Genomic DNA, 461,373 nt, shown 5'->3' on the forward strand with positions numbered 1-461,373 from the left:
AGATCCGCCGCGAACCCCGCCTGCGGCGCGTCCGGCGGCACCTCGACGAGCAGCCGCACCAGCCCGCCGAACTCCTCCAAGGCCCGCTCGTCGTCCGGCTGTTGGTCCAGCAGACGGGCGATCTGCTCGACGACCGTGGCCCGCCCCGGGAAGGTCTCGAGCAGGGCGTGCCGGGTGTCCTTGTCGAGACCGGGCCGGCCGGTCGCCGCCGTTGCGGCAGCCGTGGCGGTGGCGGTGGCGGTCATGGACTGCGGGAAGTCGGGGATCGGCTCGTCAGTGAAGCGCATCGACGGCCAGACCACACCCACGTAGCCGATCCTGGCCGTCGAGGGCGCGAGCGAGGGGATCGGCGCGAAGAACCTGCTGTACAGCTCGGTCGCCATGGACCGGTCGTTGTTCCAGCCGTGCGCGAAGACGACGAGGTCACGCACCTGAAGCGGGTTCACCTCCGCGATCAGCCGGTCCCGTTTGCGCCCGTCGGTGTCGCCGTCCGCGTCGAAGGTCAGCTCCCAGTAGGGAGAAACACTCATTTCCGGATCCGCCATGACAGTTCCCGTCCCCCGTGGTGTGTCGTGATGTGGGGCGTATCGTCCCGCTAACAGGGGGTGTTGGCCATACGTCACGGCTCACTTATAAGCAAGGTATTTCCTACGCACGTTCCGGAAGGCCGCCAACTCCTCCTGCCAGCCCGCCACGACCTCGTCGGTATCGGCGCCCGCGTCGATCATCGTGCGCACCAGAGTGGATCCGGTGAGCTTGTCGATCCAGTTGTCGGAGCGCCAAGCGAAGCCGCTCCAGACCTTCTTGGCGGTCACCAGCAACGCGACTCCGGTGCGCACCGGGTCGTACGCCGCCCGGTCGTGCACATGGATCTGTACGCCCCCGATGGTCTTCCCCTGGAACTTGGAGAAGGTCGGTGCGAAGTACGCCTCCCTGAAGTGCACCCCGGGCAGGCCCAGTCGCTCCGCCGCGAGGGCCCACCGCCGGTCGATGCCCTCGGCGCCGAGCAGTTCGAACGGGCGGGTCGTGCCGCGCCCCTCCGACAGGTTCGTCCCCTCCAAGAGACACGTCCCGGAGTAGACGAGGGCGGTGTCGGGCGTCGGCATGTTCGGGCTCGGCGGCACCCAGGGCAGCCCGGACGCGTCGTAGAACTCCGACCGCTTCCACCCCGACATCAGTACGGTGTCCAGCTCCACCGGGGCCGTCAGGAACTCCTTGTTGAACAGCCGTGCCAGCTCCGCCACCGTCATTCCGTGCGCCTGTGCGATCGGCTGCCGTCCGACGAACGTCGCGAACTCCTTGTGCAGCACGGGCCCCTGGGCGGACCGCCCGGTCACCGGGTTCGGCCGGTCCAGCACGAGGAAGGGCTTGCCGGCGAGTTGGGCCGCCTCCATGCAGTCGTACAGCGTCCAGATGTACGTGTAGAAGCGGGCGCCCACGTCCTGGATGTCGAAGACGACGGTGTCCACGCCGGAGGCGGTGAAGATGTCGGCGAGCGGTCGGCCGCTCTTGAGGTACGTGTCGTAGACGGGGAGCCCGGTCGCGGGGTCGTCGTAGCGGCCCTCGGAGCCGCCTGCCTGGGCGGTGCCGCGGAAGCCGTGCTCCGGGCCGAAGACGGCGGTCAGGTTGACTGCGTCGTCCGTGTGCATGACGTCGACGATGTGGTGTACGTCTTTGGTTACGCCGGTGGGGTTGGTGACGATGCCGACTTTTTTGCCTTTGAGGGGGGCGTAGTCGGTTGCGGCCAGGTTTTCGAAGCCGGTGCGGAGTTTTTGGGGGCGGTGTTTGGGGGGTGCGGCGGCGCTGCATGCCGGTAGGGAGGCTGCGGTGGCTGTGGTGAGTAGGCCGCGTCTGGACAGGGGCATGGGGGTTCCCTCCGTGAGCGGGTACGGCTGGCATGGGCACCGTAGGGGGTGGTGAGGGTTGTTCGGAAGCCGCCGGCCGGTGGGGGCTTGTCGCGCAGTTCCCCGCGCCCCTAGGTATCTCCCGTCACCCTTCCTTGCTACATACCGACCGGTTAGTCTGGGCGTGCTTGGAGCCGTGTCGTGTCGAAGGAGACCGATTGTGGGTGTCGTTCAGGGTGCCGGGGTGGTTGTCACCGGAGCTGGAGGCGGGATCGGGGCCGCTCTGGCCCGGCGGTTCGCTGCTGAAGGGGCCCGGGTTGTCGTCAATGACCTGGACGCCGACAAGGCGGGGGCCGTCGCCGACGAGATAGGTGGGATCGCCGTTCCCGGGGACGCCTCCGGGATTGTCGCCGAAGCCCGTGCCGCTCTCGGCGGGACCGTGGACGTCTACTGTGCCAACGCCGGGCTCGCCTCGGGTGGGTCCGAGGCGGCCGACGAGAAGGTCTGGGCGCTTGCCTGGGACGTGAATGTGATGGCGCATGTAAGGGCCGCCCACGAACTGCTGCCGGAGTGGCTGGAGCGAGGGAGCGGGCGGTTCGTCTCCACCGTGTCCGCCGCCGGGCTGCTCACCATGATCGGCGCGGCGCCCTACAGCGTGACCAAGCACGGTGCGTACGCCTTCGCCGAGTGGCTGTCCCTGACGTACCGCCACCGTGGGCTCAAAGTGCACGCCATCTGCCCGCAGGGCGTCCGTACGGACATGCTGGCCGGGACCGGCAGCGCGGGCGATCTGGTGCTCGCGCCGACCGCGATCGAGCCCGAGACGGTCGCGGACGCGCTGTTCAAGGGGATCGACGAGGACCGGTTCCTGATCCTGCCGCACCCCGAGGTCGCCGAGTACTACCAGGCGCGGGCCGCCGATCCCGACCGCTGGCTGACGAACATGAACCACATCCAGCAGAAGTGGGAGGCCACCCGGTGACCGACTCCGACTCCCGTTACGGTGCGCAGCCCTGGCTGGGGCTCCTCGACGACGTCCAGCGTGGGCCCGTCAGTCCCGACGACTCGCTCGTGCACGCGCTCCGCCGGACCGCAGCCGAGGTCCCGGACCGTACGCTCCTCGCCTACTTCGACGGGCGGCTCAGCCACCGTGAGGTCGACGAGCTGAGCGACTCCGTCGCCGGGTATCTCGTCACAAGGGGGCTGGAGCGCGGGGACCGGGTCGCCGTTCTGCTCCAGAACTCGCCGCTGTTCGTGCTCGCGGTGCTGGGGGCCTGGAAGGCGGGCGCGACCGTCGTTCCCGTCAACCCGATGTACAAGTCGGGGGAGGTGACGCACGTCCTGCGGGACGGTGAGGTGGCCGCGCTGATCTGCTCCGACCGGGCCTGGGAGTCGTATCTGAGGGAGACGGCCGCGGACTCCTCGGTGCGGATCGTGCTCACGGGGTGCGAGCTGGACTTCCAGAGCCGTGGGGACGCGCGCGTGCTCGCGTTCGAGCGGCTGCCGCAGGCCCCGGACGCCGAGGACCTGACGGCCGTCGCGCGGTACGGGCACCAGGCGCCGGACGGGCGTGACCCGCTCCCCGCCGACATCGCGCTGATCAGCTACACCTCCGGCACGAGCGGCACCCCCAAGGGGGCCACCAACACGCACGGCAACATCATGTACAACGCGGAACGGCAGCGGACGGGTCTCGCGCTGCCCGAGGCGCCCGTCTACTTCGCGATGGCGCCCCTGTTCCACATCACCGGCATGGTCTGTCAGCTCGGCGCGAGTCTGAACAGCGCGGGCACGCTCGTGCTCGCCTACCGCTTCGAGCCCGGGGTCGTCCTGGACGCGTTCGCCGAGCACCGCCCCCACTACACGGTCGGCCCGTCCACGGCCTTCATGGCCCTGGCCGCGCACCCTGACGTCACCCCGGACCACTTCGCCTCCTTCCGGAACATCTCCTCCGGCGGCGCCCCGCTGCCACCCGCCCTCGTGGAGAAGTTCCGGGCCGGCTTCGGCCCGTACATCCGCAACGGCTACGGCCTCACCGAGTGCACCGCGCCCTGCGCCTCCGTACCGCCCGCCCACGAGGCCCCCGTCGACCCGGTCTCCGGCACCCTCGCCGTGGGCGTGCCGGGCCCCGACACCGTCGTACGCATCGTCGACGACCAGGGCGCCGAGGTTCCCTTCGGGGAGCAGGGCGAGATCCTCGTACGCGGGCCGCAGGTCGTTCCCGGCTACTGGCGGCTCCCTGAGGCCACCGCGGAGACCTTCCCGGAGGGGGAGCTGCGGACCGGTGACATCGGGTTCATGGACGAGCAGGGGTGGCTGTACGTCGTCGACCGGAAGAAGGACATGATCAACGCGTCCGGCTTCAAGGTGTGGCCGCGTGAGGTCGAGGACGTCCTGTACACCCATCCGGCGGTACGGGAGGCGGCGGTCGTCGGGGTGCCCGACGGGTACCGCGGGGAGACCGTGAAGGCATACATCAGCCTCCGTCCGGGCAGCGAGGGGGACCCCGACGCGCTGGCCGCGTACTGCAAGGAGAGACTGGCCGCCTACAAATACCCGCGGCAGGTGGAGATCCTGCCCGACCTGCCGAAGACGGCGACTGGAAAGATCCTCCGTCGGGAACTGCGTTCCCGTAGGCAGAACGAGCAGTGACGAACGGAAAAGCAGGAGGCGGCACAGTGCCCAGGACGACCGACGGAGACGGTACGCCCGTCCCGCAGCGGCTGCTGGCCGCCGCTACTCGGCTCTTCGCCGAGCAGGGCTACGACCGCACCTCCGTGCAGGAGATCGTCGAGGCGGCCGGCGTCACCAAAGGGGCGCTGTACCACTACTTCGGGTCCAAGGACGACCTCCTGCACGAGGTGTACGCGCGCGTGCTGCGGGTGCAGCAGGAGCGGCTGGACGCCTTCTCGACCTCCGACGAGCCGATCGAGAAGCGGCTGCGCGGCGCCGCCGCGGACGTCGTCGTCACCACGATCGAGAACCTCGACGACGCGATGATCTTCTTCCGTTCCATGCACCACCTGAGCCCGGAGAAGAACAAGCAGGTGCGCGCCGAGCGCCGCCGCTACCACGAGCAGTTCCGCGCGCTCGTCGAGGAGGGCCAGGAGACCGGCGTCTTCTCGACGGCCACCCCGGCGGACCTGGTCGTGGACTACCACTTCGGCTCGGTCCACCACCTGTCCACCTGGTACCGCCCCGACGGCCCGATGAGCCCGCAGGAGGTCGCCGACCACCTGGCCGACCTCCTCCTGAGAGCCCTGCGGCCCTAGGCCTCCCGGGTGTCCTGAGCGGGGCCCAGCCCTGCCTCCCGTGCCCAGGCCGCCGCCTGGGCGCGGTCGGTGACGCCCAGCTTCGCCAGGACCGCCGACATGTGGTTGCTGACCGTCTTGGGGGAGAGTCCGAGCCGGGTGGCCACCACCCCGTTGGGCTGTCCGTCGGCGATCAGTGTCAGCACGTCGCGCTCGCGCGGGGTGAGCGTCGGGCACGGATCGGGCTGCGGCAGCGGCCTGCCGAGCTGCCCGAGGACCCTCCGGGCCACCCCGGGACCGAAGATCGCCTCCCCGGCGGCCACCGCGCGGATGGCCCGGACGATCTCGTCCTGCCCGGCGCCCTTGAGCACATAGCCCCGGGCACCGGCCCGCATCGCCGCGAACACCGAGTCGTCGTCCTCGACCATGGTGAGCATCAGCACGGCCACGGAAGGCGCCGCCCGGCCGATCTCCCGGGTCGCGTCGATGCCGTTGAGATCCGGCATGCGGATGTCCATCACCACGACGTGCGGCCGCAGCGTCACCGCGGCACGCACCGCCTCCCGCCCGCTCGCCGCGACCCCGACGACCCGCACGGCGGGGCTGCCCTCCCGGACGGACTCCAGCAGCGCCGAGAGCCCGGTGCGTACGACGGGGTGGTCGTCGGCGAGGACGACCCGCAGCCCGTCACCCGCCTCGTGCGGGTCCCGCGGGCCCGGTGCGTTCGTCATGACGTCGTCCCTCCCAGCGGCAGCAGCGCCACCACCCGCCCGTGCCCCGCCACGCAGTTGCCCCCCAGCTCGGCCGCCCGCTCCTGCATGGAGGTGATGCCCACCCCGGGCTGCCAGGCCGTCTCCTCCCCGACCGGCGAGCCGTCGTCGCACACCTCCAGGCGCAGCCCGTCGCCGATCTCGATGCGCAGGTCCACGTTCGAGGCCCGCGCGTGCCGGGCCGCGTTGGTGAGCGCCTCGGTGGCGATCCGGTACGCCGCGACCTCGACGGCGGCCGGCAGCGGGGGCAGCCGCTCCGGGGCCTGCACGCGAACACTCACCCGGCTGCCGTCGGCCCGCCACGACAGCCGCGCCGAACGCTCCCGCAGCGCGCCGAGGAGCCCCAGCTGGTCCAGGTCCGGCGGACGCAGCCCGTCCACCAGCCGCCGTACCTCCACGACCGCCCCGCCGATCTCCGTGCGCAGCCCGGCGAGCAGCCCGGCCGCCCGCTCCGGGTCGAAGTCCCACAGATTGCCCACCGCGTCGGCCTGGAAGGCGACCCCGGCGAGCGTCGGACCGAGCCCGTCGTGCAGGTCCCGGCGGATCCGCCGCCGCTCCTCCTCGCGCGCGGCGACGATCCGCTCCCGCGACTGCTGCAACTGCCGTGACAGATCGGTCGCGTGCAACGCTGCCGCCAGCGGTACGGCGAGCAGCTCCAGCACCGCCAGATCCGCGGGCGCCGGCTGCTGCTCGCCGGGGCGCAGCCCGACCACCAGCTCGCCCACGCACCGCCCGTCGTAGTCGAGGGGCACGGTGTGCGTGTGCCGGTCCGGGGCGCCCCAGTCCGCGCCCGCCTCCCCCGACTTCGGGACGACCTGGACGTACGGCAGCCGCAGCGCCTCGCCCACCGCCTCCGGCACCGCCGCCATCCCGGTCCCGGCCAGCCGCTCGCCGATACGGGAGACCGCCCGCACGGGGTCGTGCCGGTCGCCGTACAGCGCCCGGTCGACCATGCGCTGGAGCAGCCGCCGGGTCGGTTCGAAGCCGACGGCGAGACCGACCGTGACCAGGGCGGGGGCGACCAGTTCGGGCAGCGGCGCGAGCAGCGACTGCACGAAGGTGACGAGACCGGCGTACGCGGCGATCACCCCGAGCGTCAGCACCCCGTACAGCAGGCTGCGGGAGATCACGACCCGGATGTCGAGCAGCTCGTGCCGGAGCACGGCGATCGCGATCGCGACCGGGACGAACAGGGTGAGGTACGAGGTGTAGAGCGCCGGCAGGCCGAAGATCTGGAGCACCACGCTCAGCGCCAGCGGGACCGTCCCGGTGATCAGCCACAGCAGCCGCCGCCGGTCCTGCTCCCCGCCGCGCCGGTAGCGCAGCGACAGCAGGGTGAACAGGGCGGCCAGCACGAGGCAGGCCTTGGCGGTCTCGGCGTTCTGGAGGGCCGGGAGCCACCCGTCCGGCACCGGGATGTACGACGGCTGGGCCGCGGTGCCGTGGAACAGCCCCCAGTCGCTGCGCCCCAGCACGGTGAGGGAGACGGGCAGGCACACGATCTGCGCGATCAGCACCCAGCGCCAACGGTGGCTGGGCAGCCGCCCGTCGGGGAACAGGAAGAACGCGAACGCCAGTGCCGTCTCACTGCCGACGACCCAGGTGTGGCGCCCGATCGTGGTGAGCGCGTGCAGCACCTCGGGCGACCAGCCCGCCCGTGTCCCCGCGACGCCGAGCCCGATCGACAGCCCCGTGAACGCGTGGCCCAGTCCGTACAGGGTCAGCAGCCAGCCCAGCGGATTGCGCGGCCGGTGCAGTGCGATGACCGTGCCGCACGCGGGGTAGGCCACCCCGACGACCAGGTCGATGACCATGTCGTAGCGGACCAGTTCGCCCGCGGGTACCTGGGACACCCACAACGCCACGCAGCCCACGGCGACTTGACCCACCGCCAGCGCCAGCAGGGCGTACGCCGTCAGCGCCTGCCGCCGGGTTCGCCCTTTGCTGTCCTCCATGGCGGCCATCGTCCCGGTTCGCGCACCCGGGTGTCATGGGAACCGTTCCCGGTCCACCCGGGAGAACTTCCGGGCGCCGCCCGGCCGGCACCCCTCAACTCCCGGCCCCCGCACCGGCGATGCTCGTGGCAGCGGAACGGCGGAAGCGCCGCCGGACCGAGCACCGACGGGGGAGAAGAACCATGTCTGCACTGAACCGGCGCGTGACCGGCGCCGTACTGGGCGCACTGCTCGCACTCGGCGGCACCGCGGCCGCGCCCGCCACGGCGGCCGGAGAGTCCGGGGCAGCCGCGTGCGGCCCGGTGGACGAGTCGCACATCCAGGCGCGCTGGACCGCGCTGGGCGGCCAGAACAGCGCGCTCGGCTGCCCGGTCGGCGACCTCTACGACATCTACGTCGGCGGCGTGAAGAAGGGCGAGCGGCAGTTCTTCCAGTACGGCAGCATGACCCACTCACCCGCCCAGGGGCCGGACATGGTGGTCTCCGCGTGGGAGCGGCGTGAGTACGCGTACTTCAACTGGGGCACCACCTCGCCGTACCACTACGACGTCTTCCTCTACCGCTGGACCAGCCCTGCCGACGCCAACGGCGAACAGCGCCGGACCAGCGGGGGCACCTCGGGGCAGATCCGTGTGCTGCGGGAGACCACCGGTGCCTACAAGTTCAAGGTCGAGGGCTGCGACGACGGCACCTTCGGACTGACCTGCCGCCAGGGCTGGACGCTCACCGCACCCAGCCACGGATGACCACCGCCACGGGGGACGAGGGCCGGTGCGGGCGTGGGGGACGCCCGCACCGGCCCTCCGACATGCCCCGGGCTACAGGTACTTCTTCAACTCCCGCCGCGCCAGCGACCGCTGGTGCACCTCGTCGGGTCCGTCCGCGATCATCAGCGTCCGGGCGCCGGCGTACAGCTCGGCCAGCGGGAAGTCCTGGCTGACGCCGCCCGCGCCGTGCAGCTGGATCGCCCGGTCGATGATGTCGACGACCGCACGCGGTGTGGCGATCTTGATGGACTGGATCTCGGTGTGGGCGCCCCTGTTGCCGACGGTGTCCATCATCCAGGCCGTCTTCAGGACCAGCAGCCGCAGCTGCTCGACGGTCACGCGCGCGTCGGCGATCCAGTTGTGCACCACGCCCTGCTGGGCCAGCGCCTTGCCGAACGCCGTACGGGACACCGCCCGGCGGCACATCAGCTCGATCGCCCGCTCCGCCATGCCGATCAGCCGCATGCAGTGGTGGATCCGGCCGGGGCCGAGCCGGGCCTGGGCGATGGCGAAGCCGCCGCCCTCCTCGCCGATCAGGTTCGCCGCCGGCACGCGCGCGTAGTCGAAGATCACCTCGGCGTGGCCGCCGTGGTAGTGGTCCTCGTAGCCGAAGACCCGCATCGCGCGCCTGACCGTGACACCCGGGGTGTCACGGGGGACCAGGATCATCGACTGCTGGCGGCGGATGTCCGCGCCGTCCGGGTCCGTCTTGCCCATCACGATGAAGATCTTGCAGTCCGGGTTCATCGCCCCGGAGATGTACCACTTGCGGCCGGTGACGACATACTCGTCGCCGTCCTTCTCGATGAGCGTGGTGACGTTCGTGGCGTCCGAGGAGGCCACCTCCGGCTCGGTCATCGCGAACGCCGAGCGGATCTCACCGGCGAGGAGCGGCTCCAGCCACTGCTTCTTCTGCTGCTCGTCCCCGAACTGGGTGAGCACCTCCATGTTGCCGGTGTCCGGCGCCGCGCAGTTCAGCGCGGTGGGCGCCAACTGCGGGGAGCGGCCGGTGATCTCGGCGAGCGGCGCGTACTGGAGGTTGGTCAGCCCGGCGCCGTACGCGGAGTCGGGCAGGAAGAGGTTCCACAGGCCCTGCCTGCGTGCCTCGGCCTTCAACTCCTCGACCACGGCCGGGGTGTCCCACGGGGAGGCCAGCCGCGCGCGCTGCTCCTCCGCGACGGCCTCGGCCGGGTAGACGTACTCGTCCATGAAGGCGAGCAGCTTGGCACGCAGTTCCTCGGTGCGTGCGTCGAACGCGAAGTCCATGGCGGATCAGCCTTCCTGAAGGGTGGTCAGGCCGTGCGAGATGAAGACGGGGACGAGGTCGCCGATGCGGTCGAAGCCCGCGCCGACCGTCTGGCCCAGGGTGTAGCGGTAGTGGATGCCCTCCAGGATCACGGCGAGCTTGAACCAGGCGAACGCCGTGTACCAGGACACCTGCGAGACGTCCCGGCCCGAGCGCGCCGCGTACCGTTCGATCAGCTCGGCCGGGGACGGGTGTCCGGCGGCCTCGGCGGTCGTGGAGACGGGGGAGTCGGGCGAGCCCAGCGGGATGCTGTACATCACCAGCAGGCCCAGGTCGGTGAGCGGGTCGCCGAGCGTCGACATCTCCCAGTCCAGGATCGCCGTGATCCGGTCGTCCTCGCCGCCGATGAGGACGTTGTCCAGGCGGTAGTCGCCGTGCACGATCGCCGGGGCGGGGGAGCGGGGCAGCGCGCGGCCGAGGGCCGCCTGCAACTCGTCGATGCCGGCCAGCTCGCGGTTGCGGGAGGCGTCCAACTGCTTGCCCCAGCGCCGCAGTTGGCGGTCGAGGAAGCCCTCGGGGCGGCCGAAGTCGGCGAGGCCCACCTCGGCGGGGTCCACCGCGTGCAGTTCGACGAGGGTGTCCACCAGCGACAGCACCACGTCCCGGGTCCGCCCGGGGCCGATCGGGGCGAGCTGCTCGGCCGTACGGTACGGCGTGCCCGGCACGAACTCCATGACGTAGAACGGCGCTCCGGGCGCCGCCCCGTTCTCGGGGTCCTCGCACAGCAGCACCGGACGCGGCACCGGCACGGCGGTCGGATGCAGGGCGCTGATCACCCGGTGCTCGCGCCGCATGTCGTGCGCGGTGGCCAGGACATGGCCCAGCGGGGGCCGGCGTACGACCCATCGGGAGGTGCCGTCGGTGACCGCGTAGGTGAGGTTCGACCGGCCGCCCTCGATCAGCCGGCCGGTCAGGGGGCCGTGCACGAGTCCGGGGCGCTCGCTGTCGAGCAGGCCGCGCAGCCGGCCGAGATCGAGACCTGGCAGGTCGTCCGAGGGCATCATTGCTCCTACGCGTACGGGAACGGGACCTGAATCATGATGCCGACCGGTCGGTATGTCGTCCAGTGGGTGGACGAAAAGTGACCGGCGTCTCGCTTCCAGTGTGGGGAAGGAGACGCCGGCCGGGTAGGGCGGGGTCGAGCCGAGGGTGGCCGGAAAACCGTCAGTGATCGTCCCAGTGGTCCTGGTGCGCCGCGTGCCGGTGGCCGTCGTGCAGGTAGTCGATGTGGTCGCCGTGCTGGACGGTGGGGTGCCCGCAGCCGTCCCCGTGCACATGGTGGTGGGCGTCGTGCTCCACATGCCCGCCGGGCTCGCACTCGTCCCAGTGGCCGCTGTGCGCCCGGTGCAGGTGGCCGTCGTGCGCGTAGTCGACGTGGTCGCCGTGCGGCACCTCGGTGTGGCCGCAGTCGGGGCCGTGGCGGTGCTCGTGGGTCGGGTGTTCCTGGTGAAGGGTGGGGGTGCTCATGGAATCCATATATATCCGGCCATTCGACTTGCGTCGTGTCCGCGCACGCCGGAATGTCGAACATTAGGAAAGCGGAGGGTCAGACATATGAAAGCCATTACCTACAGCCGGTACGGCGGTGCCGACGTCCTGGAGTACACGGAGGACGCCCCGGACCCCAAGGTCGGGCCCGACTCCGTGCTGATCAAGGTGCGGGCGGCGTCGGTCAACCCCGTGGACTGGAAGTGCCGCGAGGGCTACCTCGACGGCCTCCTGGACGCCGTCTTCCCGGTCGTCCCGGGGTGGGACGTCTCCGGCGTCGTGGTCCGTCCGGGTGCCGCAGTCTCCGAGTACGCCGTCGGTGACGAGGTCATCGGCTACGTACGCGAGGACTTCCTCTCGCGAGGCACCTTCGCCGAGTACGTGGCCGCCCCGGTGCGCACCCTCGCCCGCAAGCCCCGCAACCTCTCCTTCGAGGAGGCGGCCGGGCTGCCGCTGGTCGGGCTCACCGCCTACCAGGTGCTCTCCAAGGTGCTCCGCGTCCGCACCGGCGAGACCGTCCTCGTGCACGCGGCGGCGGGCGGGGTGGGCTCCGTCGCCGTCCAGCTGGCCCGCCGCCACCTGGGCGCGGCCCATGTCATCGGCACGGCGAGCGTCCACAACCACGACTTCGTGCGGGAACTGGGCGGCGATCCGGTGACGTACGGCGAGGGCATGGCCGAGCGGGTGCGGAAGCTGGCGCCGGGGGGTGTCGACGCGGTGTTCGACACGGTCGGCGGGGACACGTTGCGGGACTCGGTGTCGTTGTTGGTGCCCGGGGGGCGGCTGGTGTCGATCGCGGACCCGGAGGTCGTCGGGCTCGGCGGCACGTATTACTTCGTACGTCCCGATGCGGTGGACCTTCAGCACTTGTCCGAACTGGCTGAACACCGTGTGTTCTCGCTGCATGTGTCCGACACGTTTCCGCTGGAGCGGGCGGCGGAGGCGCATCGGTTGAACGCGGAGGGGAGGACTCGGGGCAAGATTGTGGTGACCGTGGACTGGGGGTAGTTCTCTGGGCGCGGGCCCGGTGGGGGCTGGTCGCGCAGTTCCCCGCGCCCCTAGGGGGCGCACGGTAGTGACCCTCAGTTATAGGAGCAGGGCTGCTCCGCATACCGCCAAGGCGATCGCGCACAGCGTCGCGGCCGTCGCGTGCCGGGCGGACAGTGCCTGAGGACCGTCCTCGTCCGTCGTCGAGAGTGACTGGATGCGGCGGTGGGCGATTGCCAGGAAGGCCAGCCACAGTGCGCCGCACACCGTGCACACGGCGATTCCGGCCGCCGACGGGCCGCCGTGCAGTGCCGTCTTTCCGGCCAGTACGGCCGCGACGGTGCTCGACAGGGTCGTACGGCGCCAGGCCAGGCGGGTTCGCTCCGGCTGAAGCCCGGGATCCCGTACCGCGCTCGCCCCTGCCTCGCTCACCCGTCGCCCCTGACCAGCACCACGACCACCATCGCGAGCGCGACCACGGCTACCGCGAGGCTCAGCAGTGCCGGGAAGCGGGAGACCGGGAGGTCGTCGCCGCGGCGCATCGCCCGCTCGCAGCGCACCCAGTGGTTGACGGCCCGGAGCGAGCACAGCACGCCCGCCGCCAGCAGGGCGAGTGCCAGTCCCACGCGCCAGCCCCAGCGCAGGTCGGGCAGGAACTGGTCCACGGCGAAGCCGCCGCCGATCAGGGCGAGCGCGGTGCGCAGCCAGGCCAGGAAGGTGCGTTCGTTGGCCAGGGAGAAGCGGTAGTCGGGGGTGCGGCCCTCCTCGGCGATCTCCTGGGGGGCGAACCACAGGCGGACGTTCCGTGCGAAATCGATCACGTGCACGACCTTACGGGGTGCCCGGTGACCGGAACGCCTTGAGGCGCTCGTACGCCGCCAGACCGTCCGGCACCCACTCCCACTGCCCCTCGCCCAGTCGCCGCTCCACCTCGTCCTCCGGCAGGAACGCGTGCCAGGCGACCTCCTCCGCCTGGGGGTGGACGGGCAGGTCGCAGCGGACCTCGTAGACGGCCGACCACCAGCTCTGACCGGCGCCGTTGTCGTACAGGAACTTGAACAGGGGCTCGGGGCGGGGCAGGCCCGTGACGCCGAGTTCCTCCTCGGCCTCCCTCAGGGCCGCGCCGTCGTACGACTCGCCCGCGCCCACGACCCCGCCGACGAACATGTCGTACAGGGAGGGGAAGACCAGCTTGGTGGGGGTGCGGCGGTGGACGAAGATCCGGCCCTGGGCGTCCCTGGCCTGGATGAACACGCAGCGGTGACGCAGACCGCGCGCGTATGCCTCGCCTCGTGGGTACTGGCCGACGACCTCGTCGTTCTCGTCGACGATGTCGAGGATCTCGTCAGCGGGATTGCTCTCGGCTGAGCGAGGGCTCTTCTCGGGGGGAGTGCTCATGTCTGCCATCCAAGCCCATCGCCTCCTGCGCGCAGCCGCTCGGCATGGCCGGGTGGAGGCCGAGGAGGACGATGCCCACGACCACCGCCGCGAGGCCCGCCGCCTCCCACGCCAGTGCTCCGGGGTCGGTGCGCAGCTGGTCGCCGAGGAAGCCGACGCCGCAGATGATGCCGGCCAGGGGCTGGGCCGCCGTGAGGGCGGGCAGGGACATGCGCAGGGGTGCGGTCTCGAAGGCGCTCTGGACCAGGATCAGGCCGGTGAGGCCGAGCAGCAGTACGCCGTACGGCTGCCAGCCGGTGAGGAGGTGGGTCAGGCCGCCCTCCGAGAAGCGCTGGCCGCTGACCCGGGTCAGGGCGTCCTGGACGCCGTACAGCAGGCCCGCGGCCAGGGCCAGCAGGACCGGGCCCGCGCTGAGGCGGGAGCGTTTCGCGTACGTCGTGAGGAGCAGGGCGGCGCCCAGCATCGCGCCGATGATCAACCAGTGCCGGAACGGGTCGGTGATGGCGGTGCCGCCGCGCGGTTCGCCCGCCACGATGAACGCCGTCACACCGCCCGCGAGGAGCAGCAGGCCCGCCCAGCCCTGGCGGCCCAGCGGCTGCTTCGTCTGCTTGCGGGAGAGGGCGAGCGCGAAGAGCAGGTTCGTCGCGAGCAGCGGCTCCACCAGGGACACCTCGCCCTGGCTCAGCGCGATCGCGCCCAGCACCATGCCCGCCACCATCAGGCCGATGCCGCCGAGCCAGCGAGGCACCCGCATCAGGTCCAGGAGCAGCCGCGGGGAGAGGAAGTCGCTCAGGGGTGCCTGCCGGGCCACGTTCTGCTGGAGCACGAATCCGAGGCCCAGGCAGCACGCGGCGCTCACGGCGAGAATCAGAACCAGGACGGACACGCGGGGTACCTCGATGACGGGGCGGACGGCGGGGTGTGGTAAAGGCCGACTGTAGCCGCCCTCGCGCGGTCCTGCCCCGGGGATGTGACGGAATCGTGGCGTAGCGAGAGTCACGTCCTCGCCCCGGACGGTGGTCTTGTCGCGACTTAACGTCATCTTTGCGGTGCTGTGGCGCGGTGGTGTGTACCAGGGCTTGTCGACCGTCAGGTCAACTGTCCTATACATGTGGGTAGTTGACACGTGTAGTGGACGAATTCGGCCTTGACGTGAAGCATTCGTGGAGGGTTTGCTGTCCGTGATCAATCGATGGCAATCGGCGGTGGCAATCGGTCGATGGCCATCAGCAGACCGCGTCGTGTGAGGAAGTTCCCCGCGGTGTCTCCACCTCCACCACCTCTGGGCCGGGGCCGTAGGCGTGCCGCCCAGGCCTTCGACGCGGCGCTCGACGACGCCGAGCTCGTCGTCGCGCGCTCGGCGCTGGCCCAGGGGCGCTGGCAGGCCGTCCGTGCGCTGCTCGCCGACACCGGCGACGACTGGGACCGCCGGGGGCACCGGGTCACCGTCCTCGCCCTGGAGTCCGGCACCGCCGCCTGGGCCCGCGACTGGCTGCTGGCCGAACCGGACTCCGCCGACGCCGCCGTCCTGCTCGCCGCGGCCACCGTCCAGCGCGCCCTCGCGGGCAAGGACAAGCCCGTCAAGGCCCGCGACGCCTGCCACGCCGCCGCCGTGCTCGCTCCCGCCGACCCCACCCCCTGGCTCGGGCTGCTCCAGCTGGAGCGGAACGTGGGCGCCGAGGAGACCGTCGTGCAGCTCTTCGACGAGGTCCGGCACCGCTACCCGGACCACCACCACGCCCACCATCTGATGGTCGCGCGCCTCGCCGAACGCCGTACGGCCGCCGGGCAGGACCCGCTGCACGAGGTGTACGACTTCGCCGGCTGGGCCGTCGAACAGGCGCCCGCCGACTCGCCGTTGGCGATGCTCCCGGTCGTCGCGCACGCCGAGCGCTACCGCGTTCTCGCCGGCGCCGGCCTGGAGTCCGCCGACCCCGCCTCCTCCGGGCACTGGGTCGGCCGCCGGGCCCGCCAGGTCATGAAGGCCGCCTTCGACTGGTGGCTGGAGTGGGAGCGCGACGACCATCCGCGCCGTCTGATCGACCTCAACTTCCTTGCCCACGCCAAGTCCTGCGAGGGCCGGACGGCCGAGGCCGCCGCCCTGTTCCACCGGATCGGCACACACCAGACCCCGATCCCCTGGTCCTACCCGGACCGCGACCCGCACACCGCCTTCCGTGCCGCCCGCGACAGCGCGCTCGGCACGGCGTAACGCAGCACAACTGAAATTTCCGTACGCCCGAAAGGACAACCCCGCGATGACGACGGGCAGTTCGAGCACGAGCAGACCCACCGCCGACAGCAGCAGCGGCAGGATCAGTACGTTCAAGGGGCAGGAACGGGCCCTGCGCGCCGACCGCCTCGGCACCGGGGGCCTGCTGCTCTCCGTCCTCGCCTCGACCGCCCCCCTCCTGGTCGTCGCGGGTGTCATGCCCACTACATTCGCGGTGGTCGGCATCGTCGGACAGCCGATTCTCTACGTCCTCCTCGGCGCGGTCCTGATCCTCTTCAGCTTCGGCTACGCCGAGATGAGCCGGCACGTCCACAACGCGGGCGCCTTCTACGCCTACATCTCCCGCGGCCTCGGCGGTACGGCCGGTGCCGGAGCGGCCCTGGTCGCCCTCGTCGCCTACAACGGCTTCCAGATCGCCATCTACGGCCTCTTCGGCTTCGAGGTCTCCGGCCTCTTCGCCACCTACGCCGACCTGGAGATCGCCTGGTGGATACCGGCCCTCGTGGCCGCGCTGGCGGTGGGCGCGCTGGGCTGGCTGAAGGTCGACGTCAACGCGCGGTTGCTCGGCGTCCTGCTGGTGATCGAGGTGGCCCTCGTCGTCATCTTCGACATCGCCGCCGTCGCCGACCCCGCGAAGGAGGGCCTGTCCCTGCACGCCTTCAACCCCGACACCCTCACCGGCGCGGGCATCGGCACCGCGCTCTGCTTCTGCTTCGGCGCCTTCGTCGGCTTCGAGCAGGCCCCCGTGTACGCCGAGGAGACCAACCGCCCGGACGTCCTGGTGCCCCGCGTGATGTTCGGCGCGGTCGCCGGGGTCGCCGTCTTCTTCGCGCTCAGCAGCTGGGCGCTCACCGTCGCCACCGGGCCCTCGGCGATCGTCGGCGAGTCGCAGAAAGAGAGCGCCGGCCTGCTCTTCGTCCTCACCGAGTCCCGCCTCGGCGACACCTTCACCGACATCCTGCACGTGCTGTTCGTGACCGGCATGTTCGCGGCCATGCTCAGCTTCCACAACGTCGTCGCCCGCTACTCCTTCGCCATGGGCCGCGAGGGCCTGCTCCCCGCGGCCTTCGGCCGTACGAGGAGCTCCAGCGGCGCCCCCGGCACCGGCTCGCTGCTCCAGACGGTCGTCGCGGTCGTCATCGTCATCGCCTTCGCGATCGCCGACGACAAGCCGACGGGCGACCCCACCGAGCCCATCCTGCACCTGTTCACCTGGGGCGGGAACATCGGCGCCCTCGGGGTGATCGTGCTGATGGCCGCCGCCTCCTTCTCGGTCATCGTCTTCTTCGCCCGCCGCGGTGCCGCCGGCGCCCAGGCCTGGCGCATGGTCACCTCCGCGCTCGCCGGGATCGCCCTGATCGTCATCGCCGGGTACACGGTCAAGGACTTCGACGTGCTCGTGGGCTCGGGTCCGGACTCCGCCCTGAGCTGGGTCCTGCCCGGCATCGTCCTGCTCGCGCTGGTGGCCGGCCTGGTCCAGGGACTGGTCCTGAAGGCCCGCAACCCCGAGGCGCACGCACGGATCGGGCTCGGCAACGAGGCGTTCCAGCTGGAGAAGGCGGCCGAGTCCGCGGAGGCGGCCTCCTGAGTACCTTTTCCAGGGCCCCTTCCTGAGCCCCTTTTCCGGGGCCGCCGCCTGAGAAGAGGGTGAGAAGCGGTACGGAAGTCCGACGAGCACCCGCGATTCCTGGCTCGACAGGGGTCGCGGGTGTTCGAATGGACAGGTGAACTCCGAACGACCGGAAGAACCCGCCGAGCCCGCCGAGTCCGAGGGCCAGGAGCGGGGTACGCCCATCGGCCGCCGGGTCCTGCTCGGCACCCTCGGTCTGGGCGCCCTCGGCGTGGTCGCCGCGCCGACGCTCCAGCGCGGCATGGAGTCCTTCCTCGCCGGCGCGGCGGAGAACGACCCGACAGGCCTGACCGACCTCCTCCCGAACGGCGGCGGCTTCCGCTACTACTCGGTGACGTCCTCCACACCCCGCAAGAACGCGGAGAACTACCGGCTGAAGATCGACGGCCTCGTCGACAGACCGGCCACCTACACCCTCGCCGACCTGCGCGCGATGCCCCAGACCAGGATGGTCAAGGACGTGCAGTGCGTGACGGGCTGGCGGGTGCCCGGCACCCCCTTCGAAGGGGTCCGGCTGTCGCGGCTCCTGGACGCGGCCGGGGTCCGCTCCTCGGCCGGGGCGGTGCGCTTCACCTGCTTCGACGGCGCCTACACCGAGAGCCTCACCCTCGACCAGGCCCGCCGCGCCGACGTCCTGGTCGCCCTGCGCATGCAGGACAAGAACCTGGGCCACAGCCACGGCGGCCCGGTCCGCCTCTACGTGGCCCCCATGTACTTCTACAAGTCCGCCAAGTGGCTCTCCGGCATCACGGTCACCGAGGACGTGCAGCCGGGCTACTGGGAGAACCGCGGCTACGACATCGACGCCTGGGTCGGCAATTCGAACGGACGCGACGATGAGCCAACGAGCTGACACCCCGGCGCCCTCCGCCGCCACCTCCGTGTCCGCCTCGGAGGTACGCCGCTTCGGCCGCTCCCAGAAGTGGGTGCACCGCGCGACGGCCGCGCTGATGGGCGTGTGCGTGGTGACGGCGGCCTGTCTGTACATCCCGCAGTTCGCCGAACTGGTCGGCCGGCGCGAACTGGTGGTCCGCGTCCACGAGTGGGCGGGCCTGGCCCTGCCGGTACCGGTCCTGGCGGGCCTGGCCTCCCGCGGTTTCCGCGCCGACCTGGGCTTCCTGAACCGCTTCGGCCCCCACGACAGGATCTGGCTGCGCGCGGCTCTCCGACGCGACAAGCGCCGTGCCGTGCGCCCGGCGGCCAAGTTCAACGCGGGCCAGAAGGTCTACGCGGCCTGGATCGCGGGCGCGTCCCTGGTCATGCTCGGCACGGGTCTGCTCATGTGGTTCACCCACCTCACCCCGCTGATGTGGCGCACCAGCGCGACCTTCGTCCACGACTGGCTGGCCCTCACCATCGGCATCGTCCTGGCCGGCCACATCGGCATGGCCCTGGGCGACCCGGAGGCCCGCAGAGGCCTGCGGACCGGCTCGGTGAGCAAGGAGTGGGCGGACCGCGAACACCCGCTGTGGCGCCCCTGAGTCAGCGCTGAGGCCGTCCCGGGCCCGGCTGCCGCTCCGGTGTCGGGCTGCCGGTCCCCTCGCCGGGCGAGGGCCCGACCGGTTCCTGCTGCTCCGGGGGTACGAGGAGAAAGGCGCCCTTCTTGACGGCCTCGGTGGTGCCGTAGCGGACGAGGAGGTCGACGGGGTGGGCGCCGACGGAGGGACTTGAGCCCGCTCCCGGCCCTGTTGCCGTGCCCGGCACGACAACGGAGAGGACGAGCCGGTCACCCGACGCCGAGACGAGCACCGGCGACCCGGCAGCCTGCTGCCCGCCGACGAACACCTCCCCGCCCCGCAGCAGTTCGGCGGGGTCGAAGTAGGCGCCGCGCAGCTCGACCGAGATCGTGTCGCCCGGTGCGGCCTCGCCGTCGCCGCCGACATCCACGGCGCCGATCCCGTACGCACAGGCGGGCTTGCCTCCCGACGACGCCTCCAGCCGGACGGTGGCGGTCGGATGCCGCCGGTGGAAGTCCAGGAGCCCGCCCAGGATCTGCCGGGCGGCACGCCCCTTGCAGCTGAGCGCGTCGCCGGCGGACGCGGACCAGCCCGCACCGGCCACTCCCCAGTCACCGCCGCCTCGCCCCTGTACGGCGAGACACGCGGCGGCGAGCCCACGCAGCACCCGCCACTCGTCGGCCGACGCGGAGTCTGTCGGGGCGGCCGGGACCAGGTTCCGGGCGTCCGCGCAGCGGGCGGGGGAGCGGAGATCGTCGTAGACGGCGGCGGGGTCGGGGACGCCGTCGGAATCGGGGGAGACCGGGCCGGGCGGCAGCCAGTCGGGCGCGGTGAGCAGGGTGGGGCCGCCGGGAGTCGTACGGCTGGGGGTGGGTGAGGCGACGGGGGTGCGGGAGGGGACCGGGGTCGCGGCGCCGCCGGGGATCTCGCTCCCGTCGGCGCCCTTGGGCGAGGCGACGTTCCCGGAGGCGGGGATGCGCGGGGGAGCGGCGGAGGTGGCCGTGCCGATCTCCCCGCCGTCGCCGGGGCTGCTCGACGGTGACGCGGGCGAGACACTTCTGGCTCCGCTGCCGTTGCCGCGCGGCGCGCCGTCCCCGTCCGTACCGAAGGCGGCGGCCGCGACCGCCACCGCCCCGATCACGAACAGCCCCGAGACCCGCACCCCGAGCGAAACCGCCATACCGCCGCCCCCCGACGTGGTCGCCCCGACCACTGCGACAACGACCGGGGTTCCTCACATCATCGGTCCGCACGGGGTCCGGGGGAAGGCACGTCATCGGATCGTTCACCTGCGGCGATGACCCAGATACGGAGGAGAGAGGAGGGACACCGGAGGCGTCCCAATGGGCGACGGGGCCCGCTTTGGGACAGGGCGGTGCGTTGTCTGCGACGCCCCTGGGTAGGGCCCCGGGCGCATGGTGTGTTGTCTGCGGCGCCGTCGTGGCTGGTCGCGCAGTTCCCCGCGCCCCTAGGTAGGCCCCCGGACCGCCTGCCAAGAGCCACGGGCCCGCCTCAGAACGAGGGGTGCCGGGCCCCACCCAGGGGCGCGGGGAACTGCGCGATCAACCACAGCGCACCCGCAGTCAACGAACCACCGCGCACCCCCACCTAGGGGCGCGAGGAACTGCGCGACCAGCCACAGCGCACCCGCAGCCAAAGAATCACCTAGGGGCGCGGGGAACTGCGCGATCAACCACAGCGCACCCGCAGCCAAAGAACGACCGCACACCCCCACCTAGGGGCGCGGGGAACTGCGCGACCAGCCCCGACGCACCCGCAGGCAACGAATCACCTACTCACCCCCGAAATCGAGCAACACCTTGCAAGACCTCCCCCGATCCGCCGCCAAGGTGAACGCCGACTCCGCCTCCCCCACGGGAACCACCGCACTGACCAACCCGTCCAGCCCCGACTCCACCGCCAACAGAGCCAACGCCTCATCGAACTCCGCGTCGAACCGAAACGCCCCGCGAAGCTCGATCTCACGCGTGACAACCAGGTTCCCCGCGAACGGGCTGGGCCCCGGCGGCAGCAGCCCCAGCTGCACAACGACCCCACCGCGCCGCACCAGCCGCAGACAGGTCTCCAACCCCGCAGCCACCCCCGACGCCTCGACGGCCACATCGACCTCCACCGGCCACCCGGGATCCCCGGGATCGTCCGCCCGTACGACCGCGTCGGCCCCCGCGACAGTCGCGTACCGAAGCGCCTGCGGAAGCAGATCCGTGACCGTCACACGCGCCGCCCCCGCCGCCTTCGCCGCCGCGACGACCAGGCACCCGATGGGCCCGGCACCGGTGACAAGGACGTGCCGACCGGCCACGTCCCCGGCCCGCCGGACCGCGTGCAGGGCCACCGAGAACGGCTCGGCGAGAGCCGCCCGGCGCAGCGGCAGCCCATCCGGTACCGGCCTCAACTGGTCGACCGGCACGACCACTTGCGCCGCGAACCCGCCCTGGACATGCGGCGTACGCGCCGCGCTGCCGAGGTAGCGCGTGTCCCGGCAGATGTTGCGCCGCCCGGACACGCACTCCGGACACGCCCCGCACGGAGTCGCCGGGTGCACGGCAACCGCCGTACCCACAGCGGGACCTGACGAGGCGTCACCGTAGGCGACGACCGTGCCCACGACCTCGTGGCCCAGCACCATCGGCTCCTTGAGCCGGAAGTCCCCGACCCCGCCGTGCCGCCAGTAGTGCAGGTCGGAGCCGCAGACCCCGCCGTACCGGACGGCCACCAGCGCCTCACCGGGGCCGGGGGACGGCACCGGCAGTTCGTCGACCCGCAGGTCGCCCTCACCGTGGATCACACAACCGAGCATCGGGAGAATCCCTTCCGTGCCAGAGAGTTCAGAGGGTCACAGGGTCAGAGAACGCTGGTCATGCCGCCGTCGACGTACAGCACCTGCCCGCCGACGAAGTCCGCCGCAGGCGAGGCCAGGAACAGCACCCCGCCGATCAGATCCTCCGTGCGGCCCCAGCGGCCCGCCGGGGTCCGGCGGCGCACCCACGCGCTGAACTCCGGGTCGTCGACCAGGGGCCTGGTCAGTTCCGTCTCGATGTAGCCGGGGCCGAGGCCGTTGACCTGGACGCCGTGCGGGCCCCAGTCGGCGCACATGCCCTTGGTGAGCATCTTCAGCGCGCCCTTGGTGGCCGTGTAGGGCGCGATGCCCGGACGGGCCACCTCGCTCTGCACCGAGCAGATGTTGATGATCTTGCCGTGGCCGCGTTCCGTCATCCGGCGGGCCGCTTCACGGCCGACCAGGAACGCGCTGGTGAGGTTGGTGTTCAGGATCCGGTGCCAGTCGCTGTCCGTGAACTCCAGCAGCGGGGCCCGCAGTTGCATGCCCGCGTTGTTCACCAGGATGTCGATCGGGCCGACCCGCTCCTCGATGTCGGCGATACCGGCGGCGACCGAGGGGCCGTCGGTGACGTCGAAGGAGGCGGTGTGGATGTCCCCGGGCAGCTCGGCCGCGGCCTTGGTGAGGCGGTCGACGTCGCGGCCGTTCAGGACGACCGTGCAGCCGGCCTCGGCCAGTCCCCGGGCCAGGGCGAACCCGATGCCCCGGCTGGACCCGGTGACCAGGGCCGTACGGCCGCTGATGTCGAAGAGAGGATGACTCATTCTCGTACCCCTAGATCTCGTACTTCCAGATCGCTCGGATCGCCTAGATCACCAGTGACAGCAGCAGGACCAGCGCGCCCGCGACCACGGAGATGATCGTCTCCATGACCGACCAGGTCTTGAGGGTCTGCGGGACGCTCAGGCCGAAGTACTCCTTGACCAGCCAGAATCCGGCGTCGTTGACATGGCTGAAGAAGAGCGAGCCGGCGCCGATGGCCAGGACGAGGAGGGCCGCGTGGGTCGTCGACATGTCGGCGGCCAGCGGGGCCACCAGGCCGGCCGCCGAGACCGTGGCGACCGTCGCCGAGCCCGTCGCCAACCGGATCGCCACCGCGATCAGCCAGGCAAGCAGCAGGGCCGGGATCGACCAGTCCTCGGATATGTCCAGGATCATCTTCCCGACCCCGGAGTCGATCAGCGTCTGCTTGAAGCCGCCGCCCGCACCGACGATCAGCAGGATGCCCGCGATGGGCGCGAGGCCCGTCTCGACGATCCGGGAGATCCGTTCCTTGGAGAAGTCCGCCGGACGGCCCAGCGTGAAGATGCCCACGAGGACGGCGGCGAGCAGGGCGATCAGCGGGGACCCGGCCACGTCGAAGACGCGCTGAACCATGTTCTCCGGGTCGTCGATGATGATGTCGACCAGCGCCTTGGACAGCATCAGGACGACGGGGAGGAGGATGGTGGCCAGGGTCGCGCCGAAGCCGGGGCGCTTCTCCAGGTCTTCCGAGGGGCGCTGCGGGATCATGCGGTCGGGCGCCGGGACGTCCACCCAGCGTGCCGCGTACCGCGAGAACAGCGGGCCCGCGATGACCACCGTCGGGATGGCGATCAGGACGCCGAGCGCCAGCGTCACGCCCAGGTTGGCACCGACCGCGTCGATCGCGACCAGCGGACCGGGGTGCGGCGGGACCAGGCCGTGCATCACGGACAGGCCCGCGAGCGCCGGGATGCCGATGCGCATCAGGGAGTAGTTGCCGCGCTTGGCGACCATCAGGACGACCGGGATCAGCAGGACGACGCCGACCTCGAAGAACAGCGGCAGGCCGATCACCGAGGCGATCAGGACCATCGCCCACGGCATCGTCCGGCCCGACGCCTTCGCCAGGATCGTGTCGACGATCTGGTCGGCGCCGCCGGAGTCGGCGAGCAGCTTGCCGAGGATCGCGCCCAGGGCTATCAGGACGCCCACGCCGGCCACCGTCGCGCCGAGCCCGGCGGTGAAACTGGCTATGGCCTTGTCGAGCGGCGCGCCCGCGAAGGCGCCCAGCGCGAGCGAGCCGATGGTCAGCGCCAGGAAGGCGTGCAGTTTGAACTTGGTGATCAGCAGGACGATGAGCGCGATGCCCGCCAGCACGGCGACACCCAGCTGGGCATGGCCGGCCGAGGTGATCGGCTCGACGGTGTCCGCTGCCAGCATCTCGACGCTGAGTCTGGTCACGGGGGTTCCCTTGTAATCGGAGTGGTTCGGAGCGTTTCGGGAGTTCGGGAAGTCAGGAAGTCAGGAGTTGAGGAAGTCAGGCGCTCTGGAGCGAGGAGAGCGCGGACACCGCCCGGGAGGTGATCTCCTCGGGGGTGCCGGAGACGTTCACGGCGACGCCCGCCTCGTCCGCTTCGAGCGGCTGGAGGGTGGCGAACTGGGAGTCGAGCAGCGCCGTCGGCATGAAGTGGCCCTGGCGGTGCGCCATCCGGTCCTCGATCAGCGCCCGGTCGCCGGTGAGGTGCACGAAGACCACGCCGGGCGCGGCGGCCCGCAGCCGGTCGCGGTACGACCGCTTCAGCGCCGAGCTGCTCACCACCCCGCCGAGCCCGGCCCGCCCGTGCGCCCACTCGCCGATGGCGTCCAGCCACGGCCACCGGTCCTCGTCGGTCAGCGGGGTCCCGGCGGTCATCTTGTGGATGTTGGCCGCGGGGTGGAAGTCGTCGCCCTCGGCGTACGGAACGCCCAGCCGCGCCGCGAGCAGGGGACCGATCGTGGTCTTCCCGGTGCCCGCGACGCCCATGACCACGACGACGTGGGGGGTAAGCGTCTGCTGCATGAACGCAATGAAACGCATTAGGTACGACAAATTCAAGACCCGAGAACCAATAAGTCTGACTTTTTGAAGGTGTGACGCGCCCCGTACTCTGAGTGCATGAGCACACCGGGTCGAGGGCTGCACGGCCATGTACTGGAAACCCTCGGACCCGCGATCACCGCGGGTGAGTACCCGCCGGGCAGCGTTCTGCGCACGGACGAGCTGGCCCAGCGCTTCGACGTGTCACGCTCGGTGATGCGGGAGGCCGTCCGGGTCCTCGAGTCGATGCACCTGGTCGAGTCCCGCCGCCGGGTCGGCGTCACGGTCCGCCCCAAGGCCGAGTGGAACGTGTACGACCCTCAGGTCATCCGCTGGCGTCTCGCGGGCGCCGACCGCCCCGGCCAACTGCGCTCCCTCACCGTGCTGCGCTCCGCGATCGAGCCGGTCGCGGCGGGTCTCGCCGCCAAGTTCGCCACCGCCGAGCAGTGCGCGCAGCTCACCGAGTGCGCGCTGGGCATGGTGGCCAACTCGCGCGGCCACCAGCTGGAGGGCTACCTCGTCCACGACGTGGCCTTCCATCGGGTGATCCTGGAGGCCTCCGGCAACGAGATGTTCGCCCGGCTGGGCGATGTCGTCGCGGAGGTCCTGGCCGGCCGTACGCATCACGAGGTCATGTTCGAGGACCCCGACCCGGCCGCCGTCACGCTGCACGTCCAGGTCGCGGAGGCGGTCCGCGAGGGCGACGCCGAGCGGGCGGAGCGGCTCACCCGGGAGATCGCGGTCGGGGCCCTCCAGGAACTGGACATCCTCGCGCCCTAGCCGAGGTCCTCGATGTCCCCGTCGACGTACACCCACACTCCGTCGACCCGCTCGAACCTGCTCCGCTCGTGCAGCGAACCGCCCCGGTAGGACGCCCGGAACGTCACGGTCCCGGTGCTGTGGAACGCCGTACCACCGTCCGTTTCGAGGATCTCCAGGCCCGTCCACCGCATTCCCGGGTCGAATTCGACGCGGGCGGGGCGGGTACGCGGGTGCCAGGTGCGCAGCAGATACGGCTCGTCCCGCTTCACGAAAGCGCTGTAACGCGAGCGCATCAGCGTCTCGGCGGTGGGGGCCGCCGCCTCGCCCCGGTGGAATCGGCCACAGCACTTCTCGTACGTCTCCGCAAGACCGCACGGACATGTGGAGCTCTGAACAGGGGTGGAAGGGCGTTGCCGCCGGAGATGCGAGGTACGTCGGGACATGGCCCCCATTCTCCTGCATCACGATCTGTGTGAAACCTGTGAAGCAGCTGACCCGACACGCGCACATCGCGTGCGAGTCGTGCGCGGTGGTCTTCATCGAACCTTCCCCAGGGGTGGCGCAAACACGTCTTGCTGGCTCAACTCCCCACCCCCAAGGGTGGATTACGCACTTGAGCATCAGGAGTCACAAGCGTGTTGCTTGGCCCGGGCGGCAGTCCGTCCGGGGCACTGACGGGGGAAATCTGATGCGGTGTCACGGGGCCGGCGCGCTTTTTCGCGCGCCGGACACTTCCGTGCGCACCGGATCCGGAACGTCTCTCCCTCTGCCGCCTCTTGGTGCCGACCCGGTGCCCGAGAAGGGATTGGAGGGGGAATGCCGACGACAGCAGTGGGTGCGGCCAGGCCGACATATCCCGGCGTCTACGTCGAAGAACTTCCCAGCAGCACTCGTACCATCTCCGCCGTGACCACGTCGGTGACCGCGTTCGTGGGGCACACCCGGCGCGGCCCGCTGAACGAGCCGGTGCGTGTCACCGGATTCGCCGACTTCGAGCGGCGGTTCGGCGGGCTCGGCTCACAGAGCGCCGTCGCCTACGCCGTGCACCAGTTCTTCGGCAACGGCGGCTCCGTCGCCGTGATCGTCCGGGTCGCGAAGGCGGGCAGCGGGAAGGCCGCCTGTGTCGTCCTGGAGTCCACCGAGGGGCACAGCGGATCCCGTGTCCTCGAAGTGCACGCCAAGGAACCCGGCGTGTGGGGCAACGGCCTGCGTGTCGCCGTCGACTACGACACCCCGAACTGCGAAGAGACCTTCAACCTGCGGGTGTACGACGCGAAGGGCGACGCCCGCGAGTCCTTCACCGGGCTGTCCATGGACGAGGGCAACGGCCGGTACGCGCCGACCGTCGTCAACGCCGGCTCGCGCCTCATCCGCGTCGAGGCGGTCGGCGAGGGGCGGCCGGATCCGTCCGGGACCGTGTCCAAGCCCTTCGGCGCCGAACTCCCGGATCTGGCCGTCGACCTGACGGTGAAGATCGGTGACGTGGAGCGCGAGTTCACCCTCTACGACCCCGACTGCGACGGCGAAGCCCCGTGCAGCGTCGCCGAGTTGGCACTGCTGCTCGAACGCAAGCTGCGGGCGCTGCCCGACGCGCCGGGCAAGCACGCCTTCGCGGGCGTCGAAGTCACCGCGTTCGGGCGGCGGTTGCAGGTCGTGGCGGGGTCGACGGACCCCGAGGACGTCGTCCGGTTCCTCGGCCAGTGCGCCAACGACCTGGGCCTCGAAGCGTCCGTCAACCCGCCCGTCTTCCCGCTGGAGGGCGGCGAGGACGGCGAGGCGCCGGGACCGCGCGACCTCATCGGCTCCGAGGCCGCCAAGACCGGCATCCAGGCCCTGCGTGGCGTCGCCGACGTCAATCTGCTGGCCCTGCCCGAGCTGGCGGCGTACGAGAAGACCGAGGACATGCTCACCGTCGTCTCGGCGGCCGGGCGGCTGTGCGAGGAGCGGCGGATCTTCCTGCTCGTCGACGCGCCCAGCACCTGGGTGAGCGTCGACACGGCCCGCGCCGGGCTCGCCGCGTTCGACGCGGTCCGGGGCAACCACGCGGGCCTGTACTTCCCGCACCTCCAGCTCACCGACCCGCTCACCGGGCGGCTGCGCGCGTTCCCGCCGTCCGGCGCGGTCGCGGGCGTGGTGGCGCGCACCGACTCCGAGCGCGGGGTGTGGAAGGCACCGGCGGGCACGGAGGCCCGCCTGGCCGGTGTCCACTCCCTCACGGTCGACCTGACCGACCGCGAGACCGGGCTGCTCAACCCGCTCGGCGTCAACTGCCTGCGGACGTTCCCGATGACGGGTCCGCTGGTGTGGGGGGCGCGCACGCTGGAGGGCTCCGACGCGCTCGACAGCGAGTGGAAGTACGTCCCCGTGCGGCGGCTCGCGCTGCATGTCGAGGAGAGCCTCCAACGGGGCTTGCAGTGGGTCGTGTTCGAGCCCAACGACGAGAGCCTGTGGCAGCAGATCCGGCTCAACGCCTCCTCGTATCTCCACACCCTGTTCCGCCAGGGCGCGTTCAAGGGCAGCACGCCGCGCGAGGCCTACTTCGTCAAGTGCGACCACGAGACCACGACCGACGAGGACATCGCGAACGGCGTGGTGAACGTCCTGGTGGGCATCGCGCCGGTCCGCCCGGCGGAGTTCGTGATCGTGAGGATCCAGCAGACGTCGGGCCAGTCGGCCCTGTAGGAGAGTTGAAGGAATCCGATGGCTGAGTTCACGGTCAACGCCCAGCGCTTCGACCCGTACAAGAACTTCAAGTTCCTGGTCCTGTGGGACGGTCGTACGGTCGCCGGCATCAGCAAGATCAGTCCGCTCAAGCGGACCACGGAGGTCGTCAAGCACCGCCACGGCGGCGACCCCTCCTCCCCGCGCAAGTCGCCGGGACGCTCCGAGTTCGAGGGCATCACCCTGGAGCGCGGGGTCACCCACGACCCCGAGTTCGACCGCTGGGCCAACAAGGTCTGGCAGGTGGGCGCGGGCCTCGGCTCCGAGGTGTCCCTGGCCGACTTCCGCAAGGACATCGTCATCCAGGTCCTCAACGAGGCCGGCCAGGTCGCCGTGTCGCACAAGCTGTACCGGACCTGGCCGAGCGAGTACCAGGTCCTCGGCGAACTCGACGCCAACGCCAACGCGGTGGCCATCCAGTCGCTCAAGTTGGAGTGCGAGGGCTGGGAGCGGGACTACGAGGTGCCCGAGCCCCAGGAGCCGTCCTTCGTCAACCCGGCGTAACCGGAAGGTAGTTGAGCGAACAATCGGGGGACGGTATGGCGATCACCTCGGCGGCCGGACTGCTGGCCGCCTGGGAGGCGGGCCTCGCGGAGCCGCCACCCGGCCGCGCACTGCTGCTGCACCGCACGGCCCGCCCGGACACCGACACCGCGAGCCTGCGCCAACTCCCACTCGGCGAACGCGAGTCGGACCTGTTCGCCCTACGCCGAACCCTGTTCGGCGAACGCATGCAGGTACGGCTCGGCTGCCAGGCGTGCGGCGAGGACATGGAGTTCGAGCTGGATGCGGGGGAGCTGGCGGGGTCGTTGGGCGGGCGCGGGGGCTTGGCGGACAGGGCGGACGGGACTGGTGGGCGCGCGGGTTCGGCGGACGGGTCGGGTGGCTCGTCGGCCGGGCATGGCGGGGTGGGCGCGGCTGGACTGGACGGCGGGCGCGAGGGCTCGGCGGACGGATCAGGTGGTTCGTCGGCCGGGCGCGCCGAGGCGGTCACGGACCCGTCGAACACCAGGTCCGAGGGCTTGGGGTCCGCGTCGGGCGGTTTGCCGACCGGACGGGACGGCGCGGTTGCGGCCGGGCTGAACGCCTGGCGTGCGGGTTCGGCGGCGGGATCGGGGGGCGGGCCTGACGGTTCGGCGGACAGGTCGAGCGGGCCTGACGGTTCGGCCGAGGTGCCGGGTGGTCCGTCGGGCGGGTTCGGTCAGGCTGTTGCGCACGGGGCGGGCGGTTCTGTCGTCCGGGTTCGACAGGGTGGCTGGGACGTCGAGTTCCGGTTGCCCGGGGTTGCTGATCTGGCCGTGGCCGCCCGGGCCGTCGACCCGCGTGGGGCGCTGCTCGCGCGGTGCCTCGTGTCGGCGGTGCACGACGGGGTTGCCGTCGCCGCAGGCGATCTGCCCGGGCCCGTGCAGCGGCGGATCGCCGATGCCGTCGAGGCGGCCGACCCGGGCGCCGATCTGGCGCTCAACGTGGCCTGCCCGGAGTGCGGGGCGGCCACGCGGGCCGAACTCGACATCGCCTCCTACCTGTGGACCGAACTGGACGCCTGGGCACGGGACGTGCTCCTCGACGTCCATCTGCTCGCCACCGCGTACGGCTGGAGCGAGCCGGAGATCCTGGCGCTCAGCCCGCTGCGGCGCCGCTACTACCTGGAGCTGTGTGCGGATGTCTGACGCTGACGGGGCGCCGGTTCCCGACTTCTTCGACCGGCTCATCGCCCGGCACACCGCCGGAACCGTCCCGGGCGCGGCCCGGGTCCGGCCCCGGCTGCCCGGACCGTTCGAGCGTGTCGAGGCGGTACGGGCCCCGGCGCCCGACCCGGACGGCCAGGCCGCCCCGTTGTGGCCCGCCGCCGCGCCGGCTGCCGCCGCATCGGCCCCGGACCGGCCGCGCCCCGCGGTGTCCGGGGCGCGCCCGGGCCCGGAACGCGAACGGACCGTCGTACACGACATTGAACGCGTGTACGACGGCCGGCCCGCCGCCCCCGCGCCGCGCACCGCCGACCCCGAGGGGCCCCTGCTGCGGCCGGTCACGCCCCTGCTGCCCGGCCCGCGTCCCGTCGCCGGACCCGCGCGCCGCACGGCGGGCGGGCAGCGCCCCGAGGACGGCTCCACCAGGACCGCGGTGCCCGTGCCCAGCCCCCCGGGCCCGGACACCGCTTCCCGCGCCGCCGTGTCCGCGTCCCTGCGCCCCAGCACCGCGGACACGGCGGCGGCCCGCGAGGCCGTACGACAGGCCGCCGCACGTCGGCCCGGACGGGCCCCCGAACAGGTGGTCGAGGTACGGATCGGGCGGCTCGAAGTCACGGCGGCGGCGCCCGCCGGAGCCGCGCGGCGGCGTACGACGGCCGCCGAGAGGCCCGGCGCGACCGTGAGCCTCGCGGACTATCTGGCCCGGGGGCGCGAGTGAACCGCACACACAGCGGGACCGACACAGCACACAGCAGGCCGAGAGGGACCGAGGAACCGACATCATGAGCAACGCACTTGCCATCGCCCACGTCACCCAGGCCCTCGCCCTGCTGATCGAGAACAACCTGGGCCCGGAGTTCGACCGGGCCGTCAAGGTCGAGCCCAGCAAGCCGCCGACGGAACCCTCCGGCGAACCGACCATCTCCGTGTTCCTCTACCAGGTCACGCCCAACACCTCCCAGCGCAACAACGACCTGCCGACCCGCGCCACCGACGGCACGCTCGTCAAGCGGCCCGCCGCCGCACTGGACCTGCACTTCCTGATCAGCGCGTACGGCGAGGAGAACGAACTGGTCGGGCAGCGGCTGATCGGGTCCGTCGTGCGCACCCTGCACGAGATACCGGTCCTGCCCAGGGACGTCATCGAACAGGCCGGTGAGAAGCCGTACTTGGCGGGCAGCGACCTGCTGGAATCGGCGCAGCGCGTCCGCTTCACGCCGACGGTCATGGACGTCGACGAGACGTCGAAGCTCTGGGGAATGCTCTACCAGACCCCGTACTCGCTGTCGGTCGTCTACCAGGCCGCCCTCGTCCTCATCGAGGGCCGCGAGACACCGGTCCCGGCGACGCCGGTCCAGCGCTCCGACGTGCGCGTCCTGCCGTTCGGGGCACCGGGAGCGCCGGTGCCTGGTGGGCGGGCGCTGCCCGTGAACGAGGGTGCGCAGAGCGCCGGTTCGGAAGGCGGGAGTTCGGAGGCGGACGCCGAGTCGTCGTCCCCCGAGCCCGGGAAGGCCGTCGCGAAGGCACCCGCCAAGAAGGCCGCGGCCAAGGCACCGGCGAAGGCGGCACCGGCCCGCTCCCGCAAGGCCGCACAGCCGGCCAAGGCGACGGAGCCGGGCTCGGGTGGCAAATCCGCGCGCGGCGCGGCCAAGCGCACCGCCGCCGCGCCCGACGACACCGAGAACACGACGAACGGGGGCAGTTAGCACATGGGGATGCGCGAGGGGACGGGCACGACGGGTACGTCCGCCACGGGCGGTGCGACGACGCTCACGGCGGAGATCCGGCGTGTGCTGGCCCGCGTCGACGCCCACGCGGCGCACGCCGACGAGGAGACCGGGCCCGTCGAGGGCACCCGGTCCGCCGGTATGCCCGTGCCCGCCGGTCCCGCGACCGCCCCCCTCGACGCCCTGGTCACCTGCTTCGGCCTCACCCCCTTCGAGCGCGACCTCGTACTCCTCACCGCCGCCCAGGAGTTGGAGCCGACCACCGCAGCCCGGTGCGCGGCGGCATGCGGCGACCCGGAGCGCGCGTACCCGACCTTCTCGCTCACCCTGGCCGCGCTCGCCGAGCCGCACTGGAGCGCGCTCACCCCGGTCGCGCCGCTGCGCCGCTGGCGGATCGTCGAGCCGGCCGACGACTCACAGCTGACGACCTCCAGGCTCCGCCTCGACGAACGCATCCTGCACTTCCTGCTGGGCTCGCCCTACCTCGACGCCCGCCTGCACGGCCAGTTGCGCCGCGCGCCGGTGCCGGACCGGCTCCCGCCCTCGTACGACCTGGCCGCGAGCCGGGTCGCGGCCGGCTGGGCGACCGGGACGAGCCCGGACGCGCCGCTGCTCGTCGAGGTGACCGGCGGCGATCTGCGCAGCCGGGCCGACATCGGCGCCGCCGCCGCGGCCCGCGCCGGGCTCGGGCTCTACTCGGTGAGCGCCGAGGACATCCCCGGCGACCCCGCCGAACGGGACCGCTTCGCCCGGCTCTGGCAGCGCGAGGCGATCCTGCTGCCCGCCGCGCTCCTCGTCGACGTGGGCGAGGTGGACCGCGACCAGCGGGCGGCGACGGAGGCGTTCCTGGCCGGGGCCGCCGTACCCGTCGTGGTGTCGAGCGAGGACCCGCTGCGCACGGACCGCCCGCACGGCACCCGGGTGACCGTCCCCAAGCTGGACGACGAGGAGCAACTCGCCCTCTGGGCCGACGCGTTGGCGGACGTCGCCGACCTCGACGACGGTGAACTGCGGTCGCTGGTCGCCCAGTTCCAGCTGCCGCCGCATGTGGTGCGTTCCGCCGCGGCGGCCGTACGGCGTGATCTGCCCGGCGAGGACGAGCTGGACGCCGCCGGGCTCGCCTGGCGGGCCGGGCTCGACGAGGCCCGGATCGGCATGGACGAGTTGGGGCGGCGGATCGAGCCGGAGGCGGGCTGGAACGACCTCGTCCTGCACGAGCGGCAGACCAGTGTGCTGCGCGAGATCGTCGCGCATGTCCGGCAGCGGCCGACTGTCCATCAGGAGTGGGGATTTGCCGCCACCCTGCGGCGCGGGCTCGGTGTCACCGCCCTCTTCGCGGGCGGCTCCGGCACCGGCAAGACGCTGGCCGCCGAGGTCATGGCGAACGAGCTGGGCCTCGACCTGTTCATCGTCGATCTCTCCCAGGTCGTCAGCAAGTACATCGGCGAGACCGAGAAGAACCTGCGCCGGGTCTTCGACGCCGCCGAACGCGGCGGCGCCCTCCTCCTGTTCGACGAGGCCGACGCCCTCTTCGGCAAGCGCAGCGAGGTCAAGGACAGCCACGACCGGTACGCCAACCTGGAGGTCAGCTATCTGCTGATGCGCATGGAGGCCTACCGGGGCCTCGCCATCCTCACCACCAACATGAAGAAGGCCCTCGACACGGCCTTCCTGCGGCGCATCCGCTTCGTCGTCGACTTCCCCTTCCCGGCCGAGCATGAACGCGCCGAGATCTGGCGCCGGGTACTGCCCCCGCAGGCCCCCGTGAAGGACATCGACTCCGCCCTCCTCGCCCAACTCACCGTCGCGGGCGGCTCGATCCGCAACATCGCCCTCTCCGGAGCCTTCCTCGCCGCCGAGGAGGGCGACCGGCTCCAGATGCGGCACATGCTCGCCGCCGCCCGCACCGAGTACCTCAAGCTGGAGCGCTCCCTGACGCCGACGGAGGTCCGCGGATGGGTGTGAACGGCGTCAACGGCACGAATGGTGTGAGCGGTGTCAACGGGGGGCGTCCGGCGGCACCTTCGGCGATCCGCGTGGACATCGGGGAACTCGTCCTCGACGGCTTCCGCGCCGACCCCGACCGGGTCTCGGCCGCCTTCGAGCACGAACTCACCCGCCTGGTACGGGAATCCGGCGTGCCCCTCGCGGCCGACGGCACCGTCGGCGTCGACGCGCTGACCGGGTTGCCGCCACTGCCCGCCGGGCTGTCCGCGCGCCGCCTCGGCCAGGAACTGGCGCGGGCCGTGCACCAGGGGCTCAGCGGGCAGGGGGAGGTGACCCGATGAGCGGCAACGCGCAGTCCCAGGACGCCCGTTCGGAGCAGTCGGCGGCCGAGCAGCGGCGGCGCAAGCGGAAGGAACGGGGCGCCAAGTCCCGTACCCCGGCCGCGAAGGACGTCGTCAGCGGCGCAGGACAACCGCTCGACCCCGGCGTACGACGGGAGTTGGAGGAGCGGCTCGGCCACGACCTGAGCCGCGTACGGCTGCACACCGGCCGGGACGCCGCCCAGCTGACCGAACTGCTCGGCGCGGACGCGGTGGCCGTCGGCCAGGACATCCTCTTCCGCGAGGGCGCCTTCCGCCCGGGTACGGCGGACGGACAGCGCCTGCTCGCCCACGAGTTGCTGCACACCGTCCAGAACCCGCACGGGCTCGGCGCGCTGCGGGCCGGCCGTGACCTGGGCGCGGTGAGTGTGCCGCAGCAGGCGATCGAGCGGGAGGCGGAGTCCGCCGCCCAGGAACTCGTACGCGGGGACGAGCAGGCCGTGCCGGAGGTGGCGGAGGGGCAGGCCACCCCGGGCTGGCTGCGCTACGCGACCGTCGACGCCGACCGGATGCGGGCCGAGGCCGTCGACCCCGCGACCCTCGTCGACCGGCTCGCGGGTGGCGTCCTGCGCTCGCTGCGCGGTGACCCCACCGATGCCTCCGGCCGGGTCCGTCTCCAACTGGCCCGGATGTCCGAGCAGTTGGAGGACTCGGTCATCGAGCGGCTCGAAGCCCGGTTGCTCACACCGGAGTACGAACGTCTCCTGGACCTCGCGGAGCAGGCCGGCCCCGGCCCGGTCGAGCTGCGGTCCGCCGACGTACCGCTGCCCGAGATCGACCTCTTCGAGGCCCTCGGTGTCGAACGTACCCAGTGGCAGAAGAAGCAGGAGTCCGACCGGGGTTCCCAGGACAGCCGCGCCGCTGACGCCCGCGAGGAGCAGCAGGACGCCAGGGCCCGTGACGAGAAGAGCGGCAGCGACCGAAGCCGGGCACGTGCGGACGCGGCCACCGAGGACCAGGAGGCCGCCCGGCGCACCGAGCAGGAGGACGAGCGCAACGCCTCCCGGCAGCAGGCCGCGCAGGAGCAGCAGCAGGAGGACGAGAAGGCCGCCGCCGACCGGGAACGGACCGACGAGGCCGCCGACGAGCGTGTCCAGGGCCGGCAGGAGGGGGCCGAACAGGCCAAGGAGGAGCGCAAGGAACAGCGCGAACGCGAGGAGGCCGACCCGGAGCAGGCCAATGCTCCGGGGGCGGACAAGCGCGGGCGCAAGGACCAGCAGACCCAGCCGGCTGCCGGGGCCAGGCGAGAGGAGCTGGACCCGAAGCAGAAGGGCCAGCCCGGTCCCGTACGGCCGGAGAAGGTCGACGAGCGGGCCGAACAACCGGACTCCGCCCTGTCCGAGCACGGGTTGAACGAGAAGGACGAGGACGGGGGCGCCGACGGCGATCCGCGCGAGGAGGAGCAGCCGCTCGGCCTCGAAGCGGGCGCCGACGAGGAGGTCGCGGGCGGTGAGGACGAGGGCGAGCGTGCGCCGGACGCCGAGCGCGAGCCCGCCATCAAGCCCGAGGACCATCTGCCCGAGGCCGACCTCGACCTGTCCGCCGTACCGACCGCGGACCAGCTCCAGCCGGGCGCCGCCGAACCGTCGCCGCCCACCTTCCCCACCCCGCCGCCGACGAAGGCGGAGAAGATCGAGCAGGAGCGGGAGAAGCGGGAACAGGAGGAGGACGAGGACTCTGCCGGTCCCGAGGCGAAGGCGCCCGGTCAGGATGAGGGGCCTGTCGAGGGTGAGGCGCCGCAGCCGGAGAACGGGCCCGCCGCGCAGGCCCAGGACCGGAACACCAAGGATCTCCAGGAGACCGGGAGGCCGCTCGACCAGGAGGTCGGCCCGGACCCCGCGACCGAGGACAAGGAGCGGCCCGAACCGGAGGCCGAGAAGCCCGACTCCGAGCAGGCGCAGGAGAAGGACCAGGCCAAGGACACCGATGACGCCGGTGAGGCCGGGGCGGACGGTTCCGACGAGCGGCCCGACGCCAAGGACGCGCAGGACGAGAAGAGCGAACGGCAGGAGCGGAGCAGGGGAGCGAGGGGTACGGGGGCGGAGTCGGGGTTCGGTCCGGCCGCGGCGGCCACGAGCACGCTGGTGTCCGCCGTGTCCCGGCCCGCCGGTGCACAGACTCCCCGTACGCCCGTGGAGGACCGCGACCCCTCGCCGGCCGCCCGGCGCGGGGCGGAACCGCCCAGGTCCGAGCGTGAGGCGCCCCCGGCCAAGAGCCGGATCCCCAAGGAGAGTGGCCCTGGCGCGGCACCGCGTGGAGCGGTGGGCGGCGCGGAGAAGAGCGGGCCGACGACCGCCGCCGGGCCGGGCGCCGCACCGTCCGCCGCGCAGGCGGCGGTGAGCCCGGCCGCCGAGCAGACCGCCGGTCCCGGTCAGAGCGCGGACACCGGTGGCCCCAGGCCGGAGGCGTCCCTGGAGAAGGACGGCGGGGGCTGTGCGCCGCCCGAGCCCGCCGCCGAGAAGGACGACGGTGGCGCGGGCAGTTGCGGGGGTGGCGGCGGGGCCGCGCCCGAGGAGAAGGAGCAGGAGCCGCCGGACGTCTCGGGGCAGGACCCCAAGGCCGCCGTACAGACCGTGAGCAAGCTGGCGCCCGACCAGGCGGCGGCCGCCATGCCCGGCGTCGACGCGGCCGCCGACAAGAAGATCGGCGAGGAGCAGCAGCGGCTCGACGCCAACCCGCCCACCCGGGAACGGCCTTCGGGCGCGCCGCAGACACGGTCGGCGCCGCCCGAGGCGGCCCCCGCTGCCGCCCAGGTCACCGGCAGGGTGGAGAAGCTGGGCCCGGAGGAGCAGGGCGAGAAGCAGCAGGCGAAGGGCAGTGCGAAGGCCGAGGGGCAGCGGCCCACGGACAACACTCCGCCGCCGCCTCCGCCCGCCGTGCCGGACAAGGGGCTGAGCGAGGCCGAGGCGGCGAACGTCGAGGCCGCGGTGGACGCCGTCCCGACCACCGACCCCGAACTTCAGAACAAGACGGTCGGCCCGGCCCCCAAGATCCGGCTCGAAGGTGCCAGCGACCCCAAGCGCACCGACGACCAGGCCAAGGCGCTCAAGGACAAGCAGTCCGACCTACAGACGACGGGCCGCGCCGACGCGGCCAAGCCCATGGGCGAGGACCAGATCTTCCCCGACGCTCCCGCGGAACAGCTCTCTGGGAAGGCCTCCGGCGGTGGTGCGGGCGGCGGCAAGGGCGGCCGACTGCGGGCCATGTCCAAGCCGAAGGCGGGCGTGGGAGCCGTCGCCAAGCAGGAGAAGGGCTCCGAGATCCAGGGCGCCGCGGGCCAGGCGCAGGGTGAGATCGGCACCAAGGAGCAGGAGAACCGGCAGGGCGAGCAGCGGGCCAAGCAGGAGAAGCAGGCCGAGATCGACCGCGAGGTCGCCCAGAACACCGAGAAGCAGACCTCCGAACGGGGCCGGGTCGCCCGCGAGACGCAGGCGCAACGTGAGGAGTGGCGGGCCGAGCAGGACAAGAAGATCGAGGACGCGGACACGAAGTCCGAGGAGGAGCACGGCACCAAGAACAAGGAGATCGTCAAGGCGCGCGACGACAAGGACAAGGAGGTCGGCGAGCGCAAGGACAAGGACAACGCGCAGATCGACACCGAGCGCGAGAACGCCGAGAAGGAGGCCGAGAAGAAGAAGGAGGAGGAGAAGCCCTCCGGGGGCCTGTTCGGCTGGATCGCCGACAAGGTCGCCGACTTCTTCGAGGGACTGCTCGCGGCGGTCACCGCGGTGTTCGACGCCGCCCGCAAGGTGGTCAACGGGATCATCGACACGTTCAAGGAGTGGGCCGACAAGGCCATCGACTTCGTACGTGATCTTGCGATCAGCGCGATCAACGCGCTCGCCGATGCCCTGATCGCCATCGGGGACGTCCTCCTGGCCGCCTTCCCGGAACTGCGGGACAAGTTCCGCAACGCGATCGAAGGCTTGCGGGACGCGGCCGTCGCCAAGGTCAACGAGCTGGCGGACGGCCTGAAGAAGGCGGTCAACGCGCTGCTGGACGTGCTCGCGGCGGGCCTGAACAAGCTCTTGGACGTCCTGGAAGCGGGCATCAAGGGGATCATCAAGGCCTACCAGGCCGTCATCGAGGGCGCGATCAAGTTCGCGCAGGCGGCGATCGAGGCGCTCGGGAAGTTCGCGGCGCTGGTCGCCGACATCGCGCCCGACCCGGGCGGCTGGATAGGCAAGGCCGGCAGCTCGGCGAAAACCGGGATCACCGACCACCTGTGGAGTGCCATCAAGGTGGGCGTGAAGCGATGGTTCGACACCAAGGTCGAGGGCATTCTGGGCCTCGGCAAGGCCGTGATCGACGTCCTGGTGAAGGGCTGCGTCTCGCTCAAGCAGATCGGCAAGATGGCGTGGGACGCGATCATCGCGTCGCTGCCGATGATGATCGCGTCACTGGTCATCGAGAAGGTCGTCTCGATGATCGTCCCGGCGGCGGGGGCGATCCTGACGATCGTCCAGGGCCTGATGGCGGCCTGGCAGTCCGTCAGCTCGATCCTGGCGGCGTTCGGGAAGTTCTGGGCGTATCTGAAGGCGGTGAAGGCGGGCCCGGCGGCATGCCTCTTCGCGGAGGCGGTCGCGGCGGGCGTGGTGGCCCTCCTCGACTTCATCGCCAACTTCCTGATGATCAGGCTCTCTTCGGCGACGAAGGGCGTGGGCAAGCGACTCAAGGCGATGTCCCAGAAGATCATGGACGGCCTGAAGCGGACGGGGAAGGGCGCGAGGTCGGCGGCGGGCAACGCGGTCAACAGCGCGCGGGGGGCGATGCGCAACGCGAAGCAGAAGGTCGCGGAACCGGCGACTCCCCACAGGCCCAAGGGCGAGACCTCACCGGATCCGAAGTCTCCGGTGAAGCCGAAGGAGACGGCCACGCCCAAGGGGCCGGCGAAACAGGAGCCTGCGGCAGCGAAGCCTGCCGAGGTCGAGGGCTCGTCGAGGGACCGGTCGCCTGAGAAGAGCCGGACCCCCGGCAAGGACCAGACTTCCGTCCAGGACAGGACTCCTGAGGGAGCTCGGAAGAAGAAGGAGATCGAGGGCCCCAAGCCCACAAAGCCGAAGAAGCCCAAGTCCCCCGCGGGCAAGAACCTGGCCAAGGCCAAGGGGGCCGTGAAGTCCGCTCTGAAGAAGGTCGGCAATGCGGCCAGGACACTCGGCAGGAAGCTGAAGAAGAGCAAGGTCGGCAAGGCGCTCAAGAACGGTGCGTCGAAGCTGCGTGACTCCTTCAAACGGAAGAAGGACCGGCTCCGCGAGGACAAGAGACGGCAGCACGAGCAGAAGCGGCGCGACCAGGACCGGCGGAAGAAGGACGAGAAGTCCAAGGAGTCGAAGGAAGAACGGCTCAGGAAAATCGTGGCGCGTCTTGAGCCGAAACTGAACGCGCTGCTACAGCGCGGTATTCCGCAGCCTGTGCTCCGGGCTGTGCTGCGGGGGCTGCAAACCTGGTATCGCCTGACCGGGCTCGCGGTGAACGACAATGGCGAATCGTTCGACTTCACGGCGCTCCTGAATCCCTCACGGAGATTCGGCGCCGGGCACTGGGACATGTTCAGCCGTGTCGGCGCGGACGAGATCAGGCGTTTCAACGAGAACGCCGATCAAACACGGCAGTTCACCTCGGAGGAACAGAACAGGAACGCCGAACAATACGGAGAGGCTGAACTCGGGCACCATATGCGCGACCTCCCCCGGGACCAGCGGAGAGCCGCCCTCGAATACTCCGACTACGGCTGGGTCTACAACCAGATGCTGCGGCTGCACGATTCCCCGGAAGAGCTGCTGGCCGGCTGGCGTGATCCCGGTCTCTTCCCCGGACCGCGGAGACTTCTCACCGGCATCATGGGCGCGACGGGCACCGGGCGACACGGTCACTACACCCCGGAGGACCTCCAAGCGGCGCTGTCGCGTACGGACCTCTCCGACGGCGACAAGCAGAGGCTCAAGGGCATCCTCGCCGTCGGCGATTCCGCCGCCACACCCGAACAGTCCTACAGCAGGCAGCGGCGTGCCATCGCACGGTGGATGAAGGAGCACGCCAGTCCCGAGGAACGGCTGAAGCTGTTGTTCGGTGGCGCCTACCCGACACCGGAAGCATTTCTGGAGAGCAACGTCCTGATCGACGAGGCCACGCGGGCACACCGGTTGCCCGAAGGGCTGGAGGTGCACCGATCACTGGGTGACATCAACTTCATGAACGGGCTCAACAGGAGCTTCCCCAATGAAGTAGACCGTCTGGTGGGAACCACTCAACGGGAGCCCGGATTCATGTCCACTTCGGTGGGCGGCGAGTCGACTTTCTCCGCGAACCCGTACCGAATTCGCCTCAGCGTTCCGGCCGGTTCGCCGGCCCTGTGGCTCGGCCGGACCAGCAAGTACCCTGACCAGCGTGAACTGTTGCTGCCCAGTAATACGGCGTATCAGATCATCGACGTCATCTCGCACGGTCCTCGCGGCCCATGGACGATCATCGCCGAGGTGAGGAACTCGTGATGAGCAGATCGCGCACAACGCACCCTTCAGGATCGGAGTCCACGTTGTCGGACCACTGGAACGAACCGCCCATGGGCCGCCCCACCGAGTTCGGTGACCTCAGCCCGTTCACGCTGGAGCGCCAGGAATTCATCGGTGCTTCGAAAACTCCGGTCAGGTACTTTCCGGTGATGCTGAACGGACAGCTGATCGGATATCTGTGGGCGTCGGAGTCCGCAAGTGGCGACGCCGCCAACTTCTTTCCCATGCACGGTCTGGGCGCCGTCGGCTGGAATGCCGCCGGCGTCTGGCAAGGCAGGTTGAAGCAGGCACGGGAAGGCGGTAAGACGCCGCTGGAGGCAGTACGGCACTGGGTGGGCAAGCCGGAGGATCCGCAGGGCGGGGCCGTGCCCGCGGACGGCGACGGCCACATCGTCGCCGACTCGCAGGCTGTGCGGCTCCTCACCAGCCGCCGTCCCGGGCAGGAGAACCGATGACCCGTTACGCCGACATCCCCAAACCCATCCGCTCCGGAATAGTCGTGGTCAACCCCGACACCGGCGCCCCCCAGCGCATCATCGTCCTCCAGTTCAACCCCGACACCCTGGAGCGAAGCGTCGCCCCCCAGACCGCCGGGGACAGTGCCGACGCCGGAGGCGGCGGGGGAGGCGGTGGTGGCGACAAGAACGAGGCTCTTCGGCTCAAGGGGCCCGCCGAGGAGACCTGGAAGTTCACCGCCGAGATCGATGCCACCGACCAGTTCGAGATCGCCGCCCCCGACGGCATCCACCCCCAACTGGCCACCCTCGAAATGCTCGTGCAGCCCACCACCGCCCAACTCCGCGCCGCGAGCCGCCTCGCGCAGAGCGGGACCATCGAGATCAGCCCGATCGAGATGCCGTTGACCCTGTTCACCTGGGGGAGCAAGCGCGTCATGCCTGTTCGGTTGACCGAGTTGTCCGTCAACGAGTCCGCTTTCGACGTCAACCTCAATCCGATCCGGGCCTCCCTCGGCATCGGCATGAAGATCCTCACCGTCAGTGATCTGCCCGCCGGCCACCGCGGCGCCGATCTGTACATGGCGCACCTCGCCCAGAAGGAACAGCTCGCGGCCGCCGCCCGCAGCGGCAGCCTCGGGACGCTCGGGCTCAGCGGGTTCGGCACCGCCAGTGCGTTCAGCGGAAGCAGAAGCGGAAGCGGAAGGGGCTGAGAGGCACACCATGGCCGACATCGAACCGTACGAGAACGCCCTCGACGCCATACCGGGCGCCCATCCCTATCCACGCACCAGCCGTTACCACGACGCCGAGATCGGGATCCACCGCCAGCCCGACGGAACCGAAGTCCGTTACGCCAAACGGCGGTTGCTGCCCCCGCTGGACGACCAGCAGGGGCCGGCAACCCACCCGGAGGTCCACCCCCACACCGTCGGCGCCGGCGAGCGCCCCGACCTCCTCGCCCAGCGCTACTTCGGCGACCCCGCCCAGTGGTGGCAGATCGCGGACGCCAACCCCGTACTCGACCCACGGGAGTTGACCGACGAGGCCGGCCGCGTCATCGGCATACCCACCCTCGGCGGGCTGCCGCGAGGAGACCGGCGTGTTTGATCTGCCCGTGGGGCAGGGCCCCGTACACATCACGCTCCTCATGGGCCCCAAGCTCGTCCAGCCCGTCCCCGCCGAGGTCACCCAGGCTCTCCTCTCCGCCCAGATCACCGCCACCGCAGGCGAACGCAGCGGATTCCAGCTGGCCTTCGACCTCACCAAGAACGGCATCATCAGCAGACGGCTCCTGCCCGAGGGCTTCTTCGACCCCAAGACCCGCCTCATCGTGACCGTCACGGTCAAGGGCACCCCCGCCGTCCTCTTCGACGGACTCATCGTCCGCCACGAGGTCGGCACCAGCAACCAGCCCGGCCACTCCACCCTCACCCTCACCGGCGAGGACCTCACCCTCCTCCTCGACCTGGAGGAACGCACCGCCCGCTACCCCAACCTCCCGCCTTCCGAACGCGTCCTCGCCATCCTGCGCCGCTACTCCGACTACGGCATCCGGCCCGACGTCTACGCCGAGCAGATCGCCCAGCCCCCGCACCAGGACCTCCGCGTCCACTACCAGGCGAGCACCGATCTCCAGTACGTCACCGAACTCGCCCGCGCCAACGGCTACACCTTCTACCTCGAACCCGGCCCGGGCCCCGGCCAGTCCTCCGCCCGTTGGGGACCCGAGGTCCGTCTCGGCATCCGCCAGCACGCCCTCAACGTCAACATGGACGCCAACTCCACCGTGGACCAGCTGACGTTCGCGTACGACGGGACAGCGCGCGAGGAACCGCAGGCCCGCTGGCAGGACCCGGGGACCCGGCTCTCCACGCTGCTGCCCCAGCCGCCGATCAGCCCCCTGCGCCCGCCGCTCGGCAAACGCCCCACCCCGGCCCTCAAGCGCCGCACCCTGTCCGGCACCGCGAAGCAGCAACGGGCCGAGGCCGAGGCCGAGTTGCTGGCCCGCGCCGCCGTCTCCGCCGACGTCGTCTCCGGCTCGGGATCGCTCGACGTCAACCGGCACGGCTACATCCTCCAGCCCCGCCAGCTCGTCGGCGTACGCGGCTCGGGACGGGCGTACGACGGCGACTACTACGTCAAGTCCGTCACCCACAACCTGCGCCCGGGCTCCTACCAGCAGAACTTCACCCTCTCCAGGGAGGGACTGGAGGCGCTGAGCGACCACGTCCGACCGTGACCCCGAAGAACCCGTAGCGACAAAAAAGACATCAGGAGCAGTTCAGCATGGCGGCACCCAGCAATCGCTACCTCGGCAAGTTCCGCGGCCGGGTCGTCGACAACAACGACCCGCTGCGCATCGGCCGTCTCACCGTCGAGGTCCCGGACGTCCTCGGCGACGAGCCGTCGACGTGGGCGCTGCCCTGCCTGCCGTTCACCGGACCCGAGTCCGGCCAGTTCGTGGTGCCGCCGACGGGGACGGGCGTGTGGGTCGAGTTCGAGCAGGGGGACCCCAGTTTCCCGATCTGGACCGGGTGTTGGTGGGGCACCGCCGACGAACTCCCGCCCGACGCGCGCCGCGAACTGGAAGCGAACGCCGCCAACAAGCCGGTCGTCGTGCAGACCCCCCTCGCCCACAAGCTCGTCATGAACGACACACCGGGCACCGAGCAGGGGATCCTCCTCCAGGCCCAGGGCGGCGCCTACATCCGCATCACCCAGGGAGCCGTCGTCATCGCGAACGGCGCGGGCGCCGAGGTTCTGCTGCGCGGTGACCAAGTGACCATCAACGAGGGCCAGTTGACCGTGCTCTCGAAGCGATAGAAGACGGGGGACGAAGAGAAGTGTCCGGGAGTCTGCTCGATGCGAGCGCCGTGATCGGCTGCCCGCACGGCGGTCGTGTCAGCGCCGCCACCACACCCACCGGCGGCGTACGGGTCGCGGGCGCCGCCGTCGTCACGGCCGCGCACGCCCACGCCGTCGTCACCGGCTGCCCGCACACCGTCGACGGTGTGCCCACGCCCTGCGTCTCGGTCCGCTGGACCGCCGGCGGCAGCAGTGGCGTCCTCGTCGACGGCGCGCCCGTGCTGCTCGACACCTCCGCGGCCCAGTGCTTCACGTCGGCCTTCGTCCCGCAGGGACCGCCCGTCGTCCAGGCCGCGCAGCGAAAGGTCACCGTCCGATGAGCCGCCCGACCAACCCCGGCGCCATGAACACAGCAACGAACGCACGCCCCCGCAGCGACATCGCCTTCCCCTTCCGCGCCGACCGGCGTGGCCGCACCGCGCATGCCCGGCACGCCGAGCACGTCCACGACCTGGTCGAGCAGCTCCTCTTCACCAGCCCCGGCGAGCGCGTGATGCGCCCCGACTTCGGCTGCGGACTCCTCGACCTCGTCTTCGCGCCCAGCAGCCCGGAGCTGATCAGCACGCTCGAACTCTCCGTGCAGGCCTCGCTCCAGCGCTGGCTCGGCGACCTCATCGACGTGCTGGCCCTCGACGTGTTCGGCGAGGACAACGTCGTACGGGTGCATCTCTCGTACGTCGTACGAGCCACCGGCACCCGACGCGACGACGTCTTCGAAGGGCGGGCCGCATGAGCACCGACGCGATCAGCCCCGACGCGACCACCGGCAGCACCGTTTCCCGGCGCGCCAAGGTAAGAGCCGCCCAACTCAACGGAGTTGACGCCGTCGAGGTCAGCGACGACGGACTGCTCCTCACCGTCACCTTCCTCGGCAAGGCCCCCCACGGCCTGTGCCCCGAGAACATCCGCATCGACGGCGGCCGACGTATCACCGGCATCACCGCCGTCGACGTGAGCGTCGAGCGCGAGGACGACCCGGAACTCGACGACCTCCTGTACGTCACCCTCGACAAGGCCGGCGACACCTCCCGCTACCGCCTCTCCCTCGTCGAGACCGACCCGTACGACCGCCCGGGCACGCAGCCCTACCGTGGCTTCGACCAGCGCTACCACTCCGCTCACTTCTCCTTCCGACCCGACCGCCCAACTCCCTTCGACTGCAAGGAAGACGAGCAGCCGACGGCAGCCGCCTTCCCCGACACACCCGTCGTCGACCACACCGCCCGCGACTACGACACGATCCGCAAGCTGCTCCTGGACCGGCTCGCGCTCACCACCCCGGACTGGGTCGAGCGCAACCCCGCCGATCTGGGCGTGGCCCTCGTCGAGCTGCTCGCGTACACCGGCGACCAGATCAGCTACCAGCAGGACGCGGTCGCCACCGAGGCCTACCTCGACACCGCCCGCCGCCGGGTCTCCGTACACCGGCACGTCCGCCTCATCGACTACGCGATGCACGACGGCTGCACGGCCCGGGCGTACGTCACCGTCGAGAGCGCCGGTGACCACACGCTCGCCCCGGGCACCTTCCGCTTCGCCTCCGTCGACGTCCGCACCCTCGACCCGCACGACCGGCCCGAGCCCGGCACCGTCGTCGACGACCACGAACTCGCCGACCTCGACGAGCGCGGCTCGGTGGAGGTCTTCGAACCGGTCCTGGCCGCCGACCGGTTGGAGCTGCGGGTCGCCCACAACGCGATCCGGCTGTGGACCTGGGGCGGCGAGGTGTCCGCCCTTCCGAAGGGCGCCACCGCCGCCACCCTGCGCGACGAGTGGCAGGACCCCGAGACCTGCCGGGACCGCCGACTCGACCTCAGGCCGGGCGACTTGCTGATCCTGGAGGAGGTCAAGGGCCCGCGCACCGGCACCCACGGCGACGCCGACCCCACCCACCGCCAGGCCGTCCGTCTCACCTCCGTCACCCCCGCCCTCGACCGCATCGAGGACCAGCCGGTCCTGGAGGTCACCTGGGCCACCGAGGACGCCCTCCGCTTCCCGCTCTGCCTCACCACCCGAGGCGGACGCGACTGCCTGCCGGTCGAGGACGTCACCCTGGCCCGCGGAAACGTCGTTCTCGTCGACCACGGCCGCTCCCTCCCCGGCGACGGACTCCCCGAGACATTCACCGTCCCGCCCGTACCCGCCGTCGTCGCCCCCTGTGACCCTCCCGCCTTCGGCTGCGCCGACCGCACCGAGGGCAACGCACCCGCCCGACTCGTCAACTCCCTCGCGGACAAGGCGGACAGCGGGCAATCGCTGACGGCGGACGACATCCGCGAGCTGTTCGACGTACTCGGCGAGGCCGCCACGACCCGCGCCGGACTCGGTCTCGAACGCGCCGGACAGCGGCACGAACGGGTGGTGCCCGGCACGGCGTACGCCCAGGCCGCAGCGCTTCGGACCCTGCTCGCGCAGTCCGTCTACCCCGGCATCAAGCCCCGCTTCCGGCCCGTCCTCGGGCGGGCCCCGTTCGCCCAGGCGGTGCCGTTCCCCGACCCGGCGACCGTCTCCGCAGGCCAGGCCGAGCGGATCGCGGCGATCCCCGGGCGGGTACGGCAGCGACTCGTCGAACTGTGGCGCAGCGCCCGCGACCGTGACGGGCTCAGTGACGAGGAGACCGCCGAACTCACCGTCGTGTACGGCCTGAAGGTGCTGGAGCGGATCGAACTCCGCCGCCACCCCGTCCGTGCCCTGCGCGAACTCCTGTTCCGCAACGACGAGTTGCTCGACGGCAAGCTGCGCCGCATCGAGATCCTCACCGCCCGGGCCCGCGCCGGTGCCGTCCTCGACGGGCACATCGCCTGGGAGATCGCTCACAGTTGGGGCCCGGCGTACGCGGCCGGACTCCACCCCGACGAGCCCGTACTGCGCGGGTCGGCTGCCGCGGCCCTCACCCAGGACCCGCGCCGCGCCCTGCCCGCCGTAAGCCTCCGGGAACAGGAGGACGACCACACCTGGTACCCGCGCCGCGACCTGCTCGGCAGTGGCTCCCGGGACCGGCACTTCGTCGGCGAACTGGAGGACGACGGACGGCTCGCGCTCCGCTTCGGCGACGGCCGCCACGGCACCCGTCCCGTCCCGGGAACCCGTCTGGCCGCCCGCTACCGCCTCGGCGGCGGCAGCGCGGGCAACGTCGGCGCCGAGGCCATCAACCACCTCGTCGTCAACTACCAGGATCCGCAGGGGGATCGCGAGTCACCGCGCGTCGCGGTCGTCCGCAACCCGCTGCCCGCGACTGGCGGCACGGAACCCGAAGCGATCGACCAGGTACGGCAGTTGGCCCCCCTCGACCTGCGCCGTACTCGCCTGCGCGCGGTCACCGCCGAGGACTACGCGGCCCTCGCCACGGCCCTCCCCGGCGTCCAGCGCGCCGCCGCCGAGATCCGCTGGACCGGCAGCACCCAGGAAGCCCACATCGCGATCGACGCGTACGGCACCGGCGCACCCGCGCCCGCCCTGCTCACGTCGGTCGCCCAGGCCCTGGAGGCGTACCGGCGCATCGGCCACGACCTCGTCGTCGGCCCCGCCCGGCACGTACCGCTGGACCTCGCGCTGACGGTGTGCGCCGCGCCCGGGCACCAACACGGGCAGATCCTCGCCGAGTTGTACCGCGTACTCGGCACCGGCCGACTGCCCGACGGGCGGCTCGGCTTCTTCCACCCGGACGCGCTGACCTTCGGCGAGCCGGTCCGGCTCAGCCGTCTGGTCGCCGTGGCCGCCGCCGTACCCGGGGTGGAGAGCATCCAAGTCACCCGGCTGCGGCGGCTGTTCGAGCAGGACCGAGGAGAGAGGGAGGACGGCGTGCTGCGGCTCGGCCCGTTGGAGATCGCCACCTGCGACAACGACCCGGACCGGCCGGAGAACGGCCTCCTGGCGATATCCCTGACGCCTCCTGGAGGTGCCCGATGACCACCGACACGTTTGTCGACGATGTCGACTGCACCTGCGGCGGCGCCTGCCGCACCGGGCACGACGAGCGGCTCGCCCCGGCCCCGCTCCACAACCCGCCCGGCCGTACCGCCCTCGACTACCGCGTCGGCGAGTACGGCAGCTTCCGGGCCGCCCTCCTCGACCGGCTCGCCTCACCCGCGTACCCGGCCCTCGGCGGCCTCACCGTCCGTACCCCGGACGACCCGGCGCTGGGTCTCCTCGACGCCACCGCCGTCCTCGGCGACCTGCTGACCTTCCACTCCGAGCGGATCGCCGACGAGGCCTACGTCCGTACGGCCAACGAGCACCGTTCGCTGGTGCTGCTCGGGCGGCTCGTCGGGCACCGGCCGCGCCCCGGTGTCGCCGCCAACACCCATCTCGCGTACACCCTCGAACGCGACCCGCGCGCCGAGACGCTGCCCGTGCTGATTCCGCGCGGGGCCCGCAGCAACAGCGTGCCGGCGTCCGCCGACGAACAGTCGCAGACCTTCGAGACGAGCCGCGATCTGACGGCCCGCTGGGACTGGAACGAGCTGAAGGTCCGCCGTCGGCGGCCCTCTCTCCTCACCCCCGAGGATCTGGAGACGCGCTCCGAACTCTTCGTCGAGGGGACCGCGAACTCCCTCCAGGCCGGGGACCAGTTGCTGTTTGTGTTCGGTGAACGGGCTGGTGGTGAGCGCAAGTTGGTGCCTGTTGCCGACACGCGTGTCGATCGGGACGACGACATCACGGCGATCTCGCTGCCGCAGTCGGCTCCTCGGACGCTGAAGGAGTTGGTCGACGAGGTTCGCGTGTGGATCTCGGAGCCTGCGGTGCCGGGGGAGCCTGGTGATGAACCGCCTACCCCGGAGGTGCCGAATCCGCGGCCGGTGAGTCGGTTGATCGAGGACTTCGACGATCAGGTTCTTGCGCCGTTGCGCAGCGACCTGGACGGGGTGAAGTCTCCGGAGCAGCTTGCGGCTCGGCTGGGGGAGCCTGTTGCGCGGCTTGGTGAGGCGCAGGTGTTGGCTGCGCCCTATGAGGATGTCTCTGCCTGGTTCGAGCAGTTGGAGGCGGTGCTTGGCGAACTTGGTGAGCGTGCACTTGAGTTGGCACCGGGGCAACCTGATTCCGCAGGTGGTGGGGCGGGTGCTGCGCCGCGGGGGCTGGTCGCGCAGTTCCCCGCGCCCCTTCAGGGCGCCTCCCGTACCGCTGCTTTTCAGGTGCTGGCCGGTGTTCTGCCCGCCCTGCGGGCCCAAGCCCCAGCTGTTGCCGCCGGACCCGGCTCCCGGCGGCCCGACGCCGCTCGGCTGCTCTCCGCGCTCAATCCCGGTCTCGGCAGCCTCTATCCGGCCTGGCGTACCGCCGCTCCGGGCACGCCACAGCTCCTCCGTGAGTTGCTCGCGCTGCGTGTCACCACGGCGCCCTTCGGTTCCACCGCGCCGCTCAAGCCGGTCCAGGACGATCGGGGCCGGGTCATCCGTAGTGCCGACTGGCCGCTCACGGGGGCCGCGCTCACCAGCATGCGGGTCGTCTACGACGCGGCGGGCAAGGTCCCGGTCAGGGCCGAGTTCCAGTACGTCGAGGGGAGCAGCTCCGATCAGCGGGCCGAGAACCTGCCCGTGCCGCAGTTCGTGACGTTCCCGCTGGGCGTGGGGCAGGTCGAGCTGTCCGTGCGCGCGGGGCAGGAGCGCGACCAGACCCGGTCCGGCCGACGCGCCGCCGACTCCCCGAGCCCTCAGGGGCCAGGGGTCACCGCCCGGCTGCACTCGGGGCTTCCGGAGCGCATGGTGACCGTCTCACGGCCCGACGACGAGGGCCTCGTGCACGTACGTATCGAGAACGGCGACGCGCACGAGATCGCCCTGCGGCCCGGCGTCCCCGAGCAGTTCACCCACGGCGAGTACGAGGTGAGCCTGCGCTACACGCCGAGCGCCGCCGAGCCCAATGTGGAGGTGGTCATCGCGAGCAAGCCGCAGGCCGTCAACCGCACCGTCCTCCAGCTCGACACCGTCCACACCGGCATCACCGTCGGCAGCTGGGTCGCGATCCAGCGGCCCGCCAAGGGAGTCGAGGGCGGAATCCCCGGCGACCCGAAGCTCGCCTTCGTCACCACCCAGGTGGTCGCCGCCCGTACGGCCGTCTACACCAACTACGGCATCGCCGGCCGGGGCACCGAACTCACCCTCGCCGACCCCTGGTTGGACGAGTTCGACGTGCTGCTCTCGCACATCCGCGACACCACCGTGCACGCGGACGGCGAACCCCTCCGCCTCGCCGACGAACCGCTCGGCGAGGACGTGCACGGCAACGAGATCGAACTCGCCGACCTGTACGACGGGTTGCGTCCGGGCCGGACTCTGATCGTCACCGGCGAACGCACCGACATCCCCGGCACGGCCGGCGTCCAGGCCACCGAGGTCGTCACGCTCGCCGCCGTCGATCCGGCCGTCGATCCCCGACTCCCCGGCGACCACGTCCACACGCGGCTCGTCCTGACCGCCGACCTCGCCCACCGCTACCACCGTGCGAGCGTCCGCATCCTCGGCAACGTCGTCGAGGCCACGCACGGCGAGGGCCGCGACGAGGCCATCGGCAGCGGCGACTCGGACCGGGTCAACCAGACCTTCGCGCTCTGGCAGTCCCCGCTCACCTGGCTCGCCGACGACAACCCCCTGGGCGCCACAGCGGTGTTGGAGATCCGCGTCGACGGTCTGCGCTGGCACGAGGTCGACAGTCTCGCCGGACGCGGCCCGCGCGACCGCGTCTACATCACCGGCACCACCTCCGACGGCCGTACGACGGTGACCTTCGGCGACGGAGTCAACGGCGCCCGACTGCCCACCGGCCACGAGAACATCCGTGCCCGCTACCGCTTCGGCACCGGCCAGGCGGCCAACACCGCCGCCGACCGGATCACCCAGCCCCTCACCCGGCCGCTCGGCGTCAGCCGCGTCACCAACCCCCGCCCGGCGACCGGCGGTTCGGACGCGGACGGGCCCGGCCTGACCCGCCGTACGATCCCGCTCGCCGTATCGGCCCTGGACCGACTGGTGTCCGACACCGACTACGAGGACTTCGCCCGCTCCCGCGCCGGCATCGGCCGGGCCGTCGCACGCGAACTCTTCGACGGACGGCGGCGGTTGCTGCACGTCACGGTCGCGGGCACGGACGACGTCCCGATCGCCGACTCCGCCGGTGAGGGGAGCATCCTGCGCGCCCTGCGTGGCGCCCTCACCGAGTACGGCGACCCGAACCTGCCCGTCCGCGTCGACGTCCGTGAACTCGTCCTGCTCCTCGTCGCGGCCAGGGTCAAGGTCGCCCCGGACTACGCCTGGGAGCTGGTCGAACCACGTCTGCGCCAGGCACTGCTCCGCCGACTCGGTTTCGAGGGGCGGGAGTTGGGCCGCCCGGCCCGTCTCTCCGAGGTCCTCGCGACAGCCCACACCGTGCCCGGCGTCGACTACATCGACGTCGACGTCTTCACCGGCGTCCCCGCCTCCGCCACCCCGGACCAGCTCACCGAGCTGCTCGCCCACCCGGGCACACCGAGGCCCTCGGTGCCGGCCCGCGAGGCGACGTACGACGAACAGACCCACACGGTACGGAACGCGGACGGCGAGACCCTGTCGTCGGTCTGCGCCCGCTACGGCGTCCCGCTCGCCGAACTCCTGCGCCTCAACCCCGACATCACCGACACCCGGCGCCTCGCCAAGGGCCGGACGGTGTACGTCTTCCGCGGCATCCGCCCCGCCCAGCTCGCCCTGTTGTCCCCGCGCGCCGCGGACACCCTGATACTCACGGAGGTCAAGTGATGTCCCCGGACGTCGAGTTCGAGACCACAACCCAGGGGACCGCCCGCGAGCCCGACGGCCTCGCCGCCCTCCTGCCCCGCTGGCACCTCCTGCGCGACGCCGAAGAAGGCGAACCGCTGCGCGCCCTGCTCGCGGTGATCGCCGAGCAACTCGACCGCGTACGCGACGGAGTCGAGCAGGGCTACGAGGACCTTTTCGTCGAGACGGCGGCCCCGTGGGTGCTGCCCTACCTCGGCGACCTGGTCGGCTACCGCACCCTCCCCGGCTACGAACGCGTCCTCACCACCGGGCTGCACGAGGGCGGCCGGGCCGCGCTCGCCGAGGCCATCGCCCCGCGCGCCGATGTGGCGGCCACGGTCGCCAACCGTCGCCGCAAGGGCACCCTGCACCTCCTGGAGGAGATCTCCGAGCAGGTCGCCGACTGGCCCGCGCGTGCCGTCGAGCTGTCGCGCCTGGTCGCCCACAACCAGTCCGTGAAGCTCCACCGGGACACGGGCAGGGGCCGCCTCCTCGACCTCCGGGACAGCTCAGCGCTCGCCCTCGCCGGCGGCCCCTTCGACACCGCGGCCCGTACGGTCGACGTCCGTAGCGCCAACTCCCGGCGCAGGCAGGGTGGTTGGACCCCGGCCGGAGTCGGTCTCTTCGTCTGGCGGCTCAAGGCGTACTCGCTGACCCGCTCCCCGGCGTACTGCATCGACCGCGCCCGCAACCTCTACACGTTCTCGATCCTCGGCAACGACAGCCCCCTGGTCACCAAGCCCGTCCCGGAGCCGTCGCCCACGCACCTCGCCGCCGTCGACAACGTTCCCGCCTTCATCACCCGCCGTCTCCTCCACGACCGCCTCGCCGACTACTACGGCCCCGGCAAGAGCTTCGTGATCCGGCGCGACGGCGAGGACAAGCCCGTACCCCCGTCCGACATCGTGGTCACCGACCTGTCCGACTGGCGCTACCGGCCGGGGCGCGGCCAGGTCGCCGTCGACCCCGAACTGGGCCGGATCGCGTTCGGCGCCCGCTCCGCACCCCGGCAGGGCGTCTGGGTCGACCACCACTACGCGTTCGGCGCCGACATGGGCGGCGGCGAGTACGAGCGCGCCGACCGCGAAGCCCGTCCCGACGCCGAGTTCTACCGGGTAGGCCCCGGACAGCCGTACCGCCAGATCATGGACGCCTACCGCGCCTGGCGGCAGGACCGCAGGGCGGATCGCACCGGCCCCGAGGGCATCATCGAGATCACCCACAGCGGCGCCTACCAGGAGCAGCTGGACTTCGACCTCGACCCCGGCGACCGTCTCGAAGTCCGCGCCGCCGAAGGCACCCGCCCGGTGATCCGCCTCCTCGACTGGTACAGCAACCGCCCCGACGCCCTCAACATCCGTGCGGTGGCAGACGACTGCGCCCCGCACGAGCGCCCCCGGATCACCCTCGACGGACTTCTCGTCGCCGGCCGGGGCATCAACGTCACCGGCCCGATGGGTGCCGTCGTCCTACGGCACTCCACACTCGTCCCCGGCTGGTCCCTGGAGCCGGAGTGCGACCCGCACTCGCCCGAGGAACCGAGCATCGTCCTCGAACGCACCACCGCCTGCCTCCAGATCGAGCACAGCATCCTCGGCACCATCGAGGTCATCGGCGACGAGGTCGGCGAGGACCCCCTCGACATCCACCTCCGCGACAGCGTCCTGGACGCCACCGGCGACGACCGCGAGGCCCTCTCCGCCCCCGACTGCCGCCACGCGCACGCCGTACTCCACCTCCACCGCACCACCGTCATCGGCGAGATCCACACCCACGCGGTACGCATCGCCGAGAACTCGGTCTTCACCGGCCGGCTGCACGTGGCCCGCCGCGGCATCGGCTGCCTGCGCTACTCGTACGTCCCCACCGGGTCCCGTACACCCCGCCGCCACCGCTGCCAGCCGGACCTGGCCGGTCCCGAACAGGCGTCCCGCGTAGGGCCGTTGTTCGCGTCCCAGCGCTACGGGACGCCCTGGTACGCCCAGTTGGCCGACGGTTCGGCCGAGGAGATCCGGCGCGGCGCGGACGACGGCGCCGAACTGGGCGCCTTCCACGACCTGTACCGCCCGCAGCGCGAGGACGGACTACGGGCGCGACTCGCGGAGTACACACCCGCCGGCACGGACGCGGGCCTCTTCTTCGTGACCTGAACGACCCCGAGCCGATACGAAGCGCCCGCCAACGACCCTGCGAACCCGCACACTCACGACCCTGGGGGACCCCCTTCATGCACGCCGATCTCTCCCGACTCACCTTCCGCCCCGACCGCCACTACTCCGCGGTCATCGCCCAGCAGGGCCGCGTCCAGCTCGACGCCGACGCCAACGAACAGGCCGCGATCCAGCTCCACCAGGCCCGTACCCTCGCCGCCGACCTGATCGGACCGCACGGCGGCCCGCGCGGCTCGGCCGGCTTCCGGGTCGAGTACGTGGGCGGCAGGCACGACATCGACACCCTGTACATCCACGGTGGCCGGTACTACGTCGACGGCATCCTCCTCGACGCGAACCGCCCGGCCCCCGGCACCCCCGTACCGGCGGACGACGAGGACGCCCAGGACGCACCGGCCCACGAGCCGGACACCACCCAGCCGCCCGCGTACTGGACCTACTGGGACCAGCCCGACGGCTTCCGCGACCCGGAGAAGCCCGGCGACCGCCTGCCCTCGCCGGCCCAGTCACCGTTCCTCGTCTACCTCAAGGTGTGGGAGCGCGCGGTGACGGCCGCCGAGGACCCGGCGCTGCGCGAGGTCGCCCTCGGCGCCGCTCTGCCCGACACCGCTGCCCGCGTCAAGGTCGTCTGGCAGGTGCTGCCGCTGTCGCTGGCCGCGCTGGAGATCGACGAGCCCGAGCCGTCGAAGGAGGTGGTGAGCGCCGCCTTCGACCGCTGGGCGCTGAAGCAGTCCACCCCCACGGCCCGCCTCGCCGCCCGCAGCGAACGCCCCGACCACGCCGACGAGGACCCCTGCCTCGTCAAGCCGGACGCCCGCTACCGGGGCCCCGAGAACCAGCTCTACCGCGTCGAGATCCACGACTCCGGCGACGCCAAGGCCGCCTCCTTCAAGTGGTCCCGCGAGAACGGCTCGGTCGTCTTCCCGGTCGACGAACTCGACGGCACGTGGGTCCAGTTGGCGTCCCTCGGCTACGACGACAAGCTCGACCTGGACGTCGGCGACCGCGTCGAGTTCACCGACACGGCGTACGCCTCCCGCCTCGAACCCCTGCCCCTCCTCCGGGTCGAGGAACTGGACCTCCCCGGCCGCCGGGTCCGCCTCTCCGCCGAACCGGAGCCGGGCGTCGGCCGCCTGCCCCACCTGAACCCCTTCCTCCGCCGCTGGGACCACCACGAGGGCCCGAAGCGCAAGGGCCGTACGACAGCCCTGCGCAACGGAGCCGTGCCGGTCACCGAGGGGGAGTGGCTGCCCTTGGAGGACGGCGTCGAGGTCTACTTCGCCAAGGGCGCCGCCTACACGACCGGCGACCACTGGCTGATCCCCGCCCGCACCGCCACCGGCAGCGTCGAATGGCCGGTCGACCAGGCCCGCCGCCCCCTCCTCCAGGCACCCGGCGGCATCGTCCGCTCCTTCGCGCCGCTGGCCCTGGTCAAGGGCGAGGGCAGCACCGTGGACCTGCGCCGAGCCTTCGGCCTGGTCGCGAGCGGCATCCCGGCGGCCGACGAGGCGGCCCTCGCGACGGAGGCCCAGGCCCGCCGCGAGGAACAGTCGGCGGACGGCGACCCCTCCCACGGACGATCCCAGACCACCGCGGAAGCGGAGGCGGCAGTGGACGGAGACAAGTGATGGCGAATCCGCTCAGCGCGTCCAAGCTGCTGGAACTCCTCCGCGCGGAGGGCCTGACGGTCCACGAGGTCCGCAACTGGCGTACCCACAACCGCAATGCGAAGGGCCCCTGGGGCCCGGTGAACGGCGTGATGATCCACCACACCGTCACCTCGGGTACGAGCGGTTCCGTGGCCCTCTGCTACGACGGCCACTCCAACCTGCCCGGCCCCCTCTGCCACGGCGTCATCGACAAGGAGGGCCACGTCCACCTCGTCGGCAACGGCAGAGCCAACCACGCGGGCCTCGGCGACAACGACGTCCTGCGCGCCGTCATCAACGAGTCGAAACTCCCCGCCGACAACGAGGCCGACACCGACGGCAACCGCCACTTCTACGGCTTCGAGTGCATCAACCTCGGCAACGGCACGGACCCCTGGCCCGAGGCCCAGAAGGAGGCCATCGAAAAGGTCTCCGCAGCGATCTGCCGCCACCACGGCTGGAGCGAACGCTCGGTCATCGGCCACAAGGAATGGCAACCCGGCAAGGTGGACCCCAGGGGCTTCACGATGGACAGCATGCGCACCCGCATCCGCGAACGCCTGGCAGGGGGAGGAGACGGCAAGGAGCCTGAATCTGCGCCGCCCAGGCCTTCGCATGTGCCGTTCCCTGGAGCCGGCTTCTTTCACCTGGGCCAGAAATCTCCGGTGATCACGGCAATGGGCCACCGTCTGGTGGCAGAGGGCTGCGGCCGCTACCAGGACGGCCCCAGCCCGGAATGGACGGAAGCCGACCGAAAATCCTACGCGGCCTGGCAACAAAAGCTGAACTTCAAGGGCAAGGACGCAGACGGAATCCCAGGCAAAACAAGCTGGGACAAGCTGAAAGTGCCCCTTTAGGGGCGCGGGGAACTGCGCGACCAGCCACAGCGGACCCGCAGGTACCCACTAAGCAGTAGACGGCGGATATGAGGGCCGCGCAGGCACACGTGGCCCTCCCGTATCCGAAGTCGGCAACTTCGGCAACGCATCCTCGTACAGCCACGCATTCAACAACTCGTCCAGGGGCTCCACCGCAAACCGAGCCACATAAGCCGTGAACGTACCCGTACTCACCGACCCACCCCGATGCAGCCCGGCCCACCCCCGCAGCATCCGGAAAAACACCTCGTCCCCCAAAGCACACCGCACCGCGTGCACGGTAAGCCCACCCCGCTGGTACAACCGGTCGTCGAACATCAACTTCCGCCCAGGATCGGCGAGCCGAAGATCCTGCGGCCGCCCGGCCAGCAACCGATGCGCGACCGCGGCATGTTGCTGCGCACTACGCCCACCCGAACGCTCCGACCACAACCACTCCGCGTACTTCGCGAACCCCTCGTTCAGCCAGATGTGCCGCCAGTCCGCGATGGACACACTGTTGCCGAACCACTGATGGGCCAGTTCGTGCGCGACGAGCCGTTCCGAACTCCGCGACCCGTCCACATGGTTGGCGCCGAACAGCGACAACCCCTGTGCCTCGACGGGCACATCGAGTTCCTCCTCGGTCACCACGACCGCGTACTCGCCGAACGGATACGGCCCGAACAGCTCCTGGAAAAGCTCCATCATGGCGGGCTGACGAGCGAAGTCCCGGGAGAACTCGGGCAGCAACTCGGCCGGAATATGCCCGTGTTGGGGCACACCGCCGAGCCCCGGGTCACCGAGCAGCACGGTCTGGTACTTGCCGATCGACAGCCCCACCAGATAGCTCGACGTCGGCGCGGACTGCTCGTACACCCACGTGGTCGTGGAAGCCTTGGTCGTGCGCGTCAGCAGCCGCCCACCCGCCACCACCGAGTACGCGGACGGCGTGGTGATCGAGATCTGGTAGGACGCCTTGTCGGCGGGCCGGTCGTTGCACGGGTACCAGGACGGCGCCCCGATCGGCTGGCTCGCCACCAGCGCCCCGTCCTCCAGCTCCTCCCAGCCGAGCCCGCCCCACGGGCTGCTGACCGGCTTGGGATTGCCCGCCCAGTGCACCTCGACGGTGAACGCGGCCCCGGGCCGGGGAGCCTTCGCGGGGCGGATACGGAGCCGGCCGCCCCGGTGCGTGTAGTGCGCCGCCTTGCCGTCCACCCGGATCCGGCCGATCTTGAAGTCGCCCAGGTTCAGCTGGAACTCGGCAAGCGGGGACCGGCCCGCTATCGCGTTGATCCGGGCCGTGCCCGCCAGCCGGTTCGGGCCGGGGCGGTAGTCCAGCGCGAGCTCGTACCGGTGCACCCGGTAACGGGCGTCACCGTTTGCCGGGAAGTACGGGTCCGAACCCACTGTCTGCTGAACGCTCACTGCTGAGTCTGCTCCCTGCGCTGTGCTCGTACGTGGTGCCGGAGATACACCGTCCTCTGCCCCGGTACCCGGACGAGCCGCGCCCACCGCCTTCAGGAACGCCATGACTCGATCGGGTTGCCCAGCCAGCGGGTGTCGTCGGGAACGGACTCCGCCGCCATGACCAGCGACGCGGGACCCAGAGTGGACCGGGCGCCGACCGTGGAACCGGGCAGGACGATCCCGCCAGGACCCAGCGTCGCGCCCTCACGGAGGACCACAGTATCCGTCCGCAAGATCCGGTCGTGGAAGAGGTGTGTCTGGAGCACGCATCCCCGGTTCACGGTGGCCGCGTCCTCGATGGTCACCAGGTCCGTCTCGGGCAGCCAGTAGCTCTCCACCCAGACCCCCTTGCCGATGTGCGCGCCGAGCCCGCGCAGCCACGCCGACATCACCGGCGTACCCGGCACGGAACCCGCGAGCCACGGCACGGCGACGACCTCGACGAAGGTGTCCGCCAGCTCGTTCCGCCACACGAAACCGCTCCACAGAGGATGCTCACCGGCGTGGTGGCGCCCTACGAGCACCCACTTGGCGACGATCGACAGGACGCAGGCCAGCGCGCCGACTCCGAGCAGCACCAGCCCGCCCACCAGCCAGAACCAGCCTCCGAGCACACTGAAGGCGGCCACCGTCAGCACGGCCAGGCCCGCCGAGCAGAACACCGGCACGATCCGGAACAGCTCCACCAGCGCCCGCGCCCACAGCAGCCGCGCGGGCGGATCGTACGTACGGCTCTGATCGCCGCCGCTCGCCGCCCGGGGCAGCTTCATCGGCGGCAGACCCAGGTACGAGCTGCCCTTCTTGGCCTTCTTCGGCGTGGCGGAGAGGACCCCGACCAGCCCGCCGTCGGGCACCGAACGCCCAGGCGCGGTCATCCCGGAGTTGCCCAGGAAGGCCCGCCGCCCGATCTCGGCCCGCCCGATCCGCAGCCAGCCACCGCCCAGCTCGTACGGCGCGGTCAGGGTGTCGTCGGCCAGGAAGGCGCCCTCGCCGACGGTCGTCAGGCTCGGCAGTGCCAGTACGGTCGACACCTCGGCGCCGCGCCCGATCCGCATCCCGAGCAGCCGCAGCCACACCGGCGTGATCAGCCCGGCGTACAGCGGGAACAGCGTCTCGCGGGAGCGGTCCATCAGCTGGGTGACCGTCCAGGCCTGCCAGCCGATCCGGCTGTGCGTCGGATGCGTACCCTCGCGCAGCCCCAGACTCAGCAGCCGTACGGCGATCAGCAGCACCAGCGCGTACGCGAGACCGAAGGCCAGCGTGGCCGGTACGAGCGCGAGCGCGACGCCCCGCAGAGCGGCCCCGAGCCCGGCGTCCGGGTCGACGAACAGGCTCGTGACCAGCAGCGCGACCGCACCCGCCAGCACCGGCAGGGCACTGAGCGCGAACCCGGTGATGCCGTACATGGCCCGCCAGGCGCGCCCGCGCTGCGGACGCTCCTTCGGCCAGTTCCGCTTGGCCTTGCCCAGCTTGACGGCCGGTGCCCCGGCCCAGCGCTGCCCGGTCGGCACGGTCCCGGCGACCGCCGAACCCGGCGCCACCTCGGCCCGCTTGCCGACCCGCGCCCCCGGGAAGAGCAGGCTGCGCGTCCCGACGACAGCGCCGGCACCCACCTTGACCTGCCCGATCTCCAGTCGGTCCCCGTCCAGCCAGTGACCGGAAAGGTCCACCTCGGACTCGACGGCCGCGCCACGCCCCAGTTTGAGCATGCCGGTGACCGGCGGCAGCGAGTGCAGATCGACGTCCGCCCCGACCTTGCCGCCCAGCGCCCGCGCGTACCGCTCCAGCCAGGCCCCGGTCAGCGAGGTCGCCCCGCTGAACTCGGCGAGCCGCTCGGCGGTCCACAGCCGCAGATGCACACTGCCACCGCGCGGATACCGCCCCGGCTTCACGCCTCGCAGCAGCAGCCGCGCCCCACCGGCCGCGAGCGCGAGCCGCCCGGGCGGTGAGAAGAACACGGCGGCCCCGGCGGCCACCGCCCACCACGACGTGACCGGCGCCCACGGATAGGCACCGAACCAGTGCAGTACGTTCGCGGCGGCGGCCAGCGCGACCGCCCACCGGAGTCCGAGCAGGGTGAAGAGCGGGACGAGCAGGAGCAGCTGGAGGGCCTTGGCGCGCAGCGGCACCGGCGCGATCACGCGCTGGGCGGTGTCGTCCTGCGCGGACTCCTCCAGATACCGGGCGAGCTTGCGCAGCACGGGCTGCTGGTAGATGTCGAGGACGGCCGCGCTGGCGTAGCGCGTCCGCAGCCTGGTCGTCAACTGGGCGGCGGCGAGGCTGCTGCCGCCGATCGCGAAGAAGTCGTCGTCCGCGCTGCCCACGGGGATGCCGAGGACCTCGCCCCACTGCTCGGCCAGCCACGCCTCGGTCCCGTACAGCTCGGCGGCGGGCCCGGTCTCGAACCCCTCCAGCGGCCACGGCAGGGCGTTGCGGTCGACCTTGCCGGACGTACGCGTCGGCAGGTCCTCGACCGGCGCGAGCAGCGGAACCAGGGCGGCGGGCAGCTCGGCCCGCAGCCGCTCCACGGCGGCGGCCTGGTCCCAGCCGTCCTGCGTGACGACATAGCCGACCAGCAGCTGGTTGCCGCTCCGGGCGGTCCGTACGGCGGCCGCGGCACCGGCGACCCCGGGCAGCGCCTGGAGGGCCGAGTCGACCTCGCCCAGTTCGATCCGGCGTCCGCCGAGCTTGATCTGCTCGTCGGCCCGGCCGAGGAAGATCAGCCCCTCGGGCTCGGCCTTGACGAGGTCACCGCTGCGATAGGCCCGCTCCCAGCCGAGGGATTCGAGCGGCGCGTACTTCTCGGCGTCCTTCTCGGCGTCGAGATACCGCGCGAGCCCGACCCCGCCGATTACCAGCTGACCGCTGGCGCCCATGGCGACGGGCTCCCCGGCCTCGTCGACGACGGCCAGCTCCCAGCCGTTCAGCGGCAGCCCGATGCGGATCGGCTCCTCGCCGGTCATCAGGGAGGCACAGGCGACGACGGTGGCCTCGGTGGGCCCGTAGGTGTTCCACACCTCGCGCCCCTCGGTCACCAGCCGCTGCACCAGCTCGGGCGGGCACGCCTCCCCGCCGAAGATCAGCAGCCGTACGTCGTTCAGGGTCTCCGGCTCCCACAGCGCGGCCAGCGTGGGCACGGTCGAGACGACGGAGATCTCCTGCTCGACCAGCCAGGGCCCCAGATCGGCGCCACTGCGGACCTGGGAGCGCGGAACGGGCACCAGGCAGGCCCCGTAGCGCCAGGCCAGCCACATCTCCTCGCACGAGGCGTCGAAGGCCACGGAGAGCCCCGCCATGACCCGGTCACCGGGCCCCACGGGATCGTCGGTGAGGAACAGGGCGGCCTCGGCGTCCACGAAGGCGGCGGCGCTGCGATGGCTGACGGCGACGCCCTTGGGCTTGCCGGTGGAGCCGGAGGTGAAGATGATCCAGGCGTCGTGCTCGACCCCGGGGCGGCGCGCGGGCAGCTCGCTGCGGTCGCCGGGGACGGTGATCTCGCACCCGGCCCCGACGACGGCCCGGACCTCCGCCTCGCCGAACACCAGCTCGGCCCGCTCGTCCGGGTCCTCGGCGTCCACGGGAACGTAGGCGGCACCGGCGGCGAGGACGGCCAGGATGGCGATGTACAGCTCATTGGTCCCGGACGGCACCCGGACCCCGACGCGGTCCCCGAGGCCGACGCCCGCGGCGCTCAGCCGACGGCGTACGCTCTCCACCTCGACGGCGAGCGCCCGGTAGGTGAGGGAGGTGGTGCCGTCGTCCAGAGCCGGCTCGTTCGGGTACGAACGTACGGAAGCGTCGAAAACGTCGACGAGCGTGCGCGGCGAGGCAGCGGGCCCCGCGGAGAAACGTGCCGTGTCGCCGAACCGTTCGCGGATCTCTTCGTCGAGCAGACCGAGAGCACTGCTCTCGTGTATGGCTGCCATCAGTCCTCGCGTCTCGTTCCCGGAGACATCCGGGGCGCTGGCGGGGCCCGCAGGTCTGCCTGGGGTTGTCCGGTTCCAGCTCCGTTCCGTAACAAGCCGGAAATTTTAGTACGAGGCTAGGCTCGCGCCAGTCCGCATGCCACGTGGGAGCGCCACAAGGGGGATGCGCCCGGGAGCGCCGGAACCGTGGCCGACGCCCTGACCTGGTGATCTTCGACGGGCACCCGGACGGACGAGATATCGCCCACACACCCAGTGAAACACGGCAAATCGGTCAGCGGGCGGTCCACTTCTGGTTGCCCTGGCCGTTGCACGTCCACAGTTGGAGCCGGGTGCCGTTGCCGGTCTTCTGGTCCTTGACGTCGACGCACTTGTTGGCCTGCGGGTTCACCAGGTCGTTGGGCGCGGCGAGGATGAACTGCTGGGCCGGATTGCCGCTGCACTTGGCCAGTTGGATGACCGCGCCGTCCGCCGTGGACCCCCAGGCGACGTCCATGCACAGGCCGAAGGCGCGCACCGTGCCGTCGGACTCGAACATCCACTTCTGCTGGGCCTTGCCGTTGCACGACCAGATCTCCAGCGGGGCGCCGTCCTTGCCCTTGTCGCCGACGACGTCGATGCACTTGCCGGACGCGTGGCTGAAGATGATGGCTCCGGGGACGACGGCCGGGGCCGTCGTCTTGGCGTTGCTGGTGCCGCTGTCACTCGAACTGCTGCCGCCGGTCTTGCTCTTGGAGCCGGATCCCGTGCCGCTCTTCGAACCGGAGGAGTTCTTCGACGAGTTGGAGCCACTGCCGGAGCCCGTGCTCCGGCTCTTGGTGCTGCCACTGTTTCCGCCGGTGGGCGTGGGACTCGGCGAGGTCTGCTTCGACGGCGTCGCCCTTTTCGTGTCGGGTGTCGGCTCGGCCGTCCCGAAGGTGCTCGGGCTCGCCCCGTCCAGCGTGTCGCCCAGCAGGGTGTCCGTCGTGCTGTTGCCGGATGCGGTGCTGACCTGGGTGTCGTCGTCGTTGCGGTTGCTGACGAGGAACGGCACCGACAGCAGGAGCGCGCCCGCGATGGCCGCGGCGGCCAGCATGGCCCGGGGCGGACGGCCGGGGTGGCCGTTCTGCGCACTGGCGGCGCCGCCGTCGGAGCCGCCACCGACGGTGACTGTCTCCGGTACGGCGACGGCGGTTGCCGCACCTGTGCCGTCCGGGCTCTCGCCCTCCGACTGCGCCCCGGGGGCGGATCGGGGCTGCGACTCCGGGTCGGGCTGTGCCTCGGAGTCGGGCTGCGTCTCGGATTCCGGTTCCGGGGAGGATGCCGGTCCGGCGGCCGGTTCGGCCGTGAGCGGGGCAACGGCCGTGGGGGCGGGCGCGGTTGCGGTCGGGTCCGGCACCGGAGCGGTGGCCCCGGAGACCGGCTCGCCGGCTGCGGACTGCCCCTGGGGGGCGTTCTGTGCGGCGGTCATGACGACGTCCTCCTGGCGGAGCGGCGGTGGGGGGTCGGGTGGGGTGTGGGGCCCACCGGGTACTGGAGCGCCGGGCACTGGGGCGGTGGATCAACGGGCACGGAATCGTTTCTGCGTTCGGTCCGGGCCAGATCGACGATCACGATATCCCGGCCGACGGCGCGCGCCTCCAGCGCGTCCACCACGCCAGGGAAAAGCAGAAAACCCCACGTGAAGTGGGGTTTCGATGACTGCTCAATGAGTGTCCGAGGGGGGACTTGAACCCCCACGCCCGATAAAGGGCACTAGCACCTCAAGCTAGCGCGTCTGCCATTCCGCCACCCGGACAAGGTGTCTGTCGCGCGGGGTTCCCCCCGTGGCGACGAGGGAAACATTACCAGGCTTTCGGGGGTGGCCGATCACCCCCTGTCGCCGCGTGAACGGTGTGTGACGGACCCCGCCCGGTCTTGGGGCGCACCGGGTGGGAGCGAGAGGATGGGGGAGGACCACCAGCAGGAACAGTGGGAGGTAGCACCGTGAGCGGGACGGACACGACCAGGGGCGTCACCGGCGAGGACGAGGTCGTGGACCTCTGCCGCGAACTCATCCAGATCGACACCAGCAACTTCGGCGACCACTCGGGACCCGGCGAACGCAAGGCCGCCGAGTACGTCGCCGAGAAGCTCGCCGAGGTGGGCCTTGAGCCGCAGATCTTCGAGTCGCACAAGGGACGCGCCTCCACCGTGGCGCGCATCGAGGGGGAGGACCGGTCCCGGCCGGCACTGCTCATCCACGGCCACACCGACGTCGTACCGGCCAACGCGGCCGACTGGACGCATCACCCGTTCTCCGGGGAGATCGCGGACGGCTGTGTGTGGGGCCGTGGGGCCGTCGACATGAAGGACATGGACGCGATGACCCTCGCGGTCGTCCGCGACCGGCTGCGCACCGGCCGCAAGCCCCCGCGCGACATCGTCCTCGCCTTCCTCGCGGACGAGGAGGCGGGCGGTACGTGGGGCGCGCGGCACCTCGTCGACAAGCACCCGGATCTCTTCGAGGGCGTCACCGAGGCGATCGGCGAGGTCGGCGGATTCTCCTTCACCGTCAACGAGAAGCTGCGGCTGTATCTCGTGGAGACGGCCCAGAAGGGCATGCACTGGATGAAGCTGACCGTCGACGGCACCGCCGGGCACGGTTCGATGATCCACAAGGACAACGCGATCACCGAACTGTCGGAGGCCGTCGGACGCCTCGGCCGGCACAAGTTCCCGGTCCGCGTCACCAAGACGCTCCGCCACTTCCTCGACGAACTCGGCGACGCGCTCGGCACCGAACTGGACCCCGAGAACATGGACGCGACGCTCGCCAAGCTCGGCGGTATCGCCAAGCTGATCGGCGCCTCGCTGCAGAACACCGCTAACCCGACCCAACTGGGCGCCGGTTACAAGGTCAACGTCATTCCCGGCCAGGCCACCGCGCACGTCGACGCCCGCTATCTGCCCGGCTACGAGGAGGAGTTCCTCGCCGACCTGGACCGCATCCTCGGCCCGAACGTGAAGCGCGAGGACGTGCACGCCGACAAGGCCCTGGAGACCTCCTTCGACGGAGCTCTCGTGGACGCCATGCAGACCGCGCTGGTCGCCGAGGACCCGATCGCCCGCGCCGTGCCCTACATGCTCTCGGCCGGTACCGACGCCAAGTCCTTCGCGGACCTCGGTATCCGCTGCTTCGGCTTCGCTCCGCTGAAGCTGCCGCCGGAGCTGGACTTCGCGGGCATGTTCCACGGTGTTGACGAACGTGTGCCGGTCGACGCGCTGAAGTTCGGGGTGCGGGTGCTCGACCGTTTCATCGAGGCTTCCTGAATTCCGTGCAGTCTCCGTGCCATTGGGGCCTTCGAACTCCCTCCGCTCTCCCTTCCGTGCGCCCGGAATTACCCGATTGAACGACACTCCAATAATCGTCCGCATGTGCGTAACTGACTGAGAAGAGTGAAGGCGCTCATACGGTCGTAGCCCTAATGCCCCCTCCTCGTTACTGGTGATGCGGTCCGCTACTCGGGATCGCATTGCCAACAAGGAGGAATAATGATCAAGAAGGTCGTCGCCGCTGCGGCTGCCACTGGTGGTCTGGTTCTCGCGGGTGCGGGCCTGGCCGTCGCCGACGCGGGTGCCCAGGGTGCTGCCGTGCACTCCCCGGGTGTCCTGTCCGGCAACGTTGTTCAGGTTCCCGTTCACGTCCCGGTGAACGTCTGCGGCAACACGATCTCCGTGATCGGGCTGCTGAACCCCGCCTTCGGCAACACCTGCGTCAACCACTGATGCTGCGCCTCACTTCGTGAGGTTCTGACTCCCAGCGAGTCTGAGCCTGTCGGCCCCGGAACGCGCCATGCGTTCCGGGGCCGACAGGTCGTTTCACGACACATCACTTGAAGGCAGGGATGCAGGAATGCGAGAGGTCACGCGCAAGGGCCTGATGACCGTGGCGGCCGCGACAGGCGTGATGGCCGCCGCCGGCGGCGCCCAGGCGCATGCCGACTCGGGTGCGAACGGCGCCACCTCCAACTCACCCGGTGTGCTGTCCGGCAACACGGTGAGCGCACCGGTGAGCGTGCCGGTCAACGCCTGCGGGAACACCGTGAGCGTCGTCGGTCTGCTCAACCCGGCGATGGGCAACAAGTGTGCCAACGGCGGCGGTGGCGGCAAGGGCGGCGGCGGTAACGGCACACCGGGCGGACACGGCAACCACGGGAACCAGGGCAGCCATGGCGGCCAGGGCGGCCACGGCTCGTCCGGCGGGTACGGCGAGGACGGAGGGTACGGCGGCCACGGCTCACCCGGCGGGTACGGCGGGTACGACGGCTATGGCGGTCACGGTGGCCCGGGTGGGTACGGCGACTCGGGCACCCCGGGTGGCTTCGGGTACCCGGGCAGTCCGGGCGGCTCCGCCGACTGGGCCGACTGGAGCGGCTGGGAGGGCTCGTACGCCGGCGGATACGCCACCGACTCGCCGGGCGTCGGGTCCGGCAACCACGTGGAGGCGCCGGTCGACGCACCGGTCAACCTCTGCGGCAACACCATCGACGTCGTCGGTCTGCTGAACCCGTCGCTGGGCAACGACTGCTCGAACACCGGGGACGACTCGGGCGGCGGCCACCCGGCACCCCCTCCTGAGACCGGCCACCCGGGCACACCCCCCGGTTACGGTGAGGAGACGCCGCCTCCGGGGTACGGCGAGGAGGCCCCGCCCCCGGCCGGCCCGGAGCAGCCCAACCAGCCGCAGCCGCCCCAGCAGCCGCACCAGCCGGAAAGCCCCCAGCTTCCGGGCGGCCCCGCACGGCCCGGGCCGCCGCTCACGCCGCCCAGTTCCCCGAACGGCGTGACGCCTCCGGCCGACTCCTTGTACGTCGACCAGAGCGGTGCGCGGACCGTTCCGCAGCCCCGGGCCGCCGCGCAGCTCGCGCACACCGGCGGTGACCTGCCGCTGGGTGTCGCCCTGCCGGTGGGCGCGGGCATGCTGCTCGCGGGCACCGTCCTCTACCGCAAGGCACGCCCCCAGGCGTAGACCCGTACGGAAATTCCGTACGAACAGGAGGAAACCGCCGCGCGGTCATCCGGCGGCGTACTGAACGGAGCGGGCCCCGCAGACGCGGGGCCCGCTCCGTTTCGACCGTGTCAGCTCACCATGTGGCGCGCACCTGGCGAATGATCCGACGACGCAACCGCACCCTGCGGCTGCCGTCGCGCAGCAGGCTCAGTCGGTCCAACTCCCAGTGTCCGTACTCGGCATGGTCCGTCAGCAGGCGTGTGGCTTCCTTGCGGGTGACCCCGCGTGGTACGTACACGTCGACAAATTCGTATTCCGGCATCGCATCTATTGTGCGGGCAGAGGCCCGGTACGGATAGCGTCTGCACTATGTCTGATGCTGCGCAGCCCACCGCTGCCGAGGTACGCGCCGCCGCCGAGGCGGTCAAGACCGCGCTCGACCGCCACCTGGCGGCGGTCGAACGCCGGTCGGGGGAGGACGACCCCGATGTCTACGAGGCGTTCAACCAGCTGGCCGCGGCCGCCGAGGTGTACGACGAGCTGCTCTACGACCGTTATGACGAGGTCACCCCCTTCGAGATCCCCGGATCGGACGACGCGCTGCCGCCGTACGCGGGGCCCGAGGAGCCGAACGCGCTGAGTGTGCTCATCCGCCGCGACTACGCGGTGGTGGAGCCGCAGCGGCTGCTGGCGCAGGCACAGCGGGTGGAGGCCGTGGACGACGACGGCACGGGTGTGGAGGCCTCCGGGACGGTGCACGGGGCCCTGGGCATCCTGTTCGGCGAGTTCGAGCCGGACGAGATCGCCTCCCGGCACAAGGAGTTCGGCCTGGAGGAGGCGGACTCCACACTGTGGGTGACGGCCGCGGACGAGGCGACCGACCCCGGCGAGTGGCTGGAGGCCCCCTTCGACCAGGTCGACGCGGAGCGGGTGGTCTGCCGTTTCGACGTCAGCGCGGTCTTCGACGACGAGGGCGACGACATCATCGACGAGGACGACCTCCTGGAGGACGAACTCGAGCCGGAGCTGGTGGCGGTGAGCCTCGACGAGGACGAGGACCTGGAACCACTGGACGCCGATCGCTAGGCGGCGATCGGTCGTCCTGAGGCTGAGGCTGAGGGCGCGGCGGTCACGGGAGGCAGGGCTTCTCGTGACCGCCGTCGTCGTTCGTCGGCGGTCAGCTCAGCCGGCCGGCGGGACCTGGGCCCTGAGCAGGCCCGGCAGCCGTGTCGTACGGGCCTTCGCCGGGACCTCCGCGACCGCGCGGGGGAGTGCCTGGTCCACGCCGTGCACCACGGAGAGGTGGCGCTCCGCGCGGCCGAAGGCCGTGTAGACCCAGGGCCGGGTCAGCGCCGGGGCCGCGTCCCCGGGCAGCACCACGACGGCGGCCGGCCAGTGCAGCCCGACCGCCTGGTGCGCGGTGAGCGCCCACCCGTGCCGCACGCTCTGCTCGACCCGCTCCTTCGGTACGACGACGGGGGCGCCGCCGCACTCCAGGTGCAGCCCCTCCGCGTCGGCCTTGACGACCTGCCCGGGCACCGTCCGCCCCGGCGCGGGCGAGTACGCGATCCGGTCACCGGGGTCGAAGCCGCCGAAGCGGCCCGGACCGGGGTTCAGCCGCTCCTTGAGCGCGGCGTTCAGCGCGCGCGTGCCGGCCGCGCCGCCGTGCCCCGGCGTGATCACCTGGGTCTGCTCGGCCGGGACGCCGAGCGCCCTGGGCACCGAGTCCGCGACGAGCTGCACGGTCCGGTGCACCGCCTCGCCCGCGTCCCGCACGGGGACGATCACGACCTCCTTGCCGGGCGCCTCGACCTGGGTGAGTTCACCGACGGAGACACCCGAGACGAGTTCGCCGATCGGGCCGGGATCGGGCGTGCGCGAGACGATGTGCGGGCACGCGCGTGCGGCGAACAGATCGGCGAAGACCCGCCCGGGACCGGCCGACCACAGCACCGCCGGATCACCGCTCAGCACCAGCCTGGCCCCGTCGGGCAGCGACTCCACGACCATCGCCGCGCTCTCCACGTCGAGCTGCGGCGCGTCCAGCACTACCAGCAGATCGAGCCGGAACGCCCCGTCGGAGTCCCGCCCGGGCCCTTCGCTCCCGCCGAGCAGCCCGGCGACGGTGACGACAGAGTCCGAGTCGTCGTCCTCGGACGGGAGAAGCGCCGCGAAACGGCGGCGGCCGCCGGTCGTGTGCGTTGCCGCGCAGACCCGCAGGCCCAGGGATCGGGCCGCGGTGACGAGGGCGGCCGGTTCGGCGCGCGCCGCGTCACCGCCGGTGTGCAGCACGAGCCCGTGCCCGGCGACGGCCCGGACCAACTCGGCCGCCGAACCGGCGCCCGAAGCCCCGGCCGCCGACTCCCAGTCCTCGGACGCCTCCTTGGGCAGCGAGTTGACGATCCGGGCCAGCCCGTCGGCGAGACTCTCCTCGGCGAGCGCGTACCGCTCCAGCCCGATGAGGACGCGGACGGGCCGCTCCGGGTCCTCGTCGCCCTCCTCTTCCGCAGCTTTCACAGCTTCCGCGGCGCGCCCGGCGGCTTCCTCGACCGCGTCCTGGAACTCCAGGGCCTCGCCCTCCGCGACCGTGCTCTGTACGGCCGTCTCCGGGTCGGGCACGCTGCGCTGGGTGAGGGCCGCGGTGAGCGCGGCGGCGTCCAGGACGGTGTGTCCGGCCAGGGCGGCCTGCTCCAGCAGCCACACGGTGACCGCCCGGCCCCGCCGCTCGTCGTCAGGACCGCACTCGGCGCCGAGCAGCGCCCGCGCGAACCCGTCGGCCTGTTCGGGCCGCACCCCGGCGACCCGGAGCAACTGCCAGGGATCGGCGCGCAGTTGCCCATCGGCTCCCTCACCCAGCACCGAGACGACCTGCGACGCGAGCGTGTCCGGCGCGCCCCCTTCGACCAGGACGCCCCGCACGGCCTCGACGGCTTCGGGCGCGGGCGCGATGTCGCCGGCGACGGGGGTGGGCGAGGCCGGGGGGCGAGCGGCGGGGGCAGGAGCGGGGGTGGGCCTGGCCTCGGGGGCGGCGCGGAAGGCGATGGCCGCAGCGGGCTTCTCCCCGCTCTCCACGGCCCGTACGGCAGCCATCAGATCGGCCGCCGTACCGCTGAGCTTGGCGCCGCTCTCGATCGGCCCCTGCTTCTCGGCCTTGCGCCGCTCGATCCGCTCCCGAAGCTCCCGCTGCGCGGCAAGTTCGGCCTCGGCCTCGGACGGCTGCGCGGAGGCGCTGTCCGCGCCCTTCTCGGTGTCCGTGGCCTGCTCGGCCGACGAGTCGTCCGCCGCCGAGTCCTCGGCAGCGTCCTCGGCGGCGCCCGGGGTCCCCGGCTCGGCTTCCTCCGTGGTGTCGGGCTCCGTGGTCACAGCGTGCTCCAGTCGTGATCGGGATAGCGGTGCACGGGCGCTGACACATCGTCGAGCGCCCGGCAGATCTCGTCAGGAAGACTAAGGGTCTCCACTGACAATGCGGCCGTGAGCTGCTGCGCGTTGCGCGCGCCGACGATGGGGGCGGCCACGCCGGGCCGGTCGCGGATCCAGGCGAGCGCCACCTGCAACGGCGTCACCGCCAGTCCGTCCGCCGCGGTCTGCACCGCGTCCACGATCCGGCCGGCCGTGTCGTCGAGGTACGGCGCGACAAAGGGCGCCAGGTGTTCCGAGGCGCCCCGGGAGTCCACGGGGGTGGAGTTGCGGTACTTGGCGGTGAGGACGCCGCGCCCGAGCGGCGAGGAGGGCAGGAGCCCGATCCCGAGGTCGATGGCGGCGGGGAGCACCTCGCGTTCGACGCCGCGCTGGAGCAGCGAGTACTCGAGCTGGGTGCTGGACAGCCGCGTGCGTATGCCCGGTGCCGCGAGCTGCCAGGTGGCGGCCTTGGCGAGCTGCCAGCCGCAGAAGTTGGAGACGCCGGCGTATCGGGCGCGGCCGCTGCTGACGGCGAGGTCGAGGGCCTGGAGGGTCTCCTCCAGGGGGGTGTCGGGGTCGTAGGCGTGGATGTGCCAGACGTCGACGTAGTCCGTGCCGAGGCGGGCGAGGGAGGCGTCGAGGGCGGCGAGGAGGTGGCCGCGGGAGCCGTCGACGCGGCGGTCGGGGTCGGGGACGCTGCCGGCCTTGGTCGAGATGACCAGGTCGCGGCGGGGTACGAGCCCTTCCATGAGCTGTCCGAGCAGGTACTCGGCCTCTCCGTCGCCGTACACGTCCGCGGTGTCGACGAGGGTTCCGCCTGCTTCCCAGAACGCTTTCAACAGGTCCGCGGCGTCGTGCTCGTCCGTGTCCCGACCCCAGGTCAGGGTGCCGAGTCCGATCCGGGACACACGCAGGCCGGTACGGCCGAGATGCCTCTGCTCCATGAACGCCGAGATTACTGGCCAGAACTGGCCGAGTGTGTTGCCTGTGGACAACGGTTTTCCCTCGCCCCCGCCGCCCCTACCCGTCCCATCCTCGGGGGCGCTGCCCCCGAACCCCCGCTCCTCAAACGCCGGAGGGGCTGAATCCCCAGCCCGTCCGGCGTTTGAGGACAAAGGGGGGTCTGGGGGCGCAGCCCCCAGGGATGGGACGGGTAGGGGCGGCGGGGGCGAGGGGCTTCAGGGGTCCCCGAACTCCCGGTCAGCGAGATGTACGCCCCACCGACATCCCCGCGTCCACACGCTAGTGTCGGTCGCACAAGGGACGTTACTGATCGGTAAGGGGAATCGGCCATGCAGCTCGGGATCAACCTCGGCTACTGGGGCGCCGGAATGGACGCGGACAATCTGGCCGTCGCCCAGGAGGCCGACCGGCTCGGATACGCCGTCTGCTGGGCCGCCGAGGCCTACGGCTCGGACGCCGCCACCGTACTCACCTGGGTCGCCGCCCAGACCGAACGCATCGACGTCGGCTCGGCCATCTTCCAGATCCCGGCCCGCCAGCCCGCGATGACCGCGATGACCGCCGCGACGCTCGACTCGCTCTCCGGCGGCCGGTTCCGCCTGGGCCTCGGCGTCTCCGGACCCCAGGTCTCCGAGGGCTGGTACGGCGTCAAGTTCGACAAGCCGCTCTCCCGCACCCGCGAGTACGTGGAGATCGTACGCAAGGCGATGAGCCGCGAGCGGCTCTCCCACGACGGCGAGCACTGGACACTGCCGCTGCCCGGCGGCCCGGGCAAGCCCATCAAGCTGACCGTCCACCCCGAGCGCGAGCACATCCCGCTCTACATCGCCGCGATCGGCCCGAAGAACCTCGAACAGACCGGCGAGATCGCCGACGGCGCGCTGCTGATCTTCCCGTCCGCCGCGCACATCGAGGACACCGCGATCCAGTACCTGCGCGCCGGGCGCGAGAAGGCCGGGAAGACTCTGGAGGGGTTCGACGTCTGTCCCACCCTCCCGCTCGCCGTCGGGGACGACAAGGACGTGGCCACGCTCGCCGACACCTTCCGGCCGTACACCGCCCTGTACGTGGGCGGCATGGGCAGCCGTAAGCAGAACTTCTACAACCAGCTCGCCCAGCGCATGGGGTACGAGAAGGAGGCCGCCGAGATCCAGGACAAGTACCTGTCCGGCGACAAGACGGGCGCCGCGGCCGCCATTCCGCACGACCTGATCGACCAGACGACGCTGCTCGGCTCGGTGGACCGCATCGCCGACCGGATGCGCGCCTACGCGGCCGCCGGTGTCACCACGCTGACCCTCGCCCCGGCCGGCTTCACGCTCGACGAGCGGATCGCCTCGCTCCGGGCGGGCACCGACGCCCTGGAGCGTGCCGGACTGGCGTAGACAGCCGTAGGAAAGTTCCGCGGCCGTGGTGGGGGCTCGGGGGTCTTCCCCGCCACGGCCGTCACGGAGCACAACGCGTCGGCGGCCCCGCGGTTACGCCCCGCACACCCTCCACACCCTCGCACTTACGTCCCGACGCGCCCCTCCTGGTCCTCCTTTTGGCGGAGTTGTCCGACACAGCTGTTGCAGCGTCCCTGGCACCGCATTTGACTCGTACTTCGACTGGTTTCTTTGACTGGTTCTTTGCGGAACCCTCCAGAACGCGGAACTGCGAGAGGTGCCTCTGATGCTTTCGGCCAGGAGTCTGTTCCAGGAGATCCTCGACAACGACGATTCCTTCCGTCTCTTCTGCTCCATCGCGGCCAGCGGTGAGTCACAGGGCGGCTGGGAGAACGCCCGTATCGCCGCGCTCGTCCCGGCGGACGAACGCGCCCTCGCCCCCAAGATCACCCGCCATGGCGCGGACGAGGACAAGCACGGGCGGATCTTCAACGCCCTCATGAAGAAGCGCGGCCTCCAGCCCGTCGACGTCCCGGCCGACACCGACTACACGATGCTGCTGGAACGGCGGGGCATCGGCCTCGCGCACGAGAAGCTCAAGGGCGAAGAACCGCTGACCGTGCAGGACATCGTCACCTACCTCGCCCACAGCCGTGTCACCGAGCAGCGCGCCTCCGAGGAGATGGACCTGCTGCGCAAGTACTTCGGCGACCACCCCGACCTCGGCCGCGCGGTACGGATGATCTCCAACGACGAGGACAACCACCTCGCCTACTGCCACGAGGAACTCCTGCGCTTCACCGCCGCCGGACACGGCCGCGCCATCCAGCGCACGCTGCGAGAGTGCGCGCTCGCCGAGATCCGCGTCTACCGGGACGTCAGCCTCGCGGTCATGTCCCACATGGGGCGCGTCCTCGGCTGGCCGCGTCCCAAGGCGGCCGTCCTCGCGGCGGGCATCCGCGCGGTGTACGCCTACGAGCGCGCCGTCGGCTGGCGCCGCATGGTCTCCCTGCGGATGCCCGAACGCCGGAACGCGCTGGGCGGCCCGGCGACCACGGCCCCCGAGTTCGCCTGAGCAACAGTCTTACGGCCCTACAGCCAGCCCCTCCGCTTGAACATCCGGTACAGCAGGACCTCCACCACCGCCATCGCCACGATCAGCGCCGGATACGACCACGCCCAGCGCAGCTCCGGCATGTGGTCGAAGTTCATGCCGTAGATCCCGGCGACCATCGTGGGGATCGCGGCCATGGCGGCGAACGCGGAGATCTTCCGCATGTCGTCGTTCTGCCGGACGCTCATCTGCGCGAGATGGGCCGACAGCACGTCGGAGACCAGGCGGTCCAGGCCCTCCACGGACTCGTTCACGCGCGTGAGGTGGTCGCTGACGTCCCGGAAGAAGGGCTCGGCCTTCTCGTGGACGAAAGGCACCCGCGCGCCGAACAGGCCCGTGCCCGAGAGCCTGCCGAGGGGCGCCGCCAGCGGGCCGGTGGCGCGGCGGAACTCCAGGATCTGGCGCTTGAACGTGTAGATGCGGGACGCCGTGTGGCGCGAGCCCCCGCCGGACGGCGAGAACACCTCCGCCTCCAGCTCCTCCAGGTCGGTGCCCAGCTCGTCCGCCACTTCCACGTAGTGGTCGACAATGGCGTCGGCGATCGAGTACAGCACCGCCGTGGGGCCGTGCCGGAGCATCTCGGGCTCCGCCTCCAGTCGGTGCCGTACGGCGGCCAGGGGCGCCTCCAGGCCGTGCCGCACGGTCACGACGAAGGAATCGCCGATGAAGACCATGATCTCGCCGGAGGAGACGATGTCGGCCTTCGGCTCGTACCCGACCGGCTTGAGCACCACGAACAGCGAGTCGTCGTACACCTCCAGCTTCGGCCGCTGATGCGCGTTGAGGGCGTCCTCGACGGCCAGGGGGTGCAGTCCGAACTCCTCGGTGACCCGCTCGAACTCGTTCTCCGTGGGCTCGTACAGCCCGACCCAGACGAAGGCGTCCCCGGACGACCGGCCCGTGCGGCACTCGTCGAGGGCGTCGGAGAAGTCCTCGGGACCCTCCGTCCGGCGTCCGTCGCGGTAGATGGCGCAGTCGACGATCACGGTGCGTATTCTCCCGTCGTCCGGCCGGAGACGCACTCCCGCGTACCACTGGAAGCCGTACGCCTACGCTGGTCCGCATGCCCACGCTGATCCTCGTCCGGCACGGACGTTCCACCGCCAACACCTCCGGGGTGCTCGCCGGCCGTACGCCCGGCGTCGCCCTCGACGAACGGGGTGCCGCGCAGGCCGCCGCGCTGCCCGGGAGGCTCGCCGAGCTGCCCATCTCGGAGGTCGTCACCAGCCCGCTTCAGCGCTGCCAGGAGACGGTCAGGCCCCTGCTCGACGCCCGGCCGGAGCTGCGCGCGCACACCGAGGAGCGGATCTCGGAGTGCGACTACGGGGACTGGTCCGGGCGCAAACTCGCCGAACTGATGGACGAACCCCTGATGCAGGTCGTCCAGAGCCATCCGACCGCCGCCGCGTTCCCCGGCGGTGAGTCCATGCGGGCCATGCAGACGCGCGCCGCCGAAGCCGTACGCGAGTGGAACGCGCGCGTGGAGGCCCATCACGGCTCCGACGCCGTCTACCTCATGTGCTCCCACGGCGACATCATCAAGTCCCTTGTCGCCGACGCGCTCGGGCTCCATCTCGACCTCTTCCAGCGGGTGTCCGTAGACCCGTGTTCCATCACCGCGATCCGTTACACCCGTCTCAGGCCATTTCTCGTTCGCCTCGGGGACACCGGCGATTTCGCCTCCCTGGTGCCGCGCGAGGAACCGCCTGGCGAGGAGGCGACGGTAGGGGGTGGTGCGGGCGCACCGTGATCGTCGGCAGCAGTAGGGTGAAGCGGTCGCGGCAGCCCCGCGGATGCCGAGAATCATTAGATTCAGGTTCATTCTCATTCGATTCAATGGAGACAGGACGTGTCCCGTCAGGTGTTCCTCTACGACCCTCCGGACCGCTTCGTAGCCGGTACGGTCGGACTGCCCGGACGCCGTACGTTCTTCCTCCAGGCCACCGCAGGCCCCCGGGTGACCAGCGTGGCCCTGGAGAAGACCCAGGTCGCCGCGCTCGCCGAACGCATGGACGAACTGCTCGACGAGGTCGTACGCCGTAGCGGGGGCAACGCCCCCGTCCCGGCCGTCGCCCCCACCGAGGTGTCCGACACCCGGCCCCTCGACACCCCCGTCGAGGAGGAGTTCCGGGTCGGCACCATGGCGCTCGCCTGGGACGGCGACGAGCAGCGCATGATCGTCGAGGCGCAGGCCCTGGTGGAGCTGGACGCCGACTCCGAGGAGGACCTCGCGGAGGCCGAGGAGCGGCTCCTCCAGGACGAGGAGAACGGCCCCCCGATGCTGCGCGTCCGCCTCACCGGCGCGCAGGCCCGGGCCTTCGCCAAGCGGGCCCTGGACGTCGTCAACGCCGGCCGGCCGCCGTGCCCCCTGTGCAGCCTCCCGCTCGACCCGGAAGGACATGTATGTCCGCGCCAGAACGGATACCGCCGCGGAGCGTGACGGCCACCCGTACGCCCGCCGAACTGCTCGCCAAGGGTGAGCTGACCGTACGCGGGCGCATCAGCGAGGCGTCGAACGCGGCGCTGTACTGCACGGTCTCGTACGAGGGCCAGGAAGCCGCCTGCATCTACAAGCCGGTGGCAGGTGAACGCCCCCTGTGGGACTTCCCCGACGGCACCCTCGCCGAGCGCGAGCTGGCGGCGTACGAGGTCTCCGAGGCGACCGGCTGGGGTCTGGTCCCCCCGACGGTGCTGCGAGAGGGCCCGTACGGCGAGGGCATGTGCCAGCTGTGGATCGACGCGGATGCGGAAGCGGATGCGGGGGCTCGGTTGCTCGCCCTGGTCGAGGGGGACGAACCCGGACCCGGCTGGAAGGCGATCGGCTTCGCCGAGGTGGGCGAGGGCAGGACGGCACTACTGGTTCACGCCGACGACGAACGCCTGCGGCGGCTGGCCGTCCTGGACGCGGTGATCAACAACGCGGACCGCAAGGGCGGGCATCTGCTGCCGGGTGAGGCGGGGCGGCTGTACGGGATCGACCACGGGGTCACCTTCAACGCGGAGAACAAGCTGCGGACGCTGCTGTGGGGCTGGGCGGGGGAGCCGCTCCCCGCGGAGGCGGTGTCGGTCCTCAAGTCCCTGCGGGACGGCCTGGAGCCGGGCGCACCACTGAGCACCCGCCTGGCGGAACTGATCACTGCGGCCGAGGTGGCCGCGACGCGCGTACGTGTGGAGGCGTTGCTGTCGTCCGGCAAGCACCCGGAACCGAGCGGCGAGTGGCCGGCGATCCCATGGCCGCCGGTGTGAGGGTGCGGGTCGGGGTGGGTCACGCAGCCCGGCGTCCACGGGGTGCCGCCTGCGCCCACCCGTGCCGCCCCTAGCGGCACGCATGCCCGCAGGCTGGGCGGGGACGCTTTTTAGGGGCGCGGGGAACGGCGCGCTCAGCCCCCACCGGCCGGCAGCCGAACGGATCGGGACGGACGGGTCTTTCAGGGGCGCGGGGAACTGCGCGAACAACCCCCACCACCCCGCACCTAAGACATTGAGACGAATCTCGCAAGAGCCCCTTCCCGGCCATCTGGACCCCGTCCGGCTCGTATACGGAACATCCGTCCGGTTACGCTCATGACATGCATGCCTGGCCCGCTTCCGAGGTCCCCGCCCTGACTGGTCAGGGCCGCGACCTGAGGATCCACGACACCGCGACCGGCGGTCTCGTCACCCTCGACCCCGGTCCCGTCGCCCGTATCTACGTCTGCGGCATCACCCCGTACGACGCGACCCACATGGGTCACGCGGCGACCTACAACGCGTTCGACCTCGTCCAACGCGTGTGGCTCGACACCAAGCGGCAGGTTCACTACGTCCAGAACGTCACCGACGTCGACGACCCGCTCCTCGAGCGGGCCGTGCGCGACGGGATCGACTGGGTGGGGCTCGCCGAGAAGGAGACCGCTCTCTTCCGGGAGGACATGACCGCCCTGCGGATGCTGCCCCCGAAGCACTACATCGGCGCCGTAGAGGCGATACCCGGCATCGTCCCGCTCGTCGAGCGGCTGCGGGACGCGGGCGCCGCCTACGAACTCGAAGGGGACGTCTACTTCTCCGTCGAGTCCGATCCCGACTTCGGCAAGGTGTCCAACCTGGACTCCGCCGCGATGCGCCTGCTCTCCGCCGAGCGCGGCGGCGACCCCGACCGCCCCGGCAAGAAGAACCCGCTCGACCCGATGCTGTGGCTGGCCGCCCGCGAAGGCGAGCCGAGCTGGGACGGCGGTTCGCTCGGCCGCGGTCGCCCCGGATGGCACATCGAGTGCGTCGCCATCGCCCTCGACCACCTCGGGATGGGCTTCGATGTGCAAGGCGGGGGATCCGATCTTGCCTTTCCGCACCACGAGATGGGTGCCTCGCACGCCCAGGTGCTGACCGGCGAGTTCCCCATGGCCAAGGCGTACGTCCACGCCGGCATGGTCGCGCTCGACGGCGAGAAGATGTCGAAGTCCCGGGGCAACCTCGTCTTCGTGTCCGCGCTGCGCCGCGACGGCGTCGACCCGGCCGCGATACGGCTCGCCCTGCTCGCCCACCACTACCGGGACAACTGGGAGTGGACCGACCAGGTGCTGGCGGACGCCGTCGCGCGGCTCGGCCGCTGGCGGGCCGCTGTGTCCCGGCCCGACGGGCCGTCCGGTGACGCCCTCGTCGAGGAGCTGCGCGAGGCCCTCGCGAACGACCTGGACGCCCCGGCCGCCCTGGCCGCCGTGGACCGCTGGGCCGCCCTCCAGGCGGAGCAGGGCGGTACGGACGAGGGCGCCCCCGGCGTCGTCTCCCGCGCAGTGGACGCCCTGCTGGGCGTCGCGCTGTAACGGAGGGCACCCATACGGGGGTGGGGCGCCGGGCGGGTCATTCGCCCAGCGCCCCTCCTGTGCCCAACCCGTTCAGCCCGTGATCACCAAGCCGACGATCTCCTCGCCCGAGAACCACACCCGTACGTCCGGACGCCCGCCCGCGAACGCGCTGTGCACCGCCTGCCGGATCTCCGGGGACGGACGGTCGAGGCTGCGCCACGCACCCGCCACGAACAGCCGGAGTCTGGGCGGGAGTTCGCGCGGGTAGGGGAGCAGCTCGTCCCAGTAGCGCTCGGCGCGGCCCGAGCCGACCGCCTCCGGCAGCAGACGCGTGACCGCCGCCCTGATGTCCGGCCTGCTGCCGATCCGCTGGGACACAGGTCGGCCCGGAGCGTCCCGTTGTGGGGATCCCGTGGCCCGCAGCACCGTACGGGCGCCCTCGGGGGTCATCGGGGGCCGGGCCGCCGCCTTGAGCATGCCCTGGAGCGCGGCCAGGGCGCCGGTCACCGTCGCGGCGGCGGCGGAGGTCCCGGAGAACCTGTCCGTGTACCAGGCGATCTCCTCGGGGCCGCCTCGCAGGTCGCCCGGCCGGTCCCGTAGGCCGCCGGCGGTCGTGACCTCGGCGCCCCAGCCCTGTGCGTCCACGCGGGCCCCGTGGTTGGAGAACGCCAGCCGGGACCGGTCGGGGCCGTGATCGCGGCCGTGGGTGCCGGGCGGCGGGGCTCCCGCACCGACCAGGACCGCGCCGGAGCACGGGTCGGACACGTTGAACGGATTGCGCCACCACTCCGGGAACCCGGCCGGGCGGCGCTCGTACACACCGTCGTCCAGCGACTCGGCGCCGTTGCCCGCGGCGGCCACCACGAGGATGCCCTTGGCGGTGGCGTGGCGGACGGCGGCGTGGTCGTCCGGCCACCATTCGAGGGCGATACAGCCCCGCTGGTCGTCCCGGGGAGCGAAGCCGAAACGCGGTCCCGGCCGGTGCAGTCCGACCAGGACGAGGTCCCCGGGGCCGAGCCGTTCGGCGGCGGCGTGGATCGCGGCGGCCGTGCCGAGCCCCTGGACGGACGCGGCGGCCGTCACCGCTTCCGGGACGATCCCGGTGATGCCGGGCCCGTCGCGGTCGGCACCGAGCACGCCGAGCACGGACGTACCGTGGTTGCGCCAGGCCAGGTCGGCCAGCGGGGTCCCGGCGACCACGCCCGTCAGCTTGGCGGCGAGCCCCTCGTGGCCGAGCTGCCAGGCGCCTCCCACGTCGATCACCGTCACGCCCCGGCCCGTGCCGCCGGGCCGCTCCCAGGCCCAGTGGGCGTCCACACCCTCGGGCGCGGGCTTCAGGTAGCCCTGACGCCCGGTGAGGTCGGGAGTCACGGTCACGCCCTCCGCCGCGCCCGCTCCGGTCGTCCGCGACGCGGCCGGTAGGGCGCCCGGTTTCACATACGCCGTGTCGATACCCGGCAACTCGGCGATCCCGGCCCGCAGTTCACGAACGCGCCGCTCACCGCCCCGCACCCGGTAGAACAACGCGAGGTCGGGCAGACCCGCCGCTCCTGTGCTCCCCGAACGCCGAAGGCGCTCCTCGCTGCCGAACAGCGGTTCCAGGACGAGCTGTTCGGCGCCGAGGAACCTGCCGAGGGCCGACACATCGGCGTCGGCGGCCGAACGTACGCCGTCGGGCCGGGCCCGCAGCCGGGCCTCGGGACGGGCGACGACGATCAGCTCCTGCTCGGTCCCCTGACAGATGAATCCCGGCTGTACCTGGTCGGTCATCGCAAACCGCTCCCTTCGGTCCATGCGGGTGCCAAACAGGGGTCGTTCAGTGGTCCTTGCTGTCGAGGTGCTGTCGACTCACTGTGACAGGCTGTGGCGCGAGTCGACATGTGATGTGGTGGCGGAGTCAGTTGACCCGCAGGACCGGCCAACTGCCGGTCCCTTCCTGGAAGGAAACCCCGTGGCACCCACACACGGTTCCTTCGCACGCCAAGTCAGCCGCCGCGGACTCCTCGTCGCGGGAGCCGCCACCGTCTCCGCCGCCCTGGTCGCCTCACCGGCCGCCGCCTCCCCGCAGACCCCGCCGACCCTGATACCCCTGCCGAACGGTTTCCGCCCGGAAGGCATAGCCACCGGCACCGGCCCCTACGCCTATCTCGGCTCGCTCGGCGACGGCTCGATCTACCGGGCCGATCTGCGCACCGGCGCCGGCGAGATCATCTCGGCCGGGCCCGGCACCCCGTCCGTCGGGCTCAAACTCGACGGCCAGGGACGGCTGTTCGTCTCCGCCCGCGCCCAGGGCGCCCGGGTCGTGGACACCCGTACCGGCGCCGTCCTCGCCTCGTACACCCTCACCACGGCGACGCCCACCTTCGCCAACGACGTGTTCCTGACCAAGCGCGCGGCGATCTTCACCGACTCCTTCCAGCCGGCCCTGTACGTCCTCCCGCTCGGCCGGGGCGGCGCGCTGCCGGGCGCCGACGACGTCGTACGGATCACCCTGAGCGGCGACTGGAGCCAGGTGGCCGGCGAGGTCGTCAACGCCAACGGGATCACCGCCACGCCCGACGGAAAGGCACTGCTCGTCGTCCAGTCCGGGGTCGGCGGACTGCACCGCGTGGACCCGCGCACCGGGGTCACCAGGCTCGTCGCGCTCGGCGACGCGGCCCCGCTCACCAACGGCGACGGCCTGCTGCTGATCGGGCGCACGCTGTACGTCGTACAGAACCGGCAGAACGCGATCGACGTGTTCACGCTCGCCCCGGACGGGAGCAGCGGGGTCTTCCAACGGCGCATCACCGACCCGGACTTCGATGTGCCGACCACCGTGGCCGCGTACCGGAACCGGCTGTATCTGCCCAACGCCCGGTTCTCGACGACGCCGACGCCCGAGACGACGTACGCCGTGGTCGCCGTCGACCGCTGACGGGCTCCCGTACACGACGGAAGGGCCGGTGCGCGTGGTGCGCACCGGCCCTTCCCGTCCGGGAAGATCACTCCTCCGGGGGGTCCTCGTCGTCCGTGCTCGGCAGCTGGGGCGGTTTCGGCGGCTGCGGTTTCGGGCGGGGGCCCGGGTTGTCGCGGAGGTACGACGCGCTGTCGGTGCCGTCCGCCGTGGCGTGGCCGCCGGGGGCCGGGCCGGGGCCGGTGCCGTCGCGGCGGCGCAGATAGCGTTCGAACTCGCGCGCGATCGCCTCGCCCGTCGCCTCGGGCAGCTCGGCGGTGTCCCGGGCCTCCTCCAGCGTCTGCACGTACTCCGCGACCTCGCTGTCCTCGGCGGCCAGCTGGTCCACGCCCACCTGCCAGGCGCGCGCGTCCTCGGGCAGCTCGCCCAGCGGGATGCGGACGTCGATCAGGTCCTCCAGGCGGTTCAGGAGGGCCAGCGTCGCCTTCGGGTTGGGCGGCTGCGAGACGTAGTGCGGGACCGCCGCCCAGAGCGAGACCGCCGGGACGCCCGCGTGTGTGCACGCCTCCTGGAGGATGCCGACGATGCCCGTGGGGCCCTCGTACTTGGTCTCCTCCAGGTCCATCCGCTGGGCCAGATCCGCGTCGGACGTGACCCCGCTGACCGGAACCGGACGGGTGTGCGGGGTGTCGCCGAGCAGTGCGCCCAGGATCACCACCAGCTCCACACCCAGCTCGTGCGCGAAGCCCAGCAGCTCGTTGCAGAACGAGCGCCAGCGCATCGACGGCTCGATGCCCCGGACCAGCACGAGGTCGCGGGGCTTGTCGCCGCCCACCCTGACCACCGACAGCCTGGTCGTCGGCCAGGTGATCTTGCGCACGCCGGCGTCCAGCCACACGGTGGGGCGGTTGACCTGGAAGTCGTAGTAGTCCTCGGCGTCGAGCGCCGCGAACACCTCGCCCTTCCACTCCCGGTCCAGATGCGCGACCGCACTGGAAGCGGCGTCGCCGGCGTCGTTCCAACCCTCGAACGCGGCCACCATGACTGGGTCGATCAGCTCGGGAACCCCCTCCAGCTCGATCACCCAGCGCCTCCTTCCGACGTGCCCTCGTTTGACCACCCAACCTTACGGCGTGTGGCGGGGGCGCCCGCAGCCCCCTTGCACGGGGGAGTGAACGGATCACTGCCCCGATGGACGCCCGGAAACACCACCCCTGAGCCACCCCGCACCACCCCTCACATTCATCCGAGCGTTCGGGGTGCGTTCAGGGGTACGCCCGAAGGTCCCTCTAAAGGGTCGACCTCAGCCACTGCTCGACGCTCGCGATGTGCACCGTCGCCCACGACCGCGCCGCCTCCGCGTCCCGGTCGCGCAGGGCGCCCAGGATCGCCCGGTGCTCGTGCAGGGTGCGGCTGACCGCGTCCTCCTGGGTCAGCCCGCGCCAGATCCTCGCCCGGGTGGTGGGCCCGGACAGACCGTCGAGGAGGGAACAGAGCACCGAGTTGCCGGAACTCTGCACGATCCCCCGGTGGAACTCCAGGTCGGCGGCGACCAGTTCCTCCACCGACGGCGCACCGCCCAGCCGGTCCAGCTGTGCGGAGAGCGCGTCCAGTTGCTGCTCGCTGACGCGCAGCGCCGCCATCGCGGTCGCGGCCGGTTCCAGGATGCGGCGCACGGCCAGGAACTCCAGGACCGTGTCGTCGCGGTGGAAGTCGACGACGAAGCTCAGTGCTTCGAGGAGGAGTTGGGGATCGAGGCTGGTGACATAGGTGCCGTCGCCCTGCCGCACGTCCAGAATCCGGATGAGCGACAGGGCGCGCACCGCCTCGCGCAGGGAGTTGCGGGACAGGCCGAGTTCGGCGGCCAGCTCGCTCTCCTTGGGCAGTCGGTCGCCGGGGCGCAGCGACCCGGAGACGATCATTCCCTTGATCTTCTCGATCGCCTCGTCGGTGACTGCCATGGCGGGCCTCCCTGCCGTTCAGACCTTTTCAGACATCCGATGTCTCAGGCCATTATGGGGGTTCAGTGGGCTGAACGGGACACAAAATGCGATGTCAGCCCGTACGAGGGTCCCCCAAGGGTGGCCGGAACCGTACCTGCGGGCTGCCGGGTCGGGTGTCAGGCCAGTGCTTCCAGGTCGGCGAGGGCGGCGGCCTCGTCGAGCGTGGTCAGCGTCCGGTTCCGCATCAGCACCCTGCCGTCCACGACGGTGTCCCGGACGTCCGCCGAGTGCGCCGCGTAGGCGAGCGTCGACCAGGGGTCGTGCCGGGGCCGCAGATGCGGGGCGTTCAGGTCGAGCACGATCAGGTCGGCCCGTTTGCCGGCCTCCAGGGAGCCCAGCCGGTCGCCCAGGCCCAGCGCCTTCGCGCCCTCGACGGTCGCCATGCGTACGGCCTGTTCGGCGCCGACGGCCGTGGGGTCGCCGTCCGCCTTGTGCACGAGGGCCGCCTGCCGGACCGCGCCGAGCACGTCCAGGGTGTTCGAGCTGACGGCCCCGTCCGTGCCGAGGCCGACCGTCACGCCCGCACTGAGCAGCCGGGGCACGGGTGCGATTCCGCAGCCGAGCTTCAGGTTCGAGACGGGACAGTGGGCGACGGACGTGCCGGTGCGGGCCAGCGCCGCGATCTCCGGGCCCGTCAGGTCCACGGCGTGGGCCAGCAGCAGGTCGGGGCCGAGCAGCCCGAGCGAGTCGAGCAGTTCCACCGGGCGCTTGCCGTACTTCACCTCGACCGTGGCGACCTCGGTCGCGTTCTCGGCGGCGTGGATGTGCAGCAGCGCGCCGAACTCCCGTGCCAGGGCGGCGATCTCGACCAACTGGTCGGGGGCGAGGGTGTAGGTGGAGTGGGCGAAGAGGATCGGGCGGTTGCCGGGGCGCGGGGTTCCGCGTGCCTCCAGGTCCTGGCGGGCCCAGGCCAGCCGGTCCTCGTAGGCGATGCCGTCGGGCGGTTGCGGTACGTCCATGAAGGTGGGGCCGGTGTGCAGCCGCCAGCCCGCCTCGCGGGCCGCCTGCTCGGCGGCCTCGTGGAACCAGTACATGTCGAGGGCCGAGGTCACCCCGGCGCGCACGCTCTCGGCGATCGCGACCCGGACGGCCGCCGCCACGTTCTTCGGCGAGAGCAGCTGGGCCTCCCACTTCAGCACGCGCTCCAGAAAGCCCTGGAGAGTGACGTCGTCGGCCCGGCCGCGCAGGAACGTCATGGCGAGGTGGGTGTGCGTGTTGACGAGGCCGGGGAGGACCAGGCAGTTCGAGGCGTCAAGAGACTCGTCGGCTGTGAACCGAGTTGTCAGCTCCTCGGTCGGGCCTACGGCGACGATCTCGCCGTCGTGGACGGCAACGGCCCCGTCCGGTACGACGGTTCCGGCCTCGTTCACGGTCAGGACGTCACCGCCGTGCACCAGCAGGTCGATCGGCTCACGCTGAGGCTCGCTCATACGAGGGGCTCCCCAGCCTCGTCCTCTTGCTCCGCCAGCAGACGCAGCGCCTCCAGCGACACCACCGCGCCGCGTTCGACACCCTCCGCGACGACCTCCCGGTGCGGGTTGTAGCCGCCGGTGACGGTCTCGTCGACGAGTTCGTCGGCGTTCGCCCCGTCGATGACGACCACTCCGCCCGCGACCAGTCCCCGCAGCGAGGCGGTCACCAGGAGCGCGCTCAACTCCATCTCGATGGCCGCGAGTCCGGCGCCCTCGTAGGAGAAGAGGGGGAGCAGACCGGGCTGGAAGGCGGCCCGCGTCCACACGATGCCCCGGTGGTGCGGGGCGCCCGCCTCGCGCGCCGCCCGCTGGAGTGCGAGCACCGCCTCGGGGGAGGACACCGCCGGGTACTCCGGGGGCAGCAACTGCTGGGTGACACCGTCGTCCCGGACGGCCGCCTCCGCGATCACGAGGTCGCCGTCGCCGATCCCCGGCCGCATCGCACCGGCCGTACCGAACCGCAGGAAGGTCCGCACACCGGCGTCCGCCAGCTCCTGGAACAGCAGGATCGCACCCGGGCCGCCCACCCCGTGCGAGGCGACCAGGACCGGCACGCCCTTCCAACTTCCGCTGAACACGCGGTATTCGCGGTGGTACGACACCTCCTGCGCGCCCTCCAGCTTGGCGCCGACGAGAGCGGCGCGCTGCGGGTCGCCGACGACCAGCGCGCGCGGCGGCAGCCCCGTGCGGGGTATTCGGGTGACGGGCAACAGGTCCTGCGTCATGAAACGGCTCCAGTGGGAGGAGATACGGAAGGCGTACGGCGACGGCGGCGGGCCGTCGTCAGGAACAGGGCGCCGAGTGTGACGACGTACGGCGCGGCGTCGGTGGCCTGCTGCGGCAGGCCGAGGCCCTGGAGCCGGAAGCCGGCCGCCTCCGCGAGGCCGAACAGCAGCGCCGCCAGCAGAACTCCGAGCGGCAGCGCACGGCCGAGCATGACCGCGACCACGGCGATCCAGCCGCGCCCCGCCGTCATGTTCTCGGAGAACAACGTGACGTTGCCGAGGGCGAGTTGGGCCCCCGCGAGCCCGCACAGCACACCGGAGACGAGCACGGCCGCGTACTGGTACTTGACCGGGCTCACGCCGAGCGTGGCCGCCGCGTCCGGTGCCTCGCCGACCCCGCGCAGCCTGAGCCCCCACACATGCCGGGACAGCATCAGCGCGGCCACGCCGACCGACGCCCACGCCAGATACGCGAGCGGTGAGAAGCCACCGACCAACGGCAGCCCGGCCAGTGACGGATCGTCAAAGGTGCCCTGCACACCGAAGACGGTACGGAGGAGGAAGCTGGTCAGGCCAACTGCCAGGAGATTCAGGGCGATTCCCAGAACAACCGCATCCCCGCGCAGAGTCACCGCGCCCACGGCCAGGATGAGGGAGTACGCGGCGGAGGCGAGGGCCGCCGCCAGGACGCCGAGCCAGGGGCTGCCGGTGAACCAGCTCGTGGCCACGGCGGTGAAGCAGCCCATCAGCATCATGCCTTCGAGGCCGATGTTGAAGACGCCCGCCCGTTCGCAGATGGCCCCGCCGAGCGCGGCCAGCAGGATGGGCGTCAGCGCGCGGAGCGCCGACATGAGGAGATCGGAGTCGAAGAACATCAGACCAACTCCCCTTGCGGGCTTTGCTGTACGGGTTTGTCGGTCGGCTTGCTGCCGCGTTTCCGGGACAGGCGCGGGAAGCGCAGTCGCGCGGCCAGGAACACGATCACGATCGCCTGGAGCACCTGGGTCAGCTCGCGCGGCACCTCGGTGGTCCGCTCCATCGACAGGCCGCCCACTTGCAGCATGGCGAAGAAGAAGGACGCGAGGACCGTGCCGACGGGGGCGGCGGCAGCCAGCAGGGCCGCCGTCAGGCCCGTCCAGGTGTAGCCGGGTGCGGTGAGCGAGCCGTCCAGGAAGCGGTACGGGAAGCTCAACACGCCTATGGCGCCCACGAGTCCGGCGAGGGAGCCCGACACCGCCATCAGTCGTAGCGTCAGGCCCTTGCGCTCGACGCCCGCGTATGCGGAGAAACGGGAGTTGAGGCCCGTCATCCGCATCTCGTAGCCGACCGCGGTGTGCCGGTCGGTGAACCAGTACGCGGCGGCGGCCACGACGACCAGCAGCAGCCCGATCGTCACGGTCGACGAGCCGAACGTGGCCAGCGCGACCCCGTCCGGCAGCTGCCGGGTCTGGGGGAGGCTGGAGCCGGGTTCCTTGAGCGGGTAGCGGGCCAGGTAGGAGGCGAAGGAGGCCGCCGGGTAGCTGAGCAGCAGGCTGCTGACCAGCAGCGGTACGCCGAACCGGTTCTCGCACAGGGCGGCGAGGGCCGCGTACCCGGCGCCGGCGGCCATGCCCGCGAGCAGCGCGAGGACGACGGTGAGCGGCGCGGGCAGCGGTGAGTACAGTCCCGTCACGGCCGCCGCCATCCCGCCGAGCACCAACTGCCCGTCCCCGCCCAGGTTGATGAGCCCGGCGCGCAACGGCACGGCCAGTGCGAGCGCCAGACCCAGCACGCTCGTCAGGGTCGTGAGCGTCGACCCGATGCCGTCGGCGCCCAGCGAACCGCTGAGCACCGCGCCGTACGCGGCGACCGGATCGGCGCCCGTCCCGACGAGGAACAGGGCGCCGATGACGACCCCGGCGAGCACGGAGAAGGCGACGGGGGAGCGAAGTGCTCTCGATATACGGGTCGTTGGCGATATTCGGGGTGCTTGTTCCATGTCAGTCTCCGACCTCCACCGCGGCCACCGGGGCCGAGTGATCGGCGCCGCCGGCCATCGCGAGGCCCAGCGTCCGCTCGTCCGCCTCGGCCTTGTCGTACGACGCCGTCACACGGCCCTCGTACATCACCAGGACCCGGTCCGCGAGCCCCCGGATCTCGCTCAGCTCGGCCGAGACGAGCAGGACGGCGTGGCCGGCGTCGCGGTAGGCGATCAGCTGGTCGTGGATGTTCTGGACGGCGCCGATGTCGACCCCGCGCGTGGGCTGCTCCACGAGCAACAGCGGTGCGTCGTGGGCGAGTTCGCGTCCGATGAGCAGCTTCTGTAGATTGCCGCCGGACAGCGAGGACGCGGCCACCTCCGGCGAGGACGCCTTGATGCCGAAGCGCTCGATCAGGCGCTGCGCGTGGCCTCGTACGGCCGCCGGTGGAAGCAGTCCGCGTGCGGACAGCGACGTACGGTGGTGGCCCATCGCCAGGTTGTCCGCGACGGACGCGGCGGGTGCCGTACCGACGGCGTGGCGGTCCTCGGGGACATAGGCGAGCCCCTTGGCGCGGCGTTCGGTCGCCGAGGCGTGGGTGATGTCGTCGCCGAGCAGCGCGACCCGCCCTGCGGTCACCGGTCGTAGTCCGGCCAGTGCCTCCACCAGCTCGCTCTGGCCGTTGCCCGCGACCCCCGCGACACCGACGATCTCCCCTGCGCGGACGGCGAGTCGGACGTCCCGTACGCCGTCCGTGGCGAAGCCGGTGACGTCCAGGACGACATCGCCGGGGGTGCCGGGGGCGTGGACACGGTCGAGTTCCACGGCGCGGCCGGTCATCGCGGCGGCGATCTCGTCGGCGGACGTCTCGGCGGTGACCAGCCGGGCGACGACCCGGCCGTCCCGCAACACCGTGACGTTGTCGCTGCCTTCGAGGACCTCGCGCAGCTTGTGCGTGACCAGGATGACCGTACGGCCTTGTGCGGCAAGGGACTTGAGGACCGCGAACAGCGCGTCCGCCTCGGCCGGGGTGAGGACGGCGGTCGGCTCGTCGAGGATCAGCGTCCGGGCGCCGCGGTGCAGCAGCTTCAGGATCTCGACGCGCTGACGCAGCCCCACGGGCAGCTCGCCGACCCGGGCGTCCGGATCGACCGCGAGCCCGTGCTCCTCGGCCAGCTCACGCACCCGGCGCCGCGCCGCGACCCGGTCCACCAGGCCGAAACGGCGCGGCTCGGCGGCGTACACCACGTTCTCGGCGACCGTCAGCGAGTCGAACAGCTTGAAGCTCTGGTGGACCATGCCGAGCCCGGCGGCCATCGCGGCGCCGGGATCGGAGAAGGAGACCTCGCGCCCGTCGACGTGCACCGAACCGGCGTCCGGGCGCTCCATCCCGTACAGGACCGACATGAGCGTCGACTTGCCGGCGCCGTTCTCGCCCATCAGGGCATGGATCTCGCCGCGCCGGACGGTCAGGTCGACGGCGTCGTTGGCGAGCGTGCCGGGGAACCGCTTGGTGATTCCCCGGAGCTCGACCGCCACCTCCCGCACGTCAGCTGGCGGCGGCGGGGTCATCGACCGTCAGCTCTCCGGACACGATCTGGTCGCGCAGCGCCGTGACCTTCTTCAGGACGTCGGGGTGCTTCGCGATCACGCACTGGGACGAGTCGACGCCCTTCTCCAGACCCGTGAGGCTGATGCCGCCCTCCTTCAGGCCGTACGAGGTGGTCGTGCCCGTCTGACCGGCCAGGACCTGCTCGACGCCCTTCTCCACGGCGATGTCCGTGCGCTTGATCACATTGTCGACGACCGTGCCGGGCGCCGAGGGGCACTGGTTGACGTCGACGCCGTACGCGAACGCGCCCTTCGCCTTGGCCGCCTCGAACACGCCGTAGTTGCCGGCCGCGGCAGCCGCCATCAGCTGGTCGTAGCCGTCGGACAGCAGGTCGTTCGCCTGCTCCTTGGCGCGCGCCGAGTCGTCGAACGGGGACTGGCCGCCGACGAAGCGCGTACCGGTCTTGGTCTTCGGCGCCACATGCTGGGCACCGGCCGCGAACGGGTCGCTGAAGCGCCGGAACACGGGCGTGTCCAGCACGTCCACCGCGCCGACCTTGCCGCTCTTGGTCAGCAGCCCCGCCTCGGCGCCCGCGAGGAAGACGCCCTCGTGCTCACGGAAGACACCGCAGCTGACGTTGTCGAACGCCTTCGTCGTGCACGCGTCGATCATCAGGAACTGCTGCTTGGGGTGCGCCTCGGCCTGCTGCGCGACCAGGTCCGCGAACTCGAAGCCGACCAGCACGACGACGTCCGGCGCCGCGTCCACGGCCGCCTGCACGTTCTGCTGCTGGGAGGCGGTGTCCGTGGACTCGAACACCTTCTCGGTCCCGTTGTGCGCCTTCGCGGCGGCCTTGACCCCGGTCACGGCCAGCTTCAGGAACTCGTTCTGCCCGACGGCGTCCGGCGTGACGAGCGTGAACGACTTGGCGCCCGCGCTGCTGTCGGAGGACGCGTCGTCCTTCGCGGCGGCGTTGCAGGCGGTGGCACCGGCGACGAGCAGCGCGGTCATGGCGACGAGCGGGAGCGAACGACGGGATCTGCGAGTCATCGGGGACCTTCCGGAGGGACGTACAGCACAGCCCGCGCTCTGCACTGAGCACGGGGAGGGAGCGTGGGGGAGGAGGGACGGAACGGGGGACGCCGAGGGGGACGGGTCAGCGTCGACAGCCGTCGCTCGCGCACCGGCCGTGGTCGAGGAATCGGCGCATGGTGAGCAGCACGTGTCCTCCTTCACATGGGCCTTACGGGTGCGGGTCCTGGACTCTAACACCGGAATTCGGCCACCCGCCCAGCTGTCTCGAACTGTGGTTCTCCGAGGTCATGTACGGTGTCGCGCACCGATCGGAACTTCAGGAGCGTCCCGCCATGTCCCAGGAACTGCGCGCCGTCGGCTGGACCGGAAACAGCCTCGCGCTCATCGACCAGACCCTGCTCCCGCACCGCAACGAGATCATGGACGTCCGCGATGTGGACACCCTGGTGGACGCGATCCAGCGGCTCGTCGTACGCGGCGCCCCCGCGATCGGTGCGGCGGGCGCGTACGGGGTCGCGCTGGCGCTGATCGAGGGCGAGCGCGAGGGCTGGACCGAGGAGCAGGTACGGGCGGCGGTGGCCCGGATCCGCGAGGCGCGGCCGACCGCCGTCAACCTCATGGTGTGCGTGGACCGGGTCATGACCCGCTTCGGGGAAGGCCTGGAGGCGGTGCTCGAAGAGGCCGCCGTCGTCCAGCGCGAGGACGTCGAGGCCAACCGGGCCATGGGCGCGCACGGCGCCGACTGGCTCCTCAAGCGTCTCGCCGCGAGCGTCGGCGACCGCCCGCTGCGCATCCTCACCCACTGCAACACCGGCGCACTCGCAACGGCCGGATGGGGCACGGCACTTGGCGTCATCCGCGAACTGCACGCACGCGGCCGGCTGGAGGTCGTGTACGCCGACGAGACGCGCCCGCTGCTCCAGGGCTCGCGCCTGACCGCCTGGGAGCTGGTCCAGGAGGGCATCCCGCACTACGTCCAGGCGGACGGGGCCGCGGCCGGCACGATCCTGCGCGGCGAGGTGGACGCGGCGATCGTCGGCGCCGACCGGATCGCGGCCAACGGCGACACCGCCAACAAGGTCGGCACGGTCGGAGTCGCACTGGCCTGCGCCGACGCCGGAATCCCGTTCCTGGTGGCGGCCCCCACGACCACGGTCGACCTGGCGACGGCCACCGGCGACGACATCCACATCGAACTCCGGGGCGAGGCCGAGGTGTTGGAGTGGGCGGGGGTGCGGACGGCTCCCGCCGAGTCGCGCGGCCACAATCCCGCCTTCGACGTGACACCGGGGCGGCTGGTGACCGGACTGGTCACGGAGCGAGGCGTGTTGGAGGTCTCGGCCGGTGAATTCCCGGGCGAGCGTCTTTAGGTAGCGAGTCCCCCGCGCCCCCGATAGGGGCGCGGGGCTGTATCTATCTGCGGCTCCGCCGCGGGGCGCGACCAGCCCCCACCGGCCCGGGGTCTGGCTACCGACCGTCCCGCGGAGCGCTGAGCTCCAACTCCAGCAGCCACTCCACGACTTCGGTGTGGTGCCGAGCCTGGTGGGGGTTGTCCCCCCACACGTACAGCCCGTGCCCCGCGACCACGACAGCCGGCATCCGGGGATCCCGAGCCGCCTCCAGGCGGTCCCCGAGCACTTTCATGTCCTGGCTGTTGGTGATGACCGGCAGGGTCACCTCGACGTCGTGCGCGGGCTGGCCGACGCCCTTGAGCATCTCGACGTCCTTGAACACGATGCCGCCCGGCTCACGCCGGCCCATCGCCACGGACGCCACGGTGTGCACGTGCACCACCGCACCGGCGCCGGTCAGCGCGGCGACCCGGGCGTGCAGCTCGGCCTCGGCGGACGGCTTGCCGCCGTTCACGGCCGCGCCCTGCGCGTCCACCAACACCACGTCGGAGGGCGTCAGTTCACCCTTGTCGTGGCCGCTCGCGGTGACCGCGAGGAGCAGCGGGTCACGGGACAGCACCACCGACAGATTCCCGGACGTGCCCCGCATCCAGCCGAAGGAGGCGAATCGGGCGGACTCGGCGGCGAGTACCGCGCCGGCCTCCTCCAGGTCGAGGGAGGTAATGGTCACGACGTGCTCCTTGTGCTGATGCTGATCTCGTCGAACGTCCCCGCCTGCGCGTGGTCGCCGACGCCCTGCTCGAAGTACGGCTCCCCGGGCCGCCGGATCCCGACGGTCCGCCATCCGGCAGCGCGGGCCGCGTCCAGCTCGCCCGGCCGGTCGGAGAGGAAGAGGAGACGGCTCGGGTCGGTGGCACCGGTGGCCTCCGCGATACGGCGGTAGGACTCCGGCTCCTGCTTGGGCCCCGCGTTCTCGGTGTCGTACAGGCCCGAGACGAGCGGCAGCAGATCGCCCTCCGGGGTGGACGCGAACCACGCGCGCTGCGCGGCGACCGACCCCGAGGAGTAGACGTACAGCCGAAGTCCCGCCGCGTGCCAGGCGCGCAACGCGGGCAGGACGTCGTCGTAGAAGTGCGAGACGAGGTCGCCGCGTGCGAAACCCTCGGACCAGATGACGCCCTGGAGGGTCTTGAGGGGCGTGGCCTTGCGGTCCTCGTCGAGCCAGGTGTTGAGGGTCTTCTCGACGAGTACGGCGTCGGCGTCGGGGTCGCCGATCAGCTCGCGCACCTGCCCGACCGCCCGCGCCACTTCCGGATCACCGCTCCGCTCCGAGAGCAGTGCTCCGAAACGAGAGCGTGAGTACGGATACAGCACGTCGACGACGAAGCCCGTGGCGCTCGTGGTGCCCTCGATGTCGAGCACCACGGCGTCTATGTCGTCCACGGCGCAGCGCAATGTCACGCGGCTGCCTTGTCCCGCTGGTAACCGGCGTCGATCGTGTCGTAGTCCGGGAACCGGGACGCGATGGTCGAGCCGGTGAAGCTGCCGATCCAGCCGTCCTCCTCGTGGAAGAAGCGGATCGCGGTGAAGGCCGGGCTGGTGCCCATGTCGAACCAGTGCGTGGTGCCGCGCGGCACGCCCAGCAGGTCGCCCTTCTCGCAGAAGACCGCGTGCACTTCACCGTTCAGGTGCAGATAGAAGATGCCGGACCCGGAGACGAAGAAGCGGACCTCGTCATCGTCGTCGTGCGTGTGCTCCTGGAGGAACTTCTCGCGCGCGGCCTTCGCCTTCGCCGGGAACCCCGGGTCGTCGCTGGGGTGCAGACCGAGGACGTCGACCGTGGTGAAGCCCTCTTCGGCGTTCAACTTGTCGATCTCCGGACCGTACGCGGCGAACACGGTGTCGCTGTCGGCGTCCGCGGGGACGTCCTCGCGGATCGGCCACTGCTCGTAGCGCACCCCGATCGGGGCCAGCGCGGCGGCGATCTCGGCCGGGTCGGACGTACGGCGCACGACGGTCTCCGGGCCGGACTCGGGCCAGGTCGTCAGCAGGGTCATGGGAGCAACTCCAGGTGGCTGGAAGGGGGGAGTGGAACGCGAACGAGAACGAAGGCGGGGGGAGGGGAGAGGAGGCGGGACCGGAGAGCAGGAGGGCGACCGGGCCGGTCGTCAGTCGCGACAGCCGCGACACGGCGCGCCGGTACAGCGTCGTACCGCTGCCGCGCGGGGTGTCGTCATCATCGGAAGCCTCACTGTCCCGGGTCGGGTGCCGGTCCCGTGATGGTAACTCCCGACGACGGGTCGGCAGAGTGTGACGAATCCGGCGTTCCACATGCTGAGATCCAGTGTCCAAGGCTTTGACGGATGGCTGGAAACGTTCTCATGATCTCCCTATGAAGACGCTGCTGCTCGTGCGGCGGCTGTACGTGGACTTGCTCCGGTCGACCACAGCCCGCTGTCGCTGACCTGACCCGGAGTACCCGAGACGCCCTCGGCCGTGGCGCGGATCCCGCCCCGCGTGGCCCCCTCGCGCTCGGGGCCGGACACTCCCGCGCTCTCGCCTTCCGGCCATCGCCACCTTCCGCTCGATCCCTCCCGTACTGCCCTTGCCCCTGGAGTTCCGCATGTCCCGCACCCGTCTGCCTCTCGCCGCGCTCTCGCTGGCCTCCGTCTCGGCGCTGTTCCTCGCGGGCTGCTCGCAGTCGACGAACGCCTCCGAGGACACCGGCGACACCTCCGCCTCCGCGTCCGCCGCCACCGCCGCGAAGCCCGCGCCCTTCAGCAAGGGCACGGTCAAGGTCGCGCTGGTCCGCCAGAGCGGCGCCGGCGACTACTTCGAGCAGTGGGGCAACGGTGCGAAGGCGCAGGCCAAGGCCCTCGGCATCGACCTGACGGTGTACGACGCCCAGGCCGACAACGCCAAGCAGGCCACCGACCTGTCCTCCGCGATCAACTCCGGCGCGCAGGCGATCATCGTCGACCACGGCTTCCCCTCGACGATCCAGCCCGAGATCGACAAGGCCGTCAAGAAGGGCATCAAGGTCGTCGTCTACGACGTCGAAACCGCGACCAAGGGCGTCGTCAGCACCAAGCAGGACGACGCGAGCATGGCCCAGGCCGTCCTCGACGTGATGGGCAAGGAACTCGGCAAGAACGCCAAGGTCGGCTACGTCAACGTCGCCGGCTACGCGGCCCTCGACAAGCGCGACAGTGTCTGGAAGTCGACGGTCGACGCCAACGGCTGGAAGCAGGCCTTCAAGGTCGGCAAGGTCACCGACTCCACGGCCACTGACAACGTTCCCCTGGTCTCCGCCGCCCTCACCCAGCACTCGGACGTGACGGGCGTCTTCGCCCCCTACGACGAGCTGGCCAAGGGCACCGTCCTCGCCGTGCAGAACAAGAAGCTCCAGGACAAGGTGAAGGTGTTCGGCGCGGACGTCTCCAACGCCGACATCCAGAACATGACCGCCGCCGACAGCCCGTGGGTCGCCACGGCGGGCACCGACCCGTCCGCCGTCGGCGCCGCGGTCGTCCGTACGACGGCGCTGGAGCTGGCTGGTCAGCTGAACAAGACCTCGGTCGAGTTCCCGGCCGTCGCCATCACCCAGGACTTCCTGAAGAGCAAGAACATCCAGAACATGGACCAGCTGCGCGCCGCCCTGCCCGCCCTGAACCTCTCGCAGGTCAGCACGGCGGACTGGATCGCCAATGTCGCCCACTGAAGCGGGCGTTGAACCCGCGGTCGTGCTGCGGGACGTGAGCATGGCCTTCGGCGGCAAGACGGTCCTGGAGTCCGTCTCGCTGGACATCGCACCGGGCAGCATCGTCGCGCTGCTCGGTGCGAACGGGGCAGGCAAGTCCACGCTCATCAAGATCCTGTCGGGCGTCCACACGGACCACGGCGGCGAGGTGACGGTGAACGGTTCCCCGGCCGCCCTCCAATCCCCGCTCGCCGCCCGCCAGTTGGGCATCCAGACGGTTCACCAGCGGATCGGCGAGGGCATCGTGCCCGGCCTCACGGTCGCCGAGAACCTGGTCTTCGAGGAGCTGGCCCAGGCACGCGGCAACCCGTTCCTGAACGGGCGCCGCGTGCTGGCCCGCGCCCGCGAGATCCAGTCGGCCCTCGACCTCGGCTGGAGCGACGCCCTCCTCAAGCGGGACGTCACCGAACTCGGCATCTCCGACCGCCAGTTGCTGATCCTGGCCCGCGCCCTCGCCACCCGCCCGAGGCTCCTCATCCTCGACGAGCCGACCTCGGCACTCTCCGCCGCCGAGGCGGAACGCCTCTTCGCGCTGGTCGAGAGGATGCGTGACGACGGCATCGCGGTCCTGTACGTCTCCCACCGCCTCGGTGAGATCGACGCGCTGGCCGACCGGCTGGTCGTCCTGCGAGACGGCCGTCTCACCGAGGACCAGGTCAAGCCCTTCGACTGGGACAGCGCCCTGCGCGCGATGCTCGCCCAGGCTCAGGAGGCGACCACCGCACGTCCCCAGCGCGCGGGAGAGCAGGGCGAGATCCTGCTCTCGCTTCGTGGCGTACGGCTCCTGGACGGCCGTACCCCTCAGGACCTGGACCTGCGAGCGGGCGAAGTCACCGGCGTCGTCGGCCTGTTGGGCGCGGGCAAGACGGAGCTGGCCCGGGGTCTCTTCGGCGCCGAACCCTTCACCAGCGGCGCCGTGGAGCTGGACGGCAAGGCATACGAGCCGCGCCGCCCCGCCGACGCGATCCGGGCCGGCGTCCACCTCGTCCCCGAGGACCGGCACGCGGACGCCCTGGTCCCCGGCTGGTCGCTGGCCCAGAACATCTCCCTCCCGTTCCTCAAGTCCCTGTCCACGGCCGGGCTGGTGAACCGCGCGAAGGAGGACGCCCTCGGCCGCGACACCATCGAGGCGCTGGGTGTCGTAGCCCGGGACGAGCACTCCACCGTCGAGGAACTCTCCGGCGGCAACCAGCAGAAGGTCGTCGTCGGCCGCTGGCTGGCAGAGCGGCCCCGTGTCCTCATCCTGGACGAGCCGTTCCGAGGGGTGGACATCGGTGCGCGGCGGGACATCGGGCGCCGTGCGCGAGCCCTCGCTGCCGAGGGCGCCGCGGTCCTGGTCCTGTCGGCCGATGTGGACGAGGTCCTGGAGGTTGCCGACCGGGTCGTTGTCCTGGCGGCCGGCGAGATCCATCTCGACGCGTACGGCGAGGACGCGGAACGGGACCGGGTCATCCAGACGATCTCGGCGTCGGTCTGATGTGGCCCTGGCCGGCGGAGTCGGGAAAGCCGGGCGCGCAACCGAGCCCCGACAGGGGCGCGGGGAACTGCGCGACCAGCCCCCACCGGCCTGTGGCCAACGAACCACGCATCCCACGCGTCACTCCGCCACCCGCCACACACACCTTCGCCGCCCACCCCACGCCGGCCCCACTCCACGCCACCCCAGGAAGCACCCCATGACCACCACCCAGAGCGCCGCCCCGGCAAAGACGGCGACCCCGTCCACGCTCGCCGCCGCAGGCCCCCGTATCCAGAACGCGGTCATCAAGTACGGCTTCATCTTCGTCACCGTCACGCTCTTCACGTACTTCGCGCTGAGCGAGCCGTCGTTCCGGGACTCCGCGACGCTCCTCGACACCCTCCGCTATGTCTCCGTGGCCGCGATCCTCGGCCTCGGTGTCACGCTCACCATGGCCGTCGGCGGAATGGACATGTCGGTCGGCGCGGTGGCAGGGCTCGGCGTGACCGTCGCGGCGAAGACGATGGTCACGTACAACCAGGTCGGCGTGGTCGCGATCATCGCGGTGATCGTGGCGGGCGCCCTGGCCGGCCTCCTCAACGCCCTGCTCATCGTGGTCCTCAAGATCCCCGACATGCTGGCCACGCTGGGCACCATGTTCGTCATCCAGGGCACCAAACTCATCCTGGTCGACGGCCAGTCCATCACTCCGGGCATGACCCAGTCCGACGGTACGACGGCCCCCGGCAAGTTCACCGAGGGCTTCCTGCGCATCGACCGGGGCACGATCCTCGGCATCCCCATTTCCGTGGTGATCTTCGGCGCCCTCACCGTCATCGCCTGGGTCTTCCTGGCCCGCACCCGCTGGGGCCGCGTGCTGTACGCGATCGGCGCCAACCCCGAGGCCTCCCGCCTGGCGGGCATCCGCGTGGGCGCGTACCGGGCCCTGGCGTACGTCCTTTCCGGCGTCCTCGCCTCGATCGGCGGCCTGATCCTGGCGGCACGCATCGGCCAGGGAGACGTGTCCGCGGGCACCTCGCAACTCCTCGAAGCGGTGGCCGTAGCCCTGGTCGGCACGTCCGTCCTCGGCCGGGGCCGCCCGAACGTGTGGGGCACCGCCCTGGGCGCGGTCCTGATCGGCATCATCACCACGGGCCTGACCATCAAGGGTCTGCCGTACTACACGCAGGACGTGGTCGAGGGCGCCGTCCTGATCCTCGCCCTGGTCTTCAGCTTCACCCTGTCCAAGCGCCGCACCGCATAAGGAAGTTCACGATGGGCTACCGCATCCTGGAGCCGGCCGACATCCCCGCGTACCTGAACGAGCGCGGGCACTGGCCCGACCCGGCGGACATCCAGGTCCGCGAGGTCTCCGACGGCAACATGAACCGCGTCTTCCTGGCGAGGTCCGCCGACGGCACCCGCAGCCTGGCCGTCAAGCAGGCCCTGCCCTGGGTCCGGGTGGCGGGCCCGTCCTGGCCGATGAGCCCGGAGCGAGCGGACGCCGAGGCGAGAGCGTACGAACAGGTCGCGAAAGTGGCGCCGGACAAGATCCCGGCGATCCACGGCTACGACCCCGAGAACTACGCCCTCGTCATGGAGGACATGTCCGACCTGGAGGTCCTGCGCACCCTCCTCAACGAGGGCGCGTCGTACGGCCCGCACACCTCCGCCCGCATCGGCGAGTTCGTGGCCCAACTGACGTTCGCGACAAGCGACTTCGGCATGAAGTCGGCCGACCGCAAGGCACTCCTCGCCGCCTCGGTGAGCCCGGAACTCTGCAAGATCACCGAGGACGTGGTCCTCTCCGAGCCGTACATCGAGCACGAACACAACCACTGGCACGAGGACCTGACCGACCTGGCGACAGAGTTCCGCGCGGACGCGACGCTCCGCACCGAGGTCGCCGACCTCCGCCACACCTTCATGACGAGCGCCCAGGCCCTCCTCCACGGCGACCTCCACACTGGCAGCGTCATGGTCGGCGAACGCGAAGGCGCCCCGGTGGTACGGGTCTTCGACCCCGAGTTCTCCTTCGTAGGCCCGATCGGCTACGACCTAGGCCTCTACTGGGCCAACGTATTGGTCTCGGAGGAACGGGCACGGGCCCTGGGCTCCCTGAGCGACCACGCCGACCAACTCGCCCTGTCCTGGACCGCGTTCGAGACGGAGTTCCGCCGCCTGTGGCCCACGAGGGTCGACACGTTCTTCGACGACGCCTACCTGGACCGCTTCCTCCGCAGGATCTGGACAGAGTCAGTGGGCTACGCAGGCACAGAAATCATCCGCAGAATCATCGGCTTCGCCCACCTGACAGACCTGACGACATTGCCGGACCCGGTCCCAGCATCCCGACGAGCACTGCTACTGGGACGCGAACTGATCGTGCGTAGGGGAGAGTTGAGCAGCCCGAGCGATATACGGGCGCTGCGGGAGCCCACCTAGGGGCGCGGGGAACTGCGCGACAAGCCCCCACTCACCCGCAGCCAAACCACAAACGCAAAGGGGCGGCTCCTTCAACAAGGAGCCGCCCCTTCAACGCCGTACCGCCTACTTCTTGTTCAGCAAGTCCTGCACCTTGCCCCGAACCTCGTCCGTAGCAAGCCCCCGAATCGTCAAGGTGGTCCGACGGCGCAGCACGTCGTCAACCGTCTCCGCCCACTCATTGTCCCGCGCATAAACAACCTGAGCCCAGATCTCCGGCGCATCCGCATGCACCCGCTCACCCAACTCGGGGTTCTCATTGGCGAGACGAGCAATGTCGAACGCCAACGACCCATAGTGCGTGGCAAGATGCCGCGCCGTGTCCGCGGCCATCCGCGGACCGGGCGCAGGCCCGTCCACCAACAGCCGATGAGCAACCGCACGCGGGTTCGCGACCCCCGGCAGCGGCATCCGCTTCGGCAGCTCCGAGATCGGCTCGAACGCGTCACCCAGCGGAGCGCCCGGCAGTGTCTCCAGCTTCTGCATGACCGTACGGCCGATGTGCCGGAACGTCGTCCACTTGCCGCCCGAGACGGACAGCATCCCGCCCCTGCCCTCGGTCACGACGGTCTCCCGCTTGGCCTTCGCCGTGTCACCGGGGCCACCCGGCAGCACGCGCAGGCCCGCGAAGGAGTACGTGATCAGGTCACGGGACAGCTGCTGGTCGCGTACGGAGAACGCGGCCTCGTCGAGGATCTGCGCCGTGTCCTTCTCGGTGACCGCGACATCCGCCGGGTCGCCCTCGAACTCCTCGTCGGTCGTACCGAGCAGGAGCATGTCCTCCCAGGGCAGGGCGAAGGTGATCCGGTACTTGTCGATCGGGGTCGCCAGCGCGGCCTTCCACGGAGACGTCCGCTTCAGGACCAGGTGCGCGCCCTTCGACAGCCGGATGGACGGCGCCGCGCCCGCGTCCTCCATCCTGCGCAGGTGGTCGACCCAGGGGCCGGTCGCGTTGAGCACCAGCCGGGCGTTGACGCCGAACTCGTCACCGGAGAGCCGGTCGCGCAGATCGGCACCGGTGACCCGGCCGTTGGTGAAGCGCAGCCCGGACACCTCGGCGTGGTTGAGGACGACCGCGCCTGCCTCGACGGCCGCTCGGACCGTCATCAGCGCCATGCGCGCGTCGTTCATCTGACCGTCGCCGTACACGGCCACGGCCTTGAGGTTCTCGGTGCGCAGCTCGGGCACGTCCTGCGCGGCCTTGGCCGGCGACAGCAGATGCCCGACGCCGTCACCGAACGCCGACAGCATGGAGTAGGCGAAGACGCCCGCCCCGAGCTTCGCCGCGCCGTGTGGCCCGCCCTTGTACACGGGGAGGTAGAACGTGAGCGGGTTCGCCAGGTGGGGGGCCACCTGCTTGGACACCGCACGGCGCTCGAAGTGGTTCTCCGCCACCAGCCGCACCGCGCCGGTCTGCAAGTAGCGCAGACCGCCGTGGAGCAGCTTGGAGGAGGCGGAGGAGGTGGCGCCGGCGAAGTCGCCGGCGTCGACCAGAGCCACCCGCAGCCCGGACTGCGCGGCATGCCAGGCAGTCGAGATGCCGAGGATGCCACCGCCGATCACGAGAAGGTCGTACGTCGCCTTGGAGAGCTGCTCCCGGGTCTCGGCGCGGCTCGGGTTCGTGCCGGAGGCCGGGTGCGTACCGAGGGCAGGCACGGACTTCAGGGTGGACTGGCTGGTCATGTTGTTTCTTACTCCTCGACAGAGCTGTCTTCGAGCCAGCCCATGGACCGCTCGACGGCCTTGAGCCAGCTCTTGTACTCACGGTCGCGCTTCTCCGCGTCCATGTTGGGGGTCCACTCGGCGGCCCGGCGCCAGTTGGCGCGCAGGTCGTCGGTGCTGGTCCAGAAGCCGACGGCGAGACCGGCGGCGTAGGCGGCACCGAGGCAGGTCGTCTCGGCGACCATGGGACGGACCACGGGGGCGTCCAGGAAGTCCGAGAGGGTCTGCATCAGCAGGTTGTTGGAGGTCATGCCGCCGTCGACCTTGAGGGCCGCCAGCTCGACGCCGGAGTCCTTGGTCATGGCGTCCGTGATCTCACGGGTCTGCCAGGCGGTGGCCTCCAGGACGGCGCGCGCGAGGTGCGCCTTGGTGACGTACCGGGTCAGGCCGGCGATCACACCGCGGGCGTCGGAGCGCCAGTACGGGGCGAAGAGGCCGGAGAAGGCCGGCACGAAGTAGGCGCCGCCGTTGTCCTCGACCGACGACGCGAGCGTCTCGATCTCGGCGGCGGTGGAGATGAGGCCCATCTGGTCGCGCATCCACTGCACCAGCGAACCGGTGACCGCGATCGAGCCCTCCAGGGCATAGACCGGGGCATCGTCGCCGATGCGGTAGCCGACCGTGGTGAGCAGGCCGGAGTACGAGTTGATGATCTTGTCGCCGGTGTTCATCAGCATGAACGTGCCGGTGCCGTACGTCGACTTGGCCTCACCCTCGGCGAAACAGGTCTGGCCGAACAGGGCCGCCTGCTGGTCGCCGAGCGCCGAGGCGACCGGGATGCCGCCGAGCAGGTCGCCCAGCTTGCCGCCGGTGACCTCGCCGTAGACCTCGGCGGAGGAGCGGATCTCCGGGAGCATCGACAGCGGGACGCCGATCGACTCGGCGATCTTCGGGTCCCACTCCAGGGTGTGCAGGTTCATCAGGAGGGTGCGGGAGGCGTTGGTGACGTCGGTGACGTGGTGACCGCCGTTGACACCGCCCGTCAGGTTCCAGATGACCCAGGAGTCCATGGTGCCGAAGAGGATGTCCCCGGCCTCGGCGCGCTCGCGCAGGCCCTCGACGTTGTCGAGCAGCCAGCGGGCCTTGGGGCCGGCGAAGTAGGAGGCAAGCGGCAGGCCGGTCTCGCGGCGGAAACGATCCTGCCCGACATTGCGGCCCAGCTCCTTGCAGAGCGTGTCGGTGCGGGTGTCCTGCCAGACGATGGCGTTGTGGACGGGCTCACCGGTGTTCTTGTCCCACAGCAGCGTCGTCTCGCGCTGGTTGGTGATGCCGATGGCCTTGATGTCGTCGCGGGTGATGCCGGCCTTCGAGATGGCTCCGGCGACGACCTCCTCGACGTTCGTCCAGATCTCGGTGGCGTTGTGCTCCACCCAGCCCGGCTTCGGGAAGATCTGCTCGTGTTCCTTCTGGTCGACGGAGACGATCCGGCCGTCCCGGTCGAAGACGATGCAGCGGCTGGAGGTGGTGCCCTGGTCGATCGCGGCAATGAACGGCCCTGCGCCGTGGGAATGCGTTGCGGCGGTGTGCGCGTCGGTCACTGTGTGCTCCTGAAAGGTCCGTGGGTTCCGTCGGTAAGTGGCTGTCTTACGGCGTTGCCGCTCAAGACTGCTCTAGCTGCTCAAGGCTGTGTCGGCTGCTCTAAGCAAAGGCGACGTTGTAGATGCCCGCAGCGATGGCGCCGCCGATCAGCGGACCGACCACCGGGATCCAGGCGTAGGACCAGTCGGAGCCGCCCTTGTTGGGCAGGGGCAGCAAGGCGTGCACGATGCGCGGACCGAGGTCACGGGCCGGGTTGATCGCGTAGCCGGTGGGGCCACCGAGCGAGAGCCCGATGGAGACGACCACGAGGGCGGTGATCAGCGCGCCGAGGGTGCCGAGACCCTTGCCGTCGCCGTTGAGACCCTGCGTGAGGACGGCGAGCACCAGTACGACGGTGCCGATGACCTCGGTGGCGATGTTCTGCCATGCGACACGGATCTCGGGACCGGTGGAGAAGATGCCGAGCACGGGGCCCGCGCCCTTCTCCTGCGCCTCGACGGCCTTGGTCTTCGTGGCCTGTGCGCCCGGACCGCCGACGATCTCTCTGTCGGTGAGGTGCACGTGGAACTGACCGTAGTAGGCGACCCAGACCAGGGCGGCACCGATCATGGCGCCGAGCAGCTGCCCGCCCCAGTAGATCGGGACGTCGCTCCACTCGATGCCGTTCTTCTTGAGCGCGAGCGCGAGAGTCACGGCCGGGTTGAGGTGGGCGCCGGAGAGGGGCGCCGAGGTGTAGACGGCCGTCAGTACGGCGAAACCCCACCCGAAGGTGATGGCGAGCCAGCCGGCGTTGCGGGCCTTGGAGGCCTTCAGCGTGACGGCGGCACAGACGCCGCCGCCGAGCAGAATGAGTACGGCGGTACCGATGGTCTCGCCGATGAAGATGTCGGAGCTGGACACCCGCGACTCCTTTGTCCTTCGTCCAGGGGGGAACTGCCGGCCCTTGGCGTTGTCACACTCTAACGCCTATTGCCGGTCGGTGTTCGACAATGTCGACCGATGGACGGGAGTCTTGCTCCGGGGTTACGGGCGCGTCAAGGGCTCTGTTATCGAAAACACGATCGTTATTGATTGCTGTGAGCTATCGATCTTGAGCCGGTCGCGACCCGCGTCCACCCGCACACTCCGCGCACACGCCGAGCCCGCCCAGGGCAACGAAAAAGGCCGGAACATCCAAGATGTCCCAGCCGTTTTCGTAGGAAAGTTCAGATTTTGTACGAAGGTTCAGAACCGCCCGGCGCCCAGGTCCCGGGACACCGCGCGGGCGCAGTCCCGCACCGCCGCGATCAGTTCCGGGCGCAGCTCGCCCTCCCTGCGGAGCCGTTCCACGGCCCCGGTGACGGCGACCGCGCCGACCGGCATCCGCCGCCGGTCGTGGATGGGGGCGGCGATGGACGCGACGCCCTCCCAGGTCTCCTCGACGTCGGCTGCGTACCCGCGCGCGCGGGTGAGGTCCAGGACGCCCTCGAAGCCCTCCAGGTCGCTGATCGTCCGGTCGGTGAACGACTTGCGCTCGGCCTCCAGGACCTCGCTGTGCGCGACCGGGTCGAAGGCCGACAGGACCTTGCCCAGGGCCGTGGAGTGCAGCGGCTGCATGGCCCCGACCTCCAGCACCTGCCGGCTGTCGTCGGGGCGGAAGACGTGGTGCACGATCAGCACGCCGTGCTGGTGCAGCACGCCCAGGTGGACGCTCTCGCCGCTGGAACGGGCCAGGTCGTCGGTCCACACCAGGGCACGCGCGCGCAGCTCGTGGACGTCCAGATAGGTGGTCCCCAGGCGCAGCAGTTCGGCGCCCAGCTGATAGCGCCCGGACGCGGCCTCCTGTTCGACGAAGCCCTCCTGCTGGAGGGTGCGCAGGATGCCGTGGGCGGTGCCCTTGGCGAGCCCGAGGGACGAGGCGATGTCCGAGAGGCCGAGCCGACGCTCGCCGCCCGCGAGGAGCCGCAGCATCGCCGCCGCCCGTTCGAGCGACTGGATGTTCCGTGCCATCGCCGTTCTGCCTCCGTCCCCTTCGACCGCCGGCACACCGGCGCTCGCTGCCGCCGTTCGGCAATGTCGAACACTACCGGTCCATGTCGACCGACTGCCAATGGCTGGTCGTCACCTGTTACATCCGCGTACATCCGGGTGGATGTCTCGTATACGGCCCGCACACGGCCGTCGGTTCCGGCCACGACACGCGCGCCACGTACGTCCGTCCCGTGGACGCCCTGACCATACGGCCCCGCACCGGGCTACCCTGGCCGCGTGCGTCTTCCCGGGGAAGACGCAAAGCCGACAGCCGTCGCACTCCAGGGAGCCCTTACATGGCCGCCTCGTCGTCCGCCCCTTCCACCGACAACAGGACCCGTGTGTCCGCCCTCCGGGACGCACTCGCCACCCGAGTGGTGGTAGCCGACGGTGCGATGGGCACCATGCTCCAGGCACAGGACCCGACGTTGGAGGACTTCGAGAATCTCGAAGGCTGCAACGAGATCCTGAACGTCACCCGCCCCGACATCGTCCGCTCCGTCCACGAGGCGTACTTCGCCGTGGGCGTCGACTGCGTCGAGACGAACACCTTCGGCGCCAACCACACGGCGGCGTCCGAGTACGACATCGCCGACCGCGTGTACGAACTGTCCGAGTCCGGTGCCCGTATCGCGCGCGAGACCGCCGACGACTTCGGCGCCCGCGACGGCCGCCAGCGCTGGGTCCTCGGCTCGATCGGCCCCGGCACCAAGCTGCCGTCCCTCGGCCACATCGACTACGTCACCCTCCGTGACGGCTTCCAGGCGAACGCCGAGGGCCTGCTCGCCGGCGGCGCCGACGCCCTGATCGTGGAGACCACCCAGGACCTCCTCCAGACGAAGTCGTCGATCCTGGGCGCCCGCCGCGCCATGGAGGCCACCGGCCTCGACGTACCCCTGCTGGTCTCGATGGCCTTCGAGACGACCGGCACGATGCTGCTCGGCTCGGAGATCGGCGCCGCGCTGACCGCGCTCGAACCGCTCGGCATCGACATGATCGGCCTGAACTGCTCGACCGGCCCGGCCGAGATGAGCGAGCACCTGCGCTATCTCTCCCGCCACTCCCGCACTCCGCTGCTCTGCATGCCCAACGCCGGTCTGCCGATCCTCACCAAGGACGGCGCCCACTTCCCGCTCGACCCCGAGGGCCTGGCAGACGCCCAGGACGCCTTCGTACGGGACTACGGCCTGAATCTGGTCGGCGGCTGCTGCGGAACCACCCCGGAGCACCTGCGGCAGCTCGTGGAGCGCGTGCGGGGCGCCACGCCCGCCGCGCGCGACCCGCGCCCCGAACCCGGCGCCGCCTCCCTCTACCAGACCGTCCCGTTCCGCCAGGACACCGCCTACATGGCGATCGGCGAGCGCACCAACGCCAACGGTTCCAAGAAGTTCCGCGAGGCCATGCTGGACGCCCGCTGGGACGACTGCGTCGAGATGGCCCGCGAGCAGATCCGCGAGGGCGCGCACATGCTCGACCTCTGTGTGGACTACGTGGGTCGCGACGGCGTCGCCGACATGGAGGAGCTGGCGGGCCGCTTCGCCACCGCCTCCACCCTGCCGATCGTCCTGGACTCCACCGAGGTCGACGTCATCAAGGCGGGCCTGGAGAAGCTCGGTGGACGCGCGGTCATCAACTCCGTCAACTACGAGGACGGCGACGGCCCCGAGTCCCGCTTCGCCAAGGTCACCAAGCTGGCCCAGGAGCACGGCGCCGCGCTGATCGCGCTGACCATCGACGAGGAGGGCCAGGCCCGTACCCCGGAGCACAAGGTCGCCATCGCCGAACGGCTGATCGACGACCTCACCGGCAACTGGGGCATCCACGAGTCGGACATCCTCATCGACACCCTGACCTTCACCATCTGTACCGGTCAGGAGGAGTCCCGCAAGGACGGCATCGCCACGATCGAGGCGATCCGCGAGCTGAAGCGCCGCCACCCGGACGTCCAGACAACGCTGGGCCTGTCCAACATCTCCTTCGGCCTCAACCCGGCCGCCCGCATGCTGCTGAACTCGGTCTTCCTCGACGAATGCGTCAAGGCCGGCCTCGACTCGGCGATCGTGCACGCGTCGAAGATCCTCCCCATCGCCCGCTTCAGCGAGGAGGAGGTGCAGACGGCCCTCGACCTGGTCTACGACCGGCGCTCCGCCCAGCAGGGCGACAAACCAGCCTACGACCCCCTCCAGAAGCTGATGGCCCTGTTCGAGGGCGCCACCACCAAGTCCCTCAAGGCGGGCAAGGCCGAGGAACTCGCCGCCCTGCCGCTGGACGAGCGGCTCCAGCGCCGCATCATCGACGGCGAGAAGAACGGCCTGGAGGCCGACCTCGACGAGGCCCTCGAGACCCGCCCCGCCCTCGACATCGTCAACGACACCCTCCTGGAGGGCATGAAGGTCGTCGGCGAACTCTTCGGCTCCGGCCAGATGCAGCTGCCGTTCGTCCTCCAGTCCGCCGAGGTCATGAAGACGGCCGTCGCCTTCCTCGAACCGCACATGGAGAAGACCGACGACGAGGGCAAGGGCACGATCGTCCTCGCCACCGTCCGCGGCGACGTCCACGACATCGGCAAGAACCTCGTCGACATCATCCTCACCAACAACGGCTACACCGTCGTCAACATCGGCATCAAGCAGCCGGTCTCCGCGATCCTCGAAGCCGCGCAGGAGCACCGGGCCGACGTCATCGGCATGTCAGGGCTCCTCGTGAAGTCGACCGTGATCATGAAGGAGAACCTCCAGGAGCTCAACCAGCGCAAGCTGGCCGCCGACTACCCGGTCATCCTCGGCGGCGCCGCCCTGACCAGGGCGTACGTCGAACAGGACCTCCACGAGATCTACGAGGGCGAGGTCCGCTACGCCCGCGACGCCTTCGAGGGCCTGCGCCTCATGGACGCGCTGATCGGCGTCAAGCGGGGCGTGCCCGGCGCCAAGCTGCCCGAGCTCAAGCAGCGCCGCGTCCGCGCCACCGCCGCCGTACAGGCCGAGGAACGCCCGGAAGAGGGCCACGTCCGCTCCGACGTCGCCGTCGACAACCCGATCCCCACCCCGCCCTTCCAGGGCACCCGCGTCATCAAGGGCATCCAGCTCAAGGAGTACGCGAGCTGGCTCGACGAGGGCGCCCTCTTCAAGGGCCAGTGGGGCCTCAAGCAGGCCCGCACCGGCGACGGGCCGACCTACGAGGAGCTGGCCGAGACCGAGGGCCGCCCCCGGCTGCGCGGCCTCCTGGACAAGCTCCAGACGGAGTCCCTGCTGGAGGCGGCCGTCGTCTACGGCTACTTCCCGTGCGTCTCCAAGGACGACGACCTGATCATCCTCGACGACCGGGGCAACGAACGTACGCGCTTCACGTTCCCGCGCCAGCGCCGTGGCCGCCGGCTCTGCCTGGCCGACTTCTTCCGCCCGGAGGAGTCCGGCGAGATCGACGTCGTCGGCCTCCAGGTCGTCACCGTCGGCTCCCGGATCGGCGAGGAGACCGCCAAGCTCTTCGAGTCGAACTCCTACCGCGACTACCTCGAACTGCACGGCCTGTCCGTCCAGCTGGCCGAGGCCCTCGCCGAGTACTGGCACGCCCGCGTCCGCTCCGAACTGGGCTTCGCCGGCGAGGACCCGGCCGACGTCGAGGACATGTTCGCCCTCAAGTACCGGGGCGCCCGCTTCTCCCTCGGCTACGGCGCCTGCCCCGACCTGGAGGACCGCGCCAAGATCGCCGACCTCCTCCAGCCCGAGCGCATCGGCGTCCACCTCTCCGAGGAGTTCCAGCTCCACCCCGAGCAGTCCACCGACGCCATCGTCATCCACCATCCCGAGGCGAAGTACTTCAACGCACGCTGAGCCCGTCGGCGCTCTTTAACGCGCGCTGATCGGATAAGTCGTACACTGGTCGGTCCATCGCAGGCCGGTTGCCCTCTGTGCACTCAGGGGCAACCGGCCTGATCGTCCCTCAAGGAGGTGCGCCAGGATGACCAGCACGGTCCCCGCGCTCGGAACCCGTACGGCCGAAGGCTCAGCACTCCAGGCCGTACTCCTCGACATGGACGGCACCCTGGTGGACACCGAGGGCTTCTGGTGGGACGTCGAGGTCGAGATCTTCGCCGGCCTGGGCCACACCCTCGACGACTCCTGGCGGCACGTCGTGGTCGGCGGCCCGATGACCCGCAGCGCCGGGTTCCTCCTTGAGGCCACCGGCGCCGACATCACCTTCGCCGAACTGTCGGTCCTGCTCAACGACGGTTTCGAGGACCGTATCGGCCGCGCCCTGCCCCTGATGCCGGGCGCCGCACGCCTCCTCGCCGAACTCTCCGCGCACGAGATCCCGACCGCCCTCGTCTCCGCCTCCCACCGCCGCATCATCGACCGCGTCCTGGCCTCCCTGGGCCCCCAGCACTTCGCCCTGAGCATCGCAGGCGACGAGGTGGAGCGTACGAAGCCGTTTCCCGACCCCTATCTGATCGCCGCCGCCGGACTCGGCGCCGAACCGGCGAGATGCGCCGTCGTCGAGGACACGGCGACCGGGGTCGCCGCCGCCGAGGCCGCCGGCTGCCATGTCGTGGCCGTTCCGTCGGTCGCGCCCATCGCCCCCGGCGCGCGCCGCACGATCGTGACCTCCCTGGAAGAAGTCGACCTGCCCTTTCTGCACGGCCTGATGACGGAAATGCGCTGACCCGTCTACCGAGCGTGCCTGATCGAATACGGGAAAGCGCCCGGATGAACATGCGGGCCATCACATGAGAATTACCCGGCGGAATTCGTCTATGCACGCAACGCGTAAAAGCGTGTGAGGTTCGCCACCCGGCAAGGGCTCGACAGTGCACACATGCTGTGTACACGCACTCCTTTTCGGGGCTCAGGGCACGTCCTTGTGTCCCGATTGGGGGGAGCCTGCACGGAATCCTTCCGCCGCCGGTTTTCCGGTGCGTCCACACCCGGCTCCACAGCGTGATCAGCCCCCAACTCCGGCTGCCTGCGGGCCCCTCCACGGTCCGGACTAACCTCGTTGCGAGAACATCGCCGTAATCCCGAAACCCCGCGCGCACCACCCCACGCATGCCGGGTCCCTGGGATCGACAGCCTGGAGAAACCCGAGCATGAACCGCAAGACTTTGGTGCTGCCGGCCGTTGTCGGCCTGCTCGCTCCGGTACTCGCCGCCTGCGGCGCGGCCAATGGCGGAGGCAGCGGCGGCGACGCGATCGTCGTCGGCACCACGGACCGGTTCACCGCCACGAAGGCAGCCCCGGCACCGATCGACCCGGCCTACGCCTACGACGTCGGCACCTGGAACATCCTGCGCCAGACCGTGCAGACCCTCATGGTCCAGCCGCGCGGCGACGGCGAACCGGTGCCCGAGGCCGCCGAGAAGTGCGGGTTCACCGACACCGGCAACGAGCGCTACGCCTGCACCCTGCGCAAGAACCTCAAGTTCTCCAACGGCGACAAAGTCACCGCGTCCGACGTGAAGTTCTCGATCGACCGGGCCCTGCGGATCCAGGCCGACAGCGGTGTGTTCGCCCTGCTGTCCACGATCGACACCGTCGAGACCCAGGGCGACCGCGAGGTCATCTTCCACCTCAAGACCGCCGACGCCACCTTCCCGTTCAAGCTGTCCACCCCGGTCGCGGGCATCGTCAACCCGGACGACTACGACAAGGACAAACTGCGCGACGGTTTCGACGTCGACGGCTCCGGCCCGTACACGCTCCACTCCGAGGTCAAGAACGACGAACTCGTCAACGCCGTCTTCACCAAGAACCCCAATTACCAGGGGCAGTTGACGCCGAAGAACGACAAGGTCGAACTGCGTTCCTTCGCCGACGCCACCGCGATGGGCACCGCGCTCTCCAAGGGCGACATCGATCTGATGACCCGCACGATGTCCCCCGAGCAGATCAGAAAGCTCGACGACGACTCGACCGGCGACATCGACCTCGTCCAGATGCCCGGCCTCGAAATCCGCTACCTCGCCTTCAACACCGACGCCCCGACGGTGAAGACCAAAGCCGTCCGCCAGGCGATGGCGCAGATCATCGACCGCGCCGAACTCGTCTCCAAGGTGTACGGCGACGAGGCCCAGCCGCTCTACTCGCTGGTCCCGGCCACCATCACCGGCCACTCGAACTCCTTCTTCAACAAGTACGGCGAGCCGAGCGACATCAAGGCGAAAACCCTGATGGAGAACGCCGGGATCACCACCCCCGTGAAACTGACCCTGCACTACACGACCGACCACTACGGCTCGGCCACCAAGCAGGAGTTCGAGGAACTTCAGAAGCAGCTCAACGCCAGCGGACTCTTCAAGGTCAGCATCAAGGGCGCCCCCTGGGCCACCTTCCGCCCGGCCGAGAAGGAACTCGATTACGACGTCTACGGCATGGGCTGGTTCCCGGACTTCCCCGACGCGGACAACTACCTCGCCCCGTTCCTCGACAAGGACAACTTCCTCAACCTGCCGTACGCCAACAGCAGGATCCGCACCACCCTGATCCCGGAGTCCCGCCGTGAGGCCGACCGCCTCACCGCCTCCACGAGCCTCACGGACATCCAGGACATCGTCGCCGACGACGTACCCGTACTGCCGCTCTGGCAGGGCAACCAGTACATCGCCGCACGCGACGGCATCACCGGCGCCGAGTGGGCCCTCAACTCCTCCTCGACGCTTCAGCTTTGGGAGCTCGGCCGCGGTGTGAGCAACTGACCGGCACACCCGTCCGACGCATGAATCCCGACCCGGGGCTGGGACGGCCCCGGGTTCCCAAGACCCGACGACAAGGCACATCGACGTGAACTTGCGCAACCAGTGGCCCGTCCTGCCCATCGTGGCGGGGCTGGCCTCCGGCCTCCTGACCGGCTGCGGCTCGGAGAACGGCGACTCGGGGGCCGACGGCTCCACCGTGGTGATGGGGATGTCCGACGACGTCCTGGCCACCGACCCCGCCTCCGGCTACGACCCCGGCTCCTGGCTGTTGTTCAACAACGTTTTCCAGTCGCTGCTCAGCTTCCCCAACGGGGGCACCGAGCCGCAGCCCGAGGCCGCCAAGGAGTGCGCCTTCAGCGACGCGCAGACCAAGGTGTACAAGTGCACCCTGCGCGACGGCCTGAAGTTCAGCAACGGCGACGCGCTCACCTCGGAGGACGTCAAGTTCTCCTTCGACCGCATGCTGAAGATCAACGACGACGCGGGCCCCGCGATCATGTTCCCGATGCTCGACTCGGTGGACACCCCCGACGAGAAGACCGTCGTCTTCAACCTCAAGGTGCCCGACGCCACCTTCCCCAGCAAGATCGCCTCCGGCGCCGGCTCCATCGTCGACCACACCCAGTACGACGAGGACGGCCTGCGCACGGACGGCGAGGCCGTCGGCTCCGGCCCCTACAAGCTCGACTCGTTCGGCGACGACAGCGCGGTCTTCTCCGTCAACCCGAACTACAAGGGCACCGCCGAGGTCAAGAACTCCGGCGTGACCCTCAAGTTCTTCCACGGCGACCAGACCAAGCTGAAGGACGCCCTCCTCGACGGCAAGGTCGACATCGCCTACCGAGGCCTCAAGGCCGGCGACATCGCCGACATCGAGAAGGACAGCGGCGACGAGGGCATCGACATAGTCGAGGGCACCAGCGCCGAGGTCCAGCACCTCGTCTTCAACATGAACGACCCGGTCGCCGGAAAGCTCGGCGTACGCAAGGCCATCGCCTACCTCCTCGACCGCGAGGCCCTGGTCGACGAGGTCTACGAGGACACCGCGACCCCGCTCTACTCGATCATCCCGGCCGGCATAGCCGGTCACAACACCGCCTTCTTCGACACCTACGGCGCCCGCCCCTCCAAGGCCAAGGCCCAGGCGGCCCTCCAGGAGGACGGCATCACCGAGAAGGTCAAGCTGACCCTCTGGTCGACCCCGTCCCGCTACGGCCCCGCCACCGACGACGAGTTCAAGGCCATCGCCAAGCAGCTCAACGCCAGCGGCCTCTTCGAGGCGACCGTCCAGTCTGTCCCCTTCGCGCAGTACGAGAAGGACATCGAAGCCGGCAAGTACGGCGTGTACGTGAAGGGCTGGGTGCCGGACTACCCCGACGCCGACAACTTCACCGCCCCCTTCTTCGGCGAGGGCAACGTCCTCGGCAACAACTACACCAACAGCACCATCACCGGCACGCTCATCCCCGGCACCGCCGCCGAGAGCGACCGCTCCGCGACCGACACGGACTTCGCCGAACTCCAGGACATCGTCGCCCAGGAGCTCCCCGTCATCCCGATCTGGCAGGCCAAGCAGTACGCCGTCACCCGCGAGAACGTCTACGGCCTGGAGTACTGCCTCGACGCCTCGACCGTCTTCCGCTTCTGGGAGATCAACAAGGGCTGACCCGGCCGATACGACGACGGGGGCGCCCCTTCCTGAATCGGAAGGGGCGCCCCCGTCGTCGTACAACCACTGCGGTTGCCGCCTACTGCGCGCCGGGACGCACCAGCCCGCTCTCGTACGCGTACACCGCGGCCTGCACCCGGTCGCGCAGCCCCAGCTTGGTCAGCACATGCCCGACATGCGTCTTCACGGTCGTCTCGCTGACGAAGAGATCGGCGGCGATCTCCGCGTTCGACAGCCCCCGCGCCACCAGCTTGAGCACCTCGACCTCACGCTCGGTCAGCGTGTGCAGGGTGTCAGGCACGGGCTCGTCACCCGACGGCAGATGCCCCGCGTACTTGTCGAGCAGCCGACGCGTGATGCTCGGCGCGAGCATCGCCTCACCCGCCGCCACCACCCGGATCGCCTGCACCAGCTCGTTCGCCGGCGCGTCCTTCAGGAGGAAGCCACTGGCACCGGCCCGCAGCGCCTCCACCACGTACTCGTCGAGATCGAAGGTCGTCAGCACCAGCACCTTCGCCGGCCCGTCCCGCCCAGGACCCGTGATCTGCCGAGTCGCCTCGACCCCATCCATCCGCGGCATGCGAATGTCCATCAACACCACATCGGGCTGGAGGGCCCGCACCTGGTCGATCGCCTGAAGACCGTCTCCGGCCTCGCCGACGACCGCGATGTCCTGCTCGGCCTCCAGAATCATCCGGAACCCGGTACGCAGCAGCGGCTGGTCGTCGACCAGTAGAACGCGGACGGCCACGTAAGTCTCCTTCGCTAGGCCTTCCCATTCTGCCTTGCGGGCGCGTAGCGCCCCGCAAGGGGCGCGGGGAACTGCGCGACAAGCCCCCACCGGGCCCGCGGACAACTACGGCGCAACCGGCGGAGCCACCCGCACCGGCAACGGATAAGGCGGGGGAGTCCCCCCAAACTCCGGACACACGGCCTGGTGATCACACCAACCGCACAGCTTCGTCGGCCGAGCCCGCCAAACCCCCGACTCCGTCGCCTCCCGAATCGCCTCCCACAACGCGTGCAGCTTCCGCTCCACCCGCTCAAGATCGGCCACCACGGGGTCGTACGTCACCACATCCCCACTGCCGAGATACACCAGTTGCAACCGCCGGGGCACCACGTTCTTCAACCGCCAGACAACCAGCGCGTAGAACTTCATCTGGAACAGCGCACCCTCCGAATACTCCGGACGCGGCGCCTTCCCCGTCTTGTAGTCGACGATCCGCACCTCACCCGTAGGCGCCACATCGACCCGGTCGATGATCCCCCGCAGCTTCAGCCCCGAATCCAGCTCCGCCTCGACGAACAGCTCACGCTCTGCGGGCTCCAGCCGGGTCGGATCCTCCAGCCCGAACCAGCGCTCCACCAGCCGCTCCGCCTCGCCCAGCCAACGCGTCAGCCGCTCCCCGTCCGGATCGTCCGCGAACAGCTCCACCACCTCAGGGCGCGACTCCCGCAGCCGGTCCCACTGCCCCGGGATCAGCGACTTCGCCCGCGGCGCGGTCCGCTCCGCCGCCGGTGCGTCGAACAGCCGCTCAAGAACGGCGTGCACCAGCGTGCCTCTCGTCGCCGCCTCACTCGGCTTCTCCGGCAACCGGTCGATCACCCGGAACCGGTACAGCAACGGACACTGCATGAAGTCACTGGCCCGCGAGGGCGACAGCGAAGACGGCGCGGAGGGCAGCACGACCGGCGAGACGGACTCGGCGGCGCCCTCGGTGCTGATTTCCATGACGACGACCTTACGGCCCGCCACTGACAGTGACCCACCCGCCGCCACGACTACACGGGACACCCCGGCGAACACAGGGGGTGCCGGGGCGGAACACGTCGCGACGGCCGCATACCATCGACCCGAGACCCTTCCGCCCCGGAGCGGAAAAGGGAGACGCATCCGACAAGGGGACACAGTGGACGAGAGCGGCGGGAGCGGGCAGCCGCGCTCCGGCAACGACCAGTCGACCGATCGCCACACCGGGCGTACGGCCTCGACCGCCGGCCCCGCACACCCCGAACCCGCGACCACCGACACCACGACGGAGCCCGCCCTGAACGAGCGGGACAACGAGCGGGACGACAACCGGAACGACAAGCCCACGGAACCCGCGAAACCGACCGAGGAGCCCACCGAGCCGGACGCGCCCGCCGACACCACGGGCCGCACCCGCGCCACCCCCCGCCTCGGCAAGTCCCGCGCCCCCCAGAAGCCCAAGAAGGAACCCGGCGGCGGACTCCTCATGGGACGCCCCTTCGGCGTACCCGTCTACGTCGCCCCCAGCTGGTTCCTGGTCGCCGCCCTCATCACCTGGGTCTTCGGCGGCCAGCTCGACCGCGTACTGCCCGAACTCGGCGCCCTGCGCTACCTCGTCTCCCTCTTCTTCGCGGTCGCCTTCTACGCCTCCGTCCTCGTCCACGAACTCGCCCACACCGTCGCCGCCCTCCGCTTCAAACTCCCGGTACGCCGCATCCAGCTCCAGTTCTTCGGCGGCGTCTCCGAGATCGAGAAGGAGTCCGAGACCCCCGGCCGCGAGTTCGTCCTCGCCTTCGTCGGCCCGCTCCTCTCCCTGATCCTCGCGGGCGTCTTCTACCTCGCCCTCCAGACCGTCGAAGCCGGCACCGTCCCCGGCGTCCTGCTGGCCGGCCTGATGATCTCCAACCTCATCGTCGCCGCCTTCAACCTCCTGCCGGGCCTGCCCCTCGACGGCGGCCGGATGCTCCGCGCCGTCGTCTGGAAGATCACCGGCAAACCCATGAGCGGTACGATCGCCGCCGCCTGGGTCGGCCGCGCCCTCGCCGTCTCCGTCCTCATCGGACTCCCGCTGCTCACCCAGTCCGGCGCCCTCGGCTCCAGCGCCGAGGACAGCGTCGGCATGGACACCGTCACCGACGCCCTGCTCGCCGCCATCCTCGCCGCGATCATCTGGACCGGCGCCGGCAACAGCCTCCGCATGGCCCGCCTGCGCGAACACCTCCCGGAACTCCGCGCCCGCAACCTCACCCGCCGCGCGGTCCCCGTCGAGACCAACACCCCCCTCTCCGAGGCCCTGCGCCGCGCCAACGACGCCGGCGCCCGCGCTCTGGTCGTCGTAGACCCCGACGGAGAACCCCTCTCCCTGGTCCGTGAGGCGGCGATCGTCGGCGTACCCGAACACCGCCGCCCTTGGGTCTCCGTCAGCGGCCTGGCCCAGGACCTCACCGACGGCATGCGCGTCTCGGCAGAACTCTCCGGCGAGGAACTCCTCGACGCCCTCCGCGCGACCCCCGCCACCGAGTACCTGGTCGTCGAGGAGTCCGGCGAGATCTACGGAGTCCTGTCGGCAGCCGACGTCGAACGCGCCTTCGTCAAGGCCATGGCCCGCCCGAACTAGAGAGCACGGCTCTCCTAAAGCCGGTGTCGCAGGCTCCCGTCCCGCCGGGGCCCGCGACGCCAGGGGCGGGCGGCCAAGCGCTCGACGAGCAGGTAGTGGACGAGCAGGGCCAGGAACCAGGTCACCACACCCCCCACCAGGAACAGAGCGAGCGGACCTAGCCCCGGCCGGCCGCGCAGCAGCAGCCAGTACACGGGCAGATGCAGCAGAAACAGGCTGTACGACATCCGGCCGACCTCCGTGACCAGATCGCCCGACAACAGCCGCACCAAAGGCCCCCGGCCACCGCACAGCACCGCCGTCAGCAGAGCAGCCCCGATCACGACCGCGACCATGAACCAGCCGTCACCCTGCCCTCCGCCACGCAGGACGGCCGCCACCGCCAAGCCCCCCGCAGCGGCGAAACCGATCACCACCAGCAGCACGGCGTCCAGCCGGGACACCGCACGGCCACCACGCTCGGCCAGATGAACGAGGCACGCGGCAACACCACCGGCCGGCAGCGCGACCGCCTGTACGCCCGAGACGACCCCCGGATCGGGCAGCACCCCGCATGCCGCAGCGACGGTCACCGCCCCGCCGAGCAGAGCGAAGACCAGCGCCACCGGGGCAAGCCGCCGCCGAGCCAGGAGACACAGCCCCGCCAGCAGCAGGGACCACGCCACCACGGAACGCGCGGTGACGTCCACCAACCACAGCGGGGCGAGCGGCGCGTCCGGCCCGGGGACGACACCGAGCGGCCACCCCCGCAGCCACCCGGCCCACCCGCCATGTCCGAGCGCCCAGTAAGCAGCGAGGGTCAGGCCGACCGACACCACCAACGCGGGAACCAACCGCTTCGCCCGACGACCCAGGAAGCCGACCACGCCGGTCCTCCCGGTGGCGGTCGCCCGACGGAGCAGGGGCAGGGTGGCGAGGAACCCCGCGAGCACCAGCAGGACATCGACACCCGCACCGGCCCAGGAGAAATACGGCCCGCCCACACCCGTGTCGTGCACCAGAACGGCCAGCACAGCGACGCCCCGCAGACCGTCCACAGCGGAGAACCGCCTCCCGCTGATCTCCGGCCCGGAATCCGGCCTTGGCTCGACCTCGGGGGAGCGGGTGACGGCCGCAGCGGGAGCACTGCCGAACGGTTCCCCGAACACGACCGCTCCCACCTCGACGTCCGGCGCCGGCCATGCCACCGGTTCCCGCTCCGCGTCCGGTGTCGCGGCGCCGGCGGGCTCCGGCCGGACGATCGGATGCGGATCCGCGATCCGTCCAACCCCGACGCTCCGGGGCCTCCGGGCCACCCCGAGACGCACGGTGTCGTCGCTCTGCCCCGAGGCCGGCTCGGACGGACGAGTCCCTTCAGCCGCCGGGCGGGGCCGGGAACCGTACTCGTTCCAGCTGCGCTCTTCGTTCATCGCGGCCACGTCCGGAAGCAGGAGGCGACGACGGCCTCGGCGGGGCGCCCGATGAAGGAGGCGCGGGCGTCGGCGTCGGCGCCCGCCGCGGGGTCGGCGTGGAAGTCGAGGTTCCACCAGTACAGGCCGGCCATGTCCCGCTCCCGGGCGACCTGACAGGCCGCCGCGAACCAGCGTTGCTGCACCGTCGGGTTGAGCTTCCCCTCGCCCTTCCAGACGGCCGGGTGACGATAGGCGCCGTCCTCGGCGATGATGCCGACCTCGCTCAGCACGATCCGGGACAGCTTCCCGGTGCTCTTGCGGTCCAGCCAGCGCTGCCAGCCCTCCGCGATCTCCGCGACGGAGGCGTCGTCGCCGAGCCGGGGGAGGGGGAAGTAGGCGTCGACGCCCAGGTGTTCGACGGGGACGGGGACATGCCGGGAGACGTAGTCGTCCCAGTTGGCGTCGTAGGACAGCTCACCGGCGAACGACTTCCGCGCGGCGGCGACCACCGAACGCCAGCGCGGATCGTCCTCCAGCGACGTCAGCTCCGCCCCGACCACGAACGTGCTCGCGTGATGCCGGGCCGCGAGCCTGAGATACGGCGCCAGGAAGGCCTCGTACGACCGGAACCAGGCCGCCCGGTCGCCTGGGGCGAGCGAGCCGCGCCAGGCCAGGGGATCCCGGGCCACCAGGCTCCGCTCGTCGAGAAGCGGACGCACGGTGATCCGCAGCCCGGCCGCCGCCGCGGTGTCCAGGAGCATCCCCAGATGCCGTACGGAAGGCGTCTCGGTCGAGGCACCGACCCGGCTCGCCGTGGGCCCGGCGGTCGCGAACGGAAAGGTCACCGAGACCGCGTTCATGTCCTTGCCGACCATGTAGTTCACCAGCCGCAGCGAGTTGGTCCGCACGGACGCGTCCGTCTCGCCGGGGTACGTGTACCAGAGCACCTGCGCACCGAGCTGAGGATCCCCGCGCCGCCAGGGCCGGGCGACCCGCGCCGGAGCCGGGTTCTCGGACGCGGATGCGGATGCACTTGCGGACGGTGTGGTCGCCGCCGGAGCCCCGGCTCCCAGCGAGACGCACCCGCTCGCAAACAGAAGAGCGAGGGCAGAGAGGAGGACGAGGCCACGCAGACCCCCAACACGTGTACGCATCCCTCAGGCCGGCTTCGCGATCACGACGAACTGGTTCTCCGCGCCGCGCAGACACCGCAGCAGCCCCCGGAACGAACCGGCCGCCTCCCACAGCGCGAAAAACGGCATCAGGGCGACCACCGCGACCGGCTCCCACCACAGCCGACGGCCGTTGGCCGACACCGAGGCGTTGATCTTCAGGCCCTCCCAGTACATCCACACCGCATAACCCATGGTCACCGCCCACAACGGCAGGATCCACGGCGTGACCGGCGAGGTGTTGAGATCGCCGAGCAGCGCGCCCACCGCCAGGACGACCCCGACGTGCTGGAACGGCCCCATCACCCACGTCGTCACGCTGTACATGAGCAGCGCCCGGGACCGGCGCGGCAGACTGCGGTTGAACGCCAGCCCCACCAGACCCCACGACCAGCGCTCCCGCTGCTTCAGGAAGTCCCGCACGGTCGCCGGGGACGCACCGTAGCTGCGGCCGGAGAACCAGTCGCTGCGCCCCTTGTAGCGACTGGCGAAGACCAGGGCCAGATGGGCGTCCTCGCAGATGGAGTCCGGACCGAAGTCCCAGCCGATCGTGGCCTCGATCGACGCGCGGAGCAGCAGCAGCTCACCGTGCAGCCCGGCCAGCGGAGTACCGCCGCCGGTCAGGACGGCGAAGCGGGCGATGTCGTCGGCGGGACGTATCGCGTCGGCCAGCCACGTCAGCCGGTTGACGGCGTTCTCCCTCGGATACGTCAGCATGCCCTGCGCCAGATGCTTGCCCTCGGGACCCGCACGCCGCTGGGCGTTGATGAACCGGGCGACCTGCTCGGCCGTGTCCGGACCGACCCCGGTGTCGTCGTCCATGTGCAGCACCCACACGTCGTCCAGGGCCTCGCCCTCGGCGATACGCAGCTCATGGGCGTAGTGATTCGCGCGGGCCTTGAAACGGGTGCCATTGGGCGTGCGATAGGCCCTCGGCACGGTCACCACGCGAATCAACGGGCTGCGGGCCGCCAGGGCGTCGATGCGCTCGGCCGCCTCACAGCCCTCCTCCGTCAGGACATCGATCCGCAGCGCGGGAAACCAGCGCGGCAGGAACGCGCAGTACGACAGCACCGACCGCTCCAGCGCCGGATACGTGTCCTGCCGTCCGATGGTCGGCACGAGCACCACGAGCCGGTCGTGCAGCGCCGGAGCGGCACTGGTCCAGCCCCGCTGACGCGCGATACGGCGACGGGTCAGCACAGCACCGGTGACCCCGACCAGCGAACTGACGACGGGCAGCGTCCACAGGACGGTCACCACCCAGCCCATCAGCGTCTGCCTGGGGGAGTACAACGCCGAGGAGAAGACATAGGCGAGACCCGCGGTGACCAGGAACGGCAGGAAGCCCGGCTTCCACACCGCCTGACGCCTCACCATCCGCGCGGTGCGGCGCGACGGGAAGACGTCGACGCCGTCGGCGGAGGTGGCCATGATCACCTGCTTGCGTGCATAAGGACGGACTCGTCACCAAGGCCCGGAACACCCCCGAAGCTCTAAGCGGAACCATGCATGCCGATTGTGGAATTTGTGAAGATGATTCCCGTCACAGGGCAGGGCACCCGAACCCGCTCCCTCATCCACCAACGCGATGGTCGGCAGCCCCCGCCAACACCAGTAGGCTGTTCACATGTCCGAACCGACCGGTGCCGCCCGCAGGCGCGGGCCCTTCAAGGTCGGGGACCAGGTACAGCTGACCGACCCCAAGGGCCGCCACTACACGTTCACGCTCGAAGCCGGAAAGAACTTCCACACCCACAAGGGTTCCTTCCCGCACGACGAGCTGATCGGCGCACCCGAGGGCAGCGTTGTCCGCACCACCGGAAACGTCGCCTACCTCGCGCTGCGCCCCCTGCTCCCCGACTACGTCCTGTCCATGCCCCGCGGCGCCGCCGTGGTCTACCCCAAGGACGCGGGGCAGATCCTGGCCTTCGCCGACATCTTCCCCGGCGCACGCGTCGTGGAAGCCGGCGTGGGCTCCGGCTCACTCAGCAGCTTCCTGCTGCGCGCCATCGGCGACCAGGGCATGCTGCACTCCTACGAGCGCCGCGAGGACTTCGCCGAGATCGCCCAGCAGAACGTGGAGCGCTACTTCGGCGGCCCCCACCCCGCCTGGCAGCTCACCGTCGGTGACCTCCAGGACAACCTCAGCGACACCGAGGTCGACCGCGTCGTCCTCGACATGCTCGCCCCCTGGGAATGCCTGGAGGCCGTCTCCAAGGCCCTCGTCCCCGGCGGCATCGTCTGCTGCTACGTCGCGACCACCACCCAGCTCGCCCGGACCGTCGAGTCCATCCGCGAGATCGGCTGCTTCAACGAGCCGAGCGCCTGGGAGTCGATGATCCGCAACTGGCACATCGAAGGCCTCGCCGTCCGCCCCGACCACCGCATGATCGGCCACACCGGCTTCCTGCTCACCGCCCGCCGCCTCGCCGACGGGGTCGAGCCCCCCATGCGCCGCCGCCGCCCCTCCAAGGGCTCCTACGGCGACGACTACACCGGCCCCAACGCCGATGGCGGCAACGGCCGCTGACGCGTCAACGCACGACCACCGTGGCCGAGTTCCCGCAGCACACCGGGAACTCGGCCACATCGCTTCCCGGTTGACGCCACAACAGCACCAGTACGGACAGCGACCACCACACACCCCGCCGTTCCCTCGCACTGTGACGTGTGGCACTATGCGGGACACCCCACCGGTACAGCCCTCCACGGGAGACACTCCGAGTGCAGCACTCCGCCGTCCCGGAACTGGCACACACGCACACCCGCCCCATCCACTGGCTCGCCACGGCCACCGCCCTCGCCGGAGTCGTCGCCCTCTCCTCGGCCCTCCAGCCGGACTCCGCCACCGCGGCCCAGGCAGCCGGCCCCGCGGGAAGACCCGCCGCAGCCGTCGCACCCCCCGACCCCACCGGCGTCGACCTTCCCCTCCAGTGCGGCCCCCTCCCGGTCCTCGTCCAGGAAAAGGCAACCGGAGACCTCGACGGCGACGGCAGACCCGAAACGGTCGTCTCCGTACGCTGCGACGCCGGCTCCGGCACCCCGCCCAACGGCGTGTACGTCCTCACCCAGGCCGCCGACGCCGAGCACCCCCGCGTCGTCGCGACCCTCGTCGACCCCAAGGACCGCCTCACCGTCACCGACCTCACCGTCAGTGCCGGCGCCGTCACGGCCACACTCCTCGGCTACTCGTCCCTCGACGTCCCCAGATGCTGCCCGGACGTCGACGAGCGCGCCAAGTGGCAGTGGAAGAACGGCGCGTTCCTCCGCTCGACACCCGCCGGCGCACAGAGCGTGTGAACACGCCCCGACCGACCGCCAGGCGGCCACGGAACGTACGTACGGCGAACACCGGGTGAGAAATCAGACAGAGGCATTACGAGAATCAGCCGACGGTGGCACGGAGTGGTCGGACGATCACTCCGCGTCCGGGCCGAAAACCTCGACCCTGTCCGAAACTCGACGTACGTGAATACAGTCGCCCGGACACTCCTTCGCGGAGTCCACCACATCCGTCAGCAACGGCAGCGGAACCGGCGTCGTCGCCCCCGGGGCCTGCAACAACTCGTCCGCAGGGCTCTTCACGTACGCCAGCCCGTCGATGTCCAGCTCGAAGACCTCAGGCGCGTACTGGACACAGATTCCGTCCCCCGTACACAGGTCCTGATCGATCCAGACCTCCAACGCCTCGGCGCCGGTCCCGGGCTCCTCCTGCACGGTCATATCTCCTGCCGTTTCTGCCCCGAGCAAGACAATCCGACGGCAAGTCGGCCCAGCTCTGACGGGTGTTGAACACTTCGACCCTACCTCCGGCCGCTTCCCAACCACGTTCTGTGGGTATTCCCCTGGCGTGAGGGAGAGCGCAAGGGTGAAGATCGGACACACCTCGACAGTCTTTGTGATCTAGGGGTTTCAATCGACACCCACCCAGGTAGGGTCTGGAAGCGTCCAGCTCCCCTTGGAGGAGGTGAGGACCGTGGCAGCCCACGACGACGACATGAACCGCGGCATCCGCCCGGGACGAGGGTCCGACGACCCGTCCGGGCAGATTGCCTACCTTGAGCAGGAGATCGCCGTCCTGCGGCGCAAGCTCGCCGACTCTCCGCGACACACGAGGATTCTCGAAGAGCGGATCGTCGAGCTTCAGACCAACCTGGCCGGCGTGTCCGCGCAGAACGAGCGGCTCGCCAACACACTCCGCGAGGCCCGCGACCAGATCGTGGCCCTCAAGGAGGAAGTCGACCGGCTCGCACAGCCCCCGGCCGGCTTCGGTGTCTTCCTGGTCGCCAACGAGGACGGCACGGCGGACATCTTCACCGGAGGCCGCAAACTCCGCGTGAACGTCAGCCCCAGCGTCGAGCTCGAAGAGCTACGACGCGGCCAGGAAGTGATGCTCAACGAAGCTCTCAACGTGGTCGAGGCCATGGAGTACGAGAGCGTCGGCGACATCGTCACCCTCAAGGAGATCCTCGAGGACGGCGAGCGCGCCCTGGTACAGGGGCACACCGACGAGGAACGGGTGGTACGGCTCGCCGAGCCCCTCCTGGACGTCGTCATCCGCCCCGGCGACGCCCTCCTGCTCGAACCCCGATCCGGGTACGTCTACGAAGTCGTACCGAAGAGCGAGGTCGAGGAACTCGTCCTCGAAGAGGTACCGGACATCGGCTACGAGCAGATCGGCGGCCTGGGCAACCAGATCGAGATGATCCGCGACGCGGTCGAGCTCCCGTACCTCCACCCCGACCTCTTCAAGGAGCACGAACTCAGGCCGCCCAAGGGCGTCCTGCTCTACGGCCCCCCAGGATGCGGAAAGACACTCATCGCCAAGGCCGTCGCCAACTCGCTGGCCAAAAAGGTCGCCGAGGTCACCGGCCAGGCCCAGGGCAAGAGCTTCTTCCTCAACATCAAGGGCCCCGAACTCCTCAACAAGTACGTCGGCGAGACCGAGCGGCAGATCCGCCTCGTCTTCCAGCGCGCTCGTGAGAAGGCCAGCGAGGGCACCCCCGTCATCGTCTTCTTCGACGAGATGGAATCCCTCTTCCGCACCCGCGGATCCGGCGTCAGCTCGGACGTGGAGAACACCATCGTCCCCCAGCTCCTCGCCGAGATCGACGGCGTGGAAGGCCTGCAGAACGTGGTCGTCATCGGCGCCTCCAACCGCGAGGACATGATCGACCCCGCCATCCTGCGCCCCGGCCGCCTCGACGTGAAGATCAAGATCGAACGTCCGGACGCCGAATCCGCCAAGGACATCTTCCAGAAGTACCTCACCGACCGCCTCCCGCTGCACCCCGAGGACGTGGGGGAGCACGGCGGCGACAAGGGCGCCACGGTCCAGAGCATGATCCAGACCGCCGTCGAACACATGTATACGGAATCCGAGGAGAACCGCTTCCTGGAGGTCACCTACGCCAACGGTGACAAGGAAGTCCTCTACTTCAAGGACTTCAACTCCGGCGCCATGATCGAGAACATCGTGGGCCGGGCCAAGAAGATGGCCATCAAGGACTTCCTCGACCACAAACAGAAGGGCATCCGCGTCTCCCACCTCCTCCAGGCATGCGTGGACGAGTTCAAGGAGAACGAGGACCTCCCCAACACCACCAACCCCGACGACTGGGCCCGGATCTCCGGAAAGAAGGGCGAACGGATCGTCTACATCCGTACGCTCATCACCGGAAAGCAGGGCGCAGACACCGGGCGCTCCATCGACACGGTGGCCAACACCGGTCAATACCTGTAAAAGACGGGGTGGCTGCGGGTGCCCTCACCGGGTACCCGCAGCCAACTGTTTTTCAGGCCACAGCCGGAGCAAGGCAATGACGCAAATGATCTCCCCACCAGCGCAAAGGCGTTCTAGGCTCTTTCGTACCGCCGAGTCGCGCAGTGCGGGGACGGGCACCGCACACGCACCGGAGCGCCAGCGGTACTTGAGCGGCGTCCCCGACCGAGGACACCGCCGGGCAAGGAGGGCCGCATGACCGTACGGCGAGTAATGGGCATCGAGACGGAGTACGGGATCTCCGTCCCCGGCCACCCCAACGCCAATGCCATGCTCACCTCGTCCCAGATCGTCAACGCCTACGCGGCGGCGATGCACCGGGCCCGCCGGGCCCGCTGGGACTTCGAGGAGGAGAATCCGCTGCGGGACGCGCGAGGCTTCGACCTCGCCCGCGAGGCCGCCGACTCCAGCCAGCTCACCGACGAGGACATCGGCCTCGCCAATGTCATCCTCACCAACGGCGCGCGACTGTACGTCGACCACGCACACCCCGAATACAGCTCCCCCGAAGTCACCAACCCCCGCGACGCCGTCCTCTGGGACAAGGCCGGCGAACGCATCATGGCCGAAGCCGCCGAACGCGCCGCCCAGCTCCCCGGCGCCCAGCCGATCCACCTCTACAAGAACAACACCGACAACAAGGGCGCCTCCTACGGCACGCACGAGAACTACCTGATGAAGCGGGAAACCCCCTTCTCGGACATCGTGCGCCACCTCACCCCCTTCTTCGTCTCCCGCCAGGTCGTCACCGGCGCCGGCCGCGTCGGCATCGGCCAGGACGGCCACGAACACGGCTTCCAGCTGAGCCAGCGGGCGGACTACTTCGAGGTCGAGGTGGGCCTGGAGACCACTCTCAAGCGCCCGATCATCAACACCCGCGACGAACCCCACGCGGACGCGGAGAAATACCGCCGCCTCCACGTGATCATCGGCGACGCGAACCTGTCGGAGATCTCGACGTACCTGAAGCTGGGCACGACGGCTCTGGTTCTGTCGATGATCGAGGACGGCTTCATCGCGGTCGACCTGGCAGTGGACCAGCCGGTCCGCACCCTCCACCAGGTCTCCCACGACCCGACGCTCAAGCGCCTGGTCACGCTCCGCAGCGGGCGCACACTGACCGCCGTACAGCTCCAGATGGAGTACTTCGAGCTGTCGCGCAAGTACGTGGAGGAGCGGTACGGGTCCGACGCCGACGACCAGACGGTCGACGTCCTGGCCCGTTGGGAAGACACCCTGAACCGCCTGGAGAACGACCCCATGAGCCTCGCAGGTGAGCTCGACTGGGTCGCGAAACGAGAACTCATGGAGGGCTATCGCCGACGCGACGACCTCGACTGGGACGCCGCTCGGCTGCACCTGGTCGACCTCCAGTACGCGGACGTACGGGCCGAGAAGGGCCTCTACAACCGCCTGGTGGCCCGTGGCCGCATCAAGCGGCTGCTGGACGAGGACGAGGTCGAGCGGGCGCGTACGAAGCCTCCGGAGGACACGCGGGCGTACTTCCGTGGACGCTGCCTGGAGCAGTACGCGGACGACGTCGCGGCGGCCTCCTGGGACTCGGTGATCTTCGATCTGCCGGGCCGGGACTCGCTCCAGCGCGTCCCAACCCTTGAGCCGCTTCGCGGAACGCGTAATCACGTGAAAGAGCTCCTGGACCGCTGCCGCACGGCAGAAGACCTGGTCAGGGTCTTGTCGGGCAACTGAACGGGTGTGTGGTCCGGGGCGACCGGGCAGGGTGGAAAGTGTGGCGTCCGGGAATCATCGAGGTGGTTCCCGGACGTTGTAGCAACAGCGGGGCCAATGTCGGACCCTGCTTGTAGGGTCTGATCAAGAACGTCGAACCGAGCGGGGTGAGGGTTATGGCGACCAAGGACACCGGCGGCGGACAGCAGAAGGCGACGCGCAGCACCGAGGAGGTCGAGGAGGCACCTGAAGCGCAGGTGTCGGAGGACCTCAAGGAGCGCCAGGAAAAGCTGAGCGACGACGTGGACTCCGTCCTGGACGAGATCGATGATGTCCTCGAGGAAAATGCGGAGGATTTCGTGCGGAGTTTCGTTCAGAAGGGTGGGCAGTAGGCCCATTCCTCCATCGAATTGAAGGCTTGGCTGCGGGGGAGCTGGTAAGTGCTCGACGAGCGAGCGACGAAGCGGTGTTCGCGGTGTCGGGAAGACAAGCTGCGGACGGCTTTCGCGGGCAACAGGTCGATGCGTGACGGTCTCCAGGCGTACTGCCGGGAGTGCTCTGCAGAGTGCTACCGGCAGCGCCAGGAGGCGAAGGGGCGAACAGTGCGCCAAAGGGTGCCTGCGCAGCCCGGCCACAAACATTGCCCGGGCTGCAACGCGGTGAAGCCTCACGACGAATGGCATCGCAACAGCAGCGCGCCGGATGGGTTGGCGAGCCTGTGCAAGGCCTGCAAGGCAACTACTGACGCGTCTGGGCACCTTCGCAGAAGGTATGGCATCACCGAACTCGAGCGTGACGCGATGATTGCTGGCCAGGGAGGTGTCTGCTGCATCTGTTTGGCGGCACCGGCTACCCAGGTTGATCACTGTCACAAGACGGGTAGGGTCCGAGGCGTACTGTGCTTCAACTGTAATTCCGGCCTCGGCCTGTTGAGGGATGACCCTGCAGCTGCGTACCGAGCGGCCGATTACCTGGAAGGAAACGCGTGGAAGCCAACACTCGTAGCACCGGGCGTCTACCGGCTGCCTTCCTGACGCCTGGGTCGTCGTCCTTCATGGACTTCCTGTCCGACCATCAGCCGGAGATGCTCCCGGGCAAGCGGCAGTTGCCGCCCGTCCAAGGCGCCATCGAGGCCCCGCACGGCACGACCATCGTGTCCGTCACCTTCCCGGGTGGTGTCGTGCTCGCCGGTGACCGGCGGGCGACCATGGGGAACGTCATCGCGCAGCGGGACATCGAGAAGGTGTTCCCGGCCGATGAGTACTCGGCCGTCGGGATCGCCGGCACCGCCGGTCTCGCCGTCGAGATGGTCAAGCTGTTCCAGCTGGAGTTGGAGCACTTCGAGAAGGTGGAGGGTGCGCAGCTCTCGCTGGAGGGCAAGGCGAACCGGCTGTCCACCATGATTCGTTCGAACCTCGGTATGGCCATGCAGGGTCTTGCCGTGGTGCCGCTGTTCGCCGGGTTCGATGTGGACCGGGGGAAGGGGCGCATCTTCTCGTACGACGTGACGGGTGGGCGTTCCGAGGAGCACGGTTATGCGGCGACGGGGTCGGGGTCGCTGTTCGCGCGTGGTGCGATGAAGAAGCTGTACCACCGTGATCTGAGTGAGGCGGATGCGACGACGCTGGTGATTCAGGCGTTGTACGACGCGGCGGACGACGACTCGGCGACCGGTGGTCCTGATGTCGCGCGCCGGATCTACCCGATTGTCACGGTGATCACCGAGGACGGTTTCCGCAGGCTCGGGGACGAGGAGTCCGCCGAGATCGCCCGTTCGATTCTGGAGCGGCGTCTGGAGCAGCCCGACGGCCCGCGTGCCGCGCTGCTGTAGTGCCTCTTCTTGTCCAGGTGGTCCAGTGACTTCGACAGATTCGACAGAAAGGGACGGATAACCGGTGTCGACTCCGTTCTATGTCTCACCCCAGCAGGCGATGGCGGACCGGGCCGAGTACGCCCGGAAGGGCATCGCGCGTGGTCGCAGCCTGGTTGTGCTGCAGTATGCCGATGGCATCGTGTTCGTCGGCGAGAACCCGTCCCGTGCGCTGCACAAGTTCAGCGAGATCTATGACCGGATCGGCTTCGCGGCTGCCGGTAAGTACAACGAGTACGAGAATCTGCGGATCGGTGGTGTGCGGTATGCCGATATGCGGGGGTACACGTACGACCGTGCCGATGTGACGGCTCGTGGTCTGGCCAACGTGTACGCGCAGACGTTGGGCACGATCTTCTCTTCGGCGGCGGAGAAGCCGTACGAGGTGGAGTTGGTCGTTGCGGAGGTCGGTGAGACTTCTGACGGTGATCAGATCTACCGGCTGCCTCATGACGGGTCGATCGTCGATGAGCACGGTTCGGTGGCGGTCGGTGGTAACGCCGAGCAGATCAGCACGTATCTGGATCAGCGTCATCAGGACGGCATGTCGTTGGCCGAGGCGCTGAAGCTGGCGGTTCAGGCGCTGTCGCGGGATACGAACGGTACGGAGCGGGAGATTCCGGCGGAGCGGCTGGAGGTCGCGGTGCTGGACCGTACGCGTCCGCAGAAGCGGAAGTTCAAGCGGATTCTCGGTCGTCAGCTGGGTCGGTTGCTGGAGGCCGACGGGGCGTCCACGGAGGCGGAGAGCGCCGCCGAGGAGGAGTAGCCGCCCGCCTGGTTTGTTTCTTGATTCGCACCCCGGTTGCCTTTGGCGGCCGGGGTGCGGGCGTTGGTGGGTTGTTCAGGGGCGGTTCGGCGGTGGTGCCGTGGAGTCTCGTACGACGAGTTGTACGGGGATGTCGCCCTGGGTGGGGGTGCGGCCGTCGAGGACGGCGAGGAGGGCTTGCATGCCGCGTTCGCCGAAGAGTTCGGCGTCGAGGCGGACGGTGGTGAGTTCGGGGTCGATGGCGGTGGCGAGGGCGAGGTCGTCGAGGCCGGTGACGGAGAGGTCGTCGGGGATGCGCAGGCCGAGGCGGCGGATGGCCTTGTAGGCGCCGGCGGCGAGTTTGTCGTCGTCGCAGACGAGGGCGGTGGGGTGGGGGCCGGGGGCCGTCAGGGCGGCTGTGGTGGCCTGCTGGGCGCCCTCGATGGAGATGGGGGCGTGGATGGTCCGTACGCGGGTGTCGGGGACGGTGGCGAGGCGTGTGGCGAGTTCGTGGGCGCGTACGGCGAAGGTCCAGGAGGGGATGTCGGCGGCGAGGTGGAGGAAGTGGCGGTGGCCGAGGCCGAGGAGGTGGTCGGCGACCTGGCGTGCGCCGTCGGCGATGTCGAGGTTGACGGTGGCGGCGCCGAGGCTGCCGTGGGGGTCGCTGTCGAGCATGACGAGGGGGAGCTGGTCGCCGCGGATGGCGGTGAGGGCGTCGGCGGCCATGGAGGAGGCGAGGACGCCGTCGAGGGCGGCCTGGGCGGAGTGGAAGGGGTCGCGGGCGGGGCCGATGCCTTCGGGGGAGGGGTAGAGGACGACGCCGAAGCCGTGTTCGGCGGCGATGCGGGCGGCTCCGGTGTAGACGCCGGCGTAGAACTCGGTGGTGAGGGCGGGGACGACGAGGAGGACGGTGCGGGTGTGGCCGAGGCGGAGGTTGCGGGCGGCGAGGTTGGGGCGGTAGCCGAGTTCGCGGGCGGCTTCGCGGACGCGTTCGGCGGTGGTCTCGGAGACGCGGCCGCGCCATTTGTCGCCGAGGACGAGGGAGACGGCGGCCTGGGAGACGCCGGCGGCCTGGGCGACGTCACGGCTGGTGGGTCGGGTGCTACCTCGTGCCACCGTGGGCCTGCTCCTTCGTGTGGACGTGCGGACAGCGCACATGGTACGTATGGCAGGCGACGTTATACGTACAACCTCCGGCGTCGCGGTTGACGGGAAGGGCTGGTCATGGCATCGGGATACCTGGAGATCCTCAGGGCGCGGCACGCGGTGCGGCTGCTCGTGGGCACCCTGGTGGGCCGGTTGCCGAACGCCACGGCGGCGATCGCGATCGTGCTGTTCGTGCGGGCCGGGGGCGGCACCTACAGCCTCGCGGGCGGGCTCGCGGCGGCGTACGGGGTGGCGAACGCGGTGGGGCAGCCGCTGCTGGGGCGGCTGGTGGACCTGTACGGGCAGCCGCGGATCCAGTTGTCGGGCGCGCTCGTGTCGGCGTTCGGGATGGGAGTGTTCGCGTTCGCGGGCACCGATTCGCTGCCGCTCGCGTATGCCGCGGTGGCGGTCGCCGGGCTTTTCACGCCTCCATTGGAGGGCGGTCTGCGGGCGCTGTGGCCCTCTGTCCTCCGTAAGGAGGACCAGGTGCACACGGCGTACGCGATGGACGCGGTGGCGCAGGAAGTCATGTTCACGGTGGGGCCGTTGCTGGTGACGCTGTGCGCGTCGCTGTGGTCGGCGCAGGCCGCGCTGCTGGTGCTGAACGTGATCGGGGTCCTGGGGGCGCTGTCCGTGGTGCTGTCGCCGCCCTCGCGCGCGTGGCGTTCGGCGCCGCGCGAGGCGCACTGGCTGGGCGCGCTGCGGTCGCCGGGGCTGCTGGCGATGCTGGGGGCGTTCCTGTTCGTGGGGATCGCGCTGGGGTCGATCACGGTCGCGTCGGTGTCGTACGCGGACGACAACGGTGGTGACACGGTGTACGGCTGGCTGATGGCGGCCGTCGGGCTGGGTGCGCTGCTGGGCGGGTCGGTGTACGGGGCGCGGCAGTGGAGCGGTCCGGCGGAGCGGCGGCTGACGGTGCTGGTGGGGCTGTTGGCGGTGTGTTATCTGCCGTTGACGCTGATGCCTGGTGCGGTGGCGATGACGTTGCTGATGGTGCTTGCCGGGGTGTTCCTGGCGCCGGCGCTCGCGTGTGTGTTCGTGCTGATAGATCGGCATGCGCCGCGGGGGACGGTCACCGAGGCTTTCTCCTGGCTTGTGACGACGTTCACGGTGGGTGCGTCGCTGGGGACGGGCCTGGCGGGGCCGGTCGTGGAGTGGGGCGGAACGCTGTGGGGGTTCGTCGTGCCGGGGGCCGCGGGGGCCGTGTCGTTGCTGGTTCTGCTGGTCACCGGGCGGGTGCTGGCGGTGCCCGCCGGGGGTGCGGTGGTTGCGGTCTCATCGGAAAATGATCCAAACCGTGCTGCCGGATCCCGTTTCAGGTCGGGGGATCGGGCGTAATGTTCAGTCATGGACCGCCGCATTTTCGGGCTGGAGAACGAGTACGGCGTCACGTGTACGTTCAGGGGACAGCGGCGTCTGTCTCCCGACGAGGTGGCTCGGTACCTCTTCCGCCGTGTCGTGTCATGGGGCCGCAGCAGCAATGTCTTTCTGCGAAACGGCGCCCGCCTCTATCTTGACGTGGGATCACATCCGGAATACGCAACGCCGGAATGTGACAACGTGACGGAACTCGTCACCCACGACAAGGCCGGCGAGCGCATTCTCGAAGGACTCCTGGTGGACGCCGAACGACGCCTGCACGAGGAAGGAATCGCGGGCGACGTCTACCTCTTCAAGAACAACACGGACTCGGCGGGCAACTCTTACGGTTGCCACGAGAACTATCTGGTGGCCCGGCACGGGGAGTTCTCCCGGCTCGCGGACATCCTCATTCCGTTCCTTGTCACCCGCCAGCTTCTGTGCGGTGCGGGCAAGGTGCTCCAGACTCCGCGTGGTGCTGTCTACTGCGTGAGTCAGCGGGCCGAGCACATCTGGGAGGGCGTCTCCTCGGCGACGACCCGGTCCCGGCCGATCATCAACACGCGTGACGAACCGCACGCGGACGCCGAGCGTTACCGTCGGCTGCATGTCATCGTCGGTGACTCGAACATGTCCGAGACGACGATGCTCCTCAAGGTCGGTGCCACCGACCTCGTGCTGCGCATGATCGAGGCGGGCACGGTGATGCGGGACCTGACCCTGGAGAACCCGATCCGGGCGATCCGCGAGGTCAGCCATGACATCACGGGCCGTCGCAAGGTGCGGCTGGCCAGTGGCCGGGAGGCCTCGGCGCTGGATGTGCAGCGCGAGTACTACGAGAAGGCCGTGGACTTCGTCGAGCGACGGGGTATCCGTACGGGCACGGTCGAGCAGGTGCTGGAGCTGTGGGGCCGGGTGCTCGACTCCATCGAGGCCGAGGATCTGGACCGGATCGGCACCGAGATCGACTGGGTGATGAAGTACCAGCTCATCGAGCGGTACCGGGCCAAGCACAATATGACGATGTCGCATCCGCGCGTCGCTCAGATAGACCTCGCCTATCACGACATTCACCGCAGGCGGGGTCTTTACTACCTGCTGGAGAGGAAGAACCAAGCCGCGCGGATCTGCAACGACTTGAAGATCTTCGAGGGCAAGTCGGTTCCGCCGCAGACCACTCGCGCGCGGTTGCGCGGTGACTTCATCCGGCGGGCGCAGGAGCAGCGTCGTGATTTCACGGTCGACTGGGTACATCTGAAGCTCAACGACCAGGCGCAGCGCACGGTGTTGTGCAAGGACCCGTTCCGCAGTGTCGACGACCGGGTGGAGAAGCTGATCGCCGGTATGTGAGTCACCGGTAGAGGGGTCTCCGATATGTGAGATTTGCGGCCGGGTGTGTTTCCGGAACGCAACGCGGGCGCCGTACGTTTCCCGTACGGCGCCCTTCGCACGCCGTAGAGTTGCGCGCACGCCAGCAACACAAGATCGACACCGATACGAGGCTTTCACCGTGCGCCGACGCTCAGTTCTCCTTGCCGTACCTGCCGGACTTGTCACGCTCGCCGGATGCGGTGACGACGAGTCCGACACGAGCAAGGCCAGTGACAGCCCGTCCCCTTCGGCCTCGGAGTCGGGTTCGTCCACCGCGCCGGCGCCGAAGATCGTCGACGGTCCGCTGCCGGCGGTCACGGCGGGGGCGAAGTTCGACGAGAAGCCGACCGTGGCCAAGGGCAGCGGTGAGCCGTCGAAGGATCTTGCCGTGAAGACGCTGATCGCGGGCAACGGCAAGACGGTCGTGGAGAACGACTACGTCGTGGCGAACTACCTGGGCCAGATCTGGGATTCGGCGAAGGTCTTCGACAACTCGTACGACCGGGGGACCGCGCTGGTGATCCAGCTGGCGCAGGGCAGCATCATCGACGGCTGGCGGTACGGGCTGACGGGCAAGAAGGCCGGCAGCCGGGTCGAGATGGCCGTCCCGCCGACCTGGGGTTACGGCACGTCCGGGAACACGCAGGCGGGTATCAAGGGCACCGACACGCTGGTGTTCGTGGTGGACGTCAAGGACACGTTCAACGCGAAGAGTTCGGCGAAGGGCAAGGTTGTCGCCCAGGACGACGCGGCTCTGCCGAAGGTCGGTACGAACACCGACGGTGCGGCTCCCTCGATCCAGGTCCCGAAGGCGACCGCGCCCACGAAGCTGGTGGCGAACTACGTCATCGAGGGCGACGGCGAGGTGGTCAAGGAGACCGAGTCGGTCCTCGTGCAGTACAAGGGCGTGCTGTGGGACACCGGCAAGGAGTTCGACTCGTCGTACAAGAACGGGCAGCTGGTCTCGTTCGGGCTGTCGCAGGTCGTCAAGGGCTGGGCGCAGGGGCTGACGGGCAAGAAGGTCGGCAGTCGCGTGATGATCTCCATCCCGCCGGCCCTGGGCTACGGCGACAACCCGCCGCAGGGCAGCGGTATCGAGAAGGACTCGGTGCTGGTGTTCTCCGTGGACATCCTCGCGAAGATGTGACCCCTTGAGGGGACTTGTCAGGGGAGTCGGCCTGGCGCGGGCGTCTGCCCGCCGGGGATGAAAGACTGTCCGTGTTGCCTTTGTTCATTCACCAGCAGGAGCCAGAGACGTGAGCATCGAGAAGCCCGAGATCGACTTCCCCGAGGGCGAGCCGCCGGCGGACCTCCAGATCAAGGACATCTGGGAGGGCGACGGCGCCGAGGCGGTGGCGGGTCAGAACGTCACGGTCCACTACGTGGGCGTCGCCTTCAGCACGGGCGAGGAGTTCGACGCCAGCTGGAACCGGGGCAACCCGTTCAAGTTCCCGCTGGGCGGCGGCCGGGTCATCAAGGGCTGGGACCAGGGTGTCCAGGGCATGAAGGTCGGCGGCCGGCGCGAGCTGACCATTCCGGCCCACCTCGCCTACGGCAACCAGAGCCCGACGCCGGCGATCAAGCCGGGCGAGACGCTGATCTTCGTGGTGGACCTGATCGCGGTCTGACCGCCCTCTGGTCCGTCGGTCCGATCGTCGTACGACAGTCGAATGGGATCGGGTTCAGGTCGGATCGTCGTACGAAACGGGTACGGAATTTGACCGGACTTGATCATCTGGGGTCCATGCCTGTCCGGGCATGGGCCCTCGGCTTTTGCCGCGCCACTTCGGAGCGGTACGGTCATCCGTCGTAAGCACCATAAGGAAGGCGAAGGGCGTCGATGGCGATTGCCAAGGCAGAGCGGCTGATGAATCTGGCGCTGTGTCTGCTCGGGACGCGCAGGCCGCTGAGCAAACGCGAGCTGCGTGACTCCATCGAGGCCTACCTCGAGGCGGGCAGTGACGACTCCTTCAACCGGATGTTCGAGCGGGACAAGGACGATCTGCGCGAACTCGGCCTGGTCATCGAGACGGTGGAGAACCTCGACGGCGAGGTCGGCTACCGCGCGGGCCGTGACAGCAACCGGCTGCCGCCCATCACCCTCGACGCCGAGGAGGCCGCCGCCCTGGGCCTGGCCGCGAAGGTCTGGCAGCAGGCGAGGCTCGCCGGTGCGGCCAGTGGCGCACTCCAGAAGCTGCGCGCGGCCGGACTTCCCGAGGACGTCGACCCGTACGAGGCCCATGGCGCCCTGGAGCCGCGTATTCCGGTGCACGAGGCGGCCTTCGAACCGCTGATGCTGGCCTGCCGGGACCGCCGTCCGGTCCTCTTCGACTACCGCAAGGCCACCGCCGCCCGCCCGGAACCCCGTCATGTGGAGCCGTGGGCGCTGGAGTGCTGGCGCGGCCACTGGTATCTGGCGGGCTGGGACCGCGACCGGGGCGCCGAACGCGTGTTCCGGCTGTCGCGGATCACCGGCAAGGTCCGCAGCCGGGGCGCGAAGTTCACCGCCGAGGTGCCCGATGTCGTCACGGTCCGCGAGACCGTCGCCAGCTGGGCGGGGGAGACCGCCGACCGGTCCGCGTTGATCCGGCTGCGGACGGGCTCCGGTTACCCCCTTCGAGCGAAGGCGGCCCAGGTCCGGGAACTCGGCGACGGCTGGGACGAGTTGGAGATTCCGTACGGGCACGGGCTGGACGCCTGGCTGGTGGAGTTCGGGCCGGACGTGGTGGTCCTGGAACCGGCCGAGCTGCGGGCCGATGTGGTCGACCGGCTGCGCGCAGTGGCCAAGGGCTGAGGGGGAGCACAAGCAAGTGGCAGGCAAACCGGCCAGGCCCGTGAACGCCATCGACCAGACGCGGCGGATGCTGTCCCTGGTGACCTATCTGCGCGAGCGGCCCGGCGCGCGCGTCGGCGATGTCGCCCGCGCGTTCGGGATCACCGAGGACGAGCTGGTCTCCGACCTGGACGTGCTGCCCATGTGCGGCACCAGCTTCCGGGGCGGTGACCTGCTCGACATCGACACCGACGGCGAGCGGATCTGGTGGCACAACCCCGCCGCCCTCGGGGAGGAGGCCGCCGAACCGCTCCGGCTGGCCGCCGACGAGGCGACCGCGCTGCTGGTCGCCGCCCGCGCGGTGTCCACGCTGCCCGGGCTGCGCGAGGGCGACCGGCAGGCGCTGCTGCGGGCCACCGCCAAGGTGGAGACGGCCGCCGGTGAGGCCGCCGGGGCCAGCACCCGGCTGTCGGTGACCTTCGAGTCGGAGGGCGGGGTCTTCGCGGACGTCGACCGGGCGATCTCCGAGCGCCGCCGGCTGCGGATCCGCTACTACTCGCCCGCGCGCGACGAGGTCACCGAACGGGAGATCGACCCGATCCGCCTGGTCAGCGTCGGGCACACGTACGTCGAGGCCTGGTGCCGGCGCTCCGAGGCGCGCCGTACGTTCCGGCTCGACCGGGTCGCCGAGATCGAGATCCTGGACGAGCCGTCCGTACCGCCCGAGATAGAACTGCGGGACCTGTCGGAGGGGCTGGTGCAGCCCGCCGCCGAGGACCCGGAGGTGGTCGTCGAGGTCGGGCCCGGTGGGCGCTGGGTCGCGGAGTACTACCCGCACGACAGTGCCGATGAGCTTCCCGACGGCGGGTTGCGTATCACTTTGCGGACCCCCGATCCGGCGTCGCTGCGGCGGCTGGCGCTGCGGCTCGGCCGTGACGGGCGCATCGTCTCGCCGCAGGGGCTCGCGGACAGTGCCCGGCGGGCGGCCCAGGAGGCGCTGGCGGCGTACGACGCGCCGTCGGCCGTGCCTGGGACGCGGGCGGCGGTGTCCGGGGCGCACGGGGTTCAGGACGGGCTGTACGACGGACGGGAGCAGGAGCGTTGAGCGAGTCTCCGATGTCAGGTGTGCGGGACATGACGGTTGCGGCTGCCTTCGCGGGGATGAGACGAGTGGCGCCGGTGGTGTTCCGGGCCGCCTGCCCGGACTGTCGTGGGAACTTCGAGCTGACCGCGAGTGCGCTGCGGCTGGCCATCGGGGCCAGTAGTCGGACCACGTTCTACTCGTTCACCTGTCCCGAGTGTGATGTCACTGTCCGTAAGCCTGCGGGTGAGCGCGTGGTCGAGCTGCTCACCGGGGGTGGGGTCAAGACGTTGCGGTTGGCTGGGCCGGCCTGAGGGGTGGGGCTGGGGGCGGGTTTGTTTCGCCCCTGCCGCCCCTACCCGTTCCCATCCCTCGGGGGCTGCCGCCCCCGAACCCCCGCTACGGCCCTGAAGGGGCCTTGTCCTCAAACGCCGGACGGGCTGACAAACCAGCCCGTCCGGCGTTTGAGGACAAAAGGGGGTCTGGGGGCGCAGCCCCCGAGGATGGGACGGGTAGGGGCGGCAGGGGCGGGAAACACGGCTAGGCTCCGTCGCATGTTCTGGGCGATGTTCGCGGTTGCTGTGGGGTTTCTGGGGCTTGTTGTTCTTGGGGTGCTTGCTGTTCGGGTATTTGTGGAGGCTCAGCGGCTGGGACGGCAGGTCACGGACTCGGCGCGGCGTATCAATCGGGCCGCCGAGGACCTGGAAAGGGCCGCCGCTCACACGGCACGCTCTGTCGATGCACTGTGAGTGCCCGGCGGCTCTCCTGTGAGTCCGCGGGTTGGTGTGTTTTGGGCGACTTCGCCCTGTCACCTTGTCGGCGTCGGCAGGTACGCTGCTGATCGCGGCCGGAAAAAGAGGCCCGGACCGCTGACCGGGAGTACGCACAGGGATTGCCTCAGGTTTACCCCCGAGCGTTACGATCGCTGTCAACACGACGGTCGGACACCTGTCCGAACGATCGGACAGTACCCCCACCCAGCCGCCTCGGTGAGAAGGTAAAGACTTATGTTCGGAAGGCTCGGAGCTCCCGAGATCATTCTCATCCTCGTCGTCATCATCCTGCTGTTCGGCGCGAAGAAGCTTCCGGACATGGCGCGCTCGCTCGGCAAGTCCGCGCGCATCCTGAAGAGCGAGGCCAAGGCGATGAAGTCGGAGGGCCAGGAGACGGCCCCGGCCGGCCCGCCGCACACCGACGAGCAGCCCCCGGCGCAGCGCACCATCCAGGCCGCCCCCGGTGACGTGACGAGTTCACGTCCGGTCACCGAGCCCACGGACACGACCAAGCGCTGACGCTGACGCAAGGCCGGATGCCTCCGGCCTGCCGCACGAGATGAGGACGTGGGTTGCTCAAGTCTGCCCGCAACAAGGAGGAGAAGGGGAGGGATCCCGAGGGGCGGATGCCCCTCGTGGAGCATCTCCGTGAACTCCGCAACCGGGTCGCGAAGGCCTTGCTGGCCATCATCGTCGTCACGGTCGTGGCCGCCTTCTTCTACAACGACATCATCAACTTCTTCACGAAGCCGGTGCTCGACTCGGTCGGATGCCCGTCATCCTTCTCCGAGCTGGCCAAGCAGCAGTCGGAGGGGGACAACCCCTGCGCGCAGATCACGATCAACGGCCTGCTCGCGCCCTTCACGCTCGCGCTGAAGGTGTCGCTCATGGCCGGCGTCGTGCTCGCCTCGCCGATCTGGCTGTACCAGCTGTGGGCGTTCGTCGCGCCGGGCCTGCACAAGAACGAGAAGAAGTACGCGTACGCGTTCGTCGGATCCGGTGTCCCGCTGTTCCTCGGCGGCGCCTACTTCGCCTACCGGGTGCTCCCCACCACCGCGAAGGTCCTGATCGAGTTCACGCCGTTTGGCGTCGACAACCTGCTGCCGCTGGACGACCTGCTCGACCTCGTCACGCGCATGGTGCTCGTCTTCGGTCTCTCCTTCGAACTGCCGCTGCTGCTGATCATGCTGAACATCACCGGGATTCTCACCGGTAAGCGCATGGCCGGCTGGTGGCGCGCCATGATCATGGGCATCACGGTGTTCGCGGCGATCGCGACGCCCAGCACGGACCCGCTGACGATGCTGGCGCTCGCCGGACCGATCTGGATCCTGTACTTCGGCGCGGTGGCCTTCTCGCTGGCGAACGACCGGCGCAAGCGCCGACGCGAGGCGGAGGGCCCCGGCGACGACGAGGCCTCCGACCTGGACCTCACTCCGGAGGACATCGGCGAGATCGAGACCGTCTCCGCCACGCGCGCCCTGCCCGAACAGGCGGGCCCGGACCGGGTCAACGGCTACGACGACGTGACCTGAGGGTCTCTCTCCTCACTCCGGTACGGAAGCGGCCGGGACGCCCACGCGGGCGCCCCGGCCGCTTCCGTGCTGCGCTGAGCTGCGCGGATCCCGTGTTTCCCAGGCATCGATCCGGATAATGATCGTCCTGTTGTCAGTGGGGGCCGGTAGTCTCGAAAGCACGATGACAGAGGACCTCTCACCGGCCGAGCGGTATGCGGCAGCACGTAAGCGCGCTGTCGAGCAGGCCACCGCGCTCGCGTCCTTCCGCGAGATGTACGACTTCGGCCTCGACCCCTTCCAGATCGAGGCCTGCCAGGCACTCGAAGCGGGGAAGGGCGTGCTGGTGGCCGCCCCCACCGGGTCGGGCAAGACGATCGTCGGCGAGTTCGCCGTCCATCTCGCCCTCCAGCAGGGCAAGAAGTGCTTCTACACGACCCCCATCAAGGCTCTGTCGAACCAGAAGTACGCCGACCTGTCCCGCCGTTACGGCGCGGACAAGGTGGGTCTGCTCACCGGCGACAACAGCGTCAACTCCGATGCCCCCGTGGTCGTGATGACCACCGAGGTCCTGCGGAACATGCTGTACGCGGGCTCGCAGACCCTCCTCGGTCTCGGCCACGTGGTCATGGACGAGGTGCACTACCTCTCCGACCGCTTCCGTGGCGCCGTATGGGAGGAAGTGATCATCCACCTCCCCGAGTCGGTCACCCTCGTCTCGCTGTCGGCGACCGTGTCCAACGCCGAGGAGTTCGGCGACTGGCTCGACACCGTGCGCGGCGACACCCAGGTGATCGTCTCCGAGCACCGGCCCGTGCCCCTGTTCCAGCATGTGCTCGCCGGACGCCGGATGTACGACCTGTTCGAGGAGGGCGAGGGCAGCAGGAAGGCAGTCAACCCCGACCTCGCGCGGCTCGCACGCATGGAGGCCCAGCGGCCTTCCTTCCAGGACCGCAGACGCGGGCGCTCCATGCGCGAGGCCGACCGTGAGCGGGAGCGCCGGTCCCGCTCACGCGTGTGGACGCCGGGGCGGCCCGAAGTCATCGAACGGCTCGACTCCGAGGGCCTGTTGCCCGCCATCACGTTCATCTTCAGCCGCGCGGCCTGCGAGGCTGCCGTACAGCAGTGCCTGTACGCGGGTCTGCGGCTGAACGACGACGAGGCGCGGGAACGGGTGCGGGCCATCGTCGAGGAGCGCACCTCCTCCATCCCCTCCGAGGACCTGCACGTCCTGGGGTACTACGAGTGGCTGGAGGGCCTGGAACGGGGCATCGCAGCCCACCACGCGGGCATGCTGCCCACGTTCAAGGAAGTCGTCGAGGAACTCTTCGTACAGGGCCTGGTGAAGGCCGTGTTCGCCACCGAGACCCTCGCGCTCGGCATCAACATGCCCGCCCGCTCGGTCGTGCTGGAGAAGCTCGTCAAGTGGAACGGCGAACAGCACGCCGACATCACGCCCGGCGAGTACACCCAGCTGACGGGGCGTGCGGGGCGGCGTGGCATCGACGTCGAGGGTCATGCCGTGGTGCTGTGGCAGCGGGGGATGAGCCCCGACCACCTGGCGGGACTGGCCGGCACGCGCACGTACCCGCTGCGCTCCAGCTTCAAGCCGTCGTACAACATGGCGGTCAACCTCGTGGACCAGTTCGGGCGGCATCGCTCGCGCGAGCTGCTGGAGACCTCGTTCGCCCAGTTCCAGGCCGACAAGTCGGTCGTCGGGATCTCCCGGCAGGTGCAGCGCAACGAGGAGGGTCTGGACGGCTACAAGGAGTCCATGACCTGCCACCTCGGCGACTTCGAGGAGTACGCGCGGCTGCGCCGCGAACTCAAGGACCGCGAGACCGACCTGGCCAGACAGGGCGCCGCCCAGCGGCGCGCCGAGGCCGCCGTCGCGCTGGAGAAGCTCAAGCCCGGTGACATCATCCACGTCCCCACCGGCAAGTACGCGGGCCTCGCGCTGGTCCTGGACCCGGGGCTGCCCGCCGGCCGGTCCAACGGCCACCGCGGCTTCGAGCAGCACGACGGGCCGCGCCCGCTGGTACTGACCGCAGAGCGGCAGGTGAAGCGGCTGGCGTCGATGGACTTCCCGGTGCCCGTCGAGGCGTTGGAGCGGATGCGGGTCCCGAAGTCCTTCAACCCGCGTTCGCCGCAGTCCCGTCGCGACCTCGCCTCCGCGCTGCGCAGCAAGGCCGGGCACATCCCGCCCGAGCGGGCCCGCAAGCAGCGCTCCCAGGCGGCCGACGACCGGGAGATCGCCCGGCTGCGCACCGCGATCCGCGCCCACGCCTGCCACGGCTGCAACGACCGCGAGGACCACGCCCGTTGGGCCGAGCGCTACTACCGGCTGCTGCGCGACACCTCGCAGCTGGAGCGGCGCATCGAGGGCCGCACCAACACCATCGCCCGTACGTTCGACCGCATCGTCGCCCTGCTCACCGAGCTGGACTATCTGCGCGCCGACGAGGTGACCGAGCACGGCAAGCGGCTCGCCCGGCTCTACGGCGAACTCGACCTGCTGACCAGCGAATGCCTGCGCGCGGGTGTGTGGGACGGGCTCTCGCCCGCCGAACTCGCCGCGTGCGTCTCGGCGTTGGTGTACGAGTCGCGGGCCGCCGACGACGCCATGGCACCGAAGGTGCCGTCCGGCAAGGCCAAGGCCGCGCTCGGCGAGATGGTCCGCATCTGGGGTCGACTCGACGCCCTGGAGGAGGAGTTCAAGATCACCCAGAGCGAGGGCGTGGGTCAGCGCGAGCCCGACCTCGGCTTCGCCTGGGCGGCCTACGAGTGGGCGTCCGGCAAGGGCCTCGACGAGGTGTTGCGCGAGGCGGAGATGCCGGCCGGAGACTTCGTCCGCTGGTGCAAGCAGGTCATCGACGTCCTCGGTCAGATCTCGGCCGCCGCGCCGGTCTCCGGCGGCGAGGGGTCGACGGTCGCGAAGAACGCGCGCAAGGCCGTGGAGGGGCTGCTGCGGGGGGTTGTGGCCTACTCGTCGGTCGGCTGACAGAGGCGCGAGCGGCTGACAGAGGCAGGAAGCGGCAGGAAGGCCGTTTCGGGTGTCCGTCCCGGGTGCTCCGGGGCGGTCCTCCCGTGGCTCTCCCGTGCTTCTTCAGCGGGGTTCGGGAAGGTGGGGGCAGTTCTCGTGTGACGTTCTTGTGCGACGTGATAGGAGCTGACCCTTGCGATTCCGTGTACTGGGACCGGTCCGCCTCGACACCCGTACGCCCGCGGCCGCCAAGCCGCGTGCCGTGCTCGCCACCCTGCTCGTGCGGGCGGGCTCGGTGGTCTCCAGCGATGCCCTCATCGACGAACTGTGGCCCGACGAGCCGCCCCGCACCGCGGCCAGCACCCTGCACGTGTACATCTGCCATGTCCGCAAGGCCCTCGCCGAGAGCGGCGCCGGACGGCCACTGGTCAGCCGGCCGCCCGGATACGTCCTGAACGTCGAACCGCACGACCTCGACCTGCGCCGCTTCGAGACGCTGAGCGAGGAAGGGCGGTTGGCCCTCAAGGGTGAGGACTTCGGCGCCGCCTCGCGCAGTCTGGGGGAGGCGCTCGCGCTGTGGACGGGGCCCGCGCTGTCCGGGGTGCCGCAGGGTGTTGTGTTGCGGTCCGCCGCCACCCGGCTGGAGGAGCTGCGGCTCGGCGTGCTGGAGCAGCGGATCACCGCCGACCTCAAGCTCGGCCGGCATCAGGAACTCACCGGTGAACTCATGGAGTTGGCGGTCGAGCATCCGCTGCGCGAGCGACTCCACTGCCAGCTCATCGTCGCCCTGCACCGCTCCGGCCGCTGCTCCGACGCCGTACGCGCCTACCGTGCCGTACGCCGGTCGCTGCACGAGGAACTCGGCATCGGACCGGGGCCCGACCTCACCCGGCTGCACGACCACGTGCTGGGCGCAGCAGGTTCAGCACCAGCGAGCGCCGCAGCGCACCGGCGTGCCCCGGTGAGCCGTGCACATCGTCGAACTCCTTGACACGGAGGTCGGCCAGCGCCTCACGGAGCAACGACTGCTCCCCGGGCGGGATGATCTCGTCCCGCGCACTCGCCACGTACCGCACCGCCGCCCGTACGGCGCCGAGTTGAGCGGTGTCGAGCGGGAACTCCTTGAGCAGTGAGCGGAGTTCGTGGTCGTCGGCGGCCGTTGTCAGATGGCGCAGGGTGGTTGTGGTGAGTGCCGGGACGCGGGGCCACCAGTCGTCGTCCGTGAAGAAGTGCGCGACCGGGGCGCCCACGGTCAGGATGCGGGCGATCCGGGGGTCCTCGACGGCCGCGCGCAGGGCGAGATGGCCGCTGAAACTCAGGCAGAGGAGCGTGGCGTCGGTGGTGCGGGCGCGGTCCGACAGCCGGTCGCACAGCCAGGGCAGCAGGCGCCATGAATCGGCCGTGTAGGGCAGGGAGTTCTCGCCCACGCCGGGCAGTTCCGTGACCACGGCCGCGTAGCCGAGGCGGGTCAGCTTCGGGAGCAGCGGGGCCCACTGCTCCTTCACGCTCACGATGCCGCCCATCATGACGAGCAGCGGGCGGTGCCTGTCCAGGCCAGCCGCCCAGCAGGCCAACGTGCCGTCCGTGTGGGCGAGTTCGATGCGTTCGACGCCGCCTCGGGCCTGCCGCCAGTGGTCGAAGGCGGCCACGCCCGTGCGCTGGGCGCGCATTCGGTCGCCGTCGGCCGGTTCGGCGTAGGGGAAACGGGCGAGGGCGTAGCAGCGGCAGGCGCCGAGCAGCCGGCCGCGCCCGGCGAGTGCGTCGCCCTCGGCGGACCACACCCGGGCCCAGGAGTCCTCGGCGCCCGGGTCGTCGCTGCGGATTCGGGCCAGGACGCGGGTCGTGGCCCGGGTGGACAGGCCCTGGTTGCGGGCGTGGAGCAGGGCGTACTGCTTCAACTCGCCCAGATCATGCATGGGTTCGGTGCTCCTGTCTCGGCGTGGGCTCTCCCCGCCGGGTCACTGGGGGTCCGTCGCCGCCTTGTGCAGGGGGCGCAGCGGTGTGACTGCGGCCGTGTGGCCGGTGTGCTGTGTCGCCCACTCCGACTCGAGCGCCGACTTGAGGTCGGCCAGGACGTCGGCGGCGGTGGCGCCGTCCAGTACGCGGTGGTCGAAGGTGAGGCCCAGCCGCATCAGGGGGGCCGCCTCGATCCGGCCGTCGTCCCGGACGACCGGGCGCGGTGCCGTACGTCCGCAGGTCAGCGTCAGGGCCGTACCGCCTGTGGAGTGGAAGCCGTCGACCGGGCGGTGGCCGAGGGAGCTGACCGAGACCGTGCCGAGGATCGCGAGGCGGCGGCGGGGGTCGCGCAGGGCTGCGGCGAAGGCGATCCGGCCGAGCCAGGCCGGCAGCCGGGTCAGGGTGCGGACGCGGGCGAACTCCGGCAGGGCGGCGGGGGCCGGGGCGTTGCGGTAGCGGTCGACGCGGTCCTGGATGTCGGCCAGGGACGCCGATTCCAGGGCCGGCACGAGGGCGGAGAGCACGATGCGGTCGCCGCCGGGGACGGTCGTGTCCAGGGCGAGTTTCCCGGTGACCTCGGTGAACCGGACGATCCGGGGGCGGCGCCGGTGGCCCGGGGCGAGGACCGCGTTGGCCTCCGGGTGGCGGGCCAGGACCTGTCCGGCCGCGTGCAGGACGTACGTCACTGTCGAGTAGTGGCGGTCGGCGGCGGCGCGGTGGGCGAGGGCGTGGGTCATGTCGATGTCGGTGTCCAGGTGCACGGGGCGTTGGGCGGCCGCGTACTCCAGGAAGTGGAGGGTGTGCCGGCGGTCGCGGACGGGGTGGGTGGAGTGGCCGCCGGACCGACTGGACCCACTGGGTCCGCCCCTGGTCACGGGGTCACCACCCGGTCGTAGATCTCCTGGAGGCTGCGGGCTTCGAACAGGCGGGAGACCGGGACCGGTTGGGACGTGGCGCGTTCCAGGAGGACGACCAGTTTGAGGAGGAACAGGGAGTCCCAGTCCGGGAGTTCGTCGAAGTCGGTGGCGAACTGGGCGTCGGTCAGGGGAAGTCCGAGGTCGTTGCGGACGAGGTGGTGGAAGTCGGTGACGGCGAAGGTGGTGTGCGGGGGCAGGGAGGGCATGCGGGCCTCTCGGTCGGGGAACTCGGTGGTGGGTTGTGCTGTGAGTGCTTCAGAACTTCAGCGCTTCTCCAGGGCGAACCCGGCCTTGATCCACTTGCTGGACTCGACCGCCACGGCCAGCGCCTTCTGGCCGCTGCCCATCTTCGGCAGCAGCTGTTCGATCTGGAGGAACGGCAGGGCGTTGCCGTTGTTGCCGGTCAGGGCGACGCAGGAGATCTCGTGGGCGGAGGGGAGGGCGAGGTGTTCGGTGATCTGGCGGGTCATCCGGCCGGAGAGCTGGGGCGGCAGCAGGAAGTCCACGTCGTCCGCCGACCAGCCCAGGGTGTCGAGGAGTTCCCAGAGGATCTCCGCCGCCATCACCGGTACGGACTCCTCGATCGCCTTGTAGTCCTCGGTGAGCGCCTGGCGGTCCTCGTCCCGGTCGGCGAGGCCGAACCAGTCGATGATCTGGCCCGGCGAACGGCCAAGCCCGGTACACCGGTTGAGGGTGCGCAGCAGGGCCACGGCCGCTCCGTGCGGCTCGGCGGTCAGGACGGCGGCGCCCGCGCCGTCCCCGAACAGCACACCGTTGACGAGGTCGCTCGGTGCCGCGGCGGACAGGTCCCGGCGCAGGTCGAGGTGTTTGGTGCAGACTCACCGCCGATGACGAGACCGCAGCCGAACTCCCCGCTGCAAAGCAGGTGTCGGGCGAGATCGAGCGCCTGTACCGCGCCCGCACAGCCCGACTGGAGCTGGTAGGTGGGGAGTTGGTCGAGGCCGAGCAGATCGGCGACCTGGCTCGCGGTGGTCGGCATGAGGTGGTCCGGGGTCGCCGTACCGAGGACCAGGAACTCGATGTCGGCCCCTTCGACGCCCCCGTTGGCCATCGCCTCCTCCGCGGCCTGGGCGCACAGGTCGGCCAGTGACCGTCGTACCTCCCCGGTGACCAGATCGCGGGCGAAGTGCCGGGTCCGGGTGCCGATGAACAGCTCGATCCACTCGGCGCTGACACCCAGGGCGGCGGAGAGCGCCGCGTTGTCGACCGGTTCGCCGGGCAGGGCGGAACCGGCGCCGGCGAGATGGGGCGGGTTCGTCGTCATGGAGTGCGCTCCTGTACGTACGCGACGAGGTCGCCGACCGACGAGAGCCTCGGTAGCAGTTCGTGCACGGGGAGGTCGCCGATCGCCGGAAGCCGTTCCTCGATACGGGACTTCAGCTCCATGACGGCGACCGAGTCGAAGCCGAGGTCCTCGTAGAGGCGGGAGGTGTCGGAGAGGGCGGTCGGGGGGTAGCCGCCGACCTGGGAGATGGCGTCGAGGACGGCGGCGGCAGCGGTGGTGCTCGGCTGAACTGGGGGCTTCTCGGGTTCGGTTGGGGACTCGGTACGCGTCTCAGCGGCGCCCCGATGCCAGAAGCGGTGTTCCGTGGAGAAGGCGTACGGCGTCAGGCGCTGGAGGACGCGGTCCTGTGGGGCGTACGCGGCGTCCCAGTCCGGGTCGAGGCCCGCGTCGTGAAGGGCGGTGAGGGTCCCGGCCAGTTCGCGGGCGCCCGCGTTCACGCCCGGGAGAGGGCACAGGGAGCGGGGCGGTGAGGTGCGGTCGGTGGTCAAGTGCTGTGCCAGCGCCGTGAGTACGGGCTTCGGGCCGATCTCCACCAGGTGGGTCGGGTCCTCGTCGAGGAGTTGGGCGGCGGCGTCCGCGAAGAGGACGGGTGCGCTGATGTGCTCCGTCCAGTACGCGGCGTCCAGCGGCTCGGAGTCGAGCAGCTTTCCGCGGAGTGTGGAGTACAGGGGGATGCGCGGGACGCCTCCGTCGGTCACCTCCTCGGCGAGCCGATGGAAGGGTTCGAGGACCGGGCGCATGAGCGGGGAGTGGAAGGCGTGGGACACCTCCAACCGGCTTACCGGGAACCCACGTTGGGTCAGGGCGTCGGCGATCCGGTCCAGGGCGGCCAGGTCGCCGGAGAGGACGGTCGAGCGCGGGCCGTTGAAGGCCGCGAAGCCGACCAGGGGCTCCGGCTCGACGTACTCGTGGAGTGGCTCGGCCGGGGCCTGCACGGCCAACATGCCCCCGCCGTCGGGGAGTTCCTGCATCAGAGCACCCCGGAAGGCGACCAGTTGTGCCGCCGCCTCCAGCGGGAGGGCTTCGGCGAGGACCGCCGCCGCGAACTCGCCCACGCTGTGCCCGAGGAGAGCCTGTGGCCGGATGCCCAGCTCGTGGAGGCTCGCGCCGAGTGCGTAGCCGACCGCGAAGAGCGCGGGCTGGGCCCAACCGGTGTGGTGGACCGCCGGATCGGCACCCAGGAGCAGGTCGCGCACGGAACCGTCGGTGTGCGGGAGCAGGGCGGTGTCGGCCGCGTCGAGGTGGTGGCGGAACAGGGCGGAGTCGCGGTGCAGCCGGGCTGCCATTCCCGGGTACTGGGCGCCCTGGCCGGTGAACAGCCATGCCGTGTGCGGGAGTTCGGAGGGCCGGGTGGGCAGGGTGGGCGCCTCGGCCGCCGTACGCAGGCGCGCCGCCAGTTCGGTGGAGTCGGCGGCGACCACCGAACAGCGGTGGGCGTGACCGGACTTGACCTGGTGCGAGGACCAGCACAGGGGGCCGAAGGGGATGCGTCGGCGGCCGATGGCCTCCGCCTGGGTGAGGAGATTGCGGCGCAGGGCCGCCTCGGTGGGGGCGGTGAGGGTGAAGACACCGATGCCGAGGCCGGTGGGGCGCTGTGTGGAGGGGTGAGGTGTGGCGGGGAGCTGCGTGGCGGGGTGCTGGGGGGCTTCCGACGGCGTACGCGTGCGGGCTGTCGTCCGTCCGGCCCTCGGCGACGCCGCTTCGAGCACCGCGTGGGCGTTCGTGCCGCCCATGCCGAAGCTGCTCAGGCCGGCCAGTACCGGGCCGGGCGGGAGGCGCAGGGGTGACTTGAGGAGGCGTAAACCCTGCTCGGCGAGTGCCAGTTGGGGGTTCTCGTGGGTGGCGAAGCGGCTGGCCGGGGCCGTGCGGTGGTGGAGGGAGAGGGCGACCTTGATCAGGCCCGCGATGCCTGCGGCGCCCTCCGTGTGGCCCAGGTTGCCCTTGACCGAGCCGAGGGACAGGGGGCGCGAACGGGGGCGCGTGGCGTGGAGTGCGCCGAGGGCCCTGGTCTCGATCATGTCGCCCAGGACCGTGCCGGTGCCATGGCCCTCGACGAAGGTCACGTCGGCCGGGTCCACGCGGGCCCGGCGGCAGGCGGCGGCGACCACGGCCTCCTGGGACCAGCGGCTGGGCGCGGTGATGCCGTTGCTGCGTCCGTCCTGGTTGACGGCCGTGCCGCGCAGGACGGCGTACACCGGCTGACCGTCGGCGACGGCGTCCTCGTACCGGCGCAGGACCACCGCCCCGACACCCTCGCCCCGGCCGATGCCGTCCGCGTCGGCGCTGAACGGCTTGCAGCGGCCGTCGGGGGCGGCGAGGCCCGCCTGGGCGTAGAAGATGCCGAGGGCCGGGGTCAATGCCAGGTTGACGCCGCCCGCGATGGCGAGATCGCACTCGCCCGCGAGCAGCGCGTTCGCCGCCAGGTGCACCGCGACCAGCGAGGACGAGCAGGCCGTGTCGACGGCGAGGGACGGGCCCTTGAGGTCCAGGTGGTACGACACCCGGTTGGCGATCATGCAGTAGCCGTTGCCGGAGCCGATCTGGGCGGTGATCCCGGGCAGGTCCGTCAGCGTGAGCTGGGCCCACTCGCTGCCCATGACCCCGACGAACACCCCGGTCGACGTGCCCGCCAGCCGGTGCGGCGCGATGCCCGCGTCCTCGATCGCGCGCCACGCGCAGTGCAGCATCAGCCGCTGCTGCGGGTCCAGCGAACCGGCCTCGCGCGGCGAGACGGCGAAGAACTCGTGGTCGAAGACGTCCGGGTCGGAGATGAACCCGCCCTCGGTCGGCGCGGAGAACGACTCCGACACCGGCCACCGTTCGGGCGGCACCGGGCCGACGCCGTCACCGGCGCGCATCAGCAACTCCCAATATCCGACCGGCCCTTCGGCTCGCGGGAACCGGCAGTCGATGCCCGTGATCGCGATCCGGCCGCTGCCACCGCCGATGTCGTCGGCTGTCACGTCCGTGCCTCCAGCCGTCCCAGCAGATGACCGGCCAGCGACCGGATCGTCGGGTAGTCCCAGGCGGCCGTCGGCTCGATGAGAACCTCGAAGGCGTCCTCGACATCGCCGCACAGGCTCAGCGCCGCCACCGAGTCGAGCCCGTACTCGGCGAGCGGTACAGCGGGGTCGATCTCGGTCGGCGGCCTGCGCAGATACTCGGCGACCCGGTCGACCAGCCAACTCGTCAGCGTCTGCTCGGTGTAGGTGCTCGGCACGGTCATCGGATGCTCCATGGGTGTCAGCCGTTGAGGCGGAGGTCGTAAAGATCGAAGGACCGGTTCTCGTCGTGGCGGCGCAGGAGTTCGGCGTGCAGCTGTGCCGTGTACTCGGCGGGTGGTGGCGCCGGGCGCAGGGAGAGGCGGGACGCCGTGCGGTGCAGGGCGGCGGCGAGCCAGGCGGGGTCGGCGAGGAAGCCGTCGGCTGCGGCTCGGTGGACTCCCACCGCCGCTGCCGCCGCCATCACATGGGCGTAACGGTCGGCTAGTTGGAAGCTCGCCGGTCCGGCCAGCGGGGTCCGTTCGGCCGGTGGAAGGGCTGACAGCGCCGTGCGTACGACGTGCAGTTCGCCGCTTAGCTGCTCCAACAGGGTCTGGAGGTACGGGTCGTTGGGCGCCGTTGATTCTTCGAGTACGCCGGTCAGCGCGTCCCCGTCGGCCGTGACAGTGAGGCGGTCGTACGGGATGCCCGGGGTGAGCGGGCCGCCCGGTGTGAACAGGGCGTCGGGTGCGGGTGGGCCGGGGTTCCTTGCCAGGCGCGGGAGTTGGGGGATCAGGGTGGCCAGGCAGGCCGTCGGGCCCGCGTGGCCGAGGCTCAGTACGGGCAGGTCGCGCAGATGCTTGCCGAAGAGGGCGTGCTCGCCCTCGCGGACGTAGAAGCGGGCGCCCAGAATCACCGAGAGGTCGTTCGCCGTGCGGGTGAGCAGCTTCGGGACCAGGTACTTCACGGCGGCGCCGGTCACGCTCGACTGGCCCGGCAGCACATGCACGGCCCGCGCGGCGGCGAGCGCCAGGCTGTCGCACAGCAGCAAGTCGGCGAAGGCGCCGGTGAGTACGGAGGCCGCGTGCGGCAGATCGAGCACGCGCCGCCGGTACAGCCTCCGTCCCAGCGCGAACCCGAGTACCGTCCGCAGACAGGTGTCCAGCGTGCCGACGGCCATCCCGGGCAGCGCGCTGCGGGTCACCTGGAAGGACCGCAGGGCCAGTTCGGCGCCCTGTCCCTCCGCGCCGACGAGCGCGCCGGCCGGGATCTCGCAGTCGCGGAAGTCGAGGCCGGTAAGTCGGCAGCTGCGTACGGCGTTTGTCGGAAAGCGGGGGAGGAAGGTCACTTCGCCGTCCGCGCAGTCCTCGGGGCCGGTCAGCAGCACAGAGTGGCTGCGGGCACCCGGCGCCGGGTCGGTACGGGCGAACAGCACCCAGGCGCCAGCCCGGTCGGCGTTGTTGATGACCTGCTTGGTGCCGTTCAGCCGATAGCCGCCCGGGGTGCGATCGGCGGTGAACTCGTTGCGCAGGAAGTCATTGCCGTGGGCGAGTTCGTGATATCCGACCGAGACCTTGCCGCCGTCCAGCAGCAACCCGGCGAGCTGCTTGCGCTGTTGGGGTGTACCGGCGGCCCAGACATTGACCGACGCCATGAAGGACGTGATGCCGTACCCGAGGCCGAGCCCGACATCGTGTCGGAAGACCTCCCGGGCCACCCGCACGAGATCGTCCAACTGTGTGAACCTGCCGCCGAGTTCGACGGGCACGAACTCAGCGCTGAAGCCGTGGTCGTCGAGCAGCCACTCGCCGGCGGCACTCGGTTCACCCTGCTCGTCCGCCGCGAGGAGCGCGACCCGGCCCACCGGGTTGGCGGGATCGGCCGGATCGCCGAACCGCCGGATCAGGTCACGGACGCGGGCGTCGGCGGTCATACCGGCTCCTTCACGAGGCCCAGGTGCAGCAGTGAGAACAGCCGTCCGGCCGAGCGGGCCGCGTAGGCCTCGTCGAGGAGACGGTCGTACGCCTCCGGGTCCGAGCCGGGCTGTCGGTCGCCGAGCCGGACCAGGAGCCGGTCCAGCGCCGTGCGCAGCCAGCCCGCGTCCCGCCAGATCCCGCCGGTCGCCACGCGGCGGTTGTGCAGCCAGAGGCCCAGACAGGCGGCGCCCGCGAAGCACAGGCAGTAGCGGCGGGCGGTCTCGAAGGCCTCGTACGGGACTCCTGCGACGACGTCCAGCGGCTCGGCCATCTCCTGGTGGACGGATTCCGTGACCGCCAGCAGTTGCTGTGCCGCTTCGGCGGTGGGCGTGAGGGCCGGGTGGTGTTCGGCCTCCTCGTCCAGTTCCGCTGTCCAGACGGGGAGGGCGGCGAGCAGTGAACTGCCGTACCGGGAAAGGAGGGTGAGGCGGGTCGCGTCGAAGGCGGGGAGCGGGGCGGAGAGATCGCAGGCCGAGGATGCCGACTCGGTCACGCCCGTCTCGGGCCGTCGCCATCGCCGTACCAGTGAACGGAACTGGTTGATCAGGGAGTTGAGGTTGACCAGGGTGTTTCCGTCGAAGAGGGCGACGATGCGGTGGTCGCGCTCGATCTTCTCGAACATGCCGTAGCGCTCCACGCCCGGCGAGGTCACCCCGGCCAGGAAGGGACGGGCGCCGAGCAGGGCGGCCAGATCCCGGAGCAGCTCCTCAGTGCCGGTCGGGACCAGGTACTTGGTGACCGCCGAGACCACGCTCAGCTCCTCGGTCGCCGTGTGCACCAGGCGCGAGGCGACCAGGGCGACGGCCTCGTGGGTGAGGACGTCGGCAGCGGCTGAGGCCAACACATGCCGTGCCTGGGGAAGTTGGGCGAGGTGGCGGCCGTACAGTTCACGCTCGGCCGCGAAGTCCAGGGCGAGGCGCAGGCCGTGGTCGGCGGCGCCCAGGGACAGGGAGGCACACATCGTGCGGGTCAACTGGAGGGCCTTCAGGACGGTTTCGACGCCGCCGCCCTCCGCGCCGACCACCGTCGAGCGGGGCACACGGGCCCGGTCGAGGGCGATGCCGGAGATGTCGGCGCCCCGGATACCGTGCGTGGGGACCTTCGGCAGATGGCGGTAACTGCCGGGCGCCAGCCCGCGTTTGTCGGTCAGCAGCACGCTGAAACCGCGTGGGCCGCCGTCCGGGGCGGTGCGGGCGAGCAGGGCCAGCACACTGCCCCGGGTGGCGTTGTTGATCAGCCACTTCTCGCCGGTGACCCGCCAGGAGCCGGATCCGTCCGGCACCGCCTCGACCTCTCCGGCCAGCAGATCGCTGCCGTGTGCCCGCTCGGTCAGACCGAGGGCCACCGGCACCCCGGCCCGGATGTCCGCGCCCAGCCGGGCGGACTGCTCGGGGCTGCCCGCGATCCACACGCAGACCGCGCCGAGGTACGTCTTGCCGTGCGCGACGGCCACGGTCAGGTCGCGCCGGGCCACCGTGCGGACGAGCTGGAGTGCGTGCTCGTAGTCCCGCAGTCGGCCGCCCGCGCCGAGGGGGACGTAGTAGTCGGGCAGCCCCCAGTCGTCGAGGAGCCGGCAGATCTCCGCCGGGAACTCCTCGCGGGCGTCCAGCTCCGCGCTGGCCGCGTACGAGAACGGGCCGCGCGGGTCGGCAGGATCGCCGAGATACAGCTCCAACTCCTCGGCGAGCCGGTACGGGGAGTGCTCCATCGTCATGCCGGGCTCACCCGCTCCAGGGAACGCTCACCCCGGGCGAGAGCCTGGTCGCCCGCGTCGCTGACCAGCACCCGCACCGACGGCTCCAGCACCTCGTACAGCGGAGTCAGCGCACCTTCGAGGAACAGCCGCCGCATGAGCGTGCGTTGGACCTTGCCGCTGGTCGTCCGGCGTACCGTGCCCGGCTTGACCAACACCACATTGCCCGCCGGGACCGCGAGGTGACGCCCAATCAGCTGCTGCGCGGCCGTTGCCACCGCGCGCAGATCGCCGCCGGGGACGGCGGCCGCCCGTACCTCCTGGACGATCACGAGATGCTCGCCGAGGTCGCTCTGTACGGCGAACGCGGCGCCCGCCCCCGCGGTGAGCGCGCGGTCGGCGGTCTGGACCGTGCGTTCCACGTCGTGCGGGTAGAGGTTGCGCCCGGCGAGGATGATGACCTCCTTCAGGCGGCCGGTGACGAACAGTTCGTCGCCGTCGAGGACACCGAGGTCGCCGGTGCGCAGCCAGCCGCCCGGCAGATAACTCTCCGAGGAGGCACGGGAGTTGTGGAAGTAGCCGGGGGTGACGCTCGGGCCGCGCACCCAGATCTCGCCCACCGTGCCCGGGGGACGGCTTGCCCCGGTGACCGGGTCGGCGATACGGATCTCGCTGTCGCGTACGGTGCCGCTGCCCGCGAGAGTGCGTACGGGGGCGTCCGCGACCGGGTCGGACAGCTCGCCGCGTTCCAGGGCCGCTGCGTCCACCGTCCTGACGGCGGGCGGGAGTTCAGGGGTCGAGCCGGTCACCAGGAGGGTCGTCTCCGCCATGCCGTAGCAGGGGAAGAAGGTCTCCGGACGGAACCCGGCGGGGGCGAAGCGTTCGGCGAAGGCGTGCAGGGTGTCGGCGCGGATGGGTTCGGCGCCGTTCGGCGCGACCCGCCAGCCGGACAGGTCCAGCCCCGCCAACTGCTCGTCGGTGACCCGGCGTACGCACAGGTCGAAGGCGAAGTTGGGCCCGCCGCTGCCGGTCAGCCGGTACTCGTCGATCATCTTCAGCCAGCGGTAAGGGCGTTTGAGGAACGCAGTCGGTGACATCAGCACGGCTGTGCCGCCCGCGTAGAGCGGTTGCAGGATGTGTCCGATCAGCCCGAGGTCGTGGTAGTGCGGCAGCCAGCCGCCGCCGATCGTGTCCGGGCCGGTGCCCGTCCAGGCCTGGATGGCCGCCTCGTTGGCAAGCAGGTTGGCGTGCGTGACCATCACGCCCTTGGGCTCGCTGGTCGAACCCGACGTGTACTGGAGGAAGGCCAGGTCGTGCGGGCGTATGTCCGGCGCACGCCAGTCCGACGGGTCCGCGAAGTCGCCGTCGCCGTCCGTACCGAGACAGCGGACGTGCGTCATCCCCTCGGCCAGCAGCCAGGCCTCCAGCGCGGGCGCGAGTTCCGGCGCCGTCAGCACCGCCATCGCCTCCGCGTCCCGCAAGATGGCGGAGACACGGGCGAGTTGACGGCCCTGGTCGGTGGGCAGCGGCGCGGGCACGGCCACCGCACCGGCGTACAGACAGCCGAGGAAGGCCGCGACGAACCCGGTGCCCGGCGGGTGGAGCAGCAGCACCTGGCGGCCGACGGCGTCCTGTGCGCACAGCCAGGCCGCGATGCGGCGGGCGCGGGTGTCGAGTTGGGCGTAGGTGACACGCACGGGCGGCGAGCCCGCCGTGTCGTCGCGCAGATAGACCAGCGCGTCCCGGTGCGCCTGGGCGGCGGTGTTCTCCAGGAGGACACCGGTGAAGGTGTCCCTCGTCCCGTTCCCCGGAGTGGTCCTGCTGCTCATCAGATCGTCCCCCTCAGCGTGATATGTGCCGGGACCTCGGGCAGGACGAGAAGCGGGTGCCGGAAGACGGCGGTCGTCCCGTCCGGCCCATCCGTCCCCGCCTCGTCCGCCGTCTCGAAGCCGAGCGTGGGATACAGCTCCCGGACCCTGCCGTTCCTCGCCGACGGCCGATAGCGGCCGAACACGGCCGGGGCGCCCGCCTCCCTGGCCCCTTCCAACAGGGCGGCGAACACGGCCTGTTCGACGCCCCGGCCGAAGACCCGGCAGCTCAGCAGGGCGTTCTCGAGGTGCCAGCCGGTCGCCGGATCGCGGCGGACGAACACCGCGCCGACCAGGCCGTTGTCACCGAACTTGTCGCGCGCCCCGACCGTCAGGACCAGCCTGCCGGGCGCGTCGGCGTACTCCCGTACCTCCGGGGCCGACATCCGGCGGGTGGTGAGGTTGAACTGGTTGGTGCGCTGGGTGAGTTGGGCCGTGCGGGCGAGCTGATCGGTTCGCAGCGGGCCGAGTTCGACGACCACACCGAGCTGCGCGAGGTACTCCTCGTACGACTGCGCGGCTTCCCGCAGCCGCTGCCGGTCGCCCTCGCTGTGGTACTGGGCGGCCCGCCGCAGATCGGTGTCGGTCAGCTCCGGTACGTCGAACCAGCCGTCGGCGAGGAGGCGTTCGGCGTGCAGCGCGGGCTCGTCGTCCAGCGGGACGAGTGCCACAGCGGGCAGGGCGCCGGCCACCTGGCCGCGCTCGAACGCCGAGTCGTCGGCGAGGACCAGGCTGTCGGTCCCCAGGTTCAGCCGGTCCGCGATCTCCCGCAGCCCCGCGTCCTTCGGGTCCCAACTCGCCTGCACCCGAACGAAATCCGGCTCGCGCAGCACCATGTCCGGGTGCTCCCGCAGCACGGTCAGCAACGGCGCCGGGTCGTTCTTCGAACATACGGCGAGCAGGACACCCTGCGCGGCCAGTTGCCGGACCACCCGCTGGAAGTCGCCGAAGACCTCCCCGCGGATCGTCCCGGCCGCCGTGATCCCCTCCGGGCCGACATCGCCGAGGACCCCGTCCCAGAGGGTCTGGTCGGCGTCCAGGACCAGCACCTTCCGTGTCCGGCCACGCAGGGCACGGGCCAGATGGCCGACCTCGCGGGCGTACCGGGCGAGCAGCTCGGCACCCAGCCGGGCCTTGGCGTACGCAGCCAGCCGGGCGTCTCGCACCGGGCCGCCGGCGGCGACGAGCGGGTCGAGGTCGACCACCTGGGTACGCGGGTGCCGGAGCGCCAGACGGAGCACGCCCGCGTTGAACTCCCGCCACAGCGCGCCTAGTTCGGCACGGGCGCGCAGATCCACGAGCTGGTGGGTGTGCGTGTGGAGCAGCGGAAGAGTGTTCAGGATCAGCAGTCCGGACGCGTGGTCGCCGTGGCGGGCGGCGAGCGAGTCCAGGCGGGCGAGCAGATCGGCGGCGGCCGAGGCCGCGTCGGCGACCGTCCAGGGGAGGGGCAAGGGGTCGAAGAGGACCGAGGCGTCCAGGACACAGAGGGAGAGCGCGGTCGTCGGTGCGTAGAGCGCGCTGCCGGTGTCGAGGAGGTCGCGTTCCCAGGCGCCGAAGTCTCCGGTGGCGCCGTCGAGTTGGAGTCCGTGGCGGGCGAACTCGGCGGTGAGGGAGGCGGCGAGGCCGTCCAAGGTGCCGCTGCCGGAGATCGTGACGGTGACCCGGTCCTCGTCGTGGGGCGCGGCACCGTGCGCCGGTTCGAGGCGGGTGAGGATGCGGCCGGCCGACTGGAGAGCGCCGAACGGGTCGGGGCCCGCGGCGAGTTCCGCGAGGAGCGCGGGCACCTCGGGTGCGTACCGCCGCAGCGAGCGCAGACGGTCGAATGGGTCGGTGGTCATGGCCGGGAGCCTGCGGACCCGGCCTTAAGTCGTACTTGTGCAAGACCCGCCCAAGACCGGCTTAAGGCCGGGCTGCGAAACCGGGAGTCTGCCCGACCAGAAGCTCCGCAGCCGCTTGCTTGGGGGAGTTCCATGACGATCCAGCCGACCCAGATGACCCAGACACCCCAACGGATCCAGACGTCCGTGTGCGTGGTCGGCGGCGGGCCGGCCGGGCTCACCCTCGCCGTCGAACTGGCCCGGCGGAACGTCCCCGTGGTCGTGCTGGAGGCGAGCGCCCACTTCAACCGCTCTTTCCGGGGCGAGTCGGTGTCTCCGGACTCCGTCTGGCTGCTGGACCGGCTCGGACTGCTCGACCGGCTGGACGGCACGTACGTACAGATGCACCGGATGGAGATCGACGACTCCGGACACACCGTGTTCCAGGCCGAGTTCGCCGACTTCCGCTACCCGCATCCCTTCCCGGTCGAGCTGCCGCAGCCGACGCTGCTCGCCGCCCTGGCCGAGGCGGGCGCCGCACACCCCTGTTTCCGGCTCGTTCAGGGGGCCACCGCGACCGCCCTCCTGCGCGACGCCGAGGGCACGGTCACCGGGGTTCGGGCCCGGACCCCCGACGGAGAGACGGAGATCCGGGCGGCACTCACGGTCGCCGCCGACGGGCGGTTCAGCAAGGTCCGCGAGATGTCCGGGCTCACCTACCGGAAGGTCCCGCTGGAACGGGACGTCATCTGGCTCAAGTTGCCGTTTCCGTACGGGGATTGGGACGACCGTACGTACCGGGTGCGCATCCGGGGTGATCAGCACGGGCTGTTCATCCCGACCCGGCCCGACAGCGTCCGCGTCGGCTTCAACATCCCCAAGGGCGGGCTGCGAAAGATGCGGGCGCAGGGGTTGCCCGCGCTGTACGAACGGCTCGACCTGCTGGCGCCCGAACTGTCGAAGGCCGTACGGGAGTCGGTGCACAGCTGGTCGGACACCTCGATGCTGGACATCTTCACGACGGTCGTCCCGCGCTGGTCGATGCCAGGGCTGACGCTCATCGGCGACGCCGCCCACACCCTCACGCCGATCCTCGGGCAGGGCGTCAACCACGCGATCATCGACGCGGTGACGCTCGCTCCGCTGGTCGAACGGGCGTTGGGGGACGGCGGACCCGGATCGGCGGTTCCCCTGCTCGCGGCCACCGAGGCGTTCCAGCGGGAGCGGGAGGCGTCCGTCGCCCGGTCCAGGGCCCTCCAGCTGCGCCAGGAACGGCTGTTCACCCTCGACGGGGCGCTGGGCTCGGCCTGGCGGCGGACCCTCTACCGCGTGGTGAGCAGCAGTCCGTGGCTGACCCGGAAGGTGCTCGCGGGTGCGTACTTCCAGTTGCAGGCGCCGGGCGAGCGGGTGGCGAAGGTGCAGGCCGGTACATGAGGGCGAGGTCTACGGGCGTGCTGTCGCCGGGACTTGGGGCCGAGCCGCCGAGTCCGCTGGCCCACGGGCGGACCCGGATCGTCCTCCTCTGCGCCCTCGCCCTGAACCAGTTCCTGGTCGCCGCCGCCGACGCCTGCGTCGCCACCCTCGGGCCCGCCCTGCGCACCGCCATGGGCCTGTCCGGCACCGCGCTGCCCTGGGCGGTCGTCGTCTATCTCCTCGCCCTGGGTGGGCTGTTGCTGCCGTTGCGGTGGCTGTGCGGGCGGATCGGGCCGTTCGGCGGGCCGTTTCTCGTACTGCTCGCCGGGCTGTGGATGTTCGTCCAGCCGTCGGTCGTGATCGGAGCCCGGCTGATCACCACGCCGGTGGCCTTCCTGGTGCTGCGCGGAGTGCAGGGTGCGGGCGCCGCCGCGCTCACCGCTGTCGCGCTGGTGCTGGTGGCGCGGGTGCTTCCGGTGCGTGGCGAGCGAGAGTTGGCCCAGTTCGGGTGGGGTGCCGTGATCGTCGCGGGGGTCTTCGCCGGACTGGTGATCGGGGATCGGCTGCCGGTCGGCGAGTGGCACTGGGCGTTCTGGATGAACCTTCCGCTGGGTGCGCTCAGCGGCATGACCACGCTCGGGCTGCTGCGGGCGACCCGCGCACGGACGGCCGACAGCCACCTCAGGACGCCTGCGACGAGCCGCCCGTCCCCGCTCCCAGATGCGTGAGGCCGCCACCGTAACGCCGTACCAGGCACGCCACTTCATCAAGGACCTGGTCCTCGTGCGAGCGCACGAAGAAGTGCCCGCCAGGCAGCGTCCGTACCTCGCAGCCCCGCCCCGCGAGCCGGCGCCAGGCGACCATCTCGCGGACGCCGACCAAGGAGTCCCGCTCCCCGGCGAAGAGGTGCAGCGGCACCCGCACCGGCGAAGTCCACGACGTGCGGGGGGAATTGGCATCCATGCACACGCTCAGGTCGTCCCGAACGACCGGCAGCAGCACCCGCAGCCACTCCGGGTGGTCGAGCAGCGGAGCGGGCAGGCCGCCGAGTCGGGCCAGTGCGGCGGCCAACTCGGCGTCCGGGGTGTCCGGTTCGGCGATGCGCGGCGCGGGCAGATGCGGTGCCCGGTAGGCGCCGAGGAGCAGGGCCCGGGGCAGGTGGGCGCCCCGGGACTGGCGGCGCAGGGTGAGGGCGTAGCCGAGCAGCGCACCCATGCTGTGCCCGTACACCAGATACGGGTCCGGCTGGTCGAGGAGCGGGTCGAGTTCCGCGTCCAACGTCCGGACCAGCGGGGCCAGTCGAGTGAACCGGGGTTCACCCGCCCGTCCCTCCCGGCCGGGCAGCCGCACCGGGATCACCTCCACCGAGCAGCCGCGCTCCCGCAGGCCCTGCTGCCAGCGTGCGTACACCGAACCGCCGGCCCCGGCGTACGGCAGACAGAGCAACCGGAGGGTCTGCGCATCCAGCGCTTGCGGGGGCCCAGGCGGCCCGGGCGGTGCAGGAGGCCTGAGCGGTCCAAGTGACACAGGCGGTCCAGGCGGTCCCTGTGTCCATGGCGTCGGCGGCGTCGGCGGGGTCACCGGATCGTGCCGTGGTCGACGAACAGGGTCGCCGCCGACAGACCGCCGGCCTCCCCGACGACCGGCGGTTCCAGTGCCGGGTCGCCCGCGAGCAACGCCCGGTGCAGACGCTGGAGTTGGGGGGACGGCTCCAGGCCCAGGTCCGTGACACAGGCGGTGCGCAGCCGGCCGTAGACCTCCAGGGCCTGCCAGGTCCGGCCGCTGCGGTACAGGGCCACCATCAGCTGGCCGTGCAGGCGTTCGTGCAGCGGGAACCGGGCGGTGAGGCCGGTGAGTTCGCCGAGGAGGGTGCCGTGGCGGCCGAGTCGCAGGTCGGCGCCTATCCGGTCCTCCACGGCGGTCAGCCGCAGCTCTTCCAGCCGCAGTACCTCGGCCCCCAGCACCCGGCCCGGTGTCACATCGGCGAGCGCCGGTCCGCGCCACAACAACAGGGCCCGCTCCAGGAGTTGGGAGGCTTCGGCGGAGTCCCCGGCCTCCAGTGCTGTCCGGCCCCGCCGGGCGAGCTGTTCGAAGCGGGCCGCGTCCGTGCCGTCCGGGGGTGCGTCGAGTACGTAACCGGTGTGCCGTCGGCCGAGCACCTCCCGGGGGCCGCGGTCCGGTGCGGGGCCCAGCGCGGCCTGGATCATGCGGCGCAGTTGCTTGACGTAGGTGTGCAGGGTCGCGGCGGCGCTGCGTGGCGGGCCGTCGCCCCACAGCTCGTCCGCCAGGGCCGAAACGCTCACCTCCCGGCCCGAGTTGAGGGCCAGCAGGGCCAGGACCTGGCGTGGTTTGGCCGCGCTCGGCACCACGGAGGTCTGGCCCAGCCGTGCCGTGAGCGGCCCGAGTACGGAGATCTCCAACGTCCGTCACCTCTGCCTCTTGTGCCTCGTGGATCCGGCTCCTTGCTCCCAACGGCTCACGCGCTGCTTGTCTGTCGCTGTTTATGTGTCGCTTACGTCCCTGTACAGACCCTCCCAGACTGACTGGACGGAAGAGAAGTGATCCAGACACGACTGCTCCATGAATTCATCACACTGTGTGGTTGTTCAGGGCCTCTCCGCTGACGGGACCCGGTGGCGCCTAGCATCCCCGTCTGGGGGTGGGCCGATGTCGGATGCGGCTGACCAGCCGGAATCAGCCTCGACCGAGGGTCCGGCCGGTCTGCGAGTACCGCGTGTCGCGGGCAGGGTGGTTCTGCTCGCGACGAGCGGTCTGCTTCCCATGGGCGTGCTCGCCGTCGTGGCCCGGCGCCCCGGTACCGTCGCCGGCGCGGTCGCGCTCACCGCCCTGTTCGCCTCGTACGGAATCCAGTTGGTGCACTCCGCACCGCAACTGCGGTCCTTACGCGACCGGTTCGGAGTCCCGGCCTTGGCCCTCCAGGGAGGGCTCGCTCTGCTGCCGCTCCTCGCCTTCGGCTTCGGCTGGCCGGGAATGTTCGGCCTTTTCGCCGGATCCGTGCCACTGGTGGTCGAAGGTGCGGTCGGTCGGGCACTGGGCGGACTGGTCGCCGTCGGTGGTGCGGGCGTCAGTGGTGTGGTGCTTCAACAGGCGTGGCGGGACTGGACGTTGAGCTGCGCGGCCACGGTGGCTGTCGGTCTCGCCGTGTACGGGATCACCCGGCTCGCCGATCTCGCCGTACGGGCCCACGGGGAGCGCGAGGAACTGGCCTGGCGGGCCGTCGCGCAGGAGCGGCGCCGGTTCGCCCGCGATCTGCATGACCTCCTCGGGTACAGCCTCTCCGCCATAGCGCTCAAGACCGACCTCGCCCACCGGCTGGTGCGGGGCGAACCGGAGCGTGCGCTCGCGGAGTTGGACAGCGCCCGGGACGTGGCCCAGCAGGCCCTCGCCGACGTCCGTACGGTCGCCCGCGGCTACCGCGAACTGTCCTTCACCGTCGAGGCCGAGTCCGCGCGCTCCCTCCTCGCCGCCGCGGACATCCGGGCGAGTGTCGATGTGCGCAGCGAGGTGCCGGGCGCCGTGGGCTCCGTCCTCGCGACCGTGCTGCGCGAAGGGGTCACCAATCTGATCCGGCACAGCGATGCCACCCAGTGCCGGATCGAAGTACGGGACCTGGGTACCGGGTTCATCCGGTTCACCCTCGCCAACGACGGCGTCCGGGGCGGGCGGGACGCGCGGGGCGGACGGCGGCCCGGCGGCCTCGGCAATCTCGCCGAGCGGCTGGCCGCGGTGGGCGGCCGGCTGACCGTGGACACCGACGAACGCGGCTGGTACCGCGTGACCGCCGAGGCGCCCTCGGAGCCGACCGTCGACCCGGGTGAACATGCATAGGTAGGGGCTCAGGTGAACACGCCTGGTGGGCGGCATTATTGACGACGCGTCATAACCAGCCCGCGTCCTCCGCGATCCGTACCGCGTCCAGCCGGTTGCGTGCGCCCAGCTTTCCGACGATCGACGTCAGATAGTTCCGGACCGTCCCCACCGACAGATGGAGCCCGGCCGCGATCTCCGTGGCTCCCGCCCCACCGGCCGCCTGTTGGAGGATCTCCGTCTCCCGGTCCGTGAGCGGGCTCTCGCCGCTGTCGAAGGCGGCCAGGGCGAGTTCTCTGTCGAACACCCGCTCCCCGGCCGCCGCTTGGCGGACGACCTGGGCCAGCCGTACCGCCGGTGCGTCCTTCAGGACGAAGCCGGTGACCTTGTTGTTCAGGGCCCGGCGCAGGGTGCCCGGCTTGCCCAGGCTGGTGATGATGACCGTACGGCACTCGGGCAACGCCTCCTGGAGCAGCGCGGCGGCGCTGATCCCGTCGAGGCGGGGCAGGTGGACGTCGATGACCGCCACATCGGGCCTGGCGGCGAGGGCGGCGCCGACGATGGCATCGCCGGCCCCCACCTCCGCCACGACGTCCAGATCGGGTTCCAGATTGAGCAGGGCGACCAGCGCGCCCCGGACCATGGAAACGTCCTCGGCCAGCAGGATCCGTATCAACATTCCCCCCGGAATAACGCGGACGTCGGAAGTGCACGTCCACGATTCCGGGAGTCTATCCATCCCTTATGACCGATTCGATTGCGCGCGGCGACGGACACCGCAAAGCAGCCACATCCGACGCTAGGTGCGCTCCGCGCGATGCGAACCGATGAGCGACTCGTTGGTCTCCTGCGCCTCAACCGGAGCGTCCGCAGCGGGAGTTGACTGCTGGTTCGTGTTGTCGGCCGTAGAGATATCTATTACCCGGGTTGTTCCGGCGGCCGTCTCGGAGAAGCCGATACGGCGGTGCAGTCGACGCAGCGGCCCGGGCGCCCACCAGGTGGCGCGGCCGGTCAGCCGCAGTACCGCCGGTACGAGCAGACCGCGCACCACCATCGCGTCCATCAGCACGGCGAGTCCGACCCCCAGGCCGAGCATCTTGATGTTGGTCACCCGGGAGGTGCCGATCGCCACCATCACGAAGCCGAGAATCACCGCAGCGGCCGTGATCAGCCCGCCGGTGCGCCGGATGCCGAACTCCACGGCCGCGCGATGGTCGCCGCCGCGCTCGTACTCCTCCTGGATCCTGGAGACCAGGAAGACGCCGTAGTCCATGGACAGCCCGAAGGCCACGCAGAACATCAGCACCGGCAACGCGGTCTCGATGTCCCCGGTCGGGGTGAACCCGAGCAGCCCCGACAGATGGCCCTCCTGGAAGACCCAGACGACCGCTCCGAACATGGCCGTCAGGCTCAGCGCGTTGACCACGACGGCCTGGAGCGGCAGCAGCAGACTGCCGGTGAGCAGGAACACCAGCAGCAGTGTCGTCACCGCGATCACACCGAGCGCCCAGGGCAGCCGCTCGGCCGTTCCGTGCTGGGTGTCGGCGAGCACGGCGGCGGCTCCGGTGACGGAAGCCTGGAACGGAACGGGAATTGACCGAATGTCAGTCACTAGTTCGAGTGAACTTGCCGAGGTGGCCTCGCCCTTGGGCAGCACGGTGACGTAGGCGCTTCCGTCGGTGCCGGTCTGAGCCGCCTCGGCGGGCGTCGCCGCGCGCACGCGCTCGCCGCCCGTGTAGAGACCGGCGGGACCGGACACCCGTACGACGTCCGGGAGTTGGGAGACGCTGCGGCTGAAGTCCGCGAGCGAGGCCCCATCCACCCCTGGCCCCTGAGCGAGCACCGCGAGGACGCCGCCCGGACTGCCGGGGAACTCCTCGCGGATCTGCTGCTGGACGAGGTGCGCCGGGGTCGAGGACGGCAGCTGACGGTCGTCGGCCGTGCCGAACCGCACGTCCTTGAACGGCAGTCCGAGCGCGATGAGTACAACTGCCGTGCCGACCGCGAAGATCGGCGCGCGCCGCATGACGAGCCGGGCGAGCGCCGCCCACCCGGCACCCGGCTCGCGCTTCGGCCTCGATGTCCCGCGCCGGGGCAGCAACCGGTGTACGTCGAGGGCGTCGACGCGGCGGCCGAGGACCACCAGCAGGGCGGGGAGCGCGATCAGCGAGGCCGCCGCCGCGATGAGGACGACCGCGATGCCCGCGTACGCGAACGACCGCAGGAAGTACTGCTCGAAGACGAACATCGACGCCAGCGACACGGCGACGGTCAGCGCCGAGAAGAGGACGGTACGCCCGGCCGTGCGCAGTGTGGTGGCCACGGCGGCGCGGGGATCGGCGCCCGCCGCCAGCTCCTCGCGGTAGCGGCGCACGATGAACAGGGCGTAGTCGATGGCGAGTCCGAGCCCGAGGGCCGTGGTGAGATTCTGCGCGTAGACCGACACATCGGTGAACTCGGTGAGCACGCGCAGCACGGCGTTCGTACCGAGGATCGCCATGATCCCGACGAGCAGCGGCAGCAGTGCGGCTACCGCGCTCCCGAACACGAAGACGAGCAGTACGAGGGTGACCGGCAGCGCGATCATCTCCGCCCGGACCAGATCCTCGGCGATCACCTCCTGCGAGGCGTTGCGCACGGCGGCGGGACCACCGAACCGCACGTCGACCGGCCCCCGCCTGCCCTCGTACGACAGCCGCACCCGCTCCAGTACGGCATCGACGGCGTCCTCGTCACCGGCGATGCGCGCGGTGATCAGCGCCTCGTCACCGTCGCGGGCGCGCAGTGCCGGTTCCTGGCCGTCCCAGTACGACACGACCCCGCCGACCGCCTGCTCGGCGCCGAGCCGACGCGCCAAGTCGCGGGCTTCGGTGACCACTTGGGGATTGTCGACGCCTCCCGTCGCAGCGCGCGCCGACACCATCAGCAGCAGGTTCGGCTGCGAGGCGGGCCAGCGCTGCTCCAGCACCCGGGTGGCGTACGTCGACTCCGCCCCCGGGATCTGCGAACCCCCGCTGCTCAGCCGGTCCGCCACCCCGCCGCCGAGCACGGCCGCACAGGCGGTGAGGGCGAGCACGACGAGGAGCAGCAGCCGGGGCCGGGCCGCTATGGCCCGGCCCCACCTCCCCCCACCCCCGTCGTCCGCTCGCCCTGTCGTAGGCGGCTGTTGTGTGGGCCTTGCTGCCATCGGACTGCCCCTCCCGAGTCGGTGACGGGGCTCTGACAGTGACGGGGGGTGCTTAAGCGCTGGTTGCGGTCGGGAAGTTGGGGTGCCCGGTGCCCCGGTCGGCAACTGCCGCTTCAGGAGCGGTCGTTCAGGAACGCACGCCAGCCGCCGTACGTCGTGATGTCGTCGGCGCCTTCGAGGGCGGCCGGTTCGCACAGGAAGCCGGGTACGTGGGTGCCGTCGGCGAGTTCGACGCGGCCCAGGGTCATCGGGCGGGGGAGGGCGGCGAGGAAGCGGCCGAGGCCCTCGGCGGGGAGGCGCCACACCTCGGCCTCGATGGCGGCACCGCCGGTCCCTGTTGCGCCGACGTGGACCAGGCCCGGCTTGGGCGGGGTGGTGGCGAGGGCGTGCAGCCGGTAGACGGGGGCCGTCGTGGTCGTACGTTCCAACCGGGCGCCCAGGGCGAGGAGTTGGGGGTTGAGCGGCTGGCCCGAGAGATGCGCGCCGACCACCGTGAGGCGGGCCTCGGGCTGGAGCAGACGGGCCATCGTGGCGAGCCGTTCGTCGGTGAACGCCGGGCCGATCAGCATCACGCCGAAGGGGAGACCGTTCACCTCGCCTGCCGGTACGGCGACCGCGGCCAGGTCGAAGAGGTTGGTGGAGTTCGTGAAACGGCCCAGGCGGGCGTTGGCGCCCAGCGGGTCGGCGGCGACCTCGGCGAGGGTCGGGTGACCGGGGGCCGTGGGAAGCAACAGGGCGTCGGCGTCGGCCAGTTCGGCGAGGGCGTGGGTGCGCAGGGCGGCGAGACGTTCCTGGTCGGCGTAGAGCTGGTGGGCGGGGATGTCGCGGGCGCGGGTGATGATGCCGGCGACGGTGGGGTCGAGGCTCGCGGCGGCCTCCCCTCCCTCGGGGAGCAACTTGTCGACAAAGGCACCCACCGCTGTGTAGCGCTCGGCGACGAACGCGCCCTGGTACAGCATCGCGGCGGCCTCGGTGAAGGGGGTGAGGTCGAGCGTGCGGACGGAAACGCCTGCGGATCGGAGTTGGGCCACGGCGGCCTCGTACGCCTGTGCCCAGCCCGGGTCCAGTTCGCCGAGCTGGTCGAGCGGCGGGACGGCGACGCGCCACGGGCCCGGGGCGCGCTGGGGGAGGGGCGGGAGATCGCGGTCGGGCGGGGACGACATGTGTGCGAGTGCCTGCTCGGCCTCCGGGAGTGTCCGGGCGAAGACGGTCACGCAGTCGAGGGAGGCGCAGGCCGGGACGACGCCGGTGGTGGGGACCAAGCCTCGGGTGGGCTTGAGGCCGACGATGCCGTTGAACGCGGCGGGGACGCGGCCGGAGCCGGCGGTGTCGGTGCCGAGGGCGAAGTCGACGATGCCGAGCGCTACCGCTGTGGCCGAGCCGGAGCTGGAGCCGCCGCTGATGCGGGTGGGGTCGTGGGCGTTGCGGACGGGGCCGTAGGGGGAGCGGGTGCCGACCAGGCCGGTGGCGAACTGGTCGAGGTTGGTGGTGCCGAGGACGATGGCGCCGGCGTTTCGTAGGCGGGCGATGACGGGGGCGTCGGTTTCGGGGTGGTAGGCGTAGGCGGGGCAGCCGGCGGTGGTGGGGAGGCCCTCGACGTCGATGTTGCCCTTGGCGGCGAAGAGTTTGCCGGCCAGGGGGAGGGGTTCGCCTGCGGCGAGGCGGGCGTCGATGGCGCTGGCCTCTGCCTCGACCTCGGCCTGGGGGCGTAGGTCGATCCAGACCTCGGGGCGGTCCACGGCGTCGATACGGGCGTAGGCCATACGGACTCGGGTCAGGGTCGACATGCGGGTGCTCCTTGGTTGTGGTGGGTTGATGTGGGGTTTGTTTCGCCCCCGCCGCCCCTACCCATTCCCGTCCCCTGGGGGCTGCGCCCCCAGACCCCCCCAACGGCCCTGAACGGGCCTTGTCCTCAAACGCCGGACGGGCTGAAATGCCCGGGCCGGTGCTGAAAGATCAAGCCCGCGCGACACCGTCAAGCTCCGGCCGGCACCATCCAGCCTGTCCGGCGTTTGAGGACGAGCGCGTTCAGCGCGATAGCGGGGGTCTGGGGGCGCAGCCCCCAGGGGACGGGAATGGGTAGGGGCGGCGGGGGCGAGGAAAATCGGGGGTGGCCGCGTGCCTCAGGTGATCGGCGTAAGGATCAGCAACGCCGTCCCCGCCTCCACCTGTGCCCCCGGCCTCGTCAGGATCTCGTGGACCACCCCCGCCACCGGGGCATGTATCCGGGACTCCATCTTCATCGCCTCCAACGCCAGCAACGGCTGCCCCGCCGTCACCTCGTCCCCCGCCGACACGTTCAACTGCCATACCGACGCGGCGAATTCGGCCTCGACCAAGTGGCCCCCGGCCGGGACCGTCACCTCGGGAGAGGGAGCCGCGGGGCCCCTGTCCGCCTCCGCCCGGGTGAACTCGCCCGCCGCCTCCCACGCATCCCGCTCCGTCGAGAAGGCCGCGCCCTGGCGGGAGCGGAACTCCGCGATCGAGTCCGCGTTCTCCGCCAGGAAACCCTCGTACTCCGCCAGCGAGAAGACACCCTCCTCGATGCGCGGCACGAACCGCCCCGAGGTGATGTCGGCCCGCAGTTCCAGGAGTTCGTCCGGCTCGACGGCGTACCACTTGATGCGGTCGAAGAACCGCAGCAGCCACGGCGACCCCGGCTCGAACGCGCCGCGTTGCTGCCACCCCGACCACACCTGCGTCGTACGCCCGACGAACTGATAACCACCCGGGCCCTCCATGCCGTAGATGCAGAGGTACGCGCCGCCGATGCCGACCGAGTTCTCCGCCGTCCAGGTGCGGGCCGGGTTGTACTTCGTCGTCACCAGGCGGTGGCGGGGGTCCAGGGGGGTGGCGACGGGTGCGCCCAAGTAGACGTCCCCCAGGCCCAGTACGAGGTACTCCGCCTCGAAGACCGTGCGGTACACGTCGTCCACCGAGGCGAGGCCGTTCACCCGGCGGATGAACTCGATGTTCCACGGGCACCAGGGTGCGTCGTCGCGAACTCCCGCCATGTAGCGGGCGATCGCCTCACGCGTCGCCGGGTCGTCCCAGGAGAGGGGCAGATGGACCGTGCGGGAGGGGACCGTCAGGCGGTCCGCCGGGGGCATGTTCGTCGCGATCTCCCGTACGACTGACAGGAGTTCGGACTGGGGGAGGACGGCCGGGTTCGCCTGGATCTGGAGTGAGCGGATGCCCGGTGTCAGGTCCGTCACGCCCTCCGGGTCCAGCTCCGTCACCGCCTCCATCAGCGCGTGGACGCGCATCCGAAGCGCCAAGTCAAGCTGCATCGGCCCGAATTCGACCAGCAGGTTGTCGTCGCCGCTGCGGCGGTACGTGATGTCGCCGTCCCGGGCCAGTACCCCGCCGTCGACAATTGCCGCCCGTCGTGCCCCTGTTGTGTCCACCGGGGCGAAGCGCACCGTGTCGCCAGGGCGCAGCTGGCCCAGTTTCCAGCGTTCCGTGCTGATGATCGTCGCCGGGCAGACGAAGCCGCCCAGCGAGGGGCCGTCCGGACCCAGCAGGACCGGCATGTCGCCCGTGTAGTCGACGGCGCCGACCGAGTACGGCGTGTCGTGGATGTTGGACGGGTGCAGGCCCGCCTCACCACCGTCGGTGCGCGCCCAGCGGGGTTTGGGGCCGACCAGCCGTACGCCCGTGCGGGCCGAGTTGAAGTGGACCTTCCAGTCGGCCGCGTAGAAGTCGTGGATGTCCTCCTCGGTGAAGAACTCCGGTGCCGCGTGCGGGCCTTCGACTGCCCCGATGTGCCAGGGGGACGCGAACTCCGGGCGGTCGGCGGGGGGAACCGGGGCCCCCGACTCCGTCATCGTCCCGCCGTGCAGGACATCCCCCGTGCGCAGCGCCCGCCCCCCATGCCCGCCGAACCTGCCCAGCGTGAAGGTGGCCGCACTGCCGAGGAACGGCGGCACGTCCAGGCCGCCGCCCGCGAACAGCACGTACGTCCGCAGGCCCTGTGCGGTCGGGGCGCCGATCGCCAGTACGCCGCCCGCCGGTACCGTCACCGGCTCCCACTGCGCGACCGGCGTGCCGTCCAGGGTGATTGGCGCCGGAGCACCGGTCACGCAGATGGTCGTGGGGTGGGTGAACCTCAACGTCGGGCCCTGGAGGGTGCATTCGAGGCCGGGGGCGCCCTCGTCGTTGCCCAGGGCCCGGTTGCCGAGCCGGAACGAACGGTCGTCCATCGGGCCGCACGGCGGGACGCCCACCTGCCAGTAGCCGGTGCGGCCCGGCCAGTCCTGGACCGTGGTCAGTGTTCCGCCGGAGACCACCTCGACACGCGCGGTCGGGTCACTCACCGTCGCCAGGGTCGCCGTCGAGTGTGTCGCCGTGCGGAAGTCGTGGTCCGTGAGTGCCGCTCGTACCAGCCCCAGGTTCGTCTCGATGCCGTCGACCCGGGTGCGGGCCAGTGCCTCGTCCAGTCGGCGCAGCGCGTGCGCCCGGTCGGAGCCGTACGCGATGACCTTCGCCAGCATCGGGTCGTACGAGGTGGTCACCTCCGTCCCTGTTTCCACCCAGCCGTCGACGCGCACCCCGCCCGGGAACTCCACCCGCGTCAACAGGCCCGCGCTGGGCCGGTGTTCGCGGGACGGGTCCTCGGCGTAGACCCGCGCCTCGACGGCGTGACCGCGAGGGGTGCCCGGGTCCCGTACGACGTCCCGCTCACCGCGCGCCAGCCGCAGCATCCAGGCGACGAGGTCGACGTCGTAGATCTCCTCCGTGACCGGATGTTCCACCTGGAGCCGGGTGTTGACCTCCAGGAAGTACGCCTCCTCGCGGGCGGCGTCGTACACGAACTCCACCGTTCCGGCCGAGCGGTAGCCGACCGATGCGCACAAATCGCGGGCGGAGTCGGTCAGTTGGGTCCGGACGTGGGCCGGAAGGCCGGGTGCCGGGGCCTCCTCCACCACCTTCTGGTTGCGGCGCTGGAGCGAGCAGTCACGGTCGCCGAAGGTCACGACCCGGCCCTCGCCGTCGCCGAAGACCTGGACCTCGACATGGCGGGCGCGTTCGACGAGCCGTTCCAGGAAGACACCGGCCGAGGAGAAGGAGGCCGCGGCGACGCGCTGCACCCGCTCCCAGGCCTCGGCGAGTTCGGCGGCCGACGCGCAGGCCGACATGCCGATACCGCCGCCCCCGCCGGTCGCCTTCAGCATCACGGGATAGCCGATGGCGGCGGCCCGCTCCGAGGCCTCCTCCAGTGACGCCAGCAGGCCCGTGCCCGGCGCCAGCGGCACGCCCGCCGCCTCCGCCGCCGCCCGGGCCGTGTGCTTGGCGCCGAACAGCTCCAGTTGCTCCGGAGTCGGCCCCACGAACACGATCCCGGCGTCCTCGCAGCGCCGCGCGAAGGCCGCGTCCTCCGACAGGAAGCCGTATCCGGGATGGATCGCCCCGGCTCCCGTCACCTTGGCCGCCTCCAGCACCAGATCGGCGTCGAGATACGACTCCTTCGCGGGCGCCGGACCGAGCCGTACCGCCTCGTCGGCGAGCCGGACGTGCGGGGCGGAGCGGTCCGGGTCGGAGTAGACCGCGACCGTGCGCAGCCCCAACTCCCGTGCCGTACGGATGATCCGTACCGCGATCTCGCCCCGGTTGGCGACCAGCAGCGTGTCGAAGCTCATTCCGTGCCTGCCCCGGCGCCCGGCTCGGTACCTGTCCCGGTGATGGTCATCTCCACCGCCGTCGGGTCGAAGCCGTTGCAGGGGTTGTTGATCTGGGGGCAGTTGGAGACCAGGACCAGTACGTCGCACTCGGCACGGAGGGTGAGTCGGAGGCCCGGTGACGACAGGCCGTCGACGATGCCGAGCGTGCCGTCCTTCTCCACGGGCACGTTCATGTACCAGTTGATGTTGGACACCAAGTCCCTTTTGCCCAGGCCGTGTTTGGCGCCCTCGGCGAGGAAGTTGTCCACGCACGCGTGCTGCGACCAGGTGTGATGGCCGTACCGCAGGGTGTTCGACTCCTTGGAGCAGGCGCCGCCGACCGTGTCGTGCCGGCCGACGTCGTCGGCGGCCACGGTCATCAGGGGCGTGTGCTCGTTCGACATCAGGACACTGCCCGTCGTGAGGAAGATGCCGCCCTGCGCGTGGATCGTGTCGGGCGCGCTGTAGCGCACGGACGTGTCGTGGGCGTCGTACACGAGGAAGTCGACTGCCTGGTTGCCGTGCAGGTCGGTGACGGTCAGGGTCTCGCCGGCGCGGACGACCGACGACCAGGCGGCGCGGGCCGGAACGACGGTCGTGCTCGTGGATGTGGACGTGCTCATGCGAGCCCCCTCGCGGCAAGGAATTCGGCGGTGTTCAGGAACGCGCGACGGCCCTCGGGCGTGGCCTCCCACAGCGGGTCGCCGGGGGCGGTCGGACCGGCGCGCCAGGCCAGGACCTCCAGCGGGGTGCTGACGTAGTCCTCGCGCGGGTCGGCGGGGTGCGGGACGTTCGCGATGAGCACCGTGACGTCCTGCTCGGCGCGCAGCGTCACGCTGCCGCCCGGTCCGGCCGATCCGGTGAAGTCGAGGGAGCCGTCCTCGCGTACCTCCACGCCCTGGAAGAAGGAGAGCGAGGGCGGCAGATCGCGCGGCTGGAGGCCGTTCTTGGCGGCGGCCAGCTTGAACAGTTCACGGCCGGCGGGGGAGGGCGACTGCGGGGTGCCGTCGCCGTACCGGTCCGTGTTGCGTACGAGGGTGGAGGTGCCGCACAGCGCGTCGTGGCGCCCGGAGGTGTCGGCGACGAGGGTGGCGAGGACGCGGCCCTGGTCGGAGAGGAGCAACTGGCCCTCGCCGAGGTAGGCGTTCCACTGGACCTTGACGGTGTCGGCGACGTTCAGCCGCTCCCAGGGCCGGTCCGCGACGAAGAGCAGCAGATGGGCGCAGGCGTCGCCGCGCAGGTCGGTCAGGCGCAGCTCGGTGCCCCTGGCCAGCACGCGGTGCGTGTAGTTGCCGCCCGCCACCGTCTCGGCCCACACCAGATGGCCCGCCTCGCAGGGCGGCGCCGGCCAGTCGGCGGCCGGGACGACGGGCATGGCCTCGGTCCGGGCGCCCTCCTGGGCGCGGGCGTGGTCGCGGGCTCCGTACGTGGTCGATGTCCCCATCGCGGGTCCTCCGGCTCCAAGTCGTACTGCGGTCGTACTGCTCGTTTTCGTGTTCGTCGCGTTCGTGCTGTTCGTGCTGTTCGTGGTGCCAGTCGTCCTGGAACCTAATTTCTGTCGCCCGACAGAAATTAGGTGGGCGGCGAGACACCGGAATTGCCCGTGTGTTTCCACCCCGTTACCGATTGCTCACGAAGATCGCCGGACCGGTCGGTATGCGAGGATCGAACGCATGGGAACGACGGGCGGGTCGGGTGGACGGCGGGTCGGCAGGCCGCGGGCCGCGCAGCGGCCGGACAGCGGGGTCGCTCCACGAGCCGAACTGCTCGCCGCCGCCGCCGAGTTGTTCACCACCCGAGGCTACGCGGCCACCACCACGCGGACCATCGCCGAGCGGGCCGGGATGCGCCAGGCGTCCATGTACCACTACGTCTCCGGCAAGGAGGAGCTGCTCGCCGAGCTGCTGGAGTCCACCGTCACCCCCTCCTTGACATTCGCCCGCGGGCTGCTCGCCGACGACGCGACCCCGGCCGGCGACCGCCTGTGGGAGCTGTGCCGCACCGACGTCGAACTGCTCTGCGGCGGCCCGCACAACCTCGGCGGCCTCTACCTCCTCCCCGAGGTGCGCACCGAGCGCTTCGCCGGCTTCCACGCCGTACGGGCCGAACTCAAGGACGCCTACCGGCAGTTGCTCGCCGCTACGGCCGCCGGCGGGGCGCTCGCCAAGAGTGAGCTGGACCTGCGGACCGATCTGCTCTTCGGGCTCATCGAGGGCGTCATCCTCGTGCACCGCTCCGACCCCGAGCGCCCGGTCTCGGTCTTCGCGGAAGCCACCGCGGACGCGGCGCTGCGCATCGCCGGCATCTGAGGCAGGGGCGCTTCCGAGGGCTCCGAGGGGCCCGTTCACCCATCACGGTGAGTGGGTTTCGTACGCCTGGACGTCGTGACGCATTGTGTGCGATTGCATCCGCAGCGTGCAAATGAGGCTGAGGGTACTCCAGTCACAAGGGGCATTTCAGAGGCTTGCCGAATATGACACGGCGTTGATCCGGTCGGACTAAGCTCGCCCGCAGCGCACCAAGTTGGGATGTATTCGTGCGCTTGTTCCCAAAAATACCGAAGATCCAGACAGTTCCCAGACGTACCCCACAGCAAGCTCCCCCAACCCCAGCCGACTTGTCTCAGAGGGCATACATGGTGAGTGTTCAATCGCCTCCCGGTGGCCGTGAACTTCCCTACGCGCGCGTGCTGTTGCTGCCTGCCATAGCGATGGCCGGGGCGACCGGAGCGGCCGGCGCCCTGGTGACAGGGCCGGCCCGCATCGCCGTCGGCTGGTGCGGAGCCATCGCCACGGTCCTGGTCGTCGCGGTAGCCGCAGAAGTGGTCCGCCGTGGCCGTACCGTCCGTAACCTGCGGGCCGAGCACGCCCGTCACACTGCGTATCTAGAGCGGCGCATCGCCGCCCACGACGAGGAATTCGACCGGCTCGGCAAGGAAGTCCTGCCGTACGTGCTCCACCGGCTGCGCGGCGGCGTTTCACCCACAGAGGTGATTCGCCAACTCGGCCTGCCGGAATCCCCGTACCCCGAACTGCCCGTACCGCAGCGCAGGCTGCTGACACAGGTCCTGGAGATCATCGACCGCGAGGAGGCCATGCGGGACGGCGCGCAGCGCGCGTTCGTCAGCATCGCCCGGCGCGTTCAGGCGATCGTCCACCAGCAGGCCAACGAACTCCGGGAGATGGAGGAGGACCACGGCCGCAACCCCGAGGTCTTCGACGACCTCCTGCGCATCGACCACGGCACCGCCCTGATCGGCCGCCTCGCCGACTCCATCTCCGTGCTCGGCGGCGGCCGGCCCGGACGCCAGTGGCCCCAGCCCGTCGCGCTGTACAGCGTGCTGCGCGGCGCGATGTCCCGGATCCTGGAGTACCGCCGCATCGATCTGACCTCCATCGCGAAGGTCAACGTCGACGGCAACTCCGTCGAACCGCTCATCCACGCCGCGGCCGAACTCCTCGACAACGCCACGCGCTACTCGCCGCCCCACACCAAGGTCCACGTCACCGCGACCGAGGTGCAGACCGGCGTCGCCATCGAGATCGAGGACGCCGGCGTCAGCCTCAGCGAGGAGTCCCGCCTGCGCGCCGAGAACATGATCGCCCGCGCCCAGGCCGGCTTCGACCTCAACGACCTCGGCGAGGCCCCGCGGCTCGGCCTGGCCGTCGTAGGGCGCCTCTGTGAGTCGTACAAGATGCAGATCTCGCTCAGGCAGTCCGCGTACGGCGGGGTCCGCGCCATTCTCGTCGTGCCGTCCGACATGCTCACCGGCGACCCCGCAGTCGGCCTCGCCCACGGCATCGGCGCCACCGCCGCGCCCAAGATCGAGCTCGGCGCGTTGGAAGGCCCCAAGCGCCCGCCCAAGAAGCGCCGCCCCACGACCGGACCGCGAATCCCGGCCTCCGTCTCCATGGAGGACGACATCCCGGAGGTCACCGAGTGGACCGAGAACGGCCTGCCGCAGCGCCGCAGCCGGGTCAAGACCCCGCTCAGCGAGCGGTACGCCCGCTCCAGGGCCGCCGAGGCCGAGATGGAGGCCAACCCGGAGCTCCGGAAACTGTGGGAGCCCGAGTCGGCGAAGAAGGCCAAGAAAGAAGAGGAGCCGCTGCCGGGCCTGTGGGTTGAGGCGTTCATGGAGGGCCTCAAGGGCGACCCAGACCCCTCGGCCTTCACCAGGAACCCAGACGACCCCACGACGCTCTCCGACCACCCGGACGACGCGGCCGACTTCACCGCCTTCCCTTCCGGCTCCACAGTCGTCGACGGCCGTCCGGACTTCGGCAGCCACCGGGAAGACCCGACCGTAGCCAGCGCGACCAACCACCAGCCGGCCCACGCTGAGGCCGACGACGAGGGGGACCCCAAGTGATCTCGCAGCGAGCCAACTTCGACTGGATGCTCAAGCAGCTCGCCGACGGCGTACCGGGTGTCCAGCAGATCGTGGTGCTCTCCGCCGACGGCCTGCGCATCGCCCGCTACGGCGGCGACCCCGACGCCGCCGACCGTGTCGCCGCCGCCTGCGCGGGGCTGCAGAGCCTCGCGGGCGCCGTCGCGCACGAGATCCCGGACAGCGACGGCACGATGCGCATGGTCATCATCGAGGTCACCGGCGGCTACTTCTACCTGATGGCCGCCGGCCCCAACGCCTACCTCGCGGTCCTCGCCAACGTGGTCGCCGAACCCGGCAACATGAGCAACCACATGCGCGACCTCGTCGTCCGGATCGGTGAACATCTCACCAGTCCGCCCCGGCGGAACGGGCAGACCGTATGACTCCTCCGAAGCGCCGACGGCGCTATCCGATCAAGCAGGAGCCCTCACCGGAGCCTCTCCTCCGGAGCGCGTCCGGTACGGAGGGCGGGACAGGCCCGGAGGGTACGGAGGGCCAGGAGGGGGAGCGGAAGAACCCCGAACGGCTCTACGTGCTCACCGGCGCGACTCAGGGAGGCGAACGCGCCCCCCTCGACCTCGTCACGTTAATCGTGGCGTGCGCCGAGCCGACGCCCTCCGCCCCACCGGAGCAGTCGGCGCTGCTCCGCCTCTGCAAGGCCCCCCTGTCCGTGGCCGAGCTCTCGGCTTACCTCAACCTGCCGTTCAGCGTGGTGACCGTCCTGCTCACCGAGCTGCTGACGGCCGAATTGGTACAGGCGCGCGACCCGCTCATCAGCCAGTCGCTCGCCGACCGTTCCCTCCTCGAAGCGGTGATGCATGGACTTCAAAAGCTCTGACACCATCACGGGTCCACGGACCGAGGACCGCCTGCCGCACACCACCCAGGCGGCGGTGAAGATCGTGATCGTGGGCGGTTTCGGCGTCGGCAAGACGACCATGGTCGGATCGGTCAGCGAGATCAGACCGCTGACCACCGAAGAGACCATGACACAGGCCGGCATCGGCGTCGACGACAACTACGGCTCCGACTCCAAGACGGCCACCACCGTGGCCATGGACTTCGGCCGCATCAGCATCACCGACCAGCTGGTGCTGTACCTGTTCGGCACCCCCGGCCAGGAACGCTTCTGGTTCCTGTGGAACGGCCTGTTCGAAGGCGCCCTGGGCGCGGTCGTCCTGATCGACACGCGGCGCCTCGAAGTGAGCTTCGACGTCATAGGGCGACTGGAGGAACGCGGCGTCCCCTTCATCATCGCCGTCAACTCCTTCCCCGACGCCCCCCGTTACCCGATCGAGGACCTGCGCTCGGCCCTCGACCTGGCCCCGGAGATCCCGATCGTGGAGTGCGACGCACGGCGGCGGGCTTCCAGCCGGGACACGCTCATGACGCTTATGCGCTTTCTGCACTCGCTGGAGATGGCCAAGGCGTCTGTCTGAGCGCGGCAAACCCCCCAACCCACACGCCGTCAACCAACTCTTCTGATCTTCTGACCTCGGATCCACCTCAGTTTCGGAGCGATCATCGTGACGCCTGACCCCCACTCCCTGACCGACACGGACGACACCGCCCTCAGCCCACCCCCCGGCTGCCCCGCCCACGGCATGGGCATCGGCCCTGGCGGACTGCGCCGCCTGTACGGCCCAGAGGCCGAGGACCTGGGAGCCGTGTACGAGAAACTACGGGCCGAGCACGGGGCGGTGGCACCCGTGTTGCTCCACGAGGACGTGCCGATCTGGGTGGTGCTCGGCCACACCGAGAACATGCATATGTTGCGCACCCCCTCGCAGTACTCCCGTGACCCCCGGTTGTGGACCGCCATGCAGGACGGCACCATCAAGTCCGATCACCCGCTCAGTCCGCACCTCACCTGGCAGCCCATGTGCTGCCACGCCGAGGGCGACGAGCACCTGCGGCTGCGCGGCGCGGTCACCGGCGCCATGTCGACCATCGACCACCGGGGCATCCGCCGCCACATCAACCGCGCGACCCAGCACCTTGTCAACCAGTTCTGCAAGGAGGGCAGAGCCGACCTGGTCAGCCAGTTCGCCGAGCACCTGCCGATGATGGTGATGTGCGAGATCCTCGGCATGCCCGACGAATACAACGACCGGATCGTGCAGGCCGCCCGCGACCTGCCCAAGGGCACCGAGACCGCCATCGCCAGCAACGCGTACATCATGGACGTCCTGATGCGGCTCACCGCCCGCCGCCGGGCTGCACCGAAGGACGATTTCACCAGCCACCTCATCAACCACCCGGCGCGGCTGACCGATGAGGAGGTCGGCCAGCATCTGCGCGTCGTCCTGATCGTGGCGTACGAGAGCACCGCCAACCTCCTCGCCAACGTGTTGCGGGTGGTGCTTACTGACCCGGGGTTCCGCGCCCGGCTCAACGGCGGTCAGATGACGGTGCCCCAGGCGGTCGAGCAATCCCTGTGGGACGAGCCGCCGTTCAGCACCATCCTGGGCTACTTCGCCAAGCAGGAGACCGAGCTGGGCGGCCAGCGCATTCGCAAGGGTGACGGCCTCATCCTGGGCATGGCGCCTGGCAATGTCGACCCGCGCGTTCGTCCCGACACCAAGGCCAACATGCAAGGCAACCGATCCCACCTCGCCTTCAGCGGCGGTCCCCACGAGTGTCCGGGGCAGGACATCGGCCGCGCCATCGCCGATGTGGGCGTCGACGCGCTGCTGACCCGCCTTCCCGACATCGAACTTGCCTGCGAGGAGGACGAGCTGAGCTGGCAGGCGTCCATCTCGAACCGGCATCTGGTGGAACTGCCGGTGAAATTCCGGCCCAGGCCCCAGCAGGACGTTACGGTGCACCCGGTGCCGTCGCAGCGTCCCAGCAACTGGCAGGCCAGCACGCCACAGCCGCAGACGCCGGCTCCGGAGCCCGCCGCTCCGGCCACCGTTCCGACGCCGACGCCCGAAGCAGCCCGTCGGCTCGGCGTGTTCCGGCGCCTCATGCGCTGGTGGCGCGGGGACTGAACCGACCGGGCACTGAGGGCTAGCCGGCCCAATCGTCGTATGACGACCAGGCCCGCAGCGTACGCGTGCTGACGAACCGATGCTCGCGCCCCGTGATCGGATCGGTGAACTCCAGCGTCCGCGCCAGCAACTGGAGCGGACGCCGGAAGTCACCAGCCACCACGGGGCCGGTCACCACCGGATAGAGGGGATCGCCGAGGATCGGCACCCCCAACGCGCTCATGTGCACCCGCAGTTGGTGTGTCTTCCCGGTACTCGGTGTCAACCGGTACCGGGCACGCTTGTTCCGGTGCTCAAGCAACTCGACCCGGCTTTCGGCGTTGGGCTCACCCTCGACCTCACGGGCGGCCAGGACCCCGCGCTCTTTGACGATCCGGCTGCGCACGGTTCGAGGCAGGACCAGTGTGGGATCGTACGGGGCCACCGCCTCGTACTCCTTCGCCACCCGCCTGTCGCGGAACAGCGACTGGTACGCGCCGCGCTCCTCGGGCTGCACGACGAACAACACCAGCCCGGCGGTCAGACGGTCCAGCCGGTGCGCCGGGCTCAGCGTCGGTACGCCCAGCTGTCGCCGCAGCTGAGCCAGGGCCGTCTCGGCGACATGACTGCCACGTGGTGTCGTGGCCAGGAAATGAGGCTTGTCCGCCACGACTATGTGGCTGTCCCTGTGGAGGACGCCGACCGCGAACGGCACCCGCTCCTCGTTGGGCAGCTCCCGGTGGAACCACAAGAACATCCCCGGCATGTACGCCATGTCCCGGGGCACCGGACACCCGGCGGCATCCACGATCTTTCCCGCGTCCAGCATCCCGTCGATCACCTCGGCCCCGGCCGAGAGGCGTGCCACCAGATGGTCCCGCACGGTCGCAAACGCAACTTCATCCGGCAACCGCACCCGCACGGGATCCACCCCGTCGCGTTGAGACAGGGGAGAGGGTGGTGGTTGGGTACGGCGTCTCATTGCGATCAAGCCTACGGGGGCGCACTGACAGGCGGGGGACAAGGGGGTGCTTCCGGAAGGCGTTGCGCCCCCCTGCGACCCTCGATAGGAACTGAGCGTGCCTACCTCAGCAGCGTGGTGGCTTGAGGCGCCTTCGTCGTCTACGAGGTGTCGAAGGAGCCGTCACGTCATTCTGGCTCCCGCCCATCCGAGGTATTGCAGTGCCCAGATGTAGTTCAGATTCCTGTGCGCCGGGCTGTCCTCGTGGTAGACGACTTTCGCGATGTTCGCCCACGCCACTCGCATCTTGTCGACCTGCCCGGTATCGCTGAGCAGGTTGTCCAGGGGGATGAACATCCCGCTGTCTTCCTGCCGTCGCCGGTCCGTCCAGGCGGCCTCGAACATCTCCATCTGTCCGAGCCTGCCGCGGACGGTGTCTATCCTGCTCAGTCCCGCGGTCTGGCCGATCGACACCTGCGGCTCCCACAGCCCGTCGATCCACCGCAGCCCGCAGACGTTGTCGATGTCGTCGGCGCTCAGGTCCTGCCGGGAGGTGACGCCCAGTTCGTGAGTCCTGCTGGAACGCACCTTCCATCCCGCGGCGATGGCGTGCTCGGCTTCGCGGACGGTGTAGTGGCCGCCCATGGTCCGGCCCGCGAGTTGGCGGGTGGACAGGTACTGCTCGAAGCTGATGTCCCTGTAGCGGGCCTCGGCGTCGGGCTTGCTTTCGATCTCGCAGTTGATCAGGCAGCAGACGAAGCCCGACAGTGCGGCGCAGAACTCGCGCGACATCCGCAGGGCCGGCAGATAGCCGTAGTGCGTCCAGATTCCCAGCTGACTGCTGGTGCAGGGCCACAGTTGGGGCTGGCACAGCAAGGTCACCTCCGCTCCCGCGTCCGCCCAGCGGGCTGCTTTCGAGGTGCTGATCCGTGCCACCACGTCCCGCGGGATGTGCAGCAGGCATGCCACGCGCCGGAACAGGCTGGTGGCGTGCTCGTCGTCCACCATGGCCCCGTGTGAGTTCATCTCGATGCGGACCTGGTAGTTCGGGATCACCAGGGCTCCGTACAGGTGTCCGAGGATCATCTGGCTGAGCACCACATGCCGGTCGTCCCCCATCTGCTGCATGTAGCTGCACAAGCACGTCAGGAGGTAGTGCAGCCTGCCCTGGTGCCATGCGCCTTCGAACCGGGTGAAGTCCTTGTGCCCGTTGAAGGAGCGTGCGCGCTTGGTCCCCCAGTAGTCGTGCACCAGCCCCGCGGCCAGGACGACCGCGCAGTAGTCCGTCAGGGAGAGTGTCAGCTGCTGGGATCGGCTGATGACGGCGGCTGCCAGCCACTGCTGTCCATCGAAGGACCGCAGTGCCAGATACCTGGCCCCGTCCAGGTGGTTGCCGTCCCGTAGCGCGTGTGCCCAGCTCTTCGCCCCCCACAGGGCCACGCCTCTGGCGAACAGCGCCTCGTCCCCCAACATGTCCTGACCGGCAGGGACGACCGTGTGGACCGTGTCGAGGAAGGTCTCCACCCACTCGACCTCCGCCGCGGGCAGACCGCCGTACTCCATTGCCCCGTCCGGCGCGCACAGCTTCACCACGGCCGGTGGTGCGTCCGGCCCAGTCCTGTCAAAATGCGCCGCAGCATCCATAGCCGTCTGGCCGTTCATGTCCAGGCCGGTCATGTAGTCCTTGCTCACAACGGCCGAGAAGGGCTCGTCGAGTTTGTCCCGCAGTTCCCGCACGTAGGCGGACAGGTCTTCGTCCGGCATCGCGCTCGCCCGGTGCATCACCGCGCCGAGCATGTCGTATTCCTCCACGTGGGACACCGGGTACTCGTACCCATGACGGCACCGACCCGCTGTGACCCCCTCGTCAAAACAGCGTCCCCCATCCCCAGCGACGTGCTCGGCATCGCACATCCGGAGGATCCGCGCGACGCGCTGTGGGAAGTCCGTCGAGCCGCGCTCGCCCGCCTCGACGCCGTTCATGTCGGCGTACAGGTTGCCGATCGCCGTGATCAGGGCCTGGGAGGTGTTGCCGTGCAGCACCGTGCCCCACCACAGCGCATAGCGCCCCGCGCCGGTGTTCCGGTATCCGTCGGTGACCGGATGAAGAGCCTGGACTCCTCCTCCCATCAGGCCACCGGGGCCTTCCTCCCGCCCGTTGTCCTTGCCGGCAGATGTGGCCATTTCCGCCTCCTCAGCAGGTCGACGTCTGTAGGCACCCTCTCGGCCCCGTATGCTCCCGCTGCCCCGCAGTGTTTCGGCTTGAATGCGGCCCTCTGTCACCTCGGCGCCCATTACATAGCCCGGCCGCCCGTAGCAGGCAGGGCGCATGGGGGCACACGACATGCCTTACGACGCGCGGCACCGACCGGCACCGTGAGCCCCGCGGGGTGCGTATCAGATCGTGATCACAGGGCAGTTCTCGTGAGGTCCTTGATCCATCATGGAGGCGCGGACCGGGCGAGGCAGCTCTCGGGGGTCTTGTCGTAGCGGGTGGCCATGCCGTGCCAGGCTTTCAGACAGTTGGCCAGGCGCTCAAGGGTGTTCCTCGCCTTTAGGGGCCGGGGTCGTGGCCGACAGGTCGGCCGCCCTTACCGCCCTTCTTCTTCCAGTGGGCAGCCTGGTCCTTCTTCTCCGGGATGACTGCCTTGATCTGGCATTTACGCAGGTAGGCGCGGTTTTCGGGGGCGAGTACGCCTTGTCTCCGGCGACCGCATCCGGTCAGGTGCGGGGACGGCCGACCGGCTGACGGACCCTCACCTTGTTGAGTCGGGGATGAACTGCGGGTTGTCGGCGACCTGCCCGGCGGTCAAGACGAGCGCGAGCGGGCGCATTTACGGTCGGCGGCGAGGTGGACCTTGCTGGTCGGCCCACCCCGCGAGCGTCCGAGCAGAGCGGCCTTCAACCGGAGTCGGTGTCGGCCCCGGAGGCGGCGCCACCCGTCCCGGACGAGATCACTTCCGGCGGATCGCCCGTGGGCGCGGGCGGTGGAGTCCACGCTGACCAGTGACAAGTCCACCTCACCCCGCTTCGCGCCCTCGGCCATCAGGCCCTCCAACAGAGCCTCGAAGACTCTGGCGTCTCTCTACTGCCGGAACCGGTTGTGGGTGGTGAACCAGATACCGAACTCCCGCGGCATTTCCCGCCACTGCCCGCCGGTCCGAAACCGCCTCATCAGTCAGTTGCGCCCGCGTCATGTGTGACGATCTGCCAGATCACGCCACAGGCGAGCCCCGCAGATTGATCACAACCAGATACGCGCCCTGGACCACCCCGAACTCATGGCCGCTGTCGGCAAACGTAGTGTCTTGCTGCGTTGCCTCATTGGCTGAGGTTGCCAGTCCAGGAGAGCTGCCGAGATTTCTGATCTCCCGACGATGAGAGCAAGGGCGCAGTGGCGTTTCGGAGGGGCGTACAGAAGGGCGCGATGTGCCGACACGAGCGTCCCGCGGGAGGACGTACAAGGCGCAGTTTTCTTGGGGGGCGCACGTCGTAGTCGTTACGCATCGGTGCGTGGATGTGTGCGCCTCCCGCTCATGGGTTCGTGGCTGGCACAGTGGACAGAACCTGTCCAGGTCATGCATGCGGCCTTGGAGCGGAGTTTTCCTGTGGGCGGGCGCGTGGGGTGATGCTCGTGGACCAGGGACCCACTGAGGGGCAGGCGCTTTCGGCGTTGTGCGCTCCAGTCGGAGTGAAGGTGCGCTCTGCGGAGTGGCTTGTCGAACTGGCAGCCGAGATTCGGGAGATTCTGATGACCAAGGTGTGCGCCGTGGGCGGGCATCGGGACCCGAGCCTGGGGCGTGGTCGAGCGTGCCTGCCTCAGGGTTGTCAAGTACACGATCGGCAAACACGTGTTGCTGGCTGCCCCCACAGTGTCTGCGCTGGTTCAGTACGCGCCATCCAGACCGTGCAGCGGCCCCTGGAAGCGCGGGCTGCGGTGGAAGCGGTCCTCGGTGAAGGACCGCCCAGGTTCCGGAAGTCGCGATCACTGCCCTTTCTGCCTGTGGTGCCGCTCCGGTCACGCCCCGGACCTCATCCCTCATCGCCGGCGCGGCGTAAGCGGCACAAGTAGGTGTCCAGCACCTTCCGTCTCCTCGCCGATCACGGACTGCGGCTGCGCCGTGCCTTCTGTGGTGTCACCACCGGCACTGTCGAGCACTCCGGCCTCAGCCCGTATCAGCGTCTGGCCAATGGGCCAATGGCATCAGCGTTCCGTGCCGATCAGAGGAGTGAACAGAACAGGAAACGCGGCGACCTGTCCCCTATCGGCAGCCTCGGAGTGATGATGAAGGAATTGCGTTCGATCCCCGCAGCCCCTAGCGCCCTTCCGGTGGCTGGCCATCTGGTGCCGCTGCTACGTGACCCACTGGCGTTCCTCAACTCACTACCCGCCTGCGGAGAACTGGTCCGTATTCGCGTGGGTCCTCTCCCCGTGGTAGTGATCTGCGATCCCGAGCTCACTCGTCAAGCCTTGCTTGACGACCGTGTCTTCGACAAGGGCGGTCCGTTTTTCGATCGCGTACGGGAAGTAATGGGCGACGATCTCGCCAGTTGCCCGTACAGCTCGCATCGTCGACTGCGGCGACTGGCCCAGCCGGCTTTTCACCCTGGCCGACTCCCTGGTTACGCCCAGGCCATGTCCTCATGCATCGACCAGGTGACCCGGTCCTGGCGTGAGGGGCAGATCATCGACGTTCCCGCCGAGACGATGACGATCACCTGCAAGGTCACGACCGCCACGCTGTTCTCCAACACGCTGCCCCCAGCCCGGCTCGGTCAACTCCTCGACGACGTAACCACTGTCTTCGACGGCCTCTACCAACGCATGCTCCTGATACCTCCGCTGGACCGGCTTCCGACCCGAGGCAACCGCGCATACCTGAGCGCTCGTACCCGCCTGCGCGACACCTGCGACCAGATCATCGCTCAGCGCCGTGCCGAGGGCGCCGACTACGGCGACCTGCTCTCGGCCCTGATCGCGGCGTGCGATCCCGAAGACGGCGACCGTGGCATGACCGACGCAGAAATCAGCGACACGATCCTCATCTTCTTCCTGGCCGGGACGGAAACCACAGCCAGCGTCCTGGCTTGGGCGCTGCACCTGCTCGCTCGGCATCCCGAGATCGAGCAGCGGCTCCACACAGAGGTTGACACCGTCCTGGGCGGCGCGCCCGCCACCCATGCCGACGTGCCCCGCCTCACACTGACCGCACGCGTCATCACCGAAACGCTCCGGTACTGTTCACCGGCCTGGCTACTCACGCGTACGGTCACTGCCGACACCCGCCTGGGCGGGTACCTGCTGCCCGCCGGGACCAGCGTTGCCTACAGCCCCTACCTCATACATCACAGGCCCGATCTCTACGACCAGCCTGAAGTCTTCGACCCCGACCGGTGGGACCGAGAACGCTCCCAACCGCCCCGACATGCCCTCATCCCCTTCGCCGCAGGCGCCCGCAAGTGCATCGGCGACGACTTCGCCATGACCCAGGCCATCCTCGCCCTCGCCACCATCACTGCCCGATGGCGCCTGGAACACCTGTCTGATCAGCAGGTCCGGACTGCCATAGCCGCGGTACTGAGGCCCCGCGAGCTACGTATGCGGGCAACACCTCGCACCGCGACGCACGCGCCTGCCGTACAGGTCTCCAAGCCCATCCCTTAGCAGGGAACTCGGCATGCCGCACGTGCTCGTCGGCGATGTCTTCCGGCTCGCCCGGCTGCAACGAGCCATGGAGACCTCGACCGCAGGAAGCCACTGGTCGGACGATTCGGCGTTGTCCCGCTGCGCCGGGACAAGAAGACGGTCGTCAGAACCTGGCGTGGCGCGTCTGGCAGCGCATCGCATGCGCAAGGAAGCGCAAGCATTCTTGGCCCACCGCCGTGGGCACCAGTGCGGCCGCCGCCGAGGCCGCACTGGGCGAGCCGGCGGCGACCGCCGTGAACGACCACAGGGCCCGTCAGACGGATTGTGTGGACACTGCCTCTGGTGACCCGTCCGAAGCGGCGTGGCCCCGTTGTCCCTTCACAACCTGGTACAGAAGGCCGAGCAGCAGCGTGGTCAGTAGAAAAATGGCGGTGAACCACTGGAAGTACCAATGCCCGCCCGCCGGGTCATACACCGCCGCCCGCGGCCAGGCCAGGTTGACGGTCATGAACAGGCCGTAGAGGAGGGCGAGCACGTTGACGGGGATGCCCCAGCGGCCCAGGGAGAAGAGGGGCTTGCCCGTTTCGTCGGTGCCTGTCGTGGTGAAGGTGCCCTTCACGCGGCGTAGGAGCAGGGGGCCCGTCACCATCGCGTACGCCAGGTACAGCATCACGATGCATGTCGTGCCGATGGCCAGGAAGGCCTCCGGGGACGCGAAGTTGAGGAGGAGCAGGGCCGCCGCCAGGACGCCGACGACCAGGGCCGGGGCGCTCGGCATGCCCGTGCGCGGGTTGACCTTGGCGAGGCGGGCCGAGAAGGGGAGCTGGCCGTCGCGGGCCATCGAGAACAGCATCCGGCACGCCGACGTCTGGATCGCGAGGGTCGCCACCGCGATCGCCACCACCACGTCGACCAGCAGGGCACGCCCCACCCCGTCGCCGAGGCTGCTCGTCAGGACGTAGCTCAGGCCCTCGACGCCGAGCCGGCCGTCGGTGAGGCTCGGGGCGGCGAGCAGGCCGGCGAGGATGATCAGGCCGCCCAGCAGGCCCGCCGAGGCGAGCGCGGTGAGGATCGTGCGGGGCGCGGTACGCCGGGGATGGTGCGTCTCCTCGCTCATCTCACCCGCGCTGTCGAACCCGATCATCACGTACGCCGCCGTGAACGAGCCCACCAGCAGCGCCCCGAACAGGCCCGACTCCAGGGCCGTTCCGGTGTGGAAGGTGATGCCCGGAGTGCGCTCGGAGTGGGTCAGCAGCAGCACGATGATCAGGACCGCGCCGATGATCTCCGCGGTCACGCCGACCCGGTTGATCAGCGACATCACGCGGTTGTCGATGACGTTCACGAACGTCGTCAGAACCAGGAGGAGCACGCCGAGGATCGCCGCGTTGGCCGCGCCGCTCGCCGAGGTCGGGGCCGGGTCGTCGCCGACCAGCTGGAAGCCGGACCAGATCGCGGGCAGGACGACCTGGAGCGCGAGCGCCGCCGCCGCGACCACCACGATCTGCCCGATCACCATGATCCAGCCGGCGAACCAGCCGAAGGTGAGGTTGGAGAGCCGGGACGACCACTGGTAGATCGCGCCGGAGATCGGATACTGCGCGGCCAGTTCCGCGAAGCACGCGGCGACCAGCAACTGGCCGATCAGCACGGCCGGCCAGGCCCAGAAGAAGACGGGGCCGCCGAACGCGTACCCGAAGGCGAAGAACTGGAAGACGGTCGTCAGAACGGAGATGAAGGAGAACCCGGCCGCGAACGAGGCGTACCGGCCGAGGCTGCGGTGCAGTTCCTGGCGGTAGCCGAACTCGGCGAGGGAGCCGTCGGCGGACGGCTCCGGCGGGTCGGGGCGTACGTCGGGGTCAGCGGTGGTCGTCACGGCGGGACCTGCCTTCGGCGCGGAATTCCTGTCGGGTGACAGAAATTAGGGAGGCGCTGTTTCGCAGGGATGTCGCGGCCGTATCGAGGCGGGGCCCAAGTCCTCACGTGCCGGCGGAGAGCGGGCAATCGGGCAACTGGGCGATGGGGCGACTGGGCAGCTTGATGAGGCTCGGCGGCATGGTACTGACTCGGGGGTCGTTTCCGCCCGGTGTCTTCAGGACACGGCGTAGCCATGGTGAGGGCGTGGCCGGAGGCATCGCACTGGGGTGCGCAGCCGATCTCCACCCGCCGACCGGATCGTCGACCGGGCCATCAACTGGGCGATGGGGGCGGGGAGTTCGAGGCTGCGCGACCAGTCCGGCGGGAGCCGTCCGACCGTCCCGACTGTGGATATACGAATGCGGAACCCGGACCGACGGGGCCCGGGTTCTCGTGGGCCCGGGTTCTCACGGGCCCCGAAAGCGCACCGAAGCTCAGGAAGCCGCCGGTTCCGCGGCCTCCTGCTCCGCCTCCACCTGCGCGTTCCACTCCCGCTTCGACGCCTGCCAGCCGTCCTCGTTGTGGCCGAGGCGCCAGTAGCCCGAGATCGAGAGGTCCTCGCGCGGGATCCCGCGCTCCACGCGCAGCAGCCCGCGCAGCTCCTTCACGAAGGCCGCCTCGCCGTGCACGAACGCGTGCACCCGGCCCGCGGGGAACTCCAGGGCGCGTACGGCCTCCACCAGGGCCTGGCCCAAGGGGCGTTCGCCGCGGTGCAGCCAGTGGACCTCCACGTCGGAGTCGATCTTCTGCTCCTCCTCGGGGCCGGCGACCTCCACGAAGGCGTACGCCTTGGCGCCGTCGGGCAGTGTCTCCAGGGCGCAGGCGATCGCGGGCAGCGCGCTCTCGTCCCCGACGAGCAGATGCCAGTCGGCGTCCGGGTCGGGGCCGTACGCGCCGCCGGGGCCGCCGAAGGAGACCGTCTCGCCCGGCTGGACGCGCATCGCCCAGGGGCCGGCCAGGCCTTCGTCGCCGTGCAGGACGAAGTCGAGGGTCAGCTCGCGCAGTTCGGGGTCCCAGGCGCGCACCGTGTAGGTGCGGGTCACCGGCCACTGCTCGCGCGGGAACTCCGCACGGACGCGCTGCATGTCGAAGGGTTCCGGATAGGTGACGCCCTCGGCCGGGAACAGCAGTTTCACGTAGTGGTCGGTGCGGCTGCCGGCCGTGAACTCGGCGAGTCCGTCGCCGCCCAGGACCACGCGTTGCATATGTGGAGTCAGTCGCTCGGTGCGGACGACCTGCGCGGAGTGGGTCTTCGGAGCCCTGCGTTCCGGGCGCTCTGCCATGACGGCCTCCCTGTTCCCTTTGCTTAGGCTTACCTAAGTTAGCATCTCCCCCTTGGAAATCCCTGTCACCCGAGGTGTTTTGTTGCGTAAAGACGCCTCAAAAAGAGAGTGATGTTCTCTGGGGTGAGGATGTCGTTCTCCCCGGGCGAGGGTGTCGTGCCTGATGGTGGGGCACGAGTACATCGTGCCTCGCTCCGGGGGAAGCGGTACCTCAGCTTCCCAGTGTCGTGAGCAATCTCTCCAATGACCCGCCAAGTCCCCAGCGGGCCGCGAGCGCGTCGAGCATCTCGGGGTCGCGAGGAGTACGCGGCACCGCCGTGTTGACGTCCGGCAGCGGAACATCGCCCGCGACCAGCACGACCTTGGGCGCGACCTCGACGTACGGGCGTGACTCGTCGAGCCGTTTCCGCTGCGACGGCGTCAGTTTCGCCTTCGGGTCGTCGACCGCGGCCATGATCCCGGCCAGGTCGCCGAACTCGGCCAGCAGCTTCGCGGCCGTCTTCTCGCCGATGCCGGGTACGCCCGGCAGCCCGTCGCTCGGGTCGCCGCGCAGCAGCGCCAGATCCGCGTACCCCCGCCCGTCCACGCCGTACTTCTCGCGCAGCCACGCCTCGTCGGTCAGCTGGAGGGTGCCCACGCCCTTGAGCGGATACAGAACCCGCCTCCCGCGCGCGTCGTCGACCAGCTGATACAGGTCCCGGTCCCCGGTGACGATGTCCACGGGGCCGTCGGCGCGGGCGGTGAACGTGCCGATCACATCGTCGGCCTCGTACCCCGCGACGCCCACGCGCGCGATCCCGACCGCGTCCAGCACCGCCTCGATGATCGGCACCTGCGGCGACAGGGTGTCCGGCACCTCCTCCTCGTCCGGGCCGACCTCACGCTCCTCGGCGACACGGTGGGCCTTGTACGAGGGGATCAGGTCGACCCGCCACTGGGGACGCCAGTCCGCGTCCATGCAGGCCACGAGGTGGTCCGGCCGGTGGTCCCTGACCAGCCGGTCGATGAATTCGAGCAGCCCGCGCACGGCGTTCACCGGCGTGCCGTCCGGAGCCTTCACGGACTCCGGGACGCCGAAATAGGCGCGGAAATAGAGCGAGGCGGTGTCGAGAAGCATCAGTCGTCCGGTCACGCCTCGCATCATGCCGTACGCCACTGACAGTCACTCCGGGTCACCCGTGCCCGAGGTCCGTGTTGGCTCTGCGAAGGCCTTGTGAACTGGCCCACTCGTCCGTTTGCCCACGTCGGGCACGGGCAGGCGCGGCCAGGAAGAACCGGTTGCCCACGCAACCCTCGTAACGGAAAGACACGACCGAGGAGCACCCTTGTCATCCAGGCTTGAGGCCGAGCATCTGTACAAGGTGTTCGGCAGACGACCCGAGGACGCGGTGAAACGGCTCGAACAGGGAGCCGACCGCGAAGAACTGCGCGACGACGGCATCACGGCCGCCGTCATCGATGCGTCCTTCACGGTGGAACCGGGCGAGATCTTCGTCGTCATGGGCCTGTCCGGCTCCGGCAAGTCGACCCTGCTGCGCATGCTCAACGGCCTGCTCGAACCCACCTCCGGACACGTCAACTTCGAGGGCCGGAACCTGACCGCGCTCGATGACCGCGAACTGCGCGCCGTACGGGCGAGCAGGATCAGCATGGTCTTCCAGCACTTCGCGCTCTTCCCGCACCGCAGCGTCCGCGAGAACGCCGCGTACGGCCTGTCCGTGCAGGGCGTGCCCCGCGCCGAGCGCGATCGCCGCGCCGACGAGGCGCTCGCCCTGTGCGGTCTGGCCGGGTGGGAGAACTCGTGGCCCGACGAGCTGTCCGGCGGTATGCAGCAGCGCGTGGGCCTGGCCCGGGCGCTCGCCACCGACGCCGACCTGCTGCTCATGGACGAGTCGTTCAGCGCGCTCGACCCGCTGATCCGCCGGGACATGCAGGACCAGCTCCTGGAACTCCAGAAGACCCTCAAGAAGACCATCGTGTTCATCACCCACGACCTCAACGAGGCCATGCGCCTGGGCGACCGCATCGCCGTCATGCGTGACGGCCGCATCGTCCAGACCGGCACCGCCGAGGACATCCTCGTCCGCCCCGCCAACGACTACGTCGCCTCCTTCACCAAGGACGTCGACCGCTCCCGCGTCCTCACCGCGGGCGCCGTCATGGACCCGGCTACCCACGGCGACGAGGCCGACTGCGACTGCGCGACGGCGACGCCCGACACACCGTTCACCGCACTGTGCGCCCTCAGCGCGCGCGTGCCCCACCCGGTCGCCGTCCTCACCGAGGACCGCGAACTGGTGGGCGTCGTACCGCGCCGGCGCCTCGTCGGCTTCCTGGGCGACCAACAGGGGGACCCCGAGCCCTGTACCGGCTCGCACGATGCGCGCGACGGGGAGGTGACCGCCCGTGCCTAGGATCCGGCTCGGCGACTGGGTCGACGACGGCGTCAGCTGGCTCGTCGACCACATGTCCTGGCTCTTCGACGCGATCAAGACGGTCGTGGAGGGCCTGTACGACGGTATCGACGCGGTCCTCACCGCCCCCGAGCCGCTCCTCCTGGCCGGCATCCTCGCGGTGGCCGCCTGGTGGCTGCGCGGCCTGGTCGCGGGCGTCCTCGCGTTCGCCGGATTCGCGCTCGTCGACTCGATGGCCCTGTGGGACAAGGCCATGTCGACGCTGTCCCTGGTGCTCGTCGCCACCCTGATCGCCCTGGTGATCTCGGTCCCGCTGGGCATCTGGGCGGCTCGCTCCCGGACGGTCAGCGCCGTCGTACGGCCCGTCCTGGACCTGCTCCAGACGATGCCGTCGATGGTGCTGCTGATCCCGGCGATCCTGTTCTTCGGGATGGGTGTCCCGGCGGGTGTCGTCGCGACCCTGATCTTCGCGCTCGCCCCGGGCGTACGCATGACCGAACTCGGCATCCGGCAGGTCGACGCCGAACTCGTCGAGGCCGCCGAGGCGTTCGGCACCCCGCCCCGCGACACGCTGCTGCGTGTCCAGCTGCCGCTCGCGCTGCCGACGATCATGGCGGGCGTCAACCAGGTCATCATGCTCGGCCTGTCCATGGTCGTCATCGCGGGCATGGTCGGCACCGGTGGGCTGGGCGGCGCCGTCAACGAGGCCATCGGCCAGCTCGACATCGGACTCGGCTTCGAGGCGGGCCTCGGGATCGTCGTCCTCGCCATCTACCTCGACCGGATGACCGGCGCACTCGGCGCCCAGATCTCCCCGTTGGGCCGCCGCGCCGCCGCGAAGGCCCGTACCGCGGGCACCGCCAAGGCCTGGAACCACCGCCCCAGCCCGGCGATCGCGTTGGCCGGTGTGCTCGTCCTGGCGCTCGTCGCGGGCGGCCTCGGCATCTTCGGCTCCTCCTCGCAGGACACACAGGCCACCGGCGCGGACGTGGGCCAGGGCAAGAAGGTCACCATTGGCTACATCCCCTGGGACGAGGGCATCGCCACTACGTTCCTCTGGAAGGAGCTGCTGGAGGAGCGCGGCTTCGACGTCACGACCACCCAGTACGCGGCCGGCCCGCTCTACACGGGCCTGGCCACCGGCCAGATCGACTTCCAGACGGACTCCTGGCTGCCCGTCACCCACGCCGAGTACTGGAAGAAGTACGGCGATCAGCTCGAAGACCTGGGCAAGTGGTACGGCCCCACCTCCCTGGAGCTGTCCGTCCCCTCGTACGTGAAGGGCGTCGACTCGCTCGCCGACCTCAAGGGACAGTCGTCGAAGTTCAAGGGCCGGATCGTCGGCATCGAACCGAGCGCCGGAATGATGGGCCTCCTCAAGGACAAGGTGCTCAAGGCGTACGGCCTCGACGGCGAGTACGAGGTCGTCGACGGCTCCACCCCGGCCATGCTCGCCGAACTCAAGCGCGCGTACGCCAAGAAGGAACCCATCGCCGTGACCCTCTGGTCGCCGCACTGGGCGTACAGCGACTACGACCTGAAGAAGCTCAAGGACCCCAAGAAGGCATGGGGCGAGGGCGACGGCGTGCACACGCTCGCCCGGAAGGGCTTCGCCGACGACAACCCCGAGGTCGGCGGCTGGCTGAAGAACTTCTCCATGACGGAGGAACAGCTCACCGGTCTGGAGGCGGGGATCCAGCGGGCGGGCAAGGGCGATGAGCAGGACGCCGTCCGCACCTGGCTGAAGGCGCACCCCGGGCTCGCCGAGAAATGGGCACCGACCGCCGGTTCCGAGGGGAAGAGCGGTGCGAAAGGGGTATCGAACAACTGAGGGAGCCGCTCAGGAGGGGTGGGTCCAACCGGACGGCACGCGCGTGTGCGGGTGTCTTTCCGGTGAGGCCCACCCCTCGCGGCGTTTCCGGCCGGACGGACTTGTTCCGCGTACGAGCAGGATCCGGACAACCACGGAGCGCGATGCCATCCCCCTGGCCCGGCCGCCGAGTCGGCCGGTTCCCCTGGTCAGCTCGGCCGCACGCGCGCGTGGGGCGGCGCGCGGAGGGGCGGGGCGGCGCATCCACTGGCGCGAACCGTGAGGGTCGTGCCCGACGCGGGGCGACCCCGATGTGACGGGCGCATGAAACGGTTTGACGAACATGCGTAGGGTGCAAGGAACTCATCAGGGAACGCGTCGTGCATGCTTCGGGGTCGATCTGGCGAACAGCCACCGAACACGCGGCGCGATGCGCTGTGATGGGACGTACGCAACCGGACGCGACGACGAGCCGAGGAGGGAGCCGGAGCTATGGGCGACCACAAAGAACAGCCCCTTCGGGTGGGCGCGGCCGTCCGGCGGCGGCGCCGGGCGCTGGAGCTGACCCTCGCCGTCGTGGCCGAACGCAGCGGCCTGTCGGTGCCCTTCCTGAGCCAGATCGAGAACGAGCGGGCCCGGCCGAGCCGCAGCTCCCTGGAGAAGGTCGCCGACGCCCTGCGCACCACCGCGGTCGAACTCCTCGCGGCGGCCGACCCCGCGTGCAGTGTCGACGTCGTCCGCGCGGACGCCCTCGAACCCGCCCCCGACGAGCCCAGGGTGCGCTCCCTCGTCCGTGGCCACCAGCAGCTGCACGCCATGGAGTTCAGCGGCGACCACGACGCGGGCCGTGAATTCCAGCACCGCAACGACGAGTTGATGTACGTCGCCGACGGCGCCGTCGAGGTCGAGGCGGAGGGCCGCGCCCACCGGCTCGGCCGCGGCGACACCCTGTACCTCACGGGCGGGGTGCGGCACCGCTGGCGGGCGACCGTGCCGGACACCCGGGTGATCGTGGTGGCGGTGGCCGAACACATCGAGGCGGTGCAGGACGGCCGCCGCTGAGGCATCCGGACGCTCCGGTGTACAGGTACTGAAATGCCCCTCCACGGACCACCTTTGGGCGGTTTGAGAATCACTCCCGCCCCCGTTGTCAGACCCTGCCCCGATACTGGCGACATGTCCGGCACCTCTGCCTACGCCTTCGACAACGCCTCCGAACACGCGGGCGGCCGTTTCGACGCCCTCCAGACCTGCTACGACCCGGTGACGTTCGCGCGACTCGCGGACCTGGGCGTCACCCCCGGCATGCGCTGCCTCGACGTCGGCGGAGGCGGCGGCTCGGTGGCCGCCTGGCTCGCCGACCGGGTGGGACCCGAAGGCACCGTCCTCGTCACCGACATCGAACCCCGCTGGCTGACCGGCACGGAGGCGCACAGCACGGTACGGGTCGTCCGCCACGACATCACGCGCGACGACCTTCCCGAGGGCGACTTCGACCTGATCCACGCCCGTCTCGTCCTCATCCACCTGCCCGAGCGGCTCGCCGCCCTCGACCGCATGGTGCGCGCCCTGCGCCCCGGCGGACGGCTCGTCCTCGACGAGTTCGACTGCGCCTGGGTGCCGGTCCTGTCGGCGCCCTCGCCCGAGGAGGCCACGCTCTTCGAGACCGTCCACGACGCCCTGATGGACCTCCTGACCCGCGCCGGCGCCGACCCCCGCTGGGGCCTTCGGACGTACGACGCCCTGCGCGCGGCGGGTCTGACGGACGTGGCGTCGGCCACCTGGGCCGGGGCGTGGCCGGGCGGTGGGGCCGGCGTCCGGCTCCACGAGGCCAATGTGCGGCAGGTCAGAGACCGCCTGGTGGCGGAGTGCGGGGTACCGGACGTGGACATCGACGCATTCCTGCGGCTGCTCGACGATCCGGCGTTCGCAGTCAACTCGTATCCACTGATCAGCACTTGGGGAACGCGACCATGACCATGAGGGTGATCTCGCTGGTGCCGTCCCTGACGGAGGCGGTCGCGGTCACGGTGCCCGGCGCTCTCGTCGGGGTCACGGACTGGTGCAGCCATCCGGCCGACCTCGGCGACGACGTGGTCCGTATCGGCGGCACCAAGAACCCCAAGGTCGAGCGGATCGTCGCGCTCGCCCCCGATCTGGTCGTCGCCAACGAGGAGGAGAACCGCGAACCCGACCTCGCCGCCCTGCGCGAGGCGGGCATCGAGGTGCTCCTCACCGAGGTACGGGACGTGCCACAGGCCTTCCGGGAACTGGAGCGGGTGGTGACGGCGTGCGGGGCGAGCGCGCGACCCCGGTGGCTGGACGAGGCGGAGACGGCGTGGTCGGCGCCGGAGCGCTGGTGGCCGACGGCCGGGGAGGGCCGTACGACCGCTGTCGTGCCGATCTGGCGGCGCCCCTGGATGGTGCTCGGCCGGGACACCTTCGCCGGAGACGTGCTGGCGCGGCTGGGAGTCGACAACGCGTACGCGGACCACGCCGAACGCTACCCGCGCATACCGATGGAGGAGTTGAGAGCCACCGCGGCACCAGGCATGGTCGTCCTGCCGGACGAGCCGTACCGCTTCACGGCCGAGGACGGGCCCGAGGCGTTCGAGGGGGTGCCCTGCGCGCTCGTCAGCGGGCGCCATCTCACCTGGTACGGGCCGTCCCTGGCCGAGGCGCCACGGGTACTGGGCGAGGCCCTGCGAGCAGCTCACCGCTGACCAGCCCCCGGACGGTACGGACGGAGGCGCCGGCCCATGCGGTGAGGAGCAAGCCGTACAGGGCGACGGCGAGGACGTCGAAGGCGACGAGCCCCGTGTGCCGGCCGAGACCTGCCGCGCCGGTGACACAGGTCCCCACCGGGAAGGTGAAGGCCCACCACGTCATCGCGAAGCCCATGCCCCGGCGCCGGGCGTGCAGCACCAGCGCACCGGCGAACGCGAGCCACAGCAGGGCGAAGCCCATGACGGGGACGCCGTAGAGGACGGCGACGGCGGCGGCGATGCCGTGTGGGACGGGGACGACGCCGGGGGCGAGGTCGGCGAAGTTGCCGGCGGCGGTCGTGGACTGGCCGAGCGGGCCCAGGGCCAGGAACAGGGTCGGGGTGAGGACGAGCGGAAGCGGGGCGGTCGTCGACACGAGCCGCGCGAGGACGAGCGGCAGCATCACCAGGGTCGCGAGCAGACTCAGCCCGAACATGGCGAGACAGGCGACGAGCAGGGTCAACTGCCACTGCCCGGGCGGGAGATGGGGGAGGAACAGCGGACCGAGCGCCGCGGACACCATGGGCGCGACGACAGGCAGCAGCCATACGGGGCTGGGGGCCCCGCCGCGTACGACCAGCAGGTACGGGACGGCGACGCCGGCGACGAGCCCGACGACCGTGCCGGTGGTGAACAGGATCGCGTCCAGGGCGAGGGCGGCGGGGAGGCCGATCCAGTCCCGCCCGACGAGGAGTGCGCCGCCGCCGACAGCGGTCAGGGCCATGGCGAGACAGCCGTAGAAGGGTGCCGTCGCCGGGTCGAGGAGGTGGGCGCGGGCCTGGTCGTGGTGGTGGGTCCAGTGCAGGGCGCGGGCGCACAGCAGCGTGAGCAGGAGGGCGAGGGAGAGGGCCCAGACGGCCGTGCAGGCGGTACGCAGTCCCGGGACGCCGTCCGCGCCGGGGAGACCGGCACCCGCGGTGCCCACGATGGCGGTGCCCATGACGGGGGCGTACCAGTTGGGGCCGAGGTGGCGGAGGGGGCCGAGGAGGAGGTGCGGCTGGGGGAGTGGGCGGGCGAGGGCGGGGGCTGCGATGGCCATGTCCTCACGGTCGCGCGGGGTGAGGGCGGTCACCAGGGGGCTTGGGTGAATGAGGGCATAAGCTGGATCTATGGCTGATGTGGAGGGTAGGGCCTCGCGGTCGGCGGGTGTCGCGCACCGGGTTCCGGATCTCGGCGCGATGGAATTGCTGCTCGCGGTGGCAAGGCTGGGGAGTCTCGGGCGGGCGGCGCAGGAGCTGGGCGTCACGCAGCCGGCCGCCAGCAGCCGTATCCGGTCGATGGAGCGGCAGCTGGGTCTGGCCCTCGTGGACCGGTCGCCGCGCGGATCCCGGCTCACGGACGCGGGTGTGCTCGTCACCGACTGGGCGCGGCGGGTCGTGGAGGCGGCGGAGGCGTTCGACGCCGGTGCGCAGGCCCTGCGGGTGCGGCGTGACTCCCGGCTGCGGGTGGCGGCGAGCATGACGATCGCCGAGTACCTGCTGCCGGGCTGGCTGCTCGCGTTGCGCGCCCTCCGTCCCGAGACGGCGGTGTCGCTGCTCGCCGGGAACTCGGCGACGGTGGCCGAGCGGGTCCTGGCGGACGAGGCGGACCTCGGCTTCGTGGAGGGCACGGGCGTGCCGAGCGGGCTGGACTCGGCGGTCGTCGCGAAGGACCGGCTGATCGTGGTGACGGCGCCGGGGCATCCGTGGGCGCGGCGGCGGAAGCCGGTGGGGGCGGAGGAGTTGGCGGTGACGCCGTTGATCCTGCGGGAGGAGGGGTCGGGGACTCGGCAGGTGCTGGATACGGCGTTGGGCGGGTTGGCGCGTCCGCTGATCGAGCTGTCGTCGACGACTGCGGTGAAGGCGTCGGCTGTGGGTGGGGCGGGGCCGGCGGTGTTGAGCGAACTGGCGGTGGGGGAGGAGTTGTCGACTCGGCGGTTGGTGTGTGTGCCGTTGGCGGGGGTGCGGTTGGACCGGGAGCTGCGAGCGGTGTGGCCGACGGGACATCGGCCGACGGGGCCGGCACGGGAGTTGCTGGGGTTGACACGGGGCTGAGGCCAGAGTTTCCTCGCCCCCGCCGCCCCTACCCGTCCCATCCTCGGGGGCTCCGCCCCCGAACCCCCGCTCCTCAAACGCCGGAGAGGCTGGATGATGCCGGCCGGAGCTTGATCTTTTAGCCCGTCCGGCGTTTGAGGACAAGGGGGTTCGGGGGCGCAGCCCCCGAGGATGGGACGGGTAGGGGCGGCGGGGGCGAGAAAAACCCCTTACCCCACCGCCGCCACCAACGCCCCCATCACCCGTGAGTCCTCCCCCATCTCCGGATGCCACTGCACCCCCAACACCCACCCGGAACCGGCACCCCCACCCCCCGGCTCCACCGCCTCCACCGTCCCGTCCTCCGCGTACGCCGACGCCACCAGCCCCCTCCCCAGACGGTCCACCGCCTGGTGGTGGAACGTCGGCACCGACGTCGCCTCCGGTACCGCCTCCGCGTACCGCGTCCCCGGCACCGGCTTCACGGTGTGTTCGCCGAAGACCCCCGGAGTCACCGCGTGCCCGTCGATGTGCTGCACCAGCGTGCCCCCCAGGGCGACGTTCAGCAGCTGCATGCCCCGGCAGATCCCCAGCAGCGGCGTCCCGGACGCCAACGCCGCCTCGATCAGCGCCAGTTCCCACGCGTCCCGCGCCTCGGCCGACGGGCCCGTGCGCGGGTCGCGATCCGCTCCGTACCGGGCCGGATCGACGTCCGGACCGCCCGCGATCACGACCCCGCCGAGCCGGGCGACCGTCGCGGCGGCGTGTGCCGGATCGTCCGGCGGCAGCATCGCGGCGATGCCCCCGGCCCGCTGCACGAGCCGCGGATACCCGGCCGGCAGCAGCGCCGCGGGCAGCTCCCACGCACCCCAGCGCGCGCCGGACTCCAGGTAGGTGCTGACGCCGATCAGCGGTCGTCGTCCGGCGGTCGTCACGAGGGCCTCCCTGACATCCGAAGGGGCCTCCGATGGGGCATCCAACGGGGCGTCCAATGGCGTACGCCCATACCTTTGCCGACCCTCGCCCCATGAGGCAACCCACGTCTCACCCGCCGAACAGCCTTCGCGCCCTTACGCCAGGAACCCCCGCAACAGCGCCGCCGTCCCCGAGCAGTGCTCCCGCATCATCTCCCGCGCCCCGTCCGCGTCCCCGTCGAGCACCGCGTCCACCAGCGCCGCGTGCTGGCGCTGCGAGTGCTCCAGGTTGCGTACCAGCAGCGGGATGCAGTCCAGCAGGTCGTTCACCGTCGCCCGTACCGCCGCGTACTGCGAGGTCAGCGTCGGGGAGCCGCACAGCTCGGCCAGGGTGAGATGGAGGAGGGTGTCCAGGCGGCGGTAGTCCGACAGGGGCGCGTCCTGTGTGCGCGCCAGCGCCTCCCGCAGTCGCCCCGCCTGCTCGCCCGACAGTCCGTGCTGCGCGCACAGACCCGCCGCGCCCACCTCCAGCACCTCCCGGAAGCGCAGCACGTCCTCGATGTCGACCGCGCTGATCCGCCGCCGCAACTCGTCCTCGCCGCCCGCGCCCGCCTCGCCGCGCGGCAGCACGAACGTTCCGCCGTACCGGCCGCGCCGCGACTCCACCAGCCCCTGGTCCTGGAGCACCTTCAGCACCTCGCGCAGCGTCACCCGGCTGATCCCGAGCCGCTCCGCGAGCTCCCGCTCGGCCGGCAGCCGCTCGCCGCCCGGTACCAGGCCCAGCCGTACGACCTGCAGAATCTGTTCCAGTGCCTCCTCGAAACCGTTGCCCGCCCGCACAGGCCGCAGCACCGGCGTCAACCGGTCCTCCAGGCCGCCCTCAGCGTCCAGCGCCATCTGGCCGTGCCCCCTTCCCAAGCAATGGTTCTCCGCAATACCTTATGGCTTCCGGCCCGGCTGAAAAAACGCGCAGAAGCCGAAGGAGCTTTCCCGTGGCAGACCGCACACCCCCGCTGAGCGTCGACGAACTGCACGCCCTCGTCGCGAGCGGTGAGATCGACACTGTCGTCCTGGCCTTCCCCGACATGCAAGGGCGGCTCCAGGGCAAGCGGTTCGCCGCCCGCTTCTTCCTCGACGACGTCCTGGAACACGGCACCGAGGGCTGCAACTACCTCCTCGCCGTTGATACGGAAATGAACACCGTTGATGGATATGAGATGTCCTCTTGGGAGCGTGGCTACGGCGACTTCGCCATGCACCCGGACCTCTCCACGCTCCGCCGGCTGCCCTGGAACACCGGTACGGCCTTCCTCGTCGCCGACCTCGCCTGGAACGACGGCTCCCCGGTCGTCGCCGCGCCCCGCCAGATCCTCCGCCGCCAGCTGGAACGGCTCGCCGAGCACGGGTTCACCGCCAAGGTCGGCACCGAGCTGGAGTTCATCGTCTTCAAGGACACGTACGAGCAGGCCTGGGACGCCCACTACCGTGATCTGACCCCGGCGAATCAGTACAACATCGACTACTCGGTGCTGGGCACCGGGCGTATCGAGCCGCTGCTGCGCCGCATCCGGAACGAGATGACGGGCGCCGGGCTGATCGTCGAGTCCGCCAAGGGCGAGTGCAACCCGGGCCAGCACGAGATCGCCTTCAAGTACGACGACGCCCTCGTCACCTGCGACCAGCACGCCGTCTACAAGACCGGCGCCAAGGAGATCGCCAGCCAGGAGGGCTACTCGCTCACCTTCATGGCCAAGTACAACGAGCGCGAGGGCAACTCCTGCCACATCCATCTCTCGCTCGCCGACTCGGACGGGACGAACGTCATGGCCGGTGCTGCCGCCGATCCCGGTGGCATGTCCGAGGTCATGCGGTACTTCCTCGCCGGGCAGCTCGCCGCGCTCCGCGACTTCTCGCTCCTCTACGCGCCCAACATCAACTCGTACAAGAGATTCCAGCCCGGTTCCTTCGCGCCGACCGCCGTCGCCTGGGGCTACGACAACCGCACCTGCGCGCTGCGGGTCGTCGGCCACGGGCGGTCCATGCGGTTCGAGAACCGGCTGCCCGGTGGTGACGTCAATCCGTACCTCGCGGTCGCCGGGCTCATCGCCGCCGGGCTCCACGGCATCGAGCAGAAGCTCGAACTGCCCGAGGCCTGCGCCGGGAACGCGTACACCGCCGACTACGCCCATGTCCCCACCACCCTGCGCGAGGCCGCCGAACTGTGGGAGAACAGCCCCGTCGCCAAGGCCGCCTTCGGTGACGAGGTGGTCGCCCACTACCGCAACATGGCCCGCGTCGAACTCGACGCCTTCGACGCCGCGGTGACCGACTGGGAGCTGCGCCGCTCCTTCGAACGCCTGTGAGAGGTCCTTCCTTGCCGTACGAGCACGAAAACCAACACGAGCATCAGCCTGTGTACGAGGGTGAGCTGCGCGTTCTCAATCCCGCCACCGAGGACGTCGTCGCCATCGTCCCCGCCGCCACCCGCGAGGACGTCGACGCGGCCGTCGTACGCGCCACGCACGCCCAGGCCCGCTGGGCGGCCCTCGCGCCCGGCGACCGCGCCCGGCTGCTGCGCCGCTTCGCGGCCACCGTCGACGAACACCTCGAAGAACTGGCCCAGTTGGAGGTGCGCGAGGCCGGACACGTCATCGGCAACGCGCGCTGGGAGGCAGGCAACGTCCGCGATCTCCTCGACTACGCGGCAGGGGGTGTCGAACGATTGACGGGTCGTCAGATCCCGGTCGCCGGCGGCCTCGACATCACCATCCTCGAACCGCTCGGCGTCGTCGGCGTCATCGCGCCCTGGAACTTCCCCATGCCCATTGCCGCCTGGGGTGCGGCACCCGCGCTCGCCGCGGGCAACGCGGTCGTCCTCAAGCCCGCCGAGACGACCCCGCTGACCGCACTGCGCCTCGCCGAACTCGCCCTGGAGGCAGGCCTTCCCGAGGGCCTGTTCCAGGTGCTCCCCGGCCACGGCCCCGTCGCGGGCAACGCGCTCGTCGAACACCCGGGCGTCGCGAAGATCGTCTTCACCGGGTCGACCGGCGTCGGCAAGCAGGTGCTGGCGAAGGGGTCGGCGCTCCTCAAGCGCGTCACCCTCGAACTCGGCGGCAAGAGCCCCAACATCGTCTTCGCCGACGCGGACATCGAGGCCGCGGCGGCAGCCGCCCCCATGTCCTTCCTCGACAACTCCGGCCAGGACTGCTGCGCCCGCACCCGCGTCCTCGTCCAGCGCTCCGTGTACGACCGCTTCCTCGAACTCCTCGCCCCCGCCGTCGAGTCCGTCCTCGTCGGCGACCCGGCCGACGAGAAGACCCAGATGGGCCCGCTGATCTCCAGGGCCCAACTGGACCGCGTACGCGGCTACGTCACCGACGACCTGGCCGGCATCCGGGGCGAGGCGCCTGCGGGCCCCGGCTTCTGGTTCCCGCCGACCGTCCTGACCGGCGTCGACCCGCACGCACGCGTGGCCGTCGAGGAGGTCTTCGGCCCCGTCGCCGTCGTCCTCCCCTTCGAGGACGAGGCGGAGGCCATCCAGCTGGCCAACGGCACCGACTACGGCCTCTCCGGCTCCATCTGGACCCGCGACGTCGGCCGCGCCCTGCGCGTCTCCCAGGCCGTCCGGGCGGGCAACCTGTCCGTCAACTCGCACTCCAGCGTGCGCTATTGGACCCCCTTCGGCGGCTTCAAGCAGTCCGGGATCGGCCGCGAGCTGGGCCCGGACGCCCTCACCGCCTTCACCGAAACCAAGAACGTCTTCATCAGCACCATCTAGACCATCTAGCACGGAAGGCCCGCACAGTGACCGCAGAGAGCATTTGCAGGCGTCTCGTCGGCCGTACCGCCGTCATCACGGGTGCCGGCAGCGGCATCGGCCTCGCCACCGCGCGCAGGCTCGCCTCCGAGGGCGCCCACGTCGTCTGCGGCGATGTCGACGAGACGCGCGGCAAGGCGGCCGCCGAGGAGATCGGCGGGATCTTCGTCAAGGTCGACGTCACCGACCCCGACCAGGTCGAGGCGCTCTTCAAGACGGCGTACGACACCTACGGCAGCGTCGACATCGCGTTCAACAACGCCGGTATCTCGCCGCCCGACGACGACTCCATCCTGGACACCGGCCTGGAGGCCTGGAAGCGCGTCCAGGAGGTCAACCTCACCTCCGTCTTCCTGTGCTGCAAGGCCGCGATCCCCTACATGCGGCGCCAGGGCAAGGGCTCCATCATCAACACGGCGTCGTTCGTGGCGAGGATGGGCGCCGCCACCTCCCAGATCTCGTACACGGCCTCCAAGGGCGGCGTCCTCGCCATGACCCGTGAACTGGGCGTCCAGTTCGCCCGCGAGGGCATCCGCGTCAACGCCCTCTGCCCCGGCCCGGTCAACACCCCGCTCCTCCAGGAGCTGTTCGCCAAGGACCCCGAGCGCGCCGCCCGCCGGCTCGTCCACATCCCGGTCGGCCGCTTCGCCGAGGCCGACGAGATCGCCGCCGCCGTCGCCTTCCTGGCCAGCGACGACTCGTCCTTCGTCAACGCCACCGACTTCCTGGTGGACGGCGGCATCGCGGGCGCGTACGTCACTCCCGTGTAGGCCAACAGCCGTACGTCGGCCAGGGGTGCGCCCCTACAGTGCCGGAATGAGCACGACGCCACCGCCCGGCTGGTACCGCGACCCGGCCGCCCCGCACACGGAGCGCTGGTGGGGCGGCACGGCCTGGACCGACCACTGGCGCACGCCCGAAGCGCCCACGCCCCCGCCGCAGCCCGGCGGGGGCGTGGGCCGGGCCAAGGCGACCGTCCTCGCGGCGGCGGCAGGGGTCCTGGTCGCGGCGATCGTCGCGGGCGCGCTCGTCCTGAGCGGCGGCGAGGACACGGGTACGACGGTGAGCACGAGTACGGGTACGAGCCCGACCGTCGCGGACACCCCGCCCCCAGCCGCCACATCACCCTCACCCCCCGTCGACGACCCCGCCCTCGTGACCGACGAGCTGAACGGCATCACCTTCCCCCTCCTCGACGGCTGGGTCAGGCCCGAGTTCGTCACCGAGGACGACGTCGTCATGACCACCGACGGCACCTACGACTGCCCCGGCGACCCCGGTGTCTGCCACCACGGCCGGGTCGTCTCGCGCACGGTCACCGAGAACGCCGAGACCTCGCCCGAAGCCCTGGCCAGGGCGGACATCGCGGACGCGGCGGACGACGCGTACGACCGCGACCGCATCGGCAGCCGGCCCTTCGGCGGGATCACGGGGCACCGGATCGTCGGCTCCGGCACGGTCGCCGTCGCGGGCCGCGCCGGGTACTTCGTCCGCTGGCGGGTCACCACCGAGGCCGGGCCCGGCGGTTACGTCCAGTCGCTCGCCTTCCCGTCCAGCGTCGGTACGGGGGCACCGGTGATCGTCCGGTTCGCCGTCGACGCGGGCCCGGACGGGCCGCCGCTGACCGACCTCGACCGGATCACCGAGGGCATCCGGCCGATCGGGGACGCGGACACCGGCGGGGGAGTGGGCAGCAGTCTCGGCCCGTCGAACTGACCGGACATGTCCGGTGCGCCACAGGGGTGCGCTACAGAAAGGTGTGGCCCTCTCCCCGGTACGTCGGGACGGTCGCCGTCACCGTGTCGCCCGCGACCAGACGCAGTACCTCGAACCGCTCGCACAGCTCACCGGCCTTCGCGTGCCGGAACCACACCTTGTCGCCGACGAGCAGATCGTCGGCGGGCGAGCCGAGCAACGGCGTCTGCACCTCACCCGGGCCCTCCTGGCCGTCGTACCGCAGCCCCTCCGGCAGATACGGCACCGGCAACCGGTCCGCCCCCGCGGCACCGGAGGCCGGATAGCCGCCGCCCAGCACCGTGACGACCCCGACCCCCGGCCGGCGTACGACGGGCAGTGCGAACAGCGCGGCCGGACGCCCCCTGAACGACGTGTAGTTGTCGAAGAGCCGAGGTACGTAGAGCCCGGACCCGGCGGCGATCTCGGTGACCGCGTCCTCGGCGGCCGTCGTCTGCACGCTGCCCGTACCGCCGCCGTTGACGAACTCCAGGTCAGGCGCGACGGCCCGCACCGCGCGCACGACCGCCGCGCGCCGCTCGACGAGTTCGCGCCGGGCCGTGGCCTGCATCAGCCGGATCGCCCGCGACCGCACCGGCCGCCCCGGGACCGCGTCTCCGACCCCGGCGATGTGCCCCTCGTACGCCATGATCCCCACGAGCCTGAACCCGGGCCGCCGGGCGATCTCCCGGGCCAGCTCGGCGAGTTGGGCGGGGGAGCGCAACGGCGATCGCCGCGCCCCGATGCGAACCCGCCCCCGGAACAACTGGAGCGAGGTGTCCAACTCCAGGCAGACACGCACGACTTCGCGCCCGCCGCCCCGGGCGTCGTCGATGAACCCGAGCTGGGCCGGATCGTCGACCATGACGGTGACGGCGGCGGCGAGTTTCGGATCGGAGGCCAGCTCGGCGAGGGCTGTGCGGTCCGCCGACGGATAGGCGAGCAGGATGTCGTCGAACCCCGACCGCGCGAGCCAGAGGGACTCGCCGAGGGTGAACGACATGATGCCCGCGAAGCCCTCCCGGGCCAGCACGCGTTCGAGCAGGGCCCGGCAGCGTACGGACTTGCTGGCGACCCGGATCGGCTTGCCCGCGGCCCTCCGCACGAGGTCGTCCGCGTTGGCGTCGAAGGCCTCCAGATCGACGATCGCGAGCGGTGCGTCGAGGTGAGCGGTGGCCCGGTCGTAACGGGCCCGGTCAGCTGCGCGGGCAGTCATGAACGAAGCCTGCCAGACACGATTACCGCAGGGTAAGGGGACGATCCGGGCAGAAGCCACGGTGCCGCGGACTGGTTCCCGCTCGGCGGGGGTCAACCCGTAGAGTGACGCTTCACGCAGGGAGGAGCCACCGCGCGCGGAGGTACGCGCCCGGATGGCGGCACGCCCGCGCGGGTATGCGTGCCCGGGACGGCCGCGTCCCGCGCCGCACGGATTTTGGAACGGGGGGTGGCATGAGCACGGAAGCGCGCCGCGCCTCCATCCCTCCACGCCCGACCACTCCACCGGCCACGGACGAGACCGCGGAGGACACGAGGAGCACGCCGGACGGCACGCACCGCCCATCGGCTTTCGGCACGCCGGCGGACGCGTCGACGGCCGACCGCAGCAGCGCGGGCAGGACGCCTGACTGGAACGATGCGGGCACCACGGGCGACCGGCCCGGTGCGGGCAGCGCGGGTGCCACGACCGGCTGGCCCGGCGCGACCGACGACGCGACGACCACGACGTCTGGGCATACGCCCGGTGTGTCGTCGGCCCCGTCAGACCCCCGCCCGGGAGCCGAGAACGGCACACGGCCGCCCGGTACGGCTTCCGGCCCGGTGCCCTCGGGCCGGCCGTCTTCCGGCTCGGCGTCCTCTGGTTCGGCGACTTCTCGTACGACCGTTCCCGGCGCGGCGGCCCCTCGTACGGCTGCGCCCAGCACGACGAGAGCCCCCGGCACACCGGACGCCACCCAGGACTGGGCCCCGCCCCGCTTCCCGCACCTGCGTGCCCCCTCCCGCGAGGGCACCGACCCCATAACCCCGCCTCCGCCGCCGCCCTCCTCGGCCCGGCTCCCGGACGCGCCGCCCGCCGGCCGTACCCCGGCTGCGCCGCGCCCCCGGCCCGACCTGCCGCCGCGCCCGACCCACCAGCCGCCCGTGGCACCCTGGCGCCCGACCGCCCTCACCGAGACCGAGTCGGAGACGACCCGGCGCCTGCGCAAGGTCCCGCCGACCGCCCCTCCCCGGCCGACCGACCAGCCGCGCACCGGCGAGACGCCCCCCAGCCCCAACGGCCGCCCCGGCACCGGCACTCAGCCGCGCCCCACCGACGCACCCCGCACTCCGGACCGGCCCTTCGCCCCCGGCGGCCGCCCGTACCTCTCGGACCAGCTCGAGCGGTCTCAGACGTCGGACACCGCCGAGATGCCTCCGGCGCCGGCCGATCCTCCGCGCCCGGCGAGCGCGCCTTCGGCCCCTGCCGGCCGGCCGTACCTCACGGACGGGCCCGTGGCCGATCCTCCGGCGCCCGCTGATCCCGCGCGCCCGACAGGCGGGCCTTCGGCTTCGGTTGGTCGCCCGTACTCCACGGGTGGGTCCGCAACCGGCTCTTCGGCGCCCGCTGATCCCGTGCGCTCGACAGGCGGGCCTTCGGCTTCGGTTGGTCGCCCGTACTCCACGGGTGGGTCCGCAACCGGCTCTTCGGCGCCCGCTGATCCCGTGCGCTCGACAGGCGGGCCTTCGGCTTCGGTTGGTCGCCCGTACTCCACGGGTGGGTCCGCAACCGGCTCTTCGGCGCCCGCTGATCCCGTGCGCTCGACAGGCGGGCCTTCGGCTTCGGTTGGTCGCCCGTACTCCACGGATGGGTCCGCAACGGACTCTCAGGCGTCTGCTGATCCCTTGCGCCCGGCAAGCAGGCCTTCGGCCCCGGCCGGCCGGCCGTACTCCATGGGCGGGTCCGCAACCGGCTCTTCGGCGTCTGCTGATCCCTTGCGCCCGGCAAGCGGGTCCTCGACCCCGGTTGGTCGGTCGTCCCCCTCGGATCCGTCCGCGCACGCGTCGGGCAACGGTTCCGGCAGCGCCGAGAGTGCCTCGGCTGGTGTGCCTGCCGCCCCGGCCGGTCGGCCGTATCTCCCGAACGCGCCCGTGGCTGACCGGTCTCAGGCGTCGGGCGGTCGTTCCGGCACCGCCGACATGCCTTCGGCGGATCAGTCCTCCGGCCCGGTCGGCCGCCCGTCCGGCTCGGACCCGGCCGTGGCCGACCGGACTCAGGCGGCGGCCGGTCGTCCGGGCGCCGCCGAGAGTGCCTCGGCTGGTGTGCCTGCCGCTCCGGTCGGTCGTCCCTATCTCCCGAACGCGCCCGTGGCTGACCGGTCTCAGGCGTCGAGCGGCCGTTCCGGCGCTGCCGAGATGCCCTCGGCGAGTGCGCCTCCCGCCCCGGCCGGTCGACCGTATCTGTCGAACGCGCCCGTGGCTGACCGGCCTCACGCTTCGAGCAGCCGGCCCGGCGCTGCCGAGATGCCCCCGGCCGGCGCGCCCTCCGCCCCGGCTGGTCGGCCGTACTCGTCCGTGTCCGAGCCGGTCCAGGGCTCCAGCATCGAGATGCCCCCGGCCCCCGCCGAACCTCCGCGCCCCGCCCCCGGCATGCCCGATCCCGCGCTCTCCTGGAACGCCCCCTACGGCGCCGACGCCGGTGGTGTCGGAGCCGGGCGGCCTGTTGTGTCGCTTGCTCAGCCTGATGTGTACGGGATCGGGGCGCGGCACCGTTCCTTCAGCGGGCGGGTGTTGCTCGCCGCAGTCTGTGCCGTGGTCGGGCTCGGGCTCATCGGCGGTGCGCTGACCGGGAGTTGGCTCACCGGGGACGGGTCGGGGGACGCCGGTGCGCGTACCGCGTTCACCGCCGCCGCCGGGCTCTGGCACAGCGTTCCCGTGGACGAGCTGTTTCCGCCCACCATTGACGGCGACGGGGCCGGTCCCGGCGGCGCCGACCGGACCTGGACCCGGATCGCCGTCGCCCCGGACAGCGGTTGTGCCGATGCCTTCGACCCGCTGCTGCTCAAAGCCCTCGCTCCCGTCGGCTGCCAGCGCCTCCTGCGCGCCACCTACACCGACGAGACCCAGAGCTACGTCACCACCGTCGGCCTCCTCTTCACCAAGGCCGACGCCACCGCGATGCGCGCCCTGCGCACCCGCTTCAGCAACGAGAAACTCGATCAGCGGGCCGACCTGATGCCCCGGCCCTACGCCGCGAAGAACACCCTCGCCGCCGGTTTCACGGACGCCCAGCGTGCCTCCTGGACCATCTCCGTCCTCACCGACGCCCCCGTCGTCACGTACGCCGTCTCCGGCTGGGCCGATGGCCGGAAGGTCGACTCCCCGCAGGCCGCCGAAGCGGCCATGGTCACCGGCGCCACCACCGCCCCCGCCCAGGCGGGCCTCGGCCACGAGGCGAAGGGCCTGGCCGACCGCGTGGAACGGGCCCTGCGCAAGACCGTCGGCTCGGCCGCGAAGCAGCAGTCATGATCCGGACCCGCACCGCCCGCAGTGGGCTCCTCGTGCTCCTCCTGGCCGGCTCGCTCTCCCTCCTGCCCGCCACCAGCGCGTACGCCGACGGCATCCGGGCCCAGCAGTGGGCCCTCGACGCCATGCACACGCAGGAGGCCTGGCGTACGACCAAGGGCAAGGGGATCACGGTCGCCGTGCTCGACACCGGCGTCGAGGCCGACCACCCCGACCTCGTCGGCAACGTCCTCGCGGGCAAGGACATGGTGGGCTTCGGCGCGAGCCGGGGCGACGCGGCCTGGGCCAGGCACGGCACCGCCATGGCCGGCATCATCGCCGGTCACGGCCATGGCTACGACAACGACGACGGAGTCATGGGCATCGCCCCCGAGGCGAAGATCCTCCCCGTCCGCGTCATCCTCGAAGACGGCGACTCGGCCCGCGGCAAGGCCCGCAACACCCGCGGCAACGCCCTCGCCGAAGGCATCCGCTGGGCCACCGACCAGGGCGCCGACGTCATCAACCTCTCCCTCGGCGACGACTCCAAGTCCGCCCACCCGGAACCCGCCGAGGACGAGGCCGTCCAGTACGCCCTGGAGAAGGGCGCCGTCGTCGTCGCCTCGGCAGGCAACGGCGGCGACAAGGGCGACCACATCTCCTACCCGGCCGCCTACCCCGGCGTGATCGCCGCGACCGCCGTCGACAAGTACGGCACCCGCGCCTTCTTCTCCACCCGCCGCTGGTACGCCACGGTCAGCGCCCCCGGCGTCGACGTTGTCATCGCCGCCCCCGACGAGCGCTACTACGAGGGCTGGGGCACGAGCGCCGCCGCCGCCTTCGTCTCCGGCGCCGTCGCCCTCATCAAGGCCGCCCACCCCGGACTGACCCCGGCCCAGATCAAGAAGCTCCTGGAGGACACGGCCCGCAACTCGCCCGACGGCGGCCGGGACGACTCCCGTGGCTACGGCTTCATCGACCCCGCGGCGGCCATCAAGGCGGCGGGCAAACTCAAGCCGGAACAGCTCAAGTCGGCCGAGTACGGCAAGGAGTACTTCGGTACGGGCCCCGACGCGGCCCCCGAGAAGGAAGACTCCGCCGGCTGGGCCGGCCCCGTCGCGGGCGGCCTCGGCGCCCTGCTCCTCATCGCGGCGGTCACGCTGTGGCGCGGTCGCCGCAGGACGGTCGTCCAGCCCGCCCATGACTCGTACGACGACGACTTCCTCCGGTGACTGATCCGGGGACCTGATCGTCCGTCAGGATTCGGTAGTGGTACCGGACTTCGTGGCCGTCGTGGCCGTCGTCGCCCCCGCGTCCGCGCTCTCGAACACCGACACCGCCGCCCGCGCCGCCGACTCCACCAGCGAAATCCCCTTCGCCTTCGTCGTGTTGCCGTTCGACACCACCGCGACCAGGAACTCACGCCCGTCCGCCGCCGTCACCCGCCCGACGCTGTTGATGTCCCACAGCCCCGTCGCCGTACGCGGCAACCACCCGTTCTTCAGGGCGAATCGGGAGCCTGTGGTACCTCCGTCGGCCGCCGCCGACACCCCCCAGTCCTGGTCCACCGCTATGGAACCCATCAGGCCCTGGAGATACGTCCGGTTCGCCTCGCTCAGCTGCGACGACTCCCCGTTCTCCGCGAACACCTGCCGGAGCAGGGTGAGTTGATCGGCCGCAGTGGTCTGGGTCAGGCCCCACAGCATGCCCGTACCGCCCTCGGTGTCCGTCAGCCCGAAGCGCTTGTTGGCGGTGGCGAGCCCCGCCGCCTTCCCGATCGCCGTCCACAGCGCCGACGCCGAGGCGTTGTCGCTGACCTGGATCATCGCGGTGGCGTACCGCTTCTCCTGCGCCGTGAGACCCCGCTTCTCGTCCTGCGCCTGGAGCAGCAGCGTCGCCAGGATGTCCACCTTGACGATGCTCGCCGTGTCGAAGGCCCCGTCCCCGTACGTGGCGCTGTCACCCGACTCGACGTCGAGCACGGCCACGGACACCTCGGCCCCGTCCTCGGCCGCGGCCGTCACCCGCTTCATCGCCTTGGACAGCAGCGTGTCCGGGTCAACCGTGGGCTCCGCCTGGGGTGCCACCGACGCCTCCTCGCTCACCGAAGCCGAAGCCGAAGCCGAACTCGACGCCGACGCGGAGGGGGAGGGAGAGGCCGGCGACGCCGACGATACGCGGCCCGTGTGAGCCTGTGCCTTCACATACGCGGTACCCACCCCCGTACCGCCCATGACGACCGCGGCGGCGAGCACGATGTGGACGAGCGACCGGCGCCGGGGAGCTGTCTCAGAGGCCATGCCGCGATGCTGGCGGCCCTGACTGTGCGGTGGATTAGGCGAATGTTAGATGTGTGTCAGCTCTGCCTGAGAATCCCGTGAGTCCGGTGAACGGCGGGTTTCCGGGGCGGCGAAAGCCCAGGAGCGATCCCCCGATAGGGTCGGTCACCGTGGCGAACAAGAACATTCCCGACTCCGGCTTCCCCGACGACGACGGCACCGCCGACCCCCGGCTGAGCGCCGCGCTGGCCGCCTGGGCCGAGGACCGCGCCGCCGTCGGACCGGTACTGGCCGCGCTCAAGGGCGCCCGGCTGCTCGTCCCCGTCGTCGCGGTGCTCGGGGAGGTCGAGGAGGACGAGAACGGGCTGCGCCACGAGAAGACCAGCGACATGGCCGTACCGACCCTCAAGGCCGGCGACCGGACCGCCCTGCCCGCCTTCACGTCCACCGACTCGCTGGCCCGCTGGGACCCGGCCGCCCGCCCCGTCGCCGTACCCCTGCACCAGGCCATCCAGGCGGCCGTCCACGAGAAGGCGGACACGATCGTGCTCGACCTGGCCGGTCCCGTGCCGTACGAGCTGACCGGGCCCGCGCTGCGCGCGCTCGCCGAGGGGCGTACGACGGCCGATCCGCTCGCCGATCCCGCCGTGGTCGACGCCGTACGGGCCGCCGTGGCCGCCGAGCCCGCCGTGGTCCGCGCCCACCTGGGCCCGGGACAGGCCGACGGCACCCTCGCGCTCGTACTGGACCCGGCCGCACCCCCGGCCGACGCGGCCCGCGCGGTCGCCGGACGTCTCGCCGCCGACGAGACGCTCAGGGCCCGCCTGGTGCGCGGCCTCGACCTGGCACTGCTGCCGGCCGGGGCGGTGCCTCCAGGCGAGCCCCTCTACACACGTCCCTAGCCGTAGATCGGGCCCGTGTACTTCTCGCCGGGGCCCTGGCCCGTTTCGTCGGGGACGAGGGACGCCTCGCGGAACGCCAGCTGGAGCGACTTCAGGCCGTCGCGCAGCGGGGCCGCGTGGAAGGAGCTGATCTCCGTCGCGGACGCGTCGAGCAGACCGGCGAGGGCGTGCACCAGCTTGCGGGCCTCGTCCAGGTCCTTGTACTTGTCGCCCTCGTCGGTCAGACCGAGCTTCACGGCGGCGGCGCTCATCAGGTTCACGGCGACCGTGACGATCACCTCGACCGCCGGAACCTCGGCGATGTCGCGGGTCATGGCGTCGAAGTCGGCGCTCTGGGGAGTCTCAGCACTCTGGGGAGGGGTCTCACTCATGGCCCACACGATAGGCCCAGGGGTCCGGGCGCCTTTGTGCGGGCGCCCGGTACCTGCCGGTTAGCACCTGCCCCTACTTGGTGCTAACCTTTTGTAACGACCGGCTGGACACTTGCGTGCCCGGCCCACAAGTGGAGGCTCCGATCTCCCACCCGGCCATCCTCACGGACGGCGGGTCACCCGGTCAGGCGGCCACCATCGTTCCGTACGGACGATGGAGTCGCCCGATGTGCGCCCCGCGGTTGACCGCGGCGGTGCTCCGGTATTCCTTTGGAGCCCCGCCTGTGTCCCGTCGGGGCATTTTTCATGTGCCCCGGTGGTTGGTCCCAACGTCATCAGAGACATACGCGGCTGTCCGCCAGACCGCCGTGTGGTGCTACCGAGGAGGATCCATCAGCACCGAGCCCCGCATCAACGACCGGATTCGCGTTCCCGAAGTGCGACTTGTCGGTCCCAGCGGCGAGCAGGTCGGGATTGTTCCGCTTGCCAAGGCCCTGGAGCTTGCGCAGGAGTACGACCTCGACCTGGTCGAGGTGGCGGCGAGCGCTCGCCCGCCGGTCTGCAAGCTCATGGACTACGGGAAGTTCAAGTACGAGTCGGCCATGAAGGCCCGTGAGGCGCGCAAGAACCAGGCGCACACGGTCATCAAGGAAATGAAGCTCCGGCCGAAGATCGATCCGCACGACTACGACACCAAAAAGGGTCACGTCGTCCGGTTCCTCAAGCAGGGCGACAAGGTCAAGATCACGATCATGTTCCGTGGTCGCGAGCAGTCCCGGCCCGAGCTGGGCTACCGACTGTTGCAGCGGCTCGCGTCGGACGTCGAGGACCTCGGGTTCATCGAGTCGAACCCGAAGCAGGACGGCCGGAACATGATCATGGTTCTCGGTCCGCACAAGAAGAAGACCGAGGCGATGGCCGAGGCCCGTGAGGCCCAGGCGGCACGCAAGGCGGAAGCGAAGGCCAACCCGGGCAAGTCGCAGAACGCCGCGGAGAGCGACGAGGTCGACGAGGACATCGTCGACGACGCCGCCACCGCCGAGACCGTCGAGGCTCAGTCCGAGGCATCCGCCGAGGTCTGATCCCGGGGCTCACGCCCTGGGATGCCAACCCATACATATGACGTTCCACCGTGCCCGGTTTCACGACCGGGCACCGGAACGCCACTGACGAGGAGAGAACGGCGCTATGCCGAAGAACAAGTCGCACAGCGGTGCCAGCAAGCGCTTCAAGATCACCGGCTCCGGCAAGGTGCTCCGCGAGCGCGCCGGCAAGCGCCACCTGCTCGAGCACAAGTCGTCCCGTCTGACGCGTCGCCTCACCGGCAACGCCGAGATGGCCCCGGGCGACGCCAAGAAGATCAAGAAGCTTCTCGGCAAGTGACGTACCGGCGCCCGCGCGCCGTACGTACGTCTGAAGACCGGGACCCTGTCGAAATCCGGGCTGTGTGACAACAACCACGGCCCCGCTACAAGGAGTTAAAAAGTGGCACGCGTCAAGCGGGCAGTAAACGCCCACAAGAAGCGCCGGGCGATCCTCGAAGCCGCCTCCGGCTACCGCGGTCAGCGTTCGCGTCTGTACCGCAAGGCCAAGGAGCAGGTCACCCACTCGCTGGTCTACAACTACAACGACCGCAAGAAGCGCAAGGGTGACTTCCGTCGGCTGTGGATCCAGCGCATCAACGCCGCTGCCCGCGCCAACGGCATCACGTACAACCGCTTCATCCAGGGTCTGAACGCGGCCAACATCGAGGTCGACCGCAAGATCCTGGCCGAGCTGGCCGTCAACGACGCCGGTGCGTTCGCCGCGCTGGTCGAGGTCGCGCAGAAGGCTCTGCCGGCGGACGTCAACGCGCCCAAGGCGGCGTGACGCCAGCGCTGGCCTTGAGCAGCGTGTGATGTGACCCGGGCCCGCAGGTGTTCGCCGCCTGCGGGCCCGGGTGTTTTTTTGGTTGCGTTGTCGGGTGCGGGTCCGGTGGGGGCTGGTCGCGCAGTTCCCCGCGCCCCTAAAAGCAAAAGACCCGGCCCTGCGGCCCGAAAGGCGAGGGGCGCAGCCCCCGCCTTTCAGGGGCGCGGGGAACTGCGCGAGAAGCCCCACCGGCCCGCACCGGCCACGCAAGCGATGCACCCACCCCCTCAGGCGCTCACCTCACCCGACCCGACCCCGAAGGTGCCCACATGCCCTCCGCCCCCGAGCTGATCTCCCCCCGCTCCGCCCGCGTCGCCGCCGCGCGGCGGCTGGCCCGGCGGAACTTCCGGGGGAAGGACCGGCTGTTTCTCGCGGAGGGGCCGCAGGCCGTGCGGGAGGCGGCCGGGTACCGGAAGGGGACGCTCGTCGAGCTGTTCGCCACCGTCGACGCCGCCGAGCGGTACGCCGACATCGTCGGGGAGGCCGAGAACAGCGGCGCCCGCCTCCACCTCGCCGATGACGACGTCATCGCCGACATCTCCACCACCGTCACCCCGCAGGGCCTCGTCGGGGTCTGCCGGTTCATCGACACCCCGTTCGAGGACATCCTCAAGGCGCGGCCCAAGCTGGTCGCGGTCCTCGCGAACGTCCGCGACCCGGGCAACGCCGGCACCGTTCTGCGCTGCGCGGACGCCGCCGGTGCCGAGGCCGTCGTACTCACCGATGCGTCTGTGGATCTCTACAATCCCAAGGCCGTACGCGCCTCCGTGGGCTCTCTGTTCCATCTGCCCGTGGCCGTCGGGGTGCCCGTCGAGGAGGCCGTGGCCGGGCTCAAGGGCGTCGGCGTACGGATTCTGGCCGCTGATGGAGTGGGTGCGGACGATCTTGACGACGAGCTGGACAAGGGCACCATGGGCGGGCCCACCGCCTGGGTGTTCGGCAACGAGGCCTGGGGGCTCCCGGAGGAGACGCGCGCGCTGGCCGACGCCGTCGTGCGTGTTCCCATTCACGGAAAGGCGGAAAGCCTGAACCTGGCGACCGCCGCCGCCGTATGTCTCTACGCGTCCGCCCGTGCACAGCGCGCCTCCGGAGGGTGCCGCTCCGTCACCGAGAGCTAGTAGGGTGACGGGCTCGGGGGCCCACTGCGCCAGTCCGAGAGGTGGGGTACGGGGATGACTGTCGGCACGAGCGGAACACTGGGGGCATGGGGATTGCGGAGTGAAGCCGCCTCCCGGCACGGTGATCCCGCCGGGCCCGGTCCCGGGACCGGAGCGGGATTCGGAGCCGAGCTGGGCATCGACCCCGACGACCTGCCCGACGGCCTCGTCGTCGCCGACGAGCATGGCCGGGTGATCTGCTTCAACGCCGCCGCCGCACGCATCACCGCCGTTCGTGCCGCTGATGTCCTGGGCCTGCGGCTCGACCGCGCCCTTCCGTTAGAAGACCTCGAAGGGCGGCGCTGGTGGCAGCTGACCGACCCCTACGGCGGGCTCGCGATCCGGAACGGCCAGCCCGAGCGGAATCTGCTGCTGCCCGGCGGGCGTGAGGTCCTCGTCTCGGCGCGTTATCTCCGTACGCGTCCCACCGGACCGATCCGCCGCGTCGTCGTCTCTCTCCGCGACACCGAGGCCCGCCGCCGCACCGAGCGCAGCCACGCCGAGCTGATCGCCATCGTCGCCCACGAACTGCGCTCGCCGCTCACCTCCGTCAAGGGCTTCACCGCGACCCTGCTCGCGAAGTGGGAACGGTTCACCGACGACCAGAAGAAACTGATGCTGGAGACCGTCGACGCCGACGCCAACCGTGTCACCCGGCTCATCGCCGAACTGCTCGACATCTCCCGCATCGACTCCGGCCGGCTCGAACTGCGCCGCCAGCCCGTCGACATGGGCGCCGCCGTCGGCCGGCACATCCAGGCGTACGTGGCCGCGGGCCAGCCCGCCGACCGGTTCCTGCTCCGGATAGAGCAGCCCCTGCCCGCGCTGTGGGCGGACCCGGACAAGGTCGACCAGGTGCTCAGCAACCTGCTGGAAAATGCCGTGCGCCACGGCGAGGGAACCGTCACCATCGATGTCACGGCCGCGCTGTCCCCGCGTGAGGGGGACGCCGACCAGAACACGGCCACGTCGGTCACGGTGAGCGACGAGGGGCCCGGCATCCCGGAGGAGTCCATGAACCGCGTCTTCACCCGCTTCTGGCGGGGCAGCAAGCGCGGCGGCACCGGCCTCGGGCTGTACATCGTCAAGGGCATCGTCGAGGCCCACGGCGGCTCCATCACGGTCGGCCGCGCCCCCGGCGGCGGCGCCGAGTTCCGATTTATGTTGCCCGTGAGCACCCCGGCGTACCTCCAGTAACGCCGACGAGGCCCCACGGGCGCGTTCGAACACCTCACCCCCGTTAGACTCGGCCTTTGGCACCTTTGCGTCCCTCTCTGTGGACGATTCGTCTCCGAGCCGTAGACGACGGGGACCATCCGCCAGCCAACCGGAAGCACGGGAAGAGATGTCGGCACCGAACAAGTCGTACGACCCTGTAGAGGTCGAGGCCCTGAAACCGGAAGCGATCGAGAGCATGCGGGACGAGGCGCTCGCCGCCTTCGCCGCCGCGGACTCCCTCGACACGCTCCAGGAGGCCAAGGTCGCCCACACCGGCGGCACCTCGCCGCTGGCCCTCGCCAACCGCGAGATCGGCGCGCTGCCCCCGCAGGCCAAGGCCGCCGCGGGCAAGCTCGTCGGCCAGGCCCGGGGCGCCGTCAACAAGGCGCTCGCCGCCCGCCAGACCGAGCTGGAGGCCGAGCGGGACGCCCGCGTGCTGGTCGAGGAGGCGGTGGACGTCACCCTGCCGTACGACCGCGTGCAGGCCGGCGCCCGCCACCCGCTGACCACGTTCATGGAGCGCGTCGCGGACGTCTTCGTCTCCATGGGGTACGAGGTCGCCGAGGGCCCCGAGGTCGAGGCGGAGTGGTTCAACTTCGACGCCCTGAACTTCACCCCGGACCACCCGGCCCGGCAGATGCAGGACACCTTCTTCGTCGAGGGCCCGAAGGGGACCACCGGCGACGAGTCCGGTGTCGTGCTGCGCACGCACACCTCGCCCGTGCAGGCCCGCTCCATGCTCGACCGTGAGCCGCCGGTCTACATCGTCTGCCCCGGCCGCGTGTACCGCACGGACGAGCTGGACGCCACGCACACCCCCGTCTTCCACCAGATCGAGCTTCTCGCCATCGACGAGGGCCTGACCATGGCCGACCTCAAGGGCACCATGGACCACATGGTCCAGTCGCTCTTCGGCCCGGACATGAAGACGCGGCTGCGGCCCAACTACTTCCCCTTCACCGAGCCGTCCGCCGAGATGGACATGCTCTGCTACGTCTGCAAGGGCACCTCCGTCGGCAACCCCGACCGCCCCTGCCGGACCTGTTCCAGCGAGGGCTGGATCGAGCTGGGCGGCTGCGGCATGGTCAACCCGCGCGTGCTCGTCGCGTGCGGCGTCGACCCCGAGAAGTACAGCGGATTCGCCTTCGGGTTCGGCATCGAGCGGATGCTGATGTTCCGCCACAACGTCGAAGACATGCGAGACATGGTCGAGGGTGACGTCCGGTTCACCCGGCCGTTCGGGATGGAGATCTGATGCGGGTCCCGCTTTCTTGGCTGCGGGAGTACGTCGACCTGCCGGCGACGCAGACCGGCCGAGACGTCCAGGAGAAGCTCATCTCGGTGGGCCTTGAGGTCGAGACCGTCGAGCAGGTGGGTGCCGGTCTCAAGGGCCCCTTGGTCGTCGGCCAGGTGCTCACGATCGAGGAGTTGGAGGGCTTCAAAAAGCCGATCCGCTTCTGCACGGTCGATGTCGGCACGGCCAACGGCACCGGTGAGCCCCAGGAGATCGTCTGCGGCGCGCGCAACTTCGCCGTCGGCGACAAGGTCGTCGTGGTCCTCCCGGGCGCCGTCCTGCCCGGCGACTTCGCGATCGCCGCGCGCAAGACGTACGGCCACACCTCGCACGGCATGATCTGCTCGGGCGACGAGCTGGGCATGGGCGACGACGGCAGCGGCGGCATCATCGTCCTGTCGCCGGAGCACGAGGTCGGTACGGACGCGATCGAGCTGCTCCAGCTCGTCGACGAGGTCCTCGACATCGCCGTCACGCCCGACCGCGGGTACGCCCTGTCCCTGCGCGGCATCGCCCGCGAGACGGCCATCGCCTACGGCCTCCCGCTGCGCGACCCGGCCCTGCTCGACGTACCGGCGCCGAACGCGTACGGCTACCCGGTCGAGGTCTCCGACCCGTTCGCCTGCGACCGCTTCACCGCCCGCACGGTGACCGGGCTCGACCCGGACGCGCAGTCCCCGATCTGGCTCAGGCGCCGCCTCCAGAAGGCGGGCATGCGCCCGATCTCGCTCGCCGTGGACATCACCAACTACGTGATGCTGGAGCTGGGTCAGCCCCTGCACGCGTACGACCGCTCCCGCGTCCAGGGTGCGATCGGCGTGCGCCGGGCCGAGCCGGGCGAGAAGCTCACCACCCTCGACGGCGTCACGCGCACGCTGGACCCCGAGGACCTGCTCATCACCGACGACCGGGGTGCCATCGGCCTCGCGGGCGTCATGGGCGGCGCCAACACCGAGATCGACGACACCGAGGGCACCACCACCGAGGTCGTCATCGAGGCCGCCCACTTCGACGCGATCACCATCGCGCGCACGGCCCGCCGTCACAAGCTGGCCTCCGAGGCGTCCAAGCGCTTCGAGCGCGGCGTCGACCCGCAGGCCGCCGCGGCCGCAGCCCAGCGTACGGTCGACCTCCTGGTCCTCCTCGCCGGCGGCACCGCCGACGCGGGCGTCACCGAGGTCATCGCGCCGTCCGCGCCGCGCACGATCTCCATCCCGGCGAACCACCCTGACCGGGTCGCGGGCGTCGAGTACGGCCGCGAGACCGTCGTACGCCGCCTCCAGGAGGTCGGCTGCGACGTGTACGGGCAGGACGAGCTGATCGTCACCGTGCCGTCCTGGCGCCCCGACCTGACGGACCCGAACGACCTCGCCGAAGAGGTCATCCGCCTGGAGGGCTACGAGAACCTGCCCTCCACGCTGCCGAAGCCCCCCGCGGGCCGCGGCCTCACCGACCGGCAGCGCCTGCACCGCCGCGTCGGCCGCGCACTGGCCGGAGCGGGCTACGTCGAGGCGCTGAACTACCCGTTCATCGGCGAGCACGTCTTCGACCAGCTGGGCCTGGCCGCCGACGACCCGAAGCGCAAGGTCGTCAAGCTGGCCAACCCGCTGTCGGACGAGGAGCCCGCGCTCCGTACGACGCTGCTGCCGGGCCTGCTCGGCGCGTTGCGGCGGAACGACGGGCGGGGCAGTCATGACCTGGCCCTGTTCGAGACGGGGCTGGTCTTCCACCCGCAGGACGAACTGCTCGTCGCCGGTCGCCTGCCCGTCGACCGGCGTCCCACCGACGAGGAGATCGCGTCCCTCACGGCCGCGCTCCCCGTCCAGCCCCGGCACGCCGCCGTCGTCCTCGCGGGCGCCCGCGAGCAGGCCGGCTGGTGGGGCAAGGGCCGCCCGGCCGACTGGGCCGACGCGATCGAGGCGGCACGGAGTCTGGCGGCGGAGGCGGGCACCGAACTCCTCGTCCGGGCCGGTCAGTACGGGCCCTGGCACCCCGGCCGCTGTGCGGCGCTGGCCGTCGTGATCGACGGCACCGAGCAGGTCATCGGGTACGCCGGTGAGCTGCACCCGCGCGTGCTGAAGGCGCTCGGGTTGCCCGCGCGCACCTGTGCGATGGAGCTGAACCTGGACAAGCTGGAGGCGGCGAGTTCTGGGGTGCCCAAGGGGCCGAAGATCTCGACGTTCCCTGTCGCGACGCAGGATGTCGCTCTTGTCGTCGCGCGTGAGGTTCCGCATGCGGACGTCGAGGCGGCGTTGCGGGAAGGGGCGGGGGTGCTGCTGGAGTCGCTTCGGCTGTTCGATGTGTACGAGAGCAGTGAGCAGTTGGGGGAGGGGCGGAAGTCTCTCGCGTATGCGTTGCGGTTCCGGGCGGCTGATCGGACGCTGACCGTTGACGAGGCTTCGGCTGCTCGGGATGCGGCTGTTGCTCTCGCGGGGGAGCGAACGGGAGCGGTGTTGCGTAGCTAGTGGCGTTGGGGTGGGCGGTTTTCGGCTGCTGCGCCGTCGTGGCTGGTCGCGCAGTTCCCCGCGCCCCTGGGGGGGGTGGGGGCTGCGCCCCGCACCCCCCCCATACCCCCCTCCTCCTTCATCCGTTACCTCACTCATTTGGGTGACAAGTTCGGGCGAAGTGGTCCCTTCGGGGCATGTGGTCGACAGAATCGGACCGGTCTTTCGGGGCCGGTCCGATTTGTGTTCTCAGGGCCTGACTGGGGGGCCGTCGTGATCCGTATCAAGGCTGGTGTGCGGCGTCGGCGGGTGCTGTCGCTCGCGCTGCCCACCGCGTGGGGTGCCACGGCGATCACGTACAAGCTGGCCTGTCCGCTCGCCCAACAGGAGGGGCTGGGGGCGCGCATCGTCACCAGCGCCGTCTTCTTCGCCGTCGGGACCGGGCTCATATTCCACGTCCGCTGGGCGCTGCTGCGCGAGTTGAGGCTCGCCCGGCAGGTCGCCGGCGCCGCGCAGAGCGTGCTGCTGCGTCCGTTGCCGCAGCGCATCGACGGTCTGCGGGTCGCCGCCGCCCAGCTGTCCGCCGACCGGGGGGCCGCGGTCGGCGGTGACCTGTACGAGGTCATCGCCACCGAGCACGGCGTACGGGTGGTCATGGGCGACGTGCGCGGACACGGCATCGGCGCCATCGGGACCGTCGCCGCCGTCCTCGGCAGCTTCCGTGAGGCCGTGCACGACGAGGCCGAACTCGGCAGCGTACTGCGGCGGTTGGAGCGGGCCCTGGCTCGTCACCTGGGCGAGCCCGACCCCGACAGTCCGGTCGCCGAGGAGTTCGTCACCGTACTGCTCCTGGAGATCGGCGAGGGCGGTGAGGTGCGGGCCTTCAACTGCGGGCATCCGGCGCCGTATCTGCTCAGCGGCGGCCGGGTCGACGTACTCACGTCCGGCGAACCCCTGCCCCCGCTGGGCCCGTTCCCCCTCCCGGCCGAACTGTCCGCCGAACACTACGGCCAACTCCTCCCCGGAGAGTCCCTGTTGCTCCACACGGACGGCGTCGAGGACGCCCGCGATGCCCATGGCCGGTTCTTCCCCCTGCCTGCGGTCCTGGCGGAGGCGGTCCGAACCCAGCCGATCTCCCCGCAGGCGGTCCTACGCGCCATCTTCACCCGCCTGCTGCGCCACACGGGCGGCCCCCCGACGGACGACGTGGCCGTACTGGTCCTGAGAAACGACCGCCGTCACGTCCCGAGGCAGCAGGAACACTCCGTTGCCCATCAAGTCACGTGAGCGGGAGGCACCTAGGGGCGCGGGGAACTGCGCGACAAGCCCCCATGCACCCGCAGCCGACAAACAACCACACAGAGCCGAGCCGCCGCACTGTACGAGGGGGAGCCGACGGCCCGGCGGCCTCTTGCGAGGCATCTCAGTCAAGCGAACGGACACTGTCTGCGACAGAGTGCACACGCTACGAATTCACGTACTCCCATCACACCCCGTGTGAAGGCGAACACATTACGCTGACGCACACGGCAGGCACCGAGAGCCACCGGAGGGCACATGCAGCCCAACACCCTGCTCGACGCGATCCTCGACGAGGCGGGCATCTCGCACGCCGGACTCGCCGCCCACGTCAATCAGGCGGGCCGGGCGCGTGGACTCGCTTTGAGGTACGAACACACCGCCGTGGCACGGTGGTTGAAGGGGCAGCGCCCCAGGGGCCAGGTGCCCGACCTGATCTGCGAGGTGCTCGCCGCCCGGCTGCACCGCGCCGTCAGGCTGGACGACATCGGCCTCGGAGTGTCCGGTGACAACACCGGCCCGCTCGGCTCGGCCGGTACCTCGTTGTCCGGGTTCGTCGAGCGGGCGACCGCCCTGTGGCGCTCCGACGAACAGCAGCGCCCGCACATCCTCGGCGCCCCGGCCGTCACCGGCACGCCCGCCGTGATGCCGGTGTGGGAGTGGGAGAACCCGCCCGAGGATGTGGATGTGTCGCGCGGGGGCAGGCATCGGGTCAGCATGGCCGACATCGAGATGCTCCGCTCGGCCCGCGCCCACTACGAGCAGATGTACCGCAAGGCCGGCGGCATAGCGACCCGCACCCGCATCGTCGGCTTCCTGAACGCCGAGACCGCGCCCCTGCTGCGCGGCAGCTACACCGACGCCACCGGCCGCCAACTGCACCGGGCCACGGGCGGGTTGGTGGCGATCGCCGGGATCTGCGCGTACGACTCCGATGCCCACGGTCTCGCCCAGCGGTATTTCCATCAGGCGCTGCGGCTCGCGAAGGCCAGTGGGGACCGGGGGCTTGGGGCGTATGTCATCGCGCTCCTCGTCAACCAGGCACTCTTCATGCGGGAGTTCCGGCAGGCCGTCGCCTTCGCGGAGGCCGCGCTGCGTGCCGCGGGCAAGCACATCACGCCGGCCCTCGCCTCCGACCTCTACGCGATGCAGGCCAAGGCGTACGCGCACCTGGGCGACGGCAGCAGCGCGCTCTCCTGCATCCGGCGGGCCGAGCAGGCCGCCGAACGCATCCGGCGCGGATACGAACCCGACGAAACCGGCTATGTCCAGCCGGGGTTGGTCAACGTCCAGGTGGCGGAGGCGCTGCTGAGCCTCGGCGATCTGGCGGCGGCGGGGGAGCACGCGACGGCCGCGGTGGACAACCCGGCGCACGACCGGGGCAGAGTGCACCGGCTCGCGATGCTCAGCCAGATCGAACTGCGCCGGGGCAACGCCGACAAAGCGGTGGCCACCGCGGTGCAGATGGCCGAGCAGGCGCGCGGAATGGAGTCCCAGCGCTTGCGCGACAGACTCCGGGCGGTGCGCGAACACCTGGTGCGCAACGGCTGCGCGGGCACGGCCGAGGCAGCCGAAATGATCGACGGGGCACTGCGCGTACCGCTCTAGACACCCCTCGCGGGACACCTTTGGCGCGCGGATTCTCGGGTAACCGCGCGGTGAGTCGCATTCTGTGCGCCTGCTGTCAGCACGTTCCTGCTGCCATATTGCCATCTACTCGGCGGAAGGTGGCAGAACCGTGCAGTGGACGAAACAGAACGAACAAACTGTGTATGAAAACCGCTGGTTCCAGGTCAATCTCGCAGATGTCGAGCTGCCGAACGGGCGGCATCTCGATCACTTCCTCATACGGCTGAGGCCTGTTGCCGTGGCCACAGTGGTGAACGAGGCCAACGAGGTTCTCCTGCTCTGGCGGCACCGGTTCATCACCGACAGCTGGGGGTGGGAACTCGCGGCCGGGGTCGTGGAGGACGGCGAGGACATCGCCTTCGCGGCCGCCAGGGAGCTGGAGGAGGAGACGGGCTGGCGGCCGGGACCCCTGCGGCACCTCATGAGCGTCGAGCCGTCCAACGGGCTCACCGACGCCCGGCACCACATCTACTGGGCCGAGGAGGGTGAGTACATCGGGCACCCCGTGGACGACTTCGAGTCGGACCGCAGGGAGTGGATCCCCCTCAAGCTCGTCCCCGACCTGGTCGCCCGCGGGGAGGTCCCGGCCGCCAACATGGCGGCCGCGCTACTGCTGTTGCACCATCTCAGGCTCGGCGAGGACGCCTGAGCACTTCGCCGGATTCGCGGTTGTCCTTCGCCGCGGGCCGGTGGGGGCTGGTCGCGCAGTTCCCCGCGCCCCTTTCGGGGCGCGGGTCCCGCACGCGTGTCAGCGGCCCATGGCCTGCCAGATCGTCACGGCCAGTGCCCCGAGGGCCGTGAGGGCCGCGACGGCCGGCAACGGCCATCGGGCGTGTTCGAGGTGGACGACCCGGTTGTTCAGATCGTCGACTTCCTTGTCCGTCTCCTTCGTACGATGACTGAGCAGGTTCAGCCCTCCCTCGACGCGCGCGTACGCGACATCGAGGCGGCGGCGTAACTCTGCGAGTTCTCCATGAGCCACGGGATGCTCGGGGTCGGCGGTCACGTGTCCGCTCCTTTCCGTAGTCGTCACATCCCTTGCATGCGCATGATGAGTCAACTCGCCTGGTGGGCGCGTGGGGAGAGTGTGCGCGGGGCATATGCGTGTCCGGCGCGCACACGGTGTGTGAATGCCACGGGCCCGGCACCTCGAAGGGTGCCGGGCCCGCGAATGACGCTGGGTGACGTTCAGACGTACGTGTAGAACCCCGAGCCCGACTTCCGGCCCAGCCGGCCCGCGTCCACCATGCGCTGGAGCAGCGGGGGAGCGGCGTACAGCGGTTCTTTGTACTCCTCGTACATGCTGAAGGCGACCGAGGCGACCGTGTCCAGGCCGATCAGGTCGGACAGCTTCAGGGGGCCCATCGGGTGGGCACAGCCCATCTCCATGCCGTTGTCGATGTCCTCGCGGCTGGCCATGCCCGACTCGAACATCCGGATCGCGGAGAGCAGATACGGGATCAGCAGGGCGTTCACCACGAAGCCCGACCGGTCCTGGGCGCGGATCGCGTGCTTGCCGAGAAGCTTCTCGGCGAACGACTGGGCGCGGGCGAGCGTTCCCTCGGAGGTGGTGAGCGCCGGGATCAGCTCGACGAGCTTCTGCACCGGGGCCGGGTTGAAGAAGTGGATGCCGACGACCTGGTCGGGCCGGGAGGTGGCGACGGCCAGCTTCACCAGGGGGATCGAGGAGGTGTTCGAGGCGAGGATCGCGTCCGGGCGGGTCACCACCTGGTCGAGGATCTGGAAGATCTCGGTCTTCACCTGCTCGTTCTCGACGACGGCCTCGATCACCAGATCGCGGTCCGCGAACTCGCCGAGGTCGGTCGTGAAGCTGAGCCGTGCCAGCGTCCCGTCCCGCTCCTCCTCGGAGATCTTGCCGCGCTCGGCCGCCTTGGAGAGGGAGTTGAACAGCCGGGTACGGCCGAACTCCAGGGCCTCGCCGGTGGTCTCGGCGACCTTCACGTCCAGCCCGGAGCGTGCGCACACCTCGGCGATGCCCGCTCCCATCTGGCCGCAGCCCACAACTCCGACGCGCGAGATCTCTCCCGCTGGGCTGTCCGTCACATCGTCCCTTTCACTGATCATCTGCACGGCCGTCCGGCCTGTGCCAAACCTGCACGTTACCTTCGGCGGCCATTGCTCAATTGTCCGGGCCTCCCATGGGAGTCTGGCCCGGGACGGGCGAGGACGGTCTGTGACTTGTCCGACACGGCGCACAGCGGAGGTACGGAAATGAGTGGGAAGGCGCGGCACGCGCGCATGTCACGGCGGGCGTTCGCGGTGACCGCCCTGTCGACGCTCGTGGTGGGCGGGGCGGTGACGGGAGCCGCGCTGGCCGGTGCGGAGCCGAGCGCGTCGAAGCGTGGCGGCAAGCGGGCGACGGGCGAGCTGCGGGGCATGTGGCTGGCCACGGTCACCAACCGCGACTGGCCGTCGAAGCCGGGCCTGACCGCCTCCCAGCAGCGCGCCGAGCTGATCACCCACCTCGACACGGCGGTGAACCGGCGCCTCAACGCGGTGTTCCTCCAGGTCCGCCCGACCGCCGACGCCCTGTGGCCCTCCCCGTTCGAGCCCTGGTCACAGGTCCTCACCGGAACCCAGGGCAAGGACCCCGGCTGGGACCCGCTGGGCACTGCGGTCCAGGAGGCCCACGCCCGCGGTCTCGAACTGCACGCCTGGTTCAACCCGTACCGCGTCGCCAACCACACCGATCCCACCAAGCTCGTCGCCTCCCACCCGGCGCGCAGGAACCCGGACTGGGTGGTGCCGTACGGCGGCAAGCTGTACTACAACCCCGGTCTGCCGGAGGTCCGCCGCTTCGTCCAGGACGCGATGCTCGACGCGGTGGCGAAGTACGACGTCGACGGCGTCCACTGGGACGACTACTTCTACCCGTACCCGGTCGCGGGCCAGACCTTCGACGACGACGCCGAGTACGCGAAGTACGGCGGGGCGTTCCCCGACCGGGCCTCCTGGCGGCGCGACAACATCGACAAGCTGGTGCTGGAGACGGCCGCCCGCATCAAGGCCGTACGCCCCGGCGCCGACTTCGGGATCAGCCCCTTCGGGGTGTGGCGCAACGTGGCGACCGACCCGCTCGGCTCGGACACGAAGGCGGGTGTGCAGACGTACGACGACCTGTTCGCGGACACCAGGAAATGGGTGCGGCAGAACTGGATCGACTACATCTGCCCGCAGATCTACTGGAACATCGGCTTCGCCGCCGCCGACTACGCCAAGCTGCTGCCCTGGTGGGCCGAGACCGCGAAGGGCACGGGCACGAAGCTGTACGTCGGTGAGGCGCTGTACAAGGCGGGCGACCCGGCGCAGCCCGCGGCCTGGCAGGACCCGGCCGAACTGTCCAGGCATCTGACCCTCGCCGGGAACTACCCCGAGGCACGCGGGCACGTCTTCTTCTCCGCGAAGGAGGTCGGCGTCGACAAGATCGGCGCCATGGCACGGGTGGTCGCCGACCACTACCAGCAGCCGGCGACGCCACCACGCTGAGCCTCGGCTCGCCCCGCGCCCCTTAGGGGCGCGGGGCTGTGTCGGACATGCGGCTTCCGCCGCGCGGGCGCGACCAGCCACGACGGCGCCGCAGACGACCGACGACACATCGCGGCATTTCAAGCGGAGCGCTAAGCGTCCTTGTCCTTGTGGCGGACCTCGCAGTCGGGGCCCGGTGACATCACTGCCTCGTGCCCGTCCGGGAAGCGGACGCGGTACGGGGGAGTGCCCTCCTGGCCCATGACCTCGACGACTTCCGATATCTGGTCGTGCTGGCCGACCACCCTGCCGTGCTGGACAAGCTGGTCGCCCACGGTTGCGCGCATCTGCGGGTCTCCTCTCGGCTCTCAGCCGCGGGCCCGCTGGGTGACGGCGATACAGACGAGGACGGCCGCCGCCGTGAGCGGAGCGGCCGGCGTCAGCTGCTCGCTCAGCAGCAGGACCGACCACACCAGTGTGAGCAGGGGCTGCGCCAACTGCAACTGGCTGGCCTTCGGAATGCCGATCGCCGCCATGCCCCGGTACCAGACGACCAGGCCGAGGAACTGCGACCCCGCCGCCACCCACAGCAACCCGATCACACTGTGCGCGGTGAGCTGTACCGGCTCGTACGTCAGTGCCAGCACGGCGGCGGGCGCGGTGAGCGGCAGGCTCAGCACCAGCGCCCAGCCGATGACCTGCCAGCCCGGCATGACCCGGGCCAGCCGCCCGCCCTCGGTGTAGCCGGCCGCGCAGACCAGCAGGGCGCCGAAGAGATACGCGTCGGCGCTGGTCAGAGCGCCGCCGCTCTGCTGGACGGTGAACGCGAGGACGGCCGCCGCGCCCGCCAGGGCCGCCGCCCAGAAGGCGCGCGAGGGCCGGGAGCCCATGCGCAGCGCCGAGCAGAGGGCCGTCGTCAGCGGCAGCAGGCCGATCACGACGGCGGCGTGCGAGGTGGTCGAGGTCTGGAGGGCGAGCGTGGTGAGGAGCGGAAAGCCGAGGACGACTCCGGCGGCGACGACCGCGAGCCCCGCCCAGTGCCGGCGGGCCGGCAGCGGCACACGCAGCGCCAGCAGACAGCCGCCCGCGATCAGCGCCGCGAGCACGACCCGTACGGCCACCAGCGACCACGGGCCGAAGCCCTCCAGGCCCCAGGCGGTGGCCGGGAAGGTGAGCGAGAAGGCGATGACACCGAGGGCGGCCTGCACGGTGCCGAGGCGGCGGGCGGTGGACTTCTGGGACGGGGGACCGGCATGGGCACCCGGGGTCCCCGGCGTCCTCATGCTGCCGTTGACCGCTATCGGAGTCGATACGGTAGCGCTATCCTGTGCTCTCATGGAAGAGCGTAGCAGTGTCGGTGAACTGGCGAACAGGCTGCGGCAGGAGCTGAACCGCTACTCTCCAGGTGGAAAGCTGCCGTCGAGCCGGGCTCTGGTCGAGCGCTACCGCGTGAGCCCGGTGACCGTCTCCCGGGCGCTCGCGCAACTCGCCGCCGAGGGTCTGGTCGTGACCCGCCCGGGGGCGGGCGCGTACCGCGCGGAGCCGCGCCCCGCGTCCACCCCCGCCGGGGACACCTCCTGGCAGGAGGTCGCCCTGAGCGCGGACGGCGCCGCCGACCTCGTACCGCGCACGGTGAACGCCTCGGGTGTCGTCATCTCGCTCGCCGCGCCGCCACCCGGGGTGATCGAGTTCAACGGCGGCTATCTGCACCCCTCGCTCCAGCCGGAGCGGGCGATGTCGGCGGCCCTCTCACGGGCCGGACGCCGTCCCGGGGCGTGGGGCAGGCCGCCCCTGGACGGGCTGCCGGAGCTGCGCGAATGGTTCGCGCGGGGCATCGGCGGTGCCGTCACGGCGGCCGAGGTGCTGATCACGGCGGGCGGCCAGGCGGCGCTCACGACAGCCCTGCGCGCCCTCGCCCCACCCGGCGCACCGGTCCTGGTCGAGTCGCCCACCTACCCCGGCATGCTCGCCATCGCCCGCGCGGCCGGCCTGCGCCCGGTGCCGGTCCCGGTCGACGCGGACGGCGTACGCCCGCCGCTGCTGGCGGACGCGTTCCGGGCGACCGGCGCCCGGGTGTTCGTCTGCCAGCCCCTGTTCCAGAACCCGACCGGGGCCGTCCTCGCGCCCGAACGGCGCGGAGAGGTCCTGCGGATCGCCCGCGAGGCCGGTGCCTTCGTGATCGAGGACGACTTCGTACGACGGCTGGTGCACGAGGACGCGGCGCCGCTGCCGCGTCCGCTCGCGGCGGAGGACCCCGACGGTGTGGTCGTCCACGTCGGCTCGCTCACCAAGGCGACCTCGCCGAGCTTCCGGGTGAGCGCGCTCGCGGCCCGGGGCCCGGTACTGGAACGGCTGCGCGCCATCCAGATCGTCGACACCTTCTTCGTCCCGCGCCCCTTGCAGGAGGCCGCCCTCGAACTCGTGGGCTCCCCGGCCTGGCCCCGCCATCTGCGGGCGGTGTCGACGGAGTTGAGGGTCCGCCGGGACGCCATGACGACCGCGCTGCTGACGACCCTCCCCCAACTGTCCCTGCCCCACATCCCGTCGGGCGGCTACCACCTCTGGCTCCGCCTCCCCGACGGCACGGACGAGGACGCCCTCGTCGCCGCCGCCCTGCGCGCGGGCGTCGCGATCACCCCCGGCCGCCCCTACTTCAGCGCCGAACCCCCGGCGGCCCACGTGCGGTTGAGCTTCGCGGCGGTCGCGGGGGTGGGGGAGATCGAGGAGGGGGTACGGAGGCTGCGGAAGGCCTGCGACGAAGTGCTCTGAGGTGGGTTCCGAGGTGGGTTCCGAGGGGGCGCTCCGACGGTGTGTTCCGACGCGGGGCGAGCCGGGAGTGAAGCCCTCGTGGAGTCGACGTAAAGCCTCTGTGGGGATCGGGCGGTGGTCGGCGCGTACCCTCGATAACTCCTGAGTAACGCCCCTTGACCTGCGTTCTTTCCCGGCAGACCATCGCCGCATGCAACTTCGGGTCACCTTCGTCGCCGCCGCGCGCAGCTCCCCGCTGCTCGCCGAGCGCTTCGACGACGACCGGCCGCTGGACCAGGCCGGCTGGGACGAGGTGCAGCGCGCCGCCCACGAACTGGTGCCGCTGGCGGCGGCCGAGCTGCGCTACTGCTCGCCGACGCCCCGCAGCCGGGCCACCGGGGACGCCCTCGGCTACGGGCCGCTCGTCCAGCTCGCCCTGCGCGACTGTGACATGGGCCGCTGGCGCGGGCTCACCCTCGGCGAGGCCATGGCCCGGGAGCCCGAGGCGGTGGACGCCTGGCTCGCCGATCCGCGCGCCACGCCCCACGGCGGCGAGTCGCTGCTCGACTTCATCTCGCGCGTCGGCGACTGGCTCGACACCCGGCCCGTCGAGGACGGCGGCCGGATCGTCGCCGTGGCCGAGCCCTCGGTCGTCCGGGCAGCCCTTGTCTACGCCCTGAAAGCACCGCCCTCGACCTACTGGAACCTCGACGTCCGTCCCTTGTCCACGACCGTCGTCACGGGCCGTTCGGGCCGCTGGAACCTTCGCTTCGAGGGCGCGTTCTCCTAGGAGGAGCGCAGCTGGGGCCTGTCGCGGGTGTAGTCGGTCGTGAGGACCAGGTTCTTGGCCGGGCCCGCCACCCGCCACACCGTCCGCCAGTGGTCCGCGTCCAGGACCGTGAACTCGCCGCGGTAGAGATCGGCCGCGCAGGGGTGGTCGGTGACCCATCGGCCGGAGGTCAGGTCCAGGTCGTGGAACGGGCGTCCGTCCGCGAAACGTACGTCCGCCGTGCCGGGTGCGGTGCCCGGGAGGAAGCGGAGCGTCCGCTCGGCGGGGCGGGCGACGCCCTGCCAGACGAACGTGCCGGACTCGTGGTGGAGCAGGCCCCCGCCGTCCAGCGGGCTGAACGTCGTGGTGCCGGTGAACGTGCCCTCGTCCATGCCCGCGAGATCCCGCACGGTCCGCTCCACCCGCCAGCTCCCCGCCAGATGGAGCAGCGCATCGGCTACTGGCCGGAACTCGCCCACGCCACCGCCCTCCCCTCGGATTCCCAGTTCCGTGCGATCCATTGACGCACTTCGGTCACATACCTATCTTGCCGTTCGAAGTGCTGATCGTTGTCCGATATCCCGAACTGTATCGACAGAGCCGCGGAGTATCCATGTCACGCACACGCACCCGCTGGAGACTAGGTCTCACGGCCACCGCACTCCTGGTGGTCTCGGCGGTCGTCCCCGCCCCGGCCAACGCCGAGGACGTCACCGACTACGCCATCACCGTGGACCCGGCGACCAGGGGCGCCAAGATCGACGACACGATGTACGGCGTCTTCTTCGAGGACATCAACCGCGCCGCCGACGGCGGTCTGTACGCCGAACTCGTGCAGAACCGATCCTTCGAGTACTCCACCGCCGACAACCGCTCGTACACGCCCCTCACCTCCTGGGCGGTCGGCGGCACGGCGACGGCACTGAACGACGACGGGCGCCTGAACGCCCGTAACCGCACCTACCTCTCCCTGGAGGCCGCCTCCTCCGTCACCAACTCCGGTTACAACACCGGGATCAGGGTCGAGGACGGCAAGAAGTACGACTTCTCCGTCTGGGCTCGCGCCGACCAGGCCGGCACGCTCACCGTGTCCCTCACCGACGCCGGGGGTGTGCTCGCCGAGGCCCACCAGGTCGAGGTGAAGGGCGGCTGGGCCAAGTACAAGGCGCGGTTCACGGCGACCCGTACCAGCACCACCGGGCGGCTCACGGTCGCGACCGACAACTCCGTCGCCCTGGACATGATTTCGCTGCTGCCCCGGGACACGTACAAGGGTCACGGGCTGCGCAAGGACCTCGCCTCGAAGATCGCCGCGCTGGACCCCGGCTTCGTGCGGTTCCCGGGCGGCTGTCTCGTCAACACCGGTTCCATGCAGGACTACAGCGAGGCGTCCAACTGGGAGCGCAAGCGCTCGTACCAGTGGAAGGACACCATCGGGCCGGTCGAGGAGCGCGCGACCAACTCCAACTTCTGGGGCTACAACCAGAGTTACGGGCTCGGCTACTACGAGTACTTCCAGTTCTCGGAGGACATGGGCGCGATGCCGCTGCCCGTCGTCCCGGCGCTGGTCACCGGCTGCGGGCAGAACAAGGCGGTCGTCGACGAGGCACTGCTCAAGCGGCACGTCCAGGACACCCTCGACCTCATCGAGTTCGCCAACGGGCCGGTGACCAGCGAGTGGGGCCGCAAACGGGCGCAGATGGGCCACCCCAAGCCCTTCCACCTCACCCACATCGAGGTGGGCAACGAGGAGAACCTGCCCAACGAGTTCTTCGCCCGCTTCACGGAGTTCCGGACCGCCATCGAGGCCGAGTACCCGGACATCACGATCATCTCCAACTCCGGCCCGGACGACAGCGGTTCGACCTTCGACACCGCCTGGAAGCTCAACCGGGACGCGAACGTCGACATGGTCGACGAGCACTACTACAACAGCACCAACTGGTTCCTCCAGAACAACGACCGCTACGACTCGTACGACAGGAACGGCCCCAAGGTCTTCCTCGGTGAGTACGCCTCCGGCGGCAACACCTTCAAGAACGCCCTCTCCGAGGCCGCGTTCATGACGGGCCTGGAGCGCAACGCGGACGTCGTCAAGCTCGCCTCGTACGCCCCGCTGCTCGCCAACGAGGACGCGGTGCAGTGGCGCCCGGACATGATCTGGTTCAACAACCACGCGTCCTGGGGCTCGGCCTCGTACGAGGTGCAGAAGCTGTTCATGACGAACGTCGGCGACCGCGTCGTCCCCACCACCGCGACCGGCACGCCCTCGGTGAGCGGCCCGATCTCGGGCGCCGTCGGCCTGTCGACGTGGGCGACCACGGCGGCGTACGACGACGTGAAGGTCACCGGGGCGGACGGCACGGCGCTGCTGAGCGACGACTTCTCGGGGGACGCCTCCCAGTGGACCCATACAGGGGGCGGGAGTTGGGCGGTCCAGGACGGCCAGTACGTCCAGACGGACGTCGCCGCCGAGAACACTATGGTCTCGGCCGGTGACCCCGCCTGGCACGACTACGACCTCCACGTGAAGGCCACCAAGAAGTCCGGAAAGGAGGGCTTCCTCGTCGCCTTCGGCGTCAAGGACACCGGGAACTACTACTGGTGGAACCTGGGCGGCTGGAACAACACCCTGTCCGCCGTCGAACAGGCCTCGGACGGCGGAAAGTCGACGCTCGTGTCGAAGGCCGGCTCGATCGAGACGGGTCGCGCGTACGACATCGACGTCAAGGTGCGGGGCCGACAGGTCACCCTCTACCTCGACGGCCAGGAGTGGGGCAGCTTCACCGACGACAAGCCGGCCGAGCCGTTCCGCCAGATCGTCACCAAGGACGCGAAGACCGGCGACCTGATCGTCAAGGTCGTCAACGCCCAGGCGGCACAGGCCCGTACGACGATCGACCTCGGCCGGACGAAGGTGAAGTCCAAGGCGGCGGTGACCACGTTGGCCGCCGCGCCGGACGCGGTGAACACCGAGACGGCGACACCGGTCGCGCCGGTGAGGTCGAGCTTCTCGGGCGTCGCGAGCAAGTTCACGTACACGTTCCCGGCGAACTCGGTCACCTTCCTGCGGATCAAGAAGGGGTGACGGGGAGGGGCGAGAGGAACGGCTGATCGGACGGGCGGTTCGGGTGCCGAAGGGTGCCTGAGCCGCCCGTACCCGGTTCGGCCGGTCAGTCAGCCGGTCGCCGCCACGAACGCCCCGGCGACGAGGACCGGCACCACCGCGCTCGCGTCCACCTCCGTCGCGATCACACCGACCGGTCGTTCGCCGGTCCCGTACCCCTGCTCGGCGAGCCAGCGCCGACGGCGGTGCCGGGCCCCCGACGGTCCCCACCGAAGCGGACCCCGAATCCGGACTGGAGAAAGTCCTCACGCATACCCATGATCGTGCCATGGGCATGATCGACCTGTTGCCCGTACCGGTCCGCCCGGCTCCGCATACCGATCCACGGTATTGCATAAACGTGCATCGAAACGTATAGTCATGCCATCAAGGAGGAGGGTTTCATGGCAGTACGTGTGGCGGTGGCCGGAGCGAGTGGGTACGCGGGCGGGGAACTGCTGCGTCTGCTCCTCGTCCACCCCGAGGTGGAGATCGGCGCCCTGACCGGCAACTCCAACGCCGGGCAGCGGCTCGGCGCGCTCCAGCCGCATCTGCTGCCGCTGGCCGACCGTGTGCTCCAGGAGACCACCCCCGACGTGCTTGCCGGGCATGACGTCGTGTTCCTCGCGCTGCCGCACGGGCAGTCCGCCGCCGTCGCCGAGCAGCTCGGGCCGGACGTCCTCGTCGTCGACATGGGCGCCGACTTCCGGCTCCACGACGCGGCCGACTGGGAGAGGTTCTACGGCTCCGCGCATGCCGGGACCTGGCCCTACGGCCTCCCCGAACTGCCGGGCGCCCGCGCCGCGTTGGAGGGGTCCAAGCGCGTCGCGGTGCCCGGCTGCTACCCGACCGCCGTCTCCCTCGCCCTCTTCCCGGCCTACGCCGCCGGGATCGCCGAGCCCGAGGCCGTGATCGTCGCCGCCTCCGGGACCTCCGGCGCGGGCAAGGCCGCCAAGACGCATCTGCTGGGCAGTGAGGTCATGGGGTCCATGTCGCCGTACGGCGTCGGCGGTGGGCATCGGCATACGCCCGAGATCGTCCAGAATCTCAGTGGCGCCTCCGGCGAACCCGTCGCCGTCTCCTTCACGCCCACCCTCGCCCCGATGTCCCGCGGCATCCTCGCCACCTGCACCGCGGCCGCCAAGCCCGGTGTCACCGCCGAGTCCGTGCGCGCCGTCTACGAGAAGGCGTTCGCCGACGAACCGTTCGTTCACCTCCTCCCCGAGGGGCAGTGGCCCGCCACGGCGTCCGTCTACGGTTCCAACGCCGTTCAGGTACAGGTCGCGTATGACGAGTCCGTGCGCCGCATCATCGCGATCAGCGCCATCGACAACCTGACCAAGGGCACCGCGGGCGGTGCCGTCCAGAGCATGAACATCGCCCTCGGGCTCGACGAGACCACCGGGCTTTCCACGATCGGAGTCGCACCGTGAGTGTCACGGCAGCCAAGGGGTTCACGGCGGCGGGCATCGCCGCCGGGATCAAGGAGAACGGCAACCCGGACCTGGCCCTCGTGGTCAACAACGGGCCCCGCCTCGCCGCCGCCGGCGTCTTCACCTCCAACCGCGTCAAGGCCGCACCGGTGCTGTGGTCCGAGCAGGTCCTGAAGGCCGGCATCGTCTCCGCCGTCGTTCTCAACTCCGGTGGCGCCAACGCCTGTACGGGGCCCAAGGGGTTCCAGGACACCCACGCCACCGCCGAGAAGGTCGCGGACACGCTCGGGCTGAACGCGGGGGAGGTCGCCGTCGCCTCCACCGGGCTCATCGGACTGCTCCTGCCGATGGACAAGCTGCTCACGGGAGTCGAGACCGCCGCCGGTCAACTCTCCGAGCACGGCGGTGAGAAGGCCGCCATCGCGATCAAGACCACCGACTCCGTCCACAAGACGGCTGTCGTCAGCAAGGGCGACTGGACCGTGGGCGGCATGGCCAAGGGCGCGGGCATGCTCGCCCCCGGCCTCGCCACCATGCTCGTCGTCCTCACGACGGACGCGGACATCGAAAGTGACGTACTGGACAAGGCACTTCGGGCCGCCACCCGCACCACCTTCGACCGCGTCGACTCCGACGGCTGCATGTCCACCAACGACACCGTGCTGCTGCTCGCCTCCGGCGCCTCCCAAGTCACCCCCGCCTACGAGGAGTTCGCGGAGGCCGTACGGGCCGTCTGCGACGACCTCGGGCAGCAGCTGATCCGGGACGCCGAGGGCGCCAGCAAGGACATCAAGGTCGAGGTCGTCAACGCGGCCAGCGAGGACGACGCCGTCGAGGTGGGGCGCTCCATCGCCCGCAACAACCTCCTCAAGTGCGCCATCCACGGCGAGGACCCCAACTGGGGCCGCGTCCTCTCCGCCATCGGCACGACCCAAGCCGCTTTCGAGCCGGACCAGTTGAACGTCGCCATCAACGGCGTCTGGGTCTGCAAGAACGGCGGCGTCGGCGAGGACCGCGACCTCGTCGACATGCGCTACCGCGAGGTCCACATCGTCGCCGACCTCGCCGCCGGCACCGAGACCGCCACCATCTGGACCAACGACCTCACCGCGGACTACGTCCACGAGAACAGCGCGTACTCGTCATGAGCAACGTGACGCGGAAGCACACCGCCCTCCCCAAGGCCAGGATCCTCATCGAAGCGCTGCCCTGGCTGACCCGTCACAACGGCAAGGTCGTCGTCATCAAGTTCGGCGGAAACGCCATGGTGAACGAGGAGTTGAAGAGCGCCTTCGCCCAGGACGTCGTCTTCCTGCGCCAGGCGGGCCTCAAGCCCGTCGTCGTGCACGGCGGCGGCCCGCAGATCAGCGCCGCCCTCGACAGACACGGCATCGTCAGCGAGTTCAAGGCGGGCCTCAGGGTCACCACCGAGGACGCCATGGACGTCGTACGCATGGTGCTGGCCGGGCAGGTCCAGCGGGAGCTGGTCGGGCTGCTCAACCAACACGGGCCGCTCGCCGTCGGGTTGACCGGCGAGGACGCGCACACCATCACCGCCACCAAGCACCAGCCCGAGATCGACGGGGAGTTGGTCGACATCGGGCGGGTGGGCGAGATCACCGCGATCGACACGGGCGCGATCGAGGCGCTGCTCGCCGACGGCCGTATCCCGGTCGTCTCGTCGATCGCCCGTAGCCAGGACGACGGACATGTCTACAACGTCAATGCTGATACGGCGGCTGCGGCACTCGCTGCTGCGCTGGGCGCCGAGACTCTCATGGTCCTCACGGACGTCGAAGGTCTCTATGAGGACTGGCCCAACAGCGACGAGGTGATCAGCCGCCTCACCGCTTCCCAACTGGAGAAGCTGCTGCCGGAGTTGAGCTCCGGCATGGTGCCGAAGATGGAGGGCTGTCTGCACGCCGTGCGTAACGGCGTCACCACCGCCCGGGTCATCGACGGCCGGGTCCAGCACTCGATCCTGCTGGAGATCTTCACGGACGAAGGCATCGGCACGATGGTCGTGCCCGATGCGGAAGAGGGGGACGCGGTATGAGCGCCGACCAGGAACCGACCGCCAACCAGGAACTGACCGCGCGCTGGCAGGGCGCGCTCATGAACAACTACGGCACCCCCCGACTGCCCCTCGTCCGTGGCGCCGGCAGCACGGTGTGGGACGCCGACGGCAAGGCGTACACCGACTTCGTGGGCGGAATCGCCGTCAACGCGCTCGGCCACGCCCACCCGGCGATCGTCGAGGCGGTCTCCACCCAGATCGCCTCCCTCGGCCATGTCTCCAACCTCTTCGTCGCCGAACCGCCCGTCGCCCTCGCCGAACAGCTGATCCAGCGCTTCGGCCGGGACGGCAAGGTGTTCTTCTGCAACTCGGGCGCCGAGGCCAACGAGGGCGCCTTCAAGATCGGCCGGCTGACCGGCCGGGGGCACATGGTCGCCACCGAGGGCGGCTTCCACGGCCGGACGATGGGCGCCCTCGCGCTCACCGGCCAGCCCGGGAAGCGGGAGCCCTTCGTACCGCTGCCCGGTGACGTCACGTACGTCCCGTACGGCGACGCGCAGGCGCTGGCCGCCGCCGTCACCGACGAGACCGCGCTCGTCATCATCGAGCCGATCCAGGGCGAGAACGGGGTCGTGGTCCCGCCCGCCGGCTATCTGAAGGCCGCGCGTGCCATCACCGCTGCCACGGGTGCCCTGCTCGTCCTCGACGAGGTGCAGACCGGCGTCGGCCGTACCGGGCACTGGTTCGAGTACCAGGCCCACGAGGGCGTCCTGCCGGACGTCGTGACGCTGGCGAAGGGCCTCGGCGGCGGGCTGCCGCTGGGCGCGACGGTCGCCTTCGGACGCGCCGCCGAGCTGCTCCAGCCCGGCCAGCACGGTACGACGTTCGGCGGCAACCCGGTCGCGTGCGCCGCCGGACTCGCCGTACTCGACACCATCGCGAACGACGGGTTGCTGGAGAACGTCAAGCGGCAGAGCGAGAAGTTGCGGGACGGAATCGAGGGTGCGGGGCACTCGTTGATCGATTCTGTCCGGGGAGCGGGCCTCCTCCTGGGTATCGTGCTCACGAAGCCCCTCGCGCCCCAGGTGCAGCAGGCGGCTCAGGACGCCGGGTTCCTGGTGAACGCGCCCGCTCCCGATGTCGTACGGCTCATGCCGCCGTTGAACATCGGTGACGCCGAAGTGGACGCGTTCCTCCAGGCACTTCCCGGGGTTCTCGACGGGGTTGCCGTTGACGGGAAGGACTAGTCGGGGAATGAGACGACGACGATGACGCAGGCGCAGGATCACGACCACGCGGGGCCTGCCGTACCGCAGACCCGCACCGCACGCCACCGCCGGATCGTGGACATCCTCAACCGGCAACCGGTGCGGTCGCAGAGTCAGTTGGCGAAGCTGCTGGCCGATGACGGGCTGACCGTCACTCAGGCGACGCTGTCCAGGGACCTGGACGAACTGAACGCGGTGAAGATCCGCAACAACGACGGCGATCTCATCTACGCGGTGCCGAGTGAGGGCGGGTTTCGTACGCCTCGGGCGCCGTTGGGGGAGTCGGCGAAGGAGGAGCGGATGCGGAGGTTGTCCTCCGAGTTGCTGATCTCCGCGGAGGCTTCCGCGAATCTGGTGGTTCTGCGGACGCCTCCGGGGGCTGCGCAGTTCTTGGCGTCGTCCATTGATCAGGCTGAGCTGCACGATATTTTGGGGACCATCGCGGGGGACGACACGTTGCTGTTGATCAGTCGTGATCCTCTGGGGGGTCAGGCTCTGGCTGATCACTTGTTGGCGTTGGCTCAGAAGAACCATTGAGCGGTTGAGTTTCGGGCGCGGGCCGGTGGGGGCTGGTCGCGCAGTTCCCCGCGCCCCTAAAACCCCCTCACCCCAGCCTTCTGGCTAGCCCCCCGGTGCACCTGACCTCGTCGCCTGCCGTGATCAGTAGGGCCTCTACGTCCGGTAGCGACTCCAGCCAGCGCAGTGCCTGCCTCGACCCCATCGCGAAGGCCGCCGTCGCCCAGGCGTCCGCCCAGGTCAGTTCTGGGGCCACCACCGTCACCGCGACCAGGTCCGTCACCGCTGACTTGCCGGTGCGGGGGTCGACTATGTGGGTGCCGCGTTCGGCGGTGCCGGACGTGGCCACCGCCAATTTGTCCGTGCCCGCCGCCGAGACCACGGCTGCCAGGCCGCCGGGGCGGAGGGGGTCCGACACGCCTACGCGCCAAGGGCGTTGGGGGCCAGGGGAGCCGCAGAGCTGGACGTCGCCGGCGCCGTTGACGCTGACGCCGCTCACGCCGGCCGCCATCAGGCTGCTGGCCGCGCGTTCCGCCGCCCAGCCCTTGACGAGGCCGGTCGGGTCGATCTGGCCCTGGTAGGTGTGGCTGAACCACCCCTCGCTGACCCGCTCCGCCTCGGCGCACAGGTCGAGCACCTCGGCGACCTCCGGGTCGCAGTCGGCGACGGAGATCTCACCTCGGGCGAGCCGGGAGATCTGGCTGTTCTCCCGGTAGGTGCTGAACACCTCGTTGACCTTGTGCAGTTCAGCGACGGCCGAAGCCAGCGCCAGCTCGACCGCACGGGGGTCCCCGCCGCGGACGTCGAAAGAGAAGACGGTCCCCATGACCTCCTCCGCATGACGCACCGCGGCGGGAGCTTCGGCGGGATCAACCACCGGCCTGGTCCAGGGCCGACTGGAGGGACTCCTTGTAGCCCGCGCTGGTGTAGCTGGCGCCGGACACCGCGTCGATGTCGGCGTCGCCCGCGGCCAGCGCCGCGTCGTTGAGCTTCGGGATCGCGTCGCCGGAGATCTGGTCGCTCCGGCCGCCGCTGGGCGCCTGCACCGCCGACGCCGACGTGATCTTGCCGTTGGTGAGGGTGACCCGGACCTGGACCGGGCCGTACTCGGTCTGGACGACGCTTCCGGTGAACGTACCGCCGCCGTTGGAGGTCGCTCCGCCGCCCGCCGCCGCAGCCGGGGCGCTGGTCTCGGCCGCCGGCGGGGCACTGCTCGCTGCCGCGCCCGCTCCCGCGTCCGATTCCGCGGGAACCTTGTCCAGGGCGGACTGGAGGGACTTCTTGTACCCGGCGCTCGTGTAGCTGGCGCCCGAGATCGCGTCGATGTCGGCGGTACCGGCGGCCACGGCCGCCGCGTTGAGCTTGGGGATCGCGTTCCCGGAGATCGTGGTGCTCTGGCCGCCGCTGGGGGCCTTGACGGCCTCCGCCTTGGTGATCTTGCCGCCGGCCACCGTGATGCGGACCTGGACCTCGCCGTACTGCGTGTCGACCACGTCGCCGATGACCGTGGCGGCCTGCGCCGTGCCACCGCCCGCGGCGGCGCCCGCGCCCGCGCTGGCCTTGTCCAGGGCGGACTGGAGCGACTTCCCGTAGCCCGCGCTCGTGTAGCTGGCGCCCGAGATGGCGTCGATGTCGGCGGTGCTCGCGGCGACCGCTTCCGCGTTGAGCTTGGGGATCGCGTTGCCGGAGATGGCGGTGCTCTGGCCGCCGCTGGGAGCCTTGACGGCTTCAGCTTTGGTGATCTTGCCGCCGCTCACCGTGATGCGGACCTGGACCTCGCCGTACTGCGTGTCGACCACGTCGCCGGTGAAGGTGCCGTCCTTGGCGGTCGCACCGCCCTGGGCCGACTCCTGGGCCGCAGACGTCTGTTGGGGCAGAGCGCCGGCCGCCTGCGCGGACCCTGGGTCCGACGACGGCTTCAGCGTCAGCAGCAGCACGATTCCGGAGACTGTGGCGGCGCTCGCGAGCATGACTCGCCGAAAGGGGTGACTCTTCTTCATCGCTCCTGGCTCCCGTCGCTCACATCTCGAACGACTCGTGGTGGATACGGCGCGCGGGAACACCCGCGCCGCGCAGTGCCTCGTACACGCCCTGCGCGAAGCCGGGCGGCCCGCACATGAAGACGTCGTGCTCATCGATGTCGGGCAGTTTCCGCCGCAGCGACTCCGCGGAGATGTCGGGGCGCTCTCCGTCGGGGCTGTTCACCGCGTACATCAGGCGGGCGCCGCGCTCGTTGGCGATGGTCGCCAGCTCGTCCCACAGGGCCAGGTCCTGGGTGCTGTTGGCCCGGTAGAGGAGGGTCAGGTCGCCCGCCGCGCCGGGCAGGGTCTCGAACAGGGCACGCATCGGGGTGATGCCGACGCCGCCCGCGACCAGCAGCACCTTGCCCTTGCTGCGCTTGGAGGCGGTCAGGGCGCCGTACGGACCCTCGGCCCACACGCGGGTGCCGGGCTCCAGATCGCGCAGGGCCGAGCTGTGGTCGCCGATCGCCTTCACGGTGATCCGCAGCATGTTGGGGCGGGGGGCCGCCGACAGTGAGTACGGGTGCGAGCTGAACCGCATACCGGGGGCCAGGAAGCGCCAGCGGAAGAACTGGCCGGCCTCCGCGCCCATCCGGTGCAGCTTGCGGCCGCTCATCAGCACGGACACGATGCCCGGGGTCTCCTCGATGACCGCCTCGACCCGCAGCCGGTGGCGCATGTTCAGCCGGACCGGCGTGATGATGCGGTACCAGACGACCAGCGCGGTCACCGAGCCGTACAGCGCGTACCAGGCGGTCTTCGCGGCCGGCTCCACGACGAACTCGTTGCCCGTGGACAGCTGGTGCCAGAACGTCAGGAACGTCGCCGCGTACGTCAGCAGGTGCACGTGGTACCAGAGGTCGTACGGGATCCTGCGCCGCACCGGGCCGATGGACATGAGCCCGATGAGCACCAGCAGACCCGTGCCGATCGCCGCCTTGCCCATGTCGGGCAGCTGGTTCACCGAGTCGACCGTCTGCTGGACGATGTCGCCGAACGTCTTCCCGGCCTGGAGGGCGTACCCGTACATGATCAGGACGACGTGCGCCACGACCAGGCAGAGCGTGTACCGGCCGCTCATCGCGTGCCAGCGCGCCACCCGGTCCGAGCCGACCCGGCGCTCCAGCGCGGGCACCCGGGCCATCTGGAGCACGACCAGCGCCATCAGGTAACCGCCGAGCAGACCGGTGATCCGGCCGGCCGCGATGACCTGGGCGGTGGTGTCCGCGAGGGACGGGGTGTTGCTCCACCACAGCCAGATCACTCCGGCCGCGCCCGCCGCGACAGCGAGCAGCAGCGGGACGGCGGGGGAGCGACGAGGTCGGATGCGGCGCATCGTCTGGCGCCGCGCGGCACGTCCGCCTGCGATCGTGGTGGTCACGGTTCCTCCGTGGGACGGGGTCTAGTCGAGAGGCTTGGCCCCTTGGCCCTTCCATACGTGCCACGACCGCTGAGTGTTCAGTGACTCGCGGAGTCCACAGCGAACAGGAGTGACGGCGGGTAACATCCACCGCCGGCTGTGCTGCCGGGCTCAGTACCGGGTGATCGCCGTCGGCCCGCTCGTGGTGCCGATCGCGATGTGCGGCCGGCGGCCCGGCTCGGCCCAGGCCAGGATCGCCCGCATCGCCGCCACCGGCACGGAGACACAACCGGCCGTCGCCCCACGCCCGTTGACGTGCAGGAAGATGCCCGCCCCGCGCTTCCGCACCGGCTGGGCGTAGTTGAAACCGATGACGTACGCGTGCGCGTACTGCTGCGTGTACGAGATCAGGTGCTCGGACTCGGCGGCGCGGCAGTCGGCGGGGCGGGGCTCGGTCCAGCGGTTGTAGGAGCGCGAGTCGTTGTCCTGGCACCACCAGGAGTTCTGCCGCACGGGCCGGTACGTGACGTCGGTACCGCTCGGCGCCGACTTGATGCCGAAGGCGTACGGGAGGTCGTACAGCCCGGTGGGAGTGGTGTTCGTGCCCTGCTTGCGGGAGCCGCCCTCGACGAGCCCGTTCGCACCGAAGCGGGCGGACGCGGAACCGGCCTTCGTCCATGTCCCGTCACGCAGGTCCCACCAGGTGACCGTGCCCGAGGTCGCCCCGGTGCTCGACGCCTGAGCCGTGATCAACTGCGTGCCGCCGCCGGTGTCGGCCATCCGCGCGGGCAGCGGGGGTGCGGCCGTGGGAGGGACACCGGCGGCGAGCACGAGAAGGGACGTGGACACGAGGACGGCGGCGGCTCCGGGGCGCATGGCTCAGACCGTACTGGGCGGGAGCGGCAACGGCAGCCCCGGTAGTCCGTCCAGGCTCGTCGCGATGTGGTCCTTCTTCTCGAAGTAGGCGCTCAGCGAGGCGTCGTCCTCGCGCGCGAACCGCCTGCCGTGCAGATCGCGGTCCCCGTCGTACGACATGAGGGGCACCGAGTACCCGCAGCTGTCCCGGACCAGTTCGGCCCGTACGACGATGATCGCCCGCAGCCCGTGATCGGTGGGGTCGATGTCCGGGAAGCGGGCGAGGAGGTCGGGGAAGCGCGGGTCGTCACGGAAGACCGGCTCACCGCGGCCGTGCACCCGGACGATGTTCGGCGGGCCCTCGAAGGCGCACCACATGAGCGTGATCCGGCCGTTCTCACGGAGATGGGCGACGGTCTCGGCGTTGCTGCCCGCGAAGTCGAGATACGCGACCGTCAGCTCGTCGAGGATCACGAAGGAGCCCTTGAGGCCCTTGGGGGAGAGGTTGACCGTGCCGTCACCGGACAGCGGGGCGGACGCGGTGAAGAAGAGGGGCTGCGCCTCGATGAACGTACGCAGCCGGCCGTCTATGCGCTCGTAAGTCTTTCCCATGACTAACTATTGTCGGGGAAAGTCGTTCGCCTGTCTAAGGTTTTACTGAAGTGCTCCGGCGGTACAGGACCGCGGCCGCCCCGGCCGGCGCTTGCAACGGGGCGGCCGCAGTGCCTGTCACGTCACTTGGTGAGCGTGCAGGCAGCCAGGGAGTCGAGACCGGTCGGCTTGGCGGCCGTACGGCCGATCGAGATGGCGATGCGGTCGATGGTCGACGCGCGCTTGTCCTTCAGCGGGCCGAGGATCGCGTTCTGGACGAAGTTCGCACCGCCCTGGCCGACCGTGTTCGCCAGGCGCGTGTTGGCCTCCTGGATCTGCGTGTTCAGCAGGGCCAGGTTGCGGTCGACCTCGGCCTTCGCCGTCGCCGGGACCGCGGGCAGCTGCGAGGCCACGTCCGGGCAGCTGATGGTGCCGGCGCCGTTGTTGTTGCCCGCGTTACCCGTGTTACCGGTGTTGCCCCCCGCCTGCTGGGTCGCCGTCGCGCTCGGAGTCGCGGCGGGCGCCGCGGCCCCGGCCGCGTTGAGGGTGCAGGGCGCCAGCGCGTCGAGACCGACCGGCTTGGCGGCCGTACGCCCGATGGCGGTGGCGATGCGGTTGATGGTGGCCACGCGCTTGTCCTTGAGCGGGCCGACGATCGCGTTCTGGACGAAGTTGGGGCCGCCCTGGCCCTGGGTGTCGACGATGCGCTTGTTGGCCTCGGCGATCTGCGTGTTGAGGAGGGCGAGGTTGCGGTCGACCTCGGCCTTCGCGGACGCGGGGATCGCGGGCAGTCTGTTCGCGACCGCCGGGCAGTTCACCGTGGCGACGGCGGCCTTGGTGGTCGCCTGCGTGGTGCTGCTCTTGGACGTTTCCCCGGCAAGGGCGGAGCCGGCGACGATCGCACCGGACAGAGCCACTGCGGCGGCGCCGCCGATGATGCCCACACGACGCTTGTTGTACTTCGGAAGAGCCCTGGACATGCGGATGCCTCACTCGGGTCAGGGGGTGGCTGCGTGGTTCCACTCGCTTTACAGACGCGGCGCCTGCGTCGGGGAGAGGTACGGGTAAGCGGTTTCGTGCGTTCAAGGGCTCGTCAAACATCCACAGGAAAATTTTTCGAGATTGACGAACCATGCAGAGTCCTGCATACTCATGCATGTCAGCGAATGCACTGTGAGGAGAAAACCCGTGACCGAGCGCGTCGTACTCGCCTACTCAGGCGGACTGGACACCTCCGTCGCCATCGGCTGGATCGCCGAGGAGACGGGCGCCGAGGTCATCGCCGTCGCGGTCGACGTCGGCCAGGGCGGCGAGGACCTGGACGTCATCCGCAAGCGCGCCCTCGCGTGCGGCGCCGTCGAGGCCGAGGTCGCGGACGCCAAGGACGAGTTCGCCGAGGAGTACTGCCTCCCGGCGATCAAGGCCAACGCCCTCTACATGGACCGCTACCCGCTGGTCTCCGCCCTCTCCCGGCCGACGATCGTCAAGCACCTCGTCGCCGCCGCCCAGAAGCACGGCGCCACCACGGTCGCCCACGGCTGCACGGGCAAGGGCAACGACCAGGTGCGGTTCGAGGCCGGCATCGTGGCCCTCGCCCCCGACCTCAAGTGCATCGCCCCGGTCCGTGACTACGCGATGACCCGCGACAAGGCGATCGCCTTCTGCGAGGAGAAGCAGCTCCCGATCGCCACCACCAAGAAGTCCCCGTACTCCATCGACCAGAACGTCTTCGGGCGCGCGGTCGAGACGGGCTTCCTGGAGGACATCTGGAACGCCCCGATCGAGGACATCTACGAGTACACCTCGAACCCGGCCGAGCAGCGCGACGCCGACGAGGTCATCGTCTCCTTCAAGGAGGGCGTCCCGGTCGCGATCGACGGCAAGCCCGTCACCGTCCTCCAGGCGATCCAGCAGCTCAACGAGCGCGCCGGCGCCCAGGGCATCGGCCGGATCGACATGGTCGAGGACCGTCTCGTCGGCATCAAGTCCCGTGAGGTGTACGAGGCTCCGGGCGCGATCGCCCTGATCACGGCCCACCAGGAGCTGGAGAACGTCACGGTCGAGCGCGAACTCGCCCGCTACAAGCGGCAGGTCGAGCAGCGCTGGGGCGAGCTGGTCTACGACGGCCAGTGGTTCTCCCCGCTGAAGCGCGCCCTGGACGGCTTCATCAACGAGGCCAACCAGCACGTCAACGGCGATGTCCGGATGACCCTGCACGGCGGTCGCGCGGTCGTCACGGGCCGGCGCTCGGACACCTCCCTCTACGACTTCAACCTCGCCACGTACGACACGGGCGACACCTTCGACCAGGCCGCGGCCAAGGGCTTCATCGACATCTACAGCCTGTCGTCGAAGATCGCGGCGAAGCGCGACCAGGCGTAGAGCCCTGACCGATACGGTTGTTGCGAACCGCCTCCCCTCCGTACGGGTGGGGAGGCGGTCGCACATCCACCCCCTGCCTTTCTGTTTTCGAGGAGCAACGCAAGTGAGCAGCAACAGCGGTGACGTACGGCTCTGGGGCGGCCGTTTCGCCGACGGTCCCGCCGAGGCCCTGGCCAAGCTGTCCGCGTCCGTCCACTTCGACTGGCGGCTCGCGCCCTACGACATCGCCGGATCGCGTGCCCACGCGCGCGTGCTGCACAAGGCGGGCCTGCTCACGGACGACGAGCTGACCCGCATGCTGACGGGCCTCGACCAGCTCGAAGCGAACCTCGCCGACGGCACCCTCGTCCCCACGATGGCCGACGAGGACATCCACACGGCCCTGGAACGCGGCCTGTTGGAGATCCTCGGCCCCGACCTCGGCGGCAAGCTCCGCGCCGGCCGCTCACGCAACGACCAGGTCGCGACCCTCTTCCGCATGTACCTGAGGGACCACGCCCGTACGATCGCCGGCCTGATCGCCGACCTCCAGGACGCGCTGATCGGCCTCGCGGAGGCCCACCCGGACGTGGCGATGCCCGGCCGCACCCACCTCCAGCACGCCCAGCCGGTCCTGTTCGCCCACCACGTCCTGGCCCACGTCCAGCCCTTGTCCCGGGACGCGGAACGCCTGCGCCAGTGGGACGAGCGCACGGCGGTGTCGCCGTACGGCTCGGGAGCCCTGGCGGGCAGCAGCCTCGGCCTGGACCCGGAGTCGGTGGCGAAGGACCTCGGCTTCGAGAACGGCAGCGTCGGGAACTCGATCGACGGCACGGCGTCCCGCGACTTCGTGGCGGAGTTCGCGTTCATCACGGCGATGATCGGGATCAACCTCTCCCGGATCGCCGAGGAGGTAATCATCTGGAACACGAAGGAGTTCTCCTTCGTGACCCTGCACGACGCGTTCTCGACGGGCTCGTCGATCATGCCGCAGAAGAAGAACCCGGACATCGCGGAACTGGCGCGCGGCAAGAGCGGCCGGCTGATCGGCAACCTGACGGGCCTCCTGGCAACCCTCAAGGCCCTCCCGCTCGCCTACAACCGAGACCTCCAGGAGGACAAGGAGCCGGTCTTCGACTCCTGCGACCAGCTCGAGGTCCTGCTCCCCGCCTTCACCGGCATGATGGCCACCCTCACCGTCCACCGCGACCGCATGGAGGAACTGGCCCCGGCCGGCTTCTCCCTGGCCACGGACATCGCGGAGTGGCTGGTCAAGCAGGGCGTCCCGTTCCGGGTGGCCCACGAGGTCGCGGGCGAGTGCGTCAAGGTGGCCGAGGCGGACGGCGTAGAACTGGACGGCCTCACGGACGACCAGTTCGCCAAGATCAGCGCCCACCTCACCCCCGAGGTCCGGTCGGTCCTGAACGTCCCGGGCGCCCTGGCCTCCCGCAACGGCAGGGGCGGCACGGCCCCGAGCGCGGTGGCGATCCAGCTGGCAGAGGTGAAGCAGAACGTGGCGGCCCAACACGAATGGGCAACAGCAAAGACGAAGTAGGCCTCGGAGTTCTGCCCCTGAAGGGCCGCAGGCCCCTTCAGGGGCGCGGGGAACGGCGCGACAAGCCACAACGAACCCGCACCCGCCAAACGGACAGCACCCCCGACCCGATAGGCGCAGGGGGTCGAAGGGGCACAGCCCCTCAGGGATGGGACGGGTAGGGGCGGCGGGGGCGACAAACAAAGGTCATCGCGGGTTACGTTGGTCGGACAGCCGTACCGGACCCGACCGAACGGAGCCCGCGATGCCCTTCACCCGACTGGCCACAGCAACAACCCCCACCTGCCACCTCGGCCTGGGCCTCGCCGCAGTAGCCCGCCCCGGCTACATCAACCTCAACCGAGACGAAGACCTCGGAGAGAACCGCAGCGTCGAATCACTCCGCACCCGAACCCACGAACTCCTCGACGCCGCCTACGCCCAGGGCGTCCGCTACTTCGACGTGGCCCGCTCGTACGGCCGCTCCGAGGAATTCCTGGCCGACTGGCTGAAGACGCACCCCGACCTCGACGACGTGGTGATCGGCAGCAAATGGGGCTACACCTACACCGCCGACTGGACCACGGACGCCGAGCAGCACGAGGTCAAGGACCACAGCCTCCCGACGTACGAGCGTCAGCGCGCCGAATCCGACCACCTGCTCGGCGCCCGTCTGGACCTCTACCAGATCCACTCGCTGACCCCCGAGAGCCCGGCCCTGTCGGACAAGGAACTCCACGCCCGCCTGGCGGAGGCCGCAGCAGACGGCCTGACCGTCGGCTTCTCGACCAGCGGCCCCGCCCAGGCCGACACGATCCGAGCCGCCCTCGCGGTCACGGTCGACGGCGAGCCCCTCTTCCGCACGGTCCAGTCGACGTACAACGCCCTGGAGACCTCCGCAGGCCCCGCCCTGGCCGAGGCCCACGACGCCGGCCTGACGGTGATCGTCAAGGAGGGCATGGCCAACGGCCGCCTAGCCGCCGGACAGGCACCGGACGCCGTACGGACGATCGCCGAGGAGACAGGCCTGGGCGCGGACGCAGTCGCCCTCGCACTGGTCCTGCGGCAACCGTGGGCCGGAGTCGTCCTGTCCGGCGCGGCCACGGCGGCCCAGCTCGCCTCGAACCTGCACGCGGCGGTCGTCGACCTCGATGAGGACCAGCTGTCGCGCCTGGCCGCGCTGGTGGAGGAGCCGCGCGCCTACTGGGAGCGACGCGGCCAGCTGCCCTGGCACTGAAACCGCTGCTGAACAGGCACCCCTGACACACGCACGCTTCCAATGAGACAAAGATGTCTCATATGGCGTATGGTTGTCTCATGGCCGTCGACCGTGACCACGTGCTGCGCAGCGCAGCCGCCCTCCTCACCCGCAAATCCACGTCCACCATGGACGAGGTCGCCAAGGCGGCCGGGATCAGCCGGGCCACGCTGCACCGCCACTTCGCCGGGCGGGACGTGCTCGTACGGGCCCTCGAAGAGCTGGGCATCGAGGAGTGCGAGGCGGCGCTGACGGCCGCGCGACTCGGCGACGGCACCGCTCAGGAGGCCGTCCGCCGCATGGTCGGGGCGCTCGAACCCGCCGCCGGACTGCTCGCGTTCCTCTACACCGAGAACCAGCTGTTCGAGGGCGAGGAGCAGAACGAGGGCTGGGCCAGGATCGACGCCGCGATCGCCGCCCTGTTCCGGCGCGGCCAGCAGAACGGCGAGTTCCGCATCGACCTCACCCCGGCCTGGCTCACCGAGGCGCTCTACGGGCTGATGGCCTCGGGCGCCTGGGCGGTGAGCGAGGGCCGGGTCGCGGCCAAGGACTTCAACCACATGATCGTCGAGCTGTTGCTCGGCGGTGCGCTACGGAGAGAGGAATCATGACCAGCACCCTGCAGCCGGCCCACGCGACGGAGGAAGGGGCACGTCCGGGCCGCTGGCTCGCACTGTCCGTCCTCGTGCTGGCCGTGCTGCTGGTGGCCGTCGACGCGACCGTTCTCGGTCTCGCGACCCCCTACATCAGCGAGGACCTGAAGCCGTCCGGCACGCAGTTGCTGTGGATAGGCGACGTCTACTCGTTCGTCATCGCGGGCCTGCTCGTCTCCATGGGCAGCCTCGGCGACCGCATCGGCCGCAAGCGGCTGCTGCTCATCGGCGCGACCGCGTTCGGCCTGGTGTCGGTCCTCAACGCCTATGCGACGACACCGGAGTTGATGATTCTCGCGCGGGCGCTCCTCGGTGTTGCGGGCGCGACCCTGATGCCGGCCACGCTCGCCCTGATCCGCAACCTCTTCCACGACCGGCGCGAACGCAGCCTCGCCATCGGCATCTGGGGCGCAACCGCCTCCGCCGGTACGGCAGTCGGCCCGGTGGTCGGCGGTTTCCTGCTCGAACACTTCTGGTGGGGCTCGGTCTTCCTGATCAACCTGCCCGTGATGGTGGTCCTCGTCCTCGTCGGCATCAAGCTGCTCCCCGAGTCCCGCAACCCGGCGCCGGGCCCCTGGGACCTGCGCAGCGTCGTCCTGTCGCTCGTCGGCATGGTCGGCATCGTCTACGGCATCAAGGAAGCGGCGTCACACGGCATTTCGTGGCAGGCGCTGGGCGCGGCAGCCATCGGCGCCGCCGCTCTGTACAGCTTCGTACGCCGCCAACTGACCCTCCCCACCCCGCTGTTGGACATGCGGCTGTTCCGCGACCGGGGCTTCAGCGGAGCCGTACTGGCGGACCTCCTGACCATCCTCGGCCTGTCCGGGCTGGTGTTCTTCCTCTCGCAGTATCTGCAACTGGTGCAGGGCCGGGGACCGTTGGAGGCGGGCCTCGCCGAACTCCCCGCAGCCATCGGTGCGGTGGTGGCCGGCCTGCTCGCCGGTGCGGCGGCCCGGCGCTACTCGGTACGGGCCGTGGTCTCGGGCGGCCTCGCGGCCATAGGCCTGGCTCTGGCCGCGCTCACCGTCGTGGACCAGTCCACGGGCTACCCACTGCTGGGCACCGCCCTGCTGGTCGTCGGCGTCGGCGCGGGCCTCTCCTTCACCGTGACCTCCGACGTGATCCTCGCGAGCGTCCCCAAGGAACAGGCGGGCGCGGCAGCGGCGGTATCGGAAACGGCGTACGAACTGGGCGCGGCCCTGGGTATCGCCCTACTCGGCTCGATCGTCACGGGCGTGTACAGGAACTTCCCCGCCCCGACAGGCACACCCGCCGAGGCCCACGAATCCCTGGGCGGCGCGGTGGAAACGGCAGCGGGCCTACCGGCACCGACGGCGGATGCGTTGCTGAACGCGGCCCGCGAGGCGTTCACGGACGGCATCGCGCTCGCGGCAGGCGCGGGAGCGGTGGTGCTACTGGCAGCGGCGGGAGCGGCCTGGGTGTTGCTGAGGGAACAAAAACTGGCGGGACGTTGATGGCGCCGGGTGCGGAGTGCCGTGAGGGGCGCGGGGAACTGCGCGACAAGCCACGAAGCACCCGCAGCCAAAAAACAACCCCAGAAACCCCTACGCAGCCTTGGCCTTGGTCGCATACATGTCCACGTACTCCTGCCCGGACAACCGCATGACCTCAGTCATCACAGAGTCGGTCACGGCCCGCAGCACATACCGGTCCCGGTCCATCCCCTCGTACCGAGAGAACTCCATCGCCTTACCGAACCGCACCATGACCCGCCCCGGCCGAGGCATCCCCGCCCCACCCGGCTGCAACTTGTCCGTACCGATCATCGCGAACGGCACAACAGGCGCCCCCGTCATCAGAGTCAGCCGCGCGATACCGGTGCGCCCCCGGTAGAGCCGCCCGTCGGGCGAGCGCGTGCCCTCGGGGTAGATCCCGAACATGCGCCCCTCCTCCAGCACCCGACGCCCCGTCATCAGCGCCGCGACACCGCCGTTGGCCCCGTCCCGGTCCACCGGGATCATGCCGACGCCGGTGAAGAACCAGGCCATGAGGCGGCCCTTGAGGCCCTCGCCGGTGACGTACTCGTCCTTGCCGATGAAGACGACCTGACGGTCGCAGACCAGCGGCAGGATCATCGAGTCGATGAACGTGAGGTGGTTGCCGGCCAGGATCACCGGACCGTCCCCCGGAATGTGCTCCATGCCCTCCACCCGTGGGCGGAACATCAGGCGCATGATCGGTCCGAGCAGTGCCTTGATGAGCGCGAAGCGGGACAACGGGCCCTCCGGTGTCAAGGTATTCGGTATAAGTCTGTGCAGGTGAGGACGATACTCGCGCCTCAGGGGGTAGTGCACATCGGGTTCACCGAGTGCTTACGCACTGTTGACCCGCGTTTACCTGCGGTGGCGCACTGTTGCGGGCGGGTGACGGACCGCCACGAATGTGACGGAGATCGCGTGTCGCCCGTACCGGACACACTGTGCGCCTACCCATCGAGCCCCGTTCGATTCCGACATCCGGTGTTATCCGTTGTCGTCCGCGTGTTCCGCCCGAGGCCTCCCTGTCGCCATGTACACACACCTACGATCGGTCCGTTTGGACAGATGACGGTGCGGCAGGAGGGGCGCTCATGGGCACGCTGGGGTCGAACGGACATGCGCAGGGAGAGTCGACGGGGACGGGGCGGCGGACGCTGCTCGGAGCCGCGATGCTGGGTGCGGGCGGCGCGGTTCTGGGCCTGCCCGGCACGGCGAGAGCCGATGCCCAGGACGCCGGCGAGAACGCGAAGCACGGAGGCGGTGGCTTGAAGGGCCTGCCCGTACCGACGATCATCGGCCACCGGGGTGCCAGCGGCTACCGCCCCGAGCACACCCTGGGGTCGTACCAGTTGGCCCTCGACCTGGGCGCGGACATCGTGGAGGCCGGTGACCTGGTCCCCACCAAGGACGGTCACATCGTCTGCCGCCACGAGCCCGAGATCGGCGGCACGACGGACGTCGCCGACCACCCGGAGTTCGCGAGCCGCAAGGTCACCAAGGTCCTGGACGGTGTCACCCTCACCGGCTGGTTCGCCGAGGACTTCACGCTCGCCGAGCTGAAGACGCTGCGCGCGATCGAGCGCATTCCGGCCAACCGCCCGCACAACACCCTCTACAACGGCCGCTGGGAGATCCCCACCTTCGAAGAGGTCCTCCGCTGGCAGGACGAGCAGACCCGCAAGCGCGGCAAGCAGGTCTGGATCTACCCCGAGACCAAGCACCCCACCTACTTCCGCGCGCTCGGCCTGGGCCTGGAGGAGCGGGTCGCGAAGCTGCTGAAGAAGCACGGCAAGGACAAGAAGAACTCGCCGGTCATCCTCCAGTCCTTCGAGCCGACCAGCATCCAGCGCCTGAACCGGCTCGTCGGCAACCCGCTCGTCGTCCTGCTCTCGGCCGCGAACACCCGCCCCTGGGACTTCATCACGACCGGCGACCCGCGCACGGTCGCCGACCTGGTCAAGCCGGCCGGCCTGCGGGAGATCGCCTCCTACGCGCAGGGCATCGGCCCGACCCTCGACCTGGTCATCCCGAAGGACTCGAACGGCGCGCTCACCTCACCGACCACCCTGGTCGCGGACGCGCACGCGGCGGGCCTGATCCTGCACCCGTACACCATGCGCAACGAGAACCCCTTCCTGCCGACGAACTTCCGCAAGGGCACGGACGCGGACGCCTACGGAGACCCCTTCGGCGCGTACCGCACGTACTTCGCGACGGGCATCGACGGCGTCTTCACGGACAACCCGGACACGGGCGTACTGGCCCGCAAGGACTTCCTGGGCGGCTGACGAGTCATACGTCAACGACTGAACGCCCGGCCCCGATTGGGGTGACAACCGGCCGCTCCGGCAACCTCCCGCCGGAGCGGCCGCGTCGTGCCGCATATGACCCACGACATGGTTTCCGCCCTGCGCCCGCTGCTCGCCGCCGAGGCCTCGGCGGAGGCATATGCCTACGGCGCCGAGCCGAGCGACCTGGAACAGGCCGTCTGGCTCCGCCTCCTGGAGCGCCTCGACTCCGACGGCCCGCCGGCCGACCCGCAGAACTGGCTCCGCCGGGCCGTCCGCTCCGAGGCCCGCCGCAACCGTCGTACCGCTCGCATCGAACGGCCGTACGGCGACCAGCCCGCGGCCGACGACCGCCCGGGCCCCGAACAGCTCGCCCTCACCGCCGCCCGGCATCGCGCCCTGCGTGACGCGGTGCGCCGGCTGCCCGGCCGCTGCCCGAGTCTGCTGGAGGCCCTGCTGTCGCCGAAGGACCTCACATACAGGGAAATCGCGGGGGAGTTGGGTATCTCACAGGGCAGTCTTGGTCCGGAACGTTCCAGATGCCTGGGATGTCTCCGTCGATTGCTGACGCCGGAGGTTGCGGCCCGCGAAGCACGGGGATAGGAGTGAGGAACAAACGACTGAACAGGTGAGCGGGAGGCGTGCACACATGGGCATGAGCGTGACCATCTCGGTGGCGACCGAACGGGACGCGGAGCAGATCTTCCGGCTGCAGTACCTGTGCTTCCAGAGCGAGGCCGCTCTGTACGGCAACTACCGGATCGATCCGCTGGTCCAGACCCTGGACTCCGTCCGGGAGGAAGTCGGCGCGGACTGCGTCTTCGTGGCGCGGCTGGGCGAGGAGGTGGTCGGCTCGGTGCGCGGCACCCCGAACCCCGACGGCACGGCGTCCATCGGCAAACTCTGCGTCCACCCCCGCCTCCAGGGCCACGGCATCGGCGCCCGCCTCCTGCGCGCCGCCGAGTCGGCCCTCGCGGAGGAACGCGGCGCGAAGCGGTTCCGCCTCAGCGCCGGCCACCGCAGCGACGCCGGCCTCCGCCTCTACCGCCGAGTCGGCTACGAAACGGTAGGCACCGACAAGGGCAACGACGGCGTACCGATGATCGTCCTGGAAAAGCAGGCGGGCACGTACGCGGCAACTGCGTAACAAGCGTTCAGAGGAGCGCCCCAAAGGGGCGCGGGGAACTGCGCGACAAGCCACAACGGACCCGCAGTCGCGCAGAACCCTCAGCCAACCTCCCCCTTGGGCGAACGCGCCTTACGCAACCAGTACATGGCGGAGATGGGCAGCAGCACGGGGATGAACAGATACCCCATCCCAAAGTCGGACCACACGGTCGAGTCGGGAAACGCGGACGGCTCGACCAAGGTCCAGGTCCCCACGATCAACACCCCGGCAAGCTCCCCCGCGCAACAAGCCAGCGCAGCGCGCCGCGCCCGCTCCCCACCCCGCACCAGCGAGTACGTGATGAACCCGTACACCACCCCGGCGACAGCCGACAGCGAGTAGGCAAGCGGCGCATGCCCGAACTCGGTCGAGATCTGCACCGCGGACCGTGACACCGCCCCGACCACCATGACGCCGTAGAGCCACACGAGCAACGTGCCCGGCCCACTGATCAGCCGGTTCAACTCAGCCTCCCCAGATGTCATACAGCCGCACCTCCAGCACAGCCAGCACCACCCCGCCGGCGGCGACCGTCACCGAGCCCCACCGCGTACGCTCCGTCAGCGACATGAACCCCGTCACCGGCACACACGCCACCGCGCCCAGCAGATACGCCACGAAGATCGTCGTACCCTGCTCCGGCTTCTCGCCCCGCGCGAGCTGGACGATGCCGACCACCAGCTGGACCACGGTGAGCAGGGTGACCACGCCCATACCGATGAAGTGCCAGTCCTTGGTGGGCTGATCGCGGTACGCGGCCCAGCCGCACCAGGCGGCGAGCGCGAGGGCGGCGACGGAGGTGGCGACCGTCAGGGCATCAAGCATGCCGCCGACCCTATTACGGCCGAAAAGGGCAGGTGCCGTCGGCCCCGTAGGGTCGAGGCCATGACGATCCACGCTGACGCCCTGCTGTTCGACAACGACGGCACCCTCCTCTCCTCCCTCGCCTCCGTGGAGCGCTGCTGGAACCAGTGGTGCGTGGAGTACGGGATCACCGCCGAGGTGTTCGCGCGGGTCGGACTGCACGGGCGGCCGGCCGCCGAGATAGCCGCCGACCTGCTGCCCGCCGAGGCCGTGCCCGGCGCCGTCGCCCGGATCGAGCGACTCGAGGTGGACGACGTACCGAACGGTGGCGCCGTACTGCTGCCGGGTACGGCGGAGTTCCTCGCCTCCCTCCCCGCCGACCGGTGGGCCGTCGTCACCTCCGCGACCCGGCGGCTGGCCGAGGCGCGGCTCGACGCCGTCGGGATCCTGCCGAAGACGCTGGTCACCGCCGACGACGTCACGCGCGGCAAGCCCGACCCCGAGCCCTACCTCCTCGCCGCTCGTGAACTGGGCGACCCGGCCCGCTGCGTCGTCTTCGAGGACGCCCCCGCCGGGCTCCGGGCAGGCCGCGCCGCCGGGATGACCACCGTGGCGTTGGCCACAACCCACGAGGCGCACGAACTGACCGCCGATCTGGTCGTCGACGATCTCTCGGCCCTGTCGGCCCTGGTCAGCGGCGACGGTGTGGAGATCCGGGTACGTGGCTGATACACGTCCACGCCTGTCCATATTCCGGACAGGCGTGGACGGACGTTCTTGGCCGTGTCCATACGTCTGCTTTACTGATCGCATGACCACTACGAGCAGCCGCATCCTTGCGACCGAGGCGACCCTGACGCCCGGTGCTCGTTGTATGTGTCGAATGTGCGCCTTCTAGAGGGCCCCCGCACCACCCCCTGAGCCTCGCGCCCCGAAGCGAGCCGCCGTGGCATGTCCGTACGCCGCAGCCGTATGACTCCTGAGACTCATCACGCGCTCCGCACGTACGTGACGCCCCGAGCCGCGCACAGCCTCTCCCCGTGTCCCGGGCACACCCACGCCCGCGCACTCGACAGTGACGGAAACCCCTGTGATCACCACGTCCGGCCTCACGAAGGTCTACCGCTCGCGCGGTCGTGAAGTCACCGCCCTAGACGGCGTCGACCTGCACGTCCGCGAAGGCGAGGTGTACGGCGTCATCGGCCAGTCCGGCGCCGGCAAGTCCTCGCTCATCCGCTGCGTCAACCTCCTGGAACGCCCCACCGCGGGCACCGTGAGCGTCGACGGCCACGACCTCACCGCCCTGGCCGGACGCGGACCCCGGGCGGGCCGGGAACTGCGCCGGGCGCGCAGCCGGATCGGCATGGTCTTCCAGCACTTCAACCTGCTCTCCTCCCGGACCGTCCAGGACAACGTCGAGCTGCCCCTCGAAATCCTCGGTACGTCGGGGAACGAGCGGTCCCGCAAGGCGCTGGAGCTGCTCGACCTCGTCGGCCTCGCCGACAAGGCCAAGGCCTACCCCGCCCAGCTCTCCGGCGGCCAGAAGCAGCGCGTCGGCATCGCCCGCGCCCTCGCAGGCGACCCCAAGGTGCTGCTCTCCGACGAGGCCACCAGCGCCCTCGACCCGGAGACCACCCGCTCCATCCTTCAGCTGCTGCGCGACCTGAACCGGCAGCTGGGGCTCACCGTGCTGCTCATCACGCACGAGATGGACGTCGTCAAGTCCATCTGCGACTCGGCCGCCCTCATGGAGAACGGGCGGATCGTCGAGTCCGGCACCGTCAGCGAGCTGCTCGCCACCCCCGGCTCCGAACTGGCCGCCGCGCTCTTCCCGGTCAGCGGCGACGCCTCCGGGGACGACCGCACGGTCATCGACGTCACGTTCCAGGGGGACGCGGCCACCAGGCCCGTCATCTCGCAGCTGTCGCGCACGTACAACATCGACATCTCGATCCTCGGCGCCGCGATGGACACCGTCGGGGGCAGGCAGGTCGGCCGGATGCGCATCGAACTGCCGGGCCGTTACGAGGAGAACGTCGTGCCGGTCGGCTTCCTGCGTGAACAGGGTCTCCAGATCGATGTCGTCGGTGAGCGTCAGCTGGTCAAGGACGGTGCCAAGTGACCTGGTCCGAGATGCAGCCCCTGCTGGAGCAGGCGTGTTGGGACACCCTCTACATGGTCGGCTGGTCCACCGTCATCGCCGTCGTCGGCGGACTCCCGCTCGGCGTCCTGCTCGTCCTCACCGACCGGGGCGGACTGCTCCAGAACGTCGTCGCGAACAAGGTCATCGGCCAGGTCGTGAACATCGCCCGTTCGATGCCGTTCATCATCCTGATGGTCGCGCTGATGGGCTTCACCCGCTCCATCACCGGGACGACCATCGGCCGCGAGGCCGCGATCGTGCCGCTCGCCATCGGTGCGATCCCGTTCTTCGCCCGCCTGGTCGAGACGGCTGTCCGTGAAGTGGACGGTGGGCTCGTCGAGGCCGTGCAGTCGATGGGCGGCAGCACCTGGACGATCGTCCGCAAGGTCCTGGTCCCCGAGTCCCTGCCCTCGCTGATCGCCAGCACCACGACCACGATCGTCGCCCTCATCGGCTACTCCGCGATGGCCGGCACCGTCGGCGCGGGCGGCCTCGGCGACATCGCCATCCGCTACGGCTACCAGCGCTTCGAGACCGAGCTGATGTGGATCACCGTCGCGATCCTCGCGGTCGTCATCTCGATCATCCAGTTCGCCGGTGACTTCGCGGCCCGCGGGCTGCACCGGCGTGGCGGCGGCTCCGGCGCGGAGCCCAGGCTCCGGTTGCTGAAGGCCAGGCCCAAGCTCGGCAAGGCCGCCTGAGCGCAGCCGCCTACCCCCTTTCACCACCCCCACACCCACCCGCAGATTTCCCCGTACCACCCATCACGGGGACAGTCACACCCACATGGAAAGGCACTTTTCGTGCGTAACGCCACAAAGTTTACCGTCGCCGCCCTCGCAGCCGGAGCCCTCACCCTGGGTCTCACCGCCTGCGGCTCGTCCGACTCGGACTCCGCCTCCGACACCAGCGGCCCGCTGGTCGTCGGCGCGAGCACCGTCCCGCACGCCGAGATCCTGAACTACATCAAGGAGAACCTGGCGCAGAAGGCGGGACTCGACCTGGACGTCAAGGAGTTCACCGACTACGCCACGCTGAACCCGGCGACCGAGGACGGGTCCGTCGACGCCAACTACTTCCAGAACCAGCCGTATCTCGACGAGTTCAACGAGAAGAACGGCACCGACATCGTGCCGGTCGTCACGGTCCACCTGGAGCCGCTCGGCCTCTACTCGAAGAAGCTCAAGAGCGCCGACGAGCTGAAGAGCGGCGCCACCATCGCCGTCCCGAACGACACGGTCAACGAGGCACGGGCCCTCAAGCTCCTCGACGCCAACGGGATCATCACCCTCAAGGACGGCGTCGGCAACGACGCGACCCCCAAGGACATCGCCGAGAACCCCAAGAACATCGAGTTCAAGGAGCTGGAGGCGGCCCAGACCCCGCGCTCCCTGGACGACGTCGACGCCGCGGTGATCAACGGCAACTACGCCCTGGAGGCGGACCTCTCGCCCGCGCAGGACGCCCTGGTCTCGGAGTCCCCGAAGAACAACCCGTACGGCAACTTCCTCGCCGTGAAGAAGAGCAACGAGGACGACCCCCGCGTCGTGAAGCTGGCGAAGCTGCTCACCTCGGCCGAGGTGAAGAAGTTCATCGAGGACAAGTACGAGGGTTCCGTCATCGCGTCCTTCTGAGACTCCTTGCGCCGGTACCTACCGACACGTACGGGGTCCGCTCCCTCACCGGGCGTGGACCCCGTGATGCGGTTCCGGGGCCGCATGCTGCATGCTGGGCAGTTCAACAGGCCGTGCGGGTTTGATGGTTCGCAGGTTTTCGAAGGCTATGGAGCGGCGCATGACGAGCACCTTCCCCAACATCTCCATCAGCACGGACCGGTTGGTACTGCGCCCTCTCGACGAGGACGACATCCCCGCGCTGGCCGAGATGATGAACGACGAACAGGTCGCCGCCTGGACCGACGTCCCCCAGCCCTTCACCGAGGCCGCGGCCCACACCTGGATCACCGAGTACGCGCCCGCCGAACGCACCGCGGGCCGCGGCCTCGACTTCGCCGTCACCGAGTTCCTCACCCAGCGCCTGGTCGGCGTCGTCCAGCTGACCAAGACCGACTGGCACATCCGGTCCACCGAGCTGTCGTACATCATCGCCCCCTGGGCGCGCGGCGAGGGCTACGCCTCCGAGGCCGCGCTCGCCACCTCCCAATGGGTGCTCGGCGACCAGAAGTTCGAGCGCGTCGAGCTGCGCACGGCCGCCGACAACACCGCCTCCCAGCAGGTCGCCCAGAAGATCGGCTGCATCAGCGAGGGCGTCCTGCGGGGTGCCTGCATAGCGCACGTCCGCACCGAGGACGGCGCCTGGACCGACGTACGCACCGACTTCATCGTGTGGAGCCTGCTGCCCGAGGACCTCGAAGGCGCCGGTGAGGAACTGGCCGACAACAGCGGTTTCACGTCGTACTCCGACTGGAACTGAACCGAGGGGACGCCGCCGGACACGCCGGGCACACCGGGGTACCCTCACGGAGCCCCGAGACGGCCGACTCCGTACAGGACGACACCGTCTTCCCCGAAGACCCGCGCGCACCCTCTGGAGACTGACGACGATGGCCGACCGGGTCACGGTGATCGGCTGGGACGGCTCGCCCCTCACCGCCACGGCACGCTCCGCCCTCGGTGCCGCCACGCTGGTGGCCGGCGCGGCCCACCATCTGGCGCTCCCCGAAGTCCCCCCGGCCGCCGAACGCATCCGCCTCGGCAGCGTCGCCCTCGCCGCCCGCCGCATCGCCGGCCACCGCGGCTCCGCCGTCGTCCTCGCCGACGGGGACCCCGGCTTCTTCGGTGTCGTACGCACCCTGCGCGACCCCGAGTTCGGCCTGGAGGTCGAGGTCGTCCCCGCCGTGTCCTCGGTGGCCACCGCGTTCGCCCGCGCCGGCATGCCCTGGGACGACGCCGAGGTCGTCGTCGCCCACCGCCGCACCCTGCGCCGCGCGGTCAACGTGTGCCGCGCCCACACCAAGGTCGCCGTCCTCACCTCGCCCGGCGCCGGACCCGCCGAACTCGGCCTCCTCCTCGACGGGGTCCACCGCACCTTCGTCATCTGCGAGGAACTGGGCACCGAGCGCGAACAGATCACGGTCCTCACCTCCGACAAGGCCGCCGACCGCGCCTGGCGCGACCCGAACGTCGTCATCGTCATCGGCGGCCCGGCCGCGAGCGGCGACGGCGGCTGGATCGCCGGCCGCGACCCGGCGGCGGGCCCGCGCGGCTGGGCGCTGCCCACCGAGGCGTACGGCCATGGCGCCACCGAGTACGCCGAGGGCGAGACGGAGCTGCTGCGGGCCGCCCAACTCGCCCGTCTGGGGCCGCGCGTGGGCGACCTCGTCTGGGACATCGGCTGCGGCAGCGGCGCCTTCGCCACCGACGCGGCCCGCAGCGGCGCCGCCGTCATCGCCGTCGACCGGAACGTGGAGGCCTGCGCCCGCACCGACTCCGCCGCCCGCCGCTTCGGCGTCCAGCTCCAGATCGTGCGCGGCCAGGCCCCGTACATCCTGGAGAACCTCCCCGAGCCCGACGTCGTCCGCGTCGGCGGCGGGGGAGCGGTGGTGGTCTCCGCGGTCGCCGACCGGCGCCCGCAGCGCATCGTCACGCACGCGGCGACCCGCGACGCCGCCGAACTCATCGGCCGCGACCTGACCGAGCACGGTTACGACGTCGAGTGCGCCCTCCTCCAGTCCGTCGAGCTGGACACCCGGGCCTGGACGGAGAAGGAACGGAGCGTCGCGTTCCTGCTCAGCGGAGTTCTTCCCGACCGTGCGCCCTGACGCCGATTGCCGTCCCGTGATCCTGTTGTCGTACTGCGCGCGGTAGGCTGGCCGACCGTTGCACTGCACTCGGTGGCCCGGCACTTCGTAGCCCAATGTCCGGAAAGCGCACCCGTTTTGGGGTGAGTGTGGTACGGCGGAACCGGTAGGGCGCGCAACGTGGCGCAGTCCACAGCGGGTCGTGGCGGATCAAGCTGCCGCTACGGCGGAACGACCGCAAGAATGCCTGTTGATGGCGACAATGCCAGTTAATGGCTTTGTCGCCTTTCTGGGGCGGGTCGTTCGTGCCGCTGGGCACGCATGCTCGTTCTTCATACGGGGCGATCGGTGCGCCGTTCCGGGTGAGCTGGTCGTAGAAGCACTAACCGATGGGCGAGGGGTTCGCATGACCGACACCGGCCAGGTCCCGGCCGAGGGACTGCCGGAGAACGCAGGCATGGTGGAACAGCCGGGCGTTCCCGCGCACGGTGCGTACACCTACCTCTCCGAGACCACCGCCGAGGACGAAGACCTCCTGCTGCTCCCGGGCGCCCAGAGCGCATGGGGCAACGAGGTCGCCCCGCCCGCCCCCGCTCCCGTCGTCGAGGCCGTGCACGAGCCCGGCCCGCACGAGACCGGCGGCCGCGACAGCGGCTCGGTCGACCTGAGCGCCGTGCGCATGGCGACCCAGGCCCCCACCGCTCAGGCGACGGCACCGATCCCGCCCCGCCGCCCGCTGCACCTCGGCCCGCCGACCCCCGACGCCTCCACGAGCCCCGTCCGCTCCCTCGCCGACCGCGGCCCGGCGGGCATGCCCGCACCCGGACGCCAGTTCGGTACGCCCGCACCGGCCCCCGGCCCCGAGTACCTCGACGCGCCTCCGCTGCTCGCGGACCCGGCCCCGCAGGGCGCCGCTCCCTGGGGCGCCCAGACCCAGACCCAGACCCAGACGGCGGTACAGGCCGCGCCGGCCCCGCAGGTCGCCGAAGAGGCGCACCCTGCGGAAACGGTTGCTCCGCTTCTGGCCGAGGCCCCCGCCCCGACCCCGGAACCGCTGCCCGAGGTCCCGGACGCCGTACCGACGCCCCAGGAGACGACTCCGGAGGCCGCGTACGAGACGCCCGAGCCCGCCGCCCACCCGGCCCACTCGCCGGAGGACGCGTACGCCGGCCAGGGCCCCGAGGGCTTCGAGAACACCGAGGCCGCCGCGTACGCCTTCGAGGTCCCGCCACTTCCGGAGCCCGCCGTGGCGCCCCCCGCCGCCGAGGCCGGCCCCGTCCTCCCCGCGACCCCGGTCACCCCCGATGTGGTGCAGGCCCCGCTGGAGACCGAGGGCGCCCAGACCGTCGTACCGGAGGCGGAACCCGCACCGGACGCGCAGGTCGTACCGGACGTCCAGGCTGTCGCGGACGCGCAGGTCGTGCCGGACCCCCCGATGGCGCCGGAGACGCAGTTCGCCCCCGAGGCCCACCAGATCCAGGCCCCGCCGATCACCCCGCACATCGCTCCGCAGGCCGTTTCCGAGAGCGAGCCGCAGCCGGTGGAGGCCGATGCTCCCGTCGAGATCCCGAGTGTCCCCGTCGAGGCGCAGGTCGTCCCCGTCGAGGAGTTCGCGCCCGCGCCCGTCGTGGAGGAGCCCCCGGTCGTCCACCTCGCGGACCCGGCGTCTCAACTGGCGGACGTCGCCGCCCAGGTGACCGAGGCCGAGCCGCCCGCAGAACCCCAGTACGAGGCCGTACCGGCGGAGGCTCCCGTCGCGCCCCTCCCGGAGTACGCCGAACAGCTCCCCACCGAGCCGCAGCCCGCCGTGGCCGCAGTCGCGGAAGCAGCGGAAGTACAGGCAGGTGCCCCTGAGGCACCCGAAGCCGTCGCCGCACCGACCGCGCCCCTGCCCCCCGAGCCGGAGCCCGTGGCAGCCCTCGCCGAGGAGCCGACCCCGTTCGTCGAGCCGCAGCCGCAGGCTGAGCCAGTGGGCCACTTCGTCCCGGTGGACGGCATGGTGCCCACGACCCCGCACCTGGCCCCGACACCCCCGCACCCCCTCGTCCTCCCCCAGGAGAACGAACCGGCGCTCGCACCCGAGTCCGAGCCCGTTCTCCAGGCTCCACAACCGGAACCGGAACAGCCCACCGAGCCCGAGACCCCGGAAGCCCTGGCTCCCGAACCGGTGTTGGCACTGGCGGTCGTGGCCGACGAGCCCGAAGTGGCCCCCGACCCGGATGCCGGACACCCGGCACAGCAAGCGGAGGACCTGGAGACGCGGGCCGCCGACCAGGAAGAGGGCGAAGAGAGCGCAGAGGGCACGGCCGTGGAGGAAGACGTACGAGAGTCCACGGGCCCGGCCGCTCCCGGCTACGACGACGCCGAGCGCGAGGCCGTGCTCAAGGTGATGCGCGAGCGCCGGGACATCCGCAACGGCTTCCGCAGCGACCCGATCCCGCACGACGTACTGCTGCGCATCCTGGAGGCGGCCCACACCGCGCCCTCCGTAGGCCACTCGCAGCCGTGGGACTTCGTGGTGATCCGCTCGGCGGAGACCCGCGCCACGATGCACGAACTGGCCGCGCGGCAGCGCGAGGCGTACGCCAAGTCGCTCCCCAAGGGCCGCGCGAAGCAGTTCAAGGAACTGAAGATCGAGGCCATCCTCGACACCCCGGTGAACATCGTCGTCACCGCCGACCCGACCCGGGGCGGCCGGCACACCCTCGGCCGCCACACCCAGCCGCAGATGGCCCCGTACTCCTCCGCGCTCGCGGTCGAGAACCTGTGGCTCGCGGCCCGCGCCGAGGGCATCGGCGTCGGCTGGGTCAGCTTCTTCGACGAGCGCGAGATGGTCCGCGCGCTGGGCCTCCCCGAACACCTGGAGGTCGTGGCGTACCTCTGCGTCGGCTATGTCGACGAGTTCCCGGAGGAGCCCGAGCTGATGCAGGCGGGCTGGTCCAAGCGCCGCCCGCTGTCGTGGGTCGTGCACGAGGAGACGTACGGCCGCCGCGCGCTGCCCGGCGAGGAGCCGCACGACCTGCTCTCCGAGACCGTCGCCAACATCCGCCCGCTGGACGCCAAGGCGCTCGGCGAGGCGTGGGAGCGGCAGAAGCGCATGACGAAGCCGGCGGGCGCGCTGGGCATGCTGGAGATCATCTCCGCGCAGCTGTCGGGCCTGTCCCGCATGTGCCCGCCCCCGATCCCCGAGCCGGCCGCGGTAGCGATCTTCGCGGGCGACCATGGCGTACACGCTCAGGGCGTCACCCCTTGGCCGCAGGAGGTGACGGCCCAGATGGTCGCCAACTTCCTCGGCGGCGGCGCGGTCTGCAACGCCTTCGCCAGTCAGGTGGGCGCGGAGGTCTGCGTGATCGACGTGGGCGTGGCCTCGGACCTGCCCGCCACGCCGGGCCTGCTGCCGCGCAAGATCCGCGCGGGCACGTCCGACATGACGACCGGCCCCGCGATGACCCGCGAGGAGGCCAAGGCGGCCATCGAGGTGGGCATCGAGACGGCCCGCGACCTGGTGGCGGCCGGCAACAAGGCCCTGCTCACGGGCGAGATGGGCATCGCGAACACCACGGCGTCGGCGGCCCTGATCTCGGTCTTCACGGACACGGACCCCGCCGAGGTCACGGGCCGGGGCACCGGCATCAACGACGAGACCCTCGCCCGCAAGACCGAGGTCGTCCGCCGTGCCATCGACCTCCACCAGCCGGACCCGGCCGACCCGATCGGCGTCCTGTCGGCCATCGGCGGCTTCGAACACGCGGCCATGGTCGGCCTCCTCCTAGGCGGCGCCTCACTCCGTACGCCGGTGATCCTGGACGGCGTCAGCGCCGGCGCCGCCGCCCTGGTGGCCCGCGCGATCGCCCCCGAGGTCCTGGCCGCCTGCATCGCGGGCCACCGCAGCGCGGAACCGGGCCACGTGGCGGCCCTGAACAAGCTGGGCCTGCGCCCCCTGGTCGACCTGGACCTCCGCCTCGGCGAGGGCACGGGCGCCCTCCTGGCCCTGCCCCTGGTCCAGAGCACGGCAAGGGCGATGCACGAGGTGGCGACGTTCGACTCGGCAGGGGTGACCGAAAAGTAGGGGGCACGGTGGCTGTGGGCAGTCGTTCCGCCAGGGCGGAACGGGTGGGCACAGCCGCAAACGAACCCGCACGCACAGGGGGGTCCGGGGGCGAAGCCCCCGGTTTCGGGAAGGGGCGGGCTTGGGGAAGAGAAAACCCCCACCCCAGCCCCCACCCACCCGCACCGTAAAATGCGCACGTCAGGGCCCACCCCAAATCCCCAGGCCCCTGATCAGAACCACCCGCAAGAGGGAGCCGCACCCCCATGGCCGAACACCCCGCCTACCCCGTAGGCCTCCGCCTCACCGGCCGCCGAGTGGTGGTCCTGGGCGCAGGCCAGGTGGCCCAGCGCCGCCTCCCCGCCCTCATCAAGGCGGGCGCGGACATCCTCCTCGTATCCCCGGAGGCAACCCCCTCCGTGGAGGCGATGGCGGACGCGGGCGAACTCACCTGGGAGCGCCGCCCCTACGCGGACGGCGACCTCGCGGACGCCTGGTACGCCCTGATCGCGACCAGCGACACGCAGGCCAACGCCCAGGCATCCGCGGAAGCGGAACGGCACCGCGTGTGGTGCGTCCGCTCCGACGACGCCGACGCGGCGACGGCCTGGACCCCGGCCACCGGCCACAGCGAGGGCGTCACGGTCGCCGTCCTCACCACGGACGCCAAGGGCCGCGACCCCCGCCACACCGCCGCCATCCGCGACGCGGTCGTCGAGGGCCTGCGTGACGGCACGCTCGTCGCACCCCACCACCGCACCCGCGCCCCCGGTGTCGCCCTGGTAGGCGGCGGTCCCGGCGACCCGGACCTGATCACGGTACGAGGCCGCCGACTGCTTGCCGAAGCGGACGTCGTGATCGCGGACCGCCTGGGCCCCCGAGACCTCCTCGCCGAACTGCCCCCGCACGTCGAGGTGATCGACGCGGCGAAGATCCCGTACGGCCGTTTCATGGCCCAGGAGGCCATCAACAACGCGCTGATCGAACACGCCAAGCAGGGCAAGAGGGTCGTACGGCTGAAGGGCGGCGACCCCTACGTCTACGGCCGGGGCATGGAGGAGGTCCAGGCGCTGGCCGAGGCGGGCATCGCCTGCACGGTCGTCCCCGGCATCTCCAGCTCGATCTCGGTCCCGGGCGCGGCCGGCATCCCGGTCACGCACCGGGGAGTCGCCCACGAGTTCACGGTGGTCAGCGGCCATGTCGCCCCCGACGACGACCGTTCCCTCGTCGACTGGCCGTCCCTCGCGAAGCTGACCGGCACGCTCGTCGTCCTCATGGGCGTCGACAAGATCGGCCGGATCGCGGAGACCCTGGTCGCGCACGGCAAGTCCCCGGAGACCCCGGTCGCCCTGGTCCAGGAGGGCACGACGGCGGCCCAGCGCCGAGTCGACGCGACCCTGGCCACGGTTGCCGAGACGGTCCGTACGCAGGACGTGAAACCGCCCGCGGTGATCGTGATCGGCGCGGTGGTGAACGTAGGCCCCGCGGAGTTGACGTAACCCCCGGTAACACAACCCGTTCCCAGCCGTTGGCACCGCACCCAGGACAAGGCAGTATCACCCTTGTGGCCGATCTCATCACCGTCGAGGACCCCGACGACCCGCGCCTGCGCGACTACACGGGCCTGACCGACGTCGAACTGCGCCGCAAACGCGAGCCCGCGGAGGGCCTTTTCATCGCCGAGGGCGAGAAGGTCATCAGGCGCGCCAAGGACGCCGGTTACGAGATGCGCTCGATGCTCCTGTCCGCCAAGTGGGTCGACGTCATGCGCGACGTCATCGACGAACTCCCGGCCCCGGTCTACGCGGTCAGCCCGGAGCTGGCGGAACGCGTCACCGGCTACCACGTGCACCGAGGCGCCCTCGCCTCCATGCAGCGCAAGCCGCTCCCCACGGCGGACGAACTCCTGCAGACGGCACGCAGGGTGGTGGTGATGGAGTCGGTCAACGACCACACCAACATCGGCGCGATCTTCCGCAGCGCCGCCGCCCTGGGCATGGACGCGGTCCTGCTCTCCCCGGACTGCGCGGACCCCCTGTACCGACGCAGCGTCAAGGTCTCGATGGGCGCGGTCTTCTCCGTCCCGTACGCCCGCCTGGACACCTGGCCCAAGAGCCTGGACTCGGTCCGCGAGGCGGGGTTCACACTCCTGGCCCTCACCCCTGACGAGAAGGCCAAGACCCTCGACGAGACCGCCCCGCACAAAATGGACCGCGTAGCCCTGATGCTGGGCGCGGAGGGCGACGGCCTCTCCACCCAGGCCCTGGTGGCCGCCGACGAATGGGTCCGCATCCCCATGGCCCACGGAGTCGACTCCCTCAACGTGGGCGCAGCAGCAGCGGTCGCCTTCTACGCAGTGGCAACAGGCCGCCCCCAACCCTGAGCCGACGAGCGCGTGAGGCGGACGCGCCCCCGCTGTGACGCGCCCCTCAGGGGCGCGGGGAACTGCGCGACAAGCCCCCACCGACCCGCGGACAAAGAACAACCGCTTCCGCCTATCCAGCGGAGCGCACCTGCTCCTGCCGCTGCCCGATCCCCCCACGCCCACTGTCGTCCCCAAGCCCACGACTGGGCCCCTGACACCCCTGAGCCGCAGCGATCCCCAGAGCCACCAGCAGCGTCACCACGACGAACACGAACAACCGCTGCCGCAACAGCCGAGGATTGGCGGGCCGCCGCCCGGTCCCCGTGCCGCGCGGCGCCGGCCGCCCGGTACCACTGCGCGGCCCGGGACGGCTCGTGTTCCGCGAGCCGGGAGCAGGCCGAGCCCCGGAACGGGACGAGGACGAAGAGACACCACCGCGCGAGACCCCACCACTCCGCGACGGACTGTCCCCCCGAGGAACACCGCCGCCACCCCGGGACGGCACAGCTCCACGAGCCCCCGAGGCAGGCCCCTGCGGACGCCGCTGAGGCTGCTGAGACGGCTGGGAAGGGGCCTGCGACTGCGAGTGGGGCTGAGTCTGATGGTGATACGGAGGCCGCTGATCCGGATAGCTCTCGGTCAGCCGCCCCGTCGGCCGCTCCGCCTCGGCGGAACGCGGCGCGGGCGGCCGCACGTCGGCCATGCCCTGAGCCTCGCGCGCCGCGATCTCCTTGAGCCGCAAGGACAGTTGGAGCGTGCTGGGCCGCTCTTCCGGATCCTTGGCCAGACAGGCTCGTACGAGGGGCGCGAGGGCATCCGGAACACCCTGGAGGTGAGCCTCCTCGTGCACCACGCGGTACAGCATGACCTCGGAACTGCCGTGCCCGAAGGGCGAGTCGGCCATCGAGGCGTACGCGAGCGTGGCCCCGAGCGAGAACACGTCGGTGGCCGGAGTGACGGCGGCCCCGCGCACCTGTTCGGGCGCGAGAAAGCCGGGCGAGCCGACCGCAGTACCAACATGGGTCAGCGTCGAGGCCCCGGTAGCCCAGGCGATGCCGAAGTCGATGATCCGAGGCCCCTTGGGGGACAACAGAATGTTGGACGGCTTGAGATCCCGATGAACGACCCCGGCCTCGTGCACGGCGACGAGTCCCTCGGAGAGGGCGGCACCGATGGAGGCGACGTCGGCGGCGCTGAGGGGCCCCTCGTCGACCACCTTGTCGTGCAGGGAGGGCCCGGGCACGTACTGCGTGGCGAACCAGGGCCGGTCGGCGTCAAGATCGGCGGCGACGAGCCGCGCGGTGCACCCACCCCGAATCCGCCGCGCGGCGGAGACCTCGCGCGCGAACCGGGACCGAAACTCCTGATCCTCCGCCAGATCCGGCCGGATCACCTTCAGCGCGACCCGCTGCCCCCGCTTGTCGGAGCCCAGGTAGACGACGCCCATCCCGCCCGCGCCGAGCCGTCTGTGAAGCCTGAACGAGCCGACGACGCGCGGGTCCTCGCGCCTCAGGCGCATCATCGCCATGTTCATCCCCGCTGCCCGGTCCGTTTGACGAGCGACAGCTTACGTTTCCCCGGCCGGGTGCGCGCAGAGGCCGCGCCCTCTCGTCCCGATGGATTGTCAGTGCCGGGTGGGAGACTTGAAAGGTGGTCAGGGAGCGCGCGAACAGGGCGGCTTGACGGCGCGTGTGATCCCAACCACCCGTCGCAGAAGGGGGATTGGACCCGTGAAGGGTGACCGCGTGGAGATAGTCGTGGATGCCGGGGACACGACACGTACGTATGAGGTGGTGGCCAGCAGGGCGGGCCGCCGGGTGGAGACGGCGGTGCGCCGGGGTGTGGTGGAAGTGAGCGAAGTCACCCGCAGCGGATCAGTCGTCCGCACGGCCCGCTTCATGGCGACCCGAGTCCTGGCACTGGTCGAGCAGCCGGTGCCCCGAGAGGACAGCTCGGAACAGTAGGGGACACACCGGGCACCCCTTCCGGGAAGACCCTGAGACCTAGGACTTCGTCTCCACCCAGGGGAGTACTCCGCAGGTCACAGGTCATCCTCCGGGAGGCCCGGCAATCGGTACGAGGGCATGACGACCGCTACCCGTCGGCAGCCTAGATTTGAGGTCAAGCGGCGGGTGCAGCACTCGTCCCCCGAGGTCAGACACCCGCCGCTGCCAACCAACAAGAGAACGGTCAGGAGAGGGACCATGGCCCACACGGCATCGCGGACGGCGCTCCGCACCCAGGGACGCAAGGCGTACGTAGCCGCGTTCCGCCCGCGCCGACAGGGCCAGCGCCACCCACTGGTGGCGACAGCGATGGTCCTCCCCCTGGCAGCCCTGCTCGTGGTCGTCTTCGGCGGCTGGGAAGCAGTGGTCACACAAGCGTCGTCCGTGGGAGTGATGCTGGGGCGCTGAGCGGCGACCCCAGGCCCGGAAGAGCGGTCCGGGCGGGGACATCCACCCATGAAACCCCGTGGGGACGGGGGTGCGGCGGACGGCAAAAAATGCCCGCGCAGCTGGGGAGCTGCGCGGGCATTGCTTTGCCTGCTTTCAGAACCCCGGCCGAGGCTTGATCTTTCAGCCCGTCCGGCGTTTGAGGACGAGGCCGTTCAGGCCGAAGCGGGGTCTGGGGGCGCAGCCCCCAGGGATGGGACGGGTAGGGGCGGCGGGGGCGAAAAAAACACTTCCCGCACCCAACGCCGTACCCTCACGACCAGACCCGCACCGCGCCCAGGGAGCCCCGTGACAGCCACCCCCTTGCTCTCCGCCCTCACCGCACGAGCCAAGGCAAAGGCCCACACACGCAAGGCCCCCGACACCTGCCCCTGCGGAGCAGACACCCTCGCCGACCGACCCGACGGCACAGTCGTCCGCCACGCAGACACCGTCGCGAAGGCCCACGCCCCCGACACCACCCCCACAGAACTCGCCACCCGCCTCACCACCGCCACCCACCTCCCCGACATCCTCCTGCCCCCACTCACCCCGACCCCCGTCGACCTGCACGGCAGACTCGTGACGTTCTGGCCGTACGGCACCCCGGTAGACCCGGAGGACCCGGACGAGGCCCCCTGGGAGGAGGCCGCCACCCTCCTCGCCCGCCTCCACCGGACCCCCACTCCACCCGGCCTGCCGCCGATGCGCGGCCCGGCCAAGGCGGCCCGAGCGGTCGCCCGCCTCCGGGCCACCACCCCCCAGCCGGCCACCGAACCAGTCCTGCACGCCTGGGCAGCCCTGCCACCGTGGGCCAAGGCCGAGGCCCCCATGCCGGCCGTCCCGGCCCACGCAACCCTCTGCCACGGCGACCTCCACCTGGGCCAACTCGTACGCCACCCCGCCCCGAACGGCCCCTGGCTGCTCATAGACGTGGACGACCTCGGCATCGGCACCCCCACCTGGGACCTCGCCCGCCCGGCCGCCTGGTACGCCTGTGGCCTGCTCCCGCCCGACGAGTGGACCCGCTTCCTGACCGCCTACCGGACGGCGGGCGGCCCGGCCGTACCCGCCGAGGGCGACCCCTGGCCCGCCCTGGACATCGCAGCCCGCGCCCTCACCGTGCAGACGGCGGCCCTGGCGATCGTCAAGGCGACAGCGGCGGACCGCCCACTGGACGACGTACAGCAGGCCGTTGTCGACGCGTGTGCCCGGATGGGTTCCGTACCGCCCGAGTTGGCCCACGAATACGCGAAGTAGGGTGCAACCGCACGGAGCCGGACAGAGTCTGTCCAGGCGAGAAGCGAATCAGGATCAAGAAGCAGAAGCAGAAGCAGAACCAAGAAGCAGAAGCAGGACTAGAAGCAGCACCGACCGGCAGGAGTTGAGCCGAGCATGCAGTGTCCGAAGTGCCACGCCCCGATGCACACGTACAACCGCAACGGAGTCCAGATCGAGCAGTGCAGCGGCTGCCGGGGGATATTCCTCGACTACGGCGAGCTGGAGGCGCTGACCCGCGTGGAGTCCCAGTGGGCGGGTCCCGCAGCGCCGCCGCCCCAGGCCCCGCAGGCCTACCCGGCCGCTCCGGCACCCGCCTGGGGCGCCCCGCACGGCGGCCACCACGGTGGCGGCCATGGCGGTCACTACGGCGGCAAGCGCCACAAGAGCTTCGGCCACATGCTGTTCTCCAGCTGACCGGAACCAGCCACTGGAAGCACGAAGAAGCCCCCGACCGTATGAGACGGCCGGGGGCTCCTCGCTGTGTGGACGATACTGGGATTGAACCAGTGACCTCTTCCGTGTCAGGGAAGCGCTCTCCCGCTGAGCTAATCGTCCTCGGGACCACGACCCAAGGGCCGGGACTACTACGTGCGCGATACTGGGATTGAACCAGTGACCTCTTCCGTGTCAGGGAAGCGCTCTCCCGCTGAGCTAATCGCGCGGAGACCCTTGCGGATCAAGGTCCTTGCGGACCAGTGGACGATACTGGGATTGAACCAGTGACCTCTTCCGTGTCAGGGAAGCGCTCTCCCGCTGAGCTAATCGTCCTTGGAGGTGGAGACGGGATTTGAACCCGTGTAGACGGCTTTGCAGGCCGTTGCCTCGCCTCTCGGCCACTCCACCAGGAGTGCGGGGGTTCGGGAAGATCCCCCTCTTCCTGCGAGCGGACGACCAGGTTCGAACTGGCGACCTCAACCTTGGCAAGGTTGCGCTCTACCAACTGAGCTACGTCCGCATGTCGTTTCGGTGCGCTCTCGCGTCCCGGCGACGAGTTGAACTCTAGCGGATTCCGGGGCCAGCACAAAAACGCGTTTGTGCAGCGTGCTGCGGTGTGCCCGCTCGAAGACGTGGTCAGGGCACCCGCAGGACACCCGCCATAGACTCGGCGGTGTGTCCGATCTCGCTCCTCTCGCCCGCTTCGGCGGCCTCGTCGCCACCGGCCTCCTTGATGTCACCAGCGACCCCGAGGCTCTCGACTCCACCGGTTTCTGGGCGGTGTGCGCGGACTACGAGGGCCGTCTGACCTGCGCCCGCTTCCAGGACGTACGAGAGGAACCGGTGCCCGCGCCGAGGCCGGGACCGGGAAATTGGCGGAGCCCGGCCGCCGGTGACTGGACGTCGTCCCTCGACCGCGCCGCGTACACGGCGGGGGTACGCCGCATCCGCGAGCACATCGCCGCCGGCGAGGTCTACCAGGCGAACCTCTGCCGCGTACTGTCCGCGCCCGTCGCCCCCGACGCCGACGTGGACGCCCTGACCGCATTGCTCGCGCACGGCAACCCGGCACCGTACGCAGGAACGATCCGCCTGCCCGCGCACGGCGTGGAGATCGCCACCGCGTCCCCCGAACTCTTCCTCCGCCGGGTCGGCCGGACCGTCGAATCGGGCCCCATCAAGGGCACCGGACGCACCGAGGCCGACCTTCTGGAGAAGGACTACGCCGAGAACGTGATGATCGTGGACCTGGTCCGCAACGACATCGGACGCGTGTGCGCGACGGGCTCGGTGACCGTCCCCGAACTGTGCGTCGTCGAGAAGCACCCGGGGCTGGTCCACCTCGTGTCGACGGTACGGGGCGAACTGAGCCCGGGCGCCGGCTGGCCGGAGCTGCTGGCGGCGGCCTTCCCGCCCGGCTCGGTCACCGGCGCGCCCAAGTCGAGCGCCCTGCGGATCATCGACGCCCTGGAGACGGCACCCCGGGGCCCGTACTGCGGCGGCATCGGCTGGGTCGACGCGGACCGGGGTACGGGCGAACTCGCGGTCGGCATCCGCACGTTCTGGATCGACCGGGCCGACGGCATGCTGCGCTTCGGCACCGGAGCGGGCATCACCTGGGGTTCGGACCCCGAGGCGGAGTGGCACGAGACCGAACTGAAGGCGTCCCGACTGCTCGCGATAGCGTCGGGAGCGTACGAGGCGAAGGACGCGTCCGACACTTTCCAGCGAGGTATTGACCAGTGAAGCTATGGCTCGACGGCGGGCTACAGGACATCGAGACCGCACGCGTCTCCGTGTTCGACCACGGGCTGACCGTGGGCGACGGCATCTTCGAGACGGTGAAGGCGGTCGACGGCCGACCGTTCGCACTCACCCGCCATCTGGACCGGCTGACCCGCTCGGCCCGCGGCCTCGGCCTGCCCGACCCCGACCTCGACGAGGTCCGCCGCGCCTGTACGGCCGTACTCGACGCCAATCCCATGCCGCTCGGCCGCCTGCGCATCACGTACACCGGCGGCCACGGCCCCCTCGGCTCCGACCGCGGGGAGCACGGCCCGACCCTGGTCGTCGCCGTCGGTGAATCCACCCGGCGCCCCGACTCGACCGCCGTGATCACGGTCCCCTGGACGCGCAACGAACGCGGCGCAGTCACCGGCCTGAAGACCACCTCGTACGCCGAGAACGTCGTCGCCCTCGCCAGGGCGCGCGAACAGGGCGCGTCCGAGGCGCTGTTCGGCAACACGGTCGGCCAACTGTGCGAGGGGACGGGGTCGAACGTCTTCGTCGTCCTGGACGGCGAGATCCACACCCCGCCGCTCGCGTCCGGCTGCCTCGCCGGCATCACGCGCGCACTCGTCGTCGAGTGGACTGGCGCCAGGGAGACCGACCTCCCGCCGGCCGCCCTGGCACAGGCCGACGAGATCTTCCTGACGTCCACCCTGAGGGACGTACAGGCCGTGCACCGCGTCGACGACCGCCAACTCCCGGGCGCACCGGGCTCGGTGACGGCCAAGGCGATGCGGGTCTTCGACGAGCGGGCGGGCGACGACCTCGATCCCTGAGCGGAGGGTGCGGCCGAGGCGCAAGATCGAAGAAAGCCTCATTAATGAGGCTGACGCAGGCGTCGTGAGCGGGTAGAACACCCCTGATGACCACCACCCTGCGGCCGACCGAGCCGTTGCAGCGCGAGGCCGACGGGGCGTGTTCACGCCATTACCAGGTGTGCGTGAACAGCCGTCCCGTCGGTGCGATCCACCTCGCCACCGACCCCGCCTTCGGGGACTCGGTGGCGAAGATCCTTGACCTCCGGATCGACGAACGCGACCGGCGGCGCGGCCGGGGCACGGTGGCGGCGCTCGCCGCGGAGGAAGTGGCGCGCGGCTGGGGCTGTCGGCGCATCGAGGTGGCTGTTCCGGGCGACACACCGGCGGCGCTGCGGCTCGTGACCGCGCTCGGCTATGTGCTGCGCAACCGCCGTATGGACAAGCCCCTCGGCACCACTCCGCCCGAACTGCCGGCCGGGAGCCGTGGCCGGCCCATGACGGAGGCCGAGTTCGTGGTGTGGGAGGCGGCGGGCAGGCTGGACTACGCGGAGAGCTGGATCCAGCGGGGCGTGCCCGAGGCGGAGGCGCACGCCAAGGCGAAGCGGGACCACGAACGGATGCTTGCGCGGGGCGTGGCCAGCGAGGGCATGACACTCAGCGTCCTGGAACACGAGGGCACCCGGGTCGGCACCCTGTGGATGGGCTCCCGCGAGGGCCGGGCCTTCGTCTACAAGGTCGAGGCCGACGCGGAACACCGGGGCAGAGGCCACGGCCGCACCCTCATGCTCCTGGCGGAGGCCCAGTCGATCGAGGTGGGCCGGCAGGTCATCTCCCTGAACGTCTTCGCGGGCAACACCCCGGCGGAACGGCTCTACGAGTCGCTGGGGTACGAGACCATCACCCACCACATGTACAAGGACCTGTTGTAGGCGGACGCCCAGGGAAGCGATTCGACGGTCGTCGCTGGTGTCAGGCCTGCTGCTGCCCGGCCAGCAGCCGGTCCACGATCTCCTCGATCCGTTCCCGCAGCCCTTCCTGGCTCTTGCCGCCGTCGAGCCGCTCACCGGCGATGACGTACGTCGGCGTGCCGGTCACGCCGATGGCCTTGCCCTCGGCCTGGTCGGCGTCGACGATCAGGATGTGCCGGCCGTCGATCAGCGCGGTGTCGAACTCCTCGGCGTCGAGCCCGAGTTCACCGGCCACCTCGACCAGGAAGGGTTCGCCCCTACGGTCCAGCTCCTCGACCCTGCCGAGCACGGCCTCGACGTACGGCCATGCCTGCCCCTGCTCCGCCGCCTCCTCGGCGGCCTGCGCGGCGGCGAAGGCGTGCTTGTGCTTCTCCAGCGGGAAGTGCCGCAGCCGCAGCTCCAGCCGGTCGCCGTAGCGGGCCCGCAGGGCGCGTACGTCGTCCAGGGCCCTGCGGCAGTCCGGGCACTGGAGTTCGCACCAGACCTCGAGGACGGGGACGGAGGCTGAGGCAGGAGTGCCTGCGGGCACGGGGGAGGAGTCGCTCATGGGCACCAGTTTCCCAGCCGTGGCGGTGGGTGTCGTACGAGGGGACCGGGACCTGTGGAGGAGACGACCCGGAGATGTCCCTGATGTCGGGCCGGGGCATGGCATCCGGGGGTCCGGGCGGTGCAGGATGGAAGGGACGAAGCGCACCTGTGCGACCGAACCGTGCACCCGTGCGATCCAACCGTTGCCTGGAGGACCGGATGATTGCCGAGACCGTCTGTTCCGCCGTCTCCGCGGCCGGCCTGGGCATCGCGGTGGTCACGGCGTACCGCAAGCGGTTTCTCGCGGCCGCCCGTATCGCCGCCTACTCGCTGGTTCCCGTCGGCCTGGTGATGACCGGGGTGGTCGGCTGGCTGGCCGACACCGCCTTCAGTCCCACCGCGTGGGCGGGCTTCGGCGTGCTCGGCGGCGCCTGGCTGCTCTTCGTGACCACGCGCGCGGTGGAGCGGCGCAGGGGCGGCAGCCGACAGGACCGCAGAGAAGTGCAGGCCGCGCAGCGTGAGGCGGTGGCCCCGGCGGCCTCGGCGCCCTCGCTGGGGCAGGTGCGGGGCAAGGCGTCCCGTCCGGCTGCCCAGCCCGCGGCCAAGCAGCGCGGCGGTGGCGCGGGGGACGACTTCAGTGACATCGAGGCGATCCTCAAGAAGCACGGCATATGACGAACCGCGTCGACTGACGCAGTGATGGCGCACTGAAACGACACAATCGGCCGGGAGGCGACGGAGGTCGTTCGGAAGCGATCATGACCCGCTGCGGACATTACGGAATTCGGCGAACTACCGCACATTCCGGGTGTGTTGATCGCGTAGAGGGTCTTGGCTGCGTCATCATCGCGACGAGATGCTGGACACAACACAGAGCGAGGCCGCGCCGCCGAATGACGAGCCGCGCGGGTGCCTCTTCGCCCTTTCCCAGCCACCGCTGATGATCTTCCTTGCGGTGATCGGGTGTCTGCTGCTCATGGCTTCGTTGCATGATCTGCTGTTGCTGTGAGCTGTACACGCCAGTCCCCGGCGTCACCCGCCGGGGGCTGCGTCAGCACCAGACCTTCCGCACTCGGCCTTCCGGGCCGAGCCTTCCGCCCGTCAGCCCGCCGACTCCTTGCGGCGCGCCCGGTAGGCGGCCACGTGGAGCCGGTTTCCGCAGGTGCGGCTGTCGCAGTACCGCCGGGACCGGTTGCGGGAGACGTCGACGAAGGCTCGTCGGCAGTCCGGAGCCTCGCAGCGCCGCAGCCGTTCCTGCTCACCGGCGACCACGAAGAACGCGAGGGCCATCCCGCAGTCGGCGGCGAGATGGTCGGCGATGGACGCGCCGGGCGCGAAGTAGTGCACATGCCAGTCGTAGCCGTCGTGGTCGGTGAGCCGGGGTGTGGTGCCCGCGGCGGCGACCAGCTCGTTGATGAGCGCGGCGGCGGTCCGGGCGTCCTGGGCCGCGAAGACTCCGGCGAACCGGCCACGGATCCTGCGCACAGCGGCGAGATCGATCTCCGATAGCGTGCCCACTTCGCTTATGTCGTGCTTTCGTACGAAATCTTGGAGTGCGTCGACATCGGGCAGCCCGTCCGTCGTGTCGTCGTCCGGCAAGGTGTTCACCAGATCGACCACGGTGTCGAGGGCGCACCGGGTGTCGTGGGTGATCAGCACGTTGCTCTCCCTGGCCTGCCTGGGCGGTCGGGCGGGCACCCGCCCGCCGATGCTGGCCGATGGTAATGGCTCACAGCGACGGAGGTGGCCGTCGGCCTTGGGGGAGGGGCGGGAGGGGGCGGAAGGGGTCGGGGCGGTCGCCCGTGACAAGGCACGCAGACGCACCGTCGCCGCCCCGCGGAAGACCCGCGGGGCGGCGACGGTGTGCCATATGCGATTGTCCTGACCCGAGCCGTCTCCCCGAGTGGACGGCGCCGGGCGGCTCTGTGGGGGCCTCGTCCTAGCTTTCCGCCAGGATGTGGGACAGCTCCTGGTCGAGGTCGAAGTGGCGGTGTTCCGTGCCGGGTGGCACAGCGGCGTCCGTTCGCTTCAGGAAGGACTCCAGGGCTCGTGCGGGGGCTTCGAGCAGTGCCTCGCCCTCCGGAGAGCTGAGGGCGATGCAGACAACGCCCTGACCGTGGCTCCGGGACGGCCAGACTCGGACGTCACCGGTGCCGGTGGGCCGGTGGAGGCCCTCCGCGAGCAGGTCGCGGGCGAACACCCACTCGACGGTTTCCTCGGCTCCGGTGTGGAAGGTGGCGTGCACGGCGTAGGGATCGGCCGTGTCATACCGCAGTCCTGCGGGAACGGGCAGTGAGGACTCGCTCGACACAACGAGGCGCAGGTGCAGCTCGCAGCTGACCGTGGTGTTCATAAGCGCCAAGGCCTTTCGCTCAGTGTGCGCTCGGGGATTCGCACGTCGGCGAAATCGACATGCCACCTACGGTGCCGTTGTAAACCCCTCTGAGTGTTTTGCGTGTCTTTACGTAACTCTTCCGGCCGAGAACCGGTTCGTCGGCTACGACCATTCCGGTGACCGGTTTCCGTCGGGTAGGGTTTGGTCGTATGAATACGGGGAGTGACAAGCCTGGCGAGGTTGCCGTGGCACCAGATGAGACCGGGGCCGGTGAGACCGCAGCCGAGCGGGAGCTGGGTTCGAGAGCGCCGGAATTCGTCAAAGCACGCCGCATGCTGCACATGAGCTGGCAGGTCGGCGTATTCGTCGTGGGCCTCGCCGTGGTGGGTGCCGGCGTGGTCATGCTGCCGCTGCCCGGTCCGGGCTGGCTGGTGATCTTCGGCGGTATGGCGATCTGGGCGACCGAGTTCGTCTGGGCCCAGTTGGTGCTGCGTTGGACGAAACGCAAGGTCACCGAGGCGACACAGCGTGCGCTCGACCCCAAGGTGCGCCGCCGCAACATCATCCTGACGACGATCGGCCTCGTGATCATCGCGGTTCTCGTCGGAATCTACGTGTGGAAGTTCGGGCTGGAAATGCCCTGGAAGATCAAGGACCAGTGATCCGGCTCCGTGTCCGACGCACCCCCTGACATGGGGTAATGTTCTCCCTGCGTCCGGGCGATTAGCTCAGTGGGAGAGCGCTTCGTTCACACCGAAGAGGTCACTGGTTCGAACCCAGTATCGCCCACCGGATCGAGTGCGGTCCGTGTCCACGAAAACGTGGACACGGACCGCATTTGTCGTTTCGGTGGGTCGTTTCCGGGGTCGTTTCCGTGTGGCTGCGGGCTGCGGGCTGCGGGCTGCGGGCTGCGGGCTGCGGGCGTACGACGTGGGCGTCGTCAGGCGCCTCGGGGGACTCACGACTGAGCGCCACCGGCGACTGGTGACTGGCCATTGGCCGACGGCCCGGATGCTTCCCTTCGGGGTGGGTTCGAAGGCCGCGCCTGGAGCGGTTCAGGCGTTGCTGGGACCTGTTGACACATCTTGAGCGGCGGCATGTGCGAATCGCTGATGGGCGGCGCCGGGGAATCCTTGATCGGCGGCGTCTGGGAGACCTCGACCTGCGGCACCGGCGTAGTCGTGACCGACTCCGCATGCGAGTCCTCGATCGGCGGCGCCTGCGAAGCCCTGGTGAGCGGTGCCAAGGAGTCCTTGATCTGCGGCACCGCCGTAGTCCTGACCGGCTTCGCCGGGGAGTCCTCGATCGGCGGCGTGTGCGTAGCGTTCACTGGCTCCACCTGCGAGTTCTTGATTCGCGGCACCTGGTGAGCCCTGACCGGCTCCGGTGGCGAATCCTCGATCGGCGGCTCCCGTGAAGCCCTGATAGGCGGCGCCGGGGAGTCCTCGATCTGCGGCACCGGCGTAGTCGTGACCGGCTTCGCCGACGAGTCCTCGATCGGGTGCGTCTGTGTAGCGTTGACTGGCTCCACCTGCGAGTTCTTGATTGGAGGCACCTGCTGAGCCCTTACTGGCTCCGCTGGCGAATCCTTGATCGGCGGCGCCTGTGAAGCCCTGACCGGCTTCACAGGTGAGACCTCGATCGGCGGCGCCCGCGGAATCCCGACCGCGCGCTTCGCCCGCGCGCGGCCGCTTCGACTCTGCCCCGCGTCCCTGTCCGGCTGCGCCCCACGCCACCCCTTCCCCGCCGCGCCCCACGCATCCTGCCGACCACGGCCTCGACGTACGGCCATGCCTGCCCTGTCTCCTGCTCCGCCGCCTCCTGGGCGGCCTGCGCGGCGCCGAAAGCGTGCCGGTGTGTCTGGGCCCCGCCCGTCCCCGGGCCCCGCCCGTCCCCGGGCCCCGCCCGTCCCCGGGCCCCGCCCGTCCCCGGGCCCCGCCCGTCCCCGGGCCCCGCCCGTCCCCGGGCCCCGCCCGTCCCCGGGCCCCGCCCGTCCCCGGGCCCCGCCCGTCCCCGGGCTCGCGCACTCCCCGGGGCCGGCCCCGGGCGCAGTCTCACGCACCGTCCTGGGGCTGCTCCGGCACCTTGCCGTGTACCGCCCTCGGGGCCTCGCCGGCACCCTGCCGTGCACCCTCCCCCGGACGACCGCCCTGAAGCCCTGCCGTGCGCCGGCCTCGGGGCCGGCCCCGGCACCCCGCGCCGTGCATCACCCACAAGGCCGCCCCAGCACCTTCCGTCACCGTCCTCAGGACCCTCCGTACACCCCTCGCCCCCTTTGGCGACCCCGGCCATGCCTCCGCCCGACCTCCGCCAAGCCCCCACCGCGCCCCTCACCAGAACCTCTCCAACCCCCTCATCAGACCCACCCCGACCCCTCCGACACCCCCCACCCACCCCCGTCGATCCACCACCCACCTCCCTTCGACAGTCACCCCCCTCCGACGCCAACTCCCCACCCGGTAGGCGCATTTCGGCCCCACGCCAAATAAACATCAGCCGCCCGCCGATGTTCGACCCGCCGACCCCAACCGCCTCACCTGCGACATCAACCCCCTTGCCCGGGGCGTGAGTCGACTCGCGCCCCGACCCCGCCCAGCCCGCTCACAGAAAATTCCTGTCCGAATCATTGACGCACTCCGAGCCCCTCCGTAACTTGTGCCAGCAAGCGCTTACTTGAAACGATTCACGCAGGCGCCAACGACGTCGCGGGGAGGGCCCGACTGTGCCTAAGAACGGGAATGTTGAGAGACGAACGATCCTCAAGGCAGCCGGAGCCTCGGCGGCCGCGCTGGGGCTGGCGGCGACGACCGGGTGCGGTGGCGACAGTGGTGCCGGGGACGGGAATGTGACGCTCCGTTATGCGTGGTGGGGTGGCGAACCACGCACCATCGCCATCAAGAAGACGATCGCGCTCTTCGAGAAGAAGTACCCGAAGATTAAGATCAAGCCCGAATTCACTGACTACGAAGCATTCTGGGAGAAGTTCCAGACCCAGGCCTCCGGCGGTAATCCGCCGGACGTTTTCCAGAATGCGGTCGGTTTCCTGCGCAAGTACGACAAGCGCGGTGTTCTGATGGATCTCAAGACGCAGGCGGACGCCGGGAATCTGAGCCTGGAGGACTTCCGCAACGGAGTTCTGGCGAACGGTCAGGTCGACGGAAAGCAGATCGGCATACCCGTCGGCGCCAACACCATGGCGCTCGTCATCGACCTCAAGGCCTTCGAGAAGGCGGGCGTGGAGGCGAAGTTCGGCTGGACCTGGGACGACTACTTCGCCGCGCTGCAGACGATCCAGGACAAGCTGAAGATCGCCGGAGACACCGGCTACTTCTCCATCATGTACCTCTACGACCTCTATCTGCGCCAGAACGGCAAGGCCTTCTTCACCGACTCCGACCTCGGCTTCACCGAGGACGATCTGACGCAGTGGTGGGCGGACGGCTACAAGCGCGTGAAGTCCGGCCTAGTCGCCGACCCCAAGAAGATCGAGCAGGTCAAGCCCAAGTCCGGTCTGTCGGCGGGGCTCGCCGCCTCCGAATTCACCTGGGACAACTTCTCCATCCGCTACGAGGGCGAGGGAGAGTCCGACTACGGGCTCGCGCCGATCCCCACCACGGACGGCAAGGACACCGGCCAGTACCTCGGTTCGCTGATGCTCAGCGGCTTCTCCGGGACCAAGCATCCCAAGGAGGTCGCCCAGTTCATCGACTTCATGGTCCACGACCCCGAGGTCGGCACGATCATGGGCTACGACCGCGGCATCCTCGCCACCACCGAGCAGTACGCCGCCTTCAAGCCGACCGACCCCAACAACAAGGGCGTCGCGGCCTACGAGGACGAGGTCGCCAAGGCCGGCGTCCTCGGGAAGATCACCCCGCACCCCTCCGGCGCGGACGTCATCGAGGCGGCCTTCCTGCGCATCGGCGGTGAGATCGCCCAGGGCAAGACCAAGCCGGCCGACGGTGCGAAGGCCCTGTTCAGTGAGGCCAAGGCCGCGTTCGCGGGCTGAGGGGACGTACGACCATGACGCTCGTCAAGGAAGCGCCCGTGCGCCCGGCCGGGAAGCGGTCTGCCGTTCCCGCCCCCGGGCGGCGCGGGCGGCGCCGCGAGAACCTCGCCGGCTATCTCTTCATGTCGCCGTGGATCGCGGGTTTCCTGCTGCTCATGGCAGGACCGATGATCGCCTCGCTGTACTACGCGTTCACCAGCTACAACCTGTTCACACCGCCCCAGTGGGTGGGGCTGGACAACTTCACGACGATGTTCCAGGACCCGCGCTGGCAGAAGTCGGTCGAGGTCACCCTGAAGTACGTCGTCGTGGCCACCCCGCTGAAGCTGCTCCTCGCGCTCGGAGTGGCGTTGCTGCTCGCGCAGAAGCGGCGCGGGCAGGGCCTGTACCGGGCCGCCTTCTACATGCCCTCGCTCATCGGCGCCAGCGTCTCCGTCGGCTTCGTCTGGCGGGCGCTGTTCTCCGACGACGCCGTCGTCGACCGTACGCAGAAGGTCTTCGGGCTCGACGTCGGCGGCTGGATCGGCAATCCGGACTATGTCCTGTACGCCCTGGTGGCGCTGAGCATCTGGCAGTTCGGGGCGCCGATGGTCATCTTCCTGGCGGGGCTGAAGCAGGTGCCGCAGGAACTGTACGAGGCCGCCGAGGTCGACGGAGCCGGTCCCTTCCGGCGGTTCTGGAACATCACGCTGCCGATGATCTCCCCGGTGCTGTTCTTCAACGTGCTGCTGGAGTCCATCCACGCGTTCCAGGTGTTCGGCTCCGCGTACGTCGTCTCGGACACCCGGTGCGGGCCCGCCGACGCCACCCTCGTCTACACCTGTTACCTCTACCAGAAGGGCTTCAAGGAGGCCCAGATGGGCTTCGCCTCCGCGATGGCCTGGACGCTGGTGATCGCGGTGGCGCTCGTCACGGCGGTCCTGTTCTGGTCGCAGAAGAAGTGGGTGCACTACGAGGAGGCAGCCAAGTGAGCAGCCAAGTGACCACTGCCACCACACCCGTTGTGCGCACCACGAACGAACGGAAGCGCATCGGATCCCTCGCCTGGCACGTGGGCGCGCTCCTCGTGCTCGCGGTCGTCCTCTACCCGGTGGTCTGGGTGCTCGGCGCCTCGTTCAAGCCGAGCAAGGACATCATCGCCAGTCTCGACCTGCTGCCCACCAAGCCGGTCTGGGCGAACTTCTCCGGCCTCGCCGACGGCATCTCGGGCATCTCCATCACCAGCTTCTTCACCAACTCGCTGATGTACGCGGGCCTGGCCGTCGTCGGTGTGGTGATCTCCAGCTCGCTGACCGCGTACGCCTTCGCCAAGATCCGCTTCGCCGGACGGAACCTGCTGTTCACGCTGATGATCGGCACCCTGCTGCTGCCGTACCACGTGCTGCTCATCCCGCAGTACGTGCTGTTCCGCAACCTCGGTTACATCGACACGCTCGTGCCGCTCGTCGCGGGCAAGTTCCTGGCCACGGAGGCGTTCTTCGTCTTCCTGATGGTGCAGTTCATGCGCGGGCTGCCGCGCGAGCTGGACGAGGCCGCCAAACTCGACGGCTGCGGCCACCTGAGGACCTACTGGTCCATCGTGCTGCCGCTGAGCCGGCCCGCCATCATCACCAGCGCCATCTTCACCTTCATCAACGCCTGGAACGACTTCATGGGGCCGTTGATCTACCTCAACACCCCCTCCAAGTACACCGTTTCGCTCGGCCTGATGATGTTCCGCGACCAGGAGGGCATCTCCAACTACGGCAGCATGATCGCCATGTCGCTGGTGGCGCTGGTGCCGGTCGTCGCCTTCTTCATGGCCTTCCAGCGCTATCTCATCGACGGTATGGCGACGTCCGGACTGAAGTGAGCAGAAAGGCTGAGGCGGTCACCATGGCCCAAACACGTGTGAAGGCACGCTCCTCCCCGCGCAAGGAGCGCAAGGAGCGCAGGGAGTCCGTGTTCGGCGAGCGCTTCGCGGTCTTTGCCGAGTGTCTGCTCACCGGTGTGTGGATCGCCGTGGCCTCGCTCGGGGTCGTCACCTACCCTGCCGCCTTCGCCGCCGGCGCACGGCATCTACGGCGTCGGACGGCCCACGAGGCCGGTGGCTGGCGGGAGTTCGTCGCGGACTTCCGGGCGGCCGTGCGCGGCGGCTGGCTCGTCGGGCTCGCCGGCTGGGTGGCGGCCGCCGCGGTCTGGGTGGACGTCCTGGCGGCCCGGGCCGGGATTCCCGGCGGGCCGTTCGCCGGGGCCGTCGGCATCTTCGCGCTGATCGGCGTTGCCGTGGCCCTGCTGCGGGCGGCGGCCGTCTGGACGCCGGGCGCCCCCTGGCGGGAGCTCCTCGCGGACGCCGGCCGCCGGACCGTGCGCGATCCCGCCGGGTCCTTCCTGGTCGTCTGCGGGCTGGCCGTCGTGGCCCTGTCCGCGGGGTTCCTGCCGCCGCTGGCGGTTCCCGTCCTCGGGGCCGTCGCGGCGGCGGCCGTCGCCGTGGAGGAGCGGTACCGGCGCCGCTGACGAGCGGTGCGTCCGTAGAAGGTCGGCGCCCTGGGCGCCGCACCTCTCTCTGTCATGCCCCTGACTGAAACCTGACTACCCCGTACCCCCGCACCCGCACGGAAAGGAAAGGCTGGTCCCTCATGTCTCCCATCCCTCGCAGGTCCCTCCTCAAGGCCGCCGCAGTCGCCGGAGCCGCCGCCCAGTTCAGCTGGGCCCTGGGGGCGAAGGACGCGCAGGCCGCGCCCAGAGCCGCCGAGGCCGCCACCGACCCCGTGACCCTGGACTGGCTGGAGGACGGCGGCCTCGGCGCCGCCCCCGGCTCCACGGTCGGCGTGCCCTGGCCCAAGGGCACCTACGACGCGGACCAGACCTTCGCGCTCACGGACGCCGACGGCAAGGCCGTACCCGTACAGTCCTGGCCGCTCGCCTACTGGCCCGACGGCACCCTCAAGTGGACCGCCCACGCCGTGAGTTCGGGCGGCGCCGGGCAGCTGACGCTCGCCGCCGGGGCGCCCGAAGCCCCCACCGCGAAGGTCACCGTCGACAAGCGCGGCGGGACCATCGACATATCGACCGGGGTCATCACCGCCCGCATCGGCAAGTCCGGCTCCACGCTGGTCAAGTCGGTGACACGCGGCTCCACCGAGATCGCGAAGAACGGGCGGCTCGTCCTCATCCGCCAGCCCGAGATCGAGGACGAGGACCAGGGCGCCACCAAGTTCGAGCGCTTCGAGAGCGCCATCAGCGAGGTCGAGGTCGAACAGGACGGCCCCGTAAGGGCGGTGGTCCGCATCGACGGCAAGCACCGCAAGGGCAGCCGCAGTTGGCTTCCCTTCTCGATCCGCCTGTACTTCTACGCCGGCGCCGACTCCTTCCGCATGGTCCACACGATCACGTACGACGGCACGCAGGAACCCGGCAAGGCCGGCGGCGACTTCATCCGCGGCCTCGGCGTCCGCTTCACCGTGCCGATGCGGGACGCCTCGTACGACCGCCACATCAGGATCGGCGGCGACGGCGCCGGACTGCTCCGCGAGGCCGTCAAGGGCATCACCGGACAGCGGCGCGACCCCGGAGCGGCCGTCCAGGCGGCCCAGTTCGAGGGCCAGAAGCTGCCCGACCCCTCCACCTGGGACCAGCGGGTGACCACCAGGTTGCAGTACATCCCCGAGTGGGGCGACTACACCCTCTCCCAGCTCTCCGCCGACGGCTTCACGCTGCGCAAGCGCACCAAGAAGGGTTACGGCTGGATCGGCGCCGGAGGCGGCAAGCGGGCCTCCGGGTTCGGCTACGTCGGCGGGGCCAGCGGCGGATTCTCCTTCGGGCTACGGGACTTCTGGGAGAAGCACCCCGCCCAGCTCGACATCCGGGACGCCCACACCGACGAGGCCGAGGTCACCCTCTGGCTCTGGTCGCCCGAGGCCCAGCCCATGGACCTGCGCTTCTACCACGACGGCATGGGCCAGGACACGTACGCCGAACAGCTCGAAGGCCTCAACATCACCTACGAGGACTACGAACCCGGCTTCGGCACCCCCTACGGCATCGCCCGTACCTCCGAACTCCTCTTCTGGGCCAACGAGTCGACGCCCTCACCGGCGGTGCTGGCCCAACAGGTCGAGGCGGTAAGGGTGTTGCCTCAACTCGCCGCCCCGCCAAGGCAACTGATCAAGGCTCAGGTCTTCGGCCCCGGGCTGTACTCCGAGCCCGACCGCTCCACCCCCGCCAAGTCCAAGATCGAGGACCACCTCGACTTCCTCTTCACCTACTACAAGGACCAGGTGGAGCAACGCCGTTGGTACGGCTTCTGGGACTACGGCGACATCATGCACTCGTACGACACCGCCAGGCACCAATGGCGGTACGACGTCGGCGGCTACGCCTGGGACAACTCCGAACTCTCGCCCGACCTCTGGCTCTGGTTCGCCTACCTGCGCTCCGGCCGCGCCGACATCTTCCGCTTCGCCGAAGCGATGACCCGGCACACAGGCGAAGTCGACGTCTACCACCTCGGCCAGTGGGCCGGCCTCGGCACCCGGCACGGCGTCCAGCACTACGCCGACAGCGCCAAACAGCAGCGCATCGCCAACACCACCTACCGTCGCTACTACTACTTCCTCACCGGCGACGAACGCGTCGGCGACCTCATGCACGCCAACGTCGACAGCGACGAGACCTTCCTCGCCCTCGACCCGCTGCGCAAGATCCGCACCGAGCCCTACACACCCGACCGGCACGCCCTGTCGATCGGCTTCGGCACGGACTGGAGCGGCCTCGTCTCCGCCTGGCTCACCGAGTGGGAGCGCAAGGGCCCCAAGTGGGAGAAGGCCAAGGCGCGGGTGCTGTCGACGATGGAGACCATCGCCGCTCAGCCGAACGGGTTCGTGCAGGGCAGCGGGCTGTACGACCTCGACACCGGCAAGTTCGCGGTTGCCTCGGCGCCGGTTGTCGGGGTTTCGCACCTGTCCGCCGTCTTCGGGCTCAACGAACTCTGCGCCGAACTCATCGACTTGGTCGACATGCCCGCGTTCAACGAGGCGTACTTCGACTACTGCCGCTACTTCAACGCCACCAAGGCCGAGCAAGCGGCGCGGTACGGCTCCAACTTCGGGACGCTGCTGTTGTTCCAGGGACACTCGCGGCTCGACGCGTACGCGGCTGTGCAGACGGGGGATGCGAAGCTCGCCGCTCGCGCGTGGGAGAAGTTCTACAACTCCGACGGGTACAAGGAGTCGGCGCCCTGGAAGACGGAGGAGTTGAGCGGTCCGGTGGCGCTGGTGCCGGGCAGTGAGGCCGCCTGGGTGTCCACGAATGACACCGCGTTGTACGGGCTTGCCGCTATCGAGAACCTGGCGCTGCTTGGGGACCGGATGCCGTAGCGGGTTCGTGGGGAGCTGCGGGTCCGTTGTGGCTGGTCGCGCAGTTCCCCGCGCCCCTAAGTGGGTTCAGCGGAGGCTTCCCAAGAAGTCCCGCATCTTTCGGGCGTCCCTGAGGCGTCGTTCGTATGTTGCGCCCAGGGACAGGAGGAGCAGGCCGGCCAAGGCGGGCGGTACCCAGCGGGGGAGGGCGTCCGCCACCTGGATCAGGTAGGGGGCGAGTTCGTGGAGCGCGTCCAGGGTCAGGACCGTTCCGCCCAGGACGAGCGGTGCCTGGAGGCTGTGTCCGCCGCCCAGCAGCGTGATCGACAGCGCTGCCATGCCCAGCAGCAGGGGGCGTGTCCAGTGGGCGTCGCCCCAGGCCGCGACGAGGCTCGGCAGGAGAGTGGCGGCGAGCCCGGGGCCGTACGCCGTCCAGGACGACGTCCGCGGATCGCGGCGTCTGCGCAGGTGGCCGACGAGCAGCGCCGGGACGCTGACCGGGACGGTGTACGCCTCGGGCGTGCCGACCTCCCAGGCCGTGAGGCGGACCCACGTGGCCAGGACGAACAGAACCGCGGCCACGTAGCCGACGGAGCGGCGGTCCGGGCGGATCGCCGTGCCCGCGGTGATCACTCCGCACAGCGCGAGGACCAGGGCGAGCAGGGGCAGGTCGGTGGCCGCGAGTCCGATCGCGAGCACACCCGCGGCGGCCCCGGTCGCCTCGACGGGCACGGTGGCCGGGGAACCCGCTCGTGGCGCGAGCAGGGCCGCGGCCACAGGGACCGCCAGGACGAGCAGGGCGGTGTGCGGGGGCTGCCAGCCCAGGGCAGTGCCGACCGCACAGGCCAGCGCAGCGGCGTACCCGAGCACGGCCGGAGTCGTGAAGGGCGCGAGCCGGGACTGCCACGAGGCCGACGCGAACAGCGCGATCAGGGCAGCGAGCACGGTGAGGGTCGCGGCCTGGGTGGCGAGGGAGAGGAACGCGAGACTCAGGGACGTGACCAGAGCGAGCGCGAGCGCCGTGAACCGGGGCGCGGTCTCCCGTAGGAACGCGGCTGCCGTGACGACAGCGACCGTCGTGGCCCCCTGCATCAACAGGCCGACCGAGTAGGGGAGTTCGAGCACTGCCGGAAGGGCGATGGCCGTGGCCCAGGCCAGGCCCAGCGCGCCGGACAGAGCCCTGGGGCGCCAGGCCTCGCCCCGCACCACCAGGACGAGCACGGCTCCCACGGCCGCCAGGACGACCGGAACCGCCGCCGCGTGCGCGGGCCAGGACGCGTCGAGCGTCAGCGCGGCACGGGCGTCCGGCGGCGCGCCGGTCCACGCCCGCGAGACCCAGCCGACCGGCGCCAGCAGCACCAGACCCACGACGGGCAGCGCCCACAGCACGGCCAGCGCCTGTACGGCTCCGGAGGCCCAGGCCGTCCCGCGTCGCACAGCGTCCGGCAGCCGACGGATCCGGACCGCCGCCAACAGGGCCACTCCGCACGCCAGATACGCCGGGACGGTCCACAGCTCCGGCAGCACCGAGCACGCCAGACCGCCGACTGCGGCGACCGTCAGCAGCCCGGAGGTGATCGCGAGGCCGAAGGTGCGCTTCTCGCCCGCCTCCTGCCACGCGGCGACCAGCGCGACCGCCGCGGCAAGGAGGAGGAGCGCCGCCGCACGGGCGGCGGCGCTCGGACCGGAGGCCGTCCAGGACAGCCAGCCGGCCGCCAGTACGCCCGAGGAGCCCAGACCGTACGCGCCGACCGCGCCGACGACACGTACGGACTTCGCGGTCACCCGGAGCGCCACAGCCGTGTCGAACGCGGCCGTCGTCAGGAGTGCGGCCGTGACGACGTAAGCGCCCGCGTCCGACCCGATCGCCCAGAAGAACAGGGGTAGTTGGGCCGCGACCAGCGCGCAGGGCACGGGCAGCCGCAGCTCAGTGGTACGCGGCAGCAGGCCGTACACCGTCCAGAGAGCCGCCAGCAGCGCCGACGCGACCGCCGTGTATCCGGCGCCGCCCGTCCGAGGGAAGGCGACCTGATGCAACGCGTACGCGTCCAGCACCGTCAGGACCAGCCCCAGGCCCGCCACCGACTCGGCCGTCGAACGCAGCCCGCGCTTCAGCAGGAACACGGGCGCGCCGAGCGCGACCGACGTGACCGCGCCGAGCACCAGAGCCCGCCCGGCGATCCCCAGGTGCCCCCAGCTGACCAGCGTGAACGCCGTCGCCGCGATGGTGAGCAGCACACCGCCGAGCAGCAGGAGAAGATTCTGCACGCCGGACGCGCCGGTCTCCGGGCGGGGCCGGGCGGCGGCCGGGGCCGGCCTCGGCGGCTGGAGCGCGGCGACCAGCCAGGCCCGGCGGGCCAGCAACTGGGCCCGGCGGGCATCGAGCTGCCACAACTCCGAGTCGAGGAGCCGCAACTCCTCGGCCGGGGGCGGGATGTTCGTCATGCCCTGAAGTGTGGGCTGGGTCACGTCGTACGGCATGAGCGTGCGTACTCAGAACGTACTCAGATCCCGCCCGACGGGCCGTGGGGCAGGCACACTCGCCTCATGGACTGGAGCCATTACCGCTTCCACACCCGCTGGTCCCTCACCGCGCCACTCGCCACGGTGTACGACGCCCTGGCGCAGGCCGAGGACTACCCCCGCTGGTGGCCACAGGTACGGGAGGTCGATCGCATCGACGACACCAGCGGAACCATCCGCATCCGCTCCCTGCTGCCGTACGACCTGACCTTCACCGCACGCGAGGTGCGCCGCGATCCGGTCGCCGGAATCCTGGAGATCGCCATGACCGGCGACCTCGACGGCTGGGCCCGCTGGACACTCACCCCGGCCGACTCTGGCACCCTCGCCCACTACGACCAGGAAGTCGACGTCACCAAGCCGCTGATGCGCCTCCTCGCCGTCCCCGGACGGCCGCTCTTCCGCGCCAACCACGCCCTGATGATGCGCGCGGGACGGCGCGGACTGGCCGCCCACCTCCGAGCGGTGTGAACCAAGCGGTTTGAACCAAGCCCGTCCGGACCTGTATTGTTCAGTCCGTTCCCGGGCGATTAGCTCAGTGGGAGAGCGCTTCGTTCACACCGAAGAGGTCACTGGTTCGAACCCAGTATCGCCCACCGGGAAGAGGCCGGTCCGTCGTCGATGGACCGGCCTTTTTTGTGCCTGCGGTCATGCCGCCGCCGGCATCTCCGGACGCAGCGGCCACGCCGGATCGACCGCCTCCTCCGAACCGCTCTTCGCGAACCACGCCTGTAGGCCACGCGCCTGCGCCGCGTGCCACACCGCCTGGAGCGTGTGCAGTTCGGCGGGGGACAGGCGCTCCAGCCGTGTCGCGAAACGACGCCCGACCGCCCGTACGACCTCCAGCGAGGCCATCGCGTCCGCCGCCGCGTCATGGGCGCCCTCCAGCGTGACGCCGTAGTGCGCGCACAGGTCCGTCAGGGTGCGGCGGCCCTTGCGGTAGCGGTCCAGGTGTTTGTCCAGGACCCGGGGGTCCAGCACCAGCAGTGGTGCCGACTCGAACCAATGGTCGAGCGACGAGGCGCGATGGCGGCGCAACTCCCGGTCCAGCATGGTCAGATCGAAGGGCGCGTTCATGATGACCAACGGGCGGCCCGCCGCCGCCTGTTCGGCCAGCGCCCGGGCTATCTCCTCCATCACAGGGGACGGCCAGCGGCCGTTGCGCTGAAGGTGTTCGTCCGTCAGCCCGTGCACCGCCGTCGCCGAAGCGGGCACCGGCACACCCGGGTTGATCAGCCAGCGGCTGATCCGCGGCCGGATGGCCGGACTTTCCTGGACCACGACGGAAGCCGACACGATCCGGTCGGTCTCGACGTCCACACCCGTGGTCTCCGTGTCGAACGCGGCCAAGGGGCCCTCGTACCAGCACGTCATACCTATGCAACTCCTCGTTCACCCACGGCAGCTGACGCACCGTCTTCTGCCTGTTTGGTGATACCCGGGCTGTTTGCGCCGTACGCCGGAAGGAGACAACAGAGGTACAGGTTTACGCACTTCAGCGGCCTGTCACTCGAATTCACCTGGTTTGGAAGGCACTTGGTCATGGCGATAGCGCAGCCCGAACGGGGCGGGCTGCTGCCCGAGCGCACGGCACCCCATCGAGGCACCCTCGCCACCACCGCCTGCATGGAGACGCTGCAGGTGGGCTATCTGCACGCCGTCGCGGCCGCGGCCGGCTGCTCACTGTCCCAGCCGTTCCCCGACAACGGCATCGACTGGCACGTCAGTCACGGCTCACCCGGGCACACGGTCGACGACGAGGTCACCATCAAGGTCCAGCTGAAGGCCACGTACCAGGTCGCCCCGAACCCGCCGGGCCCCTACTTCTCGTTCACGCTCGACAACGCCCACCTGGCGAAACTCGCCCGCACCCCGGTCTCCGTGCACAAGATCCTGGTCGTGATGCTCGTACCGCGCGCGCAGGACGACTGGCTGAGAGCCAGCCACGACCGCCTCGACCTGCGGCACTGCTGCTACTGGATCAACCTCGCAGGGCAGCGAATAACCGGCCGGCACCGGACCACCGTGCGGATACCGACCTCACGCATCTTCGACGACCGCGCGCTCTGCGAGATCATGACGCGGGTCGGGACGGGAGGCAGACCGTGACGCACCGCCCCACCGAGGAGCCCCTGCGGCCCGTCCGGCCGCACCCCGTCGACACCCCCTGGCACGACGACCCGCCCCCGCCCGAACAGGTCGACCCCGCCGTCCTCGGCGCCCTCCTGCGCCGGCACGGCTGGCAACGACGCGGGGGAGCCGCCGGACGGTACGGACGCTGGACCCCACCCGGGCCCGGCGGCAGCGGCACGAGCCTCCTCGTGCCCGAGAGCCGGGCCTACCCCGACAGTGACGACCTCCTCGGCGAGGCCCTCGTCGCCCTCGCCCGCAGCGGATCACCCGCCGCCCGCGAAGTGCTCGTCGGCCTCGCCGTGCCAAGCGACGAGATCCGCTGGTGGCGGGACATCCCGACCGGCCCCGCAGGCGTCGCCTCCTGGCCCGTCGAGGAGCAACTGCGTTCGGCCGCCCGCCGCATGATGCTCGCCGGCGCCCTCGCCACACGCGCGCGTGCCGGCTACTACGGCGCCCGCCACCGCAGGACCGCCGCCGCGCTCCTCGAACACGTCCTCGTCGGCGCCGCCCCCGCGGGGCGCAGCCTCACCGCCTTCGTCCCCGTCGGCACGGGCCGCCCCCTCGCCGTACGCCTCCACCAGGCCCTGTACGCGGCCCGCGAGGCCATCGACTACCACCGGGCCACCGGCGGCATGGACGCCTTCGACGGCGCCGTCGAAGCGGGCGTCAGCCACGAGTTGACGGAGTCCCTCGTCGCCCTCGTACGCGGTACGGAGGGTGCCCGGGTCGCCGTCGAGTGGGCACCCGGCGCCGAGGTCCCCGAGGGCTGCTCGGCCACCACCGAACCCGTCGAGTTCTCGCCCGGCGACCTGCCCGTCCTGCGCGCGGCCGGCACCCGCTACCTGCGCGAGGAGCCTTCGGTGCCGGTCCGGATCACCGGCACGGTGGTACGGATGCGCAGGTCGGGGCCGCGCGGCGAGGGCGCCGTACGCCTGCGGGTGCTGGCCGGCGCCGAGATCCCGCACGTCCGGATGACGCTGGACGAGGAGGCGTACCGGATCGCCGGACAGGCACACCTCGTCGGGCTGCCGGTGCGCGTGCACGGCCGGCTGGAGAGCCGGGGCGGCTTCCGCAGGCTGACCCAGGCCTCCGAGGTCGTACCCGTCCAGGTCGACGACGCGGAGCGGGACCGGCTGATGAAGTCGTTGCAGGAGAACCTCGACTTCTTCGAGGAGGCGTGCAGCGGGGACGACTGAGGGCGCCGTGGGTGGGGGCTGTCGGTTATCTGTTTCGCGGTGGGCGTGTCCGGGTCGGTACGATCCTCACTTGCGCGCGCTCTCGGTATGGCGCCGCACCCACCTTCAGTCAGGAGAGACCGGTGTCAGACGTCCGTGTGATCATCCATCGCGATTCCGAGCGGGAAGAGCGCGTGGTGACGACGGGGACTACGGCCGCCGACCTCTTCGCCGGCGAACGTACGATCGTCGCCGCGCGCGTGGGCGGGGAACTCAAGGACCTCGCGTACGCGGTGGCGGACGGCGAGGAGGTCGAGCCCGTCGAGATCTCCTCCGAGGACGGCCTCAACATCCTGCGCCACTCCACCGCCCACGTCATGGCCCAGGCCGTGCAGGAGCTGTTCCCCGAGGCCAAGCTCGGCATCGGCCCGCCGGTCAAGGACGGCTTCTACTACGACTTCGACGTCGAGAAGCCGTTCACGCCCGAGGATCTCAAGGCCGTCGAGAAGAAGATGCAGGAGATCCAGAAGCGCGGCCAGCGGTTCTCCCGCCGTGTGGTGACCGACGAGGCGGCCCGCGAGGAGCTGGCGTCGGAGCCGTACAAGCTGGAGCTGATCGGCATCAAGGGCTCCGCGTCGACCGACGACGGCGCCAACGTCGAGGTCGGCTCCGGCGAGCTGACCATCTACGACAACCTCGACGCCAAGACCGGTGACCTGTGCTGGAAGGACCTCTGCCGCGGTCCTCACCTGCCCACCACCCGGAACATCCCGGCGTTCAAGCTGATGCGGAACGCCGCCGCGTACTGGCGGGGCAGCGAGAAGAACCCGATGCTCCAGCGCATCTACGGCACCGCCTGGCCCTCCAAGGAGGAGCTGAAGGCGCACCTCGACTTCCTCATCGAGGCCGAGAAGCGCGACCACCGCAAGCTCGGCAGTGAGCTGGACCTGTTCTCGATCCCGGACCAGATCGGCTCCGGCCTCGCGGTCTTCCACCCCAAGGGCGGCATCATCCGCCGCGTGATGGAGGACTACTCGCGCCGCCGGCACGAGGAGGAGGGGTACGAGTTCGTCTACACCCCGCACGCGACGAAGGGGAAGCTCTTCGAGACCTCGGGCCACCTGGACTGGTACGCCGACGGCATGTACCCGCCCATGCAGCTCGACGAGGGCGTGGACTACTACCTCAAGCCCATGAACTGCCCGATGCACAACCTGATCTTCGACGCGCGTGGCCGTTCGTACCGTGAACTGCCGTTGCGCCTCTTCGAGTTCGGCACGGTGTATCGGTACGAGAAGTCGGGCGTCGTGCACGGTCTGACCCGTGCGCGTGGCTTTACGCAGGACGACGCGCACATCTACTGCACCAAGGAGCAGATGGCGGAGGAGCTCGACAAGACGCTGACCTTCGTCCTCGGCCTGCTGCGGGACTACGGCCTGACCGACTTCTACCTGGAGCTGTCCACCAAGGACCCGGAGAAGTTCGTCGGCTCGGACGAGGTCTGGGAAGAGGCCACGGAGACCCTGCGGCAGGTGGCCGAGAAGCAGGGGCTTCCGCTGGTTCCGGACCCGGGCGGCGCCGCGTTCTACGGCCCGAAGATCTCCGTCCAGACCAAGGACGCGATCGGCCGTACGTGGCAGATGTCGACGGTCCAGCTCGACTTCAACCTGCCTGAGCGGTTCGACCTGGAGTACACGGGGCCGGACGGTTCCAAGCAGCGGCCGGTCATGATCCACCGGGCCCTGTTCGGCTCCATCGAGCGGTTCTTCGCCGTGCTCCTCGAGCACTACGCGGGCGCGTTCCCGGCGTGGCTGGCGCCAGTGCAGGCGGTCGGTATCCCGATCGGCGACGGGCATGTCGAGTTCTTGCAGAAGTTCGCCGCCGAGGCCAAGAAGAAGGGCCTGCGCGTCGAGGTCGACTCGTCGTCCGACCGCATGCAGAAGAAGATCAGGAACGCCCAGAAGCAGAAGGTGCCGTTCATGGTCATCGTCGGCGACGAGGACATGAACGCGGGCACGGTGTCCTTCCGCTACCGGGACGGCTCGCAGGAGAACGGCATCGCCTTCGACGAGGCCATCGCGAAGATCGAGCAGGTCGTGGTGGACCGGGTACAGGTCTGACCCTGTCTCCATGGAGGCCCCCGGAGAGCTCAGCTCCCCGGGGGCCTCTCGTCGTCCTCCCGCCCGAACACCTGGAGCAGCCAGGAGGCGAACGTTCCCGTCACCGCGCCGAGCAACGCCAGCCCGATCGCCATCATCCCGACCGCGATCAGCCGTCCCAGCGGCGTCACGGGGACGATGTCGCCGTAGCCGACGGTCGAGAAGGTCTCGCAGGCCCACCACACGGCGTCCCCGTAGGTACGCATCGTCGCGTCCGGGGCCGTGTGCTCCTGCTGGTAGACGGCCAGGGAGCCCGCGAAGCCGAGCAGTACGGTGGACAGCCCGGCGTACACGATCACGCGTGCGTGCAGCGCGAGTCGTGGCTGGCCGTGCCGCCGCTGCACGGCCTCGTACACCCGGACGATGCGCAGCGGCCTCAGCAGCGGCAGCACCAGCACCAGGGTGTCCAGCCAGTGCGTCCGTACGAACCGCAGCCGCTGTCCGCTCAGCCGCCAGCGCACGGCGTAGTCGACGGCGAACAGCGCCCAGGCGCCGAACAGCGCGGCGAGGCAGAGGTCCCGCAGCCCGCCCGGCAGTCCGTGCGCGAGGACGCGGACCGCGTATGCGGCGAGGTAGACCAACGACGCCACGAAGAGAGGAACCTCCGTGCGCTGCTCCCACCTGGTCTCGAGACTGTCGTCGTCCATCGGCCCAGCTTGACCCGGGACGCACTCGCCGCAACCCCGGCGACACGCTGCGAACGGGCGAAGCAATATGCTGCATGGCATGACGAGTGAGCCGGAGCAGCAGATCGGAGTCGGGACGCAGGACGCGTTTCAGCGCCTGTGGACGCCTCACCGGATGGCATATATCCAGGGCGAGAACAAGCCGACCGGCCCCGGTGCCGACGACGGTTGTCCTTTCTGCTCGATCCCGGCCAAGTCCGACGAGGACGGCCTCATCCTTCAGCGTGGCGAGCAGGTCTACGCGGTGCTGAATCTGTATCCGTACACGGGCGGCCATCTGATGGTGGTGCCGTACCGGCATGTCGCCGACTACACGGATCTGACGGACTCCGAGACCGCCGAGCTGGCCGAGCTGACCAAGCAGGCGATGACGGCCCTGCGTACGGCGTCCGGTGCGCACGGGTTCAACATCGGGATGAACCAGGGCACGGTGGCGGGTGCGGGCATCGCGGCCCATCTGCACCAGCACATCGTTCCGCGCTGGGGCGGCGACACGAACTTCATGCCGGTGGTGGGCCACACGAAGGTGTTGCCGCAGTTGCTGGGGGACACACGGAAGATGCTGGCGGAGGCATGGCCCGCCGGTTCCTCCGGTGTCTGAGAACCGACGGGGGTCCGGGGGCTGAGCCCCCGGACATCACGCGTCGTAGAGGTCGGCCTTTCGGGGTGTCGGGTCCTGCACCAGCCCGCTGAGGAGCGACGAGCGGTTGCCGAACTTCTCGGTGTCCACGCCGTTCTCCTCAAGGACCTTGATCGCCGCCGCGTGGACGACCCGCAGTACCGGCGTCGCCGTGCGCAGGACGTCGTCGGCCATGAAGCGGTGCGGCCAGGGCTGCTCCGCCCAGGAGTGCCGCAGGCCGAAGGGTTCCGGCAGGGCCAGTGAGCCGCCCAGCCAGTTCAGCAGCGGCGGGTACCAGGTGAGCGGTGCGCGCGCGGCGAGCCGTACGACCTCGTCGGCGTCGACCAGCGGCAGTTTCACCTTCCGGGTCTCCCAGAACCGTACGGACTTCTGTACTTCCTTCTCCTTGGCGCCGGGCTTGCTGAGGAAGAGGGAGTGGACGGGACCGAGTGCGTGTCCGGTCAGCTCGATGCGCAGTGTCTCGTGCAGCACGGTCACCGTGATGAGCATCGTGATGACCAACTGGCCGCTCCACAGGGTCCATTGGACGCCGAGGTAGTGTCGCTGGCCGTCGCCGAACTGCTGCTTGTTGCAGATGTCCTGTATCGCGTGGTTCTTGATCATGTAGGCGTCGACGTCCGTGCCGCTGGGGCGGGAGACCTCTTTCGCGCCCGCGCCGACGGGCGAGACGATCCAGTGCTTCAGGGTCGGTTTCGGGAAGCCGCCGGTGTTGAGCGGGCCGCGTTCCAGCATGCGCAGCTGGTCGTGGATCGCGCGTATGACGTCCCAGCTGCGGAAGGGGTGGATTTCCTTGGCCGCGTCGCGGGGGACCAGGTTCTCGGCGAGCTGCCAGGTGCCCCATCGGGTGCCCATGCCGAGTATGCCCTTGTGCCCGGCGTAGAAGACGGAGTTGGACTGCTGTTCGGCGCTGAGCCTGGCCAGTTCCTTGCGGAGGTGTTCTGCGGCGGTCTCGCCGGGGCTGCCGGGGACGGCCTCGGGGATCTTGGCGCCGACACCGCCGCCGGAGAGCAGGGCGCCCCAGCGTTCGCGCAGGTCCTTCGCGGTGCGCTCGCAGATCTGCTTGGCCCAGAGCCAGCCGACGACCGGGAGGACGACGCACGCGCGTGCGTACCAGGCCCAGAAGCCGGTGAAGGGCATCTTGATCAGGAAGATCACGGCGAAGGCGCCGACGGCGACGAGGAGGGTGGTGGCGAGGGCGGAGGCCCGCTTGTCCTCGCGCTTGGCGATGTTCGCCCGGCCCGCGAAGACGGCCAGCCACAGCAGGAGTCCGGGCAGGAAGAGCACGCCGCACAGCACCATCACCGCGGAGAGCCAGTTGTCGCGGTCGCGCCGGATACGGTGGGCCGCGAGGGCGTGCTCGACGATGACCTGCGGTTCGGTGCCGAAGGACTGGATGAGCGGCTTGCGGCCGGCGCCCAGCATGCGGTCGATCACCGCGCGGGAGAACGCCTCGCCTAGCTTGGGCCGGAAGATCTTGGCCCAGGCGCCCCGGGGCGGCTTGACCGTGGACTGGTGCCACTCGTTGTCGGCTTCGAGGATCTTCGCGACCTCGTCGTCCTCCCGGTAGGCCGCCGAGGCCAGCGCGAAGGTCGCCGCCGTCTGGCCTGCGGAGCCCGACAGGGGCACCTGTGCCCCTGGGCTGAAATCGAAACCGTCGTCCGCCACTGTGCCGCCCCCTCGCCGCCGTACCCGCTTCTGCGGCCTTTCCCGACTTCCTTGCTCCGCACACCTGTTGAACAGGTCATCACGTTGTTGGAGCCACAACTTGATCAGGTGATCAGCGTATCCGCAGCCACCGACAATTGGGGCGGCGGACGGCAGAAGCCGTCCGCCGATGTGGAGGAAAGCGTTCCGTACGGGCCACTTGTCGGGCGTCGGGCACCAACTACGCGGTGTCCCGGGTCTGTTCGCGGACCCGTTCGGCGATCTGCGGCGGCATCGGTTCGTGCCGTGCGTACCTGCGGTCGAAGCGGGCGGTGCCGTGGGAGAGGGAGCGCAGATCGACGGCGTACCGGCCGATCTCGATCTCGGGCACCTCGGCGCGTACGAGGGTCCGCCCGCCGGCGGTCTGCTCGGTGCCGACGACCCGGCCGCGCCGGCCGGACAGGTCGCTCATCACGGACCCGACGTAGTCGTCGCCGACGAGTACCGTCACCTCGGCCACGGGTTCGAGGAGATGGATCGTCGCGTCGGCGGCGGCCTCGCGCAGTGCGAGCGCGCCGGCGGTCTGGAACGCGGCGTCGGAGGAGTCGACCGAGTGCGCCTTGCCGTCGAGCAGGGTGATCCGTATGTCGATGAGCGGATGGCCGGCGGCGACTCCCTTGGCGGCCTGGGCGCGTACGCCCTTCTCGACGGACGGGATGAACTGCCGGGGGACGGCGCCGCCGACGACCTTGTCGACGAACTCGATGCCCGAGCCGCCGGGCAGCGGCTCCACCTCGATGGCGCAGATCGCGAACTGCCCGTGCCCGCCGGACTGCTTCACATGGCGTCCGCGCCCCGCGGAACGGCCGGCGAACGTCTCCCGTAGGGAGACCTTGTGCGGTACGACGTCGACCTGGACGCCGTAGCGGTTGCGCAGCCGTTCCAGGGCGACGTCCGCGTGGGCCTCGCCGAGGCACCACAGGACGACCTGGTGGGTGTCCTGGTTCTGTTCGAGCCGCATGGTGGGGTCCTCGGCCACGAGTCGGCCGAGGCCCTGGGAGAGCTTGTCCTCGTCGGCCTTGCTGTGTGCCTGGATGGCGAGCGGCAGCAGGGGGTCGGGCATCTCCCACGGTTCCATCAGGAGGGGGTCGTCCTTCGCGGAGAGGGTGTCGCCGGTCTCCGCCCGGTTCAGCTTGGCCACACAGGCCAGGTCGCCCGCGATGCAGTGGCTGAGGACGCGCTGCTGTTTGCCGAAGGGCGCGGACAGGGCGCCGATGCGCTCGTCGACGTCATGGTCCTCGTGGCCCCGGTCGGCGAGGCCGTGCCCGGAGACATGCACTGTCGCGTCGGGCCGCAGGGTGCCGGAGAAGACGCGGACGAGGGAGACCCGGCCCACGTAGGGGTCGCTGGCCGTCTTCACGACCTCCGCGACCAGCGGGCCGTCGGGATCGCAGAGCTTCAGTTCGCGCGGGCGCCCGTCGACCGTGGTGACCCCGGGTGCCTCTCGCTCCAGCGGGGTCGGGAAGCCCCCGGTGACCAGTTCCAGCAGTTCGACGGTGCCGAGGCCCTGCTTGGCGCCGTCGGCGGCGGGGGCGGCGGCCAGCACGGGGAAGAAGGTCCCGCGCGCGACGGCCCGTTCCAGGTCCTCGACCAGGGTCTTGAGGTCGATCTCCTCGCCGCCCAGATAGCGGTCCATGAGGGTCTCGTCCTCGCTCTCCGCGATGATCCCCTCGATGAGCCTGTTGCGGGCCTCCTCGATCGCCGGGAGCTGGTCGGGGCTGGGTTCGGACTCCTTGCGCTCCCCGGAGGAGTAGTCGAACAGCTTCTGCGTCAGCAGCCCGGTCAGCCCGGTCACGGGCGCGTGCCCGTCAGGCCCCGGCGCGCCGTGCAGCGGCAGGTAGAGCGGCAGTACGGCGTCGGGGTCGTCCGCGCCGAAGACCTCCGCGCAGATCCGCGTCATGTCGGTGAAGTCCGCGCGCGCGGACTCCAGGTGCGTGACGACGATGGCCCGGGGCATGCCGACGGCCGCGCACTCCTCCCACACCATCCGGGTCGAGCCGTCGACCCCGTCCGAGGCCGAGACGACGAAAAGGGCCGCGTCCGCCGCTCGCAGACCGGCCCTGAGTTCCCCGACGAAGTCGGCGTATCCGGGAGTGTCCAGAATATTGATCTTGTACCCGCCCCATTCGACGGGCACCAGGGAGAGCTGCACCGAGCGCTGCTGCCGGTGCTCGATCTCGTCGTAGTCGGAGACGGTGCCGCCGTCCTCCACCCGGCCCGCCCGGTTGACGGCCCCCGCAGTCAGCGCGAGAGCCTCCACCAGTGTCGTCTTGCCCGATCCGGAGTGGCCGACCAGCACCACATTCCGTACGGACGCGGGGTGGTCGGCCGCTGTAGCCCTGCCGGCGGCTCCGGGGTGTGCGTTCGCCTTGTCGCCCATGGTCCTGCCTCCCGTGCACGGTGAGGTCACTGTGGGCGCGCGGCGGATCCTCCCCCAGACTTCGTCCGGGGGTACCCCCGGCGGTGGCGGCTCCGATGACGCCCGCGGTGCTTTCGAGCTTTGCACTCGCGTCACGGTGCGTCCATACGGCGGACGCGATCGCGCGGCCGGGACCGGGTACACGGGGTGATCCGGGGCGCCGACATCCTGCCGTGACCCGGATGCCGTCAGGACGTGACACGGGTGCGCGGGTGCCCGACCGTCGCACAAGCGCGCGCGTGGCTACGATGGGCCAGCCGGTGGCCAGTAGGGGCCGCGCGGCGAAACCGACCCTCGGGAAGGCCATGCTGAACAAGTACGCGCGTGCATTCTTCACGCGTGTCCTCACGCCGTTCGCCGCGTTTCTCATCCGCCGGGGTGTCAGCCCCGACACGGTGACGCTCCTCGGGACCGCCGGAGTGATCGCGGGCGCGCTGGTCTTCTACCCCAGGGGAGAGCTGTTCTGGGGCACGGTGGTCATCACGCTGTTCGTGTTCTCGGATCTCGTCGACGGCAACATGGCCCGCCAGCTGGGTCGTTCCAGCCGCTGGGGGGCCTTCCTGGACTCCACCCTCGACCGGGTGGCCGACGGCGCGATCTTCGGCGGGTTCGCCCTCTGGTACGCGGGCGGCGGTGACGACAACGTCCTGTGCGCGGTCTCGATCTTCTGTCTGACGAGCGGCCAGGTGGTCTCGTACACCAAGGCGCGCGGCGAGTCGATCGGCCTGCCGGTCGCCGTCAACGGGCTCGTCGAGCGTGCCGAGCGGCTGGTGATCTCGCTGGTCGCGGCCGGTCTCGCGGGCCTGCACGACTTCGGGGTGCCCGGCATCCAGTACCTGCTGCCGATCGCCCTGTGGATCGTCGCCGTGGGCAGCCTGGTCACGCTGATCCAGCGTGTCGTCACGGTCCGCCGGGAGTCCGCGGAGGCGGACGCGGCGGACGCGAGCAGGAACGCCGCGCAGAGCAGTGAGGCCTCGTCGTGAGCGACCTGCGGGGGCGGCTGACGGACGGGGCGTACGCGCTGGGCTGGAGCGCCGTCAAGAAGCTCCCGGAGCCCGTCGCCGTCAAGCTCGGCCGGACCATCGCCGACCTCGCCTGGAAGAGGCGCGGGGAGCGCGTACGACGGCTCGAGTCGAACTACGCGCGCGTGGTGCCCGACGCGACACCGGAGCGCCTCGCGGAGCTGTCCCGCGCGGGCATGCGTTCGTACCTGCGCTACTGGATGGAGTCCTTCCGCCTCCCGGCATGGAGCCCGGAGCGGGTGAAGACGGGCTTCGAGGCAGAGGGCATCCACCACCTGACCGACGGGATCGCCTCGGACCGGGGCGTGATCCTGGCGCTTCCGCACCTGGGCAACTGGGATCTGGCCGGCGCCTGGGTCACCACCAAGCTGGAGACGCCCTTCACGACGGTCGCCGAGCGCCTGGACCCGGAGTCGCTGTACGACCGTTTCGTCGCCTATCGCGAGAGCCTCGGCATGGAGGTCCTGCCGCACAACGGCGGCACCGCCTTCGGCACCCTGGCGCGACGGCTGCGCGACGGCGGCCTGGTCTGCCTGGTCGCCGACCGGGACCTGTCCGCCTCGGGCGTCGAGGTGAAGTTCTTCGGCGACACGGCCCGGATGCCGGCGGGCCCGGCCCTGCTGGCCCAGCAGACGGGAGCGCTCCTCCTCCCTGTGACCCTCTGGTACGACGACTCGCCGGTCATGCGTGGACGTGTTCATCCCCCGATCGAGGTACCCGAGACAGGTACGAAGGCCGAGAAGACGTCTGTCATGACACAGGCGCTGGCCGATGCCTTCGCCACGGGAATCGCCGACCACCCGGAGGACTGGCACATGCTTCAGCGGCTGTGGCTCGCGGATCTCGACCCAGCGAAGGCTCCCACGAAGGCCCCCGACAAGGATCCCGAGAAGGGGACCCCGTGAAGATCGGCATCGTCTGCCCGTACTCCTGGGACGTACCGGGCGGCGTCCAGTTCCACATCCGTGATCTGGCCGAGTACTTCATCCGCCTGGGCCACGAGGTCTCCGTCCTCGCCCCCGCCGACGACGACACCCCGCTCCCGCCGTACGTCGTCTCGGCCGGCCGCGCGGTCCCGGTGCCGTACAACGGCTCGGTGGCCCGCCTGAACTTCGGATTCCTCAGCGCCGCCCGGGTACGCCGCTGGCTGCACGACGGCGAGTTCGACGTGATCCACATCCACGAACCGGCCTCGCCCTCACTGGGCCTGCTGGCCTGCTGGGCGGCGCAGGGGCCCATCGTGGCCACCTTCCACACCTCCAACCCCCGCTCCCGCGCGATGATCGCCGCGTACTCGATCCTCCAGGCGGCCCTGGAGAAGATCAGCGCCCGGATCGCGGTGAGCGAGTACGCCCGGCGCACGCTGGTCGAACACCTGGGCGGCGACGCGGTCGTCATCCCGAACGGCGTCGACGTCGACTCCTTCGCCGGGGCCAAGCCGAAGCCCGAGTGGCAGGGCGACACGATCGGCTTCATCGGCCGCATCAACGAACCCCGCAAGGGCCTGCCGGTCCTGATGAAGGCCCTCCCGAAGATCCTCGCCGCCCGCCCCTCGACGCGACTGCTGGTCGCGGGCCGCGGCGACGAGGAGGAGGCGCTGGAGGGCCTGCCGCAGGAGCTGCGCCCGCGCGTCGAGTTCCTGGGCATGGTCAGCGACGAGGACAAGGCACGGCTGCTGCGCAGCGTGGACGTGTACATCGCCCCCAACACCGGCGGCGAGAGCTTCGGGATCATCCTGGTCGAGGCGCTGTCGGCGGGGGCCCCGGTGCTGGCCTCGGACCTCGACGCGTTCACTCAGGTCCTGGACCAGGGCGCGGCGGGCGAACTCTTCACGAACGAGGACGCGGACGCGCTGGCCGAGGCGGCCGTACGACTGCTGGGTGACCCCGCCCGCCGGGCCGAGCTGCGGGAGCGGGGCAGCGCCCATGTGCGGCGGTTCGACTGGGCGACGGTGGGGGCGGACATCCTGTCGGTGTACGAGACGGTGACGGACGGGACGACGGCTGTGGCGGCGGACGAGCGGACGGCGACCGGGTTGCTGGCGCGGTTGGGGCTGGGGAGGGACTGAGCAGGGGCGGGTGGTGGGTGGTCCCACTCAGCCCGTCCGGCGTTTGAGGACGACAGCGGAGGTCTGGGCACGGTCGGGTGAGGGACTCCGCGGGACCGGCGGTGCGCACCTGTAGCCTGCCGCCCGTGACCGCAACCCTCATCTGGATCCTTGCCGGGCTCGTCGTGATCGGCCTCTACCTGAGCTGGACCGCCGGGCGGCTCGACCGGCTGCACGCCCGTATCGACGCCACGCGCGCGGGTCTCGACGCGCAGTTGCTGCGCCGGGCTTCCGTCGCCCAGGAACTGGCCACGTCGGGTGTGCTCGATCCCGCCGCGTCGATCGTGCTGTACGAGGCGGCGCATGCCGCGCGGCAGGCCGAGGAGGAGCAACGTGAGGTCGCCGAGAGCGAGTTGAGCCAGGCGTTGCGGGCTGTCTTCGCGGAGCCGTTGCAGGTCGAGGCGGTACGGGAGGTTCCGGGCGGGGAGGCGGCGGCGGGGGAGTTGACCGAGGCGGTGCGGAGGGTGCCGATGGCTCGGCGGTTCCACAATGACGCGGTGCGGGCGGCTCGGGCGTTGCGGCGGCATCGGAAGGTGCGGTGGTTCCGGCTTGCGGGGCACGCCCCGTTCCCGCTGGCCTTCGAAATGGACGACGAGCCGCCACCGGCGCTGGCGGAACGGGCGGCGACGTAAGGGGCATTTTTCTCGCCCCCGCCGCCCCTACCCGTCCCATCCCTGGGGGCTGCCGCCCCCAGACCCCCGCTGTCGGCCTGAACGGCCTCGTCCTCAAACGCCGGACGGGCTGGGTATCTCAGCCCCTCCGGCGTTTGAGGAGCGGGGGTTCGGGGGCGGAGCCCCCGAGGATGGGACGGGTAGGGGCGGCGGGGGCGAAAACGATCCACCGGGTCCCCATTGGCCCTTGCAGTGGACTGCTCCCCTCCCGTTTCCTCAGTGTTGCCGCAACCCTCTTCTTCCACCGAGTGAGGTCGAACCGTGTCCAGCACGCTCTCCAACCCCGTCCAGACGCCCGAAACCGGCACCGCCCGCGTGAAGCGCGGCATGGCCGAGCAGCTCAAGGGCGGTGTGATCATGGACGTGGTCAACGCCGAGCAGGCGAAGATCGCCGAGGACGCCGGCGCCGTCGCCGTCATGGCCCTGGAGCGCGTCCCCGCGGACATCCGCAAGGACGGCGGCGTGGCCCGGATGTCCGACCCGGACATGATCGAGGGCATCATCGAGGCCGTGTCCATCCCGGTCATGGCGAAGTCCCGCATCGGCCACTTCGTCGAGGCCCAGGTCCTCCAGTCCCTCGGCGTCGACTACATCGACGAGTCCGAGGTGCTGACCCCCGCCGACGAGGTCAACCACTCCGACAAGTGGGCCTTCACCACCCCCTTCGTCTGTGGCGCCACCAACCTCGGAGAGGCCCTGCGCCGCATAGCCGAGGGCGCGGCCATGATCCGCTCGAAGGGCGAGGCCGGCACCGGCAACGTCGTCGAGGCCGTCCGCCACCTGCGTCAGATCAAGAACGAGATCGCCCGCCTGCGCGGCTACGACAACAACGAGCTGTACGCCGCCGCCAAGGAACTGCGCGCCCCGTACGAGATCGTCAAGGAGGTCGCCGAGCTGGGCAAGCTCCCGGTCGTGCTGTTCTCCGCCGGTGGCGTGGCCACCCCCGCCGACGCCGCGCTCATGCGCCAGCTCGGTGCCGAGGGCGTCTTCGTCGGCTCCGGCATCTTCAAGTCCGGCGACCCGGCCAAGCGCGCCGCCGCCATCGTGAAGGCGACCACCTTCTACGACGACCCGAAGATCATCGCGGACGCCTCCCGCAACCTCGGCGAGGCCATGGTCGGCATCAACTGCGACACCCTCCCCGAGGCCGAGCGCTACGCGAACCGGGGCTGGTAGCACCCATGTCACCCAGGTCATCCCTGCACGACACCCCTGTCATCGGCGTCCTGGCCCTCCAGGGCGACGTACAGGAGCACCTCATCGCCCTGGCCGAGGCGGACGCCCTGGCCAGGCCGGTGCGGCGCCCCGAGGAACTCGCCGAGGTGGACGGCCTGATCATCCCCGGCGGCGAGTCCACCACCATCTCCAAGCTGGCCGTCCTGTTCGGCGTGATGGAGCCCCTACGCGCGTGCGTGCGCGCCGGAATGCCCGTATACGGCACCTGCGCCGGCATGATCATGCTCGCCGACAAGATCCTCGACCCGCGCTCGGGCCAGGAGACCGTCGGCGGTATCGACATGATCGTGCGCCGCAACGCCTTCGGACGCCAGAACGAGTCCTTCGAAGCGGCGGTCGACGTGAAGGGCGTCGAGGGCGATCCTGTAGAGGGCGTCTTCATCCGTGCCCCCTGGGTCGAGTCCGTGGGCGCCGAGGCCGAGGTGCTCGCCGAGCACGCCGGTCACATCGTCGCCGTACGTCAGGGCAACGCGCTCGCCACGTCGTTCCACCCGGAACTGACCGGCGACCACCGCGTGCACTCCCTGTTCGTCGACATCGTGCGGGCCGACATGGCACGTGCGGTGGGCGCGGACCGTACAGCGGAGTCCTTGTAGGATCTCTGGGGTTCGTACAGAGATGGGTTACGCGAAGGAGACAGGCAGATGTCCGGCCACTCTAAATGGGCTACGACGAAGCACAAGAAGGCCGTGATCGACGCCAAGCGCGGCAAGCTCTTCGCGAAGATGATCAAGAACATCGAGGTCGCCGCCCGCACGGGCGGCGCCGACCCGGCCGGCAACCCCACGCTGTTCGACGCCATCCAGAAGGCCAAGAAGAGCTCGGTCCCGAACAAGAACATCGACTCCGCGGTCAAGCGCGGCGCCGGCCTCGAAGCCGGTGGCGCCGACTACGAGACGATCATGTACGAGGGTTACGGCCCCAACGGTGTCGCGGTGCTCATCGAGTGCCTCACCGACAACCGCAACCGCGCCGCCTCGGACGTCCGCGTCGCCATGACCCGCAACGGCGGCAACATGGCAGACCCCGGCTCCGTCTCGTACCTGTTCAACCGCAAGGGCGTCATCGTCGTGCCCAAGGGTGAGCTGACCGAGGACGATGTCCTGGGTGCCGTGCTGGACGCCGGTGCCGAGGAGGTCAACGACCTCGGTGAGTCCTTCGAGGTCATCTCCGAGGCGACCGACCTGGTCGCGGTGCGCACCGCGCTCCAGGAGGGCGGTATCGACTACGACTCCGCCGACGCCAACTTCGTCCCGACCATGCAGGTCGAGCTGGACGAGGAGGGCGCCAGGAAGATCTTCAAGCTGATCGACGCGCTGGAGGACAGCGACGACGTGCAGAACGTCTTCGCCAACTTCGACGTCAGCGACGAGGTCATGGAGAAGGTCGACGCGTAGCGCTGCCGCGGGCTGAGCGGTTTTCGGCGGGCCGATGGGACACGTCCCACCGGCCCGCCGCTGTTGTCAGTGGCAGCGGATAGCCTGGCGGCAGTCAAAGATCACTGTCGACGGACCGCGACCGGACAGAGGGGTGGGACGGGTGCGCGTACTCGGAGTTGACCCGGGACTGACCCGATGCGGCGTCGGCGTCGTCGAGGGAGTCGCGGGCCGACCGCTGACCATGGTCGGCGTCGGTGTCGTACGGACGCCCGCGGACGCCGAGTTGGGGCTCCGGCTCGTCGCGATCGAGCAGGGCATCGAGCAGTGGCTGGACGAACACCGGCCCGAATTCGTCGCCGTGGAGCGGGTGTTCAGCCAGCACAACGTCCGTACGGTGATGGGCACGGCCCAGGCCAGCGCCGTGGCGATGCTGTGCGCCGCCCGGCGCGGCATCCCCGTCGCCCTGCACACCCCCAGCGAGGTCAAGGCCGCCGTCACCGGCAGTGGACGGGCCGACAAGGCCCAGGTCGGCGCCATGGTGACCCGGCTGCTCCGGCTCGACGCGCCGCCCAAGCCCGCCGACGCCGCCGACGCCCTCGCGCTCGCCATCTGCCACATCTGGCGCGCACCCGCCCAGAACCGGCTCCAACAGGCCGTGGCCCTGCACACGGCCAAGGCAGCAGCACACGCACCGAAAGGCCGCCTCGCATGATCGCCTTCGTCAGCGGCACCGTCGCCGCACTCGCTCCGGACGCCGCGGTGGTCGAGGTGGGAGGTGTGGGCATGGCCGTCCAGTGCACGCCGAACACCCTGTCCACGCTCCGGCTCGGACAGTCGGCCAAGCTGGCCACCTCGCTCGTCGTGAGGGAGGACTCCCTCACCCTGTACGGCTTCGTGGACGACGACGAACGCCAGATCTTCGAACTGCTCCAGACCGCCAGCGGCGTAGGGCCCCGCCTGGCCCAGGCGATGCTGGCCGTCCACACCCCGGATGCCCTGCGCCGGGCGGTGGCCACGGGTGACGAGAAGGCACTCGTCGCGGTTCCGGGCATCGGCAAGAGGGGTGCCCAGAAGCTGTTGCTGGAGTTCAAGGACCGCCTGGGCGCGCCCGTCGGCACCGCCGCGATCGGCGCCCCGGTCACCCAGGGCTGGCGCGACCAGCTGCACGCCGCTCTGATCGGCCTGGGATACGCCACCCGCGAGGCCGACGAAGCCGTGGCCGCCGTGACACCTCAGGCCGAGGCTGCCGAGGGCACGCCCCAGGTCGGCCAGTTGCTGAAGGCGGCTCTGCAAACCCTCAACAGAGCCCGCTGACCGAAGGCGCCCCTGCCGCCGTACGACCCACAAGACCGACCGCGACCGCGAGGCTCAAGCATGAACTGGGACGACACCACCGACGAGACCACCGCCCCCGAGCGGCTCGTCGCTGCGTCCGCCGACGGTGAGGACCAGGCCGTCGAGGCCGCCCTGCGCCCCAAGGACCTGGACGAGTTCATCGGCCAGGAGAAGGTCCGCGAGCAGCTCGACCTCGTCCTGCGCGCCGCACGCGCGCGTGGTGCCACCGCCGACCATGTGCTGCTCTCCGGCGCCCCCGGCCTCGGCAAGACCACCCTCTCGATGATCATCGCGGCCGAGATGGGCGCCCCCATCCGCATCACCAGCGGCCCCGCCATCCAGCACGCCGGCGACCTCGCGGCGATCCTCTCCTCCCTCCAGGAGGGCGAGGTCCTCTTCCTCGACGAGATCCACCGCATGTCCCGGCCCGCCGAGGAGATGCTCTACATGGCGATGGAGGACTTCCGCGTCGACGTGATCGTCGGCAAGGGCCCCGGCGCCACCGCGATCCCCCTCGAACTGCCCCCGTTCACCCTGGTCGGCGCCACCACGCGCGCGGGACTGCTGCCGCCCCCGCTCCGCGACCGCTTCGGCTTCACCGCGCACATGGAGTTCTACGAACCGGCCGAGCTGGAGCGCGTCATCCACCGCTCCGCGAACCTCCTCGACGTCGAGATCGACACCGAGGGCGCCGCCGAGATCGCCGGGCGCTCGCGCGGCACGCCCCGTATCGCCAACCGTCTGCTGCGCCGCGTCCGGGACTACGCGCAGGTGAAGGCCGACGGTGTCATCACACGCGACATCGCACAGGCGGCCCTGAAGGTCTACGAGGTCGACGCCCGGGGTCTCGACCGCCTGGACCGCGGTGTCCTCGAAGCGCTGCTGAAGCTGTTCGGCGGCGGCCCGGTCGGGCTCTCCACGCTGGCCGTCGCGGTGGGGGAGGAGCGCGAGACCGTCGAGGAGGTCGCCGAGCCCTTCCTCGTACGGGAGGGACTGCTGGCCCGTACCCCGCGCGGACGCGTCGCGACCCCGGCCGCGTGGGCGCATCTCGGCCTCACGCCGCCCCGTTCCACAACGGGGGGAACCGGACAACAGGACCTGTTCGGGGCGTGAGGGCGCGGCTGCTCGCGGGCTCAGGAACCGTGGTGCGATGCTGAGCGTTGTTCCTGGCGTGCGGACTCGCTTAGACTCCGCCGATGCCGCCTTTGTAGCTTTGTAGGTGGCGCCGACCACACCCCCATCCACCAGGCCGCTCACCGACGCGGTAGTGCGAAGGAAATTCCGTCCCGTGAATATCGTGACCCTCCTCCCGTTCATCGTGCTCATCGGGGCCATGTTCCTGATGACCCGCTCGGCCAAGCGCAAGCAGCAGGCCGCCGCGCAGATGCGCAACGACATGCAGCCCGGTACCGGTGTCCGCACGATCGGGGGCATGTACGCGACGGTCAAGGAAGTCAACGAGGAGACGGTTCTCCTCGACGCGGGCCCGGGTGTGGAGCTTCTCTTCGCGAAGAACGCCATCGGCGCCGTCCTCGGCGACGACGAGTACAACCGCATCGTCCACGGCATCGAGCACGACCTGAAGACCGACGAATCCGTCGTCCCGGACGACGCCTCCTCCCTCACCGAGACCGACGAGCCCTCCGACGACGCTTCCGCCGCTTCCGACGACAAGCCCATCGACCTCGGCAAGAAGGATGCGGCCGACGAGCCGGCCGACGACACCGAGGCCGCCGCGGCGAAGGCGGAAGAAGAGCCGAAGAAGACCGACGGCGAGACCGACGCGAAGTAGCCGCCGCGTTCCGGGGGAGGAGCGCGGCGCGATCCGTTCGCGTCTCGTACCCCCGGCACGGCGGGTTCTCGCAGGGAGTCCCGACACCATGTCATGGCCACCGGCCGCGCTGACCCGGCGCGAGGTGGCCCGAGAGGGAGTACGAGAAGGTGGCAGCACCTAAGAAGGGCCGGAGCGCAAGCTCCCAGAGCAAGCCAGGACGCTCGCTGGCCCTCATCCTGATCGCCATCGTGGCGCTCACCGGGGGGATGTTCGCCTCCGGGCACACGACTCCGCGTCTCGGCATCGACCTGGCCGGTGGTACGAGCATCACGCTCACGGCGAAGAACGAGCCGGGCCAGCCGAACGCGATCAACAAGACCAACATGGACACCGCGGTCGACATCATGAACCGCCGTGTCAACGGTCTTGGCGTCTCCGAGGCCGAGGTTCAGACCCAGGGATCCGACAACATCATTGTCAACATCCCCAAGGGCACGAACTCCGAGCAGGCCCGGGAGCAGGTCGGCACCACCGCCAAGCTCTACTTCCGTCCGGTTCTGGCCCTGGAGGTCCAGGGCGGCGCCGCGACGGCGACCCCCACGCCGAGCACGAGCACGTCCGGCAGCCCCTCGCCGTCGGCCTCTCAGACGGGCGACAAGGCGACCTCTTCGTCGTCCGCCTCGCCCAGTGCCTCGGCCAGCGCGACCTCCCAGGGCCGCCCGGTCACCGACGCCCTGAAGGCCGACTCGACCCCGACGCCGAGCACCTCGTCGACCCCGGCCGCCAGCGCGTCGCCGTCGGCGAGCGCCACCGCCGACGCGGCGACCGCCGCGCTCCAGGCGAAGTACGCGGCGCTCGACTGCACCAAGGCGAAGGTCCGCGCCGTCACCGGTGACGGCGTCAAGCCCACCGACCCCACGGTGGCCTGCGGCAAGGACTCGCAGGGCCAGTGGCAGAAGTTCATCCTCGGCCCGGCCGAGGTGTCCGGCACCGAGGTCAAGAAGGCCCAGGCCGTCTTCGACACGCAGGGCGCCTCGGGCTGGCAGGTCACCATGGACTTCACGTCCAAGGGGAGCAAGCAGTTCGCGGACGTCACCGGCCGCCTCTCCCAGAACCAGGCCCCGCAGAACGAGTTCGGCATCGTCCTGGACGGCGAGGTCGTCTCCAACCCGTACGTGAGCACGTCGATCACGGGCGGCTCCGCGCAGATCTCCGGCAGCTTCGACCAGACCGAGGCCCAGGACCTGGCGAACATGCTGTCGTACGGCGCGCTCCCGCTCACGTTCCAGGAGTCGAGCGTCACCACGGTCACGGCCGCGCTCGGCGGCGAGCAGCTGCACGCCGGTCTGATCGCGGGCGCCATCGGCCTGGCCCTGGTCATCATCTACCTGGTGGTCTACTACCGGGGTCTGTCGATCGTCGCCATCGCCTCCCTCCTGATCTCCGGTGTCCTCACCTACGTGATCATGGCGCTGCTCGGTCCGACCATCGGCTTCGCGCTGAACCTGCCGGCCGTCTGCGGTGCGATCGTGGCGATCGGTATCACCGCGGACTCGTTCATCGTGTTCTTCGAACGCATCCGGGACGAGATCCGCGAGGGCCGTTCGCTGCGGCCCGCCGTCGAGCGTGCCTGGCCGCGTGCCCGGCGCACCATCCTCGTCTCCGACTTCGTGTCCTTCCTCGCCGCCGCGGTGCTCTTCATCGTCACCGTCGGCAAGGTCCAGGGCTTCGCGTTCACGCTCGGTCTGACCACCCTGCTCGACGTCGTCGTCGTGTTCTTCTTCACCAAGCCGCTGATGACGATCCTCGCCCGCAAGAAGTTCTTCGCGGAGGGTCACCGCTGGTCCGGCCTCGACCCGCAGCGTCTGGGCGCCAAACCGCCGCTCCGTCGCACCCGCCGTCCGTCCGCGTCCGTCGACATGAAGGAGGCGTGAGATGTCGAAACTCGGCACCCTCGGCGCCCGGCTCCACCGCGGCGAGATCGGCTACGACTTCGTCGGCAAGCGCTTCATCTGGTACGGCATCTCGATCCTGATCACCATCACGGCCATCCTCGGTCTGACGGTGCGCGGCCTGAACATGGGCATCGAGTTCGAGGGCGGTGCCGTCTTCACCACCGAGAAGACGAGCACGTCGGTGAGTTCCGCCGAGAAGTTCGCGGAAGAGGCCTCCGGCCACGACGCGATCGTCCAGAAGCTCGGCAACGGCGGTCTGCGCATCCAGATCTCCAGCATCGACACGGCCAAGTCGGACGAGATCAAGCAGTCGCTCGCCAAGGACCTGAACACCGACCCCGAGAAGATCAACGCCGACCTGGTGGGCCCCAGCTGGGGTGACCAGGTCGCCAACAAGGCCTGGCAGGGCCTGGCGATCTTCATGGTCCTCGTCGTGATCTATCTGGCGATCGCCTTCGAGTGGCGCATGGCCGCGGCGGCACTCGTGGCACTGATCCACGACATCACCATCACGGTCGGCATCTACGCCCTCGTCGGCTTCGAGGTCACGCCGGGCACGGTGATCGGTCTGCTGACGATCCTCGGTTACTCGCTCTACGACACGGTCGTCGTCTTCGACAGCCTCAAGGAGCAGACGAAGGACATCACCAAGCAGACCCGCTGGACGTACAGCGAGATCGCCGACCGGTCGATCAACGGCACCCTGGTGCGTTCCATCAACACCACGGTGGTCGCGCTCCTCCCGGTCGCCGGCCTGCTCTTCATCGGTGGCGGTGTCCTCGGCGCGGGCATGCTCAACGACATCTCGCTGTCGCTGTTCGTCGGCCTCGCGGCCGGTGCGTACTCGTCGATCTTCATCGCCACGCCGCTCGTCGCCGACCTCAAGGAGCGCGAGCCGCAGATGAAGGCCCTCAAGAAGCGCGTCCTCGCCAAGCGCGCCCAGGGCGAGACCCCGGTGGCGGCCCAGGTCAGCGACGAGCGGCCGTACGACGACGAGGACGACGACGCCGCCCCGGCGGTCGTCGGTCCGCGCAACCAGCCCGCGTCCCGCAACCGCGGTCGCGGTCGGCCCTCGGGCAAGCGCCGATGACCGCGGTCAAGGAGCTGCTGCTCAGCCGTATCCGCGATGTGGCGGACTACCCGGAGCCGGGCGTGATGTTCAAGGACATCACCCCGCTCCTGGCGGACCCCGCGGCCTTCGCGGCGCTCACCGACGCCCTGGCCGACATAGCTGTCCGCAGCGGTGCCACGAAGATCGTCGGCCTGGAGGCCCGCGGCTTCATCCTGGGCGCCCCGGTCGCGGTCCGGGCGGGGCTGGGCTTCATCCCCGTACGCAAGGCGGGCAAGCTCCCCGGAGCCACGCTCAGTCAGGCGTACGACCTGGAGTACGGCTCCGCCGAGATCGAGGTCCACGCCGAGGACCTGAGCGCGGGCGACCGCGTCCTGGTCATCGACGACGTCCTGGCCACGGGCGGCACCGCCGAGGCCTCGCTCCAGCTGATCCGGCGGGCCGGCGCGGAGGTCGCCGGTCTGGCGATCCTCATGGAGCTGGGGTTTCTCGGCGGCAGGCAGCGGCTCGAACCCGCGCTGTCGGGAGCGCTGCTGGAGGCGTTGATCGTCGTCTGAGGCAGCGCCCACAGGCAGGTTGCGGGGCCGGTACCGGAGGCAGAGGCCGCCGGTACCGGCCCCGCCGCCGTCGGGCCCGGAGGAGCCGTCTCCGCGAGCGGGATGTCGCAGCGGCGGTGCAGCTCTACCAGGGGCTCGATGTCACTGGGTCCGGCCAGGTGTCCTGCGGGGCCGGTGCGGAGGCGGCACCAGCCGGTCCGTTCCCGGCCGCCGGCCACGAAGGAGCCGTCTCGCGGTCGGGACGCGGTAGTGGCGTCACGGGGTTCCACCGGGGCCCTGATGCCGCCGGTCCCGGTCGAAGCAGGTCCCAGGCCCCGTGGAGCGACCCTGGCGGGCACCGGAGGAATCCGGTGCCCGCCTCTCGCGTTTCTTCAGTAGAAGGCCGTCTCAGCGGCCTGAAGGCGATGCCGGAGCCCGGGATCGCTACCATGGGCACTCCGGAGCCTGACCGGGGGACCCGGATCGCGCACGAGGAGTCCTCTTGGCAGACGAGGCCCAGCCCCTGACCGCCGCCAAGCCCGAGCCCGTCTCGGAGCCCGCGGACACGCCCGCGCGGACCGCGAACAACGACGCGCACGGGCCGGTCGAGCACGCCCAGTCCGCGCCCGTCGACCGGGCGGCCGAGCCTCCGCGCCCCAAGCCGGCCACGCCCGAGCCCGCTCCCACCCCGGCCCCCGCGCCCGCCGTCCGCCCGGCCTCCGGTCAGCCCGCCCGCTCAGCCTCCCCCAACCGCGTACGCGCCCGGCTGGCCCGGCTCGGTGTGCAGCGCTCCAACCCGTACAACCCGGTCCTCGAGCCGCTGCTGCGGGCGGTGCGCGGCAACGACCCGAAGATCGAGACGGCGACCCTCCGGCAGATCGAGAAGGCGTACCAGGTCGCCGAGCGCTGGCACCGCGGCCAGAAGCGCAAGAGCGGCGACCCGTACATCACCCACCCGCTGGCCGTCACCACGATCCTCGCCGAGCTTGGCATGGACCCGGCGACCCTGATGGCGGGCCTGCTGCACGACACCGTCGAGGACACCGAGTACGGCCTGGACCAGCTCCGCCGCGACTTCGGCGACTCCGTCGCGCTCCTCGTCGACGGCGTCACGAAGCTGGACAAGGTCAAGTTCGGCGAGGCCGCGCAGGCCGAGACCGTGCGCAAGATGGTCGTGGCGATGGCCAAGGACCCGCGCGTCCTGGTCATCAAGCTCGCCGACCGGCTGCACAACATGCGCACCATGCGCTACCTCAAGCGCGAGAAGCAGGAGAAGAAGGCGCGCGAGACGCTGGAGATCTACGCGCCGCTCGCCCATCGCCTGGGCATGAACACCATCAAGTGGGAGCTGGAGGACCTCGCGTTCGCGATCCTCTACCCCAAGATGTACGACGAGATCGTCCGGCTGGTGGCCGAGAGGGCACCGAAACGTGACGAGTACCTGGCCATAGTGACCGACGAGGTACAGAGCGATCTGCGCGCCGCTCGGATCAAGGCCACCGTCACCGGGCGCCCGAAGCACTACTACAGCGTCTACCAGAAGATGATCGTCCGCGGTCGTGACTTCGCGGAGATCTACGACCTCGTGGGTATTCGTGTACTTGTCGACACGGTCCGCGACTGTTACGCGGCCCTCGGCACCGTGCACGCGCGCTGGAACCCGGTCCCCGGCCGGTTCAAGGACTACATCGCGATGCCGAAGTTCAACATGTACCAGTCGCTGCACACGACGGTCATCGGGCCCAACGGCAAGCCGGTCGAACTCCAGATCCGTACGTTCGACATGCACCGCCGTGCCGAGTACGGCATCGCCGCGCACTGGAAGTACAAGCAGGAGGCCGTCGCCGGCGCCTCCAAGGTCCGCTCGGACCAGCCGAGGACCACCGGCAAGGACGACCACCTCAACGACATGGCGTGGCTGCGCCAGTTGCTGGACTGGCAGAAGGAGACCGAGGACCCGGGTGAGTTCCTGGAGTCCCTGCGCTTCGACCTGTCGCGCAACGAGGTCTTCGTCTTCACGCCCAAGGGCGACGTGATAGCGCTGCCGGCAGGGGCGACACCGGTCGACTTCTCGTACGCGGTGCACACCGAGGTCGGCCACCGGACCATAGGGGCACGGGTCAACGGCCGTCTCGTACCGCTCGAATCCACCCTGGACAACGGCGACCTGGTGGAGGTCTTCACCTCCAAGGCACCCGGCGCCGGGCCCTCCCGCGACTGGCTCGGCTTCGTCAAGTCGCCGCGCGCCCGCAACAAGATCCGCGCCTGGTTCTCCAAGGAGCGGCGCGACGAGGCGATCGAACAGGGCAAGGACGCCATCGCCCGTGCGATGCGCAAGCAGAACCTGCCGATCCAGCGCATCCTCACCGGCGACTCCCTGGTCACCCTGGCGCACGAGATGCGCTACCCCGACATCTCGTCCCTGTACGCGGCGATCGGCGAGGGCCATGTGGCCGCGCAGAACGTCGTACAGAAGCTCGTGCAGGCGCTCGGCGGCGAGGAGGCGGCCACCGAGGAGATCGACGAGGCCGTTCCGTCCCCGCGCGGCCGGGGCCGCAAGCGGCGCAGCAACAACGACCCGGGTGTCGTGGTCAAGGGCGTCGACGACGTCTGGGTGAAGCTGGCCCGCTGCTGTACGCCCGTACCCGGCGATCCGATCATCGGATTCGTCACGCGCGGTAGCGGCGTATCGGTTCACCGCAATGACTGCGTGAACATTGAGTCACTGTCCCGCGAGCCCGAGCGCATCCTCGAGGTCGAGTGGGCGCCCACCCAGTCCTCGGTCTTCCTGGTCGCCATCCAGGTCGAGGCCCTGGACCGCTCCCGCCTCCTCTCGGACGTCACCCGCGTCCTGTCCGACCAGCACGTCAACATCCTGTCGGCGGCCGTCCAGACGTCGAGGGACCGCGTGGCCACCTCCCGCTTCACCTTCGAGATGGGCGACCCCAAGCACCTGGGACACGTCCTGAAGGCCGTCAGGGGCGTCGAGGGCGTGTACGACGTCTACCGGGTGACCTCGGCCCGCAGGCCATAGTCGGAGAACACGCAGAGGGGCTCCCGTACATCTCGTACGGGAGCCCCTCTGCGTGTACTGGCGAGCGAACTAGCCGCCGAACTCCTGAAGACCCTTGAGCGCCTGGTCCAGCAGCGCCTGACGGCCTTCCAGCTCCTTCTGGAGCTTGTCGGCCCTGGCGTTGTTGCCCTGGGCGCGGGCCGTCTCGATCTGGCCGGTGAGCTTGTCCACGGCCGCCTGGAGCTGACCGGTCAGACCCTCGGCACGCGCGCGTGCCTCCGGGTTCGTCCGGCGCCACTCGGTCTCCTCGGACTCCTGAAGAGCCCGCTCGACCGTGTGCATCCGGCCCTCGACCTTCGGACGGGCGTCACGCGGCACGTGGCCGATGGCCTCCCAGCGCTCGTTGATCGAACGGAAGGCGGCTCGCGCCGCCTTGAGGTCCGTGATCGGCAGGAGCTTCTCGGCCTCCTCGGCCAGCCCCTCCTTGAGCTTGAGGTTCTCGGTCTGCTCCGCGTCCCGCTCGGCGAAGACCGAGCTGCGCGCCGCGAAGAACACGTCCTGGGCGCCGCGGAAGCGGTTCCACAGGTCGTCCTCGTGCTCGCGCTGGGCGCGGCCCGCGGCCTTCCAGTCCGTCATCAGCTCGCGGTAGCGCGCCGCCGTCGGACCCCAGTCGGTCGACGCAGACAGTGCCTCGGCCTCCGCGACCAGCTTCTCCTTGGCCTTTCGGGCGTCCTCGCGCTGCGCGTCCAGGGACGCGAAGTGCGCCTTGCGGCGCTTGGAGAACGCCGAGCGGGCGTGCGAGAAGCGGTGCCACAGCTCGTCGTCCGACTTACGGTCGAGCCGCGGCAGCCCCTTCCAGGTGTCCACCAGCGCGCGCAGCCGCTCACCGGCGGAGCGCCACTGGTCGGACTGCGCCAGCTCCTCCGCCTCGACGACCAGCGCCTCCTTGGCGTGCCTGGCCTCGTCGGACTGCTTGGCGCGCTGCTGCTTGCGCTCCTCGCGCCGGGTCTCGACGGTCTCGACGAGCTTGTCCAGCCGGACCTTCAGCGCGGCCAGATCGCCGACCGCGTGGTGGGCGTCCACCTGCTCGCGGATGTGGTCGATGGCCACCTGGGCGTCCTTCGCGGACAGGTCGGTGGTCTTGACTCGCTTTTCGAGGAGGCCGATCTCGACAACCAGGCCCTCGTACTTGCGCTCGAAGTAGGCCAGCGCCTCCTCGGGGGAGCCGGCCTGCCAGGAACCGACGACCTGCTCGCCGTCGGCCGTACGCACGTACACGGTCCCCGTCTCGTCGACGCGGCCCCACGGGTCGCTGCTCACAGCGCCTCCTCCACATGATGCCTGCGGAGGGCTCTGCACCCCCGGGCATCGTCCACAGTTTCGTCACGGCCAACATAGGCGACCGGCAGGGATGCTGTCCGCATCCCGCGCGACCGAAGTTTCGCAGTTGGCGGTCAGGATTTCGTTACGGTCGCCTTGTTGATCACAACGGTCGCATTCGGTGCGCCGTCGCCCTGTCCCGTGGCCTCACCGGCCGCGGCGATCTTCTTCAGGACCTTCATCCCCGACGCGGAAACCGTTCCGAACGGTGTGTAGCTGGGCGGGAGCTGACTGTCCTGGTAGACCAGGAAGAACTGGCTGCCGCCGGTGTGCGCCTGGCCGGTGTTGGCCATGGCGATCGTGCCCGCCGGGTAGATGTTGTTCTTGAGGGTTTTGTCCTTCAGGTTCTCGTCCGGGATGGTGTAGCCGGGGCCGCCCATACCGGTGCCCTTCGGGTCACCGCACTGCAACACGTAGATGCCGTTCGTGGTGAGCCGGTGGCACTTGGTGTGGTCGAAGTAGCCCTTGCTCGCCAGGAAGTTGAACGAGTTGACCGTGTGCGGGGCCGCGGACGTCTTCAGGGCGATGCCGATGTCGCCACAGGTCGTAGCGAGCGTCATTTCGTACTTCGCCGACTTGTCGATGGTCATCGCCGGCTCCTTCTTCCAGCTCAGCGACTTCACCGCCCCCTCGGCAGCCTTCTCGCAGGGGTCCGCGGCCTTGCTGGGCGTGGCGCTCGGGGTGACCTCCGCGCTCGCGTTCGACTTGCTGTCGTCGTTCTTGAAGACCCCGGTCGCATACGACAACACGCTCCCCACGACGATCACGCCGAGGACCGACGCGATCACCGAGTTGCGCACGTTCGCCTTGCGTCGCGCGGCCGTACGCCGCTGCTGCTGCCGCAAGAACTTCTCCCGGGCGAGCTGACGCCGCCGCTGTTCCTGGGTGACCACCGGGTTTTCTCCTCATGCGTCTCGTACGTCAACTGGGACGCGTGCGTCTTGTGTGCCGATCGCCTGCGTGTGCCCCGTACCGTATATGGGTTCGCTGAGGAAACGGCAGCGCCGGTAGGCTCTGGGGCACTGCCACCCACCCCGTACGACCACGTACGCCACATATCGAAGGACGATCGTGCTCATTGCCGGGTTCCCGGCCGGCGCCTGGGGGACGAACTGTTATCTCGTCGCCCCCGCCGCCGGTGAGGAGTGCGTGATCATCGACCCGGGCCATCAGGCCGCCCAGGGAGTCGAGGAGACGCTGAAGAAGCATCGGCTCAAGCCCGTCGCGGTCGTCCTCACCCATGGCCACCTCGACCATGTGGCCTCGGTCGTCCCGGTGTGCGGCGCGCACGGTGTCCCGGCGTGGATCCACCCCGACGACCGCTACATGATGAGCGACCCGGAGAAGGCCCTCGGCCGCTCCATCGGGATGCCGCTGCTCGGCGAGCTGACCATCGGGGAACCGGACGACGTCAAGGAGCTGACGGACGGCGCGCGGCTGGAACTGGCGGGCCTGGAGCTGGGCGTGGCGCACGCACCGGGCCATACCAAGGGGTCGGTGACGTTCAGGATGCCGGAGACCACGGACATTCCGTCCGTGTTCTTCTCGGGCGACCTGCTCTTCGCCGGCTCCATCGGACGCACCGACCTGCCCGGCGGTGACATGGCCGAGATGCTCGACTCGCTGGCCCGTGTGTGCCTGCCGCTCGACGACTCGACCGTGGTGCTGTCCGGCCACGGCGCCCAGACGACCATCGGCCAGGAGCGCGCCACCAACCCGTATCTGCGGCAGGTGGCGGCCGGCCTTCAAGATCGCGGCGAGGGTTCGAACCCCCCTCACCGACGAGGAATGTGACGAGACCTTCCGTGAGCACCTTCAAGGCCCCCAAGGGCACGTACGACCTGATCCCGCCGGACAGCGCGAAGTACCTGGCGGTACGGGAAGCCATCGCGGCGCCGCTGCGCAACTCCGGCTACGGCTACATCGAGACGCCGGGCTTCGAGAACGTCGAGCTGTTCGCCCGGGGCGTCGGCGAATCGACGGACATCGTGACGAAGGAGATGTACGCCTTCGAGACCAAGGGCGGCGACATGCTGGCCCTGCGCCCCGAGGGCACGGCGTCGGTCCTGCGCGCGGCGCTTGAGGCCAACCTCCACAAGCTGGGCAACCTGCCGGTCAAGCTCTGGTACTCGGGCTCGTACTACCGCTACGAGCGCCCGCAGAAGGGCCGTTACCGTCACTTCTCGCAGGTGGGCGCGGAGGCGATCGGCGCGGAGGATCCGGCGCTGGACGCGGAGTTGATCATCCTGGCGGACCAGGCGTACCGGACGCTGGGGTTGAGGAACTTCCGCATCCTGCTGAATTCGCTGGGCGACAAGGAGTGCCGTCCGGTGTACAGGTCGGCGCTCCAGGACTTCCTCCGGGGCCTCGACCTGGACGAGGAGACGCTGCGCCGGGCCGACATCAACCCGCTGCGGGTGCTGGACGACAAGCGGGACGACGTCCAGAAGCAGCTGGTGGGGGCGCCGCTGCTGCGGGACTATCTCTGCGACGCCTGCAAGGCGTACCACGAGGAGGTCCGCGAGCTGATCACTGCTGCGGGGGTCTCGTTCGAGGACGACCCGAAGCTGGTGCGCGGCCTGGACTACTACACCCGTACGACCTTCGAGTTCGTCCACGACGGGCTTGGTTCGCAGTCCGCGGTGGGCGGTGGCGGGCGCTATGACGGTCTGTCCGAGATGATCGGCGGCCCGGCGCTGCCGTCGGTGGGCTGGGCGCTGGGCGTCGACCGAACGGTGTTGGCGCTTGAGGCGGAGGGTGTGGAGCTGGAACTCCCGTCCGCGACGAGTGTGTTCGCGGTGCCGTTGGGGGAGGAGGCTCGGCGGGTGTTGTTCGGGAAGGTCACGGAGCTGCGCAAGGTGGGGGTCGCGGCGGACTTCTCGTACGGGGCGAAGGGTCTTAAGGGCGCGATGAAGAACGCGAACCGGAGTGGGGCGCGGTACACGATCGTCGCCGGTGAGCGGGACCTCGCGGAGGGCGTGGTCCAGCTCAAGGACATGGAGTCCGGTGAGCAGACGGCGATCGGCGTGAACGAGATCGTGGCGGAACTGGAGTCGAGGCTGGGCTGAGGGCTTTTCTTCGCCCCCGCCGCCCCTACCCGTCCCATCCCTTCCTGGGGGCTGCGCCCCCAGACCCCCTTTGTCCTCAAACGCCGGACGGGCTGGCAAACCAGCCCGTCCGGCGTTTGAGGACGAGCGCGTTCAGCGCGATGCGGGGGTTCGGGGGCAGCGCCCCCGAGGATGGGACGGGTAGGGGCGGCGGGGGCGAGAAAAAGCCCGGGTCAGTCCAGCAAGCCGTGGCGCATCGCGCTCGTCACCGCCGCCGTGCGGTCGTCCACCCCCAGTTTTCCGAACGCCCGCAGCAGGTGCGTCTTCACCGTCGACTCCCCGATGAACAACCGCCGCCCGATCTCCGCGTTCGTGCACCCCTCAGCCACCAGCCGCAGCACCGCAGTCTCCCGCTCCGACAGCCGCGGCCGCTCAGGCCGCGCCCGGAGCTGGTCCACCAGCCTCGCCGCCACCGTCGGCGCCAGTACCGTCTCGCCACGCGCCGCCGCCCGTACCGCGTCCGCCAGTTCACCCCGCGGCAGATCCTTGAGCAGGTAGCCCGCCGCTCCCGCCTCCACCGCCCGCAGGATGTCCCGGTCCGTCTCGTACGTCGTCAGGACGATCACGCGGCACGGCAGCCCGGCCTCGCTCATCCGGACGATCGAGTCCACGCCCCCACCGCCCGGCATCCGCAGGTCCATCAGCACGATGTCCGGCCGCAACTCCGCCGCCAGCGCCTCCGCCTGGGGCCCGCTCGACGCGTCGGCGATCACATCGAGGTCCGGTTCGGCGCTGAGCATCGCGCGCAGGCCCTCCCGTACGACGGGATGGTCGTCGGCCAGGATGATGCGGATCACGGCTCGCTCCTCACAGAAGTAGGCGAAGGTACGGGCAGGCCGACCGTCACCGTCGTGCCCTCGCCCGGTGCGCTGCGGATGCGTACCGTCCCGCCCGCCTCCGCCGCCCGCGCGCTCAGCCCCGCCAGACCGTAGCCGTCCCGTACGGCGTCCGTGTCGAAGCCGCAGCCCTCGTCCCGTACGGCGAGAGCGAGCCGCTCCTCCTCGTACGCCAGCTCGATGGTGACCGCCGTTCCACTGCCCGCGTGCTTCCGCGCGTTCGCCAGGGCCTCCTGGCAGGCGCGCAGCAACACCACCTCCTGGCCGGCCGGGAGGGGGCGTACAGGGCCCGTCACGGTCAGCGTCGCCTCGTTGCGGGCGGCCAGGCGGCGCAGGGCGTCCGGGAGCGAGGCGCCCTCCAGGTCGGCCGGGGCGCCGCCGGCCACCAGGGCGCGGGCCTCGGCGAGGTTCTGGCGGGCCGTCTCCGCCATCAGGGACAGATGGCGGCGGGCCTGCGGGATGTCGTCGTCCAGCTCCGCCTCGACCGCCTGGACCAGCATCAGCAGACTGGTGAAGCCCTGCGCGAGCGTGTCGTGGATCTCCCTGGCCATGCGTTCTCGCTCGGCCAGGGCTCCGTGTGCCGTCGACAGGCGAGTGAGTTCGTGGCGGCTCGCGTCCAGCTCCGCGATCAACTCCGCCCGTTCCTGGCTCTGTTCGATCACCTTGATGACCCAGCTGCCCACCGCCACCGAGAAGACCAGCGTCACCAGCGCGAACACCGCGTTGAAGAACACGTCGTGGTCACTGGGCCACCACAGCAGCGCCCAGCCCACCACCGGCGCGATGTTGATGACGGTCACGGCCGCCAGCGCCCAGCGCAGCCGCAGGGTCATGAAGCACTGCGGGACCAGCGCGAACGTCATCAGGCGCGTCTCGCCGACCAGGATCGCCGAGGGGAGGAACAGGGTCAGGGCGGCAAGCAGGTAGCGCAGCGAGCGGTGTTCGTCCGGCGGGTCGTCCTGGAGGATCCCTCGGCCCCAGCCCACGTACATCGGGATCAGGGGGAGGAGCAGAGCGGCTGCCGTCACCTGTACCGGCCACCCCGGGTAGTTCGTGCCGAGCACGAACACCAGGGTGGCCAGCCAGACGACGGCGAAGTACGTGTCCCAGAGCCGGAACGAGCGGTCCCAGGTGTACGCGCCGCGAGGCTCGGAACCGTTCACCCGTCGCGCCGGTTCTTCCAGCGGAAGGTCAGCAGACACAGCAGCAGTCCTCCGATGCACCACGCCCCCAGGACCAGGGCGATGCGTCCGAACTCCCAACTCCCCGTCTGTTCGAGGACGCGGGCCGAGTCGGGCAGGAACACCCCGCGCAGACCCTGGCACATCCACTTCAGCGGGAACAGGGCGCCGATGTTCAGCATCCAGTCGGGAATCGTGTCGATCGCGATGTACACCCCGGAGATGAACTGAAGTACCAGGAACGGGAGTACGACCACGGACGTGGCGCTCTTGCCCGACTTCGGGACCGAGCTGATCGCGATGCCGAGCAGCGCGCACGCCGTCAGACCGAGGACGAAGATCCAGGCGAACTCCGCCCACCTGGTGAGGTCCGAGGGGAGGTCCACGTCGTACAGCGTCGTGCCGACCAGGAGCAGGATCACCGTCTCCAGGAAGCCGGTCACCAGGACCAGCCAGATCTTGCCGAGGAAGTACGCGGCCGGGGGCATCGGCGTCCCGCGCAGCCGGCGCAGCACCCGTTCGTCGCGTTCGATCGCGATCGAGATGCCCAGCGACTGGAAGCTCGTCGACATGATGCCGGCGGCCATCATCGCCGGGACGTACAGCTGCGAGGCCGTGATGCCGGCCGAGTCGATGTCGTCGCTGAAGATCGACGCGAAGAGGAACAGGAAGACGACCGGGAAGGCGAACGTGAACACCACCTGGTCGCGCATCCGGAAGAACTGTTTGATCTCCATCCCGCCCCGCAGCAGGCCCAGGCCCCAGGCCGAGGGGAGTCGGACGTCCCTGCCCCTCCCCGCGTGCGCTCGTACGGCCGCCGTCGTCATCGCGTGTCCTCCTGTCCGGTCAGCCGGAGGTAGACGTCCTCCAGGGTCGGGCGGCTCACCCGAAGGCCGGGGATCTCGCCGTCGAAGCGGTGCGTGAGTTCCGTGACCGTGCGGGTCGGCGTCTTCGTGTGGGTGACGCGCGGGGTGCCGTCGGTCTCCGTCCACTGGACGGTCGCCTCGGTGCCGTGACGCTCCCGCAGCGCGGCCGGCTCGCCCTGGGCGACCACCCGGCCCGCCGAGACGATCGCCAGCCGGTCCGCCAGCGCCTCGGCCTCCTCGAGGTAGTGCGTGGTGAGGAGGATCGTCGTTCCCTCGTCGGCGAGGGTGCGGATCAGGTCCCAGAACTGGCGGCGGGCCGCCGGGTCGAAACCCGTCGTCGGCTCGTCCAGGAGCAGCAGTTCCGGGCCGCCGATCACGCCGAGCGCCACGTCGAGACGGCGCCGCTGGCCGCCCGACAGCTCCTTGATCCGGCTGCCCGCCTTCTGCTCCAGACCGACCAGCCCGATCACCTGCTCCGGGTCCCGCGGCGCCGGGTAGTAACGGGCGAAATGACGTACGGTTTCACGGACCGTCAACTCGGCGGGTGCCGATTCGTCCTGCCAGACGATTCCGACACGTGAGCGCCACGCGCGCGTGCCCGTCGCCGGATCCGAGCCCAGTACGGAGACCTCGCCCGCGTCCCGGGTCCGGTTGCCCTGGAGGATCTCCACGGTGGTGCTCTTGCCCGCGCCATTGGGCCCCAGCAGGCCGAACACCTCGCCCTGGTGGATGCCGAGATCGATGCCGTCCACGGCGGTCACGTCCCCGTACCGCTTGCGCAGTCCCCGTACGGCCACCGCGAGGTCTTTCGCGTCTGTTGTCATGCCGTCGAGCCTCGTCCCGAACCGAGCCCTCCGGGACGACCAGGCGTACCTCCTTATGTCCACCGAACGGTGGACACGCGCCCGGGTGCGGCACAATGACCGTGCCCGCCAACCCCCCTCGAAGCAACGGAACGGCGTGATGACCAAGACGATGATGAAGGACGGCGTCTCCACCGACCAGCCCGAGCCCCCTGCCGAGGCCGCGCGCTCGGTCGGCGCCAGTCGTGCGTTCGCCGTGATGCTGTTGCTCACGGGCGCGGCCGGACTGCTCGCCGCATGGGTCATCACGATCGACAAGTTCAAGTTGCTCGAAGCCAAGGTCGAGGGCAAGACCTTCACCCCCGGGTGCAGCCTCAACCCCGTGGTGTCCTGCGGCAGCGTGATGGAGAGCAAGCAGGCCGCCGCCTTCGGGTTCCCCAACCCGATGATCGGCCTCGTCGCCTACGGCATCGTCATCTGCGTCGGCATGAGCCTGCTCGGCCGGGCCCGCTTCCCGCGCTGGTACTGGCTCACCTTCAACGCGGGCACCCTCTTCGGCGTCGGATTCTGCACCTGGCTTCAGTTCCAGTCCCTGTACCGGATCAACGCGCTGTGCCTGTGGTGCTCCCTGGCCTGGGTCGCGACGATCATCATGTTCTGGTACGTGACCTCGTTCAATGTGCGGAACGGTTTCATCCCGGCCCCGAAGTTCCTCAAGAGCTTCTTCGGCGAGTTCACCTGGGTCGTGCCGGTCCTGCACATCGGCATCATCGGGATGCTGATCCTGACCCGCTGGTGGGACTTCTGGACCAGCTGACGGTGCCGGTCCCACTGTCAGTGGCGTGACATAGGGTTTTGGACGTGGAGCCCGACCTGTTCACCGCCGCCGCCGAAGCACGCCAGGAGAAGGACCCGTCCGGAAGCCCCCTGGCCGTGCGGATGCGCCCCCGTGTCCTCGACGAGGTCGTGGGCCAGCAGCATCTGCTGAAGCCGGGGTCGCCGCTGCGCAGGCTCGTCGGCGAGAGCGACGGCGGACCGGCCGGACCCTCGTCCGTGATCCTCTGGGGGCCACCCGGCACCGGGAAGACGACGCTCGCGTACGTCGTCTCCAAGGCCACCAACAAGCGCTTCGTCGAACTGTCGGCGATCACCGCGGGCGTCAAGGAGGTCCGCGCGGTCATCGACGGCGCCCGCCGAGCCACCGGCGGCTTCGGCAAGGAGACCGTCCTCTTCCTCGACGAGATCCACCGCTTCAGCAAGGCCCAGCAGGACTCCCTGCTCCCCGCGGTCGAGAACCGCTGGGTGACCCTGATCGCGGCGACCACCGAGAACCCGTACTTCTCGGTGATCTCGCCCCTCCTCTCCCGTTCCCTCCTCCTCACCCTCGAACCCCTCACCGACGACGACCTGCGCGCTCTGCTGCGCCGGGCGCTCACCGACGAACGCGGCCTCAAGAGCGCTGTCACCCTCCCCGAGGACACCGAGGAACACCTGCTGCGGATCGCCGGCGGAGACGCCCGCCGGGCCCTGACCGCTCTGGAGGCCGCCGCCGGAGCCGCCCTCGACAAGGGCGACGCGGAGATCGCGCTCCAGACGCTGGAGGAGACCGTCGACCGCGCGGCCGTGAAGTACGACCGCGACGGCGACCAGCACTACGACGTGGCCAGCGCCCTCATCAAGTCGATCCGGGGCTCCGACGTCGACGCGGCCCTGCACTACCTCGCCCGCATGATCGAGGCCGGCGAGGACCCCCGCTTCATCGCCCGCCGCCTGATGATCTCCGCGAGCGAGGACATCGGCCTCGCCGATCCGAACGCCCTCCCGATAGCCGTCGCCGCCGCTCAGGCCGTCGCCATGATCGGCTTCCCGGAGGCCGCCCTCACCCTCAGCCACGCCACCATCGCCCTCGCCCTGGCCCCCAAGTCCAACGCCGCGACCACGGCGATCGGCGCCGCCATGGAGGACGTACGCAAGGGCCATGCCGGACCCGTGCCGATGCATCTGCGCGACGGGCACTACAAGGGCGCCGCCAAACTCGGCCACGCGCAGGGGTACGTCTACCCGCACGACCTGCCGGAGGGCATCGCCGAGCAGCAGTACGCCCCGGAGGAGCTGAAGGACCGCCGGTACTACGAACCGACCCGGCACGGAGCCGAGGCCCGGTACGCGGACGCCGTCGAGTGGACCAGGAAACACCTCGGTCGTAAGCGGTCCTGAGCAGCCTGTAGAATCCTCGAAGTGCTGTGTCCCGTGCAGTCAGAACGGGACGGCCAGCCGGAACCCCCTGCGGGTTCCAGGAGCGTCGCGCACCTTTCGCTTGGTGTCGCGGGCAGCCCATCACCGTTCACGGTTGGTGGGCCACTCGCGTACTGCACGTTGTGCCCAGACCAGGGGAGCGGCTGCCCACCAGATCCTTCGCGGACCTGGCGGGTTTCCCCGGCTGCGGATGCGACCTCCCATAACTCTGACAAGCCGAACACCGAGAAATGAGAGATCGTGGCGAACCAGTCCCGCCCCAAGGTCAAGAAGTCGCGTGCCCTCGGCATCGCGCTGACCCCGAAGGCCGTCAAGTACTTCGAGGCCCGTCCCTACCCGCCGGGTGAGCACGGTCGTGGCCGCAAGCAGAACTCGGACTACAAGGTCCGTCTGCTGGAGAAGCAGCGTCTGCGCGCGCAGTACGACGTGTCCGAGCGCCAGCTCGTCCGCGCCTACGAGCGTGCCTCCAAGGTCCAGGGCAAGACCGGTGAGGCCCTGATCATCGAGCTGGAGCGTCGCCTCGACGCGCTGGTCCTGCGTTCGGGCATCGCCCGCACGATCTACCAGGCCCGCCAGATGGTCGTCCACGGCCACATCGAGGTCAACGGCCAGAAGGTCGACAAGCCCTCGTTCCGTGTCCGTCCCGACGACGTCGTGATGGTCCGCGAGCGCAGCCGCAGCAAGACGCTGTTCGAGGTCTCCCGCGCCGGTGGCTTCGCCCCCGACGGCGAGACCCCGCGCTACCTCCAGGTGAACCTCGGCGCCCTGGCGTTCCGCCTGGACCGCGAGCCGAACCGCAAGGAGATCCCGGTGATCTGCGACGAGCAGCTCGTCGTCGAGTACTACGCCCGCTGATCCAGCGGTTGTAGCACCAGGCAGCACCGGCTTCGCGCCTTCGGCCCGTCGTTTCCCCGCCCTCGCAGGCGGGGGAGCGGCGGGCCTTCGCGTACGACCTCGCGTACGGAGGGCCGCCTCCGGCGCGATAGGGTCGGAGCGACTTTCGAAGTATCCAGAACGTGTGTGACGTACCCCCAGAAACACAGTCGATCTACGAGCGCAGAGAGCGGTGCGGTGTGACCGGTGGAGAGGTTGCCGGGATCCTGGTGGCCGTCTTCTGGGCGATCCTGGTCTCCTTCCTCGCCGTGGCGCTGGTGAGGCTGGCCCAGACGCTCAGGGCGACCACCAAGCTGGTCGCGGAGGTGACGGAACAGGCCGTGCCGCTGCTGGCCGACGCCTCCCAGGCCGTGCGCTCCGCACAGACGCAGATCGACCGGGTCGACGCCATCGCCACCGACGTCCAGGAGGTCACCTCCAACGCGTCGGCGCTCTCCACCACCGTCGCCTCGACCTTCGGCGGCCCGCTCGTCAAGGTCGCCGCGTTCGGATACGGCGTACGCCGGGCGATGACCCGCACCAGGACCGACGAGGTGCCCGCGCCCGAGCGGGTCCGGCGCACGGTCGTCGTCGGCCGTACGGTACCGGCCCCGAAGGGCTCCAAGCGCCGCAGGCAGAAGGGCTGAACCCCGCGATGTTCCGCCGTACGTTCTGGTTCACCGCGGGTGCCGCGGCCGGTGTGTGGGCCACCACCAAGGTCAACCGGAAGCTCAGGCAGCTGACCCCCGAGCACCTCGCCGCGCAGGCCGCCAACAAGGCGATCGAGGCCGGACACCGGGTCAAGGACTTCGCCCTCGACGTACGGGCCGGGATGGTCCAGCGCGAGGCCGAGCTGGGCGAGGCCCTCGGGATCGCCGAACCCCCGGGCCGCGCGCTGCCCCCGCAGCGGCGGGCCGCCGCCCTCGACCACGGGCCGGAAAACCTGAAGCACGATGAGAAGCACTACGGGATGCTGGACAACACGCACCCGTACAACCGGAATGAGGACCACTGATGGAGTCGGCTGAAATTCGTCGCCGCTGGCTGAGCTTCTACGAGGAGCGCGGTCACACCGTTGTCCCTTCGGCGTCGCTCATCGCGGACGACCCGACTCTCCTCCTGGTCCCCGCCGGCATGGTCCCCTTCAAGCCGTACTTCCTCGGCGAGGTCAAGCCGCCGTGGGCCCGCGCCACCAGCGTCCAGAAGTGCGTCCGCACGCCGGACATCGAAGAGGTCGGCAAGACCACCCGGCACGGCACCTTCTTCCAGATGTGCGGCAACTTCTCCTTCGGCGACTACTTCAAGGAAGGCGCCATCACCTACGCCTGGGAGCTGCTCACCTCGCCCCAGGACAAGGGTGGTTACGGGCTCGACCCGGAGCGTCTGTGGATCACGGTCTACCTGGACGACGACGAGGCCGAGACGATCTGGCGCGACAAGATCGGTGTCCCCGCCGAGCGCATCCAGCGCCTCGGCAAGAAGGACAACTACTGGTCCATGGGCGTGCCCGGGCCCTGCGGACCCTGCTCCGAGATCAACTACGACCGCGGTCCCGAGTTCGGCGTCGAGGGCGGCCCGGCCGTCAACGACGAGCGGTACGTGGAGATCTGGAACCTCGTCTTCATGCAGTACGAGCGGGGCGAGGGCACCTCGAAGGAGGACTTCGAGATCCTCGGCGACCTGCCGAGCAAGAACATCGACACGGGCCTCGGCCTGGAGCGGCTCGCCATGATTCTGCAGGACGTGCAGAACATGTACGAGATCGACACCTCCATGGCCGTCATCAAGAAGGCCACCGAGCTGACGGGCATCGAGTACGGCGCCGCCCACGCCTCCGACGTCTCCCTGCGCGTGGTCACCGACCACATGCGGACGTCCGTGATGCTCATCGGCGACGGCGTCTCGCCCGGCAACGAGGGCCGCGGCTATGTGCTGCGCCGCATCATGCGCCGCGCCATCCGCAACATGCGGCTGCTGGGCGCCACCGGGCCGGTCGTCCAGGACCTCATCGACGTCGTGATCGCCATGATGGGCCAGCAGTACCCGGAGCTGGTCAGCGACCGCAAGCGCATCGAGACCGTGGCCCTCGCCGAGGAGGCCGCCTTCCTCAAGGCCCTCAAGGGCGGCACGAACATCCTCGACACCGCCGTCACGGAGACCAAGGCCGCCGGTGGCCAGGTCCTGTCCGGCGACAAGGCCTTCCTGCTCCACGACACCTGGGGCTTCCCGATCGACCTCACCCTCGAAATGGCCGCCGAACAGGGCCTTTCCGTGGACGAGGACGGCTTCCGGCGCCTGATGAAGGAGCAGCGGGACCGCGCCAAGGCCGACGCCAAGGCCAAGAAGACCGGCCACGCCGACATGGGCGCCTACCGCGAGATCGCCGACGCCGCCGGTGAGACCGAGTTCGTCGGGTACGACCGTACCGAGGGCGAGTCGACGGTCGTCGGTATCCTCGTCGACGGTGTCTCGTCGCCCGCCGCCACCGAGGGCGACGAGGTGGAGATCGTCCTCGACCGCACCCCGTTCTACGCCGAGGGCGGCGGCCAGATCGGCGACACCGGGCGGATCAGGATCGACACCGGTGCCGTCATCGAGATCCGCGACTGCCAGAAGCCGGTCCCTGGGGTGTACGTCCACAAGGGCGTCGTCCAGGTCGGCGAGGTGACCGTCGGGGCCAAGGCCCAGGCCGCCATCGACGTGCGCCGCCGCACGGCCATCGCCCGCGCCCACTCGGCCACCCACCTCACCCACCAGGCCCTGCGCGACGCCCTCGGTCCGACGGCCGCCCAGGCCGGTTCCGAGAACCAGCCCGGCCGGTTCCGTTTCGACTTCGGCTCCCCGTCCGCCGTACCGACGGCCGTGATGACCGACGTCGAGCAGCAGATCAACGAGGTGCTCGCCCGCGACCTGGACGTGCACGCCGAGATCCTCAGCCTCGACGAGGCCAAGAAGCAGGGCGCCATCGCCGAGTTCGGCGAGAAGTACGGCGAGCGCGTGCGCGTCGTGACCATCGGCGACTTCTCCAAGGAGCTGTGTGGCGGCACGCACGTCCACAACACTGCCCAGCTCGGCCTGGTCAAGCTGCTCGGTGAGTCGTCCATCGGTTCGGGTGTGCGCCGCATCGAGGCCCTGGTCGGTGTGGACGCCTACAACTTCCTCGCCCGCGAGCACACGGTCGTCGCCCAGCTCCAGGAGCTGGTCAAGGGCCGCCCGGAGGAGCTTCCGGAGAAGATCTCCGCCATGCTCGGCAAGCTGAAGGACGCCGAGAAGGAGATCGAGAAGTTCCGCGCCGAGAAGGTTCTCCAGGCCGCCGCCGGGCTGGCCCAGGGCGCCAAGGACGTCAACGGTGTCGCCCTGGTCACCGGTCAGGTGCCGGACGGCACGGGCGCCGACGACCTGCGCAAGCTGGTCCTCGACGTGCGCGGCCGCATCCAGGGCGGCCGGGCGGCCGTGGTCGCCCTGTTCACGACGGCCAACGGCAAGCCGCTGACGGTCATCGCCATCAACGAGACCGCCCGCGAGCGCGGTCTCAAGGCCGGCGACCTCGTCCGTACGGCCGCCAAGACCCTCGGCGGCGGCGGTGGCGGCAAGCCGGACGTCGCCCAGGGCGGCGGCCAGAACCCGGCCGCCATCGGCGAGGCCGTCGACGCCGTCGAACGCCTTGTGGCGGAAACGGCCAAGTGAGCGACGACGGAAGCACCCTGCGCCGCGGCCGTCGACTCGCGATCGATGTCGGGGACGCCCGGATCGGGGTCGCCTCGTGCGACCCCGACGGGATCCTCGCCACCCCGGTGGAGACGGTCCCCGGCCGGGACGTTCCCGCAGCTCACCGCAGGCTGAAGCAACTCGTCGACGAGTACGAACCCATCGAGGTCGTCGTCGGTCTCCCTCGCTCCCTCAAGGGGGGCGAGGGCCCCGCCGCGGTGAAGGTCCGTGGCTTCGCTCAGGAGTTCGCCCGTCTGATCGCACCTGTCCCGGTACGGCTGGTGGACGAGCGGATGACGACGGTGACGGCCAGTCAGGGACTGCGTGCCTCGGGCGTGAAATCGAAAAAGGGCAGATCGGTCATTGACCAGGCCGCGGCCGTGATCATCCTGCAACAGGCCCTCGAATCCGAACGGGTGTCAGGTAAAGCACCCGGCGAGGGCGTCGAAGTGGTCATCTGATCGCGATACGGTAACGTTCCGCGCGATTGTGGCTCTGTTCGAACAGTAGCCGCACGATAAGAGGCGGAACGGTAGCGGTGATGTGGGCGCCGCGTGATCGGCCGCCTCGCGGCTCTAGGGGATCGATGACTGAGTATGGCCGGGGCCCAGGCTCCGAACCGTGGCATCCGGAGGACCCGTTGTACGGGGACGGCGGATGGGAAGGACAGCAGGCCCAGGCCGGCCAGTCCTCCTACGACGGCCAGCATCAGCACTACCCCCAGCAGCAGCCGCAGTACGGCGACTGGGGCACCGACGGCCAGCAGGCCGCGTACGACCAGGCGCAGCAGCAGTACGCGCAACAGCAGTATCAGCAGCACGCCCAGAACCAGCAGTACCAGCAGCAGCAATACCCGCAGCAGCAGTACGGCGGACAGGCCCACCAGCAGTACGTCGATCAGGGGCAGCAGCAGTACGCGGGCGGCGGCTGGGACGCCGGTCAGCAGGCGCAGGTGCCCTACACCGCCGATCCCATGGATCCGTACGCCCAGCAGGCCGCCGCGTACGGCGGTCAGCAGCCCGACTACTACGGCACTCCTGACGCATACCCGCCGCCGGAACCGCCGGCCAGGCGCCGTCCAGAGCCGGAACCCGAACCCGAGCCGGAACCGCAGACCGGCTGGGACCCCGGCCCCGACCAGGGCGAGCACGCCTTCTTCGCGGGCGGCGGTGACGATGACGACGAGCCCGACGACGAGGCGGACGGGCGTCGAGGCCGCGGCGACCGGAAGGGCCGGGACGGCGACAAGAGCGGGAAGAGCGGCAAGACCAAGAAGGGCCGCAGCGGTATGGCCTGCCTGGTTGTCGTCCTGGTGTTCGGCGGCGGCATCGCCGGAATCGGGTATTTCGGTTACCAGTTCTACCAAAATCGTTTCGGCGCGGCGCCCGACTTCGCGGGAGACGGTACGAGCGCGACGGTGACCGTCGAGATCCCCAAGGGCGCGGGCGGCTATCAGATCGGCCAGGCGCTGAAGGAGAAGGGCGTCGTCAAGAGCGTCGACGCCTTTGTGACAGCCCAGTCGGAGAATCCCAAGGGAAAGACGATCCAGGCCGGCGTGTATGTCCTGAACAAGGAGATGTCCGCCAAGAGCGCCGTCGCGATGATGCTCGACCCCAAGAGCCAGAACAATCTGCTCGTCACTCCCGGGCAGCGCAACGCCACGATCTACAAGAACATCGACAAACAGCTCGGGCTTTCCGCCGGTACGACCGAGAAGGTCGCCAAGAAGGACTACAAGACCCTGGGTCTGCCGGACTGGGCGAACGACAACGACGAGATCAAGGACCCGCTGGAAGGTTTCCTTTACCCGGCGACCTATCCCGCTGCCAAGGGCATGAAACCCGCGGATGTCCTGAAGGAAATGGTCACGCAGGCCGCCGCCAAGTACGACGCCCTCGACCTCGAAGCGAAGGCCAAGGCGCTCGACCTCGACAGCCCGTTGCAGGTCATCACGGTCGCGAGCCTCGTCGAGGCCGAGGGCAAGACCAGTGACGACTACCGCAAGATGGCGGAGGTCGTCTACAACCGCCTTGATCCCGCGAACCCCGAGACCTACGGTGCCCTTCAGTTCGACTCGACCTTCAACTATGCGAAGAACGAGAGCAACATCGACATCAGCGAGTCGGAGATCAACAGCAACAAGGACCCGTACAACACGTACACCAACAAGGGTCTGCCGCCCGGCCCGATCGGAAATCCGGGGGAAGTGGCGATCAAGGCGACGCTGAATCCGACCGACGACGGTTGGTATTACTTCGTGGCGACCGATGGCGTGAGCAAGACCGAATTCGCCAAGACGCACGATGAATTCCTCAAGCTCAAGGACAAGTTCGATGCAAGAACGGGCAGTTGACGCCCGCCGGGCAGCGGTGCTCGGTTCCCCCATCGCCCACTCCCTCTCTCCGGTGCTGCACCGCGCCGCCTACGGGGAACTGGCGCTCACGGACTGGACGTACGACCGCTTCGAGGTCGATGAGGCGGCCCTGCCGGAATTCATGGGCGGCCTCGGGGCCGAGTGGGCGGGGCTGTCGCTCACGATGCCGCTGAAGCGGGCGGTCATCCCGCTGCTCGACGAGGTCAGCGAGACGGCCGCTTCGGTCGAGGCCGTCAACACCGTCGTGTTCGAAGCGGACGGGCGGCGCGTCGGCGACAACACCGACATCCCCGGGATCGTGGGCGCCCTGCGCGAGCACGGCATCGAACAGGTCGACTCCGCCGCGATCCTCGGCGCCGGCGCCACCGCCTCCTCCGCGCTCGCCGCGCTCGCCCGCATCTGCACCGGCGAGGTCGTCGTGTACGTCCGTAACGAGGCCAGGGCCGCCGAGATGCGGCAGTGGGGAGAACGCCTCGACATCGAGGTCCGTACGGCGGACTGGGCGGACGCGGCCCGTGCGCTGCACGCCCCGCTGGTGATCGCCACCACCCCGGCCGGCGCGACGGACGCGCTGTCCGGTGCCGTACCGGAACGGCCCGCGACCCTCTTCGACGTGCTCTACCACCCCTGGCCGACCGACCTCGCGGCCCGCTGGTCGGCGTACGGCGGGGCGGTCGTCAGCGGACTCGACCTGCTGGTGCACCAGGCGGTGCTTCAGGTGGAGCAGATGACCGGGCGCGTCCCGGGTCCGCTGGGCGCCATGCGCAGGGCGGGCGAGAAGGCGCTCGCCGACCGCTGACCCTGCCGCGTTCCGCGTCCGTCTGCTGGACCGCCGACCAGGTGTCCGGCCCGGACGTGGGAGGATCGGGGGTGGCGGGCCAGGGCCGCGCACCCGGTCACGCCGTCGACGTACGTGAGGACGCGCGTACGCAGGGCAGTACCAGGGCGCGAGTATGAGGAGCACCGTTGAGCAGGTTGCGCTGGTTGACCGCTGGGGAGTCCCACGGTCCCGCACTCGTCGCGACGCTGGAGGGCCTGCCGGCCGGCGTGCCGATCACCACCGAGCTGGTGGCGGACCACCTGGCGCGGCGGCGGCTCGGCTATGGGCGCGGTGCCCGGATGAAGTTCGAGCAGGACGAGATCACCTTCCTCGGCGGCGTACGGCACGGGCTGTCGCTCGGTTCGCCGGTCGCGGTGATGGTCGGCAACACCGAGTGGCCGAAGTGGGAGCAGGTGATGGCGGCCGACCCGGTGGATCCGGAGATCCTGGCCGGTCTCGCCCGCAACGCCCCGCTGACCCGGCCGCGTCCCGGCCACGCCGACCTCGCGGGCATGCAGAAGTACGGCTTCGACGAGGCCCGTCCGATCCTGGAGCGCGCCTCCGCGCGCGAGACGGCGGCCCGGGTGGCGCTGGGCGCGGTCGCCCGGTCGTTCCTGAAGGCGGCGGCCGGGATCGAGATCGTCTCGCACGTCGTCGAACTGGCGGCCGCGAAGGCCCCGTACGGCGTCTACCCCAAGCCCTCCGACGTCGAGAAACTGGACGCGGACCCGGTGCGCTGCCTGGACGCGGACGCGTCGAAGGCGATGGTCGCGGAGATCGACCAGGCCCACAAGGACGGCGACACCCTCGGTGGTGTGGTCGAGGTGCTGGCGTACGGCGTGCCTGTGGGCCTCGGTTCGCATGTGCACTGGGACCGGCGCCTCGACGCCCGCCTCGCCGCCGCCCTGATGGGCATCCAGGCCATCAAGGGCGTCGAGGTCGGCGACGGCTTCGACCTCGCGCGCGTGCCGGGCTCGAAGGCGCACGACGAGATCATCGCCACCGACGACGGCATCCGGCGTGCCACGGGCCGTTCCGGTGGCACCGAGGGCGGTCTGTCCACGGGCGAGCTGCTGCGCGTACGGGCGGCCATGAAGCCGATCGCGACCGTGCCGCGCGCCCTCCAGACCGTCGATGTCGTGACCGGCGAGGCGACGCAGGCCCACCACCAGCGCTCCGACGTGTGTGCGGTCCCGGCCGCCGGGATCGTCGCCGAGGCGATGGTGGCCCTTGTGCTGGCCGACGCGGTCGTGGAGAAGTTCGGCGGCGACAGCGTGCCCGAGACGCGCCGCAACGTGGAGTCGTACCTCGAGCACCTGATCGTCCGGTGAGCGCGGTGCAGATTGTGCTGGTCGGGCCGATGGGCGTCGGCAAGTCCACCGTCGGACGGCTGCTGGCCGAGCGGCTCGGCTGCGCGTACCGGGACACCGACGACGACATCGTCGCCGAGCAGGGCCGCACGATCGCCGACATCTTCGTCGACGAGGGCGAGCCGGTCTTCCGGGCCGTCGAGAAGCAGGCGGTCCAGCGGGCGCTGGCCGAGCACGACGGCGTTCTCGCCCTCGGCGGCGGCTCGATCCTCGACGAGGACACCCGCGAGCTGCTGGCCGGGCACCGCGTCGTCTACCTCTCGATGGACGTCGAGGAAGCGGTCCAGCGCACCGGCCTGAACGCGGCCCGCCCCCTGCTGGCGGTCAATCCGCGCCGGCAGTGGCGGGAGCTGATGGAGGCCCGCCGCCATCTGTACACGGAGGTCGCCCTGGCCGTCGTACCCACCGATGGCCGCACGCCCGAAGAGGTCACCCAAGCCGTCCTGGACGCACTGGAGTTGAAGGAAGCATGAGCAGCGAGGCAGTGACGCGGATCCAGGTCGGCGGCACGGCGGGCAGCGATCCGTACGAGGTCCTGATCGGGCGACAGCTCCTGGAGGAGCTGGGTGGGCTGATCGGACCCCGGGTGAAGCGGGTCGCGGTGATCCACCCCGAGGCGCTCGCCGAGACGGGTGAGGCGCTGCGCGCCGACCTGGCGGGCCAGGGCTTCGAGACGGTCGCCATCCAGGTGCCGAACGCGGAGGAGGCCAAGACCGTCGAGGTGGCCGCCTACTGCTGGAAGGCGCTCGGCCAGTCCGGCTTCACACGGACCGACGTCATCGTCGGTGTCGGCGGCGGGGCGACCACCGACCTGGCCGGGTTCGTGGCCGCGACCTGGCTGCGCGGGGTGCGCTGGATCGCGATCCCGACGACGGTCCTGGCGATGGTGGACGCGGCGGTCGGCGGCAAGACCGGCATCAACACCGCCGAGGGCAAGAACCTCGTCGGCTCCTTCCACCCGCCCGCCGGTGTGCTCTGCGACCTCGCGGCGCTGGACTCGCTCCCGGTCAACGACTACGTGTCCGGGCTCGCGGAGATCATCAAGGCCGGCTTCATCGCCGACCCGGTGATCCTGGAGCTGATCGAGTCCGACCCGCAGGCCGCCCGCACCCCGGCCGGTCCGCACACCGCCGAGCTGATCGAGCGCTCGATCAAGGTGAAGGCGGAGGTCGTCTCCTCGGACCTGAAGGAGTCGGGCCTGCGCGAGATCCTCAACTACGGGCACACGCTCGCGCACGCGATCGAGAAGAACGAGCGCTACCAGTGGCGGCACGGCGCGGCCGTCTCCGTCGGTATGCACTTCGCGGCCGAACTGGGCCGTCTCGCGGGCCGTTTGGACGACGCGACGGCGGACCGCCATCGCACGGTCCTCGAATCCGTGGGCCTGCCGCTGCACTACCGCTACGACCAGTGGCCCAAGCTGCTGGAGACCATGAAGGTCGACAAGAAGTCCCGGGGCGATCTGCTGCGGTTCATCGTCCTGGACGGACTGGCCAAGCCGACCGTCCTGGAGGGACCGGACCCGGCCGTCCTCCTCGCCGCCTACGGCGAAGTGGGGGAGTAGCTCCCGACTCGGGCGCTTGGCCCGATTCGCCTGTGGTGACGGGCACTTGAGACCGCCCCGGGCCGTTCACCAAACGGCGGCCCGGGACGGTACCGTTCGGTTGGGGGTCCCCCACGCCTTTCGGGCAGTGGGGGAGAGCGGGGTCCGTGCCCCTAGCCAGCGCCAATTGCCTGTACGAGATGGAGTGGCACCGGATGCAGCACGCAGTGGGGTCTCCGCTGCCGCCGCCCCACCAGCCGGGGCAAGGACCGGACGCCGACTGGTCGTCGGCCGCACCGCACGCGGGGCAGCAGCCCCCGGGCGCGCACCCGGGTTCCGCACCCCCGAACCGGCCGCCCGCCCCGGCTCCGGTCTACACCGGGGGTGCGCCCTCGGGCCCGGGCTCGGTCTACACGGGGGGAGCCCCGTCGGGCCCCGGCCCGCAGGCACCGCATCCGCCGGTCCCCCAGCACGCTCCCGTTCCGCAGCACGTCCCCGTGCCGCCTCCGCCGGACACCACCGGCCATGTGCCGTTGCCGCAGGGCGACTTCGTCCCGACGCCGGGCTCGCCGCCCGCGACGGGCGCGCTCGATCCGGCCTCCGCGCCCCTCGCCGTGCTGCTGATCGGCCCCGCGGGTGCGGGGAAGACCAGCGTCGCGAAGTACTGGGCGGACCATCGCCGGGTGCCTACGGCGCACATCAGCCTCGATGACGTCCGCGAGTGGGTGCGTTCGGGCTTCGCCGATCCGCAGTCGGGGTGGAACGACCACTCCGAGGCGCAGTATCGTCTCGCCCGCCGCACCTGCGGCTTCGCCGCCCGCAACTTCCTGGCCAACGGGATCTCGTGCATCCTCGACGACGCGGTGTTCCCGGACCGGCCGGTGGTGGGCCTGGGCGGCTGGAAGCGGCACGTGGGGCCCGGTCTGCTCCCGGTGGTCCTCCTCCCCGGCCTGGAGATCGTCCTGGAGCGCAACGCCGAACGCTCCGGCAACCGTCGCCTGACGGACGAGGAGGTTGCCCGCATCCACGGTCGGATGGCGGGCTGGTACGGGTCCGGCCTCCCGATCATCGACAACTCCCAGCTGGACGTACCGGCGACGGCGCGGGTCCTGGACGACGTCCTCGCACGCCTGGTGGCCAGCCCGCCCAAGTGGTAGCGCAGGGTACGCCGGGCGGTGGGTGCGTGCCTGCCGCGCACTGACCGGTAGCTGCCGGGCCCGGGTGGTCCGAACGAGTGATCGCCCCCGCGAAGAAACTCTGTGGTCGCGTTCACGTGCCGCCCACTCGGCCCCCTCCGACCGGCGGCCAGCCGTTCGCGCTCTTACGCTCGGGGCATGTCAGAGGCGTACGCGGCGCGTAGAGCGCGGCTTCGGGAGCGGTGTCACGCGGGTGGCAGTGCGGGGGCGCTGGTCTCCCGTGCCGCCAATGTGCGGTACCTCGCGGGCACGGCCCCGCAGGGAGCCGTACTGCTGCTGGGAAAGCGTGAGGATCTGCTCGTGTGCGCGGGGACCGTCGAGGGCGGCCGTCCCGACGACGTCCTGCGGGTGCATGAGCTGTCCGTGCCGAGCGGTGACCCGGCCGTCGCCGCCGCGGATCTCGCCGCCGCTCAAGGGGCGGAGTCCCTCGCCGTCGAGGAGCATCACCTGACCGTGGCCCGGTATCGGGCCATCGGGTCCGTCGCGCCCAGGCTGCGCCTTGCCGACCTCGGTGGCGCCGTCGAGCAGCTCCGGGTGGTGAAGGACGAGGAGGAGATCGCCTGTCTGCGGATCGGCGCCGAGATCGCCGACCAGGCGCTCGGTGAACTCCTGGAGTCCATCCTCGTGGGGCGTACGGAGCGGCATCTCGCCCTTGAACTGGAGCGGCGGCTCGTCGACCACGGCGCCGATGGGCCCGCCTTCGCCACCGCCGTCGCAACCGGGCCGAATTCCGGGCGACGGGGGCATCGGCCCACCGATCGGCGCGTGGAGGAAGGCGACTTTCTCTCTGTTTGCCTCGGCGCCGTCTATCGCGGCTACCGCTGCGAGATCGGCCGTACGTTTGTCATCGGCACCTCGCCCGCCGACTGGCAGATCGAGCTGTACGACCTCGTCTTCGCAGCCCAGCGGGCCGGACGCGAGGCCCTGGCACCCGGCGCCGCCTACCGTGACGTGGACCGTGCGGCCCGCCAGGTGCTGGACTCCGCGGGGTACGCGGACCGCCTTCCGGACCTCACCGGACACGGTGTCGGACTCGAAATCGAGGAGGACCCGCAGCTCGCCCCCGCAGCCATGGGTAAACTGGACGCTTGCGTGCCGGTCACCGTCGAACCGGGGGTCCACCTCCCGGGCCGGGGCGGTGTCCGGATCGATGACACGCTCGTCGTACGCCCCGAGGCGGACGGCGGACCCGAGCTACTTACCATCACGACCAAGGAACTGCTCGCGCTCTAGCCTTGAAGCTGTCGCGTCTGCCCCGGGGTCGTCCACGTCAGTCCAGGAGATTCCGCAACCGTGGCTTCCACGAACGACCTCAAGAACGGCCTGGTGCTCAAGCTCGACGGGGGCCAGCTCTGGTCCGTCGTCGAGTTCCAGCACGTCAAGCCCGGCAAGGGCCCGGCCTTCGTGCGCACCAAGCTGAAGAACGTGCTCTCCGGCAAGGTCGTCGACAAGACGTTCAACGCCGGTGTCAAGGTCGAGACGGCCACTGTCGACAAGCGCGACATGCAGTTCTCGTACATGGACGGCGAGTACTTCGTCTTCATGGACATGGAGACGTACGACCAGCTCATGGTGGACCGCAAGGCCGTCGCCGACGCCGCCAACTTCCTGATCGAGGGCTTCACCGCCACGGTCGCCCAGCACGAGGGCGAGGTGCTCTTCGTCGAGCTGCCGGCCGCCGTCGAGCTGGTCGTCCAGGAGACCGAGCCCGGTGTCCAGGGCGACCGCTCCACCGGCGGCACCAAGCCCGCCACGCTGGAGACCGGCCACCAGATCCAGGTCCCGCTCTTCATCACCACCGGTGAGAAGATCAAGGTCGACACCCGTACGAGCGACTACCTCGGCCGGGTGAACAGCTAACCGTGGCTGCCCGCAACACGGCCCGCAAGCGTGCCTTCCAGATCCTCTTCGAAGGCGACCAGCGCGGGGCCGATGTCCAGAGGGTCCTCGGGGACTGGATCCGGCTCTCCCGGGCCGACACCCGCCAGCCCCCGGTCAGCGAGTACACGATGCAGCTCGTCGAGGGCTACGCGCAGCACGCGAAGCGCATCGACGAGCTGATCTCGCAGTACTCGGTCGGCTGGACGCTCGACAGGATGCCGGTCGTCGACCGCAACATCCTGCGCCTCGGTGCCTACGAGCTGATCTGGGTCGACGAGACCCCGGACGCCGTCGTCCTCGACGAGATGGTGCAGCTGGCGAAGGAGTTCTCGACGGACGAGTCGCCCTCGTTCGTCAACGGCCTCCTCGGCCGGTTCAAGGACCTGAAGTCCTCGCTGCGCCGCGAATAGCTCCGCTGGATACGCCGGGGAACTGCGGTCGTATGTGATCTGCGGGCCGCCTGTGGCCGGTCGCGCAGCCTTCCGGGCGCGGACTCGCCGGAGGGCCCACAGCGACACGCTGTGGGCCCTCCGGCGATGTGTGTACCCCTGGGGCCCTCCAGGCCCGTAGAACGCCGTCGGGGTGGCCCGAACCCATAGGTTCCGGCCACCCCGACGGCACGTTTCTGCTCAACGGCTGAAAGCCGTCGGGCTCAGCCCTCCTCGTGGGAGACGGCGCGGCGCGCGTCCGCGTCCAGAACACCCCAGCTGATCAGCTGCTCGGTCAGGACCGAGGGCGACTGGTCGTAGATGACGGCGAGGGTGCGCAGGTCGTCCTGGCGGATCGACAGCACCTTGCCGTTGTAGTCGCCGCGCTGCGACTGGATCGTCGCGGCGTAGCGCTGGAGGGGGCCCGCCTTCTCGGCCGGCACATGGGCCAGCCGCTCAAGGTCGAGGACGAGCTTCGGCGGCGGCTCGGCGGCCCCGCCCGGCGTGGTGCCCGGCAGCAGCTCCTGCACCGGAACCCCGTAGAAATCCGCCAGCTCGGCGAGGCGCTGTACGGTCACGGCACGATCGCCGCGCTCGTACGAACCGACCACGACCGCCTTCCAGCGTCCCTGGGACTTCTCCTCGACACCGTGGAGGGAAAGGCCCTGCTGGGTGCGGATCGCCCGGAGCTTGGCCCCGAGCTGTTTGGCGTATTCGCTGGACATATAGCTCCCGGACACAGTGTCGACGTGCGGACGAGCCGCGCGGCTGGTGACTCACTGTGAGGTTACGCAGCGTTACTCTTCCCCGTCAAGCCGAACGGGTCGGCCCGGCTCCTCCACGGTGGGCGACATGCGGTTACGGCAGACGGGTGACGTATGGCGCCAGTGGGGTGAACAGGGATGTTGCGTGGACTGGTACCGTGGTTGGCGCAATTCCGACGTCCTTTAATGATCCGTCCTGTGAGGCGGAGAAGGAGGTCCGTTTCCTATGGACTCTGAGCAGGACAAGCAGCAGTACGAGGCCGACGCACGGCCCGTTCTGGAAGCCCCCGACATCGCGCGGGTACTGACCCGCATCGCCCACGAGATCGTCGAACGCGCCAAGGGCGCCGACGACGTGGTGCTCCTCGGCATCCCGACCCGGGGCGTCTTCCTCGCCCAGCGGCTCGCCGCCAAGCTGGCCGAGATCACCGACCGAAAGATCCCGGTCGGCTCACTCGACATCACCATGTACCGCGACGACCTGCGCATGCACCCGCCGCGCGCGCTGGCCCGTACGGACATCCCCGGTGACGGCCTCGACGGCAGACTGGTCGTCCTCGTCGACGACGTGCTCTTCTCCGGCCGCACCATCCGCGCCGCCCTCGACGCCCTGAACGACATCGGGCGCCCGCGCGCGGTGCAGCTCGCGGTCCTCGTCGACCGAGGCCACCGCGAACTGCCCATCCGCGCCGACTACGTCGGCAAGAACCTCCCCACGTCGTTGCGGGAGACGGTCAAGGTCCAGCTCGCCGAGGAGGACGGTCGGGACACCGTCCTGCTCGGTGCGAAGCGGACCGCCCAGCAGTAGCACGCGCGCGTGCGGCCCCGCGCCGTACGTCCCCTCGCGATGCCCCTGCCTGCCCGGAATCTCCCGAACTTCCTTACGGATGAACTTCCTTACGGAGCCTGAAAGATGCAGCGTCATCTCATCTCGGCCGCCGACCTCACCCGCGACGACGCCGTCCTGATCCTCGACACCGCCGAGGAGATGGCCCGGGTCGCCGACCGGCCGATCAAGAAACTGCCGACCCTGCGCGGCCGCACCGTCGTCAACCTCTTCTTCGAGGACTCCACGCGGACCCGGATCTCCTTCGAGGCCGCCGAGAAGCGCCTCTCCGCCGACGTCATCAACTTCACCGCCAAGGGGTCGAGCGTCTCCAAGGGCGAGTCCCTGAAGGACACCGCCCAGACCCTCGAAGCCATGGGCGTCGACGCGGTCGTCATCCGGCACGGCGCCTCCGGGGCCCCGTACCGGCTCGCCACCTCCGGCTGGATCGACGCGGCCGTCATCAACGCCGGGGACGGGACGCATCAGCACCCGACGCAGGCGCTGCTGGACGCCTTCACCATGCGCCGCCGGCTCGTCGGGCGGGACGCGGGCATCGGCCAGGACCTCGCCGGCAAGCGGATCACCCTGGTCGGCGACATCCTGCACAGCCGCGTCGCCCGCTCCAACGTCGACCTGCTGCACACCCTCGGCGCCGAGGTCACCCTCGTCGCCCCGCCGACCCTGGTGCCGGTCGGCGTAGAGGCCTGGCCCTGCGAGGTCTCTTACGACCTGGACAGCACCCTTCCGAAGTCCGACGCGGTGATGCTGCTGCGCGTCCAGCGGGAGCGTATGAACGCCGCGTTCTTCCCGACCGAGCGCGAGTACTCGCGGCGCTACGGCCTCGACGGCGACCGCATGGCGCGGATGCCGGAGCACGCCATCGTGATGCACCCCGGGCCCATGGTCCGCGGTATGGAGATCACCGCCGAGGTCGCCGACTCCGAGCGCTGCACGGCGATCGAACAGGTCACCAATGGTGTCTCCATCCGGATGGCCGTGCTCTATCTGCTGCTCGGCGGCAACGAACCCGCCGTCACCCACACCCGTACCGAGGAGAAGTAAGACACATGGGCAAGATCCTTATTCGTGGTGCGCGGGTGCTCGGCGGCGAGCCGCAGGACGTCCTCATCGACGGCGAGACCATCGCCGCGATCGGTGCCGGGCTGTCCGAGGAGGGCGCCGAGGTCGTCGAGGCCGACGGCAAGGTGCTGCTCCCCGGGCTCGTCGATCTGCACACGCATCTGCGGGAGCCGGGGCGCGAGGACTCCGAGACCGTGCTGACCGGGACCCGGGCGGCGGCGAGCGGCGGCTTCACGGCCGTGTTCGCCATGGCCAACACCTTCCCGGTCGCCGACACCGCCGGTGTGGTCGAGCAGGTCTACCGGCTCGGGCAGGAACACGGCTACTGCGACGTCCAGCCCATCGGGGCCGTCACGGTCGGGCTTGAAGGCAAGAAGCTCGCCGAGCTGGGCGCCATGCACGAGTCCGCCGCCGGGGTCACCGTCTTCTCCGACGACGGCAAGTGCGTCGACGACGCCGTGATCATGCGGCGCGCCCTGGAGTACGTGAAGGCCTTCGGCGGGGTCGTCGCCCAGCACGCGCAGGAGCCGCGGCTGACCGAGGGCGCCCAGATGAACGAGGGCGTCGTCTCGGCCGAGCTGGGGCTCGGGGGCTGGCCCGCGGTCGCCGAGGAGTCGGTCATCGCGCGCGATGTGCTGCTCGCCGAGCACGTCGGCTCCCGCGTCCACATCTGCCACCTCTCGACCGCCGGGTCCGTCGAGATCGTCCGCTGGGCCAAGTCCCGGGGCATCGACGTCACCGCCGAGGTGACCCCGCACCACCTCCTGCTCACCGACGAACTGGTCCGGACGTACAACCCGGTCTACAAGGTCAACCCGCCCCTGCGCACCGAACGCGACGTGCTGGCCCTGCGCGAGGCGCTCGCCGACGGCACGATCGACATCGTCGCCACCGACCACGCCCCGCACCCGCACGAGGACAAGGACTGCGAGTGGGCCGCCGCCGCCATGGGCATGGTCGGCCTGGAGACCGCGTTGTCAGTGGTCCAGGAGACGATGGTGGACACCGGACTGCTGGACTGGGCGACCGTCGCCGACCGTATGTCCTTCGCCCCCGCGCGCATCGGGCGGGCGACGGGCCACGGCCGCCCCGTCTCGGCAGGTGAGCCCGCCAACCTCACGCTCGTCGACACGGCATACCGTGGGTCCGTGGACCCCGCGGGCTTCGCCTCCCGCAGCCGCAACACCCCGTACGAGGGCCGTGAGCTGCCGGGCCGTGTCACGCACACGTGGCTCCGGGGCAAGGCCACGCTCGTCGACGGGAAGCTCGCGTGACATCACTGCCGGATTTGACGTACATCGCCGCCGAACAGAAGTCGGCCGAGGTGACCGACTGGGCCGCCCGCGTGGGCTGGCTGGTCGGGCTCGCGCTCTTCGTCGCGCTCATCTACTGGCTGATGCGCGAGGGCTGGAAGTGGCGCGGCACGCTCCAGGGCGACCTGCCCGAGCTGCCCGCCGCGCCGGACGAGCCCGGTGAGGCGAGACTGACGATGAGCGGGCGCTACCACGGCTCCACCACCGCGGGGCAGTGGCTGGACCGCATCGTGGCGCACGGCCTCGGCACCCGCAGCCGGGTCGAGCTGACGCTCACGGACGCGGGACTGGACGTCGTACGCCCCGGGGCAGCCGACTTCTTCGTCCCCCTGGAGGCCCTGCGCGAGGCCCGGCTCGACAAGGGCATCGCCGGCAAGGTCCTCACCGAGGGCGGCCTGCTGGTCGTCACCTGGGCGCACGGCGAACGGCTGATCGACTCCGGGTTCCGCTCCGACACCGCGGCCGAGCACAACGAGTGGGTCCGCACCCTGAACCAGATGATCAACAAGACGGAAACGGAAGGCGCACGATGACGACCTCCACCAGGGGAGCCAGCAAGGCTCCCGCCGTACTCGTCCTGGAGGACGGCCGGATCTTCCGCGGCCGGGCCTACGGGGCCGTGGGGGTGACCTTCGGAGAGGCCGTCTTCTCGACCGGCATGACCGGCTACCAGGAGACCCTCACCGACCCGTCGTACCACCGCCAGGTGGTCGTCATGACCGCCCCGCACATCGGCAACACCGGCGTCAACGACGAGGACCCCGAGTCGCAGCGCATCTGGGTCGCGGGCTATGTCGTACGGGACCCCGCGCGCGTGCCCTCCAACTGGCGCTCCCGGCGCTCCCTCGACGAGGAGCTGCGGAAGCAGGGCGTGGTCGGCGTCTCCGGCATCGACACGCGCGCGTTGACGCGTCATCTGCGTGAGCGCGGTGCCATGCGCGTCGGCATCTTCTCCGGCAACGCGCTGCCCGACGACGGCACGATGCTCGCCGAGGTGCGCCAGGCCCCCGAGATGAAGGGCGCCGACCTCTCGGCCGAGGTCGCCACCAAGGAGGCGTACGTCGTCCCCGCGATCGGCACCAAGAAGTACACCGTCGCCGCCGTCGACCTCGGCATCAAGGGCATGACCCCGCACCGGATGGCCGAGCGCGGCATCGAGGTGCACGTACTGCCCGCCACGGCGACCGTGGAGGACGTGTACGCCGTCAACCCCGACGGGGTGTTCTTCTCCAACGGGCCGGGCGACCCGGCCACCGCGGACCACCCGGTCTCCGTCATGCAGGCGGTCCTGGAGCGCGGTACGCCGCTCTTCGGCATCTGCTTCGGCAACCAGATCCTGGGGCGTGCCCTCGGCTTCGGCACGTACAAGCTGAAGTACGGCCACCGGGGCATCAACCAGCCCGTGCAGGACCGGACGACCGGCAAGGTCGAGGTCACCGCCCACAACCACGGCTTCGCCGTCGACGCGCCGCTCGACAAGATCTCCGAGACGCCGTTCGGGCGCGCCGAGGTCTCGCACGTCTGTCTGAACGACCAGGTCGTGGAAGGCCTTCGGCTGCTCGACCGGCCCGCGTTCAGCGTCCAGTACCACCCCGAGGCGGCAGCGGGCCCGCACGACGCCGCCTACCTGTTCGACCGCTTCACCGCACTGATGGAGGGCCAGCGTGCCTAAGCGCACCGATATCCAGTCCGTCCTGGTCATCGGCTCCGGCCCGATCGTCATCGGCCAGGCCGCCGAGTTCGACTACTCCGGCACCCAGGCCTGCCGCATCCTGCGCGCCGAGGGCCTCCGGGTCATCCTGGTCAACTCCAACCCGGCGACGATCATGACCGACCCGGAGATCGCCGACGCCACCTACGTCGAGCCGATCACCCCCGAGTTCGTCGAGAAGATCATCGCCAAGGAGCGCCCGGACGCGCTCCTGCCCACCCTGGGCGGTCAGACGGCTCTGAACACCGCGATCTCCATGCACGAGCAGGGTGTGCTGGAGAAGTACGGTGTCGAGCTGATCGGCGCCAACGTCGAGGCGATCAACAAGGGCGAGGACCGCGACCTCTTCAAGGGCGTCGTCGAGGCCGTCCGCGCGAAGATCGGGCACGGCGAGTCCGCCCGCTCGGTCATCTGCCACTCCATGGACGACGTCATCGCGGGCGTCGACACGCTCGGCGGCTACCCCGTCGTCGTCCGCCCCTCCTTCACCATGGGCGGCGCCGGCTCCGGCTTCGCCCACGACGAGGAGGAGCTGCGCCGCATTGCCGGCCAGGGCCTGACCTTGTCTCCGACCACCGAGGTGCTCCTGGAGGAGTCCATCCTCGGCTGGAAGGAGTACGAGCTGGAGCTGATGCGCGACAAGAACGACAACGTCGTCGTCGTCTGTTCCATCGAGAACTTCGACCCCATGGGCGTGCACACCGGCGACTCGATCACCGTCGCGCCCTCGATGACGCTGACCGACCGCGAGTACCAGCGCCTCCGCGACATCGGCATCGCGATCATCCGCGAGGTCGGGGTCGACACCGGTGGCTGCAACATCCAGTTCGCGGTCAACCCGGACGACGGCCGCATCATCGTCATCGAGATGAACCCGCGCGTGTCGCGTTCCTCGGCCCTCGCGTCGAAGGCGACCGGCTTCCCGATCGCCAAGATCGCCGCCAAGCTCGCCGTCGGCTACACGCTCGACGAGATCCCGAACGACATCACGGAGAAGACCCCGGCGTCCTTCGAACCGACGCTCGACTATGTGGTGGTGAAGGCTCCGCGCTTCGCCTTCGAGAAGTTCCCGTCCGCCGACTCCACCCTCACCACCACCATGAAGTCGGTCGGCGAGGCCATGGCCATCGGCCGCAACTTCACCGAGGCCCTCCAGAAGGCGCTGCGGTCGCTGGAGAAGAAGGGCAGCCAGTTCACCTTCGTCGGCGAGCCCGGCGAGAAGGGAGAGCTGCTGGCCGAGTCCGTACGGCCGACCGACGGGCGTATCAACACCGTCATGCAGGCCATCCGCGCGGGCGCCACGCCCGAGGAGGTCTTCGACGCCACGAAGATCGACCCGTGGTTCGTCGACCAGCTGTTCCTGATCAAGGAGATCGCGGACGAGCTGGCCGAGGCGGAGCGGCTGAACCCCGAACTCCTGGCCGAGGCGAAGCGGCACGGCTTCTCCGACCAGCAGATCGGCGAGATCCGGGGCCTGCGCGAGGACGTCGTGCGCGAGGTGCGGCACGCGCTGGGCGTGCGCCCGGTGTACAAGACGGTCGACACGTGCGCCGCCGAGTTCGCGGCCAAGACGCCGTACTTCTACTCCTCGTACGACGAGGAGACGGAGGTGGCGAGCCGCGAGAAGCCGGCCGTGATCATCCTCGGCTCCGGCCCCAACCGCATCGGTCAGGGCATCGAGTTCGACTACTCCTGTGTCCACGCCTCCTTCGCGTTGAGCGACGCGGGCTACGAGACCGTGATGGTCAACTGCAACCCCGAGACCGTCTCCACGGACTACGACACCTCCGACCGCCTGTACTTCGAGCCGCTGACGCTGGAAGACGTGCTGGAGATCGTCCACGCGGAGTCCCTGGCCGGTCCGATCGCGGGCGTGATCGTGCAGCTCGGCGGCCAGACCCCGCTGGGCCTCGCGCAGGCCCTCAAGGACAACGGCGTACCGGTCGTGGGCACCCCGCCCGAGGCCATCCACGCCGCCGAGGACCGGGGCGCCTTCGGCCGGGTCCTCGCGGAGGCGGGCCTCCCGGCCCCCAAGCACGGCACGGCGACCACCTTCGCCGAGGCCAAGGCCATCGCCGACGAGATCGGCTACCCGGTCCTGGTACGGCCGTCGTACGTCCTCGGCGGGCGCGGCATGGAGATCGTGTACGACGAGACCCGGCTGTCGTCCTACATCGCCGAGTCGACCGAGATCAGCCCCTCCCGGCCGGTCCTGGTCGACCGCTTCCTCGACGACGCGATCGAGATCGACGTCGACGCCCTGTACGACGGCGAGGAGCTGTACCTCGGCGGCGTCATGGAGCACATCGAGGAGGCCGGTATCCACTCCGGCGACTCGGCGTGCGCCCTGCCCCCGATCACCCTCGGCGGCTTCGACATCAAGCGGCTGCGGACCTCGACCGAGGCCATCGCGCGCGGGGTCGGCGTCCGCGGTCTGATCAACATCCAGTTCGCGCTGGCCGGCGACATCCTGTACGTCCTGGAGGCCAACCCGCGCGCGTCCCGTACGGTCCCCTTCACCTCGAAGGCGACCGCGGTGCCGCTCGCGAAGGCCGCCGCCCGGATCTCGCTCGGCGCGACCGTCGCCGAACTGCGGGCCGAGGGACTGCTCCCGGCGACCGGCGACGGCGGCGAACTGCCGCTGGACGCGCCGATCTCCGTCAAGGAGGCCGTCATGCCCTGGAACCGCTTCCGGGACACCTCCGGGCGGGGCGTCGACACCGTGCTCGGCCCCGAGATGCGGTCCACCGGCGAGGTCATGGGCATCGACTCCGTCTTCGGCACGGCGTACGCCAAGTCGCAGGCGGGGGCGTACGGCCCGCTGCCCACGAAGGGGCGCGCGTTCATCTCGGTCGCCAACCGGGACAAGCGTTCGATGATCTTCCCGGCCCGTGAACTGGTCGCCCACGGCTTCGAGCTGCTGGCCACCTCCGGTACGGCCGAGGTCCTCCGGCGCAACGGCCTCACCGCGAAGGTCGTCCGCAAGCAGAACGAGGGCACCGGCCCGAACGGCGAGAAGACCATCGTCCAGCTCATCCACGACGGCGAGGTCGACCTCATCGTCAACACCCCGTACGGCACCGGAGGCCGCCTCGACGGCTACGAGATCCGTACGGCCGCCGTGGCGCGCTCCGTGCCCTGCCTGACGACCGTCCAGGCGCTCGCCGCGGCCGTCCAGGGCATCGACGCCCTCAACCGCGGTGACGTGGGAGTGCGTTCGCTCCAGGAACACGCCGAACATCTGACCGCGGCCCGCGACTAGCAGCCCTGAGGGGGACACCGGAAACGGTGTCCCCCTCTTCATGAGGTTCATGAGGGACACCATCATGTACAAGCTTTTCTTCCGTCTGGTCTTCACCCGGATGGACCCCGAAGAGGCCCACTACCTCGCCTTCCGCTGGATCCGCCTCGCCGCCCGGGTCCCCGTCCTCCGGACCTTCGTCGCCGCCTCTCTCGCACCCCGGTACGAGGAACTGCGCACCGAGGCCTTCGGGCTGCGGATGCACGGGCCCTTCGGGCTCGCGGCCGGCTTCGACAAGAACGCGGTCGCGGTCGACGGGATGTCGATGCTCGGCTTCGACCACGTCGAGATCGGCACGGTCACGGGCGAGCCGCAGCCAGGCAACCCCAAGAAGCGGCTGTTCCGCCTTGTGCCGGACCGGGCGCTCATCAACCGCATGGGGTTCAACAACGAGGGTTCGCTGGCCGTGGCGGCCCGTCTGGCGACCCGCGAGGCGGTCTTCCGGACCGTCGTCGGCGTCAACATCGGCAAGACCAAGGTCGTCCCCGAGGACGAGGCCGTCGCCGACTACGTGAAGTCGACCGAGCGGCTCGCCGCGTACGCCGACTACCTCGTCGTCAACGTCAGCTCGCCCAACACGCCCGGCCTGCGCAACCTCCAGGCCACCGAGGCGCTGCGCCCGCTGCTCAGCGCCGTCCGCGAGGCCGCCGACCGTACGGTGACCTCGCGCCGGGTCCCGCTGCTGGTGAAGATCGCGCCCGACCTCGCCGACGAGGACGTGGACGCCGTCGCCGACCTCGCCGTCGAACTCGGTCTGGACGGGATCATCGCCACGAACACCACCATCGCGCGCGAGGGACTCGGCCTGACCTCCGACCCCACCCTGGTGAAGGAGACCGGCGGCCTCTCCGGCGCACCCCTGAAGGCACGCTCCCTGGAGGTGCTGCGCCGCCTCTACGCGCGCGTGGGCGACCGGATCACCCTGGTGGGCGTCGGCGGCATCGAGAACGCCGAGGACGCCTGGCAGCGCATCCTCGCCGGTGCCACCCTCGTACAGGGCTACAGCGCGTTCGTCTACGAGGGCCCCTTCTGGGGCCGCGCGATCCACAAGGGGCTCGCCGCCCGCCTCCGTACGAGCCCGTACGCCACGCTCGCCGACGCGGTCGGCGCCGACACAAGGAAGAAGACGGCATGACGGTCCTGGAACCCTTCGGCGCCCGGCTGCGCCGCGCCATGGACGAGCGCGGCCCGCTCTGCGTCGGCATCGACCCGCACTCCTCGCTGCTCCTCGACTGGGGGCTGAACGACGACGTCGCCGGCCTGGAGCGGTTCAGCCGCACCGTCGTCGAAGCGCTGGCCGGGCGGGTCGCCGTGCTCAAGCCGCAGAGCGCGTTCTTCGAGCGGTTCGGGTCGCGCGGGGTCGCCGTACTGGAGAAGTCGGTCCAGGAGGCGCGGGAGGCCGGCGCCCTGGTCGTGATGGACGCCAAGCGCGGTGACATCGGCTCCACCATGGCCGCGTACGCCGCAGCCTTCCTGGAGAAGGGCGCCCCGCTGTTCTCGGACGCGCTCACCGTGTCGCCGTATCTCGGCTACGGCTCCCTGAAGCCGGCGGTCGAGCTCGCGCGGGAGAGCGGCGCGGGCCTGTTCGTGCTGGCGCTGACGTCCAATCCCGAGGGCGGTCAGGTGCAGCACGCCGTCCGCGAGGACGGGCTGAACGTCGGCGCGACCATGCTGGCGTACCTCGCCGCGGAGAACGCGGGGGAGCGGCCCATGGGGTCCTTCGGGGCAGTCGTCGGGGCCACGCTCGGTGACCTCTCGTCCTACGACCTCGACATCAACGGACCTCTCCTCGCGCCCGGAGTCGGTGCCCAGGGGGCGACCCCGGCCGACCTTCCCGGGGTGTTCGGGGCCGCCCTGCGCAACGTGGTTCCGAACATCAGCCGAGGTGTTCTGCGTCACGGTCCCGAACTCGTCGCTCTGCGGGACGCGTCGGACCGGTTCGCCGACGAGATCCGGGCCGCAGTGGCCGCGACCTGAGCATTCGCACACTTCGGCGGAGTCCTCCGATGAGTGACTCCGGGTCGCCTTGAGACTGAATACTTTCTCAAATCAGGGGCAGTATGCCTGAAATATCCGACCTGCCGAAGGCTGACCAGGACTTTTCCGCTGTTCTCGCTGACTCTGGCGGCCTTGGCCGCTAGTCTCCGACCAGAGCCAACGAGCAAGTGTGTTGTTCGTAGCTCACCAGGTGAGGGGCGACTAGGTTCCTCACCGGTCCGTATCCGACAGTTCGACATCCGAGGTGACGTAGGCGTGGCTCTTCCGCCCCTTACCCCTGAACAGCGCGCAGCCGCGCTCGAAAAGGCCGCCGCGGCTCGCCGGGAGCGGGCCGAGGTCAAGAATCGACTCAAGCACTCCGGCGCCTCCCTTCACGAGGTCATCAAGCAGGGCCAGGAGAACGACGTCATCGGCAAGATGAAGGTCTCCGCCCTGCTCGAATCGCTCCCGGGCGTGGGCAAGGTCCGCGCCAAGCAGATCATGGAGCGACTCGGTATCTCCGAGAGCCGCCGAGTGCGTGGCCTCGGGTCCAACCAGATCGCTTCCCTGGAGCGCGAGTTCGGCAGCACCGGCTCCTGAGTCCTGGCACCCCGGGATTCCTGGAATAATCGCCGCATGGCTGCAACATTCCGGGGGACGACCCCCGAGCCCCCGGACGTACGTCCGCGGCTGACCGTGCTCTCCGGCCCTTCGGGGGTCGGCAAGAGCACGGTCGTCGCCCATATGCGCAAGGCACACCCCGAGGTCTGGCTCTCGGTGTCGGCGACGACCCGAAAGCCACGCCCCGGCGAGAAGCACGGCGTCCACTACTTCTTCGTCACCGACGAGGAGATGGACAAGCTGATCGCCAACGGCGAACTCCTGGAGTGGGCCGAATTCGCCGGCAACCGCTACGGCACGCCGCGTGCGGCCGTGCTGGAGCGGCTGGAGTCCGGCGAGTCGGTCCTCCTGGAGATCGACCTCCAGGGCGCCCGGCAGGTCCGCGAGTCCATGGCTGACGCCCTGCTGGTGTTCCTGGCTCCGCCCTCCTGGGAGGAACTGGTGCGCAGACTGACCGGGCGGGGCACCGAACCGCCCGAGGTGATCGAGCGCCGTCTGGACGCGGCCAAGATCGAACTGGCTGCCGAGCCCGAGTTCGACGAGACCCTGGTCAACACCTCCGTCGAGGATGTAGCGCGCGAGCTGCTAGCCTTGATGGAAGTTGTGTGATCGTTTCCGATCCCATCCCACCTTTCGGAAGGCAGAGCGTGTCCTCTTCCATCTCCACGCCCGAGGGCATCATCAACCCTCCGATCGACGAGCTCCTCGAAGCCACCGACTCGAAGTACAGCCTGGTGATCTACGCGGCCAAGCGTGCCCGCCAGATCAACGCGTACTACTCGCAGCTCGGCGAGGGCCTCCTTGAGTACGTCGGTCCGCTCGTCGACACCCACGTCCACGAGAAGCCGCTCTCGATCGCCCTGCGTGAGATCAACGCGGGTCTGCTGACGTCCGAGGCCGTTGAGGGCCCCGCGCAGTAGTATTTTCAACTTTCGGTTCATTTATCCACAGGCCCGACAGCGCGACTGTCGGGCCTGTGGTGTGTCATGGAGCCGTACCGAGTCGCGTATCGAGTCAGGGGAGGCCCGGTGGGCAAGCCGAAGGTCGTACTGGGGGTCAGTGGCGGTATCGCCGCGTACAAGGCCTGTGAGCTGCTGCGGAGGCTGACGGAGTCGGGCCATGACGTCCGCGTCGTCCCCACCGCCTCGGCCCTGCACTTCGTCGGCGCCGCCACCTGGTCCGCGCTCTCCGGCCACCCCGTCTCGACGGAGGTCTGGGACGACGTCCAGGAGGTCCCGCACGTCCGCATCGGCCAGCAGGCGGACCTGGTGATCGTGGCCCCGGCGACGGCCGACATGCTCGCGAAGGCGGCCCACGGACTCGCCGACGACCTGCTGACCAACACCCTCCTCACCGCTCGGTGTCCCGTCGTCTTCGCCCCCGCCATGCACACGGAGATGTGGGAACACCCGGCCACCCAGGAGAACGTGGCGACACTGCGCCGCCGCGGCGCCCTCGTCATCGAACCCGCCGTCGGGCGCCTCACCGGCGTCGACACGGGCAAGGGGCGCCTGCCCGACCCGGCCGAGATCTTCGAGGTCTGCCGCCGCGTGCTGGCCCGGGGTGTGACGGAACCCGACCTGGCCGGCCGGCACGTCGTCGTCAGCGCAGGTGGCACCCGCGAACCTCTCGACCCCGTCCGCTTCCTCGGCAACCGTTCCTCCGGCAAACAGGGGTACGCCCTCGCCCGTACGGCCGCCGCCCGGGGCGCCCGGGTCACTCTGATCTCCGCGAACACCGGGCTTCCGGACCCGGCGGGCGTGGACGTCGTACCCGTGGGGACGGCCGTCCAGCTGCGCGAGGCCGTGCTGAAGGCGGCCGCGGACGCCGACGCCGTGGTGATGGCCGCGGCGGTCGCCGACTTCCGGCCGGCGGTCTACGCGGCCGGGAAGATCAAGAAGAAGGACGGCGCGGACCCGGAACCCGTCACCCTGGTCCGGAATCCGGACATTCTCGCGGAGATCTCGGCCGACCGCGCCAGAGCCGGCCAGGTGGTCGTCGGCTTCGCGGCCGAGACGGACGACGTCCTCGCCAACGGCCGTACGAAGCTGCGGCGCAAGGGATGTGACCTGCTGGTCGTGAACGAGGTGGGGGAGCGCCGGACCTTCGGCTCCGAGGAGAACGAAGCCGTAGTGCTGGGCGCGGACGGCAGCGAGACCCCCGTGCCGCACGGGCCGAAGGAGGCACTGGCCGAGATCGTGTGGGACCTGGTTGCCGTCCGCCTGAAGTGAATGGTTCATTCGGGCGGCGGCGGATCGCACAGATCTCTCGTGTCCCTCCGTATCCGCCCGTATACCCTCGACTGCCCTTCCCACCTCGTACTTCGGGGCGTGGCGGCCCTGGCGTTCAGCCCTCATGATTGGGCAGAATGCCCGTGCCGCAGGTCACAGCGCTTCCGAGAGGCGAGACGGAGGGGCCGTTGGCCGAGCGCGACCGATAAACTGTTCTTGGACGGCACCGGGCGCAGCTCCCGAGCCGTCCGCCAATGATCAGCCAGCAGCCGCTGCAACCTCAGGGAGCGTTGTGTCCCGTCGCCTTTTCACCTCGGAGTCCGTGACCGAAGGTCACCCCGACAAGATCGCTGACCAGATCAGCGACACCATTCTCGACGCGCTTTTGCGCGAAGACCCCACGTCCCGCGTCGCCGTCGAGACGCTGATCACCACCGGCCTGGTGCATGTGGCCGGCGAGGTCACCACCAAGGCCTACGCGCCCATCCCGCAACTGGTGCGCGACAAGATCCTGGAGATCGGCTACGACTCCTCGAAGAAGGGCTTCGACGGCGCCTCCTGCGGCGTGTCGGTGTCGATCGGCTCGCAGTCGCCGGACATCGCGCAGGGTGTGGACACGGCGTACGAGAACCGCGTCGAAGGCGACGAGGACGAACTCGACAAGCAGGGCGCCGGCGACCAGGGCCTGATGTTCGGCTACGCGACGGACGAGACCCCGGAGCTGATGCCGCTCCCGATCCACCTCGCGCACCGTCTCTCGCGCCGCCTGTCCGAGGTCCGCAAGAACGGGACGATCCCGTACCTGCGCCCCGACGGCAAGACCCAGGTCACCATCGAGTACGACGGCGACAAGGCGGTCCGCCTGGACACCGTCGTCGTCTCCTCGCAGCACGCGAGCGACATCGACCTGGACTCCCTGCTCGCCCCCGACATCCGCGAGTTCGTGGTCGAGGTGGAGCTGAAGGCGCTTCTCGACGACGGCATCAAGCTGGAGACCGAGGGCTACCGGCTGCTGGTCAACCCCACCGGCCGCTTCGAGATCGGCGGCCCGATGGGCGACGCGGGCCTCACCGGCCGCAAGATCATCATCGACACGTACGGCGGCATGGCCCGCCACGGCGGCGGTGCCTTCTCGGGCAAGGACCCGTCCAAGGTCGACCGCTCCGCGGCCTACGCGATGCGCTGGGTCGCGAAGAACGTCGTCGCCGCCGGCCTTGCCTCGCGCTGCGAGGTCCAGGTCGCGTACGCGATCGGCAAGGCCGAGCCGGTGGGCCTGTTCGTGGAGACCTTCGGCACGGCCAAGGTCGACGCCGAGAAGATCGAGGCCGCGATCACGACGGTCTTCGACCTGCGCCCGGCCGCGATCATCCGCGACCTCGACCTGCTCCGCCCGATCTACGCCCAGACGGCGGCGTACGGCCACTTCGGCCGTGAGCTGCCCGACTTCACGTGGGAGCGGACGGATCGGGTGGAGGCGCTGCGGAAGGCTGTGGGCCTGTAGAGGCTGGCGGTAGCCACGCCTGAAGCGCTTTGTGAGGCCCGGTTCCCTGTGGGGGACCGGGCCTTCGCACATCAGTTGGGCTCGGTGTCCTCGTCCTCGGGATCCTCGTCCGTCTGCTCCGGGCCGAACCGGTGCCTGAGCTTGTCGACGACCTCGGTCTTCCCGTGAGCACGTGCCACGTTGGCGAGGCGCTGGGCGAACAGATCGAGATCGGGATCGTCGGCAGAGAAACCGAACCACTCCAGGAACGAGTCGAACGAGAGGTACGGCTGTGATCCGTTGCCGGAGGCCGAGCCGTCGGTGCGGTAGGGCGGAAGCCAGTCCGGTGGCGGCTCGTGGTCGGGATCCGGACCGCCGTTGACGAACGCCGCCGCCGATGCCACCAAGGGCTGGAACGGTGGCGCGATGCTCTCGTTGTTCGCCGCGGCCGACAGCTGGGCCAGCAGACCGATGCGGTCGACCGCGCCCTCCACTTCCGCTTCGTTGCGGGACAGCCACCACACCACCGCGCTGCCTGTGTCTTTCAGCACGTCGTCGCCCAGGTAGGCTCGTTTGCTGCGCTCGTAATTGCGTTCGTGCTCCCAGACGTCCTCGTCCTTGCGGACATTGGACAGTTTGGAGAGTCGCTCGCGATCGTGTTCCGGAAGGATGAGCTCGACATCCTGGGCCATGGCCATGACGCGGCCCGTGGGATCGATGCGCATCGTCGCGAGGGCGCCGTCGAGCTGATGCTGCGTGACCGCGCTCCGGTGAGGCGGCTGCTGGGACGTCGCGACGCGGGCACGCTCGAGCACAGCGTCCACCGCGAGGCCCGCGGGGTTGACGTACGGCGCTCCTTCGGGCACGTCCAGCACAAGCCAGCGCACCGTGGCGGAGAAGGAGAAGTCGTAGTCCCTGACGGAGCTGGGCAGGGCCACGTACGAGATCCGCTGCTCCTGCTCTCGCGGTTCGGGCAGCGGTCGGTCGGACCCCGGAAATGGATCCTGCGGGAACGCTGCGGGCCGTGGGGCGAGGACTCTGTGGGTCACCGCCGTGATGAGCAGCAACAGTGTGGCGACGGTGGGCCAGGCCCACAGTGGCCAGCCGGCACTGAGGCCGAGGATGACGAAGATCAGTCCCAGGATGACGGTGACGAACAGTGTCATCGTCCTGTGGCCAGAACTCATGGAAGGCCCCCGATGGGTGATTCCGGATGGGTGGTCCCCGACAAGCGGTTTCAGACGGCGTACCCGTAGGGCTCGATGCCCTGGGCGACGTTGAGTTCGTACAGGAGGCGGCCGACGACGTCGGCGCGCTCGGCGGTGCGGTCTGCCCGCAGCCAGCTCAGGGCGGCTCGGTAGACGCGACCGGACGCCGGAGGGTCCGGTGCACAGGCGGTGGCCAGGACGCGGAGGACGAGGTCGCGATGGCGGATGTCCTCGCACGCGGTCAGCCAGCGTCTCAGTGGCGCGCCCCAGGAGTCGACTGGGTGTCCCAGCACTCCCGCCCAGCAGACGGTCAGAGGCTCGCGCACACTGCGGAAACCGATGAGGCGCACCGGATCACCGAGTTCCAGGAAGAGGTCGCGGTCCGTGGCCCAGTGGCCCTGGGCGACACCGGAGGCCAGCCGGTCCAGCATCCGCCGATAGAGGCGGTGGTCCGAGCGTGCCAGCTCCAGCACGGCGGCACGGGCGTTGGCGCCCATCGGGCCCCCCGCGCGCCGCGCCAGATGGTGCAGACGTACGAGCGCCTGGTCGGGGTGGGTACGGGCCATGGTCTCCACGCACACGACGACGAGCACCTCCCGGAGTCTGTTGCCCGTGTCCGTCGACGTGGCCCAGTCGTAGATCCGCTGCCGGAAGAAACGGCCGTGCTGCCCGTCGTCCAGCCCCAGCGCGAGTACCTGGGCGGCTTCCGGGGTGAGATGGGCCGGTGCGTTGCCGGACGTCCAGCGATCCGCCAGCCAGGTCAGATCCTCGGGACGGGCGGTACGCAGGCTCTGAACGGCGAAGCGGACGACAGCCTCCTTACGGCCGGACGCGTCAAGGACGGGTTCTGCCAGGCAGCGCCTGAACCAGTCGCGCAACTGGCGGTGGATGTCGGGCAGAAACGTCCAGAAGTGCTCCCGTACGGCGTTGTCGTATCCCGGGATACCGAACCGGACCCGGCCGTCCGGCTGGGTGTCGGCGCCGATTTCCGAGAGCTCCGCGCGCAGATCGGCGCGGGCCAGCCGAGGCGTGTCGTCCGGGGGATGGCTGAGGCCGTCCAGCAGGGCGTTCGCGGCCTGGAGCACGGTGGCCGGGGTCGCCCCGTGGAACATCGCGACGGACAGCAGCAGCGCCCGGTGCCGGCCGCTCCGCTCGGCCGAGAAGTCCGCGGCCACCCGCTCCGCCTGGTCGTGCTGCCCGTCCAGGGATTCGGCGAGCCAGTGGGGGAATCCCCGGTCGGCCGGTGACACGTCCCGGCAGCGTCCGATGCGGTCGGCGAGCGCCGCCACGTCCCGGATCGGGGCCTGCGGCAGATAGGCGGTCAGGGCGGGGCTGCTCAGCTCGTCCGGCGGAGGCGTGATGTCGTCGAGTCGGAGATAGACCGTGAGCACGCGTTGCGGCGACGGACGGCCGATCTCCACCGTGAGGTGCCTGAGGTCGCCCCGGAGCAGATAGCCGAGGTGATGGGGCAGCACCACCACCAGCCGGGCGCCGCGCGCGATCAGAGTGCTGCGGAAATCGAGGAGCGTGTTCTGGACGGCGAGGTAGCTGGATTCCTCCGCCTCGGACAGGTCCAGCAGGAGCCGGTCGCCTTCGTTGATCTCACGGGGGTCGAGTGGGGACGCCGTGCTGTCGTCCGAGGTGTCCGGCAGTTCGTGCAGGGTGCCTCGGACCTCGGACAGCTCGTGCAGCAGCATGATCGCCGCGGTACGGCGGCCGCTGCCGGGCCGTCCGTCGATCAGGACGGTGTGCTTCTCGCGCAGCCGGTCGCGGGCCCGTTGCATGTGCGGAGGGTTCACGAAACGTTTGGCGAGGTGCTCGCGGTCCTCCTTCGCAATGGCGCGCGGACGCCTGCTCGCCTGTTCACGGAGCCGTTCCTCCGCCGCGCGGAGATAGAAGTTGAACTGGTTGCCCGGACCGGTATGGACCGATCCGTAGGCCTCGCCGACGTACGAGCCGAACGTGTCGGTCACCGTTCCTCGCCCCTGCGCGGGGTCCGTGTGCCGAACCCCTGACGAATGCCGCCGTGGTTGTCCCCGGCGACGTAGTTCGTGCCGTCACCCGTGATCCGCGGACCGTTGTGCTGATCGCCGGAACCGGTGTGCAGGGGACCGTGTGTCTCGTTCACGTACGTGCCCACCGATCCGCCGACGTTGCCGATGCCACCGCTCTGGTGGTCCGTGCGGACGGTGACGTCCGGTTCGGGCGAGGTGGCCGTTTCTTCCTTCCGGCTGCCGTCCAGCGCCGCGAGTGCCGGTACATGGCGCACGAGCCGGTCGCCGAGCCGGGCCAGGTCCGTGTCCAGGCTGGGCTGTTGGATCCGGGTGTACTGGCACTCGGCCAGCTCCGCGATCGACCTGGGCAGACGGCGGGGGTCCAACTGCTCGACCTTGCGGCCGACGAACACCGGGACGATCAGCGCGCCCGAGGCCAGAGCCTCTTCGATCTCGCGGCGGACCCAGTCCTGCGGACTGTCGAGGGCACGCCTGCCGGGCCGCTGCCGGTCCGGCGCGTCGAGCCACTCCTCGTCGATGAGGGCGAGCAGGACACGACTGCGCCGAGCCTCCTGGAGGAGGGCTTCCCAGGCGTTGGTGCCGGGGTCGATGGAGAGCCGGGCGAGGAAGACGCTGTCACGGCCGAACCTGGCCGTCAGTACGCGCTCGCACTGGTAGGCGACTTCCTTGCCGCCCTTGGTGCGGTAGTTGACGAAGATCTCGTGCATGGTCGGGATTCCTTCCTAGGCGGTGGCGGAGCGGGACAGCGGGCGGGACAGTTCGGGGAGCAGTTCGCGCACTGAGGCGTTGCGTGAGTGCCTGACGAGAATGCGCGTGAGCCGGCGCAGATCGGCGGAGACCGTCGCCGAGTGGATCAGCTGTACGGACGGCAGCACATCGGCGGTGATCGCGCAGGCACGGTCGATGTCCCCCGCCGCCGCGTGGGCCAGCGCCCGCCGGACGCCGTACCGGGCGCGGGTGCGGAAGGCGTGGGCCGGAATGCGTGCGGTCTCGGCGTCGAGCAGGACGGCGGCCTGCCGCGGGCGGCCCAGGTCGTACAGGCACCAGCCGGTGAACATCGAGACCACGTCGGGCACGTGGGAAGCGCCGAGTACTGGCTGACCGGGGTCGGCCGTGTCCTGTGCGAGCAGTGCACGGGCGCGGTCGAGGCTGTGCATGCACGTGTCGTACTCGCCGCCGACGGCCGCGCCCTGGGCCAGATGCTGGGCCGCCAGTCCGCGGATACGCAGAGGCGCGTCGCTCTCCAGGGCATGGGTGGCGAGTTGGACGGCCTGGTTCACGTCTCCGCGGTACAGGCTGATCAGCGATCGCCGGACGTTCGCGTACATGGCGAGTCCGGTGTCCGCGCCGGCCTGGGCCAGCCGCACCGCGCGGTCCGTCCACCAGATCGCCGTTCCGTCGTCGCCGCACTCCTGAGCCATCCAACCCGCGTACTCGGCGTACCGGGAGGCGAGGAGCAGCAGGGCCCGCCTCGCGCGAGGGCCGGTGCGAGCGGCGAGTTGCTCAAGGCTGTGGGTCTGGGCGATGAGAGGTGGCAGCACGCTGGCGGGACCCGATGCCTGGCCCAGTCGACGGAACTGGTCGAACAGCATGCGGGAGGCGTCCACGAGCGTCTCGGCACCCTCCTGGATCGGGAAGGAGGAGTGCGGTTCACCCGCTCGCATGGTCAGTACTGTGGCGGTGCCGGCCGCGATCAGATCGCGGCGAGTGACCGGCTGGAACGAGCTCGAACCGTCCTTGCGCAACTGCATCAACCACACCTCGTCGTCGTTGCCGGGAGCGGGCAGAGGAGGTTGAGGTGGCTGGACGCCCACGAGCCTGATGAGGGCGCCTTCGGCCCTCAGCACGGTGTCGCACAGGCGTGCCAGTTCCAGGGTCGGACGTTTGAGACCCCGTTCCACCTTGCTCAGCTGGCTCTTGCTGTAGTGCACGCGCTGTCCGAGCTGTTGCAGAGAGAGCCGAGCGGTCAGGCGCCGCCTGCGCAGCTCTCGCCCGAAATCGTGCGACTGCTCCAGCACTTCAACCTCCGTCACTCTTCGGCCGACAGCCGGTGAGTGCCGCGATTCAGCGTGCGGCAGGCGACTGGGCCGGACAAGGCGAAACAGGCGTTTCCCGTTTCCTCAACCGGAGCGAAGTCGACCGGGGGCAAAGTGTCGAGAAATCGATTCGGCCATGACGACGTTTCGGCTGAGCAGGGGCTCCGACCCTCGCGGGGAATTGACCGACGACCGGGACTTGCGGTCTGTTGCTGCTGATGCCCGAGATGGTGGCGGCGATGTGCGAGCCGCTGCCGGTCGTGACTCGGACGCCGCCCGTTGTCAGTGGCGTTTGGTAAAAATGCAAGCGTGAGCAGCGAGAACGGGCAGGGGAGCGGTGGGGCGGACGGGGCCCGGGGTGCCGACGGGGCGCCGCCCGAGCAGCTTGCGTTGATTCGGGAGAGCGTGCGGCAGGCCAAGGCGCCGCGGGCCAAGCCGCGGACCTGGCGGGGGGCCGCGCTGGCCAAGGAGTTGCCCGTCGCGAGGGTGCTGGTCGACAAGGGTGTGCTGCATCTCGACCGGTACTTCGACTATGCCGTGCCCGAGGAGCTGGATGCCGAGGCCCAGCCGGGGGTGCGGGTGCGGGTCCGGTTCGGGGCCGGGCGGCATCGGGTGCGGGACGGGCGACGTGAGGGTGGGGGGCTCATCGACGGGTTTCTCGTCGAGAGGCTTGCTGAGTCCGATTACTCCGGGCCGCTGGCCGCGCTGGCGCAGGTCGTGTCGCCCGAGGTGGTGCTGAGCGAGGAATTGCTTTCGCTGGCTCGGGCCGTTGCCGACCGGTATGCCGGGAGCCTCGCCGATGTGCTGCAACTGGCCGTGCCGCCGCGGAACGCCCGGGCCGAGAAGGCGTCCTCTCCGGCAGCTCTGCCCGTGGGTGGGGTGCCGGAGGTCGGGTCCTGGGGGCGGTACGAGCGCGGAGGGGCGTTTCTTGAGGCGCTCGCCTCCGGGGGTGCGCCGCGTGCGGTGTGGAATGCCTTGCCCGGGCCGGAGTGGAGCGGGGAGTTGGCGCGGGCGGTCGGCGCGACCCTCGCCTCCGGGCGCGGGGCGCTCGTCGTCGTGCCCGACGGGCGTGCCGTCGCGCGGGTCGACGCCGCCCTGACCGCCCTGCTGGGGGAGGGGCGGCACGCCGTGCTCACTGCCGACGCCGGGCCGGAGAAGCGGTACCGGGAGTGGCTGGCCGTGCGGCGGGGGGCCGTACGGGCCGTGGTGGGGACCCGGGCCGCGATGTTCGCGCCCGTCCGGGATCTGGGGCTCGTCGCGCTCTGGGACGACGGGGACGACAGCCACAGTGAGCCGCACGCTCCGCAGCCGCATGCGCGTGAGGTGCTGCTGCTGCGGGCCGCACAGGACAAGTGCGCCTTTCTGCTCGGGAGTTGGAGCTGCACGGTGGAGGCCGCGCAGCTCGTCGAGAGCGGCTGGGCCCGGCCGCTGGTCGCCGCGCGCGAGCAGGTACGGGTGGCCGCCCCGCTCGTACGGACCGTGGGGGACGGGGATCTCGCCCGGGACGAGGCCGCCCGGGCCGCACGGCTGCCTACCCTCGCCTGGCAGGTCGTGCGGGACGGGCTGAAGCACGGGCCGGTGTTGGTGCAGGTGCCCCGGCGGGGGTACGTACCTCGGCTGGCCTGCGCCCGCTGTCGGGAACCCGCTCGGTGCCGGCACTGTGCCGGGCCGTTGGAGGCGCGGGATGCCGGGGCGCCGTGGTGTGTGTGGTGCGGGCGGGAGGAGACCGGCTGGCACTGTCCGGAGTGCGGCGGATTCCGGCTGCGGGCGCAGATCGTGGGCGCGCGGCGGACCGCCGAGGAGTTGGGGCGGGCGTTTCCGGCTGTGCCGGTGCGGACGTCCGGGCGTGAGCATGTGCTGGACACGGTGCCGGGGGCGCCGGCGCTCGTCGTCAGCACGCCCGGCGCGGAGCCGGTCGCCGAGGGTGGGTATGCGGCCGCCCTGCTGCTGGACGGCTGGGCGATGCTCGGGCGGCCCGATCTGCGGGCCGGGGAGGATGCGCTGCGGCGGTGGATGGCTGCGGCGGCGCTCGTGCGGGGGCAGGGGGTGCGGGGGGAGGGGGTGCCCGGGGGGACGGTCGTTGTGGTCGCCGAGCCCACCTTGCGGCCTGTGCAGGCGCTGGTGCGGTGGGATCCCGTGGGGCATGCGGTGCGGGAGTTGGCGGAGCGTGCCGAGCTGGGGTTTCCGCCGGTGTCCCGGATGGCGTCCGTGTCCGGGACGGCGGAGGCTGTCGTCGGGTTTCTTGCTGCCGCCGAACTGCCGGGGGACGCGGAGGTGTTGGGGCCGGTGCCGTTGCCGGTGACTGCGGTGGGTCGGCCGCGGCGGGTGGGGGCGCCGCCCCCCGGGGAGCAGTGGGAGCGGGCGCTGGTCCGGGTTCCGCCTGGCAGCGGGGCTGCCCTGGCGGGCGCGCTGAAGGCGGCTCAGGCCGCGCGGATGGCTCGGGCGGGGCGGGGTGGGGAGGAGAGCGTGTGGGTGCGGATTGATCCGCCTGATATTGGGTGAGGGGCGGGTTCTTCGGGTTCTTTGGCTGCGGGCCGGTGGGGGCTTGTCGCGCAGTTCCCCGCGCCCCCAAAAGACCTGCGGTCCCGGCGTTTTGAAGGAAGCGCAGTTCCCCGCGCCCCTAAAGGATGTGCGGTTCCGCCGTTTTGAAGGAAGCGCAGGTTCCCGCGCCCCTAAAAGATGTGTGGTTCCGGCGTTTCGAAGGCGGCGCAGGTCCCCGCGCCCCTGAAGACCGCTCCGTTCCCCCGTCCCCCCCCCGGCATGAAGTGAGGGTCGGTCAGGGCGCCCGGGCTGCCCCATGCCTCTGCCTCCCGGGTGCGGTCGGGAGGGCAGAGGCACGGGGTGGGGTGGTGGTTCGGGTCAGCCGTTTCGGGGGCCCGGGAAAGCTGTGGGGCGTGCCTCGTCGCGCAGGGTTGGGCTGCCTGCTGTCGGCTGGGTCGGCATCGAGCGGGCCGCGGGGACCGTCGGGACCGCGGGGAGGGCTGTGCCTACGCCGGTGACCGTGGCGACGCCCACCGTGCGGGTGCCCGAGGTCTCCGTGGCGCGTTCGGCGTCGGCCGCTGCCTGGGCGGCTGCGCGGCGGGCGCCGTAACGGCGGTGTACGGCCTGCTTGGTGACCCCGAGCGCCGAGCCCACCGCGTCCCACGAGAAGCCGAGTGAGCGGTCGAAGTCCACGGCGGCCGTGACCAGGGTTTCGACGCTGTCCCGCAGCTCCTGGGCGAGGCGGACGGTGGGGGCGGGGGCGCGTCCGTAGACGACGAAGCCCGTGGAGGGGCCGGAGCGGCGCGGGCGGTAGACATTGCCCAACTGGGCGGTGAGGGTGCGCAGTGCGTCCACCTGCCGGCGGACCCGCTCGATGTCCCGCACCAGCAAGTGCAGGCTGGCCCGAGCCTGGGCGTCGTGGGTTGCGTGGTCGGCCATGAACAAGCCTCTCGAACCGGCGTTGAAAAGGAAGGGCCGCGCGGTGTGCGGCCCGTTTTGGTCAACTCTTTCTTGACCAACGCGATTTTGCGTGAGTGGTCACGCTGCGGGGGCGTAGGGGCATATGCGTACGCCCCCCAGGGCTTGACGCCGTGCGGTCATAGACTGGTGCGTCGCACGCACGACCCCCGTCCGAGAGGCCCACGCCCACCCATGAAGCTCGTCTTCGCTGGTACCCCCGAGGTCGCCGTTCCCGCCCTGGATGCCCTGATCGGGTCGGAACGGCATGAAGTGGTCGCCGTCGTCACGCGGCCCGACGCTCCTGCCGGGCGAGGCCGGAGGCTGGTCGCCAGTCCCGTGGCCCAGCGGGCCGAGGAGGCCGGGATCGAGGTGCTGAAGCCCGTCAAGCCGCGGGACGAGGCGTTCCTCGCGCGCTTGACGGAGATCGAGCCCGACTGCTGTCCCGTCGTCGCGTACGGCGCCCTCCTGCCCCGCGTCGCCCTCGACATCCCCGCCCACGGCTGGGTCAACCTGCACTTCTCGCTGCTGCCCGCCTGGCGTGGCGCCGCGCCCGTGCAGCACTCGATCATGGCAGGCGACGAGATCACCGGCGCCTCCACCTTCCTCATCGAGGAGGGCCTCGACTCCGGGCCCGTCTACGGCACCGTGACCGAGACGATCCGGCCCACCGACACCAGCGGCGACCTGCTGACCCGGCTCGCCTTCGCCGGCTCCGGGCTGCTGGCCGCGACCATGGACGGTATCGAGGACGGCACCCTGAAGGCCGTACCGCAGCCCGCCGACGGCATCACCCTCGCGCCGAAGATCACCGTCGAGGACGCCCACATCGACTGGTCCGCGCCCGCGCTGCGGGTCGACCGGGTCGTGCGCGGATGCACTCCCGCGCCCGGCGCCTGGACGGTGTTCCGGGGCGAGCGGCTCAAGCTCATCCACGTCACGCCCGTGCCCGACCGCACCGATCTCGCCCCCGGCGTGCTCTCCGTCGGCAAGAACAACGTGTACGTCGGTACCGGGTCGTACGCCGTCGAGCTGCTGTGGGTGCAGGCCCAGGGCAAGAAGCCGATGCGTGCCGCCGACTGGGCACGCGGCGTGCGGATCGCCGACGGCGAGGTGCTCGGCGGCGCCTGAGCCGGCCCCTGCGGCCCGTTCCCACGCATCGCGTGCGAGATCCGGGCCCGCCCCGCACGACGTACGCTGGAAACCGCACCCTTTTCCCATATCCGGAGCACCTTTTTCGTGAGCGAGCAGCCCCGTCGGCCTCAGAAGTCCGGCAAGCCCGGCAAGCCCTACCGTCGGCCCCAGAAGGACCCCGTCCGCATCCTCGCCTTCGAGGCATTGCGGGCCGTGGACGAGCGGGACGCCTACGCCAACCTGGTGCTGCCGCCACTGCTGCGGGCGGCCCGGGCGAAGGGAGACTTCGACGGGCGGGACGCGGCTCTCGCGACCGAGCTGGTGTACGGGACGCTGCGCCGACAGGGGACGTACGACGCCGTCATCAGCGAGTGCGTCGACCGGCCGCTGCGTGAAGTCGATCCGCCGGTGCTCGATGTGCTGAGCCTCGGGGTGCATCAGCTGCTCGGGACGCGGATCCCGACGCACGCCGCCGTGTCCGCCTCCGTCGAGCTGGCCCGGGTCGTACTCGGCGACGGGCGGGCCAAGTTCGTGAACGCCGTGCTGCGCAAGGTCGCCCAGCACGATCTCGACGGCTGGATCGAGCGGGTCGCGCCGCCCTACGACGAGGATCCCGAGGATCACCTGGCCGTCGTGCACTCGCATCCCCGGTGGGTCGTCTCCGCCCTGTGGGACTCCCTGGGCGGTGGCCGCGCCGGGATCGAGGAACTGCTCGCCGCCGACAACGAGCGGCCCGAGGTCACCCTCGTCGCCCGGCCCGGGCGGTCCACCACCGAGGAACTGCTCCGCGAGGAGGCCGCGGTGCCGGGGCGCTGGTCGCCGTACGCCGTGCGGCTCGCCGAAGGCGGGGAACCCGGGGCCATCGACGCCGTACGGGACGGGCGTGCGGGTGTGCAGGACGAGGGCAGTCAGCTCGTCGCACTTGCCCTGGCCAATGCCCCGATCGACGGGCCCGACCGTGCCTGGCTCGACGGGTGTGCCGGGCCTGGCGGCAAGGCCGCGCTGCTCGCCGCTCTCGCCGCCGAGCGGGGCGCTCTGCTGCTCGCCTCCGAGAAGCAGCCGCACCGGGCCGGGCTGGTCGCGAAGGCGCTGGCCGGCAATCCCGGGCCGTACCAGGTCGTCGTCGGGGACGGGACCCGGCCGCCGTGGCGGGCCGGCAGTTTCGACCGGGTGCTGATGGACGTGCCGTGCACCGGACTAGGGGCGCTGCGCAGAAGGCCCGAGGCGCGCTGGCGTCGGCGGCCCGAGGACCTGGACGGCTTCGCGCCGCTCCAGCGCGCGCTGCTCACCACCGCGCTGGAGTCGGTCCGCGTCGGCGGGGTCGTCGGCTACGCCACCTGCTCACCGCACCTGGCCGAGACCCGGGCCGTCGTCGACGACGTGCTCAAGCAGCACCCGCACGCCGAACTCCTCGATGCCCGGCCCCTGTTGGAGGGCGTGACCGACCTCGGCGACGGTCCCGACGTACAGCTGTGGCCGCATCTGCACGGGACCGACGCCATGTATCTGGCGATCGTCCGCCGGACGGGGTGACCCGGCCGGGCGGGGCTACCGGGGGAGCCGTTCGCGGTAGGCGAGGGGTGATTCGCCGTAGTGGCGTTTGAAGGCGCGGGACAGATAGAGCGGGTCGTTCACGCCGATCCGGGCGGCGATCTCGCCGACGGTCAGCTCGGTGAAGCGAAGCAGGCGCGCGGCCTCCAGCATCACCCGCTCGGTGATCAGCACCCTTGACGGGCTGCCCGTGGCGCGTGACAGCGTGCGCCACAGCGCGCCGGGGGTGACCCCCAACTCGTCGGCGTAGTGGCCGACTTCGTGATGCCGTGTGAAGTCGCGTTCGAGCACCTTCCGGAAGCGCCGGTGGAACACGACGTCGGACTCGTCCTGCCCGTGCTCCTGCGGCCGGTCGTGCTCGTGCCAGCGCTCGACCCACAGGAGCAGGGACAACAGCAGATGGCGGTGCACGTCGGTGCTGCGGATGTCCGTCGGCCGTCGGGTCTCCTCGGCGAGTGCGTGGATCACGGAGCCGACGCGTGCGACGTCCTCCGCGGGTACCTCGATGGCCGGGACGGCGCTCCCCGTGAACAGCCACTTGAGGTTCGCGGAGGAGGCCGGGCCGTCGTGCAGCAGCTCGTCGCCGAAGCAGACGATCGCGCCGGACAGGTTCCGCCCCTGCTCGAAGTGGTGGATCTGGCCGCGTTCGACGAGCATCACCGTGTTCGGGCCGACGACCGAGCGCTCGCCGTCCAGGAGGTGGTGGCCTGTGCCGCTCTCCGTCCAGATCAGCTCGTGGAACGCGTGCCGATGCGGGCTGGGGACCGGACACGCCGTGCAGACGAAGCTGGCGTTCTCGAACTGCGTCACGTGGAGCGTCGGATGGGTCACCGGTATGTGGTCGACCGGCAGTTGGCGGACGTGACGGCCGGAACGGCTGTTGTGGCTGTGCGAAGGCACGGCGGGTACGGCGAGCACTGAGGATACGGCGGACTGCGACTCGGCGGTCAAGACGGGACGCGCCTGCGATCGGCCGTCGGCCGCGGTGGCCGACGGTACGACCACGGTACGGCGCCATGCCCCGGTGCCGACGGGGCTCACTCCGCGAAGACGTACTGCTCGACGACCAGGCCCCTGTCCCGCCGGGCGAAGGTGACCGTCCGCCCGCCGAGGGCCGTGCCGTGGACGGCGCAGCTCCAGCCCTGGTACACACCGGCGGCGCGGCGGAGACCCTCGTCGTCGGGGTTGGTGAGAGTGAGCGAGGGGCGCGCGGTCGGCCGGGGTGTCTCCTCGGCGGACAGCTCCCGCATGAAGAGGATCTCGCGGATGATCTGGCCGCTCCGCCACTGGGCGACGGTCGCCATCCGGACCCCCATGCTGGGGATGCCGCCGATGGTGGCCGTCCAGTCGCCCCGCGCCACATTGGGCCGGTGGGTGACGACGAGGGCGCCGGGGGCCTGCACCTGGAACTGGTGCATGGCCTAGATGTGCGGCTCGACGCCCTCGATGTGGAAGTCCTTCGTGTTCGCCAGCTCCAGCTGGAACCGGCTCCCGTGCCGCAAGGGCGAGGCCGCCGCCGGAGTGGCGAGCGCGGGGACGGCGAGCGCGGGAACGCCGACCGCCGCGGCGCCGATCAGTACCCTGCGAGTGATGTCTGCCATGGCCTTCTCCTGGGTCTCGAACGCGTGTCGAAGGACGAGGAACCGTCCCTCGGCCCTCGCTCTGGCCCCAGCTTCAGCCGGTCGGGTCCGGCCCACCATGGACGAAGATCGCCGATGCATGGACGTTTCCTTCTCGTGCAGTGATCTCGCGGTGCAGAGACATCAAGTCAGGGTCGGTCGGCTTCTGACTCCACAGCCGCATCCGGTGCCGTCGGTGTGCCGTCCTCGTGGGCCAGCCGGTGTGGCCACCACACCTTCGGGCCCACGTCCAGGAACAGGGCCGGGACCAGCACCGACCGGACCACGAACGTGTCCAGGACCACGCCCAGGGCCACCGCGAAGCCGATCTCCGCGAACGCCACCATGGGCAGCGTGCCCAGGGCCGCGAACGTGCCGGCCAGGACCAGGCCCGCCGAGGTGATGACCGAGCCCGTCGTCGACAGGCCCGTCACCACGCCCTTGCGGGTGCCCTGGCGAGCCGCCTCCTCGCGGATACGGGTGGTCAGGAAGATGTTGTAGTCGATGCCCAGCGCCACCAGGAACACGAAGACGAACAGCGGGAAGTCCGTCGACTCGCCCGCGTAGTCGAACAGATGGCGGAAGGCGAGCGCGCTGATGCCCAGCGCCGCCGCGAAGGACAGCACCACCGTGCCGATGAGCAGGAGGGGTGCGATCAGGGCGCGGAGCAGCGCGCACAGGATCAGCAGGACCACCAGCAGGACCAGCGGGATGATCAGGATGTTGTCGTGCGTGGTCGCCTTGTCCATGTCCAGCAGGGCCGCCGTACCTCCGCCCACCTGGGCGTCCGCGTCCGGCACCGCGTGGACGGCGTCCCGGACCCGCTCGACGGTCTGTTTCGCGGCCTCGCTGTCGGCCGGGGCGGTCATCGTGGCCTCGAACAGCACCTTGCCCTCGAAGGCGGGCTTCGTGCCCTCCGGCAGGCCGAGCGAGGTGGGCACCACCCCGCGTGTCTCGGCCACCGCCTGGCCGACCTGCCGGGCCTGTTCCTGGTTGCTGATGATGACGAGCGGATCGCCGCTGCCCGCCGGGAAGTACTGTGCGGACACCTCCTGGCCGACGATCGAGTCCGGCTTGTCGGTGAACGCGTCGGCGTTGCTCAGGCCCTCGGCGCGCAGCTGCATCAGGCCGAACGAGCAGGCGATCAGCGCCGCCGTCGTGACACCCCAGACCATGCGCGGGCGAGGGGTGATGCTCCGGCCTATCCGGGCCCACACGCCGCGCTCGGTCGGATCGGGCGAGCCGTTGTGCGGGATCACCGGCCAGAAGATCCAGCGGCCGCAGATCACCAGCAGCGCGGGGAAGAGCGTGATCATGACCAGCAGGGCCACCGCCACCCCGATCGCCGCCACCGGGCCGAGGCCGCGTGTCGAGTTCATCTCGGCGGCCAGCAGCACCAGCATGCTCAGCACGACCGTGGCGCCGGACGCGATGACGGCCGGGCCCGCGCGGTGCAGGGCAAGCGCCATCGCCTCATGACGGTCCTCGTGCCGGCGCAGCTCCTCCCGGTAGCGGGCGACCAGGAGCAGCGCGTAGTCCGTCCCCGCGCCGAACACGAGCACGGTGAGAATGCCGGCGCTCTGACCGTTCACCGTCAGGCCCGCGTGTTCGGCGAGGAAGTAGATCAGTGCCTGCGCGGTGAACAGGGCCACGACCACACTGAGTAGCGGCACCAGCAGCAGGGTGGGGCTGCGGTAGGTGAGCAGGAGCATGACGACGACCACGCCCATCGCCGCGAGCAGGAGCGTCGAGTCGATGCCCTCGAAGGCCTCCGAGAAGTCCGCCGACGTACCGCCGGGCCCCGTGATGTGCACGGCCAGCCCCGCCGCACCCGTACCGGCGGCGTCCCGGATGGAGTCGACGGCGGGCGCGATCCGCTCCCAGCCCTTCTCGTCCATCGTGATGGGTACGTAGATCTGCGCGGCCCGCGGATCGACGGCCCGGTCGTACACCGGCCCCCGCGTCTCCGCACCCCGGATGCCATGGTCCCGCAGCGTCTCGATCTCCGCCTTGGCCTCGACGATCCGAGCCCGGTCCGCCGCCGTGAGGCCACTCTCCCGCGCGTACACGACCACCGCGGGAATCTGCTCCGGCCTGAAATCCTCGGAGAGATGCAACACCTGGGTCGACTCCGCCGACCCAGGCAGCCAGGAGGCGGCGTCATTGTCCTGGGCGTCGGTGAGCTTCTGAGCGAAGGGCGCAGTCAAAAACAGCACCACGAGCCACAACACCAGCACGAGCCACTTGGCCCGCCGCCCACAGACCAGATAAGCGATCCCACGGTTCCGATTCATCGCAACCTCAGCTGGATTTTCCTAGGGGCGCGGGGAACTGCGCGACAAGCCACAGACCACCCGCAGACTCCACTCAACCCATCCCACGACGGACCCAACCGCACAACCCCCGGAGGGCATGGCAGGCTTGGGGCATGGCCGCGCAGATCAACCCAAGTATCCTGTCCGCCGACTTCGCCCGACTCGCCGACGAGGCGAGGGCGGTGGAAGGCGCCGACTGGCTTCATGTCGATGTGATGGACAACCATTTCGTACCGAACCTCACGCTCGGTGTGCCGGTCGTAGAGTCCCTGGCGCGGGCGACGGACACTCCGCTGGACTGCCACCTGATGATCGAGGACCCCGATCGATGGGCGCCGCAGTACGTGGAAGCGGGGGCGGGTTCCGTCACCTTCCATGTCGAGGCCGCCGCCGCTCCGGTACGGCTCGCCCGTGAGATCCGGGCCAAGGGTGCCCGGGCCTCCATGGCCCTCAAGCCCGCTACCCCGATCGAGCCGTACGAGGACCTGCTCCCCGAACTCGACATGCTGCTGATCATGACGGTCGAGCCGGGTTTCGGCGGCCAGGCGTTTCTCGACATCATGCTCCCCAAGATTCGCCGGACCCGCGAGTTGATCAGCAAGCACGGTCTTGAGCTGTGGCTCCAGGTCGACGGCGGAGTCTCCACCGCCACCATCGAGCGCTGCGCCGAGGCCGGCGCGGACGTCTTCGTCGCCGGATCGGCCGTGTACGGGGCCGCGGACCCCGCCGAGGCGGTACGTGCACTACGCACCCAGGCACAGACGGCGACCGCCGGTGCGAGCTGGGCGTGCGACCACTGAGCCAAGGGAACGTGAACGACGTACTTCTGGGCAGATCATGCACTCGGGATCTGCAAGGATGAACGGCGAATCCAGAATGTGAACAGCAGCGAAGTGAAGAGCAGTGAGGAGATCGCCGTGTCGGGTATGTCGGCGGGCCGGTCAGCCATGCGGATGGGACCCGCTGAGCTGGTGCAGGCGGCGGCCATGGCCCGCCGCTTCTACCTAGAGGGCAAGTCCAAGATCCAGATCGCCGAGGAGTTCGGCGTCAGCCGCTTCAAGGTGGCCCGGGTCCTGGAGACCGCCCTCGAACGGGATCTGGTGCGGATCGAGATCCGTGTCCCCGCCGAACTGGACGCGGAGCGCTCGGACGCGTTGCGCGCCCGGTACGGCCTCAGGCACGCGGTCGTCGTCGAGTCCCCGGCAGATGCCGAGGAGTCGCCCGATCCCGAGAACCTCGGTGAAGTGGCCGCCGATCTGCTCGGCGAACTGGTGAACGAAGGCGATGTGCTCGGCCTCGCCTGGGGCCGGTCCACCATCCACATGGCGGCGGCGCTCGACCGGCTGCCGCCCTGCACGGTGGTGCAGCTGACGGGTGTGTACGACGCCGGAACCGCCGAGCGCGGCTCCGTCGAGGCGGTCCGCCGTGCCGCTCAGGTGTCCGGCGGGGACGCCCACCCCATCTACGCCCCGATGCTGCTGCCCGACGCGGCCACTGCCGCCGCGCTGCGCAGCCAGACCGGGATCGCCCGGGCCTTCGAGTACTTCGACAAGGTCACGGTCGCGTGTGTCTCCATCGGCTCCTGGGAGGCCGGTATCTCGACGGTGCACGACATGCTCAGCGACGAGGAGCGCGGCCACTACGCGTCCCTCGGCGTGGCCGCAGAGATGTCCGCGCACCTCTTCGACGCCGAGGGGCGCCGGGTCGGGCGGGACCTGGGGGAGCGGTGCATCACGGTCAAGACCGACCAGCTCCGCCGGGTTCCCGAGGTCGTCGCCATCGCGGGCGGGCAGCGCAAGGCTCCCGCGATCGACGCGGTGCTGCGTTCCGGGCTGGTCACCAGCCTGGTGACGGACACCTCGGCCGCGGACTATCTGCTGACGGCGGGCCCGACGCCGAAGCCGTCGCTCAACAGGGCGGACCCGGACGGGATCTGACGATCAGGTGACCTGACGATCCGGTGCCCGGGTTCCCTTCGCGGAGCCCGGGCACCGCTCTGTTCAGTCCCAGGGGGCGCTTTCAGTCGCGCTCCTCGCCCTCCGGGTCCACGTGCGGCAGTATCCGGTCGAGCCAGCCGGGGGTCCACCAGGCGTGTCTGCCCAGCAGCGTCATGACCGCCGGCACCAGCAGCAGACGTACGACCGTCGCGTCGATCAGCACACTCACGGCGAGCCCCAGGCCGAGCATCTTCACCACGACGTTGTCGCTGACGATGAACGCGGCGAAGACGCTCACCATGATCAGGGCGGCGCAGGTGATCACCCGGGCGGTGATCTCCAGGGCGTGGGCGACGGAGGCCTTTGCGTTGCCGGTGCGCAGCCAGGCCTCGTGGACTCTGGAGAGCAGGAAGATCTCGTAGTCCATGCTGAGCCCGAAGATGATCGCGAACATCATCATCGGCACATAGCTCTCGATGGGCACCTTGCCGTTCACACCCAGCGCGGGCCCGCCCCAGCCCCACTGGAAGACGGCCACGACGACGCCGTACGAGGCCGCGATCGACAGGACGTTGAGCGCGGCTGCTTTCAGCGCCACCAGCAGGCCCCGGAAGACGGTCAGGATGATCAGGAAGGCGAGGGCGACGACCACGCCGATGATCAGCGGGAGGCGGCTCGCGACGATGTCACGGAAGTCGACCTGGGCGGCGGTCGTGCCGGTGACGTAGCCGTGCGCCGCCGTTCCGGAGACGGCCTCGGGCAGGGTCGTGTCGACGAGGCGGTTGGTCAGGTCGGTGGTGGTCTCGCTCTGCGGCGACTCCTTGGAGTAGACCGTGCCGACCAGGACGTCGCCGTCCTTCGTCGCGGTGAGCGGAGTCGTGGTCGCTGCGCCCGGTACGTCCGTCAGTGCCTTGCCCGCCTTCGAGGCGAGGTCGGAGCGCTGGTCGGAGGGCACCTTCGTCTGGTCGATGACGATCGTCAGCGGGCCGTTGGAGCCGGGCCCGAACGACTGCGCCATGATGTCGTACGCCCGCCGGTCCGTGAACGACTTCGGGTCGGCGCCGTCGCCGATGTGGCCGAGCTGGATGGACAGCACCGGGATCGCGAGGACCAGCACGGTCACGACTCCGCCGGCCAGGAACCACCAGGGGCGCCGTTCGACGCGCTGCGCGTAGCGGTGCCAGGTGCCGTGTCCCTCGACGTCGTCGGTGGCGGCCTCGGCGATCGGGCGCCGTACCCGGTAGCGATCGATACGGCGGCCGATGAGCCCCAGCAGTGCCGGGACCAGGGTCAGGGCGCCCGCGACCGCGGAGACCACCGTCACGGCGGCGGCCACGCCCAGCAGGCCGATGAAGGACACCCCGGAGACGGACAGCCCGGCCAGCGCGACGATCACCGTGCACCCGGAGACCAGGACGGCCCGCCCGCTGGTGGCGGTGGCCCGGCCCGCCGCCCGTACCGGATCGTCGCCGTTCATCAGGTTCTGCCGGTGCCGGGTGATCAGGAACAGCGCGTAGTCGATGCCCACGCCGAGGCCGATCATCGTGGCCAGCGTGGGGGAGACCGTGGCGAAGGTGAACGCCGAGGCGAGCAGCCCGAGGCAGGCGAGGCCCCCGATCACACTCATCAGCGCGGTCAGCAGGGGGAGGCCGGCGGCGAGCACACTGCCGAAGCCGACCAGCAGGACGACGATCGCCACCGCGAACCCGATCAGCTCACTCACCCGGTCGTCGGCGGCGGGCCTGGCCAGCTCGCCCAGCGGACCGCCGTACTCGACCTGCACTCCGGCCGACCGCAGCGACTGCACCGACTTGTCGACACCGTCGAGGTAGTCGTCCTGGAGGGTGGAGGGCTGGACGTCGAAACGGATGGTGATGTAGCCGGTCTTCGCGTCGCTGGACAGCGGGCCGACGGTCTGCTTGCTGGTGCTGGGCTGTGATCCCGGCGGTGGCAGCGGGTTCTGGACGGACAGGACGTGCGGGAGTTTCTGGAGGTCGGTGACCGTCTGGGACATCTGCGAGGAGTAGGAGGTCAGCGGTTTGGACGTGTCCCGCAGCACGATCTGGCTGCCGTATCCGCCGGCCGCCGGATCGTGCTTCTTCAGTACGTCCAGGCCCTCCTGCGACTGGACCCCGGACAGCGAGAAGTTGTCGGAGTAGTCACCGCCGAAGGAACGGTTGAGCACCTGGAGCGCGGCGAGCACCACCAGCCAGGCCACGATGACGATCACGAAGTGCCGGGCACACCACTCGCCCAGTCGGCGCAGCCGTCCACGGGTGTCCTTACGGTTCCCCGATGCTGCTGGCATTTCTGTCGGCGATGACATGCGCGGCTCCCGCCGGAGACAGGCTGGTCACTCTCATTGAACGACCAGCCGATCAAGGTGTCCTGTTGGGAGGCCGCCGCCCGGCTTGTCGTTGTCATGTGGCGGGGCGTGCGATCTACTACAGCGATGATCACTCCGACCCTTCGCGACCCGTCATGGCGGTACTGAGATGACCGACCATCCGCTGGTTCCGGTGCTCGCTGGCAGCGCGCCCGCCGGTGTCCTGTCCTGGCCCGCCGCCCTGCCGGCCGAGGGCGCGCTCGAAGCCGCCCGCGAGGCCGGCTGGGAGACCGCCGACCTCGACCTCGCCGACGTCACGGACAAGGCCGGGCTGATGACCGCCTGCGCCACCGCGCTGCGGTTCCCGGACTGGTTCGGCGCGAACTGGGACGCCCTCGCGGACTGCCTCGGCGACCTGGCGTGGTGGCCCGCGACCCGCGGCCGGCTCGTCCTCGTCCGGAACTGGCAGGCGTACGCGGCGGCCCGGCCCGAGGAGTGGACGACGCTCCAGGAGATCTTCGCCGACGCCGCCGCGACCTGGCGGGAGACGGAGACGGGGCTGGCGGTGGTGATGGTGCTCGGCTGAACAAGCCCTCGGCGGGATGACCCCTTGGTGGGACGACCTGACCCCTTGGTGGGATGGCACGAGCGGTCCCACGAGCCGTCTGGACGATCCGACCAGGCGGTTTCAGGTCACCGGCATGGGACAATGAGGTACGTGCTCTTCCCCCTGGCTGTCCTGTCCGGGGGCCACCTCTGATCGACCGGGATGTGCAGCACGTGCGTTTCCTCAACGACATCCAGCCCCCCTACGACCTGACGTACGACGACGTGTTCATGGTCCCGAGCCGCTCCTCCGTAGGCTCCCGGCAGGGTGTGGACCTCAGCTCCCCGGACGGTTCGGGTACGACGATCCCGCTGGTCGTCGCCAACATGACCGCCATCGCGGGGCGCCGGATGGCCGAGACGGTCGCACGGCGCGGCGGGCTCGTCGTCATCCCGCAGGACATCCCGATCGAGGTCGTCACCGACGTCATCTCCTGGGTGAAGAGCCGTCACCTCGTGCTGGACACGCCGATCGTGCTGGCCCCCCACCAGACCGTCGCCGACGCCCTCGCCCTGCTGCCCAAGCGGGCGCACAACGCGGGTGTCGTCGTCGATGCCGAGCAGCGGCCGGTCGGTGTGGTCACCGACACCGACCTGTCCGGTGTGGACCGCTTCACCCAGCTCTCCGAGGTCATGTCGAAGGACCTGCTGCTCCTCGACGCCGACATCGACCCGCGCGAGGCCTTCAACCGCCTCGACGCCGCCAACCGCCGGTACGCGCCCGCCGTCGACGCCGACGGCAAGCTCGCCGGAATCCTCACCCGCAAGGGCGCTCTGCGTGCCACCCTCTACACACCGGCCACGGATGCGAACGGGCGTCTGCGGATCGCCGCCGCCGTCGGCATCAACGGTGATGTGGCCGGAAAGGCGCAGCAGCTGCTCGACGCGGGCGTCGACACCCTCGTCATCGACACCGCGCACGGCCACCAGGAGTCGATGCTCAGCGCCATCAAGCTGGTCCGTGACCTCGACCCGCACGTCCCGATCGCGGCCGGCAACATCGTCGCCGCCGAGGGCGTCCAGGACCTGATCGAGGCGGGCGCCGACATCATCAAGGTCGGCGTCGGACCGGGCGCCATGTGCACCACCCGGATGATGACGGGCGTGGGCCGCCCGCAGTTCTCGGCGGTCCTGGAGTGCGCGGCCGAGGCGAAGAAGTACGGCAAGCACGTCTGGGCGGACGGCGGTGTACGCCACCCCCGTGACGTCGCGATGGCGCTGGCCGCCGGTGCGTCCAACGTCATGGTCGGCTCCTGGTTCGCGGGGACGTACGAGTCCCCGGGCGACCTCCAGCACGACGCCCAGGGGCGCGCGTACAAGGAGTCGTTCGGCATGGCGTCCGCGCGTGCGGTGCGCAACCGTACGTCGGAGGAGTCGGCGTACGACCGGGCCCGCAAGGCGCTGTTCGAGGAGGGCATCTCGACGTCCCGGATGTTCCTCGACCCGGCCCGGCCGGGCGTCGAGGACCTGATCGACTCGATCATCGCGGGCGTCCGCTCCTCCTGCACCTACGCCGGCGCCAACTCCCTTGAGGAGTTCGCCCAGAAGGCCATCGTCGGCATCCAGAGCGCGGCCGGCTACGCGGAGGGCAAGCCGCTCCACGCCAGCTGGAGCTGAGCCGACTCCCTCGCCCACGGCCCCTGTTGTCCACCCCCGTCGGACAACAGAGGCCGTTCGCGGCGGCGTTCCCGCGCCGTCGATCTAGGAGTCGCAGGATCCGGGGTAGTAGCTGTACCCGTCGAGGTAGAGAAGGCTGACGCCGAGTGCCTCCTCGTAGCCCACGGCCCATGACGACTGCCAGGGGTCGCTCCCGTCCACATGGAAGGTCATGACGTCTCCCTGGGTGATGACGTGTCCGGCGAAGCCGCTGGTCGTGTTCCTCGCCTCGACTGCGCCCTCCGAGGTGAAGACGTACGTCCAGTGGCCGTCCGGGGTGTCGTTCGCACCGCCGCACCAGACGCCCACCACGCTGTCGGGAACGGACCACTCCATCAGGGGCTCGGCGGCCTGCGTGGTCTCCACGGTTGTTTTCAGGGCGGTTTCCAGGGTGGTGTCCGCGGTGTTCTCCGGTGAGGAGCAACCACTGGTCGCCACAAGGGTCAGGCCCAGCATCAAGGCACCGAAGAACCTGGATGCCGGGACCGGCACAGAAAGTCGCACGATCCCCCCTACAGATCGGAACCGCCCTGTTCGGCGCGGTTTTCGTCTGCTCCGCACGCTACGGAGGAACGGCTGCGGGCACCCCGGTGAAAACCCGGGGGTTCAGCCCTGGGGTGCTGCGGAACCGGTGTCAGGTCTCGTCGCCCAGCTTCCCGAACAGCCCCGTCCGTGAGGTGATGCCGAGTTTCGCGTAGGCGTTGGCGAGGTGGTACTCGATCGTCTTGACGCTGAGGACCAGCTCTTGCGCGATGCCCCGGTTCGACAGACCCCGCATGGCGAGCCTGGCGACGGTCAGCTCCTGCGCGGTGAGCCCGGCATGACGGGCGCCGGGGCGTGCTGTCGGACGGCCGCAGCCCGCCAGCTCACGGGCGCACCGTTCGAGATACGGTGCGGCCCGCAGACGGAGGAAGGTCCGGTGCGCGGCCTGTAGTTCGGCCACCGCCTTCCTGCGCCGGCCGACGCGGCGCAGGAACGTGCCGTAGGAGAAGTGAAGCAGCGCTTCCTCCCAGCACTGTTCTCCGCGCTCTCCCCGCTCGCCCTGCTCTCCCCGCGCGCAGTGGCGCAGCCCCGCCCGGAACGCCCGGTCGGCCGCCTCCTGGTCGCCGTACGCCTCCTCCAGCAGGCCCCGGCAACGTGCGGCTGACGCCTGTTCCAGCCAACGGTGCCGCTCGGCCGCACGGGTCTCGTACGGGACGAGTACGTCGAGAGCCTCGTCCGTGCGCCCCAGGCGGGTCAGGGATTCGGCCAGGACGGGGCGCCAGGCGACGATCCCGACCTCGTCGAGGCCGCTGCGGTGAACGATGTCCGGGCTCAGGAACGGCGTCAGCTCGGCGACCGCGCGCTCGTCGTCCCCGCGGCCGCTGTGCACGAGGGCGAGTGCCGTCGCGGCGAAGGCTGCGTCATTGACGTCACCGAGTACCTGGGCGTGCCGTATCGCTGTCCTGGCGTGGGCTTCGGCGGCCTCGAAGTCGCCCCGGCCGGCCAGGGGGAACGCCGTACAGGCGTGGACGACCGCCAGGATGGATATCTGGTCGGTGTCCTCGGCGAGCGAGACGGCCTGGGTGCCGTGCGCGACGGCCTCGTCCCACAGCCCGGCCCGGTACTCGGCGTCGGTGAGGAAGCCCAGTGCCACGAGAGCCGCGTACGGCAGCCCGCCGCGCCGGTGCGAGGAGAACGTGTCCTCCAGATCCCGGCGGGCCTCACCCAACTGTCCGTTCCACAGCTGGAGCATGCCCCGCGCGAGCAGACCGTCCAGTTGCTCCGTGGTGGTGCGGGGCCCCGAGAGCGGGAGACGGTCGAGGGACCGCATGCCTTCGTCGTAGTCGCCGGAGATCGCCAGCCCGATGGCGAGGGAGTCACGCAGGAAGGACGACCGCTTCGCCGGTGGGAGACCGAGCCCGCGTCGCGCCCAGCCGACGATGCTCGGCGCGTCGCCCTGGATGAGGCAGAGCCAGGCCATCTGCTCGGCGGCCTTGCGCAGGGTCTCGGCTTCCGTGGTCGCGTCGCCGCTCTCCCAGCAGGCGGCGAGCCTTCGCCGTGCTTCGTCCAGCCGCCCCGTGGTGAGGGCGAGATGGCCCAGGACGTACTGCTGTTCGGCGTCGGGCGGCATGGCATGGATCGTCGGTTCGAGTTCGGCGGCCTGGCTGACATCACCGGCGAGCAGCCGGTACTCGACGGCCTGGATCAGACAGCGCTCGCGCAGGCCGACCTGCGTGGACAGCCGGGCAGCGGTCGTCGACGCGGCCGCGGCCGCCGCCCAGGCACCTGTCTCCGCCTGCCGTGCCGCGAGACGCACGAGTTCCCCGGCGAGGTCCCCGTCCGGTGCGACGGCGGCGTGCACCCGGTGCTGGAGCGCGGCGTACCGGTCGTCCGAGCGGGCCGCCGCCAGCTGGTGCAGGCGGGAGCGCTCGGCGGGATCCAGCCCCCGGTACACGGCCGCCCGCAACAACGGATGCGGGAAGGCGACCCTGAGCATGGCACCGGCGGGATCCTCCTCCAACAGCTCGTGTCTCATCGCCTCCGCCAGCGCGCCCAGCGAGTCCGGCACGGCGCCCACCTCGGCGGCCTGGTGCAAGGGGCTGGACATGCCGAGGACACTGGCGGCCTCGACCAGGTCGCGCGTCGGAGGGCTGCACCGCGCCAGCTGCGCCGTGACCAGCCGCTCGTATCGGCGAGGGGCGGGCAGGACGGCGTTGCCGTCGAGGACGTCCGCGGGAAACTGCTGTAGGAGCGCCCTCGTGTGCAACGGGTTGCCGTGCGTGTGCTCCCGCAGCCGGGCGACCGCCCGACGGGACAGGGCAGACGAGCCCAGGGCCGCGTGGAGCGCGACGATGTCCGAGAGGCCGAGGCCCTCCAGCGTCAGCTGGAGCGTTGCCTCGTCGTGGAGGATGCGGTGCAGCCCCTGCGGGAGCCGGGGATCGTTCACGTCACGCGTCACCAGCAGCGCCAGCACCCGGTCCTTGCGCAGCCGCCGCAGCACGAAGGTGAGTGCGTGCAGCGAGGGTGTGTCCGCCCAGTGGACGTCGTCGATCAGCAGGACGACCGGCGCTCGCCCCTGGAGCTGGCCCAGGGCGTCGAGCAACAGGGCGCCGACTGCGATCGGGTCCTGTGCGGCGGGGCTGTGGGGTGTGCCGAGGGCCGGCTCCCGCAACGCCTCGGCCGCGGCGGGCAGCTGCGGCACCAGCTGTGCGACGAGCCCGTACGCGAGTTCCGTCTCGAGTTCGTCGCCGCCGGCCTTCACGACCCGGCAGTCGGCGGCGGCACCGGACAGGAAGCGCCGTGCCAGTGAGGTCTTGCCGATCCCGGCGGGACCGTCGACGAGGACGACCTGAGGTTCGCCTCCGGCCGCCGCGTCCAGCCGGTTTCCCAGCTTCCCCAGTTCTTCCGCTCTGCCCATGAACAACGACTCGGGTGTCTGCCGCGGCAAAATCGTGCTCCTCCCCGGCCGAGGCCGTCCGGCCGTATCCGTACGCCAACACGCGCGGCCGTCGGCATTGGGTTCGCCGCTCTCGGTGTCTTCACTCGACCGAGTGGCTCCAGGCCGGGCTCGTGTTCTACTTCCTTTACGGCTACCGCCGCCCCCGATTCGAAGTGCCCGCACCATCTGAAGAGTGATGAACCCGCCGTGCTGAACGATCTCGACGAACGCATCGTGCACGCCCTCGCCGAGGACGCCCGCCGCTCCTACGCGGACATCGGGCAACTGGTCGGTCTGTCGGCGCCCGCCGTGAAACGGCGTGTGGACCGGTTGCGGGAGAGCGGGGCGATCACCGGGTTCACCGTGCGGGTGGATCCGGCGGCGCTGGGGTGGAAGACGGAGGGGTTCGTCGAGATCTTCTGCCGGCGGAACACGTCGCCGGAGACGATCCAGCGGGGGCTTGAGCGGTATCAGGAGGTGGTGGCCGCGTCCACCGTTACCGGGGAGGCGGATGCGGTGGTGCAGGTTTTTGCCTCGGACATGCGGCACTTCGAGCGGGTGCTGGAGCGTATCGCCGGGGAGCCGTTTGTCGAGCGGACGAAGTCCGTGCTGGTGCTGTCGCCCTTGCTGCGGAGGTTTTCCTCTGGGTCGCCTACTTAGGTGCCTCGGGGGTCTGGTGGCGGGTGCGGGTTCGCTGTGGCTTGTCGCGCAGTTCCCCGCGCCCCTTTGGGGCGCTTCTCGCCAGGGCGTTGTTCGCGGTCGAGTTGTGGACGCTGAAGCTCACCGCGTCGCCTCTGTAGCGGTCGTCGGACCATTCCACCGGGCGGCCCTCGCGCGTTGTTGTCACTCGGCGGACCCGTAGGAGGGGGCTCGTGCGGCGGATGTCGAGGAGTTCGGCGTCCTGGGCGCCGGCCGCCACCGCGTCGATGACGTGTTCGCCGTATGCGAAGACCAGACCCGTGTCCTCGAAGAGGCGTTGGGTGACCGAGGGGCAGTCCGGTTCGATGGGTTCCACGGACGGGGCGATCCAGTCGGCGTACACCGTGCGTTCCAGGAGGACCGGTTCGCCGTCCAGGCCGCGTACCCGCAGGACGTGCAACACCGGGGTCTCCTCGCGGAGTTGGAGGCGGATCGCGTCCTCCGTCGTCGCCGGGCGGTACTCCTGGTGCACCACCCGGCCCGTTGCCTCGCGGCCCATCGCGCGGGCCCACTGGGCGAAACTGCGCAGCTCCTCGAAGGTCTGGCTGCGGCGGCTGGCCAGGACCACGCGGCGGGCGCCCTGACGAGAGCCGATCAGCCCCTCGGCCGTCAGGGCCGCGACCGCCTGGCGGATCGTGCCGCGAGCCACGCCGTAGTGCGCGGCGAGTTCCGTCTCCGGGGGCAGACGGCTGCCGACCGTGTACTGCTCGCGGTCGATCGCCCGGCGCAGCTCGTCGGCGATCTCCTCGTGTCGCGCCGTCATGCTTCCCCTCTGGGTTTCTCGCTGTGCACAGCGTGAGCAGCCTAATCGACATCCAGGAGTCGTCCAGGCGTGTCTGGATTGTGCAGGGAATCAGCGGTCAGCGTTTCGCCAGAGTTTACGAGCGCGATACCAGCGGAGGGCGTACTGAGGCCAACTTGTTCAGACAAGTTCTCCGCACTACCTCACCCCTCGTGCGCACCCCTGGAGAGACCGTGATCGTGTCCCTGCCGAGAACAGCCGTCCGCGGCGGCGCCCTCGCCGTCGTCGCCGCGCTCGCCCTGAGCGCCTGCGGCGCGGCCCCCGACGACACGTCGACCACCGCGGACGGCAGGAGTGCCGCCACCGCGACCTCCGCCGCCGACTTCGGCGGCCTGGACAAGCTGGTCACCGCCGCCAAGAAGGAGGGCACGCTGCACGCCATCGCCCTGCCCCGCGACTGGGCCAACTACGGCGCCCTGATCGACGGTTTCCAGAAGAAGTACGGCATCAAGATCGAGGTGGAGAGCCCCGACGGATCGAGCCAGGACGAGATCAACGCCGTCACCTCGCGCAAGGGGCAGGACCGGGCTCCCGACGTGCTCGACCTCGGCAGCTCGTTCGCGCTGAGCGCCGCCCAGCAGGGGCTGCTCGCGCCCTACAAGGTCGCCTCCTTCGCCGACATTCCCGAGGGGCAGAAGGACCCGGAAGGGCAGTGGTTCAACGACTACGGCGGCTACATCTCCATCGGGTGCGATGCCAAGCGTGTGAAGTCCTGCCCCACCACCTTCGCCGATCTGCTCAAGCCGCAGTACAAGGGGCAGGTCGCCCTCAACGGCAACCCCACCAAGTCCGGTTCGGCGTTCGGCGGGGTGTACGCGGCCTCTCTCGCGAGTGGCGGCTCCTTCGACGACATCCAGCCCGGCCTCGACTTCTTCGCCAAGCTGAAGAAGAACGGCAACTACACGCCCGTCGAGTCGACGCCGGCCACCGTCGAGAAGGGCGAGACGCCGATCAGCATCGACTGGGACTACCTCAACGCCGGGTACGCCGAGGAGTTCAAGTCCAAGGGCCTCGACTGGCAGGTCTCGGTCCCGGAGGACGGCAAGTTCTCCCAGTACTACTCCCAGGCCATCAACAAGGACGCCCCGCACCCGGCCGCCGCCCGCCTGTGGCAGGAGTACCTCTACAGCGCCGAAGGCCAGAACCTGTGGCTCAAGGGCTTCGCCCGCCCGGTCCTGATGACCGCCATGGAGAAGGCAGGCACGATCGACAAGACCGCCGCCGCCGCGCTCCCGGAGGTCTCCGGCACGCCCGCCTTCCCGACCGAGGCCCAGCAGGCCCAGGCCAAGACCGTGCTGGCCGAGGGCTGGGGCAAGGCCGTCTCCGGATGACCGCCACCCTCACGCGGGTCGACGTGGCGCCCGCCGCTTCCCTGAAGCGGCGGCGCCGCGCCCCCGGCTGGCTCGCCGTACTCCCGCTGCTCGCCTTCGTCGCGGTCGCCTTCGGGGTGCCCGCCCTGGCCATGCTGAACGGCGCCTTCACGGTCAAGAACCAGGCCACCGGCGTCACTTCGTACACCACGGCCAATCTGACCGACTCCCTCCAGGGCGCCTATCTCACCGCGCTGCTCGGCAGCGTCAAGCTGTCCGCCGTGTCGGCGCTCCTCGCGACCGTCCTCGGACTGCTGCTCGCCCAGGCCGTGGTGACCTCGCGGTTCCGGGCGCTGCGCGAGGCCGTCCTCACCGCCTCCGGGGTCCTCGCCAACTTCGGCGGGGTGCCGCTGGCCTTCGCGTTCGTCGCCACGCTCGGCAACTCCGGTGTGCTGACCCGGCACCTGGGGCTGACGGACAAGGGCTGGAGCCTCTACAGCTTCTGGGGACTGGTGATCGTCTACCTCTACTTCCTCATCCCGCTGATGGTCCTCACGATCACGCCCGCGCTCGACGGACTCCGCTCCCAGTGGCGCGAGGCCGCGCAGAACAACGGGGCCACCAACGTCCAGTACTGGCAGCACGTCGCCCTGCCCGTACTGCTGCCCTCGCTGCTCGGCGGGTTCGTGCTGCTCTTCGGCAGCGCCTTCGCCGCGTACGCCACCGCCGCGGCCATGGTGGGCAGTTCGGTCCCGCTGGTCACCCTCCAGATCGCCGACGCCATCTCCGGCAACGTGCTGGTCGGCCAGGAGAACGTGGCGCTGGCCCTCAGCCTCGACATGGTCCTGATCGCGGGCCTGGTCATGGCCGTGTACCTGCCCCTGCAAAGGAGGAGCGCGCGATGGCTCGCCTGAACGCGTGGCGCTGGCTCGTCCTCGCCGGCGCCGCGCTGTACTTCCTGGTCCCGCTCGCCGCGTCCGTGCTCTTCACGGTCGACGTACCGGGCGAGGGCATCACCTTCGACGCGTACGGCGAGATCGTCGGCGCCGACGGCTTCCTGACCGGCCTGCTGCTCTCCCTCGAACTGGCCGCCGCCACCATCGCCGTGGTCCTGCTGCTGATGGTGCCCGCGATGGTCGCCCTGCGGCTCGGCGCACCCCGGCTGCGACCGGTCGTCGAGGTGATCTGCTCGCTGCCGCTGGTGGTCCCGCCGATCGCGTTCGTGGCAGGGATCTCGACAGTGTTGAAGTGGGGACCCGAGCACCTCTCCCGTACGCCCCTGTTCCAGACCTTCGTCGCCATCCAGAACCCCGACTTCCCGGTCGTCCTGGTCCTCGCGTACGTCGTGATGGCGCTGCCCTTCGTCCATCGCTCGCTGGACGCCGGGCTGCGCGCGATCGACGTCCGCACCCTGGTCGAGGCCGCCCGCAGCTGCGGTGCGAGCCCGGTGCAGGCGCTGGTGACGGCCGTACTGCCCAACCTGCGCGGGGCGCTGCTCAACGCCTCCTTCCTCACGCTTGCCCTGGTGCTGGGCGAGTTCACGGTGGCCCAGATCCTCGGCTTCCAGCCGTTCGCCGTGTGGATCTACAGCGTCGGCGGCTCGCAGGCCCAGCTGTCCGTCGCCGTCTCCGTGCTCAGCCTGCTCGTCACCTGGGCCCTCCTCCTCGCGCTCGCCGGGCTCGGCGGGCGTTCCCGAACCGCCGCCGCCAAGGGATGAACCACATGACGCTCGACAAGGCCGCCACCGTCGAATTCCGGGGCCTGCGCCGGGAGTTCGGCCCGACCGTCGCCCTCGACGGACTCGACCTGGACGTCCGGCCGGGGGAGCTGCTCGCGCTGCTCGGCCCGTCCGGCTGTGGCAAGACCACCGCGCTGCGCATGCTCGCCGGGTTCGAACACCCCGACTCCGGCGAGGTGTTGGTCGACGGGGAGGACGTCACCCAGGTCCCGGCCCACCGCCGGGACGCCGGGATGGTCTTCCAGTCGTACAGCCTCTTCCCGCACCTCAGCGCCCTCGACAACGTGGCCTTCGGACTGCGGATGCGCAAGGTGCGTACGTCCGAACGGCGGGCCCGTGCCGCCGAGTTGCTCGACCTCGTGGGCCTCGCCGACAAGGGCGAGCGGTTCCCGCACCAGCTCTCCGGCGGCCAGCAGCAGCGCGTCGCCCTGGCCCGCGCACTCGCCCTGCGGCCACGCGTACTCCTCCTCGACGAGCCGCTGTCGGCGCTCGACGCCAAGGTCCGCCTGACTCTCCGCGAGGAGATCCGCCGGCTGCAACAGGAACTCGGCATCACCACCCTGTTCGTGACGCACGATCAGGAGGAGGCCCTGTCCATGGCCGACCGGGTCGCGGTGATGCGCGGCGGGCGACTCGAACAGTGCGCCGCTCCCGCCGAGTTGTACGGCCGACCCGCCACCGCGTTCGTCGCCGAGTTCGTCGGCACGATGAGCCGGATTCCGGGACGGCTGTCCGGGGAGTCGGTCGAGGTGCTCGGACAGCGGCTCCCGGTCGACGGCGCGGCGCCGGACGCCGTCGAGGTCGATGTGCTGGTCCGGCCCGAGGCGGTACGGGTGGAGGCCGATACGGCGGGTGACGCACGCGTCGTGGCCACGGCGTTCCTCGGCGCGGTCACCCGGATCACCGTACGGCTCGTGGACGGCACCGAGGTGAAGGCCGACCTGCCCGCGCACGAGGCCGCCACGCTGGGCGCCGGAGCCGCCGTACGGGTGTCGCTGCCGGAGCGGCCGGTGCTGGTGGCCGAGCGCGCGAACCGTCCGTGAGTCGAGTGAGTCCATCAGAGAGAGAAACGTGACCCCCCACATCCCCCGTACTCCCGACACCCCCCACCTGCCCCAACCTCCGCTCCAGGCCGTCCTGTTCGACATGGACGGCACGCTCGTCGACACCGAGCGGCTGTGGTGGGAGGCGGTGGAGCAGGTCGCCGGGAGGCCGCTGACCGAGGCGGACCAGCCGGAGGTGCTCGGCCGGCCCGTCGAGCACACGGCCGACTGGCTGGCCGCCGCCACGGGCACGGCGGTCGGGCAGCTCGCCGCCGAACTGCACCGGGAGTTCGCGGCCCGTGTCCGCACCGGCATCGTGCCCCGCCCCGGCGCGCTCGACCTGCTCGACGCGCTCGCCCGGGCCGGTGTCCCCACGGCCCTGGTGACCGCCTCGCCCCGGGCCGTCGCCGACACGGTGCTGGAGGCACTCGGCGCCACCCGCTTCGCGGTCTCGGTCACCGCCGACGACACCGAGCACACCAAGCCCGCCCCCGATCCGTACCTCGCCGCCTGCCGCGCCCTGGGGGTCGACCCGGCCGCCTGCGTGGCCGTCGAGGACACCGAGACCGGTGTCACCTCGGCCGAGGCGGCGGGCTGCGCGGTGCTCGCCGTGCCGTCGCTCGCGCCGATCGAGGCGGTGCCCGGCCGAACGGTGTTGCCGAGCCTGGCCGGGGTGACCGTGGCACAGCTCGGTGCCATGGTCACCCGTGAACTCCGGGTGATGAGCTGGAACCTCTGGTACGGCGGCACGAAGGTCGACGACCACCGGGAGAAGCAGCTCAAGGTGATCGCCGAGACGGGCGCCGACGTGGTCGGTCTCCAGGAGACGTACGGGAACTCGGCGGCGGAACTCGCCGAGGCGCTCGGCTGGCACCACCATCAGGCGGGCCCGAACCTCGGTGTCATCAGCCGCTACCCGATCACCGCCCGGCTCGGTGACCCGGACGTCGGCTTCTACGGGGGAACCGGCGTACGGATCAGGCTGGAGACGGGGCTGGAGGTGGATGTCTGGAGCGCCCATCTCGACTGTGCGCCGTACGGGCCGTACGAGGCCCGCTTCGACGGGCTTCCGGCGGCTGAGCTGATCGCCCATGAGGGTGTGCGGCTGGGGCAGATGCGGGAGATCCTGCGCCGGATCGCCGACTCCACACCTGTAGTGCTCGTCGGGGACTTCAACACACCCTCGCATCTGGACTGGCCGGAGGTGGAGTGGCCGGTGACGAAGGTGACGGAGGAGGCGGGTCTGCGCGACTCGTACCGGGAGGTCCACCCGGATCCGGTTGGTTCCCCCGGTCACACCTGGTCGCCGATTCATGCCGAGCACGAGGACGGCAGCGGGCGGCCGGAGCCGCAGGACCGGATCGACTTCGTGCTGTATCGGGGGAGGGGGTTGAGGGTGCTGGATTCGCGGGTGGTCGTGAGCGGCACGATACGGGTGTGGCCCGAGGTGGCCGCCAATGGCTGGCCTTCGGACCATGCGGCGGTACTGACGAGATTCGGCCTCGGCTAGACGCTTTTTCTTCGCCCCCGCCGCCCCTACCCATTCCCGTCCCCTGGGGGCTGCGCCCCCAGACCCCCCTTGTCGCGCTGAACGCGCTCGTCCTCAAACGCCGGACGGGCTGGGTGGGGGTGCGGCGGGGTGGGTGGGAGGAGGTGCGCTGGACGTGCTTGTCCTCAAACGCCGGGCGGGCTGGAATGCCCGGCCCGGCGCTGAAGGTCAAGCCGCGGCCGGTACCACCCAGCCCGTCCGGCGTTTGAGGACGAGGCCGTTCAGGCCGACAGCGGGGGTCTGGGGGCGGCAGCCCCCAGGGATGGGAACGGGTAGGGGCGGCGGGGGCGAGAACAACGAATCGCTGCCCCGCACCCTCCCCGCGCAACGATTCGCTCACCGACGCGCAACAGCCACTCCTTGTCCGGCCCAGCCCCCCACCCGTACCGTCTATTCGGCCCCCAGAAAACGTTCAGCACCCGCAAGGACCCCGCATGCGCACCGCCCTGCTCCAGAGCTCCGGCCGCCCCGGCTCCCTCGTCGGCAACCTCAAGGTGCTCGACGAGACCGCCGCCCGGGCCGCCGCAGCGGGCGCCGGGCTGCTCGTCGCGCCGGAGATGTTCCTCACGGGATATGCCATCGGCGACGACATCGGCCGCCTCGCCGAGCCCGCCGACGGCGACTCCGCCGACGCGGTCGCCGAGATCGCCTCGCGCCACGGCCTCGCGATCGCCTACGGCTACCCCGAGCGCGCCGCCGACCAGGTCTTCAACTCCGCGCAGCTCATCTCCGCAGACGGCACCCGTCTCGCCAACTACCGCAAGACCCACCTCTTCGGCTGCTTCGAACGCGACCACTTCACCCCGGGCGAGCAGCCCGTCGTACAGGCCGAACTGAACGGTCTCCGGGTCGGCCTCATGATCTGCTACGACGTCGAGTTCCCGGAGAACGTCCGCGCCCACGCCCTCGCCGGCACCGACCTCCTCCTGGTCCCGACGGCGCAGATGCACCCGTTCCAGTTTGTCGCCGAGTCCGTCGTACCGGTGCGGGCCTTCGAGAACCAGATGTACGTCGCGTACGTCAACCGGGTCGGCCAGGAAGGGGAGTTCGACTTCGTCGGTCTCTCCACGCTCGCCGGACCCGACGGGGTCGCCCGCACCCGGGCCGGCCGCGGTGAGGAACTCCTCCTCGCCGACGTGGACCCCGTCCTCCTCGCCGCCTCCCGCGAGGCGAACCCGTACCTCCAGGACCGCCGCCCCGGGCTCTACGGCTCCCTCGTCTGAATCCCCTGAATCCCCTTAATCCCCCGAATCTCCCCTTCACCTGCTTCACCCCGCAAGGAGTCCGTACCCCATGACGTCCACGGTGCCCACCGCCGTCCAGCACGCCGACGCGCAGCAGCCGCCGATCACCATGTTCGGGCCGGACTTTCCCTACGCCTACGACGACTTCCTCGCCCACCCGGCAGGGCTCGGGCAGATCCCCGCGACCGAGCACGGCACCGAGGTCGCCGTCATCGGCGGCGGGCTGTCGGGGATCGTGGCCGCGTACGAGCTGATGAAGATGGGGCTCAAGCCCGTCGTGTACGAGGCCGATCAGATCGGTGGGCGGCTGCGGACCGTCGGGTTCGACGGCTGCGATCCCTCCCTCACCGCCGAGATGGGCGCGATGCGCTTCCCGCCCTCCTCCACCGCCCTCCAGCGCTACATCGACCTGGTGGACCTGGAGACCCGGCCGTTCCCCAACCCCCTTGCGGAGTGCACCCCTTCGACCGTCGTCGACCTCAAGGGCGAGTCCCACTACGCCGAGTCGGTCGGCGACCTGCCGCAGGTCTACCGTGATGTCGCCGAGGCCTGGAACACGTGCCTCGAAGAGGGTGCCGACTTCTCCGACATGAACCGGGCGCTGCGCGAGCGCGACGTTCCGCGCATCCGTGAGATCTGGGCCCGGCTCGTCGAGAAGCTCGACAACCAGACCTTCTACGGCTTCCTCTGCGACTCCGAGGCCTTCAAGTCCTTCCGGCACCGCGAGATCTTCGGCCAGGTGGGGTTCGGAACAGGTGGCTGGGACACCGACTTTCCCAACTCGATCCTCGAAATCCTGCGCGTCGTCTACACCGAGGCCGACGACCATCACCGGGGGATCGTGGGCGGTAGCCAGCAACTGCCCCTGCGGCTCTGGGAACGCGAGCCCGGGAAGATCGTCCACTGGCCCTACGGGACCTCCCTCGCGTCCCTGCACGTGAACGGCGTACCGCGCCCGGCCGTGACCCGTCTCCACCGTACGGCCGGCAACCGGATCACCGTCACCGACGCGGGCGGCGACATCCGTACGTACCCGGCGGCCGTCTTCACCGCCCAGTCCTGGATGCTGCTCTCGAAGATCGCCTGCGACGACTCGCTCTTCCCGATCGACCACTGGACCGCCATCGAGCGCACCCACTACATGGAGTCCAGCAAGCTCTTCGTGCCCGTCGATCGGCCCTTCTGGCTCGACAAGGACCCCGTCACCGGGCGGGACCTGATGTCCATGACGCTCACCGACCGTATGACACGCGGGACTTACCTCCTCGACGACGGTCCGGACAAGCCGGCCGTCATCTGTCTCTCGTACACCTGGTGCGACGACAGCCTCAAGTGGCTGCCGTTGTCCGCGAACGAGCGGATGGAGGTCATGCTGAAGTCGCTCGGCGAGATCTATCCGAACGTCGACATCCGCAAGCACGTCATCGGTAGCCCCGTCACCGTGTCCTGGGAGAACGAGCCCTATTTCATGGGCGCGTTCAAGGCCAACCTGCCCGGCCACTACCGCTACCAGCGCCGCCTGTTCACGCACTTCATGCAGGACCGGCTGCCCGCCGACAAGCGGGGTATCTTCCTCGCCGGTGACGACATCTCCTGGACGGCCGGCTGGGCCGAGGGCGCCGTCCAGACCGCGCTGAACGCGGTCTGGGGCGTCATGCACCACTTCGGCGGGACCACCGACCCGACCAACCCCGGCCCCGGTGACGTCTACGACGAGATCGCACCCGTCGAACTCCCGGAGGACTGACGGGAATCGGGCTGATCAGATCCCGGCCGCCCGTGCCGCCTCGTACAACTCGGCGGCCAGGTCCTTGAGTTCGGTGGCGTCCCTCGGGGCGTCGCCGAACTCGACGAAGAACTCGTCGAGGCCGTCGATCCCGGCGTGGGCGGCGAGGTCCGTCACGATCTGGTCGATGCTGCCCTGGAAGGGTCGGCGGTCGGCGCCGTCGTACGCCTTCGCCGTGTACGTGAGGTTCACCCGCACCGCCGTCTCGATCGGCCTGGTGCGACCCTTCTCGGCGGCGAAGGCCCGCACCTGCTGCCACTGGGCGGCGAGTTGCTCGGCGCCCATGGCGACCGGGTTCCAGCCGTCGCCGCGTTCGACGAGCCGGGTCAGGGACTTCTTGCTGAGGGCGGGCAGGAATATCGGTATCGGCCGGGCCGGCTTGGGGGCGACCAAGGCCGACGCGATCTTCGTCAGCCGGCCGTCGTACTGGACCGGGTCCGAGCCCCAGACCGCCCGGCACACGTCGAGGACCTCGTCCAGCACCTGGCCGCGCTCCGCGAACGGGGCCACCCCGGCGGCGGCGTACTCGTCGAGGGACCAGCCCGTGCCGAGGCCCGCCACCACCCGGCCGCCGCTCGCCGCGTCCAACGTGCCCAGCGCGCGGGCCAGTTGGAAGGGGCCGTGCAACGGGGCGACGAGTACGCTGGTGCCGAGTCGGGCCCGCTCGGTGGCCGCGGCGGCCAGCGTCAGCGTCACCAGCGGTTCGGACACACTCCGGTACGCGTCGGGCCAGGGGACGCCCTCCATGCCGTACAGGCCCTGGGTCGCGGGCTCCGGGAACAGGGCGCGTTCGAACACCCAGAGGCTCTCGTAACCGATCTGCTCGGCGGTGCGTGCCACGTCGGGCACGTCCCGTCCGATCTCGTACTGGCGTGTTTGCGGTAGACCAAGACCCAGGCGGACGGCCATGCTCGTGCTCCTTCGCAAGAGGCGCTGTCGCCGTCGAACGTACAACGTTCATCTAGTTCTGGCGGGGGTCGTGCGCAGGAGTGGCCGGATCAGTCCGGCAGTGGCGTGAGAAGCATGCGGCTGGCGAAGCCGACCGCCGCGTCGAGACGGTCGGTGAACTCCTCGGTGACATCGGGCAGTCGGCGCAGCGCCCAGAGCGCGCGGGCCGCCGACCAGGTGGCGGCCCGGGCCCGTTCCATGCTCCAGGCGCCGAGGAGGTGGGTGAGCGGATCGGCGATCTGGAGGAGGTCGGGGCCCGGCATCAGCTCTTCGCGGACGCGCTCCTCCAGCGAGACGAGTAGATCGCCCACGCGCTCGAACTCGTCCTCCAGGTCGGCCGGTTCGCAGTCGAGCGTACGACAGGCGTCCACGACGGCGAGCGCCAGATCGTGCCCGATGTGCGCATTGATGCCCGCAAGTGCGAACTGTAGCGGTCGTACGCCGGGATGGTGGCGGAACTGGAGCAACGGGCGCCAGCAGGCGGGCGCGTGGTCGTCCTCGGCGACCCGCAGATACCGCTCCGCGAACCGTACGTCCAGGGTGATCGCGGCCTTCGCGTCGGCGAACGCACCGGCCTCCAGACGCCGGTCGAAGGCCTCCGTGACGGCGAGGTAGACACGGTTGAAGACCGCCAGTCCGTCGCGCGGCGGCAGCCGTGTCTCCAGCGCGCGCATCCGCGAGACGACCTGATCGACGGGTGTGGTGAACTGTTCCAATTGCACCATGAGGGCAGGGTCCCAGTCCTAGGCTGGCGCACGTGCCGCCGGGCCGGACGCTTCCCCAGAACGGGGGAACGCGCCCACCCGGGCCGAGGAGGAGGAACTGTACGTGTCAGGCTTGCGCGCCCAACGCCTGGCCGCGCGCCGGGCCGAACGCAGGCGCGCCGCCCGGCGTTCCGTCATGGTCGCCGCCGCCTCGGTGGTCGTCGCCGTCGGCACCGCCACCGGGCTGCTGTCCGCGCTCGACGACGGCGGTGGTGGCTCCGACGAGGCCAGGCCCGAGCTGAGCAGCTCACCGCTGCTCGCCCCGCTGCCCGCGGAGTCGTCGGCCTCGCCGACGCCGAGCGCCTCGAAGTCCCCGTCCCCGTCCGCCCGTACGACGGAGACACGGAAACCGAGCCGCACGCCCTCGCCCACGAGTCCCGCGAGCACGGAGCCCGAGGCGAAGCAGGCGCCCGCCCCCGCGTCCGTACGCCTCTACCGCCACCCCGACTCCCAGGTTCTCGACTGGGTCCGTGCCCACCGCGACGATCCGCGCCGCCCGGTCATCGAGGCGGAGATCGCCGACCGTCCGGCCGCGGTCTGGTTCGCCGACTACTCGCCCTCGACGATCGCCGCCCGGGTCCGCGCGGTCACTTCGGGCGCGGCGGCCTCCGGCCGGGTCCCGGTGGTGGTGCCGTACGCCGTCCCGGACCGCGACTGCGGCGGCGCCTCCCAGGGCGGCGCACCCGACCTCGCCGCGTACGACGGCTGGATCGACGCCTTCGCGGCGGGCCTCGGCTCCGACGAGGTCATCGTGATCCTGGAGCCCGACTCGATAGCCCTGGCCAACTGCCTCTCCACGGCCCAGCGCACCGCCCGCTTCGCCTCACTGGCCCGCGCGGGCCGTGTCCTCAAGGCCGCCAACCCCAACGCCCGCGTCTACTACGACGCCGGCCACTCCGGCTGGAACGCCCCCGCCAAACAGGCGACCCTGCTCCGCCAGGCGGGCGCCGCCTCGGCCGCGTCCTCCGACGGCGTCTTCAGCAACGTCTCCAACTTCCACACCACGGCCGACGAGATCGCGTACGACCGACAGGTCCTCGACGCCCTCGGCGGACCCGCCGGCCTCGGCGCCGTCATCGACACCAGCCGCAACGGCAACGGCGCCCCGCCCGACGGCGAGTGGTGCGACCCGGCCGGCCGAAAACTCGGCCGCGCCCCGACCACGAACACGGGCGAGGCCCGTATCGACGCCTACCTGTGGGTCAAACTCCCGGGCGAATCGGACGGCTGCAAGGGCACCCCCGGCACGTTCACGGCGTCATACGCCTACGACTTGGCACGCTGAGCTGCACCTACGTCAGTGACATGGTCGCGGAACCGCGGGGCGCTGGTCAGTGGGCTCAGGGCGGGCGGGGCGGGTTGGACGGGCGCGGAGCGCCCTCCCAGGGGCGCGGGGAACTGCGCGACCAGCCCCCACCGACCCGCAGCCGAACGAATCTGGACGGACAGGCGGCCGGTCCGGCGTCCGCGCCGGAGCAGTCCGTTCAGGCCCTGCGCTCAGGCACCGCCGCGCTGGCCGGCCCGACCTTCGGGCGGTCCCGGTCACCCGTACGCAGCACTCCCGCGAACCCGGTGAGCCCGCACGCCAGCACGGTGACCAGCCCGAACGACACCACCAGGCTCGTCGCCTGGGCCAGTGTCCCGATCGCGCTCGGGGCGACCAGGCCCGAGGTGTACGTGATGGTCGCGACGCCCGCGATGGCCTGGCTGGGGTTGGGGCCGCTGCGGCCCGCCGCCGCGAAGCACAGCGGGACGACCACGGCGATGCCGAGACCGAGCAGCGCGAAGCCCGTCATCGCCGTGGCGGGATGCTCCGCGACCACGATGAGCAGACCGCCGGCCACGGCGAGGGCGCCGCTCGCGCGGACCGTGCGTACCGAGCCGAAGCGGTTCACGACCGCGTCGCCGACGAGCCGGGCCAGCGCCATCGTCAGCATGAAGCCGGTCGTGGAGGCCGCCGCGAGACCGTCCGAGGTGCCCAGCTCGTCCCGTAGGTACACCGCCGACCAGTCCAGGCTCGCTCCCTCCGCGAACACCGCGCAGAACCCGATCGCGCCGATCAGCAGCGCCGACCTGGGCGGCAGCGCGAACCTCGGGGGCGGCTCCTCGTCCTCGGTCGGGCGCAGATCCAGCACCCAGCGGCAGGCGGTCAGGCCGAGCAGCGTGAGGGTCGCCGACGCGAGCGCGTGGTGCAGGCGCGCGTCCGAGCCGAGATGCGCGGCGAGTGTGCCACCCGCCGCTCCGATCAGGGCGCCCGCGCTCCACATGCCGTGCAGCCCCGACATGATCGACTTGCCGAGCCGGTTCTCGATCTCGACGCCCAGCGCGTTCATCGCCACGTCCCCCATACCGGCCGTGGCGCCGTAGACGAACAGGGCGAGACAGAGCGTGGGGAGGTTCGGGGCCAGGGACGGCAGCACCAGGGCCAGGGTCCAGAGCGAGATCAGAACGCGCAGCGCCGTACGGGCACCCAAGCGGTGGCTGATCCGGCCCGCGAGCGGCATCGCGAGGGACGCGCCGAGCGCGGGGAACGCCAGCGCCAGCCCCAACTGGCCCGCGCTGACCGAGGCATGGTCCTGAATCCACGGCACACGGGTCGCGAACGAGCCGGTGACGGCACCGTGCACGGCGAAGACGGCGGCCACGGCGTACCGGGCGCGCTTCACCTCGTGTCGTTCGTTCAGCACTGAACTCATTCTGCGGCCTCTCCCCGGATCGGCTCCCCGCCCGTGCTCTGAGCTGCGTCGCGGAGGCTCCGCCGCGCGCTGCCGTAAACTATCAGGAACCCTGCCTGATAGATAGCGAGATATCGGCCGTCCGCACCGGGAACGGCCCCGCCGATCTGGAAGGATCTCGGCATGCCCGCATCCCCGAGCACCGCCCGGGCCATCAACGACCGGCTCGCCCTGCGTCTGCTCCAGCAGGAGGGCCCGCTGACGGCCGCGCGGTTGAAGCAGCTCACCGGCCTGTCCCGCCCGACGGTCGCCGACCTCGTCGAACGCCTCACCGCCGCCGGCCTGATCGCGGTCGTGGGGGAGTCGGGGGAGCAGCGGCGCGGACCCAACGCGAAGGTGTACGGGATCGTCGCCGACCTCGCCCATCTGGCCGCTCTCGACATCCGTACCGAAGGTGTCTCCGTCGTCGTCGCCGACCTGCTGGGCGAGGTGCTCGCGGCGGCGTCCGTGCCCATCGGGGACGACACCGGCACCGGCCCCGCAGTCGAACAGGCGGTCGCTCTCGTCGAGCGGGTCGCCAAGGAGGCCGGGGCCGACCGGCTGCACACGGTCGGGATCGGCGCCCCCGGTCTGATCGACCCGGCGACCGGCGAACTCCGGAACTCCACGGGCCTGCCCGAGTGGCACCGCAGACTCGTCGCCGCGCTCCAGGAACGGCTTCCCGAGACGCGCGTGATCGTCGAGAACGAGACCAACCTCGCCGCCCTCGCCGAACAGCGCGACGGCGCCGCCCGCGACCGGGACACCTTCGTGCTGCTGTGGCTCGGCCACGGCACCGGCGCGGCCGTGGTCCTCGACGGCACCCTGCGTCGGGGGGTCTCCGGCGGCACCGGCGAGATCGGCTTCCTGCCGGTGCCGGGGACGGGGCAACTGCCGTCGGCGACGGACTGCGAGGGCGGCTTCCACTCCCTCGCCTCGGCGGCGGCGATCGGCCGGCTGGCGAACGCGGAGGGCGTGGTGGCCGACGCCGACGCCCATGAGCCCCGCGCGGCGGCCCTCGTCCGGGCGGCCGTCGCGACCCCCGGGGCCCCGGCCCACGCCCGTTTCCTCGACGTCCTCGCCGACCGCGTCGCGATCGGGGCCGCGTCCGTCGTCGCCGTCCTCGACCCGGGGTGTGTGGTGCTGGGCGGTGAGATCGGCCGGGCGGGCGGAGACGTACTCGCCGCCCGTGTCGAGGAACGGCTCGCCCGGATGTCGCCCCTCCCAGCGGAGGTGTACGCGAGCGCGCTGGGCGGCGGAGCGGTGTTGCGCGGGGCGCTGCTGACGGCGCGGGAGGGCGCCCAGGACGTGCTGTTCGGGGCCTCGGCCAGGTGAGGCATGGGGGCCCGGCGGCGGGCAAGGGCCATCTTCACCGCCGCCGGTCCGGCACCGACGGTAGGAGGTCCGGACCTTGACGGTCAATAGGTATGGACCAATTGCGTGGCCTGGTCGCCCGCCCCTCACCTGCCGCTTGTCGCCCGCCACTTATTCCCGTCACTGCTTGTGAGCCAGTCCACACAACTCACCCGCATGGACCACCATGCGGCGTGGCACACTGGCCTGTAACAGAAGCAGCGCACTCCGGGGTCGGTGAAAGTCCGAACCGGCGGTTATAGTCCGCGACCCGTCCGCTCAGCGTTTTGGCGGCCGGTTGACCAGGTGGAATTCCTGGACCGACGGTTAAAGTCCGGATGGGAGGCAGTGCGCGGCGAGCGGGCATTCGTGCGCGCCGCCGTACCGCTCGGTCATGAGCCGAGCTGCGTCCGGCGTCGCTCCCGGTGTTCCCGTTCGTTCACAGCTGTCGTCATCGACAGGCCCCGGAGTCCGTGCCCGAAGAGGCAGGGAGGACCCGGGAAGTGTTCACCGGAATCGTCGAAGAGCTGGGCGAAGTCACGGCCGTCGAGAACCTCGGCGATGCCTCACGCTTCCGGCTCCGTGGCCCCGTAGTCACCGAAGGCGCCCGCCACGGCGACTCCATCGCCGTCAACGGCGTGTGTCTCACCGTCGTCGAGCACGAGGGTGACGAGTTCACCGCCGACGTCATGGCGGAGACCCTCGACCGCTCCAGCCTGGGCGTTCTCGCCGTCGGCTCCCGCGTCAACCTCGAACGCCCCATGGCCCTGGGTGCCCGCCTCGGCGGCCACATCGTGCAGGGCCACGTCGACGGCACGGGCACGGTCCTCGAACGCAAGCCGTCCGACAACTGGGAGATCGTCAAGGTCTCGCTCCCCGCCGACCTCACCCGCTATGTCGTCGAGAAGGGCTCCATCACCGTCGACGGCATCAGCCTCACCGTCGTCGACGCGGGCCCCGACTACTTCACCGTCAGCCTCATCCCCACGACCCTCGACCTGACCACGCTCGGCCGCAAGCAGCCCGGCGACCCGGTCAACCTCGAGGTCGACGTCATCGCCAAGTACGTCGAGCGGCTGCTCGGGCCACAGGGGGCGGCGAAGTGAACTGGCTGAACACCGAGGCGTTCACCCTCCTCGACCAGCACATCCTCTGGTCGGACATGATCGGCAACATCCTCGGCCTGATCGCCCTCGCCCTCGGCTGGCGGCGCTCCATCCTGAGCTGGCCCGTCCAGTTCCTGTCGGGCCTGGTCCTCTTCGGCGCCTTCTACGGCCACCTCACCGGCAGCGCCGGCAAGCAGGTCGTCGTCATGCTCGTCGCCGGCTACGGCTGGTGGCAGTGGAACCGCCGCAAGGGCGAGGGCGGGGACGGCCACATCACCCCGCGGTTCGCCACCTGGCGCGAGCGCGGTGCCATGATCGGCGCCGCCGCCGTCGGCACGGTCGCCGTGGCCCTGCTCTTCAAGGCCTACCCGACCCTGTCCTGGGACCCCTGGCCGGACGCCTACATCTTCGTCGGCACCATCGTCGCCATGTACGCCCAGGCGCGCGGCATGGTCGAGTTCTGGTTCGCCTGGCTCCTCGTCGACCTCGTCGGCGTCCCCCTCAACTTCGCCAACGGCTACGCCTTCTCCGGCTTCGTCTACGTCATCTACGGCGCGCTCGTCCTGTGGGGCATGCGCGACTGGTGGCTGCGCTCCCGCAAGGACACGCGGCCCGTCCTGGAAGGAGCGCCCGCATGAGCACGGCACCCATCCTCTACAGCACCGACAACATCGAGGACTGGTCCCTCGACCCGATCGAGCAGGCCATCGCGGACATCGCCGCCGGCCGCCCGGTCGTGGTCGTCGACGACGAGGACCGGGAGAACGAGGGCGACCTCGTCATCGCCGCCGAGAAGGCGACCCCCGAGATCGTCGCCTTCATGATGAGCGAGTGCCGCGGGCTCATCTGCGCCCCCATGGAGGGCGACGAGCTGGACCGGCTGCGGCTGCCGCAGATGGTCGACGACAACACCGAGTCGATGAAAACCGCGTTCACAGTGTCGGTCGACGCATCGGCCGTTCACGGTGTGAGCACCGGTATCTCGGCCTCCGACCGGGCCACCACGCTTCAGCTCCTCGCGGGCGGCGACGCCGGTGCCGACGACTTCGTCCGCCCCGGCCACATCTTCCCGCTGCGCGCCAGGCCCGGCGGCGTGCTCGTCCGCAACGGCCACACCGAGGCCGCCGTCGACCTCGCCCGCCTCGCGGGGCTGCGCCCGGCCGGCGCGATCGTCGAGATCGCCGGCGAGGACGGCCGGATGCTGCGGCTGCCCGAGCTGATCCCCTTCGCCCGCAAGCACGGCCTGACGATCATCTCCATCGAGGACCTGATCGCCTACCGCAGGAGCGCCGAGCCCACCGTCCGCCGCGAGGCCGAGACCCGGCTCCCCACCGCCTTCGGCACGTTCACGGCGTACGGCTACCGCTCCACCGTCGACGGCGTCGAGCACGTCGCCCTCGTCCACGGCGACGTCCGCGCCGACGACGGCGAGGACGTCCTGGTCCGCGTCCACTCCGAATGCCTCACCGGCGACGTCTTCCACTCCCTGCGCTGCGACTGCGGCCCCCAGCTCCAGACCTCCCTGGAACGCATCCGGGACGAGGGCAGGGGAGTCGTCGTCTACCTGCGCGGCCACGAGGGGCGCGGTATCGGACTGCTGTCCAAGCTCCGGGCGTACGAGCTTCAGGAGCAGGGCCGCGACACCCTCGACGCCAACCTGGAGCTTGGCCTGCCCGCCGATGCCCGGGACTACGGCGCCGGCGCGCAGATACTCCAGGACCTCGGCGTCCGCAGCGTGCGCCTGATGACGAACAACCCCGACAAGACCGACGCGCTCGTCCGGCACGGCATCGAGGTCACCGACCGCGAGCCGATGCCCGTACAGGCGGGCGAGCACAACCTCCACTACCTGCGCACCAAGCGGGACCGGATGGGACACGACCTGCCCTGGCTGGACACGACCCCCGTGTCCCCCTGCGGCAACCAGTAAGAACAGCACGACAGGTTTTCAAGGTTCAGAGGAGAGACGTGAGCGGCAAGGGTGCACCGGAGCTGTCCGTAAGCAATGTGGGTGACTTCAGGGTCGCCGTCATCGCGGCCCAGTGGCACGAGAAGGTGATGGACGGTCTGGTGGACGGCGCCCTGCGCGCCCTGCGCGACCTGGGCATCGACGAGCCGACCCTGCTGAGGGTCCCCGGCAGCTGGGAACTCCCGGTCGTGGCCAAGGTCCTGGCCGGGCGGGGCTACGACGCGATCGTCGCGCTCGGCGTCGTCATCAGGGGCGGCACCCCGCACTTCGAGTACGTGTGCCAGGGCGTCACTCAGGGCCTCACCCAGGTCTCGGTCGACACCGGCGTCCCCATCGGCATGGGCGTGCTGACCTGCGACACCGAGGAACAGGCCCTCGACCGTGCGGGCATCGCGGGCTCGAACGAGGACAAGGGGCACGAGGCGGTGACGGCGGCCGTGGCGACGGCGGCCACCCTCCGCTCAGTATCCGAACCGTGGCGTTAGGCCGGTCGGCGCAACGCGTAAAGTGGGCCTCACCATGTCCAATAAGACGTTCGAGGAGCTGTTCACCGAGCTCCAGCACAAGGCCGCCACGGGCGATCCCGCCACCTCCCGCACCGCGGAACTGGTCGGCAAGGGTGTCCATGCCATCGGCAAGAAGGTCGTAGAAGAGGCCGCCGAGGTCTGGATGGCCGCCGAGTACGAGGGGAAGGAAGCAGCCGCCGAGGAGATCTCGCAGCTGCTCTACCACGTCCAGGTGATGATGGTCGCCCGCGGAATCTCGCTGGACGACGTGTACGCCCACCTGTAAGCCGTAGTCGCACACTGTTCCGTACGAAACGAAGGAAGCTTGCCTCATGCTGCGCATCGCCGTCCCCAACAAGGGTTCCCTGTCAGGACCTGCGGCGGACATGCTGCATGAGGCCGGCTACCAGCAGCGCCGCGAGTCCAAGGAACTGCGCATCGTCGACCCGGAGAACGAGGTCGAGTTCTTCTACCTCCGCCCCCGCGACATCGCGATCTACGTCTCCTCCGGCCGCCTCGACATCGGCATCACCGGCCGCGACCTGCTCATCGACTCCGGGGCCAGCGCGGAGGAGATCCTCCCGCTCGGCTTCGCCCGCTCCACCTTCCGCTTCGCCGGCAAGCCCGGCACCGCGGCGGGCATCGAGGACCTGGCCGGCCTGACCGTGGCCACCTCGTACGAGGGGATCGTCGCCAAGCACCTGGCCGACCACGGCGTCGACGCCTCCGTCGTCCACCTCGACGGCGCCGTCGAGACCGCGATCGAACTCGGTGTCGCCGGGGTCATCGCGGACGTCGTCGAGACCGGCACCTCGCTGCGCAACGCGGGCCTGGAGGTGTTCGGCGAGCCCATCATGAAGTCCGAGGCGATCGTCATCCGCCGGGTCGGCGCGGAGGCCGACGAGCCCAAGGTCCAGCAGTTCCTGCGCCGCCTCCAGGGCGTCCTGGTGGCCCGGACGTACGTGATGATGGACTACGACTGCCGCGTCGAGCAGTTGGAGAACGCCGTCGCCCTGACGCCCGGTCTGGAGTCGCCGACCGTCTCGCCGCTGCACAACGAGGGCTGGGTCGCGGTCCGAGCGATGGTCCCCGCCAAGGAGGCCCAGCGGATCATGGACGACCTCTACGACATCGGCGCCCGCGCCATCCTGACCACGGCCATCCACGCCTGCCGCCTCTGAGACACGGGAAGCGACCGACACCGTGAGCGACAGGGACCGTACGCCGATGCAGGATCCGCCCACCGCACCCGTTCCGCCCGCCCTGCCCGCGCTGCCCGTCACTTTCCGGCCGGGCCGCACCCGGGCCGTGCTGGTCTCGGCGAGCGCCGCGATCTTCGTCGTCATCACGACGATCTCGCTGCTCCTGGAGAAGCTCAGCCCGGGCGAACGCCTCAGCTTCGTCTTCACCGGCGCGCTGCTGTCGTCCGTGCTCCTGCTGCTGTCCCGGCCGAAGGTGGTCGCCGACGAGGCCGGGGTCACGGTCGTCAACATCGCGAGCAAGAGGCGTCTGGACTGGGCGGAGATCCTCCGGGTGAACCTCCGTTCGGGCGACCCCTGGGTGTTCCTCGACCTCAGCGACGGGACGAGTCTGCCCGCGCTCGGCATCCAGCCCGGCATCTCCAAGCAGCGCGCCATCGACGACGCGCGCACCCTGCGGGCGCTCACCGAAGCGCGCTCCGCGGGCGACCCCGAGCAAGATCAGGGCTGACTCAGGGCTGTCTACCCTGCCGCACAGGCCCCTGTCTTGATTAATCTGTTGGCGGAGGCGTTTTCGTGCGCCTCCGCCACTGATGTTCCCCCCGGTCTTCAGAGGCCCCCTGCTACCCGAGGAGTGACTCCCTCCAGCGATGGACGGATCGTCCTGTAGTACCTGCGCCGCCCCCTCCCGACATACCGAGGCGGCGGCATGACCATCCCCCTGCTGCTCCTTGCTGCGGCATTCCTGCTGATCCTGGCCAACGGCTTCTTCGTGGCAGCCGAGTTCGGCCTCGTCACGGTCGAACGACCGGAAGCGGAGAAGGCCGCCGCGGAGGGCGACCGACGGGCCCGTACGGTCGTCGACTCCCTCAAGGAGCTGTCCTTCCAGCTCTCCGGCACCCAACTCGGCATCACCATCACCTCCCTCGTCGTCGGCATGCTCGCCGAACCGGCGCTCGCGGAGCTGCTGCACGGCCCGTTCACCGCGATCGGTCTGCCCGAAGGGGCCGTCCCGAGCGTCTCGGTGATCGTCGGCATGCTGCTGGCCTCGGCCGTGCAGATGGTGATCGGCGAACTCGTGCCCAAGAACTGGGCGGTGTCCAAGCCGATGCAGGTCGCCCGCTTCGTGGCCGGCCCGCAGTACGCCTTCTCCCGTCTCTTCCGCCCGGTCATCGCCGGACTCAACTCGGTCGCCAACCGGCTGGTCAGGCTCCTGGGCGTCGAACCCACCGCCGAGCTGGCCTCGGCCCGCACCCCCGGCGAACTGGTCTCCCTGGCCCGGCACTCGGCCCAGGCCGGTGCCCTCGAACAGGACACCGCGGACCTCTTCGTACGGACACTGTCGCTGGCCGACCTGACCGCGCAGCACGTGATGACCCCGCGCGTGAGGGTCAGCTCGCTACAGTCGTCGGCCACCGCCGAGGACGTCGTCAACCTGACCCGGGCCACCGGCCTGTCCCGCTTCCCCGTCTACCGGGAGCGGATCGACGAGATCGTCGGCATGGTCCACCTCAAGGACGCCCTCGCGGTGCCCGCGGCGGACCGGCTGCGCACCCCCGTCGGCCGGATCGCCCAGTCCCCGCTCCTCGTCCCGGAAACGCTCCCAGTGCAGCCGCTGCTCGAACTGCTGCGCAGCCAGCAGCCCATCGCCGTCGTCGTCGACGAGTACGGCGGTACGGCGGGCGTCGTCACCCTGGAGGACATCGTCGAGGAACTCGTCGGCGAGGTCCGCGACGAGCACGACGACCAGGACGTCCCCGAACTCGCCGCGGCCCCGGCCGACGACGGCCGCCCAGCCTGGGACGCCGACGGCAGCTGCCGGGTCGACATCCTCCAGCGCATAGGTCTCGACGTGCCGGAGGGCCCGTACGAGACGGTCGCCGGCCTCGTCGCCGACCTGCTCGGCCGGATCCCGGTCCCCGGTGACCGGGCCGAACTGCCGGGCTGGCGCCTCTCGGTCCGCCAGGTCGGCCACTACCGGGCCGAGCGGGTCCGTCTGATCAGGACAGAGGGCAGCAAGCAGTCGGCCGACCTCGCGGTGGAGGCGGCCCGATGAGCGTGCTCCAACTTCTCTTCGCCCTTCTCCTCGTCCTCGCCAACGGCTTCTTCGTGGGGGCCGAGTTCGCCCTCGTCTCCGTCCGCCGCAGCCAGATCGAACCGCTCGGCACGGCGAGGTCCCGCCAGGTGCTGTACGGCCTGGAGCGGCTGCCGCAGATGATGGCCGCGGCCCAGTTCGGCATCACCGTCTGCTCGCTGACCCTGGGCGCGGTGGCCGAACCGACGGTGGCCCACCTGCTGGAACCGCTCTTCGAGGCGGCACACCTCCCAGAGGGCATGATCCACCCGCTGGGCTATGTGATCGCGCTCGCGGTGGTGGTCTTCCTGCACCTGGTCATCGGGGAGATGCTCCCGAAGAACCTCGCGATGGCGGCGCCCGAGAAGACCGCGCTGTGGCTGAGCCCGGGACTGGTGGCTTTCGCCCGCCTGTGCCGCCCGGTCACGGTAGGCCTGGGTGCCTGCGCCCGCCTGGTCCTGAAACTCTTCCGCGTCGAGCCCAAGGACGAGGTCGAGGCGGTCTTCACCAGCGAACAGCTCAACCGCCTGGTGGAGGACGCGGGCCAGGCCGGGCTGCTCGACCCCGGTGAGCAGGAACGCCTGGAGGACGCGCTGGAGCTGGGCTCCCGCCCGGTCACCGACGTCCTCCTCGACCGCGAGTCCCTGGTGACGGTGGGCCCATCGGTCACGCCGGGCCAGGTGGTCGCCCTCACGGCTCGCACGGGCTATTCCCGCTTCCCGGTGGTCGCGGAGAACGGCGCCTTCATGGGCTACCTGCATGTGAAGGACGTACTGGACGTGGAGGACTCGGAACGGGCGGTGCCGCAGCACATCTGGCGGTCCATGACGACCCTGCGCTCGGAACTCCCGCTGGACGACGCGTTGACGGTGATGCGCCGGGCGGCGACCCACCTGGCGCAGGTGGCGGACGCGTCGGGGCGGGTGATCGGCCTGGTGGCGATGGAAGACGTACTGGAACTCCTGGTGGGCGAGGTACGGGACCCGGCCCACCGCCAACAGCCACCGATCCCGAAGCTGACGGAACCGAGGGCGGAGTCCCAGGAGGAGGCACTGGCCAGCTAGGCGCTCCGCGGGTTGGGCGGGTTGTTCGGCTGCGGGTGCGGTGGGGGCTGGTTGCGCAGTTCCTCGCGCCCCTGAAAGACCTGCCCGTCCCGATTCGTTCGGCTGCGGGTGGGTGGGGGTTGAGCGCGCAGTTCCCCGCGCCCCCAAAGGGGGCGCCCCGGCCGGCCGGGGTTCGCAGCAGCGAGCCGCGCAGCGAGCTCGCCCGGCTGCTGCCATGCGCCCGGCTGGACGGTGCCCACCTGTCGAACCCACCTCGCTGCGGGCATGCGTGCCGCTAGGGGCGGCTCCCGTCCCACTGAGAGCGGCACCCCGTACAGCGCCGGGCTGCGCGATCCACCCCCGCCCCAGCCCAGGGGAACCGTGGTCAGAGGGCTGAGGGGTCCTGTGGGCCTCGGCCCGACAGGACCTCGCCGTATGCCTGCATCAGGTCCGGGAGGCGCAGCGTCGACAAGTCGTCCCGGGTCAGCATTCCTGGGTACACCGACAGCCGCAGATCCCTGTACGCGCAGCTCTTCTCGTACAGCGTCCGCAGGAACCGCCCGTTCCCCAGCTCGTCGATCCACCCCTGGTCGACGACGTGCCCGGCGATCGACCGCAGCTCGTCCAGCGCCTCCTCGTCCCACACATCCCCGTTCTCCGCCGCCAACACCTCCCCGATGGAGGTCAGTTCGAGCGGGCGGTACGAGGGGAAGTCGACGCGGGTCGTGAAGCGGGACGACAGTCCGGGGTTGGCGGCGAGAAGGCGGTCCATACCCTCGGGGTAGCCGGCCAGGATCACCACCAGGTGGTCCCGGTTGTCCTCGGCCCGCTTCAGCAGCACCTGCAACGCCTCGTCGCCGTACGCATCCCCCTTGCCGTACCCGGAGTTGGACAGCGAATACGCCTCGTCGACGAACAGGACGCCCCCGATCGCGGAGTCGATCAGCTCGTTCGCCTTCACCGCCGTCTGGCCGAGATACTCGCCCACCAGGTCCGCCCGCTGCGCCTCCACCAGGTGATCGCCGCCGAGTAGTCCCAGTGCGTAGAACACTCGGCCGAGGATGCGCGCCACCGTCGTCTTGCCGGTGCCCGACGGCCCGGAGAAGACGAAGTGCCGTTTCGGCGGCTGGACCGGCAGCCCTTGGCCCGCCCGCAGCCGCGCCATGTTCAACTGGGCCGAGAGCGCCTTCACTTGGCGCTTCACCGGCTCCAGGCCCACCATCCGTTCCAGTTCCGCCAGAGCTTCCTCAAGCAGTGCCGGGTCCGTCGGACCGGTCGGCAGCGGCTGTACAGGCAGAGCCGCCTTCTCGCGCACCGAGTCCGTCGCCGACGGCAACGGGGCTCCGGGCGGCGGGAGTTCGGGCTCAGACAGCTTCAGGTCGCGGCCCTCGCCGCCGAACAGGGGGTCGATGCCGTCCGGGCTTTCGAGCAGTTCCTGTCCGATCCCGGAGAGAGTGATCGCCGCCATGTCGGCCGCCTCGTCGTACCCGTCGCCCTCGGAGATCGCCGCGAGCCGCGCCGAGGTGTCCATGAACGCGGGGTCCACCCGATGCACCGCCCGGTACAGGGGGAGCGCCGCCGCCGAGCGGCCCGTGCCCTCGTGGGCCCGCGCCAGCCAGTACCGCAGCTCCTTGCGCTGCGGCTGCTCGCTGCGACATCGCATCAGTGCCGCCGAGAGGAGCGGCTCCGCCTGGCCGTACATCTCCAGCCGCACCCGGGCCATCCCGCCGAACAGACCCGCCTCGATACCCAGCATCGCGTCGTTGATCAACGGGTCGGTGTGCCGGACCAGTTGCTCCCAGTCCTTGACGAGATAGGCGCGGCACGCGTGCAGGAAGCGGACCTGCGGGTCGGTGTCCACCGGCGGCAGACCCGCCAACGCCCGGTCCAGCTCCGGCACATGGCGGCCGTCCAGCCAGTGCGAGGCGTGCGCGAGCAGCAGATCGCGCGGGCTTTCGAGCACCGGCTGCACCCACCAGCCCAGCCAGTACCAGGAGTTGAGGGTCCGGCGGTGACGTGAGCGCTGCTCCCCGAAGCGCTCCCGGTGCCGGAACATCCGTAGCAGCGCGGTCGTCGTGTCGACGCGCAGCGCATGCAGTCCGAGCCAGCCGTCGGCCATCCCGGGATCGATCCGCACCGCGGTGCGAAACTCCTCCTCCGCCTGCGGATAGGCGCCCATCGTGTAGGCGTCCACACCTCGCAGCCAGGCGAGGTCGGCCGGGGCCTCGGGGCCCTGCGTGCCGAAGTCCATCACGTCCCCCACAAACCGTGCCCCCGATTGCCTCTCCGACGGGCCGGTGCCCGTCGGCAGCTTGGTCGAACCGCTGTGCCGCGGACGGGAGTTGCAACGGTGCGCAGAGCAGCCGTCCGAGTCGCACCGAGGGCATCGTACCTGCGCTTCACGTGCCCGCAGCAGGGTGCCGCACAGGACGTTTCACGAGGTGGGAGCAGATGGGGCGCACTCGGCACCGTCACCGAGGGTGAACAGAAAACGCCTCGTGACGGCCGGAAAACGGGGTGCGGGCAGAACGAAGCCCCCGATCACGGGGGAACAACCGGGGGCTTCGCGACTGCGGGCGGCAACGAATGGCCGCACATTCAGAACGTAAGTCCTGTACGGCCAGTCGGTCAAGCCGAGTTGGGGCGCGCGGGCCGGTTGAACGGCAAGGGTCTTCACAAGTTCAGCACACAGCCGACGGCCCGTCACGGTGAGTGAGAATCTGGTCTGATCCAACGGTCCCGGCAGGCCCCGGCAGCACCTCGTACCCCTCGCGGCACTGCCGTACCAACAGGTCGGCGAACGGACGCGAGGGGTCCGCGGCGAAGTGCCGACGCTCCGCGCCGACCCACCCGGCCCAGAACTCGCTCTGGTCCGCCCCGTCCCGCAGCCGCCCGCGCGCCCAGGCCTCCTCGTCGGCCACCTCCATCCACAACAGCCGCGCCAGGAACGGCCGTAGCGCCCGCCGCCCGGCCCCGACCCCCTCCACCAGCACCACGGGCGCGGCCGGCAGCTCCCTGGGCGGCCCGAAGCGCCGGGACACCCAGTCGTAGGGGGCGTAGGAGGCGCTCTCGCCGCGCCGCAGCGGCTCGATCACCTCGCTGACCAGGCGTCGTGTCCACGCGAACAGCTCGTCGTGGGTCGCGATGTCGTCGAGGTGCAGCACGGGCGCCCCGCCGAGCGCCACCGCCAACTGCCCGGCGAACGTGGTCTTCCCGGACCCCGCGTGCCCGTCGACGGCGATCAGCCGGACAGGGCCGCAGGAGGGCGGCAGGCGGCGCAGGGTGCGTACGAGATCGTGGATGACGGTTCCCGGAGGGCGATGGGATTCGGACATATTGGCGATGTCCATTCTAAGGACCGGTCGGGCACCATCACGATCCACGGCGCAGGTCACGCCAATGGTCGAGACCAATATTCGTCCGCGCGGCACGGCTCGAAGTGCTGGCATGAGCCGGTCACCGGCGGCCATAGTTGGCGCACATCCGTGTACTGTCCCGCCCGCCTAGGACACCTGGGGGTCACCCGCCCATGAGCAGAGCCGAACAACCGTCCCGCAGGACCGTCCTCGCCGCGGCGGTCGCCGCCGCCGTCGCGGGCAGCGCGGGCCCGGCCGCCGCCGACACCCCGGACGCGACCGGCCGCGAGGCCGAGGCCGATCCCGTCCGCCCTGTCGACAACCGCGCCTGGACCTCGTACGCGGACTGGTGCGCCGGCACCTTCAAGGGCGCCCGTTCCGTCGCCGGCACGCGGCCCGGGGTCGTGATCGGCACTCCGGCCGGCACGGTCGACTACACCGATCCGCACACCGGAAAGACGGCGGCCTGGGAGTACGCGACCTGGACGTCCCCCGTGCACCGGCTCACGGTGCCCGCCACCGAGGTCATCGCCTCCTGGAACGCGCGCACCCCGGCCGGCACCTGGCTCCAGATCGAGCTGACCGGCACGTACTCCGACGGCACCACCACCCCCTGGTACGTGATGGGCCGCTGGGCCTCCGGCGACCAGGACATCAAGCGGACCTCCGTCGACGACCAGACCGACGACAAGAGCACCGTCTGGACCGACACCTTCGCCATCGACGACCCGGCCACGGGCCTGCGCCTGGTCTCGTACCGGCTGCGCCTGACCCTCCACCGCAAGCCCGGCACCACGGCCACGCCCACTGTCTGGCGCGCCGGCGCGATGGGCTCCGACGTCCCGGACCGCTTCACCGTCCCCGCCTCGACGCCGGGCCCGGCGAAGGAACTGGTCGTCCCGCGCTACTCGCAGGAGATCCACACCGGCCAGTACCCCGAGTACGACAACGGCGGCGAGGCCTGGTGCAGCCCCACCTCCTCGCAGATGATCATCGAGTACTGGGGACGGAAGCCCACGGCGGAGCAACTGGCCTGGGTCGACCCGGCCTACGCCGACCCGCAGGTGTGCCACGCGGCCCGCTTCACCTACGACTTCCAGTACGGCGGCTGCGGCAACTGGCCCTTCAACGCGGCCTACGCGGCGACCTACCAGGACTTCCAGGGCGTGGTCACCCGGCTCGGCTCGCTCACCGACCTGGAGACGCTGATCGCGGCCGGCATCCCGGCCATAACGTCCCAGTCGTTCCTCAAGACCGAGCTGACGGGGGCCGGTTACGGCACCTCCGGCCATCTGATGACCGTGATCGGCTTCACCGCCGACGGCGACGTGATCGCCAACGACCCGTTCTCGGCGACGAACGAGGCCGTGCGCCGGGTCTATCTGCGGCGCGAGTTCGAGAACATCTGGCTGCGGACCAAGCGGTACAACGCCAGCGGCAAGGTCGTCTCCGGCACCGGCGGTGTCTGCTACCTGTACTTCCCGGCCCGGCCGACCGCCGCCCAGCTCGCCGCACTCGCGGCGGTGGGCGTGCGCTGAACCGAGGTGAGCGCGCAGCCCCCGGGAGACCGGGGGCTGTCCGTTTTCGGCTGGATGTGACCAACGTCTCCGCCACGAAAGCCCCGATGAATGGCAAGGTGGACAGAACGATGGGGGGAGTCCATCGCACACCGACCTCAGCGAGATGCCATGACCGCGAGCACTGCCGCAGCCCCCGCCCGCACCCGCACCGGCGGCCCCCAGGAAGACGGCCCGAAGATCTTCGAGCACGTCATGGGCTGGACCTTCGTGGTCGTACTCGCCATGCTCGTCGCCCAGCTCGGCCTGCTCTGAGCCGGTGCGATCAGTCCTGAATCGGGCGCCTGCGCCCTCGATCAGAGTCGAACGTGCAGGTGGCTCAGGTCTGCCATACTTCGGATGTCCCGCCCGCAGTTGGAGACCAGGGCCCCAAATTGAACAGTAGTCGACAGCCTGCCGCCGAACGCCCGCGGGCGCGCGGCACCGACCGCTCTCTGGCGCGTCGCGCCGAACTCATCGCCATCGGACGGAAGTTGTTCGCCGACAGGTCGTACGACGCACTGTCGATGGATGACATCGCACGTCAGGCGCAGGTCGCCAAAGGGCTGATCTACTACTACTTCCAGTCCAAGCGCGGCTACTACCTCGCGATCGTCGAGGACTCGGTCGCCGACCTGGTCACCTTCGCGTCCAGCGGCCTCGACCACGCCCCCGTGGACCGCGTGCACCGCACGATCGACTGCTACCTCCGCTTCGCCGAGCACAACCAGGCCGCCTACCGCACCATCGTCAGCGGCGGCGTCGGCTTCGACGCCGAGGTGCACGCCATCCGGGACGGAGTGCGCGAGGTGATCGTCGCGACCATCGCCGAAGGCGCGTACGGCAGACAGGACATCGCCCCGCTGGCCCGCATGGGCCTGTTCGGCTGGGTGTGCAGCGTGGAGGGCGCCACCCTCGACTGGATCGACCGCCCCCAACTGCCCCGGGACATCATGCGCGAGCTCCTCGTGAAGATGCTGGGCGGCGCACTGCGCGCCATCGAGGAACTCGACCCGGCGTATGTGACTCCGGAACCGGCCCGCCGCGACAACTGACGGCAAAGGGGCGGAAGCTCGTGGCTCCCGCCCCCCAACCACCCTTCGGGTGGGCCTACTTGATCGCCCTGATCAGCTCACCGTTCGAGGTGTCGCCGCTCAGCTCCCAGAAGAACGTGCCGCCCAGGCCCTGCTGGTCCTTGTACGCCATCTTCGTGCGGATGGTCGCCGGGGTGTCGTAACTCCACCAGTCGCTCCCGCACTTGGCGTACGCCGTACCGCCGACGGTGCCGGTCGCGGGGCACGTGGTCTTCAGCACCTTGTAGTCCTCGAAGCCCGCCTCGTACGTACCCGCCGCCGGGCCGGTCGCCGTGCCACCGGGCGCCGACTGCGTGACGCCGGTCCAGCCGCGCCCGTAGAAGCCGATGCCGAGCAGCAGTTTCGAGGCCGGGATGCCGAGGCTCTTGAGCTTCGCGATGGTCGCCGAGGTGTAGTTGCCGGCCTGCGGGATGCCGGGGTACGAGTTCAGCGCCGAGTGCGGTGCCGTCGGACCGGTCGCCGCCCAGGCGCCGAAGTAGTCGTACGTCATCGGGTTGTACCAGTCGACGTACTTGGCCGCGCCCGCGTAGTCCGCCGCGTCGATCTTGCCGCCGGGGGTGGCGTCGGCCGTGATCGCCGCCGTGACCAGGTTGCGGGGGCCGAACTTGGCCCGCAGCGCCGCCATCACGTTCTTGAAGGCCGCCCGGCCGCTGGTGTCACAGGTCAGACCGCAGGCGTTCGGGTACTCCCAGTCGATGTCGATGCCGTCGAACACATCGGCCCACTGCGAGTTCTCCACCAGGTCGTAGCAGGACTGGGCGAACGCGGCCGGGTTCTGCGCGGCCTCGCCGAAACCGCCCGACCAGGTCCAACCGCCGAAGGACCAGAGGACCTTGAGGTTCGGGTGCTTTCGCTTCAGCTCGCGCAGCTGGTTGAAGTTGCCGCGCAGCGGCTGGCTCGCGGTGTCGGCGACCCCGTCCACCGACTCGGCGGCGGTGTACGCCCGGCCGGTCGCCGCGTCGGCGTCGCCCATCGCGCACTTGCCGCCGGTGACATTGCCGAAGGCGTAGTTGATGTGGGTCAGCCGGGCGGCCGAACCGGACGTCTCGATGTTCTTGACGTAGTACTTGCGGTCGTACGTGCCCCAGTCGGTGAAGTAGCCGAGGACCTTGGATCCGGCGGCTGTCGGGACGTGCTTCGCGGCGGCTTCCGAAACCGGCTGCGCTGTCTGCGCGGCGGTCGCGGTGCCCGCGCCGGCCAGCAGTCCGGCGCCGAGAACGGCACAACACGCGGCGGACACAAGGGCCTTGAAGCGGACGCGGGGGAGGTGCGGTCGGTGCATCGTGCTGTCTCCTCGGAGGGGAGGGGAGCGTGGGGACGGTGATGTCGGGAACTGCGGGCACAGTAAATGGACTAGACCACCGTGGTCAATGGTTCGGACCAATCCTGGGGCGAGGCCGATGCCGGGGATGTGATCGAATAAACGCTCGTTAACCGGTGACGCCATGCCGCCGATCGGGCATACTCGCAGCTCCACAGCCGTTCGCCGACCGCTTCCGCGACCCGGAAGAGCCAGCATCGGCCGTGACCAGTGAGACCGGCGGACGCCCCCTACTCGGGCGCGCGTGTGCCGTCGCGCCCAACAGGGAGGAGAGCGTCGACATGCCCGACCACGCCCCGCAGCCGGTGGACCGTCAACTGCCCACGGACGAGGCCCGGGACCTGATCTCGCTCGTCCGCGACATCGCCCAGCGCGAGATCGCCCCGAAGGCGGCCGAGGAGGAGGACGCCGGACGCTTCCCGCGCGAAGTCTTCGCCCTGCTCTCGGAATCGGGGCTGCTCGGCCTCCCGTACTCCTCCGACCACGGCGGCGGCGACCAGCCGTACGAGGTCTACCTCCAGGTCCTCGAAGAGCTGGCCGCGGCCCGTCTCACCGTCGGACTCGGCGTCAGCGTGCACACACTGTCCTGCCACGCCCTCGCGAGCTACGGCACCAAGGAACAGCAGGCCGAACACCTGCCCGCGATGCTCGGCGGCGGCCTCCTCGGCGCGTACTGCCTCTCCGAGCCCGCGTCCGGCTCCGACGCCGCCTCCCTGCGTACGAAGGCGGTCCGGGACGGCGACGAATGGGTGCTCACCGGCACCAAGGCCTGGATCACGCACGGCGGCATCGCCGACTTCTACACGGTCATGGCGCGCACGGGGGAGGAGGGCCCGCGCGGCATCACCGCGTTCCTGGCCCCCGGTGACGCGGCCGGGCTCAACGCCTCCGCGCCGGAACGGAAGATGGGCATGAAGGGCTCACCCACCGCCCAGATCAACTTCGACGGGGTCCGGCTCGACGCCGGCCGGCGCATCGGCGAGGAGGGGCAGGGCTTCGCGATCGCACTGTCCGCGCTCGACTCCGGGCGCCTCGGCATCGCGGCCTGCGCGATCGGCCTGGCCCAGGCGGCACTCGACGAGGCGGTGGCCTACGCGACCGGGCGCCGCCAGTTCGGACGGCCGATCTCCGACTTCCAGGGGCTGCGCTTCCTGCTCGCCGACATGGCCACCCAGATCGAGGCGGGCCGCGCGCTGTACCTCGCGGCGGCACGGCTGCGCGACGCGGGGCGGCCGTTCGCCAAGCAGGCGGCCATGGCCAAACTCCTGTGCACCGACGCGGCGATGAAGGTCACCACGGACGCGGTCCAGGTGCTCGGTGGCTACGGCTACACCGCGGACTTCCCGGTCGAGCGCTACATGCGCGAGGCCAAGGTCCTGCAGATCGTCGAGGGCACCAACCAGATCCAGCGCATGGTCATCGCCCGTCATCTCGCGGGTCCGGAGACACACTGAACGGATCGACCACGATCCCGAGCCCGGCCGGCGGCGCCGCGAGCCGGACCCACTCCGGGTCGTGGCGCCCCGGCAGGGTGCGACCACGGTCGGCCCAAGTGCGCAGCAGGGCACGGTAGATGGGCGGGTCGGGCGGAGCCGGTGGGTTCGGTCGGCCCTGCGGAAGCGATTCTCCCGAGCCTGAGTCGTAGAACTGGCGCGAACGTCCCAGCGCCGCGTACGTGGGGGTCGTCATACCAGGGCAACGCGGTGACGGTCGATCAGGTCACCGCGCCCCGGATTCGGCCCTGAGTTCGCCCCTTGAGGGCGCGCACGACGGACCCGCACCACGGCACAGACCTGCGAACCATGGTGCAGGGGCAGTCAGGAGGTTCGAGCGGATGCGCTCAGGCGGCGTCGCGCCGCATCTCGGGGACCCGCATCGGGCGCGAGCCCGGGCCGCCGACGTGCGAGAAGGGCTGGGTCCGCCAGTCGAGCCCCTGAGGGAGCGTCAACAGCAGGGCGGTGTGCTGCTCCTGGGGCTTCGCGGACTCGTCGTCCGTGGGCCGGGCATCGGCCGCCGCCCGGCCCGTACCGGCGCAGACCGTGAGCCCGAACGGGTTCCACGGCGAAGCGCACAGCGCGTGCTCCGGCAGGATCTCCTCGTCGGCGAGCAGCGCGATGGGCTGCGCGCAGTCCGGGCAGATCACCCGGAACATCTCGAAGGTGTCGTAGTCGTCGAGTTCCTCGCCGTCGAGAGCGTCGGGTTCGACGCCCTCCGGCTCGGGTTCGACGACCAACTGGGGCCTCTTGGGCGCGGTGCGACCAGGGCGCTTAAGACTCTGCATGGGTTACTCCCCCTCGGGCTGGGCCGACAAGGCGCTGCGGCCTCGACCACAGCAAGCACTTCCCGCCCGGTCTCGGCGGTAATCACGAGACCATCACGGAGCACGTTCGAGGGCTGTGGCGTTCGTCACATGCCGCTCGCAGGTGCCCGTGGCGTTGCTTTTGTCCCTCAGTCGGCTCACAGGACACTCCCCGCCACATCACGAACAGGGCATGACCTGCACCGCTCAGGTATCGGAGGAGATCAACCGCACTGTAGGTTCTGCGCCATGGAGGAGCTGGACCGACAGATCGTGCAGCTGCTCGTCAAGGACGGGCGGATGAGTTACACCGACCTGGGCAAGGCCACGGGCCTGTCCACGTCTGCCGTGCACCAGCGGGTGCGCCGGCTGGAACAGCGTGGCGTCATCCGCGGTTACGCCGCGGTCGTCGACCCGGAGGCCGTGGGACTGCCCATGACGGCCTTCATCTCGGTGAAACCCTTCGACCCCAGCGCCCCCGACGACATCGCGGAACGCCTCCGGGACGTCCCGGAACTGGAGGCGTGCCACAGCGTGGCGGGCGAGGAGAACTACATCCTCAAGGTCCGCGTAGCCACCCCCCACGAGCTGGAGGAACTCCTGGCCAGGGTCCGATCCCTGGCAGGCGTCTCGACCCGCACAACAGTGGTCCTGTCGACCCCGTACGAGGCCCGGCCACCGAAGATCTGAACATCTGACGTCGGCCCCAGTCGCGGGCAGTCGGCCCCCCGCTCCGCCCCGCTGTGGGCTGGCGTTCCGCGCACCGCCATGGGCGCGGTAGTCCCGCTCCGCTCCACACGCCGAGGGGAGGCGTTCCGGGTACGGCTACGGGCAGCTGGCCCGCACCGCTGCGGCCAGGCATCCCGCGCAGCGCGGCGAGGCAGCGGCTCCGCACCGCTGTGGGCAGTCGTTCCGCTGGGGCGATGGGGGAGGGTGGGCACAGCCCACAGCGCCGGGCACCGTGCGAACCCGCCCCAGGTGCAGCACAGCTGGGCGCTCGCGAGAAACTGTTCCTCATGAGTGAACGCCCAGCCCAGCCCGACACCGTCCTCCTCCGCGGCGGCGAAGTCCACAGCCCCGCCGACCCCTTCGCGACCGCGATGGTCGTCGAGCGAGGCCACATCGCCTGGGTCGGCTCGGAAGGCGCCGCGGACGCCTTCGCGGGCGCGGCGGACGAGGTGATCGACCTCGACGGAGCCCTCGTCACCCCGGCGTTCACCGACGCACACGTGCACACCACCGCCACAGGACTCGCCCTCACCGGCCTCGACCTCTCCGACGCCCCCTCCCTCGACGCGGCCCTCACCCTCGTACGAGAGTTCGCCACCGCCCGCCCCGCCGACCGCGTCCTCCTCGGCCACGGCTGGGACGCCGCCCGCTGGCCCGGTGGCCGCCCGCCGACCCGCGCCGAGCTGGACGAGGCCACCGGTGGCCGCCCGCTGTACCTCAGCCGGATCGACGTCCACTCGGCGGTCGTGACGACGGCACTGCTCGACCTGGTCCAGGGCGACACCGCCCGCCCCGACGCCCCGCTGACCGGCGACGCCCACCACACGGTCCGGGCCGCCGCCCTGGGCGCGGTGACCCCGGCGCAGCGCACCGAGGCCCAGCGGGCCGCCCTCGCCCGCGCCGCCTCGCTCGGCATCGGCTCCGTGCACGAGTGCGCCGGGCCGGAGATCTCCTCGGAGGACGACTTCACCGGGCTGCTCCGCCTCGCCGCCGAGGAGCCGGGCCCCCGCGTCGTCGGCTACTGGGCCGAACAGGACGTCGAGAAGGCCCGTGCCCTGGGCGCGCTCGGCGCCGCCGGTGACCTCTTCGTCGACGGCGCCCTCGGCTCGCACACCGCCTGCCTGCACGAGCCGTACAGCGACCAGGCCGGCCACACGGGCACCGCCTACCTGGACACCGCCGCCGTCGCCGCCCATGTCGCCGCCTGCACCGAGGCGGGCCTCCAGGCGGGCTTCCACGCCATCGGGGACGCCGCCGTGACCTCCGTGGTCGAGGGAGTGCGCGCCGCCGCCGAGAAGCTCGGCCTGGCCCGGATCCGTGCCGCCCGGCACCGCGTCGAGCACGCCGAGCTGCTCACCCCCGAGACCATCGCAGCCTTCGCCGAACTGGGCCTCACCGCGTCCGTACAGCCCGCCTTCGACGCCCTGTGGGGCGGCGAGGACGGCATGTACGCCCAGCGCCTCGGCGCCGACCGCGCGCGTGCCCTGAACCCCTTCGCGGCCCTCCTGAAGGCCGGCGTCCCGCTCGCCCTGGGCTCGGACAGTCCCGTCACCCCGCTCGACCCCTGGGGCACGGTCCGTGCCGCCGCCTTCCACCGCACCCCGGAGCACCGCATCTCGGTCCGCGCCGCGTTCACGGCCCATACGCGCGGCGGCTGGCGGGCCGTCGGACGCGACGACGCGGGCGTCCTGGTGCCGGGCGCACCCGCGGACTACGCCGTGTGGCGCACCGGCGCCCTCGTCGTCCAGGCCCCCGACGACCGGGTCGCCCGCTGGTCCACCGACCCCCGCTCCGGTACCCCGGGCCTGCCCGATCTCACCCCGGGCGGCGACCTGCCCGTCTGTCTGCGCACAGTGGTGGGCGGACGAACGGTGTTCGTACGGCCGGGCGAGTGATCTCCCGGGGTGGCGCGGTGCGGATCGGTGGCCGACACGCCGTCGCGCGACCTGCGTATCCTCGGCGTTGACCAGGCGATTGAGGAAAGAACCGCAGGTCAAGCAGCTGTTGACAGCCGACGGCAGGTGGCCGGTAGGTTCGGCCGGGTCCACCACCGGACGCCCGACCGGGGAACCTCCGAGCAGTCGCCGCAGCGCCGCTGGGTCAGGGATGGTGTGCCGCACCGGCGCACCGTCACTGGCAGCCAGGCCCAGCGCCCGCGCCACGGCGACGGAACGTTCCACCCGGTCGGCAAGGTGTGACCCGGGTGGGGCCCGGACGTCCAGTAGACAACGGCTTTCGGTCGACCCGCAGCCAGCGGGTCCCAGGTCGGCCCGAAGGGCGCCGGGCCCCGATCCGCAGTGCGCACAGGTGACGAAGCGGACTCCCTTACCCGGCTCTTGTTGAATAGACACCCCTGTACGAACGTGCCGACACGTCGGCGCAGGCTGCGGCCACTATGGTGGACCCCTGCGTACGGACTTGAAGGGGCAGCAGTGAACGACGGCGACGGGACCCTCGCGGCAGAAGCCCAGGGGCGGCGGTTCGGCCCGCTCGGCACGGCCTTGGTGATCATTCCGACCTACAACGAGGCGGACAACATCAAGAAGATCGTGGGCCGGGTGCGCGAGGCCGTCCCCGACGTCCACGTTCTCGTGGCGGACGACAACAGCCCCGACGGCACCGGCAAGCTCGCCGACGAACTGGCCGTCGACGACGACCAGGTCCAGGTACTGCACCGCAAGGGCAAGGAAGGCCTCGGCGCCGCCTACCTCGCGGGCTTCCGCTGGGGCATGGAGAACGGCTACGGCGTCCTCATCGAGATGGACGCCGACGGCTCCCACCGGCCCGAGGAACTGCCCCGTCTGCTGACCGCCCTCAAGGGCGCCGACCTGGTCCTCGGCTCCCGCTGGGTGCCCGGCGGCCGGGTGGTCAACTGGCCCAAGTCCCGCGAGTTCATCTCCCGCGGCGGCAGCCTCTACTCCCGGGTCCTGCTCGACGTACCCATCCGGGACGTCACCGGCGGTTACCGCGCCTTCCGTCGAGAGACCCTCGAAGGCCTCGGCCTCGACGAGGTCGCCTCGCAGGGCTACTGCTTCCAGGTCGACCTGGCCCGCCGCGCGATCAGGGCCGGCTACCACGTCGTCGAGGTGCCGATCACCTTCGTCGAGCGCGAGCACGGCGACTCCAAGATGAGCCGAGACATCCTGGTCGAGGCGCTGTGGCGGGTCACGACGTGGGGCGTGGCGGAGCGAGTGAACAAGGCCCGCGGCAAGACCAGGAAGCCGTAGCAACCCTTCCCGGGTACGCCCGTACGACTTCACAGACTCCGTTGATCATCCTCTTATCCCGTGCTGAGCCCGGCCCAGGCACACTGGACGTATGACGACTGGCGCACCGACTCCCACATACCCCGCCCGGCCGCGGCGTTCCCGGCTGCGCACCTTCCTGCCCCTGGGCATCGCCGCCTGGCTGGTGCTGGAGATCTGGCTGCTGACCGTGGTCGCCGGCGCGGCGAGCGGCTTCACGGTCTTCCTGCTCCTGGTCGCCGGGTTCGTGCTCGGCTCCGTGGTCATCAAGCGGGCCGGCCGCCGGGCCTTCCGCAACCTCACGGAGACGCTGCAACAGCAGCAGGGCGGCGCCACGCCTACGGCGGCCACGGCCCGTCCCGGCGGCAGCGAGGGCAACGGCCTCATGATGCTCGGCGGCCTGCTGCTGATGCTGCCCGGCCTGATCTCGGACGCGGTGGGCCTGCTCCTGCTGATCCCCCCGGTCCAGAAGGCGATCAGCCGCTACGCGGAACGCACCTTCGAACGCAAGCTCCGGGAGGCGACCCCGGGCACCCTGGGCGACGCCTTCCAGCAGGCCCGCATGCACCGCCCGGACGGCAAGGTGGTCCAGGGCGAGGTCATCCGCGAGGACGGCACGGACGCACGGGGCGAGCAGCGCCCGCCGCTCAGTAACTAGAGAGGTGGGGTGCGGCCCATGGGGCCGTACCCCCGCTCACCGTCTCACCGCCCGGAAAACGCAAAACCGCAGGCACCGTACGCAACCCTCACGTACGGCACCCGCGGTATCACGCGTGCGTTGTATGCCGCCCAGCCCCCGGAGGGACTATGCGGACTTGCGGCTGTCCCGCGGATGTACCGCGATGTTCATCGCTCCGGAGCGGAGTACGGCCAGTCGCTCCTCGAGGACCTCTTCGAGTTCCTCGCGGGTGCGCCGCTCCATCAGCATGTCCCAATGCGTACGCGCGGGCTTGGCCTTCTTCTCCTCAGGGCCGTCGCCGTCCACGAGGAGTGCCTGGGCCCCGCAGACCTTGCACTCCCACTCCGGCGGAATCTCCGCCTCGACCGAGAAGGGCATCTCAAAGCGATGCCCCTTCTCGCATGCGTACTCCACGGCCTGGCGCGGGGCCAGGTCGATGCCGCGGTCCGTCTCGTAGCTGGTCACCACGAGGCGCGTGCCGCGAAGAGCTCGCTCACTCATGAATCGTGCCTCCCGGGCTTGTCGCCCACAGGACAGGTGTCGCTGTCGTCGTCATCCGGTCAACGTCCGGTCGGCGGTAAAGATTCCCGTCCCGTGTCCCGTTTCGGGTCATGCGTCGCCGTCGTAGCCGCCCCTTGTTGTACCCACCAGCGCCCGGTTTGTCACATCTGCAAGCAGATGTCACCCAGCGTTTCATCATCTTTGACGCGCAGTAACGGTACGCCTGGCAGGCCAACGGCGTACACTACCGCTCTTTTGCCGTGGATGCTAAATCCTTTCGGGAACGGGATTGCCCGCGTCGCGGATCGCCCGGCCCACCGGAACCCGCGCGAGCAGCGCGAACCCGAGGACGAAGAAGGCCACGAGCGAGATGATCGCGTCCCGGTAGCTTCCGGTCAGTTGATAGGTGATCCCGAACAGAAGCGGACCGAGCCAGCTCATACCCCGGTCGCTCATCTCGTAAGCCGAGAAGTATTCGGCCTCTTTGCCGGGCGGCACGAGATGCGAGAACAGCGACCGGGACAGGGCCTGGCTGCCGCCGAGGACCAGGCCGATCCCGGCGGCCAGCACGAAGAACCACACCGGCGCGCCGGCCGGCAGGAAGTACCCCGCCGCCAGGGTCAGCGTCCACGCCACCAGCGATCCGAGAATCGTCCGCTTGGCCCCGTAGACCCGGGCCAGTCGGCCCATCGCCAGGGCTCCGGCCACCGCGAGCACCTGCACCAGCAGGATCGCCCCGATGAGGGTGGACTGGCCGAGCCCGAGTTCCTCGGAGCCGTACACCGAGGCCTGGGAGATCACGGTCTGGATGCCGTCGTTGTAGACGAGATAGGCGAGCAGGAAGGAGAGGGTGAGCGGGTGGCGGCGCATGTCCCGGACGGTCGCCGCGAGCTGTCGTAGCCCCGGGGATGTGGGCTCCTTCGGGGCGCCCTCCTCGGCGGCGGCCCGGCGGTCGCGCAGCCTGCGCAGCGGTACGAGGGTGAAGGCGCCCCACCACAGGCCCGCCGAGGCCAGACAGATACGGACGGCCATGCCTTCGGAGAGCCCGAGGGAGTCGTGGGCCGTGTACAGCACCAGGTTGAGAACGAGGACCAGGGCGCCCGCCGCGTAGCCGAACGCCCACCCACGCGAGGAGACCGCGTCGCGCTCCTCGACCGGGGCGATCTGGGGGAGGTAGGAGTTGTAGAGCATCATCGAGACGGACAGGGCCGCGTTGGCGACGACCAGCAGCAGCCCGCCGAGCAGATAGCGGTCGCCGTCCAGGAAGAACATGCCTGTCGTCGCCGTGGCGCCCACATAGGCGGCGGCCCCCAGCAGCGGTTTCTTCCGGCCCGTGCGGTCGGCGGTGGCGCCCACCAGGGGCATCACCAGCACCGCCAGGATGATCGACAGGGACACCGAGTACGCGAAGAACGAGCCCGCGCGGACCGGTATGCCCAGTGGATGGACGAACCCGTCCGCGTCGGCCGCCTCCTCGGCGACCGACGTCAGATAGGGGCCCAGGAACACGGTGAGCACGCTCGTCGAGTAGACGGAGCACGCCCAGTCGTAGAAGTACCAGCCGCGCTGCTCCCGCTTGCGCCCGGCGGCCTCGTCGGCCGCTTCGTCCCGCACGGTGTCGGTGCCCACCCGTGCCCCTCGCTTTCCCCGTGAAGGCGGTGCGCGCGGGGCGTCAGAACCAGGTGCCCCGGTCCTCCAGAACCTTGCGCAACGTGTCGATGTGATCGGTCATGATGCCATCGACTCCCAGGTCCAGGAGCCGGTGCATGCGATCGGGATCGTTGACCGTCCACACATGGACGTGCAGCCCGCGCGCGTGGGCGGTGCGTACGAAGGCCCGGTCGACCACCGGGATGCCGGACTGCGACTCGGGAACCTGGGCCGCGACGGCCGACCGGCGCACCCCCACGGGCACTCTCCAGGAGCGCAGCCGCAGGTTGAGGACGCCCCGGGTGCCGTACGAGGTCGCCAGCCGCGGACCCGCGAGGCGCTGGGCACGGACCACGCGTGCCTCGGAGAAGGAGCCGACGCAGATCCGGTCCCAGCAGCCGGTGCGCTCGATCAGGTCGAGCAGCGGGCGCAGTGCGGGCTCGGCCTTGACGTCGACGTTCCAGCGCGCCTCGGGAAAGGCTTCGAGCAGGTCCTCGAAGAGGGGCACCGGCTCGCTGCCCGCCACGCGCGCGTGCTGGACGTCGGACCACGGGAGGTCCGCGATCAGGCCGCCGCCGTCCGTCACCCGGTCCAGCGTCGAGTCGTGGAGGGCGACGAGTTTTCCGTCCGCCGTGCAGTGGACGTCGGTCTCCAGGTAGCGGTAGCCCGCTTCGACCGCCCGCCGGAACTGGAGCATCGTGTTCTCCAGCCCGTCCGCCGCTCCGCCCCGGTGGGCGAAGGGGATCGGGCCGGGATGGTCGAGGTAGGGATGGCGTATCCGCGTGGTCACGGTCGCAGTATCGCCTCTTCCGGTTGACCGGCGGCAACGGCCGGGCTGCGGTCCGATGCCGCCGGGGCGGCGAAGACGCGCAGGAACAGTTGCGCCAGCGGTCCGATCGCCACCGCGTACAGCACCGTGCCGACCCCCACCGTGCCGCCCAGGGCGAAGCCCGTCGCCACCACCGCCAGCTCGATCGCCGTACGCACGAGGCGGATCGAGCGGCCGGTGCGCCGGTGGAGGCCGGTCATCAGGCCGTCGCGCGGGCCCGGGCCGAAGCTCGCCGCGATGTAGAGGCCGGTGGCCACGCCGTTGAGGACGATGCCGGCCACCAGGAGCGGGACGCGGGCGGCGAGGGCGTGCGTGTCGGGGACCAGGGCGAGCGTGGCGTCCATGGCGAGGCCGACGACGAAGACGTTCGAGACCGTGCCGAGGCCCGGGCGCTGGCGCAGCGGGATCCACAGGAGCAGCACGGCGGCCCCCACGAAGATCGACACGACGCCGATCGTCAGCCCGGTCAGCTCGGCCAGCCCCTGGTGCAGCACGCCCCAGGGCTCCAGACCGAGGCCGGACTCGACGAGCAGGGCCGAGCTGGCGCCGTAGAGCGTGAGGCCGATGTAGAGCTGGATCAGCCGTCGTCCGAGACGGTCCTGCACCGACAACGAACTCACGAGCTGCCCCCTGTGGTGGTAGTGGCCTGGCACGTGACACCCTGTGGCTTGGGAATGGATCGCATCCATGGCCAATTCGGGGAAGGTGGACTGATTCGTATGGTGCAGTGGACTTCGGCGGTGGGTACCGCGCAGCTCGCCCGGCTGCTCACCTCCCAGCAGGACCGCCCCGCGGGCCCCGGCACCCGTCGCCCGCCCGCCTACCGCTCACTGGCCGACGGCATCCGTCTGCTGGTCCTGGAAGGCCGGGTTCCGGTCGCAGCCCGCCTCCCCGCCGAACGCGAGCTGGCCCTCGCCCTCTCCGTCAGCCGCACCACGGTCGCCGCCGCCTATGAGGCACTGCGCGCCGAGGGCTTCCTGGAGTCCAGACGCGGAGCGGGCAGCTGGACCGCTGTACCCGCGGGTAACCCACTTCCCGCGCGCGGGCTCGAACCGCTGCCCCCTGAGGCACTCGGTTCGGTGATCGACCTCGGTACGGCGGCCCTGCCCGCGCCCGAGCCCTGGCTCACCCGTGCCGTCCAGGGCGCCCTGGAGGAACTGCCCCCGTACGCGCACACGCACGGCGACTACCCGGCCGGGCTGCCCGCGCTTCGCGCGATGATCGCCGAGCGGTACACCGCGCGCGGGATCCCCACCATGCCCGAACAGATCATGGTGACGACCGGCGCGATGGGCGCCATAGACGCGATCTGTCATCTCTTCTCCGGCCGGGGCGAACGCATCGCCGTGGAGTCGCCCTCGTACGCAAACATCCTTCAGCTGATGCGGGAGGCGGGCGCCCGGCTCGTGCCCGTCGCGATGGCCGATGGGCTCGCCGGCTGGGACCTGGACCGCTGGCGCCAGGTGCTGCGCGAGGCGGCGCCCCGGATCGCGTACGTCGTCGCCGACTTCCACAACCCCACCGGCGCCCTCGCCGACGAGGACCAGCGGCGCCAGCTCGTGGACGCGGCCCGCTCGGCGGGCACGGTCCTCGTCGCCGACGAGACGATGACCGAGCTGTGGCTGGACCCGGACGTGGAGATGCCGAGGCAGGTGTGCGGCTTCGACCCCGCCGGGTCCACGGTCATCACGGTGGGTTCGGCGAGCAAGGCCTTCTGGGCCGGGATGCGCATCGGCTGGGTCCGGGCGGCCCCGGACGTCATCCGCAGCCTCGTCGCCGCGCGTGCCTACGCGGACCTGGGCACGCCCGTACTCGAACAGCTGGCCATCAACTGGCTGCTGAGCACGGGCGGCTGGGAGCAGGCGGTCCAGATGCGCCGCGAACAGGCCCGCGACAACCGGGACGCGCTGGTCACGGCGGTACGACGGGAGCTGCCGGACTGGGAGTTCACGGTGCCGCGGGGCGGGCTCACGCTGTGGGTGCGTACGGGTGGGCTGTCGGGGTCGCGGCTCGCCGAGGCGGGGGAGCGGGTGGGGGTACGGGTGCCCTCGGGGCCGCGCTTCGGGGTCGACGGGGCCTTCGAGGGGTATGTGCGGCTGCCGTTCACCGTGGGGGGAGCGGTGGCGGACGAGGCGGCTGTCCGGCTGGCTGCGGCGGCGCGGATCGTGGTGAGCGGGGGGTCCGGGGGAGCGGAGTCTCCTCGGAGTTTCGTGGCGTAGCAGTCATACATAGCTGCGGGCATGCGTGCCGCCAGGGGCGGCACGGGTGGGCGCAGCGGCACCCCATGAGCGGGGCGAGCGATGTTGCTGCCCGGGGGTGGGGCGCGCGGCCCGGCGCTTACGGGGTGCCGCCTGAGCCCACCCGTGCCGCCCTTGGCGGCACGCATGCCCGCAGGCTGCGGGCCTCACGCCACCGGTTCGTGGTCCGCTTCCACCGGCGCCGACCGCGGCGGCAACAGCTCCAGCACCGCCTGGCGCTGCGCGTCGCTCGTCGCGTCGTCGTGGGGGTCCGGGGTGGCCGGGACCTGGAGGCGGTGGACCGGGCCTGTGCCCAGGCGGGCGTAGCCGCGGCCCGGGGGCATGACCTGGACCGGCGTCGTGTGCGGGGGCGCGCCCAGGACCGCTTCCACCTGGGCGGGAGACACGGCGCCGAGGACGACCCGCGCGCGCGTGTGCTGACGTACGGCGTCGCTCAGGGTGTCCGCGCTGTCGAACTGCTCCGCCACCACGACCGTGACGTTCGCCGCGCGGCCGTGCCGCAGGGGGACCTGCAACAGGAACTGGGGGTCGCGGTGGCCGTCGGCAGAGGCGAGGTGGGCGAGGGCTCCGGGGCGGTCGAGGAGTAGCCAGAGCGGGCGTCGGGTGTCGTCGGGGAGGGGCTGGCCGGCCTGGCGGGCCTGGTTGGCCGCGATCAGCCGGCGTTCCGTCTCGTGAGCGGCCCATTCGAGGCTCGCCAGGGCTCCGGTGGGGGCGCAGTCGACGGCCAGGACGCCGTCCCGGCCGGTCAGGCACGCGTACTCACCGGTGCCGCTGCCGTCGACGATCAGGACATCGCCGTACTGGAGGGCCTGGAGGGCGATCGAGCGCAGGAGTGTCGTGGTGCCGGTGCCGGGCTCGCCCATCACGAGGAGGTGCGGTTCGGTGGAGCGGGGGCCCGTGCGCCAGACGACCGGCGGGACGTCACGCTGCTCCTCGCCGTGGCCGAGGGGGAGCGTGCGCTGGACCTGGGTGGGGTCGGTGAAGCCGAGCACCGTCTCGCCGGGGGACGTGACGAAACGCTGCGCGGCGATGTCGGTGGGGAGCGGCGGCAGGACGTCGACCGTGAGCTGGTTGCCCTCCTCGTCCCACGCGAAGTGGTATTCGCGGCCGCGGCCGGACTTGGCGTGCAGCAACTGCTCGATCCGCGCGCGGGAGTCCGCCTCGCCGTCGGTGAAGTACGCCGGGTAGCGCACCACCAGGTGCGAGACACGGCCGGTGCCGTCGAACTCGTACGACGGGAAGGTCTTCTCCCAGTCGCCGCCGTGGGAGTAGAGGGGATCGGGGTCGTCGGGGGTCGAGAAGTAGGGGACCAGTGCCTCGTGCAGGGACTGGAGGCGCTGGGTCTGGGACTCGTCGGGGCCCTCGGGCTCCGCCGGGGCGCGGTCCCTGCCGTGCCAGGCCGCTGCCGCCATCACCGAGATGACGGCGAGCAGCGGGCCGTACGGCACGAGAGCCACGACCAGGACCATCGAGGCCGCCATGAACAGCAGTGGCCCGCGCTTGTCCTTGGGCGTGTCCGCCCACCTGCGCCGCCCGGCCGCAGCCAGTCTGCGCAGCCCCCGGCTGATCGTGATCAGCGGATGGAGGACATCGGTCGCGCTGTCGGCCGCGGTCCGGGCCAGCTCCCGGCTCCGGGCGATCTGTGCGCTGCCGTTGCTCAGGATGCGGGGGAGGGGGCGCCGGACCACTGCTGTCTCCTGGAGGTGCGTGCGGGCGGGAAGGGCGTCAGAACTTGATTCCGCCGAGCAGGCTCGCCAGGCTCTCGCCGCCGGCCTTGATGCTCGGAGCGATGGCGGTGCTCGCGAGGTAGAAGCCGAAGAGCGCGGCCACGAAGGCGTGTGACGCCTTCAGCCCGTCCTTCTTGAAGAACAGGAAGACGATGATGCCGAGCAGAACGACGCCTGAGATGGAGAGGATCATGAGAGATCTCCTGGTGTGGTGGGGACAGTCACCATGAGTTCTTCCAGGATCACCGCATGTATCCATACGATAAAAGGTGCAATCGAGTGAATTTCGGCGCATTTCACTCCGCTGGCGGACCAGTTCGGTGTCATTCGGTGCCATTCGGGTGTGCTGATCTTTGCTGCCGAGGTGTCGGGCCATGAGCCTGCCGAGCCAGTACGCTGACGATTCACCCGTACGGTTGTAACGAGAGGCGGTCCGGCCGATGAGCGAAGCCCCCGACCCCGATGTCGTGGAGCTGGCGACCAAGATCTTCGACCTGGCCCGGCAGGGGCAGACCGAGGCACTCGTGGCGTACGTCGACGCCGGCGTCCCGGCCGACCTCACGAACGACCGCGGCGACTCCCTGGTGATGCTCGCCGCCTATCACGGGCACGCCGACGCGGTCCGGGCGCTCCTCGCGCGCGGTGCCGACGGGGACCGGGTGAACGACCGGGGTCAGACCCCGCTCGCCGGGGCCGTTTTCAAGGGTGCGCAGGACGTCATCCAGGCACTCCTGGAGGGCGGCGCCAACCCGGCCGCGGGCATGCCCTCGGCCGTCGACACCGCACGGATGTTCGGCAAGACAGAACTGCTTGAGCTGTTCGGCGCGCACTGAGCCGTACACACTGACCAGCTAAGACACGGAAAACGGGGGAGGCGGAACGGGGCCGCCGGAAATACGGTCGCGGCAGCTTGAACAGCCGGGTCATCATGACGTCGTGATTCACGGACGCGATGGCTGGGCAGGTGTTGCCGCACCGCGCGGGCCGTGAGGCGGTCCGCATGGGCCCACCTACGAGAGGCAGAGGAAGATGGTCTACAGCAAGCAGGAAACGGCGGACGCTCCGACGTGTTGTCACGTGGCCAGGTAAAGCAAGATCCCGGTTGCGTCGACGCTTGATGTGAGGCTGTTTCCCATGTTCGATCCGGTCATAGCGCCCAGCGGTACGCTGCTCGGCCTGCTCCAGAGGGGCCGCGGCGACGGCACGCTGCACGCGCTCACCGCACCGCGCGCCGAGGCGCTTGCGGCGCTGAATCAGTGCGTGCTCCGCGACCCCCGCCACGACTGGCAGGTGGAGAACCGCTCCCTTTACTACGCCCGTCTCTATGTCGACCTCCATGGCGAGATGGACGAGATCGAGGCCCATCTCTTCGACGCCGAGGACATCCTCGACACCGACGAGTCACGCACCGGGCTCGCCCTCGCGGTCCTCGGGCACCTCGCCTCGTACGGCAGGCGCGACGCGCTCGAACTGCTGCGCAGGTACGCCGCCACCGGCACCAGCTGGGCCTGGGCGCTGGACGAACTGGCGCTCAGGGACGACGACGCAGGGCTGCGTGCCCTCGCCGCCCCCGTGCTGGCCCGCTTCGGCACCGACGCGGAGGGTGAGGCCGAACTCGCCGCCGCCGTGCGCGACGCATTTGAGCCACGGCCCTGGCGGCTGTGGGCCGACGATCCGCGCGAATCGGTCTCCACGCGCGTGCGTGCCGCTCAGGAGACCGGCTGCTTCGACCGCTGGCAACGCCAGATGCGACCGTCAGGACCCCGACCGGGCTGGAGCGTGCAGGCCGTCTTCGAATGGGCCCAGCAGGGCATCGACCGCGGCGCCGTGCTCCATGTGCCGGCCGCGCGCTGCCTCACGGCTGTGGCGGGCCCAGAGGACCGGCCCCAGATCCTGGAGGCGGCCCGCAGCGGCGGCGACGGCGCCCGCTGTACGGCCCTTCGCTATCTCGCCGACGGCAATGATCCCGACGCCCTCGACCTGATCGAGGGCGCGATCGCCGACGGCACGACGGCCGTCGTGGAGGCCGCCGTCGACTCCTTCGAACGCATGCGCAGTATCGCCGCCGTCGACCGCGCGCGCGGGTGGGTCCACCGGCCCGACCCGCTGGGCGCCGCCGCCGGACGGATGCTCGCCTGCCTGGGCGGCACCCGGGACAGCGACCTCGTCCTCGGCGCCCTCCGGGAGGCCGTACGGGGCGAAGGGCCCGACGCACCGACCTTGTGGACCCTGGTGGACGGCGCGGGACGGCTCGGCATCGTCTGCGCGGCCCCCGTCCTGCGCCATGTGTACCGCGAGACCGCCTCGTCCCATCTGCGTGGCCGGGCCGCCCGGGCCCTCGCCGCCACCGATCCCTCCTTCGCCGCCGGCTTCGCCGTCGAATGCCTGTGGGACTGCGAGGAGACCACCCGCGAGGTCGCCGCCCGGCACGCCGAGACCGGTGACGCCAGGGTCGTCGATCAGCTGCGCCGACTCGCCGCCGACCCGGCCGAGGAGGCCGAGGTCCAGACAGCCGTGAGAAGCCGTATCGGGCCTGATTTCACCCACCGTATGAACGGGGGGTGACCCGGGGACCAGGAGCGTATGGACGCGCGCCGGCCTGCGAGGGGGCGGTGCGCAACGCTCACGGGACGTTCCCCGGCCGGAAAGATCGACGTTGACGCGAGCACGTCCAGTACGGCGACAACACCCCTATGCGTGTCGTCATCGTGACCGAATCCTTTCCCCCCGATGTGAACGGCGTGGCCCACTGCGCGCTCCAGACCGCCCGGCACCTCGTCGATCGCGGTCACGTTCCCCTCGTCGTCGCCCCGGCCACCGCCGCCGGGACCGGGCCCGACGCCTCGGCGCCGTGCCCCGTCGTCCGTGTCCCCTCCCTACCGCTCCCGGGCTACCCCCAGGTCCGCGTCGCCCTCCCCAGCCGACGCGTCGCCGCCGCGATCACCGAGCACCGCGCGGACATCGTCCACCTGGCCAGCCCCTTCATCCTCGGCGTACGCGGCATGGCCGCCGCCGCCCGGCTCGGCATCCCCGCCGTGGCCGTCTATCAGACCGATCTGGCCGGATATGCTCGCACATACGTTCACGCGGGCGAGGCCGCCGCCTGGCGCCGTATCCGCTCCGTCCACGCCGCCGCCGACCTGACCCTCGCGCCGTCCAGCGCGGCCCTGCACGACCTGGAGTCGCACGGCGTGCCCCGGGTCAAGCTGTGGCAGCGCGGGGTGGACACCGTGCGCTTCCGCCCCGAACTGCGCGACGAGGCGATCCGCCGCGAACTCGCCCCGAACGGCGAGCTGATCGTCGGCTACGTCGGCCGGCTCGCCCCCGAGAAGCAGGTCGAACTCCTCGCCGGAGTCTGCGGCCTCGACGGCGTACGGGTCGTCGTCGTGGGCGACGGACCCAGCGAGCCGGGACTGCGCGAACAGCTGCCCGGCGCGGTCTTCCTGGGCCGCCGTACCGGCGACGAACTCGCCCGGATCTTCGCCTCGCTGGACGTCTTCGCGCACACCGGCCCGTTCGAGACCTTCTGCCAGACCGTGCAGGAGGCCATGGCGAGCGGTGTCCCCGTCGTCGCGCCCGCCGCCGGCGGACCGCTCGACCTGGTCGCCCACGGGCGCACCGGTCTGCTGGTCCCGCCGCGCGACGTGGCCGCCGTACGGGACGCGGTGTGGTCCCTGGCCGGTGACCCGGCGCTGCGGGCCGCGTACGGCGCCGCCGCGCGGGCGATGGTCGAGGACCGCACCTGGGCGGCCGTCGGCGACCAGCTCGTCGGGCACTACGCCGACATACTCACCGCGCGGACGGTGGTGGCGGCGTGAACGGCGAGACAGCACGCGGTACGACCGGACCGCTGCGCATCGTCCGGTTGGCGAACTTCGTCGCCCCCGCCTCGGGCGGACTGCGCACCGCGCTGCGCGAACTGGGCACCGGCTACCGGGCCGCCGGGCACGAACCCGTCCTGATTGTCCCCGGCGACCGGGCGAGCGACCGCGACACCGAACAGGGCCGCGTGATCACCCTGCCCGGCCCGTTGCTGCCCGGCACCGGCGGCTACCGCGTCCTCACGGACAAGCGCCGCGTCGCCGCCCTGCTCGAATCACTCGAGCCGGACCGCCTGGAGGTGTCCGACCGGACCACCCTGAGGTGGACCGGCAAGTGGGCGCGACGGGCCCGCGTCCCCGCGGTGATGGTCTCCCACGAGACCGCCGACGGCGTCCTGCGCACCTGGGGCCTGTCGGAGAACCTCTCCCGGCGCGCCGCCGACGCCCTCAACGTCCGTACGGCACACACCTACGCGCGCGTGGTGTGCACCACCGAGTTCGCCGAGCGGGAGTTCGTCCGGATCGGCGCGCGCAATGTCGTACGGGCCCCACTGGGCGTCGATCTTGTCCTGAGGCACCCGTTGCTGCGGGACCCGGAACTGCGGGCGCTCCACGCGCGCGAGGACGAGGTCCTCCTGGTGATGTGCTCCCGGCTGTCCGTCGAGAAGCGGCCCGGAACGGCGCTGGACGCCCTGGAGGCGCTGCGGCGGCGCGGACAGCGGGCGCGGCTCGTGGTCGCCGGGGACGGGCCGCTGCGGGCCCGCCTGGAGCAGCGGGCGCGGGAGCGCGGGCTGCCGGTCACCTTCCTCGGGCACGTCGCCGACCGGGCCCTGCTGGGCGGGCTCCAGGCGTCCGCCGACGTGTGCCTGGCGCCCGGGCCCGCGGAGACGTTCGGGCTCGCCGCGCTGGAGGCGATGGCCTGCGGTACGCCCGTGGTCGTCAGCGCGTCCTCCGCGCTGCCCGAGGTGATCGGGTCCGCCGGGGCCGTCGCCGCCGACGACGGCGAGGCCTTCGCGGACGCCGTACGGCTGCTGCTGGGGCGGCCCGAACGCGAGCGCCGGGAGACGGCACGCGCGCGTGCGGAGTGTTTCGGCTGGTCGGCCGCGGTCGAGGCGTTCCTCGCGGCGCACGACGCGAGGGTGCCGTCCGCAGGTGAGGCGCCCGTGCGGCCCGTGATACCGGAGGGCGTCGGATGAGACCGCTGCGGTTCGTGGCGCTCGGCGACTCCCTGACCGAGGGGGTGGGCGATCCCGTGGACGACGGGTGGCGCGGCTGGGCCGCGCTGCTCGCCGGCGGGTTCGGCGACACGCCGGTCGAGTTCACCAACCTCGCGGTCAGCGGGGCACAGACGCGCGACGTGCTGGAAAAGCAGACACCGGCCGGCCTCGAACTGGAGCCGGACGTCGTGTCCGTCGTCATCGGGGTGAACGACACCCTGCGCCGCACCTTCGACATCCACGCGGTGGCCGCCCGCCTCGACGAGGTGTACGCGGCGTTCACCGAGCGGGGCGCGCTCCTGCTCACGGCGTGTCTACCCGACCCCGGGGCGATGCTGGGACTGCCCGGCGTCCTGGCCAACCCGCTGGCCCGGCGGCAGCGGGCGGTCAACACGGTCGTCCACGCCCTCTCCGAACGCTACGGGGCCGTGCATCTGCACGCTGCCGAGGGCGAGTGGCTCAGCGGACGCGAGATGTGGAGCGCGGACCGGCTGCATCCCGGCGAGCAGGGGCACCGGCAGCTCGCGGTCCGCTTCCACGCGCTGCTCGCGGGGGCGGGCGTCGCGGACGGGGCAGGCCCGTCGGCGGCGCCGGAACGTCCGGCGCCCACCCGGTCGGCCAGCCTGCGCTGGCTGGCCACCGCGGGCACGGGCTGGGTGGCGCGACGCTGCACCGACCTGCTCCCACAACTCCTCCGCCTCGCCGCCCAGGAGGTCCGCCACCGAGCCCGAGGCACCAGTGCCCGCCTCGACCTGGGGGCGTCCCACGCAGTGGCGGCGGCTCTGGCTGCCTTGTCGGTAGCGGAGCATGGGGCTGGGCCGGACGTGGCGTAGGGGCTGTGCCGCGGATCGTTGGAGTGGGCGCCGCGGGGCTCGTGTCCTGGGTGCTCGGGGCACGAGCGCCCGTTTCGATCGGAGATGTCCCACGTGGTGGTGGCGGCTTTGGCTGTTCTGTCGGTCGCGGGGCACCGGGTTGGGCTGGACGTGGCGTAGGGCTTGTGTGGTGTGTCGCGGCGGCGGGTGGTTGCGGCGTCGAGTCGGTGCGGGTGAAGGGGCTCGGGGAGTACCTGGGTTGGGCCGGACGCGGCGTAGGGCCTGCGTGGTGTGTCGGGGCAGAAGGTGATTGCGGTGCCTCGTCGGCGTGGGCGAAGGGGCGCTCGGGGCACGCGTGCTGGTCTCGATCTGGGGGCGTCCCACGCCGTCGGCGGGCCGCCCACGGTCCGCACCTCCGGCTTGGTCCGCCGGACCGGTCCCGCGCGGTCAGCGGCGGCGTACCGGCACGAACCTGACCGGGGTGCCAGGCGCCGCCTGGGCCGCGGCGGGCAGGTCGGTGGTGCGGACGACCGCGATCACCGGATAGCCCCCGGTGGTCGGATGGTCGGCCAGGAAGACCACCGGGCTGCCGTCCGGGGGTACCTGGACCGCGCCCAGGACCATGCCCTCGCTGGGGAGTTCGCCGGAGAAGGCCCTCTCCAGGGAGGGGCCCTCCGTGCGCAGGCCGATGCGGTTGCTCGCGGAGGACACCTGGTAGGTGGACGTGGTGAACGTTCGGAGTGCCGTCGGCGTGAACCAGTCGTCGCGGGGGCCGACTGTCACCCTGAGTATTAGTTCGGCTGGGGGTGCAGGTTGCGGAACGATGTCCACGCGCGCGTGGGCGCCGATCACGTTCCCCAGGGGCAGTACCGCGCCGTCCGTGAGGGGCGGCGGGCCCAGACCGGAGAGCAGGTCGGTGGAGCGGCTGCCGAGTACCGGCTCGACGGCGACTCCGCCGGAGACGGCCACGTAGGTCCGTACCCCGGAGAGGGCCGCTCCGATGTCCAGCAGCGCACCGGCGGGCACCCGTACCGGAGCGCCCCAGGCCACCGGGCGGCCGTCCACCGTGACCGGGCAGGGGGCGCCGCCGACCGCGACGGTGACCGGGCAACGGGGGCGCAGGGCGCAGCCGTTGAGGGTGGTCTCCAGGACCGCCGCCTCGGGCGGGTTGCCGACCAGCCGGTTGACGAGCGCCGCCGCGGGCGCGTCCAGGGCGCCGGAGCGGGGCACCCCGAGATGGGCGTACCCGGGACGCCCCAGATCCTGCACCGTGGTCAGCGCCCCCGCCCGTACGACGGCCAGCGCACGATCGGTCATCGGTGTGCCACCGGGACGAAACGGACCCGGGTGCCCGGCGACAGCAGCGCGGCCGGCACGCGCGCGTGGTCCCACAGGACCGCGTCCGTCGTACCGATCAGCTGCCAGCCGCCCGGCGACGAACGCGGGTACACACCCGTGTACGGGCCCGCCAGCGCCACCGCACCTGCCGGGACGGACGTCCGTGGGGTCGCCCGGCGCGGTACGTCGTAGCGGGAAGGGAGGCCGGTGAGGTAGCCGAAGCCTGGCGCGAAACCGCAGAACGCCACCCGGAACTCGGTGTCCGCGTGGATGCCCGCCACCGCCTCCTCGGACACGTCCCACAGGGCGGCGACATCGGCCAGGTCCGGACCGTCGTAGCGGACCGGGAGTTCTACGACCTCCTGGGTGCGGGGGAGCGCGGGAGGTACCTCGGAGGCGGTCAGTTCGGCGGCCAGGCGGGTGGGGTCGGGCAGGCCGTCGAGGAGGACCGTACGGGCCGCGGGGACGATCTCCCGTACGGCCAGGGTGCCCTCCGCGCGGCGGCGCAGCAGTTCCGCGTGCAGGGCCTGGGCCTCCTCGCCGGAGGAGACCTCGACCAGCAGCGCGTCGTCGCCCACGGGCAGCGCCCGCATCCCGGTCGTCCCGCTCATGTGAAGGCCCCCACGCGGACGCCCGCCGACTCCAGGCGCTCCCGGACCCGGCGGGCCAGCTCCACCGCGCCCGGTGTGTCGCCGTGCACGCACAGGGAGCGGGCATGGACCGCGAGGGGCGTGCCTGAGCGCGACGCGATCACCCCGGTCCGGGCGAGGGTGACGGAGCGGGTCACCACCGCCTCCGGGTCGGTCACCAGCGCCCCGTCCTGGCCGCGCGGCACGAGCGTGCCCTCGTCGGTGTACGCGCGGTCCGCGAACGCCTCAGGGACGGCCGGGAGGCCCGCCGCCCCGGCCAGCTCCAGCAGGCGCGAGCCGGGCAGACCGAGCACCGGCAGGCTGTCGTCGGCCAGCAGCACGCCTTCGACCACCGCCTCAGCCTGCTCCTTGTCGTGCACGACGCGGTTGTAGAGCGCGCCGTGCGGCTTGACGTACGACACGCGCGTGCCCGCCGCTCGCGCGAAGACCTCCAGCGCGCCGATCTGATAGGCCACCTCGGCCGTCAGCTCGTCGGGCGGCACGTCCATCGCGCGCCGCCCGAACCCCGCGAGGTCGCGGTAGGAGACCTGGGCGCCGATCCGTACGCCCCGCTCGGCCGCCAGCTCGCACACTCGGCGCATGGTGACCGCGTCCCCCGCGTGGAAGCCGCAGGCCACGTTGGCGCTGGTGACGACGGACAGCAGCTGTTCGTCGTCGGTCAGCCGCCAGCGGCCGAAGCCCTCGCCGAGGTCGGCGTTGAGGTCGATCATCAGGGACTCCTGTCACGCTCCGGTCAGGCGACGCGGTACTGCTCGTCGCGGGTGTCGGTGAGGAACATCTGGCCCGGCGCGTGGGTGATGGCGAAGGGCGGTCGGGAGGCCATCACCGCGGCCTGCGGGGTCACTCCGCAGGCCCAGAACACCGGGATGTCGTCCGGCGCGAGATCCACCGGATCGCCGAAGTCCGGACGGCCGAGGTCGTCGATGCCGAGCCCCGACGGGTCGCCGCAGTGTACGGGGCTGCCGTGCACCGCCGGGAGCAGACTGCTCTCCCGGATCGCCGCCGCCAGATGCTCCGGCGGCACCGGACGCATGGACACGACCATGGGGCCGTGCAGCCGCCCGGCGGGGCGGCACTGGCGGCCGGTGACGTACATCGGGACGTTGCGGCCCTGCTCGATGTGCCGGATCGGGACGCCCGCCTCCGCGAGCGCCCACTCGAAGGTGAAGCTGCACCCGATGAGGAACGTCACCAGGTCGTCGCGCCAATGGGCGAGCACGTCCGTGGGCTCGTCCACCAGTTCGCCGTCCCGCCAGACCCGGTAGCGCGGCAGATCGGTGCGCAGGTCCGCGCCCTCGGCGAGGACGGTGGTGCAGGAACCGGCGTCCGTGACGTCCAGGACCGGGCAGGGCTTCTGGTTGCGCTGGCAGAACAGCAGCATGTCGTACGCCCAGTCCGCGGGCACCGATATCAGGTTGGCCTGGGTGTGGCCGGCCGCGACGCCCGCGGTCGGTCCCGTGAGGCCCGCGCGGAAGCGGGCTCGCGCGGTTTCCGGGCTCCACGCGTGCGCGTGCTCGTCGACGAGGGTCAGGGGGCGGTCTTCCGTACGGTTCACTGGAGTTCCTTCCCTTGGGTCTCCGGCAGCCCGAGCAGTGCCAGGGCGGCGATGCCGTACCCGATCGCGCCGAAGACCAGTGCGCCGCCCACACCCCAGCTGTCGGCCAGGAAGCCGACCGTGGTGGGGAAGACGGCGCCGACGGCCCGGCCGGTGTTGTAGGTGAAGCCCTGTCCCGTGCCGCGTACGGCCGTCGGGTACAGCTCGCTCAGATAGGAGCCGAAGCCGCTGAAGATCGCCGACATACAGAACCCGAGCGGGAAACCGAGCACCAGGAGAAGGGTGTTGGCGCCGTTCGGGATGTTCGCGTAGGCGAGGATGCACAGCGCCGAGAGGACCGCGAAGAGCCAGATGTTGCGCCTGCGGCCGATCCGGTCGGTGAGGTAACCGCCGGTCAGATAGCCGATGAAGGCCCCGGAGATCAGGAACGTGAGGTAGGAACCGGTGCCGACGACCGACAGTCCGCGTTCCGTCTTGAGGTAGGTGGGCACCCAGGTCGCGAGGGTGTAGTAGCCGCCCTGGACACCGGTGGACAGCAGCCCCGCGAAGATCGTGATCCGCAGCAGTCCGGGTACCTCGGCCGTGCCGGGCCTGAATATCTCCTTGAACGAGCCCTTGTTGGGGTTCTTCTCGCGCTCGGCGACCGCGCGGGGCGCGTCCTGCACCGAGCGGCGCACCCAGACGACGAGCAGCGCGGGCAGTGCGCCGGTCCAGAACATCACGCGCCAGGCCAGGTCGTCGTCGAGGAACGTGAAGACCGTGGTGTAGACGACCACGGCCAGGCCCCAGCCCACGGCCCAGGAACTCTGGATCGCGCCGAGCGTACGGCCGCGGTGCTTCGGGCTCGCGTACTCGGCCACCAGGATCGCGCCGACGGCCCACTCACCGCCGAAACCGAGGCCCTGGAGGGCGCGGAACACCAGCAGCGTCTCGTAGTTGGGCGCGAAGCCGCAGGCCACGGTGAAGACCGCGTACGTGATCACCGTGATCATCAGTGCCTTGACCCGGCCGATCCGGTCCGCGAGCACACCCGCGCCGGCGCCGCCGATCGCGGAGACGACCAGGGTGACGGTGGTGAACAGCCCGGTCTGACCGCTGTTCAGACCGAAGTACGCGGACAGCGCCACCATGCTCAGCGGCAGCGTGAAGTAGTCGTACGAGTCCAGGGCATAGCCGCCGAACGCACCGCCGAAGGCGCGGCGACCGCGCGGACCCAGCGCCCGCAGCCAGGCGAACGCGCCTTCGTCGACGGCGGGTTCAGCCGCTCCGGGGAGGGACTCGGTGGTCAGGGCCTGCGGTGGAGGGGTCGTGCTCATGGGCACCTCGCAGTTGAGGGACGGAGGGTGCTTCAGGAATGAGCAGTGCGGGAGCGGTCGGCACCGCGTGGATCCGGCGGTGCCTGTCCAGCAAGGTAGAGGATCGTTGAACGATCCCTCAATACCCATGTTGTTTCGTTCTTGTATCTACGATTGAATTCCAGGCATGGCAGAGCAGTTGACGGGACTGGCCGACGACCGCGCGCTCCTCGGGCGCACCAGCACCGCCGAGCGGGTCTCGGACATCCTCAGGAGCCGGATCGCCGACGGGTACTTCCCGCCCGGGACCCGGCTCTCCGAGGACAGCATCGGAGGCGCGCTCGGCGTCTCCCGCAACACGCTGCGCGAGGCGTTCCGGCTGCTCACGCACGAACGCCTGCTGATCCATGAGCTGAACCGAGGGGTCTTCGTGCGGGTCCTCACGGTCGAGGACGTCGAGGACATCTACCGCACCCGCGCCCTCGTCGAGTGCGCCGTCGTCCGCGGCCTCGGTGAGCCGCCGTACGCCCTGGAGAACCTCGCCGCGGCCGTCGAGGAGGGGCAGCGGGCGGCGCGCGAGGGTGACTGGAAAGGGTTGGGTACGGCCAACATCCACTTCCACCGCGAACTCGTCGCGCTGGCCGGCAGCGCCCGCACCGACGAACTGATGCGCAGCGTCTTCGCGGAACTCCGCCTGGCCTTCCATGTCGTGGACGACCCGCGACGCCTGCACGAGCCCTATCTCGCGCGCAACGAACAGATACTGCGGGCACTCCAGGAGGGCGACCGGGAGCGGGCCGAGGGGCTGCTTTCGGTCTATCTCGACGACTCGCTCGAACGGGTTGTCGAGGTGTACCGGCGGCGGGTGGGCGAGGACGGGTAGGTGGCGCGTGGTGCGGGGCAGGGTGCGTCCGGGCTGCTCGTGGCGAGGTGACGCCGGGGCGCCATGGCGTGGGACGGCGGGTCGCTTCTGAGTCGTTTGGGCCGTTGTCAGACCGAGGACCTAGTCTGTGCAGCGTGACTTCGCCTGCATCGACGGACAGTGTTCCGCCCCAGCTCAGCGCGGGGCCGCGCCCCGCTCCGGGCCCGGCCGCCGACGAGGGACTGGCGCGGCGCCTGCGCGCGCTCGCCTGCACCGCCCCGCTCCACGACCTGGACGCACGCAAGGCGAATCTCGCGGGCGAGTACTCGGTGTACGGCATGGCGGAGGTGGCCCTCGCGGCCATCGACCTGGTCACCCTGAACATGGACTTCGACACCGGCGCCGACCACGACCAGATCGTCGCCCGGCTCATCCCGCGCATCGCCGCCCAGGCCCCGCAGCGGCCCGTCACCGAGCACGAGCGCGTCGCCCGCTGGGTCCTGGAGAACCTGATCAACGTCGGCAGCGTCGACCGCGGCTTCCGGGCCGTATACGGCACGTTCTCGCCGGACGGCACCTATGTACGCCGCGACTACGACTTCAAGCTGATCGAAGAGGTCCCGGGATACGGCGGAAGCGTCTATCTCCGTACGACGGATGAGGCGGTCAACGTACTCGTCGGCGCCCTCGACACGGACGTCACCAGCGCCCAGATCGCCGCCGAGGTCAAGCTGGAGGTGCTCATCAGCCGGGGCCGGCTGGCCGACGCCCAGCTCGCCGCGGAGCAGGCCCGCTACCGGACCGTGCAGTACTCGGAGGTCCTGCGCAGGGCACTGGACGCGACCCGGCGCAACGTACGCGCGGTGGACTGGCTCCAGACCGTCCCCGACATGATCGCCGAGGCGCTCGACCATGTCGCCGACCGGTATCGCCACGAGAACGCGATCCTGACCAACATCCGCAAAGCCCGTGACGAGTCCGAGGACCCGGAGCAGAAGCGGCGCGCCGCCGAACTCGTCGACATCGTCAAGGACTGCATCCGCCGGCACACGCAGCTCCAGTCCCGACTGCTGGAAGCGGGGCCGCTGTTCCGCGCGGAGCAGGATCGGCAGGCCTTCGCCACGCCGATGACGTCGTCGGGGATCGATCTGTACGGCCATCTGGTTTCCCCGGTGCTGCCGTTGCCCCTTGAGCAGGCGGTGCGGGTCACGGACGCGTTCTTCGCGCGCGGGACGGGGCTTCGTACGCCGGTGTCGGTCCGGGTCGGCGACCTCGTCGACATACTGCTGACGCCTCCGCTGGAACGGGAGCATCTCGGGGCGGAGATGCCGGAGCCGGATCTGATCGCCACGCCTGACGACAGTCGGTTCAGTGAGGAGCAGTTGGCGTCGGCGATGGAGTTGCTGGATCTGCCCGCGGATGCTCCTCGGCGGTTGTCGGGGTTGTTGGCGGAGGCGCGGCTCCGGGATGCGGAGCTTCCCTATCTGGTGGCGTTGTTGGCCGTTCATGCGGCCAGTCCGCCGGTGGGGACGGCTTATCGGCAGGGTGAGGAGAAGTTGTTGTTCGCTGTCGATGACGGGACGGAGTTGGACGATCCGGAGTTCGGGGGCGCCGATCTGATTGTGGGGATGGCGTTGCTGGATGCGGTGGGGATGGCGGCGGGGAGGTCGGAGGCGGCGTGATGTGGCTGAGGTTGTCGGTTGGCTGCGGGTCCGTTGTGGCTTGTCGCGCAGTTCCCCGCGCCCCTGACCAAGTCACCTGCCCGCCTGCTTACAAGATCAAGGAGTTTCAGCTGTGAACGAGCAGGTCGAGTGGAGTGAGCCGGAGGCTGTTGCCGCGTCGGCTGCTGTTGCCGCCGTCATTACTCCTGGCGATGCCGCCGACGCCGCTCGGCTGGTTGCCTTCGGGCTTCAGCCCAAGTTGCAGGCTGCTCGGGATCAGGAGTACGCCGAGTTGTTGCGGCGGTATCGGGAGGAGTCGGCCTTTGCCCGGCTCGCCGACGCTGTTGCCGCCGGGCTCGGGCTGGTCGTGCTGGAGGTGTCCCCGCGCGCGGGGATGGCCGTGACCGCTGCCGAGGACTCCGTTTTCGCCGTGCGGATGGGCGACTACGCCCGTCGTACGTCCGCCGACGGGTCGGACCGGTTTCTGCACGGGCTCGCCCATCTCGCCGTCGCCGCCATGGCGTTTCCACGGCCCGAGGATCTCGCCGACGACGGCTACATCGGGCGCGTCACCGTCAACGGCGTCGAGGCCTTCGTACGGCAGGCATGTCGGCGGCTGGAGGAGCGGGCCGAGGCGCAGGGGGAGAACACCGACCCGGCCAGTGACGCCCCGGGGCTGGAGGCCGCTTGGCGGATCTGGATGAGGCGGAGTGCGACGGGGGCCACCAAGGACGCGCGCAGACCGGCCAGTTCGACCACCGGCATCGTCGGCAAGGCCGTCGCGTTCCTCACCGACTCCGGCTTCCTCCAGCGGACGGGTGACGACAACGGCGGTACGTATCGGACGACGGCTCGTTACCAGCTCCAGGTGCGGGACATGGCCGGCAACGCCGCCATGGCCGAACTGCTGGAGCTGGGTGTCGTGCCGGTCACCGACGGGACGCCGACGCTGCTGCCCGCCGAGGAGACCGACGACCTGGAGCTGGTGGCCGACGCCGGACTGCCCTTCCACCACTCGTCCTGACCTGCCGCTCCGACTCCCTGCCTGTTTGATCCCACAACCCGACTACTCCCTTACGACTACGAGAGTCCGCCATGTACGAGCTGTCCCGGGTCCGCCTCTACTCCATCGGTCCTGCCGGTGCGCGCTACGCCGACACCGTGCTTGACCTGCGGGGTGTCGGCGAGCCGGTGCCCGACCCCGCGCCCACCCAGGCGGAGTTCTTCGAGGACGAGCCCGTCGGACCGCCGCGCCGGCCCGCGCCCGCGGGTGTGCTCTTCCTGGAGAACGGCGGCGGGAAGTCCGTACTCCTCAAGCTGATCTTCTCCGTGATGCTGCCGGGGCACCGCAACACGCTCGGTGGGGCCAGCTCCGGTGTGCTGCGGAAGTTCCTGCTCGCCGACGACTGCGGCCACGTGGCCCTGGAGTGGCAGCACACGCTCACCGGTGAGCTGGTGGTGGTCGGCAAGGCGAGCGAGTGGCGGGGACGGCAGGTCTCCAACGATCCGCGGAAGTTCGCCGAGGCCTGGTACTCCTTCCGGCCCGGCCCCGGGCTGAGCCTCGACAACCTTCCCGTCGCCGAGTCCACCGCCGTACGGCCGCCGGTGGAGGGCGCCTCCGGGGCCCAGGGGCGGCGCCGGACGATGAAGGGCTTCCGGGACGCGATCACCGAGGCGGGCAAGGCGTACCCGCACCTCGAAGTGCACTGGGAAGAGATCCACGACCGCTGGATCGAACACCTCGGGGAGCTGGGGCTCGACCCCGAACTCTTCCGCTACCAGCGGGAGATGAACGCCGACGAGGGCGAGGCCGCCGGCCTCTTCGCGGTCAAGAAGGACTCCGACTTCACCGACCTGCTGCTGCGCGCGGTCACCGACACCCGGGACACCGACGGGCTCGCCGACCTGGTCGGCGGCTTCGGCAACAAGCTGGGGCGACGGTCCGAACTGATCGCCGAACGCGACTTCACCGCCGGGTCCGTCGACCTGCTCGGACGGATCGTCGAGGCAGCGGAAGCGCGGTCCCGCGCGCGGGACATCCACGCGGGCGCCGAACGGCGTACGCGCACCCTCGCCCGGCGACTGTCCGCGCGGGGCGTCCAGGAGCGCGTCCGGGCCGGCGATCTCGCCCAGCGGGTTACCGCCGCCGCGTACGCCGTCACCCACTCCGAGGGCGGGCGGGAACGCAGTGCGCTGATCGCCGCCGAACTCGCCTTCCGGCACGCCTCGCTGGCACTCGCGGCCGCGGAGAAGACGGCCGCCGCGCAGAAGCGTGAACTCGCCGACGCGCGCACCATGCACTCCGCCTGGCAGGCCGCCGAGGTCGTTCTGCGTCACCGCGCCGCCGCCGACCGCTCCGCGCGCGTGGCCGTCGCGATCCGCGAGGCCGAGCGGGACGCGGCCCCGGCGCTCGCCGCCCGCGCCAAGGCCGCCGTCGATCTCGTACGGGCGCTGCACTCGGCGGCGGAAGGCGCGGAGGCGCTCGCCAACGAGGAGGAGGAGCGGTCCGCCGTCCTCCAGGAGGCCGGCGAGGCCGCGCACCGGGACTCGACCGGCGCCGCCACCGAGGCACAGCGCGCCCGCAGCGAGGTCGGGCATCTGAGGCAGCGGCTCAGCGAGGTCGAACAGGAGACCGCCGAGGCGGTCCGCGCGGGCTGGCTCGACGACAGCGCTCCCGACGCGGATCCCGCGCGGGCCGCGCTCGCCGCCAGCGACGCCGAGAAGACGGCCGTCGAGGCCTGGGACACCACCCGCGAGGCCTCCAGGCGGGCCTCCGAGCACGCGCGTGAGGCGGCGTCCGCCGAGTCCCGCGCGGAGCTGACGGCCGCCCGCGCGGCGGACGCCGCCACGGCTGCCGAGCGCGCGTACGACGCCGAGCAGCGCACCGCCGAGGCCCTGGCGGCCGAGGAACGGCTCGCCGAGCTGCTGAGCCTGCCGTCCGTCGGCGGGGCACGGCAGCGGGCCGCGCTGCCGCACCAGCACGGTGCGAGCGAAGGCCGCGGTGGCGGTGCGGAAGTGGCTGGGGAGGGCGGGAAGGGCGCATCCCGGGCCTTCGACGAAGGTCCCCTGACCCCCGAGGAACTGGACCGCTTCGCCGACGAACTCCGCGAGCTGCTCGACGACGGTGTCACCTCCGCCGAGCGGCAGCTCTTCGAGCTGCGGACCGCCGCGGCCGACGACGCCCGCATCCTCGGCGCACTCGGCGACGGTGGACTGCTGCCGCCCGGCCCCGACGTACTGGCCACGGTCGAGTTCCTCGGCGAGCACGGCATCCCCGCGCTGCCCGGCTGGCGCTATCTCGCCCAGGCCGTCGACCCCGCCGACCACGCGCGCGTGCTCGCCGCCCGACCGGAGCTGGTCGACGGCGTCGTCATCACCGACCCCGGCACGCACGCGCGTGCCCGCGAGGCCCTCACCGACGCGGCCCTGCTGCCCCGGTCGGCCGTCGCGGTCGGTACGGCAGCCGCCCTCCTCGCCCCGACCCCGGCCCCCGGACCGGGCGACGGCGACGTGTTCCTCGTACCGCCGAACCCCGCCATGCACGACGAGCACGCCGCTGACGAGGAGCGGCAGGCGCTGCGGGCCCGGGCGGGGGAGCGGGAGGAGGAGATCCGCACGCTCGCGGCGCGGCTCGGGAAGGACCGAGAGCTGGCCGCACGGCTCACCTCCTGGCGTGCGGGCTGTCCGGCCGGGCGGCTCGTCGAGCTGGGCCAGGCCGCTCGCGACGCGCGGGCCTTCGCCGAGGAGGCCGAGGCCGAGCTGGCCGAGGCGCGGACCGTGCGGGCCGAGGCCGACGAGGTGGCGGGCGAGGCGTCCCGGGTGCGGGACGAGCGGCAGGAGGCCGCTCAGCGGGCCCGCCGCGCCGCCGACGCGCTCGCCGGACTGGCCTACCGGCTGCGCGAACGCGCCGGCTGGCAGGTCAAGGTACGTGAACTGGCCGACGAGGCCGTCGAGTCGGAGGCCCGCGCGCAGGTCTGCCTGGAGCGTGCCCGGTCCGCCGACGAGGACCGGCGCGCCGCCCAGCGCGCCGCCGACGACGCGCGCCGTACGGCCCGCGCCCTGCGCGCCGAGCGCGCGGAGATCGCGGGCGCCCCCGACGACGTACCGGAAGCCGACGAGGACGCCGCCAAATCGTCGCTACCGGCCCTCCGCGAGGCCTATCGGGCCGCCTCCCAGCTCTACGAGAAGGTCGGCGTCGGGGCCGACCTGCGTGCGGAACAGGCGCGGGCCGAGAGCGAGGAGAGCGCCAGTCGTGCGGAGCTGGACCGGCTGAGCAACAAGGTGCGTACGCGCGCCGAGCAGATGCTCCAGTCGCCCGACGGATCCGACGGACCGTCCCGTCAGGCCGCCTCCGCGCGAGCGGAGGAGCTGGTACAGCTGCTGGAGACCCGGGTGTCCACCGCCAGCGAGCAGCTCGGACGGCTGCGCGGTGAGGCCGAGCGGCACGCGCCCGAGGACGGCGAGGCGCACACCGAACTGGCCGAGGAACTCGTCCCGCGCGACGCCGAGCACGCCCAGGCCCTGCTGCGCACCGCCACCGGCGAACTCGCCTCCCGTACCGAGGCGTTGACGCAGGCCAGGGAGGCGCACGCCGAACTGCTCGACGCCCACCGGGCGGCCGAGGACGCGGCAGGCGGGTTCGACGAGATCGCCGCCATGCTCCGCGACCTGCTGCGCGAGCACACCTCGGACGACGATCAGGAGGCCCAGGAGCCCTACCCCGGCAGCCCCGAGGAGGCCCGCCACTCGGCCGCCGAGGCCCGCCGCTCCGTGCGCGGCTGCGCCGCCGACCTGTCCGCCGCCGAGGGCGCCGTGCGCGAGGCGAGCGACATCCTCGTACGACATGCCAACTCGACGCGGTACGAGGCCGTACGCACCCCTGCCCGCCAGCAGATCCGCGAGCTGCCCGCCTCCGCGCTGCCCGAGCACGCGCAGAAGTGGGCGGACGCCTTCGCGCCCCGACTCCGGGTCCTGACCGACGAGTTGGCGCAGCTGGAGCGGAACCGGGACTCGATCGTGGACCGGCTGCGCGGGCTCGTGGAGTCGGCGCTGGCCACCCTGCGGTCCGCGCAGCGGCTGTCCCGGCTGCCCGAGGGCCTCGGCGAGTGGTCCGGGCAGGAGTTCCTGCGCATCCGGTTCGAGGAGCCCGACCAGGCCACGCTCACGGAGCGGCTCGGTGAGGTCATCGACGAGGCGACCCGGGCGGCCGTGAAGAAGAACTCCGACCTGCGCCGGGACGGCATGTCCCTGCTCCTGAGGGGAGTCGGCGCCGCCCTCCAGCCCAAGGGCATCGCCGTCGAGATCCTCAAGCCCGACGCCGTCCTGCGCGCCGAGCGCGTGCCCGTCGGGCAGATGGGCGACGTGTTCTCGGGCGGCCAGTTGCTCACCGCGGCCATCGCCCTGTACTGCACGATGGCCGCCCTGCGCAGCAACGACCGGGGCCGGGACAAGCACCGGCACGCCGGCACACTGTTCCTCGACAACCCCATCGGCCGCGCCAACGCGACCTACCTGCTGGAACTCCAGCGAGCGGTGTCCGACGCGCTGGGCGTCCAACTCCTCTACACCACCGGCCTGTTCGACACGACTGCCCTCGCCGAGTTCCCCCTCGTCATCCGCCTCCGCAACGACGCCGACCTCCGCGCGGGCCTGAAGTACATCAGCGTGGAGGAACACCTCCGCCCGGGCCTGCCGCAGCCGCCCGTGGAGGGGGAGGGGGACGCGGTGCACAGCGAAATCACGGCGACGCGAATGTTCAAGCGCCCGACACAGTCGACTCCCTCAGGGGCAACCCCCTAGGGGCGCGGGGAACTGCGCGACCAGCCACAGCGGCGCAGCAGTTCCCCATGATCCGCACCACCCCTATGCGTCCCCCTTCAAAAGGTCCGCACATTTCTCCCCGATCATCATCGTCGTAATACACGGATTCACAGACACCAACTCCGGCATCACAGACCCGTCAACAACCCGCAACCCCTCAACCCCCTTCACCCGCAACCGCGCATCCAGCGGAGCCGACGCGTCATCATCCGCCCCCATCTTCACCGTGCAGGCCGGGTGATAAACGGTGTTGTGGGTCTTGTGGATGTAGTCCAACAACTCCTCGTCCGTCCGGACATCCGGCCCGGGGGCAAGCTCCGCCCCCGCCCACCCGCTCAGCGCGGGCTGCGCGGCGATACGACGTGCCAGCTTCAGCCCGTACGTCATCACGCGCGCATCGTGCTCGTGGGTGAAGTACCGCGGATCGACCATCGGCTTGTCGCGGTAGTCGCGGGTGCGCAGCCGCACCGTGCCGCGCGACTTCGCCCGGGTCACATTGGGAGTCAGGCAGAACGCGTTCTCCGAGGTCGGATAGCCCCAGCGCGCCGTGTTCATGTCGAACGGCACCGAGCCGTAGTGGAACATCAGGTCGGGCCGGTCCAGGCCCGGTTCGGTGTCGTAGAAGATGCCCGCCTCCCACCACTGACTGGACGTCGTGGTCATCGGCTGCTTGGCGTCCCACATGATGACGCCCTCGGGGTGGTCCTGGAGGTTCTCACCGACGCCCGGCGAGTCCACGACCACGTCGACGCCCACCTCGCGCAGTTGCTCGGCCGGTCCGATGCCGGACAGCATCAGCAGCTTCGGGGTGTCGATCGCGCCGCACGACACAACGACCTCGCGGCGCGCCCGTACGGTCCGGGTGTGGATCAGATCCGGGTCGAGATACTCGGCCCCCACGCAGCGCCGCCCGTCCAGCACGAGCCGCTTCGCCCGCACCCCTGTCCGCACCTCCAGGTTCGGTCGCTTGTCCATGACCGGGTGGAGATAGGCGACCGAGGACGACTGACGGATGTTGTTCTCGTCGGAGTTGATCTGGAACCAGTTGGCCCCGCGGACCACGGTGTCGCCGGTGTTGAAGGGCGTGATCGGGATGCCCGCCTGCGCGCACGCCTCCAGCAGGGCATTGCCGCACGGGTCCTCGCCCTTCAGCGTACGGAGCTTCACCGGGCCGGTGCGGCCGTGGTGGTCGCCGGGGGCGTCGTTGGTCTCCAGGCGCTGGTAGAGCGGGAAGAGGTCGGCCGCGCTCCAGCCCGTACAGCCCGCCGCCGCCCAGTCGTCGAGATCCTCGGCAGGGGCCCAGAAGGCGATGCAGGAGTTGTGGGACGAGCAGCCGCCGAGCACCTTCGCACGGGCGTGCCGCATGAAGCTGTTGCCGCTGGACTGCGGTTCGACCGGGTAGTCCCAGTCGTAGCCGGACTCCAACAGGCCCATCCAGCGCTCCAGTTTGAGGACGTCGTCGTCGCCGACGTCGCTCGGGCCCGCCTCCAGCACGCACACGGTGACGGCCGGGTCCTCCGAGAGCCGCGCCGCCACCACGTTCCCCGCGGTGCCGCCGCCCACCACCACATAGTCGAACTCCTCGGTGTTCAGGAGCGGTTGGTCCATGAGTGGTTGGTCCATGAGCGGGTGACCTCCTTCAGTCGGACGCCGGAGCGGTGAGGGGACCGGCGGACCCGGCCGAGGGCTCCTCGAAACGGTGTCCGGCGAGCACACCTGTCCGGTGCCGCTGGATGAACCAGTAGTAGGCGAAGCCGCCGCCCGCGATGACCGCGACGAACAGCACCGCGCCCCACTGGAGATACCAGTGGAAGGGGGCGGTCGCGTTGTAGACCTCGGCGCGCGGCCAGATCAGGTTGGTCGTCATCGCTGCGCCCCAGACGACGGCGCCGATGTTGACGAGCAGGCCCCAGCGGCCGAGCGAGAACTTGCCGTCACCGGCCGGCTGCCACTTCCCGCGCAGCCGCGCCACCAGCATCGGCCCGGTGACGCCCAGATAGGCGAGGTAGATCATGATGATGCCGATGCTGGTGACCACGGTGAAGATCTGCGGCTGGCGGATGTTGACCACCAGGATCGCCAGCGCGAGGACACCGATGATCACGGCGGGCAGCACCGGCGTCTGGAAGCGCGGGCTGACCTTCGCGAGCAGCGAGGACGCGGGCAGGTTGTTGTCGCGGGCCATCGCGAACGCCAGCCGGATCGCCGCCGTGTGGACGGCGAGCGCGCAGACGGTGACCGCGATCAGCACGCACCACAGCATCGCCTTGCCGGCCGTGGACCCGAGGACGTCGAGCACGATGTACTGCAAGCCGTCCGTGGACAGCTGCTCGCCCTTCAGACTGGAGACGCTCATCAGCGCGAGGAGCAGGATCAGTCCGCCGAGGACGAAGGAGGCGACGATCGCCCGGATGATCGCGCGCGGCGCGTTCCGGGACGGGTTCACGGACTCCTCGCCGAGCGAGGCAGCCGTATCGAAGCCGTACATGACGTACGCGGATGCCAGAGAGGCCACCAGGAACGCGCCGAGGTAGCCGGCGCTGTGGTTCGCGCCCGTGCCGTTGGTCTCCAGGACCACCTGCGGGCCGCGCGTGATGTGCACGGCGAACAGGACGATCAGGACGACCGTGGCGACGAGCTCGATGAAGACACCCGCCGTGTTGATCGTGGCCATCAGCTTGACGCCGAAGGCGTTCACCACAGTTGTGAACAGGATCAACACCGTGGCCAGGATCACCGCGTTGGTCGCCACGTCGTACTTTCCGGTGCCGTCCCCGACGATCTGGAACACGTCGGAGATCTGCGGCAACGTGAGCTGGTAGGCGAGCGCCACCGCCGCGATGGACACGATCGAGGCGATCAGCATCATCCAGCCGGCCAGCCAGCCCAGATGCGGATTGCCGATCTTCTTCGACCAGTTGTAGACCGAGCCGGCCACGGGATAGCGGGCGGCCAGCTCCGCGAAGCAGAGCGCGACCATGAACTGGCCGACGAACACCATCGGCCACGACCACCAGTAGGCGGGACCGCCGCTGCCGTAACCGAAGTAGAAGAGCTGGAAGGTGCCGGTCAGGATCGAGATGTAGCTGATCCCGGCCGCGAAGGTGTGGAAGTTGCCGAGGGTGCGCTTGAGTTCGGGCTTGTAGCCGAACTCGGCGAGTTCGGCGTCGTCCGTGTGCCCTGGGCCTGTGGGTTTTTCGGTCGTAGCCATGAGCGGACTCCTGGTGGGCCTGGGGGAGTGGGAGGAAGCGGAGCGGCTCGTTGCGGGTGCCGGGATCAATGGGGTGGGATCAATGAAAGCGCACATTCAAGACGTGCGGAGGGAACGACGTACGAGGGAGTGGCAGACGTGGGGTGGGGTGGGTAGTGGGGCGGGTGCTACGAGAACCAGCCCTGCGGCGAGGGATCGGTGTTCCGCCAGATGTGCTTCGCCTCGCGGTACTCGGCGAGTCCCGAGGGCCCGAGTTCGCGGCCGAAGCCGGATTGCTTGTAGCCGCCCCACTCCGCCTGGGGGACGTACGGGTGGTAGTCGTTGATCCACACCGTGCCGATCCGCAGACGGGCCGCGACCCGCTGGGCCTTGGCCTCGTCGGTGGTGAAGACACCCCCGGCGAGCCCGTACACGGTGTCGTTGGCGAGCCGGACGGCTTCCGCCTCGTCCGTGAACCGCTCCACGGTGAGCACGGGACCGAACGACTCCTCCTGTACGACGGTCATCCGGGCGTCGCACTCGTCGAGCACCGTCGGCGGGTAGTAGAAGCCGTCGTCGAGCCCCTCGGGACGCGCCCCGCCGCAGCGCAGCACCGCGCCCTCGGCCAGGCCCTGGGCGACATACGCCTCGACCTTCGCGCGATGCGCCTCGGAGATCAGCGGGCCCGTCTGCGCCTGTTCGTCGAACGGGCCGCCGAGCCGGATCAGTTGGGCCCGCCGGACGACCTCGTCGACGAACCGGTCGTGCAGCGAGTCCTCCACCAGCAGCCGGGCCCCGGCCGAGCAGACCTGCCCGGAGTGCAGGAACACGGCGGTGAGCGCCATGTCGACGGCCGTGTCGAAGTCGGCGTCGGCGAACACGATGTTCGGGTTCTTGCCGCCGAGTTCGAGCGCGACCTTCTTCACCGTTCCCGCTGCCGCGGCCATCAGTCGGCGGCCGGTCTGGAGCCCGCCGGTGAAGGAGAGGAGGTCGACGTCCGGATGGTCGCCGAGCGGCGCGCCCGCCTCCGGACCGGCGCCGAGGACGAGGTTGGCCACGCCCGCGGGCAGTCCCGCCTCGTCCAGGAGCCGCATCAGATGGATCGCGGAGTGCGGGGTCAGCTCGCTCGGCTTGAGGACGAAGGTGTTTCCGGCCGCGAGGGCCGGGGCGACCTTCCACGCGGTCTGGAGGAGCGGGTAGTTCCATGGGGTGATCAGCGCGCAGACGCCGACCGGCTCGTACACGACCCGGCTGTCCACGTTCGGCGAACCGGTGTCGATGACCCGCCCGGTCTCGCTCGCCACGAGCCGCCCGAAGTAGCGGAAGCAGTTGACGATGTCATCGATGTCGTACGCGCTCTCCACCAGCCGCTTTCCGGTGTCCAGGGACTCGGCGCGAGCCAGGACGTCCTTGTCGCGGACCATGAGGTCGGCGACGCGCAGCAGCAGGTCACCGCGCTCACCCGCCGGAGTGCCCGGCCATGGGCCCTCGTCGAAGGCACGGCGGGCGGCGGCGATCGCCTCCACCGTGTCCTTGCCGCCCGCCTCGTCGACTACACCGACCAGTGAACCGTCGGCGGGACAGCGGATCTCCCGGGTGCGCTCGTCGAGCGCGGACCTCCACGCACCGCCGATGAAGAGTTCGGGCATGTTCTTGTTCCTCCTGGTCAGCGCCGTAGCAAGGCGCCCTTGCGGCTGGGCGCCTCCCCGGCCGACGACGGTTCATGCCGAATGTGATCTTCGACACGTCAGCTGGAGGCGGTCGATGTACCCGGCCGGAGGGGGTGCCTGCGTCTCTGGAACCCATGTGCTGTTCGTCCGGCACCAGCACACCACCCTTCGGGCGCGACCGCGATGCCATCGCAGGCGGCGTTCACCCACAACGGGCGCAAGTGTGTGCGATTACTTGTGATGGTGAGGTGTCGGTGGAGCGGGTGCCGAGGGCTGCGCTGCCGAGAGGGGTGAACGCCTGGACGTCCTCGCGGAACTCGATGCCGCCGCCCGCGGAGGCGCGACGGCGATCGGGGTCTCAGGGGTGCGACAACTGCCCGGAACCGCCGCCCTGCCTGGCTATCCGCTCCTGCGTCCGGGCGGCAGCCCGAACCTGCCGCCGGGCCTTGCGACGCTCGCGGCGCAGCGCTCGTGCAGTGCTGCTCGGGGTCGACACCACGCCGTTGCGCTGGTTCCAGACCTGGCGTGTCACCCACACGTCGAGCGCGGCCCAGGTGGCCACCACCGTGCTGGCCACACTGCTGAGCACCATCGGGAAGGCCAGCCAGGAACCGGCCAGCGTGCACAGGAAGGCCACCATCGCCTGGATCAGCGTGACGGCGATGACGAGCACCGCCCGTACGGCCGCCGTACGCACCGGATCCGGCAGTCGGCGCCGACGTGCGGGCTCCTCCACCCACAGCTGTCGATAGGAGGGCTGTGCGCTGATGTTCCCGTCCATCGCGCTCCCTTCCCTTCTGCCCGTGTTCGCCGGCACTTCGCGCCCGTCCGCCGTCGCGAGGCCGTCATCAGGCGCCTCGGGACCACGGACCGCCGCCAAGGGTGCCGCAACGTCGTTCCCGAGCGCTTCGCGTCGTTCCGCCGTGCCCATCACGTGCCACTCCCCACCGCCCGGCAAGACCGCCCGTCCCGATGTCTGTGGACACCGGCTCCCCAGTGGTTGCCCGGCTTGCACTGTTCTACGCCGCCCGGACGCGGGTTTGCGGACCCCGCTGACGGTTCCGCTGCCCACTTCCTGTGTACAAAGACGAACGACGTGTCTCGAAGATTCCCATCAAACGCAAAAATCCAGCCAAACGGTCAGGTTGGCCGACGGCCGCCGTCCTGCGGCCGATGCCGGATTCGTGGAGGCAATCTCCCCTAATGATCGGACAACTCGCCATCTCTCGCCAGCAGGACGGAAGTTCAGCCTCCGGACAGGTCTTCGAGTTCTCTGTGGGTCAGTAGTAGGCTCACGCCGATTATTGACGCACATGTGTACCCCCGCACTGGCGGGGGCGAGCTGGGGGAGGCCATGCGCTTTCGCGGGAAGTCCATCCGCCGGAAGATCGTGGCGCTGCTTCTCGTGCCGCTGGTGTCCTTGACCGCGATCTGGGGCTTCGCCACGGTGCTCACGGGTCGTGAGGCGGCCGAGTTGTTCAATGTGTCGTCGATCGTGGAGAAGGTCAGCTACCCCACGGAGGACGCCGTGCGCGTGCTCCAGCAGGAGCGCCGGCAGACCCTCGTCTACCTCGCCGACCCCCGTGCCTCCGACGCACTGGCGGCCCTTCGACGCAGCCGCAGCGCCACCGACGACGTCATCGGCGAGATCCGTGACAACGCCGATAAATCCGACGTACGCAACTCGATCAGCGACAGTGACAGCGAGCGCCTCAGCGCCGTCCTGGAGGCGTTCGACGGTATCGACCCGCTGCGCCGCAGCGTCGAGGAAGGCACCGTCACCCGGTCCCAGGCCCTCGACCTCTACAACCGCCTGGTCGACCCCTGTTACGTCCTGCTCGCCAACCTGCACATCATCGACAACCTCGAGATGGACAAGCAGGCCCGCGCCCTCGTCAACACCGCCCGCGCCCGCGAACTGCTCTCCCGCGAGGACGCGTTGCTCGGCTCGGCCCTGGTCGTCGGCAAGGTCTCCCGCGACGAATCCCGTGACATCTCCGACCTCGTGGCACAGCGCACCGTCATGTACGACGTCAGCCTGCCGCTGCTCCCGCTGTCGGACCGCGCACGCTACGAGCGGTTCTGGAAGAACGCCTCCACCGCACCGCTCCGGGTGGCCGAACAGGCCGCCATCGGCGCCGAGTCCGGCCGGCCCCGCGGCGTCACCGCGAAGAGCTGGGACACCACCGCGGGCGATGTCCTCGACGAACTCCGCAAGCTCAACGACCAGTCGGGCGACCGCTATCAGGACCGGGTCCGCCCTGTAGTCATGGGCGTCATCGTCAAAGCCGTCGTCGCCGGCGTCCTCGGACTGGTCGCCCTGCTGTTCTCCCTCGTCCTGTCCGTACGCATCGGCCGTGCCCTCATCCGCGACCTGCGCCAGCTCCGCCTCGAGGCCCACGAGGCATCGGGCGTGCGGCTGCCCAGCGTGATGCGCCGTCTGTCGGCCGGCGAACAGGTCGACGTGGAGACCGAGGTACCGCGCCTGGAGTACGACAAGAACGAGATCGGCGAGGTCGGCCAGGCCCTCAACACCCTCCAGCGCGCCGCCGTCGAGGCCGCCGTCAAACAGGCCGAACTCCGCTCCGGAGTCTCCGAGGTCTTCGTCAACCTCGCCCGGCGCAGCCAGGTCCTGCTGCACAAGCAGCTCACCCTGCTCGACACCATGGAACGCAGGACCGAGGACACCGACGAACTCGCCGACCTGTTCCGCCTCGACCACCTCACCACCCGTATGCGCCGGCACGCCGAAGGCCTGGTGATCCTCTCCGGAGCGGCCCCCTCCCGGCAGTGGCGCAAGCCCGTCCAGCTGATGGACGTCGTACGCGCCGCCGTCGCCGAGGTCGAGGACTACGAGCGCATCGAGGTCCGCAGGCTGCCGCGGATGGCCGTCACCGGCCCGGCCGTCGCCGACCTCACCCACCTCGTGGCCGAACTCCTGGAGAACGCCACGGTGTTCTCGCCCCCGCACACGGCCATCCAGGTCCTGGGCGAACGGGTCGCCAACGGGTTCACCCTGGAGATTCACGACCGGGGCCTGGGCATGGCGGCCGAAGCACTTCTCGACGCCAACCTGCGGCTCGCAGAGACACCCGAGTTCGAACTGTCCGACACGGACCGGCTCGGCCTGTTCGTCGTCAGTCGGCTCGCCCAGCGGCAGAACGTCCGAGTCTCCCTCCAGCCGTCCCCGTACGGCGGCACCACGGCCGTCGTCTTCGTCCCCGACGCGCTCCTCACGGACGACGTCCCGGACACCAACGGCATCGGCTTCCGCCTCGACCGCGCCCAGCCCTCCAAAGAGGCCGCGTTCGAGGAGGGCCGCAAGGCCGCGCTCTCCTCGGCACCCGTGCGCCTTCCCGGACTGCCCGCCTCGCTCATCGACGGCCCGGTCGAGCTGGAGGCGCCGGTCGACCTGGACGCCCTCGACGACTTTCCCGGTTCCTTCGGCGATGCGGACGGCGAGCAGGGCGTTTTCCTTCGGCCACGCCGCTCGATCACCGGAGCGACGGACGAGACGAGCGACCTCCCGATCGACCCGCGCCAGCAGTTTTCCGAGGACCGGGGCCAAACCGCCCCCGACAGTGCGGTCGGCCGGCCGGACGACGCCGTGGCGCTGCCGCGCCGCCGGACGCCCAAGCTGGTCAGCTCCCACGGTCGTCCCGTCACGGACCAGCCTTCCCGGCGCAGCCCGGCCCCGGCGGACGAACAGCCGGACAGCGCTGGTTCGTCGGACCCGGACGCCCTGGCCCCGCTCCCGGCCCGCCGCCGGGGCGAGACACCGGTCCGCCGGTCCGGCGGCAGTCCGGGTGACGGTTTCGGCGACCGCACGGAACCTCCGGTGCGCGGTTGGGACAGCCGAGGGGAAACCGTCGGCCGAGGCCTCGACGGACGTGCGGACTCGGCAGGCTCCAGGTCCTTCACCGACCGCATGGAACCGCCCGTCTCACGCTTCGGCGACCGATCGGTCACCGACCGTCCCGACGCGCCCTCCCGTGGCGCGGGCGGACGAGCCGAGGCCGGCCGCAACGGCCTCGGCGACCTGTCGCCGGAAGCGCCGGCCCTTCCGCAGCGCGACCGGCGTGGTGGCTCCGGCGGGACAGCCTCCCACCCCGGTGCGGCGGCGGATCCGGCCGCGTCCGGTACGGCTGGGCTGCCCCGCCGCGTACGCCAGGCGAACCTGGCGCCGCAGCTGAGGGACGGCCCGGAGCGGCGGGCCGAACGGGCGAAGTCCCGTACCCAGGACGGAGCCGACCTCTTCGACCGTGATGCCGACCAGGTCCGCAGCCGCATGGCTTCGTTGCAGCGTGGCTGGCAGCGTGGTCGTGAGGAGAACGCCACGGGCGAAGACGCCCAGGACGGCACAGCACAAGGAACGACTAAGGGGGACGGTCGATGACCGCACCGAAGGCGACCGGCCAGAGCGCGAGTGACAAGGCGTCCGGCGAACTCAACTGGCTCCTCGACGACCTCGTGGACCGGGTGGCCAGCATCCGCAGAGCACTCGTGCTCTCCGGCGACGGACTGCCCACCGGGGTCTCCAAGGACCTCAGCCGGGAGGACAGCGAACACCTGGCCGCCGTGGCCTCCGGATTCCACAGCCTCGCCAAGGGCGTGGGACGTCACTTCGACGCGGGCAACGTCCGCCAGACGGTCGTCGAACTCGACGACGCCTTTCTGTTCGTGACGGCCGCCGGGGACGGCAGCTGCCTGGCCGTGCTCTCGGACGCCGACTCGGACGTGGGCCAGGTCGCCTACGAGATGACTCTCCTGGTGAAGCGTGTCGGTGTACATCTGGCGGCCGCTCCGCGCACCGATCTGCCCGCAGGCGGGTAGTGAGATGACATGAGCGGAGACGGTCAGCCCAGAAGCCACTGGTTCGACGACGAGGCCGGACCGGTCGTCCGTCCGTACGCCATGACGCGGGGCCGCACCAGCCATGCGGCCCAGCACCGCCTGGACCTGATCGCGGTGGTCGTCACGGAGGCGCACGCGGACGATCCGGAAGCGGACCACATGCTGTCCCCGGAACACGTGGACATCGTCGAACTCTGCCGTGACGCCCCCCAGTCGGTCGCCGAACTCGCTGCCGAACTCAATCTCCCCATCGGCGTGGTGCGGGTCCTCATCGGGGACCTCGTGGACGAGGAAATGGTCCATGTGACGCGCCCCGTACCCCCCGCCGAGCTGGTGGACGAGAGTATTCTGCGCGATGTGATCAACGGCCTCCGGGCGCTCTGAGCAGCGCGGAAGCGGGGTAGAGACGTGACAGGCTGGCAGTTCTGGGTCGACCGGGGCGGTACCTTCACCGACATCGTCGCGCGGCGCCCGGACGGCGGCCTGGTCACCCACAAGCTGCTGTCCGACAACCCCGCCCGGTACGCCGACGCGGCCGTCGCAGGCGTACGCGAGCTCCTGGGGGACTCCCGGGAGCCCATCGAGGCCGTCCGGATGGGGACGACCGTCGCCACCAACGCGCTCCTCGAACGCAAAGGCGAACGCACCCTCCTCGTCGTCACCCGCGGTTTCCGCGACGCGCTGCGCATCGCCTACCAGAACCGCCCCCGCATCTTCGCCCGCCGGATCGACCTCCCCGGGCCGCTCCACGAACGCGTCGTGGAGGCCGACGAGCGCATCGCCGCCGACGGCTCCGTCCTGCGCGCCCCCGACCTCGACGCTCTCACCGGGCCGCTCCAGGAGGCCTACGACGACGGGATCCGCGCCGTCGCCGTGCTCTGCATGCACAGCCACCTCCACCCCGCCCACGAACAGGCCATCGGCGCCCTGGCCGCCCGCATCGGCTTTCCGCAGATCTCGCTGTCCAGCGAGGTCAGCCCACTCATGAAGCTCGTCCCGCGCGGGGACACGGCTGTCGTCGACGCCTACCTGTCGCCCGTCCTGCGCCGGTACGTCCAGCACGTCGCCGACGAACTCCAGGACGTGCGGCTGATGTTCATGCAGTCCAACGGAGGCCTCACCGAAGCCGGCCAGTTCCGCGGCAAGGACGCCATCCTGTCCGGGCCGGCCGGCGGCATCGTCGGCATGGCCCGCATGTCCCAGCTCGCCGGATTCGACCGCGTCATCGGGTTCGACATGGGCGGCACCTCCACCGACGTCTCGCACTTCGCCGGCGAGTACGAACGCGTCTTCACCACCCAGATCGCGGGTGTCCGGCTGCGTGCCCCCATGCTGGACATCCACACCGTCGCCGCCGGCGGCGGCTCCGTCCTCCACTTCGACGGCTCCCGCTACCGCGTGGGACCCGACTCCGCGGGCGCGGACCCCGGCCCCGCCTGCTACCGCGGTGGCGGCCCGCTCACCGTCACGGATGCCAACGTGGCCCTCGGGCGCATCCAACCCGCCCATTTCCCCAAGGTGTTCGGCCCCGACGGCGACCAGCCCCTCGACGACACCCTCGTCCGCGACCGCTTCGCCGCCCTCGCCGACGAGATCCGCGAACGGACCGGCGACGACCGCACCCCGGAGCAGGTGGCCGAGGGCTACCTGCAGATCGCCGTGGCCGGCATCGCCAACGCCGTGAAGCGGATCTCCGTGCAGAAGGGCCACGACGTCACCCGCTACGCCCTCACCACCTTCGGTGGGGCGGGTGGACAGCACGCCTGTATGGTCGCCGACTCGCTCGGCATCCGGACCGTGCTGGTGCCGCCCATGGCCGGTGTCCTGTCCGCGCTCGGCATCGGACTCGCCGACACCACGGCCATGCGCGAACAGTCCGTCGAGGCACCCCTGGAACCCGCTTCCATGCCCGGCGTCCTCAAGACCGCCGAAGACCTGGAGGGCGCCGCCAGGGCCGAACTCCTCGCCGAGGACGTCCCCGAGGACCGCATCCAGGTCACCCGGCGCGCCCAGCTCCGCTACGACGGCACGGACACCACCCTGACCGTCGGGCTCGGGGAGCCCGACGCGATGAAACACGCCTTCGAAGAACGTCATCGCGCCACGTACTCCTTCACCCTCGACCGCCCTGTGGTCGTCGAAGCCCTCTCCGTGGAAGCCACTGGCATCACCGAACCCCCCGATCTCTCCGCTCTCACCGCATTCGAATCCCGCACCACCGCCCCCGAGACGGCCGCCCTCCACACGGGCGGTGCCTGGCACGACGTACCCCTGCACCGCCGCGAGGAACTGCCCCCCGGCGAGACGGTCACCGGCCCGGCGATCATCACCGAGGCCAGTGCCACGACCGTCGTCGACGACGGCTGGCAGGCCGCGACGACCGACGACGGGCATCTGGTCATGGAACGCGTGGCGGTTACGCAGAGTTCCGATCTCGGCACAGAAGTCGATCCGGTTCTGCTGGAGGTCTTCAACAACCTCTTCATGGCGATCGCCGAACAGATGGGCGCCCGGCTGGAATCCACCGCCCAGTCCGTCAACATCAAGGAGCGCCTGGACTTCTCCTGCGCCCTCTTCGACCCCGACGGAAACCTGGTCGCGAACGCACCCCACATCCCCGTTCACCTGGGATCCATGGGGACGAGCGTCAAGGAGGTCATCGAACGCCGATGCGACGGCATGCGCCCGGGCGACACATACGCCGTCAACGACCCGTACCACGGCGGCACCCACCTCCCGGACGTCACCGTGATCACCCCGGTCTTCGGCACCGGGCGGACGACAGCGGGCAGCGGCGACACGGAGAGTGACCGCATCCTGTTCTACGTCGCCTCGCGCGGCCACCACGCCGAGATCGGCGGGATCGCCCCCGGCTCCATGCCGGCCGACAGCCGCACCATCGACGAGGAAGGCATCCTCTTCGACAACTGGCTGCTCGCCGAGAACGGCCGCTTCCGCGAGGAGGAGACCCTCCGGCTGCTCACCGAGGCGCCCTACCCCTCCCGCAACCCCAGGACCAACCTCGCCGACCTGCGCGCCCAGATCGCCGCCAACCAGAAGGGCGTCGACGAAGTCGCCCGGATGATCGACAACTTCGGCCTCGACGTCGTCCAGGCATACATGAAGCACGTCCAGGACAACGCCGAGGAATCGGTCCGGCGAGTGATCGACACCCTGGAAGAGGGCGAGTTCGCCTACGAGACGGACTCGGGAGCCGTCATCCGGGTCCGTGTCACCGTGGACCGCGAAAAACGTTCCGCGACGGTCGACTTCACCGGCACCTCCGCACAGCTGAGCAGCAACTTCAACGCCCCCTTCGCGGTGGTGAATGCGGCCGTCCTGTACGTCTTTCGCACCCTGGTCGACGACGACATCCCCCTCAACGACGGCTGTCTGCGCCCGCTCGACATCGTCGTACCGCCCGCTTCGATGCTCGCTCCCGAGCCGCCGGCTGCTGTCGTCGCGGGCAACGTGGAAACCTCGCAGGCCATCACCGGAGCCCTGTACGGGGCGCTCGGCGTTCAGGCCGAGGGCTCCGGCACGATGAACAACGTCACCTTCGGTAACGAGCGGTACCAGTACTACGAAACCGTGGCCTCCGGGTCCGGCGCGGGCGACGGTTTTCCGGGCGCGTCCGTCGTCCAGACCCATATGACCAACTCGCGGCTCACCGACCCCGAGGTCCTTGAGTGGCGACTGCCGGTCAGGCTCGACGAGTTCGCGGTACGGCACGGCAGCGGCGGTGCGGGACAATGGCGCGGTGGAGACGGGGCGGTGCGCCGTCTCCGGTTCAACGAGCCGATGACTGTGTCCACCTTGTCGCAGCACCGCAGGGTTCCGCCGTACGGTATGGCGGGCGGCGAGCCGGGCGCGCTGGGGGCCAACCGCGTGGAGCGTGCGGACGGCACAGTGACCGTGCTCGGCGGCAGCGACTCGGCGGACGTCGGCCCCGGCGACGTACTCGTCATCGAAACCCCCGGCGGCGGGGGCTACGGCCCACCGCCGACCGACCCCGAACCAGCAGGAGAAGAGATCGATGATCTTCGGGCGTTCTGAGCGCGGCAAGCCCCCGGTCGAGCCCGTCACGCTCAAGATCCTCGTGGCCGGCGGATTCGGCGCGGGCAAGACGACCCTCGTCGGCGCGGTCAGCGAGATCAAGCCGTTGCGCACCGAGGAGTTGCTCACCGAGGCGGGCCGCCCGGTCGACGACACCAGTGGGGTGGAGGGCAAACACACCACCACTGTGGCCATGGACTTCGGCCGCATCACGCTGCGCGAGGACCTGGTGCTGTACCTCTTCGGGACGCCGGGACAGGACCGCTTCTGGTTCCTGTGGGACGAACTCGCCACCGGTGCTCTGGGTGCGATCGTCCTCGCCGACACCCGCCGTCTGGAGGACAGCTTCGCCGCCGTCGACTACTTCGAGCGGCGCTCCATACCCTTCCTCGTCGGCGTCAACTGCTTCGACGGAGCGGCCCGTTACCCGTCGCAGTCCGTCCGGGCGGCGCTCGACCTCGACGCAAGTGTGCCGCTCCTGCTGTGCGACGCGCGTGACCGGGAGTCGGTCAAGGAGGTCCTCATCGGAGTAGTCCAGCACGCGATGGCGTACGCGGCCGACCGCCGCGCGACCGTCACCACCTGACAGCCCCTCACCGCTCCGCACGCGCACGGCCCGTACCCCCGCCGACCGGGGTACGGGCCGCGGTCCAAAGGCACGCGCGCGCGTGGACCTCGTTTTCCGCTCAGAGCGGTGGTTCTAGCCCCGGCCCTCCTCCTCCCAGCCGAAGCTCTTCTCCACGGCCTTGCGCCAGTTGTGGTACTCGCGGTCGCGCACCGACGCCTCCATGGCAGGTGTCCACTCGACGTCCTTCTGCCAGTGCGACTTCAGCTCGTCGAGGTCGTTCCACACCCCGGTCGCGAGCCCGGCCGCGTACGCCGCTCCCAGGCATGTCGTCTCGGAGACCTTCGGACGGATGACCGGCACCCCGAGGACGTCCGCCTGGTGCTGCATCAGCAGGTTGTTCTTGGTCATGCCGCCGTCCACCTTCAGGGTCGTGATGCTCACCCCGGAGTCCTGGAACATGGCGTCCACGACCTCCCGCGTCTGCCAGCTCGTCGCCTCCAGCACCGCGCGCGCCAGATGCCCCTTGGTGACGTACCGCGTGAGGCCGGTGACCACCCCGCGCGCGTCGGAGCGCCAATAGGGCGCGAACAGGCCCGAGAAGGCGGGCACGATGTACGCGCCGCCGTTGTCGTCGACGCTCGCCGCGAGCGTCTCGATCTCGTCGGCGGTACGGATGATGCCGAGCTGGTCGCGGAACCACTGCACGAGCGCCCCGGTGATCGCGATGGACCCTTCCAGGCAGTACACCGGGGCCTCGCCGCCGATCTTGTAGCCCATCGTCGTCAGCAGGCCGTTCTTCGACGGGACGGGACGGTTGCCGGTGTTGAGCAGCAGGAAACTGCCGGTGCCGTACGTGTTCTTCGCCGTCCCCACGTCGTAGCAGGCCTGGCCGAACACCGCGGCCTGCTGGTCGCCCAGCGCGGAGGCCACGGGGACGCCCGCGAGCTGGCCCACCGCGGTGCCGTACACCTCGGACGAGGACCTGATCTCGGGGAGGACCGCCTCGGGGACGTTCATCGCGGACAGGATGGACGCGTCCCATTGGAGGGTCTCCAGGTCCATCAGCATGGTGCGGCCGGCATTGGTCACGTCGGTGACGTGCCGCCCGCCGTCCGTACCGCCCGTCAGGTTCCAGATCAGCCAGGAGTCGATGGTGCCGAAGGCGATCTCGCCGTGCTCGGCGCGGGCCCGCAGCCCCGGCACGTTGTCGAGCAGCCATGCCGCCTTGGGGCCGGAGAAGTAGCTGGCCAGGGGCAACCCGGTCTGCTCGCGGAAACGGTCCTGCCCGTCGGCGCCGCCGAGTTCGTTGCAGAGCGCGGCCGTACGTGTGTCCTGCCAGACGATCGCGTTGTGGACCGGCTTGCCCGTGGCGCGGTCCCAAAGGACCGTCGTCTCACGCTGGTTGGTGATGCCGAGCGCGCTGAGCTGGTCGGCGCGCAGCCCGGCCTTGGCGAGTGCGCCCGCGACCACAGCCTGCACCTTCGACCAGATCTCGGTGGCGTCGTGCTCCACCCATCCGGGCTTGGGGAAGATCTGGCGGTGTTCGCGCTGGTCGACGGCGACGATCGCGCCGTCCTGGTTGAAGACGATGCAGCGGCTGGACGTGGTGCCCTGGTCGATCGCGGCGACGAACTTGTCCGTCATGACGTCCCCTTCGTGGGAAGCTCCGGAATTCTGCGGCCCCGGCACGCGCGCGTGCGTGTCAGAAGGCCGCGTTGAAGACGATCCCCGCCAGCGCGGCGCCGATCAGCGGCCCCACCACCGGGATCCACGCGTAACTCCAGTCCGAGGTGCCCTTGTTGGGTATCGGGAGCAGGGCGTGGGCGATGCGCGGGCCCAGGTCACGGGCCGGATTGATGGCGTACCCCGTGGGACCGCCGAGCGACAGACCGATGCCGACCACCAGGAAGGAGACGATCAGGATCGATGTGCCGGACTCGCCGAGCCCCTTGGTCAGGCCGAAGGCCAGGATCGGCAGGACCAGCGCCATGGTCGCGATGATCTCGGTGACCAGGTTCGCCACGGGATTGCGGATCGCCGGCGTGGTGGAGAAGATCCCGAGCGTCGGCTGGGCGATCTCCTCCTCCGCGTTGGCCTGGAACTGGGCGAAGTACACCAGCCAGCACAGGACCGCGCCGAGGAAGGCGCCGACCATCTGCCCGGCGATGTACACGGGCACCTTGTCCCAGTCCCCGGTGTCGACGGCGATCCCGATGGTCACCGCGGGGTTGAGATGCCCGCCGGACAGCGGTGCGGCGGTGTACGCCCCGGCGAGCACGCCGAAGCCCCAGCCGAACGTGATGACGATCCAGCCGGCGTCCTTCGCCTTGGAGTAGTTCAGTACGACGGCGGCGACCACGCCGGCGCCGAAGAGGATCAGAATCGCTGTACCGATGATCTCGCCGACAAAGATGTCCCCATTGCTCATGGCGGCTCCTAGGCCTTCG

At 70.5% G+C, this 461,373-nt stretch carries 390 protein-coding genes, 8 tRNA genes, 4 pseudogenes and 1 riboswitch (1 of these 403 only partly in view); of the genes and pseudogenes, 249 read left to right on the forward strand and 153 right to left on the reverse strand.

Translation table 11 applies throughout. The features are described from left to right. Window positions 1–545: the beginning of a serine-threonine protein kinase gene (locus tag OG787_RS39515; RefSeq protein ID WP_405538474.1), read on the reverse strand. Its footprint begins 826 nt before the window's first position; only the first 545 of its 1,371 coding nucleotides appear in the window; the start codon lies at window positions 543–545; its stop codon lies beyond the left edge, outside the window. Window positions 546–626: 81 nt separating this feature from the next. Further along, window positions 627–1,865: an exo-beta-N-acetylmuramidase NamZ domain-containing protein gene (locus OG787_RS39520; protein WP_405538475.1), complete on the reverse strand. Its 1,239-nt coding sequence runs from the start codon at window positions 1,863–1,865 to the stop codon at window positions 627–629. Between the two features lie 196 nt (window positions 1,866–2,061). Between OG787_RS39520 and OG787_RS39525 the strand changes: the two genes are divergently transcribed. The 3 genes from OG787_RS39525 to OG787_RS39535 are packed head-to-tail and all read left to right on the forward strand — an operon-like array spanning window position 2,062 to window position 5,116. After that, window positions 2,062–2,826, forward strand: coding sequence for an SDR family oxidoreductase (locus tag OG787_RS39525; RefSeq protein ID WP_369034761.1), 765 nt, complete (start codon window positions 2,062–2,064; stop codon window positions 2,824–2,826). Next, on the forward strand, window positions 2,823–4,496 hold the full coding sequence (locus tag OG787_RS39530; protein ID WP_405538477.1) for a class I adenylate-forming enzyme family protein: 1,674 nt from the start codon (window positions 2,823–2,825) through the stop codon (window positions 4,494–4,496). The genes OG787_RS39525 and OG787_RS39530 overlap by 4 nt, the downstream gene beginning before the upstream one ends. A gap of 26 nt (window positions 4,497–4,522) precedes the next feature. After that, on the forward strand, window positions 4,523–5,116 hold the full coding sequence (locus tag OG787_RS39535; RefSeq protein ID WP_369034749.1) for a TetR/AcrR family transcriptional regulator: 594 nt from the start codon (window positions 4,523–4,525) through the stop codon (window positions 5,114–5,116). Here the strand turns inward: OG787_RS39535 and OG787_RS39540 are convergent. Together OG787_RS39540 and OG787_RS39545 are read right to left on the reverse strand one after the other, a co-directional pair. Then, a complete protein-coding gene (locus OG787_RS39540; RefSeq protein ID WP_405538478.1) occupies window positions 5,113–5,826 on the reverse strand; it encodes a response regulator in 714 nt (237 codons plus the stop codon). The genes OG787_RS39535 and OG787_RS39540 overlap by 4 nt on opposite strands. Then, entirely contained in the window at window positions 5,823–7,820 is a 1,998-nt protein-coding gene (locus OG787_RS39545) for a histidine kinase (RefSeq protein ID WP_405538479.1), read from the reverse strand. The genes OG787_RS39540 and OG787_RS39545 overlap by 4 nt, the downstream gene beginning before the upstream one ends. Window positions 7,821–8,002: 182 nt before the next feature. Here OG787_RS39545 and OG787_RS39550 point away from each other — a divergent pair, with 182 nt between their 5' ends. Then, window positions 8,003–8,566, forward strand: coding sequence for a hypothetical protein (locus OG787_RS39550; RefSeq protein ID WP_405538480.1), 564 nt, complete (start codon window positions 8,003–8,005; stop codon window positions 8,564–8,566). Window positions 8,567–8,638: 72 nt separating this feature from the next. Here the strand turns inward: OG787_RS39550 and OG787_RS39555 are convergent, their stop codons facing one another. From OG787_RS39555 to OG787_RS39565, 3 genes are all read right to left on the reverse strand, one after another. Beyond that, a complete protein-coding gene (locus OG787_RS39555; RefSeq protein WP_405538481.1) occupies window positions 8,639–9,853 on the reverse strand; it encodes an acyl-CoA dehydrogenase family protein in 1,215 nt (404 codons plus the stop codon). Window positions 9,854–9,859: 6 nt separating this feature from the next. After that, complete coding sequence (locus OG787_RS39560; RefSeq protein ID WP_369034744.1) at window positions 9,860–10,894, reverse strand: phosphotransferase family protein; 1,035 nt, start codon at window positions 10,892–10,894, stop codon at window positions 9,860–9,862. A 163-nt stretch (window positions 10,895–11,057) separates the two neighbouring features. Beyond that, window positions 11,058–11,360 carry a hypothetical protein gene (locus tag OG787_RS39565; protein WP_369034743.1) on the reverse strand — a complete coding sequence of 101 codons (303 nt, stop codon included), beginning with the start codon at window positions 11,358–11,360 and terminating at the stop codon, window positions 11,058–11,060. 87 nt (window positions 11,361–11,447) lie between these two features. Between OG787_RS39565 and OG787_RS39570 the strand changes: the two genes are divergently transcribed. Then, the gene (locus OG787_RS39570; protein WP_369034742.1) at window positions 11,448–12,389 is read left to right on the forward strand and encodes an NADP-dependent oxidoreductase; all 942 of its coding nucleotides are present in this window, start codon (window positions 11,448–11,450) and stop codon (window positions 12,387–12,389) included. 78 nt (window positions 12,390–12,467) lie between these two features. On the opposite strand, the gene OG787_RS39575 is transcribed toward OG787_RS39570, so the two are convergent. The 4 genes from OG787_RS39575 to OG787_RS39590 are packed head-to-tail and all read right to left on the reverse strand — an operon-like array spanning window position 12,468 to window position 14,652. Then, window positions 12,468–12,800 (reverse strand): DUF202 domain-containing protein, encoded by a 333-nt coding sequence (locus OG787_RS39575; RefSeq protein WP_369034741.1) that lies wholly within the window; start codon window positions 12,798–12,800, stop codon window positions 12,468–12,470. Beyond that, a complete protein-coding gene (locus OG787_RS39580) occupies window positions 12,797–13,189 on the reverse strand; it encodes a YidH family protein (protein WP_369034740.1) in 393 nt (130 codons plus the stop codon). The genes OG787_RS39575 and OG787_RS39580 overlap by 4 nt, the downstream gene beginning before the upstream one ends. Before the next feature lie 10 nt (window positions 13,190–13,199). After that, window positions 13,200–13,775, reverse strand: a complete 576-nt coding sequence (locus OG787_RS39585; RefSeq protein ID WP_405538482.1) for an NUDIX hydrolase — start codon at window positions 13,773–13,775, stop codon at window positions 13,200–13,202. After that, entirely contained in the window at window positions 13,714–14,652 is a 939-nt protein-coding gene (locus OG787_RS39590) for a DMT family transporter (protein WP_369034738.1), read from the reverse strand. Before OG787_RS39590 ends, OG787_RS39585 begins: the two co-directional genes overlap by 62 nt. A gap of 375 nt (window positions 14,653–15,027) precedes the next feature. Here OG787_RS39590 and OG787_RS39595 point away from each other — a divergent pair, with 375 nt between their 5' ends. The 4 genes from OG787_RS39595 to OG787_RS39610 all read left to right on the forward strand — a co-directional run bounded on the left by OG787_RS39595 (window position 15,028) and on the right by OG787_RS39610 (window position 19,110). Continuing rightward, window positions 15,028–15,978, forward strand: coding sequence for a hypothetical protein (locus OG787_RS39595; protein ID WP_405538483.1), 951 nt, complete (start codon window positions 15,028–15,030; stop codon window positions 15,976–15,978). A 46-nt stretch (window positions 15,979–16,024) separates the two neighbouring features. Continuing rightward, the gene (locus tag OG787_RS39600; RefSeq protein WP_369034736.1) at window positions 16,025–17,587 is read left to right on the forward strand and encodes an APC family permease; all 1,563 of its coding nucleotides are present in this window, start codon (window positions 16,025–16,027) and stop codon (window positions 17,585–17,587) included. Between the two features lie 136 nt (window positions 17,588–17,723). After that, a complete protein-coding gene (locus OG787_RS39605) occupies window positions 17,724–18,482 on the forward strand; it encodes a molybdopterin-dependent oxidoreductase (RefSeq protein ID WP_369034735.1) in 759 nt (252 codons plus the stop codon). Further along, window positions 18,466–19,110, forward strand: a complete 645-nt coding sequence (locus tag OG787_RS39610; RefSeq protein ID WP_405538485.1) for a cytochrome b/b6 domain-containing protein — start codon at window positions 18,466–18,468, stop codon at window positions 19,108–19,110. Before OG787_RS39605 ends, OG787_RS39610 begins: the two co-directional genes overlap by 17 nt. Window position 19,111: 1 nt before the next feature. On the opposite strand, the gene OG787_RS39615 is transcribed toward OG787_RS39610, so the two are convergent. From OG787_RS39615 to OG787_RS39635, 5 genes are all read right to left on the reverse strand, one after another. Next, a complete protein-coding gene (locus OG787_RS39615; RefSeq protein ID WP_405538486.1) occupies window positions 19,112–20,266 on the reverse strand; it encodes a hypothetical protein in 1,155 nt (384 codons plus the stop codon). A gap of 612 nt (window positions 20,267–20,878) precedes the next feature. Beyond that, entirely contained in the window at window positions 20,879–21,907 is a 1,029-nt protein-coding gene (locus OG787_RS39620) for an L-idonate 5-dehydrogenase (protein WP_405538487.1), read from the reverse strand. Between the two features lie 44 nt (window positions 21,908–21,951). Further along, window positions 21,952–22,710, reverse strand: a complete 759-nt coding sequence (locus OG787_RS39625) for an SDR family oxidoreductase (protein WP_369034731.1) — start codon at window positions 22,708–22,710, stop codon at window positions 21,952–21,954. Between the two features lie 43 nt (window positions 22,711–22,753). Further along, entirely contained in the window at window positions 22,754–24,151 is a 1,398-nt protein-coding gene (locus tag OG787_RS39630) for a gluconate:H+ symporter (RefSeq protein ID WP_369034730.1), read from the reverse strand. Between the two features lie 76 nt (window positions 24,152–24,227). After that, window positions 24,228–24,749, reverse strand: coding sequence for a gluconokinase (locus tag OG787_RS39635; RefSeq protein ID WP_369034729.1), 522 nt, complete (start codon window positions 24,747–24,749; stop codon window positions 24,228–24,230). A gap of 96 nt (window positions 24,750–24,845) precedes the next feature. Between OG787_RS39635 and OG787_RS39640 the strand changes: the two genes are divergently transcribed. Then, window positions 24,846–25,547, forward strand: coding sequence for a FadR/GntR family transcriptional regulator (locus OG787_RS39640; protein WP_369034728.1), 702 nt, complete (start codon window positions 24,846–24,848; stop codon window positions 25,545–25,547). Here OG787_RS39640 and OG787_RS39645 read toward each other — a convergent pair. Beyond that, window positions 25,544–25,972 (reverse strand): YchJ family protein, encoded by a 429-nt coding sequence (locus tag OG787_RS39645; RefSeq protein WP_369034727.1) that lies wholly within the window; start codon window positions 25,970–25,972, stop codon window positions 25,544–25,546. The genes OG787_RS39640 and OG787_RS39645 overlap by 4 nt on opposite strands. Before the next feature lie 373 nt (window positions 25,973–26,345). Between OG787_RS39645 and OG787_RS39650 the strand changes: the two genes are divergently transcribed. The 20 genes and pseudogenes from OG787_RS39650 to OG787_RS39745 all read left to right on the forward strand — a co-directional run bounded on the left by OG787_RS39650 (window position 26,346) and on the right by OG787_RS39745 (window position 56,246). Continuing rightward, window positions 26,346–28,211 (forward strand): phage tail sheath subtilisin-like domain-containing protein, encoded by a 1,866-nt coding sequence (locus OG787_RS39650; RefSeq protein ID WP_369034726.1) that lies wholly within the window; start codon window positions 26,346–26,348, stop codon window positions 28,209–28,211. An 18-nt stretch (window positions 28,212–28,229) separates the two neighbouring features. Then, on the forward strand, window positions 28,230–28,754 hold the full coding sequence (locus OG787_RS39655) for a phage tail protein (RefSeq protein ID WP_369034725.1): 525 nt from the start codon (window positions 28,230–28,232) through the stop codon (window positions 28,752–28,754). Window positions 28,755–29,479: 725 nt separating this feature from the next. After that, window positions 29,480–29,920, forward strand: a pseudogene (locus OG787_RS39660) (hypothetical protein); the annotation flags it as partial. Beyond that, the gene (locus OG787_RS39665; protein WP_369034724.1) at window positions 29,913–30,656 is read left to right on the forward strand and encodes a hypothetical protein; all 744 of its coding nucleotides are present in this window, start codon (window positions 29,913–29,915) and stop codon (window positions 30,654–30,656) included. The pseudogene OG787_RS39660 and the gene OG787_RS39665, both read left to right, overlap by 8 nt. A 64-nt stretch (window positions 30,657–30,720) precedes the next feature. After that, entirely contained in the window at window positions 30,721–31,644 is a 924-nt protein-coding gene (locus tag OG787_RS39670) for a DUF4255 domain-containing protein (protein ID WP_369034723.1), read from the forward strand. A gap of 3 nt (window positions 31,645–31,647) precedes the next feature. Then, window positions 31,648–33,630: an ATP-binding protein gene (locus OG787_RS39675; RefSeq protein ID WP_405538489.1), complete on the forward strand. Its 1,983-nt coding sequence runs from the start codon at window positions 31,648–31,650 to the stop codon at window positions 33,628–33,630. Continuing rightward, entirely contained in the window at window positions 33,621–33,953 is a 333-nt protein-coding gene (locus tag OG787_RS39680; protein ID WP_405538490.1) for a hypothetical protein, read from the forward strand. Before OG787_RS39675 ends, OG787_RS39680 begins: the two co-directional genes overlap by 10 nt. After that, window positions 33,950–40,483 (forward strand): DUF4157 domain-containing protein, encoded by a 6,534-nt coding sequence (locus OG787_RS39685; RefSeq protein WP_405538491.1) that lies wholly within the window; start codon window positions 33,950–33,952, stop codon window positions 40,481–40,483. Before OG787_RS39680 ends, OG787_RS39685 begins: the two co-directional genes overlap by 4 nt. A gap of 71 nt (window positions 40,484–40,554) precedes the next feature. Continuing rightward, window positions 40,555–40,959, forward strand: coding sequence for a hypothetical protein (locus OG787_RS39690; RefSeq protein WP_369034719.1), 405 nt, complete (start codon window positions 40,555–40,557; stop codon window positions 40,957–40,959). Then, complete coding sequence (locus tag OG787_RS39695; RefSeq protein ID WP_369034718.1) at window positions 40,956–41,672, forward strand: hypothetical protein; 717 nt, start codon at window positions 40,956–40,958, stop codon at window positions 41,670–41,672. Before OG787_RS39690 ends, OG787_RS39695 begins: the two co-directional genes overlap by 4 nt. Window positions 41,673–41,682: 10 nt before the next feature. Continuing rightward, window positions 41,683–42,069, forward strand: a complete 387-nt coding sequence (locus OG787_RS39700; protein WP_369034717.1) for a hypothetical protein — start codon at window positions 41,683–41,685, stop codon at window positions 42,067–42,069. Beyond that, window positions 42,062–43,201, forward strand: coding sequence for a hypothetical protein (locus OG787_RS39705; RefSeq protein ID WP_405538493.1), 1,140 nt, complete (start codon window positions 42,062–42,064; stop codon window positions 43,199–43,201). Before OG787_RS39700 ends, OG787_RS39705 begins: the two co-directional genes overlap by 8 nt. Window positions 43,202–43,248: 47 nt before the next feature. Beyond that, window positions 43,249–43,785, forward strand: coding sequence for a phage baseplate assembly protein V (locus tag OG787_RS39710; RefSeq protein ID WP_369034715.1), 537 nt, complete (start codon window positions 43,249–43,251; stop codon window positions 43,783–43,785). 20 nt (window positions 43,786–43,805) lie between these two features. Continuing rightward, window positions 43,806–44,147 (forward strand): hypothetical protein, encoded by a 342-nt coding sequence (locus OG787_RS39715; protein ID WP_369034714.1) that lies wholly within the window; start codon window positions 43,806–43,808, stop codon window positions 44,145–44,147. Continuing rightward, window positions 44,144–44,560, forward strand: coding sequence for a GPW/gp25 family protein (locus OG787_RS39720; protein ID WP_369034713.1), 417 nt, complete (start codon window positions 44,144–44,146; stop codon window positions 44,558–44,560). The genes OG787_RS39715 and OG787_RS39720 overlap by 4 nt, the downstream gene beginning before the upstream one ends. After that, complete coding sequence (locus OG787_RS39725; RefSeq protein ID WP_405538495.1) at window positions 44,557–47,736, forward strand: putative baseplate assembly protein; 3,180 nt, start codon at window positions 44,557–44,559, stop codon at window positions 47,734–47,736. Before OG787_RS39720 ends, OG787_RS39725 begins: the two co-directional genes overlap by 4 nt. Further along, window positions 47,733–51,551 carry a putative baseplate assembly protein gene (locus tag OG787_RS39730; RefSeq protein WP_405538497.1) on the forward strand — a complete coding sequence of 1,273 codons (3,819 nt, stop codon included), beginning with the start codon at window positions 47,733–47,735 and terminating at the stop codon, window positions 51,549–51,551. The genes OG787_RS39725 and OG787_RS39730 overlap by 4 nt, the downstream gene beginning before the upstream one ends. Continuing rightward, complete coding sequence (locus OG787_RS39735) at window positions 51,551–53,719, forward strand: hypothetical protein (RefSeq protein WP_405538499.1); 2,169 nt, start codon at window positions 51,551–51,553, stop codon at window positions 53,717–53,719. The genes OG787_RS39730 and OG787_RS39735 overlap by 1 nt, the downstream gene beginning before the upstream one ends. 77 nt (window positions 53,720–53,796) lie before the next feature. Continuing rightward, window positions 53,797–55,368 (forward strand): DUF6519 domain-containing protein, encoded by a 1,572-nt coding sequence (locus OG787_RS39740; protein ID WP_405538501.1) that lies wholly within the window; start codon window positions 53,797–53,799, stop codon window positions 55,366–55,368. Next, window positions 55,368–56,246 carry a peptidoglycan-binding protein gene (locus OG787_RS39745; RefSeq protein WP_369034708.1) on the forward strand — a complete coding sequence of 293 codons (879 nt, stop codon included), beginning with the start codon at window positions 55,368–55,370 and terminating at the stop codon, window positions 56,244–56,246. Before OG787_RS39740 ends, OG787_RS39745 begins: the two co-directional genes overlap by 1 nt. Window positions 56,247–56,294: 48 nt before the next feature. On the opposite strand, the gene OG787_RS39750 is transcribed toward OG787_RS39745, so the two are convergent. The 4 genes from OG787_RS39750 to OG787_RS39765 form a co-directional block, all read right to left on the reverse strand. Then, window positions 56,295–57,674: a M1 family metallopeptidase gene (locus tag OG787_RS39750; RefSeq protein ID WP_405538503.1), complete on the reverse strand. Its 1,380-nt coding sequence runs from the start codon at window positions 57,672–57,674 to the stop codon at window positions 56,295–56,297. 92 nt (window positions 57,675–57,766) lie between these two features. Next, complete coding sequence (locus OG787_RS39755) at window positions 57,767–61,642, reverse strand: Pls/PosA family non-ribosomal peptide synthetase (RefSeq protein ID WP_369034706.1); 3,876 nt, start codon at window positions 61,640–61,642, stop codon at window positions 57,767–57,769. Between the two features lie 274 nt (window positions 61,643–61,916). Further along, a complete protein-coding gene (locus OG787_RS39760; RefSeq protein WP_405538505.1) occupies window positions 61,917–63,092 on the reverse strand; it encodes a ricin-type beta-trefoil lectin domain protein in 1,176 nt (391 codons plus the stop codon). Window positions 63,093–63,334: 242 nt separating this feature from the next. Further along, window positions 63,335–63,419, reverse strand: a tRNA-Leu gene (locus OG787_RS39765). 188 nt (window positions 63,420–63,607) lie between these two features. Here OG787_RS39765 and OG787_RS39770 point away from each other — a divergent pair. From OG787_RS39770 to OG787_RS39780, 3 genes are all read left to right on the forward strand, one after another. Continuing rightward, complete coding sequence (locus tag OG787_RS39770) at window positions 63,608–64,933, forward strand: M20/M25/M40 family metallo-hydrolase (RefSeq protein WP_389357567.1); 1,326 nt, start codon at window positions 63,608–63,610, stop codon at window positions 64,931–64,933. Between the two features lie 222 nt (window positions 64,934–65,155). Further along, on the forward strand, window positions 65,156–65,389 hold the full coding sequence (chpH, locus tag OG787_RS39775; RefSeq protein ID WP_369034703.1) for a chaplin ChpH: 234 nt from the start codon (window positions 65,156–65,158) through the stop codon (window positions 65,387–65,389). Between the two features lie 127 nt (window positions 65,390–65,516). Beyond that, entirely contained in the window at window positions 65,517–66,632 is a 1,116-nt protein-coding gene (locus OG787_RS39780) for a chaplin (RefSeq protein ID WP_405538506.1), read from the forward strand. Between the two features lie 115 nt (window positions 66,633–66,747). On the opposite strand, the gene OG787_RS39785 is transcribed toward OG787_RS39780, so the two are convergent. Further along, complete coding sequence (locus OG787_RS39785) at window positions 66,748–66,936, reverse strand: DUF5703 family protein (protein ID WP_018549191.1); 189 nt, start codon at window positions 66,934–66,936, stop codon at window positions 66,748–66,750. Between the two features lie 47 nt (window positions 66,937–66,983). Between OG787_RS39785 and OG787_RS39790 the strand changes: the two genes are divergently transcribed. Next, on the forward strand, window positions 66,984–67,700 hold the full coding sequence (locus tag OG787_RS39790; RefSeq protein ID WP_369034701.1) for a hypothetical protein: 717 nt from the start codon (window positions 66,984–66,986) through the stop codon (window positions 67,698–67,700). A gap of 96 nt (window positions 67,701–67,796) precedes the next feature. Here OG787_RS39790 and OG787_RS39795 read toward each other — a convergent pair whose 3' ends face one another. Both OG787_RS39795 and OG787_RS39800 read right to left on the reverse strand, forming a co-directional pair. Further along, window positions 67,797–69,977, reverse strand: coding sequence for a helix-hairpin-helix domain-containing protein (locus tag OG787_RS39795; protein ID WP_405538509.1), 2,181 nt, complete (start codon window positions 69,975–69,977; stop codon window positions 67,797–67,799). Continuing rightward, on the reverse strand, window positions 69,974–70,957 hold the full coding sequence (locus tag OG787_RS39800) for an aldo/keto reductase (protein WP_369034699.1): 984 nt from the start codon (window positions 70,955–70,957) through the stop codon (window positions 69,974–69,976). The genes OG787_RS39795 and OG787_RS39800 overlap by 4 nt, the downstream gene beginning before the upstream one ends. Before the next feature lie 348 nt (window positions 70,958–71,305). Here OG787_RS39800 and OG787_RS39805 point away from each other — a divergent pair, with 348 nt between their 5' ends. Further along, complete coding sequence (locus OG787_RS39805) at window positions 71,306–72,361, forward strand: LLM class F420-dependent oxidoreductase (RefSeq protein WP_369037203.1); 1,056 nt, start codon at window positions 71,306–71,308, stop codon at window positions 72,359–72,361. Window positions 72,362–72,647: 286 nt separating this feature from the next. Beyond that, a complete protein-coding gene (locus OG787_RS39810; RefSeq protein ID WP_369037204.1) occupies window positions 72,648–73,436 on the forward strand; it encodes a ferritin-like domain-containing protein in 789 nt (262 codons plus the stop codon). A gap of 17 nt (window positions 73,437–73,453) precedes the next feature. On the opposite strand, the gene corA is transcribed toward OG787_RS39810, so the two are convergent. Further along, a complete protein-coding gene (gene corA / locus OG787_RS39815) occupies window positions 73,454–74,461 on the reverse strand; it encodes a magnesium/cobalt transporter CorA (RefSeq protein ID WP_369037205.1) in 1,008 nt (335 codons plus the stop codon). A 77-nt stretch (window positions 74,462–74,538) separates the two neighbouring features. On the opposite strand from corA, the gene OG787_RS39820 reads away from it, so the two are divergent. The 4 genes from OG787_RS39820 to mshC all read left to right on the forward strand — a co-directional run bounded on the left by OG787_RS39820 (window position 74,539) and on the right by mshC (window position 78,274). Then, complete coding sequence (locus tag OG787_RS39820) at window positions 74,539–75,225, forward strand: histidine phosphatase family protein (RefSeq protein WP_405538511.1); 687 nt, start codon at window positions 74,539–74,541, stop codon at window positions 75,223–75,225. A 99-nt stretch (window positions 75,226–75,324) separates the two neighbouring features. Then, window positions 75,325–75,915, forward strand: coding sequence for a DUF3090 domain-containing protein (locus OG787_RS39825; protein ID WP_369037207.1), 591 nt, complete (start codon window positions 75,325–75,327; stop codon window positions 75,913–75,915). Further along, a complete protein-coding gene (locus OG787_RS39830; RefSeq protein WP_369037208.1) occupies window positions 75,879–76,721 on the forward strand; it encodes an SCO1664 family protein in 843 nt (280 codons plus the stop codon). Before OG787_RS39825 ends, OG787_RS39830 begins: the two co-directional genes overlap by 37 nt. 323 nt (window positions 76,722–77,044) lie before the next feature. Further along, the gene (gene mshC / locus OG787_RS39835) at window positions 77,045–78,274 is read left to right on the forward strand and encodes a cysteine--1-D-myo-inosityl 2-amino-2-deoxy-alpha-D-glucopyranoside ligase (RefSeq protein ID WP_369037209.1); all 1,230 of its coding nucleotides are present in this window, start codon (window positions 77,045–77,047) and stop codon (window positions 78,272–78,274) included. 72 nt (window positions 78,275–78,346) lie between these two features. Here the strand turns inward: mshC and OG787_RS39840 are convergent, their stop codons facing one another. Beyond that, on the reverse strand, window positions 78,347–80,026 hold the full coding sequence (locus OG787_RS39840) for a S8 family serine peptidase (RefSeq protein ID WP_405538514.1): 1,680 nt from the start codon (window positions 80,024–80,026) through the stop codon (window positions 78,347–78,349). Window positions 80,027–80,207: 181 nt separating this feature from the next. Between OG787_RS39840 and OG787_RS39845 the strand changes: the two genes are divergently transcribed. Then, the gene (locus OG787_RS39845; RefSeq protein WP_405538515.1) at window positions 80,208–81,173 is read left to right on the forward strand and encodes an SMP-30/gluconolactonase/LRE family protein; all 966 of its coding nucleotides are present in this window, start codon (window positions 80,208–80,210) and stop codon (window positions 81,171–81,173) included. Window positions 81,174–81,240: 67 nt separating this feature from the next. On the opposite strand, the gene OG787_RS39850 is transcribed toward OG787_RS39845, so the two are convergent. The 8 genes from OG787_RS39850 to OG787_RS39885 all read right to left on the reverse strand — a co-directional run bounded on the left by OG787_RS39850 (window position 81,241) and on the right by OG787_RS39885 (window position 89,912). Next, window positions 81,241–82,236 carry a PAC2 family protein gene (locus tag OG787_RS39850; RefSeq protein ID WP_369037212.1) on the reverse strand — a complete coding sequence of 332 codons (996 nt, stop codon included), beginning with the start codon at window positions 82,234–82,236 and terminating at the stop codon, window positions 81,241–81,243. A gap of 205 nt (window positions 82,237–82,441) precedes the next feature. Then, window positions 82,442–83,113, reverse strand: coding sequence for a FadR/GntR family transcriptional regulator (locus OG787_RS39855; protein ID WP_369037213.1), 672 nt, complete (start codon window positions 83,111–83,113; stop codon window positions 82,442–82,444). A gap of 158 nt (window positions 83,114–83,271) precedes the next feature. Next, window positions 83,272–84,585 (reverse strand): amidohydrolase, encoded by a 1,314-nt coding sequence (locus OG787_RS39860; protein WP_405538517.1) that lies wholly within the window; start codon window positions 84,583–84,585, stop codon window positions 83,272–83,274. Further along, a complete protein-coding gene (locus tag OG787_RS39865) occupies window positions 84,582–85,352 on the reverse strand; it encodes a nucleoside phosphorylase (RefSeq protein WP_369037215.1) in 771 nt (256 codons plus the stop codon). Before OG787_RS39865 ends, OG787_RS39860 begins: the two co-directional genes overlap by 4 nt. Continuing rightward, on the reverse strand, window positions 85,349–86,227 hold the full coding sequence (locus OG787_RS39870; RefSeq protein WP_369037216.1) for an ABC transporter permease: 879 nt from the start codon (window positions 86,225–86,227) through the stop codon (window positions 85,349–85,351). The genes OG787_RS39865 and OG787_RS39870 overlap by 4 nt, the downstream gene beginning before the upstream one ends. After that, window positions 86,227–87,330, reverse strand: a complete 1,104-nt coding sequence (locus OG787_RS39875; protein WP_369037217.1) for an ABC transporter permease — start codon at window positions 87,328–87,330, stop codon at window positions 86,227–86,229. The genes OG787_RS39870 and OG787_RS39875 overlap by 1 nt, the downstream gene beginning before the upstream one ends. A 1-nt stretch (window position 87,331) precedes the next feature. Continuing rightward, the gene (locus OG787_RS39880) at window positions 87,332–88,882 is read right to left on the reverse strand and encodes an ABC transporter ATP-binding protein (RefSeq protein ID WP_405538519.1); all 1,551 of its coding nucleotides are present in this window, start codon (window positions 88,880–88,882) and stop codon (window positions 87,332–87,334) included. Continuing rightward, a complete protein-coding gene (locus tag OG787_RS39885) occupies window positions 88,860–89,912 on the reverse strand; it encodes a BMP family ABC transporter substrate-binding protein (RefSeq protein WP_369037219.1) in 1,053 nt (350 codons plus the stop codon). Before OG787_RS39885 ends, OG787_RS39880 begins: the two co-directional genes overlap by 23 nt. Before the next feature lie 317 nt (window positions 89,913–90,229). On the opposite strand from OG787_RS39885, the gene mtnA reads away from it, so the two are divergent. Beyond that, window positions 90,230–91,267 (forward strand): S-methyl-5-thioribose-1-phosphate isomerase, encoded by a 1,038-nt coding sequence (mtnA, locus tag OG787_RS39890; protein WP_405538521.1) that lies wholly within the window; start codon window positions 90,230–90,232, stop codon window positions 91,265–91,267. Window positions 91,268–91,364: 97 nt separating this feature from the next. On the opposite strand, the gene mtnB is transcribed toward mtnA, so the two are convergent. Genes mtnB through OG787_RS39905 form a run of 3 tightly spaced genes read right to left on the reverse strand, consistent with a single transcriptional unit; the run spans window position 91,365 to window position 93,306 of the window. Next, window positions 91,365–91,979 (reverse strand): methylthioribulose 1-phosphate dehydratase, encoded by a 615-nt coding sequence (mtnB, locus tag OG787_RS39895; protein WP_405538523.1) that lies wholly within the window; start codon window positions 91,977–91,979, stop codon window positions 91,365–91,367. Continuing rightward, window positions 91,976–92,710, reverse strand: coding sequence for an acireductone synthase (gene mtnC / locus OG787_RS39900; RefSeq protein ID WP_405538525.1), 735 nt, complete (start codon window positions 92,708–92,710; stop codon window positions 91,976–91,978). Before mtnC ends, mtnB begins: the two co-directional genes overlap by 4 nt. Then, window positions 92,707–93,306, reverse strand: coding sequence for an acireductone dioxygenase (locus tag OG787_RS39905; protein ID WP_369037223.1), 600 nt, complete (start codon window positions 93,304–93,306; stop codon window positions 92,707–92,709). The genes mtnC and OG787_RS39905 overlap by 4 nt, the downstream gene beginning before the upstream one ends. A 566-nt stretch (window positions 93,307–93,872) precedes the next feature. Between OG787_RS39905 and OG787_RS39910 the strand changes: the two genes are divergently transcribed. The 4 genes from OG787_RS39910 to mtnK all read left to right on the forward strand — a co-directional run bounded on the left by OG787_RS39910 (window position 93,873) and on the right by mtnK (window position 98,913). Next, window positions 93,873–94,970, forward strand: a complete 1,098-nt coding sequence (locus tag OG787_RS39910; protein WP_369037224.1) for a substrate-binding domain-containing protein — start codon at window positions 93,873–93,875, stop codon at window positions 94,968–94,970. After that, on the forward strand, window positions 94,957–96,486 hold the full coding sequence (locus OG787_RS39915; protein ID WP_405538527.1) for a sugar ABC transporter ATP-binding protein: 1,530 nt from the start codon (window positions 94,957–94,959) through the stop codon (window positions 96,484–96,486). The genes OG787_RS39910 and OG787_RS39915 overlap by 14 nt, the downstream gene beginning before the upstream one ends. A 199-nt stretch (window positions 96,487–96,685) precedes the next feature. Then, window positions 96,686–97,732, forward strand: coding sequence for an ABC transporter permease (locus tag OG787_RS39920; protein WP_369037226.1), 1,047 nt, complete (start codon window positions 96,686–96,688; stop codon window positions 97,730–97,732). 11 nt (window positions 97,733–97,743) lie between these two features. Beyond that, a complete protein-coding gene (mtnK, locus tag OG787_RS39925) occupies window positions 97,744–98,913 on the forward strand; it encodes an S-methyl-5-thioribose kinase (protein WP_405538529.1) in 1,170 nt (389 codons plus the stop codon). Window positions 98,914–99,018: 105 nt separating this feature from the next. On the opposite strand, the gene OG787_RS39930 is transcribed toward mtnK, so the two are convergent. The 4 genes from OG787_RS39930 to OG787_RS39945 all read right to left on the reverse strand — a co-directional run bounded on the left by OG787_RS39930 (window position 99,019) and on the right by OG787_RS39945 (window position 104,202). Next, the gene (locus OG787_RS39930) at window positions 99,019–100,635 is read right to left on the reverse strand and encodes an FAD-dependent oxidoreductase (protein WP_405538531.1); all 1,617 of its coding nucleotides are present in this window, start codon (window positions 100,633–100,635) and stop codon (window positions 99,019–99,021) included. Window positions 100,636–100,643: 8 nt separating this feature from the next. After that, window positions 100,644–102,212 (reverse strand): glycerol kinase GlpK, encoded by a 1,569-nt coding sequence (gene glpK, locus OG787_RS39935; protein WP_369037846.1) that lies wholly within the window; start codon window positions 102,210–102,212, stop codon window positions 100,644–100,646. 100 nt (window positions 102,213–102,312) lie between these two features. Further along, entirely contained in the window at window positions 102,313–103,113 is an 801-nt protein-coding gene (locus tag OG787_RS39940) for an MIP/aquaporin family protein (protein WP_405538533.1), read from the reverse strand. Between the two features lie 324 nt (window positions 103,114–103,437). Next, window positions 103,438–104,202: an IclR family transcriptional regulator gene (locus tag OG787_RS39945; RefSeq protein ID WP_369037848.1), complete on the reverse strand. Its 765-nt coding sequence runs from the start codon at window positions 104,200–104,202 to the stop codon at window positions 103,438–103,440. Window positions 104,203–104,519: 317 nt separating this feature from the next. Here OG787_RS39945 and metH point away from each other — a divergent pair, with 317 nt between their 5' ends. The 4 genes from metH (at window position 104,520) to OG787_RS39965 (ending at window position 112,577) form a co-directional block, all read left to right on the forward strand. Continuing rightward, window positions 104,520–108,053: a methionine synthase gene (metH, locus tag OG787_RS39950; protein WP_405538535.1), complete on the forward strand. Its 3,534-nt coding sequence runs from the start codon at window positions 104,520–104,522 to the stop codon at window positions 108,051–108,053. Window positions 108,054–108,180: 127 nt separating this feature from the next. After that, entirely contained in the window at window positions 108,181–108,882 is a 702-nt protein-coding gene (locus OG787_RS39955; RefSeq protein WP_369036990.1) for an HAD family hydrolase, read from the forward strand. A 424-nt stretch (window positions 108,883–109,306) separates the two neighbouring features. Continuing rightward, a complete protein-coding gene (locus OG787_RS39960; RefSeq protein ID WP_369036991.1) occupies window positions 109,307–110,911 on the forward strand; it encodes an ABC transporter substrate-binding protein in 1,605 nt (534 codons plus the stop codon). Between the two features lie 85 nt (window positions 110,912–110,996). After that, window positions 110,997–112,577, forward strand: coding sequence for an ABC transporter substrate-binding protein (locus OG787_RS39965; RefSeq protein ID WP_369036992.1), 1,581 nt, complete (start codon window positions 110,997–110,999; stop codon window positions 112,575–112,577). Between the two features lie 82 nt (window positions 112,578–112,659). On the opposite strand, the gene OG787_RS39970 is transcribed toward OG787_RS39965, so the two are convergent. Together OG787_RS39970 and OG787_RS39975 are read right to left on the reverse strand one after the other, a co-directional pair. Then, window positions 112,660–113,331, reverse strand: coding sequence for a response regulator transcription factor (locus OG787_RS39970; RefSeq protein ID WP_105974642.1), 672 nt, complete (start codon window positions 113,329–113,331; stop codon window positions 112,660–112,662). Between the two features lie 105 nt (window positions 113,332–113,436). Then, window positions 113,437–114,315, reverse strand: coding sequence for a RecB family exonuclease (locus OG787_RS39975; protein WP_369036993.1), 879 nt, complete (start codon window positions 114,313–114,315; stop codon window positions 113,437–113,439). Window positions 114,316–114,493: 178 nt separating this feature from the next. On the opposite strand from OG787_RS39975, the gene OG787_RS39980 reads away from it, so the two are divergent. After that, window positions 114,494–115,951: a site-2 protease family protein gene (locus OG787_RS39980; protein WP_369036994.1), complete on the forward strand. Its 1,458-nt coding sequence runs from the start codon at window positions 114,494–114,496 to the stop codon at window positions 115,949–115,951. Window positions 115,952–115,965: 14 nt separating this feature from the next. Here OG787_RS39980 and OG787_RS39985 read toward each other — a convergent pair whose 3' ends face one another. From OG787_RS39985 to OG787_RS39995, 3 genes are all read right to left on the reverse strand, one after another. Continuing rightward, on the reverse strand, window positions 115,966–117,360 hold the full coding sequence (locus tag OG787_RS39985; protein ID WP_405538536.1) for an acyltransferase family protein: 1,395 nt from the start codon (window positions 117,358–117,360) through the stop codon (window positions 115,966–115,968). After that, window positions 117,357–118,289, reverse strand: a complete 933-nt coding sequence (locus OG787_RS39990) for a glycoside hydrolase family 113 (RefSeq protein WP_369036996.1) — start codon at window positions 118,287–118,289, stop codon at window positions 117,357–117,359. Before OG787_RS39990 ends, OG787_RS39985 begins: the two co-directional genes overlap by 4 nt. 210 nt (window positions 118,290–118,499) lie before the next feature. Beyond that, the gene (locus OG787_RS39995; RefSeq protein WP_369036997.1) at window positions 118,500–119,948 is read right to left on the reverse strand and encodes a glycosyltransferase family 2 protein; all 1,449 of its coding nucleotides are present in this window, start codon (window positions 119,946–119,948) and stop codon (window positions 118,500–118,502) included. Between the two features lie 196 nt (window positions 119,949–120,144). On the opposite strand from OG787_RS39995, the gene OG787_RS40000 reads away from it, so the two are divergent. Both OG787_RS40000 and OG787_RS40005 read left to right on the forward strand, forming a co-directional pair. Continuing rightward, window positions 120,145–121,047 carry a tRNA (adenine-N1)-methyltransferase gene (locus tag OG787_RS40000; protein ID WP_369036998.1) on the forward strand — a complete coding sequence of 301 codons (903 nt, stop codon included), beginning with the start codon at window positions 120,145–120,147 and terminating at the stop codon, window positions 121,045–121,047. A 194-nt stretch (window positions 121,048–121,241) separates the two neighbouring features. Then, complete coding sequence (locus tag OG787_RS40005; RefSeq protein WP_369036999.1) at window positions 121,242–121,817, forward strand: hypothetical protein; 576 nt, start codon at window positions 121,242–121,244, stop codon at window positions 121,815–121,817. Between the two features lie 117 nt (window positions 121,818–121,934). Here OG787_RS40005 and OG787_RS40010 read toward each other — a convergent pair whose 3' ends face one another. Then, window positions 121,935–122,240, reverse strand: a complete 306-nt coding sequence (locus OG787_RS40010) for a ferredoxin (RefSeq protein ID WP_369037000.1) — start codon at window positions 122,238–122,240, stop codon at window positions 121,935–121,937. A gap of 253 nt (window positions 122,241–122,493) precedes the next feature. Between OG787_RS40010 and arc the strand changes: the two genes are divergently transcribed. The 6 genes from arc to prcA all read left to right on the forward strand — a co-directional run bounded on the left by arc (window position 122,494) and on the right by prcA (window position 128,621). Beyond that, complete coding sequence (arc, locus tag OG787_RS40015; RefSeq protein ID WP_105974648.1) at window positions 122,494–124,260, forward strand: proteasome ATPase; 1,767 nt, start codon at window positions 122,494–122,496, stop codon at window positions 124,258–124,260. A gap of 234 nt (window positions 124,261–124,494) precedes the next feature. After that, window positions 124,495–126,006, forward strand: coding sequence for a depupylase/deamidase Dop (gene dop, locus OG787_RS40020; RefSeq protein ID WP_369037001.1), 1,512 nt, complete (start codon window positions 124,495–124,497; stop codon window positions 126,004–126,006). Between the two features lie 155 nt (window positions 126,007–126,161). Then, the gene (locus OG787_RS40025; protein ID WP_161064777.1) at window positions 126,162–126,377 is read left to right on the forward strand and encodes a ubiquitin-like protein Pup; all 216 of its coding nucleotides are present in this window, start codon (window positions 126,162–126,164) and stop codon (window positions 126,375–126,377) included. 408 nt (window positions 126,378–126,785) lie between these two features. Continuing rightward, complete coding sequence (locus tag OG787_RS40030; protein WP_369037011.1) at window positions 126,786–127,019, forward strand: endonuclease VII domain-containing protein; 234 nt, start codon at window positions 126,786–126,788, stop codon at window positions 127,017–127,019. After that, window positions 126,971–127,816, forward strand: a complete 846-nt coding sequence (gene prcB, locus OG787_RS40035; RefSeq protein ID WP_405538538.1) for a proteasome subunit beta — start codon at window positions 126,971–126,973, stop codon at window positions 127,814–127,816. Before OG787_RS40030 ends, prcB begins: the two co-directional genes overlap by 49 nt. Window positions 127,817–127,880: 64 nt before the next feature. Continuing rightward, a complete protein-coding gene (gene prcA, locus OG787_RS40040) occupies window positions 127,881–128,621 on the forward strand; it encodes a proteasome subunit alpha (protein WP_405538540.1) in 741 nt (246 codons plus the stop codon). Window positions 128,622–128,696: 75 nt separating this feature from the next. Here the strand turns inward: prcA and OG787_RS40045 are convergent, their stop codons facing one another. Beyond that, window positions 128,697–129,716, reverse strand: a complete 1,020-nt coding sequence (locus OG787_RS40045) for a LacI family DNA-binding transcriptional regulator (protein WP_405538541.1) — start codon at window positions 129,714–129,716, stop codon at window positions 128,697–128,699. A gap of 108 nt (window positions 129,717–129,824) precedes the next feature. Here OG787_RS40045 and OG787_RS40050 point away from each other — a divergent pair, with 108 nt between their 5' ends. From OG787_RS40050 to OG787_RS40105, 12 genes are all read left to right on the forward strand, one after another. After that, window positions 129,825–131,084 (forward strand): MFS transporter, encoded by a 1,260-nt coding sequence (locus OG787_RS40050; protein ID WP_405538542.1) that lies wholly within the window; start codon window positions 129,825–129,827, stop codon window positions 131,082–131,084. A 9-nt stretch (window positions 131,085–131,093) separates the two neighbouring features. Further along, on the forward strand, window positions 131,094–132,455 hold the full coding sequence (gene pafA / locus OG787_RS40055; RefSeq protein ID WP_369037005.1) for a Pup--protein ligase: 1,362 nt from the start codon (window positions 131,094–131,096) through the stop codon (window positions 132,453–132,455). A 160-nt stretch (window positions 132,456–132,615) separates the two neighbouring features. After that, window positions 132,616–133,623 (forward strand): FKBP-type peptidyl-prolyl cis-trans isomerase, encoded by a 1,008-nt coding sequence (locus OG787_RS40060; protein WP_405538543.1) that lies wholly within the window; start codon window positions 132,616–132,618, stop codon window positions 133,621–133,623. Window positions 133,624–133,732: 109 nt separating this feature from the next. After that, a complete protein-coding gene (locus OG787_RS40065; RefSeq protein WP_369037007.1) occupies window positions 133,733–134,104 on the forward strand; it encodes an FKBP-type peptidyl-prolyl cis-trans isomerase in 372 nt (123 codons plus the stop codon). Window positions 134,105–134,316: 212 nt separating this feature from the next. Beyond that, window positions 134,317–135,270, forward strand: a complete 954-nt coding sequence (locus OG787_RS40070; protein WP_369037008.1) for a helix-turn-helix transcriptional regulator — start codon at window positions 134,317–134,319, stop codon at window positions 135,268–135,270. Window positions 135,271–135,286: 16 nt separating this feature from the next. Next, window positions 135,287–136,354, forward strand: a complete 1,068-nt coding sequence (locus OG787_RS40075) for a helix-turn-helix transcriptional regulator (RefSeq protein WP_369037009.1) — start codon at window positions 135,287–135,289, stop codon at window positions 136,352–136,354. After that, entirely contained in the window at window positions 136,351–136,644 is a 294-nt protein-coding gene (locus OG787_RS40080; RefSeq protein ID WP_369037010.1) for a hypothetical protein, read from the forward strand. Before OG787_RS40075 ends, OG787_RS40080 begins: the two co-directional genes overlap by 4 nt. A 240-nt stretch (window positions 136,645–136,884) precedes the next feature. After that, complete coding sequence (locus tag OG787_RS40085; RefSeq protein ID WP_369035866.1) at window positions 136,885–137,079, forward strand: hypothetical protein; 195 nt, start codon at window positions 136,885–136,887, stop codon at window positions 137,077–137,079. A 258-nt stretch (window positions 137,080–137,337) separates the two neighbouring features. Continuing rightward, a complete protein-coding gene (gene tatA / locus OG787_RS40090) occupies window positions 137,338–137,622 on the forward strand; it encodes a Sec-independent protein translocase subunit TatA (protein WP_330292222.1) in 285 nt (94 codons plus the stop codon). A 53-nt stretch (window positions 137,623–137,675) separates the two neighbouring features. Continuing rightward, window positions 137,676–138,638, forward strand: a complete 963-nt coding sequence (gene tatC, locus OG787_RS40095; RefSeq protein ID WP_369035865.1) for a twin-arginine translocase subunit TatC — start codon at window positions 137,676–137,678, stop codon at window positions 138,636–138,638. 118 nt (window positions 138,639–138,756) lie between these two features. After that, window positions 138,757–141,618: a DEAD/DEAH box helicase gene (locus OG787_RS40100; protein ID WP_405538545.1), complete on the forward strand. Its 2,862-nt coding sequence runs from the start codon at window positions 138,757–138,759 to the stop codon at window positions 141,616–141,618. Window positions 141,619–141,793: 175 nt separating this feature from the next. After that, on the forward strand, window positions 141,794–142,591 hold the full coding sequence (locus OG787_RS40105) for a BTAD domain-containing putative transcriptional regulator (RefSeq protein WP_405538547.1): 798 nt from the start codon (window positions 141,794–141,796) through the stop codon (window positions 142,589–142,591). Here the strand turns inward: OG787_RS40105 and OG787_RS40110 are convergent. The 10 genes and pseudogenes from OG787_RS40110 to OG787_RS40155 form a co-directional block, all read right to left on the reverse strand. After that, a complete protein-coding gene (locus tag OG787_RS40110; RefSeq protein ID WP_405538548.1) occupies window positions 142,485–143,516 on the reverse strand; it encodes an alpha/beta hydrolase in 1,032 nt (343 codons plus the stop codon). The two genes, OG787_RS40105 and OG787_RS40110, sit on opposite strands and share 107 nt — an antisense overlap. Window positions 143,517–143,558: 42 nt before the next feature. Then, a complete protein-coding gene (locus OG787_RS40115; RefSeq protein ID WP_405538549.1) occupies window positions 143,559–144,431 on the reverse strand; it encodes a 2-oxo acid dehydrogenase subunit E2 in 873 nt (290 codons plus the stop codon). Further along, window positions 144,428–144,679 (reverse strand): phosphopantetheine-binding protein, encoded by a 252-nt coding sequence (locus OG787_RS40120; RefSeq protein ID WP_405538550.1) that lies wholly within the window; start codon window positions 144,677–144,679, stop codon window positions 144,428–144,430. The genes OG787_RS40115 and OG787_RS40120 overlap by 4 nt, the downstream gene beginning before the upstream one ends. A 57-nt stretch (window positions 144,680–144,736) precedes the next feature. Next, window positions 144,737–145,758: pseudogene (locus OG787_RS40125) on the reverse strand (3-oxoacyl-ACP synthase III family protein). Continuing rightward, the gene (locus OG787_RS40130; RefSeq protein WP_405538551.1) at window positions 145,755–148,742 is read right to left on the reverse strand and encodes a type I polyketide synthase; all 2,988 of its coding nucleotides are present in this window, start codon (window positions 148,740–148,742) and stop codon (window positions 145,755–145,757) included. The pseudogene OG787_RS40125 and the gene OG787_RS40130 overlap by 4 nt, the downstream one beginning before the upstream one ends. Next, window positions 148,739–149,005 carry an acyl carrier protein gene (locus tag OG787_RS40135; protein ID WP_369035857.1) on the reverse strand — a complete coding sequence of 89 codons (267 nt, stop codon included), beginning with the start codon at window positions 149,003–149,005 and terminating at the stop codon, window positions 148,739–148,741. Before OG787_RS40135 ends, OG787_RS40130 begins: the two co-directional genes overlap by 4 nt. A 17-nt stretch (window positions 149,006–149,022) precedes the next feature. Continuing rightward, entirely contained in the window at window positions 149,023–150,693 is a 1,671-nt protein-coding gene (locus tag OG787_RS40140) for an acyl-CoA dehydrogenase (RefSeq protein WP_405538553.1), read from the reverse strand. Then, on the reverse strand, window positions 150,690–152,450 hold the full coding sequence (locus tag OG787_RS40145; RefSeq protein ID WP_405538555.1) for an acyl-CoA dehydrogenase family protein: 1,761 nt from the start codon (window positions 152,448–152,450) through the stop codon (window positions 150,690–150,692). The genes OG787_RS40140 and OG787_RS40145 overlap by 4 nt, the downstream gene beginning before the upstream one ends. After that, on the reverse strand, window positions 152,447–154,258 hold the full coding sequence (locus tag OG787_RS40150; RefSeq protein ID WP_405538556.1) for a fatty acyl-AMP ligase: 1,812 nt from the start codon (window positions 154,256–154,258) through the stop codon (window positions 152,447–152,449). The genes OG787_RS40145 and OG787_RS40150 overlap by 4 nt, the downstream gene beginning before the upstream one ends. Continuing rightward, window positions 154,258–156,135, reverse strand: a complete 1,878-nt coding sequence (locus OG787_RS40155; RefSeq protein WP_405538557.1) for an HAD-IIIC family phosphatase — start codon at window positions 156,133–156,135, stop codon at window positions 154,258–154,260. The genes OG787_RS40150 and OG787_RS40155 overlap by 1 nt, the downstream gene beginning before the upstream one ends. Before the next feature lie 132 nt (window positions 156,136–156,267). Between OG787_RS40155 and OG787_RS40160 the strand changes: the two genes are divergently transcribed. Continuing rightward, window positions 156,268–157,548 carry an FAD-dependent monooxygenase gene (locus tag OG787_RS40160; RefSeq protein ID WP_405538558.1) on the forward strand — a complete coding sequence of 427 codons (1,281 nt, stop codon included), beginning with the start codon at window positions 156,268–156,270 and terminating at the stop codon, window positions 157,546–157,548. Next, the gene (locus OG787_RS40165) at window positions 157,545–158,255 is read left to right on the forward strand and encodes an MFS transporter (RefSeq protein WP_369035851.1); all 711 of its coding nucleotides are present in this window, start codon (window positions 157,545–157,547) and stop codon (window positions 158,253–158,255) included. The genes OG787_RS40160 and OG787_RS40165 overlap by 4 nt, the downstream gene beginning before the upstream one ends. On the opposite strand, the gene OG787_RS40170 is transcribed toward OG787_RS40165, so the two are convergent. Next, window positions 158,209–158,973 carry a thioesterase II family protein gene (locus OG787_RS40170; protein ID WP_369035850.1) on the reverse strand — a complete coding sequence of 255 codons (765 nt, stop codon included), beginning with the start codon at window positions 158,971–158,973 and terminating at the stop codon, window positions 158,209–158,211. The two genes, OG787_RS40165 and OG787_RS40170, sit on opposite strands and share 47 nt — an antisense overlap. A gap of 131 nt (window positions 158,974–159,104) precedes the next feature. Next, complete coding sequence (locus OG787_RS40175) at window positions 159,105–159,947, reverse strand: BTAD domain-containing putative transcriptional regulator (RefSeq protein ID WP_405538559.1); 843 nt, start codon at window positions 159,945–159,947, stop codon at window positions 159,105–159,107. A gap of 247 nt (window positions 159,948–160,194) precedes the next feature. Between OG787_RS40175 and OG787_RS40180 the strand changes: the two genes are divergently transcribed. Next, entirely contained in the window at window positions 160,195–161,376 is a 1,182-nt protein-coding gene (locus OG787_RS40180; protein WP_405538560.1) for a sensor histidine kinase, read from the forward strand. Window positions 161,377–161,425: 49 nt separating this feature from the next. Here OG787_RS40180 and OG787_RS40185 read toward each other — a convergent pair whose 3' ends face one another. From OG787_RS40185 to OG787_RS40210, 6 genes are all read right to left on the reverse strand, one after another. Beyond that, window positions 161,426–162,034 (reverse strand): DNA-binding response regulator, encoded by a 609-nt coding sequence (locus OG787_RS40185; RefSeq protein ID WP_369035847.1) that lies wholly within the window; start codon window positions 162,032–162,034, stop codon window positions 161,426–161,428. A 120-nt stretch (window positions 162,035–162,154) separates the two neighbouring features. Continuing rightward, window positions 162,155–164,542 (reverse strand): MMPL family transporter, encoded by a 2,388-nt coding sequence (locus tag OG787_RS40190; protein WP_405538561.1) that lies wholly within the window; start codon window positions 164,540–164,542, stop codon window positions 162,155–162,157. Window positions 164,543–164,655: 113 nt separating this feature from the next. Then, the gene (gene atzF / locus OG787_RS40195; RefSeq protein ID WP_405538562.1) at window positions 164,656–166,329 is read right to left on the reverse strand and encodes an allophanate hydrolase; all 1,674 of its coding nucleotides are present in this window, start codon (window positions 166,327–166,329) and stop codon (window positions 164,656–164,658) included. A gap of 336 nt (window positions 166,330–166,665) precedes the next feature. Then, on the reverse strand, window positions 166,666–170,181 hold the full coding sequence (locus OG787_RS40200) for a 5-oxoprolinase/urea amidolyase family protein (protein ID WP_405538563.1): 3,516 nt from the start codon (window positions 170,179–170,181) through the stop codon (window positions 166,666–166,668). Then, window positions 170,178–170,825, reverse strand: coding sequence for an urea amidolyase associated protein UAAP2 (locus OG787_RS40205; protein WP_405538565.1), 648 nt, complete (start codon window positions 170,823–170,825; stop codon window positions 170,178–170,180). The genes OG787_RS40200 and OG787_RS40205 overlap by 4 nt, the downstream gene beginning before the upstream one ends. Continuing rightward, window positions 170,822–171,646, reverse strand: a complete 825-nt coding sequence (locus OG787_RS40210; protein WP_369035844.1) for an urea amidolyase associated protein UAAP1 — start codon at window positions 171,644–171,646, stop codon at window positions 170,822–170,824. The genes OG787_RS40205 and OG787_RS40210 overlap by 4 nt, the downstream gene beginning before the upstream one ends. Window positions 171,647–171,875: 229 nt before the next feature. Here OG787_RS40210 and OG787_RS40215 point away from each other — a divergent pair, with 229 nt between their 5' ends. From OG787_RS40215 to OG787_RS40240, 6 genes are all read left to right on the forward strand, one after another. Further along, complete coding sequence (locus OG787_RS40215) at window positions 171,876–172,511, forward strand: helix-turn-helix domain-containing protein (protein WP_405538566.1); 636 nt, start codon at window positions 171,876–171,878, stop codon at window positions 172,509–172,511. 326 nt (window positions 172,512–172,837) lie between these two features. Continuing rightward, window positions 172,838–174,571 carry a sensor histidine kinase gene (locus OG787_RS40220; RefSeq protein WP_369035842.1) on the forward strand — a complete coding sequence of 578 codons (1,734 nt, stop codon included), beginning with the start codon at window positions 172,838–172,840 and terminating at the stop codon, window positions 174,569–174,571. Beyond that, window positions 174,568–174,975 carry a roadblock/LC7 domain-containing protein gene (locus tag OG787_RS40225; protein ID WP_369035841.1) on the forward strand — a complete coding sequence of 136 codons (408 nt, stop codon included), beginning with the start codon at window positions 174,568–174,570 and terminating at the stop codon, window positions 174,973–174,975. Before OG787_RS40220 ends, OG787_RS40225 begins: the two co-directional genes overlap by 4 nt. Further along, entirely contained in the window at window positions 174,972–175,430 is a 459-nt protein-coding gene (locus tag OG787_RS40230) for a DUF742 domain-containing protein (protein ID WP_369035840.1), read from the forward strand. Before OG787_RS40225 ends, OG787_RS40230 begins: the two co-directional genes overlap by 4 nt. Continuing rightward, a complete protein-coding gene (locus OG787_RS40235) occupies window positions 175,411–176,031 on the forward strand; it encodes an ATP/GTP-binding protein (protein WP_369035839.1) in 621 nt (206 codons plus the stop codon). The genes OG787_RS40230 and OG787_RS40235 overlap by 20 nt, the downstream gene beginning before the upstream one ends. A gap of 87 nt (window positions 176,032–176,118) precedes the next feature. Then, window positions 176,119–177,585, forward strand: coding sequence for a cytochrome P450 (locus OG787_RS40240; RefSeq protein ID WP_369035838.1), 1,467 nt, complete (start codon window positions 176,119–176,121; stop codon window positions 177,583–177,585). 19 nt (window positions 177,586–177,604) lie between these two features. On the opposite strand, the gene OG787_RS40245 is transcribed toward OG787_RS40240, so the two are convergent. From OG787_RS40245 to OG787_RS40255, 3 genes and pseudogenes are all read right to left on the reverse strand, one after another. After that, window positions 177,605–178,546 carry an RluA family pseudouridine synthase gene (locus OG787_RS40245; protein ID WP_405538567.1) on the reverse strand — a complete coding sequence of 314 codons (942 nt, stop codon included), beginning with the start codon at window positions 178,544–178,546 and terminating at the stop codon, window positions 177,605–177,607. A gap of 162 nt (window positions 178,547–178,708) precedes the next feature. Further along, on the reverse strand, window positions 178,709–180,709 hold the full coding sequence (locus OG787_RS40250; protein WP_405538568.1) for a hypothetical protein: 2,001 nt from the start codon (window positions 180,707–180,709) through the stop codon (window positions 178,709–178,711). 257 nt (window positions 180,710–180,966) lie between these two features. Then, window positions 180,967–181,694: pseudogene (locus tag OG787_RS40255) on the reverse strand (IS5 family transposase); the annotation flags it as partial. Window positions 181,695–182,597: 903 nt separating this feature from the next. Between OG787_RS40255 and OG787_RS40260 the strand changes: the two are divergent. Then, window positions 182,598–184,190 (forward strand): cytochrome P450, encoded by a 1,593-nt coding sequence (locus OG787_RS40260; RefSeq protein ID WP_369035835.1) that lies wholly within the window; start codon window positions 182,598–182,600, stop codon window positions 184,188–184,190. A 295-nt stretch (window positions 184,191–184,485) separates the two neighbouring features. Here the strand turns inward: OG787_RS40260 and OG787_RS40265 are convergent, their stop codons facing one another. From OG787_RS40265 to OG787_RS40275, 3 genes are all read right to left on the reverse strand, one after another. Continuing rightward, the gene (locus OG787_RS40265) at window positions 184,486–186,048 is read right to left on the reverse strand and encodes an amino acid permease (RefSeq protein ID WP_405538569.1); all 1,563 of its coding nucleotides are present in this window, start codon (window positions 186,046–186,048) and stop codon (window positions 184,486–184,488) included. Between the two features lie 475 nt (window positions 186,049–186,523). Further along, window positions 186,524–187,372 carry a siderophore-interacting protein gene (locus tag OG787_RS40270; RefSeq protein WP_405538570.1) on the reverse strand — a complete coding sequence of 283 codons (849 nt, stop codon included), beginning with the start codon at window positions 187,370–187,372 and terminating at the stop codon, window positions 186,524–186,526. 211 nt (window positions 187,373–187,583) lie between these two features. Beyond that, a complete protein-coding gene (locus OG787_RS40275) occupies window positions 187,584–188,516 on the reverse strand; it encodes a 5'-3' exonuclease H3TH domain-containing protein (RefSeq protein ID WP_405538571.1) in 933 nt (310 codons plus the stop codon). Window positions 188,517–188,697: 181 nt separating this feature from the next. On the opposite strand from OG787_RS40275, the gene OG787_RS40280 reads away from it, so the two are divergent. The 5 genes from OG787_RS40280 (at window position 188,698) to OG787_RS40300 (ending at window position 194,319) form a co-directional block, all read left to right on the forward strand. Next, window positions 188,698–189,786, forward strand: a complete 1,089-nt coding sequence (locus tag OG787_RS40280; protein ID WP_369035831.1) for a glycine betaine/L-proline ABC transporter ATP-binding protein — start codon at window positions 188,698–188,700, stop codon at window positions 189,784–189,786. Next, a complete protein-coding gene (locus tag OG787_RS40285; RefSeq protein ID WP_369035830.1) occupies window positions 189,779–191,617 on the forward strand; it encodes an ABC transporter permease/substrate binding protein in 1,839 nt (612 codons plus the stop codon). The genes OG787_RS40280 and OG787_RS40285 overlap by 8 nt, the downstream gene beginning before the upstream one ends. Before the next feature lie 471 nt (window positions 191,618–192,088). After that, a complete protein-coding gene (locus tag OG787_RS40290) occupies window positions 192,089–192,658 on the forward strand; it encodes a helix-turn-helix domain-containing protein (RefSeq protein ID WP_369035829.1) in 570 nt (189 codons plus the stop codon). 114 nt (window positions 192,659–192,772) lie between these two features. Then, window positions 192,773–193,573: a class I SAM-dependent methyltransferase gene (locus OG787_RS40295; RefSeq protein WP_405538574.1), complete on the forward strand. Its 801-nt coding sequence runs from the start codon at window positions 192,773–192,775 to the stop codon at window positions 193,571–193,573. 2 nt (window positions 193,574–193,575) lie between these two features. Beyond that, the gene (locus OG787_RS40300) at window positions 193,576–194,319 is read left to right on the forward strand and encodes a helical backbone metal receptor (protein ID WP_405540719.1); all 744 of its coding nucleotides are present in this window, start codon (window positions 193,576–193,578) and stop codon (window positions 194,317–194,319) included. Here the strand turns inward: OG787_RS40300 and OG787_RS40305 are convergent. After that, the gene (locus tag OG787_RS40305) at window positions 194,246–195,400 is read right to left on the reverse strand and encodes a TDT family transporter (protein WP_405538576.1); all 1,155 of its coding nucleotides are present in this window, start codon (window positions 195,398–195,400) and stop codon (window positions 194,246–194,248) included. The genes OG787_RS40300 and OG787_RS40305 overlap by 74 nt on opposite strands. Before the next feature lie 70 nt (window positions 195,401–195,470). Here OG787_RS40305 and OG787_RS40310 point away from each other — a divergent pair, with 70 nt between their 5' ends. After that, window positions 195,471–196,394: a LysR family transcriptional regulator gene (locus tag OG787_RS40310; RefSeq protein WP_369035826.1), complete on the forward strand. Its 924-nt coding sequence runs from the start codon at window positions 195,471–195,473 to the stop codon at window positions 196,392–196,394. A 209-nt stretch (window positions 196,395–196,603) separates the two neighbouring features. Here the strand turns inward: OG787_RS40310 and OG787_RS40315 are convergent, their stop codons facing one another. Together OG787_RS40315 and OG787_RS40320 are read right to left on the reverse strand one after the other, a co-directional pair. Continuing rightward, on the reverse strand, window positions 196,604–197,308 hold the full coding sequence (locus tag OG787_RS40315) for a gamma-glutamyl-gamma-aminobutyrate hydrolase family protein (RefSeq protein ID WP_405538577.1): 705 nt from the start codon (window positions 197,306–197,308) through the stop codon (window positions 196,604–196,606). A gap of 135 nt (window positions 197,309–197,443) precedes the next feature. Then, window positions 197,444–198,184: a FadR/GntR family transcriptional regulator gene (locus tag OG787_RS40320; protein ID WP_369034337.1), complete on the reverse strand. Its 741-nt coding sequence runs from the start codon at window positions 198,182–198,184 to the stop codon at window positions 197,444–197,446. 95 nt (window positions 198,185–198,279) lie between these two features. Between OG787_RS40320 and OG787_RS40325 the strand changes: the two genes are divergently transcribed. From OG787_RS40325 to OG787_RS40340, 4 genes are read left to right on the forward strand one after another with little or no spacing between them, the layout of a single operon-like run. After that, window positions 198,280–199,650, forward strand: a complete 1,371-nt coding sequence (locus OG787_RS40325) for a glutamine synthetase family protein (RefSeq protein ID WP_405538579.1) — start codon at window positions 198,280–198,282, stop codon at window positions 199,648–199,650. Window positions 199,651–199,700: 50 nt separating this feature from the next. Further along, window positions 199,701–201,065, forward strand: a complete 1,365-nt coding sequence (locus tag OG787_RS40330) for an aldehyde dehydrogenase family protein (protein WP_405538580.1) — start codon at window positions 199,701–199,703, stop codon at window positions 201,063–201,065. A 26-nt stretch (window positions 201,066–201,091) separates the two neighbouring features. Continuing rightward, on the forward strand, window positions 201,092–201,874 hold the full coding sequence (locus OG787_RS40335) for a 3-oxoacyl-ACP reductase (protein ID WP_405538581.1): 783 nt from the start codon (window positions 201,092–201,094) through the stop codon (window positions 201,872–201,874). A 46-nt stretch (window positions 201,875–201,920) separates the two neighbouring features. After that, the gene (locus OG787_RS40340) at window positions 201,921–202,820 is read left to right on the forward strand and encodes a DUF2510 domain-containing protein (protein ID WP_405538582.1); all 900 of its coding nucleotides are present in this window, start codon (window positions 201,921–201,923) and stop codon (window positions 202,818–202,820) included. A gap of 31 nt (window positions 202,821–202,851) precedes the next feature. Here the strand turns inward: OG787_RS40340 and OG787_RS40345 are convergent, their stop codons facing one another. Next, window positions 202,852–204,054, reverse strand: a complete 1,203-nt coding sequence (locus tag OG787_RS40345) for an amino acid deaminase/aldolase (RefSeq protein WP_369034332.1) — start codon at window positions 204,052–204,054, stop codon at window positions 202,852–202,854. 112 nt (window positions 204,055–204,166) lie between these two features. Further along, the gene (locus tag OG787_RS40350) at window positions 204,167–205,132 is read right to left on the reverse strand and encodes a hypothetical protein (protein WP_405538583.1); all 966 of its coding nucleotides are present in this window, start codon (window positions 205,130–205,132) and stop codon (window positions 204,167–204,169) included. 1,255 nt (window positions 205,133–206,387) lie between these two features. Here OG787_RS40350 and OG787_RS40355 point away from each other — a divergent pair. Continuing rightward, window positions 206,388–207,341 (forward strand): hypothetical protein, encoded by a 954-nt coding sequence (locus tag OG787_RS40355; protein WP_405538584.1) that lies wholly within the window; start codon window positions 206,388–206,390, stop codon window positions 207,339–207,341. Then, window positions 207,338–208,549, forward strand: a complete 1,212-nt coding sequence (gene mycP / locus OG787_RS40360; protein WP_405538586.1) for a type VII secretion-associated serine protease mycosin — start codon at window positions 207,338–207,340, stop codon at window positions 208,547–208,549. Before OG787_RS40355 ends, mycP begins: the two co-directional genes overlap by 4 nt. A gap of 24 nt (window positions 208,550–208,573) precedes the next feature. On the opposite strand, the gene OG787_RS40365 is transcribed toward mycP, so the two are convergent. Next, window positions 208,574–209,617 carry a serine hydrolase gene (locus OG787_RS40365; protein WP_405538587.1) on the reverse strand — a complete coding sequence of 348 codons (1,044 nt, stop codon included), beginning with the start codon at window positions 209,615–209,617 and terminating at the stop codon, window positions 208,574–208,576. Window positions 209,618–209,766: 149 nt separating this feature from the next. Between OG787_RS40365 and OG787_RS40370 the strand changes: the two genes are divergently transcribed. Beyond that, window positions 209,767–210,498 (forward strand): SseB family protein, encoded by a 732-nt coding sequence (locus OG787_RS40370; protein WP_369034328.1) that lies wholly within the window; start codon window positions 209,767–209,769, stop codon window positions 210,496–210,498. Here OG787_RS40370 and OG787_RS40375 read toward each other — a convergent pair. Further along, a complete protein-coding gene (locus OG787_RS40375) occupies window positions 210,495–210,869 on the reverse strand; it encodes a DUF1844 domain-containing protein (RefSeq protein ID WP_405538588.1) in 375 nt (124 codons plus the stop codon). The two genes, OG787_RS40370 and OG787_RS40375, sit on opposite strands and share 4 nt — an antisense overlap. Window positions 210,870–211,237: 368 nt before the next feature. Here OG787_RS40375 and infC point away from each other — a divergent pair, with 368 nt between their 5' ends. From infC to OG787_RS40425, 10 genes are all read left to right on the forward strand, one after another. Next, window positions 211,238–211,951, forward strand: coding sequence for a translation initiation factor IF-3 (gene infC / locus OG787_RS40380; RefSeq protein ID WP_369034326.1), 714 nt, complete (start codon window positions 211,238–211,240; stop codon window positions 211,949–211,951). Window positions 211,952–212,057: 106 nt separating this feature from the next. Continuing rightward, window positions 212,058–212,252, forward strand: coding sequence for a 50S ribosomal protein L35 (gene rpmI / locus OG787_RS40385; protein ID WP_003947156.1), 195 nt, complete (start codon window positions 212,058–212,060; stop codon window positions 212,250–212,252). Between the two features lie 102 nt (window positions 212,253–212,354). Further along, entirely contained in the window at window positions 212,355–212,738 is a 384-nt protein-coding gene (gene rplT, locus OG787_RS40390) for a 50S ribosomal protein L20 (protein WP_105974242.1), read from the forward strand. Between the two features lie 308 nt (window positions 212,739–213,046). After that, window positions 213,047–213,895, forward strand: coding sequence for a TrmH family RNA methyltransferase (locus OG787_RS40395; protein ID WP_369034325.1), 849 nt, complete (start codon window positions 213,047–213,049; stop codon window positions 213,893–213,895). A gap of 54 nt (window positions 213,896–213,949) precedes the next feature. After that, a complete protein-coding gene (locus OG787_RS40400; RefSeq protein ID WP_405538589.1) occupies window positions 213,950–215,131 on the forward strand; it encodes an ATP-binding protein in 1,182 nt (393 codons plus the stop codon). 148 nt (window positions 215,132–215,279) lie between these two features. Continuing rightward, the gene (gene pheS / locus OG787_RS40405) at window positions 215,280–216,407 is read left to right on the forward strand and encodes a phenylalanine--tRNA ligase subunit alpha (protein WP_405538590.1); all 1,128 of its coding nucleotides are present in this window, start codon (window positions 215,280–215,282) and stop codon (window positions 216,405–216,407) included. Continuing rightward, entirely contained in the window at window positions 216,407–218,911 is a 2,505-nt protein-coding gene (gene pheT / locus OG787_RS40410; RefSeq protein WP_405538591.1) for a phenylalanine--tRNA ligase subunit beta, read from the forward strand. Before pheS ends, pheT begins: the two co-directional genes overlap by 1 nt. A gap of 252 nt (window positions 218,912–219,163) precedes the next feature. After that, entirely contained in the window at window positions 219,164–220,177 is a 1,014-nt protein-coding gene (locus OG787_RS40415; protein ID WP_405538593.1) for a PP2C family protein-serine/threonine phosphatase, read from the forward strand. A gap of 270 nt (window positions 220,178–220,447) precedes the next feature. Continuing rightward, window positions 220,448–221,797, forward strand: a complete 1,350-nt coding sequence (locus OG787_RS40420; protein ID WP_369034320.1) for a transcriptional regulator — start codon at window positions 220,448–220,450, stop codon at window positions 221,795–221,797. Window positions 221,798–221,927: 130 nt separating this feature from the next. Next, the gene (locus tag OG787_RS40425) at window positions 221,928–222,467 is read left to right on the forward strand and encodes an NUDIX hydrolase (RefSeq protein WP_369034319.1); all 540 of its coding nucleotides are present in this window, start codon (window positions 221,928–221,930) and stop codon (window positions 222,465–222,467) included. Between the two features lie 99 nt (window positions 222,468–222,566). On the opposite strand, the gene OG787_RS40430 is transcribed toward OG787_RS40425, so the two are convergent. Then, window positions 222,567–222,824, reverse strand: a complete 258-nt coding sequence (locus OG787_RS40430) for a hypothetical protein (protein ID WP_369034318.1) — start codon at window positions 222,822–222,824, stop codon at window positions 222,567–222,569. 182 nt (window positions 222,825–223,006) lie between these two features. Then, on the reverse strand, window positions 223,007–223,903 hold the full coding sequence (locus OG787_RS40435; protein WP_405538594.1) for a 3-hydroxybutyryl-CoA dehydrogenase: 897 nt from the start codon (window positions 223,901–223,903) through the stop codon (window positions 223,007–223,009). Window positions 223,904–224,050: 147 nt separating this feature from the next. On the opposite strand from OG787_RS40435, the gene OG787_RS40440 reads away from it, so the two are divergent. Beyond that, entirely contained in the window at window positions 224,051–225,325 is a 1,275-nt protein-coding gene (locus tag OG787_RS40440; RefSeq protein ID WP_405538595.1) for a glycoside hydrolase family 10 protein, read from the forward strand. A 131-nt stretch (window positions 225,326–225,456) separates the two neighbouring features. Here the strand turns inward: OG787_RS40440 and OG787_RS40445 are convergent, their stop codons facing one another. Then, a complete protein-coding gene (locus tag OG787_RS40445) occupies window positions 225,457–225,651 on the reverse strand; it encodes a DUF1918 domain-containing protein (protein ID WP_369034315.1) in 195 nt (64 codons plus the stop codon). 21 nt (window positions 225,652–225,672) lie between these two features. Next, complete coding sequence (locus OG787_RS40450) at window positions 225,673–226,641, reverse strand: DMT family transporter (RefSeq protein WP_405538596.1); 969 nt, start codon at window positions 226,639–226,641, stop codon at window positions 225,673–225,675. On the opposite strand from OG787_RS40450, the gene OG787_RS40455 reads away from it, so the two are divergent. Next, window positions 226,640–228,073 (forward strand): PLP-dependent aminotransferase family protein, encoded by a 1,434-nt coding sequence (locus tag OG787_RS40455; protein WP_369034313.1) that lies wholly within the window; start codon window positions 226,640–226,642, stop codon window positions 228,071–228,073. The two genes, OG787_RS40450 and OG787_RS40455, sit on opposite strands and share 2 nt — an antisense overlap. A 190-nt stretch (window positions 228,074–228,263) precedes the next feature. Beyond that, window positions 228,264–228,842 carry a histidine phosphatase family protein gene (locus OG787_RS40460; RefSeq protein WP_369034312.1) on the forward strand — a complete coding sequence of 193 codons (579 nt, stop codon included), beginning with the start codon at window positions 228,264–228,266 and terminating at the stop codon, window positions 228,840–228,842. On the opposite strand, the gene OG787_RS40465 is transcribed toward OG787_RS40460, so the two are convergent. Then, a complete protein-coding gene (locus OG787_RS40465) occupies window positions 228,839–229,300 on the reverse strand; it encodes a DUF6314 family protein (RefSeq protein ID WP_405540720.1) in 462 nt (153 codons plus the stop codon). The genes OG787_RS40460 and OG787_RS40465 overlap by 4 nt on opposite strands. A gap of 134 nt (window positions 229,301–229,434) precedes the next feature. On the opposite strand from OG787_RS40465, the gene OG787_RS40470 reads away from it, so the two are divergent. The 6 genes from OG787_RS40470 to OG787_RS40495 all read left to right on the forward strand — a co-directional run bounded on the left by OG787_RS40470 (window position 229,435) and on the right by OG787_RS40495 (window position 237,182). Beyond that, the gene (locus OG787_RS40470; protein WP_405538597.1) at window positions 229,435–231,909 is read left to right on the forward strand and encodes an alpha-L-arabinofuranosidase C-terminal domain-containing protein; all 2,475 of its coding nucleotides are present in this window, start codon (window positions 229,435–229,437) and stop codon (window positions 231,907–231,909) included. A 422-nt stretch (window positions 231,910–232,331) separates the two neighbouring features. Beyond that, complete coding sequence (gene argC, locus OG787_RS40475) at window positions 232,332–233,360, forward strand: N-acetyl-gamma-glutamyl-phosphate reductase (protein WP_405538598.1); 1,029 nt, start codon at window positions 232,332–232,334, stop codon at window positions 233,358–233,360. After that, window positions 233,357–234,508, forward strand: a complete 1,152-nt coding sequence (gene argJ, locus OG787_RS40480) for a bifunctional glutamate N-acetyltransferase/amino-acid acetyltransferase ArgJ (protein ID WP_405538599.1) — start codon at window positions 233,357–233,359, stop codon at window positions 234,506–234,508. Before argC ends, argJ begins: the two co-directional genes overlap by 4 nt. Beyond that, window positions 234,505–235,416, forward strand: a complete 912-nt coding sequence (gene argB / locus OG787_RS40485) for an acetylglutamate kinase (protein ID WP_369034304.1) — start codon at window positions 234,505–234,507, stop codon at window positions 235,414–235,416. Before argJ ends, argB begins: the two co-directional genes overlap by 4 nt. Then, a complete protein-coding gene (locus tag OG787_RS40490) occupies window positions 235,413–236,624 on the forward strand; it encodes an acetylornithine transaminase (RefSeq protein ID WP_369034303.1) in 1,212 nt (403 codons plus the stop codon). Before argB ends, OG787_RS40490 begins: the two co-directional genes overlap by 4 nt. Window positions 236,625–236,645: 21 nt before the next feature. Next, the gene (locus OG787_RS40495) at window positions 236,646–237,182 is read left to right on the forward strand and encodes an arginine repressor (RefSeq protein ID WP_369034302.1); all 537 of its coding nucleotides are present in this window, start codon (window positions 236,646–236,648) and stop codon (window positions 237,180–237,182) included. Window positions 237,183–237,249: 67 nt separating this feature from the next. Here the strand turns inward: OG787_RS40495 and OG787_RS40500 are convergent, their stop codons facing one another. The 6 genes from OG787_RS40500 to OG787_RS40525 form a co-directional block, all read right to left on the reverse strand. Then, a complete protein-coding gene (locus OG787_RS40500) occupies window positions 237,250–237,987 on the reverse strand; it encodes an FAD:protein FMN transferase (protein WP_369034301.1) in 738 nt (245 codons plus the stop codon). Between the two features lie 43 nt (window positions 237,988–238,030). Continuing rightward, complete coding sequence (locus OG787_RS40505; RefSeq protein ID WP_405538601.1) at window positions 238,031–239,161, reverse strand: FMN-binding protein; 1,131 nt, start codon at window positions 239,159–239,161, stop codon at window positions 238,031–238,033. Between the two features lie 19 nt (window positions 239,162–239,180). Beyond that, complete coding sequence (locus OG787_RS40510; protein ID WP_369034299.1) at window positions 239,181–240,563, reverse strand: ferric reductase-like transmembrane domain-containing protein; 1,383 nt, start codon at window positions 240,561–240,563, stop codon at window positions 239,181–239,183. Between the two features lie 150 nt (window positions 240,564–240,713). Further along, entirely contained in the window at window positions 240,714–241,418 is a 705-nt protein-coding gene (locus OG787_RS40515) for a L,D-transpeptidase (protein WP_369034298.1), read from the reverse strand. A 3-nt stretch (window positions 241,419–241,421) separates the two neighbouring features. Further along, a complete protein-coding gene (locus OG787_RS40520) occupies window positions 241,422–242,009 on the reverse strand; it encodes a pyridoxamine 5'-phosphate oxidase family protein (RefSeq protein ID WP_405538602.1) in 588 nt (195 codons plus the stop codon). 122 nt (window positions 242,010–242,131) lie between these two features. Beyond that, complete coding sequence (locus OG787_RS40525) at window positions 242,132–242,968, reverse strand: hypothetical protein (RefSeq protein WP_405538603.1); 837 nt, start codon at window positions 242,966–242,968, stop codon at window positions 242,132–242,134. A 208-nt stretch (window positions 242,969–243,176) separates the two neighbouring features. Here OG787_RS40525 and OG787_RS40530 point away from each other — a divergent pair, with 208 nt between their 5' ends. The 5 genes from OG787_RS40530 (at window position 243,177) to OG787_RS40550 (ending at window position 249,269) form a co-directional block, all read left to right on the forward strand. Continuing rightward, window positions 243,177–244,370 (forward strand): argininosuccinate synthase, encoded by a 1,194-nt coding sequence (locus tag OG787_RS40530; RefSeq protein ID WP_369034295.1) that lies wholly within the window; start codon window positions 243,177–243,179, stop codon window positions 244,368–244,370. Between the two features lie 103 nt (window positions 244,371–244,473). Continuing rightward, complete coding sequence (argH, locus tag OG787_RS40535; RefSeq protein ID WP_369034294.1) at window positions 244,474–245,904, forward strand: argininosuccinate lyase; 1,431 nt, start codon at window positions 244,474–244,476, stop codon at window positions 245,902–245,904. A 244-nt stretch (window positions 245,905–246,148) separates the two neighbouring features. Continuing rightward, window positions 246,149–247,120, forward strand: a complete 972-nt coding sequence (locus OG787_RS40540; RefSeq protein WP_405538604.1) for an aldo/keto reductase — start codon at window positions 246,149–246,151, stop codon at window positions 247,118–247,120. Between the two features lie 80 nt (window positions 247,121–247,200). Further along, entirely contained in the window at window positions 247,201–247,752 is a 552-nt protein-coding gene (locus OG787_RS40545) for a TetR/AcrR family transcriptional regulator (protein WP_369034292.1), read from the forward strand. Next, window positions 247,749–249,269 carry an MFS transporter gene (locus tag OG787_RS40550; protein ID WP_369034291.1) on the forward strand — a complete coding sequence of 507 codons (1,521 nt, stop codon included), beginning with the start codon at window positions 247,749–247,751 and terminating at the stop codon, window positions 249,267–249,269. The genes OG787_RS40545 and OG787_RS40550 overlap by 4 nt, the downstream gene beginning before the upstream one ends. Before the next feature lie 90 nt (window positions 249,270–249,359). Here OG787_RS40550 and OG787_RS40555 read toward each other — a convergent pair whose 3' ends face one another. After that, complete coding sequence (locus OG787_RS40555) at window positions 249,360–250,031, reverse strand: lysophospholipid acyltransferase family protein (RefSeq protein ID WP_405540722.1); 672 nt, start codon at window positions 250,029–250,031, stop codon at window positions 249,360–249,362. Between the two features lie 353 nt (window positions 250,032–250,384). Between OG787_RS40555 and OG787_RS40560 the strand changes: the two genes are divergently transcribed. The 3 genes from OG787_RS40560 (at window position 250,385) to OG787_RS40570 (ending at window position 252,728) form a co-directional block, all read left to right on the forward strand. Next, window positions 250,385–251,581: a glycerophosphodiester phosphodiesterase gene (locus OG787_RS40560; protein ID WP_369034290.1), complete on the forward strand. Its 1,197-nt coding sequence runs from the start codon at window positions 250,385–250,387 to the stop codon at window positions 251,579–251,581. Window positions 251,582–251,677: 96 nt separating this feature from the next. Further along, complete coding sequence (locus OG787_RS40565; protein WP_405540723.1) at window positions 251,678–252,184, forward strand: RNA polymerase sigma factor; 507 nt, start codon at window positions 251,678–251,680, stop codon at window positions 252,182–252,184. A gap of 46 nt (window positions 252,185–252,230) precedes the next feature. Then, complete coding sequence (locus OG787_RS40570; protein ID WP_369034289.1) at window positions 252,231–252,728, forward strand: GNAT family N-acetyltransferase; 498 nt, start codon at window positions 252,231–252,233, stop codon at window positions 252,726–252,728. Window positions 252,729–252,808: 80 nt separating this feature from the next. Here OG787_RS40570 and OG787_RS40575 read toward each other — a convergent pair whose 3' ends face one another. Together OG787_RS40575 and OG787_RS40580 are read right to left on the reverse strand one after the other, a co-directional pair. Then, window positions 252,809–253,234, reverse strand: a complete 426-nt coding sequence (locus tag OG787_RS40575; protein WP_369034288.1) for a hypothetical protein — start codon at window positions 253,232–253,234, stop codon at window positions 252,809–252,811. Then, a complete protein-coding gene (locus OG787_RS40580; RefSeq protein WP_369034287.1) occupies window positions 253,215–253,574 on the reverse strand; it encodes a hypothetical protein in 360 nt (119 codons plus the stop codon). The genes OG787_RS40575 and OG787_RS40580 overlap by 20 nt, the downstream gene beginning before the upstream one ends. A 60-nt stretch (window positions 253,575–253,634) precedes the next feature. On the opposite strand from OG787_RS40580, the gene OG787_RS40585 reads away from it, so the two are divergent. From OG787_RS40585 to OG787_RS40625, 9 genes are all read left to right on the forward strand, one after another. After that, window positions 253,635–254,282, forward strand: a complete 648-nt coding sequence (locus OG787_RS40585; RefSeq protein ID WP_405538606.1) for an HAD family hydrolase — start codon at window positions 253,635–253,637, stop codon at window positions 254,280–254,282. A 361-nt stretch (window positions 254,283–254,643) separates the two neighbouring features. Further along, a complete protein-coding gene (locus tag OG787_RS40590) occupies window positions 254,644–255,675 on the forward strand; it encodes a methionine ABC transporter ATP-binding protein (protein WP_369034285.1) in 1,032 nt (343 codons plus the stop codon). Continuing rightward, a complete protein-coding gene (locus OG787_RS40595; protein WP_369034284.1) occupies window positions 255,672–256,397 on the forward strand; it encodes a methionine ABC transporter permease in 726 nt (241 codons plus the stop codon). Before OG787_RS40590 ends, OG787_RS40595 begins: the two co-directional genes overlap by 4 nt. A gap of 102 nt (window positions 256,398–256,499) precedes the next feature. Further along, the gene (locus OG787_RS40600; RefSeq protein WP_369034283.1) at window positions 256,500–257,330 is read left to right on the forward strand and encodes a MetQ/NlpA family ABC transporter substrate-binding protein; all 831 of its coding nucleotides are present in this window, start codon (window positions 256,500–256,502) and stop codon (window positions 257,328–257,330) included. A 160-nt stretch (window positions 257,331–257,490) separates the two neighbouring features. Further along, the gene (locus tag OG787_RS40605) at window positions 257,491–258,129 is read left to right on the forward strand and encodes a GNAT family N-acetyltransferase (protein WP_369034282.1); all 639 of its coding nucleotides are present in this window, start codon (window positions 257,491–257,493) and stop codon (window positions 258,127–258,129) included. 130 nt (window positions 258,130–258,259) lie between these two features. Continuing rightward, complete coding sequence (gene cbiE, locus OG787_RS40610; RefSeq protein WP_405538607.1) at window positions 258,260–259,477, forward strand: precorrin-6y C5,15-methyltransferase (decarboxylating) subunit CbiE; 1,218 nt, start codon at window positions 258,260–258,262, stop codon at window positions 259,475–259,477. A 385-nt stretch (window positions 259,478–259,862) separates the two neighbouring features. Continuing rightward, the gene (gene cobT / locus OG787_RS40615) at window positions 259,863–263,525 is read left to right on the forward strand and encodes a nicotinate-nucleotide--dimethylbenzimidazole phosphoribosyltransferase (protein ID WP_405538608.1); all 3,663 of its coding nucleotides are present in this window, start codon (window positions 259,863–259,865) and stop codon (window positions 263,523–263,525) included. A gap of 245 nt (window positions 263,526–263,770) precedes the next feature. Further along, window positions 263,771–265,003, forward strand: a complete 1,233-nt coding sequence (cobA, locus tag OG787_RS40620) for a uroporphyrinogen-III C-methyltransferase (RefSeq protein WP_369034279.1) — start codon at window positions 263,771–263,773, stop codon at window positions 265,001–265,003. Between the two features lie 65 nt (window positions 265,004–265,068). Continuing rightward, on the forward strand, window positions 265,069–265,887 hold the full coding sequence (locus OG787_RS40625) for a TrmH family RNA methyltransferase (protein WP_405538610.1): 819 nt from the start codon (window positions 265,069–265,071) through the stop codon (window positions 265,885–265,887). A 112-nt stretch (window positions 265,888–265,999) separates the two neighbouring features. On the opposite strand, the gene OG787_RS40630 is transcribed toward OG787_RS40625, so the two are convergent. Next, a complete protein-coding gene (locus tag OG787_RS40630; RefSeq protein ID WP_405538611.1) occupies window positions 266,000–267,403 on the reverse strand; it encodes a protein kinase domain-containing protein in 1,404 nt (467 codons plus the stop codon). Between the two features lie 196 nt (window positions 267,404–267,599). On the opposite strand from OG787_RS40630, the gene OG787_RS40635 reads away from it, so the two are divergent. The 4 genes from OG787_RS40635 to OG787_RS40650 all read left to right on the forward strand — a co-directional run bounded on the left by OG787_RS40635 (window position 267,600) and on the right by OG787_RS40650 (window position 269,996). After that, window positions 267,600–267,833 carry a hypothetical protein gene (locus OG787_RS40635; protein WP_081223398.1) on the forward strand — a complete coding sequence of 78 codons (234 nt, stop codon included), beginning with the start codon at window positions 267,600–267,602 and terminating at the stop codon, window positions 267,831–267,833. Between the two features lie 240 nt (window positions 267,834–268,073). Next, window positions 268,074–268,283 (forward strand): hypothetical protein, encoded by a 210-nt coding sequence (locus OG787_RS40640; RefSeq protein WP_053740242.1) that lies wholly within the window; start codon window positions 268,074–268,076, stop codon window positions 268,281–268,283. Window positions 268,284–268,610: 327 nt separating this feature from the next. Continuing rightward, a complete protein-coding gene (locus tag OG787_RS40645) occupies window positions 268,611–269,561 on the forward strand; it encodes an aminoglycoside phosphotransferase family protein (RefSeq protein WP_405538613.1) in 951 nt (316 codons plus the stop codon). A gap of 135 nt (window positions 269,562–269,696) precedes the next feature. Beyond that, on the forward strand, window positions 269,697–269,996 hold the full coding sequence (locus tag OG787_RS40650; protein WP_405538614.1) for a zf-TFIIB domain-containing protein: 300 nt from the start codon (window positions 269,697–269,699) through the stop codon (window positions 269,994–269,996). Between the two features lie 69 nt (window positions 269,997–270,065). On the opposite strand, the gene OG787_RS40655 is transcribed toward OG787_RS40650, so the two are convergent. The 5 genes from OG787_RS40655 to OG787_RS40675 all read right to left on the reverse strand — a co-directional run bounded on the left by OG787_RS40655 (window position 270,066) and on the right by OG787_RS40675 (window position 270,537). Further along, window positions 270,066–270,137 (reverse strand) — tRNA-Val (locus OG787_RS40655). Between the two features lie 34 nt (window positions 270,138–270,171). Then, window positions 270,172–270,243, reverse strand: a tRNA-Val gene (locus OG787_RS40660). A gap of 35 nt (window positions 270,244–270,278) precedes the next feature. Further along, a tRNA-Val gene (locus tag OG787_RS40665) sits at window positions 270,279–270,350 on the reverse strand. Between the two features lies 1 nt (window position 270,351). Then, window positions 270,352–270,425: transfer RNA gene (locus OG787_RS40670), tRNA-Cys, on the reverse strand. Window positions 270,426–270,464: 39 nt separating this feature from the next. Further along, window positions 270,465–270,537 (reverse strand) — tRNA-Gly (locus OG787_RS40675). Between the two features lie 155 nt (window positions 270,538–270,692). Between OG787_RS40675 and OG787_RS40680 the strand changes: the two genes are divergently transcribed. From OG787_RS40680 to OG787_RS40690, 3 genes are all read left to right on the forward strand, one after another. After that, window positions 270,693–271,763: a chorismate-binding protein gene (locus OG787_RS40680; RefSeq protein ID WP_405538616.1), complete on the forward strand. Its 1,071-nt coding sequence runs from the start codon at window positions 270,693–270,695 to the stop codon at window positions 271,761–271,763. Beyond that, window positions 271,760–272,581 (forward strand): aminotransferase class IV, encoded by an 822-nt coding sequence (locus OG787_RS40685; RefSeq protein WP_369034273.1) that lies wholly within the window; start codon window positions 271,760–271,762, stop codon window positions 272,579–272,581. Before OG787_RS40680 ends, OG787_RS40685 begins: the two co-directional genes overlap by 4 nt. A gap of 86 nt (window positions 272,582–272,667) precedes the next feature. Then, complete coding sequence (locus tag OG787_RS40690; RefSeq protein ID WP_369034272.1) at window positions 272,668–273,492, forward strand: GNAT family N-acetyltransferase; 825 nt, start codon at window positions 272,668–272,670, stop codon at window positions 273,490–273,492. A gap of 40 nt (window positions 273,493–273,532) precedes the next feature. Here the strand turns inward: OG787_RS40690 and OG787_RS40695 are convergent, their stop codons facing one another. Then, complete coding sequence (locus tag OG787_RS40695; RefSeq protein WP_405538617.1) at window positions 273,533–274,078, reverse strand: DsbA family protein; 546 nt, start codon at window positions 274,076–274,078, stop codon at window positions 273,533–273,535. Window positions 274,079–274,278: 200 nt separating this feature from the next. Between OG787_RS40695 and OG787_RS40700 the strand changes: the two genes are divergently transcribed. Further along, window positions 274,279–274,734: a hypothetical protein gene (locus OG787_RS40700; RefSeq protein WP_369034341.1), complete on the forward strand. Its 456-nt coding sequence runs from the start codon at window positions 274,279–274,281 to the stop codon at window positions 274,732–274,734. Between the two features lie 181 nt (window positions 274,735–274,915). Next, window positions 274,916–275,068, forward strand: a complete 153-nt coding sequence (locus tag OG787_RS40705) for a hypothetical protein (RefSeq protein ID WP_369034270.1) — start codon at window positions 274,916–274,918, stop codon at window positions 275,066–275,068. Window positions 275,069–275,160: 92 nt separating this feature from the next. On the opposite strand, the gene OG787_RS40710 is transcribed toward OG787_RS40705, so the two are convergent. Both OG787_RS40710 and OG787_RS40715 read right to left on the reverse strand, forming a co-directional pair. After that, entirely contained in the window at window positions 275,161–275,718 is a 558-nt protein-coding gene (locus OG787_RS40710) for a CGNR zinc finger domain-containing protein (RefSeq protein ID WP_369034269.1), read from the reverse strand. Between the two features lie 280 nt (window positions 275,719–275,998). Next, a complete protein-coding gene (locus OG787_RS40715) occupies window positions 275,999–276,412 on the reverse strand; it encodes an SsgA family sporulation/cell division regulator (RefSeq protein ID WP_004002642.1) in 414 nt (137 codons plus the stop codon). Between the two features lie 191 nt (window positions 276,413–276,603). On the opposite strand from OG787_RS40715, the gene OG787_RS40720 reads away from it, so the two are divergent. The 8 genes from OG787_RS40720 to OG787_RS40755 all read left to right on the forward strand — a co-directional run bounded on the left by OG787_RS40720 (window position 276,604) and on the right by OG787_RS40755 (window position 285,760). Next, the gene (locus OG787_RS40720) at window positions 276,604–277,056 is read left to right on the forward strand and encodes a TIGR02611 family protein (protein WP_369034340.1); all 453 of its coding nucleotides are present in this window, start codon (window positions 276,604–276,606) and stop codon (window positions 277,054–277,056) included. Between the two features lie 55 nt (window positions 277,057–277,111). Continuing rightward, window positions 277,112–277,183, forward strand: a tRNA-Val gene (locus tag OG787_RS40725). Between the two features lie 308 nt (window positions 277,184–277,491). Next, complete coding sequence (locus tag OG787_RS40730) at window positions 277,492–277,764, forward strand: hypothetical protein (protein WP_405538619.1); 273 nt, start codon at window positions 277,492–277,494, stop codon at window positions 277,762–277,764. Between the two features lie 1,352 nt (window positions 277,765–279,116). Further along, window positions 279,117–280,403 (forward strand): ABC transporter substrate-binding protein, encoded by a 1,287-nt coding sequence (locus tag OG787_RS40735; protein ID WP_369037469.1) that lies wholly within the window; start codon window positions 279,117–279,119, stop codon window positions 280,401–280,403. Between the two features lie 14 nt (window positions 280,404–280,417). Next, window positions 280,418–281,374, forward strand: coding sequence for a carbohydrate ABC transporter permease (locus OG787_RS40740; RefSeq protein ID WP_405538622.1), 957 nt, complete (start codon window positions 280,418–280,420; stop codon window positions 281,372–281,374). A gap of 8 nt (window positions 281,375–281,382) precedes the next feature. Continuing rightward, a complete protein-coding gene (locus OG787_RS40745; protein ID WP_369037471.1) occupies window positions 281,383–282,255 on the forward strand; it encodes a carbohydrate ABC transporter permease in 873 nt (290 codons plus the stop codon). A 23-nt stretch (window positions 282,256–282,278) separates the two neighbouring features. Beyond that, complete coding sequence (locus OG787_RS40750; protein WP_405538624.1) at window positions 282,279–282,899, forward strand: hypothetical protein; 621 nt, start codon at window positions 282,279–282,281, stop codon at window positions 282,897–282,899. 122 nt (window positions 282,900–283,021) lie between these two features. Further along, entirely contained in the window at window positions 283,022–285,760 is a 2,739-nt protein-coding gene (locus tag OG787_RS40755) for a Tat pathway signal sequence domain protein (protein WP_405538626.1), read from the forward strand. Window positions 285,761–285,826: 66 nt separating this feature from the next. Here OG787_RS40755 and OG787_RS40760 read toward each other — a convergent pair whose 3' ends face one another. Continuing rightward, window positions 285,827–288,220 carry an SCO7613 C-terminal domain-containing membrane protein gene (locus tag OG787_RS40760; protein WP_405538628.1) on the reverse strand — a complete coding sequence of 798 codons (2,394 nt, stop codon included), beginning with the start codon at window positions 288,218–288,220 and terminating at the stop codon, window positions 285,827–285,829. Window positions 288,221–288,286: 66 nt separating this feature from the next. Here OG787_RS40760 and OG787_RS40765 point away from each other — a divergent pair, with 66 nt between their 5' ends. Both OG787_RS40765 and OG787_RS40770 read left to right on the forward strand, forming a co-directional pair. Then, window positions 288,287–288,733 (forward strand): SRPBCC family protein, encoded by a 447-nt coding sequence (locus tag OG787_RS40765; RefSeq protein WP_369037464.1) that lies wholly within the window; start codon window positions 288,287–288,289, stop codon window positions 288,731–288,733. A 53-nt stretch (window positions 288,734–288,786) separates the two neighbouring features. Next, window positions 288,787–288,858 (forward strand) — tRNA-Val (locus OG787_RS40770). Window positions 288,859–288,910: 52 nt separating this feature from the next. Here OG787_RS40770 and OG787_RS40775 read toward each other — a convergent pair. Continuing rightward, a complete protein-coding gene (locus OG787_RS40775) occupies window positions 288,911–289,636 on the reverse strand; it encodes a 3'-5' exonuclease (RefSeq protein ID WP_369037463.1) in 726 nt (241 codons plus the stop codon). Window positions 289,637–289,804: 168 nt separating this feature from the next. Between OG787_RS40775 and OG787_RS40780 the strand changes: the two genes are divergently transcribed. From OG787_RS40780 to thrS, 3 genes are all read left to right on the forward strand, one after another. Next, window positions 289,805–290,371 (forward strand): DUF4365 domain-containing protein, encoded by a 567-nt coding sequence (locus OG787_RS40780; protein ID WP_369037462.1) that lies wholly within the window; start codon window positions 289,805–289,807, stop codon window positions 290,369–290,371. Continuing rightward, on the forward strand, window positions 290,368–291,591 hold the full coding sequence (locus OG787_RS40785) for a hypothetical protein (RefSeq protein WP_405538631.1): 1,224 nt from the start codon (window positions 290,368–290,370) through the stop codon (window positions 291,589–291,591). Before OG787_RS40780 ends, OG787_RS40785 begins: the two co-directional genes overlap by 4 nt. A 122-nt stretch (window positions 291,592–291,713) precedes the next feature. Next, on the forward strand, window positions 291,714–293,690 hold the full coding sequence (gene thrS, locus OG787_RS40790; RefSeq protein WP_405538633.1) for a threonine--tRNA ligase: 1,977 nt from the start codon (window positions 291,714–291,716) through the stop codon (window positions 293,688–293,690). A gap of 29 nt (window positions 293,691–293,719) precedes the next feature. Here thrS and OG787_RS40795 read toward each other — a convergent pair whose 3' ends face one another. After that, window positions 293,720–294,376: a potassium channel family protein gene (locus OG787_RS40795; RefSeq protein WP_369037459.1), complete on the reverse strand. Its 657-nt coding sequence runs from the start codon at window positions 294,374–294,376 to the stop codon at window positions 293,720–293,722. Between the two features lie 67 nt (window positions 294,377–294,443). Between OG787_RS40795 and OG787_RS40800 the strand changes: the two genes are divergently transcribed. Further along, window positions 294,444–295,016, forward strand: a complete 573-nt coding sequence (locus tag OG787_RS40800) for an HIT domain-containing protein (RefSeq protein WP_369037458.1) — start codon at window positions 294,444–294,446, stop codon at window positions 295,014–295,016. Between the two features lie 36 nt (window positions 295,017–295,052). Here the strand turns inward: OG787_RS40800 and OG787_RS40805 are convergent, their stop codons facing one another. Continuing rightward, a complete protein-coding gene (locus OG787_RS40805) occupies window positions 295,053–296,720 on the reverse strand; it encodes a hypothetical protein (RefSeq protein ID WP_369037457.1) in 1,668 nt (555 codons plus the stop codon). 220 nt (window positions 296,721–296,940) lie between these two features. After that, on the reverse strand, window positions 296,941–299,139 hold the full coding sequence (locus OG787_RS40810; RefSeq protein ID WP_405538636.1) for an elongation factor G-like protein EF-G2: 2,199 nt from the start codon (window positions 299,137–299,139) through the stop codon (window positions 296,941–296,943). Between the two features lie 287 nt (window positions 299,140–299,426). On the opposite strand from OG787_RS40810, the gene pgsA reads away from it, so the two are divergent. The 15 genes from pgsA to OG787_RS40885 all read left to right on the forward strand — a co-directional run bounded on the left by pgsA (window position 299,427) and on the right by OG787_RS40885 (window position 315,296). Continuing rightward, window positions 299,427–300,161, forward strand: a complete 735-nt coding sequence (pgsA, locus tag OG787_RS40815) for a phosphatidylinositol phosphate synthase (protein WP_369037470.1) — start codon at window positions 299,427–299,429, stop codon at window positions 300,159–300,161. Further along, a complete protein-coding gene (locus OG787_RS40820) occupies window positions 300,158–301,105 on the forward strand; it encodes a phosphatidylinositol mannoside acyltransferase (RefSeq protein WP_405538638.1) in 948 nt (315 codons plus the stop codon). Before pgsA ends, OG787_RS40820 begins: the two co-directional genes overlap by 4 nt. Next, a complete protein-coding gene (locus OG787_RS40825) occupies window positions 301,102–302,268 on the forward strand; it encodes a glycosyltransferase family 4 protein (RefSeq protein ID WP_369037454.1) in 1,167 nt (388 codons plus the stop codon). The genes OG787_RS40820 and OG787_RS40825 overlap by 4 nt, the downstream gene beginning before the upstream one ends. A 125-nt stretch (window positions 302,269–302,393) precedes the next feature. Further along, window positions 302,394–302,939, forward strand: coding sequence for a hypothetical protein (locus tag OG787_RS40830; RefSeq protein ID WP_369037453.1), 546 nt, complete (start codon window positions 302,394–302,396; stop codon window positions 302,937–302,939). A 366-nt stretch (window positions 302,940–303,305) separates the two neighbouring features. After that, complete coding sequence (pdxS, locus tag OG787_RS40835) at window positions 303,306–304,154, forward strand: pyridoxal 5'-phosphate synthase lyase subunit PdxS (RefSeq protein WP_241827248.1); 849 nt, start codon at window positions 303,306–303,308, stop codon at window positions 304,152–304,154. Between the two features lie 5 nt (window positions 304,155–304,159). Next, a complete protein-coding gene (gene pdxT, locus OG787_RS40840) occupies window positions 304,160–304,810 on the forward strand; it encodes a pyridoxal 5'-phosphate synthase glutaminase subunit PdxT (RefSeq protein ID WP_405538641.1) in 651 nt (216 codons plus the stop codon). Between the two features lie 48 nt (window positions 304,811–304,858). Further along, a complete protein-coding gene (locus OG787_RS40845; protein WP_369037666.1) occupies window positions 304,859–305,611 on the forward strand; it encodes a YebC/PmpR family DNA-binding transcriptional regulator in 753 nt (250 codons plus the stop codon). Window positions 305,612–305,753: 142 nt separating this feature from the next. Then, entirely contained in the window at window positions 305,754–306,305 is a 552-nt protein-coding gene (gene ruvC / locus OG787_RS40850; protein WP_369037667.1) for a crossover junction endodeoxyribonuclease RuvC, read from the forward strand. Continuing rightward, entirely contained in the window at window positions 306,302–306,907 is a 606-nt protein-coding gene (ruvA, locus tag OG787_RS40855) for a Holliday junction branch migration protein RuvA (RefSeq protein ID WP_369037668.1), read from the forward strand. Before ruvC ends, ruvA begins: the two co-directional genes overlap by 4 nt. A 60-nt stretch (window positions 306,908–306,967) precedes the next feature. Continuing rightward, on the forward strand, window positions 306,968–308,041 hold the full coding sequence (gene ruvB / locus OG787_RS40860) for a Holliday junction branch migration DNA helicase RuvB (RefSeq protein WP_369037669.1): 1,074 nt from the start codon (window positions 306,968–306,970) through the stop codon (window positions 308,039–308,041). Window positions 308,042–308,216: 175 nt separating this feature from the next. Beyond that, entirely contained in the window at window positions 308,217–308,720 is a 504-nt protein-coding gene (gene yajC, locus OG787_RS40865) for a preprotein translocase subunit YajC (RefSeq protein WP_369037670.1), read from the forward strand. 149 nt (window positions 308,721–308,869) lie between these two features. Continuing rightward, a complete protein-coding gene (gene secD / locus OG787_RS40870; RefSeq protein WP_369037671.1) occupies window positions 308,870–310,636 on the forward strand; it encodes a protein translocase subunit SecD in 1,767 nt (588 codons plus the stop codon). A 1-nt stretch (window position 310,637) separates the two neighbouring features. Then, window positions 310,638–311,747 (forward strand): protein translocase subunit SecF, encoded by a 1,110-nt coding sequence (secF, locus tag OG787_RS40875; RefSeq protein WP_369037672.1) that lies wholly within the window; start codon window positions 310,638–310,640, stop codon window positions 311,745–311,747. Continuing rightward, window positions 311,744–312,283, forward strand: coding sequence for an adenine phosphoribosyltransferase (locus tag OG787_RS40880; RefSeq protein ID WP_369037673.1), 540 nt, complete (start codon window positions 311,744–311,746; stop codon window positions 312,281–312,283). The genes secF and OG787_RS40880 overlap by 4 nt, the downstream gene beginning before the upstream one ends. A gap of 481 nt (window positions 312,284–312,764) precedes the next feature. After that, complete coding sequence (locus tag OG787_RS40885) at window positions 312,765–315,296, forward strand: bifunctional (p)ppGpp synthetase/guanosine-3',5'-bis(diphosphate) 3'-pyrophosphohydrolase (protein WP_369037674.1); 2,532 nt, start codon at window positions 312,765–312,767, stop codon at window positions 315,294–315,296. Between the two features lie 69 nt (window positions 315,297–315,365). Here OG787_RS40885 and OG787_RS40890 read toward each other — a convergent pair whose 3' ends face one another. Together OG787_RS40890 and OG787_RS40895 are read right to left on the reverse strand one after the other, a co-directional pair. Continuing rightward, a complete protein-coding gene (locus OG787_RS40890) occupies window positions 315,366–316,595 on the reverse strand; it encodes a DUF349 domain-containing protein (protein ID WP_369037675.1) in 1,230 nt (409 codons plus the stop codon). Between the two features lie 134 nt (window positions 316,596–316,729). Beyond that, window positions 316,730–317,548, reverse strand: a complete 819-nt coding sequence (locus OG787_RS40895; RefSeq protein ID WP_369037676.1) for a peptidylprolyl isomerase — start codon at window positions 317,546–317,548, stop codon at window positions 316,730–316,732. Window positions 317,549–317,726: 178 nt separating this feature from the next. Between OG787_RS40895 and OG787_RS40900 the strand changes: the two genes are divergently transcribed. Continuing rightward, window positions 317,727–318,449 carry an MBL fold metallo-hydrolase gene (locus OG787_RS40900; RefSeq protein ID WP_369037677.1) on the forward strand — a complete coding sequence of 241 codons (723 nt, stop codon included), beginning with the start codon at window positions 317,727–317,729 and terminating at the stop codon, window positions 318,447–318,449. 11 nt (window positions 318,450–318,460) lie between these two features. Then, complete coding sequence (hisS, locus tag OG787_RS40905; RefSeq protein WP_369037678.1) at window positions 318,461–319,723, forward strand: histidine--tRNA ligase; 1,263 nt, start codon at window positions 318,461–318,463, stop codon at window positions 319,721–319,723. Between the two features lie 212 nt (window positions 319,724–319,935). Here the strand turns inward: hisS and OG787_RS40910 are convergent, their stop codons facing one another. Genes OG787_RS40910 through OG787_RS40925 form a run of 4 tightly spaced genes read right to left on the reverse strand, consistent with a single transcriptional unit; the run spans window position 319,936 to window position 323,469 of the window. Further along, a complete protein-coding gene (locus OG787_RS40910) occupies window positions 319,936–320,559 on the reverse strand; it encodes a response regulator (RefSeq protein ID WP_405538647.1) in 624 nt (207 codons plus the stop codon). After that, window positions 320,556–321,800 (reverse strand): sensor histidine kinase, encoded by a 1,245-nt coding sequence (locus OG787_RS40915; protein ID WP_405538649.1) that lies wholly within the window; start codon window positions 321,798–321,800, stop codon window positions 320,556–320,558. The genes OG787_RS40910 and OG787_RS40915 overlap by 4 nt, the downstream gene beginning before the upstream one ends. Beyond that, complete coding sequence (locus OG787_RS40920) at window positions 321,758–322,606, reverse strand: ABC transporter permease (RefSeq protein WP_369032014.1); 849 nt, start codon at window positions 322,604–322,606, stop codon at window positions 321,758–321,760. Before OG787_RS40920 ends, OG787_RS40915 begins: the two co-directional genes overlap by 43 nt. Continuing rightward, entirely contained in the window at window positions 322,603–323,469 is an 867-nt protein-coding gene (locus OG787_RS40925; protein WP_405538652.1) for an ABC transporter ATP-binding protein, read from the reverse strand. Before OG787_RS40925 ends, OG787_RS40920 begins: the two co-directional genes overlap by 4 nt. Before the next feature lie 139 nt (window positions 323,470–323,608). Between OG787_RS40925 and OG787_RS40930 the strand changes: the two genes are divergently transcribed. From OG787_RS40930 to nusB, 16 genes are all read left to right on the forward strand, one after another. Beyond that, complete coding sequence (locus tag OG787_RS40930; RefSeq protein ID WP_369032016.1) at window positions 323,609–324,265, forward strand: vitamin K epoxide reductase family protein; 657 nt, start codon at window positions 323,609–323,611, stop codon at window positions 324,263–324,265. Between the two features lie 44 nt (window positions 324,266–324,309). Further along, a complete protein-coding gene (locus OG787_RS40935) occupies window positions 324,310–325,665 on the forward strand; it encodes a replication-associated recombination protein A (protein ID WP_405538654.1) in 1,356 nt (451 codons plus the stop codon). Between the two features lie 279 nt (window positions 325,666–325,944). After that, complete coding sequence (gene rpsD, locus OG787_RS40940) at window positions 325,945–326,559, forward strand: 30S ribosomal protein S4 (protein ID WP_153291663.1); 615 nt, start codon at window positions 325,945–325,947, stop codon at window positions 326,557–326,559. 218 nt (window positions 326,560–326,777) lie between these two features. Further along, a complete protein-coding gene (locus OG787_RS40945; RefSeq protein ID WP_369032018.1) occupies window positions 326,778–327,224 on the forward strand; it encodes a DUF948 domain-containing protein in 447 nt (148 codons plus the stop codon). Between the two features lie 8 nt (window positions 327,225–327,232). Then, the gene (locus tag OG787_RS40950; protein ID WP_405538657.1) at window positions 327,233–327,592 is read left to right on the forward strand and encodes a hypothetical protein; all 360 of its coding nucleotides are present in this window, start codon (window positions 327,233–327,235) and stop codon (window positions 327,590–327,592) included. Beyond that, window positions 327,592–330,264: an alanine--tRNA ligase gene (gene alaS, locus OG787_RS40955; RefSeq protein WP_405538659.1), complete on the forward strand. Its 2,673-nt coding sequence runs from the start codon at window positions 327,592–327,594 to the stop codon at window positions 330,262–330,264. Before OG787_RS40950 ends, alaS begins: the two co-directional genes overlap by 1 nt. Before the next feature lie 17 nt (window positions 330,265–330,281). Then, the gene (gene ruvX / locus OG787_RS40960) at window positions 330,282–330,746 is read left to right on the forward strand and encodes a Holliday junction resolvase RuvX (protein WP_369032126.1); all 465 of its coding nucleotides are present in this window, start codon (window positions 330,282–330,284) and stop codon (window positions 330,744–330,746) included. Window positions 330,747–330,871: 125 nt separating this feature from the next. Then, window positions 330,872–332,638: an endolytic transglycosylase MltG gene (gene mltG / locus OG787_RS40965; protein WP_405538661.1), complete on the forward strand. Its 1,767-nt coding sequence runs from the start codon at window positions 330,872–330,874 to the stop codon at window positions 332,636–332,638. Further along, window positions 332,619–333,458 carry a shikimate dehydrogenase gene (locus OG787_RS40970; protein WP_369032022.1) on the forward strand — a complete coding sequence of 280 codons (840 nt, stop codon included), beginning with the start codon at window positions 332,619–332,621 and terminating at the stop codon, window positions 333,456–333,458. Before mltG ends, OG787_RS40970 begins: the two co-directional genes overlap by 20 nt. Before the next feature lie 167 nt (window positions 333,459–333,625). Beyond that, complete coding sequence (aroC, locus tag OG787_RS40975) at window positions 333,626–334,810, forward strand: chorismate synthase (RefSeq protein ID WP_369032023.1); 1,185 nt, start codon at window positions 333,626–333,628, stop codon at window positions 334,808–334,810. Window positions 334,811–334,839: 29 nt separating this feature from the next. Next, window positions 334,840–335,322: a shikimate kinase gene (locus OG787_RS40980; protein WP_369032127.1), complete on the forward strand. Its 483-nt coding sequence runs from the start codon at window positions 334,840–334,842 to the stop codon at window positions 335,320–335,322. Next, on the forward strand, window positions 335,319–336,413 hold the full coding sequence (gene aroB, locus OG787_RS40985; protein ID WP_369032024.1) for a 3-dehydroquinate synthase: 1,095 nt from the start codon (window positions 335,319–335,321) through the stop codon (window positions 336,411–336,413). The genes OG787_RS40980 and aroB overlap by 4 nt, the downstream gene beginning before the upstream one ends. A 194-nt stretch (window positions 336,414–336,607) precedes the next feature. After that, on the forward strand, window positions 336,608–337,549 hold the full coding sequence (locus OG787_RS40990) for a Pro-rich N-terminal domain-containing protein (RefSeq protein ID WP_405538664.1): 942 nt from the start codon (window positions 336,608–336,610) through the stop codon (window positions 337,547–337,549). Window positions 337,550–337,726: 177 nt separating this feature from the next. Next, a complete protein-coding gene (locus OG787_RS40995; RefSeq protein WP_405538666.1) occupies window positions 337,727–338,821 on the forward strand; it encodes a M24 family metallopeptidase in 1,095 nt (364 codons plus the stop codon). Window positions 338,822–338,881: 60 nt separating this feature from the next. Continuing rightward, window positions 338,882–339,448 (forward strand): elongation factor P, encoded by a 567-nt coding sequence (efp, locus tag OG787_RS41000; RefSeq protein WP_053744664.1) that lies wholly within the window; start codon window positions 338,882–338,884, stop codon window positions 339,446–339,448. Between the two features lie 2 nt (window positions 339,449–339,450). Beyond that, on the forward strand, window positions 339,451–339,879 hold the full coding sequence (gene nusB / locus OG787_RS41005) for a transcription antitermination factor NusB (protein ID WP_369032027.1): 429 nt from the start codon (window positions 339,451–339,453) through the stop codon (window positions 339,877–339,879). A gap of 242 nt (window positions 339,880–340,121) precedes the next feature. On the opposite strand, the gene bldD is transcribed toward nusB, so the two are convergent. Beyond that, window positions 340,122–340,622, reverse strand: coding sequence for a transcriptional regulator BldD (gene bldD, locus OG787_RS41010; RefSeq protein ID WP_006379429.1), 501 nt, complete (start codon window positions 340,620–340,622; stop codon window positions 340,122–340,124). Window positions 340,623–340,887: 265 nt separating this feature from the next. On the opposite strand from bldD, the gene pyrR reads away from it, so the two are divergent. From pyrR to metK, 13 genes are all read left to right on the forward strand, one after another. Next, on the forward strand, window positions 340,888–341,469 hold the full coding sequence (pyrR, locus tag OG787_RS41015) for a bifunctional pyr operon transcriptional regulator/uracil phosphoribosyltransferase PyrR (RefSeq protein WP_369032028.1): 582 nt from the start codon (window positions 340,888–340,890) through the stop codon (window positions 341,467–341,469). A gap of 105 nt (window positions 341,470–341,574) precedes the next feature. Further along, window positions 341,575–342,552, forward strand: coding sequence for an aspartate carbamoyltransferase catalytic subunit (locus OG787_RS41020; RefSeq protein ID WP_105975475.1), 978 nt, complete (start codon window positions 341,575–341,577; stop codon window positions 342,550–342,552). A 5-nt stretch (window positions 342,553–342,557) separates the two neighbouring features. Further along, window positions 342,558–343,844 (forward strand): dihydroorotase, encoded by a 1,287-nt coding sequence (locus OG787_RS41025; protein ID WP_405538670.1) that lies wholly within the window; start codon window positions 342,558–342,560, stop codon window positions 343,842–343,844. Beyond that, complete coding sequence (locus OG787_RS41030; protein WP_369032030.1) at window positions 343,841–344,416, forward strand: hypothetical protein; 576 nt, start codon at window positions 343,841–343,843, stop codon at window positions 344,414–344,416. The genes OG787_RS41025 and OG787_RS41030 overlap by 4 nt, the downstream gene beginning before the upstream one ends. Next, window positions 344,413–345,555 carry a glutamine-hydrolyzing carbamoyl-phosphate synthase small subunit gene (gene carA, locus OG787_RS41035; RefSeq protein ID WP_405538672.1) on the forward strand — a complete coding sequence of 381 codons (1,143 nt, stop codon included), beginning with the start codon at window positions 344,413–344,415 and terminating at the stop codon, window positions 345,553–345,555. The genes OG787_RS41030 and carA overlap by 4 nt, the downstream gene beginning before the upstream one ends. Beyond that, the gene (gene carB, locus OG787_RS41040; protein ID WP_405538674.1) at window positions 345,548–348,856 is read left to right on the forward strand and encodes a carbamoyl-phosphate synthase large subunit; all 3,309 of its coding nucleotides are present in this window, start codon (window positions 345,548–345,550) and stop codon (window positions 348,854–348,856) included. Before carA ends, carB begins: the two co-directional genes overlap by 8 nt. A 64-nt stretch (window positions 348,857–348,920) precedes the next feature. After that, entirely contained in the window at window positions 348,921–350,030 is a 1,110-nt protein-coding gene (locus OG787_RS41045; RefSeq protein ID WP_405540725.1) for a quinone-dependent dihydroorotate dehydrogenase, read from the forward strand. Beyond that, window positions 350,027–350,872 carry an orotidine-5'-phosphate decarboxylase gene (gene pyrF / locus OG787_RS41050; protein WP_389359261.1) on the forward strand — a complete coding sequence of 282 codons (846 nt, stop codon included), beginning with the start codon at window positions 350,027–350,029 and terminating at the stop codon, window positions 350,870–350,872. The genes OG787_RS41045 and pyrF overlap by 4 nt, the downstream gene beginning before the upstream one ends. A 276-nt stretch (window positions 350,873–351,148) precedes the next feature. Continuing rightward, window positions 351,149–351,472 carry an integration host factor gene (locus OG787_RS41055; RefSeq protein ID WP_003977346.1) on the forward strand — a complete coding sequence of 108 codons (324 nt, stop codon included), beginning with the start codon at window positions 351,149–351,151 and terminating at the stop codon, window positions 351,470–351,472. A gap of 36 nt (window positions 351,473–351,508) precedes the next feature. Beyond that, entirely contained in the window at window positions 351,509–352,102 is a 594-nt protein-coding gene (gmk, locus tag OG787_RS41060; protein ID WP_369032034.1) for a guanylate kinase, read from the forward strand. A gap of 38 nt (window positions 352,103–352,140) precedes the next feature. Continuing rightward, window positions 352,141–352,413, forward strand: coding sequence for a DNA-directed RNA polymerase subunit omega (rpoZ, locus tag OG787_RS41065; protein ID WP_006382157.1), 273 nt, complete (start codon window positions 352,141–352,143; stop codon window positions 352,411–352,413). Between the two features lie 108 nt (window positions 352,414–352,521). Further along, entirely contained in the window at window positions 352,522–353,724 is a 1,203-nt protein-coding gene (gene coaBC, locus OG787_RS41070) for a bifunctional phosphopantothenoylcysteine decarboxylase/phosphopantothenate--cysteine ligase CoaBC (RefSeq protein WP_405538678.1), read from the forward strand. Window positions 353,725–354,016: 292 nt separating this feature from the next. Further along, the gene (gene metK / locus OG787_RS41075; RefSeq protein ID WP_389359268.1) at window positions 354,017–355,225 is read left to right on the forward strand and encodes a methionine adenosyltransferase; all 1,209 of its coding nucleotides are present in this window, start codon (window positions 354,017–354,019) and stop codon (window positions 355,223–355,225) included. 71 nt (window positions 355,226–355,296) lie between these two features. Here the strand turns inward: metK and OG787_RS41080 are convergent, their stop codons facing one another. The 4 genes from OG787_RS41080 to OG787_RS41095 are packed head-to-tail and all read right to left on the reverse strand — an operon-like array spanning window position 355,297 to window position 360,445. Beyond that, window positions 355,297–356,391 carry a hypothetical protein gene (locus OG787_RS41080; RefSeq protein ID WP_405538680.1) on the reverse strand — a complete coding sequence of 365 codons (1,095 nt, stop codon included), beginning with the start codon at window positions 356,389–356,391 and terminating at the stop codon, window positions 355,297–355,299. A gap of 50 nt (window positions 356,392–356,441) precedes the next feature. Then, window positions 356,442–358,385 carry an ABC transporter substrate-binding protein gene (locus OG787_RS41085; protein ID WP_405538682.1) on the reverse strand — a complete coding sequence of 648 codons (1,944 nt, stop codon included), beginning with the start codon at window positions 358,383–358,385 and terminating at the stop codon, window positions 356,442–356,444. Then, a complete protein-coding gene (locus tag OG787_RS41090; RefSeq protein WP_369032039.1) occupies window positions 358,382–359,134 on the reverse strand; it encodes a TIR domain-containing protein in 753 nt (250 codons plus the stop codon). The genes OG787_RS41085 and OG787_RS41090 overlap by 4 nt, the downstream gene beginning before the upstream one ends. Window positions 359,135–359,149: 15 nt before the next feature. Continuing rightward, on the reverse strand, window positions 359,150–360,445 hold the full coding sequence (locus OG787_RS41095) for a helix-turn-helix domain-containing protein (RefSeq protein ID WP_405538685.1): 1,296 nt from the start codon (window positions 360,443–360,445) through the stop codon (window positions 359,150–359,152). A 327-nt stretch (window positions 360,446–360,772) separates the two neighbouring features. On the opposite strand from OG787_RS41095, the gene OG787_RS41100 reads away from it, so the two are divergent. Further along, the gene (locus OG787_RS41100) at window positions 360,773–362,965 is read left to right on the forward strand and encodes a primosomal protein N' (RefSeq protein ID WP_405538687.1); all 2,193 of its coding nucleotides are present in this window, start codon (window positions 360,773–360,775) and stop codon (window positions 362,963–362,965) included. A 357-nt stretch (window positions 362,966–363,322) separates the two neighbouring features. Here the strand turns inward: OG787_RS41100 and OG787_RS41105 are convergent, their stop codons facing one another. Continuing rightward, window positions 363,323–363,883, reverse strand: coding sequence for a hypothetical protein (locus OG787_RS41105; protein WP_369032042.1), 561 nt, complete (start codon window positions 363,881–363,883; stop codon window positions 363,323–363,325). Window positions 363,884–364,096: 213 nt separating this feature from the next. On the opposite strand from OG787_RS41105, the gene fmt reads away from it, so the two are divergent. Together fmt and OG787_RS41115 are read left to right on the forward strand one after the other, a co-directional pair. Beyond that, window positions 364,097–365,032, forward strand: coding sequence for a methionyl-tRNA formyltransferase (fmt, locus tag OG787_RS41110; protein WP_369032043.1), 936 nt, complete (start codon window positions 364,097–364,099; stop codon window positions 365,030–365,032). Between the two features lie 108 nt (window positions 365,033–365,140). After that, window positions 365,141–366,568, forward strand: a complete 1,428-nt coding sequence (locus OG787_RS41115) for an RsmB/NOP family class I SAM-dependent RNA methyltransferase (protein ID WP_405538689.1) — start codon at window positions 365,141–365,143, stop codon at window positions 366,566–366,568. Window positions 366,569–366,583: 15 nt separating this feature from the next. Here OG787_RS41115 and OG787_RS41120 read toward each other — a convergent pair whose 3' ends face one another. The 4 genes from OG787_RS41120 to OG787_RS41135 form a co-directional block, all read right to left on the reverse strand. Continuing rightward, entirely contained in the window at window positions 366,584–367,486 is a 903-nt protein-coding gene (locus tag OG787_RS41120) for an AraC family transcriptional regulator (RefSeq protein ID WP_405538691.1), read from the reverse strand. Window positions 367,487–367,623: 137 nt separating this feature from the next. Then, window positions 367,624–368,004: a hypothetical protein gene (locus OG787_RS41125; RefSeq protein WP_405538693.1), complete on the reverse strand. Its 381-nt coding sequence runs from the start codon at window positions 368,002–368,004 to the stop codon at window positions 367,624–367,626. A 3-nt stretch (window positions 368,005–368,007) separates the two neighbouring features. Next, a complete protein-coding gene (locus OG787_RS41130; RefSeq protein WP_405538695.1) occupies window positions 368,008–368,187 on the reverse strand; it encodes a hypothetical protein in 180 nt (59 codons plus the stop codon). Between the two features lie 167 nt (window positions 368,188–368,354). Next, complete coding sequence (locus OG787_RS41135) at window positions 368,355–370,499, reverse strand: MMPL family transporter (protein WP_369032048.1); 2,145 nt, start codon at window positions 370,497–370,499, stop codon at window positions 368,355–368,357. A 134-nt stretch (window positions 370,500–370,633) separates the two neighbouring features. Between OG787_RS41135 and rpe the strand changes: the two genes are divergently transcribed. Both rpe and OG787_RS41145 read left to right on the forward strand, forming a co-directional pair. Further along, a complete protein-coding gene (gene rpe / locus OG787_RS41140; RefSeq protein WP_405538697.1) occupies window positions 370,634–371,320 on the forward strand; it encodes a ribulose-phosphate 3-epimerase in 687 nt (228 codons plus the stop codon). A 93-nt stretch (window positions 371,321–371,413) separates the two neighbouring features. Further along, on the forward strand, window positions 371,414–372,457 hold the full coding sequence (locus OG787_RS41145; protein ID WP_369032129.1) for a sugar-binding transcriptional regulator: 1,044 nt from the start codon (window positions 371,414–371,416) through the stop codon (window positions 372,455–372,457). 82 nt (window positions 372,458–372,539) lie between these two features. On the opposite strand, the gene OG787_RS41150 is transcribed toward OG787_RS41145, so the two are convergent. Together OG787_RS41150 and OG787_RS41155 are read right to left on the reverse strand one after the other, a co-directional pair. Beyond that, window positions 372,540–373,475 (reverse strand): MMPL family transporter, encoded by a 936-nt coding sequence (locus OG787_RS41150; protein WP_405540728.1) that lies wholly within the window; start codon window positions 373,473–373,475, stop codon window positions 372,540–372,542. 141 nt (window positions 373,476–373,616) lie between these two features. Further along, window positions 373,617–374,783 (reverse strand): annotated as a pseudogene (locus OG787_RS41155) (MMPL family transporter); the annotation flags it as partial. A 169-nt stretch (window positions 374,784–374,952) separates the two neighbouring features. Between OG787_RS41155 and OG787_RS41160 the strand changes: the two are divergent. Together OG787_RS41160 and OG787_RS41165 are read left to right on the forward strand one after the other, a co-directional pair. Beyond that, complete coding sequence (locus tag OG787_RS41160) at window positions 374,953–375,369, forward strand: barstar family protein (protein WP_369032051.1); 417 nt, start codon at window positions 374,953–374,955, stop codon at window positions 375,367–375,369. Between the two features lie 194 nt (window positions 375,370–375,563). Next, complete coding sequence (locus OG787_RS41165; RefSeq protein ID WP_369032130.1) at window positions 375,564–377,006, forward strand: GuaB1 family IMP dehydrogenase-related protein; 1,443 nt, start codon at window positions 375,564–375,566, stop codon at window positions 377,004–377,006. 84 nt (window positions 377,007–377,090) lie between these two features. Here OG787_RS41165 and OG787_RS41170 read toward each other — a convergent pair whose 3' ends face one another. Together OG787_RS41170 and OG787_RS41175 are read right to left on the reverse strand one after the other, a co-directional pair. Continuing rightward, window positions 377,091–377,501 carry a hypothetical protein gene (locus tag OG787_RS41170; protein ID WP_405538700.1) on the reverse strand — a complete coding sequence of 137 codons (411 nt, stop codon included), beginning with the start codon at window positions 377,499–377,501 and terminating at the stop codon, window positions 377,091–377,093. Window positions 377,502–377,679: 178 nt separating this feature from the next. Further along, a complete protein-coding gene (locus OG787_RS41175; protein ID WP_405538702.1) occupies window positions 377,680–380,475 on the reverse strand; it encodes an AAA family ATPase in 2,796 nt (931 codons plus the stop codon). Between the two features lie 198 nt (window positions 380,476–380,673). Here OG787_RS41175 and OG787_RS41180 point away from each other — a divergent pair, with 198 nt between their 5' ends. Beyond that, window positions 380,674–381,126, forward strand: coding sequence for an Lrp/AsnC family transcriptional regulator (locus OG787_RS41180; RefSeq protein WP_369032054.1), 453 nt, complete (start codon window positions 380,674–380,676; stop codon window positions 381,124–381,126). On the opposite strand, the gene OG787_RS41185 is transcribed toward OG787_RS41180, so the two are convergent. Then, a complete protein-coding gene (locus tag OG787_RS41185) occupies window positions 381,119–381,928 on the reverse strand; it encodes a GntR family transcriptional regulator (protein WP_369032055.1) in 810 nt (269 codons plus the stop codon). The two genes, OG787_RS41180 and OG787_RS41185, sit on opposite strands and share 8 nt — an antisense overlap. Before the next feature lie 212 nt (window positions 381,929–382,140). Here OG787_RS41185 and OG787_RS41190 point away from each other — a divergent pair, with 212 nt between their 5' ends. The 7 genes from OG787_RS41190 (at window position 382,141) to OG787_RS41220 (ending at window position 390,598) form a co-directional block, all read left to right on the forward strand. Continuing rightward, window positions 382,141–383,298 (forward strand): ABC transporter substrate-binding protein, encoded by a 1,158-nt coding sequence (locus tag OG787_RS41190; RefSeq protein WP_405540730.1) that lies wholly within the window; start codon window positions 382,141–382,143, stop codon window positions 383,296–383,298. After that, window positions 383,295–384,191 (forward strand): ABC transporter permease, encoded by an 897-nt coding sequence (locus OG787_RS41195; protein ID WP_405538704.1) that lies wholly within the window; start codon window positions 383,295–383,297, stop codon window positions 384,189–384,191. Before OG787_RS41190 ends, OG787_RS41195 begins: the two co-directional genes overlap by 4 nt. Beyond that, on the forward strand, window positions 384,179–384,994 hold the full coding sequence (locus OG787_RS41200; RefSeq protein ID WP_369032057.1) for an ABC transporter permease: 816 nt from the start codon (window positions 384,179–384,181) through the stop codon (window positions 384,992–384,994). Before OG787_RS41195 ends, OG787_RS41200 begins: the two co-directional genes overlap by 13 nt. Window positions 384,995–384,999: 5 nt before the next feature. Further along, window positions 385,000–386,058 (forward strand): ABC transporter ATP-binding protein, encoded by a 1,059-nt coding sequence (locus tag OG787_RS41205; RefSeq protein ID WP_405538707.1) that lies wholly within the window; start codon window positions 385,000–385,002, stop codon window positions 386,056–386,058. Window positions 386,059–386,125: 67 nt separating this feature from the next. Beyond that, the gene (locus tag OG787_RS41210) at window positions 386,126–387,568 is read left to right on the forward strand and encodes an HAD-IA family hydrolase (RefSeq protein ID WP_405540732.1); all 1,443 of its coding nucleotides are present in this window, start codon (window positions 386,126–386,128) and stop codon (window positions 387,566–387,568) included. A gap of 473 nt (window positions 387,569–388,041) precedes the next feature. Continuing rightward, the gene (locus tag OG787_RS41215; RefSeq protein WP_369032059.1) at window positions 388,042–388,830 is read left to right on the forward strand and encodes a carbon-nitrogen hydrolase family protein; all 789 of its coding nucleotides are present in this window, start codon (window positions 388,042–388,044) and stop codon (window positions 388,828–388,830) included. 70 nt (window positions 388,831–388,900) lie between these two features. Continuing rightward, window positions 388,901–390,598, forward strand: a complete 1,698-nt coding sequence (locus OG787_RS41220; RefSeq protein WP_405538709.1) for a flavin monoamine oxidase family protein — start codon at window positions 388,901–388,903, stop codon at window positions 390,596–390,598. Window positions 390,599–390,613: 15 nt separating this feature from the next. Here OG787_RS41220 and OG787_RS41225 read toward each other — a convergent pair whose 3' ends face one another. Together OG787_RS41225 and OG787_RS41230 are read right to left on the reverse strand one after the other, a co-directional pair. Continuing rightward, entirely contained in the window at window positions 390,614–391,546 is a 933-nt protein-coding gene (locus OG787_RS41225; RefSeq protein WP_369032061.1) for a TIGR03619 family F420-dependent LLM class oxidoreductase, read from the reverse strand. 89 nt (window positions 391,547–391,635) lie between these two features. Further along, the gene (locus tag OG787_RS41230; RefSeq protein WP_369032062.1) at window positions 391,636–392,310 is read right to left on the reverse strand and encodes a DUF5995 family protein; all 675 of its coding nucleotides are present in this window, start codon (window positions 392,308–392,310) and stop codon (window positions 391,636–391,638) included. Window positions 392,311–392,485: 175 nt separating this feature from the next. On the opposite strand from OG787_RS41230, the gene OG787_RS41235 reads away from it, so the two are divergent. Then, window positions 392,486–393,634 carry a glycoside hydrolase family 6 protein gene (locus tag OG787_RS41235; protein ID WP_369032133.1) on the forward strand — a complete coding sequence of 383 codons (1,149 nt, stop codon included), beginning with the start codon at window positions 392,486–392,488 and terminating at the stop codon, window positions 393,632–393,634. A gap of 199 nt (window positions 393,635–393,833) precedes the next feature. Here the strand turns inward: OG787_RS41235 and OG787_RS41240 are convergent, their stop codons facing one another. Next, window positions 393,834–395,045 carry an MFS transporter gene (locus OG787_RS41240; protein ID WP_405538711.1) on the reverse strand — a complete coding sequence of 404 codons (1,212 nt, stop codon included), beginning with the start codon at window positions 395,043–395,045 and terminating at the stop codon, window positions 393,834–393,836. Window positions 395,046–395,207: 162 nt separating this feature from the next. Here OG787_RS41240 and OG787_RS41245 point away from each other — a divergent pair, with 162 nt between their 5' ends. From OG787_RS41245 to OG787_RS41290, 10 genes are all read left to right on the forward strand, one after another. Beyond that, window positions 395,208–396,398 carry an ROK family transcriptional regulator gene (locus tag OG787_RS41245; protein WP_405538712.1) on the forward strand — a complete coding sequence of 397 codons (1,191 nt, stop codon included), beginning with the start codon at window positions 395,208–395,210 and terminating at the stop codon, window positions 396,396–396,398. A 237-nt stretch (window positions 396,399–396,635) separates the two neighbouring features. Beyond that, window positions 396,636–396,772: riboswitch (FMN riboswitch) on the forward strand. A 147-nt stretch (window positions 396,773–396,919) separates the two neighbouring features. Next, window positions 396,920–397,522, forward strand: a complete 603-nt coding sequence (locus OG787_RS41250) for a riboflavin synthase (protein ID WP_369032065.1) — start codon at window positions 396,920–396,922, stop codon at window positions 397,520–397,522. Beyond that, window positions 397,519–398,160 (forward strand): nicotinamide riboside transporter PnuC, encoded by a 642-nt coding sequence (locus OG787_RS41255; RefSeq protein ID WP_369032066.1) that lies wholly within the window; start codon window positions 397,519–397,521, stop codon window positions 398,158–398,160. The genes OG787_RS41250 and OG787_RS41255 overlap by 4 nt, the downstream gene beginning before the upstream one ends. Continuing rightward, a complete protein-coding gene (locus tag OG787_RS41260; RefSeq protein ID WP_369032067.1) occupies window positions 398,157–399,452 on the forward strand; it encodes a bifunctional 3,4-dihydroxy-2-butanone-4-phosphate synthase/GTP cyclohydrolase II in 1,296 nt (431 codons plus the stop codon). The genes OG787_RS41255 and OG787_RS41260 overlap by 4 nt, the downstream gene beginning before the upstream one ends. 38 nt (window positions 399,453–399,490) lie before the next feature. Further along, window positions 399,491–399,976: a 6,7-dimethyl-8-ribityllumazine synthase gene (ribH, locus tag OG787_RS41265; RefSeq protein WP_369032068.1), complete on the forward strand. Its 486-nt coding sequence runs from the start codon at window positions 399,491–399,493 to the stop codon at window positions 399,974–399,976. Window positions 399,977–400,010: 34 nt separating this feature from the next. After that, window positions 400,011–400,283, forward strand: a complete 273-nt coding sequence (locus tag OG787_RS41270; RefSeq protein ID WP_006378313.1) for a phosphoribosyl-ATP diphosphatase — start codon at window positions 400,011–400,013, stop codon at window positions 400,281–400,283. Between the two features lie 46 nt (window positions 400,284–400,329). Further along, on the forward strand, window positions 400,330–401,178 hold the full coding sequence (gene hisG / locus OG787_RS41275) for an ATP phosphoribosyltransferase (protein WP_369032069.1): 849 nt from the start codon (window positions 400,330–400,332) through the stop codon (window positions 401,176–401,178). Between the two features lie 46 nt (window positions 401,179–401,224). Continuing rightward, complete coding sequence (locus OG787_RS41280; protein WP_369032070.1) at window positions 401,225–401,707, forward strand: PH domain-containing protein; 483 nt, start codon at window positions 401,225–401,227, stop codon at window positions 401,705–401,707. A 198-nt stretch (window positions 401,708–401,905) separates the two neighbouring features. Next, window positions 401,906–403,252 carry a hemolysin family protein gene (locus OG787_RS41285; protein ID WP_369032071.1) on the forward strand — a complete coding sequence of 449 codons (1,347 nt, stop codon included), beginning with the start codon at window positions 401,906–401,908 and terminating at the stop codon, window positions 403,250–403,252. Further along, window positions 403,249–404,334, forward strand: coding sequence for a hemolysin family protein (locus tag OG787_RS41290; protein WP_369032072.1), 1,086 nt, complete (start codon window positions 403,249–403,251; stop codon window positions 404,332–404,334). Before OG787_RS41285 ends, OG787_RS41290 begins: the two co-directional genes overlap by 4 nt. Before the next feature lie 364 nt (window positions 404,335–404,698). On the opposite strand, the gene OG787_RS41295 is transcribed toward OG787_RS41290, so the two are convergent. Together OG787_RS41295 and OG787_RS41300 are read right to left on the reverse strand one after the other, a co-directional pair. Then, a complete protein-coding gene (locus OG787_RS41295) occupies window positions 404,699–406,564 on the reverse strand; it encodes an AAA family ATPase (protein WP_369032073.1) in 1,866 nt (621 codons plus the stop codon). Between the two features lie 430 nt (window positions 406,565–406,994). Continuing rightward, a complete protein-coding gene (locus tag OG787_RS41300) occupies window positions 406,995–407,648 on the reverse strand; it encodes a uridine kinase (protein WP_405538713.1) in 654 nt (217 codons plus the stop codon). A gap of 194 nt (window positions 407,649–407,842) precedes the next feature. Here OG787_RS41300 and OG787_RS41305 point away from each other — a divergent pair, with 194 nt between their 5' ends. The 3 genes from OG787_RS41305 (at window position 407,843) to OG787_RS41315 (ending at window position 410,280) form a co-directional block, all read left to right on the forward strand. Continuing rightward, a complete protein-coding gene (locus OG787_RS41305) occupies window positions 407,843–409,207 on the forward strand; it encodes a peptidase C39 family protein (RefSeq protein ID WP_405538714.1) in 1,365 nt (454 codons plus the stop codon). Window positions 409,208–409,357: 150 nt separating this feature from the next. Beyond that, window positions 409,358–409,501 (forward strand): SCO1431 family membrane protein, encoded by a 144-nt coding sequence (locus OG787_RS41310; protein ID WP_369032076.1) that lies wholly within the window; start codon window positions 409,358–409,360, stop codon window positions 409,499–409,501. A 119-nt stretch (window positions 409,502–409,620) separates the two neighbouring features. Further along, on the forward strand, window positions 409,621–410,280 hold the full coding sequence (locus OG787_RS41315) for a TetR/AcrR family transcriptional regulator (RefSeq protein WP_405538715.1): 660 nt from the start codon (window positions 409,621–409,623) through the stop codon (window positions 410,278–410,280). A gap of 55 nt (window positions 410,281–410,335) precedes the next feature. Here OG787_RS41315 and OG787_RS41320 read toward each other — a convergent pair whose 3' ends face one another. Further along, window positions 410,336–411,601 (reverse strand): glycoside hydrolase family 18 protein, encoded by a 1,266-nt coding sequence (locus tag OG787_RS41320; protein WP_405538716.1) that lies wholly within the window; start codon window positions 411,599–411,601, stop codon window positions 410,336–410,338. Window positions 411,602–411,921: 320 nt separating this feature from the next. Between OG787_RS41320 and OG787_RS41325 the strand changes: the two genes are divergently transcribed. Further along, entirely contained in the window at window positions 411,922–413,094 is a 1,173-nt protein-coding gene (locus tag OG787_RS41325) for an acyl-CoA dehydrogenase family protein (protein ID WP_405538717.1), read from the forward strand. Here OG787_RS41325 and OG787_RS41330 read toward each other — a convergent pair. Together OG787_RS41330 and OG787_RS41335 are read right to left on the reverse strand one after the other, a co-directional pair. Next, window positions 413,057–413,329 carry a hypothetical protein gene (locus OG787_RS41330; protein ID WP_405538719.1) on the reverse strand — a complete coding sequence of 91 codons (273 nt, stop codon included), beginning with the start codon at window positions 413,327–413,329 and terminating at the stop codon, window positions 413,057–413,059. The genes OG787_RS41325 and OG787_RS41330 overlap by 38 nt on opposite strands. A gap of 151 nt (window positions 413,330–413,480) precedes the next feature. After that, window positions 413,481–413,921, reverse strand: coding sequence for a hypothetical protein (locus OG787_RS41335; protein ID WP_389360476.1), 441 nt, complete (start codon window positions 413,919–413,921; stop codon window positions 413,481–413,483). A 267-nt stretch (window positions 413,922–414,188) separates the two neighbouring features. On the opposite strand from OG787_RS41335, the gene OG787_RS41340 reads away from it, so the two are divergent. The 5 genes from OG787_RS41340 to fxsA all read left to right on the forward strand — a co-directional run bounded on the left by OG787_RS41340 (window position 414,189) and on the right by fxsA (window position 418,571). Continuing rightward, complete coding sequence (locus tag OG787_RS41340) at window positions 414,189–414,629, forward strand: Lrp/AsnC family transcriptional regulator (protein ID WP_369032082.1); 441 nt, start codon at window positions 414,189–414,191, stop codon at window positions 414,627–414,629. Between the two features lie 326 nt (window positions 414,630–414,955). Next, window positions 414,956–416,563, forward strand: a complete 1,608-nt coding sequence (locus tag OG787_RS41345) for an amidohydrolase (protein WP_405538720.1) — start codon at window positions 414,956–414,958, stop codon at window positions 416,561–416,563. A 27-nt stretch (window positions 416,564–416,590) separates the two neighbouring features. After that, complete coding sequence (locus OG787_RS41350; RefSeq protein ID WP_369032084.1) at window positions 416,591–416,866, forward strand: hypothetical protein; 276 nt, start codon at window positions 416,591–416,593, stop codon at window positions 416,864–416,866. A 234-nt stretch (window positions 416,867–417,100) separates the two neighbouring features. Beyond that, window positions 417,101–417,895, forward strand: a complete 795-nt coding sequence (locus OG787_RS41355) for a polyprenol monophosphomannose synthase (protein WP_369032085.1) — start codon at window positions 417,101–417,103, stop codon at window positions 417,893–417,895. Window positions 417,896–417,986: 91 nt separating this feature from the next. After that, the gene (gene fxsA, locus OG787_RS41360; protein WP_369032086.1) at window positions 417,987–418,571 is read left to right on the forward strand and encodes an FxsA family membrane protein; all 585 of its coding nucleotides are present in this window, start codon (window positions 417,987–417,989) and stop codon (window positions 418,569–418,571) included. A 147-nt stretch (window positions 418,572–418,718) separates the two neighbouring features. On the opposite strand, the gene OG787_RS41365 is transcribed toward fxsA, so the two are convergent. The 4 genes from OG787_RS41365 to OG787_RS41380 all read right to left on the reverse strand — a co-directional run bounded on the left by OG787_RS41365 (window position 418,719) and on the right by OG787_RS41380 (window position 422,183). Continuing rightward, window positions 418,719–419,093 (reverse strand): RNA polymerase-binding protein RbpA, encoded by a 375-nt coding sequence (locus tag OG787_RS41365; RefSeq protein ID WP_003977404.1) that lies wholly within the window; start codon window positions 419,091–419,093, stop codon window positions 418,719–418,721. A gap of 267 nt (window positions 419,094–419,360) precedes the next feature. Beyond that, window positions 419,361–420,722: an MFS transporter gene (locus OG787_RS41370; protein WP_405538721.1), complete on the reverse strand. Its 1,362-nt coding sequence runs from the start codon at window positions 420,720–420,722 to the stop codon at window positions 419,361–419,363. A gap of 43 nt (window positions 420,723–420,765) precedes the next feature. Next, a complete protein-coding gene (locus OG787_RS41375; RefSeq protein ID WP_369032088.1) occupies window positions 420,766–421,533 on the reverse strand; it encodes a glycerophosphodiester phosphodiesterase in 768 nt (255 codons plus the stop codon). Next, window positions 421,530–422,183, reverse strand: a complete 654-nt coding sequence (locus tag OG787_RS41380) for a YitT family protein (RefSeq protein WP_405540734.1) — start codon at window positions 422,181–422,183, stop codon at window positions 421,530–421,532. Before OG787_RS41380 ends, OG787_RS41375 begins: the two co-directional genes overlap by 4 nt. Before the next feature lie 108 nt (window positions 422,184–422,291). On the opposite strand from OG787_RS41380, the gene OG787_RS41385 reads away from it, so the two are divergent. Next, a complete protein-coding gene (locus tag OG787_RS41385) occupies window positions 422,292–423,791 on the forward strand; it encodes a PLP-dependent aminotransferase family protein (protein WP_405538723.1) in 1,500 nt (499 codons plus the stop codon). A 185-nt stretch (window positions 423,792–423,976) separates the two neighbouring features. On the opposite strand, the gene OG787_RS41390 is transcribed toward OG787_RS41385, so the two are convergent. Together OG787_RS41390 and OG787_RS41395 are read right to left on the reverse strand one after the other, a co-directional pair. Next, window positions 423,977–425,518 (reverse strand): ATP-binding protein, encoded by a 1,542-nt coding sequence (locus OG787_RS41390; RefSeq protein ID WP_405538725.1) that lies wholly within the window; start codon window positions 425,516–425,518, stop codon window positions 423,977–423,979. A gap of 37 nt (window positions 425,519–425,555) precedes the next feature. After that, on the reverse strand, window positions 425,556–425,750 hold the full coding sequence (locus OG787_RS41395; RefSeq protein WP_105974144.1) for a hypothetical protein: 195 nt from the start codon (window positions 425,748–425,750) through the stop codon (window positions 425,556–425,558). Between the two features lie 247 nt (window positions 425,751–425,997). Between OG787_RS41395 and OG787_RS41400 the strand changes: the two genes are divergently transcribed. From OG787_RS41400 to OG787_RS41420, 5 genes are all read left to right on the forward strand, one after another. After that, entirely contained in the window at window positions 425,998–426,390 is a 393-nt protein-coding gene (locus OG787_RS41400; protein ID WP_369032091.1) for an ankyrin repeat domain-containing protein, read from the forward strand. Between the two features lie 301 nt (window positions 426,391–426,691). After that, a complete protein-coding gene (locus OG787_RS41405; protein ID WP_405538726.1) occupies window positions 426,692–428,122 on the forward strand; it encodes a HEAT repeat domain-containing protein in 1,431 nt (476 codons plus the stop codon). 128 nt (window positions 428,123–428,250) lie between these two features. Next, window positions 428,251–429,375 carry a glycosyltransferase family 4 protein gene (locus OG787_RS41410; RefSeq protein ID WP_369032093.1) on the forward strand — a complete coding sequence of 375 codons (1,125 nt, stop codon included), beginning with the start codon at window positions 428,251–428,253 and terminating at the stop codon, window positions 429,373–429,375. Next, window positions 429,372–430,574 carry a glycosyltransferase gene (locus OG787_RS41415; protein ID WP_405538728.1) on the forward strand — a complete coding sequence of 401 codons (1,203 nt, stop codon included), beginning with the start codon at window positions 429,372–429,374 and terminating at the stop codon, window positions 430,572–430,574. Before OG787_RS41410 ends, OG787_RS41415 begins: the two co-directional genes overlap by 4 nt. Further along, window positions 430,571–431,428 carry an SGNH/GDSL hydrolase family protein gene (locus OG787_RS41420; RefSeq protein ID WP_405538729.1) on the forward strand — a complete coding sequence of 286 codons (858 nt, stop codon included), beginning with the start codon at window positions 430,571–430,573 and terminating at the stop codon, window positions 431,426–431,428. Before OG787_RS41415 ends, OG787_RS41420 begins: the two co-directional genes overlap by 4 nt. A 426-nt stretch (window positions 431,429–431,854) precedes the next feature. Here OG787_RS41420 and OG787_RS41425 read toward each other — a convergent pair whose 3' ends face one another. The 5 genes from OG787_RS41425 to OG787_RS41445 are packed head-to-tail and all read right to left on the reverse strand — an operon-like array spanning window position 431,855 to window position 436,266. Continuing rightward, on the reverse strand, window positions 431,855–432,724 hold the full coding sequence (locus OG787_RS41425) for a biotin-dependent carboxyltransferase family protein (RefSeq protein WP_369032096.1): 870 nt from the start codon (window positions 432,722–432,724) through the stop codon (window positions 431,855–431,857). Then, a complete protein-coding gene (locus OG787_RS41430; protein ID WP_369032135.1) occupies window positions 432,721–433,338 on the reverse strand; it encodes an allophanate hydrolase subunit 1 in 618 nt (205 codons plus the stop codon). The genes OG787_RS41425 and OG787_RS41430 overlap by 4 nt, the downstream gene beginning before the upstream one ends. 14 nt (window positions 433,339–433,352) lie before the next feature. After that, complete coding sequence (locus tag OG787_RS41435; RefSeq protein WP_369032097.1) at window positions 433,353–434,105, reverse strand: LamB/YcsF family protein; 753 nt, start codon at window positions 434,103–434,105, stop codon at window positions 433,353–433,355. Window positions 434,106–434,128: 23 nt separating this feature from the next. Then, entirely contained in the window at window positions 434,129–434,950 is an 822-nt protein-coding gene (locus OG787_RS41440; RefSeq protein ID WP_405538731.1) for a putative hydro-lyase, read from the reverse strand. Continuing rightward, entirely contained in the window at window positions 434,947–436,266 is a 1,320-nt protein-coding gene (locus OG787_RS41445; RefSeq protein ID WP_405538732.1) for an MFS transporter, read from the reverse strand. Before OG787_RS41445 ends, OG787_RS41440 begins: the two co-directional genes overlap by 4 nt. 166 nt (window positions 436,267–436,432) lie before the next feature. On the opposite strand from OG787_RS41445, the gene OG787_RS41450 reads away from it, so the two are divergent. The 4 genes from OG787_RS41450 (at window position 436,433) to OG787_RS41465 (ending at window position 444,567) form a co-directional block, all read left to right on the forward strand. Then, a complete protein-coding gene (locus OG787_RS41450; RefSeq protein ID WP_405538733.1) occupies window positions 436,433–437,128 on the forward strand; it encodes a GntR family transcriptional regulator in 696 nt (231 codons plus the stop codon). Window positions 437,129–437,262: 134 nt separating this feature from the next. Beyond that, window positions 437,263–438,789, forward strand: a complete 1,527-nt coding sequence (locus OG787_RS41455) for a hypothetical protein (protein ID WP_369032100.1) — start codon at window positions 437,263–437,265, stop codon at window positions 438,787–438,789. Between the two features lie 112 nt (window positions 438,790–438,901). Beyond that, window positions 438,902–439,792: a hypothetical protein gene (locus OG787_RS41460; protein WP_369032101.1), complete on the forward strand. Its 891-nt coding sequence runs from the start codon at window positions 438,902–438,904 to the stop codon at window positions 439,790–439,792. Window positions 439,793–439,863: 71 nt separating this feature from the next. After that, window positions 439,864–444,567 carry a hypothetical protein gene (locus OG787_RS41465; protein ID WP_405538734.1) on the forward strand — a complete coding sequence of 1,568 codons (4,704 nt, stop codon included), beginning with the start codon at window positions 439,864–439,866 and terminating at the stop codon, window positions 444,565–444,567. A gap of 63 nt (window positions 444,568–444,630) precedes the next feature. Here OG787_RS41465 and OG787_RS41470 read toward each other — a convergent pair whose 3' ends face one another. The 4 genes from OG787_RS41470 to OG787_RS41485 form a co-directional block, all read right to left on the reverse strand. Continuing rightward, a complete protein-coding gene (locus tag OG787_RS41470) occupies window positions 444,631–446,211 on the reverse strand; it encodes a GMC family oxidoreductase (protein ID WP_405538736.1) in 1,581 nt (526 codons plus the stop codon). A gap of 16 nt (window positions 446,212–446,227) precedes the next feature. Next, window positions 446,228–447,799, reverse strand: coding sequence for an APC family permease (locus OG787_RS41475; protein WP_405538737.1), 1,572 nt, complete (start codon window positions 447,797–447,799; stop codon window positions 446,228–446,230). A 167-nt stretch (window positions 447,800–447,966) separates the two neighbouring features. Then, on the reverse strand, window positions 447,967–449,427 hold the full coding sequence (locus OG787_RS41480; RefSeq protein ID WP_369032105.1) for an aldehyde dehydrogenase family protein: 1,461 nt from the start codon (window positions 449,425–449,427) through the stop codon (window positions 447,967–447,969). Window positions 449,428–449,806: 379 nt separating this feature from the next. Further along, entirely contained in the window at window positions 449,807–450,379 is a 573-nt protein-coding gene (locus tag OG787_RS41485) for a hypothetical protein (RefSeq protein ID WP_369032106.1), read from the reverse strand. A gap of 423 nt (window positions 450,380–450,802) precedes the next feature. Here OG787_RS41485 and OG787_RS41490 point away from each other — a divergent pair, with 423 nt between their 5' ends. The 5 genes from OG787_RS41490 to OG787_RS41510 are packed head-to-tail and all read left to right on the forward strand — an operon-like array spanning window position 450,803 to window position 458,944. Beyond that, a complete protein-coding gene (locus OG787_RS41490; RefSeq protein WP_405538738.1) occupies window positions 450,803–453,844 on the forward strand; it encodes a nitrate- and nitrite sensing domain-containing protein in 3,042 nt (1,013 codons plus the stop codon). Beyond that, a complete protein-coding gene (locus OG787_RS41495) occupies window positions 453,841–454,281 on the forward strand; it encodes a roadblock/LC7 domain-containing protein (protein ID WP_369032108.1) in 441 nt (146 codons plus the stop codon). Before OG787_RS41490 ends, OG787_RS41495 begins: the two co-directional genes overlap by 4 nt. Window positions 454,282–454,290: 9 nt before the next feature. After that, window positions 454,291–454,686 (forward strand): DUF742 domain-containing protein, encoded by a 396-nt coding sequence (locus OG787_RS41500; RefSeq protein ID WP_369032109.1) that lies wholly within the window; start codon window positions 454,291–454,293, stop codon window positions 454,684–454,686. Window positions 454,687–454,710: 24 nt separating this feature from the next. Continuing rightward, a complete protein-coding gene (locus tag OG787_RS41505; protein ID WP_405538740.1) occupies window positions 454,711–458,358 on the forward strand; it encodes a hydantoinase B/oxoprolinase family protein in 3,648 nt (1,215 codons plus the stop codon). Next, entirely contained in the window at window positions 458,339–458,944 is a 606-nt protein-coding gene (locus tag OG787_RS41510) for an ATP/GTP-binding protein (protein ID WP_369032111.1), read from the forward strand. Before OG787_RS41505 ends, OG787_RS41510 begins: the two co-directional genes overlap by 20 nt. A gap of 114 nt (window positions 458,945–459,058) precedes the next feature. Here OG787_RS41510 and glpK (OG787_RS41515) read toward each other — a convergent pair whose 3' ends face one another. Together glpK (OG787_RS41515) and OG787_RS41520 are read right to left on the reverse strand one after the other, a co-directional pair. Continuing rightward, window positions 459,059–460,570: a glycerol kinase GlpK gene (gene glpK, locus OG787_RS41515; RefSeq protein ID WP_369032112.1), complete on the reverse strand. Its 1,512-nt coding sequence runs from the start codon at window positions 460,568–460,570 to the stop codon at window positions 459,059–459,061. Window positions 460,571–460,628: 58 nt separating this feature from the next. Then, on the reverse strand, window positions 460,629–461,354 hold the full coding sequence (locus tag OG787_RS41520) for an MIP/aquaporin family protein (RefSeq protein ID WP_369032113.1): 726 nt from the start codon (window positions 461,352–461,354) through the stop codon (window positions 460,629–460,631). Window positions 461,355–461,373 lie beyond the last annotated feature (19 nt).

Source organism: Streptomyces sp. NBC_00075 (assembly GCF_045041225.1).
GTDB classification, from domain to species: domain Bacteria; phylum Actinomycetota; class Actinomycetes; order Streptomycetales; family Streptomycetaceae; genus Streptomyces; species Streptomyces adonidis.

Bases quoted from the DNA above. Each gene is read 5' to 3' on its own strand.
- OG787_RS39520 (WP_405538475.1), bottom strand. From the start codon at position 1,865: ATGCCCCTGTCCAGACGCGGCCTACTCACCACAGCCACCGCAGCCTCC.
- OG787_RS39540 (WP_405538478.1), bottom strand. From the start codon at position 5,826: ATGACGAACGCACCGGGCCCGCGGGACCCGCACGAGGCGGGTGACGGG.
- OG787_RS39545 (WP_405538479.1), bottom strand. From the start codon at position 7,820: ATGGAGGACAGCAAAGGGCGAACCCGGCGGCAGGCGCTGACGGCGTAC.
- OG787_RS39550 (WP_405538480.1), top strand. From the start codon at position 8,003: ATGTCTGCACTGAACCGGCGCGTGACCGGCGCCGTACTGGGCGCACTG.
- OG787_RS39555 (WP_405538481.1), bottom strand. From the start codon at position 9,853: ATGGACTTCGCGTTCGACGCACGCACCGAGGAACTGCGTGCCAAGCTG.
- OG787_RS39560 (WP_369034744.1), bottom strand. From the start codon at position 10,894: ATGCCCTCGGACGACCTGCCAGGTCTCGATCTCGGCCGGCTGCGCGGC.
- OG787_RS39565 (WP_369034743.1), bottom strand. From the start codon at position 11,360: ATGAGCACCCCCACCCTTCACCAGGAACACCCGACCCACGAGCACCGC.
- OG787_RS39570 (WP_369034742.1), top strand. From the start codon at position 11,448: ATGAAAGCCATTACCTACAGCCGGTACGGCGGTGCCGACGTCCTGGAG.
- OG787_RS39585 (WP_405538482.1), bottom strand. From the start codon at position 13,775: ATGGCAGACATGAGCACTCCCCCCGAGAAGAGCCCTCGCTCAGCCGAG.
- OG787_RS39600 (WP_369034736.1), top strand. From the start codon at position 16,025: ATGACGACGGGCAGTTCGAGCACGAGCAGACCCACCGCCGACAGCAGC.
- OG787_RS39610 (WP_405538485.1), top strand. From the start codon at position 18,466: ATGAGCCAACGAGCTGACACCCCGGCGCCCTCCGCCGCCACCTCCGTG.
- OG787_RS39615 (WP_405538486.1), bottom strand. From the start codon at position 20,266: ATGGCGGTTTCGCTCGGGGTGCGGGTCTCGGGGCTGTTCGTGATCGGG.
- OG787_RS39620 (WP_405538487.1), bottom strand. From the start codon at position 21,907: ATGCTCGGTTGTGTGATCCACGGTGAGGGCGACCTGCGGGTCGACGAA.
- OG787_RS39625 (WP_369034731.1), bottom strand. From the start codon at position 22,710: ATGAGTCATCCTCTCTTCGACATCAGCGGCCGTACGGCCCTGGTCACC.
- OG787_RS39635 (WP_369034729.1), bottom strand. From the start codon at position 24,749: ATGCAGCAGACGCTTACCCCCCACGTCGTCGTGGTCATGGGCGTCGCG.
- OG787_RS39640 (WP_369034728.1), top strand. From the start codon at position 24,846: ATGAGCACACCGGGTCGAGGGCTGCACGGCCATGTACTGGAAACCCTC.
- OG787_RS39645 (WP_369034727.1), bottom strand. From the start codon at position 25,972: ATGTCCCGACGTACCTCGCATCTCCGGCGGCAACGCCCTTCCACCCCT.
- OG787_RS39650 (WP_369034726.1), top strand. From the start codon at position 26,346: ATGCCGACGACAGCAGTGGGTGCGGCCAGGCCGACATATCCCGGCGTC.
- OG787_RS39655 (WP_369034725.1), top strand. From the start codon at position 28,230: ATGGCTGAGTTCACGGTCAACGCCCAGCGCTTCGACCCGTACAAGAAC.
- OG787_RS39665 (WP_369034724.1), top strand. From the start codon at position 29,913: ATGTCTGACGCTGACGGGGCGCCGGTTCCCGACTTCTTCGACCGGCTC.
- OG787_RS39670 (WP_369034723.1), top strand. From the start codon at position 30,721: ATGAGCAACGCACTTGCCATCGCCCACGTCACCCAGGCCCTCGCCCTG.
- OG787_RS39675 (WP_405538489.1), top strand. From the start codon at position 31,648: ATGGGGATGCGCGAGGGGACGGGCACGACGGGTACGTCCGCCACGGGC.
- OG787_RS39680 (WP_405538490.1), top strand. From the start codon at position 33,621: ATGGGTGTGAACGGCGTCAACGGCACGAATGGTGTGAGCGGTGTCAAC.
- OG787_RS39685 (WP_405538491.1), top strand. From the start codon at position 33,950: ATGAGCGGCAACGCGCAGTCCCAGGACGCCCGTTCGGAGCAGTCGGCG.
- OG787_RS39690 (WP_369034719.1), top strand. From the start codon at position 40,555: ATGGGCCGCCCCACCGAGTTCGGTGACCTCAGCCCGTTCACGCTGGAG.
- OG787_RS39695 (WP_369034718.1), top strand. From the start codon at position 40,956: ATGACCCGTTACGCCGACATCCCCAAACCCATCCGCTCCGGAATAGTC.
- OG787_RS39700 (WP_369034717.1), top strand. From the start codon at position 41,683: ATGGCCGACATCGAACCGTACGAGAACGCCCTCGACGCCATACCGGGC.
- OG787_RS39710 (WP_369034715.1), top strand. From the start codon at position 43,249: ATGGCGGCACCCAGCAATCGCTACCTCGGCAAGTTCCGCGGCCGGGTC.
- OG787_RS39720 (WP_369034713.1), top strand. From the start codon at position 44,144: ATGAGCCGCCCGACCAACCCCGGCGCCATGAACACAGCAACGAACGCA.
- OG787_RS39725 (WP_405538495.1), top strand. From the start codon at position 44,557: ATGAGCACCGACGCGATCAGCCCCGACGCGACCACCGGCAGCACCGTT.
- OG787_RS39730 (WP_405538497.1), top strand. From the start codon at position 47,733: ATGACCACCGACACGTTTGTCGACGATGTCGACTGCACCTGCGGCGGC.
- OG787_RS39735 (WP_405538499.1), top strand. From the start codon at position 51,551: ATGTCCCCGGACGTCGAGTTCGAGACCACAACCCAGGGGACCGCCCGC.
- OG787_RS39740 (WP_405538501.1), top strand. From the start codon at position 53,797: ATGCACGCCGATCTCTCCCGACTCACCTTCCGCCCCGACCGCCACTAC.
- OG787_RS39745 (WP_369034708.1), top strand. From the start codon at position 55,368: ATGGCGAATCCGCTCAGCGCGTCCAAGCTGCTGGAACTCCTCCGCGCG.
- OG787_RS39755 (WP_369034706.1), bottom strand. From the start codon at position 61,642: ATGGCAGCCATACACGAGAGCAGTGCTCTCGGTCTGCTCGACGAAGAG.
- OG787_RS39760 (WP_405538505.1), bottom strand. From the start codon at position 63,092: ATGACCGCCGCACAGAACGCCCCCCAGGGGCAGTCCGCAGCCGGCGAG.
- chpH (WP_369034703.1), top strand. From the start codon at position 65,156: ATGATCAAGAAGGTCGTCGCCGCTGCGGCTGCCACTGGTGGTCTGGTT.
- OG787_RS39780 (WP_405538506.1), top strand. From the start codon at position 65,517: ATGCGAGAGGTCACGCGCAAGGGCCTGATGACCGTGGCGGCCGCGACA.
- OG787_RS39785 (WP_018549191.1), bottom strand. From the start codon at position 66,936: ATGCCGGAATACGAATTTGTCGACGTGTACGTACCACGCGGGGTCACC.
- OG787_RS39790 (WP_369034701.1), top strand. From the start codon at position 66,984: ATGTCTGATGCTGCGCAGCCCACCGCTGCCGAGGTACGCGCCGCCGCC.
- OG787_RS39800 (WP_369034699.1), bottom strand. From the start codon at position 70,957: ATGGAGCAGAGGCATCTCGGCCGTACCGGCCTGCGTGTGTCCCGGATC.
- OG787_RS39805 (WP_369037203.1), top strand. From the start codon at position 71,306: ATGCAGCTCGGGATCAACCTCGGCTACTGGGGCGCCGGAATGGACGCG.
- OG787_RS39810 (WP_369037204.1), top strand. From the start codon at position 72,648: ATGCTTTCGGCCAGGAGTCTGTTCCAGGAGATCCTCGACAACGACGAT.
- OG787_RS39820 (WP_405538511.1), top strand. From the start codon at position 74,539: ATGCCCACGCTGATCCTCGTCCGGCACGGACGTTCCACCGCCAACACC.
- OG787_RS39830 (WP_369037208.1), top strand. From the start codon at position 75,879: ATGTCCGCGCCAGAACGGATACCGCCGCGGAGCGTGACGGCCACCCGT.
- mshC (WP_369037209.1), top strand. From the start codon at position 77,045: ATGCATGCCTGGCCCGCTTCCGAGGTCCCCGCCCTGACTGGTCAGGGC.
- OG787_RS39840 (WP_405538514.1), bottom strand. From the start codon at position 80,026: ATGACCGACCAGGTACAGCCGGGATTCATCTGTCAGGGGACCGAGCAG.
- OG787_RS39855 (WP_369037213.1), bottom strand. From the start codon at position 83,113: ATGGCAGTCACCGACGAGGCGATCGAGAAGATCAAGGGAATGATCGTC.
- OG787_RS39860 (WP_405538517.1), bottom strand. From the start codon at position 84,585: ATGAGCGAGCCTCAGCGTGAGCCGATCGACCTGCTGGTGCACGGCGGT.
- OG787_RS39865 (WP_369037215.1), bottom strand. From the start codon at position 85,352: ATGACGCAGGACCTGTTGCCCGTCACCCGAATACCCCGCACGGGGCTG.
- OG787_RS39870 (WP_369037216.1), bottom strand. From the start codon at position 86,227: ATGTTCTTCGACTCCGATCTCCTCATGTCGGCGCTCCGCGCGCTGACG.
- OG787_RS39875 (WP_369037217.1), bottom strand. From the start codon at position 87,330: ATGGAACAAGCACCCCGAATATCGCCAACGACCCGTATATCGAGAGCA.
- OG787_RS39880 (WP_405538519.1), bottom strand. From the start codon at position 88,882: ATGACCCCGCCGCCGCCAGCTGACGTGCGGGAGGTGGCGGTCGAGCTC.
- OG787_RS39885 (WP_369037219.1), bottom strand. From the start codon at position 89,912: ATGACTCGCAGATCCCGTCGTTCGCTCCCGCTCGTCGCCATGACCGCG.
- mtnA (WP_405538521.1), top strand. From the start codon at position 90,230: ATGTCCCAGGAACTGCGCGCCGTCGGCTGGACCGGAAACAGCCTCGCG.
- OG787_RS39905 (WP_369037223.1), bottom strand. From the start codon at position 93,306: ATGACCCTGCTGACGACCTGGCCCGAGTCCGGCCCGGAGACCGTCGTG.
- OG787_RS39910 (WP_369037224.1), top strand. From the start codon at position 93,873: ATGTCCCGCACCCGTCTGCCTCTCGCCGCGCTCTCGCTGGCCTCCGTC.
- OG787_RS39915 (WP_405538527.1), top strand. From the start codon at position 94,957: ATGTCGCCCACTGAAGCGGGCGTTGAACCCGCGGTCGTGCTGCGGGAC.
- OG787_RS39920 (WP_369037226.1), top strand. From the start codon at position 96,686: ATGACCACCACCCAGAGCGCCGCCCCGGCAAAGACGGCGACCCCGTCC.
- mtnK (WP_405538529.1), top strand. From the start codon at position 97,744: ATGGGCTACCGCATCCTGGAGCCGGCCGACATCCCCGCGTACCTGAAC.
- OG787_RS39930 (WP_405538531.1), bottom strand. From the start codon at position 100,635: ATGACCAGCCAGTCCACCCTGAAGTCCGTGCCTGCCCTCGGTACGCAC.
- OG787_RS39945 (WP_369037848.1), bottom strand. From the start codon at position 104,202: ATGGCACGGAACATCCAGTCGCTCGAACGGGCGGCGGCGATGCTGCGG.
- metH (WP_405538535.1), top strand. From the start codon at position 104,520: ATGGCCGCCTCGTCGTCCGCCCCTTCCACCGACAACAGGACCCGTGTG.
- OG787_RS39955 (WP_369036990.1), top strand. From the start codon at position 108,181: ATGACCAGCACGGTCCCCGCGCTCGGAACCCGTACGGCCGAAGGCTCA.
- OG787_RS39960 (WP_369036991.1), top strand. From the start codon at position 109,307: ATGAACCGCAAGACTTTGGTGCTGCCGGCCGTTGTCGGCCTGCTCGCT.
- OG787_RS39975 (WP_369036993.1), bottom strand. From the start codon at position 114,315: ATGGAAATCAGCACCGAGGGCGCCGCCGAGTCCGTCTCGCCGGTCGTG.
- OG787_RS39985 (WP_405538536.1), bottom strand. From the start codon at position 117,360: ATGAACGAAGAGCGCAGCTGGAACGAGTACGGTTCCCGGCCCCGCCCG.
- OG787_RS39995 (WP_369036997.1), bottom strand. From the start codon at position 119,948: ATGGCCACCTCCGCCGACGGCGTCGACGTCTTCCCGTCGCGCCGCACC.
- OG787_RS40000 (WP_369036998.1), top strand. From the start codon at position 120,145: ATGTCCGAACCGACCGGTGCCGCCCGCAGGCGCGGGCCCTTCAAGGTC.
- OG787_RS40010 (WP_369037000.1), bottom strand. From the start codon at position 122,240: ATGACCGTGCAGGAGGAGCCCGGGACCGGCGCCGAGGCGTTGGAGGTC.
- dop (WP_369037001.1), top strand. From the start codon at position 124,495: ATGACCGTACGGCGAGTAATGGGCATCGAGACGGAGTACGGGATCTCC.
- OG787_RS40025 (WP_161064777.1), top strand. From the start codon at position 126,162: ATGGCGACCAAGGACACCGGCGGCGGACAGCAGAAGGCGACGCGCAGC.
- OG787_RS40030 (WP_369037011.1), top strand. From the start codon at position 126,786: ATGATTGCTGGCCAGGGAGGTGTCTGCTGCATCTGTTTGGCGGCACCG.
- OG787_RS40050 (WP_405538542.1), top strand. From the start codon at position 129,825: ATGGCATCGGGATACCTGGAGATCCTCAGGGCGCGGCACGCGGTGCGG.
- pafA (WP_369037005.1), top strand. From the start codon at position 131,094: ATGGACCGCCGCATTTTCGGGCTGGAGAACGAGTACGGCGTCACGTGT.
- OG787_RS40070 (WP_369037008.1), top strand. From the start codon at position 134,317: ATGGCGATTGCCAAGGCAGAGCGGCTGATGAATCTGGCGCTGTGTCTG.
- OG787_RS40085 (WP_369035866.1), top strand. From the start codon at position 136,885: ATGTTCTGGGCGATGTTCGCGGTTGCTGTGGGGTTTCTGGGGCTTGTT.
- tatA (WP_330292222.1), top strand. From the start codon at position 137,338: ATGTTCGGAAGGCTCGGAGCTCCCGAGATCATTCTCATCCTCGTCGTC.
- OG787_RS40100 (WP_405538545.1), top strand. From the start codon at position 138,757: ATGATCGTCCTGTTGTCAGTGGGGGCCGGTAGTCTCGAAAGCACGATG.
- OG787_RS40110 (WP_405538548.1), bottom strand. From the start codon at position 143,516: ATGCATGATCTGGGCGAGTTGAAGCAGTACGCCCTGCTCCACGCCCGC.
- OG787_RS40120 (WP_405538550.1), bottom strand. From the start codon at position 144,679: ATGCCCTCCCTGCCCCCGCACACCACCTTCGCCGTCACCGACTTCCAC.
- OG787_RS40135 (WP_369035857.1), bottom strand. From the start codon at position 149,005: ATGACCGTGCCGAGCACCTACACCGAGCAGACGCTGACGAGTTGGCTG.
- OG787_RS40140 (WP_405538553.1), bottom strand. From the start codon at position 150,693: ATGACCGCCGACGCCCGCGTCCGTGACCTGATCCGGCGGTTCGGCGAT.
- OG787_RS40145 (WP_405538555.1), bottom strand. From the start codon at position 152,450: ATGACGATGGAGCACTCCCCGTACCGGCTCGCCGAGGAGTTGGAGCTG.
- OG787_RS40150 (WP_405538556.1), bottom strand. From the start codon at position 154,258: ATGAGCAGCAGGACCACTCCGGGGAACGGGACGAGGGACACCTTCACC.
- OG787_RS40155 (WP_405538557.1), bottom strand. From the start codon at position 156,135: ATGACCACCGACCCATTCGACCGTCTGCGCTCGCTGCGGCGGTACGCA.
- OG787_RS40160 (WP_405538558.1), top strand. From the start codon at position 156,268: ATGACGATCCAGCCGACCCAGATGACCCAGACACCCCAACGGATCCAG.
- OG787_RS40165 (WP_369035851.1), top strand. From the start codon at position 157,545: ATGAGGGCGAGGTCTACGGGCGTGCTGTCGCCGGGACTTGGGGCCGAG.
- OG787_RS40180 (WP_405538560.1), top strand. From the start codon at position 160,195: ATGTCGGATGCGGCTGACCAGCCGGAATCAGCCTCGACCGAGGGTCCG.
- OG787_RS40185 (WP_369035847.1), bottom strand. From the start codon at position 162,034: ATGTTGATACGGATCCTGCTGGCCGAGGACGTTTCCATGGTCCGGGGC.
- OG787_RS40190 (WP_405538561.1), bottom strand. From the start codon at position 164,542: ATGGCAGCAAGGCCCACACAACAGCCGCCTACGACAGGGCGAGCGGAC.
- atzF (WP_405538562.1), bottom strand. From the start codon at position 166,329: ATGTCGACCCTGACCCGAGTCCGTATGGCCTACGCCCGTATCGACGCC.
- OG787_RS40200 (WP_405538563.1), bottom strand. From the start codon at position 170,181: ATGAGCTTCGACACGCTGCTGGTCGCCAACCGGGGCGAGATCGCGGTA.
- OG787_RS40205 (WP_405538565.1), bottom strand. From the start codon at position 170,825: ATGAGCACGTCCACATCCACGAGCACGACCGTCGTTCCGGCCCGCGCC.
- OG787_RS40210 (WP_369035844.1), bottom strand. From the start codon at position 171,646: ATGGGGACATCGACCACGTACGGAGCCCGCGACCACGCCCGCGCCCAG.
- OG787_RS40215 (WP_405538566.1), top strand. From the start codon at position 171,876: ATGGGAACGACGGGCGGGTCGGGTGGACGGCGGGTCGGCAGGCCGCGG.
- OG787_RS40220 (WP_369035842.1), top strand. From the start codon at position 172,838: ATGGTGAGTGTTCAATCGCCTCCCGGTGGCCGTGAACTTCCCTACGCG.
- OG787_RS40230 (WP_369035840.1), top strand. From the start codon at position 174,972: ATGACTCCTCCGAAGCGCCGACGGCGCTATCCGATCAAGCAGGAGCCC.
- OG787_RS40235 (WP_369035839.1), top strand. From the start codon at position 175,411: ATGGACTTCAAAAGCTCTGACACCATCACGGGTCCACGGACCGAGGAC.
- OG787_RS40245 (WP_405538567.1), bottom strand. From the start codon at position 178,546: ATGAGACGCCGTACCCAACCACCACCCTCTCCCCTGTCTCAACGCGAC.
- OG787_RS40250 (WP_405538568.1), bottom strand. From the start codon at position 180,709: ATGGCCACATCTGCCGGCAAGGACAACGGGCGGGAGGAAGGCCCCGGT.
- OG787_RS40270 (WP_405538570.1), bottom strand. From the start codon at position 187,372: ATGGCAGAGCGCCCGGAACGCAGGGCTCCGAAGACCCACTCCGCGCAG.
- OG787_RS40275 (WP_405538571.1), bottom strand. From the start codon at position 188,516: ATGATGCGAGGCGTGACCGGACGACTGATGCTTCTCGACACCGCCTCG.
- OG787_RS40290 (WP_369035829.1), top strand. From the start codon at position 192,089: ATGGGCGACCACAAAGAACAGCCCCTTCGGGTGGGCGCGGCCGTCCGG.
- OG787_RS40295 (WP_405538574.1), top strand. From the start codon at position 192,773: ATGTCCGGCACCTCTGCCTACGCCTTCGACAACGCCTCCGAACACGCG.
- OG787_RS40300 (WP_405540719.1), top strand. From the start codon at position 193,576: ATGAGGGTGATCTCGCTGGTGCCGTCCCTGACGGAGGCGGTCGCGGTC.
- OG787_RS40305 (WP_405538576.1), bottom strand. From the start codon at position 195,400: ATGGCCATCGCAGCCCCCGCCCTCGCCCGCCCACTCCCCCAGCCGCAC.
- OG787_RS40310 (WP_369035826.1), top strand. From the start codon at position 195,471: ATGGCTGATGTGGAGGGTAGGGCCTCGCGGTCGGCGGGTGTCGCGCAC.
- OG787_RS40320 (WP_369034337.1), bottom strand. From the start codon at position 198,184: ATGGCGCTGGACGCTGAGGGCGGCCTGGAGGACCGGTTGACGCCGGTG.
- OG787_RS40340 (WP_405538582.1), top strand. From the start codon at position 201,921: ATGAGCACGACGCCACCGCCCGGCTGGTACCGCGACCCGGCCGCCCCG.
- OG787_RS40345 (WP_369034332.1), bottom strand. From the start codon at position 204,054: ATGACTGCCCGCGCAGCTGACCGGGCCCGTTACGACCGGGCCACCGCT.
- mycP (WP_405538586.1), top strand. From the start codon at position 207,338: ATGATCCGGACCCGCACCGCCCGCAGTGGGCTCCTCGTGCTCCTCCTG.
- OG787_RS40365 (WP_405538587.1), bottom strand. From the start codon at position 209,617: ATGGCCTCTGAGACAGCTCCCCGGCGCCGGTCGCTCGTCCACATCGTG.
- OG787_RS40375 (WP_405538588.1), bottom strand. From the start codon at position 210,869: ATGAGTGAGACCCCTCCCCAGAGTGCTGAGACTCCCCAGAGCGCCGAC.
- rpmI (WP_003947156.1), top strand. From the start codon at position 212,058: ATGCCGAAGAACAAGTCGCACAGCGGTGCCAGCAAGCGCTTCAAGATC.
- OG787_RS40395 (WP_369034325.1), top strand. From the start codon at position 213,047: ATGCCCTCCGCCCCCGAGCTGATCTCCCCCCGCTCCGCCCGCGTCGCC.
- OG787_RS40400 (WP_405538589.1), top strand. From the start codon at position 213,950: ATGACTGTCGGCACGAGCGGAACACTGGGGGCATGGGGATTGCGGAGT.
- pheS (WP_405538590.1), top strand. From the start codon at position 215,280: ATGTCGGCACCGAACAAGTCGTACGACCCTGTAGAGGTCGAGGCCCTG.
- pheT (WP_405538591.1), top strand. From the start codon at position 216,407: ATGCGGGTCCCGCTTTCTTGGCTGCGGGAGTACGTCGACCTGCCGGCG.
- OG787_RS40420 (WP_369034320.1), top strand. From the start codon at position 220,448: ATGCAGCCCAACACCCTGCTCGACGCGATCCTCGACGAGGCGGGCATC.
- OG787_RS40435 (WP_405538594.1), bottom strand. From the start codon at position 223,903: ATGATCAGTGAAAGGGACGATGTGACGGACAGCCCAGCGGGAGAGATC.
- OG787_RS40440 (WP_405538595.1), top strand. From the start codon at position 224,051: ATGAGTGGGAAGGCGCGGCACGCGCGCATGTCACGGCGGGCGTTCGCG.
- OG787_RS40445 (WP_369034315.1), bottom strand. From the start codon at position 225,651: ATGCGCGCAACCGTGGGCGACCAGCTTGTCCAGCACGGCAGGGTGGTC.
- OG787_RS40455 (WP_369034313.1), top strand. From the start codon at position 226,640: ATGGAAGAGCGTAGCAGTGTCGGTGAACTGGCGAACAGGCTGCGGCAG.
- OG787_RS40450 (WP_405538596.1), bottom strand. From the start codon at position 226,641: ATGAGAGCACAGGATAGCGCTACCGTATCGACTCCGATAGCGGTCAAC.
- OG787_RS40460 (WP_369034312.1), top strand. From the start codon at position 228,264: ATGCAACTTCGGGTCACCTTCGTCGCCGCCGCGCGCAGCTCCCCGCTG.
- OG787_RS40470 (WP_405538597.1), top strand. From the start codon at position 229,435: ATGTCACGCACACGCACCCGCTGGAGACTAGGTCTCACGGCCACCGCA.
- argC (WP_405538598.1), top strand. From the start codon at position 232,332: ATGGCAGTACGTGTGGCGGTGGCCGGAGCGAGTGGGTACGCGGGCGGG.
- argB (WP_369034304.1), top strand. From the start codon at position 234,505: ATGAGCAACGTGACGCGGAAGCACACCGCCCTCCCCAAGGCCAGGATC.
- OG787_RS40490 (WP_369034303.1), top strand. From the start codon at position 235,413: ATGAGCGCCGACCAGGAACCGACCGCCAACCAGGAACTGACCGCGCGC.
- OG787_RS40495 (WP_369034302.1), top strand. From the start codon at position 236,646: ATGACGCAGGCGCAGGATCACGACCACGCGGGGCCTGCCGTACCGCAG.
- OG787_RS40500 (WP_369034301.1), bottom strand. From the start codon at position 237,987: ATGGGGACCGTCTTCTCTTTCGACGTCCGCGGCGGGGACCCCCGTGCG.
- OG787_RS40505 (WP_405538601.1), bottom strand. From the start codon at position 239,161: ATGAAGAAGAGTCACCCCTTTCGGCGAGTCATGCTCGCGAGCGCCGCC.
- OG787_RS40515 (WP_369034298.1), bottom strand. From the start codon at position 241,418: ATGCGCCCCGGAGCCGCCGCCGTCCTCGTGTCCACGTCCCTTCTCGTG.
- OG787_RS40520 (WP_405538602.1), bottom strand. From the start codon at position 242,009: ATGGGAAAGACTTACGAGCGCATAGACGGCCGGCTGCGTACGTTCATC.
- OG787_RS40525 (WP_405538603.1), bottom strand. From the start codon at position 242,968: ATGTCCAGGGCTCTTCCGAAGTACAACAAGCGTCGTGTGGGCATCATC.
- OG787_RS40540 (WP_405538604.1), top strand. From the start codon at position 246,149: ATGCCCTTCACCCGACTGGCCACAGCAACAACCCCCACCTGCCACCTC.
- OG787_RS40545 (WP_369034292.1), top strand. From the start codon at position 247,201: ATGGCCGTCGACCGTGACCACGTGCTGCGCAGCGCAGCCGCCCTCCTC.
- OG787_RS40550 (WP_369034291.1), top strand. From the start codon at position 247,749: ATGACCAGCACCCTGCAGCCGGCCCACGCGACGGAGGAAGGGGCACGT.
- OG787_RS40560 (WP_369034290.1), top strand. From the start codon at position 250,385: ATGGGCACGCTGGGGTCGAACGGACATGCGCAGGGAGAGTCGACGGGG.
- OG787_RS40565 (WP_405540723.1), top strand. From the start codon at position 251,678: ATGACCCACGACATGGTTTCCGCCCTGCGCCCGCTGCTCGCCGCCGAG.
- OG787_RS40570 (WP_369034289.1), top strand. From the start codon at position 252,231: ATGGGCATGAGCGTGACCATCTCGGTGGCGACCGAACGGGACGCGGAG.
- OG787_RS40575 (WP_369034288.1), bottom strand. From the start codon at position 253,234: ATGACATCTGGGGAGGCTGAGTTGAACCGGCTGATCAGTGGGCCGGGC.
- OG787_RS40580 (WP_369034287.1), bottom strand. From the start codon at position 253,574: ATGCTTGATGCCCTGACGGTCGCCACCTCCGTCGCCGCCCTCGCGCTC.
- OG787_RS40585 (WP_405538606.1), top strand. From the start codon at position 253,635: ATGACGATCCACGCTGACGCCCTGCTGTTCGACAACGACGGCACCCTC.
- OG787_RS40605 (WP_369034282.1), top strand. From the start codon at position 257,491: ATGACGAGCACCTTCCCCAACATCTCCATCAGCACGGACCGGTTGGTA.
- cbiE (WP_405538607.1), top strand. From the start codon at position 258,260: ATGGCCGACCGGGTCACGGTGATCGGCTGGGACGGCTCGCCCCTCACC.
- cobT (WP_405538608.1), top strand. From the start codon at position 259,863: ATGACCGACACCGGCCAGGTCCCGGCCGAGGGACTGCCGGAGAACGCA.
- cobA (WP_369034279.1), top strand. From the start codon at position 263,771: ATGGCCGAACACCCCGCCTACCCCGTAGGCCTCCGCCTCACCGGCCGC.
- OG787_RS40630 (WP_405538611.1), bottom strand. From the start codon at position 267,403: ATGAACATGGCGATGATGCGCCTGAGGCGCGAGGACCCGCGCGTCGTC.
- OG787_RS40640 (WP_053740242.1), top strand. From the start codon at position 268,074: ATGGCCCACACGGCATCGCGGACGGCGCTCCGCACCCAGGGACGCAAG.
- OG787_RS40650 (WP_405538614.1), top strand. From the start codon at position 269,697: ATGCAGTGTCCGAAGTGCCACGCCCCGATGCACACGTACAACCGCAAC.
- OG787_RS40690 (WP_369034272.1), top strand. From the start codon at position 272,668: ATGACCACCACCCTGCGGCCGACCGAGCCGTTGCAGCGCGAGGCCGAC.
- OG787_RS40695 (WP_405538617.1), bottom strand. From the start codon at position 274,078: ATGAGCGACTCCTCCCCCGTGCCCGCAGGCACTCCTGCCTCAGCCTCC.
- OG787_RS40700 (WP_369034341.1), top strand. From the start codon at position 274,279: ATGATTGCCGAGACCGTCTGTTCCGCCGTCTCCGCGGCCGGCCTGGGC.
- OG787_RS40705 (WP_369034270.1), top strand. From the start codon at position 274,916: ATGCTGGACACAACACAGAGCGAGGCCGCGCCGCCGAATGACGAGCCG.
- OG787_RS40715 (WP_004002642.1), bottom strand. From the start codon at position 276,412: ATGAACACCACGGTCAGCTGCGAGCTGCACCTGCGCCTCGTTGTGTCG.
- OG787_RS40720 (WP_369034340.1), top strand. From the start codon at position 276,604: ATGAATACGGGGAGTGACAAGCCTGGCGAGGTTGCCGTGGCACCAGAT.
- OG787_RS40730 (WP_405538619.1), top strand. From the start codon at position 277,492: ATGTGCGAATCGCTGATGGGCGGCGCCGGGGAATCCTTGATCGGCGGC.
- OG787_RS40740 (WP_405538622.1), top strand. From the start codon at position 280,418: ATGACGCTCGTCAAGGAAGCGCCCGTGCGCCCGGCCGGGAAGCGGTCT.
- OG787_RS40750 (WP_405538624.1), top strand. From the start codon at position 282,279: ATGGCCCAAACACGTGTGAAGGCACGCTCCTCCCCGCGCAAGGAGCGC.
- OG787_RS40755 (WP_405538626.1), top strand. From the start codon at position 283,022: ATGTCTCCCATCCCTCGCAGGTCCCTCCTCAAGGCCGCCGCAGTCGCC.
- OG787_RS40760 (WP_405538628.1), bottom strand. From the start codon at position 288,220: ATGCCGTACGACGTGACCCAGCCCACACTTCAGGGCATGACGAACATC.
- OG787_RS40765 (WP_369037464.1), top strand. From the start codon at position 288,287: ATGGACTGGAGCCATTACCGCTTCCACACCCGCTGGTCCCTCACCGCG.
- OG787_RS40775 (WP_369037463.1), bottom strand. From the start codon at position 289,636: ATGACGTGCTGGTACGAGGGCCCCTTGGCCGCGTTCGACACGGAGACC.
- OG787_RS40780 (WP_369037462.1), top strand. From the start codon at position 289,805: ATGGCGATAGCGCAGCCCGAACGGGGCGGGCTGCTGCCCGAGCGCACG.
- OG787_RS40795 (WP_369037459.1), bottom strand. From the start codon at position 294,376: ATGGACGACGACAGTCTCGAGACCAGGTGGGAGCAGCGCACGGAGGTT.
- OG787_RS40800 (WP_369037458.1), top strand. From the start codon at position 294,444: ATGCTGCATGGCATGACGAGTGAGCCGGAGCAGCAGATCGGAGTCGGG.
- OG787_RS40810 (WP_405538636.1), bottom strand. From the start codon at position 299,139: ATGGGCGACAAGGCGAACGCACACCCCGGAGCCGCCGGCAGGGCTACA.
- pgsA (WP_369037470.1), top strand. From the start codon at position 299,427: ATGGGCCAGCCGGTGGCCAGTAGGGGCCGCGCGGCGAAACCGACCCTC.
- pdxS (WP_241827248.1), top strand. From the start codon at position 303,306: ATGGCCGAGCAGCTCAAGGGCGGTGTGATCATGGACGTGGTCAACGCC.
- pdxT (WP_405538641.1), top strand. From the start codon at position 304,160: ATGTCACCCAGGTCATCCCTGCACGACACCCCTGTCATCGGCGTCCTG.
- OG787_RS40845 (WP_369037666.1), top strand. From the start codon at position 304,859: ATGTCCGGCCACTCTAAATGGGCTACGACGAAGCACAAGAAGGCCGTG.
- ruvA (WP_369037668.1), top strand. From the start codon at position 306,302: ATGATCGCCTTCGTCAGCGGCACCGTCGCCGCACTCGCTCCGGACGCC.
- ruvB (WP_369037669.1), top strand. From the start codon at position 306,968: ATGAACTGGGACGACACCACCGACGAGACCACCGCCCCCGAGCGGCTC.
- secF (WP_369037672.1), top strand. From the start codon at position 310,638: ATGTCGAAACTCGGCACCCTCGGCGCCCGGCTCCACCGCGGCGAGATC.
- OG787_RS40880 (WP_369037673.1), top strand. From the start codon at position 311,744: ATGACCGCGGTCAAGGAGCTGCTGCTCAGCCGTATCCGCGATGTGGCG.
- OG787_RS40920 (WP_369032014.1), bottom strand. From the start codon at position 322,606: ATGACGACGGCGGCCGTACGAGCGCACGCGGGGAGGGGCAGGGACGTC.
- OG787_RS40925 (WP_405538652.1), bottom strand. From the start codon at position 323,469: ATGACAACAGACGCGAAAGACCTCGCGGTGGCCGTACGGGGACTGCGC.
- OG787_RS40930 (WP_369032016.1), top strand. From the start codon at position 323,609: ATGACCAAGACGATGATGAAGGACGGCGTCTCCACCGACCAGCCCGAG.
- OG787_RS40950 (WP_405538657.1), top strand. From the start codon at position 327,233: ATGTTCCGCCGTACGTTCTGGTTCACCGCGGGTGCCGCGGCCGGTGTG.
- alaS (WP_405538659.1), top strand. From the start codon at position 327,592: ATGGAGTCGGCTGAAATTCGTCGCCGCTGGCTGAGCTTCTACGAGGAG.
- mltG (WP_405538661.1), top strand. From the start codon at position 330,872: ATGACTGAGTATGGCCGGGGCCCAGGCTCCGAACCGTGGCATCCGGAG.
- OG787_RS40970 (WP_369032022.1), top strand. From the start codon at position 332,619: ATGCAAGAACGGGCAGTTGACGCCCGCCGGGCAGCGGTGCTCGGTTCC.
- OG787_RS40980 (WP_369032127.1), top strand. From the start codon at position 334,840: ATGGGCGTCGGCAAGTCCACCGTCGGACGGCTGCTGGCCGAGCGGCTC.
- aroB (WP_369032024.1), top strand. From the start codon at position 335,319: ATGAGCAGCGAGGCAGTGACGCGGATCCAGGTCGGCGGCACGGCGGGC.
- OG787_RS40990 (WP_405538664.1), top strand. From the start codon at position 336,608: ATGCAGCACGCAGTGGGGTCTCCGCTGCCGCCGCCCCACCAGCCGGGG.
- OG787_RS40995 (WP_405538666.1), top strand. From the start codon at position 337,727: ATGTCAGAGGCGTACGCGGCGCGTAGAGCGCGGCTTCGGGAGCGGTGT.
- bldD (WP_006379429.1), bottom strand. From the start codon at position 340,622: ATGTCCAGCGAATACGCCAAACAGCTCGGGGCCAAGCTCCGGGCGATC.
- pyrR (WP_369032028.1), top strand. From the start codon at position 340,888: ATGGACTCTGAGCAGGACAAGCAGCAGTACGAGGCCGACGCACGGCCC.
- OG787_RS41020 (WP_105975475.1), top strand. From the start codon at position 341,575: ATGCAGCGTCATCTCATCTCGGCCGCCGACCTCACCCGCGACGACGCC.
- OG787_RS41025 (WP_405538670.1), top strand. From the start codon at position 342,558: ATGGGCAAGATCCTTATTCGTGGTGCGCGGGTGCTCGGCGGCGAGCCG.
- carA (WP_405538672.1), top strand. From the start codon at position 344,413: ATGACGACCTCCACCAGGGGAGCCAGCAAGGCTCCCGCCGTACTCGTC.
- OG787_RS41045 (WP_405540725.1), top strand. From the start codon at position 348,921: ATGTACAAGCTTTTCTTCCGTCTGGTCTTCACCCGGATGGACCCCGAA.
- pyrF (WP_389359261.1), top strand. From the start codon at position 350,027: ATGACGGTCCTGGAACCCTTCGGCGCCCGGCTGCGCCGCGCCATGGAC.
- gmk (WP_369032034.1), top strand. From the start codon at position 351,509: ATGGCTGCAACATTCCGGGGGACGACCCCCGAGCCCCCGGACGTACGT.
- OG787_RS41080 (WP_405538680.1), bottom strand. From the start codon at position 356,391: ATGAGTTCTGGCCACAGGACGATGACACTGTTCGTCACCGTCATCCTG.
- OG787_RS41090 (WP_369032039.1), bottom strand. From the start codon at position 359,134: ATGCACGAGATCTTCGTCAACTACCGCACCAAGGGCGGCAAGGAAGTC.
- OG787_RS41105 (WP_369032042.1), bottom strand. From the start codon at position 363,883: ATGGCCGACCACGCAACCCACGACGCCCAGGCTCGGGCCAGCCTGCAC.
- fmt (WP_369032043.1), top strand. From the start codon at position 364,097: ATGAAGCTCGTCTTCGCTGGTACCCCCGAGGTCGCCGTTCCCGCCCTG.
- OG787_RS41125 (WP_405538693.1), bottom strand. From the start codon at position 368,004: ATGCACCAGTTCCAGGTGCAGGCCCCCGGCGCCCTCGTCGTCACCCAC.
- OG787_RS41130 (WP_405538695.1), bottom strand. From the start codon at position 368,187: ATGGCAGACATCACTCGCAGGGTACTGATCGGCGCCGCGGCGGTCGGC.
- OG787_RS41135 (WP_369032048.1), bottom strand. From the start codon at position 370,499: ATGAATCGGAACCGTGGGATCGCTTATCTGGTCTGTGGGCGGCGGGCC.
- rpe (WP_405538697.1), top strand. From the start codon at position 370,634: ATGGCCGCGCAGATCAACCCAAGTATCCTGTCCGCCGACTTCGCCCGA.
- OG787_RS41150 (WP_405540728.1), bottom strand. From the start codon at position 373,475: ATGGCGCAGTCGTTCGGGCCCGGCTCCAACGGCCCGCTGACGATCGTC.
- OG787_RS41160 (WP_369032051.1), top strand. From the start codon at position 374,953: ATGACCGACCATCCGCTGGTTCCGGTGCTCGCTGGCAGCGCGCCCGCC.
- OG787_RS41170 (WP_405538700.1), bottom strand. From the start codon at position 377,501: ATGCTGGGCCTGACCCTTGTGGCGACCAGTGGTTGCTCCTCACCGGAG.
- OG787_RS41185 (WP_369032055.1), bottom strand. From the start codon at position 381,928: ATGACGGCGCGACACGAGGAGATCGCCGACGAGCTGCGCCGGGCGATC.
- OG787_RS41195 (WP_405538704.1), top strand. From the start codon at position 383,295: ATGACCGCCACCCTCACGCGGGTCGACGTGGCGCCCGCCGCTTCCCTG.
- OG787_RS41200 (WP_369032057.1), top strand. From the start codon at position 384,179: ATGGCTCGCCTGAACGCGTGGCGCTGGCTCGTCCTCGCCGGCGCCGCG.
- OG787_RS41205 (WP_405538707.1), top strand. From the start codon at position 385,000: ATGACGCTCGACAAGGCCGCCACCGTCGAATTCCGGGGCCTGCGCCGG.
- OG787_RS41215 (WP_369032059.1), top strand. From the start codon at position 388,042: ATGCGCACCGCCCTGCTCCAGAGCTCCGGCCGCCCCGGCTCCCTCGTC.
- OG787_RS41220 (WP_405538709.1), top strand. From the start codon at position 388,901: ATGACGTCCACGGTGCCCACCGCCGTCCAGCACGCCGACGCGCAGCAG.
- OG787_RS41225 (WP_369032061.1), bottom strand. From the start codon at position 391,546: ATGGCCGTCCGCCTGGGTCTTGGTCTACCGCAAACACGCCAGTACGAG.
- OG787_RS41230 (WP_369032062.1), bottom strand. From the start codon at position 392,310: ATGGTGCAATTGGAACAGTTCACCACACCCGTCGATCAGGTCGTCTCG.
- OG787_RS41235 (WP_369032133.1), top strand. From the start codon at position 392,486: ATGGTCGCCGCCGCCTCGGTGGTCGTCGCCGTCGGCACCGCCACCGGG.
- OG787_RS41240 (WP_405538711.1), bottom strand. From the start codon at position 395,045: ATGAGTTCAGTGCTGAACGAACGACACGAGGTGAAGCGCGCCCGGTAC.
- OG787_RS41245 (WP_405538712.1), top strand. From the start codon at position 395,208: ATGCCCGCATCCCCGAGCACCGCCCGGGCCATCAACGACCGGCTCGCC.
- OG787_RS41260 (WP_369032067.1), top strand. From the start codon at position 398,157: ATGAGCACGGCACCCATCCTCTACAGCACCGACAACATCGAGGACTGG.
- OG787_RS41270 (WP_006378313.1), top strand. From the start codon at position 400,011: ATGTCCAATAAGACGTTCGAGGAGCTGTTCACCGAGCTCCAGCACAAG.
- hisG (WP_369032069.1), top strand. From the start codon at position 400,330: ATGCTGCGCATCGCCGTCCCCAACAAGGGTTCCCTGTCAGGACCTGCG.
- OG787_RS41280 (WP_369032070.1), top strand. From the start codon at position 401,225: ATGCAGGATCCGCCCACCGCACCCGTTCCGCCCGCCCTGCCCGCGCTG.
- OG787_RS41285 (WP_369032071.1), top strand. From the start codon at position 401,906: ATGACCATCCCCCTGCTGCTCCTTGCTGCGGCATTCCTGCTGATCCTG.
- OG787_RS41290 (WP_369032072.1), top strand. From the start codon at position 403,249: ATGAGCGTGCTCCAACTTCTCTTCGCCCTTCTCCTCGTCCTCGCCAAC.
- OG787_RS41295 (WP_369032073.1), bottom strand. From the start codon at position 406,564: ATGGACTTCGGCACGCAGGGCCCCGAGGCCCCGGCCGACCTCGCCTGG.
- OG787_RS41300 (WP_405538713.1), bottom strand. From the start codon at position 407,648: ATGTCCGAATCCCATCGCCCTCCGGGAACCGTCATCCACGATCTCGTA.
- OG787_RS41305 (WP_405538714.1), top strand. From the start codon at position 407,843: ATGAGCAGAGCCGAACAACCGTCCCGCAGGACCGTCCTCGCCGCGGCG.
- OG787_RS41310 (WP_369032076.1), top strand. From the start codon at position 409,358: ATGACCGCGAGCACTGCCGCAGCCCCCGCCCGCACCCGCACCGGCGGC.
- OG787_RS41320 (WP_405538716.1), bottom strand. From the start codon at position 411,601: ATGCACCGACCGCACCTCCCCCGCGTCCGCTTCAAGGCCCTTGTGTCC.
- OG787_RS41325 (WP_405538717.1), top strand. From the start codon at position 411,922: ATGCCCGACCACGCCCCGCAGCCGGTGGACCGTCAACTGCCCACGGAC.
- OG787_RS41330 (WP_405538719.1), bottom strand. From the start codon at position 413,329: ATGACGACCCCCACGTACGCGGCGCTGGGACGTTCGCGCCAGTTCTAC.
- OG787_RS41335 (WP_389360476.1), bottom strand. From the start codon at position 413,921: ATGCAGAGTCTTAAGCGCCCTGGTCGCACCGCGCCCAAGAGGCCCCAG.
- OG787_RS41340 (WP_369032082.1), top strand. From the start codon at position 414,189: ATGGAGGAGCTGGACCGACAGATCGTGCAGCTGCTCGTCAAGGACGGG.
- OG787_RS41345 (WP_405538720.1), top strand. From the start codon at position 414,956: ATGAGTGAACGCCCAGCCCAGCCCGACACCGTCCTCCTCCGCGGCGGC.
- fxsA (WP_369032086.1), top strand. From the start codon at position 417,987: ATGACGACTGGCGCACCGACTCCCACATACCCCGCCCGGCCGCGGCGT.
- OG787_RS41365 (WP_003977404.1), bottom strand. From the start codon at position 419,093: ATGAGTGAGCGAGCTCTTCGCGGCACGCGCCTCGTGGTGACCAGCTAC.
- OG787_RS41385 (WP_405538723.1), top strand. From the start codon at position 422,292: ATGGTGCAGTGGACTTCGGCGGTGGGTACCGCGCAGCTCGCCCGGCTG.
- OG787_RS41395 (WP_105974144.1), bottom strand. From the start codon at position 425,750: ATGATCCTCTCCATCTCAGGCGTCGTTCTGCTCGGCATCATCGTCTTC.
- OG787_RS41400 (WP_369032091.1), top strand. From the start codon at position 425,998: ATGAGCGAAGCCCCCGACCCCGATGTCGTGGAGCTGGCGACCAAGATC.
- OG787_RS41405 (WP_405538726.1), top strand. From the start codon at position 426,692: ATGTTCGATCCGGTCATAGCGCCCAGCGGTACGCTGCTCGGCCTGCTC.
- OG787_RS41410 (WP_369032093.1), top strand. From the start codon at position 428,251: ATGCGTGTCGTCATCGTGACCGAATCCTTTCCCCCCGATGTGAACGGC.
- OG787_RS41420 (WP_405538729.1), top strand. From the start codon at position 430,571: ATGAGACCGCTGCGGTTCGTGGCGCTCGGCGACTCCCTGACCGAGGGG.
- OG787_RS41425 (WP_369032096.1), bottom strand. From the start codon at position 432,724: ATGACCGATCGTGCGCTGGCCGTCGTACGGGCGGGGGCGCTGACCACG.
- OG787_RS41430 (WP_369032135.1), bottom strand. From the start codon at position 433,338: ATGCGGGCGCTGCCCGTGGGCGACGACGCGCTGCTGGTCGAGGTCTCC.
- OG787_RS41435 (WP_369032097.1), bottom strand. From the start codon at position 434,105: ATGATCGACCTCAACGCCGACCTCGGCGAGGGCTTCGGCCGCTGGCGG.
- OG787_RS41445 (WP_405538732.1), bottom strand. From the start codon at position 436,266: ATGAGCACGACCCCTCCACCGCAGGCCCTGACCACCGAGTCCCTCCCC.
- OG787_RS41450 (WP_405538733.1), top strand. From the start codon at position 436,433: ATGGCAGAGCAGTTGACGGGACTGGCCGACGACCGCGCGCTCCTCGGG.
- OG787_RS41465 (WP_405538734.1), top strand. From the start codon at position 439,864: ATGTACGAGCTGTCCCGGGTCCGCCTCTACTCCATCGGTCCTGCCGGT.
- OG787_RS41470 (WP_405538736.1), bottom strand. From the start codon at position 446,211: ATGGACCAACCACTCATGGACCAACCGCTCCTGAACACCGAGGAGTTC.
- OG787_RS41475 (WP_405538737.1), bottom strand. From the start codon at position 447,799: ATGGCTACGACCGAAAAACCCACAGGCCCAGGGCACACGGACGACGCC.
- OG787_RS41480 (WP_369032105.1), bottom strand. From the start codon at position 449,427: ATGCCCGAACTCTTCATCGGCGGTGCGTGGAGGTCCGCGCTCGACGAG.
- OG787_RS41485 (WP_369032106.1), bottom strand. From the start codon at position 450,379: ATGGGCACGGCGGAACGACGCGAAGCGCTCGGGAACGACGTTGCGGCA.
- OG787_RS41490 (WP_405538738.1), top strand. From the start codon at position 450,803: ATGCGCTTTCGCGGGAAGTCCATCCGCCGGAAGATCGTGGCGCTGCTT.
- OG787_RS41495 (WP_369032108.1), top strand. From the start codon at position 453,841: ATGACCGCACCGAAGGCGACCGGCCAGAGCGCGAGTGACAAGGCGTCC.
- OG787_RS41500 (WP_369032109.1), top strand. From the start codon at position 454,291: ATGAGCGGAGACGGTCAGCCCAGAAGCCACTGGTTCGACGACGAGGCC.
- OG787_RS41510 (WP_369032111.1), top strand. From the start codon at position 458,339: ATGATCTTCGGGCGTTCTGAGCGCGGCAAGCCCCCGGTCGAGCCCGTC.
- glpK (WP_369032112.1), bottom strand. From the start codon at position 460,570: ATGACGGACAAGTTCGTCGCCGCGATCGACCAGGGCACCACGTCCAGC.
- OG787_RS41520 (WP_369032113.1), bottom strand. From the start codon at position 461,354: ATGAGCAATGGGGACATCTTTGTCGGCGAGATCATCGGTACAGCGATT.